Annotated in this window: 407 protein-coding genes, 17 tRNA genes, 3 rRNA genes and 4 pseudogenes (2 of these 431 cut by a window edge); 169 read left to right on the forward strand and 262 right to left on the reverse strand. The window is 66.7% G+C overall.

Annotation, left to right across the window (positions count from 1 at the left end; all coding sequences use genetic code 11):
• A protein-coding gene (locus tag CUJ89_RS10615; RefSeq protein ID WP_114177291.1) for a peptidylprolyl isomerase crosses the window boundary here: on the forward strand, positions 1-197 show its 3' portion. Its footprint begins 586 nt before the window's first position; 197 of the gene's 783 nt are visible here — the last part of the coding sequence; its start codon lies beyond the left edge, outside the window; the stop codon is at positions 195-197.
• A 175-nt stretch (positions 198-372) separates the two neighbouring features.
• Here CUJ89_RS10615 and CUJ89_RS10620 read toward each other — a convergent pair whose 3' ends face one another.
• Together CUJ89_RS10620 and purL are read right to left on the reverse strand one after the other, a co-directional pair.
• A complete protein-coding gene (locus CUJ89_RS10620; protein ID WP_114178573.1) occupies positions 373-918 on the reverse strand; it encodes a GNAT family N-acetyltransferase in 546 nt (181 codons plus the stop codon).
• 5 nt (positions 919-923) lie between these two features.
• Positions 924-4,988: a phosphoribosylformylglycinamidine synthase gene (gene purL, locus CUJ89_RS10625; protein ID WP_114177292.1), complete on the reverse strand. Its 4,065-nt coding sequence runs from the start codon at positions 4,986-4,988 to the stop codon at positions 924-926.
• 328 nt (positions 4,989-5,316) lie between these two features.
• Here purL and CUJ89_RS10630 point away from each other — a divergent pair, with 328 nt between their 5' ends.
• From CUJ89_RS10630 to pgi, 3 genes are all read left to right on the forward strand, one after another.
• Positions 5,317-6,618 carry an FAD-dependent oxidoreductase gene (locus CUJ89_RS10630; RefSeq protein ID WP_114177293.1) on the forward strand — a complete coding sequence of 434 codons (1,302 nt, stop codon included), beginning with the start codon at positions 5,317-5,319 and terminating at the stop codon, positions 6,616-6,618.
• Positions 6,619-6,670: 52 nt separating this feature from the next.
• Positions 6,671-8,215 (forward strand): NAD(P)H-hydrate dehydratase, encoded by a 1,545-nt coding sequence (locus CUJ89_RS10635; protein ID WP_114177294.1) that lies wholly within the window; start codon positions 6,671-6,673, stop codon positions 8,213-8,215.
• Between the two features lie 111 nt (positions 8,216-8,326).
• A complete protein-coding gene (gene pgi / locus CUJ89_RS10640; protein ID WP_114177295.1) occupies positions 8,327-9,949 on the forward strand; it encodes a glucose-6-phosphate isomerase in 1,623 nt (540 codons plus the stop codon).
• Positions 9,950-10,009: 60 nt separating this feature from the next.
• Here the strand turns inward: pgi and CUJ89_RS10645 are convergent, their stop codons facing one another.
• A complete protein-coding gene (locus CUJ89_RS10645) occupies positions 10,010-10,723 on the reverse strand; it encodes an ABC transporter ATP-binding protein (RefSeq protein ID WP_114177296.1) in 714 nt (237 codons plus the stop codon).
• On the opposite strand from CUJ89_RS10645, the gene CUJ89_RS10650 reads away from it, so the two are divergent.
• On the forward strand, positions 10,722-11,396 hold the full coding sequence (locus CUJ89_RS10650) for an arylesterase (protein ID WP_114177297.1): 675 nt from the start codon (positions 10,722-10,724) through the stop codon (positions 11,394-11,396). The two genes, CUJ89_RS10645 and CUJ89_RS10650, sit on opposite strands and share 2 nt — an antisense overlap.
• 73 nt (positions 11,397-11,469) lie before the next feature.
• Here the strand turns inward: CUJ89_RS10650 and CUJ89_RS10655 are convergent, their stop codons facing one another.
• The 7 genes from CUJ89_RS10655 to tig all read right to left on the reverse strand — a co-directional run bounded on the left by CUJ89_RS10655 (position 11,470) and on the right by tig (position 20,216).
• Complete coding sequence (locus CUJ89_RS10655) at positions 11,470-13,404, reverse strand: SurA N-terminal domain-containing protein (protein ID WP_114177298.1); 1,935 nt, start codon at positions 13,402-13,404, stop codon at positions 11,470-11,472.
• 237 nt (positions 13,405-13,641) lie between these two features.
• A tRNA-Asp gene (locus CUJ89_RS10660) sits at positions 13,642-13,718 on the reverse strand.
• Between the two features lie 23 nt (positions 13,719-13,741).
• Positions 13,742-13,817, reverse strand: a tRNA-Val gene (locus CUJ89_RS10665).
• A gap of 201 nt (positions 13,818-14,018) precedes the next feature.
• Complete coding sequence (lon, locus tag CUJ89_RS10670) at positions 14,019-16,442, reverse strand: endopeptidase La (protein WP_114177299.1); 2,424 nt, start codon at positions 16,440-16,442, stop codon at positions 14,019-14,021.
• A 196-nt stretch (positions 16,443-16,638) separates the two neighbouring features.
• On the reverse strand, positions 16,639-17,910 hold the full coding sequence (gene clpX / locus CUJ89_RS10675; protein ID WP_048248493.1) for an ATP-dependent Clp protease ATP-binding subunit ClpX: 1,272 nt from the start codon (positions 17,908-17,910) through the stop codon (positions 16,639-16,641).
• Positions 17,911-18,075: 165 nt separating this feature from the next.
• The gene (gene clpP, locus CUJ89_RS10680) at positions 18,076-18,729 is read right to left on the reverse strand and encodes an ATP-dependent Clp endopeptidase proteolytic subunit ClpP (protein ID WP_010092137.1); all 654 of its coding nucleotides are present in this window, start codon (positions 18,727-18,729) and stop codon (positions 18,076-18,078) included.
• Between the two features lie 140 nt (positions 18,730-18,869).
• On the reverse strand, positions 18,870-20,216 hold the full coding sequence (gene tig, locus CUJ89_RS10685; RefSeq protein WP_114177300.1) for a trigger factor: 1,347 nt from the start codon (positions 20,214-20,216) through the stop codon (positions 18,870-18,872).
• A gap of 377 nt (positions 20,217-20,593) precedes the next feature.
• Here tig and CUJ89_RS10690 point away from each other — a divergent pair, with 377 nt between their 5' ends.
• Together CUJ89_RS10690 and CUJ89_RS10695 are read left to right on the forward strand one after the other, a co-directional pair.
• The gene (locus CUJ89_RS10690) at positions 20,594-21,739 is read left to right on the forward strand and encodes a glycerate kinase (protein WP_114177301.1); all 1,146 of its coding nucleotides are present in this window, start codon (positions 20,594-20,596) and stop codon (positions 21,737-21,739) included.
• Positions 21,740-21,801: 62 nt separating this feature from the next.
• The gene (locus CUJ89_RS10695) at positions 21,802-22,251 is read left to right on the forward strand and encodes a MarR family winged helix-turn-helix transcriptional regulator (protein ID WP_039367176.1); all 450 of its coding nucleotides are present in this window, start codon (positions 21,802-21,804) and stop codon (positions 22,249-22,251) included.
• 187 nt (positions 22,252-22,438) lie between these two features.
• On the opposite strand, the gene CUJ89_RS10700 is transcribed toward CUJ89_RS10695, so the two are convergent.
• Together CUJ89_RS10700 and CUJ89_RS10705 are read right to left on the reverse strand one after the other, a co-directional pair.
• On the reverse strand, positions 22,439-23,437 hold the full coding sequence (locus CUJ89_RS10700) for a 2-dehydropantoate 2-reductase (protein ID WP_114177302.1): 999 nt from the start codon (positions 23,435-23,437) through the stop codon (positions 22,439-22,441).
• A gap of 109 nt (positions 23,438-23,546) precedes the next feature.
• Positions 23,547-24,692 (reverse strand): helix-turn-helix transcriptional regulator, encoded by a 1,146-nt coding sequence (locus tag CUJ89_RS10705; protein ID WP_114177303.1) that lies wholly within the window; start codon positions 24,690-24,692, stop codon positions 23,547-23,549.
• 305 nt (positions 24,693-24,997) lie between these two features.
• Here CUJ89_RS10705 and CUJ89_RS10715 point away from each other — a divergent pair, with 305 nt between their 5' ends.
• The 5 genes from CUJ89_RS10715 (at position 24,998) to CUJ89_RS10735 (ending at position 29,187) form a co-directional block, all read left to right on the forward strand.
• Positions 24,998-26,041, forward strand: coding sequence for a porin (locus CUJ89_RS10715; protein ID WP_114177305.1), 1,044 nt, complete (start codon positions 24,998-25,000; stop codon positions 26,039-26,041).
• A gap of 23 nt (positions 26,042-26,064) precedes the next feature.
• Positions 26,065-27,273: an MFS transporter gene (locus CUJ89_RS10720; RefSeq protein ID WP_114177306.1), complete on the forward strand. Its 1,209-nt coding sequence runs from the start codon at positions 26,065-26,067 to the stop codon at positions 27,271-27,273.
• A 16-nt stretch (positions 27,274-27,289) separates the two neighbouring features.
• Positions 27,290-28,399: a class II histone deacetylase gene (locus CUJ89_RS10725; RefSeq protein WP_114177307.1), complete on the forward strand. Its 1,110-nt coding sequence runs from the start codon at positions 27,290-27,292 to the stop codon at positions 28,397-28,399.
• 111 nt (positions 28,400-28,510) lie between these two features.
• Complete coding sequence (locus tag CUJ89_RS10730) at positions 28,511-28,735, forward strand: hypothetical protein (protein ID WP_114177308.1); 225 nt, start codon at positions 28,511-28,513, stop codon at positions 28,733-28,735.
• 272 nt (positions 28,736-29,007) lie between these two features.
• A complete protein-coding gene (locus CUJ89_RS10735; protein ID WP_114177309.1) occupies positions 29,008-29,187 on the forward strand; it encodes a beta-lactoglobulin I in 180 nt (59 codons plus the stop codon).
• Positions 29,188-29,507: 320 nt separating this feature from the next.
• Here CUJ89_RS10735 and CUJ89_RS10740 read toward each other — a convergent pair whose 3' ends face one another.
• Positions 29,508-29,801, reverse strand: a complete 294-nt coding sequence (locus CUJ89_RS10740; protein ID WP_114177310.1) for a hypothetical protein — start codon at positions 29,799-29,801, stop codon at positions 29,508-29,510.
• Between the two features lie 200 nt (positions 29,802-30,001).
• A tRNA-Leu gene (locus tag CUJ89_RS10745) sits at positions 30,002-30,088 on the reverse strand.
• Between the two features lie 249 nt (positions 30,089-30,337).
• Here CUJ89_RS10745 and hpnD point away from each other — a divergent pair.
• Positions 30,338-31,171 carry a presqualene diphosphate synthase HpnD gene (hpnD, locus tag CUJ89_RS10750; RefSeq protein ID WP_114178574.1) on the forward strand — a complete coding sequence of 278 codons (834 nt, stop codon included), beginning with the start codon at positions 30,338-30,340 and terminating at the stop codon, positions 31,169-31,171.
• Between the two features lie 10 nt (positions 31,172-31,181).
• Here hpnD and CUJ89_RS10755 read toward each other — a convergent pair whose 3' ends face one another.
• From CUJ89_RS10755 to CUJ89_RS10765, 3 genes are all read right to left on the reverse strand, one after another.
• Positions 31,182-32,396, reverse strand: a complete 1,215-nt coding sequence (locus CUJ89_RS10755; RefSeq protein ID WP_114177311.1) for a DUF1501 domain-containing protein — start codon at positions 32,394-32,396, stop codon at positions 31,182-31,184.
• A gap of 40 nt (positions 32,397-32,436) precedes the next feature.
• Complete coding sequence (locus tag CUJ89_RS10760; RefSeq protein WP_114178575.1) at positions 32,437-33,939, reverse strand: DUF1800 domain-containing protein; 1,503 nt, start codon at positions 33,937-33,939, stop codon at positions 32,437-32,439.
• 120 nt (positions 33,940-34,059) lie between these two features.
• Entirely contained in the window at positions 34,060-34,338 is a 279-nt protein-coding gene (locus CUJ89_RS10765) for a hypothetical protein (protein ID WP_114177312.1), read from the reverse strand.
• A 257-nt stretch (positions 34,339-34,595) separates the two neighbouring features.
• On the opposite strand from CUJ89_RS10765, the gene ompR reads away from it, so the two are divergent.
• From ompR to CUJ89_RS10795, 4 genes are all read left to right on the forward strand, one after another.
• Positions 34,596-35,330, forward strand: coding sequence for a two-component system response regulator OmpR (gene ompR / locus CUJ89_RS10780; protein ID WP_006478565.1), 735 nt, complete (start codon positions 34,596-34,598; stop codon positions 35,328-35,330).
• Positions 35,331-35,370: 40 nt separating this feature from the next.
• On the forward strand, positions 35,371-36,732 hold the full coding sequence (locus CUJ89_RS10785) for an ATP-binding protein (protein ID WP_114177314.1): 1,362 nt from the start codon (positions 35,371-35,373) through the stop codon (positions 36,730-36,732).
• Between the two features lie 189 nt (positions 36,733-36,921).
• A complete protein-coding gene (locus tag CUJ89_RS10790; protein WP_114177315.1) occupies positions 36,922-37,470 on the forward strand; it encodes a peroxiredoxin in 549 nt (182 codons plus the stop codon).
• A gap of 76 nt (positions 37,471-37,546) precedes the next feature.
• The gene (locus CUJ89_RS10795) at positions 37,547-38,074 is read left to right on the forward strand and encodes a carboxymuconolactone decarboxylase family protein (protein WP_114177316.1); all 528 of its coding nucleotides are present in this window, start codon (positions 37,547-37,549) and stop codon (positions 38,072-38,074) included.
• A 127-nt stretch (positions 38,075-38,201) separates the two neighbouring features.
• Here the strand turns inward: CUJ89_RS10795 and ispF are convergent, their stop codons facing one another.
• Together ispF and ispD are read right to left on the reverse strand one after the other, a co-directional pair.
• A complete protein-coding gene (gene ispF / locus CUJ89_RS10800; RefSeq protein ID WP_114177317.1) occupies positions 38,202-38,687 on the reverse strand; it encodes a 2-C-methyl-D-erythritol 2,4-cyclodiphosphate synthase in 486 nt (161 codons plus the stop codon).
• Positions 38,688-38,715: 28 nt separating this feature from the next.
• On the reverse strand, positions 38,716-39,426 hold the full coding sequence (gene ispD, locus CUJ89_RS10805; RefSeq protein ID WP_114177318.1) for a 2-C-methyl-D-erythritol 4-phosphate cytidylyltransferase: 711 nt from the start codon (positions 39,424-39,426) through the stop codon (positions 38,716-38,718).
• Between the two features lie 107 nt (positions 39,427-39,533).
• On the opposite strand from ispD, the gene mfd reads away from it, so the two are divergent.
• From mfd to CUJ89_RS10825, 4 genes are all read left to right on the forward strand, one after another.
• Positions 39,534-43,004: a transcription-repair coupling factor gene (gene mfd, locus CUJ89_RS10810; RefSeq protein ID WP_114177319.1), complete on the forward strand. Its 3,471-nt coding sequence runs from the start codon at positions 39,534-39,536 to the stop codon at positions 43,002-43,004.
• A 94-nt stretch (positions 43,005-43,098) separates the two neighbouring features.
• Positions 43,099-44,319 (forward strand): acetylornithine deacetylase, encoded by a 1,221-nt coding sequence (gene argE / locus CUJ89_RS10815; RefSeq protein ID WP_114177320.1) that lies wholly within the window; start codon positions 43,099-43,101, stop codon positions 44,317-44,319.
• Positions 44,320-44,379: 60 nt separating this feature from the next.
• Positions 44,380-45,399, forward strand: coding sequence for a threonine/serine dehydratase (locus CUJ89_RS10820; protein WP_114177321.1), 1,020 nt, complete (start codon positions 44,380-44,382; stop codon positions 45,397-45,399).
• A 145-nt stretch (positions 45,400-45,544) separates the two neighbouring features.
• Positions 45,545-46,015, forward strand: a complete 471-nt coding sequence (locus CUJ89_RS10825) for a DUF3574 domain-containing protein (protein ID WP_236654884.1) — start codon at positions 45,545-45,547, stop codon at positions 46,013-46,015.
• Positions 46,016-46,098: 83 nt separating this feature from the next.
• Here CUJ89_RS10825 and CUJ89_RS10830 read toward each other — a convergent pair whose 3' ends face one another.
• Entirely contained in the window at positions 46,099-48,618 is a 2,520-nt protein-coding gene (locus tag CUJ89_RS10830; protein WP_114177323.1) for a penicillin-binding protein 1A, read from the reverse strand.
• 444 nt (positions 48,619-49,062) lie between these two features.
• On the opposite strand from CUJ89_RS10830, the gene CUJ89_RS10835 reads away from it, so the two are divergent.
• The 4 genes from CUJ89_RS10835 to CUJ89_RS10850 all read left to right on the forward strand — a co-directional run bounded on the left by CUJ89_RS10835 (position 49,063) and on the right by CUJ89_RS10850 (position 52,431).
• On the forward strand, positions 49,063-49,743 hold the full coding sequence (locus CUJ89_RS10835; protein ID WP_114177324.1) for a PspA/IM30 family protein: 681 nt from the start codon (positions 49,063-49,065) through the stop codon (positions 49,741-49,743).
• 80 nt (positions 49,744-49,823) lie between these two features.
• Entirely contained in the window at positions 49,824-50,984 is a 1,161-nt protein-coding gene (locus tag CUJ89_RS10840; RefSeq protein WP_114177325.1) for a tetratricopeptide repeat protein, read from the forward strand.
• A 235-nt stretch (positions 50,985-51,219) separates the two neighbouring features.
• Positions 51,220-51,651 (forward strand): large conductance mechanosensitive channel protein MscL, encoded by a 432-nt coding sequence (mscL, locus tag CUJ89_RS10845; protein WP_114177326.1) that lies wholly within the window; start codon positions 51,220-51,222, stop codon positions 51,649-51,651.
• Positions 51,652-51,984: 333 nt separating this feature from the next.
• Positions 51,985-52,431: a hypothetical protein gene (locus CUJ89_RS10850; RefSeq protein WP_179949053.1), complete on the forward strand. Its 447-nt coding sequence runs from the start codon at positions 51,985-51,987 to the stop codon at positions 52,429-52,431.
• A gap of 66 nt (positions 52,432-52,497) precedes the next feature.
• Here the strand turns inward: CUJ89_RS10850 and CUJ89_RS10855 are convergent, their stop codons facing one another.
• Positions 52,498-53,391, reverse strand: a complete 894-nt coding sequence (locus CUJ89_RS10855; RefSeq protein WP_114177327.1) for an NAD(P)-dependent oxidoreductase — start codon at positions 53,389-53,391, stop codon at positions 52,498-52,500.
• 135 nt (positions 53,392-53,526) lie between these two features.
• On the opposite strand from CUJ89_RS10855, the gene CUJ89_RS10860 reads away from it, so the two are divergent.
• Together CUJ89_RS10860 and CUJ89_RS10865 are read left to right on the forward strand one after the other, a co-directional pair.
• Entirely contained in the window at positions 53,527-53,736 is a 210-nt protein-coding gene (locus CUJ89_RS10860) for a dodecin (protein ID WP_114177328.1), read from the forward strand.
• A 223-nt stretch (positions 53,737-53,959) separates the two neighbouring features.
• Positions 53,960-54,889, forward strand: a complete 930-nt coding sequence (locus CUJ89_RS10865; RefSeq protein WP_114177329.1) for a LysR substrate-binding domain-containing protein — start codon at positions 53,960-53,962, stop codon at positions 54,887-54,889.
• A 91-nt stretch (positions 54,890-54,980) separates the two neighbouring features.
• Here the strand turns inward: CUJ89_RS10865 and CUJ89_RS10870 are convergent, their stop codons facing one another.
• Positions 54,981-56,399 carry an 8-oxoguanine deaminase gene (locus CUJ89_RS10870; protein WP_114177330.1) on the reverse strand — a complete coding sequence of 473 codons (1,419 nt, stop codon included), beginning with the start codon at positions 56,397-56,399 and terminating at the stop codon, positions 54,981-54,983.
• Between the two features lie 522 nt (positions 56,400-56,921).
• Between CUJ89_RS10870 and uraH the strand changes: the two genes are divergently transcribed.
• A complete protein-coding gene (uraH, locus tag CUJ89_RS10880) occupies positions 56,922-57,275 on the forward strand; it encodes a hydroxyisourate hydrolase (protein WP_114177331.1) in 354 nt (117 codons plus the stop codon).
• Between the two features lie 53 nt (positions 57,276-57,328).
• On the forward strand, positions 57,329-58,522 hold the full coding sequence (locus tag CUJ89_RS10885) for a urate hydroxylase PuuD (RefSeq protein ID WP_114177332.1): 1,194 nt from the start codon (positions 57,329-57,331) through the stop codon (positions 58,520-58,522).
• A 91-nt stretch (positions 58,523-58,613) separates the two neighbouring features.
• Here CUJ89_RS10885 and CUJ89_RS10890 read toward each other — a convergent pair whose 3' ends face one another.
• The 12 genes from CUJ89_RS10890 to CUJ89_RS10945 all read right to left on the reverse strand — a co-directional run bounded on the left by CUJ89_RS10890 (position 58,614) and on the right by CUJ89_RS10945 (position 69,376).
• Entirely contained in the window at positions 58,614-59,024 is a 411-nt protein-coding gene (locus CUJ89_RS10890) for an ACT domain-containing protein (protein ID WP_114177333.1), read from the reverse strand.
• A 167-nt stretch (positions 59,025-59,191) separates the two neighbouring features.
• Positions 59,192-59,704, reverse strand: coding sequence for an ureidoglycolate lyase (locus CUJ89_RS10895; RefSeq protein WP_114177334.1), 513 nt, complete (start codon positions 59,702-59,704; stop codon positions 59,192-59,194).
• On the reverse strand, positions 59,701-60,714 hold the full coding sequence (alc, locus tag CUJ89_RS10900) for an allantoicase (protein WP_114177335.1): 1,014 nt from the start codon (positions 60,712-60,714) through the stop codon (positions 59,701-59,703). Before alc ends, CUJ89_RS10895 begins: the two co-directional genes overlap by 4 nt.
• Positions 60,715-60,776: 62 nt before the next feature.
• On the reverse strand, positions 60,777-61,298 hold the full coding sequence (gene uraD / locus CUJ89_RS10905) for a 2-oxo-4-hydroxy-4-carboxy-5-ureidoimidazoline decarboxylase (RefSeq protein WP_114177336.1): 522 nt from the start codon (positions 61,296-61,298) through the stop codon (positions 60,777-60,779).
• Positions 61,295-62,248: an allantoinase PuuE gene (puuE, locus tag CUJ89_RS10910; RefSeq protein WP_114177337.1), complete on the reverse strand. Its 954-nt coding sequence runs from the start codon at positions 62,246-62,248 to the stop codon at positions 61,295-61,297. Before puuE ends, uraD begins: the two co-directional genes overlap by 4 nt.
• 147 nt (positions 62,249-62,395) lie before the next feature.
• Positions 62,396-63,187, reverse strand: coding sequence for an aspartate/glutamate racemase family protein (locus CUJ89_RS10915; protein ID WP_114177338.1), 792 nt, complete (start codon positions 63,185-63,187; stop codon positions 62,396-62,398).
• 10 nt (positions 63,188-63,197) lie between these two features.
• Positions 63,198-64,682 carry an NCS1 family nucleobase:cation symporter-1 gene (locus tag CUJ89_RS10920; RefSeq protein WP_114177339.1) on the reverse strand — a complete coding sequence of 495 codons (1,485 nt, stop codon included), beginning with the start codon at positions 64,680-64,682 and terminating at the stop codon, positions 63,198-63,200.
• Positions 64,683-64,831: 149 nt separating this feature from the next.
• A complete protein-coding gene (locus CUJ89_RS10925) occupies positions 64,832-65,536 on the reverse strand; it encodes a GntR family transcriptional regulator (RefSeq protein WP_114177340.1) in 705 nt (234 codons plus the stop codon).
• Between the two features lie 307 nt (positions 65,537-65,843).
• The gene (gene ldcA / locus CUJ89_RS10930) at positions 65,844-66,782 is read right to left on the reverse strand and encodes a muramoyltetrapeptide carboxypeptidase (protein WP_114177341.1); all 939 of its coding nucleotides are present in this window, start codon (positions 66,780-66,782) and stop codon (positions 65,844-65,846) included.
• Positions 66,783-66,890: 108 nt separating this feature from the next.
• On the reverse strand, positions 66,891-67,487 hold the full coding sequence (gene tadA / locus CUJ89_RS10935; protein WP_114177342.1) for a tRNA adenosine(34) deaminase TadA: 597 nt from the start codon (positions 67,485-67,487) through the stop codon (positions 66,891-66,893).
• Positions 67,484-67,885 carry a DnaJ family domain-containing protein gene (locus CUJ89_RS10940; RefSeq protein WP_114177343.1) on the reverse strand — a complete coding sequence of 134 codons (402 nt, stop codon included), beginning with the start codon at positions 67,883-67,885 and terminating at the stop codon, positions 67,484-67,486. Before CUJ89_RS10940 ends, tadA begins: the two co-directional genes overlap by 4 nt.
• A gap of 279 nt (positions 67,886-68,164) precedes the next feature.
• Positions 68,165-69,376: an MFS transporter gene (locus CUJ89_RS10945; protein ID WP_114177344.1), complete on the reverse strand. Its 1,212-nt coding sequence runs from the start codon at positions 69,374-69,376 to the stop codon at positions 68,165-68,167.
• A gap of 359 nt (positions 69,377-69,735) precedes the next feature.
• Between CUJ89_RS10945 and CUJ89_RS10950 the strand changes: the two genes are divergently transcribed.
• The 11 genes and pseudogenes from CUJ89_RS10950 to CUJ89_RS11000 all read left to right on the forward strand — a co-directional run bounded on the left by CUJ89_RS10950 (position 69,736) and on the right by CUJ89_RS11000 (position 78,217).
• Complete coding sequence (locus tag CUJ89_RS10950; protein WP_114177345.1) at positions 69,736-70,506, forward strand: GntR family transcriptional regulator; 771 nt, start codon at positions 69,736-69,738, stop codon at positions 70,504-70,506.
• Positions 70,503-72,242 (forward strand): fumarate reductase/succinate dehydrogenase flavoprotein subunit, encoded by a 1,740-nt coding sequence (locus tag CUJ89_RS10955; RefSeq protein ID WP_114177346.1) that lies wholly within the window; start codon positions 70,503-70,505, stop codon positions 72,240-72,242. The genes CUJ89_RS10950 and CUJ89_RS10955 overlap by 4 nt, the downstream gene beginning before the upstream one ends.
• Before the next feature lie 11 nt (positions 72,243-72,253).
• Positions 72,254-72,499, forward strand: coding sequence for a ferredoxin family protein (locus tag CUJ89_RS10960; protein ID WP_114177347.1), 246 nt, complete (start codon positions 72,254-72,256; stop codon positions 72,497-72,499).
• A gap of 49 nt (positions 72,500-72,548) precedes the next feature.
• A complete protein-coding gene (locus CUJ89_RS10965) occupies positions 72,549-73,973 on the forward strand; it encodes an ABC transporter substrate-binding protein (protein WP_114177348.1) in 1,425 nt (474 codons plus the stop codon).
• A gap of 46 nt (positions 73,974-74,019) precedes the next feature.
• Positions 74,020-74,895 carry an ABC transporter permease gene (locus CUJ89_RS10970; RefSeq protein ID WP_114177349.1) on the forward strand — a complete coding sequence of 292 codons (876 nt, stop codon included), beginning with the start codon at positions 74,020-74,022 and terminating at the stop codon, positions 74,893-74,895.
• A complete protein-coding gene (locus tag CUJ89_RS10975) occupies positions 74,892-75,680 on the forward strand; it encodes an ABC transporter ATP-binding protein (protein ID WP_114178576.1) in 789 nt (262 codons plus the stop codon). The genes CUJ89_RS10970 and CUJ89_RS10975 overlap by 4 nt, the downstream gene beginning before the upstream one ends.
• A 39-nt stretch (positions 75,681-75,719) precedes the next feature.
• On the forward strand, positions 75,720-76,715 hold the full coding sequence (locus CUJ89_RS10980; protein WP_114177350.1) for a HEAT repeat domain-containing protein: 996 nt from the start codon (positions 75,720-75,722) through the stop codon (positions 76,713-76,715).
• Entirely contained in the window at positions 76,712-76,990 is a 279-nt protein-coding gene (locus CUJ89_RS10985) for a gamma-butyrobetaine hydroxylase-like domain-containing protein (RefSeq protein ID WP_114177351.1), read from the forward strand. Before CUJ89_RS10980 ends, CUJ89_RS10985 begins: the two co-directional genes overlap by 4 nt.
• A 106-nt stretch (positions 76,991-77,096) precedes the next feature.
• Positions 77,097-77,189 (forward strand): annotated as a pseudogene (locus CUJ89_RS38930) (NAD(P)-binding domain-containing protein); the annotation flags it as partial.
• 100 nt (positions 77,190-77,289) lie between these two features.
• Positions 77,290-77,676: an NUDIX hydrolase gene (locus tag CUJ89_RS10995; protein WP_236654885.1), complete on the forward strand. Its 387-nt coding sequence runs from the start codon at positions 77,290-77,292 to the stop codon at positions 77,674-77,676.
• Between the two features lie 91 nt (positions 77,677-77,767).
• Complete coding sequence (locus CUJ89_RS11000; protein ID WP_114177353.1) at positions 77,768-78,217, forward strand: acetyltransferase; 450 nt, start codon at positions 77,768-77,770, stop codon at positions 78,215-78,217.
• 82 nt (positions 78,218-78,299) lie between these two features.
• Here the strand turns inward: CUJ89_RS11000 and CUJ89_RS11005 are convergent, their stop codons facing one another.
• Positions 78,300-78,923, reverse strand: a complete 624-nt coding sequence (locus tag CUJ89_RS11005) for a 2'-5' RNA ligase family protein (protein WP_114177354.1) — start codon at positions 78,921-78,923, stop codon at positions 78,300-78,302.
• Positions 78,924-79,040: 117 nt separating this feature from the next.
• On the opposite strand from CUJ89_RS11005, the gene CUJ89_RS11010 reads away from it, so the two are divergent.
• Entirely contained in the window at positions 79,041-79,658 is a 618-nt protein-coding gene (locus tag CUJ89_RS11010) for a PolC-type DNA polymerase III (RefSeq protein ID WP_114177355.1), read from the forward strand.
• Between the two features lie 274 nt (positions 79,659-79,932).
• On the opposite strand, the gene guaA is transcribed toward CUJ89_RS11010, so the two are convergent.
• The 3 genes from guaA to guaB form a co-directional block, all read right to left on the reverse strand.
• Positions 79,933-81,552: a glutamine-hydrolyzing GMP synthase gene (gene guaA, locus CUJ89_RS11015; RefSeq protein WP_114177356.1), complete on the reverse strand. Its 1,620-nt coding sequence runs from the start codon at positions 81,550-81,552 to the stop codon at positions 79,933-79,935.
• A gap of 107 nt (positions 81,553-81,659) precedes the next feature.
• Entirely contained in the window at positions 81,660-82,271 is a 612-nt protein-coding gene (locus CUJ89_RS11020; protein ID WP_114177357.1) for a hypothetical protein, read from the reverse strand.
• Positions 82,272-82,277: 6 nt separating this feature from the next.
• Positions 82,278-83,738: an IMP dehydrogenase gene (guaB, locus tag CUJ89_RS11025; RefSeq protein WP_114177358.1), complete on the reverse strand. Its 1,461-nt coding sequence runs from the start codon at positions 83,736-83,738 to the stop codon at positions 82,278-82,280.
• On the opposite strand from guaB, the gene CUJ89_RS37975 reads away from it, so the two are divergent.
• Positions 83,737-83,961, forward strand: a complete 225-nt coding sequence (locus CUJ89_RS37975; RefSeq protein WP_161556536.1) for a hypothetical protein — start codon at positions 83,737-83,739, stop codon at positions 83,959-83,961. The two genes, guaB and CUJ89_RS37975, sit on opposite strands and share 2 nt — an antisense overlap.
• A gap of 66 nt (positions 83,962-84,027) precedes the next feature.
• On the opposite strand, the gene CUJ89_RS11030 is transcribed toward CUJ89_RS37975, so the two are convergent.
• Both CUJ89_RS11030 and CUJ89_RS11035 read right to left on the reverse strand, forming a co-directional pair.
• Positions 84,028-84,834 (reverse strand): DUF2182 domain-containing protein, encoded by an 807-nt coding sequence (locus CUJ89_RS11030; protein ID WP_114177359.1) that lies wholly within the window; start codon positions 84,832-84,834, stop codon positions 84,028-84,030.
• A 30-nt stretch (positions 84,835-84,864) separates the two neighbouring features.
• Positions 84,865-85,629, reverse strand: a complete 765-nt coding sequence (locus CUJ89_RS11035; RefSeq protein ID WP_114177360.1) for a DUF899 domain-containing protein — start codon at positions 85,627-85,629, stop codon at positions 84,865-84,867.
• A gap of 114 nt (positions 85,630-85,743) precedes the next feature.
• Here CUJ89_RS11035 and CUJ89_RS11040 point away from each other — a divergent pair, with 114 nt between their 5' ends.
• The 3 genes from CUJ89_RS11040 to CUJ89_RS11050 all read left to right on the forward strand — a co-directional run bounded on the left by CUJ89_RS11040 (position 85,744) and on the right by CUJ89_RS11050 (position 88,796).
• Complete coding sequence (locus CUJ89_RS11040; RefSeq protein ID WP_114177361.1) at positions 85,744-86,964, forward strand: helix-turn-helix domain-containing protein; 1,221 nt, start codon at positions 85,744-85,746, stop codon at positions 86,962-86,964.
• Positions 86,965-86,995: 31 nt separating this feature from the next.
• Positions 86,996-87,676, forward strand: coding sequence for a glutaminyl-peptide cyclotransferase (locus CUJ89_RS11045; RefSeq protein ID WP_114178577.1), 681 nt, complete (start codon positions 86,996-86,998; stop codon positions 87,674-87,676).
• 136 nt (positions 87,677-87,812) lie between these two features.
• The gene (locus CUJ89_RS11050) at positions 87,813-88,796 is read left to right on the forward strand and encodes a DMT family transporter (protein WP_114177362.1); all 984 of its coding nucleotides are present in this window, start codon (positions 87,813-87,815) and stop codon (positions 88,794-88,796) included.
• A gap of 52 nt (positions 88,797-88,848) precedes the next feature.
• Here the strand turns inward: CUJ89_RS11050 and CUJ89_RS11055 are convergent, their stop codons facing one another.
• Both CUJ89_RS11055 and CUJ89_RS11060 read right to left on the reverse strand, forming a co-directional pair.
• On the reverse strand, positions 88,849-89,172 hold the full coding sequence (locus tag CUJ89_RS11055) for an RnfH family protein (protein WP_114177363.1): 324 nt from the start codon (positions 89,170-89,172) through the stop codon (positions 88,849-88,851).
• Positions 89,173-89,176: 4 nt separating this feature from the next.
• The gene (locus CUJ89_RS11060) at positions 89,177-89,614 is read right to left on the reverse strand and encodes a type II toxin-antitoxin system RatA family toxin (protein ID WP_114177364.1); all 438 of its coding nucleotides are present in this window, start codon (positions 89,612-89,614) and stop codon (positions 89,177-89,179) included.
• Between the two features lie 98 nt (positions 89,615-89,712).
• On the opposite strand from CUJ89_RS11060, the gene smpB reads away from it, so the two are divergent.
• Positions 89,713-90,159 carry an SsrA-binding protein SmpB gene (smpB, locus tag CUJ89_RS11065; RefSeq protein ID WP_114177365.1) on the forward strand — a complete coding sequence of 149 codons (447 nt, stop codon included), beginning with the start codon at positions 89,713-89,715 and terminating at the stop codon, positions 90,157-90,159.
• 123 nt (positions 90,160-90,282) lie between these two features.
• Here smpB and CUJ89_RS11070 read toward each other — a convergent pair whose 3' ends face one another.
• The 3 genes from CUJ89_RS11070 to ppsA form a co-directional block, all read right to left on the reverse strand.
• A complete protein-coding gene (locus CUJ89_RS11070) occupies positions 90,283-91,218 on the reverse strand; it encodes an SPFH domain-containing protein (protein ID WP_114177366.1) in 936 nt (311 codons plus the stop codon).
• Between the two features lie 33 nt (positions 91,219-91,251).
• Entirely contained in the window at positions 91,252-91,686 is a 435-nt protein-coding gene (locus tag CUJ89_RS11075; protein ID WP_114177367.1) for an NfeD family protein, read from the reverse strand.
• 206 nt (positions 91,687-91,892) lie between these two features.
• On the reverse strand, positions 91,893-94,292 hold the full coding sequence (gene ppsA / locus CUJ89_RS11080; protein WP_114177368.1) for a phosphoenolpyruvate synthase: 2,400 nt from the start codon (positions 94,290-94,292) through the stop codon (positions 91,893-91,895).
• A gap of 376 nt (positions 94,293-94,668) precedes the next feature.
• Here ppsA and CUJ89_RS11090 point away from each other — a divergent pair, with 376 nt between their 5' ends.
• Complete coding sequence (locus tag CUJ89_RS11090; RefSeq protein ID WP_047900996.1) at positions 94,669-95,484, forward strand: pyruvate, water dikinase regulatory protein; 816 nt, start codon at positions 94,669-94,671, stop codon at positions 95,482-95,484.
• A 100-nt stretch (positions 95,485-95,584) separates the two neighbouring features.
• On the opposite strand, the gene CUJ89_RS11095 is transcribed toward CUJ89_RS11090, so the two are convergent.
• From CUJ89_RS11095 to rpsB, 16 genes are all read right to left on the reverse strand, one after another.
• Complete coding sequence (locus CUJ89_RS11095; RefSeq protein WP_114177369.1) at positions 95,585-96,367, reverse strand: TrmH family RNA methyltransferase; 783 nt, start codon at positions 96,365-96,367, stop codon at positions 95,585-95,587.
• A gap of 274 nt (positions 96,368-96,641) precedes the next feature.
• A complete protein-coding gene (gene rnhB, locus CUJ89_RS11100) occupies positions 96,642-97,295 on the reverse strand; it encodes a ribonuclease HII (RefSeq protein WP_114177370.1) in 654 nt (217 codons plus the stop codon).
• Positions 97,292-98,461 (reverse strand): lipid-A-disaccharide synthase, encoded by a 1,170-nt coding sequence (gene lpxB / locus CUJ89_RS11105; RefSeq protein WP_114177371.1) that lies wholly within the window; start codon positions 98,459-98,461, stop codon positions 97,292-97,294. Before lpxB ends, rnhB begins: the two co-directional genes overlap by 4 nt.
• 3 nt (positions 98,462-98,464) lie before the next feature.
• On the reverse strand, positions 98,465-99,253 hold the full coding sequence (gene lpxA / locus CUJ89_RS11110; RefSeq protein ID WP_114177372.1) for an acyl-ACP--UDP-N-acetylglucosamine O-acyltransferase: 789 nt from the start codon (positions 99,251-99,253) through the stop codon (positions 98,465-98,467).
• A gap of 58 nt (positions 99,254-99,311) precedes the next feature.
• A complete protein-coding gene (gene fabZ, locus CUJ89_RS11115) occupies positions 99,312-99,779 on the reverse strand; it encodes a 3-hydroxyacyl-ACP dehydratase FabZ (RefSeq protein WP_114177373.1) in 468 nt (155 codons plus the stop codon).
• 129 nt (positions 99,780-99,908) lie between these two features.
• On the reverse strand, positions 99,909-101,006 hold the full coding sequence (gene lpxD / locus CUJ89_RS11120) for a UDP-3-O-(3-hydroxymyristoyl)glucosamine N-acyltransferase (RefSeq protein ID WP_114177374.1): 1,098 nt from the start codon (positions 101,004-101,006) through the stop codon (positions 99,909-99,911).
• A gap of 16 nt (positions 101,007-101,022) precedes the next feature.
• Positions 101,023-101,520: an OmpH family outer membrane protein gene (locus tag CUJ89_RS11125; RefSeq protein ID WP_048248617.1), complete on the reverse strand. Its 498-nt coding sequence runs from the start codon at positions 101,518-101,520 to the stop codon at positions 101,023-101,025.
• Between the two features lie 64 nt (positions 101,521-101,584).
• On the reverse strand, positions 101,585-103,894 hold the full coding sequence (gene bamA / locus CUJ89_RS11130; RefSeq protein ID WP_114177375.1) for an outer membrane protein assembly factor BamA: 2,310 nt from the start codon (positions 103,892-103,894) through the stop codon (positions 101,585-101,587).
• Positions 103,895-103,955: 61 nt separating this feature from the next.
• Entirely contained in the window at positions 103,956-105,326 is a 1,371-nt protein-coding gene (gene rseP, locus CUJ89_RS11135; protein ID WP_114177376.1) for an RIP metalloprotease RseP, read from the reverse strand.
• Positions 105,327-105,337: 11 nt separating this feature from the next.
• Entirely contained in the window at positions 105,338-106,534 is a 1,197-nt protein-coding gene (locus CUJ89_RS11140; protein ID WP_114177377.1) for a 1-deoxy-D-xylulose-5-phosphate reductoisomerase, read from the reverse strand.
• Positions 106,535-106,549: 15 nt separating this feature from the next.
• Positions 106,550-107,371, reverse strand: coding sequence for a phosphatidate cytidylyltransferase (locus CUJ89_RS11145; protein ID WP_114177378.1), 822 nt, complete (start codon positions 107,369-107,371; stop codon positions 106,550-106,552).
• Positions 107,365-108,147 carry a polyprenyl diphosphate synthase gene (gene uppS, locus CUJ89_RS11150; protein WP_114177379.1) on the reverse strand — a complete coding sequence of 261 codons (783 nt, stop codon included), beginning with the start codon at positions 108,145-108,147 and terminating at the stop codon, positions 107,365-107,367. Before uppS ends, CUJ89_RS11145 begins: the two co-directional genes overlap by 7 nt.
• Before the next feature lie 47 nt (positions 108,148-108,194).
• Positions 108,195-108,755, reverse strand: a complete 561-nt coding sequence (frr, locus tag CUJ89_RS11155) for a ribosome recycling factor (protein ID WP_114177380.1) — start codon at positions 108,753-108,755, stop codon at positions 108,195-108,197.
• A gap of 90 nt (positions 108,756-108,845) precedes the next feature.
• Complete coding sequence (pyrH, locus tag CUJ89_RS11160; RefSeq protein WP_006402648.1) at positions 108,846-109,559, reverse strand: UMP kinase; 714 nt, start codon at positions 109,557-109,559, stop codon at positions 108,846-108,848.
• A gap of 156 nt (positions 109,560-109,715) precedes the next feature.
• On the reverse strand, positions 109,716-110,597 hold the full coding sequence (gene tsf / locus CUJ89_RS11165; protein ID WP_114177381.1) for a translation elongation factor Ts: 882 nt from the start codon (positions 110,595-110,597) through the stop codon (positions 109,716-109,718).
• A 162-nt stretch (positions 110,598-110,759) separates the two neighbouring features.
• Positions 110,760-111,500, reverse strand: a complete 741-nt coding sequence (gene rpsB / locus CUJ89_RS11170; RefSeq protein ID WP_114177382.1) for a 30S ribosomal protein S2 — start codon at positions 111,498-111,500, stop codon at positions 110,760-110,762.
• 385 nt (positions 111,501-111,885) lie between these two features.
• Here rpsB and map point away from each other — a divergent pair, with 385 nt between their 5' ends.
• Genes map through CUJ89_RS11190 form a run of 3 tightly spaced genes read left to right on the forward strand, consistent with a single transcriptional unit; the run spans position 111,886 to position 117,338 of the window.
• Positions 111,886-112,701 carry a type I methionyl aminopeptidase gene (gene map, locus CUJ89_RS11180; RefSeq protein WP_114177383.1) on the forward strand — a complete coding sequence of 272 codons (816 nt, stop codon included), beginning with the start codon at positions 111,886-111,888 and terminating at the stop codon, positions 112,699-112,701.
• Positions 112,702-112,741: 40 nt separating this feature from the next.
• On the forward strand, positions 112,742-115,318 hold the full coding sequence (locus tag CUJ89_RS11185) for a [protein-PII] uridylyltransferase (protein WP_114177384.1): 2,577 nt from the start codon (positions 112,742-112,744) through the stop codon (positions 115,316-115,318).
• A 16-nt stretch (positions 115,319-115,334) separates the two neighbouring features.
• Positions 115,335-117,338 carry a pseudouridine synthase gene (locus CUJ89_RS11190; RefSeq protein ID WP_114177385.1) on the forward strand — a complete coding sequence of 668 codons (2,004 nt, stop codon included), beginning with the start codon at positions 115,335-115,337 and terminating at the stop codon, positions 117,336-117,338.
• Positions 117,339-117,460: 122 nt separating this feature from the next.
• Here the strand turns inward: CUJ89_RS11190 and def are convergent, their stop codons facing one another.
• The 5 genes from def to CUJ89_RS11215 form a co-directional block, all read right to left on the reverse strand.
• A complete protein-coding gene (def, locus tag CUJ89_RS11195; protein WP_114177386.1) occupies positions 117,461-117,994 on the reverse strand; it encodes a peptide deformylase in 534 nt (177 codons plus the stop codon).
• Positions 117,991-120,066: an NAD-dependent DNA ligase LigA gene (ligA, locus tag CUJ89_RS11200; protein ID WP_114177387.1), complete on the reverse strand. Its 2,076-nt coding sequence runs from the start codon at positions 120,064-120,066 to the stop codon at positions 117,991-117,993. Before ligA ends, def begins: the two co-directional genes overlap by 4 nt.
• Before the next feature lie 166 nt (positions 120,067-120,232).
• Positions 120,233-121,510 carry a cell division protein ZipA C-terminal FtsZ-binding domain-containing protein gene (locus tag CUJ89_RS11205; RefSeq protein WP_114177388.1) on the reverse strand — a complete coding sequence of 426 codons (1,278 nt, stop codon included), beginning with the start codon at positions 121,508-121,510 and terminating at the stop codon, positions 120,233-120,235.
• 85 nt (positions 121,511-121,595) lie between these two features.
• Positions 121,596-125,108: a chromosome segregation protein SMC gene (gene smc / locus CUJ89_RS11210; RefSeq protein WP_114177389.1), complete on the reverse strand. Its 3,513-nt coding sequence runs from the start codon at positions 125,106-125,108 to the stop codon at positions 121,596-121,598.
• A gap of 139 nt (positions 125,109-125,247) precedes the next feature.
• The gene (locus CUJ89_RS11215; protein ID WP_114177390.1) at positions 125,248-126,189 is read right to left on the reverse strand and encodes a DMT family transporter; all 942 of its coding nucleotides are present in this window, start codon (positions 126,187-126,189) and stop codon (positions 125,248-125,250) included.
• Between the two features lie 158 nt (positions 126,190-126,347).
• Here CUJ89_RS11215 and dapC point away from each other — a divergent pair, with 158 nt between their 5' ends.
• The 6 genes from dapC (at position 126,348) to cls (ending at position 132,522) form a co-directional block, all read left to right on the forward strand.
• A complete protein-coding gene (gene dapC / locus CUJ89_RS11220) occupies positions 126,348-127,580 on the forward strand; it encodes a succinyldiaminopimelate transaminase (RefSeq protein ID WP_114177391.1) in 1,233 nt (410 codons plus the stop codon).
• A gap of 44 nt (positions 127,581-127,624) precedes the next feature.
• On the forward strand, positions 127,625-128,452 hold the full coding sequence (gene dapD, locus CUJ89_RS11225; protein WP_006759623.1) for a 2,3,4,5-tetrahydropyridine-2,6-dicarboxylate N-succinyltransferase: 828 nt from the start codon (positions 127,625-127,627) through the stop codon (positions 128,450-128,452).
• Positions 128,452-128,820 (forward strand): ArsC family reductase, encoded by a 369-nt coding sequence (locus tag CUJ89_RS11230; protein WP_114177392.1) that lies wholly within the window; start codon positions 128,452-128,454, stop codon positions 128,818-128,820. The genes dapD and CUJ89_RS11230 overlap by 1 nt, the downstream gene beginning before the upstream one ends.
• 90 nt (positions 128,821-128,910) lie before the next feature.
• A complete protein-coding gene (dapE, locus tag CUJ89_RS11235; protein WP_114177393.1) occupies positions 128,911-130,050 on the forward strand; it encodes a succinyl-diaminopimelate desuccinylase in 1,140 nt (379 codons plus the stop codon).
• Between the two features lie 11 nt (positions 130,051-130,061).
• Positions 130,062-130,970 carry a 50S ribosomal protein L3 N(5)-glutamine methyltransferase gene (prmB, locus tag CUJ89_RS11240; RefSeq protein WP_114177394.1) on the forward strand — a complete coding sequence of 303 codons (909 nt, stop codon included), beginning with the start codon at positions 130,062-130,064 and terminating at the stop codon, positions 130,968-130,970.
• A 112-nt stretch (positions 130,971-131,082) separates the two neighbouring features.
• Positions 131,083-132,522: a cardiolipin synthase gene (cls, locus tag CUJ89_RS11245; RefSeq protein ID WP_114177395.1), complete on the forward strand. Its 1,440-nt coding sequence runs from the start codon at positions 131,083-131,085 to the stop codon at positions 132,520-132,522.
• Positions 132,523-132,582: 60 nt separating this feature from the next.
• Here cls and CUJ89_RS11250 read toward each other — a convergent pair whose 3' ends face one another.
• Positions 132,583-133,062: a glutathione peroxidase gene (locus CUJ89_RS11250; protein ID WP_114177396.1), complete on the reverse strand. Its 480-nt coding sequence runs from the start codon at positions 133,060-133,062 to the stop codon at positions 132,583-132,585.
• Positions 133,063-133,198: 136 nt separating this feature from the next.
• Between CUJ89_RS11250 and CUJ89_RS11255 the strand changes: the two genes are divergently transcribed.
• Positions 133,199-135,130: an ATP-binding cassette domain-containing protein gene (locus CUJ89_RS11255; RefSeq protein ID WP_114177397.1), complete on the forward strand. Its 1,932-nt coding sequence runs from the start codon at positions 133,199-133,201 to the stop codon at positions 135,128-135,130.
• Between the two features lie 126 nt (positions 135,131-135,256).
• Here the strand turns inward: CUJ89_RS11255 and CUJ89_RS11260 are convergent, their stop codons facing one another.
• The 3 genes from CUJ89_RS11260 to alr all read right to left on the reverse strand — a co-directional run bounded on the left by CUJ89_RS11260 (position 135,257) and on the right by alr (position 138,128).
• Complete coding sequence (locus CUJ89_RS11260; protein ID WP_114177398.1) at positions 135,257-135,523, reverse strand: DUF2866 domain-containing protein; 267 nt, start codon at positions 135,521-135,523, stop codon at positions 135,257-135,259.
• Positions 135,524-135,669: 146 nt separating this feature from the next.
• Complete coding sequence (gene radA / locus CUJ89_RS11265) at positions 135,670-137,046, reverse strand: DNA repair protein RadA (RefSeq protein ID WP_114177399.1); 1,377 nt, start codon at positions 137,044-137,046, stop codon at positions 135,670-135,672.
• Between the two features lie 11 nt (positions 137,047-137,057).
• Positions 137,058-138,128 (reverse strand): alanine racemase, encoded by a 1,071-nt coding sequence (gene alr / locus CUJ89_RS11270; RefSeq protein ID WP_114177400.1) that lies wholly within the window; start codon positions 138,126-138,128, stop codon positions 137,058-137,060.
• A 218-nt stretch (positions 138,129-138,346) separates the two neighbouring features.
• On the opposite strand from alr, the gene lplT reads away from it, so the two are divergent.
• Positions 138,347-139,654 (forward strand): lysophospholipid transporter LplT, encoded by a 1,308-nt coding sequence (gene lplT / locus CUJ89_RS11275; RefSeq protein WP_114177401.1) that lies wholly within the window; start codon positions 138,347-138,349, stop codon positions 139,652-139,654.
• 58 nt (positions 139,655-139,712) lie between these two features.
• On the forward strand, positions 139,713-140,522 hold the full coding sequence (gene thiD / locus CUJ89_RS11280) for a bifunctional hydroxymethylpyrimidine kinase/phosphomethylpyrimidine kinase (RefSeq protein ID WP_114177402.1): 810 nt from the start codon (positions 139,713-139,715) through the stop codon (positions 140,520-140,522).
• Between the two features lie 18 nt (positions 140,523-140,540).
• Here thiD and CUJ89_RS11285 read toward each other — a convergent pair whose 3' ends face one another.
• The 4 genes from CUJ89_RS11285 to tsaB are packed head-to-tail and all read right to left on the reverse strand — an operon-like array spanning position 140,541 to position 143,734.
• Positions 140,541-141,506 (reverse strand): DUF1853 family protein, encoded by a 966-nt coding sequence (locus tag CUJ89_RS11285; protein WP_114177403.1) that lies wholly within the window; start codon positions 141,504-141,506, stop codon positions 140,541-140,543.
• Complete coding sequence (locus CUJ89_RS11290; protein ID WP_114177404.1) at positions 141,503-142,483, reverse strand: uracil-DNA glycosylase; 981 nt, start codon at positions 142,481-142,483, stop codon at positions 141,503-141,505. The genes CUJ89_RS11285 and CUJ89_RS11290 overlap by 4 nt, the downstream gene beginning before the upstream one ends.
• Entirely contained in the window at positions 142,470-142,970 is a 501-nt protein-coding gene (rimI, locus tag CUJ89_RS11295; RefSeq protein WP_114177405.1) for a ribosomal protein S18-alanine N-acetyltransferase, read from the reverse strand. The genes CUJ89_RS11290 and rimI overlap by 14 nt, the downstream gene beginning before the upstream one ends.
• The gene (tsaB, locus tag CUJ89_RS11300; protein WP_114178579.1) at positions 142,967-143,734 is read right to left on the reverse strand and encodes a tRNA (adenosine(37)-N6)-threonylcarbamoyltransferase complex dimerization subunit type 1 TsaB; all 768 of its coding nucleotides are present in this window, start codon (positions 143,732-143,734) and stop codon (positions 142,967-142,969) included. Before tsaB ends, rimI begins: the two co-directional genes overlap by 4 nt.
• Before the next feature lie 147 nt (positions 143,735-143,881).
• Here tsaB and CUJ89_RS11305 point away from each other — a divergent pair, with 147 nt between their 5' ends.
• The 3 genes from CUJ89_RS11305 (at position 143,882) to aceA (ending at position 147,751) form a co-directional block, all read left to right on the forward strand.
• Positions 143,882-144,151, forward strand: coding sequence for an acyl-CoA-binding protein (locus CUJ89_RS11305; protein ID WP_011352486.1), 270 nt, complete (start codon positions 143,882-143,884; stop codon positions 144,149-144,151).
• Between the two features lie 362 nt (positions 144,152-144,513).
• Positions 144,514-146,064 (forward strand): DEAD/DEAH box helicase, encoded by a 1,551-nt coding sequence (locus CUJ89_RS11310; protein WP_114177406.1) that lies wholly within the window; start codon positions 144,514-144,516, stop codon positions 146,062-146,064.
• Between the two features lie 379 nt (positions 146,065-146,443).
• Positions 146,444-147,751: an isocitrate lyase gene (gene aceA, locus CUJ89_RS11315; protein WP_114177407.1), complete on the forward strand. Its 1,308-nt coding sequence runs from the start codon at positions 146,444-146,446 to the stop codon at positions 147,749-147,751.
• Positions 147,752-147,931: 180 nt separating this feature from the next.
• Here the strand turns inward: aceA and CUJ89_RS11320 are convergent, their stop codons facing one another.
• Entirely contained in the window at positions 147,932-148,366 is a 435-nt protein-coding gene (locus CUJ89_RS11320; protein ID WP_114178580.1) for a universal stress protein, read from the reverse strand.
• A 159-nt stretch (positions 148,367-148,525) separates the two neighbouring features.
• Complete coding sequence (locus tag CUJ89_RS11325; RefSeq protein ID WP_006481938.1) at positions 148,526-149,431, reverse strand: LysR family transcriptional regulator; 906 nt, start codon at positions 149,429-149,431, stop codon at positions 148,526-148,528.
• 154 nt (positions 149,432-149,585) lie between these two features.
• Between CUJ89_RS11325 and CUJ89_RS11330 the strand changes: the two genes are divergently transcribed.
• Entirely contained in the window at positions 149,586-150,347 is a 762-nt protein-coding gene (locus CUJ89_RS11330) for a haloacid dehalogenase type II (protein ID WP_114177408.1), read from the forward strand.
• A 67-nt stretch (positions 150,348-150,414) separates the two neighbouring features.
• Positions 150,415-152,007 (forward strand): malate synthase A, encoded by a 1,593-nt coding sequence (gene aceB / locus CUJ89_RS11335; RefSeq protein WP_114178581.1) that lies wholly within the window; start codon positions 150,415-150,417, stop codon positions 152,005-152,007.
• A 126-nt stretch (positions 152,008-152,133) separates the two neighbouring features.
• Here the strand turns inward: aceB and CUJ89_RS11340 are convergent, their stop codons facing one another.
• Positions 152,134-152,547: a gamma-glutamylcyclotransferase gene (locus CUJ89_RS11340; RefSeq protein ID WP_114177409.1), complete on the reverse strand. Its 414-nt coding sequence runs from the start codon at positions 152,545-152,547 to the stop codon at positions 152,134-152,136.
• A 259-nt stretch (positions 152,548-152,806) separates the two neighbouring features.
• On the opposite strand from CUJ89_RS11340, the gene CUJ89_RS11345 reads away from it, so the two are divergent.
• Positions 152,807-153,685 carry an AraC family transcriptional regulator gene (locus CUJ89_RS11345; RefSeq protein ID WP_114177410.1) on the forward strand — a complete coding sequence of 293 codons (879 nt, stop codon included), beginning with the start codon at positions 152,807-152,809 and terminating at the stop codon, positions 153,683-153,685.
• Between the two features lie 28 nt (positions 153,686-153,713).
• On the opposite strand, the gene CUJ89_RS11350 is transcribed toward CUJ89_RS11345, so the two are convergent.
• From CUJ89_RS11350 to gltX, 9 genes are all read right to left on the reverse strand, one after another.
• Complete coding sequence (locus CUJ89_RS11350) at positions 153,714-154,178, reverse strand: GNAT family N-acetyltransferase (RefSeq protein WP_114177411.1); 465 nt, start codon at positions 154,176-154,178, stop codon at positions 153,714-153,716.
• Between the two features lie 354 nt (positions 154,179-154,532).
• Positions 154,533-154,609 (reverse strand) — tRNA-Asp (locus CUJ89_RS11355).
• 79 nt (positions 154,610-154,688) lie between these two features.
• Positions 154,689-154,764, reverse strand: a tRNA-Glu gene (locus CUJ89_RS11360).
• Positions 154,765-154,830: 66 nt separating this feature from the next.
• Positions 154,831-154,907: transfer RNA gene (locus CUJ89_RS11365), tRNA-Asp, on the reverse strand.
• 79 nt (positions 154,908-154,986) lie between these two features.
• Positions 154,987-155,062: transfer RNA gene (locus tag CUJ89_RS11370), tRNA-Glu, on the reverse strand.
• A 63-nt stretch (positions 155,063-155,125) separates the two neighbouring features.
• A tRNA-Asp gene (locus tag CUJ89_RS11375) sits at positions 155,126-155,202 on the reverse strand.
• A gap of 79 nt (positions 155,203-155,281) precedes the next feature.
• Positions 155,282-155,357: transfer RNA gene (locus CUJ89_RS11380), tRNA-Glu, on the reverse strand.
• 137 nt (positions 155,358-155,494) lie between these two features.
• Positions 155,495-155,570 (reverse strand) — tRNA-Ala (locus CUJ89_RS11385).
• 127 nt (positions 155,571-155,697) lie between these two features.
• Entirely contained in the window at positions 155,698-157,107 is a 1,410-nt protein-coding gene (gene gltX, locus CUJ89_RS11390) for a glutamate--tRNA ligase (RefSeq protein ID WP_114177412.1), read from the reverse strand.
• 280 nt (positions 157,108-157,387) lie between these two features.
• On the opposite strand from gltX, the gene CUJ89_RS11395 reads away from it, so the two are divergent.
• Entirely contained in the window at positions 157,388-158,314 is a 927-nt protein-coding gene (locus CUJ89_RS11395; RefSeq protein ID WP_114177413.1) for a patatin-like phospholipase family protein, read from the forward strand.
• A 147-nt stretch (positions 158,315-158,461) separates the two neighbouring features.
• Here the strand turns inward: CUJ89_RS11395 and CUJ89_RS11400 are convergent, their stop codons facing one another.
• The 18 genes from CUJ89_RS11400 to cysS all read right to left on the reverse strand — a co-directional run bounded on the left by CUJ89_RS11400 (position 158,462) and on the right by cysS (position 178,861).
• A complete protein-coding gene (locus tag CUJ89_RS11400; protein WP_114177414.1) occupies positions 158,462-159,136 on the reverse strand; it encodes a C40 family peptidase in 675 nt (224 codons plus the stop codon).
• Between the two features lie 128 nt (positions 159,137-159,264).
• Positions 159,265-160,887 (reverse strand): ABC transporter ATP-binding protein, encoded by a 1,623-nt coding sequence (locus tag CUJ89_RS11405; protein ID WP_114177415.1) that lies wholly within the window; start codon positions 160,885-160,887, stop codon positions 159,265-159,267.
• Positions 160,884-161,981, reverse strand: a complete 1,098-nt coding sequence (locus CUJ89_RS11410) for an ABC transporter permease (RefSeq protein WP_114177416.1) — start codon at positions 161,979-161,981, stop codon at positions 160,884-160,886. Before CUJ89_RS11410 ends, CUJ89_RS11405 begins: the two co-directional genes overlap by 4 nt.
• A 48-nt stretch (positions 161,982-162,029) precedes the next feature.
• A complete protein-coding gene (locus CUJ89_RS11415) occupies positions 162,030-163,073 on the reverse strand; it encodes a microcin C ABC transporter permease YejB (protein ID WP_114177417.1) in 1,044 nt (347 codons plus the stop codon).
• Between the two features lie 52 nt (positions 163,074-163,125).
• A complete protein-coding gene (locus tag CUJ89_RS11420) occupies positions 163,126-165,009 on the reverse strand; it encodes an extracellular solute-binding protein (RefSeq protein ID WP_114177418.1) in 1,884 nt (627 codons plus the stop codon).
• A gap of 135 nt (positions 165,010-165,144) precedes the next feature.
• Positions 165,145-165,501 carry a hypothetical protein gene (locus CUJ89_RS11425; RefSeq protein WP_114177419.1) on the reverse strand — a complete coding sequence of 119 codons (357 nt, stop codon included), beginning with the start codon at positions 165,499-165,501 and terminating at the stop codon, positions 165,145-165,147.
• 345 nt (positions 165,502-165,846) lie between these two features.
• The gene (gene cyoD / locus CUJ89_RS11430; RefSeq protein ID WP_114177420.1) at positions 165,847-166,179 is read right to left on the reverse strand and encodes a cytochrome o ubiquinol oxidase subunit IV; all 333 of its coding nucleotides are present in this window, start codon (positions 166,177-166,179) and stop codon (positions 165,847-165,849) included.
• A complete protein-coding gene (cyoC, locus tag CUJ89_RS11435; RefSeq protein ID WP_114177421.1) occupies positions 166,180-166,788 on the reverse strand; it encodes a cytochrome o ubiquinol oxidase subunit III in 609 nt (202 codons plus the stop codon).
• Positions 166,788-168,794: a cytochrome o ubiquinol oxidase subunit I gene (gene cyoB / locus CUJ89_RS11440; RefSeq protein ID WP_114177422.1), complete on the reverse strand. Its 2,007-nt coding sequence runs from the start codon at positions 168,792-168,794 to the stop codon at positions 166,788-166,790. The genes cyoC and cyoB overlap by 1 nt, the downstream gene beginning before the upstream one ends.
• Positions 168,795-168,797: 3 nt before the next feature.
• Positions 168,798-169,685: a ubiquinol oxidase subunit II gene (cyoA, locus tag CUJ89_RS11445; protein WP_114177423.1), complete on the reverse strand. Its 888-nt coding sequence runs from the start codon at positions 169,683-169,685 to the stop codon at positions 168,798-168,800.
• A 270-nt stretch (positions 169,686-169,955) separates the two neighbouring features.
• The gene (locus CUJ89_RS11450; protein WP_114177424.1) at positions 169,956-171,485 is read right to left on the reverse strand and encodes a complex I subunit 4 family protein; all 1,530 of its coding nucleotides are present in this window, start codon (positions 171,483-171,485) and stop codon (positions 169,956-169,958) included.
• Positions 171,486-171,880: 395 nt separating this feature from the next.
• Positions 171,881-172,096, reverse strand: a complete 216-nt coding sequence (locus CUJ89_RS37700) for a hypothetical protein (protein ID WP_152036614.1) — start codon at positions 172,094-172,096, stop codon at positions 171,881-171,883.
• Positions 172,097-172,251: 155 nt separating this feature from the next.
• Positions 172,252-172,345, reverse strand: a tRNA-Ser gene (locus CUJ89_RS11455).
• A 110-nt stretch (positions 172,346-172,455) separates the two neighbouring features.
• Positions 172,456-173,709, reverse strand: coding sequence for an aspartate kinase (locus CUJ89_RS11460; protein ID WP_114177425.1), 1,254 nt, complete (start codon positions 173,707-173,709; stop codon positions 172,456-172,458).
• Positions 173,710-174,052: 343 nt separating this feature from the next.
• On the reverse strand, positions 174,053-175,471 hold the full coding sequence (gene tilS, locus CUJ89_RS11465; protein ID WP_114177426.1) for a tRNA lysidine(34) synthetase TilS: 1,419 nt from the start codon (positions 175,469-175,471) through the stop codon (positions 174,053-174,055).
• 46 nt (positions 175,472-175,517) lie between these two features.
• A complete protein-coding gene (locus tag CUJ89_RS11470) occupies positions 175,518-176,489 on the reverse strand; it encodes an acetyl-CoA carboxylase carboxyltransferase subunit alpha (protein WP_114177427.1) in 972 nt (323 codons plus the stop codon).
• 103 nt (positions 176,490-176,592) lie between these two features.
• On the reverse strand, positions 176,593-177,420 hold the full coding sequence (locus CUJ89_RS11475; protein WP_114177428.1) for a DNA-3-methyladenine glycosylase family protein: 828 nt from the start codon (positions 177,418-177,420) through the stop codon (positions 176,593-176,595).
• A 43-nt stretch (positions 177,421-177,463) separates the two neighbouring features.
• Positions 177,464-178,861, reverse strand: coding sequence for a cysteine--tRNA ligase (cysS, locus tag CUJ89_RS11480; RefSeq protein ID WP_114177429.1), 1,398 nt, complete (start codon positions 178,859-178,861; stop codon positions 177,464-177,466).
• Between the two features lie 234 nt (positions 178,862-179,095).
• On the opposite strand from cysS, the gene CUJ89_RS11490 reads away from it, so the two are divergent.
• From CUJ89_RS11490 to CUJ89_RS11505, 4 genes are all read left to right on the forward strand, one after another.
• Positions 179,096-179,821: a tetratricopeptide repeat protein gene (locus CUJ89_RS11490; RefSeq protein ID WP_201752233.1), complete on the forward strand. Its 726-nt coding sequence runs from the start codon at positions 179,096-179,098 to the stop codon at positions 179,819-179,821.
• A gap of 39 nt (positions 179,822-179,860) precedes the next feature.
• Positions 179,861-180,436: a peptidylprolyl isomerase gene (locus CUJ89_RS11495; protein ID WP_031399425.1), complete on the forward strand. Its 576-nt coding sequence runs from the start codon at positions 179,861-179,863 to the stop codon at positions 180,434-180,436.
• A gap of 88 nt (positions 180,437-180,524) precedes the next feature.
• Positions 180,525-181,016, forward strand: a complete 492-nt coding sequence (locus CUJ89_RS11500; protein WP_114177431.1) for a peptidylprolyl isomerase — start codon at positions 180,525-180,527, stop codon at positions 181,014-181,016.
• Positions 181,017-181,039: 23 nt separating this feature from the next.
• On the forward strand, positions 181,040-181,840 hold the full coding sequence (locus CUJ89_RS11505) for a UDP-2,3-diacylglucosamine diphosphatase (RefSeq protein ID WP_114177432.1): 801 nt from the start codon (positions 181,040-181,042) through the stop codon (positions 181,838-181,840).
• A gap of 48 nt (positions 181,841-181,888) precedes the next feature.
• On the opposite strand, the gene cysE is transcribed toward CUJ89_RS11505, so the two are convergent.
• Together cysE and CUJ89_RS11515 are read right to left on the reverse strand one after the other, a co-directional pair.
• Positions 181,889-182,662 (reverse strand): serine O-acetyltransferase, encoded by a 774-nt coding sequence (cysE, locus tag CUJ89_RS11510; RefSeq protein ID WP_114178583.1) that lies wholly within the window; start codon positions 182,660-182,662, stop codon positions 181,889-181,891.
• Positions 182,663-182,861: 199 nt separating this feature from the next.
• Positions 182,862-183,698 carry an RNA methyltransferase gene (locus CUJ89_RS11515; protein ID WP_236654886.1) on the reverse strand — a complete coding sequence of 279 codons (837 nt, stop codon included), beginning with the start codon at positions 183,696-183,698 and terminating at the stop codon, positions 182,862-182,864.
• A gap of 235 nt (positions 183,699-183,933) precedes the next feature.
• Between CUJ89_RS11515 and CUJ89_RS11520 the strand changes: the two genes are divergently transcribed.
• From CUJ89_RS11520 to CUJ89_RS11535, 4 genes are all read left to right on the forward strand, one after another.
• Positions 183,934-184,737 carry an inositol monophosphatase family protein gene (locus tag CUJ89_RS11520; protein WP_114177433.1) on the forward strand — a complete coding sequence of 268 codons (804 nt, stop codon included), beginning with the start codon at positions 183,934-183,936 and terminating at the stop codon, positions 184,735-184,737.
• 490 nt (positions 184,738-185,227) lie between these two features.
• On the forward strand, positions 185,228-186,850 hold the full coding sequence (locus CUJ89_RS11525) for an NAD(P)/FAD-dependent oxidoreductase (RefSeq protein WP_114177434.1): 1,623 nt from the start codon (positions 185,228-185,230) through the stop codon (positions 186,848-186,850).
• 203 nt (positions 186,851-187,053) lie between these two features.
• A complete protein-coding gene (gene mutS / locus CUJ89_RS11530) occupies positions 187,054-189,711 on the forward strand; it encodes a DNA mismatch repair protein MutS (protein WP_114177435.1) in 2,658 nt (885 codons plus the stop codon).
• Positions 189,692-190,963: a hypothetical protein gene (locus CUJ89_RS11535; protein ID WP_201752234.1), complete on the forward strand. Its 1,272-nt coding sequence runs from the start codon at positions 189,692-189,694 to the stop codon at positions 190,961-190,963. The genes mutS and CUJ89_RS11535 overlap by 20 nt, the downstream gene beginning before the upstream one ends.
• Here CUJ89_RS11535 and CUJ89_RS11540 read toward each other — a convergent pair.
• Positions 190,943-191,485, reverse strand: coding sequence for an FKBP-type peptidyl-prolyl cis-trans isomerase (locus CUJ89_RS11540; protein ID WP_114177436.1), 543 nt, complete (start codon positions 191,483-191,485; stop codon positions 190,943-190,945). The genes CUJ89_RS11535 and CUJ89_RS11540 overlap by 21 nt on opposite strands.
• Positions 191,486-191,517: 32 nt before the next feature.
• On the opposite strand from CUJ89_RS11540, the gene CUJ89_RS11545 reads away from it, so the two are divergent.
• Together CUJ89_RS11545 and CUJ89_RS38940 are read left to right on the forward strand one after the other, a co-directional pair.
• Complete coding sequence (locus tag CUJ89_RS11545; protein ID WP_114177437.1) at positions 191,518-192,738, forward strand: cupin domain-containing protein; 1,221 nt, start codon at positions 191,518-191,520, stop codon at positions 192,736-192,738.
• 56 nt (positions 192,739-192,794) lie between these two features.
• Entirely contained in the window at positions 192,795-193,040 is a 246-nt protein-coding gene (locus CUJ89_RS38940; RefSeq protein ID WP_075122947.1) for a hypothetical protein, read from the forward strand.
• Positions 193,041-193,347: 307 nt separating this feature from the next.
• On the opposite strand, the gene CUJ89_RS11560 is transcribed toward CUJ89_RS38940, so the two are convergent.
• The 10 genes from CUJ89_RS11560 to CUJ89_RS11605 form a co-directional block, all read right to left on the reverse strand.
• Entirely contained in the window at positions 193,348-194,124 is a 777-nt protein-coding gene (locus tag CUJ89_RS11560) for an MBL fold metallo-hydrolase (protein WP_114177439.1), read from the reverse strand.
• A gap of 4 nt (positions 194,125-194,128) precedes the next feature.
• Positions 194,129-195,271 carry an outer membrane protein assembly factor BamC gene (gene bamC / locus CUJ89_RS11565; RefSeq protein WP_114177440.1) on the reverse strand — a complete coding sequence of 381 codons (1,143 nt, stop codon included), beginning with the start codon at positions 195,269-195,271 and terminating at the stop codon, positions 194,129-194,131.
• A 110-nt stretch (positions 195,272-195,381) separates the two neighbouring features.
• A complete protein-coding gene (dapA, locus tag CUJ89_RS11570) occupies positions 195,382-196,287 on the reverse strand; it encodes a 4-hydroxy-tetrahydrodipicolinate synthase (protein ID WP_114177441.1) in 906 nt (301 codons plus the stop codon).
• A 46-nt stretch (positions 196,288-196,333) separates the two neighbouring features.
• A complete protein-coding gene (locus tag CUJ89_RS11575; protein WP_114177442.1) occupies positions 196,334-196,936 on the reverse strand; it encodes a class I SAM-dependent methyltransferase in 603 nt (200 codons plus the stop codon).
• A 9-nt stretch (positions 196,937-196,945) separates the two neighbouring features.
• Positions 196,946-198,148 (reverse strand): tryptophan--tRNA ligase, encoded by a 1,203-nt coding sequence (locus CUJ89_RS11580; protein ID WP_114177443.1) that lies wholly within the window; start codon positions 198,146-198,148, stop codon positions 196,946-196,948.
• An 8-nt stretch (positions 198,149-198,156) separates the two neighbouring features.
• Complete coding sequence (locus CUJ89_RS11585) at positions 198,157-198,819, reverse strand: site-2 protease family protein (protein ID WP_114177444.1); 663 nt, start codon at positions 198,817-198,819, stop codon at positions 198,157-198,159.
• Positions 198,820-198,870: 51 nt separating this feature from the next.
• On the reverse strand, positions 198,871-199,503 hold the full coding sequence (locus CUJ89_RS11590; protein ID WP_114177445.1) for an L-threonylcarbamoyladenylate synthase: 633 nt from the start codon (positions 199,501-199,503) through the stop codon (positions 198,871-198,873).
• A 72-nt stretch (positions 199,504-199,575) separates the two neighbouring features.
• Positions 199,576-200,406 carry a 3',5'-nucleoside bisphosphate phosphatase gene (locus tag CUJ89_RS11595; RefSeq protein ID WP_201752235.1) on the reverse strand — a complete coding sequence of 277 codons (831 nt, stop codon included), beginning with the start codon at positions 200,404-200,406 and terminating at the stop codon, positions 199,576-199,578.
• An 82-nt stretch (positions 200,407-200,488) separates the two neighbouring features.
• Positions 200,489-201,379, reverse strand: a complete 891-nt coding sequence (locus CUJ89_RS11600; protein ID WP_114177447.1) for an alpha/beta fold hydrolase — start codon at positions 201,377-201,379, stop codon at positions 200,489-200,491.
• A gap of 198 nt (positions 201,380-201,577) precedes the next feature.
• Positions 201,578-202,435 carry a ferritin-like domain-containing protein gene (locus CUJ89_RS11605; protein ID WP_114178586.1) on the reverse strand — a complete coding sequence of 286 codons (858 nt, stop codon included), beginning with the start codon at positions 202,433-202,435 and terminating at the stop codon, positions 201,578-201,580.
• Between the two features lie 140 nt (positions 202,436-202,575).
• Between CUJ89_RS11605 and CUJ89_RS11610 the strand changes: the two genes are divergently transcribed.
• The 3 genes from CUJ89_RS11610 (at position 202,576) to CUJ89_RS11620 (ending at position 204,563) form a co-directional block, all read left to right on the forward strand.
• Positions 202,576-203,100, forward strand: coding sequence for a gamma carbonic anhydrase family protein (locus CUJ89_RS11610; RefSeq protein ID WP_034183575.1), 525 nt, complete (start codon positions 202,576-202,578; stop codon positions 203,098-203,100).
• 25 nt (positions 203,101-203,125) lie between these two features.
• Entirely contained in the window at positions 203,126-204,076 is a 951-nt protein-coding gene (locus CUJ89_RS11615) for an Hsp33 family molecular chaperone HslO (protein WP_114177448.1), read from the forward strand.
• Positions 204,077-204,212: 136 nt separating this feature from the next.
• Positions 204,213-204,563 carry a hypothetical protein gene (locus CUJ89_RS11620; protein WP_114178587.1) on the forward strand — a complete coding sequence of 117 codons (351 nt, stop codon included), beginning with the start codon at positions 204,213-204,215 and terminating at the stop codon, positions 204,561-204,563.
• An 89-nt stretch (positions 204,564-204,652) separates the two neighbouring features.
• Here CUJ89_RS11620 and ftsB read toward each other — a convergent pair whose 3' ends face one another.
• The 9 genes from ftsB to CUJ89_RS11665 all read right to left on the reverse strand — a co-directional run bounded on the left by ftsB (position 204,653) and on the right by CUJ89_RS11665 (position 215,622).
• Positions 204,653-205,078, reverse strand: coding sequence for a cell division protein FtsB (gene ftsB / locus CUJ89_RS11625; RefSeq protein ID WP_114177449.1), 426 nt, complete (start codon positions 205,076-205,078; stop codon positions 204,653-204,655).
• Between the two features lie 81 nt (positions 205,079-205,159).
• Positions 205,160-206,443, reverse strand: a complete 1,284-nt coding sequence (gene eno / locus CUJ89_RS11630) for a phosphopyruvate hydratase (RefSeq protein ID WP_011352544.1) — start codon at positions 206,441-206,443, stop codon at positions 205,160-205,162.
• 106 nt (positions 206,444-206,549) lie between these two features.
• Positions 206,550-207,404, reverse strand: a complete 855-nt coding sequence (kdsA, locus tag CUJ89_RS11635; RefSeq protein ID WP_114177450.1) for a 3-deoxy-8-phosphooctulonate synthase — start codon at positions 207,402-207,404, stop codon at positions 206,550-206,552.
• On the reverse strand, positions 207,401-209,062 hold the full coding sequence (locus CUJ89_RS11640; protein ID WP_114177451.1) for a CTP synthase: 1,662 nt from the start codon (positions 209,060-209,062) through the stop codon (positions 207,401-207,403). The genes kdsA and CUJ89_RS11640 overlap by 4 nt, the downstream gene beginning before the upstream one ends.
• A 179-nt stretch (positions 209,063-209,241) precedes the next feature.
• Complete coding sequence (locus tag CUJ89_RS11645; RefSeq protein WP_114177452.1) at positions 209,242-210,087, reverse strand: alpha/beta fold hydrolase; 846 nt, start codon at positions 210,085-210,087, stop codon at positions 209,242-209,244.
• A 136-nt stretch (positions 210,088-210,223) separates the two neighbouring features.
• The gene (locus CUJ89_RS11650; RefSeq protein ID WP_114177453.1) at positions 210,224-212,707 is read right to left on the reverse strand and encodes a DNA internalization-related competence protein ComEC/Rec2; all 2,484 of its coding nucleotides are present in this window, start codon (positions 212,705-212,707) and stop codon (positions 210,224-210,226) included.
• A 57-nt stretch (positions 212,708-212,764) separates the two neighbouring features.
• Positions 212,765-213,553, reverse strand: coding sequence for a TatD family hydrolase (locus CUJ89_RS11655; protein ID WP_114177454.1), 789 nt, complete (start codon positions 213,551-213,553; stop codon positions 212,765-212,767).
• 64 nt (positions 213,554-213,617) lie between these two features.
• The gene (gene lolD, locus CUJ89_RS11660) at positions 213,618-214,376 is read right to left on the reverse strand and encodes a lipoprotein-releasing ABC transporter ATP-binding protein LolD (protein WP_415859026.1); all 759 of its coding nucleotides are present in this window, start codon (positions 214,374-214,376) and stop codon (positions 213,618-213,620) included.
• A complete protein-coding gene (locus CUJ89_RS11665) occupies positions 214,369-215,622 on the reverse strand; it encodes a lipoprotein-releasing ABC transporter permease subunit (protein ID WP_114177456.1) in 1,254 nt (417 codons plus the stop codon). Before CUJ89_RS11665 ends, lolD begins: the two co-directional genes overlap by 8 nt.
• Positions 215,623-215,772: 150 nt before the next feature.
• On the opposite strand from CUJ89_RS11665, the gene CUJ89_RS11670 reads away from it, so the two are divergent.
• The 5 genes from CUJ89_RS11670 to CUJ89_RS11690 all read left to right on the forward strand — a co-directional run bounded on the left by CUJ89_RS11670 (position 215,773) and on the right by CUJ89_RS11690 (position 222,499).
• Positions 215,773-216,849, forward strand: coding sequence for a regulator (locus CUJ89_RS11670; protein ID WP_201752236.1), 1,077 nt, complete (start codon positions 215,773-215,775; stop codon positions 216,847-216,849).
• Between the two features lie 15 nt (positions 216,850-216,864).
• Entirely contained in the window at positions 216,865-218,562 is a 1,698-nt protein-coding gene (recJ, locus tag CUJ89_RS11675) for a single-stranded-DNA-specific exonuclease RecJ (protein ID WP_114177457.1), read from the forward strand.
• Between the two features lie 162 nt (positions 218,563-218,724).
• Positions 218,725-219,829, forward strand: a protein-coding gene (gene prfB / locus CUJ89_RS11680; protein ID WP_114177458.1) for a peptide chain release factor 2 whose coding sequence is annotated in 2 segments (ribosomal slippage) — positions 218,725-218,805 and positions 218,807-219,829 — 1,104 coding nt in all. Because the reading frame shifts where the segments join, the coding sequence is not laid out codon by codon here.
• A gap of 72 nt (positions 219,830-219,901) precedes the next feature.
• Positions 219,902-221,428, forward strand: coding sequence for a lysine--tRNA ligase (gene lysS / locus CUJ89_RS11685; protein ID WP_114177459.1), 1,527 nt, complete (start codon positions 219,902-219,904; stop codon positions 221,426-221,428).
• A gap of 348 nt (positions 221,429-221,776) precedes the next feature.
• Entirely contained in the window at positions 221,777-222,499 is a 723-nt protein-coding gene (locus CUJ89_RS11690) for a glycine zipper 2TM domain-containing protein (protein WP_114177460.1), read from the forward strand.
• A gap of 122 nt (positions 222,500-222,621) precedes the next feature.
• Here CUJ89_RS11690 and iscX read toward each other — a convergent pair whose 3' ends face one another.
• The 12 genes from iscX to CUJ89_RS11750 all read right to left on the reverse strand — a co-directional run bounded on the left by iscX (position 222,622) and on the right by CUJ89_RS11750 (position 231,824).
• Positions 222,622-222,831: a Fe-S cluster assembly protein IscX gene (gene iscX, locus CUJ89_RS11695; RefSeq protein ID WP_114177461.1), complete on the reverse strand. Its 210-nt coding sequence runs from the start codon at positions 222,829-222,831 to the stop codon at positions 222,622-222,624.
• Between the two features lie 19 nt (positions 222,832-222,850).
• Complete coding sequence (gene fdx / locus CUJ89_RS11700) at positions 222,851-223,192, reverse strand: ISC system 2Fe-2S type ferredoxin (RefSeq protein WP_011657374.1); 342 nt, start codon at positions 223,190-223,192, stop codon at positions 222,851-222,853.
• Between the two features lie 88 nt (positions 223,193-223,280).
• Complete coding sequence (gene hscA / locus CUJ89_RS11705) at positions 223,281-225,149, reverse strand: Fe-S protein assembly chaperone HscA (protein WP_114177462.1); 1,869 nt, start codon at positions 225,147-225,149, stop codon at positions 223,281-223,283.
• Positions 225,150-225,203: 54 nt separating this feature from the next.
• On the reverse strand, positions 225,204-225,731 hold the full coding sequence (gene hscB / locus CUJ89_RS11710) for a Fe-S protein assembly co-chaperone HscB (protein WP_114178590.1): 528 nt from the start codon (positions 225,729-225,731) through the stop codon (positions 225,204-225,206).
• Between the two features lie 94 nt (positions 225,732-225,825).
• Positions 225,826-226,149: an iron-sulfur cluster assembly protein IscA gene (gene iscA / locus CUJ89_RS11715; RefSeq protein WP_114178589.1), complete on the reverse strand. Its 324-nt coding sequence runs from the start codon at positions 226,147-226,149 to the stop codon at positions 225,826-225,828.
• Positions 226,150-226,294: 145 nt separating this feature from the next.
• Positions 226,295-226,702 (reverse strand): Fe-S cluster assembly scaffold IscU, encoded by a 408-nt coding sequence (gene iscU, locus CUJ89_RS11720; RefSeq protein WP_114177463.1) that lies wholly within the window; start codon positions 226,700-226,702, stop codon positions 226,295-226,297.
• 68 nt (positions 226,703-226,770) lie between these two features.
• The gene (locus CUJ89_RS11725; protein ID WP_114177464.1) at positions 226,771-227,994 is read right to left on the reverse strand and encodes an IscS subfamily cysteine desulfurase; all 1,224 of its coding nucleotides are present in this window, start codon (positions 227,992-227,994) and stop codon (positions 226,771-226,773) included.
• A 65-nt stretch (positions 227,995-228,059) separates the two neighbouring features.
• Entirely contained in the window at positions 228,060-228,599 is a 540-nt protein-coding gene (iscR, locus tag CUJ89_RS11730; protein ID WP_006401955.1) for a Fe-S cluster assembly transcriptional regulator IscR, read from the reverse strand.
• Between the two features lie 114 nt (positions 228,600-228,713).
• On the reverse strand, positions 228,714-229,196 hold the full coding sequence (locus CUJ89_RS11735; RefSeq protein ID WP_114177465.1) for a low molecular weight protein-tyrosine-phosphatase: 483 nt from the start codon (positions 229,194-229,196) through the stop codon (positions 228,714-228,716).
• A gap of 101 nt (positions 229,197-229,297) precedes the next feature.
• On the reverse strand, positions 229,298-229,525 hold the full coding sequence (locus tag CUJ89_RS11740) for a hypothetical protein (protein WP_114177466.1): 228 nt from the start codon (positions 229,523-229,525) through the stop codon (positions 229,298-229,300).
• Positions 229,526-229,654: 129 nt separating this feature from the next.
• Entirely contained in the window at positions 229,655-231,067 is a 1,413-nt protein-coding gene (locus CUJ89_RS11745) for a lactate utilization protein B (protein WP_114177467.1), read from the reverse strand.
• Between the two features lie 34 nt (positions 231,068-231,101).
• Positions 231,102-231,824 (reverse strand): (Fe-S)-binding protein, encoded by a 723-nt coding sequence (locus CUJ89_RS11750; RefSeq protein ID WP_114177468.1) that lies wholly within the window; start codon positions 231,822-231,824, stop codon positions 231,102-231,104.
• Between the two features lie 183 nt (positions 231,825-232,007).
• On the opposite strand from CUJ89_RS11750, the gene CUJ89_RS11760 reads away from it, so the two are divergent.
• Positions 232,008-232,817, forward strand: a complete 810-nt coding sequence (locus CUJ89_RS11760) for an IclR family transcriptional regulator (protein WP_114177470.1) — start codon at positions 232,008-232,010, stop codon at positions 232,815-232,817.
• 104 nt (positions 232,818-232,921) lie between these two features.
• Here CUJ89_RS11760 and pbpG read toward each other — a convergent pair whose 3' ends face one another.
• Complete coding sequence (gene pbpG / locus CUJ89_RS11765; protein WP_114177471.1) at positions 232,922-234,085, reverse strand: D-alanyl-D-alanine endopeptidase; 1,164 nt, start codon at positions 234,083-234,085, stop codon at positions 232,922-232,924.
• Positions 234,086-234,740: 655 nt separating this feature from the next.
• Between pbpG and CUJ89_RS11770 the strand changes: the two genes are divergently transcribed.
• Positions 234,741-235,307 (forward strand): phasin family protein, encoded by a 567-nt coding sequence (locus CUJ89_RS11770; RefSeq protein WP_114177472.1) that lies wholly within the window; start codon positions 234,741-234,743, stop codon positions 235,305-235,307.
• A gap of 199 nt (positions 235,308-235,506) precedes the next feature.
• Here the strand turns inward: CUJ89_RS11770 and lpdA are convergent, their stop codons facing one another.
• From lpdA to CUJ89_RS38945, 4 genes and pseudogenes are all read right to left on the reverse strand, one after another.
• Positions 235,507-237,270, reverse strand: coding sequence for a dihydrolipoyl dehydrogenase (gene lpdA, locus CUJ89_RS11775; protein WP_114177473.1), 1,764 nt, complete (start codon positions 237,268-237,270; stop codon positions 235,507-235,509).
• 279 nt (positions 237,271-237,549) lie between these two features.
• Positions 237,550-239,175, reverse strand: coding sequence for a dihydrolipoyllysine-residue acetyltransferase (gene aceF / locus CUJ89_RS11785; RefSeq protein WP_114177474.1), 1,626 nt, complete (start codon positions 239,173-239,175; stop codon positions 237,550-237,552).
• A gap of 68 nt (positions 239,176-239,243) precedes the next feature.
• Positions 239,244-241,940: a pyruvate dehydrogenase (acetyl-transferring), homodimeric type gene (gene aceE, locus CUJ89_RS11790; protein ID WP_114177475.1), complete on the reverse strand. Its 2,697-nt coding sequence runs from the start codon at positions 241,938-241,940 to the stop codon at positions 239,244-239,246.
• Between the two features lie 136 nt (positions 241,941-242,076).
• Positions 242,077-242,294 (reverse strand): annotated as a pseudogene (locus tag CUJ89_RS38945) (hypothetical protein); the annotation flags it as partial.
• Here CUJ89_RS38945 and fixL point away from each other — a divergent pair.
• The 4 genes from fixL to CUJ89_RS11815 all read left to right on the forward strand — a co-directional run bounded on the left by fixL (position 242,214) and on the right by CUJ89_RS11815 (position 248,823).
• Positions 242,214-244,730, forward strand: coding sequence for an oxygen sensor histidine kinase FixL (fixL, locus tag CUJ89_RS11800; RefSeq protein ID WP_114177476.1), 2,517 nt, complete (start codon positions 242,214-242,216; stop codon positions 244,728-244,730). The pseudogene CUJ89_RS38945 and the gene fixL sit on opposite strands and share 81 nt — an antisense overlap.
• Positions 244,727-245,365, forward strand: a complete 639-nt coding sequence (fixJ, locus tag CUJ89_RS11805; protein ID WP_006493245.1) for an oxygen response regulator transcription factor FixJ — start codon at positions 244,727-244,729, stop codon at positions 245,363-245,365. Before fixL ends, fixJ begins: the two co-directional genes overlap by 4 nt.
• A gap of 261 nt (positions 245,366-245,626) precedes the next feature.
• A complete protein-coding gene (gene folD, locus CUJ89_RS11810) occupies positions 245,627-246,484 on the forward strand; it encodes a bifunctional methylenetetrahydrofolate dehydrogenase/methenyltetrahydrofolate cyclohydrolase FolD (RefSeq protein ID WP_114177477.1) in 858 nt (285 codons plus the stop codon).
• Positions 246,485-246,735: 251 nt separating this feature from the next.
• Positions 246,736-248,823: a M3 family metallopeptidase gene (locus CUJ89_RS11815; RefSeq protein ID WP_114177478.1), complete on the forward strand. Its 2,088-nt coding sequence runs from the start codon at positions 246,736-246,738 to the stop codon at positions 248,821-248,823.
• Between the two features lie 57 nt (positions 248,824-248,880).
• Here CUJ89_RS11815 and dinB read toward each other — a convergent pair whose 3' ends face one another.
• Positions 248,881-250,044: a DNA polymerase IV gene (gene dinB / locus CUJ89_RS11820; protein ID WP_114178591.1), complete on the reverse strand. Its 1,164-nt coding sequence runs from the start codon at positions 250,042-250,044 to the stop codon at positions 248,881-248,883.
• A gap of 180 nt (positions 250,045-250,224) precedes the next feature.
• Positions 250,225-251,373, reverse strand: a complete 1,149-nt coding sequence (locus tag CUJ89_RS11825; protein ID WP_236654887.1) for a branched-chain amino acid ABC transporter substrate-binding protein — start codon at positions 251,371-251,373, stop codon at positions 250,225-250,227.
• A 322-nt stretch (positions 251,374-251,695) separates the two neighbouring features.
• Between CUJ89_RS11825 and CUJ89_RS11830 the strand changes: the two genes are divergently transcribed.
• The 3 genes from CUJ89_RS11830 (at position 251,696) to CUJ89_RS11840 (ending at position 253,997) form a co-directional block, all read left to right on the forward strand.
• The gene (locus CUJ89_RS11830; RefSeq protein WP_114177480.1) at positions 251,696-252,643 is read left to right on the forward strand and encodes a LysR family transcriptional regulator; all 948 of its coding nucleotides are present in this window, start codon (positions 251,696-251,698) and stop codon (positions 252,641-252,643) included.
• Positions 252,644-252,658: 15 nt separating this feature from the next.
• The gene (locus CUJ89_RS11835) at positions 252,659-253,189 is read left to right on the forward strand and encodes an ureidoglycolate lyase (RefSeq protein WP_114177481.1); all 531 of its coding nucleotides are present in this window, start codon (positions 252,659-252,661) and stop codon (positions 253,187-253,189) included.
• A 115-nt stretch (positions 253,190-253,304) separates the two neighbouring features.
• Complete coding sequence (locus CUJ89_RS11840) at positions 253,305-253,997, forward strand: aspartate/glutamate racemase family protein (RefSeq protein WP_114177482.1); 693 nt, start codon at positions 253,305-253,307, stop codon at positions 253,995-253,997.
• A gap of 93 nt (positions 253,998-254,090) precedes the next feature.
• Here CUJ89_RS11840 and CUJ89_RS11845 read toward each other — a convergent pair.
• A tRNA-Met gene (locus tag CUJ89_RS11845) sits at positions 254,091-254,167 on the reverse strand.
• Between the two features lie 183 nt (positions 254,168-254,350).
• On the opposite strand from CUJ89_RS11845, the gene xth reads away from it, so the two are divergent.
• Positions 254,351-255,127: an exodeoxyribonuclease III gene (gene xth / locus CUJ89_RS11850; RefSeq protein WP_114177483.1), complete on the forward strand. Its 777-nt coding sequence runs from the start codon at positions 254,351-254,353 to the stop codon at positions 255,125-255,127.
• 19 nt (positions 255,128-255,146) lie between these two features.
• On the opposite strand, the gene CUJ89_RS11855 is transcribed toward xth, so the two are convergent.
• From CUJ89_RS11855 to glnA, 4 genes are all read right to left on the reverse strand, one after another.
• The gene (locus CUJ89_RS11855; protein ID WP_114177484.1) at positions 255,147-257,255 is read right to left on the reverse strand and encodes a prolyl oligopeptidase family serine peptidase; all 2,109 of its coding nucleotides are present in this window, start codon (positions 257,253-257,255) and stop codon (positions 255,147-255,149) included.
• Positions 257,256-257,344: 89 nt separating this feature from the next.
• Positions 257,345-258,859: a nitrogen regulation protein NR(I) gene (gene ntrC / locus CUJ89_RS11860; RefSeq protein ID WP_114177485.1), complete on the reverse strand. Its 1,515-nt coding sequence runs from the start codon at positions 258,857-258,859 to the stop codon at positions 257,345-257,347.
• Positions 258,860-258,905: 46 nt separating this feature from the next.
• Positions 258,906-260,048: a nitrogen regulation protein NR(II) gene (gene glnL, locus CUJ89_RS11865; protein WP_201752237.1), complete on the reverse strand. Its 1,143-nt coding sequence runs from the start codon at positions 260,046-260,048 to the stop codon at positions 258,906-258,908.
• A gap of 162 nt (positions 260,049-260,210) precedes the next feature.
• Entirely contained in the window at positions 260,211-261,626 is a 1,416-nt protein-coding gene (gene glnA / locus CUJ89_RS11870) for a type I glutamate--ammonia ligase (RefSeq protein WP_114177486.1), read from the reverse strand.
• A 394-nt stretch (positions 261,627-262,020) separates the two neighbouring features.
• Between glnA and CUJ89_RS11875 the strand changes: the two genes are divergently transcribed.
• Positions 262,021-262,485, forward strand: coding sequence for a rhodanese-like domain-containing protein (locus CUJ89_RS11875; RefSeq protein ID WP_114177487.1), 465 nt, complete (start codon positions 262,021-262,023; stop codon positions 262,483-262,485).
• A gap of 103 nt (positions 262,486-262,588) precedes the next feature.
• Here the strand turns inward: CUJ89_RS11875 and CUJ89_RS11880 are convergent, their stop codons facing one another.
• From CUJ89_RS11880 to hrpA, 5 genes are all read right to left on the reverse strand, one after another.
• Positions 262,589-263,404, reverse strand: coding sequence for a competence/damage-inducible protein A (locus CUJ89_RS11880; RefSeq protein ID WP_114177488.1), 816 nt, complete (start codon positions 263,402-263,404; stop codon positions 262,589-262,591).
• The gene (locus CUJ89_RS11885) at positions 263,401-264,228 is read right to left on the reverse strand and encodes an EI24 domain-containing protein (protein ID WP_114177489.1); all 828 of its coding nucleotides are present in this window, start codon (positions 264,226-264,228) and stop codon (positions 263,401-263,403) included. Before CUJ89_RS11885 ends, CUJ89_RS11880 begins: the two co-directional genes overlap by 4 nt.
• Positions 264,229-264,339: 111 nt before the next feature.
• On the reverse strand, positions 264,340-265,314 hold the full coding sequence (locus CUJ89_RS11890; protein ID WP_114177490.1) for a sterol desaturase family protein: 975 nt from the start codon (positions 265,312-265,314) through the stop codon (positions 264,340-264,342).
• A 16-nt stretch (positions 265,315-265,330) separates the two neighbouring features.
• Positions 265,331-266,320: a beta-propeller fold lactonase family protein gene (locus CUJ89_RS11895; protein WP_114177491.1), complete on the reverse strand. Its 990-nt coding sequence runs from the start codon at positions 266,318-266,320 to the stop codon at positions 265,331-265,333.
• A 180-nt stretch (positions 266,321-266,500) separates the two neighbouring features.
• On the reverse strand, positions 266,501-270,700 hold the full coding sequence (gene hrpA, locus CUJ89_RS11900; protein WP_114177492.1) for an ATP-dependent RNA helicase HrpA: 4,200 nt from the start codon (positions 270,698-270,700) through the stop codon (positions 266,501-266,503).
• Positions 270,701-270,723: 23 nt separating this feature from the next.
• On the opposite strand from hrpA, the gene argA reads away from it, so the two are divergent.
• Together argA and CUJ89_RS11910 are read left to right on the forward strand one after the other, a co-directional pair.
• Positions 270,724-272,103 carry an amino-acid N-acetyltransferase gene (gene argA, locus CUJ89_RS11905; RefSeq protein WP_114177493.1) on the forward strand — a complete coding sequence of 460 codons (1,380 nt, stop codon included), beginning with the start codon at positions 270,724-270,726 and terminating at the stop codon, positions 272,101-272,103.
• 50 nt (positions 272,104-272,153) lie between these two features.
• Positions 272,154-272,432: an oxidative damage protection protein gene (locus tag CUJ89_RS11910; protein ID WP_114177494.1), complete on the forward strand. Its 279-nt coding sequence runs from the start codon at positions 272,154-272,156 to the stop codon at positions 272,430-272,432.
• A gap of 150 nt (positions 272,433-272,582) precedes the next feature.
• Here CUJ89_RS11910 and CUJ89_RS11915 read toward each other — a convergent pair whose 3' ends face one another.
• From CUJ89_RS11915 to CUJ89_RS11925, 3 genes are all read right to left on the reverse strand, one after another.
• Positions 272,583-273,995 carry an MFS transporter gene (locus tag CUJ89_RS11915; RefSeq protein WP_114178593.1) on the reverse strand — a complete coding sequence of 471 codons (1,413 nt, stop codon included), beginning with the start codon at positions 273,993-273,995 and terminating at the stop codon, positions 272,583-272,585.
• Between the two features lie 88 nt (positions 273,996-274,083).
• Positions 274,084-275,280 carry a CaiB/BaiF CoA transferase family protein gene (locus tag CUJ89_RS11920; RefSeq protein WP_114177495.1) on the reverse strand — a complete coding sequence of 399 codons (1,197 nt, stop codon included), beginning with the start codon at positions 275,278-275,280 and terminating at the stop codon, positions 274,084-274,086.
• Positions 275,277-277,028: an acyl-CoA dehydrogenase family protein gene (locus CUJ89_RS11925; protein ID WP_114177496.1), complete on the reverse strand. Its 1,752-nt coding sequence runs from the start codon at positions 277,026-277,028 to the stop codon at positions 275,277-275,279. Before CUJ89_RS11925 ends, CUJ89_RS11920 begins: the two co-directional genes overlap by 4 nt.
• A gap of 173 nt (positions 277,029-277,201) precedes the next feature.
• Here CUJ89_RS11925 and CUJ89_RS11930 point away from each other — a divergent pair, with 173 nt between their 5' ends.
• Both CUJ89_RS11930 and CUJ89_RS11935 read left to right on the forward strand, forming a co-directional pair.
• Positions 277,202-278,104 (forward strand): LysR family transcriptional regulator, encoded by a 903-nt coding sequence (locus CUJ89_RS11930; protein WP_114177497.1) that lies wholly within the window; start codon positions 277,202-277,204, stop codon positions 278,102-278,104.
• A 131-nt stretch (positions 278,105-278,235) separates the two neighbouring features.
• Positions 278,236-278,310 (forward strand) — tRNA-Val (locus tag CUJ89_RS11935).
• 101 nt (positions 278,311-278,411) lie between these two features.
• Here CUJ89_RS11935 and CUJ89_RS11940 read toward each other — a convergent pair.
• The 10 genes from CUJ89_RS11940 to hutH form a co-directional block, all read right to left on the reverse strand.
• Positions 278,412-279,818, reverse strand: coding sequence for an aspartate aminotransferase family protein (locus CUJ89_RS11940; protein WP_114177498.1), 1,407 nt, complete (start codon positions 279,816-279,818; stop codon positions 278,412-278,414).
• 28 nt (positions 279,819-279,846) lie between these two features.
• On the reverse strand, positions 279,847-281,184 hold the full coding sequence (locus tag CUJ89_RS11945) for a glutamine synthetase family protein (protein ID WP_114177499.1): 1,338 nt from the start codon (positions 281,182-281,184) through the stop codon (positions 279,847-279,849).
• Positions 281,185-281,196: 12 nt separating this feature from the next.
• A complete protein-coding gene (locus tag CUJ89_RS11950) occupies positions 281,197-282,003 on the reverse strand; it encodes a gamma-glutamyl-gamma-aminobutyrate hydrolase family protein (RefSeq protein WP_114177500.1) in 807 nt (268 codons plus the stop codon).
• A gap of 722 nt (positions 282,004-282,725) precedes the next feature.
• Positions 282,726-283,523: an N-formylglutamate deformylase gene (hutG, locus tag CUJ89_RS11960; protein ID WP_114177502.1), complete on the reverse strand. Its 798-nt coding sequence runs from the start codon at positions 283,521-283,523 to the stop codon at positions 282,726-282,728.
• A gap of 59 nt (positions 283,524-283,582) precedes the next feature.
• Entirely contained in the window at positions 283,583-284,959 is a 1,377-nt protein-coding gene (locus CUJ89_RS11965) for a formimidoylglutamate deiminase (RefSeq protein WP_114177503.1), read from the reverse strand.
• Between the two features lie 4 nt (positions 284,960-284,963).
• Positions 284,964-286,187, reverse strand: a complete 1,224-nt coding sequence (gene hutI / locus CUJ89_RS11970) for an imidazolonepropionase (RefSeq protein ID WP_114177504.1) — start codon at positions 286,185-286,187, stop codon at positions 284,964-284,966.
• 4 nt (positions 286,188-286,191) lie between these two features.
• Positions 286,192-286,815 (reverse strand): HutD family protein, encoded by a 624-nt coding sequence (locus tag CUJ89_RS11975; protein ID WP_114177505.1) that lies wholly within the window; start codon positions 286,813-286,815, stop codon positions 286,192-286,194.
• 2 nt (positions 286,816-286,817) lie between these two features.
• Positions 286,818-288,506 carry a urocanate hydratase gene (gene hutU / locus CUJ89_RS11980; RefSeq protein WP_114177506.1) on the reverse strand — a complete coding sequence of 563 codons (1,689 nt, stop codon included), beginning with the start codon at positions 288,504-288,506 and terminating at the stop codon, positions 286,818-286,820.
• Between the two features lie 39 nt (positions 288,507-288,545).
• Positions 288,546-289,241 (reverse strand): histidine utilization repressor, encoded by a 696-nt coding sequence (gene hutC, locus CUJ89_RS11985; protein ID WP_114177507.1) that lies wholly within the window; start codon positions 289,239-289,241, stop codon positions 288,546-288,548.
• Positions 289,242-289,245: 4 nt separating this feature from the next.
• Complete coding sequence (gene hutH, locus CUJ89_RS11990) at positions 289,246-290,769, reverse strand: histidine ammonia-lyase (protein ID WP_114177508.1); 1,524 nt, start codon at positions 290,767-290,769, stop codon at positions 289,246-289,248.
• 214 nt (positions 290,770-290,983) lie between these two features.
• On the opposite strand from hutH, the gene CUJ89_RS11995 reads away from it, so the two are divergent.
• Positions 290,984-291,904 (forward strand): glutamate/aspartate ABC transporter substrate-binding protein, encoded by a 921-nt coding sequence (locus CUJ89_RS11995; protein ID WP_114177509.1) that lies wholly within the window; start codon positions 290,984-290,986, stop codon positions 291,902-291,904.
• Here CUJ89_RS11995 and CUJ89_RS12000 read toward each other — a convergent pair.
• A complete protein-coding gene (locus CUJ89_RS12000; RefSeq protein WP_114177510.1) occupies positions 291,861-292,679 on the reverse strand; it encodes a 4'-phosphopantetheinyl transferase family protein in 819 nt (272 codons plus the stop codon). The two genes, CUJ89_RS11995 and CUJ89_RS12000, sit on opposite strands and share 44 nt — an antisense overlap.
• 131 nt (positions 292,680-292,810) lie before the next feature.
• Entirely contained in the window at positions 292,811-293,851 is a 1,041-nt protein-coding gene (locus CUJ89_RS12005) for an alpha/beta fold hydrolase (RefSeq protein WP_114177511.1), read from the reverse strand.
• A 275-nt stretch (positions 293,852-294,126) separates the two neighbouring features.
• Here CUJ89_RS12005 and CUJ89_RS12010 point away from each other — a divergent pair, with 275 nt between their 5' ends.
• From CUJ89_RS12010 to CUJ89_RS38845, 3 genes are all read left to right on the forward strand, one after another.
• Positions 294,127-295,068: a LysR substrate-binding domain-containing protein gene (locus CUJ89_RS12010; RefSeq protein ID WP_114177512.1), complete on the forward strand. Its 942-nt coding sequence runs from the start codon at positions 294,127-294,129 to the stop codon at positions 295,066-295,068.
• A 184-nt stretch (positions 295,069-295,252) separates the two neighbouring features.
• Entirely contained in the window at positions 295,253-296,479 is a 1,227-nt protein-coding gene (locus CUJ89_RS12015) for an MFS transporter (RefSeq protein WP_236654888.1), read from the forward strand.
• Positions 296,470-296,592, forward strand: a complete 123-nt coding sequence (locus tag CUJ89_RS38845; protein ID WP_265341755.1) for a hypothetical protein — start codon at positions 296,470-296,472, stop codon at positions 296,590-296,592. Before CUJ89_RS12015 ends, CUJ89_RS38845 begins: the two co-directional genes overlap by 10 nt.
• 30 nt (positions 296,593-296,622) lie before the next feature.
• Here CUJ89_RS38845 and CUJ89_RS12020 read toward each other — a convergent pair whose 3' ends face one another.
• Positions 296,623-298,101, reverse strand: a complete 1,479-nt coding sequence (locus CUJ89_RS12020; protein WP_114178595.1) for a cryptochrome/photolyase family protein — start codon at positions 298,099-298,101, stop codon at positions 296,623-296,625.
• A 325-nt stretch (positions 298,102-298,426) separates the two neighbouring features.
• On the opposite strand from CUJ89_RS12020, the gene CUJ89_RS12025 reads away from it, so the two are divergent.
• Together CUJ89_RS12025 and CUJ89_RS12030 are read left to right on the forward strand one after the other, a co-directional pair.
• Entirely contained in the window at positions 298,427-298,906 is a 480-nt protein-coding gene (locus CUJ89_RS12025; protein ID WP_114177513.1) for an SRPBCC domain-containing protein, read from the forward strand.
• 13 nt (positions 298,907-298,919) lie between these two features.
• Positions 298,920-299,372: a nuclear transport factor 2 family protein gene (locus CUJ89_RS12030; RefSeq protein ID WP_114178596.1), complete on the forward strand. Its 453-nt coding sequence runs from the start codon at positions 298,920-298,922 to the stop codon at positions 299,370-299,372.
• A gap of 63 nt (positions 299,373-299,435) precedes the next feature.
• Here CUJ89_RS12030 and CUJ89_RS12035 read toward each other — a convergent pair whose 3' ends face one another.
• Genes CUJ89_RS12035 through CUJ89_RS12050 form a run of 4 tightly spaced genes read right to left on the reverse strand, consistent with a single transcriptional unit; the run spans position 299,436 to position 303,566 of the window.
• Positions 299,436-300,416: an acetyltransferase gene (locus tag CUJ89_RS12035; protein ID WP_114177514.1), complete on the reverse strand. Its 981-nt coding sequence runs from the start codon at positions 300,414-300,416 to the stop codon at positions 299,436-299,438.
• Positions 300,417-300,433: 17 nt separating this feature from the next.
• Entirely contained in the window at positions 300,434-301,225 is a 792-nt protein-coding gene (locus CUJ89_RS12040) for an SDR family oxidoreductase (RefSeq protein ID WP_114177515.1), read from the reverse strand.
• Positions 301,226-301,266: 41 nt separating this feature from the next.
• Positions 301,267-302,460 (reverse strand): sulfotransferase family protein, encoded by a 1,194-nt coding sequence (locus CUJ89_RS12045; RefSeq protein ID WP_114177516.1) that lies wholly within the window; start codon positions 302,458-302,460, stop codon positions 301,267-301,269.
• Positions 302,457-303,566: a DUF1214 domain-containing protein gene (locus tag CUJ89_RS12050; protein ID WP_114177517.1), complete on the reverse strand. Its 1,110-nt coding sequence runs from the start codon at positions 303,564-303,566 to the stop codon at positions 302,457-302,459. The genes CUJ89_RS12045 and CUJ89_RS12050 overlap by 4 nt, the downstream gene beginning before the upstream one ends.
• 214 nt (positions 303,567-303,780) lie before the next feature.
• Here CUJ89_RS12050 and cysD point away from each other — a divergent pair, with 214 nt between their 5' ends.
• The 5 genes from cysD (at position 303,781) to CUJ89_RS12080 (ending at position 310,549) form a co-directional block, all read left to right on the forward strand.
• Positions 303,781-304,677, forward strand: a complete 897-nt coding sequence (cysD, locus tag CUJ89_RS12055) for a sulfate adenylyltransferase subunit CysD (protein ID WP_114177518.1) — start codon at positions 303,781-303,783, stop codon at positions 304,675-304,677.
• Entirely contained in the window at positions 304,677-306,593 is a 1,917-nt protein-coding gene (gene cysN / locus CUJ89_RS12060) for a sulfate adenylyltransferase subunit CysN (RefSeq protein WP_114177519.1), read from the forward strand. Before cysD ends, cysN begins: the two co-directional genes overlap by 1 nt.
• A 119-nt stretch (positions 306,594-306,712) precedes the next feature.
• On the forward strand, positions 306,713-307,900 hold the full coding sequence (locus CUJ89_RS12065; RefSeq protein WP_114177520.1) for a helix-turn-helix transcriptional regulator: 1,188 nt from the start codon (positions 306,713-306,715) through the stop codon (positions 307,898-307,900).
• 245 nt (positions 307,901-308,145) lie between these two features.
• Positions 308,146-309,513, forward strand: coding sequence for an MFS transporter (locus CUJ89_RS12075; RefSeq protein ID WP_114177522.1), 1,368 nt, complete (start codon positions 308,146-308,148; stop codon positions 309,511-309,513).
• On the forward strand, positions 309,500-310,549 hold the full coding sequence (locus tag CUJ89_RS12080) for a lactonase family protein (RefSeq protein WP_114177523.1): 1,050 nt from the start codon (positions 309,500-309,502) through the stop codon (positions 310,547-310,549). The genes CUJ89_RS12075 and CUJ89_RS12080 overlap by 14 nt, the downstream gene beginning before the upstream one ends.
• A 60-nt stretch (positions 310,550-310,609) precedes the next feature.
• On the opposite strand, the gene CUJ89_RS12085 is transcribed toward CUJ89_RS12080, so the two are convergent.
• Entirely contained in the window at positions 310,610-311,647 is a 1,038-nt protein-coding gene (locus tag CUJ89_RS12085) for an AraC family transcriptional regulator (protein WP_114177524.1), read from the reverse strand.
• Positions 311,648-311,873: 226 nt separating this feature from the next.
• Between CUJ89_RS12085 and CUJ89_RS12090 the strand changes: the two genes are divergently transcribed.
• Positions 311,874-312,983, forward strand: coding sequence for a fatty acid desaturase (locus tag CUJ89_RS12090; protein WP_114177525.1), 1,110 nt, complete (start codon positions 311,874-311,876; stop codon positions 312,981-312,983).
• 43 nt (positions 312,984-313,026) lie between these two features.
• Here CUJ89_RS12090 and CUJ89_RS12095 read toward each other — a convergent pair whose 3' ends face one another.
• The 8 genes from CUJ89_RS12095 to CUJ89_RS12130 form a co-directional block, all read right to left on the reverse strand.
• A complete protein-coding gene (locus CUJ89_RS12095) occupies positions 313,027-313,647 on the reverse strand; it encodes an HAD family hydrolase (RefSeq protein ID WP_114177526.1) in 621 nt (206 codons plus the stop codon).
• Between the two features lie 133 nt (positions 313,648-313,780).
• The gene (locus CUJ89_RS12100) at positions 313,781-314,647 is read right to left on the reverse strand and encodes a hypothetical protein (RefSeq protein ID WP_114177527.1); all 867 of its coding nucleotides are present in this window, start codon (positions 314,645-314,647) and stop codon (positions 313,781-313,783) included.
• A gap of 54 nt (positions 314,648-314,701) precedes the next feature.
• The gene (locus CUJ89_RS12105) at positions 314,702-315,358 is read right to left on the reverse strand and encodes a TerD family protein (RefSeq protein WP_114177528.1); all 657 of its coding nucleotides are present in this window, start codon (positions 315,356-315,358) and stop codon (positions 314,702-314,704) included.
• Between the two features lie 100 nt (positions 315,359-315,458).
• Positions 315,459-316,475: a DUF475 domain-containing protein gene (locus CUJ89_RS12110; protein WP_114177529.1), complete on the reverse strand. Its 1,017-nt coding sequence runs from the start codon at positions 316,473-316,475 to the stop codon at positions 315,459-315,461.
• Between the two features lie 45 nt (positions 316,476-316,520).
• Complete coding sequence (locus tag CUJ89_RS12115) at positions 316,521-317,267, reverse strand: VWA domain-containing protein (protein ID WP_114177530.1); 747 nt, start codon at positions 317,265-317,267, stop codon at positions 316,521-316,523.
• Between the two features lie 20 nt (positions 317,268-317,287).
• Entirely contained in the window at positions 317,288-318,376 is a 1,089-nt protein-coding gene (locus tag CUJ89_RS12120) for a toxic anion resistance protein (RefSeq protein ID WP_114177531.1), read from the reverse strand.
• 354 nt (positions 318,377-318,730) lie between these two features.
• Positions 318,731-319,147 (reverse strand): hypothetical protein, encoded by a 417-nt coding sequence (locus CUJ89_RS12125; protein WP_114177532.1) that lies wholly within the window; start codon positions 319,145-319,147, stop codon positions 318,731-318,733.
• Positions 319,148-319,192: 45 nt separating this feature from the next.
• A complete protein-coding gene (locus CUJ89_RS12130) occupies positions 319,193-319,822 on the reverse strand; it encodes a LysE family translocator (protein WP_114177533.1) in 630 nt (209 codons plus the stop codon).
• A gap of 375 nt (positions 319,823-320,197) precedes the next feature.
• On the opposite strand from CUJ89_RS12130, the gene CUJ89_RS12135 reads away from it, so the two are divergent.
• Positions 320,198-320,287, forward strand: a tRNA-Ser gene (locus CUJ89_RS12135).
• A gap of 91 nt (positions 320,288-320,378) precedes the next feature.
• Here the strand turns inward: CUJ89_RS12135 and CUJ89_RS12140 are convergent.
• The 3 genes from CUJ89_RS12140 to acs form a co-directional block, all read right to left on the reverse strand.
• On the reverse strand, positions 320,379-322,394 hold the full coding sequence (locus CUJ89_RS12140; protein WP_114177534.1) for a sodium:solute symporter family protein: 2,016 nt from the start codon (positions 322,392-322,394) through the stop codon (positions 320,379-320,381).
• A gap of 3 nt (positions 322,395-322,397) precedes the next feature.
• A complete protein-coding gene (locus tag CUJ89_RS12145) occupies positions 322,398-322,742 on the reverse strand; it encodes a DUF4212 domain-containing protein (RefSeq protein WP_114177535.1) in 345 nt (114 codons plus the stop codon).
• A gap of 83 nt (positions 322,743-322,825) precedes the next feature.
• On the reverse strand, positions 322,826-324,808 hold the full coding sequence (acs, locus tag CUJ89_RS12150) for an acetate--CoA ligase (protein WP_114177536.1): 1,983 nt from the start codon (positions 324,806-324,808) through the stop codon (positions 322,826-322,828).
• 298 nt (positions 324,809-325,106) lie between these two features.
• Here acs and CUJ89_RS12160 point away from each other — a divergent pair, with 298 nt between their 5' ends.
• The 9 genes from CUJ89_RS12160 (at position 325,107) to CUJ89_RS12200 (ending at position 332,393) form a co-directional block, all read left to right on the forward strand.
• Entirely contained in the window at positions 325,107-326,015 is a 909-nt protein-coding gene (locus CUJ89_RS12160) for a DMT family transporter (RefSeq protein WP_114177537.1), read from the forward strand.
• 113 nt (positions 326,016-326,128) lie between these two features.
• Complete coding sequence (locus tag CUJ89_RS12165; RefSeq protein WP_114177538.1) at positions 326,129-326,740, forward strand: TIGR00645 family protein; 612 nt, start codon at positions 326,129-326,131, stop codon at positions 326,738-326,740.
• 35 nt (positions 326,741-326,775) lie between these two features.
• Entirely contained in the window at positions 326,776-328,299 is a 1,524-nt protein-coding gene (locus CUJ89_RS12170) for a fumarate hydratase (protein ID WP_114177539.1), read from the forward strand.
• A gap of 189 nt (positions 328,300-328,488) precedes the next feature.
• Complete coding sequence (gene bfr, locus CUJ89_RS12175; protein WP_006762677.1) at positions 328,489-328,965, forward strand: bacterioferritin; 477 nt, start codon at positions 328,489-328,491, stop codon at positions 328,963-328,965.
• 28 nt (positions 328,966-328,993) lie between these two features.
• Positions 328,994-329,857: a glutamate racemase gene (murI, locus tag CUJ89_RS12180; protein WP_114177540.1), complete on the forward strand. Its 864-nt coding sequence runs from the start codon at positions 328,994-328,996 to the stop codon at positions 329,855-329,857.
• A 150-nt stretch (positions 329,858-330,007) separates the two neighbouring features.
• Positions 330,008-330,244 carry a bacterioferritin-associated ferredoxin gene (locus CUJ89_RS12185; RefSeq protein WP_039370093.1) on the forward strand — a complete coding sequence of 79 codons (237 nt, stop codon included), beginning with the start codon at positions 330,008-330,010 and terminating at the stop codon, positions 330,242-330,244.
• A 218-nt stretch (positions 330,245-330,462) separates the two neighbouring features.
• Positions 330,463-331,188, forward strand: a complete 726-nt coding sequence (locus CUJ89_RS12190) for an energy transducer TonB (protein ID WP_114177541.1) — start codon at positions 330,463-330,465, stop codon at positions 331,186-331,188.
• 34 nt (positions 331,189-331,222) lie between these two features.
• Complete coding sequence (locus CUJ89_RS12195; RefSeq protein ID WP_114177542.1) at positions 331,223-331,951, forward strand: MotA/TolQ/ExbB proton channel family protein; 729 nt, start codon at positions 331,223-331,225, stop codon at positions 331,949-331,951.
• A gap of 13 nt (positions 331,952-331,964) precedes the next feature.
• On the forward strand, positions 331,965-332,393 hold the full coding sequence (locus CUJ89_RS12200) for an ExbD/TolR family protein (RefSeq protein WP_114177543.1): 429 nt from the start codon (positions 331,965-331,967) through the stop codon (positions 332,391-332,393).
• A gap of 62 nt (positions 332,394-332,455) precedes the next feature.
• Here CUJ89_RS12200 and CUJ89_RS38250 read toward each other — a convergent pair whose 3' ends face one another.
• Together CUJ89_RS38250 and CUJ89_RS12205 are read right to left on the reverse strand one after the other, a co-directional pair.
• Positions 332,456-332,857, reverse strand: coding sequence for a hypothetical protein (locus CUJ89_RS38250; RefSeq protein WP_201752318.1), 402 nt, complete (start codon positions 332,855-332,857; stop codon positions 332,456-332,458).
• A complete protein-coding gene (locus tag CUJ89_RS12205; RefSeq protein ID WP_114177544.1) occupies positions 332,806-333,780 on the reverse strand; it encodes a LysR family transcriptional regulator in 975 nt (324 codons plus the stop codon). Before CUJ89_RS12205 ends, CUJ89_RS38250 begins: the two co-directional genes overlap by 52 nt.
• A 122-nt stretch (positions 333,781-333,902) precedes the next feature.
• On the opposite strand from CUJ89_RS12205, the gene CUJ89_RS12210 reads away from it, so the two are divergent.
• From CUJ89_RS12210 to hemP, 3 genes are all read left to right on the forward strand, one after another.
• A complete protein-coding gene (locus CUJ89_RS12210; protein WP_114177545.1) occupies positions 333,903-334,775 on the forward strand; it encodes a pirin family protein in 873 nt (290 codons plus the stop codon).
• A gap of 100 nt (positions 334,776-334,875) precedes the next feature.
• Complete coding sequence (locus tag CUJ89_RS12215) at positions 334,876-335,358, forward strand: SRPBCC family protein (RefSeq protein ID WP_114177546.1); 483 nt, start codon at positions 334,876-334,878, stop codon at positions 335,356-335,358.
• 137 nt (positions 335,359-335,495) lie between these two features.
• The gene (hemP, locus tag CUJ89_RS12220; protein WP_114177547.1) at positions 335,496-335,741 is read left to right on the forward strand and encodes a hemin uptake protein HemP; all 246 of its coding nucleotides are present in this window, start codon (positions 335,496-335,498) and stop codon (positions 335,739-335,741) included.
• 269 nt (positions 335,742-336,010) lie between these two features.
• On the opposite strand, the gene CUJ89_RS12230 is transcribed toward hemP, so the two are convergent.
• The 5 genes from CUJ89_RS12230 to uvrB all read right to left on the reverse strand — a co-directional run bounded on the left by CUJ89_RS12230 (position 336,011) and on the right by uvrB (position 341,562).
• Complete coding sequence (locus tag CUJ89_RS12230; protein WP_114177549.1) at positions 336,011-337,408, reverse strand: 4Fe-4S binding protein; 1,398 nt, start codon at positions 337,406-337,408, stop codon at positions 336,011-336,013.
• On the reverse strand, positions 337,405-338,247 hold the full coding sequence (locus tag CUJ89_RS12235) for an FTR1 family iron permease (protein WP_114177550.1): 843 nt from the start codon (positions 338,245-338,247) through the stop codon (positions 337,405-337,407). Before CUJ89_RS12235 ends, CUJ89_RS12230 begins: the two co-directional genes overlap by 4 nt.
• A 58-nt stretch (positions 338,248-338,305) precedes the next feature.
• Entirely contained in the window at positions 338,306-338,638 is a 333-nt protein-coding gene (locus CUJ89_RS12240) for a cupredoxin domain-containing protein (protein WP_047898577.1), read from the reverse strand.
• 55 nt (positions 338,639-338,693) lie between these two features.
• On the reverse strand, positions 338,694-339,245 hold the full coding sequence (locus CUJ89_RS12245; RefSeq protein WP_114177551.1) for an iron transporter: 552 nt from the start codon (positions 339,243-339,245) through the stop codon (positions 338,694-338,696).
• Positions 339,246-339,471: 226 nt separating this feature from the next.
• Positions 339,472-341,562: an excinuclease ABC subunit UvrB gene (gene uvrB, locus CUJ89_RS12250; RefSeq protein WP_114177552.1), complete on the reverse strand. Its 2,091-nt coding sequence runs from the start codon at positions 341,560-341,562 to the stop codon at positions 339,472-339,474.
• A gap of 250 nt (positions 341,563-341,812) precedes the next feature.
• Between uvrB and CUJ89_RS12260 the strand changes: the two genes are divergently transcribed.
• Complete coding sequence (locus CUJ89_RS12260; protein WP_114177553.1) at positions 341,813-343,012, forward strand: amino acid aminotransferase; 1,200 nt, start codon at positions 341,813-341,815, stop codon at positions 343,010-343,012.
• Positions 343,013-343,140: 128 nt separating this feature from the next.
• Here the strand turns inward: CUJ89_RS12260 and CUJ89_RS12265 are convergent, their stop codons facing one another.
• Positions 343,141-343,929, reverse strand: a complete 789-nt coding sequence (locus CUJ89_RS12265; RefSeq protein WP_114177554.1) for a 3-hydroxybutyrate dehydrogenase — start codon at positions 343,927-343,929, stop codon at positions 343,141-343,143.
• A gap of 164 nt (positions 343,930-344,093) precedes the next feature.
• Between CUJ89_RS12265 and CUJ89_RS12270 the strand changes: the two genes are divergently transcribed.
• Both CUJ89_RS12270 and CUJ89_RS12275 read left to right on the forward strand, forming a co-directional pair.
• On the forward strand, positions 344,094-345,065 hold the full coding sequence (locus CUJ89_RS12270) for a potassium channel beta subunit family protein (protein ID WP_114177555.1): 972 nt from the start codon (positions 344,094-344,096) through the stop codon (positions 345,063-345,065).
• Positions 345,066-345,176: 111 nt separating this feature from the next.
• Positions 345,177-346,022 carry a 23S rRNA (adenine(2030)-N(6))-methyltransferase RlmJ gene (locus tag CUJ89_RS12275; RefSeq protein ID WP_114177556.1) on the forward strand — a complete coding sequence of 282 codons (846 nt, stop codon included), beginning with the start codon at positions 345,177-345,179 and terminating at the stop codon, positions 346,020-346,022.
• Between the two features lie 15 nt (positions 346,023-346,037).
• On the opposite strand, the gene CUJ89_RS12280 is transcribed toward CUJ89_RS12275, so the two are convergent.
• From CUJ89_RS12280 to CUJ89_RS12325, 8 genes are all read right to left on the reverse strand, one after another.
• A complete protein-coding gene (locus CUJ89_RS12280; protein WP_114177557.1) occupies positions 346,038-346,406 on the reverse strand; it encodes a hypothetical protein in 369 nt (122 codons plus the stop codon).
• A gap of 114 nt (positions 346,407-346,520) precedes the next feature.
• Positions 346,521-346,667: a DUF3563 family protein gene (locus CUJ89_RS12285; RefSeq protein ID WP_072445473.1), complete on the reverse strand. Its 147-nt coding sequence runs from the start codon at positions 346,665-346,667 to the stop codon at positions 346,521-346,523.
• Positions 346,668-346,883: 216 nt separating this feature from the next.
• Positions 346,884-347,288: a Cu(I)-responsive transcriptional regulator gene (gene cueR, locus CUJ89_RS12290; RefSeq protein ID WP_114177558.1), complete on the reverse strand. Its 405-nt coding sequence runs from the start codon at positions 347,286-347,288 to the stop codon at positions 346,884-346,886.
• 253 nt (positions 347,289-347,541) lie between these two features.
• Positions 347,542-347,654 (reverse strand): 5S ribosomal RNA (rrf, locus tag CUJ89_RS12295).
• Between the two features lie 183 nt (positions 347,655-347,837).
• Positions 347,838-350,719: ribosomal RNA gene (locus CUJ89_RS12305) — 23S ribosomal RNA — on the reverse strand.
• A gap of 304 nt (positions 350,720-351,023) precedes the next feature.
• Positions 351,024-351,099 (reverse strand) — tRNA-Ala (locus CUJ89_RS12315).
• Positions 351,100-351,189: 90 nt separating this feature from the next.
• Positions 351,190-351,266: transfer RNA gene (locus tag CUJ89_RS12320), tRNA-Ile, on the reverse strand.
• 62 nt (positions 351,267-351,328) lie between these two features.
• Positions 351,329-352,861 (reverse strand): 16S ribosomal RNA (locus CUJ89_RS12325).
• The 16S, 23S and 5S rRNA genes sit together here with 2 tRNA genes alongside, the layout of an rRNA operon.
• 568 nt (positions 352,862-353,429) lie before the next feature.
• Here CUJ89_RS12325 and CUJ89_RS12335 point away from each other — a divergent pair.
• The 4 genes from CUJ89_RS12335 to CUJ89_RS12350 all read left to right on the forward strand — a co-directional run bounded on the left by CUJ89_RS12335 (position 353,430) and on the right by CUJ89_RS12350 (position 357,239).
• Positions 353,430-354,647, forward strand: a complete 1,218-nt coding sequence (locus CUJ89_RS12335) for a DUF2863 family protein (protein ID WP_114177559.1) — start codon at positions 353,430-353,432, stop codon at positions 354,645-354,647.
• Between the two features lie 212 nt (positions 354,648-354,859).
• The gene (locus CUJ89_RS12340) at positions 354,860-355,696 is read left to right on the forward strand and encodes a response regulator transcription factor (protein WP_114177560.1); all 837 of its coding nucleotides are present in this window, start codon (positions 354,860-354,862) and stop codon (positions 355,694-355,696) included.
• A 75-nt stretch (positions 355,697-355,771) separates the two neighbouring features.
• Positions 355,772-356,446, forward strand: a complete 675-nt coding sequence (locus tag CUJ89_RS12345; protein ID WP_114177561.1) for an energy-coupling factor ABC transporter permease — start codon at positions 355,772-355,774, stop codon at positions 356,444-356,446.
• Positions 356,447-356,585: 139 nt separating this feature from the next.
• Positions 356,586-357,239 carry a BspC domain-containing protein gene (locus CUJ89_RS12350; protein WP_114177562.1) on the forward strand — a complete coding sequence of 218 codons (654 nt, stop codon included), beginning with the start codon at positions 356,586-356,588 and terminating at the stop codon, positions 357,237-357,239.
• Positions 357,240-357,321: 82 nt separating this feature from the next.
• On the opposite strand, the gene CUJ89_RS12355 is transcribed toward CUJ89_RS12350, so the two are convergent.
• Together CUJ89_RS12355 and yaaA are read right to left on the reverse strand one after the other, a co-directional pair.
• Complete coding sequence (locus CUJ89_RS12355) at positions 357,322-358,476, reverse strand: M14-type cytosolic carboxypeptidase (protein WP_114177563.1); 1,155 nt, start codon at positions 358,474-358,476, stop codon at positions 357,322-357,324.
• A 280-nt stretch (positions 358,477-358,756) separates the two neighbouring features.
• Entirely contained in the window at positions 358,757-359,539 is a 783-nt protein-coding gene (yaaA, locus tag CUJ89_RS12360) for a peroxide stress protein YaaA (protein WP_114177564.1), read from the reverse strand.
• Between the two features lie 57 nt (positions 359,540-359,596).
• Between yaaA and CUJ89_RS12365 the strand changes: the two genes are divergently transcribed.
• Both CUJ89_RS12365 and CUJ89_RS12370 read left to right on the forward strand, forming a co-directional pair.
• Positions 359,597-360,094, forward strand: coding sequence for a putative toxin-antitoxin system toxin component, PIN family (locus CUJ89_RS12365; RefSeq protein WP_114177565.1), 498 nt, complete (start codon positions 359,597-359,599; stop codon positions 360,092-360,094).
• 33 nt (positions 360,095-360,127) lie between these two features.
• The gene (locus CUJ89_RS12370; RefSeq protein WP_114177566.1) at positions 360,128-361,300 is read left to right on the forward strand and encodes a pyridoxal phosphate-dependent aminotransferase; all 1,173 of its coding nucleotides are present in this window, start codon (positions 360,128-360,130) and stop codon (positions 361,298-361,300) included.
• 42 nt (positions 361,301-361,342) lie between these two features.
• Here CUJ89_RS12370 and CUJ89_RS12375 read toward each other — a convergent pair whose 3' ends face one another.
• Positions 361,343-361,999, reverse strand: a complete 657-nt coding sequence (locus tag CUJ89_RS12375; RefSeq protein WP_114177567.1) for a glutathione S-transferase — start codon at positions 361,997-361,999, stop codon at positions 361,343-361,345.
• 202 nt (positions 362,000-362,201) lie between these two features.
• On the opposite strand from CUJ89_RS12375, the gene CUJ89_RS12380 reads away from it, so the two are divergent.
• The 3 genes and pseudogenes from CUJ89_RS12380 (at position 362,202) to CUJ89_RS38260 (ending at position 364,207) form a co-directional block, all read left to right on the forward strand.
• Positions 362,202-362,993 carry an oxepin-CoA hydrolase, alternative type gene (locus CUJ89_RS12380; RefSeq protein WP_114177568.1) on the forward strand — a complete coding sequence of 264 codons (792 nt, stop codon included), beginning with the start codon at positions 362,202-362,204 and terminating at the stop codon, positions 362,991-362,993.
• An 80-nt stretch (positions 362,994-363,073) separates the two neighbouring features.
• A pseudogene (locus CUJ89_RS38515) lies at positions 363,074-363,313 on the forward strand (histidine phosphatase family protein); the annotation flags it as partial.
• A 201-nt stretch (positions 363,314-363,514) separates the two neighbouring features.
• Complete coding sequence (locus CUJ89_RS38260) at positions 363,515-364,207, forward strand: glutathione binding-like protein (RefSeq protein ID WP_201752306.1); 693 nt, start codon at positions 363,515-363,517, stop codon at positions 364,205-364,207.
• A 47-nt stretch (positions 364,208-364,254) separates the two neighbouring features.
• On the opposite strand, the gene CUJ89_RS12390 is transcribed toward CUJ89_RS38260, so the two are convergent.
• The 28 genes from CUJ89_RS12390 to CUJ89_RS12530 all read right to left on the reverse strand — a co-directional run bounded on the left by CUJ89_RS12390 (position 364,255) and on the right by CUJ89_RS12530 (position 391,111).
• Positions 364,255-364,731, reverse strand: a complete 477-nt coding sequence (locus CUJ89_RS12390) for a MaoC family dehydratase (protein WP_114177570.1) — start codon at positions 364,729-364,731, stop codon at positions 364,255-364,257.
• Positions 364,728-365,189 carry a MaoC family dehydratase gene (locus CUJ89_RS12395; RefSeq protein ID WP_114177571.1) on the reverse strand — a complete coding sequence of 154 codons (462 nt, stop codon included), beginning with the start codon at positions 365,187-365,189 and terminating at the stop codon, positions 364,728-364,730. Before CUJ89_RS12395 ends, CUJ89_RS12390 begins: the two co-directional genes overlap by 4 nt.
• A 37-nt stretch (positions 365,190-365,226) precedes the next feature.
• Positions 365,227-366,360, reverse strand: a complete 1,134-nt coding sequence (locus CUJ89_RS12400) for an acyl-CoA dehydrogenase family protein (protein WP_114177572.1) — start codon at positions 366,358-366,360, stop codon at positions 365,227-365,229.
• Between the two features lie 170 nt (positions 366,361-366,530).
• Positions 366,531-367,727: an acyl-CoA dehydrogenase family protein gene (locus CUJ89_RS12405; protein ID WP_114177573.1), complete on the reverse strand. Its 1,197-nt coding sequence runs from the start codon at positions 367,725-367,727 to the stop codon at positions 366,531-366,533.
• A 54-nt stretch (positions 367,728-367,781) separates the two neighbouring features.
• A complete protein-coding gene (locus tag CUJ89_RS12410; protein ID WP_043188814.1) occupies positions 367,782-368,204 on the reverse strand; it encodes a DUF1178 family protein in 423 nt (140 codons plus the stop codon).
• A gap of 136 nt (positions 368,205-368,340) precedes the next feature.
• Entirely contained in the window at positions 368,341-368,931 is a 591-nt protein-coding gene (locus CUJ89_RS12415; protein WP_114177574.1) for an NUDIX domain-containing protein, read from the reverse strand.
• A gap of 39 nt (positions 368,932-368,970) precedes the next feature.
• Positions 368,971-369,267, reverse strand: a complete 297-nt coding sequence (locus tag CUJ89_RS12420; RefSeq protein ID WP_047898602.1) for a DUF2818 family protein — start codon at positions 369,265-369,267, stop codon at positions 368,971-368,973.
• Positions 369,267-370,721 (reverse strand): NADH-quinone oxidoreductase subunit NuoN, encoded by a 1,455-nt coding sequence (gene nuoN, locus CUJ89_RS12425; protein ID WP_201752308.1) that lies wholly within the window; start codon positions 370,719-370,721, stop codon positions 369,267-369,269. The genes CUJ89_RS12420 and nuoN overlap by 1 nt, the downstream gene beginning before the upstream one ends.
• A 36-nt stretch (positions 370,722-370,757) precedes the next feature.
• On the reverse strand, positions 370,758-372,248 hold the full coding sequence (locus CUJ89_RS12430) for an NADH-quinone oxidoreductase subunit M (protein WP_114177575.1): 1,491 nt from the start codon (positions 372,246-372,248) through the stop codon (positions 370,758-370,760).
• Positions 372,249-372,263: 15 nt separating this feature from the next.
• Entirely contained in the window at positions 372,264-374,318 is a 2,055-nt protein-coding gene (gene nuoL, locus CUJ89_RS12435; protein ID WP_114177576.1) for an NADH-quinone oxidoreductase subunit L, read from the reverse strand.
• A gap of 17 nt (positions 374,319-374,335) precedes the next feature.
• Positions 374,336-374,641, reverse strand: a complete 306-nt coding sequence (nuoK, locus tag CUJ89_RS12440) for an NADH-quinone oxidoreductase subunit NuoK (protein WP_114177577.1) — start codon at positions 374,639-374,641, stop codon at positions 374,336-374,338.
• A gap of 18 nt (positions 374,642-374,659) precedes the next feature.
• Positions 374,660-375,310: an NADH-quinone oxidoreductase subunit J gene (locus tag CUJ89_RS12445; protein WP_114177578.1), complete on the reverse strand. Its 651-nt coding sequence runs from the start codon at positions 375,308-375,310 to the stop codon at positions 374,660-374,662.
• 112 nt (positions 375,311-375,422) lie between these two features.
• The gene (nuoI, locus tag CUJ89_RS12450; protein WP_114177579.1) at positions 375,423-375,911 is read right to left on the reverse strand and encodes an NADH-quinone oxidoreductase subunit NuoI; all 489 of its coding nucleotides are present in this window, start codon (positions 375,909-375,911) and stop codon (positions 375,423-375,425) included.
• Between the two features lie 12 nt (positions 375,912-375,923).
• Positions 375,924-376,991, reverse strand: coding sequence for an NADH-quinone oxidoreductase subunit NuoH (gene nuoH / locus CUJ89_RS12455; protein WP_114177580.1), 1,068 nt, complete (start codon positions 376,989-376,991; stop codon positions 375,924-375,926).
• The gene (nuoG, locus tag CUJ89_RS12460; protein ID WP_114177581.1) at positions 376,992-379,322 is read right to left on the reverse strand and encodes an NADH-quinone oxidoreductase subunit NuoG; all 2,331 of its coding nucleotides are present in this window, start codon (positions 379,320-379,322) and stop codon (positions 376,992-376,994) included. It abuts the gene before it with no gap.
• Positions 379,323-379,407: 85 nt separating this feature from the next.
• A complete protein-coding gene (gene nuoF, locus CUJ89_RS12465; RefSeq protein WP_114177582.1) occupies positions 379,408-380,730 on the reverse strand; it encodes an NADH-quinone oxidoreductase subunit NuoF in 1,323 nt (440 codons plus the stop codon).
• Entirely contained in the window at positions 380,727-381,212 is a 486-nt protein-coding gene (nuoE, locus tag CUJ89_RS12470; protein ID WP_006756903.1) for an NADH-quinone oxidoreductase subunit NuoE, read from the reverse strand. The genes nuoF and nuoE overlap by 4 nt, the downstream gene beginning before the upstream one ends.
• Positions 381,213-381,382: 170 nt before the next feature.
• The gene (locus CUJ89_RS12475; RefSeq protein ID WP_114177583.1) at positions 381,383-382,636 is read right to left on the reverse strand and encodes an NADH-quinone oxidoreductase subunit D; all 1,254 of its coding nucleotides are present in this window, start codon (positions 382,634-382,636) and stop codon (positions 381,383-381,385) included.
• 9 nt (positions 382,637-382,645) lie between these two features.
• The gene (locus CUJ89_RS12480) at positions 382,646-383,248 is read right to left on the reverse strand and encodes an NADH-quinone oxidoreductase subunit C (RefSeq protein ID WP_006478264.1); all 603 of its coding nucleotides are present in this window, start codon (positions 383,246-383,248) and stop codon (positions 382,646-382,648) included.
• Positions 383,249-383,269: 21 nt separating this feature from the next.
• A complete protein-coding gene (locus CUJ89_RS12485) occupies positions 383,270-383,749 on the reverse strand; it encodes a NuoB/complex I 20 kDa subunit family protein (protein ID WP_006398799.1) in 480 nt (159 codons plus the stop codon).
• Positions 383,750-383,811: 62 nt separating this feature from the next.
• Entirely contained in the window at positions 383,812-384,171 is a 360-nt protein-coding gene (locus tag CUJ89_RS12490; protein WP_006398798.1) for an NADH-quinone oxidoreductase subunit A, read from the reverse strand.
• A gap of 154 nt (positions 384,172-384,325) precedes the next feature.
• Positions 384,326-384,410 (reverse strand) — tRNA-Leu (locus CUJ89_RS12495).
• A 111-nt stretch (positions 384,411-384,521) separates the two neighbouring features.
• Positions 384,522-384,899, reverse strand: coding sequence for a preprotein translocase subunit SecG (gene secG / locus CUJ89_RS12500; protein ID WP_114177584.1), 378 nt, complete (start codon positions 384,897-384,899; stop codon positions 384,522-384,524).
• A 72-nt stretch (positions 384,900-384,971) separates the two neighbouring features.
• Positions 384,972-385,727 (reverse strand): triose-phosphate isomerase, encoded by a 756-nt coding sequence (gene tpiA, locus CUJ89_RS12505; RefSeq protein WP_114177585.1) that lies wholly within the window; start codon positions 385,725-385,727, stop codon positions 384,972-384,974.
• Between the two features lie 141 nt (positions 385,728-385,868).
• Positions 385,869-386,888 (reverse strand): NAD(P)H-quinone oxidoreductase, encoded by a 1,020-nt coding sequence (locus CUJ89_RS12510; RefSeq protein WP_114177586.1) that lies wholly within the window; start codon positions 386,886-386,888, stop codon positions 385,869-385,871.
• Positions 386,889-387,036: 148 nt separating this feature from the next.
• The gene (gene pnp, locus CUJ89_RS12515) at positions 387,037-389,184 is read right to left on the reverse strand and encodes a polyribonucleotide nucleotidyltransferase (protein ID WP_114177587.1); all 2,148 of its coding nucleotides are present in this window, start codon (positions 389,182-389,184) and stop codon (positions 387,037-387,039) included.
• 291 nt (positions 389,185-389,475) lie between these two features.
• Entirely contained in the window at positions 389,476-389,745 is a 270-nt protein-coding gene (rpsO, locus tag CUJ89_RS12525; protein WP_006398792.1) for a 30S ribosomal protein S15, read from the reverse strand.
• Positions 389,746-389,851: 106 nt separating this feature from the next.
• The gene (locus CUJ89_RS12530) at positions 389,852-391,111 is read right to left on the reverse strand and encodes a branched-chain amino acid ABC transporter substrate-binding protein (protein WP_114177588.1); all 1,260 of its coding nucleotides are present in this window, start codon (positions 391,109-391,111) and stop codon (positions 389,852-389,854) included.
• A 169-nt stretch (positions 391,112-391,280) separates the two neighbouring features.
• Between CUJ89_RS12530 and CUJ89_RS12535 the strand changes: the two genes are divergently transcribed.
• The 3 genes from CUJ89_RS12535 (at position 391,281) to CUJ89_RS12545 (ending at position 394,409) form a co-directional block, all read left to right on the forward strand.
• Positions 391,281-391,793: a hypothetical protein gene (locus CUJ89_RS12535; RefSeq protein ID WP_114177589.1), complete on the forward strand. Its 513-nt coding sequence runs from the start codon at positions 391,281-391,283 to the stop codon at positions 391,791-391,793.
• Between the two features lie 382 nt (positions 391,794-392,175).
• A complete protein-coding gene (locus CUJ89_RS39070) occupies positions 392,176-392,817 on the forward strand; it encodes a carbonic anhydrase (protein WP_114177590.1) in 642 nt (213 codons plus the stop codon).
• Positions 392,818-392,858: 41 nt separating this feature from the next.
• Positions 392,859-394,409, forward strand: a complete 1,551-nt coding sequence (locus CUJ89_RS12545) for a SulP family inorganic anion transporter (protein ID WP_114177591.1) — start codon at positions 392,859-392,861, stop codon at positions 394,407-394,409.
• 72 nt (positions 394,410-394,481) lie between these two features.
• Here CUJ89_RS12545 and CUJ89_RS12550 read toward each other — a convergent pair whose 3' ends face one another.
• From CUJ89_RS12550 to CUJ89_RS12580, 6 genes are all read right to left on the reverse strand, one after another.
• Complete coding sequence (locus CUJ89_RS12550; RefSeq protein ID WP_114177592.1) at positions 394,482-396,026, reverse strand: 2-isopropylmalate synthase; 1,545 nt, start codon at positions 396,024-396,026, stop codon at positions 394,482-394,484.
• A 313-nt stretch (positions 396,027-396,339) separates the two neighbouring features.
• Positions 396,340-397,212, reverse strand: a complete 873-nt coding sequence (gene pssA / locus CUJ89_RS12560) for a CDP-diacylglycerol--serine O-phosphatidyltransferase (RefSeq protein WP_114177593.1) — start codon at positions 397,210-397,212, stop codon at positions 396,340-396,342.
• A 15-nt stretch (positions 397,213-397,227) separates the two neighbouring features.
• The gene (locus tag CUJ89_RS12565; protein ID WP_114177594.1) at positions 397,228-397,872 is read right to left on the reverse strand and encodes a phosphatidylserine decarboxylase; all 645 of its coding nucleotides are present in this window, start codon (positions 397,870-397,872) and stop codon (positions 397,228-397,230) included.
• A gap of 127 nt (positions 397,873-397,999) precedes the next feature.
• Positions 398,000-399,016 carry a ketol-acid reductoisomerase gene (gene ilvC, locus CUJ89_RS12570; protein WP_047898620.1) on the reverse strand — a complete coding sequence of 339 codons (1,017 nt, stop codon included), beginning with the start codon at positions 399,014-399,016 and terminating at the stop codon, positions 398,000-398,002.
• 104 nt (positions 399,017-399,120) lie between these two features.
• Positions 399,121-399,612, reverse strand: coding sequence for an acetolactate synthase small subunit (gene ilvN, locus CUJ89_RS12575; protein WP_006750445.1), 492 nt, complete (start codon positions 399,610-399,612; stop codon positions 399,121-399,123).
• A gap of 111 nt (positions 399,613-399,723) precedes the next feature.
• Entirely contained in the window at positions 399,724-401,487 is a 1,764-nt protein-coding gene (locus CUJ89_RS12580) for an acetolactate synthase 3 catalytic subunit (protein ID WP_114177595.1), read from the reverse strand.
• A 352-nt stretch (positions 401,488-401,839) separates the two neighbouring features.
• Here CUJ89_RS12580 and CUJ89_RS12585 point away from each other — a divergent pair, with 352 nt between their 5' ends.
• The 11 genes from CUJ89_RS12585 to CUJ89_RS12635 all read left to right on the forward strand — a co-directional run bounded on the left by CUJ89_RS12585 (position 401,840) and on the right by CUJ89_RS12635 (position 411,324).
• Positions 401,840-402,403 carry an RNA polymerase sigma factor gene (locus tag CUJ89_RS12585; RefSeq protein WP_114177596.1) on the forward strand — a complete coding sequence of 188 codons (564 nt, stop codon included), beginning with the start codon at positions 401,840-401,842 and terminating at the stop codon, positions 402,401-402,403.
• Positions 402,400-402,825, forward strand: a complete 426-nt coding sequence (locus tag CUJ89_RS12590) for a DUF3619 family protein (RefSeq protein WP_114177597.1) — start codon at positions 402,400-402,402, stop codon at positions 402,823-402,825. The genes CUJ89_RS12585 and CUJ89_RS12590 overlap by 4 nt, the downstream gene beginning before the upstream one ends.
• Before the next feature lie 26 nt (positions 402,826-402,851).
• Entirely contained in the window at positions 402,852-403,607 is a 756-nt protein-coding gene (locus CUJ89_RS12595; protein ID WP_114177598.1) for a DUF3106 domain-containing protein, read from the forward strand.
• A gap of 6 nt (positions 403,608-403,613) precedes the next feature.
• On the forward strand, positions 403,614-404,120 hold the full coding sequence (locus CUJ89_RS12600) for an RDD family protein (protein ID WP_114177599.1): 507 nt from the start codon (positions 403,614-403,616) through the stop codon (positions 404,118-404,120).
• A gap of 224 nt (positions 404,121-404,344) precedes the next feature.
• The gene (locus tag CUJ89_RS12605; protein ID WP_114177600.1) at positions 404,345-405,283 is read left to right on the forward strand and encodes a UDP-2,3-diacylglucosamine diphosphatase; all 939 of its coding nucleotides are present in this window, start codon (positions 404,345-404,347) and stop codon (positions 405,281-405,283) included.
• Between the two features lie 30 nt (positions 405,284-405,313).
• Positions 405,314-406,348: a glycosyltransferase family 4 protein gene (locus tag CUJ89_RS12610; RefSeq protein ID WP_114177601.1), complete on the forward strand. Its 1,035-nt coding sequence runs from the start codon at positions 405,314-405,316 to the stop codon at positions 406,346-406,348.
• Complete coding sequence (locus tag CUJ89_RS12615) at positions 406,345-406,875, forward strand: diacylglycerol kinase (protein WP_114177602.1); 531 nt, start codon at positions 406,345-406,347, stop codon at positions 406,873-406,875. Before CUJ89_RS12610 ends, CUJ89_RS12615 begins: the two co-directional genes overlap by 4 nt.
• Positions 406,876-407,081: 206 nt before the next feature.
• Positions 407,082-407,840, forward strand: coding sequence for a TetR/AcrR family transcriptional regulator (locus CUJ89_RS12620; RefSeq protein ID WP_114177603.1), 759 nt, complete (start codon positions 407,082-407,084; stop codon positions 407,838-407,840).
• Positions 407,837-408,418 (forward strand): TIGR00730 family Rossman fold protein, encoded by a 582-nt coding sequence (locus tag CUJ89_RS12625; protein WP_114177604.1) that lies wholly within the window; start codon positions 407,837-407,839, stop codon positions 408,416-408,418. The genes CUJ89_RS12620 and CUJ89_RS12625 overlap by 4 nt, the downstream gene beginning before the upstream one ends.
• A 22-nt stretch (positions 408,419-408,440) precedes the next feature.
• Complete coding sequence (locus tag CUJ89_RS12630; protein WP_114177605.1) at positions 408,441-409,202, forward strand: SDR family oxidoreductase; 762 nt, start codon at positions 408,441-408,443, stop codon at positions 409,200-409,202.
• A 229-nt stretch (positions 409,203-409,431) separates the two neighbouring features.
• A complete protein-coding gene (locus CUJ89_RS12635; protein WP_114177606.1) occupies positions 409,432-411,324 on the forward strand; it encodes an ArnT family glycosyltransferase in 1,893 nt (630 codons plus the stop codon).
• 72 nt (positions 411,325-411,396) lie between these two features.
• On the opposite strand, the gene CUJ89_RS12640 is transcribed toward CUJ89_RS12635, so the two are convergent.
• The 16 genes from CUJ89_RS12640 to CUJ89_RS12715 form a co-directional block, all read right to left on the reverse strand.
• Entirely contained in the window at positions 411,397-412,014 is a 618-nt protein-coding gene (locus CUJ89_RS12640; RefSeq protein WP_114177607.1) for a DUF924 family protein, read from the reverse strand.
• Entirely contained in the window at positions 412,011-412,742 is a 732-nt protein-coding gene (locus tag CUJ89_RS12645) for an alanyl-tRNA editing protein (protein WP_114177608.1), read from the reverse strand. Before CUJ89_RS12645 ends, CUJ89_RS12640 begins: the two co-directional genes overlap by 4 nt.
• 104 nt (positions 412,743-412,846) lie before the next feature.
• Positions 412,847-413,257 carry a group II truncated hemoglobin gene (locus CUJ89_RS12650; protein ID WP_114177609.1) on the reverse strand — a complete coding sequence of 137 codons (411 nt, stop codon included), beginning with the start codon at positions 413,255-413,257 and terminating at the stop codon, positions 412,847-412,849.
• Between the two features lie 43 nt (positions 413,258-413,300).
• Positions 413,301-415,805: an ABC transporter permease gene (locus CUJ89_RS12655; protein WP_236654947.1), complete on the reverse strand. Its 2,505-nt coding sequence runs from the start codon at positions 415,803-415,805 to the stop codon at positions 413,301-413,303.
• Between the two features lie 107 nt (positions 415,806-415,912).
• Positions 415,913-416,530 (reverse strand): DUF4126 domain-containing protein, encoded by a 618-nt coding sequence (locus tag CUJ89_RS12660; RefSeq protein ID WP_114177610.1) that lies wholly within the window; start codon positions 416,528-416,530, stop codon positions 415,913-415,915.
• Between the two features lie 211 nt (positions 416,531-416,741).
• Positions 416,742-417,062, reverse strand: a complete 321-nt coding sequence (sugE, locus tag CUJ89_RS12665) for a quaternary ammonium compound efflux SMR transporter SugE (RefSeq protein WP_114177611.1) — start codon at positions 417,060-417,062, stop codon at positions 416,742-416,744.
• A 140-nt stretch (positions 417,063-417,202) separates the two neighbouring features.
• The gene (locus CUJ89_RS12670; protein ID WP_114177612.1) at positions 417,203-417,484 is read right to left on the reverse strand and encodes a DUF333 domain-containing protein; all 282 of its coding nucleotides are present in this window, start codon (positions 417,482-417,484) and stop codon (positions 417,203-417,205) included.
• Positions 417,485-417,638: 154 nt separating this feature from the next.
• A complete protein-coding gene (kdpE, locus tag CUJ89_RS12675; protein ID WP_114177613.1) occupies positions 417,639-418,337 on the reverse strand; it encodes a two-component system response regulator KdpE in 699 nt (232 codons plus the stop codon).
• Positions 418,330-421,173, reverse strand: coding sequence for a DUF4118 domain-containing protein (locus CUJ89_RS12680; RefSeq protein ID WP_114177614.1), 2,844 nt, complete (start codon positions 421,171-421,173; stop codon positions 418,330-418,332). Before CUJ89_RS12680 ends, kdpE begins: the two co-directional genes overlap by 8 nt.
• Before the next feature lie 164 nt (positions 421,174-421,337).
• Positions 421,338-421,919: a potassium-transporting ATPase subunit KdpC gene (kdpC, locus tag CUJ89_RS12685; RefSeq protein WP_114177615.1), complete on the reverse strand. Its 582-nt coding sequence runs from the start codon at positions 421,917-421,919 to the stop codon at positions 421,338-421,340.
• Positions 421,920-421,937: 18 nt separating this feature from the next.
• The gene (kdpB, locus tag CUJ89_RS12690; protein ID WP_114177616.1) at positions 421,938-424,049 is read right to left on the reverse strand and encodes a potassium-transporting ATPase subunit KdpB; all 2,112 of its coding nucleotides are present in this window, start codon (positions 424,047-424,049) and stop codon (positions 421,938-421,940) included.
• Between the two features lie 54 nt (positions 424,050-424,103).
• Positions 424,104-425,936, reverse strand: a complete 1,833-nt coding sequence (gene kdpA, locus CUJ89_RS12695) for a potassium-transporting ATPase subunit KdpA (protein WP_114177617.1) — start codon at positions 425,934-425,936, stop codon at positions 424,104-424,106.
• On the reverse strand, positions 425,933-426,025 hold the full coding sequence (kdpF, locus tag CUJ89_RS12700; protein ID WP_114177618.1) for a K(+)-transporting ATPase subunit F: 93 nt from the start codon (positions 426,023-426,025) through the stop codon (positions 425,933-425,935). The genes kdpA and kdpF overlap by 4 nt, the downstream gene beginning before the upstream one ends.
• A gap of 311 nt (positions 426,026-426,336) precedes the next feature.
• A complete protein-coding gene (locus CUJ89_RS12705; protein WP_114177619.1) occupies positions 426,337-427,311 on the reverse strand; it encodes a quinone oxidoreductase family protein in 975 nt (324 codons plus the stop codon).
• 175 nt (positions 427,312-427,486) lie between these two features.
• Positions 427,487-427,879, reverse strand: coding sequence for a methylglyoxal synthase (locus CUJ89_RS12710; RefSeq protein ID WP_114177620.1), 393 nt, complete (start codon positions 427,877-427,879; stop codon positions 427,487-427,489).
• 49 nt (positions 427,880-427,928) lie between these two features.
• Complete coding sequence (locus CUJ89_RS12715) at positions 427,929-428,708, reverse strand: SDR family oxidoreductase (RefSeq protein ID WP_114177621.1); 780 nt, start codon at positions 428,706-428,708, stop codon at positions 427,929-427,931.
• Between the two features lie 213 nt (positions 428,709-428,921).
• Here CUJ89_RS12715 and upp point away from each other — a divergent pair, with 213 nt between their 5' ends.
• From upp to CUJ89_RS12770, 11 genes are all read left to right on the forward strand, one after another.
• Positions 428,922-429,572, forward strand: a complete 651-nt coding sequence (gene upp / locus CUJ89_RS12720; RefSeq protein ID WP_114177622.1) for a uracil phosphoribosyltransferase — start codon at positions 428,922-428,924, stop codon at positions 429,570-429,572.
• A 221-nt stretch (positions 429,573-429,793) separates the two neighbouring features.
• Positions 429,794-430,522, forward strand: a complete 729-nt coding sequence (locus CUJ89_RS12725) for a YebC/PmpR family DNA-binding transcriptional regulator (protein ID WP_114177623.1) — start codon at positions 429,794-429,796, stop codon at positions 430,520-430,522.
• A 104-nt stretch (positions 430,523-430,626) separates the two neighbouring features.
• Entirely contained in the window at positions 430,627-431,907 is a 1,281-nt protein-coding gene (gene purD, locus CUJ89_RS12730) for a phosphoribosylamine--glycine ligase (protein ID WP_114177624.1), read from the forward strand.
• A 118-nt stretch (positions 431,908-432,025) separates the two neighbouring features.
• Entirely contained in the window at positions 432,026-432,949 is a 924-nt protein-coding gene (gene hemF / locus CUJ89_RS12735) for an oxygen-dependent coproporphyrinogen oxidase (protein ID WP_114177625.1), read from the forward strand.
• Positions 432,950-432,963: 14 nt separating this feature from the next.
• On the forward strand, positions 432,964-433,689 hold the full coding sequence (locus CUJ89_RS12740) for a nicotinate-nucleotide adenylyltransferase (protein ID WP_236654948.1): 726 nt from the start codon (positions 432,964-432,966) through the stop codon (positions 433,687-433,689).
• A 4-nt stretch (positions 433,690-433,693) separates the two neighbouring features.
• Entirely contained in the window at positions 433,694-434,140 is a 447-nt protein-coding gene (gene rsfS, locus CUJ89_RS12745) for a ribosome silencing factor (protein WP_114177627.1), read from the forward strand.
• 19 nt (positions 434,141-434,159) lie between these two features.
• Positions 434,160-434,630, forward strand: coding sequence for a 23S rRNA (pseudouridine(1915)-N(3))-methyltransferase RlmH (rlmH, locus tag CUJ89_RS12750; protein ID WP_114177628.1), 471 nt, complete (start codon positions 434,160-434,162; stop codon positions 434,628-434,630).
• 51 nt (positions 434,631-434,681) lie between these two features.
• Entirely contained in the window at positions 434,682-435,314 is a 633-nt protein-coding gene (locus CUJ89_RS12755; protein WP_114177629.1) for a Maf family protein, read from the forward strand.
• A gap of 8 nt (positions 435,315-435,322) precedes the next feature.
• Complete coding sequence (gene rng, locus CUJ89_RS12760; protein ID WP_114177630.1) at positions 435,323-436,792, forward strand: ribonuclease G; 1,470 nt, start codon at positions 435,323-435,325, stop codon at positions 436,790-436,792.
• 131 nt (positions 436,793-436,923) lie between these two features.
• Positions 436,924-437,259: a YggL family protein gene (locus CUJ89_RS12765; protein WP_114177631.1), complete on the forward strand. Its 336-nt coding sequence runs from the start codon at positions 436,924-436,926 to the stop codon at positions 437,257-437,259.
• A 485-nt stretch (positions 437,260-437,744) separates the two neighbouring features.
• On the forward strand, positions 437,745-438,974 hold the full coding sequence (locus tag CUJ89_RS12770; protein WP_114177632.1) for a collagen-like triple helix repeat-containing protein: 1,230 nt from the start codon (positions 437,745-437,747) through the stop codon (positions 438,972-438,974).
• 85 nt (positions 438,975-439,059) lie between these two features.
• On the opposite strand, the pseudogene CUJ89_RS39075 reads toward CUJ89_RS12770, so the two are convergent.
• A pseudogene (locus tag CUJ89_RS39075) lies at positions 439,060-439,143 on the reverse strand (DUF2345 domain-containing protein); the annotation flags it as partial.
• A gap of 224 nt (positions 439,144-439,367) precedes the next feature.
• On the opposite strand from CUJ89_RS39075, the gene CUJ89_RS12780 reads away from it, so the two are divergent.
• The 3 genes from CUJ89_RS12780 to CUJ89_RS12790 are packed head-to-tail and all read left to right on the forward strand — an operon-like array spanning position 439,368 to position 442,200.
• The gene (locus CUJ89_RS12780) at positions 439,368-440,333 is read left to right on the forward strand and encodes a PRC-barrel domain-containing protein (RefSeq protein WP_114177634.1); all 966 of its coding nucleotides are present in this window, start codon (positions 439,368-439,370) and stop codon (positions 440,331-440,333) included.
• Positions 440,330-441,592, forward strand: a complete 1,263-nt coding sequence (locus CUJ89_RS12785; RefSeq protein ID WP_114177635.1) for an MFS transporter — start codon at positions 440,330-440,332, stop codon at positions 441,590-441,592. The genes CUJ89_RS12780 and CUJ89_RS12785 overlap by 4 nt, the downstream gene beginning before the upstream one ends.
• Positions 441,593-441,633: 41 nt before the next feature.
• On the forward strand, positions 441,634-442,200 hold the full coding sequence (locus CUJ89_RS12790) for an FUSC family protein (RefSeq protein WP_114177636.1): 567 nt from the start codon (positions 441,634-441,636) through the stop codon (positions 442,198-442,200).
• 48 nt (positions 442,201-442,248) lie between these two features.
• Here CUJ89_RS12790 and CUJ89_RS12795 read toward each other — a convergent pair whose 3' ends face one another.
• Both CUJ89_RS12795 and msbA read right to left on the reverse strand, forming a co-directional pair.
• A complete protein-coding gene (locus CUJ89_RS12795) occupies positions 442,249-442,641 on the reverse strand; it encodes an RcnB family protein (protein ID WP_114177637.1) in 393 nt (130 codons plus the stop codon).
• A 95-nt stretch (positions 442,642-442,736) separates the two neighbouring features.
• The gene (gene msbA / locus CUJ89_RS12800; protein WP_236654949.1) at positions 442,737-444,488 is read right to left on the reverse strand and encodes a lipid A export permease/ATP-binding protein MsbA; all 1,752 of its coding nucleotides are present in this window, start codon (positions 444,486-444,488) and stop codon (positions 442,737-442,739) included.
• Between the two features lie 225 nt (positions 444,489-444,713).
• On the opposite strand from msbA, the gene CUJ89_RS12805 reads away from it, so the two are divergent.
• The 3 genes from CUJ89_RS12805 to CUJ89_RS12815 all read left to right on the forward strand — a co-directional run bounded on the left by CUJ89_RS12805 (position 444,714) and on the right by CUJ89_RS12815 (position 447,853).
• Positions 444,714-445,466, forward strand: a complete 753-nt coding sequence (locus CUJ89_RS12805) for a glycosyltransferase family 2 protein (RefSeq protein ID WP_114177639.1) — start codon at positions 444,714-444,716, stop codon at positions 445,464-445,466.
• A 131-nt stretch (positions 445,467-445,597) separates the two neighbouring features.
• Positions 445,598-446,440: a glycosyltransferase family 2 protein gene (locus CUJ89_RS12810; RefSeq protein ID WP_114177640.1), complete on the forward strand. Its 843-nt coding sequence runs from the start codon at positions 445,598-445,600 to the stop codon at positions 446,438-446,440.
• Positions 446,441-446,572: 132 nt separating this feature from the next.
• Positions 446,573-447,853: an O-antigen ligase family protein gene (locus CUJ89_RS12815; RefSeq protein WP_114177641.1), complete on the forward strand. Its 1,281-nt coding sequence runs from the start codon at positions 446,573-446,575 to the stop codon at positions 447,851-447,853.
• Positions 447,854-447,990: 137 nt separating this feature from the next.
• Here the strand turns inward: CUJ89_RS12815 and CUJ89_RS12820 are convergent, their stop codons facing one another.
• The 3 genes from CUJ89_RS12820 to dnaE form a co-directional block, all read right to left on the reverse strand.
• Entirely contained in the window at positions 447,991-449,169 is a 1,179-nt protein-coding gene (locus CUJ89_RS12820) for a glycosyltransferase family 9 protein (protein ID WP_114177642.1), read from the reverse strand.
• 166 nt (positions 449,170-449,335) lie between these two features.
• Complete coding sequence (locus CUJ89_RS12825) at positions 449,336-450,424, reverse strand: glycosyltransferase family 9 protein (RefSeq protein WP_114177643.1); 1,089 nt, start codon at positions 450,422-450,424, stop codon at positions 449,336-449,338.
• 304 nt (positions 450,425-450,728) lie between these two features.
• Positions 450,729-454,262, reverse strand: a complete 3,534-nt coding sequence (gene dnaE, locus CUJ89_RS12830; RefSeq protein ID WP_114177644.1) for a DNA polymerase III subunit alpha — start codon at positions 454,260-454,262, stop codon at positions 450,729-450,731.
• A 269-nt stretch (positions 454,263-454,531) separates the two neighbouring features.
• Between dnaE and CUJ89_RS12835 the strand changes: the two genes are divergently transcribed.
• Entirely contained in the window at positions 454,532-455,386 is an 855-nt protein-coding gene (locus CUJ89_RS12835; protein WP_114177645.1) for a sulfurtransferase, read from the forward strand.
• 19 nt (positions 455,387-455,405) lie between these two features.
• On the forward strand, positions 455,406-455,717 hold the 5' end (the start) of the coding sequence (gluQRS, locus tag CUJ89_RS12840) for a tRNA glutamyl-Q(34) synthetase GluQRS (protein WP_114177646.1). Its footprint extends 582 nt past the window's final position; 312 of the gene's 894 nt are visible here — the first part of the coding sequence; the start codon lies at positions 455,406-455,408; its stop codon lies off the right edge, out of view.

The raw sequence follows: 455,717 nt of genomic DNA on the forward strand, positions 1-455,717 counted from the left end.
AGAAGCTGCAGAAAGGCCAGATGACCGACGCGCCGGTGAAGACGCAGTTCGGCTGGCACGTCATCCGCGTCGACGACATCCGCGACATCGCCCCGCCGCCGTTCGATCAGGTGAAGGCGCAGATCGCGCAACAGCTCGTGCAGCAGAAGCTGCAGGCATTCGAGGAAGGTCTGCGCCAGCAAGCGAAGATCCAGTAACGCCGGGCGAGCGTCGCCCGCGCATCGAAAAGCCGCTCTTCGGAGCGGTTTTTTCTTTTGGGGTGCGGGAATGCGCACATCATGATGCTCCGGCAGTCAGCCGATGCGCGATAAAAAAAGCCGCTCCGAAGAGCGGCCTTTCCGGGGTCGGACGCAAGCCAAGCGGCCGTGATCGCTATGCGGGATAGAACACGTCGTGATAGCGAACGTCGCCCGACGGCCGCAGCGCTGACTCGTCGAACGACCGCGCGAGGAAATACTCGGGCGGCACGTGCGGAAACACGATGTCGCCGGACGGCTCAAACCCGAAACGCGCGTAATACGCGGGATCGCCGAGCACGACGCAGCCGCGCGCGCCGAGCCGGCGCAACGCGTCGAGCCCCGTGCGCACGAGCCCCGCGCCGATGCTCTGCCGCTGGCATTCGGGCCGCACCGCGAGCGGCGCAAGCCCGTACCATTGCTGGCCGCCGGCCGGCTCGCCGCCGATCGCGACCGGCGAGAACGCGACGTGCCCGACGATGCGGCCATCGCGCTCCGCGACGAGCGATACGCTCAACGCGCCGTCCACGCGCAGCGCGTCGACGATCCGTCGCTCGAACTGCCCACCCTCCGGCTCGCCCGCAAATGCCGCGACGATCACGCGGCCGATCGCGTCGACCTCGCTCGCGCGCTCGTCGCGCAGCGTGACGACCTCGGCCGGCGCGTTCGGGTCGAACATCATCCGGATCAGCCGATCCAGCGGCGCGCGTTGCGGAACACGCGCATCCACGGGCTGGCTTCACCCCAGCTTTCCGGATGCCAGCTCATCGTGACCGTGCGGTGCACGCGCTCCATGTGCGGCATCAGCACCGAGAAGCGGCCGTCGGCCGTCGTGACCGACGTGATGCCGGCCGGCGAGCCGTTCGGGTTGAACGGATAGCGCTCGGTCGCTTCGCCACGGTGGTCGACGAAACGCATCGCAACCGCGACGCGATCGATGTCGCCCTGTTGCGAGAAGTCCGCATAGCCTTCGCCGTGCGCGACCGCAACCGGAATCCGCGAGCCTTCCATCCCCGCGAAGAAGATCGACGGCGACTTCTCCACTTCGACGAACGAGAAGCGCGCCTCGAACTGCTCGGACTTGTTGCGCGTGAACTTCGGCCACGCTTCCGCACCCGGGATCATCGACGCGAGGCTCGACAGCATCTGGCAGCCGTTGCAGATGCCGAGCGCGAACGTGTCGGGACGCGCGAAGAACGCCGAGAACATGTCGGCGAGGTTCGCGTTGAACCGGACCGTCTTCGCCCAGCCTTCGCCCGCACCCAGCACGTCGCCGTACGAGAAGCCGCCGCAGGCGACCGCGCCCGCGAAATCGGCGAGCGTGGCACGGCCCGCGAGCAGGTCGCTCATGTGCACGTCGTGCGCATCGAAGCCCGCGCGGTCGAACGCGTAGGCCGTTTCCAGATGCGAATTCACGCCCTGCTCGCGCAGGATCGCGACGCGCGGCCGCGCGCCCGTCGCGATGAACGGCGCGGCGATGTCGTCGGCCGGATCGAAGCTCAGCACCGGCGAAATGCCCGGATCGGCCACGTCGAGCAGCGCGTCGTATTCGGCATCCGCGCACGCGGGGTTGTCGCGCAGGCGCGCGATACGCCAGCTCACTTCACCCCACGCGCGATGGAGTTCGGTACGCGGCGCGCCGAAGATCTTCTTCGCGTCGCGGTACACCTCGATCACGTCGCGATCGTTGACCGAGCCGATCACGTGCGAGCACGTCGACAGGCCGAACTCGCGCAGCGCGCCGAGCACCGCGTCGCGGTCGGCCGCGCGCACCTGCACGACGGCGCCGAGTTCCTCGGAGAACAGCGCGCGCAGCGTGCGATCATCGCGACGGCCGCTCGTCTGCTTCGCCCAGTCCTTCGCGTCGCCGTAGTCGGATTCGTGATTCGGGTCGAGCGTCAGCATGTCGACGTTCAGCGACACGCCTGCGTGGCCCGCGAACGCCATTTCGCACACCGTCGCCCACAGGCCGCCGTCCGAGCGGTCGTGGTACGCCAGCAGCTTGTCCTGCGCGTTGAGCGACTGGATCGCGTTGAAGAAGCGCTTCAGGTCTTCCGGATCGTCGACGTCCGGCGTCGCGTCGCCGACCTGCTGCGTGACCTGCGCGAAGATGCTGCCGCCCATCCGGTGCTTGCCGCGGCCCAGATCGATCGCGATCAGCACGCTGTCGCCGGCATCCGCGACGCGACGCAGTTGCGGCGTCAGGTGCCGGCGCACGTCCTCGACCGGCGCGAACGCGGAGATGATCAGCGACACCGGCGAGACCACTTCCTTCGCGACGCCCTGCTCGTCCCACTTCGTCTTCATCGACAGCGAGTCCTTGCCGACCGGGATGCCGATCCCGAGCGCCGGGCACAGCTCCATGCCGATCGCCTTGACCGTGTCGAACAGCGCGGCGTCCTCGCCGGCCGTGCCGCATGCGGCCATCCAGTTCGCCGACAGCTTCAGCTTGTCGAGCGACGCGATCGGCGCGCTCGCGATGTTCGTGACCGCCTCGCCGACCGCCATGCGGCCCGATGCCGGCGCGTCGATCACTGCGAGCGGCGTGCGCTCGGCCATCGTCATCGCCTCGCCCTTGAAGCCCGCGTAGTCGAGCGCGGTGACCGCGCAGTCGGCCACCGGCACCTGCCACGGGCCGACCATCTGGTCGCGCACCGACGTGCCGCCGACCGTACGGTCGCCGATCGTGATCAGGAACGACTTGCTCCCGACCGTCGGGTGCTTCAGCACATCGACCGCGACTTCCGACAGCGCGATGCCCGTCACGTCGACTGGCGTGCGCTCGGTCGCGACGCGCGCGACGTCGCGGTGCATGCGCGGCGGCTTGCCGAGCAGCACTTCCATCGGCATGTCGACCGGGTATTCGTCGGCGCCCGTCGCTTCGTCGTCGACCAGTTGCAACTGGCGCTCGTCGGTCGCGACACCGACCACCGCGAACGGGCAGCGCTCACGCACGCAGATCGCCTCGAAGCGCGGCAGGTCGGCCGGTGCGATCGCGAGCACGTAGCGCTCCTGCGCCTCGTTCGACCAGATTTCGCGCGGCGACAGGCCCGACTCCTCGAGTGCGACCTTGCGCAGTTCGAAGCGCGCGCCCTTGCCCGCGCCGTCGACGATCTCGGGGAACGCGTTCGACAGGCCGCCCGCGCCGACGTCGTGGATGCTCAGGATCGGGTTTTCCGCGCCGAGCTGCCAGCAGCCGTTGATCACTTCCTGTGCGCGACGCTCGATTTCGGGGTTGCCGCGCTGTACCGAGTCGAAGTCGAGCTCGGCCGTGTTCGCGCCGGTCGCCATCGAGCTCGCCGCGCCGCCGCCCATCCCGATCCGCATGCCGGGGCCGCCGATCTGGATCAGCAGGGAGCCGGCCGGCACGTCGTGCTTGTGCGTGTGCTGGTCGGCAATGTTGCCGATGCCGCCCGCGATCATGATCGGCTTGTGATAGCCGCGCACCTGGCCGCCGACGTTCTGCTCGTACACGCGGAAGTAGCCGCCGAGGTTCGGGCGGCCGAATTCGTTATTGAACGCGGCGCCGCCGAGCGGGCCGTCAATCATGATCTGCAGCGGCGACGCGATGCGGTCCGGGCGGCCGTACGGGCCGTGCGCGTCATCCGGGTTGCGCGCGCCGATCGGCTGTGCCGCGTCGCGCGCGTTTTCCCACGACTGGCGTGCGTCGGGCAGGTCGAGGTTCGACACGGTGAAACCCGTGAGGCCGGCCTTCGGACGCGCGCCGCGGCCCGTCGCACCTTCGTCGCGGATCTCGCCGCCCGCGCCGGTCGCCGCGCCCGGGAACGGCGAGATCGCCGTCGGGTGATTGTGCGTCTCGACCTTCATCAGCGTGTGCGTGAGCTCGGTGTGCCGGCCATAACGCTCGCCCGGCTCGCCGGCCGCGCCCGCGTTACGCGGGAACCAGCGCTCGGCTTCGGCGCCGACCATGATCGACGAGTTGTCGGAATACGCGACGATCGTGCCCTGCGGGTTCAGCTTCTCGGTATTGCGGATCATCGCGAACAGCGACATGTCCTGCGCTTCGCCGTCGATCGTCCACTGCGCGTTGAAGATCTTGTGGCGGCAGTGCTCGCTGTTCGCCTGCGCGAACATCATCAGCTCGACGTCGGTCGGGTTGCGTTCGAGCTTGCGGAACGCGTCGACCAGGTAGTCGATCTCGTCGTCGGCGAGCGCAAGGCCCAGTTCGACGTTCGCACGCTCGAGCGCGCCGCGGCCGACGCCCAGCACGTCGACGCTCGCGAGCGGCCTGGCCGGCAGTTCGTCGAACAGGTGCTGCGCGTCGTCGCGCGCCGCGATCACGCTTTCGGTCATCCGGTCATGCAGCGCGGCCGCGACGGCCGCGCGCGCGTCGTCGGACAGCGCCTTCTTGCCGCCGAGCAGCCCCGACTTCAGCGTGACCGTGAATTCGACGCCGCGCTCGATGCGGCGCACGTGCGTAAGGCCGCAGTGCTGCGCGATGTCGGTCGCCTTGCTCGCCCACGGCGAGACCGTGCCGAAGCGCGGCAGCACGACGAAGGTCTCGGCCGCCCCCTTCTCGGCGGCCGGCTCGAACGGCGCGCCGTAGTGCATCAGCGCGTCGATGCGCGCGCTGTCGTCGGCCGACAGCGGCTCGGCCGCATTGACGAAGTGCAGGAACTGGCCGCGCACCGCGACGATGTTGGTGTCGATTTGCCTGAGCGTGTCGAGCAGACGGGTTTGACGGAAATCGGAGAGGGCCGAAGCGCCGGGAAAACACGAGAAGTGAGCCATGGGCTGGACTGACGTCGATGAGTCGCGCGAGGTGGCGACGTGGGGCGAAAGGAAGGCCGCAATTATACCCGGAAGTCGGTCGCCCAAGACCGGCCGATCGGCAGCCCGCATGCACCGCGACGGTGCCCCGGTGTGCGCCGCGCACGACCGCCCGCCGGGCCGGCCCGCACGGGCGCGGCAGCCCGCGGCCACGGCGCGGTCGCACAGCGTGTCCTCGCCCGACGTCGGTTCCCGCGATTTTGGCGCTATCATTCCGGGTTCACCGGGCCAGGGCCCTCAGCGAATTCTCACCGGGCGGCGTGCGCGCCGCCCGTCATCGAAGCAATCCATGGATGTCATCGTCATCGGCGGCGGAATCAGCGGCGTCGCCACCGCCTACCAGTTGCGTGCGGCCGGCCACCGCGTGTGCGTGGTCGAACGCCACGCCACCGTCGCGCAGGGCGCGACCTACGGCGACGGCGGCGCGCTGCTGCCGAGCCCGCTCGACGTCTGGTTCGGCCCGACCTTCATGCGCCAGCGCCAGCCGAGCGACAGCGGCATCGTCTACAAGCCGGGCTTCAACGGCGGCGTACGCCGCTTCGTCAAGCAGCTCGGCACGCTGCGCGAGCCCGACGCGTTCGCCGCTCAGTACGCGCGGCTGCGCCCGCTGATCGATGCATCGCGCGACGTGCTCGCCGACATCGAAGCGCGCCTCGAACTCGAATTCGAGCAGAAGCCCGGCATCCTGCACGTCGTGCGCGATCCGCGCGACTGGGAAACGATGCAGCCCGCGCTCGACCTGCTGCGCACGCTCGACCAGCCGTACCGCACGCTGACCGCCGACGAATGCACGGCGCTCGAACCGTCGGTGCCGGCCGATCCCGGCTTCGCCGGCGGCGTGCTGCTCGAGACCGAGCGCACCGGGAACTGCCCGCTATTCGCGAAACTGGTCAAGCAGACGCTCGACGAACACGGCGTGCAGTTCCGCTTCGGCGCTGACGTCGCCGCGATCCGCATCGACACCGGCCGCGTCGCGGTCGAGCTCGTCCCGCCCGGCAACCGGCACGCGTCGAAGGCACGCGAGGTCGACGTGATTTCCGCCGACGCGATCGTGGTCGCTGCCGGCGCCGGCAGCCTGCCGCTGCTCGAACGGCTCGGCTGGCACCTGCCGCTGCACCCGGTGCGGGTCCATACGCTCACCGCGCCAGTCGCCTACGAAGAACATGCGCCGCACCTGAGCGTCGTCGACTCGATCAAGCGGATCTCGATCACGCGCACCCACCAGCGGCTGCGCATCGGCGGCGGCGCCGTGCTGCAGAGCCTGCCCGACACCGCGAAGCCGCTCGCCGAGCCGCTGTCCGAGGCTGCGCTCGCGCTGCTCGGCCAGGCCGTCCACGACTGGGTGCCCGGCGCCGCCAGGATTTCGGCCGCGCTGTCGTGGCAAGGCACGCAACTGCTGTCGCCGGACGGCCTGCCCGTCGTGGGTCCGACCCCGCATCCGCGCGTGTTCGTCAATTTCGGGCACGGCCCGGCCGGCTGGGGGCTCGCGTGCGGGTCTGCTAAAGTGGTGAGCGACTACCTGGGCGGTGACGTGCAGCACTGGCCCGCCGACACGCTCGCCGCGCTGCGCGCCGGGCGCTTCTCGACCTGACCGCCGCGGGCCCGTCCCGGGCGGCATCCTTGCCAGCCGCCACGACCCCGCGATGACCGTGACCCGCCCGCTTCCCGACTCCGATCCGATCGCGCTGCTGCGCGTCGCCGACCTGCGCGCGGCCGAGGCCGACGCAACCGCGGCGCTGCCGCCGCACACGCTGATGGGCCGCGCAGGCGCCGCCGCCGCGCGCTGGCTGTCCGAGCGCGTCACCGGCGACGACCGCCCCGTGTGGTTCGCGGTCGGCCCCGGCAACAACGGCGGCGACGCACTGGTTGCCGCCGCCCACCTCCAGCAGCTCGGCGTCGCGACGCAGGCGTGGATGCCGGTACCGGTCAGGCCGGACGACGCGCAATGGGCGCTCGGCCTCGCGCGCACGGCCGGCGTGCCGCTGTCGGCCACGCCGCCCGCGTCGCTGGACGGCTATGCGTGGGCCGTCGACGGACTGTTCGGCATCGGTCTCGGCCGCGCGCTCGACGGCGCGTTCGCCGAGCAGGCCGAGCGCATCGCCGCACATGCACGCAGCGGCGGCCGCGTGCTCGCGCTCGACGTGCCGAGCGGGCTCGACAGCGATACGGGCCAGATCGTCGGCGCGGGCGTCGCCGTCGCGGCCACCCACACGCTCACCTTCATCGGCGCGAAGCCGGGCCTCTACACGGGCGACGGTCGCGATCTCGCCGGCGAGATCGACGTCGCGTCGCTCGACGTCGCGCCGCCCGCCGCACCAGCCATCGTGCTGAACGCGCCCGCGCGGTTCGCCGCGGCCCTGCCCGCGCGCGCGTTCGCGTCGCACAAGGGCACGTTCGGCAGCCTCGCGGTGCTCGGCGGCGACACGGGCATGTGCGGCGCGCCGATCCTGGCCGCGCGCGCCGCGCTGTTCGCGGGCGCCGGCAAGGTGCACGTCGGCTTCCTCGGCGCCGGCGCGCCGCCGTACGACCCGCCGTTCCCCGAACTGATGCTGCATCCGGCCGACGGCCTCGATCTCGACGCGATGACCGCAATCGCGGCCGGCTGCGGGCTCGGCACGCGCGAGGCCGCAGCGACGCTCGTGCGCGACGCGCTCGCGCACGACGCCGCGACGCTGCTCGATGCCGACGCGCTGAACCTCGTCGCGACGCACGCGGACCTCGCAGCCGCCGTCGCCACGCGCGGCGCGCGCGGCAAAGCGTGCGTGCTGACCCCGCATCCGCTCGAGGCCGCGCGGCTGCTCGGCAGCGACACGGCGACCGTGCAGCGCGACCGCGTCGCGGCCGCGCAGGCGCTTGCCGCGCGCTACGCCGGCATCGTCGTGCTGAAAGGCTCGGGCACGGTGATTGCAGCGCCCGACGGCCGCGTGACGATCAATCCGACCGGCAACGCGGCGCTCGCCACGGGCGGCACCGGCGACGTGCTGGGCGGCCTGATCGGCGCCCTGCTCGCGCAGCGCGTCGCGCCATACGAAGCGGCGCTCGCGGGCGTCTACCTGCACGGCCTCGCGGCCGACATGCTGACCGCGGACGGCACGGGGCCGGCCGGGCTCACCGCGGGCGAACTCGCGCCGATGGTGCGCACGCTGGTCAATCGCCTTTTTTATCCGTCGCCGCGCGCCAACACGTAACGCCGCTATACTGGCTGCCCCGCCGCACGGCGGGCCTTCTCGTCCGCCGGCCTTCCGATCCCGATGAGCCGGCGCGGCATTCCTCCCGATTCACGCCTCACTCGAACCGCCATGACGCTGAATTCGCTCCCCGCCTGGACTGCCCTTCAATCCCACTTCGAACAGATCCGCCACGCCCGGCTGCGCGACTGGTTCGCGCCGGAAAACGACCGCGCGCCGACCCGCGCCGAACGCTTCACGCTCCCGGGCGGCGGTCTCGCGGCCGATTTCTCGAAGAACCGCATCAATGACGAAACGCTGCGCCTGCTCGCGCAGCTCGCGCGCGACGCAGGCGTCGAAGCTCGCCGCGATGCGATGTTCGCGGGCGAGATCGTCAACCCGACCGAAGGCCGCGCCGCGTTGCACACCGCGTTGCGCGCGACCGACCCGCAAGCGCCGTTTCACGCGCAGGTGAGCGCCGAGCGCGCAAAGATGGCGACCTTTGCGCGCGCCGTGCGCAGCGGCACGTGGACGGGCTACACGGGCAAACGCATCCGCCACGTGATCAACATCGGCATCGGCGGCTCCGATCTCGGGCCGAAGATGGTCGTGCATGCGCTGCACCACGTCGCGATGCCTGAAATCTCGACCCACTTCGTGTCGAACGTCGACGGCGCCGATCTCGCGCGCGTGCTCGAACAGGTCGATCCCGAGGAAACGCTCGCGATCATCGTGTCGAAGACCTTCACGACGCTCGAGACGATGACGAACGCCCGCTCGCTGCGCGACTGGTTCGTCGCGCGCGGCTGCCCCGAGGACGCGCTCGCGAAGCACTTCGTCGGCGTGTCGGCGAACCCGGCCGAAGTCGTGAAGTTCGGCATCGCCGCGGACAACGTGTTCGAAATGTGGGACTGGGTCGGCGGCCGCTATTCGCTGTGGTCGGCGGTCGGGCTGTCGATCATGATCGCGATCGGCCCCGAGCAGTTCGACGAACTGCTGGCCGGCGCGAACGACATGGACCGCCATTTCCGCGAAGCGCCGCTCGAGCGCAACCTGCCGGTGCTGCTCGGCCTGATCGGCATCTGGTACCGGAATTTCTTCGGCTCGCAGAGCTATCTCGTCGCGCCGTATTCGGAAGCGCTGCACTACCTGCCGGCGTATCTGCAGCAGCTCGAGATGGAGAGCAACGGCAAATCCGCGCGCCTGGACGGCACCTTCGTCGATTACCCGACCTCGGCCGTCACGTGGGGCGAGCCGGGCACCAACGGCCAGCATGCGTTCTTCCAGATGCTGCACCAGGGGCCGACGATCGTGCCGATCGACTTCATCGCGGTGCTGACGCCCGAGCATCCGCTCGCGAGCCATCATCCGAAGCTGCTTGCGAACTGCTTCGCGCAGAGCGAGGCACTGATGCTAGGCCGCACGCTCGAAGAAGCGCGCAAGGTCGCCGGGCCCGGCAAGGAAGCGCTCGCGCCGCACCTGACGTTCCCCGGCAACCGCCCGACGACGACGCTGCTCGTCGATGCGCTGACGCCGCGCACGCTCGGCGCGCTGATCGCGCTTTACGAGCACAAGGTGCTCGTGCAGGCGACGGTGTGGGACATCAACCCGTTCGACCAGTGGGGCGTCGAGCTCGGCAAGATTCTCGGCAAGGTTGTCGAAGCCGACCTGTCGGCCGAGTCGCACGATCCCGCGAAGCACGACTCGTCGACCACGGCGCTGATCGAGCGTGCCCGCGCGGCGTTGAAGCGCTGACGCAACGGCGTCATGCCGGTGCCGGCCGCGCAGCGCAACCTGCGCGGCCGGCAGAAGAATTCAGGCGCCGCGCTGCGCCGCGTGCGGCGCGACAATGCGCCCGGTGTCGAGCGTCACGGTCGTCGCGCAGCGGCGCGCGAGTTCGGCATCGTGCGTGACGAGCACGAGCGTTGCGCCGTGCGTGCGGTTCAGTTCGAACATCAGGTCGATGACCGCGTGCCCCGTCGCTGCATCAAGGCTGCCGGTCGGCTCGTCGGCAAACAGGATCGCCGGGCGCGTGACGAATGCGCGCGCGAGCGCGACGCGCTGCTGCTCGCCGCCCGACAACAGCTTCGGATAATGCGCGGTGCGTTCGCCGAGACCGACCTGCACGAGCAGCGCCCGTGCGCGGTCGGCCGCGTCGCGCGCGCTGATGCCGCCCTGCAGTTCGAGCGGCAGCATCACGTTCTCGAGCGCCGTCAGGTGCGGCATCAGCTGGAACGACTGGAACACGAACCCGACTGCGCCGTTGCGCAGCGCGGCGCGCTCGTCCTCGTCGAGTTGGTCGAGCGCGCGGCCGAGCAGGCGAACCGTGCCGCTCGTCGCGCTGTCCAACCCCGCAAGCAGGCCGAGCAGCGTCGATTTGCCCGACCCCGACGCGCCGACGATCGCAAGGCTGCTGCCCGGCCGCACGGCGAACGTGATGCCGTCGAGGATCGTCAGCTCGCCCGTTGCGTCGGCGACCCGCTTGCACACGTCATGGACTTCGATGATCGGATCGGTAATCTTGAACATGGACACGACATTTCGCTGGAAAAGACGCGCGGCGGTCGCCGCGCTGCTGGGCACCCTGCTGGCCGTCACCGTGCCTGCACGCGCCGTGACGGCGCCAGCCCCGACATCGGGCCAGCCCGTGATCGTCGTGCTCGGCGACAGCCTGTCGGCCGAATACGGGCTACCGCGCGACACGGGCTGGGTGGCATTGCTGCGGCAACGGCTCACGACCGAGCGAATCGATTATAGCGTCGCGAACGCCAGCGTCAGCGGCGACACCACGAGCGGCGGCCGTGCGCGACTGCCCGCGGTGCTGCAGCGGCTCAAGCCGTCGATCGTCGTCGTCGAGCTCGGTTCGAACGATGCGCTGCGCGGCGTGCCGCTCGCGACGACCGAGCAGAACCTGCGCGACATCATCGCCGGCGCGCGGCGCGCACAGGCGAAGGTCGTGCTGGTCGGCATGTACGTGCCGCCCAACTACGGGCCCGACTACACGCAGAAGTTCCACGCCGTCTATACGCGGCTGTCGAAGGATCTCGGCGTGCCGCTCGTGCCGTTCCTGCTGGCCGGCATCGAGAACAAGCCCGAGATGTTCCAGTCCGACCAGATGCATCCCGCGCAGCAGGCGCAGGGCATTCTGCTCGACAACGTCTGGCCGGCGCTGAAGCCGCTGCTCGGCAAGCCGCGCGGCTGACCACACCGCCCTGCCGGACAACAAAAAGCCCCGCTCGAAGCGGGGCTTTTTGTTGTCGCGTGTGAAACGATGCTCAGTTGTCGCCGTCCTGCGACTGGCTGGTCGTCGTACCGTACAGCTTCACCTTCGAGCGATCGCGCAGCGCGGTGAGATACGCTTCGCCTTCGCTCTGCGCGTCGACCTGCGCCATCTGCTGCTGCGCGGCCGCCAGTTGCTGCGGATCGACCGCCGAACCCGGGATCACCGCGTTCACGCGGTAAACCGCATAACCGTCCGCGCCGAGATCGACACCGACGTAGGCCGGCAGCGTCTTCGCATCGACCTTGTAGACGGCGCTCAGCGCCGCCGGCGTCAGGCCCTGCGACTGCGTGCGCGACACCTTCTGCGCGGCCGCAAACCCGTCGGTCGACTTCGACTTCTGCAACTCGGCAAGCTTCGCCACACCGTCCTTCTTCGCGAGTTCCGCTGCCTGCTCGGCAACGACCTTCTGGCGCACGGCATCCTTGATCGCGTCAAGCGCGGGCACGGCAGCCGGCTTGTAGTCGGTCACGCGCGCCGAGATCAGCGTGTTGTTGCCAACGTCGATCGCCTGCGTGTTGTTCTGGTTCTTCACCGAATCATTCGCGAACACGGCGGCCAGGAACTTCGGATTGTTCAGCGGGCTCGTCGGCGGCAGTTGCGCATTCGGCGTCGGCGCGACGGTGGCCGTCTGGATCGTCAGCTTGTACTTGTCCGCGGCAGGCTGCAGCGTCTTTGCCTTTTCATAGACGGTCGACGTGAAGCCTTCCGCGTTGTCCGAGAACGCCTTCGATGCGTACTGCTGCTTCAGGTCGGCCGCGATCCGGTCCTTCACTTCCGCGAACGGCTTGAGGGCCGCCGGCTTCACTTCGGTCGCCTTCAGGATGTGAAAGCCGAGATCCGATTGCACGACACCGCTCACGTCGCCCTGCTTGAGCGCGAACGCGGCATCGTCGAACGCCTTGCCGCCCGCCGTCGAGCCGCGCGTGATGAAACCGAGGTCGCCACCCTTCGCGGCCGACGGCGCGTCCTGCGAGTTCTTCTGCGCGATCTGCGCGAACTGGTCCGGATGCGCCTTCACGTCGGCGAGCAGTTGCTCGGCCTTCGTCTTCGCGGCCGCCTTGTCGGCCGCGCTTGCGCTGCCCGCCGCGGCGATGAAGATGTGGCTCACGCGAACCTGCGCTTCGGTGCTGAAGTGTGTCGGGTTGTCGTCGTAGAACTTCTTGATGTCCGCATCGGTCGGCTGCGCGCTCGCGGCTGCCGCGGCCGGCGAATAGACGAGGTACTGGATCGTCGCGGTTTCAGGCGTCGCGAAGCTCTGCTTGTGCGCGTCATAGTACGCGGCAAGCTGCGCGTCGGTCGGCTGGACCTTCGATGCGTAGTCGCTCGTCTTCAGCACGAGCGACTGCACTTCGCGCTGCTGCGCGGCCAGTTCGGACAGGTGCTGCGCGAGGCTCTTCGGCGTGAATGCGCTCGACACGATGCTGGCCGGAATCTGCTGCAACGCGAGGCTGTAGCGCACACGCTCCTGGTACTGCTCGGGCGTCATCCCCTGGAACGACAGCAGTTGCGCATAGCGCTCGACGTCGATCGAACCGTCGGGCTTCTTCAGCGACGCGATCATCGGGTCGCTCATCAGCGCGTCGCGCACGGCATTGTCGGACGCGGTCAGGTGCAGACGCTGCGTCTCGTCGGCCAGCACGCGTTGCTGGATCAGGCCGTCGAGCACCTGCTTGCGATGCTCGGGCGTATCGAACATCTTCATGTCGAACTGCCCGCCGAGCGCCTGGCGCGCCTGGTCGATCTGCTGGCGGAACGCGCCGTCGAATTCGACCCGCGTGATCTTGTGCCCGTTGACCGCCGCGGCGTTCGCACTATCGTCAAAGAAGCCGCGGAAGCCTTGGATCCCGACGAAACCCAGCCCCGGCAACACGATCAAGAGCAGGAGCGCCATCATCAGGCGCTGGTGATTACGGAAGAAATCGAGCATGCGTGACGGGAAAATTGGACAAAACGACCGATATTACAACATACGGGGTGGGACGGGAGAAAAGCAGACGTGCGACGGGCAGGCGCAACCGGGAAACGCCTACATCCCGCACGCATCCCTTCGCGTCCCGGAAGCCGCGCAGGCGGCTTCCTCCGCTCCGCAGTCACGCGCCCGCCAGCGGGCGCAACCGGGAGACGCAAATGAAAAAGCCCGCACAAGGCGGGCTTCTTCATTTTCTGGCGGAGCGGACGGGACTCGAACCCGCGACCCCCGGCGTGACAGGCCGGTATTCTAACCAACTGAACTACCGCTCCTTGGTCTGGCTGAATCGGGAAACTGGTGGGTGCTGAGAGGCTCGAACTCCCGACCTACGCCTTGTAAGGGCGCCGCTCTACCAACTGAGCTAAGCACCCGTTTCCGATTCGTTCTGGCTGCGATCTGCGTTTCCGCATCAACAACCAGCGAGCCCGCAAGTTTAATTCATCCCCGATCATTTTGCCAAGCCCGGATGCGATTTTTTTCTGCCGCGCCTGCTCGCGATTCCGGCACGCATAAAAAAACCCGCGGACATGCCGCGGGTTTCGTGAACAACCGTCAGGACGGCGTTCCGGTACTCAGTGCTTGACGACTTCCGTCGAGCCGGCATCCTTCGCCGCCTCGCCGACCGGCGCCGCTGCCTTCGCTTCTTCTTCCGGCGGCAGCGGAGTCGGCGAACGCTCGAGCGCGAGCTCCAGCACCTTGTCGATCCAGCGGACCGGCACGATCTCGATCGCGTTCTTCACGTTGTCCGGAATGTCCGCGAGATCCTTCACGTTCTCTTCCGGAATCAGCACGAGCTTGATGCCGCCGCGATGCGCCGCAAGCAGCTTCTCCTTCAGCCCGCCGATCGGCAGGACTTCGCCACGCAACGTGATTTCGCCCGTCATCGCCACGTCGGCGCGCACGGGAATGCCCGTCAGCACCGACACCAGCGCGGTCGTCATCGCGCCGCCTGCGGACGGACCGTCCTTCGGCGTCGCACCTTCCGGCACGTGGATGTGGATGTCCTGCTTCTCGAACGCTTCGTCCTTGATGCCCAGACGACGCGAACGCGAACGCACGACCGAACGTGCCGCCTCGACCGACTCCTTCATCACGTCGCCGAGCGAACCGGTGCGGATCACGTTGCCCTTGCCCGGCATCACCGCGGCTTCGATCGTCAGCAGATCGCCGCCGACTTCCGTCCACGCGAGGCCCGTCACCTGACCAACCTGGTTTTCCTTCGCCGCGAGACCGAAGTCGTACTTGCGCACGCCGAGGAACGTATCGAGGTTGTCGCCATCGACCTTGATCGCGCCCGTTGCCTTCTTCAGCAGCAGCATCTTCACGACCTTGCGGCAGATCTTCGAGATTTCGCGCTCGAGCGACCGCACGCCAGCTTCCCGCGTGTAATAGCGGATGATGTCGCGGATCGCCTGCTCGGTGACGTCGACCTCGCCTTCCTTCAGGCCGTTGTTCTTCTTCTGCTTCGGCAGCAGGTAACGCTGGGCAATGCTGACCTTCTCGTCTTCCGTGTAGCCCGACAGACGGATCACTTCCATCCGGTCGAGCAGCGGCGGCGGGATGTTCAGCGAGTTCGACGTCGCGACGAACATCACGTCCGACAGGTCGAAGTCGACCTCGATGTAGTGATCGGCGAACGTGTGGTTCTGTTCCGGATCGAGCACTTCGAGCAGCGCCGACGACGGATCGCCGCGGAAATCCATGCCCATCTTGTCGACTTCATCGAGCAGGAAGAGCGGATTGCGCACGCCGACCTTCGCGAGGCTTTGCAGGATCTTGCCCGGCATCGAGCCGATATACGTGCGGCGGTGGCCGCGGATCTCGGCTTCGTCACGCACGCCGCCGAGCGCCATCCGGACGAACTTGCGGTTCGTCGCACGGGCGATCGACTGGCCGAGCGAGGTCTTGCCGACACCCGGAGGCCCGACGAGGCACAGGATCGGCGCCTTGACCTTGTCGACGCGCTGCTGGACCGCGAGGTACTCGAGGATGCGTTCCTTGACCTTCTCGAGGCCGAAGTGATCCTCGTCGAGCACCTGCTCGGCGTTCGACAGGTCGTTGTTGACCTTGCTCTTCTTGCGCCACGGCAGGCCGATCAGCGTGTCGATGTAGTTGCGCACGACGGTGGCTTCCGCCGACATCGGCGACATCAGCTTCAGCTTCTTCAGCTCGGCGTCGGCCTTCTTCTTGGCTTCCTTCGGCATGCGCGCGGCGTTGATGCGCTTCTCGAGTTCCTCGAGATCGGCGCCTTCCTCGCCCTCGCCCAGTTCCTTCTGGATCGCCTTGACCTGTTCGTTCAGGTAGTACTCGCGCTGGCTCTTTTCCATCTGGCGCTTCACGCGCCCGCGGATGCGCTTTTCGACCTGCAGGATGTCGATCTCGGCTTCGAGCTGCGCGAGCAGGTGCTCGAGGCGCTCGATGACCGGGAACATCTCGAGGATGTGCTGCTTCTGGTCGAGCTTCAGCGGCAGACGCTCGGCAATCATGTCCGCGAGACGGCCGGCCTCGTCGATGCCCGACAGCGACGTGAGGATCTCCGGCGGGATCTTCTTGTTCAGCTTCACGTACTGGTCGAACTGCGACACGATCGCGCGGCGCAGCGCTTCTGTTTCAGCGCTGTCGGCATGATCGGGCTCGAGCGGCATCACGTCGCAGGAGAACTGCGTCTCCTGTTCTTCGATCGACAACGCCTTCGCGCGCTGCAGGCCCTCGACGAGCACCTTCACGGTGCCGTCCGGCAGCTTCAGCATCTGCAGGATGTTGGCGATACAACCGACCTCGTACATGTCCTTTTCGGTCGGCTCGTCCTTGGCCGCGGTTTTCTGGGCGACGAGCATGATGTGCTTGCCGCCTTCCATCGCTGCTTCGAGGGCCTTGATCGATTTCGGCCGGCCCACGAAGAGCGGAATCACCATGTGCGGGAAAACGACGACATCCCGCAGCGGCAGCAGCGGGAGCGTGATTTGTTCCGGCGGGAGAAGTTGGGTGCCTGACATTTCATTTCCCCATGAGTGGAATCAATTGTTCGGTAATTGAGGCCGCCACAACGAATTGCAAGCCTTCAAGTGCGGGAAATATTCGGTAAGAAAGTAACCACCGCGTGTCGAGTCAGAGTTACCCACAAGATAAACGAAAAAAAGCCGCCCACAGACTCATGAACGGCCTTTTTCGCTGGACATCGTCTCAAGCCGGTCAGTTCGAACCCGCCACCTTCGGCGTGTCCTCATAGATCAGCAAAGGCTTGCCGTCACCCTCGATGACGTTCTCGTCGATGATGACCTTGCTGACCCCTTTCATCGTCGGCAGCTCGTACATCACATCGAGCAACGCCTGTTCGATGATCGAACGCAAACCGCGCGCGCCGGTCTTGCGGCGGATCGCCTTGCGGGCGACTGCCTGCAGTGCGCCCGGCCGGATCTCCAGCTCGACGCGCTCCATCGCGAACAGCTTGTGATACTGCTTGACGAGCGCGTTCTTCGGCTCGACCAGGATCTTCATCAGCGCGGCTTCATCGAGCTTGCCGAGCGTCGCGACCACCGGCAGGCGGCCGATCAATTCGGGGATCAGACCGAATTTGATCAGGTCTTCCGGTTCCGTTTCGCGCAGCACTTCGCCCGCGTCGCGCTCCTGCTTGCTCTTGACCGTCGCGCCGAAGCCGATGCCGGTTTTCTCGGTGCGATCGGTGATCACCTTTTCGAGGCCGTCGAACGCGCCGCCGCAGATGAACAGGATGTTGGTCGTGTCGACCTGGATGAAATCCTGGTTCGGGTGCTTGCGGCCGCCCTGCGGCGGCACCGACGCCATCGTGCCCTCCACCAGCTTCAGCAGCGCCTGCTGGACGCCCTCGCCCGACACGTCGCGCGTGATGGACGGGTTGTCCGACTTGCGGCTGATCTTGTCGATTTCGTCGATGTAGACGATCCCGCGCTGGGCCTTGTCGACCTCGTAGTTGCAGTTCTGCAACAGCTTCTGAATGATGTTCTCGACATCCTCGCCGACGTAGCCGGCTTCGGTCAGCGTCGTCGCATCGGCGATCACGAACGGCACGTTGAGCAACCGCGCGAGCGTCTGCGCGAGCAGCGTCTTGCCGGAGCCCGTCGGGCCGATCAGCAGGATGTTGCTCTTCGACAGCTCGACGTCGTCCTTCTTGTCGAGATGCTTCAGGCGCTTGTAGTGGTTGTACACGGCCACCGCGAGGATCTTCTTCGCGCGTTCCTGGCCGATCACGTACTGATCGAGGATGTCGCGAATTTCCTGCGGGCTCGGCAGATCCGACCGCGACAGGCTGGCCTCGACGCCGGCGGCAGCCGCCTCGTCGCGAATGATCTCGTTGCAGAGGTCGATGCATTCATCGCAGATGAATACCGACGGGCCCGCGATGAGTTTTTTCACCTCATGCTGGCTCTTCCCGCAAAACGAGCAATACAACAGCTTCTCGCTGTTCGAACCTTTTTTGTCCGCCATGAATGTAGAGCCTCCGGACACGTAAATGACATGATACGCCGAATGCTCCGAACGCCGCGCCTAGGGCGCGACCGGAGCCGGCTGGATGCGCTTGCCGCAGATGCTCAGGGCGTTCGGGACGTCGCAGGGGCCGCCGCACGAATCGGGGCGGCACCCCACTTAAGCTCAGGGGCGCTTCAGCAGCACCTGATCGATCAGCCCGTACGCCTTCGCATCCTCGCTCGACATGAAGTTATCACGGTCGGTGTCGCGCGCGATACGCTCGACGTCCTGGCCCGTGTGCTGCGCGAGCAACTGGTTCAGCCGCTCCTTCAGGTAGAGGATTTCGCGCGCCTGGATCTCGATGTCGGACGCCTGGCCGCGTGCACCGCCGAGCGGTTGATGAATCATCACGCGCGAGTTCGGCAGCGCGAAGCGCTTGCCCTTGGCGCCCGACGCGAGCAGGAACGCACCCATGCTGGCCGCGAGCCCCATGCACAGCGTCGACACGTCCGGCTTGATGAACTGCATCGTGTCGTAGATCGCCATGCCGGCCGACACCGACCCGCCCGGGCTGTTGATGTAGAGGCTGATGTCCTTGTCCGGATTCTCGCTCTCGAGGAACAGCAATTGCGCGACCACGAGGTTGGCGGTCTGGTCATTCACTTCGCCGACCATGAACACCAGGCGCTCCTTCAGGAGACGCGAATAGATATCGTACGAACGCTCGCCGCGGCCGCTCGTTTCGACGACGATCGGCACCAGCCCCAGCGCTTGCGCCTCGAAACCCTGCGGCGCGTTCGAAGCAAGCATATCCAGCAATTCAGCGCGAGTGATCATTCAATGAACCTTGTTCGAATGGAAAATTGAACGGAGGGAAGCCGCCCGCTCAATCGCCATATTAATGGCAACCGTGCGCTTGACGTAAAAACGGCGCGCGGGCCGTCGCTCCGACAGCCGGCACGCCGCTAGAGCGACACTTACGCTTGCGCCGATGCGCTCGCGAGTGCCTCGAAGCTCACTTCCTTGTCCGTCACCTTCGCCTTGCCCAGCACGAAATCGACGACGTTGCTTTCAACGACGAACGCTTCCATCTCGGCGAGGCGCTGCTGGTTGGAATAATACCAGCGGACCACTTCCTTCGGGTCTTCGTAGCTCTTCGCGAACTCGTCGACTTCCGCACGGATCTGTTCCGGCTTCGCTTCGAGGCTGTTCGACTTCACGAGTTCGGCCAGCACGAGGCCCAGCTTCACGCGACGCTCGGCCTGCTCGGCGAACATCTCGGCCGGGATCGGTGCGTCCTTCGCGTTCGGCACGCCGCGCTGCGCCAGATCCTGGCGAGCCATTTCGACGAGACGTTGCTGATCCTGCTCGATCAGCGACTTCGGCACGTCGAGTTCGGAAATCTTCAGCAGCGCGTCCATCACCTGGTTCTTGACGATGGACTGCGTGCGGCGCTTCGCCTCGCGCTCGAGGTTGTCCTTGATCTCGCCGCGCATCTTCGCGAGGTCGCCGTCTTCGATGCCGAGCGACTTCGCGAATTCGCCGTCGATTTCCGGCAGGTGCGGCCACTCGATCTTCTTCATCGTGACCGTGAATTGCGCGGTCTTGCCCGCCACGTCGGCACCGTGATAGTCGTCCGGGAACTTCAGGTCGAACGTGCGCGATTCGCCATCCTTCAGGCCCAGCGCTGCCGTTTCGAATTCCGGCAGCATGCGGCCTTCGCCGAGCACGAACGGGAAATCTTCGGCCGTGCCGCCCTGGAACGCGACGTCGTCGATCTTGCCGACGAAATCGACCGTCACGCGGTCGCCGTTCTTGGCTGCGGTATCCGCGCCGCCGTCGCCATGCTCGCCGGCTTCGCCGCGTGCGTGGAAGTGCACGCGCTGCTTGCGCAGGATGTCCAGCGTGCGGTCGATTTCGGCGTCGCCGATCGACGTCGTCGAGCGCTCGACTTCAGCCGTCGCCAGATCGCCGATCTTCACTTCCGGGTAGACCTCGAACGTCGCGTCGAACGCGTATGCGTCTTCGGCCTGCTCCTGCTTCGGCTCGAAGCTCGGCTGGCCGGCGACGCGCAGGTTTTCCGCGCGGCTGATCGTGAAGAATTCCTGGCCGATCTTGTCGCTCAGCACTTCCGCTTCGACCTGACCCGCGTACTGTTGCGCGACCATCTTCAGCGGCACCTTGCCCGGGCGGAAACCCGGCATGCGCACGTTCTTCGCGAGTTTCTGGATACGGGCGTCGATTTCCTTCTGCACGGTGTCTTTCGGCAGGGAAATCGTCACGCGGCGTTCAAGCTTGCCGAGGTTCTCAACAACGTTAGCCATGGCTTCAATCGTCCTAAAATTATTCGAGCGAATCGGGTTTTCCTTGCCGTACCTGCCTGCGGCGTTGCATACGCCGCGCGCCGGAGCGCCACGCCATCCCTGCACGCGCCGGATGGCTAGCGCAAGCGGCTCGGAGCACGGCTTTGGCCGGAAGAATCGACTATTCTAGCAAACAATTTTCCTCGCACCGCCAGATCGGCGCGACGCGCGTGCGTCCCCGCCGCGTCGGCAGCCCTGTGCACGGCAATGCAAGCGGATCGCCGCTATGCCGAACGCCGTATCCACCGCGGGCCCGCCATCCTGTAAGCTCCGATTGAGGGTGCGCCGCCGTCGCGACCCCATTATTCTTCACACCAATCACGCCTTCCGGAGACACCATGCCGCAACACCCGTCCGCGCCTGTCGTCGTCATCGCGCCCGATTCGTTCAAAGGCTCGCTTTCCGCCGAGCAGGTCGCGGACGCGATCGCCACCGGCATCCGCCGCGCCCGGCCCGACGCGGTCGTGCGCTGCTGCCCGATGGCCGACGGCGGCGAAGGCACGCTCGACGCGATGCTGGCAGGCGGCGGCACGCGGCGCTCGCTGCGGGTGGCCGGCGCGTCGCTCGCGGCACGCGACGCGGCGGTCGGCGTGATCGACGCGCGCACCGCGATCGTCGAGACGGCCGAGATCGTCGGCATTACCGACCCGGTCGGCATGAGCGTGCCGGTCGACGCGCGCAGCACGCGCGGGATGGGCGAGGCGATCCGCACGCTGCTCGACGACGGCGTGCGCCGCTTCTTCGTCGCGCTCGGCGGCAGCAGCACCAACGACGCGGGCGCCGGGCTGCTCGCGGGCCTCGGCCTGCAGTGCTTCGACGCAGGCGGCCAACCGGTCGAGCCCGTGCCGTCGCGGCTCGCCGACATCGCGCGAATCGATGCGTCAGGGCTCGACCCGCGCCTGAAAGAAACGGAATTCGTCGGCATGTCCGACGTCGACAACCCGCTGACGGGCGCGCACGGCGCGACTGCCGTGTTCGGCCCGCAAAAGGGCGTGACGCCCGGGCAGGTTGCGACCCTCGACGCTGCGCTCGGTCACTTCGCCGATCTGCTCGAAGCCGCGCTCGACCGGCGTAGCCGCGACCTGCCGGGCGCCGGCGCCGCGGGCGGTCTCGGTTTCGCGCTGCACATGCTCGGCGCGCAGTTCGAAGCCGGCGCCGAAGTGGTCGCGCGGCAAGTCGGGCTCGACGCGGCACTCGCCGGCGCCGACTGGCTGATCACCGGCGAAGGCCGCTCCGACGTGCAGACGCTGCACGGCAAGGCGCCGTTCATCGCGTGCCGTCACGCGCAGGCCGCGGGCGTGCCCGCGTCGCTGCTGTCGGGCGCGGTCGATCCGGCCGCGCTGCCGCGCCTGTCCGAGCATTTTTCCGGCTGCTTCTCGCCGGCTCCCGGGCCGATCACGCTCGACGTCGCGATCCGCGACGCGGCGAACCTGCTCGCGAACGAAGCGGAGCAATTGACGCGCCTGAAGTACGGCGCACACTGACCGTTGACCCGAGCGCGCGATACAGGAACAATCGGGCCCGCCCTTTTTCTTCAGGATTCGACATGAAAGGCCGTCAAGCCGGGCTCGATCAGTTTCTGACCTATCGCCTTCACGCGCTCACCAAGCGATCCGACCGCGGGATCGGCGAGGTGTACCGGCACAAGCTCGACATCTCGCTGCCCGAGGCACGCGTGATCGCCGCCGTGGGCGCCTTCGGTCCGTTCTCGATCATGGATCTCGCGCGCCACACCAATCTCGACAAGAGCCAGGCGAGCCGCGCGGCCGAGGCGCTGCTGCGCCAGGGGCTGCTCGAGCGCAGCGCGAGCGAGGAGGATGGCCGGATCGTGCTGATCGCACTGACCGCCGACGGCCGCGCGCTGCATCGCAAGATCATGCCGATCGTGCGCAAGTGGAACGACGGGTTGCTCGCGTGCCTGTCCGACAGCGAACGCCAGACGTTCGAACGGCTGCTCGACAAGGTCGTCGCGCACGCGACCGAGCGGGACGACTGAGCCGCGTCACGGGCTCGGCGCCGGTACGCAGCCAACCTTGCCGGCCGCATTGATCCGACGAATCCGACGGGCCGCCCGGGTCGCGTAACCAGCGACCCGGGCGGCCCGGTTTGCATCATGCGGCAGCATCGAAAGGATCGCGCTTCGCCGCCAGCCCGCGGCCGCGCACGCAGCGGCCGCGCACCCGCTACAGCCCGCTGTTCGCCGCGCGCTGGCGCAACAGCCCAAGCACCGCGTCGCAATACGGGGTCGGCACGCCGAGCTTGCGCCCGAGCTCCGGAAACACGCCGAGGATCGGCCCGATCTCGAGCGAACGCCCCGCTTCGAAATCCTGCAGCATCGACGTCTTGAACGCGCCGAGCTTGCGCGTGACCGCGATCCGCTCGGGCCCGCTCATCCCCGTCGACAGGCCGAGCTTCGCACCGATCGCGGCAGCCTCCTCCATCATCCGCAGCGCGAGATCCTGCGTGAACGGATCGTCGAGCAACTGCTCGGCCGTCGACCCCGTCAGCGCGCTCAACGGATTCATGTTCATGTTGCCCCACAGCTTCGTCCAGATCTCGGTCCGGATCGCGGGCGTCGACTCGACATCGAAACCGCCCGCTGCGAGCGCCGCGGCAATCCGCGCGGTGGCCGTGTCGAGCCGCCGATCGGGCGCACCGACGATCAGCCGGTTGCCGCGCCCGCGGCGCACGACGCCCGGCGCGTCGGTGCTCGACGACAGGTGCACGACGCAGCCGATCGCCTGTCCGGGCGGCAACGCCGCCGACACCGTACCAGCCGGATCGACCGCGTCGAGCGGCACGCCGTCGATCGGCCCTTCAAGCCCGTGCGAGAACCACCACGGCAGCCCGTTCATCGCCGCGACGATCACGGTGCCCGGCCCGACCAGCGGCGCAATGCGCGCGGCCAGCGCCGGCAGCGCCTGCGCCTTCAGCGCGATCACCACGTAGTCCTGCACGCCGAGCGCGGCCGCATCGTCGCTCGCACGCACCGGAACCGACGATGCAACGCCCGCCTCGTCGATCACGCGCACGCCGTGCGCGTCCAGCGCATCAAGCGTCGCGCCGCGCGCGTACGCGCTCACGGTCATGCCGGCCCGCGACAACGCGGCCGCGAGCAACCCGCCGATCGCGCCGACACCGACCACCGCCGCGCGCACCGACCCTGAATTCGTGTCGTTCATGATGGAATTCCGTCTCCTGGGAGCTGACGAGCATAACGCTCAATGGTTGCGGGAACAACCATTCGTGCGGCAGCGTGCGACACGCCGCATTCGTGCGAATCAGCGCGATTCAGCGCGGCTCACCGCCGGCTTCTACCGGCTCGTCGGCGGCCGCGCCGCCCGTCGCGCCGAGCACGCCCGCGATCTGGCTCTTGTCGTGCATGCCGAGCTTGCGGTACGCGCAGCGCAGGTAGTGGCGCACGGTCGTCGGCGAAATTGCCATCTGTTGCGCGACTTCCTTGTGCGAACGCCCGGCGCCGTAATAACGGATCGCCGCGAGCTCGCGCGGGCTCAACCGGTCGAGCAGCGAACGCGGCCGCGCCTCGATCTGGAACAGCCCCGCGACGGGCACGCACTGGATGCGCAGCGCGGCGCCGACGAACGGCTGGCCCGACTGACGCCGCAGGTGCGCGACGAGCGGCTCCGGCACGCGCGCGCCGGCCCATGCCGGCCATTCAGCGCGCAGCACGTCGTCGAAACCGTGATCGGCATGGTGGAGCACGCCGAAGTTGTCGCACAGCGCGCGCGCCGCCGGCGCAACCGTATCGCCGCGCTCGCGCGTGAGCTGCGCGGCGCGATTGATCGTGAGCGTGGCCGCCAGATGCGGAATCACTTCCTCGAAACGGCGTGCATCGTCGTCGCTGAACGGGCGATTCAGGCCCTGGCGGTAGATCGACGTAAATGTCGTCAGCCCGAAGCGGCGATCGAGCGTACACACGCACATCAGTTGCGCCAGACCGTACTTCACGCACCAGTCGCGAAACCGCGCATCGAATCCCGGCTCGACGACCGACAGCCGCTCCGCGCGACCATGTGCGCCGAGCAGCGTGCGATGCGCGAGCGGATCGCAACCGCGCACGCGTTTCCAATCGCTGAAAAACGCATGCGGCAGGCGGTACAGGAAGCTGTTGTGCATCACCGGACCAGCCGGTACATGCGTCGCGACGCCCGTCCACGCGGCATCGAACGGAATGAGCGCTTGCAGCAGCGAAAAGAAGCGGCATTCGAATTCGCCGATGCTCGACTGCGCGGCGACCGCGTACAGATCGAGCAGCATCAGGCCGAGCTCGCGCCGCGATGCGTCGCCGCGGGTCACGCCGTCGAAATCCGCCCGGCGGGGCTGAAGCGACGGCCATGCGGATTCGTCGAGCACGATCGCGGCCGGCACGTCGCGCAGCGCGTCGAGATCCTGCCCGATATCCGTCGTGATCCTCACCTTCCGCTCCCCTGCCCGATCGGGCCGCTGATGTGTGCAACGACACCGGCCGATTATAGCGATCGGCTTTTTTGACGGGCCACGGTGCCGGAACAGGCGCCAACCCCATCCATTTGAACGGTGCGCGGCACGTTGCTGCTCCGCAGCACGCCGCGCCGCGGCATCGCACCGCGGTCATGCCGCGCACCGCGGGTTTTCCGCACCGTTCATCTGTACGACTGTTCGGTGGTTTTCCCGCTGCGGACACTGCGTCGCGACAACACCAACGACAAACCGATGCAGGACGGTATGGAGAACCTCACGTCATGAAACCCCGCTTCATCCGCACGGCCGCGGCCGCCGCGACGCTCGCCGCGTGCAGCGTCGCCGCGCACGCGCAGTCGACCCTCACGCTGTACGGCGCGCTCGACGCCGGCGTGCAATACCTGACGCATGCCGACGGGCGCCACTCGGCCGTGCAGTTGCAGAACTACGGCATCCTGCCTTCGCAGATCGGGCTGAAGGGCAACGAGGATCTCGGCGGCGGCTGGCGTGCGCTGTTCAAGCTCGAGCAGGGCCTCAACATCAACGACGGCACCGCGACCGTGCCCGGCTACGCGTTCTTCCGCGGTGCGTACGTGGGCATCGCGGGGCCCGTCGGCACCGTCACGCTCGGGCGGCAGTTCAGTGTGCTGTTCGACAAGACGCTGTTCTACGACCCGCTCTGGTATGCGTCGTACAGCGGCCAGGGCGTGATCGTGCCGATGAACGCGAACTTCATCGACCACGCGGTCAAGTACCAGTCGCCGACCTTCGCCGGCTTCGACGTCGAGGCGCTCGCCGCAACGGCCGGCGTCGCCGGCAATACGCGCGCCGGACGCGTGCTCGAGCTCGGCGGCCAGTACGCGAGCAACGGCCTGTCGGTCAGCGCGGTGCTGCATCAGGCGCACGGCGATGCGTCGGGAGCCGACGACACGTCGGCGCGACGTCGCGAACTCGGCACGCTCGCCGCGCGTTATGCGTTCGCCGCCCTGCCGCTTACCGTCTATGCGGGCGTCGAGCGCCTGACGGGCGACCTCGATGCGGCACGCACGATCGTCTGGGGCGGCGCTCGATATCTGACGCCGAACGGGATCGGCCTGAACGCGGGCGTCTACCACACCGACTCGCGCACGCCGGCGATCGGCCACCCGACGCTGTTCATCGCGAGCACCACGTACGCGCTGTCGAAACGCACCGTCGCGTACGTGAACCTCGGCTACGCGCGCAACAGCGGCCAGGGCTCCCAGACCGTCTACGAATACGACCCGACGCCACTCGCCGGCGCGTCGCAGTTCGGCGCGATGGTCGGCATGTACCACCTGTTCTGATTCCCCCCAAACGAGATCCCGCCATGAAAACCCTGTCCCCGGATGTCGCACGCTCGCTCGACGGCCGCGCGTCGACCTTCGCGCGCTCGACGCTCGTCGCGCTCGTCGTGTTCGCAGCCATCACGCCGCTGCTGCTGCTCGTCGCGCCGACCGTCGCCGCCCAGCTCGCGACGCAGCTCGGGCTGTCCGCGTCGCAGATCGGCACTTACTTCTTCGTCGAACTCGGTGCGTTCAGTCTCGCGACCGTGCCGTCGTACCTGTGGCTCGGCCGGATCGACGCGCGCCGGGTCGCCGCGTTCGCCATCGCGCTGTTCGGCGCGGGCAACCTGCTGACCGCGCTGTGGATGCCGGGCTTCGCCGCGCTGCTCGCGCTGCGCGCCGTCACCGCGCTCGGCGGCGGCTCGCTGATGGTGCTCTGCATGACGAGCGCGGCGACGAGCATGAACAGCGACCGCGTGTACGGCCTGTGGGTCGTCGGCCAGCTGATCGCGGGCGCGATCGGCCTGTTCGTGCTGCCGCATGTGTTCGCCGCGTTCGGGCTGCGCGCGCTGTATGTCGCGCTCGCTGCGCTCGCCCTGCTCGCGGCGCCGCTGTCGCGCGGCTTTCCGTCGTCGCTCGGCGCGCGGACCGCGCCCGCACAAACCGCGCGCGGCGACGCGACGCATACGCCGCGGAGTTTCATCGCGCTCGCGGTCGGCGCGGTGCTGACGTTCTATCTCGCGATCGGCAGCGTCTGGACCTTCGCGAGCCGCGCCGCAGCGGAGGCCGGGCTCGATCCGCAGTCGACTGGCAACGTGCTCGCGATCGCGAGCGTAATGGGGATCGCCGGCGCGGCGCTCGCATCGTGCGCAGGCGGCCGGGTTGCGCGGCGCGCGATGCTGGCGGCCGGCTACGCGCTGCTCGCGGCCTCGCTCGTCGCGCTCGCCGCGATGCGGCACACCGGCGGCTACAGCGCGGCGATCTTCGCGTTCAAGTTCGCATGGACGTTCGTGCTGCCGTTCATCCTCGCGACCGTCGCACAGATCGACACGTCGGGCCGCCTCGTCGCGACGCTCAACTTCGTGATCGGCGCCGGCCTCGCGGCCGGCCCGCTCCTCGCCGGGCTGATGCTCGACGCCGGCGGCACGATGCGCGCGCTGTTCGCGGCCGCGACGGCCGTCGCGATCGTGTCGTTCGCCGCGCTGCGCCATATCGATCTCCGCCCGCGCCCTTCCATTTCCTCCCAACCGTGACAGGTCACGCACATCCATGAATCGCACTGCCTTCTTCACCGACGAACGCACTTTCTGGCACACCGGCGGCACGCACGCGCTGTTCTTCCCGGTCGGCGGCTGGGTCCAGCCGCCGTCGAGCGCGGGCTACGCGGAATCGCCCGATTCGAAGCGCCGCTTCCTGTCGCTCGTGCAGGCCTCGGGCCTCGCCGCACAGCTGGACCTGCGCGGCGCCGCGCCGGCCTCGACCGCCGACCTGCTGCGCATTCATCCAGCGCACTATCTCGACGCGTTCCGCGCACTCAGCGACGCGAACGGCGGCGACCTCGGCGATCTCGCGCCGTTCGGCAAGGGCAGCTACGAGATCGCCGCGCTGTCGGCCGGCCTCGCGATCGCTGCCGTCGACACGGTCGTCGCCGAGCGCGCGGCCAATGCGTTCTCGCTGTCGCGGCCGCCCGGCCATCACTGCCTGCGCGACCGCTCGATGGGCTTCTGCCTGCTGGCGAACATCCCGATCGCGATCGAGGCCGCCCGCGCGAAACACGGCATCGAGCGCGTCGCAGTGATCGACTGGGACGTGCATCACGGCAACGGCACGCAGTCGATCTACTACGACGATCCGGACACGTTGACGATCTCGCTGCACCAGGACCGCTGCTTCCCGCCCGGCTACAGTGGCGCGGACGATCGCGGCGAGGGCGCGGGCGTCGGCGCGAACCTGAACGTGCCGCTGCTCGCGGGTAGCGGCGACGACGCGTATCGCTACGCGTTCGAGCGGATCGTGCTGCCGGCGCTGGAGCGTTTCCGGCCCGAACTGATCGTCATTGCGAGCGGGCTCGACGCGAGCGCGGTCGATCCGCTCGCGCGCATGCAGTTGCATACCGACAGCTACCGGTTCATGACGCGCGCGGTGAAGGAAACTGCGCAGCGCCATTGCGGCGGGCGGCTCGTTATCGTTCATGAAGGCGGCTATTCGGAAGCGTACGTGCCGTTCTGCGGGCTCGCGATCGTCGAGGAGCTGGCCGGCATCCGCACCGACGTCGCCGACCCGATGCTCGACCTCGCGATCGCGCAACAACCGGGCGAGCGGTTCGCCGCGTTCCAGCGCGCACTGCTTGATGAACTGGCGGCGTCGCTCGGGTTGTAACGCGCGCTGACAAACGATACGGGGCCGGCACGCGCCGGCCCTTGCGCGATCCGTGCGGATGGGGTCTCCTGTGCTTTTACCCCTGTTCCGGCCCGAGGCCGCACTCTTCCGATGAAATCGTCCCCGCGCGATAACAATGCCAAAACGCGCCGCCAGCCTTCGAAACTGGTCCTGAACATCGCCGCCGTGACGGTCGGCCTCATCACGTTCGCGATCGGCGCGGCGTGGGTGATCTATAGCTGGGTCGTCGATCGCGAAGCGCAGTACTTCGCGATCCCGCTGGTGTTCTCGGTACCGGTGATCGTGGCGGTCGCGATCCGGAGCTTCTGGGAATAGCGTGCTGCGCGGGTGCCTGGCATCGCCATCGCCCACTGCGTCAAGTCTGAATGCCCGCGCCAATTCAAGTAAATCAATGACTTACTTTATTTTTCTGATCGACTGGCGATGCGATCGGGTGAGTGCGGCGCAGCATAAAGGCATCAAGAAACTGCGCGTCAGGACGCTTCGTGAACGCCGCCCGAAAATTGGCTGACGGTGAATCCAGGGGATTGCCTGCGTCAAGAGATCCGGGATAACGTCGTTAAGATGACCAGAGACCGGAGATTCACATGCTCTACGCCATCTTGACGCCTGACGAGGAAGCGCCCCTCGGCTATTTCGATTCACCCGATGCACCGACCCCGGAGGAACTGGCCGATCATCTTGCCCGTGCGATGGGTTTTGACGATCGCGATGCGTGGAGTCACGCGTACGGAATCGAGCAACTTGGCATTGCGCCGGTACATTGACGGCTCTGCTTGGAACCTGGCGTCCCGTCAGAAACGCGATAATCTGCAATGCATTCGTGCTCAATCGACTCAAGCCTCTCCTGCCTGTGAACACAACATGACGCTCGGCGTTCTTGCGAATCGGTTTAAGACGCCGCGCCGTTACCGTGAATGCAGCCGGAACGATTCACTGTACCGAGTCGCAAGAAATCTTGCCGCGTACTTTTTTGCGATTGCCATTCGGGACTAACGAGCGCTTAAAACAACAAAGCGCCGCGGTCAGTCGACACGCGACGCTTGTCTGTTGAACGACGAAACAACACCTAACGCGTATTCACGCATCACTCACAGGCCGGCTTGCGCACATGGATTGGCCCAATCCCCTGAGATCCACCGGTGAAGCTAAGCGCCGAAACCGCCAGCATCGTACCGACCGACTTCAGCACGGCCTCCGTCGACAAAGGCTTGTCGCTCAAAAACACCAGCCTCGAATAGGCGGAACACTCCGTCGACGACGCGGCTACCTGCACTGGTCTTGCACTCCATGCGACGTTGTCGGCCGGCGTGGCCGAAAATGCCGGTATTGCCAGCGTCAGTGCCAGAACGGCGATCGGCATACTTATCGTCTTATTCATCGACAGCCCTCTGCAAGACATCCCGCCTGCGTAAAAGATACCGACGATATTACATACGATTGAATCGACACGCTTGCAAGAACGGCCCGCGCCTGACATGTATGTCCGCGAAAAAGCGGGCATCAACAAAAAAGCGCTGCGGTCAGCCGACCGGCAGCGCTTTTCGGGAACGGCACCCCGATGGGTGTTCGTCCGATTTCTGGTGCGTGAGGCCGGACTCGAACCGGCACACCCTTGCGGGCGTCAGGACCTAAACCTGGTGCGTCTACCAATTTCGCCACTCACGCGCATGCTCTGTCGCCTGATCGCACGGAACAGGAACGCAGCCTGCGTTCACCGCGCGCCCGGGACCGCCCGCCGGCCGGCCTGAAAACCGGCACGCCCGATTAGGCGAGCGCGAGATTCTACCCGATCCGTGCGGCCTTGTCTCGCCCTGCCGGCACCCGCCGTGCAGCGGTGCTAGAATGCCGCGCTCGACGTTTCGGCACCGCGTCGCCGCGCATCCCCCCGAACCCGCCCCCGACACGATTCCGCCCGTGAACTTCGACGACTACTGTCAGCAAAAGGCCGCCCCCGCGGGCTCCAGCGTCTACTACGCGCTGCGTCAGGCACCATTCGCCACTCAGCCGCGCCTGACGGCGCTGTTCGCGCTGCGCCGCGAACTCGAGGAAACCGTCAAGGAAACCAGCGACCCGACCGTTGGACACACGAAGCTCGCGTGGTGGCACAAGGAACTCGCGGCGCTGGCCGCCGGGCAGCCGTCGCACCCGGTCACGAAGGCGCTCGCGCAGCATCATCCGGCGATCGCCGCCGAGGCCGACGCGTTGCGCACGCTCGTCAACGGTTACGGGATGGATCTCGAACAGGCGCGCTACCTCGATTTCGCGAACCTGCAGCGCTACATCGCGCAGGTCGGCAGCACCTTCGCGTCGCTGGTCGCGCGCGCAAGCGCCGCGAACCCGGCCGACCCGCAGCCGTGGGCCGTGGACGCCGGCCGCGCACTGACGCTCGCGCAATTCGTGCAGGAACTCGGCAACGACGCGCGCCATGGCCGCATCTACCTGCCGATCGACGAACTGCAGCGCTACAACGTGACGGCGGCCGATCTGCTGAACCGCCGTTACAGCCCGGCCTTCACCGAATTGCTGCAATTTCAGACGGCGCGCGCGCGCGAAGCGCTCGCGGCCGCCGAAGCGGCGATCCCCGCATCCGAACGCCGCGCGCAGCGCACGCTGCGCGCGCAGATCGCGCTGGCAGGCTCGCTGCTCGACGAAATCGAGCGCGACGGCTACCAGGTGCTGCACCAGCGCATCGCACTGACGCCGATCCGCAAGCTGTGGATCGCGTGGCGCGCCGCGCGCCGGCGCTGACACCAACGCATCACGCCTTCAACAACGGCAGCGTGTCGAAGCGCTGCTGCAGCACGCGCGCCGCATCGAGCCCCCACCACGGCCCGAGCACGGTCGCGTAGAGCTGGCGGAAATCGACCGTGACCGGCAGGTTGCCGTTGCCGTCGAGCCGCCCGAGCGCCGGCGGCGCGCCGTACAGCCCGCCGGCCACGCGCCCGCCCATCACGAAATGCGGCGCGGCCGTGCCGTGATCGGTGCCGTTGCTCTGGTTCTCGCGCACACGCCGCCCGAATTCCGCATACGTCATCACGAGCGCCTGGTTCCAGCGCCCGAGTTCGATCAACGCGCCGCGCATCGCGCTCATCCCTTCCGCGAACTGCTTGAGCAGCGCGGCCTGCTGCCCCGGCTGGTTCTGGTGCGTGTCGAAACCGTTGAGTGTCAGGCGCAGCACCGCGACGCCATCCTGCGCGCCGGGCCCGGACGCTTCGCACGCGGCCAGCACCTGCATCGCGGTCTTGACCGACGTGCCGAACGCGCCGGCCGGAAATGCCGTCCTGAATTCACGCATCCCGCCGCGCGGGCGCAGCCGGTCGGCCGCCTTCACGATGTCGTTCTCGACGTCGATGATATGCGCGAGCGCCGGGTTCTGCTCGCGCAGCGACGACGGTTCGGCGAGCCGGGCCGCACGGATGAACTGCGCGGGATTGACGAGTGCGATCGCGCGCGCGCCGTTCGCGAGCGACCCCATCTCGGCGCTGCCGAGCACGACGCCGTCCGCCGCGAAACCAGGCGGCACGGGTGCCTGCGCGAACGCGCGCGTGAGCCAGCCTTCGTGCAGGTACTGGTCCGAGCGCGACGCGGTATCCCAGATCTCGATCGAGCGGAAATGCGACAGGTTCGGCTGCGGATAGCCGACGCCCTGCACGACCGCGACCTGCCCGTCGCGCCACAACGGCATCAGCGGCGCGAGCGACGGGTGCAGCCCCGTGTGCGCGTCGAGCTGCAGCACCTGCTCGCGCTTGATGCCGATGCTGTGCCGGAACTGGTAGTACAGCGGGTCCGCGTACGGCACCACCGTGTTGAGGCCGTCGTTGCCGCCCTTCAGCTCGACGAGGATCAGCACGTTCGCATACCCGGCCGCCGGTTGCCGTCCCGTCGATGCCGCCGCCATCGCGGGCGACTGCCACAGCGACACGCCGGCCGCGGCCGCGGCGCCCGTCAGCGTCAGAAAATCACGTCGGTTCATCGCGCATCCTTTGGTTCGCCGCTCGGCACATCCGTTTGAATCATTTCAGTTGATAGGCCGGATCCATCAGCAGCGCCTCGAGATACGCGCTGCCGGTCGAATCCGTGTCGATCGCCGCGACCGGCGACACCGGCAGCACCGCGTGCTGCAGCTGAAGCTCGGTCGACAATCCCGCGATCGCCTGCGGCCGCGCACGATATTGCGCAAGCCAGCGCTCGAGGTCGAAACGCAGGCCGCCGCGCGCGGGCTTGGCGGGCGTACCGCGCATGCCGGCGGCGGACGCCGTGTCGACCACCGGCATCGCGTGCGCACGGACATTCGGCGGCGGCGCCGTCACATGCGCCGGCGGGCGCATGCCGGCCGTCTCGGTCGCGCGGAACAACTGCTCGACGAACTGCTTGCGCGCGAGCAGCGTGGTGCTGTTGATCCACAGCGCGCCGCCCGGCCAGCCCTTCACGTTCGGCGGGTAGAACAGGTTCTGCCCGAGCGTGCGTACGGTGTTCGCGAGCATCTGCGGATCGCCGTACGCGACGTCGAACAGCCGCACCGACCCGACGACGAACTCGGCCGGCGACTTGACGAGCACACCGCGGTTGCGTGGATCCCAGAACGCGTCGGTCGACCACAGCGCGGCGAGCGCCGCGCGAATGTCGTAGCCGCTCGCGCGAAACCGCTCGGCCAGGGCATCGAGCGCGCCCGCGTCGGGCGTATCGGACACGAACTCGCGCCACAGCTTGCCGACGATGAAGCGTGCGGTGCCGGGCCGCTTCAGCAGGATGTCGACAAAACCGTCGCCGTCGAACGGCCCCGTTTCGCCGAGAATCGTCTTGTCGCCCGCATCGTGCCATTCCGGCCGCACCTCGAAGCGCAGCGTGTCGGGATCGATCGTCCAGCCCGTCATCGCGCGCGCGGCTTCGGTTACGTCGTACTGTGTGTAATGCCCTTCGCCGAGCGTGAACAGCTCCATCACCTCACGCGCGAAATTCTCGTTCGGGCGCCCCTTGCGATTGCTCGCGCCGTCGAGATACTGCAGCATCGCCGGATCCTTCGCGACCGCGTGCAGCAGCGTGCCGAAGTTGCCGAGCGCCTCGCGGCGAAACAGCGCATTCTGCGCGGCCATCGTCTGCGGGTAAGGTACCTTGTCCTGCCCCGACGTGAAGTGCCCGTGCCAGAACAGCGTCATGCGCTCGGTCAGCGGCGACGGCGTCACGACCATCTCGTTGACCCAGGCCGCGCGCAACGCATCGTAGCGGCGATTGCGCTCACGCTGCTCGTCACGCCGCATGTCGGGTGTCAGCGCCTGGCGCTGCGCGCGCGTCGGCGGCAACTCGGCGATCCAGTCGGGCCAGGTCGTGACGGGTTCGCGGCGAACGTTGCCGAGCGTGTCGGCAACGGCCTGCGCGCGCGTCATGCCGACGACGCGCGCGACATCGGCGGGCGCAGGAGAAAAACCGGTGCGGCTCAGGAAAAACAGCGCGTCGTCCGCGTCGAGCGGCGACTGCATGGCGGGCGACGGCGCCGGTGCGGCAGCGTTCGCTTTCATCGTCATGGACTCCCGGAACGCACCGGCGGTGCGGATGCCGGTACAACGGCAATCGGCAGGCGAAAGTTGACCGAAAAATTGCTACGAATCTTTTCCGCGCAGTGCGAAAGACGGCGCGTGTCAGCGCTTGTACAGCTCGCGAACGGCGTCTTCGATGTGCTGGCGCAAAAGGTGGCGCTCCTCGGGCGTCATGTGCCCGTCGCGGCGGTGCTGCTCGAGATCGGGGGGCACGGCGGAACGGACCGGCATCTCGGTGGCGCGATCGGACTGCGGCGCCTTGCCGCGCGGCAGCTTGCGCGACGATGCGCCCTGCTCGGGGCGCTGCGCATACGCGAAGTTCGACGCATACGGACCGGCAAGCGCGATCGTCAGCATCAGCGCAATCCGGGTAGATCGCATGACCGTCCTCGCTTCTCTGGTCGATTTGTTCCCTTCGTCACGCGGCAACCGGTTACCTCTGGTACTTGAAAAACCCTGCGGAATTCGGGTGTACAAAGATGAAAGATGGAGTGCAGCGAGTATCCACCGAATTTCGGTTTCGAGTAAAGGAATCTCTATAGCCTGCCTTTACTCGGCGCGACACTCGGGGTAAATTTTGTAACCGACTGTAACGCACTAAAATGCGCGACCGTGCGTGATTTCCCATTCGCGATAAGATGCCGATCATGGAAACGAAAAACCCCTCCAAGATTCTCGTCGTCGACGACGACCCGCGCCTGCGCGATCTGCTGCGCCGCTATCTCGGCGAGCAAGGTTTCAACGTCTATGTCGCGGAAAACGCGACCGCGATGAACAAGCTCTGGGTACGCGAGCGTTTCGACCTGCTCGTGCTCGACCTGATGCTGCCGGGCGAAGACGGCCTGTCGATCTGCCGTCGCCTGCGCGGCAGCAACGACCGCACGCCGATCATCATGCTCACCGCGAAGGGCGAGGACGTCGATCGCATCGTCGGCCTCGAGATGGGCGCCGACGATTACCTGCCGAAGCCGTTCAACCCGCGCGAGCTCGTCGCGCGCATTCATGCGGTGCTGCGCCGCCAGGCGCCGGCCGAACTGCCGGGCGCGCCGTCGGAAACCACCGAGGTGTTCGAGTTCGGCGAATTCTCGCTGAACCTCGCAACGCGCACGCTGACGAAGTCCGGCCAGGAAATTCCGCTGACGACCGGCGAATTCTCGGTGCTGAAGGTGTTCGCGCGTCATCCGCGCCAGCCGCTGTCGCGTGAAAAGTTGATGGAACTCGCGCGCGGCCGTGAATACGAAGTGTTCGACCGCAGCCTCGACGTGCAGATCTCGCGCCTGCGCAAGCTGATCGAACCGGATCCGGGCAGCCCGCGCTTCATCCAGACCGTCTGGGGCCTCGGCTACGTGTTCATCCCGGACGGCGCCGCCTGATCTTTTTCCTTTCCGGTTTCGCCCGCCCACGGCCCGTCCCATGCGTATCGACCGGCGCCTCCTTCAGCTCGCGTTCGGCGGGCTGTTCTGGCGCACCTTCCTGCTGATCGCGCTGCTGATCTCGGTCAGTCTCGCCGCGTGGTTCCAGAGCTTTCGCGTGATCGAGCGCGAGCCGCGTGCGCAGCGCGTCGCGCTGCAGCTCGTCGCGATCGTGAAGCTCACGCGCACCGCCCTGCTCTACTCCGATCCCGATCTGCGGCGCGCGCTGCTGCAGGATCTCGAGAGCAATGAGGGCGTGCGCGTCTACCCGCGCGAGAAAACCGACAAGTTCAAGCTGCAGCCCGACGAATCGCTGAACCGCCTGATCGAGCACGACATCCGCAGCCGCCTCGGCGACGATACCGTGATCGCGCAGTCGGTCAACGACATTCCCGGCGTGTGGATCAGCTTCAAGATCGACGACGACGATTACTGGGTCGCGCTCGACCGCGACCAGCTCGACAACGTCACGGGCCTGCAATGGGCCGGCTGGGGGCTGTTCGCGCTCGCGCTGTCACTATTCGGCTCCGCGTTCATCACGAGCCTGGTCAACCGGCCGTTCTCGCGGCTGGCGCTCGCCGCTCGCCAGGTCGGTTCGGGCCAGGCGCCCGATCCGCTGCCCGAGCGCGGGATGGGCGTCGCGGCCGATACCAACCGCAGCTTCAACCAGATGGTGCGCGACCTCGAACAGCTCGAGGCCGACCGCGCGCTGATGCTCGCGGGCATCTCGCACGACCTGCGTACGCCGCTCGCGCGGCTGCGCCTCGAAACCGAGATGAGCCCGTCCGACCAGGCGACCAAGGACGCGATGGTCGACGACATCGAGCAGATGGACCGCATCATCGCGGCCTTCATCGACTACGCGCGCCCGTCGCAACGCAAACCCGAGCCCGTCGACCTGTCGTCGATCGTGCAGGAAGTCGCCGCGCGCGCGTCGGGCGAGGACGGCGTCGAGATCCGCACGCGGCTCGCGCCGAGCGCGATCATCGAAGCCGACGAGACCGACATGCGCCGCGTGATCGGCAACCTCGTCGAGAACGCGCGCAAGTACGGCCAGAGCAAGCAGGACGGCATCTCGCGCATCACGCTCGAGACGCGCGTGTCGCACGCGCGCGTCGAGCTGTCGGTGAGCGACGAAGGCCCCGGCATCCCCGAGGATCAACTGCCGCTCGTGATGCGGCCGTTCTACCGCGTCGACACCGCGCGCACCAAGGCGGACGGCACGGGTCTCGGGATGGCGATCGTGCTGCGCCTCGTCGGCCGCTATCGCGGCGCGCTGCGCCTGCGCAACCGCAACCCCGAAGCGGGCCTCGAAGTCACGGTCGAATTCCCCGGCACCGGCAAGGCGCGTGCGACTGCGTGACGCGCTCGCGCGCGCTTCCTGCGCTTCACACTATCGATCCGGTTGAAAAAAACTATGAAGATCGTTAGCTAAAATCTATTGAAGTACGTTGCTAATAGTGTTATAGTTTTCCCCATGCTGTCACATCATCGTTGCAGCACCGAGGTAGCTTGACTCAGTCCTCTTCCCAACTCATACAGGAGTATCCGCATGAAAACCGTGGGCGATAAACTCGAAGCTTTCACCGTCGTAGCCGCGAAGCCGGGCTTCAACAATCACGAGGAAAACGGCCAGTCGGCGTTCGAGACCGTCACCGAAGCGTCGTTCCCGGGCAAGTGGAAGATCATCTACTTCTATCCGAAGGATTTCACGTTCGTGTGCCCGACGGAAATCGTCGAGTTCGCGAAGCTCACGAAGCAGTTCGAAGAGCGCGACGCCATCCTGCTCGGCGGCAGCTCGGACAACGAATTCGTCAAGCTCGCATGGCGCCGTGAGCACAAGGACCTCGACAAGCTGAACCACTACGCGTTCGGCGACGTCAAGGGCGAGCTGATCGACCAGCTCGGCGTGCGCGACAAGGAAGCCGGCGTGGCCCTGCGTGCAACGTTCATCATCGATCCGGACAACACGATCCAGCACGTTTCGGTGAACAACCTGAACGTCGGCCGCAGCCCGGCAGAAGTCCTGCGCATTCTGGACGGCCTGCAAACGGACGAACTGTGCCCGTGCAACCGTGCAGTCGGCGGCGCAACGCTGTAAGCGCATCGATGCACGAAGCCCGCGGCGCATGTCCTGCCTGCGGGCTTTTTTAACGGCCAACCCATAGGAGATATCAATGGAATTCATCGACTCGATTAAGGCACGTATTCCCGACTATGCGAAGGACATTCGCCTGAACCTCGACGGCACGATCGCGCGCTCGTCGCTCGAAGGCACCGACGCGGTCGGTGTCGCGCTGGCGGCGGCGATCGCGGCGAAGAGCACGGTGCTCGTGAAGACGATCCGCGAAGCCGGCGTGCTGTCGCCCGAAGAGACGAACGCCGTGCTGACGGCGGCCGCGCTGATGGGGATGAACAACACCTGGTATCCGTATGTCGAGATGGCCGACGACGCCGACCTGAAGACGCAGCGCGCCGAGCTGCGGATGGGCGCGTATGCGACGCACGGTGGCGTCGACAAGCGCAAGTTCGAGATGTACGCGCTCGCCGCGTCGATCGTCGGCAAGTGCCACTTCTGCGTGAAGTCGCACTATGCGCTGCTGAAGAACGAGCAAGGGATGACCGTCACGCAGCTGCGCGACGTCGGCCGCATCGCGTCGGTGATCAACGCCGCCGCGCAGGTGATCGCCGCCGAAGGCGAATAAGCGGTTGCGCCGCACGGCCGGCAGCCATGCCGGGCCGGCGGCCGCCCGAAACGAAAATGCCACTCGGGTGCGTGGCATTTTTCATTTCCGCAGCGCGGAGCAAACCCGGCTCCGCAATGGCCGGGCGTCAGCCGCCCTGCCTGACCAGCAGCGCGGCGGCCTGCGCCTCGATCCCCTCGCCGCGGCCGAGATAACCGAGCTTCTCGTTGGTCTTCGCCTTCACGTTCACGCGGTCGAGCGGCAGCTCGAGATCGGCCGCGATGTTCGCGCGCATCCCGTCGATATGCGGCGCGAGCTTCGGCGCCTGCGCGATCACGGTGCTGTCGATGTTCTGGATCGTGAAGCCGGCCGCCTTGACGCGTACGACGCACTCGCGCAGCAGCACGCGGCTGTCCGCGCCCTTGAACGCCGCGTCCGTATCGGAGAAATGGCGACCGATATCGCCGAGCGCCGCCGCACCGAACAGCGCGTCGGTGATCGCGTGCAGCAGCACGTCCGCGTCCGAGTGGCCGAGCAGGCCGCGCTCGTACGGAATCGTCACGCCGCCGATGATGAGGGGGCGCCCCGGGACGAGCTGGTGCACGTCGTAGCCTTGTCCGATTCTGAAATCCATGCGTGTTCCGATTGAGATGGGGTGAAAGTCAGGAAGCGCCCGCAGGGCGTGCGAGAATCGCTTCCGCGAGCGCGAAATCTTCCGGGTACGTGACCTTGAAGTTGCGCAGGCTGCCCTGCACGACGCGCGGCGTGTGGCCCGCCCATTCGATCGCGCTCGCTTCGTCGGTCAGGTCGTGCCCTTCGCGCTGCGCGCGCAGGATCGCCTCGCGCAGCATGCCGATGCGGAACATCTGCGGCGTCTGCGCCTGCCACAGCGCGTCGCGCGACTCGGTGCGCGCGATCGCGTCGCCGCCGGCCGGCACGCGCTTGAGCGTATCGGCAACCGGCAGCGCGACGATGCCGCCGACCGGGTCGTCCTTCAGCGTCGCGACGAGCGTGCGGATCAGCTCCGGCGTGATGCCCGGGCGCGCGGCGTCGTGCACGAGCACCCAGTCGTGGTCGGTCGCGCCGAATTCGGTCAGCTCGAGCAGCCCGTTCAGCACCGACGCCTGCCGCGAGCCGCCGCCGCAGCGGCGCACCGCGAAGCGCAGGCCCGCGAAGCGGCGTGCGTCGAAATGGGAATCGTCGGGCGCGAGGACGACGAGCGTCTGCGCAAATTCGCTGCATGCGTCGAACGCGGCGAGCGTGTAGTGCAGCAGCGCGCGCCCGGCGAGCGTACGGTATTGCTTCGGCACGGCCGAGCCGGAACGGCTGCCGGTGCCGGCACAGGGAATCAGGGCAAAAAGTCGGGGAGTCACGAAGGGAAACGCCGGAAAGATGAAATCGAGAAGCAGATTTTATAATAGGTCTTTCGTCTCGACCGGCGCACCACGATGCGCCCGTGCACGCCACCCCTGTCGTCCCTATGCCAGATAACGCTTCTACCTCGTCCGCCTCGCCCGTTGCCCGCGTCAAGCCCGGCCAGCGTTTCGCCTTCGACGGCGTGCACGGTTCCGCCGACGCGCTCGCCATCGCCCGTTATCTCGCCGACAACCGCCAGGAGGTGCCGCTCCTCGCGGTGATCTGCGCGAACGCGGTCGACGCACAGCGGCTCTCGCAGGAAATCCGCTACTTCTCGCCCGATGCGCGCGTGCGCCTGCTGCCGGACTGGGAAACGCTGCCGTACGACACGTTCTCGCCGCACCAGGACCTCGTGTCCGAGCGTCTCGCGACACTGCACGATCTCGGCGAGGGCCGCTGCGACATCCTGCTCGTGCCCGCGACCACCGCGCTGTACCGGATGCCGCCCGCGTCGTTCATGGCCGCCTATACGTTCGCGTTCGCGCAGGGCGAGCGGCTCGACGAAGCGAAACTGAAGGCGCAGCTCACGCTGGCCGGCTACGAGCACGTGAGCCAGGTCGTGCGGCCCGGCGAATACTGCGTGCGCGGCTCGCTGATCGACCTGTACCCGATGGGCTCGCCGCTGCCGTACCGGATCGACCTGTTCGACGACCAGGTCGACTCGATCCGCGCGTTCGACCCCGACACGCAGCGCAGCCTGTACCCGGTGCGCGACGTGCGGCTGCTGCCCGGGCGCGAGTTTCCGTTCGACGAAGCCGCGCGCACGGCCTTCCGCAGCCGCTGGCGCGAGACGTTCGAAGGCGACCCGAGCCGCGCGCCGATCTACAAGGACATCGGCAACGGCGTGCCGTCGGCCGGCATCGAGTATTACCTGCCGCTCTTCTTCGACGAAACGGCCACGCTGTTCCACTACCTGCCGCAGGACGCGCACCTCGTGTTCGCCGGCGATCTCGACGCATCGATCCGCCGCTTCACGGCCGATACGAAGCAGCGCCACGCGTTCCTGTCTCACGATCGCGAGCGGCCGATCCTCGAGCCGCAGCGCCTGTTTCTGTCCGACGAGGATTTCTTCGCGTTCTCGAAGCCGTTCGCGCGCGTCGTGCTGCCCGCGCAACCGGCCGGCGGCTGGGCGACGGCGCTGCCCGAGCTCACCGTCGACCGCCATTCGGACGATCCGCTCGCTTCGCTGCGCGCGTTCATCGAATCGTCGGCCAGGCGCGTGCTGCTGACCGTCGAATCGGCCGGCCGCCGCGAGACGATTCTGCAATTGCTCGCCGAACATCACCTGCGCCCCGCGTCGAACGACCACTTCGCGGGCTGGCTCGCGAGCGACGAACACTTCGCGCTCGGCGTCGCGCCGCTCGCGAACGGCTTCGCGGTGCCGAGCGAAGGCTACGCGATCGTCACCGAAACCGAGCTGTACGGCGCGCTCGGCCGCCGCGCGGGCCGCCGCCGGCAGGAGCAGGCCAGCAACGTCGACGCGATGGTGCGCGACCTGTCGGAGTTGAAGGTCGGCGACCCGGTCGTCCATGCGCAGCACGGCATCGGCCGCTACATGGGCCTCGTGTCGATGGATCTTGGCGAAGGCGAGACCGAATTCCTGCATCTCGAATACTCGGGCGACAGCAAGCTCTATGTGCCGGTCGCGCAATTGCACGTGATCTCGCGCTACAGCGGCGCCGATCCCGACAGCGCACCGCTGCACGCGCTCGGTTCCGGCCAGTGGGAGCGCGCAAAGCGCAAGGCCGCGCAGCAGATCCGCGACACGGCCGCCGAGCTGCTGAACCTGTACGCGCGCCGTGCGGCCCGCGAAGGCCACGCGTTCGCGCTCGACCCGCGCGACTACGTGAAATTCGCGGAAAGCTTCGGCTTCGAGGAAACCCCCGACCAGGCCGCGGCGATCGCGGCCGTGATCGGCGACATGACGAGCGGCAAGCCGATGGACCGCCTCGTGTGCGGCGACGTCGGCTTCGGCAAGACCGAGGTCGCGCTGCGCGCCGCATTCATCGCCGTGCTGGGCGGCAAGCAGGTCGCGCTGCTGTCGCCAACGACGCTGCTCGCCGAGCAGCACACGCAGACCTTCGCCGACCGCTTCGCGGACTGGCCGGTGCGGATCGTCGAGCTGTCGCGCTTCAAGACCACGAAGGAAATCAACGCGGCGATCGCGCAGATCAACGAAGGCACGGTCGACATCGTGATCGGCACGCACAAGCTGCTGTCGTCGGACGTGCAGTTCAAGCGCCTCGGCCTCGTGATCATCGACGAGGAACACCGCTTCGGCGTGCGCCAGAAGGAAGCGCTGAAGGCGCTGCGCGCGGAAGTCGACGTGCTGACGCTCACCGCGACGCCGATCCCGCGCACGCTCGGCATGGCGCTCGAAGGGCTGCGCGATTTCTCGGTGATCGCGACCGCGCCGCAGAAGCGGCTCGCGATCAAGACCTTCGTGCGCCGCGAGGAAGAAAGCGTGATTCGCGAGGCGATGCTGCGCGAGCTGAAACGCGGTGGCCAGGTATATTTCCTGCACAACGAGGTCGAGACGATCGAGAACCGCAAGGCGATGCTCGAGGCGCTCGTGCCCGAAGCGCGCATCGTGATCGCGCACGGCCAGATGCACGAACGCGAACTCGAACGCGTGATGCGCGATTTCGTCGCGCAGCGCGCGAACGTGCTGCTGTGCACGACCATCATCGAGACCGGCATCGACGTGCCGAGCGCGAACACGATCATCATGCATCGCTCGGACAAGTTCGGCCTCGCGCAGCTCCACCAGCTGCGCGGCCGCGTCGGCCGCTCGCATCACCAGGCCTATGCGTACCTGCTGGTCCACGATCCGCAGGCGCTGACCAAGCAGGCGCAGCGCCGGCTCGAGGCGATCCAGCAGATGGAGGAACTCGGCTCGGGCTTCTATCTCGCGATGCACGACCTCGAGATCCGCGGCACGGGCGAAGTACTCGGCGACAAGCAGTCGGGCGAGATCCACGAGATCGGCTTCCAGCTCTATACGGACATGCTGAACGACGCGGTGAAGGCGCTGAAGAACGGCAAGGAGCCCGACCTCACCGCACCGCTCGCCGCGACGACGGAAATCAACCTGCATGCGCCCGCGATCCTGCCGGCCGACTACTGCGCGGACGTGCAGGAGCGGCTGTCGCTGTACAAGCGGCTCGCGAACTGCGAGCATGGTGACGCGATCGACGGCATCCAGGAGGAGCTGATCGACCGCTTCGGCAAGCTGCCGCCGCAGGCGCACGCGCTCGTCGAGACGCACCGGCTGCGCATCGCCGCGAAGCCGCTCGGGATCGTGAAGATCGACGCGAGCGAGGCCGCGATCGGGCTGCAGTTCGAGCCGAATCCGCCGATCGATCCGATGCGGATCATCGAGATGGTGCAGAAGCACCGGCATATCAAGCTCGCGGGCCAGGACAAGCTGCGCATCGAAACGCGCTCGCCCGATCTCGCGATCCGCGTGTCGACGATCAAGGAAACGCTGCGCGCGCTCGGCCCGAAGCAAGGAGCGGCGGCCGCGGCGCGCTGACGGCCGCGGCGATGCTGCACCGCACCGCGCCCGGCGAAGGCGGGCCGACGCGTTTTTGAGTATGATTTTCCCATTCATCAGACGGAGTTTTGCCATGTCCACTCTCGACGCGACGGCGCCGTCCGCCGCCGCCCCAGGCGACGCATCGCTCGTCAGCCTGCCCTGGATCAAGCAACTGGTGTCGATGGACACGACGAGCCGCGTGCCGAATCTCGGCCTGATCGAAACGGTGCGCGACGCGCTCGCCGCGAAGGGCATCGCATCGACGATCACGCACGATCCGCGCGAAGGCTGGGCGAACCTGTTCGCGACCGTGCCCGCGCACGACGGCTCGACGAACGGCGGCATCGTGCTGTCGGGGCACACCGACGTCGTACCGGTCGACGGCCAGCAATGGGACAGCAACCCGTTCGCGCCGGAAATCCGCGATGGCCGCCTGTACGGCCGCGGCACCTGCGACATGAAAGGCTTCATCGGCACGGCGCTCGCACTGTTGCCCGAGATGCAGGCGACGAAGCTCGCGAAGCCGATCCATTTCGCACTGTCCTACGACGAGGAAATCGGCTGCGCGGGCGCGCCGCTGATGATCGCCGATCTCGTCAAGCGCGGCGTGCAACCGTCCGGCTGCATCGTCGGCGAGCCGACCAGCATGCGGCCGATCATCGCGCACAAGGGCATCAACGCGTACCGCTGCTGCGTGCGCGGCCATGCGGCGCATTCGTCGCTGACGCCGAAGGGGCTGAACGCGATCGAGTATGCGGCGCGCCTCATCTGCCACATCCGCGACCTCGCAGACCGCTTCCGCGCCGAAGGCCCGTTCGATGCGCTGTACGACGTGCCGTTCACGACCGCGCAAACCAGCACGATCCAGGGCGGCAACGCGATCAACACGGTGCCGGCCGAATGCCGGTTCGACTTCGAATTCCGCAACCTGCCGACGCTCGATCCCGAGCAGATCTTCACGCGCATCGAAGCGTATGCGCAGGAAACGCTGCTGCCGCAGATGCGCCGCGAGCATCCGAATGCCGCGATCGAGTTCTCGAAGATCGCCGCGGCGCCGGGGCTCGACGCGACCGAACAGGCCGCGATCACGCAGCTCGTGCGCGCGCTGACGGCCGACCAGGACAAGCGCAAGGTCGCGTACGGCACCGAGGCCGGCCTGTTCGAACGCGCGGGCATCCCGAGCGTCGTATGCGGGCCCGGCAACATCGAGCAGGCGCACAAGCCGAACGAATATGTCGAGCTCGCGCAGCTCGCCGGCTGCGAGCAGTTCCTGCGCAAGTTCATCCGCAGCATGTCGGTCGACGCGCACTGACTGCCTCCCGCCACGCCGGCCCGCGTGTGCGGGCCGGCCCACTCCGCCACCCGCCACGTCATGTCGACTGAACAATACGGCAACGCCCATACGACGATCGACGGCGAGCCGATTCCGACGCTCGACGAAATCGCCGCGCAGCATTTCGCGTTGTCGCCCTGGGTCGCGCGCACGCCCGTGTTCGAACGCGCCGACCTGCCGTCCCTCGAGGGCACGCACGTCAACTTCAAGTTCGAGCTGCTGCAGGCGAGCGGCAGCTTCAAGGCGCGCGGCGCATTCACGAACCTGCTCGCACTCGACGAGGCACGCAAGAACGTCGGCGTCACCTGCGTGTCGGCCGGCAATCACGCGGCGGCCGTCGCGTATGCGGCGATGCGGCTCGGCAGCAGCGCGAAGGTCGTGATGTTCCATACCGCAAGCCCGACGCGCATCGCGCAGTGCAAGCAGTACCGCGCGGAAGTCGTGCTCGCGGGCAGCGCGTCGCAGGCGTTCGATCTCGTGCGACGGATCGAGGCCGAGGAAGGCCGCTTCTTCATCCATCCGTTCAACGGCTATCACACGATACTCGGCACCGCCACGCTCGGCTACGAATGGGCGACGCAGACACCCGACCTCGACGCGGTGATCGTGCCGATCGGCGGTGGCGGGCTCGCGGCCGGCATGGCGACCGCGCTGCGGCTCGCGAATCCGCGCGTGCACGTGTACGGCGTCGAACCGGAAGGCGCCGACGCGATGAGCCGCAGCTTCGCGGCGAATCACACGATCAAGATGAGCGCGATGCAGACGATCGCCGATTCGCTGATGGCGCCGCATACCGAGGAATACAGCTACCAGCTGTGCCGGCGCCACATCGACCGCATCGTCACCGTGTCCGACGACGCGCTGCGCACCGCGATGCTGTTCCTGTTCTCTCACCTGAAACTGTCGGTCGAACCGGCGTGTGCGGCCGCGCTCGCCGCGCTGCTCGGCCCGCTGCGCGAAACGCTGCAGGGCAAGCGCGTCGGCGTGCTGCTGTCGGGCACGAATACCGACCCCGCCACGCTCGGCATGCATCTCGCGCACGCGAAATTGCAGCCCTGACCCCGCCCCGGGCGTCAACGGATCAACCTAGGGTTATCCCCAGATTATGTTGACAGCCCTGTTGATAACCCGCCGGACAAGCACGCAAGTGGTTGAGCGCGCAGCGTTTTGCGCGCGCGAAGGCCGATCGACGCGAAATGGGCAGATGCGGCCGCTGCTCGCACCGGCTGCGACGTGGCGCCGCCGCGCGCTGCCACTGGTCTGCGTCGCGGCGATCACGCTGCTCGCCGGTTGCGCCGCACCGCCCTCGCCCGTCGTCGGCGCGCAACCGGCCTGCACGCAGCCGGGCGCGAGCCGCATGCTGCAGGCCGACCTGCTGTTCGGGCGCGACATCGCCGGGCGCGGCCCCGTCACCGATGCGGAACGCGCGGCATTCTTCGCCGACACGGTCACGCCGCGTTTCCCCGCTGGCCTCACCTACTGGGACACGCACGGCCAGTGGCGCGATCGCGCGACCGGCGGGATCACGCGCGAAAACAGCTTCGTGATCCGTATCATCGCCGACGATACGCCCGACACGCGCGCGCGGCTCGCGGCGGTCCGACACGCGTACGCGGAGCGGTTCCATCAAGAGTCGGTCGGCATCACGCTCGTGCCGGCCTGCGCATCGTTCTGACTCCGTATCTCCCGCTGTCGTCGACGCGCAAAAAAACGGGCGCCTGAAGGCGCCCGTCGCATGCCGGGACAGCGGCGTACCGCTTACTTGTTCTCGAACATGTCCATGATCTGCTGCTTCTCCTGCGCCGTAACCGGCGGCGGCGCGAGCCCTGCCGCGCCGGCCGAGCCGAGCGCGTCGTTCGCACTGATCGCATTCTCGGCCGGGTTGATGTCGACGTTCGCGACGAAGCCGTTGCCCGGCGTGCGATCGGCGTAGTACAGCTCGCCGTCGATCGACGTCAGGCCGTCCGACATCGGCATCTGCTGCTCCGGCACGCCGTTCAGCGCGGTACGCATGTAATTCACCCAGATCGGCAACGCGAGCTGCGCGCCGAATTCGCGGCTGCCGAGGCTCTTCGGCTGGTCGAAGCCCATCCACGCGACCGCGACGAGCGACTGCTGATAGCCGGCGAACCAGCCGTCCTTCGCGTCGTTCGTCGTACCCGTCTTGCCCTGGAGGTCGCTGCGGCCCAGCGCGTTGGTGCCTGCGCCCGTGCCGGCCGTCGCGACCGAATGCAGCAGGCTGTTCATCACGTACGCGTTGCGGCCTTCGATCGTGCGCGGCGCCGTGCTGCCCGCGATCACGGGCTGCGACTTCTGCAGCGGCTGGCCGCGCGCGTCGTCGACTTCGGCGATCAGGTACGGATCGACCTTGTAGCCGCCGTTCGCGAACACCGCGTAGCCGGTCGCGAGCTGCAACGGCGTCACGAGGCCCGCGCCGAGCGCCATCGGCAGGTAAGGCGGCGTCTTCGCGGGATCGAAGCCGAAACGCTGCGTCACGTACTGCTGCGCATACTGCGTGCCGATCGATGCGAGGATCCGGATCGACACGAGGTTCTTCGAACGCTGCAGGCCGGTGCGCATCGTCATCGGGCCATCCGGCTGGTCGTCGTCCTTCGGCTCCCACGCGGTGCCGCCCGGCACGCTCGGCGGGAAGTACAGCGGCGCATCGTTGATCATCGTCGCCGGCCCGAGACCCTTGTCGAGCGAGGCCGAGTAGATGAACGGCTTGAACGACGAGCCCGGCTGCCGCCATGCCTGCGTCACGTGATTGAACTTGCTTTTGTTGAAGTCGAAGCCGCCGACGAGCGAGCGGATCGCACCGTCCTGCGGCGCGATCGCGACAAGCGCGCCTTCGACCTGCGGCAACTGCACGACCTGCCAGCCCGCCTTGCCGTCCTTCAGCACGCGCACGATCGAGCCCGGCTTGATGCGCAGCGCGTTGTTCGCGCGGGGCCCAAGCGCGCCCGACACGAAGCGCAGCCCGGCCGGGCCGATCGTCGTCGTCGCGCCGCCGACGAACTGAATCTCGACCGCGTTCGGCGCGGCCGACAGCACGACCGCCGACTGCAGGTCGCCGTTGTCCGGGTGATCGGCGAGCGCGTCGTCGATCGCCTCGTCGCGGTCGTCGCCGGCCGCGGGCAGGTTGATCGACGCTTCCGGCCCGCGATAGCCGTGGCGGCGCTCGTAGTCGAGAATGCCGCGACGCACGGCCTGGTACGCGGCTTCCTGGTCGGCCGAATTGATCGTCGTGGTGACGGTCAGCCCGCGCGTGTAGGTTTCGTCCTTGTACTGCTGGTACATCATCTGCCGCACCATCTCGGCGACGTATTCGCCATGCACCGCGTACTGGTTGCCCGGCGTACGCACGTGGATCTCTTCCTTCACGGCCTCGTCGTACTGCGGCTGCGTGATGTAGCCGACCTCGAGCATGCGCTTCAGGATGTATTCCTGGCGCACCTTCGCGCGCTTCGGATTGACGACCGGGTTATACGCGGACGGCGCCTTCGGCAGCCCTGCAAGCATCGCCGCTTCCGCGAGCGTGATGTCCTTCAGGTCCTTGCCGAAGTACACGCGCGCGGCGGCCGCGAAGCCGTACGCGCGCTGGCCGAGATAGATCTGGTTCATGTACAGCTCGAGGATCTGGTCCTTCGTCAGGGCCTTCTCGATCTTGTACGCGAGCAGCATCTCGTAGATCTTGCGCGTGTAGGTTTTTTCGCTCGACAGGAAGAAGTTGCGCGCGACCTGCATCGTGATCGTGCTTGCGCCCTGGCGCGCGCCGCCGTGCATCAGGTCGGCGACGCCCGCCCGCAGGATGCCGACGAAGTCGACGCCGCCGTGCTCGTAGAAGCGGTAGTCCTCGATCGCGAGCACGGCCTTCTTCATCACGTCGGGAATGTCCTGGAAGCGCACGAGGCTGCGGCGCTCCTCGCCGAACTCGCCGATCAGCACATGATCTGCCGTGAACACGCGCAGCGGCACCTTCGGCTGGTAGTTGGTCAGCGCATCGAGCGACGGCAGTTGCGGCGCCATCACGACCAGCGCGTAGCCGACGATCAGCGCACCGACGATCGCCAGCGTCGCGAACAGGCCGGCGAACCACAGCACGACGCGCGAGCCGAACGTGCGACGGCCCCCTCCGCCGCCGCCGCTGCGCTGTGCGCGGTGGTCGTCGTCGCGATCGTCGTCATCGGGGTAATAGGCTCCGGACGGTGAACGGCGCAGCGTGTAGTGGGGTTCGTTCCGGTCGGAAGAAGAAGGCGGTCGTTTGATAATTGGCATGTCGGAATGGCGGGCGTACGTGGCGCCCTCGGACGCATGCGGAAATGCAGGCGAATGAATCAGAGTGGGTGCATCGTGATGCGACTGTCACGTCGACAGACCCCGCCGCGCGGCGATCCGTTCCCGCGACGTGACAGCGCATTTTAATGAAATCGACCGGGTGCCTTCGCGTTTTTTTGTAAAAATTCCCGCATCGTCGTGATTTGCGGAACGTATTGTCGGCATCCTCGGCCTATCATGGACGCGCAACAACGGCACGCGCAGCCGAATTTCTTTCAATCGCGAAAGGTTCGACATCCTGATGCGCAAGCCGCTTGAACTCCTGCGTTTAAGCCGTATTTAAGTGAACCGGTGGTGTAATATCCGCCGGCTCATGCGGGTCGGAACCGGCTCGCAGCGGGCACTGCCGCGGTTACGCGGCGCCTTTCAACCACGGAGGATTCCATGTCGCTTTTCGACTCTGTTTCGCGCACGATCAAAGGCCTGCTGAACGATGCGGCCGATTCGGTACAGGATCCGTCGCGCGACGCACGGCAGATCGTGCGGGAGCTCGACGACAGCATCGGCCGTGCCGAGAATTCGCTGATCGAGATCGAGGCACAGGTCGCGACCCAGCGCAGCAAGCGCGATGCGGCCGACGACAAGGTGAAGAAGTACGAGGACGGCGCGAAGCGCGCGCTGCAGTCCGGCGACGAAGCACTCGCACGCGAGGCACTGGCCGCGCAGTCGAACGCAGAAGCCGAGCGCGACGCGCTCGCGGCCGAGCTGACGACGCTCGAGCCGTCGGTCGACAAGCTGAAGGGGCAGATCGCCGACATGCGCCAGCGCCGCAACGACCTGAATGCGCGCTCCAACATCCTGCAGGCCAAGCAGGAAATCGCGCAGGCGAAGGACGTCGCGGCAAGCGCATTGGGCGGCATCGGCGGCAAGAACCTGTCCGAAGACTTCCAGAAGCTCGAGGACAAGGTCGCGCTGCAGAACGCGCGCTCGGACGCACGCATCAATTCGGCCGACACGTCGAGCGGCAAGGCGCTCGAGGACAAGCTCGCCGCGCTGAACAAGGGCCCGTCGGTCGAGGATCGCCTCGCCGCGCTGAAGAAGCAACTCGACACGCCCGCGCAGTAACGGCAACCGCGCCGCGGCCCGGCCCGGGCGCGCGGCGCGCACCGATCGTCAGGAGACGGGCGCCTGCGCCCGGTTCGACCATGAAGAAATCTCTCGCCGCACTCGGCCTCTCGCTGATGTTGCTGTCGTCCGCCGCGTTTGCGGTACCGTCGCTGCAGCAGGTCGAGCAATCGATCGCCCAGCGCGACTGGCAACGCGCCGACACGCAGCTGTCGCAAGTCATCGACGCCCATCCGAACAACGCGCACGCGCGCTACCTGTATGCGCAGGTGCTGGACCGCGAAGGCCGCGCATCCGACGCGCTCGCGCAACTGCAGCGCGCGAAGTCGCTCGATCCGCAACTGCGCTTCGCCGACGCGTCGCGCTTCGCGCAGACAGAGTCGCGCATCCGCGCGGATGCCGCGCGCGTGAGCGGCAACGCGCCGTCGGCCACGCAGGCCGGCACGCTGCAGTCGTCGCTCGCGCCCGCCGTCGCGCCGGCCGAAAAACACGGCCCGTCGACCAGCATGTGGATCGGCCTCGGGCTGATCGTCGCGGTGATCGCGCTGGTGCTGCGCTGGACGCTGCGGCGTGCGCGTACGGCCGACAACAGCCGCGCCGACGACGAACGCCGCACGCAACTCAAGCGTGCGACCGACGTGCTGAACGACATCCGTCCGCTGAAACTCGACGCGAAGCTGTCGACGGCGCCCGGCGCCGCGGCGCTCACGGGCGAACTCGAAGCGATCGAAGCCGACGCGCGCACGCTCGTCGAAGCGCTGTCGAACGGCAAGAACCCGGTGCCGCCGTATCGCGTCGATGAACTCGAACAGCGCCATGCAAGCGTGAAGGCGCGCGTCGAAGGCCGCCCCGACCCGGCCGCGCAACCCGCGGCGCCGGCAAACGGCAGCGGCTCCGTCTACGCGCAGGAAGCCGATCGCATGACCGGCGCGCAGGGCCAGCCGTATCCGCAGCAGCCCTACCCGCAACAGCAGCCGCCCGTCGTGATCCAGCAAGGCGGCGGCGGTTTCGGCGGCGGGATGGGCGGGTTACTGACCGGCGTGCTGCTCGGCGAGGCGATGTCGGGCGGCCGCGAGCGCGTCGTCGAACGCGACGTGATCGTCGACGGCGAGCGCCGCCGGCAGGATGCAGACCCAGGCTTCGACCTCGGCCGCGGCGACAATTCGAACTGGAGCGACGGCGGCAGCGGCAACGTCGATCTCGGCAGCAACGACGACGGCTGGACGGACGACAACACCTGACCCTCCGCAGGGTGCCGACGCGCCTGTCGGCGCCCTGCAACGCACGCCCCACGCTCCCCTGCATGACCGGCCGCGCCGACGCGCGGATTTGTCAATCATTTCAAGATGGGCTACCGGCAATGGGGAGCGTTCGCTATCATGCGGCCATCGGCGTGCCACCGACCCTCATTCGACGTAACGCAATCCTGCGCGTCGCGGCACGCCTCCCTTCGCCCCAAACAGGAGAAAGCCGCTCATGAGCATCATCAAGGAATTCAAGGAGTTCGCCGTCAAGGGCAACGTGATGGATCTCGCCGTCGGCGTGATCATCGGCGGCGCGTTCTCGAAGATCGTCGACTCGATCGTGAAAGACCTCATCATGCCGGTCATCGGCGTGGCGACGGGCGGTCTGGATTTCTCGAACAAGTTCGTTCTGCTCGGCACCATCCCCCCGACGTTCAAGGGTAATCCCGATTCGTTCAAGGACCTGCAGGCCGCGGGTGTCGCCGCGTTCGGCTACGGCTCGTTCATCACGGTCGCGATCAATTTCGTCATCCTCGCGTTCATCATTTTCCTGATGGTGAAATTCATCAACAAGCTGCGCAAGCCGGAAGATGCCGCGCCGGCCGCGACGCCGGAAGACACCGTGCTGCTGCGCGAGATCCGCGATTCGCTCAAGCAGCGCTGAGCGCCGAACGCCCCGCCTGCCAGGCCCGCCCCGTGCGGGCCTTTTTATTGCGCGCGCGGTGCACCGCCGCACACGGCCTATCTCATTTTTTTGTGACGCGCGAATGCACGCGCGGGGAAAGCAGGTCTATGATGGAGACTAAACGACAGTACGGGCGCCAAGACGCTGGCTGTGTCGATCATGGCGAGCAGGTCGACGGGAGACATTGATCGTCGTACTGCACGAATGCAGCATTTTCGTGTGCTATAAAGGATCGACATGCGGCGTACATAGCCGGGAGTGGGTCGCATGAAAGTGCCGCATTTCTTGCAATTGTTTTTGAGGCGAGTGTTTATGTCCTTCCCGAAAAAACGTCGGCGTGTACAACAGGATGGCCAGGAGTCATTCCTCGCGGTGTTGCGCCACTCGAAACCGTTTGCCCAGCTCGACACCAAGATTGCCCGTGCCCGTGCGCAGGACGAACCCGTCCTCTATGCGCATGTGCTGCCCGGCCTCGACGTGCTCCTGTGCAGCGTGCGCGGCGCACAGCCGCCCTATCCGGCCATCGCCGAACTGCGCAAGCGCTGCATCGAATCGATCGCCAACGCGCTCGAGCAGCCGCTGGACGGCCTCGAAAACGGCGGATACTGGTACGAAGCAAACGGCTTCGGCTTCCTGGTATTCGCGAGCCGTGCACGCGCGCGCATCCTGCCCGAGTTTGGTGCAGGCACGAAAGCGAGCCTGCGCGGCGGGCTCGGTCGCCAGAATGCCGGCGATACGACACCACGCTCCCTCGGCTGAACCGGCAGCGATTCGATGGGCCGCCTCAGGGCGGCCCATCTGTCATTTAAGCGCCCCGCTTGCTCGTCATACCACCTGCTGACGCCCGTTGCCGGGCCGCACGATGTCGATGAACGCGGCGAAATCGGCGCCGGCGAGCCCCTGCGCGGCGCCGAGCCGCAGCACCTGCTGCACGGTGGCCGACACGGGCATCACCGCGCCCGTATCGCGCGCGGCATCGGCGATCGCATCGACATCCTTCTGGAACGTGCTGAGCGCGCCGATCAGCGCGTGACCGCCCGACGTCATGCGCGGCACGAATGTCTGCAGCAGCACCGAATCGGCCCAGCCGCCGGCCAGCGCCTCGGCCAGGCGCGCGGCGTCGATGCCGCTCGCCTGCGCAAGACCGACGGCCTCGGCGATCGCGGTCACCGTCGCGGTGACGATCGCCTGGTTGCACAGCTTCGCCGTCTGGCCCGCGCCCGCGTCGCCCATGTGCGTGATGCGCGACGCGTACGTGCCGATCAGCGGCCGCACCGCGTCGAGATCGGCCGCGCGGCCGCCAGCCATCACCGCGAGCGTGCCAGCCTGCGCGCCCGGCACGCCGCCCGACACGGGCGCATCGACCCAGCCGACGCCGAGCGCGGCCGCGCGCGCCGCGTAGTCGCGCGTCGCGGCAGGCGGAATGCTCGAATGATCGACGATGCGTTGCAGGCGGCGCGCAGCGGCGTCGCCGGAGCACAGCCCATGCTCGCCGAACACGACGTCGCCGACCGCGCGGCCGTCGAGCACGCACACGAATACCGTGTCGACGCGTTCCGCCAGCTCGCGCGGCGTGCCGACCACCTGCGCGCCGTCCTTCACGAGCGCTTCGGCCTTGTCACGCGAGCGATTCCACACGCTGACCCGATGCCCGGCCGCCAGCAAATGCCGAATCATCGGCGCACCCATCAATCCCGGTCCGCAAAATCCGACTTCCACGATGTTCCTCGTCTCCGATATGGGTTGCACTTGCCGCCCATCATACCTATCACTCAAGAAGCCGGGCACGCGCGGCGCCGCTTCGGGACCGTCGCTTGCACCGGCAAACCATACGGACATCCCAGGGAGCGCATCATGAGCGACCACGTGTACAAGATGATCGAGCTGACCGGTTCGTCGCAGCAATCGAGCGACGACGCCATCCGCAACGCGATCTCGAAAGCCGGCAAGTCCCTGCACAACCTGCACTGGTTCCAGGTGACCGAAACGCGCGGCCACATCGAAGGCGACCAGGTCGTTCACTGGCAGGTCACCCTGAAGGTCGGCATGCGCATCGACGACTGACGCGCACGCTGCACCACGCTCGGCGCCCCGGATACGCACAACGCGCATCCGTGCGGCGCCGCGCGCCCCGCATTCCGCATTTCGCCCCGTTCAGGCCCGTTGTCGCGGCCCGGCCGGCGGGTGCCTGCGGGTATCCATCTCTTGACGCTGGCCCGGCTTCATATTAAAAACGATATACCCCACCTACCCCTCGATCAGCCCGGACATATAAAACGGAGATATCATGAGTCAGCAACGCGAGGCGATCGACACGTACCTCTTGCGCGTCTTGCACACCTTGTTGATGGAGCGCAGCGTCACGCGCGCGGCCGTCAAACTGAACCAGTCGCAACCGGCGATCAGCGCCGCGCTGCGGCGCCTGCGCGACATCACCGGCGATCCGCTGCTCGTGCGCGGCAAGTCCGGCATGGTGCCGACCGAATACGGGCTGCGCCTGCTCGAGCCCGTGCAGAACGCACTGCGTGAAATCGAGCGCATCAAGTTCCAGCAGCACAACTTCGACCCGGCCACGTCGATCCGCTGCTACCGGATCGGCTGCCCCGACTACCTGAATGTGCTGTTCGTGCCGACCGTCGTCGAGCGCTTCCGCCAGGCCGCGCCGAACGCGACGCTCGAGTTCCACTCGCTCGGCCCTGCGTTCGACTACGAGCTCGCGCTGGAGGACGGCAAGCTCGACATCGTCGTCGGCAACTGGCCCGAACCGCCCGAGCAGTTGCACCTGTCGAACCTGTTCGTCGACGAGATCGTCTGCCTGATGAGCAACGCGCACCCGTTCGCGAAGCGCGGCGGGCTCACGCTCGACCAGTACCTGAACGCGCCGCATCTCGCGCCGACGCCGTACTCGGTCGGCCAGCGCGGCGCGATCGACGTGCATCTCGCGCGCGAACGGCTCAAGCGCCACGTGGTCGTCACGCTGCCGTACTTCAACCTTGCACCTTACGTGCTCGTGAAGTCCGACCTGATCTTCACGACGACGCGCCTGTTCGCCGATCACTACGCGAAGTTCCTGCCGCTGTCGGTCGTGCCGGCACCGCTCGACTTCCCGCCGATGCAGTACTACCAGCTGTGGCACGAACGCTGCCACTACTCCGACGAAGTGCGCTGGCTGCGCAGCCTCGTCGCCGAAGCCACCCGCACGCTGATCGAGGCGTAACCGCACACGCCGCCCGCGCCGCCCGCACCGTCACGGCGTGGCGATGGCGGCACGCCCGGCAAGGCGGCCGCCGCACGGTGTCAGCCTGCCGTCAGCGCGATGCGTCGACGAGTGCCTGCGCGAGCGCGTTATGGCGCGCGATGACGGGCGGCAGATCGAGCGTCGCCAGTCGCCCTTCCCGCACCACCACCTTCCCGTTCACCACCGTGTACGCCGTCTGAGACGGCGCGCAGAACACGAGCGCCGCAACCGGATCGTGCAGCGCGCCCGCGAACAGCGGCTGGCGCAGGTCGAACGCGGCGAAGTCCGCGGCCATGCCGGGCTTCAGCGCGCCGATATCGTCGCGGTTCAGCACCTTCGCGCCGCCGAGCGTCGCGATCTCGAGCGCTTCGCGCGCAGTCATCGCATCGGGCCCGAAGCCGACCCGCTGCAGCAGCAGCGCCTGCCGTACTTCCGCGACCATCTGCGCGCCGTCGTTCGACGCGGAGCCATCGACGCCAAGGCCGACCGGCACGCCCGCGAGACGCATCTTCTTCACCGGCGCGATGCCCGACGCGAGCCGCATGTTCGAGCACGGACAGTGCGCGACGCCCGTGCCGGTGCGCGCAAACAGGCCGATGCCCGCATCGTCGAGCTGCACGCAGTGCGCATGCCACACGTCGTGGCCGACCCAGCCGAGATCTTCCGCATATTCGGCGGGCGTCATCCCGAACTTCTCGCGGCTGTACGCGATGTCGTTGACGTTCTCCGCGAGGTGCGTGTGCAGCGACACGCCGTACTCGCGCGCGAGCACGGCCGCGTCGCGCATCAGCTCTCGACTCACCGAGAACGGCGAGCACGGCGCCACCACCACGCGCAGCATCGCGTAGCGACCTTCGTCGTGATAGGTCTCGATCAGGCGCTGCGCGTCGCGCAGGATGTTGGGCTCGCGCTCGACGACCGAATCGGGCGGCAGCCCGCCGTCGCGCTGGCCGACGCTCATCGCGCCGCGGCTCGCGTGAAAACGCATGCCGATCCGCTGCGCGGCGCCGATGCTGTCGTCGAGCCGGCTGCCGTTCGGGTAGATGTACAGGTGGTCGCTCGACGTCGTGCAGCCCGACTGCAGTAGCTCGGCCATCGCGGTGAGTGTCGACACCTCGATCATCTCGGGCGTCAGGTGCGCCCAGATCCGGTACAGGTTCGTGAGCCAGCCGAACAGCTCGGCATTTTGCGCCGCCGGCACCGCACGCGTGAGGCTCTGGTACATGTGGTGATGCGTGTTCACGAGCCCCGGGATCACGAGGTGGCCGCGCAGGTCGAGCACTTCATCGGCCGTGTCGGGCAGTTCGGCGGTCGGACCGACCGCGACGATCCGGTTGTCTTCGATGTAGAGCCCCGCGTCGCGCAGTTCGCGGCGCGTGTCGTCCATGGTCACGAGCACGTCGGCGTGCTTGACCAGCAGGGTTTTCGGGCGGGAGGAGGAATCGTGCGGCGCGCGTGCGCTCGCGCCGGCGTTGCGTTCGGTAGTCATGCGTTCTCCGCGTCGGTCTGCCCCCGGCCTGGGTGCCGGGGTTTGTCACAAAACCGTTCGAACGCTGATGCGCGGCACGCCCCGGTGCCTGCGTCCGTTCGAACGCGCTGGCCCGGTTACCCGGCGTGCTCGCCGTCTTCGGGGTACGCGCGGGCCACAGGCCGACGCGCACGGCGGGAGGATCGCCCAAGCGCGCGCGGCGCACAATGCGCGATCCGAAATACCGCGCTTCACGGTTCCGGTATGGTACGCCGCGCGAAGCCCCGCCGGGCACCCGCTCCGGCCGCCCGAAACGCAGGCTGGAAGCCGTATCCGGCGTGCCGTCGACAGCCGCTCATGCGCGGCGCATTATCTTTGATATCGCACCCGTATTTGCGCGGGGAACCTTTTTACAATGCCTGCACGGCGCTCGCTTCATTTCGCCGACGGGTATGTAGCCACGTGACGTGGAGCCTCGATCCGCCGCACAGTCAATGGATCGAGTCGCCGCCGAACCTCGCATTCACACAAGGACAATTGCGAATGGGAAAGCTCACTACCCACGTACTCGATACGGCGCACGGTCGTCCCGGCGCTGCACTCAAGGTGGACCTCTACGCGCTGGACGGCGAATCGCGCCGCGCGATCAAGACCGTGCTGACCAATAGCGACGGCCGCTGCGACGAACCCCTGCTCGAAGGCGCTGCGCTCGCCGCCGGCGAATACGAACTCGTGTTCCATGCCGGCGACTACTTCGCGTCGATCGGCGTGAAGGTGCCCGAACCCCGTTTCGTCGACCGCGTCGTGCTGCGCTTCGGCATCGCCGACGCCGGCTCGCACTACCACGTGCCGCTGCTCGTATCGCCGTGGTCGTACAGTACCTATCGCGGCAGCTGACATACGTATCAGCGCCCACATCAAGACAAACGATCTGAGTCTGGAGGAGTTTCATGGAAGGCTTCATCACCGACTGGCTGAACCTCGCGCTGCGATGGCTGCACGTCATCGTCGCCATTGCGTGGATCGGCGAGTCGTTCTATTTCGTCGCGCTCGACAACAGCCTGAAACCGCCGACCGACCCGAACCAGCGCAAGCGCGGTGTGTTCGGCGAACTGTGGCACGTCCACGGCGGCGGTTTCTACAACATGCAGAAGTACACGGTCGCCCCGCCCGAAATGCCGGATGACCTGCACTGGTCGAAGTGGCCGTCGTACACGACCTGGCTGTCGGGTTTCTCGCTGTTCTTCGTGCTGTACCTGCTCGCGCCGAACACCTACCTGATCGACAAGAGCGTGCTCGACATGGGCCCGGTGGTCGCCGTTGCATCCGCACTCGGCTTCCTGATGGCCGGCTGGATCGTCTACGACTCGCTGTGCCGCGTCCTCGGCACCAACGATCGCGTGCTCGGCATTTGCGTCGGCATCTACGTCGTCGTCGCAGCGTACCTCGCATGCCACATCTTCGCGGGCCGTGCCGCCTACCTGATCGTCGGTGCGATGCTCGCGACGATCATGTCGGCGAACGTGTTCTTCGTGATCATCCCCGGCCAGCGCAAGATGGTCGACAAGATGCTCAAGGGCGAAGAACCGAACCCGATCTACGGCAAGCGCGGCAAGCAGCGCTCGGTGCACAACACGTACTTCACGCTGCCCGTCGTGTTCGCGATGCTGTCGAACCACTATGCGATGACGTACACGAACAAGTTCAACTGGGTCGTGCTCGTGCTGATCATGCTGGCCGGCGCGCTGATCCGCCAGTTCTTCGTGATGCGCCACCGCGGCAAGCAGCTGTGGTACCTGCCGATCGGCGGCGTCGCGCTGCTGTCGGGCGCGCTGGTGTGGACGATGCCGAAGCCGATCGCGCCGGAAGCCCAGGCCGCGAATGCGCCGAAGGTCGTGATCAACGACATCATGCCGATCCTGCAGCAGCGCTGCGTCGAGTGTCACTCGGCCAAGCCGACGCTGATGGGCAGCGCACCCGCGGGCGTGATGTTCGATACGCCGGACGAAGTGTCGAAAAACGCGCAGCGCATCTATGAACAGGCCGTGCGCCTGAAGGCGATGCCGATCGGCAACGTCACGCACATGACCGACGACGAGCGGACGAAGCTCGCCGCCTGGTTCGAGGGTGGCGCGGTCAAGTAAGCCGCCGTGCGCCGGTTGCCGGCGCAATCCTCTCCATTCGCGGGCCCGGTGACGGGCCCGTTTTTTTTGCTTGTTCCAGCTGCCCCGCCTGCTAGCCGCGCATCGCGTCGCGCTGTAGTGCGACGAGCGCATCGAGCGCGCGCGGGCCGTCGTCGAACGGCACGAAGATGTGGTCGTGGTACGCGGCCGCCATCACGTTGCAGCTGATGCCGGCCGCGCCGAGCGCCCGCGCGAACGCCGCCGTGAGGCCGACAGCCGCAAGGTCGGAATGCACGGTCAGCGTGATCCACGCGGCGCGGAACAGCACGGGCCAGCCGCGACGCGCAGCCGCCTCCTCGCCGACGACGACCGTCAGCCCTTCCGATTCGCGGAACGTCGCGATCGTTTCGGATAACGATACGTCGGCGCCAGGCGGCAGCGATACGAACGCGAACGCGCCCGGATGCAGTTCGGGTTGCATCGTGCGCAGCAGGATCGCGAGGTCGTTTTCAGGTTGGCTCATCGGAGGAACACGTCCGGAACCGGACGTCGTGCGGTGGTGATGCGGGCACGATAGCACGCGCGATGATGGCGTTGCGCGCCGACCTGAATCGCGCGCAACGCCGGCACATAAAAAAACCCGCGCAGGGTGCGCGGGTTTCGACTGGCAGTCGCGAAAACGCCGGCGACTCAGGCCGTCAGCGCGAGCAGCGCCTCGTCGGTCAGCCACAACGACTCGACGAGATCCTGCTCGTTGAGGTTCAGGCCGTCGCCGCCACGATCGACGACGATGAAGTCGCTGACGCCGCCGAGCGCGATCAGCGGGTGATGCCACACGCCCTTCGCATAGTTGATGCCCTGCCATCCGCTCGTCACGAATGCGCGGATCTTCGCCGGATCGAGATCGCCGGCCGGTGCCACGACGACGAGATACGGCTGGTCGTTCAGCGGCACGAATGCCTGGCTGCCGAGCGGATGCCGCTCGAGCATCTTCACTTCGAACGGCAGCGTGCGCGGCTGGCCGCGGAACAGGTTGACGAGCGTGCGGCCGTCTTCATCCGTCACGTCGACTTTCGCGAGATCGTGAAAGCGGATCGTCGTGCCGAGGTTGATCGGGATCTGCTTCGCCCCGTCCGTTTCGATCACGTCGCCGAACGGCGCGAAGGCTTCCTTGGTCAGTGGTTCGATTGCAAGCGTCTTCATTTGTCGAGCGTCCCCCACAGACGCAGGCGCGACACGCCGCCGTCCGGAATGATGTTCAGTCGCACGTGCGTGACGGGGCCGAGCGGCGCGATGCCGTGTTCGAAGTAGTGCTGCTTGTCCATCTGCAGCTTCTGTTCGCCGAGCAGTTCCGGCCAGAACATCGACTGCGTGATCAGCGAACTGTCGGTGCCGCCCGACACGAAGGCGGCCTGGATCGAGCAGCGGTCCGGGTAGTTGCCCTTGAAGAACGCCGTATCGACTTCGATCTTGCGGATCACGCCCGGCTGCGCGAGCGCGATGATCGCCCAGTCGTTGCCCGGTTCGCGGCGGCGGCGGGTTTCCCAGCCGTCGCCCATGTTCACGCCGCGGCCCGGCAACAGCAGGTTCGACGCGACGCCGAAGTGCTGGTTGTTTGCGGCCACGACATAACCGCCGTTTTCCATCGCCGCGAGATCGAACTGCTCGGTCGCGCTCGCGCCGGCCCAGTCGAGCTGCGGCTGGCCGTACACGCGCAGGCGCGCGATGCCGCCGTCCGGGTAGATATTCACGCGCAGGTGCGTAAACGCCCGTGCGTCGCTCGCTTCGACGTAGTGATGGCTGTTGCCCTGCAACGTCGTCGACGGCACGATCTCGACCCACTCGGTCGCATGTGTCGGCGCGCCGTCGGCCACGAATGCGGCCTCGATCGAAGCGGCCGGCGGGAAATTGCCGGTGAAGTGGCTCGTGTCGATGTCGAAGCCCTTGATCACGCCCGGGCGCGCGAGCTTGACGATGCACCAATCGTAGCCCGTCGTGCGCTTGCGGCGCGTCTCCCAGCCGTCCATCCACTTGCCGTGGTCGTCGTACTTGCCGGGGATGAACACGGCCGGCTCGGGGTTCAGCATCCGCTCCTTCGGCGCGAAGAAATCGTCGCTGGTTTCGAGCGCCTGCGCACCGAGACGCGGGTCGGCAAGATTCACGTAGCGCCGCGTGAAATCGGGTGCGTCGGGATCGAGAAGCGGAACAGCCATGATGTTTCCTTGTTTCAGTGATGCGATCGGGCCGCCGCGACGCAGCAGGCCGTATTGCGGTGTCAGGCGTCGATCAGGTCGTCGAGGCGGAAGCGCGCGATCCGGTAGATCTGGTCGAGGCTCGCGCGCAGTTCCTCCGTGCGCGAATGATTCACGCGCGCCTCGAAGTTCGCGATGATGCCGTGCCGGTCATGGCCGCGCACCGCGAGGATGAACGGGAAGCCGAACTTCTCGCGATACGTGCGGTTCAGCAGCAGTAGCTTGTCGAACTCTTCCTGCGTGCACTGGCCGAGGCCCGCGCCGCTCTGCTCGCGCGTCGACTCGGCGGTCAGCTCGCCGCGCACGGCGGCCTTGCCGGCCAGCTCCGGGTGAGCGTTGATCAGTGCGAGCTGGCGCACTTCGCCTGACGCTTCCACCACGCCCGACATCGTCTTGTGCAGCGCATCGATGCTCGCGAACGGCCGCTCGCCCGCGGCGACCTCGGCCACCCACGGCGAATGTTCGAAGATCCCCGACAGCGCCGCGACAAATGCGCCAGACGCCATCGTATTCAGTTGATCCAATGTGTAGCGCATCGCCTTCATGCTTTCCCTTCGTTTTGATGATCGGGCTGATACGGATGATGTTCACGCCAGTGACGCGCGATATCGACACGGCGCGTCACCCATACGCGATCGTGTTTCTCGATGTGGTCGAGGAAACGCTGCAGCCCGCGGAACCGGCCCGGCCGGCCAAGCAGGCGGCAGTGCATGCCGATCGACAGCATCTTCGGCGCCTCGTCGCCCTCTTCGTACAGCACGTCGAATGCGTCGCGCAGGTAGTCGAAGAAGTGATCGCCGGTGTTGAAGCCCTGCGGCGTCGCGAAGCGCATGTCGTTCGTGTCGAGCGTGTACGGCAGGATCAGTTGCGGCGACGTGCCGCCGCCCGACACTTCGACATCCATCCAGAACGGCAGGTCGTCGCCGTAGTTGTCGGAGTCGTACAGGAAGCCGCCGTATTCCGCGACCAGACGGTGCGTATTGGGGCTGTCGCGGCCGGTATACCAGCCGAGCGGGCGCACGCCCGTCACGCGCTCGATCGCTTCCATCCCGAGGCGCATGTGCTCGGCCTCGAGCTCCGGCGTCATGCTCTGGTAGTGGATCCAGCGCCAGCCGTGGCACGCGATCTCATGGCCGAGCTCGACGAATGCGCGCGCGAGCTCCGGGTGTCGCTCGATCGCCATGCCGACGCCGAATACCGTCAGCGGCATCCCGCGCTTCTCGAATTCGCGCAGGATGCGCCACACGCCGGCCCGCGAACCGTATTCGTAGATCGACTCCATGCTCATGTGGCGGTCCGGATACGCGGCCGCGCCGACGATTTCGGACAGGAACTGCTCGGAGCCCGGATCGCCGTGCAGCACGCAGTTCTCGCCGCCCTCCTCGTAGTTCAGCACGAATTGCACGGCGACGCGGGCGCGCCCCGGCCAGTTCGCCTGCACGGGATGGCGGCCGTAGCCGATCAGGTCGCGAGGATAGTTGGGATCGAGTGACATGGTTCGAATGCAACGAAAGCTTGCTGAAATAATGGGTTCGCATCGACCGCGCGGAGGCCGGAGGCCGGCCGCGCAAGCCAATGCGATGACGGCCCAGTGTAGCGAAAACGTCCATACGCGCCCATACAGCGGCGCAGATAGTGCGTGTCAGACGGTGTGTATGTGCGGTTGCGGCAAATTCGGGACCGATTCCGCCGGATCCCCGTCCGGCGGGCTGAAGCGGGCGAACGCGCCGTCGTAGCGCTTCGGCAGCGGCCGCGCATAGTCGCCGCGCTTCGCGGTCGCGAGGCGCAGCGAAACGAGCGCCTCGGCCCACTTGACGGCCGCCGTGACGCCCTCGACCACCGGCGCGCCTATCTGCTGCTCGATCTCGTGCGCGAACTCGGCCATCCCCGCGCAACCGAGCACGATCGCGTCGGCGCCGTCCTCGTCGAGCGCGCGCCGGCATTCGTCGACGATGATCCGGCGCGCGGCCGACCCCGGCCGGTCGAGTTCGAGCACCGCGACGTCGGTCGCGCGCACGTTGCGGCAGAACCGCTTCATCCCGTAACGCTCCGCGAGGTGCCACGCCATCCCGCAGGTGCGCGCCAACGTCGTGACGACCGAGAAGCCCGGCGCGAGCACGCTCGCCGCATGCATCGCCGCCTCGGCGATGCCGATCACCGGCCCGCGCGCGAGCTCGCGCGCCGCGTAGAGGCCCGGATCGCCGAAGCACGCAATCACGTACGCATCGAAGCCGTCGCGTTCGCCCTGCACGATCTCGGCAAGCAGCCCGGGCGTCGCGAGCGCCTCGTCGTAATACCCTTCGATCGACGGCGGCCCCATCGGCGGGCTCACGGCGACGATCTCCGTGCCGGCGGCCGCGACGTCGCTCGCGCAGCGGCCCATCGCGTCGGTCATCCGCTGCGTCGTATTCGGATTGATCAATCGGATCTTCATCGCACGCTCCTCAGGCCTTCGTGTTCACGAGCAGCCGGTAGAACACGAAGCCGAGCCCCGCGCCGATGAACCACGAGAAGTTCGCGACGCCCTGCCAGCCCGGCACCATCACGCACACGACCGCGATCACGGCGGCAGGCAGCAGCGCGGCGAGCGCGCGGCGGTTCACGCCGCCCGTGTACCAGTACGTGCCGCTTTCCGACATCGTGTACAGGTCGTCGCGCACGAGCCGGCCGCGCTTGACGAGGTAGAAGTCGGCGATCAGCACGCCGTACAGCGGGCCGATGAACGCGCCGAGCACGTCGAGCGTGTAGTGGATCACGGCCGGGTTGTTGAACAGGTTCCACGGCGTGATGAAGATCGACGCGACGGCCGCGAGCATCCCGCCCGCCCGCCAGCTGATCAGGCGCGGCGCGACGTTCGAGAAGTCGAACGCGGGCGACACGAAGTTCGCGACGATGTTGATGCCGATCGTCGCGATCGTGAACGTCAGCGCGCCGAGGATCACCGCGGTCGGATGATCGATGCGGCCGACCGTCTCGACGGGATCGGTGATGAGTTCGCCGAACACGGGCAACGTCGCAGCCGTCGTGATCACCGTGACGAGCGAGAACGCGAGGAAGTTGACGGGCAGTCCCCAGAAATTGCCGCGCTTCACTTCGCCGAACGAGCGGCAGTAGCGCGAGAAATCGCCGAAGTTCAGCATCGGCCCTGAGAAGTACGACACGACGAGCGACACGGCCGTGATCATCACCGGGATCACTTCCGCGCCGTGATACTTGACGCCGCCGAGGTTGATGCCGATGTTGCGCCAGCCCGCGCGCCACACCATGTAGCCGGCCAGGATGAACATCACGACATAGACGGCCGGGCCCGCGAAATCGATGAACTTCTTGATCGTCTCCATCCCGTTCCAGAACACGAACGCCTGCAGCACCCACAGCAGCATGAAACCGGCCCAGCCGACCGCCGACAGCCCGAGGAAGCCGTAGTGATGGACGTCCGCGTAAGGCAGCCATTGCGGGACGAACTTCAGCACGACGATCACAAGCGCGCTCGACGCGAGATAGGTCTGGATGCCGTACCACGCGATCGCGATCAGCCCGCGGATCACGGCCGGCACGTTCGCTCCTAGCACGCCGAACGTCGCGCGGCACGCGACCGGGTACGGCACGCCGATCTGCTGGCTCGGCCGCGCGATCAGGTTGCACAGCAGGTTCACGAAGCCGATCCCGACGATCAGCGCGATCAGCACCTGCCAGCTCGTCAGCCCGAGCGCGAACAGGCTGCCGGCGAACACGTAGCCGCCGACGCTGTGCACGTCCGACATCCAGAATGCGAAGATATTGTACGAGCCCCACGTCTGATTTTTAAGGGGTGCCAAATCTTCGTTGTACAGACGTTCGCTGTAACCATCCGGCAGCGCCGGGTCGCCGCCCTCGCCGCCTTCTTCCGCCGGATACGCGCTGTCGTGCGCCACACTGAACTGAGCCATGACTTCTCCTTGATGCGACCGGATGGCCGCTCCACCGTCATCGATATCGCTCCGGATCGTCGCCCGGAGTCGGACCAGCGGCCCGCGGCGACAACCGCAAGCCTGCATTGCTCTCGTTCTGTGGCGCGCGGCCGGGTTCGCGTCGCCGCTCAGGCGCCGCCGAACACTTCGCGCAAATCGACCTGCCCTTGCGCGGGCCGGTCCAGCATCTTCAGTTCGACATGCTGCAGGTGGTGCGCCATCAGCGTCACCGCCCGCTTCGGTTCGCCCGCCTCCAGCGCGGCGAGGATCTCGTCGTGGTCGTCGCACGAGCACGGGCTGCGCCCGTGCGATTCGTACAGCGCCGACATCAGCGTCGAGCGTGCGACGAGCCCCTCGAGGCACTCGCTGAGCGTCGCATTGCCCATCAGCGTAGCGAGCGCCGTATGGAATTCGCCCGACAGCCGGATCCATGCCGCGAAGTCGTGCCGCTCGAACGCCTTGCGTTCCTTGTCGATCAGCGCGGCGACCCCCTTCAGCCGCTTGGCGCCGGGCCCGGTCGCGAGCCGCTCGACGACGGCAAGCTCGATGATCCGGCGCATCTCGAACACCTCGTGCACGTCCTGCAGCGTCGGGCTCGCGACGAACGCGCCGCGGTTCGGCTCGAGCTCCACCAGCTTGTCGGTCGCGAGCTGCGCGAGCGCCTGGCGGATCGTCCCGCGCTTCACGCCGAACACGTCGCAAAGCTGCGCCTCCGTCAGCTTCGCGCCGGGCGCGAGCCGATGCTCGAGGATCGCCGTGCGGATTCGCTCGGCAATCGCTTCGGGACTGGCTGCGCCGGACGGGTGGGGATCGGGCTCGTTCATGATCTGCATCGCGTAATGGTCCTCATCGTAGAACGGACATAAAGATTGTCAACAATTCTTTTCCGGAATTTCGCACAATCGGCGTGCATCGACGCGACCCCGCTCGGTGCAGGATGCGCAAAATCCATGCACATCAAGCCTGACAGGCATGACAGAGGTACTTCTCGCCGTATACCCTCCCGGCCATTTTGTTGACAAAACTAGTGCACGACCCGGTGACGATCCTGTTGGCGTCAGCCGGAATTTCAGACCGTTAGTTGCACACTTACATAAAGAAAAAAGGCGGAAACCCGCCTTTCGATCGACTGTGCCGGCATCAGCCGAGATGCGGATAGTCCGACAGCGTGAGCCGGAAACCGTGCGCATTCGCGACCAACTGCGCCTGTGCGCCGAACGGCAGCGTCAGCAGGTCGGGCACGTGGCCGAACTGGAGTCCCGTGACAACCGGGATCCCGACCACCGCGCGCACCTGGTCGATCATCGCCTGCATGTCGTAGCCATTGTCGTACTCGAACGGCCGTGCGCCGGTGAACTGACCGAGCACGAGCGCCTGCTGGCGCGCGAGCAACCCCGACAGGTGCAGTTGATAGATCATCCGCTCGATCCGGAACGGCTGCTCGTTGACGTCCTCGATGAACAGGATGCCGCCCTCGATGTCGGGCATGTACGGCGTGCCGATGAGCGACGTGAGGATCGCGAGGTTGCCGCCCCACAGCGTGCCCGTCACGTTCACGGTCTGCACCTGCGGCGCTTCGGCGATGATCGTCGTGCTCGGCTGCGTCAGCGTCTGCCAGAAATGCTGCATCGTGAAGTCGCTCGGCGTTTCCGCGCCGAAGTCGGCGGACAGCATCGGGCCGCCGAACGTCTTGATGCGCGCCTTCGCATACAGCGCGAGCTGGATCGCCGTGAAGTCGCTGTGACCGATGAGCGCGACCGGCTGGTCGCGCAGCCTGCGTTCGAGCCCGCGATAGTCGAGCCCGTGCAGGATGCGCGCGGCGCCATAGCCGCCGCGCACCGCGAGTGCGATGTCCGGCAACGGCCGCTCGGGATCGGCGAGACGGTTCAGGTCGCCTGCCCGCTCGCCGTCGGTGCCGCCGAAGCGCTGGAAGCGCCGCTGCGTCGCGTCGATGTTCTCGATGCGTTGCTGCGCGGTGCTGAGGCGCTCGAGCGCGCGATTGATCGCGTCGGGATCGTGCGGATAACCGGACGGCGCCAGCAGGCGGATGGTGTAGGACGCGGCGGGCTGGAAGGACATGGCGAAAGGTGTCGGGTCGTCAAACCTGCTTAGAGGGTCCGAACCGTCTCCGGTTCACGGAACAGAGCGCGCCCGGCCCGCTCGGGGCGACGGGCGTGGCCGGTGCACCTATGACGCGCCGGATTCGGCGTCGCGGGCCAGCCGTGCGGCGCGCAGCGCGCGACGGCGCTCGGCGAAGAACGACTTCAGCGCGGCGCCGCACTCGTCGGCAAGCACGCCGCCGGTCACGTCTGTCTGGTGGTTGAGTTGCGGATTGGCGAACGCGTCGATCACGCTGCCGCATGCGCCGGTCTTCGGATCGGCGGCGCCGTAGACGACCCGCGTGATGCGCGCATGCATGATCGCGCCCGCGCACATCAGGCACGGCTCGAGCGTCACGTACAGCTCGCAGCCGGGCATCCGGTAATTCTGCAGATGCTGTGCGGCCATGCGCAGCGCGGCCATTTCCGCATGGGCCGACGGGTCATGCCCGCCGATCGGATGGTTGAAGCCGCGTGCGATCACTTCGTCGCCGCGCACGAGCACCGCGCCGACCGGCACTTCGCCGGCCGCGCGCGCCTCTTCGGCGGCGGCCTGTGCGAGACGCATGAAATGCAGGTCGCGCGCCGATACGGGCGCGGCTTCGGGAGCAGGAGAATCGGTGGCGGCTTTGGCTGCCGGGGCGGCCGCCGATCGGGCTGCGTCGTGCAGCGCGTCGGACGTCACATCGGCCCCGCTTCGGCGGGCGCATCGTCGAGCCCGCGCTCGCACAGGCGTTCCGCGATGCGCCGGCAGTAGTCGCGCGGCATCACCATCGGGCCGCCGCGCAACGATTCGAGCGCCATGTCGAGCGCCAGGATCTTCGCCTGCAGCCGGCAGCGCGCGGCACGGTCGCTGACCGCCTGCACTTCGTCATGCAGGTTGCGCAGCGCGCGCAATTGCTCGACAGCCGGCGGCACGAAGCCCGCGTTCTTCAGGATACGGTTGGCCACCCGCACCTCCTCGGGCACGAGCAGGTCGTCGTCCAGCACTTGTGGCGCGCCGGTACCCGGCAAATCGTCGAACTCTCCCCGCGCTGCGGCGGCGGCAATACGCTGTTCGACCAGGGCGTCAAGCAATCTCATCAGTCAATCGGAACAATGCGGCAGCCGAATTCTAGCAGGGTGACGCGGGTATGACAGGTACTTCGAATATATGCTCAACATTGTGTTTTTTAGGGGCCGAATCGCGACGCATGCGCGCCGATCGGTGTCACTTGCCGCTCTGCTGCGCCGCAGCGGGCTAAGCGCCGTCCGGACACCGGCAAATGCAAGCGGTGTCGGGCCCTGTTTTTTATTTGCGACGATGCGGGCCGAACCTCGCCAATCCGGCGAAACGGCGGTCGCCCCGCTTTCGTTGCCGGGTCAAGCGGCCACCGTTTCCGGCCGCGCTTTCGCAAACGGGCGGAACATCATCGCGATCAGGAACGCGCCGAGGCCGATCGCGAACGAACCGATGTACAGCCAGCCATAGCTGCCGAACGTATCGACGATCAGGCCGCCGGCGACGGGCCCCGCGGCCATCCCGAGGCTGCCGGCCATCGCGCAGCCGCCGATCACGGTGCCCATCATCCGCAGCGGGAAATTCTCGCGCGCGAGCACCGAATACAGCGGCATCACGCCCGCATAGATGAAGCCGAACAGCGTCGCGACCGCGTAGAACCCGTCGAGCGTGCGCACGAAGTAGTAACCGAGCGCGCCGAGCGCCTGTGCGAGCAGCCCGGCCACCAGCATGCGCTTCGCGCCGACGCGGTCGCCGAGGAGCCCGAACGCGATCCGGCCGCCCATGCCCGCGAGCCCTTCGACGCTGTAGATCGACACCGCGACGATCAGCGGGATCCCGCATGTCACCGCGTAGCTGACCGTATGGAAGATCGGGCCCGAGTGGGTCGCGCAGCAGAAGAAATTGGTCAGCAGCAGCACCATGAACTGCGGCGAACGCAACGCGTCCGCGACCGACATCGCCGCGGGCGCGCCGGCCGGCAGAGGTGCCGCGTGCGTGCCGTCGAGCGCGGGCGCCCGGCGCACCAGCAGCGACGCCGGAATCATCACGACGGCCGCCAGCGCGGCGATGAGCAGCATCGACGTGCGCCAGTCGTATGCCGACACGAGCCACGCGGCCAGCGGCGACATCGTCATCGGCGCCATCCCCATGCCGGCCGACACGAGCGACACCGCCAGGCTGCGGTGCGTGTCGAACCAGCCCGTCACGCACGCCATCATCGGCACGAATACCGCGGCCGTCGCGCTGCCGACCGCGAGGCCGAAGGTCAGCTGGAACGCGAGCAGCGACGGCGCGCGGCTCGCCAGCGCCAGGCTCGCCGACAGCAGGACGGCGCCCGTCACGACGACCGCGCGCGTGCCGATGCGGTCCGACAGGCTGCCCCACCCCATGCTCGCGAAGGCCATTGCAACGAAGCCGAGCGTCATTGCGCCGGAAATTCCGGTCATCGACCAGCCCGTGTCGCGCGCAATGGACCGCAGGAACACGGGCAGCGAAAACATCGCGCCGACCGCGATGCAGCCCATCAGGCCGCCCGCGACGACGATCACCCAGCGGTATCGAGAATCCGGCATTGGGCGTCTCCTTGCTCGTTTCGGTAATCCTCGGGAACCGGGCGCCTGTTGCCGCGCGCGGCGGCATGTGCAGTTGGCCGCATCGACGCTATCGCGAGCCCGGTCGACATGGATACGACGGGCGACGCATCGGGAAATCGACAGGCGCGGCGCACACGCCGGCCGATTTTTTATTGTCGGCCAATCCGCGCGGCCGACAAGGGGCAGATCGGGCCAACACCGGACGCGGGACCGCCCGTTCGGTCCGCAGCTTGCCGCCCGGCTTTTCCGGAATCGGAAAGTCGAAATCAGAAATCGTTGGTTGGGGCCAGCGATCGCGCTGACTACACTCGAGCGATCTTGTCATAACAAGTTGACCGATGACCCCACCCAACGTCGTGCCGCTGTCGGCGGCCCCGCTCTACGTGCAGATCAAGGACACGCTGCGCGCGCGCATTCTCGACGGCACCCATGCGCCGCACAGCCGGATGCCTTCCGAGCACGAACTCTGCGCAATGTTCGACGTCAGCCGCATCACGGTGCGCCAGGCGCTCGGCGACCTGCAGAAGGAAGGCCTGCTGTTCAAGCTGCACGGCAAGGGCACGTTCGTGTCGAAGCCGAAGGCGTTCCAGAACGTGACGTCGCTGCAGGGCTTTGCCGAGGCGATGTCGTCGATGGGCTATGAGATCGTCAACCAGCTGCGCAGCTTCCGCACCGTCAAGGCCGATCGTCATCTCGCGACCAAGCTGAACGTGCCGGAAGGCGCGCCGCTCGTCGAGATTCACCGCGTGCGGCTGCTGAACCGCGAGCCGGTGTCGCTCGAACAGACCTGGGTGCCCGAAGCGCTCGGCAAGCGCCTCGCGGGCGCCGATCTCGCGACCCGCGACATCTTCCTGGTCCTGGAAAACGACTGCGGCATCCCGCTCGGTCATGCCGACGTGTCGATCGACGCGATCCTCGCCGACGACGAGATCGTCGACGCGCTGCACGTCGAGGAAAGCAGCCCCGTGCTGCGCATCGAGCGCCTCACGCACGACGCGTCGGGCGCGCCGATCGACTACGAATACCTCTACTTCCGCGGCGACGCCTTCCAGTACCGGTTGCGCATCGACCGGCAGAAGGCGCGCAAACCTGCAAGGAACCCTCGATGAATACCCATGTGCACGAATACGACGTCGTCGTGGTCGGCGGCGGCACGGCCGGCCCGATGGCAGCGATCAAGGCGAAGGAGCGCGACCCGTCCTTGCGCGTGCTGCTGCTCGAGAAGGCCAACGTAAAGCGCAGCGGCGCGATCTCGATGGGCATGGATGGCCTGAACAACGCGGTGATCCCCGGACATGCGACGCCCGAGCAGTACACGCGCGAGATCACGGTCGCCAACGACGGCATCGTCGACCAGGAAGCCGTCCATGCGTATGCGCAGCACAGCTTCGCGACGATCGAGCAGCTCGACCGCTGGGGCGTGAAGTTCGAGAAGGACGGCACCGGCGACTACGCCGTGAAGAAGGTTCATCACATGGGTTCGTACGTGCTGCCGATGCCGGAAGGACACGACATCAAGAAAGTGCTGTACCGGCAGCTGAAGCGCGCGCGCATCGCGATCACGAACCGGATCGTCGCGACGCGCGTGCTGACCGACGCGCAGGGCCGCGCGAGCGGCGTGCTCGGCTTCGACTGCCGCACCGCGGATTTCCACGTGATCCGCGCGAAAGCCGTGATTCTCTGCTGCGGCGCGGCCGGCCGCCTCGGGCTGCCGGCGTCGGGCTACCTGATGGGCACGTACGAGAACCCGACCAACGCGGGCGACGGCTATGCGATGGCCTATCACGCGGGCGCCGCACTCGCGAATCTCGAATGCTTCCAGATCAATCCGCTGATCAAGGACTACAACGGCCCCGCGTGCGCCTACGTGACGGGTCCGCTCGGCGGCTTCACCGCGAACGGCAAGGGCGAACGCTTCATCGAATGCGATTACTGGAGCGGTCAGATGATGTGGGAGTTCTACCAGGAATTGCAAAGCGGCAACGGCCCCGTGTTCCTGAAACTCGACCATCTCGCGGAAGAAACGATCCGGACCATCGAGCAGATCCTGCATACGAACGAGCGGCCGAGCCGCGGCCGCTTCCACGCGGGGCGCGGGACCGACTACCGAAACCGGATGGTCGAGATGCACATCTCCGAGATCGGCTTCTGCAGCGGCCACAGCGCATCCGGCGTGTATGTGAACGCGCGCGCGGAAACGACCGTGCCGGGGCTCTACGCGGCTGGCGACATGGCGGCCGTCCCGCACAACTACATGCTCGGCGCGTTCACGTACGGCTGGTTCGCCGGACAGAACGCGGCCGACTACGTAGCCGGCCGCGACCATGCGCCGGTGGACGACGAACAGGTCGACGCCGAGCGCGCTCGCGTGCTTGCCCCGCTTTTGCGCGAGCGCGGCCTGGCGCCGGCGCAGGTCGAGTACAAGCTGCGCCGCATGGTGAACGACTACCTGCAACCGCCGAAGGTGACGCGCAAGATGGAGATCGGGCTGCAACGCTTTGACGGCATTACTGAGGATATCGAAGAGATGAAGGCGAACCATCCGCACGAACTGATGCGCGCGGCCGAAGTGCGCGCGATCCGGGACTGCGCGGAAATGGCCGCGCGCGCGTCGCTGTTCCGCACCGAGAGCCGCTGGGGGCTGTACCACCATCGCGTCGACTTTCCGCACCGCAACGACGCCGAATGGTTCTGCCATACATGGCTGCGCAAGGACGCCGACGGCGCGATGCGCAGCGAGAAGCGGCCGGTCGAGCCGTACATCGTGCCGCTTGCCGACGACGAGCGCGGCGCCTACGCGCATCTGCGCATCCGCGAACCGGCCGCGCTCGCGGCCGCCCTCTGAGGAGCCGTACCGTGTCCCATACCCCGCACGACATCTTCCTGCGCAGCAGCGCGCCCGTCACGATCGACGAGGCACTGTGCATCGCCGACAAGGGCTGCACCGTCTGCGTCGACGTGTGCCCGCTCGACCTGCTCGCGATCGACGTGACCAAGGGCAAGGCCTATATGCAGTTCGACGAATGCTGGTACTGCATGCCATGCGAGCGCGATTGCCCGACCGGCGCCGTCAAGGTCGACATCCCTTACCTGCTGCGCTGACACGGCGCGCCACCCGCGCGCCGCTTCCACACTACCGGACTCACGACACATGAAAAGAATGCTACGGATGTTCCGCCTGCTCGCCGCATCGATCGCGGTCGCGGCCACCGGTTTCGCGCATGCGGAGACGATCCGCATCGCGATCGGAACGCAGGATACGACGATCAATTGCGCGACCGGCGGCCTGCTGATCCGCGAACTGCATCTGCTCGACAAGTACCTGCCGCACACCGGCAAGTATCAGGACGTGAAGTACGACGTGCAGTGGAAGGATTTCACGTCCGGCGCGCCGCTGACCAACGAGATGGTCGCCGGCAAGCTCGACTTCGGCGCGATGGCCGATTTCCCCGGCGCGCTGAACGGCGCGGCGTTCCGCAAGGCCGGCCGCCGCAGCGTGTTCATCACCGTGCTGGACGGCAGCATCGACGGCAGCGGCAACGGGATCGTCGTGCCGTCGAATTCGACGGTGCGCGGGCTGGCCGACCTGAAGGGCAAGACGATCTCGGTGCCGTTCGCATCGACCGCGCACGGCATGCTGCTGCGCGCAATCAAGGCCCAGGGCTGGAACCCCGACACCGACGTGAACATCGTCACGCAGGCGCCCGAAGTGGCCGGCAGCGCGCTGAAGGCGAACAAGATCGACGCGCATGCGGACTTCGTGCCGTTCGCCGACCTGTTCCCGTACCGCGGCATCGCGCGCAAGATCTACGACGGCGCGCAGACCCACGCGCCGACCTTCCACGGTGCGCTCGTCGACGCGGATTACGCGCGGCGCTATCCGGAAATCGTGGTGGCCTATCTGCGCGCCGCGATCGAAGCGAACCGCTTGCTCGCGCAGAACCCGGAAAAGTACAGCCTGCTGATCGAGAAGGTCACCGGCATCGAGGCGCCGGTCGACTACCTGTATCACGGGCCGCTCGGCATCCAGACCCGCGACCTGACGTGGAAGCCCGAATACCGGCAAGCGGTCGCGACGGCCATCGATACGCTGAAGCTGCTGAAGAAGACCGACACCGCGCCCGACCCCGCGACGTTCGTCGACGATCGCTATATCCGTGCGGCGTTCAAGGCGTCCGGGCTCGACTACGACGCGGCGCTGAAACACTACGGCAAGCAGTCGCTCGTCGCGAACGATGCGTCGACCGGCAAGCCGATCCGCGACTTCAACGACGTCGCGCAGGTCTGGCTCGCCGGCGACGAAGCCGTGCGCCACTATGCCAGCCCCGCAGCCGCCTTTGCGGCGCTCGGCAAGCTCGGCCCGTCCGCGAAGGTGCGCGCGGTGTTCGTGCACGACCATGCCAGCGGCCTGAAGCTGTTCGCCGACCAGGCGTGGTACGTAAAGGACGCGCACGGCGTGCTCACCGCGTTCCTGCTGAAGTCGGGCGCCGACGCGTACGCGCAGCAGGTATCGGGCGCGGTGGTTGACTATGCGGTCGCGAAGACCGTCACCGCGCAGGCGCTCGCCGCGCGCTGAGCGTCGCGCGCCCGCCTCTTTCCATTCGTCGACACCGGACTTCCGCATGGCCGCCACCCTCGACCTCGTCAAACGCCGCCTCACCGACGCACCGCGCAGCGGTGACGCCCGCTCGCCGCATTTCGCCGCGCGCCGCCGCCCGACACCGATGCGCCGCCGCGCATGGCGTTTCGCATCGCTCGCCGCCTGCATCGCGCTGTGGCAAGCGGCCGTCCACTGGCGGCTGTCGCTCGGCATCGTCACGTTCGCGAACGTGCCCGCGCCGGCCGACGTCGGCCCCGCGCTGGCATCGTTCCTGCAATCGCCGAAGCTGCCGATGCACCTGTTCGCGAGCATCACGCGCGTGCTGGCCGGCTTCGTCGCGGCGGCAGTCGCCGGCATCGGCCTCGGACTCGCGATCGGCCGCTATCGCGCGCTCGAGGACACGCTGCTGCCGCCACTCGAGATGCTGCGGCCGATTCCGGCCGTCGCGTGGATTCCGCTCGCGATCCTGATGTTTCCGTCGTCGGAGCTGAGCATGATGTTCATCACGTTCGTCGGCGCGCTGTTCCCGATCCTGCTCAATACCGTGCATGGCGCCGAAGCCGTCGACCCGCGGCTCGTCGCGACCGCGCGCAGCCTCGGCACGCGCGGCCTCGCGCTCTATGCGGAAGTGATCCTGCCCGGCGCCGCGCCGTCGATCTTCACGGGCCTGTCGATCGGGATGGGCACCGCGTGGTTCTGCCTCGTCACGGCCGAGATGATCGCGGGTCAGTACGGTATCGGCTATTTCACGTGGGAATCCTATACGTTGCAGAACTACCCGGACATCGTGGTCGGCATGGCGCTGATCGGCCTGCTCGGGATGGGCAGCAGCCTGCTCGTCAAGCGCATCGGCGCGGCGCTCACGCCGTGGTACGCACCGCGCGGAGGCCGGCCATGAGCGCCGCGGACAGGACATCGACCGCACCCGGCCGCGTCGGCGTGCGCGCACTGACGATCGAACTCGGCCCGCCGCATGCGCGCTTCGCGGCGCTCGATGCGCTCGACGTCGACATCGCGCCCGGCGAATTCGTCTGCGTGCTCGGGCCGTCCGGCTGCGGAAAATCGACGCTGCTCGGCGCGCTCGCCGGCCACGTCGCCGCCACGCACGGCGAGATCGTCGTCGACGGCGAACCGGTCGACCGCCCGCATCCCGATCGCGGGCTCGTGTTCCAGCAGCACACGCTGTTTCCGTGGAAGCGCGTGATCGACAATGTCGCGTTCGGCCTGAAGATGAAAGGCGTGCCCGCGCACGAACGCCGCCGCGAAGCGGCCGAACTGCTCGAACTCGTCGGGCTCGGCGGCTTCGGCGCGCACTACCCCGCGCAGCTTTCCGGCGGCATGCAGCAGCGCGTCGAGATCGCCCGCGTGCTGATCAACCGGCCGCGCGTGCTGCTGATGGACGAGCCGTTCGGCGCGCTCGACGCGCAGACGCGCCGGATGATGCAGACGCTGCTGCTCGACATCTGGTCGCGCATCGGCACGACCGTGCTGTTCGTCACGCACGACATCGAGGAAGCGCTGTTTCTCGGCGACCGCATCCTGATGCTGTCGCCGCGGCCCGCGCGCATCGTCGCCGACATCCGCGTGCCGCTCGCGCGGCCCCGCACCGACGACAGCACGACCGAGCCCTCGTTCGTCGACATCAAGCGCCGCTGTCTCGCGCTGTTGCGCAACGCCGCGTGAGCGTGCGTGCCTGCCCATTCACCGCACCGACTTTTTTCCATGACCGCTTCTTCCTCCGCTTTCCCGCTGCCCGGCGTGCCGGCCGCCGATCATGCCGCGCCCGTCGCGCGCCTCGCCGCAGCCGATGCAACGGTGCGCCGCATCGCGCTGCTCGAACTCGCCGATCTCGAGGCGCCCGAACTCGTGCCGTCGTTCGTCGCGGCGCTGCGCGACGACCCGTCGGCCGACGTGCGCAGCGAGGCCGCGCGCGTGCTCGACGCATGGGAGCAGCCCGATGTCGTCGACGCGCTGTGCCACGCGCTGCTCGATCCGGACGACGGCGTGCGCACGACTGCCGCGCAGAGCCTGTCCGAACTGAAGAACGCGGCATCGGGCGCCGTGCTGTGCCGCTGGGCCGACCGGCCCGAGCCGTTCGTGCGCGGTGCCGTACTGCGCGGCTTGCGCGAATTGCGCGACCCCGACGCATTCGCGCCCGCGCTGCGCGCGCTCGACGCGAGCGCCGCTGCCATACGCGCCGAGGCAGTCGTCGTGCTCGGCTGGCTCAAGGACGGCCGCGCGCTGCCGCCGCTCGCCCGCGTCGCGACCACGGACGCCGATGCCGACGTGCGGCGCGCCGCGGTCGGCGCGATCGGGTTTGCAGCGGCCGGCGATACCACCGTCGTCACCGCGTTGCTCGCGGCGCTGCGTGACGTCGAATGGCAAGTGCGCGAAGAAGCGGCTGCCACGCTCGGCAAGCTGCGCGCCGCCGTTGCGCGTGACCCGCTCGTCGCCGCGCTCGACGACGATTACTGGCAAGTGCGCGTGCGCGCCGTCCGCGCGCTCGGGCAATTGCGCGATGCGGCCGCGGCATCGGCCGTCGTCGCGCTGCTCTCGCATGCGATCAGCAATCTGCGCAAGGAAGCCGCGCTCGCGCTCGGCGAATTGCGCGACCGGGCGACGCTGCCCGCGCTGCACGACGCGCTCGACGATCGCGACCCCGAAGTACGCAAGGCCGTGCGGATCGCCATCGGACAGATCGACGAGGCGCCGCGATGATCGCGCCGACAGAAATCGCACTCGATCACCCGGCACGCGCACTGACGCTGCACTGGCCCGACGGCGCCACGCAACGCATCGGCTATGCGCGGTTGCGCAGCGATTGCCCGTGCGCGGAATGCCGAAAGGTCCGGTTCGACGGCGGCCACATCGACGCGCGGCCGGGCCTGACGCTCGACGGCGTGGAAGCGCTCGGCTACGGTGTACGCTTCCTGTTCGGCGACGGCCATGCACGCGGTATTTATCCGTGGCCGTACCTGGCGGGCCTCGCGTAGCGGCGATAACGCGGCTTCCGCGGTCGCCCGGGCCAGATGGCAGGCGGGCGAAAACGCTGCGATACTGACGCCCACGATCGTCGCCACCTACAGTGGGAGCAGCGCCATGCAAACCGCAGTCGGATTCATCGGCCTCGGCGTGATGGGCACGCCGATGGCGCTCACTCTCGCACGGGCCGGCACGCCGCTCTTCGTGTGGAGCATCGGCGCCGCGTCGCCGCTGCTCCACATCTGCCACCCGCTCTACGGCGAAACCGAGCAGGCCGGACATGGCGCGGCCGACATGGTCGCCGTGATCCGTGCGATCGAACGACGTTCCGGGAACGCCCGGTGATCCGCGTGGCGGCAAGATCGAGCCGGGCGAGCCGCTCGCGGATGCGGTCGTACGCGAGATCGCGGAAGAGACGACGGTCGACGTGGAAGCGCTCGACATCTTCACCGCGCTGGACGCGTTCGATTACGATGCACACGGCGCCGTGCGCCAGCATTTCATCATGGTCGCGGTGCTGTGCAGATGGCTGCGCGGCACGCCGGCCGCCGGCGACGATGCACTCGACGCACGCTGGTTCGGCATCGACGAACTCGCCCGCGACGATTTGCCGATGAGCGCGGGCGTGCGCGACGTCGCGCGACGGGCAATCGAGCGGGCGGCGGAGCTGGGCAACGCGCGTCCGCCATCCGCCTAACACTTCCGCGTCGCTTGCGCATCACCGCGATGCGTTCGTTCCGTCACGGAGCCGGCTATCTGTCGAGCGCCGGATCACAACATATCAAACCATGATCAGAATTCGACAATCCACCGAGACCGACGGCACACGCGTGCTGGATATCTGGCGCAACGCCGTCGATGCCACGCATCACTTCCTGAGCGACGACGATCGTCGTTCAATCGAATCCGAAGTCGTCGCGTTTCTGCCGGGCGCACCGCTCGATCTGGCCGTCGACGAAACCGATCGTCCGATCGGCTTCATGCTGCTCGACGGCAGCCACATGGAAGCGCTATTCGTCGATCCCGCACACCATGGCGCGGGGGTCGGCCGGCGGCTGATCGAAGAAGCGCTCAAGCGCCATCCCGACCTGTCGACCGACGTCAACGAACAGAACGAAGCGGCGGCCGGATTTTATGAGCGGCTCGGATTCGAGCGCTGCGGGCGATCGGAGCGGGATGGACAAGGACGCCCTTATCCGCTGATTCACCTTCGTTATCGCGGTGACGATCGGGACTGAACCGGCGGCCCGGCGAGCAAGGGACACTGCACCGGCCCGGTCCGGATACGCTGAAAACGACACCGCACTTGCGGCGTCACGATCATCCCGACGGGCCGCCGGTCGTCAGCGGCCAGCGCCCCAACACGTCGTAGTGCGACCTGTTGAGCCAGCTGTCGATCAGGACGAATTCGCATACGGTCCAGGTAATCGGCTCGATTCTGTACTCATCGGGCCTCCGTGCGCCATACAGCAGCGTCACGTGCGGGGTGAAACTCGAGGGAAAAACGCGCACGCCTACCCGTTTCAGCGCGTCTCGCAACTGCCGTCGAAAATCGATCAAGTCTTCCAGATCGGCCTGTCCCATCAGCACCAGCGGCTGATGACCGGGCCGCCCGTTGAAGCTGACGATCTTGTCGAACCTCACGGAGAAAGACCGCACAGCCACGCGGTCCGCCACCGCACGTGCCCGCGCAAGGGTGGCACCCGGCACATAAGCGAAATCGCCTAGAGAACCCAGCGTGACATGCAGACGCTCGGTGCTCAACGGACTGTCCTGCTCCAGTTGCATGCTTTTGGCTATGCCGGCAATGCGCACAGCCGTGGCCGGATCCGGCATCACGGCGAAAAAGAAGCGGTGCACGGGAACCGGCGGCGGCGTATCGAATCCGGGTAGCGTCAGTTGAGTCACGGCAGCATGTCCGACAGGCCTGGAGCGAGATTTCATTATCGTCAATCGGAAGCCGGCCCGCGCGCCGCTCGATGAATCTGCCGTTCGCGAGCACGAAGATGCTACCCTCTCGGCCAAACTCGACATCCTCTGATGAAGCATCCGAATTCAACCATGCAAACCGTCGCGGTACTGGACTTCGAAACAACCGGGCTATCGCCGAATCTGGGCGACCGTGCGACCGAAATTGCCGTCATCCTGCTGCGCGACGGGCAAGTCGTCGACCGTTTCCAGAGTTTGATGAATGCAGGCAGACGCATCCCGTCCGATGTCGTCGCGCTCACCGGCATCACGAACGATATGATCGCATCGGCTCCCCCGGCGTCAAAAGTCATGAAAGAAGCGGCGGCGTTCGTCGGCAAGCATGCCGTCGTGGCCCACAACGCCGGTTTCGATAAACGGTTCTGGCAGTCAGAGCTCGGGCTTCTTGACATGTCAGCCGAGCACGCCTTTGCTTGCACCATGCTCGTGGCGAGACGTGTCTACCCGGACGCTCGGAGTCACCGCCTGTCGAGCCTGGCCGAGATGCTGCAGTTGCCGAAATCGGGCCGTGCTCACCGGGCGATGGTCGACGCCGAGATGGCCAGTCATCTGTGGTGCCGGTTGCAGCACGATATTGCCCGGACTTACGGACTGGATCGTATCGATCACGCTCTCATGACGCGTGTCCAGACGACGAGCAAGGCGAACGTGCCTATGTACTTGCGTTCGCTCGTACGAACGCACACATGAGATCGAGTTGTTGAAATCGACGACGGGAAGGGATCCGCGTTGGCCAAACGAATTGCCGCGCCCCGAATGCCGATCCGGAGAACGGAGACACGACGTTTCTTGACTCACGCAATGCGTCAATGCAAAACGGCTTGGCAACTGCCAAGCCGTTTCTTGTCCAACTCTGCGACTGGACAGCAAACGAACTGACCCAGCAATCCGCTTACGAACTATCGCGACATCAACACATGCGCAGCGACGAGAGCGGAATCAAGCGCTGATTCTGCAGGAATGATCACTCCCACTCGATCGTCGCCGGCGGCTTCCCCGAGATGTCGTACACCACCCGATTGATCCCGCGCACCTCGTTGATGATCCGGTTCGACGCGCGGCCGAGCAGCGCGTACGGCAGGTGCGCCCAGTGCGCGGTCATGAAGTCGGTCGTCTGCACCGCGCGCAACGACGTCACGTAGTCGTACGTACGGCCATCGCCCATCACGCCGACCGACTTGACCGGCAGGAACACCGCGAACGCCTGGCTCGTCAGGTCGTACCAGCTCTTGCCGACGTCGGCCTCGCCGCACAGGCCGGCAGCCGCATCCTGCGCGGTCGCGGTCGTGTTGCGCAGTTCCTCGATGAAGATCGCGTCCGCGCGACGCAGCAGGTCTGCATATTCGCGCTTCACTTCGCCGAGGATCCGCACGCCGAGGCCCGGGCCCGGGAACGGATGGCGGTACACCATCTCCGGCGGCAGGCCGAGCGCCACGCCCAGCTCGCGCACTTCGTCCTTGAACAGGTCGCGCAGCGGCTCGAGCAGCTTCAGGCCGAGCGTTTCCGGCAGGCCGCCGACGTTGTGGTGGCTCTTGATCGTCGTCGCCTTCTTCGTCTTCGTGCCGCCCGATTCAACCACGTCCGGATAGATCGTGCCCTGCGCGAGCCACTTCGCCTTCGACAGCTTCTTCGCTTCGGCCTGGAACACCTCGACGAACTCGCGGCCGATGATCTTGCGCTTCGCTTCCGGATCGGTCACGCCTGCCAGGTGGCCGAGGAACTGGTCGGCCGCGTCGACGTGCACGACCTTCGCATGCAGGCGGCCCTCGAACATGTCGAGCACCATCTGGCCTTCGTTCAGGCGCAGCAGGCCGTGGTCGACGAACACGCAGGTCAGTTGATCGCCGATCGCGCGATGGATCAGCGCGGCTGCGACGCTCGAATCGACACCGCCCGACAGGCCGAGAATCACTTCCTCGTCGCCCACCTGCTCGCGGATCTTCGCGACGGCTTCCTCGATGTGGTCGCGCATGACCCAGTCGGGCTGCGCGCTGGCGATCTGCAGCACGAAGCGTTCGATGATCTGGCGGCCCTTCACCGTGTGCGTGACTTCCGGGTGGAACTGCACCGCGTAGTAGCCGCGCGCTTCGTCGGCCATGCCGGCAATCGGGCAGCTCGGCGTCGACGCCATCAGCTGGAAGCCCGGCGGCAGCTCGGCGACCTTGTCGCCGTGGCTCATCCAGACCTTCAGCATCCCGTGGCCTTCGGCCGTCGTGAAATCCTCGATGCCGTCGAGCAGGCGCGTATGGCCGTGCGCGCGCATTTCCGCATAGCCGAATTCGCGATGGTCGCTCCACTCGACCTTGCCGCCAAGCTGCACGGCCATCGTCTGCATGCCGTAGCAGATGCCGAGCACCGGCACGCCGAGATCCCATACGGCCTGCGGCGCGCGCAGCTGATGGTCTTCGTACGTGCTCGCGTGGCTGCCCGACAGGATCACCGCCTTCGGCGCGAACTCGCGGACGAAGTCGTCGGATACATCGTTCGGGTGGATTTCGCAGTAGACGTGCGCTTCACGCACACGCCGCGCAATCAGTTGGGTGACTTGCGAACCGAAGTCGAGAATCAGGATTTTGTCGTGCATGGCTGCGGACGGGATGAAGAGAATAAGAAAAGCAGCGCATCATGCGCTGCATCAAGAGCATGGACGGCGGCGTCGGGCGGCAGGCGGCACGCGCGACGCATGGCCGGTCAATCCTGCATCGGCGGGCGCTCGTCGAGTGCGACGGTGCCTGACGATTTGTCGGATGCGGCCGGCGTGGCCGATGACGATGACGACGGCGCGGCAGGCGCCGCCGGACGGCTGACGACGGGTTCCACGCGCTGCGACGATGGCGCCGACGCCATCGCCGGCTCGGCCGGACGCTGCGCCGGCGCGCGCGCCTCGAGCGCCTGCGCTTTGTCGCGCCGGCGCACGGCCGATGCGAGCCGCACGCCGCCGAGACCGAGCACAATCAGCGCGACACCGGCCACGGCCGACAGCACCCTGCCGGCGGCCGCGAGCGCGGGACCGCTGCCGGTGCCGATCGACCACACGATCGTCAGCACGCCGGTCAGCCAGTACACGTGGCCGACCGGCCGCGCGACGGGCGCCGTGAGATCACCGTTGAACGCTGCATGAAACGCGAGCCACGCAAGCCCGAGCAACGCGATGCCGAACGCCTGGCCGAGCATCGCCGGCTGGATGTTCGCAAGCTGCAATGCGTTGAAAAGCGCCTGCCAGGGTGTCAGCACAAACAGCACGCCGAACGCCAGCAGCAGCACGGCATCGATGATCAGCACGGCTCGCAGCAGCGGTTTCATTGGCGATCAGTCCACGTGGTAGTTCGGCGCTTCCTTCGTGATCTGCACGTCGTGCACGTGCGACTCGCGCATGCCCGCCGCGGTGATCTGGACGAATTCGGCCTTGTCGTGCAGCTCGTCGATCGACCGGCAGCCGCAGTAGCCCATGCTGGCGCGCACGCCGCCGACCAGCTGGAACAGGATCGCGTTGACCGAGCCCTTGTAGGCGACGCGGCCTTCGATGCCTTCCGGCACGAGCTTGTCGATGTTCGCCGAGTTGTCCTGGAAGTAGCGGTCTGCCGCGCCGTCCTTCATCGCACCGACCGAACCCATGCCGCGGTACGACTTGTACTGGCGGCCCTGGTACAGGAACACGTCGCCCGGCGCCTCTTCGGTGCCCGCGAACATGCTGCCCATCATCACCGCATTTGCGCCGGCCGCGAGGGCCTTCGACACGTCGCCCGAGAAGCGCACGCCGCCATCGGCGATGCACGGCACGCCCGTGCCCTTCAGTGCTTCCGAGACGTTCGCGATCGCGCTGATCTGCGGCACGCCGACGCCCGCGACGATCCGCGTCGTGCAGATCGAGCCCGGGCCGATACCGACCTTGACCGCGTCCGCGCCGTATTCGACGAGCGCCTTCGCGGCGGCGGCCGTTGCGATGTTGCCGCCGATCACTTCGACGTGCGGGTAGTTCTGCTTGACCCAGCGGACGCGCTCGAGCACGCCCTTGCTGTGACCGTGCGCGGTATCGACGACGATCACGTCGACGCCGGCCTGCACGAGCAGTTCGACGCGCTCTTCGTTGTCCGCGCCGACGCCGACCGCCGCGCCAGCGCGCAGCTTGCCGTGTTCGTCCTTGCACGCGTCCGGGTGCTCGGTCTGCTTCGTGATGTCCTTGACGGTCATCAGGCCGCGCAGTTCGAATGCGTCGTTGACGACCAGCACGCGCTCGAGGCGGTGGCTGTGCATCAGCGCCTTCGCTTCGGCGAGCGGCGTGCCTTCCTTGACCGTGACGAGACGCTCGCGCGGCGTCATGATCGACTTGACCGGTTCATCGAGGCGCGTTTCGAAACGCAGGTCGCGGTTCGTGACGATACCGACGAGCTGCGGGCCTTCGACGACCGGGAAGCCCGAGATGCCATGCTGGCGCGACAGCGCGATCACGTCGCGCACCTTCATTTGCGGCGGCACCGTGATCGGATCGCGGACGACGCCCGATTCGAAACGCTTGACCTTTGCGACCTCGCGGGCCTGTTCGGCCGGCGTGAGGTTCTTGTGGACGATACCGACACCACCCTGCTGCGCCATCGCGATCGCAAGGCGACCTTCGGTGACCGTGTCCATGGCGGCGGACACGAGCGGCATGTTCAGGGAGATGTTGCGGGTCAGCTTGGTCTTGAGGCTGGTGTCGCGCGGCAGAACGTCGGAAAAGGCGGGAACGAGGAGCACGTCATCGAAAGTGAGTGCTTTTTGGATCAGACGCATGGCAAATCCTATGGGCGCAAAAGCGAATTATACGCGAAGCGCCGCGAATTTTCACAACACGAACAACGGCTTAGCCGTTTTCAAGCGCTCGGGGGCCGAATCGTTCGGATCGCCGTTCGGTTCATTTTCGATCGCCTTTCGTTTCACCGCTGCATCGAGCCATTCGCGCAACGGACTGCGCCACGGGCAGTGCGCCGGTCGCGGCCGGGCCACGCGGCGGTGAAGGCTGCGACCGCACGCGGCCCGGCAACGCACCGAATCGGCCCGCGCGCGGCGCGCTTCCCCGGACTTATAGCAGCCCGACCGCGCGCACGATCATCGCGATGCCGCCCCCGATCGCGACGCAGCCGACGATCCGCGCAACGCGCTCGCCAGCCGGCACCAGACGCTCGGCGGCGATCGCGACCGTCACGGCCGCCATCACACGCAGATCCATCACACCGACCGCCAGCGCGACCGCCATCAGGTTCCCGCAACAGGCGCCGCAACGCATGGCGGCTCGCACGCCGTGCCGCCATGCCGCGCCGGCATCCGCCCGCGACCGGCGCGCGTCCGCCGCCGCGTGCCGGCAGCAAGCCAGCCGCCGCGCCTTCCACGCCGAGAACTGCAGCACGCCTGCGGCGAACACGACCGCGCCGGCCACGAAAGGCATTGCGCGGGCGAGCGCCGGCAGTCGTACCGCGGCAGCCGTCAGCGCGCCGCCGACCGGAAACGCAAGCGCCCCGAGCGCCATCCATACCGCGAAATACCCGGCGCCCGCGACAACGACGAGACAGGTCGGGCGCGCCGCGGCCAGCGGACCGACGCTCTGCCGGTATCGCCAGAGCGTCGGCGCCAGCACGGGCAGCATCATCGTCACCGTCATCGCGCCCCACATGCCCGCGAACGCCGCGAACGCGCGGCTGGCACCCCATCCGCACGGCCGCAACCATGCCGCCGAGGTCATCCAGCCGCCGGCCATCGGTTCGTCGCCCATCGCGGCCATCGACGCGTGCTGCGCCAGTGTCGCCAGCGCGGCAACGGCGAACACGGCCACGAGCGCCACCCCGAATGCCCGCGGATCGGGACCCGTATCGCCGGCTGCCGGCCGTGTCATCGCGCGCTCCCGTCCGTCGCCGGCACGCGCTCAGCCGTGCGCGTACTCGTCATGGCGGCGCCACCAGACGCCCGCCTCGTTGCGCCCGAGCGGCGCGCGATCGAGCCACTGGTACATCCCCCACAGCCCGTCGAGCCCGCGCGCATAGGTCGAGTACGTGTGATAGACGACGCCGTCGTCGCGCACGAACGCGCTCATCCCCGGCCGGTCGAGCGAATACGTGGCCGCATCCGTGCCGCACGTCGCCGCGAACTGCACGACCGGCGCCGGCGGCGGATTCATGTCCATCGCGTGGCCGGCCCGCGCATAGTTGTATTCGATGTCGCCCGTACGCTGCTGCGTTTCGGTGAACGACACGTTGAAGTCGAAGTTGAAATCGCTGCCGACCGACGAGGCCCACGGGAAGGTCCACCCCATCCGCTGCCGGTAGGCGAGCAGCTTCGCGAGCGGCGCGCGCGACACGGCCGCGAGCGTCACGTCGTGGTTCGCCAGGTGCACGGCAAAGCCGTCGAAACCGTCGGCGAGCGCCGAGCACGACGGGCAGCCGGCCTTGTAGTCGGGACCGAACATGAAGTGATAGACGAGCAACTGCGAACGGCCGCGAAACAGCTCGTCGAGCGTCGCCTGCCCGTCTTCGGTGTCGAACCGGTAGGTCTTGTCGATGCGCACCCACGGCAGTGCCTGGCGCCGCCGCGCGAGTTCGTCGCTTTGCCGCGTCAGCGCCTTTTCCGCATCGAGCAGCGCCCTGCGCTCGGCCAGCCATTCGTCGCGCGTTCCGGTGAGATGGGTCGTCATTGCGGGTTCCTCCTTCCGATGAGTATCAGGTCACGGCGTACGGGGCCGTGTGCGTGGTGCTAGATTAGTGCCGGGCATCGGACCGGAGGGAGTGACAAGTGTGTCGGGATTCGGATGGATTCGCTGATCACGGCAGCCGCGCGCGCGCTCGCGGCCGGTGACGCGCTCGGCGCGCTGAACCGTGTCGCGCTGCGCGACGACGCCCCGGCGCTCGCGCTGCGCGGGATCGCGATGGCGCAGCTCGGCGATTTCGAACGCGCGCGCATGCTCGTGCGCGGCGCCGCACGCGCATTCGGCCCAAGGGAAGCCGTGGCGCGTGCGCGCTGCGTCGTCGCCGAGGCCGAGATCGCGCTCGCGTCGCGCGACCTCCGTTGGCCGACGCGTGCGCTCGATGCCGCCTGCGCGACGCTCGACGCGCACGGCGACCGCGCGAACGCCGCGCATGCGCGCTATCTCGGCGTGCGCCGGCTGCTGCTGATCGGTCACATCGACGATGCCGAACGGATGCTCGCGAGCCTCGATCCCGCGCCGCTGCCGGCCGCGTCGCGCGCCGCCCATGAGCTGATCGCGGCCGGCATCGCGATGCGCCGCATCCGCACGCACGCGGCCCGCGCGGCGCTCGCCCGGGCGCGCGTGGCGGCCCGCGATGCCGGCATCGCCGCGCTGACGGCCGAGGTCGACACCGCAGCGCGCGTGCTCGACGCACCGGCCGCGCGACTCATCGCGCGCGGCACGTCGCGGCTCGTCCAGCTCGACGAAGTCGAGACGCTGCTCGCGTCGAATGCGCTCGTCGTCGATGCGTGCCGCCACACGGTGCGCGACGCCCGCACGACCGTGTCGCTCGCGCGGCGCCCCGTGCTGTTCGTGCTCGCCCGCACGCTCGGCGAGGCATGGCCGGCCGACGTGTCGAGAAACGGGCTGGTCGCCGCCGCGTTCCGCGCGAAACATGCGGACGAATCGCATCGCGCGCGCCTGCGCGTCGAGATCGGCCGGCTGCGCGCGGTGCTGCGACCGCTCGCGAACGTCATCGCGACGCCGCGCGGCTTCGCGCTCGAACCGCTCGGCGTGCGCGAGACCGTCGTCCTCGCGCGCCCGGTCGACGATCGCCACGCGGCCGTGCTCGCGCTCCTCGCCGACGGTGAAGCGTGGTCGAGCTCCGCGCTGGCGCTCGCACTCGGCGCGAGCCAGCGCACCGTGCAGCGCGCGCTCGACGCGCTCGCCGAAGCGAACAAGGTGCAGGCGCTCGGCCGCGGCCGGGCGCGCCGCTGGATGACGCCGCCGCTGCCCGGATTCGCGACGACCTTGTTACTCCCGGCTCCGCTGCCGGGAGATTAGGATGGCCTCACCGAACGACGAGGTGACGAACATGAAACGTTCCAGTGCAGACATCATTCACGAATACGGCCCGTTTCCGGGCGTCGACGGCGTGCACGGCGTCACGTTCGACGGGCGGCACGTGTGGTACGCGTCCGGCGACAAGCTGAATGCGCTCGATCCGGAGCGCGGCACGACCGTCCGCTCGCTCGACGTCGCCGCGCATGCGGGCACCGCGTTCGACGGCCGCCACCTGTTCCAGATCGTCGAGGACCGCATCGAGAAGATCGATCCGGAATCGGGCCGCGTGCTCGCGACGATCCCGGCCCCCGGCGGCGGCGCCGATTCGGGGCTCGCATGGGCCGAAGGCACGCTGTGGGTCGGCCAGTACCGTGAACGCAAGATTCATCAGGTGGATCCGCAATCGGGCGCCGTGCTGCGCACGATCGAATCGAACCGCTTCGTCACCGGCGTGACGTGGGTCGACGGCGAGCTGTGGCACGGCACCTGGGAAGCCGACCAGAGCGAGCTGCGGCGCATCGATCCGCGCACGGGTCAGGTGCTGGAGCAGGTCGACATGCCGCCCGGCGTCGGTGTATCGGGGCTCGAATCCGACGGCCGCGACCGGTTCTACTGCGGCGGCGGCAACAACGGCAAGCTGCGCACCGTGCAGCGCCCGGCGCGGGCGTCGGGCGACAGCGCCGAGGCAGCGCCCGATCCGGCGGACGGCTGATCCGCCGCCTGTCGCGGCCGTTCCGGTGCGCAGCACGCCGAAGCCCGGCCATCCCCCGAGTGCAGGAATGAACAAGACGCCGCCGGGACGGCGTCGCTAAGATGCGCGCTCGTCAGTCATTTGTTCGGAGCGGTCGATGCAGCGCGGTGTGGTCTATGGTGTCCTGGCAGGCGCCCTGTGGGGCATGGTGTTTCTGGTTCCGCGGCTGCTGACCGACTTCTCGCCGCTGCTGCTGAGCGCCGGCCGCTACGCGATGTACGGCCTCGTGTCGCTCGTGGCTGCGCTGCCGGCCGCCCGCTCGCTGCTCGCGCGGCTGACCCGCGAAGATCTCGTGGCGCTCGTGAAGCTCGCCGTCGTCGGCAACGTCGCGTACTACATGCTGCTGTCCGGCGCCGTGCACCTGATCGGCATCGCGCCCAGCTCGCTGATCGTCGGCGTGCTGCCCGTCACCGTCACGCTCGCCGGCCTCGGCGACCACGGCGCCGTACCGCTGCGCCGGCTCGCCGCCCCGCTCGCGCTGGTGATCGCGGGTATCGTCTGCATCAACGTCGATCTGTTCACGTCCGAGGCCGCGCACGCGACGACGCTCGGCCAGAAGCTCGCGGGCATCGCTTGCGCGGCCGGCGCGCTCGCGAGCTGGACCTGGTACGCGGTCGCGAACGCGCGCTACCTGCAACGCCATCATCATTTCGGCGGCAACGAGTGGTCGGTGCTGTGGGGCGTCGTGACGGGCCTGATCGGCGGGCTCTGCTGGATCGCGATCCTCGCGCTGCCGGCCGGCACGGTGCAGGCGGCCGTACCGGCGTCGCGCTGGCAGCTGTTCTGGCTGCTGAACCTCGTGCTTGCGATCGGCGCGTCGTGGCTCGGCAACGGGCTGTGGAATGCCGCGTCGAAGCGATTGCCGCTCACGCTGTCGGGCCAGTTGATCGTGTTCGAAACCGTGTTCGCGATGCTTTACGCGTTCGTTTACGACCAGCGGATGCCGCACGTGCTCGAGATCGCCGCGCTCGTGCTGCTGCTCGCTGGTGTATACGGGTCGGTGCGACGGCACAGCGACACGCCCGCCGGCGGCGATACGCCGGGCAGCGCATCCGCAAACGCGAAAGCCGCGACCCACTGAGCGCCGCGGCATTTGATCAGACGAATTGGAGCGAAAGGAGCGATACCGCGCGTCAGCGCGCGTCCTTGTGCATCCACTTGCGGCCCTCGACGGAGCCCTCGCGACGGGACTTGTCGACGCGCCGCTGGCGCGCAAGCTTCGGATCGACGATCAACGGACGGTAGATCTCGACACGATCGTGGTCGGCGAGCGGTGCGTCGAGCGGCGCGAGCTTGCCGTACACGCCCGTCTTCGCGTGCGCGAGATCGATCTCCGGGTGCAGCGCGAGCACGCCGCTCGCGTCGATCGCCGAGCGAACGGTCGCCCCTTCGGGCAGCGACAGCGGGATCAGCGTCTGGCGATCCGGCAACGCATAGCAGACTTCGATCGACAGCATCGCGTCACCCCTTTCCGTAGCGCTGGTCCGCGCGCTTCACGAATGAATCGACGAACGTGTTCGCAATGTGGCTGAACACGGGCCCGATGATCTTCTCGAGCAGGATGCTCGAAAACTCGTAGTGCAGCGCGAATTCGATCTTGCACGCATCGGCGCGCAGCGCCGTGAAGCGCCACGTGCCCGTGAACTTCTTGAACGGGCCGTCCGTGAACTCCATGTCGATCCGCGTCGGGCGCTGCTGCGTGTTGCGCGTCGCGAAATGCTGCTTGATGCCCTTGAAGTTGATATCGATGCGCGCTTCCATCCCGCTCTCGTCCTGACGGCGGATCTCGACACCGCCGCACCAGGGCAGGAAATTGGGGTAGTCGGCCACGTCGGTGACGAGGTCGAACATCTGTTCCGCCGAATGACGGATCAATACGGTTTTCTGGACATCTGCCATAAATCGCGCGGCATCGCTCAAGGTAGGAACGCAAACCGGGCGATTCCCTGCCCGCTTTGCTAAAATCGTGATTTTAAACGAGTTGGCCCGATCCTTTCATGAGCATCATCGACAACAGGAAAGCGCACTTCGATTATCACATCGAAGAACGCTACGAGGCGGGGCTCGTGCTGGAGGGCTGGGAAGTCAAGGCGCTGCGCGCCGGGCGCGGCCAGATCAGGGAAGGTTACGTCGTCATCAAGAACGCCGAAATCTTCCTGATCGGCACGCATATCAGTCCGCTGCCCGAGGCCTCCACGCACATCACCCCCGACCCGGTTCGCACGCGCAAGCTGCTGCTGCACCGTGACGAGATCAAGAAACTGATCGGCAAGGTCGAGCAACGCGGCTACACGCTCGTGCCGCTGAACTTCCACTACAAGGGGGGCCGCGTGAAGTGCGACATCGCGCTCGCGAAGGGCAAGAAGCTGCACGACAAGCGCGAAACCGAGAAGAAGCGCGACTGGGAACGCGAAAAGGCGCGCATCATGCGCGCCGGCACCTGACCTGACGCGCGCGACGCGCATCGCAAACGACACGGCCCGCTCGAAGCGGGCCGTGTTGCTTTGGGCTAGGTGAATCGCGCATGATGGCCGCCCGGAGGCGGCCGGCGGCGCACGGGAGCCGGCTCAGCCCTTCCCGCCCGCGGCCGACGACGCGCTTTTGACGATCGTCAGCGCCGACGAGATCGCGGTGCCGAGATCCGACAGGTTCGACGGCACGATCAGCGTGTTGCCCTGCTTCGCGAGATTCGAGAACGCACCGACATACTGCTCGGCGATCTTCAGGCTCACCGCATCCATCCCGCCCTGCGACTGGATCGCGTTCGCGATCTTCTGGATCGCCTGCGCGTTCGCCTCGGCCACGGCAAGAATCGCAGCGGCCTCGCCCTGCGCCTGGTTGATCGCGGCCTGCCGCTCGCCTTCGGATTTCTGGATCGCCGCCTCGCGCGCGCCCGACGCAAGGTTGATCTGCTCCTGCTTGCGGCCTTCGGACGCGGCGATCAGCGCGCGCTTCTCGCGCTCCGCGGTGATCTGCGCCTGCATCGCGTGCAGGATTTCCTTCGGCGGCGTCAGGTCCTTGATCTCGTAGCGCAGCACTTTCACGCCCCAGTTCGAGGCGGCTTCGTCGAGCGCCGACACGATGCTGTGGTTGATGAAGTCGCGCTCCTCGAAGGTCTTGTCGAGTTCGAGCTTGCCGATCACCGAACGCAGCATCGTCTGCGAAAGCTGCGTGATCGCGAGCACGAAGTTGCTCGACCCGTACGATGCCTTCATCGGGTCCATCACCTGGAAATACAGCACGCCGTCGACCTGCAACTGCGTATTGTCGCGCGTGATGCAGACCTGGCTCGGCACGTCGAGCGGAATTTCCTTCAGTATGTGCCGGTAGGCGATGCGATCGACGAATGGCAGCACGATATTGAGACCGGGCGATAGCGTCGCGTGATAGCGCCCGAAGCGCTCGAGCACCCACGCATGCTGCTGCGGCACGATCTTCACCGTCTTCGACACGATCACGATCGCGATGACGAGCAGGACAACCCAGATGATCAGCGAATCCATGAAGCGTTCCCTCCTTGTTTTATCAGCGGACGATCAGCCCGCGGGTTTCGCCACGACCACGAGACGGTTGCCGCGTACGGCGCTCACCTGATAGACGTGCACATCGTCGCGCTCGCCGTTCGCGAGTTCGACGTCCCAGTCGGCGCCGCGATACTGCACGCGCGCGCGGCCGTCACGCCACGCGTCGACCGTGACGGTCGCGCCGATATCGAGATTGACGTCGGGATTCGTCGACGTGTCGCGCTTCTGCTTGCGGCCGAGCCCCGAACGGCGCAGCACGATCATTGCGACGATCGCGACCGCGGCCGCCGCGCCGAACTGCACGTGCGGCGCGAAACCGGCCAGCTGCAACAACCCGCCCGCGAGAAATCCGAGCGCGATCATCAGCAGATAGAACGTGCCCGTCAGCAACTCGGCCACGACCAGCACGCCCACCGCGACCCACCAGAACAGATGCCCCGACATCATTGTGGCCTCCAGAAAAACGCCCCCCACGCTCGCTGTGTTCGCTGCCCCCCCGAGGGGGCGGTCGGCACGCTTGGGGCGGCCCGGCGAGCACCGACAAACAAAAACACCCCGGTGCCTACCGGGGTGTTTATAGCACGAACCTTGCATTTTGCCTTCAACGAAAGCGCGGTGGACCCGCCCTTTCGCCGAAGGTGCGTTACCGACCGTTACTTCCGGTTGGCCAGCGCCTGCCACGTTTCGATGATCGTGTCGGGGTTCAGCGAGATCGACTCGATGCCTTCGTCGGTCAGCCATTGCGCGAAGTCCGGGTGATCGGACGGGCCCTGGCCGCAGATGCCGACGTACTTGCCCATCCTGCGGCAGGTATCGATCGCACGCTTCAGCAGGAACTTGACGGCCGGGTCGCGCTCGTCGAAGTCGACTGCCAGCAGTTCCATGCCCGAGTCGCGGTCGAGGCCGAGCGTGAGCTGCGTGAGGTCGTTCGAGCCGATCGAGAAACCGTCGAAGTGCTGCAGGAACTCTTCGGCGAGGATCGCATTGGTCGGGACTTCGCACATCATCACGAGGCGCAGGCCGTTTTCGCCACGCTTCAGACCGAACTTCTCGAGCAGGCCAACGACACGCTCCGCCTGCTTCACGGTACGCACGAATGGCACCATGATCTCGACGTTGGTCAGGCCCATCTCGTCGCGCACGCGCTTCAGTGCACGGCACTCCATCTCGAACGCCTGCGCGAAATCTTCGGCGATGTAGCGCGACGCGCCGCGGAAGCCCAGCATCGGGTTTTCCTCGTCCGGCTCGTAACGCGAACCGCCGATCAGCTTCTTGTACTCGTTCGACTTGAAGTCGGACAGACGCACGATCACGGGCTTCGGATAGAACGCCGCAGCGATCGTCGCGACACCTTCCGTCAGCTTGTCGACATAGAACTGACGCGGCGACGCGTGGCCGCGCGCGACGCTCTCGACAGCCTTCTTCAGGTCCTGGTCGATGTTCGGGTACTCGAGAATCGCCTTCGGGTGAACACCGATGTTGTTGTTGATGATGAACTCGAGACGCGCGAGACCCACGCCGCCGTTCGGCAGTTGCGAGAAGTCGAACGCGAGTTGCGGGTTGCCGACGTTCATCATGATCTTGACCGGGATTTCCGGCAGTTCGCCGCGCTGCACTTCCGTGACTTCCGTCTCGAGCAGGCCGTCGTAGATCTTGCCTTCGTCGCCTTCCGCACACGACACGGTGACGAGCGCGCCGTCCTTCAGGATGTCGGTAGCGTCGCCGCAGCCGACGACCGCCGGCACGCCGAGCTCACGCGCGATGATCGCCGCGTGGCAGGTCCGGCCGCCACGGTTCGTGACGATCGCGGCCGCACGCTTCATCACCGGCTCCCAGTTCGGGTCGGTCATGTCGGCCACCAGCACGTCGCCCGGCTGCACGCGTTCCATTTCCGACGGATCCTGGATCACGCGCACGGGGCCCGCGCCGATCTTCTGGCCGATCGCACGGCCCGTCGCGAGCACCTGCGACTGGCCCTTCAGCTTGAAGCGCTGCTCGGCCTTGCCGGCAGCCTGGCTCTTCACGGTTTCCGGGCGTGCCTGCAGGATGAAGATCTTGCCGTCGCGGCCGTCCCTGCCCCACTCGATGTCCATCGGACGCTGGTAGTGCTTCTCGATGATGACCGCGTACTTCGCCAGCTCGATCACGTCCTCGTCGGTGATCGAGTAGCGGTTGCGCTGCTCGTGCGGCACGTCGACCGTCTTCACGCGGCCCGGCTCGCCCGGCTGCGTGAATTCCATCTTGATCAGCTTCGAGCCGATCGAGCGGCGGATGATCGGGTACTTGTCCTGTGCAAGCGTCGTCTTGAACACATAGAACTCGTCCGGGTTCACCGCGCCTTGCACGACGGTTTCGCCCAGGCCATAGCTCGACGTGATGAACACGGCGTCCTTGAAGCCCGATTCGGTGTCGATCGTGAACATCACGCCGGCGGCGCCGACGTCCGAGCGGACCATGCGCTGCACGCCGGCCGACAGTGCGACCTCGGCGTGCGTGAAGCCCTTGTGCACGCGGTACGAGATCGCGCGGTCGTTATACAGCGACGCGAACACGTGCTTCATGCGGTCGAGCACGTCCTCGATACCGACGACGTTCAGGTACGACTCCTGCTGGCCGGCGAACGATGCGTCGGGCAGGTCTTCCGCGGTCGCGGACGAGCGCACGGCGAACGACAGCTCGCCCGGCGAGCCGTTCTTCAGGACTTCGAACTGCGCGCGGATTTCCTGCTCGAGGCGCGCCTGCATCGGCGCGTCGACGATCCACTTGCGGATTTCGGCACCTGCTTCGGCGAGCGCCTTCACGTCGTCGATGTCGAGCGACTCGAGACGCTTGGCGATGCGGTCGGTGAGGTCGTTGTGCGTGAGGAAATCGCGGAACGCGAGCGCGGTCGTGGCGAAACCGGTGGGAACGCGAACGCCTGCTTCGGAAAGCTGGCTGATCATCTCGCCGAGCGACGCATTCTTGCCGCCCACGATCTCCACATCGGTCATCCGCAACTGCTCGAACGGAATTACATACGCCTGGTCCTTTGCGACGTTTGCTGCGTTAGTCATACAAGCCCCTAAGTGTGAAAAAAATACTCGATCGCGCAAGTGGGCTTGGACGCGGGCGCTTGCAAAAAGGCGCGGCGCGTCTTGCGCAACCTGTTAGATAAACACTCGCAGCGGCGGAAGTCTTCCGACCCGATTTGCAAAAATCCCGGCAGAAAGGCGATATTTTCAGACAAATCGCCGAACTTGCCGGGAATTTTGGAATCGAGCGGCCAAGCCAGCGGCGCCGTTCGCGCCCTGCCCCCGCAATTGCTTATCCAACAGGTTGCCGCTATTCTACCGTGCCGGCTGCCGGATGTGGCGCGACCTTGTCACTGCGGCTGGAGGCGAACCTCCAGCCGCCCCGCGCAACCGCCCTTCACGTTCGACGCCCAGATTCATGCTGCCTACCGTTTTCATCGTCTCCGACGGCACCGGGATCACTGCCGAAACCTTCGCGCACTCGATCCTCTCCCAGTTCGACCAGAAATTCCGCCTCGTGCGCGTGCCGTTCGTCGACTCGCTCGACAAGGCCTATGCGACCGTCGAGAAGATCAACGAGGCCGCCGTGCACGACGGCCGCCGCGCGATCGTGTTCACGACGCTCGTCGACAGCGAGTCGAACGACATCGTCAAGCGCTCGAACGCGCTCGTGCTCGACATGTTCCAGCGCTTCGTCGAGCCGCTCGAGCAGGAACTGGAGCTCAAGTCGAGCCACGCGATGGGCCGCGGCCACCAGAACGCGGACACCGAGGAATACAAGACGCGGATCGAGGCGATCAACTTCTCGCTCGCGCACGACGACGGCCAGTCGAACCGCAACCTGTCGGAGGCCGACGTGATCCTCGTCGGGGTGTCGCGCAGCGGCAAGACGCCGACGAGCCTGTACCTCGCGATGCAGTACGGCGTGAAGGCCGCGAACTATCCGCTGATTCCGGAAGACTTCGAACGCGGCAAGCTGCCGTCGGCGCTCTCCGCGCACCGCGAGAAGCTGTTCGGGCTGTCGATCGACCCGCAGCGCCTGTCGGAGATCCGCAACGAGCGCCGGCCGGGCAGCAAGTACGCGGCGCCCGAGAACTGTCGCTACGAGATCAACGAGGCCGAAGCGATGATGCGCCGCGAAGGAATCAAATGGCTGTCGTCGACGCACAAGTCGATCGAGGAAATCGCGACGACGATCCTGCAGGAAATCCGCCTCGACCGGCAGTCGTACTGAGCGTCTGCGCGCTGGCGGCCGCCTGGCCGCCGCCGGAAACAAAAAGGCCGCGTCGATGAACGCGGCCTTTTTTCGTCATGCGCGGAATGCGCGCGAGGCGTCATGCGCGCCGCTGCTGTCGCACCTGCTCGAACAGGCAGACCGCTGCTGCTGCTGCAACATTCAGCGACTCCATCCCGCCCGGCTGCGGAATCGTCACGCGATGCGTGGCCGCATCGCGCCAGTACGCCGACACGCCGGCACCCTCATTGCCGAACACCCATGCGACCGGCCCCGACAGGTCGCAATCGTAGATCGCCTGCGCACCGTGCGAGTCGGTCAGCGCGACCGGCACATCGAGCCGCCCGGCGAGCGCGTCGGCCTCGACGTCCTCGTGGATCGACAGCAGGAAATGCGCACCCATGCCCGAGCGCAGCACCTTCGACGACCACGCGTAGGCCGTACCCGGCGCACAGAACACGTGGCGCACGCCGGCGGCCGCCGCGCTGCGCAGGATCGAGCCGACGTTGCCGGCGTCCTGCACGCCGTCGAGCACGACCGACGTGTGCGTCACGCGCGCCGGCAGCGGCTGCGCCGGCCGGTCGACGAGCAGCAGGAAGCCGACGCCGTTGACGACGTTCGACAACTGCCCGAACAGCGCGTCGGGCAGCGTGACGATACGCTGCGCATCGATGCGCGCGACGATCGCCTGGGCCTCGGCGTGGCCGAGCGCGCCCTCGGTCGCCACGCACAGCTCGGGTGTAGCGCCCGTATCGAGGTAGGCGCTAGCCAGGTGGAACCCCTCGAGCAGCGCTTGGCCGTTCTTGCGCTGCTGATGCGTCGAACCCGCGAGCGCCTTCAGGCGCTTGTACAGCGGGTTGTCGCGGGAAGTAATGCTTTTCATTGAAGGGCCTGTTCCCGCTAATAACGGGCTTGCGAACGTGCCTTGCCGGCTGTAGTGCAAGAAGCAAGGAGCGCCGTTTGGCCGAGCCAAACAAGCGACGCGCGACGCCGCAATGCGGCCGGCAAGGCACGTTCCCGTAACTAGAAAATCCCTTTCCAGGGGCTGGCCGCCAGAAGGGCCGATCGCTGCGTCATGCTCCTTGCGAATACGTTGAGTATTCGCTTCGTCGCAATCCTTGCGCTCGGCCCTTCTGGCGGCCAGCGCAAGCCCGTTATTAGCGGGAACAGGCCCTCAGATCAAGTGCCGCGCGAACCGGTGCGAACGAGCGCCGATGCACTTCGCACGGGCCGTGCTCGCGCAGCGCGGCAAGGTGTTTCGCGGTGCCGTAGCCCGCATGCACGTTGAAGCCGTACACCGGGAAGCGTTCGTGCAGGTCGACGAGCATGCGGTCGCGCGTGACCTTCGCGAGGATCGACGCGGCCGAGATGCTCGGCACGAGCGCGTCGCCGCTGACGATCGCCTCGGCACGCACCGTCAGCGTCGGGCAGCGGTTGCCGTCGATCTGCGCGAGCGTCGGCAGGACCGACAAGCCTTCGACGGCCCGCTTCATCGCGAGCATCGTCGCGTGCAGGATGTTCAGCGTATCGATTTCGTCGACGCTTGCCGACGCGACGCAATATGCGCTCGAACGCGCGACGATCAGGTCGTACAGCGCGTCGCGCTTCTTCGCGGACAGCACCTTCGAATCGTCGAGCCCGTCGATCGGCTGCGCCGGATCGAGAATCACCGCGGCGGCCACCACCGGCCCCGCGAGCGGGCCGCGGCCGGCTTCGTCGACGCCGCAGACAATCTCGTCGGGCCGGCTGAAGTCGAAGCCGCCCTGCACGCCGCTCGACGCGCGGCGGCGCGATGCGCGTACTGCCGTCATGCGCGCCCCTTGCGTTGTTCGAGCACGCGCACGACCGCTTCGGCCGCCTTCGCGGCCGTGTTCTGCCGCAGCGAAAGATGCATTTCGGTAAACACTTCGGTCAGCGTGCGGCGGTTCGCGTCGTCGCGCAGCTGCGTGAGCGTCGCATCGGCGAGCGCCTCGGGCGTCGCGAAATGCTGCAGCAGTTCGGGCACGACGAAGCGCCCCGCCAGGATGTTCGGCAAGCCGACATACGGCAGGTAGCCCTGCCGGCGCATGATCTGCCCGGTCAGCCAGGGCACCTTGTACGAGATCACCATCGGCTTCTTCAGCAGCGCGGCTTCCAGCGTAACGGTGCCGCTCTTCACGAGAATCGCGTCGGCGGCCGTCATCGCGACTTGCGAACGGCCGTCGGTGATCGTCAGCGCGAGCTGCGGATGCGCGTCGACGAGCGGCTGCAGCAGCTCGCGCAGCGCGGGCGTCGCCGCCGGCATCACGAACCGCACACCGGGCTCGCGCTGCTGCATCAGCGCCATCGCCGCGAAGAACGTCGGGCCGATCAGCGCGATCTCAGAGCGCCGGCTGCCCGGCAGCACCGCAATCACGGGGCCGTCCACGGCCAGGCCCAGCGCGATGCGCGCGCCGTGCGTGTCGGGCTCGAGCGGGATCTCGTCGGCAAGCGGATGGCCGACGTAGGTCGATGCGACGCCTGCCTTGTCGAGAAGCGCCGGCTCGAACGGGAACAGGCACAGCATGTGATCGACGGACTTGGCGATCTTCTTGATCCGGCCGCCGCGCCATGCCCAGATCGACGGGCACACGAAGTGGATCGACGGGATGCCCGCGTCGCGTACGACCTGTTCGACGTTGAAGTTGAAATCGGGCGCGTCGATGCCGATGAACGCGGCCGGCCGCTCCGCGAGCAGCTGGCGCTTCAGCTCGCCGCGAATCCGCAGGATCTCGGGAATCTGGCCCAGCGCCTCGACATAGCCGCGCACGGTCAGCTTGTCCATCTGCCAGTGCGAGTCGAAGCCCTGCGCAATCATTCGCTGCCCGCCGATCCCGTAGTACTGGGCCGATTCGGGCAGCCGCTCGCGCAGCCCGCCGAGCAGCGATGCCGCAAGCAGGTCGCCTGACGGCTCGCCGGCCACCATCGCGAGCCGGAGCTGATTGGTCGGAAGCGGCATCGCTTAGCGGATGATGCCGCGCTGGGACGCGTCGATGAACTCGACGAGCGCCTTCACGGGCGCATCGCCCTCGCCGCCCGCCTCCGCCAGCTCGCGCAGCTGCACCTTCGCTTCCTCGAACGACAGGCCGTTCTTGTACAGCAGGCGATACGCGCTGCGCAGCGCCGAGATCGCGTCGGCCGAGAAGCCGCGCCGGCGCAGCCCTTCGACGTTGATCCCGTGCGGCTCGGCCTTGTTGCCTGCCGCGATCACGAACGGCGGGATATCCTGCACGAGCGCCGACGCACCGCCCAGCATCGAGTGCGCGCCGATGCGCACGAACTGGTGAACGCCCGACATCCCGCCGACGATCGCCCAGTCGCCGATCTCGACGTGGCCGGCCATCTGCGCGTTGCTCGACAGGATCACATGGTTGCCGACGCTGCAGTCATGGCCGATGTGCACGTAGGCCATGATCCAGTTGTCGTCGCCGAGCGTCGTCACGCCGACGTCCTGCACGGTGCCCGTGTGGATCGTCGTGAATTCGCGGATCGTATTGCGGTTGCCGATCACGAGCTTCGTCGGCTCGTCCTTGTACTTCATGTCCTGCGGACGGCCACCGACCGACGCGTAATGGCCAATGCGGTTGTCCTCGCCGAGCGTCGTATGGCCTTCGATCACGCTGTGCGAGCCGATCGTCGTGCGCGCGCCGATCGTGACGTGCGGGCCGACGATCGCGTACGGGCCGATCTCGACCGATTCGTCGATCTGCGCGCCCGGTTCGACAATCGCGGTGGGATGAATCCTGGTCATGCGCCGTTGCCTCTCGATGTGATGTGTCGCGTTGCGTTGCCCTTGCGTGCCGCGTCGCTCAGGGCGCCGCGTCGGTCGTCTTGACCGTGCACATCAGTTCGGCTTCCGCCGCCACCTTGCCGTCCACTTCCGCCACCGCCTTGAACTTCCAGATGCCGCGGATGTAGCGCTGGAACGTCACGTTCAGAATCAGTTGGTCGCCCGGTTCGACCACGCGCTTGAAGCGCGCGCCGTCGATCCCGACGAAGTAGTACAGCGTGTTCTCCGGATCCTTCGGCTGCTCTTCCGCGAAGGTCAGCAGCGCCGCGGCCTGCGCGAGCGCCTCGAGGATCAGCACGCCCGGCATCACCGGCCGCTTCGGGAAGTGCCCCTGGAAAAACGGCTCGTTGATCGACACGTTCTTCAGCGCTTTGATCCCTTTGTGCGGTTCAAGTTCGAGCACGCGATCGACGAGCAGAATCGGATAGCGATGCGGCAGCAGCGTGAGGATCTTGTGGATGTCGAGATTGATTTTTTCAGTGCTCATGATGGTTCGTCTCACGCAGAGGCTGCGCGGTGGTGATGCAAAGGCTGAAGCAGGCCGCCCCGCGGCCCAGTCTGGCAAACCGGGCCGGTTGCGCTGGCCGTGCCCGGTTCGTGGTCTCGCATGGTGCGCTCAGGCGTCCGTGCCGCCCTGGGCGGCGAGCGCGACTTCGAGCGCCTTGATGCGGTCGCGCAGCTTGTCGAGGTTGCGCACGAGTGCGGCGCTCTTGTTCCATTCGCCGTGGTCGACGGCCGGGAACGCGCTGGTATAGATGCCGGCCTTGGGCAACGACTTCGATACGCCCGACTTCGCGGTGATGATGACATAGTCGCCGAGCGTCACGTGGCCGGCGATCCCGGCCGCGCCGCCGATCATGCAGTGGCGGCCGATCGTCGTGCTGCCCGCGATGCCCGCGCTGCCAGCGATCACCGTATAGGCGCCGATCCGGCAGTTGTGGCCGATCTGGACCTGGTTGTCGATCTTCACGCATTCCTCGATGACGGTATCCGCCATCGCGCCGCGATCGATCGTCGTGTTCGCGCCGATCTCGACGTCCGGGCCGATCGATACGCCGCCGACCTGCGGGATCTTGACCCAGCTGCCGGTGCGTGCGTTGCCGTCGCCGACGAAGTCCGGCGCGAAGCCGAAGCCGTCGGAGCCGATCACGGCACCCGAATGGATGATCGCGCGCGGGCCGACCTTGCAGCCGTGGTACACCGATGCGTTCGGATAAAGGTGCGAGCCCGCACCGATCGTCGTACCGCGGCCGACGAATACGCTCGCGTCGAGCTGCACGCCGTCTTCGATCACCGCGCCGGCCTCGACCGTCACGTGCGGGCCGATCACCGCGCTCGCGGCGACCTTCGCGGCCGGATCGATCGTCGCGCTCGGGTGCACGCCGACGGCGCGCGGCGGCGCGGCCAGATCGATGAACATCTGCGCGACGCGCGCGAAGTACGCGTACGGATTCGGCGTCACGATGAAATTGCGGCGGCCGGCGTCCCGGGGGCCGCTAGCGGCCGCGCCCAGCTTTTCCAGATCCTGCGGTGCGATCAGTACCGCGCCGGCGCGGGTCGACTCGACCTGCGACAGGTACTTCGGATTCGCGAGGAACGCGAGCTGCTGAGGGCCTGCCTGGTCGAGCGGTGCGAGCCCGCCCACCTTGCATTGTGCGTCACCGGCGATCTCGCCGCCGAACCGTTTTACGAGTTCCTCAAGCGTCAATGCCATTCGTCGTCTGCTCCGTTCAGTTCGTCGAGCCGGACGCGAGCGCCTTGAGCACCTTGTCGGTGATGTCGATGCGCGGGCTGACGTACACGGCTTCCTGCACGATCAGGTCGTAATTCTGCTGCTCGGCGATCTGCTTGATGACCTTGTTCGCCCGCTCGAGCACCGCGGCCAGTTCCTCGTTGCGACGCTGGTTCAGGTCTTCGCGGAACTCGCGCTGCTTGCGCTGGAAGTCGGTATCGAGCTGGGCGAGATCGCGCTGCTTCTGCGCGCGGTCGGCCGCCGACAGCGACGTGCCGTTTTTGTCCAGCGAATCGGACATCGACTTCAGGCGCGCCGCCAGGTCCTGCAGATCCTTGTCACGCTTCGCGAACTCGGCTTCGAGCTTCGTCTGCGCCGCCTTCGCGGGCGCCGACTCGCGCAGGATCCGATCCGAATTGACCGCCGCGATGCGGGCGACGTCCTGTGCGTGTACCGTCGCCGCGCCCAAGGCCAGCGCAACGGTCAGCGCGCACATCACTCGTTTCGAAAACTTACCGGTTAGCAAAATTACCCTCTCGTTGCTGTTGTCATGCGTTCGGTCAGAACGCCGTCCCGATCTGGAACTGGAATTTCTGGTACTGGTCGCCTTCGTGCTTCTGCAGCGGGAAGCCGAGGCTCAGCTTCAGCGGCCCGATCGGCGAGATCCACGCGAGACCCACACCGTAGCCGTAACGCAGGCCGTTGGCGCCCGTACTCGTGCCGCCCGGCGCGTTGCCCCACACGTTACCGCCGTCGAGGAACGTGAACACGCGCAGCGTGCGGTCGTAGCCCGTGCCCGGCAGCGGGAACGTCAGTTCGATGTTGCCGACGACCATCTTCGAGCCGCCGATCGGGTCGTTCGTCTTCGTGTCGCGCGGGCCCAGCGAACTCGGCTCGTAGCCACGCACGGAGCCGATACCGCCCGCGTAGTAGTTCTTGAAGATCGGGTACGGGTTGCCGATACCGTTACCGTAGCCGCCCTGCAGGTTCATGCCCAGGATGAAGCCGCGCGAGAACGAATAGTAGTACTGGGCCTGCAAATCGGCCTTGTAGTACTGGATCTTGCCGACCGGTACGCCGTACTCCATGTTCGCCTGCGTGAAGTAGCCGCGGCTCGGAATCAGCGCGCTGTCACGCGCGTCGCGCGACCACGCGATGGTCAGCGGCACCGTGTTCGACACGCGGCCGAACTGGTTCACGTAATCCTGGTAGCTCTGCGGCGTGTTCGAATCGACGTCGAGGCGGTTCTGCTCGAAGCCCGCGCCGAAGTAGACGGTGTCGACTTCCGAGAACGGGATGCCGAACTTCAGGTTGCCGCCCGCGCTGATGATCCGGAAGCTCGAGCTCGTCGAATAGTAGAGCGGCTGGTACGTGCGGTAGTAGACGTCCGTGATCCGCTTGATGCCGTCGACCGTGAAGTACGGGTCGACCTGCGTGACGGTCAGCGTACGGTAGCTCTTCGCGGTGTTGACGTTCACCGACAGGCTCGTGCCCGAACCGAACACGTTGTCCTGCGACACGCCGGCCGACAGCACGACCTTGTCCGTCGACGAGAAGCCGGCGCCCAGCGTGATCGCGCCGGTCGGCTTTTCGTCGACCTTCACGTTCACGTCGACCTGGTCGTTCGTGCCTTCGACGGGCACCGTCGTCACGTCGACGTTGGTGAAGTAGCCGAGGCGGTTCACGCGGTCCTTCGACAGCGCGAGGCGGTTCGAATCGAACCACGAGCTTTCGAGCTGGCGCATTTCGCGGCGCACCACTTCGTCACGCGTACGCGTGTTGCCGACGACGTTGATGCGGCGCACGTACACGCGGCGGCTCGGATCGACGACGAGGTTCAGGTTCACCTTGTGGTTCGCCTGGTCGATGTCCGGCTGCGCGTTGACAGTCGCGAACGCGTAGCCGTATTCGCCGAGCTTGTCGACGATCGACTTGGTGGTCTGCTGCAGCTTTTCGGCCGAGAAACGGTCGCCCGGCTTGATCTTGATCAGCTTGTTGAGTTCGGCCTGGCGGTCGAGCAGGTTGCCCGACAGCTTGATGCCCGACACCGTGTACGGCTCGCCTTCGTGCAGCGTGACCGTCAGGTACATGTCCTTCTTGTCCGGCGAGATCGACACCTGGGTCGACTCGATGTTGAACTCGAGGTAGCCGCGGTTCAGGTAGTACGAGCGCACGGCCTCGAGGTCGCCCGTCAGCTTTTCCTTCGAGTACAGGTCGTTCTTCGTGTACCAGGAGAACCAATTCGGCGTCGACAGCTGCATCTCGTCGCGCAGCGTACCGGTGCTGAATGCCTTGTTGCCGATGAAGTTGATCTGGCGGATCTTCGCGCTCGGGCCTTCGGCCACCGCGAACAGGATCGACACGCGGTTCGCGTCGACCGGCGTGATCGTCGTCTTGACCTCGGCCGCGTAGAAGCCTCGCGTCAGGTACTGGCGCTTCAGCTCCTGCTCCGCCTTGTCGACGAGCGCCTTGTCGTAGTAGCGGCCGTCGGCGAGACCGACTGCACGCAGCGCCTTCGTCAGGTTGTCCTTGTCGAATTCCTTCGTGCCGGTGAAGTCGATCGACGCAATGGCCGGACGCTCCTGCACCTGCACGATCACGACATTGCCCTGCGTGGCGATGCGCACGTCGTTGAAAAAGCCCGTCGCGTACAGCGCGCGAATTGCTTCGGATGCCTTGTCGTCCGTGAAGGTGTCGCCCTGCTTGATTGGCAGATAGGCGAACACCGAACCCGCTTCGACGCGCTGCAGCCCCTCGATCTTGATGTCTTGCACCACGAACGGTGCCGCTGCATGCGCCGCGAGGCCGTGAGCGGCGAGCGCGGCCGCCGCAACTGTCTTAGGTACAAAGCGATGAGGTTTGAACAACATGCATCCCCAATATTTAGCTGCATCAAATCGGGCGGCTGCCTTGCGGCCGCCGCCTGACGCTTCAGAAATGGATTAACCGAGCCAGATCGTTGAACAGCGCGATCGCCGACAACGCGACGATGCAGATCAACCCGGCTCTTTGCAGAATCAGCTGCCAGCGCTCCGAGACGGCTTTCCCGGTCGCGGCTTCAACCGCATAATATAACAGATGCCCCCCGTCCAAAACGGGAATCGGCAACAAGTTCAGGACGCCAAGGCTAATGCTGACAAGGGCGAGGAACGACAGGAACGCCGACGGACCGAGCCGCGCGCTCTTGCCCGCGTAGTCGGCGATCGTCACGGGGCCGGACAGGTTCTTCAGCGACGCGTTGCCCGTGATCATCCGCCCGAACATCCGCAGCGAATACACGGAGATGTCCCACGTGCGGTGCCCGCCGAGCTGCAGGCTCTCGATCGGCCCGTAGCGCACGTCGACGGACGGCGTGTGCATCGACAGCGCCGCGCCGATGCGGCCGACCTGCTGCCCCGATTCGTCGTCGCGCTGCATCTGCGGCACGATCGATACCGTCTGCGCGGCGCCGTCGCGCTCGATCTGCAGGCCGAGCGCCTTGCCCGCATGGTGCTTCACGGAATCGATGAAGCGCGACGCGCCGCCGATCGGCTTGCCGTCGAGCGCGACCAGCTTGTCGCCGGCCTTCAGGCCCGCCTGTTCCGCCGCGCTGCCGGGCTGTACCGACGCGACCGACAGCGTGCCGCCGCCAGTCTCGAAGCCCAGATGGGCCATGAAATCGTCGTCGAGCTGACTTTCGGGAACATTGCGGAGATCGACGCGGAAATCGAACGTCGTGTTGCCGTCGCGCGCGCCGAGCACGATCTCGCGGTGATCGAACGCGGCCGACAGCAGCTTCCAGCGCAGGTCCGACCACGACCGCACCGGCTCCGACTCGCCGCCCTGCGCGTTGCGGATCGACACGATCGTCTCGCTGCCGTCGAAGCCCGCGCGGGCCGCCACCGTGCCGGCGGCCGGTGGTGCGACGACCGCGGCCGGCTCGGTCACGCCGGACGCGAATACAACGGAAAACAGCACGATTGCCAACAGGAAGTTCGCAATTGGCCCGGCCGCGACGATCGCGATGCGCTTGTAGACCGACTGCCGGTTGAACGCCTGCCCGAGTTCCTCCGGCTTGATGCCGGGGCCCGGATCGCGCTCGTCGAGCATCTTCACGTAGCCGCCGAGCGGCAGCGCGGACAGCGTCCACTCGGTGCCCGTCCTGCGGCTGACCCAGCGTGCGACGGGCTGGCCGAAGCCGATCGAGAAACGCAGCACCTTCACGCCGCACCAGCGCGCGACACGATAATGTCCGTACTCATGCACGACGACCAGCACCCCGATCGCCACCGCAAACGCGATCAGTTCGACCAGCACGTTCATGAGAACCTCATTCAGACAGTACGCTCCACGCGGGGCGCAGGCGCTTTCGCAATAATCGCGGCGGCGAGGCGGCGTGCCTCGGCATCCGCCGCCAGGACATCGTCGAGCCCGTCGGGGGCACGGTTCGGCAGCGCGTTGAGCACCGCGTCGACCGTCGCCGCGATCGCCATGAAGCCGATCCGGCGCTCGAGAAATGCTTCGACCGCAACTTCGTTCGCCGCGTTCAATGCGGCACTCGCGATGCCGCCTTCCTCGAGCGCCTTCAGCGCGAGCGCAAGGCACGGGAAGCGCGCGTAATCGGGCTGCTCGAACGACAGCTGGGCGATCTGCGCGAGGTCGAGCTGGTCGACGCCCGCATCGACGCGGTCAGGGAACGCGAGCGCGTGCGCGATCGGCGTGCGCATGTCGGGGTTGCCGAGCTGTGCGAGCACCGAGCCGTCGCGGTACGACACGAGCGAGTGGATCACGCTCTGCGGATGGATCAGCACGTCGATCCGGTCGCCCGGCAGCCCGAAGATCCAGTGCGCCTCGATCACCTCGAGGCCCTTGTTCATCATCGTCGCGGAATCGACCGAGATCTTGCGGCCCATCACCCAGTTCGGGTGCTTGCACGCCTCGTCCGGCGTCACGTCGACGAGCGTGGCCGGCTCGCGCGTGCGGAACGGGCCGCCCGATGCGGTCAGGATGATCTTCGAGATCCCGCCGTGCTCGGCCGCATCGCGCGGCATGCACTGGAAGATCGCGTTGTGTTCGCTGTCGACCGGCAGCAGGATCGCGCCATGGTCGCGCACCGCGTCCATGAAGATCGCGCCCGACATCACCAGCGCTTCCTTGTTCGCGAGCAGGATTCGCTTGCCCGCGCGCGCGGCCGCGAGGCTCGGCGCAAGACCTGCCGCGCCGACGATGGCCGCGACCACCGTGTCGCAGCCGTCGCTCTTCGACACGTCGACGAGCGCCTGCGGCCCGTGCAGCACGATCGTCTTGCTGCCCGCCGCGCGCAGTTTCGCGTCGACGTGCGCGGCCGTCGCGGCATCGCCGACCACCGCCACTTCGGGCGCGAAGCGCAGGCACTGCTCGACGAGCTTGTCGCCGTTGCGGTGCGCGCTCAGCGCGTAGACCGAGAATCGTTCGGGGTGGCGCGCGACCACGTCGAGCGTGCTGTCTCCGATCGAGCCCGTGGAACCGAGCAATGTCAGACGTTTTTGCATAACAGAGATAATGGTTTAACCAAGCAGCAGCATCGCGAGCGGCAGCACCGGCAGCAGCGCGTCAACACGGTCAAGAACGCCGCCATGGCCAGGCAGCAGTCCGCTCGAATCCTTTACGCCCGCCTGCCGCTTCAGCAGCGACTCGAACAGGTCGCCGATCACGCTGTACGCGACCAGCAGCGTCAGCGCGGCCCACGCACCGGGCATTCCGTAGCGCACGGCGAATGCAGAAAACAGGGTCGGCTCGAACACATGCGCAGCCATCGCGACACCGGCGACGACCATCACCGCGAGCCAGCCGCCGATCGCACCTTCCCAGCTCTTTCCGGGACTGATCGTGATGGCCAGTTTACGCTTTCCGAAGGCCTTGCCCGCGAAGTATGCACCGATATCGGCCAGCCAGACGACCAGAAGCAGCGACAGCACGAACGGCACGCCCTGCGCACGCGCCGCGACGAGCGCATGCCAGCAGGCCGCAAACACGACGAGGCCGGCCGCCAGCAGGAACGGCCGCCACACGCCGCCCGCGAGTTCGGGCTTGCGCCGCAGCGTGAACGGGCCGACCAGCAGCCAGAACACGCCGGCCGCCATGAAAAGGGGACGGGACGAAGCCGCATCCATGCCGAGCGGCGTGGTTGCCGCCAGCGCGAGCGCCGCGACGACCGCATAGACGACCGGGCCGGCGCCGCCCAGCTTCAGCAGGCGCGCCCACTCCCACGCGGCAAACACGAGCACGGCGCCGATCAGCGCGCCGAACGCGGTGAGCGGCGCGAACAGCGTCACCGGCAGCAGCACGGCCAGCATCACGACCGCCGTGATCACACGGGTTTTCAGCATGAAAGGGAATCGGCGTTCTGCGATTGCGGTTCGAGCTGCGCACTCGTGCGCCCGAAACGGCGCTCGCGCTCGGTATACGACGCCATCGCGTCGGCCAGCGCCGCGCCGTCGAAATCCGGCCAGTATTTTTCGGTGAAATAGAATTCGGCGTACGCGAGCTGCCACAGCAGGAAGTTGCTGACGCGCTGCTCGCCGCCTGTACGGATGAAAAGATCGGGCTCCGGCGCATAGGCCATCGCCAGGTGCGGCGCGAATGCGTCCTCGGTCACTTCGACCTCGCGACCCTCGCGCACGGACTGCTCGATGAGTTTCTTCGTCGCCTGCAGGATGTCCCACCGGCCGCCGTAGTTGGCAGCAATGGTGAGCGTCAGGCGGGTGTTGCGCGCCGTCTTGGTTTCGGCGCGGCGAATCAGTTCGCGGATACGCGGCTCGAAGCGGTCGAGATCGCCGACGACACGCAGGCGGATCCCGTTCGCATGCAGCTTGCCGACCTCGCGCTCGAGCGCGGTGATGAATAGCCGCATCAGGAACGACACTTCGTCGGTCGGCCGGCGCCAGTTTTCCGAACTGAACGCGAACAGCGTCAGGTATTCGACGCCGGCGCGCGCGCAGCCTTCGACCACCGCCCGCACGGCATCGACGCCGCGGGTATGCCCCGCGACGCGCGGCAAGCGGCGTTCGGTGGCCCAACGGCCGTTGCCGTCCATGATGATCGCGATGTGACGCGGCACGACGCCGACGTCAGGCACGCGAACGGTAGAGCTGGTATAGGTCATGGCCGTTGAGACAGTTGCGGGAAGAAAGCGGCGCGCGAGGACGGTCGTCAGACCGTCATGATCTCGGCTTCCTTGCTCTGCACGAGCTTGTCGATTTCGGTGACATGCTTGTCGGTCAGCTTCTGCACCTCGTCGCTCGCACGGCGCTCGTCGTCTTCCGAGATTTCCTTGTCCTTCACGAGCTTCTTGAGCGCTTCGTTCGCGTCGCGGCGCAGGTTGCGGATCGCGACCTTGGCCGTTTCGCCTTCGCTCTTGACGACCTTGGTCAGCTCGCGGCGGCGCTCTTCCGTCAGCGCGGGCATCGGCACGCGGATCAGGTCGCCGGACGTCGCGGGGTTCAGGCCCAGATCGGCTTCGCGAATGGCCTTCTCGACCTTCGCGACCATCGGCTTTTCCCACGGCTGCACGCCGATCGTGCGCGCGTCGACGAGCGTCAGGTTCGCGACCTGCGAGATCGGCACCATCGACCCGTAGTAGTCGACCTGCACGTGATCGAGCAGACCGGTGTGTGCACGGCCCGTGCGGATCTTTGCCAGATCGTTCTTGAACGCTTCGATCGAGCGCTGCATCTTCTGCTCGACGCCCTTCTTGGTATCAGCGACACTCATTTCAACCTCCGAACCTTCAAACCTTCAAAGAACGCGGGCCCTGCCCGGCGCATCTTGCGCGCCGCGGCCGATGCCCGCATCCGCGGGAGTTTACACGTGGACGAGCGTACCTTCGTCCTCGCCCAGCACGATGCGCTTGAGCGCGCCCGGCTTGTTGATCGAAAACACGCGAATCGGCAGCTTCTGGTCGCGGCACAGCGCGAAGGCCGTCGCGTCCATCACCTGCAGGTTGCGGCTGATCGCCTCGTCGAAGCTGATCGTCGTGTAGCGCGTGGCCGACGGATCCTTCTTCGGATCGGCAGAATATACGCCATCGACCTTGGTCGCCTTCAACACGACCTCGGCGCCCACTTCCGAACCGCGCAGCGCAGCGGCTGTGTCCGTCGTGAAGAACGGGTTGCCCGTGCCGGCCGCGAAGATCACGACCCGGCCTTCCTCGAGCTGACGGATCGCGCGCGGCCGGATGTACGGCTCGACGACCTGATCCATCCGCAGCGCGGACTGCACGCGCGCCTCGATGCCGGCGTGGCGCATCGCGTCCTGCAGCGCCAGCGCGTTCATCATCGTCGCGAGCATCCCCATGTAGTCGGCGGTCGCGCGATCCATGCCGGCCGCGCCCCCCGCGACACCGCGGAAAATATTACCGCCACCGATCACGACCGCGAGCTGCGTACCGAGACGCACGACTTCGGCGATATCGGCCACCATCCGTTCGATCGTCGCGCGATTGATGCCAAAGGCATCGTCGCCCATCAGCGCTTCGCCGGAGAGTTTGAGGAGGACGCGTTTATAGGCATTGGACATAGGGGCTTCCGAGCGACGAGAGGATGACAACCACGAACTGTAGGGGCGAAATACTGATTCGGGCAAGCGCCGACGGTCGAACCGGGGTTCCCGGCCGGCCGGCGGCGGCGCCGACCGCGGCGGAACGGACGCCCGCCGCGGATACTGCCTGACTGCTTACTGCTGCTTTGCTGCTGCGACTTGCGCGGCCACTTCGGCGGCGAAGTCGTCCTGGCGCTTCTCGATGCCTTCGCCGACGACGAACAGCGCGAATTTCTGCACTGCGGCATCCGCTGCCTTCAGCATCTGCTCGATCGTCTGCTTGTCGTTCTTCACGAACGTCTGGTTCAGCAGCGACACTTCCTTCAGGTACTTCTGGACGCTACCGTCGACCATCTTCGCGACGATCTCGGCCGGCTTGCCCGATTCCGCAGCCTTCTGCTCGGCCACGCGGCGCTCCGTCTCGATCAGCTCGGCCGGCACGTCGGCCGACGACAGCGCGACCGGCTTCATTGCCGCGACGTGCATCGCGACGTCCTTGCCGACCTGCTCTTCCGCGCCCGTGTACTCGACGATCACGCCGATGCGCGCGCCGTGCAGGTACGTTGCGATCTTGTTCGCGGTTTCGAAGCGGACGAAACGGCGGATCGACACGTTCTCGCCGATCTTGCCGATCAGTGCCAGACGCACTTCGTCGACCGTCTTGCCTTCGAGCGGCAGCGCCGACAGCGCAGCCACGTCGGCCGGGTTCTGCGTGGCGACGAGCTCGGCAACCGTCTTCGAGAACGCGAGGAAGTCGTCGTTCTTCGCGACGAAGTCGGTTTCGCAGTTCAGTTCGACCAGCGCGCCTGCGTTGCCGCCGACGAACGATGCGACGACGCCTTCGGCCGTCACGCGCGATGCCGCCTTGCTCGCCTTGTTGCCGAGCTTGACGCGCAGCAGTTCTTCAGCCTTGGCCAGATCGCCGTCGGCTTCCGTCAGCGCCTTCTTGCACTCCATCATCGGTGCGTCGGTCTTTGCGCGCAGTTCTGCCACCATGCTTGCGGTAATTGCCGCCATCATTCGCTCCTTGAGTCTGTATTCACAACGCCGCCCGCTTGGACGCGAACGGCCGAGATTCGTTTCCGGACCCGCGCCGATTCGGCGCGATCAGGTCCGGCGCACAAGCTTAAAAAAAGGGGGCCTGTTGAGAGCCCCCTTTTTGCGCCGGCTCGGGGCCAGTTACGCGTTTTCCTCGACGTACTCGTCGTCGCCGCGTGCCGCCTGGACCACTTCGTTGACCGCGTTCGCACGGCCTTCCAAGATCGCGTCGGCCACGCCTTCAGCGTACAGCGCGACTGCCTTGCTCGAGTCGTCGTTGCCCGGGATCACGTAGTCCACGCCTTCCGGCGAGTGGTTCGTATCGACCACGGCGATGACCGGCACGCCCAGCTTGTTCGCTTCGGTGACGGCGATCTTGTGGTAGCCGACGTCGATGACGAAGATTGCGTCCGGAATGCCGCCCATGTCCTTCACGCCGCCGATCGACTTCTGCAGCTTGACGATCTCACGTTCGAACAGCAGCGCTTCCTTCTTGCTCATCTTCTCGGTTTCGCCCGATTCGACAGCCGCTTCCATGTCCTTCAGGCGCTTGATCGAAACCTTCAGCGTCTTGAAGTTGGTCATCATGCCGCCGAGCCAGCGTGCGTTGACGAACGGCATGCCCGCGCGCTGCGCTTCCTGGGCGATCGTGTCGCGCGACTGGCGCTTCGTGCCGACGAACAGGATCGTGCCACGGTTCGCTGCCAGCTGACGCACGTACTTCTGTGCGTCCGTGAACATCGGCAGCGTCTTTTCGAGGTTGATGATGTGAATCTTGTTGCGGTGACCGAAAATGAACGGTGCCATCTTCGGGTTCCAGAAGCGCGTCTGGTGACCGAAGTGGACACCTGCTTCCAGCATTTGGCGCATTGTGACTGCCATGTAATTCTCCACGAGGGTTGGGTCTTAAGCCGGCCGCCGTACCGCCGCGCGAACCTGCCCCGAGGGAGGATTCCGCGCGGCCGGCACCCTGGTTGCGCCGGCTTGCGATTCAGCACGTGCGAAATGCCCGTGCCGTAAGCCTTTCACCGCGATGCCGCCCCAAGACGGGGCACTACGGCATTTGGATATCGACTTAGCCAAAGAGTATAGCACGCCGATTTGTCCGCTCTCAAGTCGCTCGCCACTTTCGCTTGCCGTGCGGCAGCCGGCCGGACAATCCGCGAAAACCCGCATCCGCGCGGCCGACAGAGGCTGCGGCAGGGGCTGCGATGCCCGCCATAAGGTGCGATAATCCGTCAATTCACCGCATTCCAGGCATACCTCGATGGCTATTACGCTCAAAAACGAACACGATATCGCCGAGATGCGCGTCGCCTGCCGTCTCGCGAGCGAAGTGCTCGACTTCATCACGCCGCACGTCGTCGCAGGCGTCACGACCGCCGAACTCGATCGCCTCTGCCATGAGTTCATGCTCAACGAACAGGGCACGATCCCCGCGCCGCTGAACTACCAGCCGCCCGGCTACCCGCCGTACCCGAAGGCCACCTGCATCTCGGTCAACGACGTGATCTGCCACGGCATTCCCGGCGAGAAGGTGGTCAAGAACGGCGACGCGCTGAACATCGACATCACCGTGATCAAGAACGGCTACTTCGGCGACACGAGCCGGATGTTCATCGTCGGCGAGGGCTCGATCCTCGCGAAGCGCCTCGTGCAGACCACCTACGAATGCATGTGGCTCGGCATCGACCAGGTCAAGCCCGGCGCGCACCTCGGCGACATCGGCTACGCGATCCAGAAGCATGCGGAAGCGCAGGGCTACAGCGTCGTGCGCGAATACTGCGGCCACGGCATCGGCACGGTGTTCCACGAGGATCCGCAGGTCGTGCACTACGGCCGTCCCGGCACGGGCATCGAACTGAAGGCCGGGATGATCTTCACGATCGAGCCGATGATCAACGCCGGCAAGCGCGACATCCGCACGATGCCCGACCAGTGGACGGTCAAGACGCGCGACCGCAGCCTGTCCGCGCAGTGGGAGCACACGGTGCTCGTCACCGAAACCGGCTACGAGGTGCTGACCGTGTCGGCCGGCACGCCGGCGCGCCCCGTGTTCGCGCAACCGGCCGCTGCGGTCTGAGCGCCGTCGCGCCGCCCCGCCCGCACCTGAACCGCCGCCCATGAGCGCTCACGCCGCCCCCTCGCCCGAAGCGCTGTCGCAGCGCGCCGAATTCAAGGCCGCCAAGACCGACATGCTCGAGCGCTTTCGCCGCGCGACGAACGTGGCGTCGCTGATGCACGCGCTGTCGAAACTCACCGACGGCGCACTGAAGCGCGTGTGGGACGACTGCGGGCTACCGGCGACGCTCGCGCTCGTCGCCGTCGGCGGCTACGGGCGCGGCGAACTCGCGCCCTATTCCGACGTCGACATCCTCGTGCTGCTGCCCGATGCGCACGACCCGGCGCTCGACCCGCTCATCGAGCGCTTCATCGGGATGGCATGGGATCTCGGCCTCGAGATCGGCAGCAGCGTGCGCACGGTCGCGCAGTGCATCGAGGAGGCGTCGCAGGACGTCACGGTGCAGACCTCGCTGCTGGAAGCGCGCCGCATCGTCGGCAGCACCGCGCTGTTCGAGCGCTTCACCGTGCGTTACCACGAGGCGCTCGACGCGCGCGCGTTCTTCACCGCGAAGGTGCTCGAGATGCGCCAGCGCCACGCGAAGTTCCAGGACACGCCGTACAGCCTCGAACCGAACGTGAAGGAAAGCCCCGGCGGGCTGCGCGACCTGCAGACGATCCTGTGGATCGCGCGCGCGGCGGGCTTCGGCAGCAGCTGGCGCGAGCTCGACACGCGCGGTCTCATCACCGAACGCGAAGCGCGCGAGCTGCGCCGCAACGAAGGCTTCCTGAAGACGCTGCGCGCACGGCTGCACGTGATCGCCGGCCGCCGCCAGGACATGCTCGTCTTCGACCTGCAGACGCAGGCCGCCGAGAGCTTCGGCTACCAGCCGACGCAGGCCAAGCGCGCGAGCGAGCAACTGATGCGCCGCTATTACTGGGCGGCGAAAGCCGTCACGCAGCTCGCGACGATCCTGATCCAGAACATCGAGGCGCAGCTCTTCCCCGCGACGAGCGGTATTACGCGCGTGCTGTCGCCCGACCGCTTCGTCGAGAAACAGGGGATGCTCGAGATCGTCGACGACGGCGTGTTCGAACGCCATCCCGACGCGATCCTCGAAGCGTTCCTGCTGTACGAAACGACCCGCGGCGTGAAAGGCCTGTCCGCACGCACGCTGCGCGCGCTGTACAACTCGCGCGAAATCATGAACAACGCGTGGCGCCGCGATCCGCAGAACCGCGGCACGTTCATGCGGATCCTGCAGCAGCCCGAAGGGATCACGCACGCGTTCCGGCTGATGAACCAGACGAGCGTGCTCGGCCGCTACCTGCTGAACTTCCGCCGCATCGTCGGCCAGATGCAGCACGACCTGTACCACGTGTACACGGTCGACCAGCACATCCTGATGGTGTTGCGCAACATCCGCCGCTTCGCGGTGGCCGAGCATGCGCACGAATACCCGTTCTGCAGCCAGTTGATCGGCAACTTCGAGCGCCCGTGGGTGCTGTATGTCGCGGCACTGTTCCACGACATCGCGAAGGGCCGTGGCGGCGACCACTCGACGCTGGGGATGGCCGACGCGCGGCGCTTCTGCCGCGAACACGGGGTCACCGGCGACGACGCGGCGCTGATCGTTTGGCTCGTCCAGCATCACCTGACGATGAGCCAGGTCGCACAGAAGCAGGACACGAGCGACCCTGAAGTCATCAAGCGCTTCGCCGAACTCGTCGGCAACGAACGGCGCCTCACCGCACTGTACCTGCTGACGGTCGCCGATATCCGCGGCACGAGCCCGAAGGTGTGGAACACGTGGAAGGGCAAGCTGCTCGAGGATCTCTACCGCATCACGCTCGCGGTGCTCGGCGGCGCCAACCCCGACGCGCATTCGGAGCTGAAGTCGCGGCAGGAACAGGCGCTCGCGCTGCTGCGCCTCGAGACCGTGCCCGACGATGCGCACCGCACGCTATGGGACCAGCTCGACGTCGGCTTCTTCCTGCGCCACGATGCGGCCGACATCGCGTGGCAGACACGCGTGCTTTACCGGCACGTGAACGCCGAAACTGCGATCGTCCGCGCGCGGCCGTCGCCGATCGGCGACGCGCTGCAGGTGCTCGTGTACGTGAAGGACCGCGCCGACCTGTTCGCGGGCATCTGCGCGTATTTCGACCGCAACGGGCTGTCGGTGCTCGACGCGCGCGTCAGCACGACGCGGCACGGCTATGCGCTCGACAACTTCATCGTCACGCAAACCGAACGCGACGTGCGATACCGCGACATCGCGAATCTCGTCGAACAGCAGCTCGCAACGCGGCTCGCCGAAACCGCACCGCTGCCGGAGCCGTCCAAGGGCCGCCTGTCGAGGCTGTCCCGGACGTTTCCGATCACGCCGCGCGTCGACCTGCGGGCCGACGAGCGCGGCCAGTACTACATCCTGTCCGTGTCTGCCAACGACCGGCCGGGCCTTCTCTATTCGATCGCGCGCGTGCTCGCCGAGCATCAGATCGGCGTCCATGCGGCGCGGATCAATACGCTCGGTGAACGCGTCGAGGACATCTTCCTGCTCGCGGGCGCCGGCTTGTCCGACAACCGCCTGCAGATCCAGCTCGAAACCGAATTGCTGCGTGCGATCGCAGTCTGAATGAATCCCAGCGTTTATGCGCACCAAATTGACCGTCAAGAATCCGCGGCCGGCGTCGCCGACCCGCGCACCTGTCCGCTCCGGCAGCCACGTCGCCCGCAAGGCGGTGCGACCCGCTGCGCCGCCCGCGGCAGACAAGCCGGCTCGCCCGAAGAAGGCGTCCCCGGCCGCCGCCGGCGAACGCACGTTCAAGCCGCGCGGTGCTGACGGCAAGCCCGCGACGCGTGGCGAGCGCGGCGAGCCCCGCCCGTATCGCGGCGCCGATGCCAGGCCGGCAGGCGACCGTCGCAGCGGCGACAAGCCGTTCAGCCGTGGCACGCCCGACGCGCGCCCGCCCCGTCGCGGCGACGACGATGCACGACCACGTCGTGCAGGTGCCGAAGGCGGCGTGCGCGCGCCCTATCGCGACAACGCAGCCGGCGAAGGCGCGAAGCGCAGTTACGGCGAACGTCGCACGTCGTCGGATCGACCGCCCCGCCGCAGCGACGACGATGCGCGGCCGCGCCGCGCAGGTGCTGAAGGCGGCACGCGCGCGCCTTATCGCGACAACGCAGCCGGCGAAGGCGCGAAGCGCAGTTACGGCGAGCGCCGCACGTCGTCGGATCGACCGCCCCGCCGCAGCGACGACGATGCGCGGCCGCGCCGCGCAGGTGCTGAAGGCGGCACGCGCGCGCCTTATCGCGACAACGCAGCCGGCGAAGGCGCGAAGCGCAGTTACGGCGAGCGCCGCACGTCGTCGGATCGACCGCCCCGCCGCAGCGATGACGATGCGCGGCCGCGCCGCGCAGGTGCCGAAGGCGGCGCGCGCGCACCCTATCGCGACAACGCAGCCGGCGAAGGCGCGAAGCGCAGTTACGGCGAACGTCGCACGTCGTCGGACCGCCCGCCCCGCCGCAGCGACGACGATGCGCGGCCGCGCCGCGCAGGTGCCGAAGGCGGCGCGCGCACGCCCTATCGCGACAACGCAGCCGGCGAAGGCGCGAAGCGCAGCTTCGGCGAGCGCAGCACGTCGTCGGATCGCCCGCCCCGCCGCAGCGATGACGATGCGCGGCCCCGTCGCGCAGGTGCCGAAGGCAGCGCGCGCGCCCCTTATCGAGACAAGGCAGCCGGCGAAGGCGCGAAGCGCAGCTTCGGCGACCGCCCGGCTCGCCCCGCACGCGACGGCGAGCGTGGCGACACCAAGCGCGGCTCGTCCGGCACGGGCCTGAAGACCGCGCAACCCGTCAAACGCCAAGCGGCCGACATCGATTACGGTGACGAAACGGGTCTGATGCGCCTGTCGAAACGGATGTCCGAGCTCGGCCTGTGCTCGCGCCGCGAAGCCGACGAATGGATCGAAAAGGGCTGGGTGCTCGTCGACGGCGAACGCATCAACACGCTCGGCACCAAGGTGCGCGCCGACCAGAACATCGAGATCGACGAGCGCGCGAGCGCCGAGCAGGCCGCGCAGGTGACGATCCTGCTGCACAAGCCGGTCGGCTATGTGTCGGGTCAGGCAGAAGACGGCTACGAGCCCGCGGCCGTGCTGATCACGCGCGGGAACCACTGGAGCGGCGACCGCTCGCCGCTGCGCTTCTCGCCGCAGCACCTGCACGCGCTCGCGCCGGCCGGCCGGCTCGACATCGATTCCACCGGCATGCTCGTGCTGACGCAGAATGGCCGGATCGCGAAGCAACTGATCGGCGAGCAGTCGGACATCGACAAGGAGTACCTGGTGCGGGTGCGCTTCGGCGAACGGCTCATCGACATCGACCAGCACTTCCCCGCGGAATCGCTCGCGAAGCTGCGCCACGGCCTCGAGCTCGACGGCGTCGCGCTGAAGCCCGCGATGGTGAGCTGGCAGAACGGCGAGCAGCTGCGCTTCGTGCTGCGCGAAGGCAAGAAGCGCCAGATCCGCCGCATGTGCGAACTGGTCGGCCTCGAAGTGGTCGGCCTCAAGCGCGTGCGGATGGGCCGTGTGATGCTGGGCGCGCTGCCGCAGGGGCAATGGCGCTATCTGTCGGCCGACGAGACGTTCTGACCGCGGGCACACCACGTGCGCCACACAATGAAAAAGCCCGCGCAAGCGGGTTTTTTTGTTTCCGGCAGACCGCGCATGGCGAAACGGCCCGCCTGCGACACGCAGGCCGCCTCGCCAGCCGGTCAGTCGTCGTCGGCCGGATCGAGCCCCGGGAACAGCACCTCGGTGAAGCCGAAGCGCGTGAAGTCGGTGATCCGCATCGGATACAGCTTGCCGATCAGGTGATCGTATTCGTGCTGGACGACGCGAGCGTGAAAACCGTCGGCGACGCGATCGATCCTCTCGCCGAATTGATCGAAGCCGCTGTAGCGCACCTTCGCGTAGCGGCTGACGACGCCGCGCATGCCCGGCACCGACAGGCAGCCTTCCCAGCCCTCTTCCATGTCCGGCGGCATGTACTCGATCTTCGGGTTGATCAGCACGGTCTCGGGCACCGGCGGCGCATCCGGGTAGCGGTTGTTGTTGCCGAAGCCGAAGATGATGAGCTGCAGCCCGATGCCGATCTGCGGTGCGGCCAGCCCGGCGCCGTTCGCATGGTGCATCGTCTCGAACATGTCCGCGACGACCTCGTGCAGTTCCGGCGTGTCGAACCGCTCGACCGGTTTGGCGACTTCGAGCAGGCGCGGGTCGCCCATCTTCAGGATCTCGCGAATCATGGCGTATTGCCCTCCAGGAGTTGGTGCAGACCATCTTCGTCCAGCACGGGGATGCCGAGTTCCTCGGCCTTCGCGAGCTTGCTGCCGGCTTCGGCGCCCGCGACCACGTAATCCGTCTTCTTCGATACCGAACCCGCCACTTTCGCGCCCGCCGCTTCGAGCATCTCCTTCGCGGCATCGCGCGTGAGGGTCGGCAGCGTGCCCGTCAGCACCACCGTCTTGCCGGCCAGCACGCCCTGCGGCGCCTTCGGCGCGGGCGGCCCTTCCGGCCAGGTGACCTTGCCCGGCGCGCGCAGCTGCTCGATCACGGTCCGGTTGTGCTCTTCCGCGAAGAACTGGTGGAGCGACTCGGCGACGATCGGCCCGACGTCGTTGACTTCGAGCAGTTCGTCGATCGATGCGTCCATGATCGGCGTCAGCGAGCCGAAATGCTTCGCGAGATCCTTCGCGGTCGATTCGCCGACGTGGCGGATGCCGAGCCCGTAGACGAAGCGCGCGAGCGTCGTGTGCTTCGCCTTCTCGAGCGAATCGAGCAAATTCTGTGCGGACTTCTCGGCGAACCGGTCGAGCTCGGCGAGCGTCGCGAAGCCGAGATTGAACAGGTCGGCCGGCGTGCGCACGAGATTCAGCTCGACGAGCTGGTCGATGATCTTCTCGCCGAGCCCGTCGATGTCGAGCGCGCGGCGCTGTGCGAAGTGCCACAGCGCCTGCTTGCGCTGCGCCGGGCAGAACAGGCCGCCCGTGCAGCGCGCGATCGCCTCGTCCGGCAGGCGCTCGATCTTCGAGCCGCACACCGGGCATTCGGTCGGCATCACGAATTCGGCCGCATCGTCCGGGCGCCGGTCGAGCAGCGCACCGACGACCTCCGGAATCACGTCGCCCGCGCGTCGCACGATCACGGTATCGCCGATCCGGATGTCCTTGCGGCGCACCTCGTCCTCGTTGTGCAGCGTCGCATTGGTCACGGTCGCGCCGCCGACGAACACGGGCTCGAGGCGCGCGACCGGCGTGATCGCGCCCGTGCGGCCGACCTGCACGTCGATCGCGACGAGCTTCGTCAGCGCTTCCTGCGCGGGGAACTTGTGCGCGAGCGCGAAGCGCGGCGCGCGCGACACGAAGCCGAGTCGCTCCTGTTCGTCGCGCCGGTTGACCTTGTAGACGACGCCGTCGATGTCGTACGGCAGCGACTCGCGCTTCTCGCCGATCTTGCGGAAGAAGTCGAGCAAGCCGTCGGCGCCGTGCACCACCGCACGCTCGCGGTTCACGGGCAGGCCGAGCGCCTCGTACCAGTCGAGCAGCGCGCTGTGCGTGTCGGGCATCGGCATTCCGTCGAGCACGCCGATCCCGTACGCGAAGAACGACAGCGGACGCTGCGCGGTGATCTTCGAGTCGAGCTGGCGCAGGCTGCCGGCCGCCGCGTTGCGCGGGTTCGCGAATTCGCGCTGCTCGGCCGCGCGCTGGCGTTCGTTCAGGCGTGCGAAATCGCGCTTGAACATCAGCACTTCGCCGCGCACGTCGAGCACGGCCGGCACGTTCGCGCCCTTAAGCTTCAGCGGAATCGAGCGGATCGTGCGCACGTTCCCGGTCACATCCTCGCCCGTCGTCCCGTCGCCGCGCGTCGACGCCTGCACGAACACGCCTTGCTCGTAGCGCAGCGAGATCGCGAGGCCGTCGAACTTCAGTTCGCACGCGTATTCGACGGGTTCAGTCACCGAGCCGGCAAGATCGGTGGTTTTGTCGAGCGCGTCGGCGACGCGCTTGTCGAACGCCGCGATGTCCTCGTCGGCGAAGCCGTTGTTCAGCGACAGCATCGGCGCGTCGTGGACAACCGGCGTGAAGCCGCCGGCCGCTTCGCCGCCGACGCGCTGCGTCGGCGAATCGGGCGTCACGAGTTCAGGATGGTCGGTTTCGAGCTGCTGAAGTTCGCGGAACAGCCGGTCGTACTCGGCGTCGGGCAGATCCGGCTGGTCGAGCACGTAGTAGGCGTAGTTCGCCCGCTCGAGTTGGTCGCGCAGCCACGCGGCGCGCGCGTCGGGCTGGCTGGCTGGCGGTTCGGCTTGGGTTCGGGCCATGCTGGCGGCAGATTCGTTCTGAGAAAATCGGATGCCCGATTATCTCAGTTTGACGCCGCGACGGGGCGTGCAATGCGCACCGGATCAGCGTGCTGCAGCGCACACGGCAAGGTGTGCGCCGCAACGACGAACGACAGCGCCGAAGCCCGCCGCCCGCGCATTTGCGTTACTGGCTGAAGAGGCGGCGCGTGACCGGCGAACCGGCCGGGATGCCGGCTTCCTCGAGCTTCGCGTACAGCTTCATCAGTTGCTGTTCGATCGCCAGCAGCGTCGACTCCGGCAGCGGCCGGCGCGAATCGTCGACGACCCGCGCGCCGATCCGTTCGGACAGCGACTTCGCGTAATCGCACATCAACCGGAACGGCAGGATGTCCTCTTCGGCCACCGGCACGTCGAGCACCAGCGTGATCATGTTGCCGCCTTTGTACGTGAGGTCGTCGCGCAGGAAGTTCGTGTCGCCGAACTGCAGCATGAACACGGGATTCTGCTTCGCGTCGAGCTTCACGAAACGCGTGCCGTCGCGCGACAGCAGCAGCCCGTCCTGCGACGCGACAGCCTGCACGTAGTTCGCCGACCACGGTGCGCCGTCCGACATCACGTTGATCGACAGTTGCGCGTCGCACTGCGCGGCAAAGGCGTCGAGCTCGCGCGCCATCGCCACCGTTTCCATCATGTCCGGGAATTCCGGCGCGCCGTCGATCGCGTCGGCGAACTGCTGGACGCCCGTCACGAATTCGGAGAACTCGAGCTCGTTCAGCGCGCCGCTGCGATTCGCGAGCTGCGCGCCCGCGCGCAGCTCGTCATAGCGCACGCCGTTCTGCAACAACTCCCACTGGCCGCCTTCCGGCTTGCCTTCGATATGCACGGGCTTGCTGCCCGCGCGGCGCAGCCGCTGCGCGGCCGGCAGGATCTTGTCGCCCGGCAGCGACCCGGCGAGGCGGATCGGCACGATGCAGTCGATCCGGCGGTCGACGATCGCGGGCGGCGCCGACGAGATCGTCGCGGCCGGCAGCACGGGCTCGGACGGTTCAGCGGGCGCTTCGTGCACGGCGGCACGCACGGCGTCTTCACCGGCAGCCGGCTCGGCCGCCTCGGACGACGTGTCGATGCCGGTCGCCTCGGCCTGCAGATCGGCAGGCATATCGGCAGGCGCCACGCCGCCTAAGGTGGCCCCGCCGAACGTCGGCTCGACGCGTGCGACTTCGGCCGGCGTCGCGGCAGCCGCGACCGGTGCCGCGGGCTCGCGTCGCACCGGCTGACGCACCGGTTCGATGAACGGCAGCTCTTCGTCCCGCTCGGGGCGGTTCATCGCCTCGGCCGCTTCCTCCGGCATCGGGCGCGGCATCCTGCGCCGCACCTTCGCGCCCTGCCATGCGTTGTAGATCACGACGCCGCCCACCACGACGGCGCCCGCGCCGATCAAACCGAGTGTCAACTCGTCCATGCACGCTCCATCAGCAATTCTTTTTCGTCGGAACCGCGAACGGGCGCCCATGCGCCGCGCGAACGCGGTCCGGTTTCGTCAAACGTCAATTCTGGGCAAAACCCGCAGCGGTTTCCATGTCCACCGCAACGATCCGCGACACGCCCTGCTCCTGCATCGTCACGCCGATCAGCTGCTGCGCCATCTCCATCGCGATCTTGTTGTGCGAGATGAACAGGAACTGCGTCTTGTTGGACATCGCGCGCACGAGATTCGCGAAACGTTCGGTGTTCGCGTCATCGAGCGGCGCGTCGACCTCGTCGAGCAAACAGAACGGCGCCGGGTTCAACTGGAACATCGCGAACACCAGCGCGGTCGCGGTCAGCGCCTTCTCACCGCCCGACAGCAGGTGGATCGTCGCGTTCTTCTTGCCGGGCGGCTGCGCCATCACCTGCACGCCGGCATCGAGGATCTCGTCGCCCGTCATGATCAGCTTCGCCTGGCCACCGCCGAACAGGCGCGGGAACAGGTCGCTGAAGTGACGGTTGACTTCGTCGAAGGTCCCTTGCAGCAGCGTGCGGGTTTCCTGGTCGATCTTGTGGATCGCGTCCTCGAGCGTCGTGATCGCGTCGATCAGGTCGGCCGACTGCGCATCGAGGAACACCTTGCGCTCGCTCGCGGCCTTCAGCTCGTCGAGCGCGGCCATGTTCACCGGGCCGAGCGCGTTGATCGCGTTGTTGAGCCGCGTGACCTCGCCCTGCAGGTACGACGGCTTCAGGTCCGGCGTCAGCTTCTCGCTCAGCGCGGCCTCGTCGACCTCGGCCGTCGCGAGCTGCTCGGCGAACTGCTCGACGGACAGGCGCGCGGCCTGCTCCTTCAGCTGCAATTCGGTGATGCGGTCGCGCAGCGGCTGCAGCGAGCGCTCGGCGACGAGACGCTGCTCGTCCGACGCGCGCAGCTTCGCGGTCAGGTCGTCGAGTTCGATTCGCGCGGCCTGCAGCGCTTCTTCCTTCACCGCGCGAATCTCGAGCGCATCCTGCAGGCCCGTGTGCGCGGTCTGCTCGTTGATCGTCTCGAGTTCGGCGCGCGCGTCTTCCAGCGACGCGGCGACGCGCTCGCTCTGTTCGTGCGCGACCTGGATGCTGCGCTTGAGCTCGTCGATCCGGGTCACTGCGTTGCGTGCGGCGAAGCGCGCGTCGTTCGCGCCGCGCTCCAGGTCACGCGCTTCCTGACGCGCCTGCGTCAGCGATTCGTCCAGCGATTCGAACGCGAGCTGGTTGTCCTCGAAGCGCGCCTGCAGTTCCGCGAGTTCGCCGTCGAAGCGCTCGAAATTCGCTTCCGACTCCGCGCGCAGCGCGCGCTGCTCTTCGATCTGCGCGCCGATTTCCTCGAGCTCCTCGCGGATCTGCGTGCTGCGCTGCGTATAGCGTTCGTGCGCCTGCGCGAGCTTCAGCACGTCCATCTGCAACGCGTGCACGCGTTGCGTCGCACGCTCGGCCTGCGCGCGCACGTCGCCGAGCGCCTGCGTGGCCTGCGTGTGCGCGGCTTCCGCGCGCACGGCAGCCGTGCGCGCCTCGTCGGCGAGCAGCGCCTGCGCACGCACCTGGCGCGTCAGGTTGTCGATTTCCTGCTGGCGGGCCAGCATCCCGGCCTGCTCCGAATCGGCCGCGTAAAGCTGCACGCCGACACGCGTGACGATATGGCCGGCCTTGACGACGAACGCGCCGCCTGCCGGCAGTTGCGTGCGCGTCGCGAGCGCCTGCGCGACATCGTCGGCGACATACACGTTGCCGAGCCAGTCGTTCAGCACCGCGCGGATGCCCGCATCGTCGATGCGCAAGAGCGACAGCACCGGACGCAGCCCGGCCACCGCCGCAGGCGGTTCGCCGGCCGCGGGCGGCGCATAGAACGCGAGCTTCGCGGGCGGCGCATCGGTCGCGAACGCCTTCACCCAGTCGAGATTCGACACTTCGAGCGCGGCGAGGCGCTCGCGCAGCACGGCCTCGAGCGCCGCTTCCCAGCCAGCTTCGACGTGCAGCTTCTTCCACAGGCGCGGCAGCGCGCCGAGCTCGTGCTTGTCGAGCCACGGCTGCACCTTGCCTTCCGTCTGCACGTTTTCCTGCAGCTGCTTCAGCGCGGCAAGGCGCGCCTCGAGCTGGTGGATCTGCGCGCCTTCGGCCTGCACGCGCTCCTGCGCGGCGCGGCGTTCGCCATCGAGACGCGGCACCGTTTCCTGTGCGTCGGCGAGGCGCGCCTGCGCTTCGCCGAGGATTTCTTCCTGCTCGGCGAGCTGCATGCGCAGTTCCTCGAGCTGCGCCTCGTCCGGCGCGTCGAGCCCGCCCGCTTCGCCCTTCAGGCGCTCATGGCGCTGCTGAAGCTGCTGGAGCTGCTGGTCGGCATTGCGCTGGTGCGCAGCTTCGAGCTTCAGCGACTGTTCGGTCTGCGCGATCCGCGCGCGCTCGTCGTTGAGCTGCGCCTGCGCATCGCGCCACTTCGCTTCGAGCGCCGGCAGCGCGTCGTGCTTCGCGGCTGCGTTGTCTTCGGCAAGCGCGGCCTTCTCGTCGGCCATCGCGCGCGCCTCTTCGGCGTCCTCGAGCTCGTCCTGCGACTTCTCGGCCTGCGCGCGCCATTGCGCGCGCTGCGCATTCAGCGCGGCGATCTGTGCCTGCACGCGATTGCGCGATTCGACGATGAACTTGATCTCGGCTTCTAGGCGGCTCACCTCGGCATTCGCCTCGTAGAGCGAACCCTGCGCGCCCTGCATCGCGTCGCTCGCCGAGTAATGTGCGACCCGCAGCGTCTCGAGCTGCGACTCGACCTCGCGCAGCTTTGCCGTCTGCGCTTCGAGGTCGATCTGCGCCTGTTCGATCGCGCGCTGCTGCTTCTGCTGCTCGCCGGCCGCCTCGTTCTTGCGCAGCAGCCACAACAGGCGCTGCTTCTCCTCGCCGTCGGCGACGAGATCCTTGTATTTGGTCGCGACGACCGCCTGCGCCTCGAGCTTCTCGAGGTTCGCACCGAGTTCGCGGACGATGTCCTCGACGCGCGTCAGGTTCTCGCGCGTGTCGTGCAGGCGGTTCTCGGTCTCGCGGCGGCGTTCCTTGTACTTCGACACGCCCGCAGCTTCCTCGAGGAACACGCGCAGCTCTTCCGGCTTCGCCTCGATGATCCGCGCGATCATGCCCTGCCCGATGATCGCGTACGCACGCGGCCCAAGGCCCGTGCCGAGGAAGATGTCCTGGATGTCGCGGCGGCGCGCCGGCAGGTTGTTGATGTAGTAGCTCGACGTGCCGTCGCGCGTGAGCACGCGCTTCACGGCGATCTCGCCGTACTGGCCCCACTGCCCGGCCGCGCGGCCGTCGGAGTTGTCGAAGATCAGCTCGACGCTTGCCCGGCTGCCGGGCTTGCGGGCGGTCGAGCCGTTGAAGATCACGTCCTGCATCGACTCGCCGCGCAACTCGGATGCGCGCGACTCGCCGAGCACCCAGCGCACGGCGTCGATGATGTTGGACTTGCCGCACCCGTTCGGGCCCACCACGCCGACAAGCTGGCCCGGAACCTGGAAATGCGTGGGATCGACAAAGGATTTGAAGCCAGCGAGTTTGATCGAGCTCAGACGCACGGCGGTATCGGATGTGAAGAAGGTGTGAAACGGACGGTGCCGCGATGCGCGGGGCCGGACGGCCCATGCGCGCGACGCGCCCCGGAATTCAAAAGCGGGGCCGCGCGCATACAGCGTTGGGCCCCGCAAACGGCTTCCATCATACCATCGCGCGTGCGCCGTCCCGACCGTCGCCGGGTTTGCCCGGTGCCGGCGCGGAACGATGGACCCGGCTCGACAGCAGCGTCGCCAGCACGATGCACACGCCGCCCGCCCACTCGCGCGCGGTCGGCAACTCGTTCGCAAACACCCACGCCGACAGCGCGGTGATCACGATCTCGAACAGCATGATGATCGACGCGCGGTTCGCCGGCACGCGCGCAAGGCCGTATTGCACGAGCAGGTTGTTCGCCGCCATCGTCACGCCGATCGCGGCGACGATCAGCGCAGCGATGCCGAGCTGGCCGCCCACCGGCGCGGCAGGCAGCCCTTCGAACAGCGACGCGATCGCGCCGAACACCGCCGCGCCGCCGAACAGCGTCGCGGTGCGCATCTCCGCACGCATCTCGGGCAGTTCGCGGCTGGCCTTGATCACGAGCACGTTGCTCATCGCGAAGCTCAGCCCGGCCGCGAGACCGGCCCATTCGGCCGGGTTGGCCGGCAGCGGCAAGCCGAGCTGCGGCGACCACAGCATCAGCATCGCGCCGCCGATCGACAGCGCCGCGAGCCCCGCGCCGGCCCAGGTCAGCCGCTCGCGCAGCAGGAAGTGTGCGTAGATCGCCGTCCACGCCGGGGTCAGGTAGAACAGCAGCATCACGCGCAGCACCTCGCCGTGGATCGTGCCCCATACGAAGCCGAGGTTCGTCACGCCGGCCGTCACCGCGATGCCCGGCAGCACCCAGTGCCAGCGCAGCGTCGCGATGGTGCGGTGCCGCGCGACGATCACGAACAGGAACGCGACGAGGCTCGTCAAGGCGCTCGCCAGCGTGCCCGTCAGGCCGAGCGACGCGAGGATCCGCAGCGGATACCAGATCAGGCCCCATACCGATGCGCCGATCAGGATCGCCAGCGTTGGCAGGCTGCCGCGTACTGCGTTATTCATTTGCTCAGATACCCTTTATTCAACCGGCCCGGCGGCCCGCCGGGCGGCCGTGACCGCATTCCGTCACGCTATAATCATCCGTTGCGACCCGCGCGCCGTCGGCGCCCGTTCGCAGCCGCGCGGCACGCCCGCCGCTTCTTTCGTTCCAACCGGCCGCGATGGCCGCTTCGCCCGTGAACCCTCGACTCGACTCGCTCCAGCCCTATCCCTTCGAAAAGCTGCGCGCCCTGTTCAAGGACGTGACGCCCTCCGGCGACCTCAAACCGATCAGCTTCGGCATCGGCGAGCCCAAGCACCCGACCCCGGCGCTGATCCGCGACGCCGTGGTGGCCGCGCTCGACGGCCTCGCGTCGTATCCGGCCACCGCCGGCTCGGACGCGCTGCGCACGTCGATCGCGCACTGGCTCGAGCGCCGCTACGGGCTGCCGGCGATCGATCCGGCCACGCAGGTGCTGCCGGTGTCGGGGTCGCGCGAGGCGCTGTTCTCGCTCGCGCAAACCGTGATCGATGCGCGTCCGTCCGGGCAGGGCGAGAAGGCGATCGTACTCTGTCCGAATCCTTTCTATCAAATTTACGAAGGCGCGGCGCTCCTGGCCGGTGCCGAACCCTATTTCGCGAACAGCGACCCGGCCCGCAACTTCGCGTGCGACTACGCAGCCGTGCCCGACGAAGTCTGGGCGCGCACGCAACTGCTGTACGTGTGCTCGCCGGGCAATCCGACGGGCGCCGTGCTGACGCTCGACGACTGGCGCGAGCTGTTCGCGCTGTCCGACCGCCACGGTTTCGTGATCGCGTCCGACGAATGCTATTCGGAAATCTATTTCGACGAAGCGGCGCCGCCGCTCGGCGGTCTCGAGGCCGCACACCGCCTCGGCCGCGGCTTCGAGCGGCTCGTGATGCTGTCGAGCCTGTCGAAGCGCTCGAACGTGCCGGGCATGCGCTCGGGTTTCGTCGCCGGCGACGCGGCGCTGCTGAAGAAATTCCTGCTGTACCGCACGTACCACGGCGCCGCGCTGTCGCCGGTCTGGCAGCACGCGAGCATCGCCGCGTGGAACGACGAGGCCCACGTGCGCGAGAACCGGGCGCTGTACCTGCAGAAGTTCAACACGGTCACGCCGCTGCTCGCCGACGTGATCGACGTGAAACTGCCCGACGCCGCGTTCTACCTGTGGGCCAACGTCGGGCGCACCGGGCTGTCGGACACCGAGTTCGCCCGCCGCCTGTACGCCGACTATAATGTGACGGTTCTGCCCGGTTCGTACCTGGCGCGCGACGCGCACGGGTCGAATCCGGGCCGCGATTTCATCCGGATCGCGCTCGTCGCGGGCACCCCCGAATGCGTCGAGGGCGCGCAACGCATCGTCGATTTCTGCCGCGGCCTCGCCCGGTAATCGTTCATCCCGATCAATTCCATCCATCTCCAGCGAAAACGAACATGTCGCAACAACTTCAGCAAATCATCGATACCGCCTGGGAAAACCGCGCCGAGCTGTCGCCGAAGGCCGCACCGGCCGACGTACGCGAAGCCGTCGCCCACGCGATCGAGCAGCTCGACCGTGGCGCACTGCGCGTCGCCGAGAAAATCGACGGCAACTGGACCGTGCACCAGTGGCTGAAGAAGGCCGTGCTGCTGTCGTTCCGCCTGGAGGACAACGCACCGATGCCGGCCGGCGGCTACTCGCAGTTCTACGACAAGGTGCCGTCGAAGTTCGCGAACTACACGGCCGAAGACTTCGCCGCGGGCGGCTTCCGCGTCGTCCCGCCGGCCATCGCGCGCCGCGGCTCGTTCATCGCGAAGAACGTCGTGCTGATGCCGTCGTACACCAACATCGGTGCATACGTCGACGAAGGCACGATGGTCGACACGTGGGCAACCGTCGGTTCGTGCGCGCAGATCGGCAAGAACGTGCACCTGTCGGGCGGCGTCGGCATCGGCGGCGTGCTCGAGCCGCTGCAGGCGAACCCCGTCATCATTGAAGACAACTGCTTCATCGGCGCGCGCTCGGAAGTCGTCGAAGGCGTGATCGTCGAGGAAAACTCGGTGATCTCGATGGGCGTGTACCTCGGTCAGAGCACGAAAATCTACGACCGTGAGACGGGCGAAGTCAGCTACGGCCGCATCCCGGCCGGCTCGGTCGTCGTCGCCGGCAACCTGCCGTCGAAGGACGGTTCGCACAGCCTGTACTGCGCGGTGATCGTCAAGAAGGTCGACGCGAAGACCCGCGCGAAGGTCGGCCTGAACGAGCTGCTGCGAGGCGACTGATGGCGAAACCGCACACCGTGGTCGTCTACGGCATTCCGAACTGCGACACCGTGAAGAAGGCCCGCGTGTGGCTCGACGATCACGGCGTCGAATTCGAGTTTCACGATTTCAAGAAGCTCGGCGTCAGCGTGCCGCTGCTTGAAGACTGGCTGAAGGACGTGTCGCTCGACGCGCTCGTGAACAAGCGCGGCACCACGTGGCGCGGCCTGGGCGATGCGATGAAGGCAGCCGCCGAAACGAAGGCCGGCGCGGTCGCGCTGATGATCCACAAGCCCTCGGTCATCAAGCGCCCCGTGCTTGTCGTCAACGGCCGGGTGAAATCGCTCGGCTTCGCGGCCGATCAATACGCGGCGCTGTTCGCCGCATAGGGCCGCCCGCGCTGCGCCCGTCGGCGCAGCCCGACGTCTTGTCGCTGCCGGCCACCGTGCCGGCATTTTTTATCGAAAGTGGTCCGAACCATGTCCGCCACCCTAGCCCTTACCGAACAGCTGATCGCACGCGCGTCCGTGACGCCCGACGACCAGCATTGCCAGCAGATCATGACCGAGCGCCTCACCGCGCTCGGCTTCGAATGCGAGACCATCGCGTCGCACGGCGTGACCAACCTGTGGGCCGTCAAGCGCGGCGCCGACGGCCGCGACGGCAAACTGCTAGCGTTCGCGGGCCACACCGACGTCGTGCCGACCGGCCCGCTCGAGCAGTGGACCTCGCCGCCGTTCATTCCCGCCCATCGCGACGGCAAGCTGTACGGCCGCGGCGCGGCCGACATGAAGACGTCGCTCGCGGCGTTCGTCGTCGCGGCCGAGGAATTCGTCGCGGCCCATCCCGGCCACCGCGGCGCAATCGCGTTCCTGATCACGAGCGACGAGGAAGGCCCGGCCACCGACGGCACCGTGAAGGTCGTCGAACTGCTGCAGGCGCGCGGCGAACGCGTCGACTACTGCATCGTCGGCGAGCCGACGTCGACCGCCGAGCTCGGCGACGTCGTCAAGAACGGCCGCCGCGGGTCGATGTCGGGCGAACTGGTCGTCAAGGGCGTGCAGGGCCACATCGCGTATCCGCACCTCGCGAAGAACCCGATCCACCTGCTCGCGCCGGCGCTCGCCGAACTCGCCGCCGAGCAGTGGGACGAAGGCAACGAATACTTCCCGCCGACCACCTGGCAGGTGTCGAACTTGCACGCAGGCACCGGCGCGACCAACGTGATCCCCGGCCACGCCGACCTGCTGTTCAACTTCCGTTTCTCGACCGCAAGCACGGTCGAGGGCCTGCAGGCCCGCGTGCACGCGATCCTCGACAAGCATGGCCTCGAATACACGCTGAAGTGGACGGTAAGCGGCCTGCCGTTCCTCACGCCGCGCGGCGAGCTGTCGAGCGCGCTGGAGAATGCGATCCGCAGCGAGACCGGCATCACGACCGAGCTGTCGACGACGGGCGGCACGTCGGACGGCCGCTTCATCGCGCGCATCTGTCCGCAGGTCATCGAGTTCGGCCCGCCGAACGGCAGCATCCACAAGATCGACGAGCACATCGAGGTGCGCTTCGTCGACCCGCTGAAGAACGTGTACCGCCGCGTGCTCGAACAACTGATTGCCTGATGGAGCTTTGCATGACGACACCTTTTGCAACTGTTCGCGATCTGCTGCGCTACGCGGTCACGCGCTTCTCGAAGGCGAAGCTCGCGTTCGGCCACGGCTCCGACAATGCGTACGACGAAGCGGCCTACCTCGTGCTGCGCACGCTCGACCTGCCGCTGGACACGCTCGAGCCGTTCCTCGACGCGCGGCTGCTGCCCGACGAAATCGCGGCCGTGCTCGCGGTGATCGAACGGCGCGCGACCGATCGCGTGCCGGCCGCGTACCTCACGCATGAAGCGTGGATGCATGGCCACCGCTTCTACGTCGACGAACGCGTGATCGTGCCGCGTTCGTTCATCGGCGAACTGCTCGACGACGGGCTGCAGCCGTATGTCGCCGATCCAGAGCAGGTCGGCGCGGTGCTCGAACTGTGCACGGGCTCCGGTTGCCTCGCGATCCTTGCGGCGAGCGCGTTCCCGAACGCCGAGATCGACGCGGTCGACCTGTCCGACAAGGCACTCGAAGTCGCGGAGATCAACGTGCGCGACTACGGCCTCGAAGACCGCATCGCGCTGCACCGCGGCGACCTCTACGCGCCGCTGCCCGCGTTCCGCACCGACCCCGGCGCACGCTACGACGTGATCCTGACGAACCCGCCGTACGTGAACGCGTCGTCGATGGCCGCGCTGCCGCCCGAATACCGGCACGAGCCGGAGATGGCGCTCGCAGGCGGCGACGACGGGATGGACATCGTGCGACGCATCGTCGCCGAAGCGCACCGCTGGCTGCACGACGACGGCGTGCTCGTCGTCGAGATCGGCAACGAGCGCGAGCACGTCGAAGCCGCGTTCGGCGGCCTCGAACTCACGTGGCTGCCCACCAGCGCGGGCGACGACACCGTGTTCCTGATCCAGGCATCGGACCTGCCGCGCAAGGCCTGAGCCGCCGGGCTCCCCAACCGTGCGGTACGGCGCACCGCTGCGCCGCACGGTTGGGTAAGATGCGCGTAAGCGGCCGCCGCGCCGCACGACATCAGGAGTCCGTCACGCGCCTATGACCCTCGACTGGCTACATCTCGGCACCCTGATCCTGACCATCCATGTGCTCGGGATCATCGCGGCGTGCCATGCGATCATGAACACGCGCACGTCGCAAGGCGCAATCGCGTGGGCCGTCTCGCTCGCCGCGATGCCGTACCTGACGCTCATTCCGTACCTGTTCCTCGGCCGCAGCAAGTTCTCCGGCTACGTCGACGCACGGCGCCACGAGCTGGAAATGTTGCGCATGCACACACCGCGCTCGCCTTGGCTCAGCACCGACGCGACCGACGGGCCGGCCGCCGACGCGCTCGGCCAGGCCGCCGTGCTGGCGCTCACGCGGCTCGGCGGCATGCCGTTCCTCGGCGGCAATTCGGTGCGCACGCTCGTGAACGGCGATGCGACGTTCTCGGCGATCCTGTCGGCGATCGACGCCGCGCGCGACTATGTGGTCGTCCAGTTCTTCATCGTGCGCGACGATGCGCTCGGCCAGATGCTGCGCGATTCGCTGCTCGCGCGCGCGGCAGCCGGCGTGCGCTGCTGCCTGCTGTACGACAGCATCGGCAGCTTCGACCTGCCGCACAGCTACGTCGACACGCTGCGCAGGGGTGGTGTCGAAGTCCATCCGTTCGCGACCAATCGGAAGTTCGTCAACCGCTTCCAGCTGAACTTCCGCAACCATCGCAAGATCGTCGTCGTCGACGGCAATCGTGCGTTCGTCGGCGGCCACAACGTCGGCGTCGAATATCTCGGCGCGAATCCGCGCCTGTCGCCGTGGCGCGATACGCACATCGAGATACGCGGCCCCGTGGTCGCGAGCCTCCAGTACGTGTTCGCCGAAGACTGGCACTGGGCCACGCAGAAGCTGCCGCCGCTCGCGCTGCCGCCGCCGGCGCGGCCCGGCGACGACATGCATTGCCTCGCGGTGCCGATGGGGCCGGCCGACAAGCAGGAAACCGGCTCGCTGTTCTTCGTCGAGGCGATCAATGCCGCGCGCGAGCGGGTCTGGATCACCACGCCGTATCTCGTCCCCGACGAAGCCGTGATCTCCGCGCTGAAGCTCGCCGTGATGCGCGGCGTCGACGTGCGCATCCTGATCCCGAGCCGGCGCGATCACTACGTGGTGTTCGAGGCGTCGAAGCTGTACGCGCGCGACCTGGTCGATGCAGGCGTCAAGGTGTTTCGCTACCGGCCCGGCTTCCTCCACCAGAAGGTCGTGCTGATCGACCGCATCGCGGCGGCGATCGGCAGCGCGAATCTCGACAACCGCTCGTTCCGCCTCAATTTCGAGATCATGGTGCTGACCGTCGACCGCGCATTCGCCGACGAGGTCGAGACGATGCTCGATGCCGACTTCGCGCAGGCGTACGAGGTCGATGCGAACGAATACCGCCAGTCGCCCGCATGGCGGCGAATCGCGATGCACGTCGCGCGGCTGTTCGCGCCGATCCTGTAACCGCCGGGACGGCGGCGGCCGTGCAATCCGCACCGACGCCGCGAACGCCGCCTCCTGCCATCACAGCAGTTTGTCGATATCCGCGGCGATTTCGTCGGGCTTGGTCGACGGCGCGTAGCGCTTGACGATGCGCCCGTCGCGGTCGATCAGGAATTTCGTGAAATTCCACTTGATCGCCTTGAGGCCGAGAATGCCGGGCGCCTCGTCGGTCAGGTAGCGGTACAGCGGATGCGCATGGTCGCCCTTCACGTCGATCTTCGCGAACATCGGGAACGTGACGCCGTAATTGCGCTCGCAGAACGCGCCGATCTGCATGGCGTCGCCGGGCTCCTGCTTGCCGAACTGGTTGCACGGGAAGCCGAGCACGAAGAAGCCGCGCGCCGCGTACTGGTCGTACAGCTTCTGCAGGCCCGCATACTGCGGCGTGAAACCGCACTCGCTCGCGGTGTTGACGATCAGCAGCACCTTGCCGCGATATGCATCGAGCGATGCCGGCGCACCGGCGAGCGTCTCTGCGTTGAACGAATACAGGGTAGACATCGGGCACTCCTTTTACGAAACCGGATCGACGTGGAGTCTAGGCGAAATTGCAGCGTTGCGGCATCCGCCGAGCGGCCGATGCCCGGCGCGACCGGCTCGCAGTCTAGAATAGCGGTTTTGGCCAGTCATTTCCGCCGTGATCCGTTTCAATCAGTTCAGCCTTGCGCGCGGCACCAAGCCGCTGTTCGAGTCGACCTCGTTCGTGCTCAATCCCGGCGAGAAAGCCGGCCTGATCGGCGCGAACGGCGCCGGCAAGTCGACGTTGTTCTCGGTTTTGCGCGGCGAGTTGCACTCCGACGCCGGCGATTTCTCGATGCCGCCGTCGTGGCGGATCGCCCATGTGTCGCAGGAAACGCCCGCCGTCGACCGCTCGGCGCTCGACTACACGCTCGACGGCGACGCCGCGCTGCGCGAGATCGAGGCGCGCATCGCCGCCGCTTCCGCCGCGCATGACGGCGCCGCCGAAGCCCATGCGCACGCGGCTTTCGCCGACGCCGACGGCTACACTGCGCCCGCCCGCGCCGAAGCGTTGCTGCTCGGCCTCGGCTTCACGCTCGCACAGACGCGCGAATCCGTCGCCAGCTTCTCCGGGGGGTGGCGCATGCGCCTGAACCTCGCGCAGGCGCTGATGTGCCGCTCCGACCTGCTGCTGCTCGACGAACCGACGAACCACCTCGACCTCGACGCGATCGTCTGGCTCGAAGACTGGCTGCACCGCTACCCCGGCACGCTCGTCGTGATTTCGCACGACCGCGAATTCCTCGATTCGATCTGCAACGTCACGCTGCATCTGGAAAACCGCCAGGTGAAGCGCTACGGCGGCAACTACTCGCAATTCGAAGTGCTGCGCGCGCAGCAACTGGCTCTGCAGCAAAACGCATACGAAAAGCAGCAGAAGACGATCGAGCACCTGCAGAGCTTCGTCGACCGCTTCAAGGCCAAGGCCACCAAGGCCAAACAGGCGCAAAGCCGGATGAAGGCGCTCGAGAAGATGGAGCTGATCGCGCCCGCGCACATCGCGTCGCCGTTCACGTTCGAATTCCGCACGCCCGACGCCGCGCCTAACCCGATGATGGTGATGGAAGAGGTCCGCTGTGGCTACCATGCCGACGACGGCGCGGAGATCCCGATCGTCGAACGCGTGGCGCTGTCGATCCAGAATGGGCAGCGCATCGGCCTGCTGGGCGCGAACGGCCAGGGCAAGTCGACGCTGATCAAGACGCTGGCCGGCACGCTCGCGCCGCTGTCGGGCCAGGTCCGCGACGGCAAGGGACTGACGATCGGCTATTTCGCGCAGCACCAGCTAGAAACGCTGCGCGAAGACGATTCGCCGCTCGCGCATCTGGCGCGGCTCGCGCCCGACACGCGCGAGCAGGAGTTGCGCGACTTCCTCGGCGGCTTCAATTTCTCGGGCGACATGGCGACGAGTGCCGTCGGCCCGTTCTCGGGTGGTGAAAAAGCGCGCCTCGCGCTCGCGCTGATCATCTGGCAGAAGCCGAACCTGCTGCTGCTCGACGAACCGACGAACCACCTCGACCTCGAAACGCGCCACGCGCTGACGATGGCGCTCGCGCAATTCGAAGGCACGCTGATCCTCGTATCGCACGATCGCCATCTGCTGCGCGCGACGACCGACCAGTTCATGCTCGTCGCGAAGCACCGGCTGCAGCCGTTCGACGGCGACCTTGACGACTACCGCGACTGGCTGCTGCAGCATGCGGCCGAGCAGCGCGCGGCCGCGAAGGCCGACAGCGCGGCTTCGCCGGGCGCGGGGGCCGCGGCCAACCGCAAGGACCAGAAGCGTCAGGCCGCCGAGGAGCGGCAGCGCCTGTCGGTGTTGAAAAAGCCGCTGCAGACGCGCATCACGAAGCTCGAAAAGGAAATGGAGACGCTACACGCGGAGAAGGCGCGCCTCGACGCGTTCGTCGCCGATCCGGCGAGCTACGAGGCCGCACGCAAGACGGAACTGACCGATGCGATCCGCAAGCTCGGAGACGTCAACACGCGTCTCGAAACGGTCGAAGCCGACTGGCTCGCCGTACACGAAGAACTCGAGCAGATCGGCTGAACGCGGCCGCGATGCGGCGCTTCGACAAACATCGGGCCTTCGCCGGGCCCAGATGCGACAAGGCCGGGCACGCCAGCCCGGCCTGTTTGTTGCCGTGGTTCGTCGGCCGCTCGCCGCCCCGCCGGCTCAGCGCCGCGGCAACGTGTCGCGCGGCATCTGCTCGTCGTCACCCATCAGGTACCGGCGCCCTTCGGTCGGCCGTCGGATCGCCGCGGCGACCTCCGCTTCCGTCACGTCCTCGGACACGACCTTGCGCGCCAGGCGCCCTTCGTCGTCGATCCATTCGACGATCCGGCATCCGCCGCCCCACGGCTGGCGAATCGGCTCCGACACGCGGCAGCCACGCAGGTTGTAAAAGCGTCCGCTCGGCGCTCCCCCATACGATTTCAACATAGGCTCCCTTCGCATTGCGCGGTTCGACAATCCGGCAAAGGATAGGGAAAAGCGATGTCCGGCGGGTTACAGGAGCCTACATATTCTTTACAGCGAATTACGCGACAAATCGCCGACAGGCACAGCCCGTGCGCCTGTCAGGCCGGTCACTCGAGATCGCGCACGCGGTCGATCGCCTGCTCGATCCGCTCGACGGCCATCACGTTCAGCCCTTCGATCGCCTGTTTCGGCATATTCGCCTTCGGAATCAGCGCGGACGTAAACCCGAGCTTCGCCGCCTCGCGCAGCCGTTCCTGCCCGCGCGGGGACGGCCGGATTTCGCCCGCCAGCCCCACTTCGCCGAACACGATCAGCCCCTTCGGCAGCGCCTTGTTGCGCATCGACGAATGGATCGAGAGCAGCACCGCAAGGTCGGCGGCCGGCTCGGTGATCTTCACGCCGCCGACTGCATTGAGGAATACATCCTGATCGAAGCACGCGATGCCCGCGTGCCGGTGCAGCACCGCGAGCAGCATCGCGAGCCGGTTCTGCTCGAGGCCGACCGCGAGCCGGCGCGGGTTCGGCACGTGCGCCGTATCGACGAGCGCCTGGATTTCGACGAGCAGCGGGCGCGTGCCTTCCTGCGTGACGAGCACGCACGAGCCGGGCACGACCTGCTCGTGCTGCGACAGGAACAGCGCGGACGGATTCGAGACGCCGCGCAGCCCGCGCTCGGTCATCGCAAACACGCCGAGTTCGTTGACCGCGCCGAAGCGGTTCTTGAACGCGCGCACGAGCCGGAACGACGAATGCGTATCGCCCTCGAAATACAGCACCGTGTCGACGATGTGCTCGAGCACGCGCGGGCCGGCCAGGTTGCCCTCTTTCGTCACGTGCCCGACCATGATGATCGCGGTACCCGACTGTTTCGCGATGCGCGTGAGCTGCGCCGCGCATTCGCGCACCTGCGCGACCGAGCCCGGCGCCGACGTGAGCGCCTCCGAATAGACGGTCTGGATCGAGTCGATGACGGCCACGTCCGGCCGTTCCGCGTCGATCGCGGCCTGGATCTTTTCGAGCTGGATCTCGGCGAGCAGTTGCAGCTCGGCCGCCGGCGTGCCGCCGTCGAGCAGCGCAAGCCGTTGCGCGCGCAACGCGATCTGCGCGGCCGATTCCTCGCCACTGATATAGAGCGCGCGCCGCTCGCTCGCGATGTCCGCAAGCGACTGCAGCAGCAGCGTCGACTTGCCGATGCCCGGGTCACCGCCGATCAGCACGACGCCGCCGGCGACCAGCCCGCCGCCGAGTACGCGGTCGAATTCGCCGATACCCGTCGAGAAGCGCGGCACGTCGGCCGCCTCGATGTCGACGAGTCGCTGTACGGGTGCCCGCTTCGCGAGCGACTGGAAACGGTGGGCCGACGGCGACTCGGCGACCGATTCGACGAGCGTGTTCCAGGCTTGGCACGACGGACATTGCCCCTGCCACTTCGGGGTCTGCCCGCCGCACTCGCTGCAAACATAGACGGTTTTCTGTTTGGCCACGCGCGACGCCCTTATTCCGCGCGCACGGGCACGCGGCCGGCGACCGCGCACATCAGCTCGTAACCGATCGTGCCGCAATGGCGGGCGACGTCGTCGATCGGCAGTACATTGCCCCACAGCTCGACGCGCGCGCCGACGCCGGCCTGCGGGCACGGAGTCAGGTCGACGGTAATCATGTCCATCGACACGCGGCCGACGATCCGCGTGCGGATGCCGTCGACGATCACCGGCGTGCCTTCGGGCGCGACACGCGGATAGCCGTCCGCGTAGCCGCACGCGACGACGCCGACCCGCATCTGGGCCTGCGCAGAGAACGTCGAGCCATAGCCGATTGCCTGGCCCTTCGCGATCGATTGCACCGCGATCAGCTCGGACGCGAGCGTCATCGCGGGCTTCAGCCCCGTGTCGGCGATATCGGACGACAGCCCGGACGGCGATGCGCCGTACAGCACGATCCCCGGCCGCACCCAGTCGAAGTGCGTATCCGGGTGCCACAGCACGGCGGCCGAGTTCGCGAGACTGCGCGCGCCGGCGATGTTTTCCGCGCCGCGCTCGAACGTCGCGAGCTGCTCGGCGACGCCGCGCTCGTTGTCCGCGTCCGAAAAATGGGTCATCAACGTGATCTGGCCGATGCCGGGGCACGCGCGGGCGCGCTCCCATGCGGCGCGGTATTTTTCCGGCACGTAGCCGAGCCGGTTCATCCCGCTGTTCATCTTGAGCTGCACGTTGACGGGCTTCGACAGCCGTGCCGTTTCCAGCATCCGCATCTGCTCGTCGTTATGGACGGTCGTCGTCAGGCTGTAGCGGTCGATCACGTCGATGTCGGTCGAGCGGAAGAACCCTTCGAGCAGCAGGATCGGGCCGGCCCAGCCGAGCTCGCGCAGCTTCACGGCCTCGTCGAGATCGAGCAGGCCGAAGCCGTCGGTGCCGCGCAGGCCGGGAAACGCGCGTGCGAGACCGTGGCCGTACGCGTTGGCCTTGACGACCGCCCAGACCTTGGACGGGCCGGCAAATCGGCGGACGACGGAGAGATTGTTCGCGAGAGCGGCGGTGTGGATGGTGGCGGAGATCGGGCGCGGCATGGGAAATTTACGTAAAGACGCTTGCGAATCATCAGCTTACCGCGCCTTTTGAGCACCGAAGCCGACAATTTGCGGAACGATCGGGGAATCTTGCTAGTCCGAATTGGCGTATTTTCATGTTATAAAGCCGTGCGCACAACCCATTTCGAACGGAATAAGCCGATCGCATACCAGGCGGCCTACGCGGCCCTGCCGCAGCGACGAAAGCATCGCATCAGATGAAAAAAGGTTTTTACACCATCATGGCCGCGCAGTTTTTCTCGTCGCTGGCCGACAATGCGCTTCTCATCGCCGCCATCGCCCTGCTGAAAGACCTCCACGCCCCCAACTGGATGACACCGCTGCTGAAGCTGTTCTTCGTGTTGTCCTATGTGGTGTTGGCGGCGTATGTCGGTGCTTTCGCGGATTCGCGCCCGAAGGGCCGCGTGATGTTCATCACCAACTCGATCAAGGTGGTCGGCTGCATGATCATGCTGTTCGGCGCTCACCCGCTGATCGCGTACGGGATCGTCGGATTCGGCGCGGCGGCCTACTCGCCCGCGAAATACGGCATCCTCACCGAGCTGCTGCCGGCCGACCGGCTGGTCGCCGCGAACGGCTGGATCGAAGGCACGACCGTCAGCTCGATCATCCTCGGCACCGTGCTCGGCGGCGCGCTGATCAGCCCGCACATCGCGTCGCACGTGATCGCGCACACGCCCGCCTGGATCAGCACACCCGCCGAAGCGGCGATGGCGATCATCATGGCGATCTATGTGATCGCCGCACTGTTCAACCTGCGCATTCCCGATACGGGCGCCCGCTACCCGAAGCAGGAGCGCGGCCCGGTCAAGCTTCTTACCGATTTCGCCGACTGCTTCACGGTGCTGTGGCACGACAAGCTCGGCCAGATCTCGCTGGCGGTCACGACGCTGTTCTGGGGCGCGGGCGCGACGCTGCAGTTCATCGTGCTGAAATGGGCCGAGGTATCGCTCGGCATGTCGCTGTCCGAAGGCGCACTGTTGCAGGCAGTCGTAGCAGTCGGCGTCGCGGCCGGCGCGATCGCCGCCGCGGCCCGGATCCCGCTGAAGAAGTCGCTGACCGTGCTGCCCGTCGGCATCATCATGGGCATCGCGGTGATGCTGATGGCGTTCTACACGCGCGACCTGTTCCCGTCGCACTGGGCCCTGCACGTCGGCCACCTGCGCGTGCCCGTGTACCTGATCGTCGCTTACCTGTTCCTGATCTGCGTCGGCGCGCTGTCGGGCTACTTCGTCGTTCCGATGAACGCGCTGCTGCAGCATCGCGGCCACGTGCTGCTGTCGGCCGGCCACTCGATCGCGGTGCAGAACTTCAACGAGAACCTCTCCGTGCTCGTGATGCTGTGCCTGTATGCGGTGCTCGTGTGGCTCGACGTGCCGGTCGGCGTCGTGATCGTGCTGTTCGGCACATTCGTCTGCCTGACGATGTGGCTCGTGATGCGCCGCCACCAGGCGAACCAGCGCCAGTTCGATTCGGTCGCGCTGATCGGCGAATCGCGGCACTGACGCTACACTTTCCGTTTCCGCCCGCCGGCGCCGGTCTTCGAACCGGCGCGTTGCCCTCATGACGCATCCGATACCCAACATCCTGACGATCGCCGGCTCCGATTCGGGCGGCGGTGCAGGCATCCAGGCCGACCTGAAGACGTTTTCCGCGCTCGGCACGTATGGCGCCAGCGTGATCACCGCGCTGACCGCACAGAACACGCGCGGCGTGACGGGCGTACACGCGCCGGACGCCGCGTTCGTGACCGCACAGCTCGACGCGGTGTTCGACGACATTCGCATCGATGCGGTCAAGATCGGGATGCTTGCGAACGCAGCGATCGTGCACGCGGTTGCCGACGCACTGCGGCGTTACACGCCGCGCTTCGTCGTGCTCGACACGGTGATGATCTCCAAGAGTTCGCACGCGCTGCTCGCGCCCGACGCGGTCGACGCGTTGCGCGATGTGCTGCTGCCGCTTGCGACCGTCGTCACGCCGAACCTGCCCGAAGCGGCCGCGCTGCTCGGCGAAGCGCCCGCGACCACTGAAGACGACATGGTCCGGCAAGGCCAGGCATTGCTGAAGACCGGCGCGCGCGCCGTGCTGATGAAAGGCGGCCACTTGCCCGATGCGTCCGCGAGCCCCGACTGGCTCGTCGATGCGGCGCGCACCGTGCGGCTCGACGGCCCGCGCGTGCCGGTCAGCAACACGCACGGCACGGGCTGCACGCTGTCATCCGCGATCGCCGCGCTGCTCCCGCAGCAGCCCGACCTCGAAAGCGCCGTGCGCGAAGCGAAGGCCTACCTGACCGGCGCGATCGCCGCGAGCGGCCACCTCGACGTCGGCCACGGCGTCGGCCCCGTCCATCACTTCCATCGCTGGTGGTAAGCGCCGGCTGACGCTGCGTCAGCTGTCCTGCGCCGCGAACGCCTGCGCGCGCGCCGGCCAGTCGTCGGGCACGATGAAGCCGCGCGCCGTCTCGCGCCACGTGCCATCGCCGCCCTTTTCATGGATGCCGATCAGCGCAGGCGCCTGGCGCACCGTCAACACGGGTGGCAGCTCGGGTGCGGCCGCCAGCGGTTCGGGTTCGAAGTCGGCGTCGGCGGCAACATGCCGCGGCGCGAGCCACGCAAGCCGGGGCAACACGCTCCATGCGACACCGGCACGCTGCGACGCCGCCCACGCCGGCCACTGCGCATGTGTCAGCCAGAAACCGCGCGGGTGATCCGGCGCGATTTCCGCGGACACCGGCGGCAACGGCGCGCCGTGCGGATAGAACAACCAGCCCTTGATGAACATCTGCGCGTCGGACGGTGCACCGTAGCCGAGCCGCGCAAACCCGTCGCGATCGCCGAGCCGCAGTTGGTGGTCGAGCAGCCGGCTGCGCTTGCGGTCTAGCCGGTCGACGAGGTTGGGTCCGACGAAATCGGCAAGCGACGCGCCGTCGCGCACCGGCGCGCACAGATAGCACTTCACCGCGAGTTCCCAGTGCAGGCGCTGCCCGCCCGGCGCATCAACGAGAAAATCGACTTCGCCGAGCGTCAGGCCGTTGCTGCGCAGCGGGAGATTGGCTGCGACGAGCCGCAGCGACGGTCCGTGCGTGAGGAAATACTCGAGCAGGCATTCCGCGTAGCGGCCGAGCCGCACGGGCCGCAACCCGTCGAGCGCGCGGCGCAGCGGCTCGGGCGCCGCATCGAGCGCGGCGAGCCACGCTTCGACGGCCGACCGGCCGGCCGCATCCGGCCACGGATGCGCAAGCGGCGCGCCGGGCGCCGCGGTAAGCAGGCTCGGGCTGGCGAGAAGCCAGCCCAGATCGCGAACCGCGGCGTCGCGCAGCGTATCGACGAATGCGAACGCCGCGCCGGTCGTCATTGCCCGGCCGGCCCGTTCGCGTCGGCACCCTCTGCGCGCCGGAACGTGTCGCGCGCGAGGCACAGGTCGGCCCACGCCTTCGATTTGTCCTGCAGGCTGCGCAACAGGTACGCCGGGTGGTAGGTAACGATCACCGGCACGCCTTCGTAGGCATGCACGCGACCGCGCAACGACGCGATGCTCGCGTCCGTCTTCAGCAACGTCTGCGCGGCGAAGCGTCCGAGCGCGACGATCAGCTTCGGCTTCACGAGCGCGACCTGGCGCTGCAGATAAGGCTCGCAGCTTGCGACCTCGTCCGGTTCCGGATTGCGGTTGCCGGGCGGCCGGCACTTGATCACGTTCGCGATATAGACGTTGTCGCCGCGCTGGAGCGACAGCGACTGCAGCATGTTGTCGAGCAGCTTGCCGGCCTGGCCGACGAACGGCTCGCCCTGCTTGTCCTCGTTCTCGCCCGGCGCTTCGCCGATCAGCATCCAGTCCGCTTCGCGGTCGCCGACGCCGAATACGGTGTTGGTCCGCTTCTCGCACAGCCGGCAGCGTGTGCAGTCGGCCACGCGCGCGGCCAGTGCATCCCAGTCGAGCACGGCAACCGGCGTTTCTGCGGGACGCGATGCGGCAGCCGGCACGGGATCGCCCGGCGGCGCCGCGTCGAACCACGCGAAATCGTCTGCTCCGGCCGGCGGCGCGTCGTCCATCGGCGGCATCGCGTCGGCCGAGGCGGCCGGCGCGGGTGCGCGGTCGCCATCGACGACACGGCGCGACGGCTCGCCCGGCTCGCGTGCCGGCGGTGCATCGTCTTGCGCCAGCGTACGCGCCGCGCGCGCCGGCCGATCGGCGGCGACGGAAACGCCGTCCGCCGCACCGGCTTGCGCCGCGGCGGGCGCTTCGGCTGCCGCGCCTTCGTCCGCGCGCTGCCCGCGCCGCACCCAGATCTGCGCGAGGCCTATTTCCTCGAGCGCCGCTTCAGCCCACGCCATGCGCGTCCCCCTCATTCTTGTTCAGCGTCAGACGCATCACGATCGCGTCCTCCCGGCTGCGATGCTTCGCCGGATAGTAGTTCTTGCGCCGGCCGATCGTCACGAAGCCGAAGCGCTCGTACAGATGGACCGCACGCGGATTGGACGGCCGCACCTCGAGCAGCACGCCGTCGAGCCGCTCCGCGCGCGAAATGCGCACGGCCTCGCGCAGCAGCGCGAGGCCAGCGCCCGCATGCTGCGCGGCCGGCGCGACGCACAGGTTCAGCAGGTGCATCTCGTCGATCACGGGCATCAACACGCAATAGCCGATGAGCGAACCCGTCACGTGCCGCATGCACACGCCCAGATAGCCGTTGCGCAACGAATCCTCGAAGTTGCCGCGGCTCCACGGGAATTCGTACGCGACCTGCTCGATCGCGACGACTTCGTCGAGATCGGCATCCGTCATCGGCGCCAGATAGCGGTCGCTCAGCAGTACACCCGTCATCCCTTCACTCCGCCCGTCTGCGCGGCCCGTGCCGCGACGCGCTCGGCGGTCGTCTGCGCGACCTTGTCGCGCACGTATTCAGGCGCGGCCTGATCGGCCGGCACCGCACGCCCGGCGCGGAACGCGCGCAGCGCGGCATGCGCGACCGCGAGTGCGTGCGGCAGCGCGTCGCCGTCGATCACGGCCGCGCGCGACGCGGCCGGCAACTGCGCGCCGAACGCGGCAGCCGCATTGCCCGCGAGCGTGAATGGCACATCGGGCACGCCGACGGCGCCCGGCGCATCGAGCGAAGCCGGATGCAGCGTGCGCCAGTCGCCGGTACTGTCGTCCCATGCGAAGTCCGCCCAGTAGGCTTCGTCCATCCGCGCATCCAGCGCGGCAAGCACGCGGGTCGTGCCGGGCGCGCGCAGCCGCGCGTGCTCCGCGCACGCGAGCAGCGTGCCGATCGGCACGACCGGCAGCCCGCGTCCGAACGCGAGGCCCTGGGTAATGCCCGTCGCGGTGCGCAGGCCCGTGAACGAACCGGGGCCCGCGCCGAACGCGATCGCGTCGCAATCGGCGAGCGTCAGCCCCGATTCGGCGAAGAGCTCCTGGATCGCCGGCAGCACGCGCGTGCTCGACACGGCGCCCGTCAGCTCGTGGCGGGCCCAGGTTTGCGGGGTGGAAACGGCGTCATCGGCATGAGCCGAGCGCAGCAGCGCGACCGAGCAGTATTCGGTCGACGTATCGATGGCGAGGAGCACTGTTTGCGTCATGGCCGATATTGTAATGCGGCGCCCCGCTCCCACGGGCGATCGGGCCCGATCCGTGCGTGCGCGCGGCGCCGGCGGCGGTTTGGAAGGATCGCTCGACCCCGCGCGGCGGTCCGCTTGTTAAGATCGCCCGACCTGAAACCCTTACGGAGACACCCGATGAGCGAACTCACCGCCCAATTCGACCAGGCCCAGATCGACGTCAAGCAGCTGACGGAACGGCCGGGCAACCTGACCCTGCTGCGCCTGTACGCGCTCTTCAAGCAGGCGACCGACGGCGATGCCCACGGCGACAAGCCGGGCTTCACCGACATCGTCGGCAAATATAAGTACGACGCATGGGACGCGCTGAAGGGCACGTCGCAGGATGCGGCGAAGCAGCAGTACATCGAACTCGTCGAATCGCTGAAAAACGGCACGGCATCCTGACCGAATCGCCCTCGCCGCAATAGGCAATCAAATCAGTGGCGCAGCGCAGCAAATTTCTTTATAATGCGGCCTGCGTCACCTCCCGCGCTCGGCTCGCAAGCCGTTCCGGCCTGACGCCTCGTAGCGTTAAGCTCCAATCCGGTTTAGAACCTGTCCCCTCCTGCTTCGACCCTTGCGGTCGTCACTTATCAGGCTGGCGGCCCCGCTCCTGTAGCGCGCCGCACCCAAAACAGCTTCTAATGCCTCATCCGCCGTCTGTTCGGTGGATTGCTCCCGTTTCCCGATTTGCTCGATGAATCCGACGACTTGGGTATGCGCGATTGGCGCCGACGTTTCACCCACTGTGTGTATCAAGGATTGTTATGACTTCGAGCATTAACTCCAGCCCGCTCAACGCGATCGCCGACCAGGCGCTCGGTCACGATGCTGCCGCCGCACCGGCCGCGCTCGAACCGGCGTCGGACGAGCCGAGCTTCGCGTCGCTCGGGCTGTCGCCGGAGATCGTCTCCGCGCTGGAGGCCGCCGGCTATGTGAAGCCGACGCCGGTCCAGCAGCGTGCGATTCCGGCTGGCATCGCCGGCCGCGACCTGCTGGTGTCGAGCCCGACCGGTTCGGGCAAGACGGCCGCCTTCATGCTGCCCGCGATCGAACGTTTCGCGCAGCTCCAGAAGACGCTGGCGCAGCAGCCGCGCGCCCCGCGTGAAGCGAACGCCGGCGACCGCCGCGTCCGCCGCCCGCAGCCGGTCTCACGCCCGAGCCTGCTCGTGCTGACGCCGACCCGCGAACTCGCGATGCAGGTCACGACGGCCGCATCGACCTACGGCAAGCACCTCAAGCGCCTGCGCACCGTCAGCATCCTCGGCGGTGTCGCCTACGGCCAGCAGCTGATGCTGCTCGCGAAGAACCCGGAAATCCTGGTCGCGACGCCGGGCCGTCTGCTCGACCACCTCGAGCGCGGCCGCATCGACCTGTCCGAACTGAAGATGCTCGTGCTCGACGAAGCCGACCGCATGCTCGACATGGGCTTCATCGACGACATCGAAACCATCGTCGCGGCCACGCCCGCGTCGCGCCAGACGATGCTGTTCTCGGCCACGCTCGACGGCAAGATCGGTTCGCTGACGGGCCGCCTGCTGAAGGATCCGGAACGCATCGAGATCCAGCAGCGCCTCGAATCGCGCACGAACATCGCACAGACCGTGCATTACGTCGACGACCGCGATCACAAGGACCGCCTGCTCGATCACCTGCTGCGCGACGACGCGCTTGACCAGGCGATCATCTTCACGGCGACCAAGATCGATGCCGACCAGCTCGCCGGCCGCCTCGCCGACGCGGGCTTCGAATCGGCCGCGCTGCACGGCGACCTGCCGCAAGGCGCACGCAACCGCACGATCCGCGCACTGCGCGAGCGCAAGGTGCGCGTGCTCGTCGCGACCGACGTCGCGGCGCGCGGGATCGACATCCCGGGCATCACGCACGTGTTCAACTACGATCTGCCGAAGTTCGCGGAAGACTACGTGCACCGCATCGGCCGTACCGGCCGCGCGGGCCGTTCGGGCACCGCGGTGAGCCTCGTGCACCACGCCGAACAAGGCGCGCTCAAGCGCATCGAGCGCTTCGTGCGTTCGCCGCTGCCGGTCAACGTGATCGAAGGCTTCGAGCCGCGCAAGACACCCCAGCGCAGCGGCGGCACCGGTGGTCGCGGCCGTCCGGGCGGCGGCAACGGCGGTCGGCGTTTCGGCGGCAAGCCGGGCGGCGGCAATAGCAGCAACGGCCGCAGCTACGGCGGCGGCAATGGCGGCGGCAATGGCGGCGGCTGGAGCGGCAAGCCGGGCGGCAGCCGTGACGGCGGCCCGCGTCGCGACGGCCAGCGCAGCGGCGCCCCGCGTCGCAGCAATTCCGCGTCGTAAGCACGCACGGGCGGCCCTGGCCGCCCCGCCAATTCGGCCGACCGGCGCATCTGCGCCGGTTTTTTTTCGCCCCGCCTCACATTTCACGATGCGGAAAATTTTTTTGTGTCGTAAAAAATCGTGTTGCGTGGCACAACCCAGACGATTGCGGGATGGAAAAATGCATTTCTTATCCCGAAATAACAAACTCAAATCATTGATTTAAAACAACTAAAAAATTACGCACTTCCTGAGAAAGTCCCTGTTTCGCTCCCGCCGATTTGCCTAGACTCTTATACAAGACTTCACGAACCGGAACGCACCGCTTCCGGCTTCGAAAACAGCATCGCCATCGTCAGATTCAACCCATTCGGCAACACACCGCATCAAGGAGCTCATCATGTCGCGTCAGCAACAGGCACAGGAACTGCAAAGGCAATGGGAAACCGATCCGCGCTGGAAGGGCATCAAGCGCAGCTACTCGGCTGACGACGTGGTCCGCCTGCGCGGCTCGATCCCGATCGAGCACACGCTGGCCAAGCGCGGCGCGGAAAAGCTGTGGAGCCTCATCAACGACGAGCCGTTCGTCAACGCACTCGGCGCGCTGACCGGCAACCAGGCGATGCAGCAGGTGAAGGCCGGCCTGAAGGCCATCTACCTGTCCGGCTGGCAAGTGGCCGGCGACGCGAACGTCGCGGGCGAAATGTACCCGGACCAGTCGCTGTACCCCGCGAACTCGGTGCCGCTGGTCGTGAAGCGCATCAACAACACGCTGACGCGCGCCGACCAGATCCAGTGGTCGGAAGGCAAGAACCCGGGCGACGAAGGCTATGTCGATTTCTTCGCGCCGATCGTCGCTGACGCGGAAGCCGGCTTCGGCGGCGTGCTGAACGCATTCGAACTGATGAAGGCGATGATCGAGGCAGGCGCATCGGGCGTCCACTTCGAAGACCAGCTCGCTTCGGTGAAGAAGTGCGGCCACATGGGCGGCAAGGTGCTCGTGCCGACGCGCGAAGCCGTCGCGAAGCTGTCGGCAGCGCGTCTCGCAGCCGACGTGATGGGCACGCCGACCGTGCTGGTTGCGCGTACCGACGCGGAAGCAGCCGACCTGATCACGTCAGACGTCGACGACAACGACAAGCCGTTCCTGACGGGCGAGCGCACGGTGGAAGGCTTCTTCCGCACGAAGCCGGGCATCGGGCAGGCAATCTCGCGCGGCCTCGCCTACGCGCCGCACGCCGACCTGGTCTGGTGCGAAACGGGCAAGCCGGATCTCGAGTATGCGAAGAAGTTCGCGGAAGCAATCCACAAGCAGTTCCCGGGCAAGATGCTGTCGTACAACTGCTCGCCGTCGTTCAACTGGAAGAAGAACCTCGACGACGCGACGATCGCGAAGTTCCAGAGAGAACTCGGCGCGATGGGCTACAAGTTCCAGTTCATCACGCTGGCCGGCTTCCATGCGCTGAACTACTCGATGTTCAACCTCGCGCACGGTTATGCCCGCACGCAGATGAGCGCGTTCGTCGAACTGCAGCAGGCCGAATTCGCGGCAGCCGACAAGGGCTTCACGGCCGTCAAGCACCAGCGCGAAGTCGGCACGGGTTACTTCGACGCGGTGACGCAGACGGTCGAGCGCGAAGCATCGACGACCGCGCTGCACGGCTCGACCGAAGACGAACAGTTCTTCGACGGCAAGAAGGTCGCGTAATACGCGCAAGCGTCGCTGTATCGGCAACAGAACAAGCATCAGGGAGGAGACGGCAGGCGCGCGATGCTGATCGCGCGACCGGCCGCGCGGTCTGCGGGCCGCCAGCAACGACGCGCGCCGGCTCTGTCCGGCGCGCCCTTTTTCTACGGCGCGGCCCGCGCTGCCATGGCCGGCGCCGCGCTATCGATAGACGATCACCGGAATTTTCGTATGGGTCAGCACGCGCTGCGTCTCGCTGCCGATCAGCAGGCTGCCGAGCCCACGGCGTCCGTGGGACGCCATGAAGATCACGTCGCAACCGCCGCGTTCGGCCGCCTCGATGATGCCGAGATACGGCGACGGATGCACGCTCGTCCACGTGTCGCAGACGACGCCGGCCGCCTTCGCGGCCGATTCGACCTCGTCGAGGTGGGCACGCGCCTCGCGTTCGCTGCGTGCCCGGAAATCGGCGGGCGGCTCGATGATCACTTCGGAAAACGGCGAGTACGGATACTGCGGCAGGCACGCGTAGGCCGTCACGCGCGCGCTGACCGCGCGAGCGAGGTCGATCGCGCCGTCGATCGCCTTTTGCGACAGTTCGGAACCGTCGGTTGGAACGAGGATGTGCCGGAACATCGCGCCCTCCTTCGTCAATCGCACTCCGCGCGTCGCGATCCCATCCGAGCCGGCCGCAACGCGTCGGGCATGCCTCCTACGATTGTAGTGTGCGAAACCGCGCAACCGGCACCGGAAGCGGGTTCGCCCTCATATCGGAAACGCGCGGGCACGTACGGCCTACTCGCCCCAATAACCGGGCCGTTCGTACGTGTGCTTCAGGTAATCGAGAAACAGGCGCACGCGCAGCGGCAGATGCCGGCGCTGCGGAAACACCGCGTGGATGCCGATCGGTGGCGCGGCGAACGCGTCGAGCACGCTGACGAGCCGGCCGGCCGCGATGTCCTCGCCGACCTCCCACCACGAGCGCCATGCCAGGCCGTGGCCGGCGAGGCACCACTCGTGCAGCACCGCGCCGTCCGAGCATTCCATCGTGCCGTTCACGCGGATCGACACGACCTTGTCGTCCTCCTGGAACGCCCAGCCGCGTTGCTGGTTCGCGTTCGCCGCGAGCGCGAGGCAGTTGTGCCGCGCCAGCTCCGCGAGCGTGACCGGCGTGCCGCGCCGCGCGAGATACGCGGGAGACGCGACGCACACGCGGCGATTCTCGCCGAGCTTCAGCGACACGAGCGACGAGTCGGGCAACTCGCCGAGCCGCACCGCGCAATCGAACCCCTCGTTGACGAGGTCGACCATCCGGTCGGACAGGTCGAGCGTGACCGACACGTCGGGATGCCCGACGCTGAATTCGGGCACGAGCGGTGCGACGTGCCGCCGGCCGAAGCCGGCCGGCGCGGAAATGCGCAGGTGGCCGCTCGCCTTGACGCCGCCGGCGGACACGCTCGCCTCCGCGTTCTGCATGTCGTTGATGATCCGCTGGCAATCCTCGAGGAACGCCGAGCCCTCGAACGTCAGCGTGAGCTTGCGCGTCGTGCGCACCAGCAGTTTGACGCCGAGCCGCTCCTCGAGCGCGTCGAGGCGGCGGCCGATGATCGCCGGCGCGACGCCTTCCGCGTGCGCGGCCGCCGACAGGCTGCCCTTCGCCGCGACCGCGGCGAACGTTTCGATCTGTTTGAACCGGTCCATGACTCGCAAGGGCGGCACCGCCGCCCTTCAAATAACTTAAGCCGCTCAAGATTAGGTATATGAAAGTAAAAGATCAAGTGATGATTAGCGTCTTTTTTAGTACCTACGATCACGAATAGAATCGACCCGACCTCTGAAACTGGAGCGCAAGGCTATGTCGGCCACAACGACACTCTCCTCTCCCGACGCAATCCTCTTCGATGCATTCGGCACGTTGTTTGACGTGCATGCGGTCGTGGCCGCGGCGGAGCAGATGTTTCCCGGTCACGGGGAACGGTTGTCGCAGCTGTGGCGACGCAAGCAAATCGAATATTCGCAGCTGCGCACGCTCGCCGATCCGGCCGGCGCCCGCTATCGCCCGTTCCGGGACATCACGCTCGACGCGCTGCGGTTCGCCGCGCGCGCGCTCGGCCTCGCGCTGAACAGCGCGGCCGAGAAGCGGCTGATGGACGAATACGCGTGCCTGTCCACCTATCCCGACACGGTGCCCGCGCTGCGCAAGCTGCGTGCGCTCGAACCGCGCCCGCCGCTCGCGATCCTGTCGAACGGCAACCCGCAAATGCTCGACATCGCGATCAAGAGCGCCGGCATGTCCGGGCTGTTCGATCGCGTGCTGTCGGCCGACACCGTGCGCGCCTACAAGCCGAGTCCGGCCGTCTACGCGCTCGGCACCGCCGCGTTCGGGGCGAACCCGCGCGGCATCGTGTTCGTGTCGTCGAACGCCTGGGACGTCGCCGGTGCCGCCTGGTTCGGCTACACGACGTTCTGGCTCAACCGCACGGGCGCACCCGCCGAGGAACTCGGCGCGCCGCCCGACGGCACGGGCACCGGCATGGCCGACCTGCTCGCATTCCTCGCCACCCCGGCTCCGTCCGGCAGACACGCAAACCGCACGCGCCCCGGCCCGGGTGCATGAGGTTCGCAGCGCTGCCGCCTTCCCCCTTCACCGAAACCGCAACTGACCGACCAAGGAGATGAGACTCATGAGCACCCCGATCACGCTGCCGCAAGGCATGGCGATCACCGGCGAAATCAAGCCGGGTTACGAAGCGATCCTGACGCCTGAAGCACTCGCGCTCGTCGCGGCGCTGCACCGCACGTTCGAACCGCGCCGCCAGGCGCTGCTGCAGGCGCGCGTCGAGCGCACGAAACGCCTCGACGCGGGCGAGCACCCCGACTTCCTGGCCGACACGACGGCGATCCGCGAAGGCGACTGGAAGGTCGCGCCGCTGCCGGCCGACCTGCAATGCCGCCGTGTCGAGATCACCGGCCCCGTCGAGCGCAAGATGATCATCAACGCGCTGAACTCGGGCGCCGATTCGTACATGACGGACTTCGAGGATTCGAACGCGCCGAGCTGGACGAACCAGATCGACGGCCAGATCAACCTGAAGGATGCGGTGCGCCGCACGATCTCGCTCGAGCAGAACGGCAAGTCGTACCAGCTGAACGACAAGGTCGCGACGCTGATCGTGCGTCCGCGCGGCTGGCACCTCGACGAGAAGCACGTGACGGTCGACGGCCAGCGCGTGTCCGGCGGCATCTTCGATTTCGCGCTGTTCCTGTTCCATAACGCGAAGGAACTGATCGCGCGCGGCTCGGGCCCGTACTTCTACCTGCCGAAGATGGAAAGCCATCTCGAGGCGCGCCTGTGGAACGACATCTTCGTCGCAGCGCAGGAAGGCGTCGGCGTGCCGCGCGGCACGATCCGCGCGACGGTGCTGATCGAGACGATCCTCGCCGCGTTCGAGATGGACGAGATCCTGTATGAACTGCGCGAGCACAGCTCGGGCCTGAACGCCGGCCGCTGGGACTACATCTTCTCGGCGATCAAGAAGTTCAAGAACGACCGCGATTTCTGCCTCGCCGACCGTTCGAAGATCACGATGACGGTGCCGTTCATGCGTGCGTATGCGCTGCTGCTGCTGAAGACCTGCCACAAGCGCAACGCGCCGGCGATCGGCGGGATGGCCGCGCTGATCCCGATCAAGAACGATCCGGAAGCGAACGAGAAGGCGATGGGCGGCGTGCGTTCGGACAAGGCCCGTGACGCGACCGACGGCTACGACGGCGGCTGGGTTGCGCACCCGGGCCTCGTGCCGATCGCGATGGAAGAATTCGTCAAGGTGCTCGGCGACAAGCCGAACCAGATCGCGAAGCAGCGCGACGACGTGCAGGTCGAAGGCAAGAACCTGCTCGACTTCCAGCCTGAAGCACCGATCACCGAGGCCGGCCTGCGCAACAACATCAACGTCGGCATCCACTACCTCGGCGCGTGGCTCGACGGCAACGGCTGCGTGCCGATCCACAACCTGATGGAAGACGCGGCCACGGCCGAGATTTCCCGTTCGCAGGTGTGGCAGTGGATCCGCTCGCCGAAGGGCGTGCTCGACGACGGCCGCAAGGTCACGGCGGAACTCGTGCGCGAATACGCAAAGGTCGAACTCGACAACGTGAAGCGTTCGGTCGGCGGCAACACGCAGCCATATGAGCGCGCCGCGGCGATCTTCGAGCAGATGTCGACGTCGGAAGGCTTCACCGAGTTCCTGACGCTGCCGCTGTACGAGGAAATCTGACGAAGCTGCCCGCTGCGACCGGCGGTCGGTCACGCGCCGTCGCCGGTCGCAAGCGATGACCGCATAAAGAAAGCGCCCCTCGGGGCGCTTTTTATTTTGCGGCGAGACCGGCTGCCGCGCGGTCGGTCAGGCGGCTTCCCGCTCGCGCCGGTGCTGGACCCAGTCGCCCGACGCAATGCGTGGACGCCCGGCTACCGCGTGCGCGGCGACCGGATAATACAGGCATGCATACTGCCGGCCGCCGAGCTCGACGGTCACCTCTTCCGGCTTGAACAGCGTGTCGACGCCCGGATAGATACGCTCGATCTCGTCGAGCACGGGGACAAGCTGCTCGTCGACCTCGTAGACGTCGCCCCAGACAAGCGACTTGCCGGCCGGCCCGGCGATCATCCCCGGATACGTGCCGAAATCGTACAGCTCGCCCGGCAGCGCGACCGCGCCAAGCAGCGTCGGCGCGGCAATCCCGTGCCGTCTGGCCGCATGGCCGATGTCGTTGGCCTCTCCGGCTCTCAATGTGCCGTAGATAAATACGTAGCGCATCGTGGTTCTCCTCTTCGATTCGAATGTTGCCGTGTTCGCGCGCGATTCGTGCGAAATCGCTCACGCATCGATAGACCACGATATCGGCCCGATGGTTCTGGCCCGCGGGCGCGCGCGGCCCCGGGCAGTCGCCCCGAATTCGCCGGGCTCCATACAAAGTTCATTTGAACGCGGCATGATCACCCCAAAAAACCGCCGCATGCGCTTGCGCGGCGCCTTCTAAAATAACGGCATCGCCGCCGCGCTGCCCGAACCGTTCATGAATCCGCCCGTCCAAGCCGACGTATCGAACCCGTACGACGTCATCGACATCCCGCCCGAATTCGCGCCGACCGCCGCCCATCCGATGCGCGTGCGCGCACGGCAGGTCGACGCCGGCCGCCGCATCCCGCTGCACACGCATGCGTGGGCGCAACTCGCCTACGCGTCGCGCGGCGTGCTGCGCGTCGCGACGACCGGCACGACATGGATGGTGCCGCCATCCCGCGCGATCTGGGTGCCGCCGCACGTGACGCACGAGGTCGTGATCGTCGAAGAGGCGTATTTGCGCACGCTGTATATCGACGAGTCGATCGTGCCGGGCGGGCTCGACGCGTGCCGCGTCGTCGAAGTGACGAGGCTGCTGCGCGAACTGATCGTCGCGCTCGACGCACGCGACCTGAGCACCGTGCGCGAGCGCCTGCTGTGCGGGCTCGTGCTCGACGAACTGAGTCACGCCGAACCGTTGCCGCTCGCGGTGCCGATGCCCGACGAGAAGCGGCTGCGCATGCTGTGCGAATCGGTACTCGCGCACCCGGCGCATGCGGAGTCGCTCGAACACTGGGCGAGCGAAGTCGGCGCTAGCACGCGCACGATTTCGCGACTCTTCAAGCAGGAACTGGGCGTGAGCTTTTCGCAGTGGCGCCAACAGGCGCTGCTTGCGCGGGCGATCCCGCTGCTAAACCAGGGGCGCCCGCTGTCGCATATCGCGCGCGAACTCGGCTACCAGAGCCAGAGCGCCTTCTCGGCCATGTTCCGCCGTGCCTTCGGCGAAAGCCCGCGCGCGTTCATGCTGCGCGGCTACGAGCACCGCGGCGCGGAAGGCAGCATCGCGGACGACGAAATGCCGGACGACGACGCGATCAGCGCTGTCCGCTGACCGCCTCGTTCCGGAGGATCGCCAACCTTCAGATCATCCGCACCATGTGGCGGATCGATCCAAGCTGCGCGAGCCGCGGCCCGGCGACCTGGTAGCCCATGCGCAAGTAGAGACGCGCGGCGGGATTGTCGACGAACACGCGCAACTGCAGTTCGTGCAGCCCGCGCGCACGCGCCCAGCGGTGCGACATGTCGAGCATGTAGGTGCCGGCGCCCTGCCCGCGATGGCCGGCCGCGATCTGTACGTCGCGGATATGCAGCGAGTCGCCTTCCTCGGTCACGCGCAGCACGCCGATGCGCTCGCCATCTGCCTCGAGGATGAAGTTTTCGGATTCGCGCCAGCTCGCATAGAACAGGTCGCTGCGCCACACGAGCCCATGGCGCTTGTAGTAGCCGCCCATGTTGCCGTGCGTCAGCGCTTCGGCAAACGGGAAATCGCCGGGCTCCGCAGGCCGGAGCTGATACAGGAGTCGCAGGTCGGTCGGATCGAGCATCGCGCAGGGGTCAAGAACGCATCCCGCCACGATAGCGCAGTCGCGTGCGGATGCAATCGCGAATTTCTCGTAGCGGTTCGGCGTCTGATGCCGGGATGTCACGCGCCCGCCGGCGGGCGCAACCGGAAACGCAAATGAAAAAGCCCGCACAAGGCGGGCTTCTTCATTTTCTGGCGGAGCGGACGGGACTCGCCTACATCCTGCAGGCCGCGGATGCGCGTGCACGCGCATCCCTTCGAGTCCCGCCGGAAGCCGCGCAGGCGGCTTCCTCCGCTCCGCAGTCACGCGCCCGCCGGCGGGCGCAACCGGAAACGCAAATGAAAAAGCCCGCACAAGGCGGGCTTCTTCATTTTCTGGCGGAGCGGACGGGACTCGAACCCGCGACCCCCGGCGTGACAGGCCGGTATTCTAACCAACTGAACTACCGCTCCAGCTTTCTGCACCATCGCCTGCAGGACATCGTCACGTTCCTGCACGCGCTGCGACACTTCTACGAAACGTCGCTGAATCTGGCGTCCCCTAGGGGATTCGAACCCCTGTACTCACCGTGAAAGGGTGATGTCCTAGGCCTCTAGACGAAGGGGACAACGTACTGCCTACATCCTTAATACAAAAGCCCGTTCAAAAAACGTTTTTTGAACGGGCTTCGTTCTGGCGGAGCGGACGGGACTCGAACCCGCGACCCCCGGCGTGACAGGCCGGTATTCTAACCAACTGAACTACCGCTCCAGCTTTCTGCACCATCGCCTGCAGGACATCGTCACGTTCCTGCACGCGCTGCGACACTTCTACGAAACGCCGCTGAATCTGGCGTCCCCTAGGGGATTCGAACCCCTGTACTCACCGTGAAAGGGTGATGTCCTAGGCCTCTAGACGAAGGGGACAACGTACTGCTTACATCCTTAATACAAAAGCCCGCTCAAAAACGTCTTGAACGGGCTTCGTTCTGGCGGAGCGGACGGGACTCGAACCCGCGACCCCCGGCGTGACAGGCCGGTATTCTAACCAACTGAACTACCGCTCCAGCTTTATGCTCCATCACCTGCAGGACATCGTCACGTTCCTGCACGCGCTGCGACACTTCTACGAAACGCCGCTGAATTTGGCGTCCCCTAGGGGATTCGAACCCCTGTACTCACCGTGAAAGGGTGATGTCCTAGGCCTCTAGACGAAGGGGACATAATCTTTTCAGATCTATCTGACTTTCGCTATTCACTTCTGGTCAACAGCGAAGGCCGGAATTCTAACTGCTTTAGATCATTCTGTGAAGCATTTATTACCACCGCTGCTTCGCAAATCAACCTAATTTGTTCTGATGGTGGAGGTAAGCGGGATCGAACCGCTGACCTCTTGCATGCCATGCAAGCGCTCTCCCAGCTGAGCTATACCCCCTTGCAGAACAGAAATGAGATTATATGGACCGATTTTGAACTTGTAAATACCCTTTTTGCGATTCGAGCGAAATTTTTGCGAAGCCGCCGCGATGTCACGCGCAGACAGCTTCGCTTATGCCCGGACCTCAGGCCAGCGCAGCCTCGATGCGCGATACCACGACGTCGCGACCGAACAGCACGAGCACCGCGTCGATCGACGGCGTGTGCGTCGTACCCGCCACCAGCAGGCGCACCGGCATCGCGAGTTGCGGCATCTTCAGCTTGTGCGTGCCGAGCGTCGCCTTCAGCGCAGCGGACACCGCCTCCTTCGTCCAGTCGGCCGCCTTCAGCGCGACGACGAGATCGGCCAGCGCCGGCCGCACTGCATCGGTCACATGCTGCGCGAGCGCATCGGCTTCCGGTGCCGGCACACGATAGAACATCGCGGCACCTTCCGCGATCTCCTTGACCGTCGTCGCGCGATCCTTCATCAGGCCGACCACGGCATCGAGCGCGGGGCCAGTCGCGATCGCCGCGTCTTCAATGCCGAGCGCGTCGAGGAACGGCTTCGCCAGCGCGGCGAGGCGCGCGTTGTCGGCTTCCTTGATGTAATGCGCATTCAGCCAGCTCAGCTTGCTGTGGTCGTACTGCGCGGGCGACTTGCCGAGATGATCGAGATCGAACCATTCGACAAACTGCTCGCGCGAGAAGATCTCGGCGTCGCCGTGCGACCAGCCGAGGCGCGCGAGATAGTTGACGACGGCTTCAGGCAGGAAACCCGCGTCGCGGTACGCCATCACGCTCATCGCGCCATGCCGCTTGCTCATCTTCTCGCCCTGCTCGTTCAGCACGGTCGGCAGGTGCGCGTAGACGGGCGCCTCGCCGCCGAGCGCGTGCAGGATGTTGATCTGGCGCGGCGTGTTGTTCACGTGGTCGTCGCCGCGGATCACGTGCGTGATGCCCATGTCCATGTCGTCCACCACCACGCAGAAGTTGTAGATCGGCGTGCCGTCCGGGCGCGCGATCACGAGATCGTCGAGCTCCTCGTTCGAGATCTCGACACGCCCCTTCACGGCGTCGTCCCACACGACCGTACCCGTCAGCGGATTGCGGAAGCGCAGCACGGGCTTCACGCCTGCCGGCGGCTCGGGCAGCACCTTGCCGGGCTCCGGGCGCCAAGTGCCGTCGTAGCGCGGCTTCAGCCCCGCCTCGCGCTGGCGTTCGCGCAGCGCGTCGAGTTCCTCTGCCGACATGTAGCACGGGTACGCGAGACCCTTCTCCAGCATCTGCGCGAGCACCTCGCGATAGCGGTCCATCCGCTGCATCTGGTAGATCGGGCCTTCATCGAAATCCAGGCCGAGCCATTGCATCCCCTCGAGGATCGCATCGACCGCTTCCTGCGACGAGCGCTCGACGTCGGTATCCTCGATGCGCAGCACGAAAGTGCCGTTCATCTTGCGGGCGAATGCCCACGGATAAAGCGCGGAGCGGATGTTGCCGAGGTGGATGAAGCCGGTGGGACTCGGTGCGAAGCGGGTACGGACAGGACGGGTCATAAACGGTAACTCGAACGCCTGGGGCGCATGAATGATTCGACGCGGGATCGACGGCGGCAGCCCGGACAGCAACGGGGCCGGCGACGCCCGGAACGGGAAAGAAGCCGGAATTATACTCGCGACGGACATCGCGCCAAGCGCACCGCTTGCTTTATGATGTGCGCGCCGCGGCCGCCAGCCGGCGCGGCGCCGGTCGCACGGAACCCGCCGCGCGGCTGCTCGGAACCTATCGCCGCCGCGGGCCGTGTAACCCGCCGCCAAGCTGCCGGAGAACCATTCGATGTCGTCCCCTCGCCTGTCGCGCCGCCACTTCACGATCGCGTGCGCGTCCGCCAGCCTCGCCGCCTGTACGTCGTTCGGCGGCAAGTCCCGCCCCGACAACGCATCCAACCCCACGCAGCCGCACGAGAAGCCCGTGAAGATCGGCATCGCGCTCGGCGGCGGCGCCGCGCGCGGCTTCTCGCACATCGGCGTGCTGAAGGCGCTCGAAGCGCGCGGCATCCCGGTCGAAATCGTCGCGGGCACGAGCGCAGGCTCGGTGGTCGGCGCACTCTATGCGTCGGGCATGAGCGCGTTGCAGATCAACAAGATCGCGCTCGACATGGACCAGGCGTCGATCAGCGACTGGGCGCTGCCGTTCCGCTCGCGCGGCCTGCTGCAGGGCGTCGCGCTGCAGAACTTCCTGAACAAGACGCTCAACAACCGGCCGATCGAGAAGATGGCGAAACCGCTCGGCATCGTCGCGACGGATCTGCAGAGCGGTCAGCCGATCCTGTTCCAGCAAGGCAACACGGGGCTCGCGGTACGCGCGTCGTGCAGCGTGCCGTCGGTGTTCGAACCGGTGAAGATCGGCAACCGCGAATACGTCGACGGCGGCCTCGTGAGCCCGGTGCCCGCGTCGTACGCGCGCAAGATGGGCGCGAGCTTCGTGATCGCGGTCGATATCTCGGCCCGGCCGGATGGCGCAGCGACCAACAACCCGATCGAGATGCTGCTGCAGACCTTCACGATCATGGGCCAGACGATCAAGACCTACGAACTCGACAAATACGCGGACGTCGTGATCCGCCCGAACCTCGCGGCCATGGGCGGCAGCGACTTCAACCAGCGCAACGCGGCGATCCTCGCGGGAGAGGAAGCGGTCGCGCGCATCATGCCGGAACTGCAGCGCAAGCTCGCGGCAGCGCGCGGCGTGGCTGCCGCGTAAGCCTGCCATTCGCGGGACGGCGTGCGCCGCCGCGCCGCGACCGGTGGAACGACTTCCATCCGCCACCTGCACCCGCCCCAAAACAAAAAACCCTGCCGCCTTTCGGTGACAGGGTTTCTTCGATCCGGCCGGACTGACCGGCGAACGTCAGTTGCTGCCGTTCGTCGAATCGTCGCCGATCGTCGCGCGCACGCGCTGACGCAGATCTTCGGCCTTCATCGGGAACTCCGACTCGATCCGGCGCGCGCCGGTGAAACGCTTTTCCCAGTAGCCGTTGTCGAGATCGTCGACGCGGACGGTGCTGCCCGTCGACGGCGAGTGCACGAACTTGTTGTCGCCGATATAGATGCCGACGTGCGAGAACGTGCGGCGCATCGTGTTGAAGAACACGAGGTCGCCCGGCTTGAGGTTGCTCATGCTCACCTTCTCGCCGACGCGGCTCATTTCTTCCGCACGGCGCGGCAGCGACATGCCGAGCGTGTCCTGGAACACGTAGCGGACGAAGCCGCTGCAGTCGAGGCCCGAATCCGGCGAGTTGCCGCCCCAGCGATAGCGCACGCCGATCATGTTCAGTGCGCCGACGACGACGTCGCCCGCCTTGCCGGCCATGCCGGCGAGGAACGACTTCGCGCCGCCGCTCGACGGCTGGGCGCTGGTCTGCTGGAGGGGGGAAGCCGACCCGATTTGAGTCGAATTCGTGACATTCTGGTTAAAACTGCTGACTTCGTCGGCGAACGCGCCGGGAGCTGCTGCGAACAGGGCGCCGATGAACAGCCCGGCGATGGTGCGCGCGCATGCCTGGGTCAGGGATCGATGCTGCATTGGTCGATGGATTTTGCTTAAAAATCAGCTGATTGGCGGAAAATTTCGGTCGATACTAGCCAGCGCGTAATCGTTTGTCAAAACAAATTAATAAATACAATCGAGATGGTCAGACCATTGGAGGCTTATCACGCTTTCCAGACCGCTTTCAACAGTTTTTGTGTGTAAGGATGTGACGGTCTGGTGAAGATATCGGCCACGTCTCCCGACTCGACGACGGCGCCGTCTTGCATCACCGCGACGCGGTGCGCCATCGCCCCGATCACCTCCAGGTCGTGGCTGATGAATACATAGCCGAGGTTGTATTTCTGTTGCAAATTCGCGAGCAGTTTCAGCACCTGCTGCTGGATCGACACGTCGAGCGCGGATGTCGGCTCGTCGAGGATCAGGATGCGCGGCTCCAGCACCAGCGCGCGCGCGATCGCGATCCGCTGACGCTGCCCGCCCGAGAATTCGTGTGGATAACGGTGCAGCACCGTCCGGTCGAGGCCCACTTCGCGCAGCACCGCGAGCGACTTCGCGCGGCGCGCATCGGGCGTCAATTCCGGGTGATGCAGTTCGAGCCCCTCGCCGACGATCCGCTCGATCGTGTGACGCGGCGAAAGCGAGCTGAATGGATCCTGAAAGACGACCTGCATGTTCGAGCGCAGCGCGGTCTGTTCGCGGCCGCGATAGGTCGACAGCGCGCGCCCCTGGAATTCGATCTCGCCGCCCGCCGTCTTCTGCAGCCCGAGCAGCGCCATCGCGAGCGTCGACTTCCCGGACCCCGATTCGCCGACGATGCCGAGCGTCTCGCCCTGCCGCACCGAAACCGACACGTCCGCGACCGCCGTCACGGGCACCGTGCCGAACCAGCCCGCGAAGCCCGGCCGCTTGCGCGCGAACTGCACGCTCACATGGCGCGCGTCGAGCACGACGGGCGCGATCGGCATCACGGGCGCGACCGTGCGTTGCGGCCGGCTGTTCAGCAGCCGCTGCGTATACGGATGCTCGGGTTCCGCGAAGATCCGCTCGACGGGCCCGCTCTCGACGAGCCGGCCGTGCTCCATCACCGCAACGCGCTCGGCGAAGTGCCGGACGAGATTCAGGTCGTGCGTGATCAGCAGGATCGCCATCCCGCGCTTTGCCGCTTCGTCGCGCTGCAGTTCCAGCAACAGGTCGACGATCTGCGCGCGGATCGTCACGTCGAGCGCGGTGGTCGGCTCGTCGGCAAGCAAGAGGCGCGGCCTGCAGGCGAGCGCCATCGCGATCATCGCGCGCTGCCGCTGGCCGCCCGACAACTGGTGCGGGTAGCTGTCGACGCGCCTGTCGGGCTCCGCGATGCCCGTGCGTGCGAGCAATGCGATCGCGCGCTTGCGTGCCTCGACGGCCGATACGCCGTCGTGCAGCACGATCGTCTCGCCGATCTGCACGCCGATCGTATACAGCGGGTTGAGCGCCGTCATCGGCTCCTGGAAGATCATCGCGATGTCCGAGCCGCGCAGCCCGCGCATCTCGCGCTCGCTCTTGGCCGAAAGGTCCTGCCCCGCGAAGCGGATCGCGCCGCTCATGTCGGCATCGTGCAGCAGTCGCAGGATCGACAGCGCGGTCACGCTCTTGCCCGAACCCGACTCGCCGACGAGCGCGACGCGCTCGCCGCGGCCGATCGCGAGCGTCACGTCGTCCACCGCGACCGTGTCGCCGAAGCGCACATGCAGACCTTCGAGCGACAGCAGCGGCTCGCGCTGGGTCGATACGACCGGTTCGCTCATCGCTGGCCTCCCGCTGCGCGCACCGAATCGGCAATCCGCGTATCGAGCGCGTTGCGCAGCGCGTCGCCCATGAAGGTCAGCAGCAGCAGCGTCGCGACCAGCACGCCGAACGTCGACAGCGAGATCCACCATGCGTCGAGGTTGCCCTTGCCCTGGGCGAGCAGCTCGCCGAGGCTCGGCGTCGGCGGCGGTACGCCGAGCCCGAGGAAATCGAGGCTCGTGAGCGCGAGGATCGAGCCGCTCATCCGGAACGGCAGGAACGTGATCACCGGCGTGAGACTGTTCGGCAGCACGTGGCGCCAGATGATCTGCCAGCTCGTGAGCCCCATCGCGCGTGCCGCGCGCACGTAGTCCTGCGTGCGGTTGCGCAGGAATTCCGCGCGCACGTAGTCGGCGAGCCCGATCCAGCCGAACAGCGACAACAGCACGATCAGCAGCAGGAAGCTCGGCTCGAAAATCGACGCGAAGATGATCAGCAGGTACAGCTCGGGTAGCGAACTCCAGATCTCGATCAGCCGCTGCCCGACGATGTCGATGCGCCCGCCGAAAAAGCCCTGCACGGCGCCCGCGGCGATCCCGAGCAGCGTGCCGATCACGGTCAGGATCAGCCCGAACTCGACCGACACGCGGAACCCGTACACGAGCCGCGCGAGCAGGTCACGCCCCTGCGCGTCGGTGCCGAGCCAGTTCTGGCGCGACGGCGGCGCCGGGTTCGGCAGGTTCGAGAAGTAGTTCAGCGTGTCGTAGTAGTAGCGGTTCGGCGGGTAGACGACGAAGTTGCCGGGCGCCTCGAGCCGCTTGCGCACATACGGATCGAGATAGTCAGCCGGCGTCGGGAAATCGCCGCCGAAGGTCGTCTCCGGATACGCCTGGAACAGCGGGAAATAGTACTGGCCGTCGTAGCGCACGACGAGCGGCTTGTCGTTCGACCACAGCGGCGCCGCGAGGCTCGCGGCGAATGCGACGAAGAAGATCACGAAGCTCCAGTAGCCGAGCCGCTGCTGCCTGAAGCGCTGCCACACGCGGCGCGCGGGCGACGGCGACACGCGCGCGCGCGCCGCGTCGATGCGGGACGACACGACGGCCCGGTTCATCGCGTACCTCGCCCGGCGACGCCGGGCATGCAGACGGACTGTTTCATGTCAGCGCTCCAGATTGTCGAATTGAATGCGCGGATCGACCCACACATAGCAGAGGTCGGAAATCAGCTTGGTCGCCAGCCCGATCAGCGTGAACAGGTACAGCGTACCGAGCACGACCGGATAGTCGCGCCGCACGACCGACTCGTACGACAGCAGCCCGAGGCCGTCGAGCGAGAACAGCGTCTCGATCAGCAGGCTCCCCGTGAAGAACGCACCGATGAACGCAGCCGGGAAGCCGACGATCAGCGGCAGCATCGCATTGCGGAACACATGCTTCCACAGCACGCTGCGCTCGGAGAGCCCCTTCGCACGCGCGGTCAGCACGTATTGCCGGCGGATCTGGTCGAGGAATGCATTCTTCGTCAGCATCGTGACGACCGCGAAGCTGCCGACGACCGACGCCGTGATCGGCAGCGCGATGTGCCACAGGTAGTCGAGTACCTTGCCCACCAGCGACAGCTGGGCGAAGTTGTCCGACGTGAGGCCGCGCAGCGGAAAGAGCTGCCAGAACGAGCCGCCGCCGAACAGCACGAGCAGCAGCACGCCGAGCACGAAGCCCGGAATCGCATAGCCGACGAGCACGACGAGGCTCGTCGCGACGTCGAACGGCGAGCCGTTGCGCACGGCCTTCGCGATGCCGAGCGGCACCGATATGAGGTACGTGAGGAAGAATGTCCACAGCCCGATGCTGATCGACACCGGCAGCTTCTGCACGATCAGCGACCACACGCTCTGATGGCGGAAATAGCTGTCGCCGAGCTCGAAGCGCGAGAAGCGCTTCAGCATCAGCCAGTAGCGTTCGAGCGGCGGTTTGTCGAAACCGTACAGCGCCTTGAGCTGCGCGAGTTGCTGCGCGTCGACGCCGGTGTGCGCACGCATCCCGAACGGCACCGCGCCCTGCTCCGTCGCGCCCTTGCGCAATTCCTGCACGGCCTGTTCGACCGGGCCGCCCGGCACGAACTGGATCACCGCGAACGTGAGGGTCAGCACGCCGACGAGCGTCGGGATCATCAGCAGCAGGCGTTTGAGGATGTAGCTCCACATAGGGCGTCGACTCGTGATCGGTAGGCTGGGTTGGACGGAAGGCCGGCGCGGGTCAGTGATCGGGCTTCGCCCACCAGGTCGACACGACCCAGCCCTCGGCCGAATAGTACAGCGGCAGCGTCTGCGGATAGGCAAGCGTGCGCTTGTACGCGATCCGGTGCGTCGTGCTGTACCACTGCGGGACCGCGTAGTAGCCGTGCATCAGCACGCGGTCAAGCGCGTGCGTCGCATCGAGCAGCTCGTCGCGCGTCTGCGCGGTGCCGAGCGCGTGCAGCAGTGCGTCGACGGCCGGCGACTTCAGCCCGATGATGTTGTCGGAGCCCGGCTCGTCGGCGAACTTGCTGCCGTAACGCGAGAACTGCTCGGCACCCGGCACCTGCACGCCTGGCAGGCGGATCGTCGTCATGTCGTAGTCGAACGCATCGAGGCGCTTTTGCAGCAGCGCGTAATCGGCCGTGCGAAAGCGTGCGTCGATGCCGAGCTTCGCCAGGTTGCGCTGGTAGGCGGCCACGACACCTTGCATCGAAGCACCCGCATCGTCGAGGATCTCGAACGTGAACGGCTCGCCCTTCGCATTGCGCAGCGCGCCGTCGCGATAGGTCCAGCCGGCCTGAGCGAGCAGCGCGCGCGCCTGCAGCAGGTTCGCGCGCAGCGAGCCCGGCGGGTTCGTGTCCGGCTGCGTGACCATCGGGCCGAACACGGCCGGATCTAGCTGCGCGCGCAGCGGCTCCAGCAGCTTCAGCTCGCTCGCGCCCGGCGTGCCGGTCGCCTGCAGGTCGGTGTCGGCGAAATAGCTGTCCAGACGCGTGTAGCCGCTATAAAACAGCTGGTGGTTCAGCCATTCGAAGTCGAACGCGAGGTCGAGCGCCTGGCGCACGCGCACGTCGCGAAACAGCGGCCGGCGCAGGTTCATGAAGAAACCCTGCATGCCCGCGCCGTTGTGCTGGCGGAACTCGCGCTTGACGAGTTCGCCGCTGTCGAAACGCTTGCCGACGTCACGTCGCACCCAGTTGCGCGCGATGTACTCGACGAGCACGTCGTACTCGCCGGCCTTGAACGCCTCGAGCTTCGTGACGCCGTCGCCGTACAACTTGTAGACGATCCGCTCGAAGTTGTTGGTGCCGGCCCGCACCGGCAGGTCGGCGCCCCAGTATGCGGGGTTGCGCCGGTAGGTGATCGTGCGGCCGTTGTCGAAGTGGTCGATCAGGTAGGGGCCGCTGCCGATCGGCTGCTCGAACGCGAGCTGGTCGAACGGGACGCGCGAGCCGTCCGCGCGCAACCCCCACTTGCGCGAGAACACGGGCACGCCGCCGGCGATCAGCGGCAGCTCGCGATTCGCGCTGCGGAACTCGAAGCGCACGGTGGCCGGATCGACGACCACGGCCTTCGCGATTTCCGCGAAATAGGCGCCGAACTGCGGCGCGGCCAGCTTGCTCTTCAGCGTGTCGAACGAAAACTTGACGTCGTCGGCCGTGACGGGATCGCCGTTCGAGAAGCGCGCGCGAGGATTCAGGTGGAACCTGACCGAACGGCGGTCGGGCGCGATGTCGATGTCGTCGGCAAGCAGCCCGTACGCGGACGCCGGTTCGTCCGAGCTGCCCGTCGCGAGGCTCTCGAACAGCATGTCGATGCCCGGCGCGGGGTTGCCGCGCATCGTGAACGGATTGAACTTGTCGAACGAGGTCAGCCGGCTCGGGTTCGCGAGCACGAGCGTGCCGCCCTTCGGCGCATCGGGGTTGACGTAATCGAAATGCTTGAAGCCCGGCGGATATTTCGGCTCGCCGTACTGCGCAATGGCGTAGGCCGCGTGCGCGGCCGTCGCGGCAAGCGCCGCCTGCATCGCAAACACCGCGGCAACGCGGCCGGCGGCCCGTACGGCACGCATCGCGCCGAAGCGGACACGCGCGGTGGCGGCCCGGGGCGAACCCTTCGTCATAGAGGCCCTGTCGATCGAATGAGGGGTGTAACGTAGGACGATTCTACCCATTCAATCCTTCGAGCCAAAAGAAAACCGCCACGAGGGCGGTTTCTTCACGAGCGGCCCGCGCGCGCATCACGCGCGCGGCGCCGATCAGCGCCAGCCGTTGTGGCGGCCGTTATCCCAGTGGCCGCGATCATGATCGCCGCGATCGTGATCGCCGCCCCAGCCGCGACCATGGCGGCGATACCATTCGTCGCGGCCCCAGTAGCGACGACCGTCCCAGTAGCGGTCGCCATGCCAGCCGATCACGACCACCGGAGCCGGCGCATACATGGGCGCCGGCTGGTAGATCACCGGCGGCGGCGGCGCATACACGGGCGCGGGCGCGACGTAGACCGGTGCCGGCACGCCGACGTTGATCCCGACATTGACTCCCGCCATTGCTGCGCCCGACACGAGCAAGGCCGTCATACCGGTCAAGAGCGAGGCAACACGCAAGGTCTTCATGGATTCCTCTTCTGGTTGTGTCATGTGTGATTCGACTATAACGGCAAGCACCGTCTCCGCATATTTCAAGTTTGTAAGAACTGATGCGCGGCATCGCAACGGCAAGCGCGCGTTAACGTCTTGTAACAATCGACGGCCCGACGGCGGCGTCCGAGACCCTTTGCGCCCTTCCCGGGCTCGCATTCGCTTCGGCGATGCGCGCCACGCGCCGAATCATACTGCCTTCGCCTGCTGGCAGGCACCGCCAGCGCCGATGCACGCCCTCCCCGGCGGACGAAAAAAAAGCGGCACTCGCGTGCCGCTTCGTGCCGCTTTCCCGGATGGCGCATCGCGCCGCGACGCCGCTCAGCGCGACATCATGTTCATGCTGACGTTGTGCATCACCCACAGCGTGCCGACGATCAGGATCGCCGCGGTCAGCACCGTATAGCTGAATGCCATCACGTTCCAGCGCTGGCCCGACGACCCGTTCATGTGCAGGAAGTACACCAGGTGCACGACGATCTGCACGAACGCGAGCACGGCCAGCGCGATCAGCGACGCATGCGGCGACAGCACGCCGCCCATCACGAGGCCGAACGACGCGGCCGTGAGCAGCACCGACAGGATGAAACCGGCGACGTAGCCGCCGACACTGCCGTGCCCTTCTTCGAGTTGAGACGAATGCGTATGGGCCATTTAGATCACGCTCGCGAGATAGACAAAGGAAAACACGCAGATCCACACGATGTCGAGGAAGTGCCAGAAGAGGCTCAGGCACGTCAGGCGCCGCAGGTCGCGATCGGTCAGGTCGCCGCCGCGGAACACGATCTGCCCGGCGAGCACGAGCATCCACAGCAGGCCGGCCGTCACGTGCAGCCCGTGCGTGCCGACCAGCGTGAAGAAGGCCGACAGGAACGCGCTGCGCTGCGGGCCGGCACCTTCCGCGATCAGGTGCGAGAACTCGCGCAGTTCCATCGCGAGAAACGCCGCGCCGAGCACGAACGTCACCGCGAGCCATGCGAGCAGCGCGCCGCGCCGCTGCTTGTAGGCAGCCAGCATCGCGAAACCGTACGTGATGCTCGACAGCAGCAGCGCAGCGGTTTCCACCGCGACGCCCGGAATGTCGAACAGGTCTTTCGCGGTCGGCCCGCCCGCATACTGGTGGCCAAGCACCGCGAACGTCGCGAACAGCGCCGCAAAGATCACGCAGTCGGTCATCAGGTACAGCCAGAAACCGAACACCGAATGCGACGGCGGATGGTCGTCGTGCTCGAGCAGGGTTGCGCTCAAGGTTTTCTGCAACATCAGTTGGCCTCCAGTTCCACGTCGTCGACACGCGCGGCCACGCGCGTCGTCGGCTGCTTGTCTTCGATCTTCCGCACCGCCGACGCGGGGATGTAATAGCCGTCGTTATCGCGCGAGCTGTAGATCACGAGCGTCGCGACGATCCCGACCAGCCCGGCGATCGCGAGCCACCAGATGTGCCACACCAGCGCGAAGCCGAGCACCAGGCTGAAAATCGCGACCACGAGGCCCGCGCAGGTATTCGACGGCATGTGAATGTCGCGGATCGCCGCCGGGTTCGGCCGGCCTTCGCCGCGCGCCTTCATTTCCGCGTACGCGTCGAGCGTGCGCACCTGCGGGATCACCGCGAAGTTGTAGTCGGCCGGCGGCGACGTGGTCGCCCACTCCAGCGTACGGCCGCCCCACGGGTCGCCCGTCGTGTCGCGGTATTCGGGCAGGTTGCGGTTGCGGATGCTGACCACGAGTTGCAGCAGCTGGCACGCGATGCCGATCGCGATCAGCACGGCGCCGAACGCGGCAACCAGCAGCCACGGATGCCACGCCGGGTTGTCGTAGTGGTTCAGCCGGCGCGTCATGCCCATGAAGCCGAGCACGTAGAGCGGCACGAACGCGACGTAGAAGCCGACCTGCCAGAACCAGAACGCGGCCTTGCCGAGCTTCTCGTTCAGCTTGAAGCCGAATGCCTTCGGGAACCAGTAGTTGAAGCCTGCGAGATAGCCGAACAGCACGCCGCCGATGATCACGTTGTGGAAGTGCGCGATCAGGAACAGGCTGTTGTGCAGCACGAAGTCCGCACCGGGAATCGCCATCATCACGCCGGTCATGCCGCCGAGCGTGAACGTGACCATGAAGCCGATCGTCCACAGCACGGGCGTCGTGAATTCGATCCGGCCGCGATACATCGTAAACAGCCAGTTGAATACCTTCACGCCGGTCGGGATCGCGATGATCATGGTCATGATGCCGAAGAACGCGTTCACGTTCGCACCCGAGCCCATCGTGAAGAAGTGATGCAGCCACACGAGGAACGACAGCACCATGATCGCGCAGGTCGCGTACACCATCGTCTTGTAGCCGAACAGCGGCTTCTTCGCGAACGTCGCGATGACTTCCGAGAAGATGCCGAACGCCGGCAGGATCAGGATGTACACCTCCGGATGGCCCCACGCCCAGATCAGGTTCAGGTACAGCATCGCGTTGCCGCCGGCTTCGTTCGTGAAGAAGTGCATGCCGAGGTAACGGTCGAGGCCGAGCAGCGCGAGCGTCGCGGTCAGGATCGGGAACGACGCCATGATCAGCACGTTCGTGCAGAGCGCGGTCCACGTGAACACGGGCATCTTCATCAGCGTCATGCCCGGCGCGCGCATCTTGATGATCGTCACGAAGAAGTTCACGCCGGTCAGCAGCGTGCCGATGCCCGAGATCTGCAACGCCCACAGGTAGTAGTCGACCCCTACCCCCGGGCTGAACTGCAGCTCCGACAGCGGCGGGTACGCGAGCCAGCCCGTCTGCGCGAATTCGCCGATCACGAGCGAGACGTTGATCAGGATCGCGCTGACGGCCGTCATCCAGAAGCTCAGCGAGTTGATGAACGGGAATGCGACGTCGCGCGCGCCGATCTGCAGCGGCACGACCAGGTTCATCAGGCCGACCATGAACACCATCGCCATGAAGAAGATCATGATCACGCCGTGTGCCGTGAAGATCTGGTCATAGTGATGCGGCGGCAGGTAGCCGGGCGCGTTGTACGCGAGCGCGAGCTGCATGCGCATCATGATCGCGTCCGCGAAGCCGCGCAGCAGCATGATCAGCGCGACGATGATGTACATCACGCCGAGTTTCTTGTGGTCGACCGTCGTCAACCATTCCGTCCACAGCCATTTCCACCGGCCAGTGATCGTCAGCGCGGCGAGAATGCCCAGCACGGCCAGCCCCATGAAGGCGCCGGCCACCATGATGATGGGCTGATCGAACGGGATCGCCGCGAGTGTGAGTTTGCCGAACATGCGTTACCCCTTCGTGCCGCAGGCGGCGTCCTTCAGGTCGAGGACGTGGCCATCGTTGTATTTCGCGATGATGTTGTGGAAGAGCCGCGGATCGACCGACGAGAAGTAGCGCACAGGCGCCTTCTCACTCGGCTGCGCAACGGTGCCATACACGGTCGCGTCGAGCCGGTCCGGCGATGCCTTCACCTTCTGCACCCATGCGTCGAACTGTTCGCGCGGCTCGGCGAGCGTGCGGAACTTCATGTCGGAGAAGCCGCGGCCGCTGAAGTTGGCGGACGTGCCCGCGTAGTTGCCGGGCTCGTCGGCGATCAGGTGCAGCCGCGTCTGCATGCCGGCCATCGCGTAGACCTGGCCGCCGAGCTGCGGGATGAAGAACGAGTTCATCACCGAATCCGACGTGATGTGGAAGTTCACCGGCGTGCCCACGGGAATCGCGAGCTGGTTCACCGACGCGATGCCGAGTTCCGGATAGATGAACAGCCACTTCCAGTCGAGCGCGACGACTTCGACGTCGATCGGCTTCACCGACGACTCGAGCGGCTTGTACGGATCGAGCTCGTGCGTGGTCTTCCACGTGAGCACGCCGAGGAACAGGATGATCAGCGTCGGTACCGTCCAGATCACGACTTCGATCGCGGTCGAGTGCGACCAGTTCGGCGCGTAGGTTGCGTTGCGGTTCGATGCGCGGTAACGCCATGCGAACCATAGCGTGAGCAGGATCACCGGCACGACGACGATCAGCATCGCCCATGTGGACGTCGCGATCAGCGCCTTTTCGGCAGCACCCACGCTTCCTTTCGGATTTAGTACATCTAAATTACAACCTGACAGGCTTAAAGCCGCGCCGATTGACATCAGCACCGCCCCGCCTCTTGAAGCTCTTCTTTTCATCACACAGCCCGAGGGTCATTGAATCCGTTTGCGTATGCCCGATGCGCATTCGATCCACGAAAGTGGCCGAATCATACGTCGCGCGAGTGCGATGAAAAACCGGCGGAGACGACAAATCACCATTGCAAAATCTGCTGTGAGACACATTGTCGCGGGGCAATTTCACGCAGCCGGAAACCGGCCCTGCGCCGCCAGCGCCGGACCGTGATCGATGTGTGCGCAACGGCCGCATCGCCGTGCGATGCGGCACGCTCGCGCGACGTGCCGCGATCAGTCGTGCGTCGATGCCATGTACGACGGCTGCGCCTGCACGGGGCCGTCCCCGGCCGGCACCTTCGAACGGCTGGCTTCGTCGATCAGCTTTGCGACGGTCGGATCGATCGCATCGGTGAACGGTTTCGGATCGATGCCGACCGCCAGCACGACCAGCGCGAGCGATGCGAACATCACGATCTCGCGACGGTTCAGGTCGGCGAGCTTCGCGATGCGCGGGCTCGAGACCTTGCCCCACACCACGCGCTTGAGCATCCACAGCGTGTACGACGCGCTGAAGATCAGCGTCAGCGCCGCGATTGCGCCGATCCAGAAGTTGAAACGGATCGCGCCCATGATGACCATGAACTCGCCGACGAACCCCGACGTGCCCGGCAAGCCGACGTTGGCCATCGCGAACAGCACCGTGAAGGTCGCGAAACGCGGCATCACGCCCGCCACGCCGCCATACGCCGCGATCTCGCGCTGCTTCGTGCGATCGACGAGCACGTTCACGCACAGCAGCATCGCGCCCGCGACGAAACCGTACGACACGAGTTGCACGATCGCGCCTTCGACGCCGATCCGGTTGAACAGGAACAGCCCGAGCGTGACGATCCCCATGTGCGCGACCGTCGAATACGCGAGCAGCTTGCCGAGATCGGTCTGCGCGAGCGCGATCAGGCTCGCATAGACGATCGCGAACAACGACAGCGCGATCACGGCCGGCGCGAAGAAGTGGCTTGCGTCGGGCGTGACCGGCAGCGCGAAGCGCAGGAACCCGTAGCCGCCGAGCTTGAGCATCGCGAGCATCAGCGCGGCTCCGGTCGGGCCGTCCGTATAGACGTCGCTCAGCCACGTGTGGACGGGCCACATCGGCACCTTGACCGCGAACGCGGCGAAGAAACCGAGGAACACCAGCAACTGCGGCGCGAAGCCGAGCTGCAGCGTGCGCCACACGGCCATGTCGAACGTATGCGACTGCGCGTACAGGTACAGCATCGCCATCAGCAGCAACAGCGAGCCGGCAAACGAGATGAAGAAGAACTTCACGGCCGCGTACACGCGGCGCTCCCGCCCCCACGTGCCGATCAGCAGGTAAAGCGGGATCAGCGTCGCCTCGAAGAAAATGAAGAACAGCAGCCCGTCCTGTGAGACAAACACGCCGACCATCAGCCCTGACAGGATCAGGAACGACGCGTAGTACTGTGCGACGCGCACCGTGACCGACTCCCACGACGCGACCACCACCACGAGCGTCGTGAATGCTGTCAGCACGACGAGCCACAGCGACGCGCCGTCGATGCCGACCCGCCATCCGGAATTGAACGCCGCCAGCCAGTTGCGGCTTTCGACGAACTGCATCGCGGCCGAGTGCGAGTCGAAACCGGCAACCAGCGGGACGACTGCGGCAAGCCCCGCCAGCGCGCCGGCGAGCGCAATCAGTCGCGTCCGGCGTGGATGATGGTCGGAGCCGGCGCGCAGCAGGCACGCGCCGAACAGGATCGGAACCCAGATAGCCAGGCTCAGGAAGGGGAAGTCATGCATGTCAACAAGGCCTTGAGGAGGTCGCGCACTGCATCGGGGACAGGCGAAACGAAAGGAACGAAATCAAATCGACAGGTAGATTTCGTGAATTGCCAATGTTGGCAAAATGTAAAGCGGCATCACGGGAAAACTTGATGCCGCTCAAACGCAATCGGGTTAACCAGCATAAGGCGATTGGCTAATTTCTGCAGCGCAGCAGAGCATCGATTTTCGGCGTCAGCTTAGGTTACTGATTTTTATGAGTAATTTTTTGTATTCGAAGGCGACGCATGTCGCGCGAATCGATGCAGTGCCGCAATTTTGGCGTCAACACGCCATTCGGAGGGTCGGAATATGGTGGTTGAAGCCGCGCAAAGCGGCGATTTGGCGCCCTTTTTAGCCTTACATCAATACTTTCATTTTTGTTTCAATTGATCTTGCTCGATGCAGGTCGGGCGAATGGCCAGCCCACTGTCCGGCATCGTGGCAGGTACCGCATCTTTCATGCCCCCCTCGCGCCGGGCCGCCAACACGGACGGCTCGGACGGCTCCATACGCGCATCGTCATCACGCGATGCCGGCTTGGCTGTGTTGTGCGGGGAAAAATGAAGCGGCTGTCGATAGCCTGGCACTGATCGATCCACGCGGCGTTTGCCACGTTGATTCGCTGTCCCGATCAAGTCCGTCTGCCGATGCGGTCCGGCAGCATCGAATGTTTCGCGCGCGACGACCGGAAAAAGAAAAAGCCCCGCAAGTCCGAGAACTTGCGGGGCTTTGTCACCGCTTTTGGCGGAGACGGAGGGATTCGAACCCTCGATCCAGGTTTTGGCCCAGATGCTCCCTTAGCAGGGGAGTGCCTTCGACCTCTCGGCCACGTCTCCCAAACCTTCGCTCGCACCAGGGAGGCAGTGCGACGAGAACAAGATCATATAGGGTTTGGAGCCGTTGGTCAATTTCCGCGATGCATTTTCTTCAATGCATCACAAAAAATTCACGATGCCTGGTCGAGTTCGAATGCCTTATGCAGCGCACGGACAGCCAGCTCCATGTATTTCTCGTCGATCAGCACCGAAATCTTGATTTCGGACGTCGAGATCATCTGGATGTTGATGCCCTCTTCCGACAGCGTGCGGAACATCTTGCTCGCAACGCCCACGTGCGAACGCATGCCGACGCCGACGACCGACACCTTCGACACCTTCGGGTCGCCCTGCACCTGCTCGGCATTCACATGGCCCTTCACCTGGTTGGTGAGGATGTCCATGGCCTTCTGGTAATCGCCGCGGCCGACCGTGAATGTGAAGTCCGTTTTGCCTTGGACGCTCTGGTTCTGGATGATCATGTCGACGTCGACGTTCGCGTCGGCGACCGGGCCGAGAATCTGATACGCGATGCCCGGCTTGTCGGGCACGCCCATCACAGCAATGCGTGCTTCGTCGCGCTGGAACGCGATGCCGGAAATGACTGCCTTTTCCATGGTCTCGTCTTCTTCAAAAGTAATCAGGGTGCCCGAGCGCATTTCTTCGTCGAGCGCAATCAGCGGATCAGTCAGGCTCGACAGCACGCGCGTCTTCACCCGGAATTTGCCGGCGAATTCGACCGAGCGGATCTGCAGGACCTTCGAGCCGAGGCTGGCCATTTCCAGCATCTCCTCGAACGTCACGCGATCGAGGCGCCGCGCCTCTTCGACGACACGTGGATCGGTCGTGTAGACGCCGTCGACGTCCGTGTAGATCAGGCACTCTTCGGCACCCAGCGCAGCCGCGACCGCCACCGCCGACGTGTCCGAGCCGCCACGGCCCAGCGTCGTGATGTGACCGTCCGGATCGACGCCCTGGAAGCCCGTGACGATCACGACCTTGCCTGCGTTCAGATCGGCCTTCACGCGCTCGTCGTCGATCGAGTGGATGCGCGCTTTCGTGAACGCGCTGTCGGTCTTGATCGGCACTTGCCAGCCTGCATAGCTCACGGCCTCGACGCCGATTTCCTGCAGCGCGATCGACAGCAGGCCGACGCTGACCTGCTCGCCGGTCGACGCGATCATGTCGAGCTCCCGCGGGCTCGGCTGGCTCGAGATCTCTTTCGCAAGACCGAGCAGACGGTTGGTTTCGCCGGACATCGCCGAAGGCACGACCACCATCTGGTGCCCGGCCTGATGCCATTTTGCGACGCGTTTCGCGACGTTCTTGATGCGCTCGACCGAGCCCATCGAAGTGCCGCCGTATTTGTGTACGATGAGTGCCATTGTCGTTCTGAACTTGAGGAGAAACCGCACGGGCGCGCTGGGCAGGCCGCGTAGCCGTTCGGTCACGCGGCTTGTGGCTGTGGACGGACGACGAGAGGGACGGCTGGGACGCAACGCGCAAGCGTGACGGATTTTGCCCGGAAGGCCGATCAGGCCGCGCAAACCGGGTACGTCACGCGGAAAACCTGCACAAATCGCTCAAAAATCGAGCCGAGCAAACGACCGAGCGTACCCGATAGAAGCCCGCTTGACAAGCCGCCCGCCGTGTCTGCGGCCGTTCCGGCGCTGTTTACCAAATGGTGAAAATGGGCGCGCCATCGCGTCGCCGGAAGCCTGCCCGCCGTTACGCGATCAACAGGTCGGGACGCCATTCGATCCGGCGCCACGCGCCGTCGCCGTCCGACACGCCGTCGGACCCGACGTCGCGGTTCACGCCAAGCCGCGGCACGTAGATCAGCCGGTCGCCCGCGAACAGCAGCGGCACGTCGCGCTGCCATGCCGGCACGCCGCGCTCCTGGAACAGGTTCTTCAGCGTGCGACCCGGCCCGCCCGGCGATGTGCGCATCCGCTCGCCGCCCGCGCGGGCGCGCGCCGCAAGCCGCACGCCGCGCAGCAGCGCCTCCGGCACCGCGCCGGCGCTTCCCGCATCGGCCGGCGCGAACACGAACGTGCCGCGCCATTCCGGCAGGTGCCAGACTTCCTGCCCGTCCCATGCGAGCACCGATTCCGCGTGCGGCGTCCCCATACCGTCGTCGGCCGGTTCGGCACTGTCGCCGGCTTCCCAGTAGACGACATCGCGATAGAGCCGCAGGCATTGCCCCGCGTGATCGACGCGCAGCGCATGCGCATCGTGCGCGGCGCGCAGCTGCCGCATCATGTTGGCGAGCCGGGCGGCCGACGCGCCCGGCAAACCGAGCCGGCGCATCCAGAAGCGCAGCAGGTTCGCGCCGCGCGTGTCGTCGAACGCGACCAGCGACTCGCGCGACAGCGCATGCCCGTCATCGCGCGCGGCGATGGAGAAATCCAGTTCGGCCAGATCGTCGAGCAGCCGCTGCGCGGCGGCCGCATGCTGGGCCGCACGACCGAGCGCGTCGCGAAAGCCCGGGAAATGCACGGCCAGTGCCGGCAACACGTCGATGCGCAGCGCATTGCGCGCATAGCGCGTGTCGCCGTTCGATTCGTCGTCGATCCACGCGAGCGCGTGCTGCGTCGCATAGCGCTCAAGTTGCGCGCGCAACAATCTCAGCAACGGACGCACACGCTCGACGCTCACGCCGTCGGGACGGTAGCGCGGCGCCATCGCGGCAAGCCCCGCGATCCCCGCGCCGCGCAACAACTGCAGCAGCACGGTCTCGGCCTGGTCGTCCGCATGCTGCGCGAGCCACAGCGCGGCCGCGCCGTGGCGTTCGCACATCGCGTCGAGCGCCGTGTAGCGACGCTCGCGCGCACTCGCCTCGATGCCGAGGCCGCTGTCGCGCGGCACGTCGACCCGCATCGATTCGAATTCGACGCCAAGCCGGGCCGCGCTCGCTGCGGCATGCGCGACCCACGCGTCGGCGTTCGCACTCAGGCCGTGATGCACGTGCAGCGCGACGCAGCGCGACGCGCCCGCGACACGCACGGCCGCGTCGAGCAGCACCGTCGAGTCGAGGCCGCCGCTGTAGGCGATCGCGATGCGCGCATCGGACGGCATGCCGGAAAGCGCAACGCCGACCGCGTCGAGTACGACGCGGTCGGCGGAGAATTCGGTCGGTGGGATCACGAGGCGGACGCGCGCGCAGCGGCGCGCGAATTGAACACGCGGCCGGTCATGCGCCCGGCGTGGTTTCCTTGAACTTGCCGTAGGCCATCAGGCGCTCGAAGCGGCGCTCGCGCACCGCATCGATGCTCATGCCCTGGAACTGGCGCAGCGAATCGGCGAGCGCGCGGCGCAGCAGCGCAGCCATGCCCTTCGGATCGCGATGCGCGCCGCCGAGCGGCTCGTTGATGATCTTGTCGATCAGGCCGAGCGCCTTCAGGCGGTGCGCGGTCAGGCCCAGCGCTTCCGCTGCTTCGGGCGCCTTCGCGGCGCTCTTCCACAGGATCGACGCGCAACCTTCCGGCGAGATCACCGAGTAGGTCGAGAACTGCAGCATCATCACGGTGTCGGCCACCGCGATCGCGAGCGCACCGCCCGAACCGCCCTCGCCGATCACCGTCGTGATGATCGGCGTCTTCAGCTCGGCCATCACATACAGGTTGCGGCCGATCGCCTCCGACTGGCCGCGCTCTTCCGCGCCGATGCCCGGGTATGCGCCCGGCGTGTCGACGAACGTGAAGATCGGCAGGCCGAACTTCTCGGCGAGACGCATCAGGCGTTCGGCCTTGCGATAGCCTTCCGGACGCGGCATCCCGAAGTTGCGCATCGCGCGCTCCTTCGTGTCGCGGCCCTTCTGGTGTCCGATCACCATGCACGGATGGCCGCCGAAGCGCGCGAGACCGCCGACGATCGACAGATCGTCCGCGAATGCGCGGTCGCCATGCAACTCGTGAAAATCGGTAAACAATTCCGCAACATAATCGAGCGTGTACGGACGCTGCGGATGCCGCGCAATCTGCGAAACCTGCCACGGAGACAGGTTCGCGTAGAGGTCTTTCGTCAGTTGCTGGCTTTTCTTCGACAGCCGCTCGATTTCTTCCGAAATATCGACAGCCGAGTCGTCCTGCACGAATCGCAGCTCTTCGATCTTGGCCTCGAGTTCGGCGATCGGCTGTTCGAAATCCAGAAACGTGGTCTTCATGTGTTCGAATCCTTGGGTCTTGCGGCAGCGCGTATTCTACCCGCGCGGGCGACGCTCAAAACCGGTTCTCAACTATTGATGTTTAAAACCCGATAGCCGCCACTCAAGCGTCGGCGTCAGGTGCATCGAGGCTGCGCCACATGTACCAGGTCGCGACCGTGCGCCACGGTTCCCAGTTGGCCGCGACCTCGCGCGCTTCGCTGCGCGTGACAGGTTCCCCGCTGAAGTAATTGACGCTGATCGCGCGGATCAGGCCCGGGTCGTCGAGCGGCAGCACGTCCGGCCGCGACAGGTTGAAGATCAGGAACATCTCGGCCGTCCAGCGGCTGATGCCGCGGATCTGCGTGAGTTCCGCGATCACGTCCTCGTCGTCCATCGACGTCCATTTGTCGACGTGCAGCGCGCCCGACACGAAATGCTGCGCGAGATCGAGGATGTATTCCGTCTTGCGCTTCGACAATCCGCACGCGATCAGCTTGTCCGCGCCGAGCCGGATCACCGGCTGCGGCGCGAGTTTCGGACAGGCATCCTCGATGCGCGCCCACAGCGACTGCGCGGACGGAACCGAAATCTGCTGGCCGACGACCGAGCGCGCGAGCGTGACGAACGGGTCGCCGCGCTTCACGAGATGCGCGGGACCGAACTTCGGAATCAGTTTCTTCAGGATCCGGTCGCGCTTGACGAGGTCGGCGCACGCCTTGTCCCAGTATGCAGGACGCACGACAACCTCCTCGCCGTCCGCTTCGGACACACGCGTCTTGCGGGCCGCGTCGGCGGCCGGCAGCCCGGCCGCCGGCTGCGCATGACCGTTGAGCGCGCCGTTCGGCACGGCGCGCGTCGCATCCGCCTTCGCCGCCGGCACGCGCTTGGCTGCCGGACGCGCGGCGACCGGGGTCGCGCGCCTGACCGGCGCTTTTCTGGCCGTTGCCATCTTGCCTCCTACCTGACGGATCGGTCAGTGGAACGCGCCGCGATCATACGCGACGCCATTCGGTCGATCCGCCCGGTTTGTCTTCAAGTGCGATACCGGCCTCGAGCAATTCCGCCCGGATCCGGTCCGCTTCGGCATAGTCCTTCGCTTGCTTCGCCGCGACGCGCGCGGCGATCTTCGCTTCGATCTCGTCGGCAGCGAGCCCGCCCGCCTGCGCGGCGCCGGACGCCTGCTGCAGGAACGCGCGCGGTTCGCGGCCCAGCAGGCCGAGCAGGCCTGCCAGCTGTTTCAGTTGCCGCGCGAGCGACACGTCGCGCGTGCGATTCACCTCGCCCGCCAGCTCGAACAGCGTCGCCACCGCAACAGGCGTGTTGAAATCGTCGTTCATCGCAGCCGCGAAACGCTGCGCGTGCGGCTCGTTCCAGTCGAGCGCGAGCGTGTCGGCCTCGACATCCTTCAGTGCGGTGTAGAGGCGCGTGAGCGACGCGCGCGCATCGTCGAGATGCACGTCGCTGTAGTTGAGCGGCGACCGGTAGTGCGTGCGCACGATGAAGAAGCGCATGACCTCGGCGTCGTATCGCTCGAGCACTTCGCGGATCGTGAAGAAGTTGCCGAGCGATTTCGACATCTTCTCGTTGTCGACCTGCACGAAGCCGTTGTGCAACCAGTAGTTGACGAACGTCTGGCCGGTCGCGCCTTCGCTCTGCGCGATCTCGTTCTCGTGGTGCGGGAATTGCAGATCCTGCCCGCCGCCGTGGATGTCGAAATGATCGCCGAGCAGCGTGCAGCCCATCGCCGAGCACTCGATGTGCCAGCCCGGGCGGCCCATCCCGTACTTCGACGCCCACGACGCGCCTTCCGGATCTTCCGGCTTCGCGCGTTTCCACAACACGAAATCGAGCGGATCTTCCTTCGCGTCGTTCGCGGCGACGCGCTCGCCCGCGCGGAGATCGTCGAGCGACTTGCCCGACAGCTTCCCGTAGTTCGCGAACTTGCGCACCGAGTAATTGACGTCGCCGTCGGCCGCCTGGTACGCGTAGCCGTTCGTCTCGAGCGTCTCGATCATGCCGAGCATCTGCGGAATGAATTGCGTCGCGCGCGGCTCGATGTCGGGCCGCTGGATGCCGAGCGCGCTTTCATCCTCGTGCATCGCACCGATGAACCGGTCGGTCAGCGACTTGATCGTCTCGCCGTTCTCGACCGCGCGGCGGATGATCTTGTCGTCGATGTCGGTGATGTTGCGCACATACGTGACCCGGTAGCCGATCGCACGCAACCAGCGCTGGACGAGGTCGAACACGACCAGCATGCGCGCGTGGCCCACGTGACAATAGTCGTAGACGGTGATCCCGCATACGTACATCCGCACTTCGCCGGACTGGCGCGGCACGAAAACTTGCTTGTCACGCGCGAGCGTGTTGTAGATGCGCAGTGATTCCATAGAGATGAACCGTGAGCCGAAGGAAACCGCCCTGGCGAAGCTCGCCCAGCATGCGAAACGGACGGACCATCTGCTGCGGCGCCAGGCCGAGCGTCCTCGATATCACATGGGGCGGTCAGGCTGCAAGCACAGCGGTGACGGCCACGAGAGGCAAAGAAAGACTGTCTGCGGCTCGCCGGAACGCGCAGACGTTTTGTTAGAATGGCTCGGAGTATAACATTCCGAATTACGCCTATGAAACCTCATCGCGGCCGCGCGCAGAGCGCTGCGACCCTCGTTGCGACCACCGTCATGGGCGTCGCGCTGACGCTTTTCGCGGCCCCCGCGGCGCATGCGCAGAAGGCCCCGGCCACCGCCGACGGCACCCCCGAAATCGACGCGTCCATCGCCGGCAAACAGTGGAAGCAGGCGCTCGCGCAGCTCGACGCGCGCATCGCGTCGAACCCGCACGACGTGCAGGCGCAGTTCAAGCGCGGCACCGTGCTGGCCCGCCTGAACCGCGACGACGACGCGATCCAGCAGTTCGTCGCGATCACGCAGGCGTACCCCGAACTGCCCGAGCCATACAACAACCTCGCGGCGCTCTACGCGAAGCACGGCCGCTACGACGAAGCGCGCACCGCGCTCGTCACGGCGACGCAATCCAACCCGAGCTACTCGCTCGCGTACGAGAACCTCGGCGACCTGTACCTGCGCCTCGCGGCCGAGTCGTACAAGCGCGCGCAATCGCTCGGCCGCACGAGCGGCGCAACCGCGCAGCGCCTCGCCGACCTGCAGAAGATCGTGTCGCCGCCGAAGGCCGCGCCCAACGCCCGTGCGGTCGCGCCGGCCTCGCGCGACTACACCAGCCGCGCAGCCGCGAACGTGAGCACCACCACGCTGCCGATGTCGCCGACGTTCCAGTTCAGCGGTCCGTCGGGCGCACTGGCGGCGCCGTACGTCGCGCCGCCGTCGCAATAAGCGGCGCGGCCCCCTTTCCCTCCCAACCTGAGGATCGCAATGAAACGTCTGTTGCTGGCGCTTGGCGGCGCCGCCCTTCTCGCGACCGCGCCCGCGTTCGCGCAATCGGCTACCGCGCACCCCGTCGTGCAGCTGAAGACCTCGCAGGGCGACATCCGCGTCGAGCTCTACCCGGAGAAGGCGCCGAAGTCCGTCGCCAACTTCCTCGATTACGTGAAGGCCGGCCAGTACAACGGCACGATCTTCCATCGCGTGATCAAGGGCTTCATGATCCAGGGCGGCGGCTACAAGACCAACTTCGAGGAAAAGCCGACCCGCGCGCCGATCCCGCTGGAGAGCCGCAATGGTCTGAAGAACCTGACGGGCACGATCGCAATGGCGCGCACGAGCGATCCGAATTCGGCCACCGCGCAGTTCTTCATCAACACGGTCGACAACAGCGGCCTCGACTACCCGAACCCGGACGGCAACGGCTATGCGGTGTTCGGCAAGGTCGTGTCGGGTCTCGACGTCGTGAAGAAGATCGAAGGCGTGGCGACGACCTCGCGCGGCCCGATGCAGGACGTGCCCGCACAGCCGATCGTGATCGAATCGGCCAGCATCGTCTCGAAGTAAGAACCTGCCGGCACGTCCGGCGCCTCACGCGGCCGCGTCGCACGACCGGCCGCGTGCCATTTAAACCGCCTCACCGAAGGAATACATCATGGTTGAACTGCACACGAACCACGGCGTCATCAAGCTCGAACTCGACGCCGAGAAGGCACCGAAGTCGGTCGAGAACTTCCTGAACTACGTGAAGAAGGGCCACTACGACAACACGGTGTTCCATCGCGTGATCAACGGCTTCATGATCCAGGGCGGCGGCTTCGAGCCGGGCCTGAAGCAGAAGCCGACCGACGCGCCGATCGACAACGAGGCGAACAACGGCCTGAAGAACGACAACTACACGGTCGCGATGGCGCGCACCAACGATCCGCACTCGGCGACGGCCCAGTTCTTCATCAACGTGAACGACAACGACTTCCTGAACCACTCGTCGCCGACGCCGCAAGGCTGGGGCTACGCCGTGTTCGGCAAGGTCGTCGAAGGCCAGGACGTGGTCGACAAGATCAAGGGCGTCAAGACGGGCAACGCTGGCTTCCATCAGGACGTACCGGCCGACGACGTCGTGATCGAGAAGGCCGTCGTGGTCTGACGCACGGTTACGGAGGCACTTCGATGTTGCAGGAGAGTCCGCCGCGAAGCGTCTCCGCGGGCGTGCCGGGCGAGCGCGAGTACGCGCAAGCCGCACGCCCGTTCCTGTTTCTCTCCGATCTGCATCTGAGCGAAGCGATTCCGAAGACGGTCGCCGCGTTCGAGCATTTCGTGAGATACACCGCCGACAGCGCCGACTCGGTGTTCATCCTCGGCGACCTGTTCGAATACTGGATCGGCGACGACATACTCGACGACGATCCGTTCGCGGCACGCATGGCCGCGCTGATGCACACGTTCTCGGAACGCGGGATCGCGCTCTACGTGATGCACGGCAACCGCGATTTCCTGCTCGGCCGGCGCTTCATGAAGGCAGCCGGCGCGATGCTGCTGCCCGACCCTTCGCTGATCATGGCGTTCGGCCAGCGCATCGTGCTCGCGCACGGCGACGCGCAATGCACGGCCGACCGCGGCTATCAGGTGTTCCGCCGCTTCGCACGCAACCGCGTCGCGCAATGGCTGTTTCTCGCCTGGCCGTTCCGCTGGCGCCGCGCGCTCGCGCAGCGCATGCGCTCGAACAGCGAAGCGGGCCGGATGCGCCCCGTTTCGGCGATCTACGATGTCACACGTGAAGGCGTGGCCGCGCTGTTCCGGAAAAGCCGCGCAGGCGTGATCATTCACGGCCACACGCACCGCCCCGCATGCCACGCCGAACCGGGCGGCATACGCTGGGTGCTGCCCGACTGGGATCTCGACCAAGGCACGCCGCGCGGCGGCTACCTGCGCGTCGATGCGGAAGGCATCCACGCAATGCCGCTCGACTGACGCCGCCGCTGCCGATGCGCCGGCCGGCAGCCGTCGGCGCACATCGCGTTACGTCTGGCGTTCGACCGCCTTTCCTTCCAGCACCGCCGACAGCCGGCGCAGGTCGAGGCGCGCCGCATCGGCGCCCTGCAGCGTTTCCAGATGCGTGCCGAGCCGCTCAAGTGCCGCGACGATCTCGTCGACGCGGCGGCTTTCCTTCGCCGCGTGATCGATCAGGCCGTGAATCGCGAGCGACATCGGATCGTCGGCGTTCGGCGTGATCCCGTATGCGCAGAATGCCGCGCGCTCGGGCTGCGGCTTCGGCTGTGCCGGCATCACGATGCGCGCCGGATTGCCGACCGCCGTACCGCCCGCCGGCACCGGCTTCACGACGACGGCGTTCGAGCCGATCTTCGCGCCCGCGCCTACCGTGAAACCGCCGAGCACCTTCGCGCCCGCGCCGACGATCACGCCGGCCTCGAGCGTCGGGTGGCGCTTCGCGCCGCGCGTGAGTGACGTGCCGCCCAGCGTCACGCCCTGATAGATCGTGCAATCGTCGCCGATGATCGCCGTCTCGCCGATCACGACACCCATGCCGTGATCGATGAACACGCGCCGGCCGATCGTCGCGCCGGGGTGGATTTCGATACCCGTCAGGAACCGCCCTGCCTGCGACGCGAAACGCGCGAGCCAGTAGCGCTTCGCACGCCAGCATGCGTGTGCGAAACGGTGCAGCACGAGCGCATGGAGCCCCGGATAACAGGTCAGCACTTCCCAGGCACTGCGAGCGGCGGGATCCCGCTCGCGAATCGTTGCAACGTCTTCGCGCAGTCTCGTGAACATGATCTGATCGGGGAAAAGGCCGGCGCGCACCGCCGACAATGACCGGCCGTTATCGCGCCGGGTAATTTGCTTATGACGTCCGGCGATTGTAGGGCCAGTCGCGCACGGCCGCACGAGGTCGCGCGTTCACCCCGCCGCCGGTGCGGGTATTCAGCCGGGACGCCGCGCCTGAACGCCCCGCTACCGGTGCGCCGGCCGCTTACGCGTCGCCGTCGGGCTTGCCCGATTTCAGCAGGATGTGCTTCGCGACGCCGCGCAGGATGTTGACCTCCTCGCGCTCGAGGCCCGTGCGCGCGAACAGGCGCCGCAGCCGCGGCATCAGTTTCTTCGGATTGCGCGGGTCGAGGAAATCGAGCGCGATCAGCGCGTTCTCGAGGTGCACGTACATCCGCTCGATCTCGTCGCTCTGCGCGAGCGTGCCGACCTCGGCCGACGGTTGCGGCGACGGCTCGCTCGCCTGCTCGAGAAACGCGACGCGCAACTCGTACGCGAGCACCTGCACGGCCTGTGCGAGGTTCAGCGAGCTGTAGGCCGGGTTCGCCGGGATATGCGCGAGCGCGCTGCACTGCTCGACATGCTCGTTCGCGAGGCCCGTGCGCTCGTTGCCGAACACGAGCGCGATATCGCCCGTGCCGACCTGCGCGCACGCCTGCGTGGCGGCAGCACGTGGCGCAAGGCGCGGCGGCCCGTATTCGCGCGTACGCGCGGTCAGCGCGATCGACCAGTGGACGCCGGACAGCGCGTCGCCCAGCGTCGGCACGACATGCGCGGACGCGAGGACGTCGTCCGCGCCGCTGGCCATCGCGATCGCCTCGGGGTCGCTCTGCACGTGCGGCACGCGCGGCGCGACCAGCACGAGACGCGAGAATCCCATCGTCTTCAGCGCGCGGGCGGCCGCCCCGACGTTGCCGGGATGGCTCGGCTCGACGAGCACGAAGCGGGTGGACGTAAAGCCGCCGGACGGTGCGGCGGTGTTCTGCGGGGTTTCCACTACGATACGACTCGGTTCATCAGAATGGCCGTATGGTATCGCCATCGCCCCTGCAAACCCACTCGTCCCGATGGCCAGTGGGGGTTTCCCCGCATTCTGGCCGCCTGAAACCGCCGAAAATCGGGTAAAATCATGCCTTTACGTGTCGCGCTTCGCGCGGCGCGGGTCGTACCCCGCTCTTTGTCAATTCGCGTCTCACCTCGCCCGGCACGCTTGCGCCGTTCCGGACGGTTGTTCCACTTCGTGGCGGCCCGTGCCGCCGGCTACAGGATCCAGGCTCATGCATCCCATGCTCAACATTGCTGTCAAGGCTGCGCGCCGCGCCGGGCAGATCATCAATCGCGCGTCCCTCGATCTCGACCTGATCGAGATCCGCAAGAAGCAGCAGAACGACTTCGTCACCGAAGTGGACAAGGCCGCCGAAGACGCGATCATCGAGACGCTGAAGACCGCCTACCCCGACCACGCGATCCTCGCGGAAGAATCGGGCGAATCGGAGAACGAATCCGAATTCAAGTGGATCATCGATCCGCTCGACGGCACGACCAACTTCATCCACGGCTTCCCGTACTACTGCGTGTCGATCGCGCTCGAGCACAAGGGCATCGTCACGCAGGCCGTCGTCTACGATCCGAACAAGAACGACCTGTTCACGGCCACGCGTGGCCGCGGTGCGTACCTGAACGACCGCCGTATCCGCGTCGGCCGCCGCGACCGCCTGTCCGACGCCCTGGTCGGCACGGGCTTCCCGTTCCGCGAAAAGGACGGCCTCGACGCGTACGCGCGCCTCTTCACCGAAATGACGCAGGCCTGCACGGGCCTGCGCCGCCCGGGCGCGGCGGCACTCGATCTCGCAAACGTCGCGGCCGGCCGCCTCGACGCGTTCTTCGAACAGGGCATCAACGTGTGGGACATGGCCGCGGGCAGCCTGCTGATCACCGAGGCCGGCGGCCTCGTCGGCAACTACACGGGCGATGCCGATTTTCTGCATCGCCATGAGATCGTCGCCGCGAACCCGAAGATCTATGCGCAGATGATCCCGATCCTGAACCGCTACAGCCGCATGCATCCGGCGGCGGAATAAGCCCCGGCCGCGCCCGCCCTTGCGGTGCGCTTCGACGGCCCGTGTTCGCTTCGTGCGGCGCGGGCCGTCGGCAACGCAATGCTGCGTGCGTAGCACGTCGCCACCGCCCTTTTCCGGCTGGCGGCCGTATTTTTGCGCGGCATTTATATCGATGTGCTATGTTGGCCAGCTTGAACGACAAGGGCGGCTACGCCCGCATGACGTGGCTTTCGCACGAACCACTCGCCAGCACCGTCATGATGGAGCGACTTTCGCTTCCCGATTATTCGGGGACGGAAAATCTTCCCCGCACAAGGGTCGCTTCATGCTCCCATCCTGAAGTTGCCCGAGTTGCCCGGCCTGGTCAGCATGCAGCCCGTCGTACAGCTTTTCCAGCGATGAAAGGTTTGCATCCGGGATACCCGCGTGGCGAACAACGCCGCCACCAGCATGCCGGCCTGCGCCCGTCTCAACACCGCCACGACTCCGTGGCAACCGCATCCGAATACTCATGTTACGGCTAAGCGAAGTTAAACTCCCCCTCGACCATAGCGAAAGCGCGCTCGAAGCTGCGATTCGCGCGCGCCTCGCGGACCTCGGCGTGGCGGCAGACGGGCTCCTCCGTTACACCGTGTTCCGCCGTGCGCACGATGCACGCAAGCGCTCCGATATCAAGCTGACGTATATCGTCGATGTCGAGGTCAAGGACGAAGCGGCCGCGCTCACGCAACTTGCCGGCAAGCCGCATTGCGGCCTGACGCCTGACATGGCGTACCGCTTTGTCGCGAAGGCCCCCGAGCACACCGCTTTCCTGCGTCCGGTTGTCATCGGCATGGGGCCGTGCGGCCTGTTTGCCGGACTTATCCTCGCGCAGATGGGATTCCGCCCCATCATCCTCGAACGTGGCAAAGCCGTGCGCGAGCGCACCAAGGACACCTTTGGCCTGTGGCGCAAGGGTGTACTCAACCCCGAATCCAACGTGCAGTTTGGCGAAGGCGGGGCCGGGACATTTTCCGACGGCAAACTGTACAGCCAGATCAAGGATCCCAACCACTATGGCCGCAAGGTGCTGGACGAATTCGTCAAGGCGGGCGCACCGGAAGACATCCTGTATCTGAGCCGGCCGCACATCGGCACGTTCCGCCTCGTCAGCATGGTGGAAAAAATGCGCGCTTCGATCCACGAACTGGGTGGTGAAGTGCGCTTCGAAACCCGGGTTGACGACATCGAAATCGATCAGGGCAAGGTGCGCTCGCTCAAGCTCTCGAACGGGGAAACGCTCCGGTGCGACCACGTGGTGCTGGCCGTGGGCCACAGCGCGCGCGACACCTTCCAGATGCTGCACGATCGCGGCGTTTATATCGAAGCCAAGCCGTTCTCGCTGGGTTTTCGCATCGAACATCCGCAGGGGCTGATCGATCGCAGCCGCTTCGGCAAGTTTGCAGGCCACAAGCAACTCGGTGCGGCCGACTATAAGGTGGTCCACCACTGCAGCAATGGACGGGCGGTCTACAGCTTCTGCATGTGCCCTGGAGGCACGGTAGTCGCGGCAACCTCCGAGCCGGGCCGCGTGGTCACCAATGGCATGAGCCAGTATTCCCGCGCCGAGCGCAACGCGAATGCGGGCATCGTCGTCGGCATCACGCCGGAAGACTATCCCGGCGGTCCACTGGCGGGCATCGCGTTCCAGCGCCAATGGGAAGAGCGCGCATTCGAACTCGGCGGCGGCGATTACCGCGCGCCGGGCCAACTGGTCGGGGATTTTATTGCAGGCCGGCCGTCAACGTCGCTTGGCTCCGTGGAGCCGTCGTACAAGCCTGGCGTGCACCCGACCGATCTCAGCACCGCGCTCCCGGACTACGTGATCGAAGCAATCCGTGAAGCGCTACCCGAGATCGACAAGAAGATCGCTGGTTTCGCGATGCACGATGCCGTGCTCACCGGCGTGGAGACGCGCACTTCGTCACCGATCCGGGTTCGACGCAGAGACGATTACCAGAGCATGAACGTCGAAGGCCTGTATCCGGCCGGCGAAGGCGCGGGGTATGCGGGTGGTATCTATTCGGCAGCCATCGACGGCATCGAGGTCGCGCAAGCGCTGGCACTCAGCCTGACGTCGGCGCACGCGTCCTGATGTGCCGGATCGGCGCACGAAGGTCCGTGAGCCGAGTGAAGCTGACTTTCGAGTGTCCGCCGGAGGGCGAGGTCGAATAACCGCATATGGCCGACAGCCGCCTGTCGCGATCTCCGGCGACTGGCCGAAAGGCGAACTTCGTGCGTGCACGTCGGGGCCGCTGGTAAACTCGGCCAACCACCAAGCAACTTTACGCCTGACCTATGACCACGCTGTCGCCCGAGGCCTTTGCAGGCCACACCCCGATGATGCAGCAGTACCTCCGCATCAAGGCCGACCATCCCGACACGCTCGTCTTCTACCGGATGGGCGACTTCTACGAGCTGTTCTTCGAGGATGCGGAAAAAGCCTCACGCCTGCTCGACCTGACCCTCACGCAGCGCGGCGCATCGGCCGGTACGCCGATCAAGATGGCCGGCGTGCCGCATCACGCGGTCGAGCAGTATCTGGCGAAGCTCGTGAAGATGGGCGAATCGGTCGCGATCTGCGAGCAGATCGGCGATCCGGCCACGTCGAAGGGCCCCGTCGAGCGCAAGGTCGTGCGCGTCGTCACGCCCGGCACGCTGACCGATGCCGCGCTGCTGTCCGACAAGAACGACGTCTACCTGCTCGCGATGTGCACAGGCCACAACAAGCGCGGCGTCGCGGTCAACATCGGCCTCGCCTGGCTGAACCTCGCCAGCGGTGCGCTGCGGCTCGCCGAAATCGAGCCCGAGCAGCTCGGCGCCGCGCTCGAGCGCATCAGGCCGGCCGAAATCCTGACGGCGGACGGCGCAACCGACGCCGTGCCGGCTGGCGCGGGTGCAAGCAAGCGCGTGCCGGCATGGCACTTCGACATCGCGTCGGGCACGCAACGCCTGTGCGATCAGCTCGATGTCGCCAGCCTCGACGGTTTCGGTGCGCATTCGCTGACGAGCGCGTGCGGCGCGGCCGGCGCGCTGCTGCTCTATGCCGCGGCCACGCAAGGCCAGCAGTTGCGGCACGTGCGCAGCCTGAAGGTCGAGAACGAAACCGAATACATCGGGCTCGATCCGGCCACGCGCCGCAACCTCGAACTGACCGAGACGCTGCGCGGCACCGAGTCGCCGACGCTGTATTCGCTGCTCGACACCTGTTGCACGACGATGGGCAGCCGCCTGCTGCGTCACTGGCTGCATCACCCGCCGCGCGCGTCGGTCGCCGCGCAGTCGCGCCAGCAGGCGATCGGCGCGCTGCTCGATGCACCGGCTAACGCAAGCCTCGATGCGCTGCGCAGCGCGCTGCGCCAGATCGCCGACGTCGAACGAATCACGGGGCGTCTCGCGCTGCTGTCCGCGCGCCCGCGCGACCTGTCGAGCCTGCGCGACACCTTCGCCGCGCTGCCGGCCCTGCGCGAGCGCATCAGCGCGATCGTCGAGAATGCGGATACGCTCGCACGCGTCGACGCGGCGCTCGCACCGCCCGCCGAATGCCTCGACCTGCTGACGAGCGCGATTGCGCCCGAACCGGCCGCCATGGTGCGCGACGGCGGCGTGATCGCACGCGGCTACGACGCCGAGCTCGACGAGCTGCGCGACATCTCGGAGAACTGCGGACAGTTCCTGATCGATCTCGAAGCGCGCGAGCGCACGCGCACCGGCATCGCGAACCTGCGCGTCGAATACAACAAGGTGCACGGCTTCTACATCGAGGTCACGCGCGGCCAGACCGACAAGGTGCCCGACGATTACCGCCGTCGTCAGACGCTGAAGAACGCCGAGCGCTACATCACGCCCGAACTGAAGACCTTCGAGGACAAAGCGCTGTCCGCGCAGGAACGCGCGCTGGCGCGCGAGCGCGCACTGTACGACGCGGTACTGCAGGCGCTGCTGCCGTTCATCCCCGAGTGTCAGCGCGTCGCGTCGGCACTCGCCGAACTCGACCTGCTCGCCGCATTCGCCGAACGCGCCCGCGCGCTCGACTGGGTCGCACCGACCTTCACCGACGAGATCGGCATCGACATCGAACAGGGCCGCCATCCGGTCGTCGAAGCCCAGGTCGAACAGTTCATCGCGAACGACTGCCGGTTCGGCACCGAGCGCAAGCTGCTGCTGATCACCGGTCCGAACATGGGCGGCAAGTCGACGTTCATGCGGCAGACCGCGCTGATCGCGCTGATGGCTTATGTCGGCAGCTACGTGCCGGCCCGGTCGGCGTGCTTCGGTCCGATCGACCGGATCTTCACGCGCATCGGCGCGGCGGACGACCTCGCGGGCGGCCGCTCGACGTTCATGGTCGAGATGACCGAGGCCGCGGCGATCCTCAACGACGCGACGCCGCAAAGCCTCGTGCTGATGGACGAGATCGGCCGCGGCACGTCGACGTTCGACGGCCTCGCGCTCGCGTGGGCCATCGCGCGCCACCTGCTTGCGCACAACACCTGCTACACGCTGTTCGCGACGCACTACTTCGAGCTGACGCAACTGCCGACCGAATTCCCGCAGGCGGCCAACGTCCACCTGTCGGCCGTCGAGCACGGCCACGGCATCGTGTTCCTGCACGCGGTCAACGAAGGCCCGGCGAATCAGAGCTACGGTCTGCAGGTCGCGCAGCTCGCGGGTGTCCCGGCGCCCGTGATCCGTGCCGCGCGCAAGCACCTCGCCTATCTCGAACAGCAGTCGGCGGCACAGCACACGCCGCAACTCGACCTGTTCAGCGCGCAGCCGGTCGTCGCCGACGATCTCGAATGCGCGGATGCACCGGCGCGGCCCGACACGCCGCATCCGGCGCTCGACAAGCTGCGCGACATCGATCCCGACGATCTCAAGCCGCGCGAGGCCCTCGACCTGCTGTACGAACTGCGCACGCTGGTCCGGTCACGCGATGCCGACGGGCACGCGTAAGCGCATCCCGCGCGGCCTGCCGGCCCGCGCCGCCGCCGCGCTCGTCGCGGCGGCGCTCGCGCTCGCACAGGCCGGCGCGCTGGCTGCACCGCCGAAGCGCACCGCCGCGCCCTACTCGTTCGCGGTCGTGTCAGGCGTCATCAACGTACCGGCGGACGAACCGGCCGCGCAGCGGCTGCTCGATTCGATCGCGCGCGAGCGCAACCTCGCTTTCGTCGTCTATGCGGGCGATCTCAAGGGCTCGAAGGAAGCATGCCGCGATGCGCTGTATTCGCAGCGCGGCGCGATCCTGGACGCGGCACGCGTGCCGCTCGTGTTCATTCCGGGCCGCGACGACTGGGTGACGTGCAACACCGCGGCCGGCGGCGGCTACGATCCGGTCGAGCGGCTCGACTTCCTGCGGCAGACGCTGCTCGCCGATTCGGCACTGCCCGACCCCGGCGCGCTGCAGATCACGCGTGAAAGCGAAGTCGCCCGGTTCCGGCCGTATCGCGAGAACGCACGCTGGATGCGCGACGACATCGTCTACGTCGCGCTCAACGCGCCGGCGCCGAACAACCATTTCCTGACGGCCGGCGGCCGCAACGGCGAATTCGAGGACCGCATCATCGCGAACGGTTTCTGGATCGACCACGCGGCCGAATATGCGAAACGGCGCGAGGCGCGCGCGATGGTCGTCATTTTCGAAGGCGATCCGCAGTTCGAACGCTATGAACGCTCGGAACGCTTCGCATGGCTGCGTTTCAACCGGCCGCGCGTACGCGACGGCTTCCGTGAACTGAAACGAACGCTGGTGAAGGCGGCGGCGACGTTTCGCGGCCCGATACTGGTGATGCACGCGAGCAGCGAGCCGCTTGCGAACGGCTTTCTGATCGATCGTCCGCTGCGTGCCGACGAAGGTGAACTGGTAGGAAACGTGACGCGCGTCGCGATCGGACCGCGCCATCCGGCGAATCAGTGGGTGAAGGTGAGCGTGTCGCCGGCACGGCAGACGATCTTCAACGTGAGCCTGCAGGACGTGCCGAAGAACCTGCCCGTGCCGCCCGCGCTGCCGCTCGTGCCGCACGACGATGTCCCGCTGCCGCAGATGCCGGAAATCCCCGCGTTGCCGGCGCTGCCCGATTCGTCGTCGGTCGCGCCGCCGCTGCAGGGCGACGGCGCCGCACCCGGCGGCGCGTCGTGGCCTGCGCCGCCCCCTGCGTCGGGGCCGGCGCCCGGCCTGCCTGCGAGCTCAGTGCAGGGTGCGCCCTGACGGCGCTTCGCCGTCCTCGTCTTCGTCCTCGTCGACGATTTCAAGCCCTTCCGCGCCATGCGCGTGCTCATGCTCGATTTCGTCTTCGGTTGCTTCGCGCACGTCCTTCACGGTGAGTGCGAAACGCAGCGCCATGCCTGCCAGCGGGTGATTGCCGTCGAGCACGACCTTGTCTTCGGCGACGTCGGTGACCGTATAGACCAGCGAATCGACTTCCTCGTCGCCGTCTTCCGGCGTGCCTTCGAACTGCATGCCCACTTCGAGCGGCTCGGGGAAACGATCGCGCGGCTCGACCTTCACGAGTTCGGGATCGTAGTCGCCGAACGCGTCCTGCGGCTCGAGCTGAATCTGCGCCTGGTAACCCGGCTCCTGGCCGTCGAGCTGTTCCTCGATCTTGGGGAACGTGCCATCATAGCCGCCGTGCAGATAGACCATCGGCTCGTCGCTTTCCTCGATCAGATTGCCCTGTGCATCCGACAGCTTGTAAGTGACCGACACGACGGTGTTTTTTGCGATTTTCATCCAATTCTCCCAAATACAAGTCTCATTATACGATGCGCAACCGGTCTCAAGCCGAACCGCGGGATGCCGCTGCCGCCCCGCTCGGCGCGCCGCCCTCCGATCTTCCCACACCGCTGCTCGGCGGTCTCACGCCGGCGCAATTCATGCGCGGCTACTGGCAGAAGAAGCCGCTCCTGATCCGCCAGGCGATTCCCGGCGTCGCGTCGCCGGTCACGCGCGACGCATTGTTCGAGCTGGCAGCGGACTATGACGCGGAATCGCGACTGATCACCCATTTTCGTAACAAGTGGCAACTGGCGCACGGTCCGTTCGAGCCCGGCTCGCTGCCTGCCGTCACGCGCAAGTCCTGGACCCTGCTCGTGCAGGGGCTCGACCTGCACGTCGATGCGGCACGCGCCTTGCTCGACCGCTTCCGCTTCATCCCCGACGCGCGCCTGGACGACCTGATGATCTCGTATGCGACGGACGGCGGCGGCGTCGGCCCGCATTTCGACTCGTATGACGTATTCCTGCTGCAGGTCGAAGGCCGGCGTCGCTGGCGCGTCGGTGCGCAGAAGGACCTGTCGCTGCAGCCGGACGTGCCGCTGAAGATCCTCGAAAACTTCGAGCCGAGCGACGAATGGGTGCTGGAGCCCGGCGACATGCTGTACCTGCCGCCGCACGTCGCGCACGACGGCGTCGCCGAAGGCGAATGCATGACCTGCTCGATCGGCTTCCGGGCCCCGTCCGCCGGCGAACTGGGCGCCCAGTTCCTGTACTATCTCGCGGAGCGCGGCGGCCTGCGCGACGGGCGCGGCGACGACCTCTACCGCGATCCGAAGCAGCCGGCCGTCGACACGCCCGCGCAACTGCCTCCGGCGATGGTCGAGCGCGTCGCCGAGATCGTCGACGCAATCCGCTGGCGCAAGCGCGACGTCGCCGAATTCCTCGGCTGCTACCTGAGCGAGCCCAAGCCGAACGTCGTATTCGACCCGCCCGCACGCCCGCTGTCCGAGGCCGCATTCGTCACGCAAGCGTCACGCCGCGGCGTGTGTCTCGACAGAAGGGCCGCATTGATGTATAACGCGCGCTCGTACTTCATTAATGGCGAAGAAGGACCACTCGAGCAGGCCAGTGAATGGCTGCCCGAACTGGCCAATCAACGCCAGATGGAGGCGAAACGGTTTGTAACACTATCCCGGGCTCCCTCAATGACAGCCTTGTTGCACGAGTGGTATCGTGCGGGCTGGATACGGGTCGGAGGCCGGAATTAGTGTGAGTCGCCCCGTACGCCCATACGGATTAAATTCTGTATGGGAAAGACAACGTATTGACCCCGCATTTGTCGACGGTCGATAGGAAAGTGCATATAATTTCCGCCCAAGCCGTAGGGAAGATTCACGCTCTAGAAGTGCATCTCCACCAGCGGCCCAGGTCGGTGTTGGAGCACATTACCGGTATTGTTTCGCGCTGTTGCTTACCTTTAACCATAAAAGGACGTGATCATGAAGAAATCCCTCCTCGTAGCTTCCCTGTTGGCTGCTGTTGCACTGGCTGCTTGCAACAAGAGCGCTGATCAAGCTGCTTCGTCGGCTGCAAGCGACGCGGCTGCTGCTGCTTCGACGGCTGCTTCGGCAGTTGCTGGTGCTGCGAGCGACGCTTCGGCTGCTGCTTCGTCGGCAGTTGGTGCTGCGAGCGACGCTGCTGCTGCAGTGGCGTCGGCTGCTTCGGCAGCGACGGCTGCTCCGGCTTCGGGCGCAAGCCAGTAAGCCTCAGCGTCAGCTGAAAAAAAAACCGGCCCGAGGGCCGGTTTTTTTACGTCTGCCGTTTCCGCGCACATCACCCGGCAGTCGCACGGGCCGTCGCAGCGGCCCTGCCCCCGCTCATCCGAGCATCAGCCAGTCGAACCCCGCGTCCTGCGTGGCCACGATCACGTCGTCCCCGCTAGTCCCCAGTACGCCGGCAAATCCCTGGCGGGCCAGTTCCGGCAGGTTGTTCTGCTGGCTCAAGTGTGCCGCGACCAGATGCTGGAGGCGGCTGCGTTCAAGCGACGCGAGGATGTCGGCCGCCGCGTCGTTGCTCAGGTGGCCGTGGTTGCCGCCGATCCGCGCCTTCAGCGACTGCGGATAGCGGCTCGCGGCCAGCATCGCGGTGTCGTGGTTGGATTCGAGCACCAGTGCGTCACAACCGCTCAGGACGGCCGTGATGTGCGGCGTGGACATCCCGACGTCCGTCAGCACGCCGAGCCGGCGGCAGCCGTCCATAAAGACGAACTGGAGCGGCTCCCGCGCATCGTGAGGGACCGTATAGGGCATCACGGCCAGATCGCGTATCGCGGCCGTCTCGTCGCCCCACAGCACGTGGAGATCGACATCGGCCTCGTCCGCGCCTACCGCGCGCGCGGTGCCCCAGCTCATGTAGAGCGGCAGCGACGCGCGGCGGGCGAGCGTCAGCGCACTGCCGACGTGGTCGCTGTGTTCATGGGTGATGAGGATCGCATCGAGATCACCGATGCCGAGATTCAGTCGGCCGAGCCGGCGCTCGACCTCCTTGGCAGAAAAGCCGCAGTCGAGCAGCACGCGGGTGGTCGTCGTGCCGCTCGAGGCCTCGACGACCAGCGCGTTGCCTTCGCTGCCGCTTCCGAGGCTGGCGAAACGCACGCGCTCAGTTCAGCTGCGCGTGGAGCAGCGAAATGATCCGCTGTGCGTCCGACGAGTTGTCGACCTGGCCGTTTGCGCCGACCACCGCGACCTGCGTGCCGCCGCCTTGCGCGCGCACGTTGACCAGGAATTCCCTGCCCGGCTTCGCGGCCTGCGGACCACCGTAGAACAGCTTGCCGAACAGGCCGTCACGCTTGAGCTCTTCCATCGAATTCGCATAGCGCACGGTGTACACGCCCTTCTCGCGGTCGCGATTGTCGACCGTGAAGTTGGTACGATCGAGCGCAAGACCCACGCGCAGCCACGCGCGGTCGAACGACTCCGCCAGCTGCAGCGTCGCTGCGCCGCTGCTCGTGTCGCTGACCTGCGTCGGTGCCGTCGCGGAATGCGCATCGGTCAGCAACTGCTTCGCCTGCGCGTCGGTCAGGCCGAACTTCTGCATCAGCTTCGACAGGAATACGGCTTCGAGCACCGGATTGCGCGGACGCTCTTCCCAGCGCGACGACGTGCCGCCCTGCGGGCCGACCATCATTTCTTCCATCGCGCTGTGCGTGATCGAGATGTCGGTGTTGCCGTCCGACGTGCGGTTCACGAGCGTACGGAAGCGGTCGCGCGTGCCGGACGAGTAGGCGAAATCGATGACCTTGCCGATCGTGCGGCGGAACCAGTCGTCGGGAATGTTCGCGCGGTTTTCGGCCCAGTCGGTTGCCATGATGCCCGTCGACGGCGCATCGGTCTTCAGCGAGAAGCCGTTCTCCTGCCAGAACTCCTTCAGGATCGGCCACAGCTGCTCGGGCGTCCGGCCATCGACGACGAGCCAGCGGCGATCGCCGTCGCGCTCGATGTGCATGCCGAGCGGATCCTGCGCGCTCGGGATGCCGTCGGTCGCATTACCGGCCTGCGTCGCGACCCGCGGCGGCAGCGTGCCGAGCCCGGCGTTGGTCGGCGGCGCGATGAACTGCTGGGTCGTCGGCACCGGCTTCAGGTCGCTCGGCACCGCGAGCGGCGGCGCCGAACCGGTGTTCTTGTAGTTGACCCGGTCGGGAGCCAGATAGTCGTTCAGCGTATCGCAGCCGGCGAGCGCGCCCAGCGCCAGCGCCATCACCGACATCTGGATGGCGCGAGAAGAAAAGGCGAAACGTTTCATGAAATCCTTCGTCTTGCTAGAACGCTCGTCAGGAGCGGCGCCGGACGGAGCCGGCCGGTGCGGGTTATCAGGGGTCGAGCCGGCGGCCGCAGGACGCGGCCGCCTCGGCATCAGGCGAGAACGCCGGCCTCGACGAGGGCCGAACGCACGGCATCGTGGCAGCGCTCGTCGAGCGCCGTGAGCGGCAGCCGGATACCGCCCTGCATCTTGCCCATCGCCTGCAGCGCCCACTTCACCGGGATCGGGTTCGCCTCGATGAACAGGTTCTTGTGCAGCGACAGCAGCTTCATGTGCAACTCGCGGGCCGTCTGCACGTCGCCGGCAAGCGCCGCGCGGCACAGCTCGCTCATCGCACGCGGTGCGACGTTCGCCGTCACCGAGATGTTGCCGTGGCCGCCGAGCAGCATCAGCGCGATCGCGGTCGGATCGTCGCCGCTGTAGATCGCGAAATGCTTCGGCGCGGCCTTGATCAGGTGCGCGGCGCGATCGATGTTGCCGGTCGCTTCCTTCACGCCGATGATGCCCGGCACTTGCGCGAGGCGCAGCGTCGTCTCGTGCGCCATGTCCGCCACCGTGCGGCCCGGCACGTTGTACAGGATCACCGGCAGGTCGACCGCTTCGGCGATCGCCCGGAAGTGACGGTACATGCCTTCCTGCGTCGGCTTGTTGTAGTACGGCACGACCTGCAGCGTCGCGTCCGCGCCAACAGCCTTCGCGTGCTTCGTCAGCTCGATCGCCTCGGCGGTCGAGTTGCCGCCCGCGCCCGCGATGATCGGGATGCGTTTTGCCGCATGCTCGACCGCCGTGCGGATCATCAGGATGTGCTCTTCGACGTTGAGCGTTGCCGACTCGCCGCTCGTACCGACCACGACGAGCGCATCGGTGCCTTCCGCGATGTGCCAGTCGATCAGTTTGCGAAACGCCGGCAGGTCGAGACTGCCGTCTTCGAGCATCGGGGTGACGATCGCGGGGATGCTGCCGCGGATTTGAATGCCGTCTTGGGTGCCGTTAGCCATGAAACGCGATTGATTGTGTACCGGTAAACGTTGAGATTGTAGCGGATTAGCCGGGCAGTTCGTAACGTGGAATTCCCGCCCCCGCCTTCGGGGTCGCGCCCTCGCGCACTGCGCAGAGACGCTGGACGAACGCCTCGCGCGGCGCGGCGACGAAACCATCCTCGTACGCGACCACCCGCAGGCGGCCGTGCACGGCGTCCAGCAACTCGCCCGGGGCGAGCAGGAACGCGGGGTTGGACGGTTTGCCGACCGTTTCGTTTCCTTGCGCGAAGGTTTCGTAGATGAGCACGCCGCCCGGCGCCACCGCATCAAGCAGATGGGGCCAGAGCGGACGATGCAGATAATGGGTGACGATCACGGCCGAAAAACGCGCACCGGCCGGCAGCGGCCACGGCGCGCCTTCGAGATCGGCGCCGCGGGCATCGACGCCCGGGATCGCGCGCAACGCGGCCAGCGCGGCCGGGTCGCGGTCGAGCGCGACGACCGGATGCCCTTGCGATGCGAACCAGCGCGCATGACGGCCGCCGCCCGCGGCGACGTCAAGCACCGCGCTGCCTGCCGGAACGAGCCGCGACCATTGCGCGACCCAGCGCGACGGCTCGGCCTGTGCGACGTGGCCGCCCGCGGCGGCGATGACGGATTCGCTCATGCAGTCGGGTCAGTTGTACGACAGGCCCATCGCGTCGCGCACGTCGCGCATCGTTTCCGTCGCGTACTTGCGCGCCTTGTCGCAACCGTCCGCCACGATCGCGCGCAGCAGCGACGGATCGTCCATGTACTTCTGCGCGCGCTCGAGCATCGGCTGCTGCTCGCGCAGGATGCCTTCGACAACCGGCTGCTTGCAGTCGAGGCAGCCAATGCCCGCCGAACGGCAGCCCTTCTGCACCCACTCGTGCGTCGCTTCGTCCGTATAGACCTGATGCAGCTGCCACACCGGGCACTTGTCGGGGTCGCCCGGATCGGTGCGGCGCACGCGCGCGGGATCGGTCGGCATCGTGCGGACCTTCTTCGTGATCGTCTCGGCGTCTTCACGCAGGCCGATCGTGTTGCCGTACGACTTCGACATCTTCTGCCCGTCGAGGCCCGGCATCCGGGACGCTTCGGTCAGGAGCGCCTGTGGCTCGACGAGGATGATCTTGCGCGCGCCTTCGAGATAGCCGAACAGGCGTTCGCGATCACTCATCGACAGGCTCTGCGATTCCTGCAGCATCGCGCGCGCCTGTTCGAGCGCCTCGTCCTCGCCTTCCTGCTGATACGCATTGCGCAGCTCGTGATAGAGCTTCGAGCGCTTGCCGCCAAGCTTCTTGGCCGCCTCGAGCGCCTTCTCCTCGAAACCGGGTTCACGGCCGTACAGGTAGTTGAAGCGGCGTGCGATCTCGCGCGTCATCTCGACGTGCGGCACCTGATCCTCGCCGACCGGCACGAGCGAGCCGCGATACAGCAGGATGTCGGCGGCCATCAGCACCGGGTAGCCAAGGAAGCCGTAGGTCGACAGGTCCTTGTCCTTCAGCTTCTCCATCTGCTCCTTGTAGGTCGGCACGCGTTCGAGCCAGCCGAGCGGCGTGCTCATGCCGAGCAGCAATGCGAGCTCGGCATGCTCGGGCACCTTGCTCTGGATGAACAGCGTCGCCTGCGCCGGATCGATGCCGGACGCGAGCCAGTCGATCAGCACATCCCACACGTTCTTCTCGATGACCTCGGGAGTCTCGTAGTGCGTTGTCAGCGCATGCCAGTCGACGACGCAGAAGAAGCACGGGTACTCGGACTGCAGCTTCACCCAGTTTTTCAGCACGCCGTGGTAATGACCGAGGTGCAGCGACCCGGTGGGTCGCATGCCGGAGAAAATACGTTCTGGGAACATGATTGTCGTTAGAAAAGCGAGGCGAATGGAGACAGGATGGCGCTCAGGACGGCGTAGCCGACATTGACGAGCGGGCGCAGCCAGAAGTTCGTCAGCACGCCCGTCGTGACCAGCACGAGGACGATGATGAAGCCGTACGGCTCGATGCGCGACAGCGCGATCGATTGCTTCGGCGGCAGCAGCGCCGCCAGGATGCGGCCGCCGTCGAGCGGCGGCAGCGGAAACAGGTTCAGCACGCCGAGCACGAGGTTCGCGCTGACGCCGGCAAACGCCATCCGCGTGAAGAACGGCTCGTCGATGCCGACGGCGGGCAGCACGAGGGTCAGCATGCCCCAGATCAGCGCCTGCACGAAGTTGCAGGCCGGGCCCGCGAGCGCGACCCACAGGCTGCCCCAGCGCGGATTGCGCAGGTTACCGAACGAAACCGGCACCGGCTTCGCATAGCCGAACAGGAACGCGCCGCCCGTCAGGAAATACATCGCGAGCGGGATCGCGATCGTGCCGATCGGATCGATGTGGCGCATCGGATTGAACGACACGCGCCCCATCACGTAGGCGGTATTGTCGCCGAGCAGGCGGGCGGCATAGCCGTGCGCGGCCTCGTGCAACGTGATCGCGAAGATCACGGGCAGCGCGTAGACGGCGATGGTCTGTATCAGGGAAGCATCCATATCGCGTTATTGTAACAAGCGCACTCGTGCAAAAAATGGAACGGCGCGCGCTTACGCGGCCGAGAGCCCGAACGGTTCGAGCGCGCCGCGCCCCGCGCGAACGAGCTCCGGCTCGTCGCCCGTCAGGTCGATCACCGTCGACGGCTCGCGCGGGCATGCGCCGCCGTCGATCACGAGGTCGACCTGCTTCTCGAGCCGCGCACGGATGTCGTCGGGATCGTTGAGCGGTTCGTCATCCGGCGGCAGGATCAGCGTCGTGCCGAGCAGCGGCTGGCCGAGCGATTCCAGCAACGCGAGCGTGATCGCGTGATCGGGCACGCGCAGCCCGATCGTCTTGCGCGACGGGTGCGACAGCCGGCGCGGCACTTCCTTCGTCGCCTGCAGGATGAATACGTACGGGCCCGGCGTCACCGACTTGATCTGCCGGTACTGGCGGTTGTCGACCATCGCGAAGTTGGCAAGCTCCGACAGGTCGCGCACGAGCAGCGACAGGTGCTGTTTCTCGTCGAGGCCGCGAATCCGGCGCACACGTTCCACCGCATCCTTGTCGTCGAGATGGCACGCGAGCGCATAGCTCGAATCGGTCGGCATCGCGACCACGCCGCCCTTGCTGATGATCTCCACGGCCTGCTTGATCAGGCGCGGCTGCGGATTATCCGGATGAATCCTGAAGAACTGGGACATGGAGGCACGTAAAGAGGGAGAAGTCGGATGCGCGCGTCGGCAACAATGCGGGCGGCGGACAGCCGCCCGGCGTCAGAGCCAGCGCTCCCAGACCGGTGTCAGGTCGGACGGCAACGGCGGCAGGCCGCCGAGCTCGACGCGGCCTTCGCCCGGCGCATGGAAATCCGAGCCGCGCGACACTTCGAAGCCGAAGCGGCGCGCAACGTCCGCGTATTCGCGGTACTGGTCGGGCGTGTGGCTGCCCGTGACGACCTCGATCGCGCGGCCGCCCAGATCGATGAACTCGCCGAAGAACGCGTCGAATTCGACGGGCGTATAGCGATAACGGCCCGGATGCGCGACCACGGCTTCGCCGCCCGCCGCGCGAATCCACGCGACCGCGTCGGACAGCGTCGCCCAGCGATGCGGGACGAACCCGGGCTTGCCGTCGCCGAGCAGGCGATCGAACACGTCGGACGTCGATTCGGCGTGGCCGTGCTCGACGAGAAAGCGCGCGAAGTGCGTGCGCGAGATCAGGTCGGGATTCGATACGTACTTCAGTGCGCCTTCGTACGCGTCGGGGATGCCGAGCGTCGCGAGCTGCGCGCCAATCGCCAGCGCGCGCGCCGCGCGGCCGTGGCGCGTGCGGTACAGGCCGTCGACGAGCGCCGGGTTCGCGGGATCGATGTTCAGGCCGACGATGTGCACGGTGCGCGACGCCCACGTGACCGAGATCTCGACGCCGCTCAGGTAGCGCATGCCGAGCGCTTCCGCCTCGCTGCGCGCCGCCGCCTGGCCGCCGATCTCGTCGTGGTCGGTCAGCGCCCACAGGGTCACGCCGCCGGCATGGGCGCGGCGCGCGACGTCGGCAGGCGACAGCAACCCGTCGGAAACATTCGAATGGCAGTGGAGATCAGCGTTCATTGTCGGCATGGCAGGTAAGGCTTCATTCTACTGCAATGCGGCAATTGCCCCGCCCGCCTGCCCCGCCGCTGCCGTCGCGCACCTACGCGCAGAACGCCTCGATCAGCGCCGCGATCTGCTCGGGCTGGTCGTGATGCACCATGTGGCCGGCGTCCTCGACGAGCTTCTCGCGCCAGTCGGGGAACGCGTTGAAACGCATCTTGAACTCCGGCAGCGGGATGTCGCCGGCAATGTGCGCGAGCGTCGGTGAATTGACGGCCTCGACGTGCAGCACCTTCGCACGCACCTGCGTCCAGGTGGCCATCACCTCGTCCAGCCGGTAAAGCAGCGGGCCCGGCATCTTGTGCGCAGGGTCGGCCAGCAGGTGGTAGAGGCCGTCGTCGCCGCGCTTCGACCAGTGCGCGGCGAGGAATGCGGCACGGCGCGGATCGAGCCGCGGATTGGTCTTGGTCAGGCGCGCCGCCACCTCGTCGAGGGACGCGTAAGGGCGCAGCGCGGGCGGCTCGCGCAGCTCGTCCAGCCAGCCGCGCAGCCGGCGCGGCGCCTGTTCGGCCCGCGCGGGCGCGAGCCCGAAACCTTCGAGATCGATCACGCGCCGCACGCGTTCCGGCCGTGCGCCGGCATACAGGCACACGACGTTCGCGCCCATGCTGTGCCCGACCAGGTTGACTTCGCCGGTCGGCGCATAGTGGTCGACGAGCGCATCGAGGTCGCCCAGGTATTCGTGGAACCAGTAGTGGCCGCCGCCCTGCCGCGCGACCGGCCAGTCGGACAGCCCGAAGCCGCGCGCATCGGGCGCAATCACCTGCCAGTCGCCCGCGAGCGCATCGACGACGAACTGGAATGACGCCGCGACGTCCATCCAGCCGTGCAGCATGAACAGCGTCGGCGCATCGGGCCGGCCCCAGCGCCGCACATGCAGCCGGACGCCGCGCACCATGACGAAATCGGAAACAGAACTCGAGGCACTCATTGCAGCCGCCAAAAAAAGAATGATCGTTCGATTATAGTGGCGACGCCTTCGTTCCGGCGGTCGGCAATCGAGGCCCCGCTCTAGCCGCGGGGTCGCTCGAAGGCCCGCCGGGCGGGCCGGGTGGCAGACCGGAGAGCGCCACTCGCCGGGCGCGCGAGCCGGCTGGCGGCAGGCAAAGCGCAGCCGAACGCGATCCGGCTAACGCGTCGCGTTTCCGTCCACCCCGTCCTGCGCAGCCAGTTCGTCGAGTTCGGCCTGCTCGAATCCGGCATCGCGACGCGCATCGAAATTGAACGGGCCACGCAGCCGCGGCGCATGGTATTGCTCGGCGAGCTGCCGATAGGCCGGCACGGGATCGCGGCCGGCTTCGTCGCACAGATGCCGGAACCAGCGGTTGCCGATCGCGACATGACCGATCTCGTCGCGCAGGATCACGTCGAGGATCGCGGCCGACGCATCGTCGCCCGCCTGCACGAGCCGCGCGCGGATCGGCGGCGATGCATCGAGCCCGCGGGCCTCGAGCGTGCGCGGCACGAGCGCCATGCGCGCAAGCGCGTCGTCCTTGGTCCGCTCGCACATCTCCCACAGCCCGTTGTGCGCGGGAAAATCGCCGTACGCATGCCCGAATGCCGCCAGCCGGTCGGACAGCAGCGTGAAGTGATAGGCCTCCTCGGCCGCAACCTTCAGCCAGTCGGCGTAGAACGCGTCCGGCAGGCCCGCGAAGCGCCAGACCGCGTCGAGCGCCAGATTGATCGCATTGAACTCGATATGGGCGAGCGCGTGCAGCAGCACGGCGCGCCCTTCGGGCGAACGCATGCTGCGTCGCTCGAGCTGGCGCGGCTCGACGAGCGGCGGGCGCGCCGGACGTCCTGGCAGATCGGGCGGTTCGCGCAGTGCGAGCGACGGTGCGATCGCGGCCTGCCCGGCCAGCAGCGCATCGTACAGCGAGCGCACCTGCGCGGCCTTGGCCGCCGGTTCGGATGCACGCAGCGCGTCGAGCGCTGTGCCGCGCACGCAGGCCGGCGCATTGCCGAAAGAAGAAGACGCCATACTCATGAACGGGGACACCCTGCATGCGCGCGGGAGCATACGCACGCGACGGTTTACAATATGCGATTGTTCCGCGGCGCAATGCGCCGGGCAAACCAGACGCGCCATTCTACCGGCGCCCATCATCGAAGAGACAAGGAGACTCCGTGACGATCTACAAGCTGGGCGATACGGCCCCGACGATCCACGAAAGCGTATTCGTCGCCGATACGGCGGCCATCATCGGCAAGGTCGTGCTCGAGGAAAACGCGAGCGTCTGGTTCGGCGCGACGATTCGCGGCGACAACGAGACGATTGCCGTCGGCGCCGGCAGCAACGTCCAGGAAGGCGCGGTACTGCACACGGACCCCGGCTTTCCGCTGACGATTGCCGAAAACGTGACGATCGGGCACCAGGCCATGCTGCACGGATGCACGATCGGCGAAGGTTCGCTGATCGGTATTCAGGCGGTGGTCTTGAATGGAGCGGTCATCGGCCGCAACTGTCTGGTTGGCGCCGGCGCGGTCGTGACCGAAGGCAAGACGTTCCCGGACAACTCGCTGATTCTCGGCGCACCGGCGAAAGTCGTGCGCGAGTTGTCGGCCGAAGACATCGCGCGACTGCGCGCGAACGCGAAGACGTACGTCGAGCGGCGTGCGCATTTCAAGGAGCAACTCGTGCGGATCGGGTGATTCGCACGGATTTCAAGGAAGAAGAGTGAGCGACCAGTTACAGAAATTCATGTTCAATGCAGCGCCCGTGCGCGGCGAGATCGTTTCGCTGCGCAATACGTGGCAGGAAGTGCTCGCCCGCCGCGACTACCCTGCCCCCGTGCGCACGGTGCTCGGCGAGATGATGGCCGCGTGCGCGCTGCTGTCCGCGAACCTGAAATTTCACGGCACCCTGATCATGCAGATCTTCGGCGACGGGCCGGTCCAGATGCTGGTTGTCCAGTGCGGTTCGGATCTGTCGATGCGGGCCACCGCGAAGTTCTCCGGCGACGCGGCGCAGACGATCGGCGACGACACGAGTTTCGCGTCGCTCGTCAACGCGAGCGGACACGGCCGTTGCGTGATCACGCTCGACCCGGCCGACAAGCTGCCGGGCCAGCAGCCGTACCAGGGCATCGTGCCGCTGAACGGCGTCGATGGCCCGCTCGAATCGGTGTCGCAGGTGCTCGAGCAATACATGCACCACTCGGAGCAGCTCGATACGCGGCTATGGCTCGCGGCCGACAGCGATCGCGCGGTCGGCATGCTGCTGCAGAAGCTGCCGGGCGACGGCGGCATCGTGCCGCGCAACGCCGAGACGGACATCGATACGTGGGAGCGCGTCTGCACGCTCGGCGGCACGCTGTCCGCGAAGGAACTGCTCGAGGTCGAACCGGAAGTCGTGTTCCGCCGGCTGTTCTGGCAGGAAAACGTGCAGCACTTCGAACCGGCCGGCACGCGCTTCCTGTGCTCGTGCTCGCGCGAGAAGGTCGGTGCGATGCTGCGCATGCTCGGCCGCGACGAAGTCGACAGCGTGATCGTCGAGCGCGGCCACGTCGAGATCCACTGCGAGTTCTGCAACCAGCGCTACGAATTCGATCCCGTCGACGTCGCGCAGTTGTTCGCGACACCCGGGGTCGAGACCGGCATCGCGCCCGCCACCGGCCAGCGTCACTGAACGGCGCGCCCGATGCCCGGCGTCCGGGCACGGGCACGGGCGCATAATGACGCACGAGCGTCGCACGCACGGCGCCGGAGGCTCGACCTTCGGCGCAAGCCCGCTTTCCGCCGTCGGCGCGCTGCAGGAGAAACACATGAATCGCCCGTTTCGCATCATCGTCGTGACGAGCGTTGCCGCCGGCACGCTCGCGCTTGCCGGCTGCGCAGTGCCGCCGCCGTCTGCCACGATCCTGAGCCGCCTGCCCGAACCGGGCGCATCGGGCGGCCAGCCGCCCGCGCTGTCGAGCGCCGAACGCAAGCGCTACGACGAGATCGACCGGCAGGTCCTGCGCGAACAGAACAGCGCGATGGCGGCCGAGGCGGCCGCACGCGCATGGGCCTATTACTCCCCGCCGCCCGTGACCGTCTATGGCGGGTATTACGGCGGATGGGGAAATCGCTGGGGCACGGGCATCGGCTACGGCTACCCGGGCTGGTGGTGGTGAACGTGCATCGCCCGGCCGATTGATGACTGGCAGGAAATAAAAAAGCGCGGCATTTCCCGCGCTTTTTTAATGGGTTCGAGCTGTCGTGCTCAGTGATGCGCCGCCTTGCCCTTGTCGCCGCCATGATGCCGCGACGGTCTCGCCATCGACTGCGGATTCGGCACGACACGCACCGGCGCCGCGGACACGGCACCGCGCGTCGACGTGTTCGAAGGCGTGTTGTTCAGGGGCCCCGCCGGCGCATTCGGCGACACGAACTGCACGAATACTTCGCCGTCCTTCACCATGCCCATCTCGTAGCGCGCGCGCTCCTCGATAGCCGCGGTGCCGCTCTGCAGATCCTGCACTTCGCCCGCGGTCCGCTCGTTGCGCAGCTTCTCGTCGGCATTCTTCTGGAGCTGGTCGTCGAGCTGCTGACGCAGTTCGTGCACCCGCAGCCAGCCGCCGTGTCCCCACCATAGGGGGTACTGAATGAGCGCCAGCAAGGCAATCAGGACGACAGTGACAAGCCGCATGTAAGAGACGCAGATATAAGAAGGCCGCTCCGTGCATCGCGCGCGGAGCGGCGTCGATATGACGAACCCGATAGTAGCGCGTTAGCGCAGGTTATAGAAAGCCGATTTACCCGGGTAGCTCGCGATGTCGCCGAGATCTTCCTCGATACGCAACAGCTGGTTGTACTTCGAGATGCGGTCGCTGCGCGACAGCGAACCCGTCTTGATCTGACCGGCGTTCAGGCCAACCGCGATGTCCGCGATCGTCGAATCTTCCGTTTCGCCCGAGCGATGCGAGATCACGGCCGTGTAACCCGCGCGCTTCGCCATTTCGATCGCCGCGAACGTTTCGGTCAGCGTACCAATCTGGTTGATCTTGATGAGGATCGAGTTCGCGATGCCCTTCTCGATGCCTTCCTTCAGGATGCGCGTGTTCGTGACGAACAGGTCGTCGCCGACGAGCTGCACCTTCTTGCCGAGGCGGTCGGTCAGCAGCTTCCAGCCTTCCCAGTCGCTTTCGTGCATGCCGTCCTCGATCGACACGATCGGGAATTTGTCGGCGAGCGTCGCGAGGTAGTCGGTGAATTCGGCCGACGACAGTTGCAGGCCTTCGCCCGCGAGCTGGTACTTGCCGTCGTGGTAGAACTCGGATGCCGCGCAGTCGAGCGCGAGCAGCACGTCTTCGCCCGCACGGTAGCCGGCCTTCTCGATCGCCTGCAGGATCGTCGACAGGCACTCGTCGTTGCTGCCGAAGTTCGGCGCGAAGCCGCCTTCGTCGCCGACTGCCGTGCTCATGCCGCGGTCGCTCAGGATTTTCTTCAGTGCGTGGAACACTTCCGCGCCGCAACGCAGGGCTTCACGAAACGTCGGCTGGCTGACCGGGACGATCATGAATTCCTGGATGTCGAGGCTGTTGTTCGCGTGCGCGCCGCCGTTGACGATGTTCATCATCGGCACCGGCAGTTGCATCGCGCCCGAACCGCCGAAGTAGCGGTACAGCGGCAGGCCTGCCTCTTCGGCTGCAGCCTTCGCGACGGCCATCGACACGGCCAGCATCGCGTTCGCGCCGAGGCGCGACTTGTTGTCGGTGCCGTCCAGCTCGAGCAGCGTCTTGTCGAGGAACGCCTGTTCCGACGCGTCGAGGCCCATGATGGCTTCGGAGATTTCGGTATTGATGTGCTCGACTGCCTTCAGCACGCCCTTGCCGTTGTAGCGGCCGGCTTCGCCGTCGCGCAGTTCGATCGCTTCACGCGAGCCCGTGGACGCGCCCGACGGCACCGCCGCGCGGCCCATCGTGCCCGATTCGAGCAGCACGTCGCATTCGACGGTGGGGTTGCCGCGCGAATCCAGAATCTCGCGGCCGATGATATCTACGATTGCACTCATGGGTTTCCTCTGAGAATGACGATGGATTCTTCAAACTGCGACGACGTGCGTGCCGGAACCGCTTTCGCTACTGACGCGCGAAGTCGCCGCAAGGTTCATTCGATCTTCAATTGAAATCGTTTTCCAGGAACGGATTGCGCTTCACCGCCTGGTCGAGCGTGACGAGCGTCTCCAGCAGCGCGCCCATCCGGTTCAGCGGCACCGCGTTCGGGCCGTCCGACTTCGCCTCGGCCGGATTCGGGTGCGTTTCCATGAAGAGGCCCGCGACGCCCGTCGCGACCGCCGCACGCGCGAGCACCGGCACGAATTCGCGCTGGCCGCCCGAGCTCGTGCCCTGCCCGCCCGGCAGCTGCACCGAGTGGGTCGCGTCGAACACGACGGGCGCATTCGTTTCGCGCATGATCGCGAGCGAACGCATGTCCGACACGAGATTGTTGTAGCCGAACGAGACACCGCGCTCGCACGCCATGAAGCGGTCTTCCGACAGTCCCGCTTCACGGGCCGCGTCGCGCGCCTTGTCGATCACGTTCTTCATGTCGTGCGGCGCGAGGAACTGGCCCTTCTTGATGTTGACGGGCTTGCCCGAGCGCGCGCACGCATGGATGAAATCGGTCTGTCGGCACAGGAACGCGGGCGTCTGCAGCACGTCGACGACCGACGCGACCTGCTCGATCTCGTCGATCGCATGCACGTCGGTCAGCACCGGCAGGCCGAGCTGGCGCTTCACCTCGGACAGGATCCGCAGGCCCTCGTCCATTCCGAGGCCACGAAACGACTTGCCCGAGCTGCGGTTCGCCTTGTCGTAGGACGACTTGTAGATGAACGGAACGTTCAGCTTCTCGCAGATCTCCTTCAGGCGGCCCGCCGTGTCGATCGTCATTTGCTCCGATTCGACGACGCAGGTACCCGCGATCAGGAAGAAAGGCTTGTCGAGACCGACCTCGAAATCGCACAGCTTCATGCTTTCACTCCGGCGCGCGCTTGCTTTCCGGCGAGCGCGGCTTCGACGAACGACTTGAAGAGGGGATGACCGTCACGCGGCGTGGACGTGAATTCCGGGTGGAACTGGACGCCGACGAACCACGGGTGCATCGAACGCGGCAGCTCCATCATTTCCGGCAGATCCTCGCTCGGGGTACGGGCGCTGATGATAAGGCCGCCGGCTTCGAGCTGGGGCACGAAGCGGTTATTGACTTCATAACGATGGCGATGGCGTTCGTTCACGTCCTTGCCATAGATTTCTTCCGCCAGCGTGCCGGGCTTGACCGGGCAGCGCTGCGAGCCGAGGCGCATCGTGCCGCCGAGATCGGATTCCTCGGTACGCTGCTCGACCTTGCCTTCGCGGTCGTACCATTCGGTGATCAGCGCGACCACGCGTTCCGGCGTGCCCGGATCGAATTCCGTGCTGTTCGCCTGCTTCATGCCGACGACGTCGCGCGCGAACTCGATCACCGCGAGCTGCATGCCGAGGCAGATGCCGAGGTACGGCACCTTCGCCTCGCGCGCATGGCGGATCGCCGCGATCTTGCCTTCCGTGCCGCGACGGCCGAAACCGCCCGGCACCAGCACGGCGTCGAGGTGCTTCAGGCTGTCGACACCGTTCGCCTCGATCTCTTCCGAGTCGATGTATTCGATGTTGACCTTGGTCGACGTGTGCAGCGATGCGTGGCGCAGCGCCTCGATCAGCGACTTGTACGACTCGGTCAGGTCGACGTACTTGCCGACCATGCCGATCGTCACTTCGTGCTTCGGGTTCTCCAGCTTCTCGACGAGCTCCGCCCACATGCCGAGGTCGGCATCGTGCGGCGACAGCTTCAGCTCGTCACAGATGATCTTGTCGAGACCCTGGTCGTGCAGCATCTGCGGAATCTTGTAGATGCTGTCGGCGTCCCACACCGAGATCACGGCGTCTTCCGGCACGTTCGAGAACATCGAGATCTTCTTCGATTCGTCGTCGGGGATGCGGCGGTCCGCACGGCACAGCAGCACGTGCGGCAGGATGCCGATTTCGCGCAGCTTCTGCACGCTGTGCTGGGTCGGCTTCGTCTTCAGTTCGCCGGCCGTCGCGATGTACGGCACGAGCGTCAGGTGCACGAAGCACGCGCTGTTGCGGCCGAGGCGCAGGCTCATCTGGCGCGCGGCCTCGAGGAACGGCAGCGATTCGATATCGCCGACCGTGCCGCCGACCTCGACGATCGCGACATCCGGCTCGCCGCAGGTGGCCGATGCCGCCCCGCGCTCGATGAACGCCTGGATTTCGTTCGTGATGTGCGGAATGACCTGCACGGTCTTGCCGAGATAGTCGCCGCGGCGCTCCTTGCGGATCACCGATTCATAAATCTGGCCGGTCGTGAAGTTGTTGGCCTTGCGCATCTTCGTGCTGATGAAGCGCTCGTAGTGGCCGAGGTCGAGATCCGTCTCCGCACCGTCTTCCGTCACGAACACTTCGCCGTGCTGGAACGGGCTCATCGTGCCGGGGTCGACGTTGATGTAGGGATCAAGCTTGAGGAGGGTGACTTTCAGACCGCGCGATTCGAGGATCGCGGCGAGAGAGGCGGCGGCAATACCCTTGCCGAGGGAAGAAACTACGCCGCCGGTGACGAAAACATATTTGGTCATCGCTGGATGCTCGCGGGAAAAACGGATTATACCGTAAAGCCCGCCCTTTTCTCAGCAAATGGCGCGGTGATCGCGCCCTTTCGCGCGGCCCAGCACCAGCCGTGCGCGCCGCGATGAACCGGCCGGCCAGTCGGCGCGACCGCACACGCCGCGGCACAGCCCGGCGGCCGGACCAGGCGTCAGGCGCGCTTCGCGAGCGGGGCGCCGCCCTGCGAAACATCGTCCTCCCCCGCCTTCAGCGAATTCAGCATCCGCTGCAATGCGCGGGCGGTCTCGAGCGGCCGCTCCATCGGGAACAGGTGACTGCCCTCGAGCCATTCGACGCGGCCGCGCGCCGCGCGTCGCGTCGCATCGAGCCCGACCTGCCGCACCTCGCGCGAACGCGTGCCGGCGAGGAAACCGAGCGGCACCGGCGCGCCGTGCGCGAGCCGCGGGCCGAGCGTGTGCGGCAGCGTACGGTAGATCAGGTATTCGACCTGCCGGTCGAACGCGAGCGCGCGCTCACCGTCGGCACCGGCCTGCGGAATGCCGTAGTCGATGTAGTCGGCCAGCATCCGTTCGTCCCAGCGCGCGAACGCGGGCTTCTCGCGGAAGTGCCGCCAGACTTCGTCGCGGCTCACCCAGCGCGTACGCCGGTTGCGCGTCGCAGCGGCCGGCGACAGCCGCTCGTCGAGCCCCGCCCACTGGCTCGCGCGCAACGCGCCGGCACGCCAGCCCGCGATGATCGGCGAATCGATCATCACGACGCCGCGCACCCATTGCGGCTTCTTCAGCGCGGCCATCAGCGACAGGTAGCCGCCGAGCGAATGGCCAACGAGCCAGACGGGACGCTCGTAGCGGCTGCCGATGTCGTCGAGCAACTGCTCGACGAGATGCGGCCAGTCGCGCGTCACCGGGTAGCAGCGGTCGTGGCCGATCCGTTCGATGTAGCGCAGCTCGTAGTCGTCGGCCAGTTCGGCGAAGATCGTCCGGTACGTCGACGCCGGAAAGCCGTTCGCATGCGAGAAATGGAGGATGTCCTTCAAACGCCGATGTCTCCTTTGTCGACGGGAATGAGTGCTTTAGCACTTACTTCCGCCCCATGCTTCGCGTTCTACCGGGCCCGCGCCTCGGCACTTTGTGCGGTCCCGGGCATTCTTGACAGGCCAGCCCTCGCCGCGGTCACCGGTCCATCCAGTACCGTCGCCGAACGTCGCGATGACGCTCGAATGCAAACCCGCCCTCGGCCGGCGCGACGTCGAACCGCACGGCGCCGTCGCGATCGGTGCGCGGCAGCGGAATCCCGCGCGCCTCGTAGCGCGCGAGGACAGTCCGGTGCGGATGTCCGAAACGATTGCGATAGCCTACAGGAAATACCGCGACGCGCGGCCCGACCGAATCGAGGAAAGGCTCGACCGACGACGTGCGGCTGCCGTGGTGCGGCACGACCAGGATCTGCGCGGCCAGCGCGTCGCGCGCAGTATCCACGAGCCGGCGCTCGGCGCGCGCATCGACGTCGCCCGTCAGCAGCGCGGACGTGCCGCCCGCGTCGATGCGCAGCACGCACGACTGTCCGTTCGACGAGCCCGTGCCCGGGCCGCCCTGCGGCCAGAGCATCGTGAAAACGACACCGTCCCAGGCCCAGCGCTGCCCGGCCGCGCACGGCAGCCGGTCGGCGACGCCGGCGGCCGCCGCGTCGCGCCACAGCCGGCTCGTCGGCGGAATGCCGGCCAGCAGCTGGCGCACGTCGGCTGCGGCGTAGACGGCCGGTGCGCCGCCCGCATGATCGGCGTCCGCGTGACTGAGCACGAGCGAATCGATCACCGCGATGCCGCGCGCCCGCAACGCCGGTGCGACGATCCGCGCACCGGCGTGGGTCGACTCCGCGCCCGGCCCCGCATCGAACAGCAAGGTCCGCCGCGCGGTCTCCACCAGCACCGACGCGCCCTGCCCGACGTCGAGCACGGTCAGCCGGAAACCGCCCGGCGGCGGCGCATCGGGTGCCGGCGCGACGAGCGGCAGCCATGTGAGCGGCGCCGCCCAGCGCAACGGCCAGCCTCGCGGCATCAGCGCCCATGCGACGCCCACGCACGCAAGCGCCAGCACCGGCCAGTCGGGCATGCGCAGCCAGAACACGCCAGCCGGCCAGTCGGCGAGGTGCCCGAGCAAGGTCATCATCGGTTCGAGCGCCGCGTGCGCGAGCCGGAACGCATACGCATCGAACGGGGCGGGCGACGCGATGCCGGCCAGCACGATCGGCGTCACGACCGAGCTGACCCACGGAATCGCGAACGCATTGCCGAACGGGCCCGACAGGGAAATCTGTGCGAACCATGCCGCGGTCAGCGGTGCGAGACCGATCGTCACCGCGTACTGCACGCGCGTGGCCTCCGCGATACGGCGTCCGGCGCGTGCGCCCCACGCGCGCAACCGGCTCGATATGCCTGCCGTGTCGCTGTCCTCCCCGCCTTCCGCGTCGACCTCCCGCACCGCGCGCCAGCCGGCGACGGTCAGCAGGATGACGGCGACCGCCCCGAACGACAGCCAGAACCCGGCCGACAGCACGGCCCACGGATCGGCGAGCAGCACGCCGCCGAGCGCCGCGCACAGCACCGCGGACGTCGGCACGCTGCGTCCGGCCAGGTACGCGATGCCGCCGGCCGCAATCATCCACCACGCGCGCTGCGCCGGCACGTTGAAGCCGGCGAGCGCCGCATAGCCGGCCGCGGCCGCCAGCGCGGCAAGCGACGCCGCGTACGGCGCCGGCAACACGAGCGGCGCGGCGCGCGCGCGCCAGCGCAGGCGGCGCCAGACCATCGACACGAGCCCGCCCGCGATCGCGCCGACGAGCCCGACGTGCAGGCCGGAAATCGCGACCAGGTGGCTCGTGCCCGTATTGCGCAGCACGCGCCAGTCGTCGTCGCCGATGCCCGACTGATCGCCGATCGCAAGCGCGGCGACGATGCCGCGATGCCCTGCGTCGACACCGAGCGTCTCGCCGATACGTGCCCGCAGCGCGTCGCGCAGCCGATCGATCGATGCACGCCATCCCGATGCGCGCGCGTCGAGCAATACCGCCCGCCGGGGCGCGCTGACATAACCGATCGCGCGAATGCCTGCGGCGAGCCACGCCGCCTCGCCGTCGCGCACGCCGGGATTGGCCTCGGCGTGCGGGCGCTTCAGGCGCACGACGAAACGCCAGCGCTGCGCGGCACGCAGGTCGGGAAGCGCATCGCGTGTCGCGGGTGGGCCATACGCGCGCCACGACAGCCGGATCAATGGCGGAAACCGGGCAAGCCCCGCATCGTTCGACTCGACCGCGAACAACAGCCGCGCGCCTGTCCCGTCGACGACGGGCAGCCCCCTGATCACGCCGGTGACGACGATGTCGCGCCCTTCCCACTCGACCGGCAAGCTGTCGCGCAGCCGCCATTCGGCCCGCGCCGCCGCATAGCCGAACCCCGCCACGCCGGCCGCGAGCGCGCACAGCATCCAACCGAGCGCGACGGTCGTGCGCATGCGCCGACGACGCATGCACCACGCTCCCAGCGCCGCGCTGCCCGCGAGCACGACCGCACCGGCCGTCCATCCGATCGCACCCGGCAACGCCGCCTGCCGCTGCAGCACGACGACGCCGAGCGCGAATGCGATCCACCACACGCGCATCCCGCCTCCTCGTCGACCCGGCGCCGCCATTGCGAATGCGGCGCCTTCCGGCAACGATTATGCGGACGAAAGTGCGAGTCGCGGCAGTGCGGCGAGCGCGTTAGCCGAAGTGGATAGAGAAACCGAGCTTGCGTCCAGGCCGCGAAGCTCGGCGAGCACGTCGCCGATGCGCGGCACCTGGTCGGGCGTGTTGCGGGATTTGTAGGCCCATTCGGGCGCGATGTCGGGCGCATCGGTCTCGACGACGATCGCATCGAGCGGCAACTGCGCCGCGAGCCGGCGGATCTGCAACGCGCGCGTAAAGGTCAAGTTGCCGCCGAAGCCGAGATGCAGCCCCTGTGCGCGATACGCCTCGGCCTGCTGGAAACTGCCGTTGAATGCATGCGCGATGCCGCGCCGCACGCCAAAGCGGCGCAGCCCGGCGAGCACGCGGTCCTGCGACTTGCGCACATGGCACAACACGGGCAAGTCGAATTCGCGCGCCAGCTTGAGTTGCCCCTGGTAGAAGAACTGCTGCCGGCCTTCGTCGAGCCCCGGCACAAAATAATCGAGGCCGATCTCGCCGATCGCGACGAAGCGCGGATCGTCGAGGCTCGCCTCGATTTCCATGCGCAGCCGGTCGAGGTCCTCGTCGCGCGCCTGCGGTGTATACATCGGATGGATGCCGAGCGCATAGACCGCACCCGGCGTGTGCTGCGCGAGTTCGCGCACCGTCGTGAAGTTGTCGCGCCCGATGCTCGGGATCACGATGCGCGACACGCCGGCCGCGCGCGCCGCCCGCGCGACCGCGTCGCGGTCGGCGTCGAACTCGGCGGCGTCGAGATGGCAGTGCGTATCGATCCACATGGCGGCATTCCTGCGCCCTTGCGCCGAGCCGGGACGAACCCGGCACCGCGCGAAGGGCGTGCGTTCACACCGGCAGCGCCGGCTCTTCGTACAGCACGCCGTCGCGCAGCCGCATGATGCGGTCGCAGCGCGCGGCGAGATCGGGATCGTGCGTGACGATCACGAAGCTCGTTTCGAGCGTCTCGGACAGTTCGAGCATCAGGTTGAACACCGTGTCGGCCGTCGCCCCGTCGAGGTTGCCGGTCGGTTCGTCGGCGAGCACGCACGCGGGCTTCGTGACCAGCGCGCGCGCGATCGCGACACGCTGCCGCTCGCCGCCCGACAGTTCGCCCGGCCGATGCTTCGCGCGCGGGCCGAGACCGACGCGCTCGAGCATCGTCTGGGCCTGCTCGCGCGCGTCCTCGGTCGTCATCCGGCGGATGCGCAGCGGCATCGCAACGTTGTCGAGCGCAGTGAACTCGGGCAGCAGGTGATGGAACTGGTAAACGAAGCCGAGCGCGCGGTTGCGCAATTCGTTGCGCTCGCGTTCGGCGAGTTGCGTAAACGGCTTGCCGAGCAGCGACACCTCGCCCGCGCTCGGCTCGTCGAGCCCGCCCAGCACGTGCAGCAGCGTGCTCTTGCCGGACCCCGACGCGCCGACCACCGCGAGCTTCTCGCCGCGCCGCACCGTCAGCTCGGTATTGTTGAGCACCTGCACGTTGAAGCCGCCCTGCACGAACGCCTTCGTGATCCCGCGCGCCTGAAGCACGTATTCCTGCATACCTGCCGAATCCTGTCTGTTGTGTTGTTGTGAATCCGCGAATGCGGTCGCGCGGTCATTCATAGCGGAGCGCCTCCGCCGGCTTCACCTTCGCGCCGCGCCAGCTCGGATAGAGCGTCGCGACAGCCGACAGCGCGAACGCGATCAGCCCGATCCGGATCACGTCGGCCGCGACGAGCTCGGACGGCAGCTCGCTGATGAAGTACACCGACGGCGGCAGGAACTGCACGCCGAACAGGTGCTCGATCATCGGGATCAGCCACGGGATGCTCCACGCGATCAGGCAGCCGAGCGCGACGCCCGACGCCGTGCCGACGAAGCCGATCGTCACGCCTTGCACGACGAAGATCTTCATGATCGACCCCGGCTGCGCGCCGAGCGTGCGCAGGATCGCGATGTCGGCCTGCTTGTTGGTCACCGTCATCACGAGCGATGACACGAGGTTGAACGCGGCCACCGCGATGATCAGCGTGAGGATGATGAACATCATCCGCTTCTCGATCTGCACGGCCGAGAACCACGTCTTGTTCTGCTGAGTCCAGTCGCGGATGTACAGGCTGCCCGACAGCGTATGCGACAGCTCGACCGCGACCTCCGGCGCCTGCTGCATGTCCTTCAGCCGCAGCCGCACGCCGGTCGGCGCGGACATCCGGAACAGCGCCTCGGCGTCGCGGATGTTGATCATCGCGAGCGTGCTGTCGTATTCGTAGTGACCCGACTCGAACACGCCGACGACCGTGAACTGCTTCAGGCGCGGCATCATGCCGGCCGGCGTGATCGAGCCTTCGGGCGCGACGAGCGTGACCTTGTCGCCGACCGTCACGCCGAGGTTGCCGGCGAGCGCGTCGCCGAGCACGATGCCGAACTGGCCCGGCACGAGCGCGCCGAGCTGCCCTGCCTTCATGTCCTTGCCGATGTCGGACACCTGCGGCTCGAGCGTCGGCTCGACGCCGCGCAGCATCACGCCGCTCACCGCGTCCTGGCGCGTGAGCAGCGCCTGCGCGTCGACGTACGGCGCGGCGCCGATCACCGACGAATTGCGGCGCGCTTCCTGCGCGGTCAGTTGCCAGTCGGGCATCGAGCCCGTCGGCGAGAACACCTCGACGTGCGCAAGTACCGACAGCATGCGGTCGCGCACTTCCTTCTGGAAGCCGTTCATCACCGACAGCACGACGATCAGCGCCGCGACGCCGAGCGCGATCCCGAGCATCGACACGAGGGCGATGAAGGAAATGAAGCCGTTGCCGGTCGTGCGTTTGCCGGCGCGCGTATAGCGCCAGCCGATCTGCCATTCGTACGGAAGTTTCAAGCGAATCCTTTCTGCTGGTTACGGCGGGGCGGCGCCCCGCGGCCGGACCGCCGCCCGGCGGCGGCCACCGGCCCGGGCACGGTCGAAAAACGGCCGCCGGACGCGAACGGGCCGTCAGCCGGCCCGATCACGCGCGCAGTTTGCCATACAATGCGCACCATCATGCACGACCGACGCCTCCATTTTCTCGTTCCGTTCGCGCTGCCGTCGGCGGCCGATGCGGCCTCGTCCCTGCACACGCTGGACAGCCCTGCGCTCGAAAAGTTGCTCGCCCGCGCAAGCCTCGTCGAGCGCGTGGCCGGCGAGGACTTCCAGCGCACGCTGCCGCACGAGCGCTGGCTGGCCCGCCAGTTCGGCGCGACCCAGGGCAACGCCGCGGACGAGGCGCCGCTCGCGCCCTACATGCTGCTGGCGGATGGCGGCGACCCCGGCGCGCACGCGTGGGCGTGCGTCGAACCCGTGCACGTCGAAATCGCGCACGATCACCTGGTGCTCGTCGATCCGGCGGCCCTCGCGCTCGACGACGGCGACGCGGCCGCGCTGCTCGCGGTCGCGCGGCCGCTGATCGAGGAGCTCGGCGTGCGGCTCGCAGCGCCGAAACCGGCGCGCTGGTACCTGTCGAGCGAGCAGCTCGCCCGGCTCGCCGGCGCCGCGCCGCTGCGCGCGAGCGGCCGCAACATCGAGATCTGGCTGCCGCACGAGGCACGCACGGGCGAGCGCTCGCGGATGTGGATGAAATTGCAGAACGAAGTGCAGATGGCATGGTTCCAGCACCCGGTCAACGAAGCCCGCGAGGCGCGTGGCCTGCCTGCCGTCAATTCGATCTGGTTCCATGCGCAGGGCACGCTGAAGCCGGTCGGCAAACCGTTCGCGCACGTGCTGTCCGCGTCGCCCGCGGCGCTCGGCCTCGCGCGCGCCGCGCAGGTCGACGCCGGTGCACCGCCGGCCGCGTTCGGTGCGCTGCCCGCCGCCGACGGCGCGACGCTCGTCGAACTGCCGGTGCTGACCACCCCGTTCATCGAGCAGGACTGGGCGCGCTGGCACGACGCGCTCGCCGCACTCGAACGCAACTGGTTCGCGCCGGCGCTCGCCGCGCTGCAGAACGGCGAGCTGGCGGGCGTCGATTTCACGCTGTGCGGTGACACGAGTTCCGTGACGCTGCACGCGACGCGCGGCGACCTGCGCAAGTTCTGGCGCCGCCGCGCGCTCGCCTCCCTGTTCGAATAACAAAGCGGACCCCGAATGACCCGGATCGTTACCCGCCCCGTCGCGCCCGCCGACGCCGAAGTGCTCGCGCGCCACGGCCTGCACCCCGTCCTCGCGCGCCTGTACGCGTCGCGTGGCGTGCAGTCCCCCACCGACATCGAAACCGCGCTTGCGCGCCTCGTCCCGCCCACCGAGCTGAAAGGCTGCGCCGACGCGGCGTCGCTGCTCGCCGACGCGATCGCCGACCAACGACGCCTGCTCGTCGTCGCCGACTACGACTGCGACGGCGCGACCGCGTGCGCGGTCGCGGTGCGCGGCCTGCGGATGTTCGGCGCGCAGACCGACTACCTGGTGCCGAACCGCTTCGAATACGGCTACGGCCTCACGCCCGAAATCGTCGAGCTCGCGGCCGCGCGCAAGCCCGACCTGCTGATCACCGTCGACAACGGGATCGCGAGCGTCGCGGGCGTCGAAGCCGCGAACGCGCGCGGCATCGACGTGCTCGTGACCGATCACCACCTGCCCGGCGACGCGCTGCCCGCCGCCCGTGCGATCGTCAACCCGAACCAGCCCGGCTGCGCGTTCCCGAGCAAGCATATCGCCGGCGTCGGCGTGATGTTCTACGTGCTGCTCGCGCTGCGCGCCGAGCTGCGCCGCCGCGGCGCCTTCGCCAGCAAGGAAGCCGAGCCGCGCCTCGACGGCCTGCTCGACCTCGTCGCGCTCGGCACCGTCGCCGACGTCGTGCGGCTCGACGGCAACAACCGCGTGCTCGTCGCGCAGGGGCTGCAGCGCATCCGCAACGGCCGCATGCAGCCGGGCATCGCCGCGCTGTTCCGCGCCGCCGCGCGCGAAGCGCGCACGGCATCGGGCTTCGACCTCGGTTTCGGCCTCGGCCCGCGGCTCAACGCCGCCGGGCGGCTCTCCGACATGTCGCTCGGCATCGAGTGCCTGATCACCGACGATATCGGCCGCGCGTGGGATCTCGCGCAGCAGCTCGACGTGATGAACCGCGAGCGCCGCGAGATCGAGGCCGGCATGCAGCAGCAGGCGCTCGCCGATCTCGCCGACGTCGATCCGGCCGACGCGTGCACGATCACGCTGTTCAACCCCGAGTGGCACCAGGGCGTGATCGGCATCGTCGCCGGGCGGCTCAAGGAAAAATTCCACCGCCCGTCGTTCACGTTCGCGCACGCCGACGAGGAAGGCAAGCGGGTCAAGGGTTCGGGCCGGTCGATCGCCGGCTTCCACCTGCGCGACGCGCTCGACCTCGTGTCGAAACGCGAACCGGACCTGATCGTCGCGTTCGGCGGCCACGCGATGGCGGCCGGCCTGACGCTCGACACCGAGAACGTGCCGCGCTTCGCGGCCGCGTTCGAGGCCGTCGCGCGCGAATGGCTGTCCGACGACGCGCTCGCTCGCGTGATCGAGACCGACGGCGAACTCGAGGATGCGTACTTCACGCCGCAGTTCGTCGGGCTGCTCGACGAGGCCGTCTGGGGGCAAGGCTTTCCGGCCCCGCTTTTCTCGGGCGAATTCGACGTCGTGTCGCAGTCGCTCGTGAAGGAAAAGCACCTGAAGCTGCAGCTCGCGCGCGGCCGCCAGCGCTTCAACGCGATCTGGTTCAACCACACGGAGCCGCTGCCGGCGAGCGCATTCGTCGCGTACCGCCTCGTCGCCGATACGTGGAACGGCGTCACGCGCGTGCAGTTGGTCGTCGAGCACGCAGCCGCGTAATCGCATACGCCGCGCACACGGCGCGCACGCAGCACGCCCGGCGCCGCCCGACCGCGTCCGACGGGGCCACGACACGCATGCGCGTGCCGCCCGCGTCACCGGAGCACCCGTCCGATCGGCTATAATTCCGCTTTTTTACGAAGCACTAAAAGCGAAACGATCATGGAAGCGGAACGTCTCAACGCGATCGAAAGCTCCCTGCTCGACCTGCGCCGGCGCGCGGGCGAGCTTCGGGGGTATCTTTGACTACGACGCCAAGTCTGCGCGTCTGATCGAAGTCAACAAGGAACTCGAAGACCCGAACGTCTGGAGCGATTCGAAGAACGCCCAGGCGCTCGGCCGCGAAAAGAAGCTGCTCGACGGCGTCGTGTCGACGCTGACGCTGCTCGATAGCGACCTGCGCGATGCGCTCGACCTGTTCGAGATGGCCAGCGAGGAAGGCGACGAAGACACCCTCGTCGCATCCGAGGAAGACGCCGCGAAACTCGAGGCGCGCGTCGCCGACATCGAGTTCCGCCGGATGTTCTCGAACCCGGCCGATCCGAACAACTGCTTCATCGACATCCAGGCCGGCGCCGGCGGCACCGAGGCCTGCGACTGGGCGTCGATGCTGCTGCGCCAGTACCTGCGCTACTGCGAACGCAAGGGCTTCAAGGCCGAAGTGCTCGAAGAGTCCGACGGCGACGTCGCCGGCATCAAGAACGCGACGATCAAGGTCTCGGGCGAATACGCGTACGGCTACCTGCGCACCGAAACGGGCATCCACCGCCTCGTGCGCAAGTCGCCGTTCGATTCGTCGGGCGGCCGCCATACGTCGTTCTCGTCGGTGTTCGTCTATCCGGAAATCGACGACTCGATCGAAGTCGAGGTCAACCCGGCCGACCTGCGCATCGACACGTACCGCGCATCGGGCGCGGGCGGCCAGCACATCAACAAGACCGACTCGGCCGTGCGGATCACGCACATGCCGACCGGCATCGTCGTGCAGTGCCAGAACGACCGCTCGCAGCACCGCAACCGCGCGGAAGCGATGGCGATGCTGAAGTCGCGCCTCTTCGAAGCCGAAATGCGCAAGCGCCAGGCCGAGCAGGACAAGCTCGAGTCCAGCAAGACCGACGTGGGCTGGGGCCACCAGATCCGCTCGTACGTGCTCGACCAGAGCCGCGTGAAGGATTTGCGCACGAACGTCGAAATGAGCAACACGCGTGCGGTGCTCGACGGCGATCTCGACGACTTCATCAGCGCGAGCCTCAAACAGGGCGTGTAAGCGCCGCGGCGCGGCCAAGCCGCGCCGCCCTTCCCGTTTGCGTTGCCGCACCCACTCCGAATTCCGACCATCATGACCGAACCGACTCAAACGCAGCCCGCCGTCGCAGCGGACGAAAACCAGATCATCGCCGAGCGCCGCGACAAGCTGCGCGCGTTGCGCGAGCAAGGCGTCGCCTACCCGAACGATTTCCGGCCGACGCATCACGCGGCCGATCTGCAGGTGAAATTCGCCGACTCGGACAAGGCCGCGCTCGAAGCGAACCCGGTCGAGGTGTCGGTCGCCGGCCGCATGATGCTCAAGCGCGTGATGGGCAAGGCGAGCTTCGCGACGGTGCAGGACGGTTCGGGCCAGATCCAGTTCTTCGTGACGCCGAACGACGTCGGCACGGAAACCTACGACGCATTCAAGAAGTGGGACCTCGGCGACATCGTCGCCGCGCGCGGCGTACTGTTCCGCACCAACAAGGGCGAGCTGTCGGTCCAGTGCAAGGAACTGCGCCTGCTGTCGAAGGCGCTGCGCCCGCTGCCGGACAAGTTCCACGGCCTCTCCGACCAGGAAATGCGCTATCGCCAGCGCTACGTCGACCTGATCGTCACGCCGGAAACGCGCGACACGTTCCGTGCGCGCACCAAGACGATCGCGTCGATCCGCAAGTTCATGGACAACGCCGACTTCATGGAAGTCGAGACGCCGATGCTGCACCCGATCCCGGGCGGCGCGACCGCGAAGCCGTTCGTCACGCATCACAATGCGCTCGACATGCAGATGTTCCTGCGCATCGCGCCGGAGCTGTACCTGAAGCGCCTGATCGTCGGCGGCTTCGAGCGCGTATTCGAGATCAACCGCAACTTCCGGAATGAAGGTGTGTCGCCGCGTCACAACCCGGAATTCACAATGATGGAGTTCTACGCCGCGTACACCGACTATCGCTGGCTGATGGACTTCACCGAGCAACTGATCCGCCAGGCGGCGATCGATGCGCTCGGCACCGCGACGATCCAGTACCAGGGCCGCGAGATCGATCTCGCCAAGCCGTTCCATCGCCTGACGATCACGCAGGCGATCCAGAAGTACGCGCCGCAGTACACCGATGGCCAGCTGTCGGACGACGCGTTCGTGCGCACCGAACTGAAGCGCTTCGGCGTCGACGTCGCGCAGCCGGCGTTCCTGAACGCGGGCATTGGCGCGCTGCAGCTCGCGCTGTTCGAGGAAACCGCCGAAGCGCAGCTCTGGGAACCGACGTTCATCATCGACTACCCGGTCGAGGTGTCGCCGCTCGCACGCGCATCGGATACGGTGCCGGGCATCACCGAGCGTTTCGAGCTGTTCATGACCGGCCGCGAGATCGCGAACGGCTTCTCGGAGCTGAACGATCCGGAAGACCAGGCCGCGCGCTTCAAGAAGCAGGTCGAGCAGAAGGACGCGGGCGACGAGGAAGCGATGTTCTTCGACGCCGACTACATCCGTGCGCTCGAATACGGGATGCCTCCGACCGGCGGCTGCGGGATCGGCATCGACCGTCTCGTGATGCTGCTGACCGACAGCCCGACGATCCGCGACGTGCTGCTGTTCCCCCATCTGCGCCGCGAAGACTGACGGCCGCGCTCGCGTGTGCGCCGCGCCCCGTGGCGCGCACGCATCAGCTTTGTAACGACGCGTAAATCCCGCCAGCCGGTGTCCGCCGGCTTTCGATCCTCCCCCGTTTTATTCCCTCGTCGCGACAGCCTGCCCCGGGTTTTCCCGGTAACGACCGCCGACGCCCCGCTGCAATTCGTTACACCTTGATACGGTGCGCCCCTCGCCGCTCGACGACACTCCTTTTGCGTCACCACGCATGACCACGGGACCAGAACAAGGCGCCGGAACGCCAAGTCTGCTCGATCCCGAAGCGTGGGATCCGGCCCGGCGCCGCAGTGCCGATCCGGATCGACATCGGAGAGAAAAATGGACAACCAGAATCAGACCACGCCGCAAAAGCAACGCCTCCACCCGCTCATCGCCACCGCCGCCGGCGCCGTCATCGTCGCCAGCCTCGCGGCGACGGCAGCGATCACGGGCGTCTTCCCGAAGGCCAGCAGCAGCAACGAACAGAACGGCCAGACCCAGGCTGCGCTGATCGCGTCGCAGCCGGCCGTCGATACGGCCGCAGCCGCAAGCGCCGCGCTGGCCGCGCAAGCCCGGCAGCAGGCAGCCGAACAGGCCGCGCAGCAGAAGGCCATCGCGCAGGCCGAACCGAAGCCCGCGCCGCGCCCGGCGACGCCGCACCGCCGTCACACGCAGGCGCCCCAGCCGCCGCAATATGCGCAGCAGCCGTCGGCGCCCGCCCAGGCTTACTGCCAGAGCTGCGGCACGGTCGTCGCGATCTCGCAGACGCGCACGCCGGGCCAGAGCTCGGGGATCGGCGCCGTGGGCGGCGCTGCGGCCGGCGGCCTGCTCGGCAACCAGTTCGGCAACGGTAACGGCCGCACCGCGATGACGATCGTCGGCGCGCTGGGCGGCGGTCTCGCCGGCAACCAGGTCGAGAAGCAGGTGCGTGCGGAAACCGACTATCAGGTGCAAGTGCAGATGGAAAGCGGCGCGACGCGCACGTTCACGTACCACAACCCGCCGCCGTTCGGCCAGGGCCAGCGCGTGCGGATCGAGAACGGCACGCTGGTCGGCGCGTGACCGTCCCCTGCCCGCGCGTCGTGCGCGGGCAAGAGACCTGAAAACGAAAACGGCGCGTGAGCGATTGCTCACGCGCCGTTTTCTCATTTGGGCCGGGTGCGCCATCGCGGCGCACGCCGAACTCAGTCCTCGTCGTCGAAGTCCGATTCGTCGATCCAGTGCGCCTGGATCGCTTCGAGGATCTTCTCGCCGGAGTGCTTCGGATCGTCGTCGAAGCCGTCGAGTTCGAGCACCCACTGGCGCAGCTCGACGAAATTGATCCGCTGCGGGTCGATGTCCGGGTACTTGCCCGCCAACGCAATGGCTACTTCACGCGAATCGGTCCATTTCATCGCCTGCCTCCGGTTCCTGTCAGTGGTTTTCCTTCGCGTGGTTGATCGAGTACTTCGGAATCTCGACCACCAGGTCCGAATCTTCCTGCACGATCGCCTGGCACGACAGGCGCGACGTCGGCTCGAGGCCCCACGCCTTGTCCAGCAGATCGTCCTCGTCCTCCTCGGACGGCTCCAGATCGTTGAAGCCCTCGCGGATCACCACGTGGCAGGTCGTGCATGCGCACGACTTCTCGCATGCATGCTCGATCTCGATCCCGTGGTCGAGCAGGTTGTCGCAGATACTCTTGCCAGGCGTCGCGTCGATCACTGCGCCGTCCGGGCACAGTTCGACGTGAGGCAGCACCACCAGTTGAGGCATGTCCGTTCCGTCAGTCAGGGTGCGGCGCCTGGCGCCGCACGGTTCATTATCGCGCGGGCCGTCGCCGGCCCACGCGCAGTTCGTGGGTTCAGATCTCGTCGATCCGGCGGCCCGACAGTGCGCGCTTGATGCTCTTGTCCATCCGGCGCGCCGCGAATTCGTCGGTGCCGTCGGCCAGCGCCTTGGTCGCCGCTTCGATCGCGTTCGTATCGTCGCCCTGCGCGACCGCGCGCAGCGCCACGACGAACGCATCGACTTGCGTGCGCTCGTCCGCATCGAGCAGTTCGCCATCGGCCGCGAGCGCGGCCTGCGTTGCCTCGATCATCCGCTCGGCCTCGACCTGTGCTTCGCGCAGCGCGCGCGCGCGCATGTCGATTTCGGCGGTCTTGAAGCTGTCCTCGAGCATCTTCGCGATGTCGTCGTCGGCAAGACCGTACGACGGCTTCACGACGACCGACGCTTCGACGCCCGACAGTTGTTCGCGTGCGAACACCGACAGCAGGCCATCCGCGTCGACCTGATAGGTCACGCGAATGCGCGCGGCGCCGGCCGTCATCGGCGGAATGCCGCGCAGCTCGAAGCGCGCGAGCGACCGGCAGTCGGCAACGAGCTCGCGCTCGCCCTGCACGACGTGGATCGCCATCGCGGTCTGGCCGTCCTTGAAAGTCGTGAATTCCTGCGCGCGCGCGACCGGAATCGTCGAGTTGCGCGGAATGATCTTCTCGACGAGGCCGCCCATCGTCTCGACACCGAGCGACAGCGGAATCACGTCGAGCAGCAGCCAATCGTCGCCGGTGCCGCGGTTGCCTGCGAGCAGGTCGGCCTGGATCGCCGCGCCGAGCGCAACGACCTGGTCCGGATCGAGGTTCACGAGCGGCGGCTGGCCAAAGTATTTCGCGACGGCGTCGCGAATCACCGGCATGCGCGTCGCGCCGCCGACGAGCACGACGCCCTTGATGTCGGCCGGCGTCACCTGCGCGTCGCGCAGTGCCTTGCGGGTTGGTGTGAGCGTGCGCTGCACGAGCGGCTCGACGAGCGATGCGAACGTGTCGTGCGAGATCGTCTGCACGAGGTGCGCGCCGCCGGACAGCGTCACGTCGAGCAACGCCTGCGGCGCGGATGACAGCGCTTCCTTCAGCACGCGCACACGGTCGAGCAACAGACGCACGTCCTCGGGCGCGAGCGTCTTGGCGCCGATGCCGGCCTGCGCGAGCACGTGGTCGAACAGCACATGGTCGAAGTCGTCACCGCCGAGCGCGGAATCGCCGCCCGCGGCCAGCACTTCGAACACGCCCTTCGTCAGCTTCAGGATCGACAGGTCGAACGTGCCGCCGCCGAGGTCATACACCGCGTAGAGGCCTTCGGCCGCGTTGTCGAGGCCGTAGGCAATCGCCGCAGCGGTCGGTTCGTTCAGCAGGCGCAGCACGTTGAGGCCCGCGAGGCGCGCGGCATCCTTGGTCGCCTGGCGCTGTGCTTCGTCGAAATACGCAGGCACCGTGATCACCGCGCCGACCAGATCGTCGCCGAGCGAATCTTCGGCGCGATAGCGCAGCGTCGCGAGAATCTCGGCCGACACTTCGACCGGGCTCTTCACGCCGTCGACGGTACGGATCTGCACCATGCCCGGCGCATCGACGAATTCGTACGGCGCGTTCGCCGCGCCTTCGACCTCGGTCTTGCCGCGCCCCATGAAGCGTTTGACCGAGACGATCGTGTTGCGCGGATCGGTGGCGGCCTGCTCTTTCGCTTCGTGGCCGATGCGGCGGCCGCCCTTCTCGAGATAACGGACCACCGACGGCAGCAGCACACGGCCCGCTTCGTCCGGCAGTACTTCGGGCACGCTGTTGCGCACGGCCGCGACGAGCGAGTTGGTCGTGCCGAGATCGATCCCGACGGCAAGTCGCCGCTGATGCGGCGCCGGCGCCATGCCCGGTTCGGAAATTTGCAGTAAAGCCATCTTGGTTGGTTCGGGCGCTCGGCCCGTTTGCTGCGCGCGCCGCAAGGCACGCGGTTAAGTTTCGAGGCGCTCGATCTGCGCGCCCACTTCCGACGCGACCCGTTCGATGAACATCAGTTGGCGCACGGCCTCGGCAGCCGCCTGATCGGCACCGCTGTCGAGCAGCGTGCCGAGGCGCTCGACACGCACGCGCTTCTCGTCGCGCAACTCGGCGAGCAGCGCGTCGAGCGCGTCGACGTTGCGGGCGGCCGCGGCATCCTCGATGCCCTCGCGCCACTCCATCTGCTGCATCAGGAACGCAGGCTCCATCGCGGTGTTGTTTTCCGCGCCGATGTCGACGCCGCGCAGCGACAGCAGATAGGACGCGCGCTTCAGCGGATCGCGCAGCGTGCGGTACGCCTCGTTCGTACGTGTGGCCCATTGCATCGCGATGCGCTTCTGTGCGTCGCCGGCCGCTGCGAAGCGGTCCGGATGCACCTGTGTCTGCACCGTTCGATAGGCGGCGTCGAGCGCCGTCTCGTCGAGCGCGAATTGCGCCGGCAGGTGAAACAGGTCGAAGTGGCTGTCTTTCAGCGAGACCATCGTCGCGTTCAATTCCGGTTCGTCGCGCGGCAAGCGCCGCACATTAAAAAGGCGGCCTGTGCCGCCTCTTGCCCGCGTCGCGCGGAGATCCGCGTCACACGCGGAACGATTCGCCGCAGCCGCACTCGTCCTTCACGTTCGGGTTGTTGAACTTGAACCCTTCGTTCAGGCCTTCGCGTGCGAAGTCGAGCTCGGTGCCATCGATGTACGCGAGGCTCTTCGGATCAACAATGACCCTCACGCCATGGCTCTCGAACACCTGATCCTCGGGAGCCAGCTCGTCGACATACTCGAGCTTGTACGCGAGCCCCGAGCACCCGGTCGTGCGAACGCCAAGCCGCAGGCCCACACCCTTGCCGCGACGGACGAGGTATTTCTGGACGTGCTGTGCTGCTTTTTCGGTCAGTGTAATTGCCATGATGTCCTTGCCGCGGCGCGCCACAGGGGCCCGCCGCGTTCCTTCTCAGCGCCCCCAAACCTGTCGCTTCGCGCCAGGCCCCCCGAGGGGGGTCAAGAAAACTAGGGGCGGCCCGGCGTTTTCTTGAAAAGCCGCTCGATGCCGCTCAGGCCGCTGCCTGATCGCCTTCCTTCGTGTCGTGGCGCTTCTTGTAGTCGGCCACGGCTGCCTTGATCGCGTCTTCCGCGAGGATCGAGCAGTGAATCTTCACCGGCGGCAGCGCGAGCTCTTCGGCGATCTGCGTGTTCTTGATCGAGAGCGCCTCGTCGAGCGTCTTGCCCTTCACCCATTCGGTCACGAGCGAGCTCGACGCGATCGCCGAACCGCAACCGTAGGTCTTGAACTTCGCGTCTTCGATCAAGCCGTCCGCGCCAACGCGAATCTGCAGCTTCATCACGTCGCCGCAGGCCGGCGCGCCGACCATGCCCGTGCCGACCGCGTCATCGTCCTTCGCGAACGAACCGACGTTACGCGGGTTTTCGTAGTGATCCAGAACCTTGTTGCTGTAAGACATGACTCAGACTCCTTGACTCGTTACGTCTGCGTGCGCGAATCCGCCCGCGGGTATATTCAATGCGGCGTTCAGTGTGCGGCCCATTCGATCGTCGACAGATCGATGCCTTCCTGGTGCATTTCCCAGAGCGGCGACAGTTCGCGCAGTTTCGCGATCTTGCTGTTCAGCAAATTGATCACGAAGTCGACTTCCTGCTCCGTCGTGAAGCGGCCGACCGTGAAGCGGATCGAGCTGTGTGCAAGCTCGTCGTTGCGGCCGAGCGCACGCAGCACGTACGACGGCTCCAGCGACGCCGACGTACACGCGGAGCCCGACGACACCGCGACGTCCTTGATCGCCATGATCAGCGACTCGCCTTCGACGAAGTTGAAACTGATGTTGAGGTTGTGCGGGACACGCTGCTCCATGTCGCCGTTCACGTATGTTTCCTCGATCTGCGACAGGCCGCGCAACAGCTTGTCGCGCAGCATGCGGACGCGCTCGTTCTCGGTCGCCATTTCTTCGCGTGCGATGCGGAACGCTTCGCCCATGCCGACGATCTGGTGCGTCGGCAGCGTGCCCGAACGCATCCCGCGCTCGTGGCCGCCGCCGTGCATCTGCGCCTCGATGCGCACGCGCGGCTTGCGGCGCACGTACAGCGCGCCGATGCCCTTCGGGCCGTAGGTCTTGTGCGCCGAGAACGACATCAGGTCGACCTTCAGCTTCGCGAGATCGATCCCGACCTTGCCGGTCGACTGTGCTGCGTCGACGTGGAACACGATGCCCTTCTCGCGACAGATTTCACCGATCGTCTCGATGTCCTGGACCACGCCGATCTCGTTGTTCACGTGCATCACCGACACGAGGATCGTGTCCGGGCGCAGCGCGGCCTTGAACACGTCGAGGTCGATCAGGCCGTCATCCTTCACGTCGAGGTAGGTGACTTCGAAACCGTCGCGCTCGAGCTCGCGGCACGTGTCGAGCACGGCCTTGTGCTCGGTCTTCACCGTGATGATGTGCTTGCCCTTGCCCTTGTAGAAGTTGGCGGCACCCTTGATCGCGAGGTTGTCCGATTCCGTTGCGCCGGACGTCCAGATGATCTCGCGCGGATCCGCGTTCACGAGCGCGGCCACCTGTTCGCGCGCTTCCTCGACCGCACGCTCCGCGTCCCAGCCATAGGCGTGGCTGCGCGACGCCGGGTTGCCGAACTGCTCGCGCAGGTACGGCACCATCTTGTCGACCACGCGCGGATCGACAGGCGTCGTCGCGCTGTAATCCATATAGATGGGCAGGTGGAGAGTCTCTTGGGTCATCTGTCGCTCCGGGTATTCTGTGCAGGGACTATGTGCGTTATGGGGTATGGCGGGCGCCTTCGCGCTCACGAACTCGCGATGTTGAACACCGAATTGGGGCCGAGCGGCATCGTGCGCACCGGCTCGGCCGGCGCGGCGACGGGCTCCGGCGCGCGCCGGTCGCGCAGCACCGCGGGCGCGCCCTCGCGTGCGCGCTGCTGATCGACGAGATCCTGCAGCGACACCGAATCGAGGTATTCGACCATCTTCTGGTTCAGGGTCGACCACAGCTCATGCGTCATGCAATGGCCGTCGGGCTGCTTCGAGCCGTCGCACGTGCCTTTGCCGCCGCATTGCGTGGCGTCGAGCGGTTCATCGACCGCGATGATGATGTCGGCAACGGTGACATCCTGCGCGCGACGCGCGAGGTTGTAGCCGCCGCCCGGGCCGCGCACGGATTCGACGATTTCATGCCTGCGCAGCTTGCCGAACAGCTGTTCGAGATACGAGAGCGAAATCCGCTGGCGCTGGCTGATGCCTGCAAGCGTCACCGGGCCCTGCTCCTGGCGCAGTGCCAAGTCAATCATCGCCGTGACGGCGAAACGGCCTTTGGTGGTGAGTCTCATGGTGTCTAGGGGACTGCAATCTTGACGATTTTGGTCAAGTATAAATATTTGACGAATTTAGTCAAGTATCCATGTCTTTGAAAGGGTATTCGCAGACCGCTGAATACCGCGCGATCAGCGTTCCGTGCGGGCCCGAAGCGTCTCCAGCAGGCCCGCGCACGCGCGTTCGACCTGATCGAGCACCTGTTCAAAGCCCTGCGTACCGCCGAAATAGGGGTCGGCCACTTCGGTTTCGGTCGAGTCCGGCGCGAATTCCATCAGCAGGCGCACCTTGTCGCGATGCTGCGGCGAGCAGCGGCGGCGCAGTTCCGCGAGATTGGCTTCGTCCATCGCGAGCAGCAGGTCGAAACGATCGAAATCCGCCGCACTCACCTGCCGCGCGCGCAGCGCCGACAGGTCGTAGCCGCGGGTGCGCGCAGCAGCCTGCGCACGCGTATCGGGCGGCTCGCCCACGTGCCAGTCGCCGGTGCCGGCCGAGTCGATCGCGATCCGGTCCGCCAGTGCAGCAGCGTCGACCTGGTGGCGCATCACGCCTTCCGCGGTGGGCGAACGGCAGATGTTGCCGAGACAGACGAAACAGATCGCAACGCGGGTCATCGCACTATCGGAAAGCCGCGGCGGACCGCGTTGGATAAGAACGCGCCATTATACAAAGGCGCCCGAAATCGCGCCGCCGCGCAAAGCGACGGCGCCGTGCATTACAGCGCCTTCGGCGCGGCGAGCACGACGTCGCCGGAGGCAGCCGGCAGCGGCGTCGCCGCGTCGCCGACCAGCCCGAACGACACCGCGCGCGCCAGCTCGGCAGACGCCTGATGAACCGCAAGCGGGCCACGCGACGGCGCATCGGCCATCGCATGCAGATAGGCTGCCGCAGCAAGCGGGACGACGATTGCCAGCGGCCAGTACATCGATATTGTCTTTTTCATGATGCGGACCTCCTTGACCTTGTACCCCGAAACCCAATTCCGGGGACTACAGGCCAAATTCTATAGACCGCATCTATCGAGATAAATACATAAATAGCGAACGCACTGTTGCCGCCCAGTGAACAGTCGTCAGCCGAGGTGGCTTTGCGACGCGGCGTACAGTTCGCGGAACGTGCGCCCGGTCGGCGTCGGCATGTCGCGCGTATCCATCCAGCCGCCCATCATCGGCAGGCGCCGCAGCGTGCCGCCGTTGCCGCCCAGCCGCTCGAGAACGCGCACCGCGAGCTTGGTCGTCAGCGCGTACAGCATCGGCCGCCGCGCGAAGAAGCCCCACGCGGCGAGCCCGGCGCGTTCGCGCCACGGCCGCAGGTGCCGCTCGACCTGCTTCTCGCGCAGCGTGCGCAACAGGTGCGACAACGGAATCCCGGCCGGGCACACGCTGTCGCATTCGCCGCACAGCGTCGCGGCCTGCGGCAGGTCGAGCGTGCGGTCGAGTCCGACGTAGCTCGGCGTCAGCACCGACCCCATCGGCCCCGGGTAGACCCAGCCGTACGCATGGCCGCCGACCTTCTGGTAAACCGGGCAATGGTTCATGCACGCGCCGCAGCGGATGCAGCGCAGCATCTCCTGGAACTCGCCGCCGATCAGGCCCGTGCGGCCGCCGTCGACGAGCACCACATAGTTGTGTTCGGGGCCGTCCTCGTCGCCCGGCCCGCGCGGCCCGGTCAGCAGCGAGAAATAGTTCGACGTCTTCTGCCCCGTCGCGGAGCGCGGCAACAGGCGCATCGCGGTCGCCAGATCCTCGAGCGTCGGCAACACCTTCTCGATGCCCGTCACCGCGACATGCACGCGCGGCATCACCGTGCACATCCCCTCGTTCCCTTCGTTCGTCACGATCGCGACCGAACCCGTCTCGGCGATCACGAAGTTGCCGCCCGTCACGCCCATGTCGGCCGACATGAAATGCGGGCGCAGCACCTCGCGCGCCTCGCGCGTCATGTCCGGAATCTCGGTGAGCCGCTCGCGATGGTGCGTGCGCGCGAACAGGTCGGCGATCTCGTCCTTGTCCTTGTGCACGACGGGCGCAATGATGTGGCTCGGCGGCTCGTTGTCGTTGATCTGCAGGATGTATTCGCCGAGGTCCGTCTCGATCGACTGCACGCCCATCTCCGCGAGGACCGCGTTCAGGCGCATTTCCTCGGTCACCATCGACTTCGTCTTGATGACCTTCTTCACGTCATGACGGCGCGCGATGTCGGCCACGAGCCGCGCGGCATCCGCGGTCGTTTCGGCGAACAGCACCGTCGTGCCGCGCCGCGTCGCCTCGCGCTCGAATGCTTCGAGCCACACGTCGAGGTTCTCCAGCGCGCGGTCGCGGCGCGCCTTGAGCGCGGCGCGCGTGGCCGGGAAGTCGATTGAGGTCATCGCGTCGGCGCGCGCGGACACGAACTTCGTCGACAGCTTCTTCAGGTTCTGCTGCAGGCGCTGGTCGGCCAGCTTCTGGCCGGCGCGCGCCTTGAAATGCATCGATTGGACTTGCATCGCGGTATCGGGGAAAAGTGAGCGGAACCGGGCGTCAGACGTCGCCCGCCAGCACCTGCGCGACGTGCAGCACGCGCGTGTCGCGGTCGCCGGTGCGGCGCAACCGCCCTTCGATGTTCAGCATGCAGCCGAGATCGCCGAGCACGACGGCGCCCGCGCCGGACGCGCGCACGTTCGCGCATTTCTCGTCCGCGATGGCCGCCGAAATGTCGCCGTACTTGACCGCGAACGTGCCGCCGAAGCCGCAGCAATGCTCGCAGTCCTTCATCTCGGTGACCGCGACACCGCGCTGCGCGAGCAGCGCGCGCGGCTGCGCCTTCACGCCGAGTTCGCGCAGGCCCGAGCACGAGTCGTGATAAGTGACGGGCCCCGTGAATTCGCCCGGCTCGAGCGAGACCCTGGCGACGTTCGCGAGGAAATCCGTCAGTTCATAGACTTTCGGCTGGAGCCGCGCGTAGCGCCCCATCAGTTCCGGGTCGTCGCGGAACAGGTCGCCGTAGTGCGCGCGAATCATGCCGCCGCACGAACCCGACGGCGCGACCACATAATCGAACTGCTCGAACTCGCGCAGTGTCTTCTCCGCGAGATCGCGCGCGAGCGCGCGGTCGCCCGAGTTGTAGGCCGGCTGGCCGCAGCAGGTCTGCGCGGGCGGCACGATCACCTCGTAGCCGGCGTCGCGAATCAGCTTGAGCGCCGAGAAACCGATTTCGGGGCGCATCAGATCGACCAGGCAGGTCACGAACAAACCGACTCGCATACGTGCTCCTTCGAGAAAACGGCTCTCATTATCCGCCGTTTGGCCAGCAAGACCAACGCCGGTTCGCGCGCAAGCTCGCACTGCGCGAAACGAGGACTTCCTCGAACGGCGTTCGCTTTTTTCACAATACGAGATACAATCGTTTCAACACCGCTTGACGCGTCAACCGATTTCTCCCCCGACATGAGCCAACCCACCCCGGATTCAAAAACGTCGATCCAGGTGATCGAACGCATGATGCGGTTGCTGGACGCGCTCGCCGCGCACAGTGACCCTGTCAGCCTGAAGGAGCTTTCGCAGCGCACGGAGCTGCATCCGTCGACCGCGCACCGCATCCTCAACGACATGGTGACCTGCCGTCTCGTCGACCGCTCCGATCCCGGCACGTACCGCCTCGGCATGCGGCTGCTCGAGCTCGGCAACCTCGTGAAGGCGCGCCTGTCGGTGCGCGACGCGGCGTTGATGCCGATGCGCGAGCTGCACCGTCTCACCGGGCAGACCGTGAACCTGTCGGTGCGCCAGGGCGACGAGATCGTCTATATCGAGCGCGCATATTCGGAGCGCTCGGGGATGCAGGTCGTTCGTGCGATCGGCGGCCGCGCGCCGCTGCACCTCACGTCGGTCGGCAAGCTGTTCCTCGCGGCCGACGAAACGTCGCGCGTGCGCGCCTATGCGACGCGCACGGGGCTGTCCGGCCATACGCAGAACAGCATCACCGACATCGCGAAGCTCGAGCGCGAACTGACGATCGTCCGCCAGCAATCGTGCGCACGCGACAACGAGGAGCTGGAACTCGGCGTGCGCTGTATCGCGGCCGGCATCTACGACGATTCGGGCAGGCTCGTCGCGGGCCTGTCGCTGTCGGCACCGGCCGATCGCCTGCAGGACGCGTGGCTCGGCCAGTTGAGCCGCACGGCCCTCACCATCTCGGAATCGCTCGGCTACCGGCCGGCGCCCACGAAGGATGCGAACGGGCTGCAGCGGCAGGCGTAAGCCGCGCCGCCGGCACCGGTTCTCCGGAACCAAAAAAATGCCCCGCGATTGCGGGGCATTTTTCTTGCAGCCATCGGCGCGACGGCGAACCGCCGCAGGCACCATCAGGTCCCGCCGTTCGGCGTGTTGGCGGCCGTCAGGCGCTCGCCGCCGCCGGCATCAAGCCAGTTGCGCAGGCGCGCCGCGTCGGCAAAGCGCGAATACTTGCCGAACGAATCGAGCAGCACCATCACCATCGGCCGACCGTGGATCGTCGCCTGCATCACGAGGCACTCGCCCGCCTCGTTGATGAAGCCCGTCTTCTGCAGGCCGATGTCCCACGAGCCGTTACCGCGGATCAGCGCGTTCGTGCTGTTGTAGACCAGATTGCGCTTGCCCGTGTACACCTCGTAGGTGCGATCGGTCGAGAACTGGCGGATCGTCGGATACTGGTACGCCGCATTGACCATCTTCACGAGGTCGCGCGCGCTCGACACATTCGAGCTCGACAGGCCCGTCGAATTCTCGAAGTGCGTATCGGTCATGCCGAGCGACTTCGCCTTCGCGTTCATCGCGGCGATGAACGCCGGACGGCCGCCCGGGTAGTAACGCGACAGCGCGGCGGCCGCGCGGTTTTCCGACGCCATCAGCGCGATGTGCAGCATGTCCTCGCGCGACAGCACCGAGCCGACCGACAGGCGCGAGCCCGTGCCCTTCTCGTAGTCGCGGTCTTCGTCGGTGACTTCGATCTGGTCGGCCATCGGCGACTTCGAGTCGAGCACGACCATCGCCGTCATCAGCTTCGAGATCGACGCAATCGGCACGACGGCGTGCGAATTCTTGTCGAACAGCGGATCGCCGGAATTCTGGTCGACCACGTACGCGACGCTCGAACGCAGCGCGAGCGCGTCCGGCGTGTCGTGCAGGCCGAACGCCTGGCCGACCGTCGGCCGACGCGGCTGGAACGCGACCTTGCGGACCGCGCCACGATGGCCATGCACGTTCGACACGAGCGTCATGCGCTTGCGCGACGCCTTCGCGCGCGGCGCATCGGCCGCGGCGACCTTGGCGGATTGGTCGGATGCTGCCCTGACCGACTTCTTCTTCGCGGACGAAGCAGGAGCGGCGGCCTTTTTCTTGGCGGCTTGTTGGGTCTTCGCAGTGGCGGCAAAGGCGTCAGCGGGCGCGACGGACGCGGTGGTCGCCAGCAAGGCGACTGCGACCGACACAGCCGTGCCGAGCGTCATGCTCTGCAACAATCTGCGCGGTGAAAACGATTCGGCTTTCATTGGGGTCTGGACAAAGCGGGCGGGAGGTTTCCGCAAGTGTAGTTAAAGCTGAAAAAAAGAGCAATATTAGGCACTTACCGATCGTCGTTAAACCGGAATGTAAGGGTCGACCAACATCTGCTCGATCGACCCTCCCGCCCCCATCGAAAAAATTCATGGGATGCGCTGCCCGACAGCACCCGCCTCCCGATTACCACACGGTTAATTGAGATAACGTCACTTTGGAGGCAATTTAAAGCGGGGAAACTACGTATCCGGCGCTCGGTGTGCCAGGGGCGCCGGTCTCGACCGTGGCGGCGGCACGTCGCCACGGCACGCGCATCGAAACAGCGCGTTTTTCGACAGAAACAGAAGGATAACGTTCCACAGGCCTGACAGGTTTACCTGTGCATGATGATAGTGCGCCGCGCATGCCCCGCGGCCGTGCGCACTATCTGGGAACGTGCGTGAAACCGATTCCGGACGGCCACGATAACTCGTTGTTTTATCGATAATTTGTCGTTATTGTGCAACGCACAAAAAAATACTTGACAACGGTTTTCTCTGCCCTAAAATACGCTTCATTGCTGCGTTGCACAAAGCACGCACATCCGAGATTCCCCAGCGTAGTGCCCTTTACCCTGCGATCGACGCGATCGCTTTTCAGGAGCTTGACATGTCCTTGCTGACCCCCGAGCAAATCGCCGCCGCACAGAAAGCCAACCTCGAAAGCCTGTTCGGTCTGACGACCAAGGCGTTCGAAGGCGTCGAAAAGCTGATCGAACTCAACCTGCAGGTCGTGAAGTCGACGCTGGCCGAGAGCCAGGAAAACGCACAGCGTCTGCTGTCGGTGAAGGATGCACAGGAACTGATCGCACTGCAGGCCAGCCTGTCGCAGCCGGTCGCGGAAAAGGTGCTGTCGTACGGCCGTCACCTGTATGAAATCGCTTCGTCGACGCAAGCCGAGTTCACGAAGGTTGCGGAAGCACAATTCGAAGAGCAGAACAAGAAGGTCCAGGCACTGGTCGACAACGTCGCGAAGAACGCCCCGGCCGGTTCGGAAACGGCTGTCGCCGCACTGAAGTCGGCTCTGAACGCTGCGAACACCACGTACGAAACGGTTCAGAAGGCAACGAAGCAAGCCGTCGAGATCGCCGAGACGAACTTCAACGCCGCTGCAGCCGTCGCAACGAAGGCTGCCACCGCCGCTGCCGCACGTCGTACGAGCAAGCCGGCCGTCTAAGCGTCCCCTGCTCCTGAAAAAGCCGCGCTGTGCGCGGCTTTTTCGTTTCCGGCGCCGAAACACGCGCGACCCGGCAGCCGCCCGCCGGTCTCGAGCGATCTTGAGCGCCGGCCGCGCGCAAGAGAAAACGCCGCCGCCCGGATTGCCCGGGCGGCGGCGTTTTTTCGTGGCCGGCGCATGGCCGGCCGTGCCGGTCGCGTTACTTCTTGCGTTGCGGCGGCAGGTCGGTGCAGACGCCTTCGTACAGCTCGGCGGCCATGCCGACCGATTCGCCGAGCGTCGGGTGCGGATGGATCGTCTTGCCGATGTCTTCCGCGTCCGCGCCCATCTCGACGGCGAGGCACACTTCGCTGATCAGGTCGCCTGCGTTCAGGCCGACGATCGCGCCACCGATCACGCGATGGGTTTCCTCGTCGAAGATCAGCTTCGTGAAGCCTTCGTCGCGGCCGTTCGCGATCGCGCGGCCCGAAGCGGCCCACGGGAACACGGCCTTGCCGTACTTGATGCCTTCGGCCTTGCACTGGTCTTCCGTCTTGCCGGCCCACGCCACTTCCGGATCGGTGTAGGCAACCGACGGAATCTGCAGTGCGTCGAAGTACGCCTTCTCGCCGTGCGCGGCTTCCGCTGCGACGTGGCCTTCATGCACGGCCTTGTGCGCGAGCATCGGCTGGCCGACGACATCGCCGATCGCGAAGATGTGCGGGACGTTCGTGCGCATCTGCTTGTCGACGTCGATGAAGCCGCGATCCGTGACGGCGACGCCTGCCTTGTCGGCGCCGATCTTCTTGCCGTTCGGGCTGCGGCCCACCGCGACGAGCACGAGGTCGTAGCGCTGCGCTTCCGCCGGCGCCTTCTCGCCCTCGAACTTCACGTAGATGCCGTCTTTCTTCGCTTCCGCGCCGACCGTCTTGGTCTTCAGCATCACGTTGCCGAAGCGCTTCGCGTTGTACTTTTCCCAGACCTTCACGAGGTCGCGGTCCGCCCCCATCATCAGGCCGTCCATCATTTCGACGACGTCGATCTCGGCGCCGAGCGTCGCGTACACCGTCGCCATTTCGAGGCCGATGATGCCGCCGCCGATCACGAGCATGCGCTTCGGCAGCTGGCGCAGTTCGAGTGCACCCGTCGAATCGACGACACGCGGATCTTCCGGCATGAACGGCAGGTTCACGGCCTGCGAGCCCGCGGCGATGATCGCCTGCTTGAACTTGACGACCTTTTTGCCGTTTTCGCCCTGCACTTCCATGTGATACGGATCGACGAATGCGCCGACGCCCGTGACGACTTCGACCTTGCGTGCCTTCGCCATGCCGGCGAGGCCCGTCGTCAGCTTCTTGACGACGCCGCCCTTGAAGTCGCGCAGCTTGTCGAGATCGACCTCCGGCTTGCCGAACGAGATGCCGTGCGACGCGAGCGCCGCGGCTTCGTCGATCACGAGCGCCGTGTGCAGCAGCGCCTTCGACGGGATGCAGCCGACGTTCAGGCACACGCCGCCGAGCGTCGAATAGCGTTCGACCAGCACCGTCTTCATGCCGAGATCGGCTGCGCGGAACGCGGCCGAGTAGCCGCCGGGGCCGGCACCGAGCACGAGCATGTCGCACTCGACGTCGACCGTGCCGGCGTAGCTGCCGGCTTGCGGCGCGGGCGCCGGAGCGGCGGCGGCCGGTGCCGGCGCAGCTGCTGCGGGCTTCGCCGCTTCGGGCGCCTTCGCGGGTGCGGCGGCGGCCGATGCTTCGACGATGGCGATGACCGTGCCTTGCGAGACTTTCTCGCCGGCCTTGACCTTGATTTCCTTGACCGTGCCGGCGACGTCGCTGGGCACTTCCATGGAGGCTTTGTCCGATTCGAGCGTGATGAGCGTTTGCTCTTTTTCGATCACGTCGCCCGGCTTCACATTGACTTCGATGACATCGACGCCGCTGAAATCGCCGATATCCGGAACCTTGACTTCGATGAGACTCATTACTGTCCCCTTCTTGATTAGCTGCAGACAGAGGGGGAGAAACCCGCGAAAGAACCCACTACTACGGCCTGGCAAGAAAACGCGAACCTGGGCAGAACCACCTTTGCCGTCCGCCCAAGGACGCGCCTTTCTTTTGGTTACTTTTCTTTGGAAGACAAAGAAAAGTGACCGCCGCCCCGCGCAGGGGCGACGCTAGCAGACCGTTAGCAATACAGGTTCAACGACAGGCGCGGATGACCGACACAAAACCCACGCCCCAGCGAGCCACTCCCACGCTCATCAAAGAATGATGCGACGGAAATCGCCAAGCAACGCGCCGAGATACGCATTGAACCGTGCGGCTTCCGCGCCATCGATCACGCGATGGTCATACGACAGCGACAGCGGCAGCATCAGGCGCGGCACGAACTGCTTGCCGTCCCACACCGGCTTCGTCTGGCCGCGCGACAACCCGAGGATCGCCACTTCCGGCGCGTTGATGATCGGCGTGAAGTTCGTCCCGCCGATCCCGCCGAGCGACGAGATCGAGAAGCACCCGCCCTGCATCTGGTCCGGCTTCAGCTTGCCGTCGCGCGCGGCCTTCGACAGGTCGGTCATTTCCTTCGCGATATCGACGAGACCCTTCTTGTCCGCATCGCGAATCACCGGCACGACGAGGCCGTTCGGCGTATCGGCGGCGAAACCGACGTGGAAGTACTGCTTGAACACGAGGTTGTCGCCGTCGAGGCTCGCGTTGAAGGTCGGGAATTTCTTCAGCGCGGCGACGACCGCCTTGATCACGAACGCGAGCATCGTGAACTTCACGCCCGCCTTCTCGTGCTCCTTGTTCAGCTGGACGCGCAGTGCCTCGAGATCGGTGATGTCCGCTTCGTCGTTGTTCGTGACGTGCGGGATCATCACCCAGTTGCGATGCAGGTTCGCGCCCGAGATCTTCTTGATGCGCGACAGCGGCTTCGCCTCGAACGGGCCGAACTTCGAGAAGTCGACCTTCGGCCAGGGCAGCAGGTTCAGCTCGCCGCCGCCTGCCGGCGCGGCTGCCGCGCCCGGCGCTGCGCGCTGGCCCGTCATTACGCCCTTCACGAAGCCCGTGACGTCGTCCTTCGTGATGCGGCCCTTCGGACCCGAACCCTGCACGCGTGCGACTTCGACGCCGAGTTCGCGCGCGAACTTGCGCACCGACGGCGACGCGTGGCTCGCACGGTATTCGCCCGACGGCGCAGCGGCCGGCGCGGCGGCAGCCGGTGCAGCCTTCGCGGGTGCGGCGGCGGGTGCCGGAGCCGGAGCCGGCGCCGCAGCAGCCGGAGCCGGTGCGCTCGCCTGCGGTGCGGCAGCCGGTGCGCCTGCGGCTTCGAGCAGCACGATCAGCGTGCCTTCCGACACCGAATCGCCCACCTTCACCTTGATGTCCTTCACCACGCCGGCGGCCGGGCTCGGCACGTCCATCGTCGCCTTGTCCGATTCGAGCGTGACGAGCGACTGCTCCTTCTCTACCGTGTCGCCGATCTTCACGCCGATCTCGATCACCGGGACGTCCTTGTAGTCGCCGATGTCGGGCACCTTCACTTCGAGCGTGCCGCCGGCTGCGGCCGGTGCAGCTGCGGCCGGTGCCGGCGCTGCCGCCGGAGCCGCCGCCGGCGCAGCCGCGCCGTTCACCTGCACCGCGGCGCCGCCTTCGAGCAGGATGATCAGCGAGCCTTCCGACACGGAATCGCCCACCTTCACCTTCACTTCCCTGACCGTGCCCGCCGCGGGGCTCGGGACGTCCATCGTCGCCTTGTCGGACTCGAGCGTGACGAGCGACTGCTCGGGCTCGACCGTATCGCCCGCCTTCACGAGCACCTCGATGACGGGCACGTCCTTGTAATCGCCGATATCCGGCACCTTCACTTCGATCGCTTGACTCATCTGTTTCTGTCTCCATGGCCGCGCGCGCCTCTCGCGGAAGCGGCGCGCGGCATCACACGGCGTGTGCGTTAAACCGTCATCGGGTTGGGCTTGGACGGATCGAGGTTGTACTTGGCAATCGCGTCCGCGACCACCTTGCGCTCGATCGTGCCTTCGTCGGCCAGCGCGTTGAGCGCCGCGACGGTGACCCAGTGACGGTCGACTTCGAAGAAGTGACGCAGCTTCTCGCGGGTATCCGAGCGGCCGAAGCCGTCCGTGCCCAGCACGACGAAGCGGCGATCGACCTGGCCGCGGATCTGGTCGACCAGCGCGCGGACGTAGTCGGTCGACGCGATGACCGGGCCCTGCGTGTCCTTCAGGCACTTCTGCACGTGCGACAGACGGCGCTCCTCGGTCGGATGGAGCAGGTTCCAGCGCTCGACCTGGTGGCCTTCGCGCGCGAGCTCGGTGAAGCTCGGCACGCTCCACAGGTCGGCTGCGACGCCCCAGTCGTTCTTCAGCAGGTCGGCGGCAGCGATCACCTCGTTGAAGATCGTGCCCGCGCCGAGCAGCTGGACGCGCGGCGCCTTCTTGTCGGCGTCGGCCTTCTTGAACGCGTACATGCCCTTGATGATGTCGGCCGCCACGTGCTCGCCCTGCGGAATCGCCGGGTGCTCGTAGTTCTCGTTCATCACCGTGATGTAGTAATACACGTCTTCCTGATCCTGCACCATGCGGCGCAGGCCGTCCTGGACGATCACCGCGAGCTCATAGCCGAAGGTCGGGTCGTAGCTCACGCAGTTCGGCACCGACGCCGCCCACAGGAGCGAGTGGCCGTCTTCGTGCTGCAGGCCTTCGCCGTTCAGCGTCGTGCGGCCCGCGGTACCGCCGAGCAGGAAGCCGCGCGAACGCATGTCGCCCGCGGCCCATGCCAGATCGCCGATCCGCTGGAAGCCGAACATCGAGTAGAAGATGTAAAACGGCACCATGATCTCGCCATGCGTCGAGTACGACGTTGCCGCCGCGATCCAGTCGCACATGCCGCCCGCTTCGTTGATGCCTTCCTGCAGGATCTGGCCGGTTTCCGATTCCTTGTAGAACATCAGCTGGTCGGAATCTTCCGGCACGTACTTCTGGCCTTCCTGGTTCCAGATGCCGATCTGGCGGAACAGGCCTTCCATGCCGAACGTACGCGATTCGTCCGGGACGATCGGCACGACGCGCTTGCCGAGCGCCTTGTCCTTCAGCAGGATGTTCAGGATCCGCACGAACGACATCGTCGTCGAGATCTCGCGGCCTTCGCCCGTGCCCTTCAGCAGCGGCTCGAACACGTCGAGCGCCGGCACCGGCAGCGACGTCGCCTTCTCGCGGCGGTGCGGCAGGTAGCCGCCGAGGTCCATGCGCTTCTGGCGCATGTATTCGAGTTCCTTCGAGCCTTCCTCGAACTTGAGGTACGGCACGTCGGCGATCTGCTCGTCGGTGATCGGCAGGCGGAACTGGTCACGGAACTTCTTCAGTTGCTCGACCGGCAGCTTCTTCTGCTGGTGCGTGATGTTCATCGCCTGGCCCGACTCGCCCATCCCGTAGCCCTTGATGGTCTTCGCGAGGATGACGGTCGGCGCGCCCTTCGTGTTCGTGGCTTCGTGGAATGCCGCGTAGATCTTGTGCGGATCGTGGCCGCCACGGTTCAGCGCCCAGATGTCGTCGTCCGACCAGTCGGCGACGAGCGCCTTCAGTTCAGGCGAGTTGAAGAAGTGCTCGCGAACGAACGCGCCCGACTCCGACTTGTACGTCTGGTATTCGCCGTCGACGGCTTCCATCATGCGGCGCATCAGCGCGCCCGTCTTGTCGCGTGCGAACAGCGCATCCCAGCGGCTGCCCCAGATGACCTTGATCACGTTCCAGCCGGCGCCGCGGAATTCCGATTCCAGTTCCTGGATGATCTTGCCGTTGCCGCGCACCGGGCCATCGAGACGCTGCAGGTTGCAGTTGATCACGAACACGAGGTTGTCGAGCTTCTCGCGGCTCGCCATCCCGATCGCGCCGAGCGATTCCGGTTCGTCCGTCTCGCCGTCGCCGAGGAACGCCCAGACCTTGCGGCCCGCGGTCTTCGCGATGCCGCGCGACTCCAGGTACTTCATGAAGCGTGCCTGGTAGATCGCCATGATCGGGCCGAGACCCATCGACACGGTCGGGAACTGCCAGAAATCCGGCATCAGCCACGGGTGCGGGTACGACGAAATGCCGTTGCCGTCGACTTCCTGGCGGAAGTTGTCGAGCTGCTCTTCCTTCAGGCGGCCGAGCAGGAACGCGCGCGAGTACACGCCCGGCGACGAGTGGCCCTGCACGAACACGAGATCGCCGCCGTGCTGGTCGGACGCCGCGTGCCAGAAGTGGTTGTAGCCGACGTCGTAGAGCGTCGCGGCCGACGCGAACGATGCAATGTGGCCGCCGACGTTCGTGTCCTTGCCTGCGCGCAGCACCATCGCCAGCGCGTTCCAGCGCGTGTACGAACGAATGCGGTGCTCGATGTCCTGGTCGCCCGGGATCTTCGCCTGGGCATTGACCGGAATCGTGTTGATATACGGGGTATTGGCGGAAAACGGCAGGTGTTCGCCGTTCATGCGGGCGAACTCGATCTGCTTTTCGATCAGGTAATGCGCGCGGCCGGTGCCCACGGAGGAGATCACGCCGTCGAGCGACTCCAGCCACTCAACGGTTTCTTGCGGGTCGTCGTCACGTTCGGCGGCGACAAATTTCATCACTTCGTTCGGTACAGCGGACATTCTCGTCTCCTGGGTCCTGGAATGTGAGGATCGCTCTCATGCAGACGACGCGACGCGGCGGGCTGCGGGCAAGCTCCAGCGGATTGTAATGAGCGTGCCCGGGCATGCGCAACAGAATTTTCGAATTGTGAGATCTTTTCTCGTAATGTGGAATATTGCTGCGCCGCACCCATATTCCGGGGCTCTCCGGCGCGTCCCGACGGAACAAATCCGTTTCCGCTCAACATATCCGGTATAGGTTTTCCATGTATTGCGCTGCGCTACAATCCTGCCATGTTGACCGATCGGCTTTTCGCACGCTCGGCGCGACCGTCGGGCCCGCCGGCAGAGTCGCAGCCGTCCCGTTGGCACCACGGACCGTGGTGGTCCAATTCCTATTTGCTGACGCCGCTGCTGTCGATCCTCGTGTTCCTCGTGGTGATGAGCCTCATCCTGTGGAGCCTCAATCGCCGCGAACAGCAGCAGCAGGAAGACACCCTCTTCCGTAACGTCGCGTGGGCGCAGCAGCAGATCCGCCTGTCGATGACGGGCGCGCAGGAGCAACTCCAGGCGCTGTCGCGCGATCTTGCGGCCGGCCGCCTCGACCAGAACGCGTTCCAGATGGCCGTCGCGGACGTGATGCAGACGCATCCGGAAATCCTCTACCTGAACTGGTACACGGCGCCCGGCGTGCAGCGCTGGCCGGCCGTGCATCCGCCGCTGCTCGGCCAGCGGCTCGCGAAGCCCGGCGACGCGCAGATGCAGGACGCCGTGCGCGGCGCCTACGACGAAGCGCGCAGCACGCGCCGCCAGGCCTATTCGCCGCTGATCTACGACGACTTCGGCAACGGCTTCATCACGCTGCAGACACCCGTGATGCGCGGCGACCGCGAATATCTCGGCTCGATCGCCGCGGTGTTCTCGGTCGAAGGCATCCTGAAGCACGACATCCCGCAGGAACTGTCGTCGAAGTACAAGATCTCGATCACCGACGCGAACAACCGCGAGCTGTCGTCCACCTCGACGCGCCCGCGCCTGCCGCGCGACTCGCACTACGACCTGCCGCTCGATCCGCCCGGCCAGGGGCTGACCGTGCGCGTGTACGCGTTCCCGCAGCTCACGAACCTGACCAACAACACGCTCGTGTGGCTCGTCGCGGGGCTGTCGTGCTTCGTGCTGTGGAGCCTCTGGAGCCTGTGGAAGCACACGCGCCAGCGCTTCGAGGCGCAACAGGCGCTATACGCGGAAGCGTTCTTCCGCCGCGCGATGGAAAATTCGGTGCTGATCGGCATGCGCGTGCTCGACATGCACGGCCGCATCACGCACGTGAACCCTGCGTTCTGCCGGATGACGGGCTGGGACGAGACCGACCTCGTCGGCAAGGTCGCGCCGTTCCCGTACTGGCCGCGCGACGCTTACCCGGAAATGCAGCGCCAGCTCGACATGACGCTGCGCGGCAAGGCGCCGAGCTCGGGCTTCGAACTGCGCGTGCGACGCAAGAACGGCACGCTGTTCCACGCGCGCCTGTACGTGTCGCCGCTGATCGACAGCTCCGGCCGCCAGACCGGCTGGATGTCGTCGATGACCGACATCACCGAGCCGAAGCGCGCGCGCGAGGAACTCGCGGCCGCGCACGAGCGCTTCACGACGGTGCTCGAAAGCCTCGACGCCGCGGTGTCGGTGCTGGCCGCCGACGAGGCCGAGCTGCTGTTCGCGAACCGCTACTACCGCCACCTGTTCGGCATCCGCCCGGACGGCCATCTCGAACTGTCGGGCGGCGGCTTCGACCGCGCGCAGGCATCGTCCGACTCGATCGACATGGTCGACGCGTTCGCGGGCCTGCCGGCCGCCGCGCTGACGAGCAGCACCGCCGATGCGCAGGAGGTGTATGTCGAAAGCATCCAGAAGTGGTTCGAGGTGCGCCGCCAGTACATCCAGTGGGTGGACGGCCACCTCGCGCAGATGCAGATCGCGACCGACATCACGACCCGCAAGAAGGCGCAGGAACTCGCGCACCAGCAGGAAGAAAAGCTGCAATTCACCAGCCGATTGATGACGATGGGTGAAATGGCGTCGTCGATTGCTCACGAATTGAATCAGCCGCTCGCCGCGATCAACAACTACTGCTCGGGCACGCTCGCGCTCGTCAAGAGCGGCCGCGGCACGCCCGAGACGCTGCAGCCCGCGCTGGAAAAGACCGCGCAGCAGGCGCTGCGCGCGGGGATGATCGTCAAGCGGATCCGCGAATTCGTGAAGCGCAGCGAGCCGAAGCGCCAGCCGGCGCGGGTCGCGGACATCGTCGCCGACGCGGTCGGGCTCGCCGAAATCGAGGCCAGGAAGCGCAGGATCCGGATCGTCACGGAAATCCTCGCAAGAATGCCTATTATTTATGTCGACCCCGTGCTGATCGAGCAGGTGCTGATGAACCTGATGAAGAACGCAGCCGAGGCGATGGCCGACGTGAAGCCGGTGTCGGCGGACGGCGTGATCCGCGTCGTCGCCGACATCGATGCGGGATTCGTCGACATCCGTGTGATCGACCAGGGCCCGGGCGTCGACGAAGCGACCGCCGAGCGCCTGTTCGAACCGTTTTACAGCACCAAGTCCGATGGGATGGGCATGGGGCTGAACATCTGCCGTTCGATCATCGAATCGCATCGCGGGCGTCTGTGGGTGGTCAACAACGTCGAGCCGGATGGCCGCATTTCCGGCGCGACGTTCCACTGCAGCCTGCCCATTGGGGAACCCGCTGATCTCGGCCGAGGGGGGCGCGAGGCATCGGCATCACATACCGTTACGGGAGAACTATGAATAGCCCTGTCACCACCACTCAGGAAACCGTCTTTGTCGTCGACGACGACGAGGCTGTACGGGACTCGCTGCGCTGGCTGCTGGAGGCGAACGGCTATCGCGTGCAATGCTTCTCGAGCGCGGAGCAATTCCTCGATGCATACCAGCCGGCGCAGCAGGCCGGCCAGATCGCGTGCCTGATCCTCGACGTCCGGATGTCGGGCATGAGCGGCCTCGAACTGCAGGAGCGCCTGATCGCCGACAATGCCGCGCTGCCGATCATCTTCGTCACGGGTCACGGCGACGTGCCGATGGCCGTATCGACGATGAAAAAGGGTGCGATGGACTTTATCGAGAAACCGTTCGACGAAGCCGAGCTGCGCAAGCTTGTCGAGCGGATGCTCGACAAGGCCCGAAGCGAAAGCAAGAGCGTCCAGGAACAGCGTGCCGCGAGCGAGCGCCTGTCGAAGCTGACCGCGCGCGAGCAGCAGGTGCTCGAACGGATCATCGCGGGCCGCCTGAACAAGCAGATCGCCGACGATCTTGGCATCAGCATCAAGACGGTCGAGGCGCACCGCGCGAACATCATGGAAAAGCTCAACGTCAACACGGTGGCCGACCTGCTGCGCCTCGCGCTGTCGAAGAAGCAGGCCTGAGCGTTCGCCGGCCGCGGCGGTGCTGGCCGCCCGGCCCGGGGCCTGTTCACGCCGATAACGGGCAGGCCCTTGCCGCCCCGCGCGATGCGGCCCACTCGCGCGGCGGCAGCCTTTCCTCCCGGCGCGCGAGCGCCGCGGCCATGACGCTTCCCGCTTGTTCGCTGTCGGACGGCAGCAGGCGAACGGTATAATCGCGTGCTTTGCTGCGGCACTTCGGGTGCCGCACGCCCGCATTCCAACTTCCCGGCAGGACCCAGTACCATGACAGCCCTCCTCATCGACGGCAACGCCCTTTCGAAGACCTTGCGCGCGCAGGCCGCCGAACGCGCCGCCGCCCTGACCGCACGCGGCCACCAGCCCGGTCTCGCGGTGATCCTCGTCGGCGAAAACCCGGCGAGCGAAGTCTACGTACGCAACAAGATCAAGGCGTGCGAGGACAACGGTTTCTTCTCGCTGAAGGATGCGTACCCGGCATCGCTGTCGGAAGCCGACCTGCTCGCGCGCATCGACGCACTGAACCGCGACCCGAAGATCCACGGCATCCTCGTCCAGCTGCCGCTGCCCGCGCACATCGACAGCCACAAGGTGATCGAGGCGATCGCGCCGGAGAAGGACGTCGACGGCTTTCACGTCGCGAACGCCGGCGCGCTGATGACCGGCAAGCCGCTGTTCCGCCCGTGCACGCCTTACGGCGTGATGAAGATGTTCGACGCGCACGGCATCGCGCTGCAGGGCGCGAATGCGGTCGTGATCGGCCGCTCGAACATCGTCGGCAAGCCGATGGCGATGATGCTGCTCGAAGCCGGCGCGACCGTGACGATCTGCCACAGCAAGACGCGCGACCTCGCCGCGCACACGCGCGAGGCCGACATCGTGGTCGCCGCGGTCGGCAAGCGCAACATCCTGACCGCCGACATGGTGAAGCCCGGCGCGACGGTGATCGACGTCGGCATGAACCGCGACGACGCGGGCAAGCTGTGCGGCGACGTCGACTTCGCAGGCGTGAAGGAAGTCGCCGGCCACATCACGCCGGTGCCGGGCGGCGTCGGCCCGATGACCATCACGATGCTGCTGATCAACACGATCGAAGCCGCCGAGCGCGCCGCCGCGGCCGCCTGACCCCTGCCCGCTCAGCCGGCACGCTTCCGCGCGCCGGCGCCTCATCGGCCACACCGCGCCGGCCGCCTCTCGGCGGCCGCGTCGCCAGACGGCCCGACGCCCCGCATCCGACCCTGCGTCAATCGCGCCATTAGAAACTAACGATTGGAAAGCGCACGATGCGCCCCAATAATGTCGGTATCGGGCGCGATCGCGCCCTGCCGCCGTTACCCTTTTCATCCCGGTTCATCCGGCAACAGACAGGGAGTCTTATGTCCGCCAGCGCCAACCCCAATCCGCTCCTCGACTTCTCCGGCCTGCCCCGCTTCGGCGAGATTCGCCCGGAACACGTGACGCCCGCGCTCGATACGCTGCTCGACGCAGCCAGCCGCGCGGTCGAGGCCGCGAGCGCGCCCGCGACGCCGTCGACCTGGGCTGCCGTCGTCGAGCCGGTCGAGCATGCGACGGAGCCGCTCGGTCGCGCATGGGGTATCGTCGGCCACCTGAACGCGGTCGCCGATACGCCCGAACTGCGTGCCGCGTACGGCGAAAACCTGCCCCGCGTGACCGAGTTCTGGTCGAGCGTCGGCCAGAACCTCGCGCTGTACGAGAAGTACAAGGCGATCGCCGCGAGCGCCGAATACGCGACGCTGTCCGCCGAGCGCAAGAAGATCCTTGACAACGCGCTACGCGATTTCCGCCTGTCGGGCGCCGAACTCCCCGAGGACCGGAAGCCGCGCTTCGCGGAACTGCAGGAACAGCAGGCCGCGCTGTCGAAGGCGTTCTCCGACCACGTGCTCGACGCGACCAACGCGTACGCGTACTTCGTGCAGGACGAAGCCGAACTGGCCGGCCTGCCCGGCGACGCGCTCGAGGCCGCCCGCGAAGCCGCGCAGCGGGACGACAACGCAGGCTGGAAATTCACGCTGCACTTCCCGTCGTATTTCCCGGTGCTGCAGTACGCGGACAACCGCGCGCTGCGCGAGACGCTCTACCGCGCCTATGCGACGCGCGCGTCGGAACTCGGGCCGCAGTACGGCGACGGCAAGGCCGAATGGGACAACACGGCGATCGTCGCCGACGAGCTGAAGCTGCGCCGCGAAGAGGCGCAGATGCTCGGCTACCGCAACTTCGCCGAAGTGTCGCTCGCGCCGAAGATGGCCGAATCGCCGCAGCAGGTGATCGCGTTCCTCGAGGATCTCGCGACGCGCGCGCGCCCGCATGCGGACAAGGACTGGGACGAACTGCGCACGTTCGCCGCGAAGGAACTCGGCCTCGCCGAACTCGCGCCGTGGGACGTCGCGTACGCGGCCGAAAAGCTGCGCGAGCAGCGCTACGCGTTCTCGGAAAACGAGGTCAAGCAGTACTTCCCGGAGCCGGCTGCGCTGAAGGGCCTGTTCACTGTCACCGAGACGCTGTTCGGCGTGCGGATCAAGCCGGACGACGCGCCGGTGTGGCACAAGGACGTGCGATTCTTCCGCGTCGAAAACCGCGACGGCTCGCTCGTCGCGCAGTTCTATCTCGACCTGTACGCACGCGAAGGCAAGCGCGGCGGCGCCTGGATGGACGACGCGCGTTCGCGCGCGAAGCGCGGCAGCGACGTGCAGACGCCCGTCGCCTATCTCACCTGCAACTTCTCGGCGCCGGTCGGCGGCAAGCCTGCGTGCTTCACGCACGACGAAGTCATCACGCTGTTCCATGAATTCGGCCACGGGCTGCACCATATGCTCACGCGCGTCGACGAGCTCGGCGTGTCGGGCATCAACGGTGTCGAATGGGACGCGGTCGAGCTGCCGTCGCAGTTCATGGAAAACTTCTGTTGGGAATGGGATGTGCTGTCGTCGATGTCGTCGCATGTCGACACGGGCGCCACGCTGCCGCGCGAATTGTTCGACAAGATGATCGCCGCGAAGAATTTCCAGAGCGGGCTCGGCACGCTGCGCCAGATCGTGTTCTCGATGTTCGACATGCTGCTGCACGTCGACTTCGACCCGGCGGGCGCAACCGGCGTGACCGCGTTCGCGCGCGAGATCAACGAGCGCTACCACGTGATCCCGCAGGCGGCGTTCTCGCGCTGGCCGAACACGTTCAGCCATATCTTCGCGGGCGGCTACGCGGCCGGCTACTACAGCTACAAGTGGGCCGAGGTGCTGTCGGCCGACGCGTACGCGGCTTTCGAGGAAGCGGCCGCCGCGAGCGGCAGCGTGCTCGACGCCGCGACCGGCACGCGCTATCGCCGCGAAATCCTCGAGGTCGGCGGCAGCCGCCCGGCGATGGATTCGTTCAAGGCGTTCCGCGGCCGCGAGCCGCGGATCGATGCGCTGCTGCGCCACAACGGGATGGCCGCGCCCACGCACTGAGCGCGCCGCCCGGCGCGTCCGGCAGGATCGACAGGCACCGCTTCGGCGGTGCTTTTTTCATGGCGCGGACGATTCGTCGTCGAACAGCGAAAACTGCCCGTGACGCTCGGCCGTGTCCTCGTCGATGCGCACGCCGACGCCGAGCAGCCGCACCGGCTGCGCGCGCCGTTGCAGCCCCTTCGCGAGCAGCGTGACGGCCGTGTCCGCATTCGTCGCGTCGGCCACGCACTCGACCGTCGTACGCTGGAAATCGGCGAAGCGGATCTTCACGTACAGCTTGCGAATCGAGCGCGCGGCGCCCGCGCGGTCGATCCGCACGTCGAGTTGCACGACGAGGCGGCGGATTTCGTCCGCGCATTGCTCGAGCGTCGTGAGGTCGGTCACGTAGGTCGTCTCGACGCTGACCGACTTGCGCTCCTGGTCGGCCTGCACGGGCCGCTCGTCGATCCCGCGCGACAGTTCGTACAGCCGCCGCCCGAACGCGCCGAACTCGCGGTGCAGGTCGATCAGCGGCCAGTCGCGCAATTGCGCGCAGGTCTGGATGCCGAGCCGGTCGAGCCGCGTGGCCGTCACCTTGCCGACGCCGTGCAGCTTGCGCACCGGCAGCGCCGCGACGAACGCGTCGATCTCGTGCGGCCGCACGACGAACAGGCCGTCCGGCTTGTTCCAGTCGGACGCGATCTTCGCGATGAACTTGTTCGGCGCGACGCCGGCCGACACGGTCACGCCGACCGTGTCGTGCACGCGCTGGCGGATCTCCCGCGCAATCAGCGTCGCGCTGCCCTGGCACCGCTCGGACCCGCTGACGTCGAGGTACGCCTCGTCGAGCGACAGCGGCTCGACGTCGGGCGTGTAGTCGCGATAGATCGCCATGATCTGCCGCGACGCCGCCCGGTACTTGTCCATCGCCGACGGCAGGATCAGCAGGTCCGGGCACTTGCGCATCGCCAGCGCCGACGACATCGCCGAATGCACGCCGTAGCGCCGCGCCTCGTAGTTGCAGGTCGCGATCACGCCGCGCTGGTCGGGCCGGCCGCCGACCGCAAGCGGCCGGTTGCGCAACGACGGGTCGTCGCGCATCTCGACCGACGCGTAGAAACAGTCGCAATCGCAGTGAATGATCTTGCGCGCGCGCGGCAGCGCGTCGCCCGGCGGCGGCGCGTGCGGATCGGCTGGCGGAATGATGGTCGGGTTCACGGTGCCGATACTGTACAAAAACACAGTGCCGGTTTCAAGATCGCCGTGCAAACACGCCGGCTCGCCGGGAACCCGACATTCGCCAGCATTGACCACTCGTACCGAACCCGCGTTCACCTCCGGGCATGCGGCATGCCCCGCGCCGGTCGATCGGCAGGCATCGCGCGTTGCGGTGCCGTTGCCCTCTCGATCGCGACGGTCCGCTTACATACGGACCACGTCCGCCACCGTCTTCTTGCGATCCTTGAACTGATAGATCGTAATCGCGGCATGCTTCAGGTCGCCGTGTGCGTCAAACGAGATCTTCCCTGTCACGCCGTCGTACTGCGTCGAAGGCATCGCCGCGAGCACCTTCGCCCGATCGGTCGACCCGGCACGCTGGATCGCGTCGTAAATGACATACACCGCATCGTAGGCGAATGGCGCGTACGCATCGATCTGCGTTTGATAGCGGGCGACATAGCGGTTGCTGAAATCCTGCCCTTTCGGCATCTTCGAGAGCGCGAGCCCTGCCTCCGAGCACACGAGATTGTCGATCGCATCGCCGGCCAGACCGACCATCTTGTCGGTGCATGCGCCGTCTCCGCCGAGCACGCGCGCACGGATGCCGAGATTCGCGGCCTGCTTCACCAGCGGGCCCGCGGTCGCGTCCGACCCACCGTACATGATCACGTCGGGCTGAAGGCCCTTGACCTTCGTCAGGATCGCACGGAAGTCGATCGCCTTGTCGTTCGTCGCCTCGCGCGTGACGATCCGGGCACCCGACGCTTTCGCCGCCTTCTCGAACTCGTTCGCAAGGCCTTGTCCGTAAGCGGTCGAATCGTCGATGACCGCGATGCGCGTCGCGTGAAGCGTGCCAATCGCGTACCGGGCGAGGGCCGGCCCCTGCATCGCGTCGGTTGCCACCAGGCGGAACGCCGTCTTGTACCCCTGCTGCGTGAAGACCGGATTCGTCGACCCCTGCGATATCTGCGTGACGTTCGCGTCGCGGTAGATGCGGGAGGCCGGGATCGATACGCCGGAGTTGATATCGCCGACGACCGCGACGACGCCGTCGTCGACCAGCTTCTGGGCAACCTGCGTGCCCGTGCGCGGGTCGGCCGCATCGTCCTGCGAATCGAGCTGGAAGCGTACCGGCTTGCCGCCGACGACCGGATGCCGGCTGTTGATTTCGTCGATCGCGAGGCGGGCGGCATTCTCGCTGTCCTTGCCCATGTTCGCCAGTTGCCCGGTGAGCGGCGCAGCATGGCCGACGAGTACCACGGTCTGATTGTCCGCACGGGCTTGCACACTTGCCGCGACGAGTAGAACGGCGGCGCCGACGAGCGGCAGGCGAGGAAAATTGGGCTTCACGGGCGACTCCGGTATCGAAGTGATCGAACGGCGCAGTCGCGATGATGTCCATTCATCCGACCGCATGCAGCCCAGTGTTCAATCGCCGAAATTCGGCGTCCAACAACAAATTGCGTTCGCCGCCCACAAATAAAATCTATCGTGCCGCACGGCCGCCATTGGAAAATCGTCGAACGCCGCAGCCGATCCTGGCCGACTCGTGCAAGTGCGGCCGCCCTCACCCGACAAGATTTTCCTTGATCGAGCCAACACTTTTTCTCGCTACAACGGCGAACGCATCGCGTTAAACTGCCGCTCAATCCCGCAGCGTTGGGCGTGCGACATGAACATGCGTTTTCTCGAGACCTTTGTCTGGCTGGCACGCTTGCGCAACTTTCGCCTGACTGCCGAACGCATGCATGCGACCCAGGCCGCCATATCGAGCCGTATTTCCGCCCTCGAGCAGGAAATGGGCGTGCGGCTGTTCGACCGGGGACCACGAGAGGTCACGCTGACCCAGGTGGGCACGAAGGCGCTCCCCTTTGCGGAACAGATCCTCAAGCTGAATCAGAACATGCTCGACAGCGTCGGCGACCGGTCGAAGATTTCCGGGCTGCTGAGGCTCGGCGCGGTGGAATCGATCATTCATACGTGGCTGCCCGAATTGCTCAGGCGCGTACGCGACGAATACCCGAATCTCACCATCGAACTGACCGGCGACACCTCGTCTCACCTGGTTGCCCAGCTTGCCAGCGGTCACATCGACGTGGCCCTGCAGACCACGCCGGCCACGGGTGCGGAAGCGTCGAGCATCATGCTCGGCAGTCTGCCCATGTGCTGGATCGCGAGTCCGTCGCTCAGCATCTCGGACGAGGCACTTTCAGAAGCGGAACTCGCTGCATTCCCGATCATCGGATTCGCACGCCACTCCCTGCCGCACACGTTCCTGGTCGATCTCTTCGAGTCGGTCGGCGAACCCACCGCCCAGATCAATTGCATGTCGTCGGTCGCGGCGATCATCCACATGGTGGTCGACGGCTTCGGCATCGCCGTATTACCGAGTGCGTTCGTCATGAAGGAACTGGCTGCCGGACAACTGCAAATGCTGAAGGTCACGCACCGCGTGCCCGCACTGCCGTTGATCGCCGCGTACCGTCGCAATCCGGACACCCTCCTGCCGGAATCGATCGCTCGACTGGCGCTCGCCGTCATGCTCGACTTTGCGCTTGCGAACGGCCCGCAATTTGCCCTTCTCCCCGAAGTCGACAACACGTCGCCCCCCAACCTTTGATCCGGAGCGACGCTCATGGGCACGACACAGCGCATTTCAATTCAGCCGCTCACTCCCGAGGCGTGCGCACCCTACGGCACGATGCTGGGCAAGCCGCCCAGGATCGACAGCAACGTACCCGTGTTCCTGAGCGAGGCGTCCGATTTCTGGCGCGAACATCTTTTCGACCCAGGCACATCGGACAAAGCGGAAATTCTCTGGGTGCGATACCGCAATGGCGACATGCGCATCAACTCGCTCGAAACACACCGTCTCACCGAGCAGGCCATCGTCCCGCTGACAGGTTCGGTCATTCATGTCATGGCCTGCTCGGCCCCGGATGGCACACCGGACATGGCAACGCTACGTGCATTCCGCATTGCTCCGGGAGCCGGCATGGTGATGCGGCCTCACACCTGGCATACGACGCGCGTAACGCAGCCCGAGGTCGCCTGCCTGATGCTGACCCGTCCGTCGACGACAGGCGATCTCGTCGTCCACCTGCGGACCGGAGCGCCGGCATGCGAAAGCGAAATCCGCGCGATCGCGCCGCACTGCATCGATTGACCGGCTTGCAGGTAGCCAGCACCGTACCGGCCCGCTTTGCGCGAAGCGTACCGCCGTGCGCGTGCAGCGGCCCCTATACTCGTCTGCCGCGACACACGAAACGCAAAGGTGACGAATGAAGACGATCGGATTGATCGGCGGGATGAGCTGGGAATCGTCGGCCGAGTACTACCGGCTGATCAACCGCCACTCGAAAGCGCTGCACGGCGGCCACCACAATGCAAAGAGCGTGCTGGTAACGGTCGATTTCGCGGAGATCGAAGCGCTGCAGCGCACGCACGACTGGCCCGCGCTCGGCGAACGGATGGCCGGCGCCGCGCGGCAGCTCGAAGCGGCCGGCGCCGATCTCGTCGTGCTGACGACCAATACGATGCATCGCGTGCACGACGCGATCGAAGCCGCGGTGACGCTGCCGTTCCTGCACATCGCCGATCCGACCGGCGCCGCACTGCGCGACGCGGGCGTCGAGCGCGTCGCGCTGCTCGGCACGCGCTACACGATGGAGTTGCCGTTCTACGCGGAGCGGCTGCGCGGGAAGTTCGGGATGGAGGTGCTCGTGCCGGACGAACGCGGGCGCGACGACGTGCACCGGATCATCTACGACGAGCTGTGCCACGGCATCGTCGACGCGGCGTCGCGCGCGACGTACGTGTCGATCATCGAAGGACTGGCGAAGCGCGGCGCGCAGGCCGTGATCCTCGGCTGCACGGAAATCACGCTGCTGATCGGCGCGGACGATTCGCCGCTGCCGGTGTTCGACACGACCGCGCTGCATGCGAAGGCGGCAGTCGACTGGGCGGCGCGCTGATCGCGCGCAGAAAACAAAAAACCCGGCATGGAGCCGGGTTCTTGTCGACGAGGCGCGCATCGGTCATATGCGCTGCACATCGTCTGGTGTGCTTGGTTGCGGGGGTAGGATTTGAACCTACGACCTTCGGGTTATGAGCCCGACGAGCTGCCAGACTGCTCCACCCCGCGTCAGAGAAATAAATTATAGGGTGATGAAGCACTTACGTCAACACTTTTGTCACAATTCCTTCTTCCCGCCCCGATGCGGCGACGCATGACACCTTCATCGCATCGCGCGGCGCGCGCGTTCGGCCCGCGTGCTCGCGGTAAGATGGCGGCCTTCGCATTCACCCCGCACGCACACTCCCGTTCATGAAAATCGCCACCTGGAACGTCAACTCGCTCAACGTCCGCAAGCAGCACGTGCTCGACTGGCTCGCGCAAAGCGGAACCGACGTGCTGTGCCTGCAGGAACTGAAGCTGCCTGACGAGAAATTCCCGCGCGCCGATCTCGAGGCGGTCGGCTACCGCAGCTGGTTCACGGGCCAGAAGACCTACAACGGTGTCGCGATCCTCGCACGCGACACGCTGTCCGTCGACGAAGCGGACGTCGTGCGCAATATCCCCGGCTTCGACGACCCCCAGCAGCGCGTGGTCGCCGCGACGGTCGACGGCGTGCGCATCGTGTCCGCGTATTTCCCGAACGGCCAGGCACCCGACTCCGACAAGTTCGTCTACAAGATGCAGTGGCTCGACGCGCTGCACGCGTGGCTGCGCACCGAGCTGCAGCGCTACCCGAAGCTCGCGCTGCTCGGCGACTACAACATCGCGCCGGAAGACCGCGACGTGCACGACCCCGCGAAATGGGAAGGCCAGAACCTCGTGTCGCCGCAGGAACGTGCGCACTTCGCGAAGCTGATCGAGCTCGGCTTCGTCGATGCGTTCCGCCGCTTCGAGCAGCCCGAGAAGACCTTCACGTGGTGGGACTACCGGATGATGGCGTTCCGCCGCAACGCGGGGCTGCGCATCGACCACATCCTGCTGTCGCCGGCACTCGCGGACACCTGCACGTCGTGCGAGGTCGAACGCACGCCGCGCACGTGGGAACAGCCGTCCGACCACACGCCCGTCGTCGCGGTCGTCGGTTGATTACGCAACCCGCGCGCGTTCAGCGCCGCGCGGGCGCCGGCCCGAGATGGGCCCACAGGAACCCGAATTCGGCCGCGTCGGATTCGGCGCGCTCCAGATCGTCGGCACTGCCGTGGCCGCCGTCGGTGTTCTCCCAATACCACACCCGTTCGTGACCGAGCGCCTGCATGCGCGCGGCCATCTTGCGCGCATGCGCGGGATGCACGCGGTCGTCGCGCGTCGACGTCGTCAACAGCAACGGCGGATACGCGACGCCTTCGCGCACGCGGTGATACGGAGAATACGCGGCCAGTGCCGCGCCCTCGCGCGGATCGTCCGGGTCGCCGTATTCGTCGAGCCACGCGGCGCCCGCATGCAGCTTCGGATAGCGCCGCATGTCGAGCAGCGGCACGCGGCAGAGCACCGCGCCGAACAGCTCCGGCCGCTGCGCCATGCACGCGGCGACCAGCAGCCCGCCGTTGCTGCCGCCCTCGATCCCGAGCTGCGCGGCCGTCGTCACGCCGGTCGCGACCAGATCCTCGGCCACCGCGATGAAATCGTCGAACGAACGCTGCCGGTGTTCGCGCTGCGCGTCGACGTGCCAGCGCGGCCCGAACTCGCCGCCGCCGCGGATGTGCGCGAACGCCATGACGCCGCCGCGTTCGAGCCACGCGATGCCGAACGCGTCGCTGTAGCCCGGCAGGTTCGGAATCGCAAAGCCGCCGTAACCCGACAGCAGGCATGGCCGCGCGACACGCGCGGCGCCGTCGCGCGCATCGAGTGCATCCCGCGGCCCGATCAGCGTGTACGGCACCACCGTGCCGTCGCGCGAGCGCGCGCTCGCGCGGCGCACGACGAGCCCGGCCGCGTCGAACTGCACCGGCGGCCGGTCGAGCAGCACGCGGCGCGACGGCGCATCGGCCGCGCGATCGGCAAGATCGGCCAGCCAGCATTCGGGCGGATCGAGATAGGTGTCGACGTCCACGTAAATCTCGTCGTTCAGCGTCGACTCGACAGGCTCGACATCGATCTGCGCGTCGCCCGGCCAGTCGAACGGCCGCGCGTCCCACGCCCACGTGCCGTCATCGGCCTGCCGCGGCTGCCACAGCATCGTGCGGTTGTGCACGTCGTCGAGCCAGCTTGCGATCAGCGTCGTGCGCGTGTTCACCCACGTGCAGGCGGACGTCGACGGTTGCGGCGCGAACAGCGTCGTGAGCTCGCGCGACCCGGCCAGGAACGCCTGCTCGCGGATCGCGAGCAGCGAGCCGCCCGCATGGCGCACGCCATCGCAATCCCAGTCGAGGCGCGGCTCCAGCACGAGCCAGCCTTCCCAGAATCCGACCTCGACATGCGTCGGCACGTCGTAGCGTGCCCACTCGCCCGCCTCCGTCAGCCGGTACGCATGCGCGTCGAAGAAGTCGACGCTGCGCCACGCGACGTGGCGGTTGTCGATCGGATCGAACCCCGCGCCCGCGCTGATGTCGTCGGGTTCGCCGCGAAATACGACGGGCGCATCGGCAAGCGCCGTGCCGCGCACCCAGCGCCGCGCTTCATACGGATAGCCGGCAGCGGTCGCATGCGCTTCGCCGCGATCCCAGCTCACGTAGACGGTGTCGCGGTCGATCCAGCCGACCGTATGATGCCCGGGCGCGTCGATCGTGAATCCGCAGTCGACGAAACGGCGCTCGACGAGATCGAATTCGCGCACGACGACCGCGTCGGCGCCGCCCGGCGATAGCGACAGCAGCGCGCGATCGCCGTCCGGATACAGGATCGCGTCCAGCTCGAACACCCATGACTCGCCCTCTTCGGCGCCGAGCGCGTCGACGTCGAGCAGCGTTTCCCACGCCGGCCGGCCGGCGCGCCAGTCGTCCCAACGCGTGCGGCGCCACAGCCCCTTCGGATGGAGATCGTCCTGCCACAGGTCGTAGGCCCATTCGCGCCAGCGGGTTGGAATCACCGGGCGTTCGCGCGGCAGATACGCTTTCGCGAGACGCGCGGTGAGCGCGCGATACGCGTCGTCGTCGCGCAGCACGGCGCGCGTGCGCGCATTCTGCTCGTCGACCCACGTGCGGGCGCGCTTGCTGTCGAGCGCTTCGAGGAAACGGAACGGATCGGCCCCGGCGGGCCAGCGGAAGGAATCGGACATTGCGGATTGGCGGAATGGCAAACTGCGGGCAAACCGCGATTATGTCCGATCGCGGCACGCGCGATGTCCGCGCATGCCGCGAATCGTGCTCAGGGCTCCAGATGCAGTTCCTGGATCTTGCGCGTGATCGTGTTGCGGCCGATGCCGAGCCGCTCCGCGGCCTCGACCTTGCGGCCGCGCGTGAAGTCGAGCGCCTCGCGGATCACGGCCGCCTCGAAGCGGCGCGCGAGCTCGTCCATCACGTCGGCCGAGTTCTCGCGCAACAGCCGCGCGACTTCGGTGCGCAGGCCATGCTCCCACACCGGATAGCCGGCCGGCGCGCCGTTCGGTGCGGCCGCGCCGGGCGCGGACGCAACCGGCATTGCACCGACGGCCGGCTGCCCGACCGGCGCGGCGCCGCCGCTGCCGTGCGCATCCATGCCGTCGCCCGTCGCGACGACCGGCGCACCGGCCGGCACGAGGTCGGGCGGCAGGTCCTTGATCTCGACCGTCTGCGCGGGCGCCATCACGGTCAGCCAGTTCGCGAGGTTCTCGAGCTGCCGCACGTTGCCGGGAAACGCCAGCGACGTCAGGTACACCAGCGTGTCGTCGGACACGCGCTTCGGCTCGACACCGAGATCGCGCGCGCTCTTCTGCAGGAAGTGGCGCGTGAGCAGCGCAATGTCCTCGCTGCGTTCGCGCAGCGCCGGCAGGCGCAGCCGGATCACGTTGAGCCGGTGGTAAAGGTCCTCGCGGAACAGCCCCTGCCGCACGCGCGCCTCGAGATTCTGGTGCGTCGCGGCGATCACGCGCACGTTCGCGCGCAGCGGGTTGTGCCCGCCGACCCGATAGAACTGCCCGTCCGACAGCACGCGCAACAGGCGCGTCTGCAGGTCGAACGGCATGTCGCCGATTTCGTCGAGGAACAGCGTGCCGTTCTCGGCTTGCTCGAAGCGACCCTGCCGCGTCGTCTGCGCGCCGGTGAACGCGCCGCGCTCGTGGCCGAACAGCTCGGATTCGAGCAGGTCCTTCGGAATCGCCGCCGTGTTCAGCGCGATGAACGGCCCGTTCGCGCGCGGGCTGTGACGGTGCAGCGCACGCGCGACGAGCTCCTTGCCGGTGCCCGACTCGCCCGTGATCAGCACGGTCGCGGCCGAGTGCGACAGGCGGCCGATCGCGCGGAACATGTCCTGCATCGCAGGCGCCTGGCCGAGCATCTCGGGCGCCTCGGCGACGCGCTCGTCCTGCGGTGCGCCGGCGCGCAGGCTTTCCTCGACCGCGCGGCGGATCAGCTCGACCGCCTTGTCGACGTCGAACGGCTTCGCGAGATATTCGAACGCGCCGCCCTGGAACGCCGCGACGGCGCTGTCGAGATCGGAGAACGCCGTCATGATGATGACGGGCAGGCCCGGCAGCCGCTCGTGCATCGCCTGCAGCAACTCGAGCCCCGAGCCGCCCGGCATCCGGATGTCGGACACGAGCACCTGCGGCGTCTCGTGGTCGAGCGCGGCCAGCGCGTCGCGCACGTTCGCGAAGCTCTTCGTCGCGAAGCTGTCCCGGGCAAGCGCCTTTTCGAGCACCCAACGGATCGATTGGTCGTCGTCTACTATCCAGATCGGCTTCATAGGTCGGTCAGATATGGGGAAATCCGGTGAATCGCACTGTCGCCGCTCAATGGTCGAGCGGCAGCAGTATCTGAAATTCGGTACGTCCGGGCCGGCTTTCGACCTCGATCATCCCGTCATGCTGCTGCACGAACGTCTGCGCGAGCGTGAGGCCGAGGCCGCTGCCGTCTTCGCGCCCGGACACGAGCGGGTAGAAGATCCGGTCGCGGATCTCTTCCGGAATGCCGGGCCCGTTGTCGATCACATGCAAGTCCAGTGCCAGCCTGTACAGGCGCTTCGCGATCGTCACCTTGCGCGCGATACGGGTGCGCAGCTCGATCTTCGCGTCGCCCTGCGCGATCCGATCGCGCAGCGCCTGCGCGGCGTTGCGCACGATGTTGAGCAGCGCCTGGATCAGCTGCTCCTTGTCGCCGCGCAAATCCGGCACGCTCACGTCGTAGTCGCGCTCGATCGTGAGCCCGCGCGGGAATTCCGCGAGCATCACCGCGCGCACGCGTTCGCATACTTCATGAATGTTCACGTCGCCGACGATATGCGGATGCCGATGCGGCTCCAGCAACCGGTCGACGAGCGTCTGCAGGCGATCGGACTCCTTGATGATCACCTGCGTGTATTCGCGCAACTCGCCGCGCTCGCGCTCGCCGAGCTCGAATTCGAGCAGCTGGGCTGCGCCGCGAATTCCGCCGAGCGGGTTCTTGATCTCGTGCGCGAGGTTGCGGATCAGCTGCTTGTTGACCGCGGTCAGGTCGTGAATGCGCTCCTCGCGATCGGTGCGCGACTGCCGCTCGTTCTCGAACAGCTCGACGAGCACGAAATCGGGCGCGGTCTCGAGGAAGCCGACGATCGCGTGCACGTGCAGCGGTTCGCGGCCGGGCCGGTCGAGCACGGTATCGAGATGCGTCGCGTGAAAGCGCTCCTCGCCGATCGCGGTGATCGTCGACGCGAGTTCGTTCGCGTTCGGAAAAATCTCGCCCCACGGCCGCTGCGCGAGCTGCCGGCGCGAGATGTCGAGCATCGCCTCCGCGGACGGGTTCGCGAACGCGATCCGCAGCGTCTTGCGGTCGAGCACGATCACGACCGACGGCAACGCTTCCAGCCCCGCAAGCAGGCCCGAGCGCGCGAGCCGCTCATCGTCCGTCAGCCGCTCGGGCTGCCCCGTCTTCGCCTTGATCAGATTCTTCAGAACCATCTTGCGTGCTTGTCGCGCCTCACCGGGCCAGAAAATGAAAATCGCCGGAACAAAAAAGGGACGGCTGGGTGCCGTCCCCTTTCAGACTCCGCCGGCCCCGCCGCAGGCCGCGCGACGGGAACGAACCGGCATGACGGCGCTGAATCGAAGCGCCATCACCGATTACAGCGAGTAGTACATCTCGAACTCGATCGGGTGCGTCGTCATGCGGAACTTCGCCAGCTCCTGCTCCTTCAGCGCGAGGTACGCATCCAGCATGCCGTCCGTGAACACGCCGCCGCGCGTCAGGAACTCGCGATCCTTGTCGAGCGCTTCGAGTGCCTGGTCGAGGCCCGCGCAGACGGTCGGGATCTTTGCATCCTCTTCCGGCGGCAGGTCGTACAGGTTCTTGTCCGCAGCTTCGCCCGGATGGATCTTGTTCTGGATCCCGTCGAGGCCGGCCATCATCAGCGCCGTGAAGCACAGGTACGGGTTCGCCATCGGATCCGGGAAGCGCGTTTCGATGCGGCGGCCCTTCGGGTTCGACACGTGCGGAATGCGGATCGATGCCGAACGGTTGCGCGCCGAGTAAGCGAGCTTGACCGGTGCTTCGAAGTGCGGAACCAGGCGCTTGTACGAGTTCGTCGTCGGGTTCGTGATCGCGTTCAGCGCACGGGCGTGCTTGATGATGCCGCCGATGTAGAACAGCGCCAGTTCCGACAGGCCGGCGTAGCCGTTGCCCGCGAACAGGTTCTGGCCGTCCTTCCAGATCGACTGGTGAACGTGCATGCCCGAACCGTTGTCGCCGACGACCGGCTTCGGCATGAACGTCGCCGTCTTGCCGTACGAATGCGCGACGTTATGGATGATGTACTTCGACCATTGCGTCCAGTCCGCGCGCTCGACCAGCGTCGAGAACTTCGTGCCGATTTCGTTCTGGCCCTGACCCGCCACTTCGTGGTGGTGCACTTCGACCGGGATGCCGAGCTGTTCGAGCAGCAGGCACATTTCCGAACGCATGTCCTGGAACGAGTCGACCGGCGCGACCGGGAAGTAACCGCCCTTCGTGCCCGGACGGTGGCCCGTGTTGCCGCCTTCGAATTCCTTGCCCGACGACCACGGCGCTTCTTCCGAATTGATCTTCACGAAGCAGCCCGACATGTCCGTGTTCCACTGGACCGAGTCGAAAATGAAGAATTCCGGTTCCGGACCGAAGAACGCCGTGTCGCCGATACCCGTGCTCTTCAGGTACGCTTCGCCGCGCTTCGCGAGCGAACGCGGATCGCGCTCGTAGCCCTTGCCGTCGGCCGGTTCGACCACGTCGCAGGTCAGCACGAGGGTCGACTCTTCATAGAACGGGTCGACGAAGGCTGCGTTCGGGTCCGGCATGAGCAGCATGTCCGACGCCTCGATGCCCTTCCAGCCCGCGATCGACGAGCCGTCGAATGCATGGCCGCTTTCGAACTTGTCTTCGTCAAACGCCGAAACCGGCACCGACACGTGCTGTTCCTTGCCGCGCGTATCCGTGAAGCGGAAATCGACAAACTTGATGTCCTCGTCCTTCACGAGTTGCATGACGTCGGCGACGGTTTTACTCATAACCTCTTCTCCTGATTGAACAATTTCGGCGGACTGGGAACCGCCTCGTTTATCGAGCTGATCGGGGTCTGGCTTTGGCGCAGCGCGCCCCGATTCGACCAAATCCTATAAAGCAGCTTCCGTGCCATCTATGCGCAAGATCGGCGCGGATCGCGCCAGCGCTCGCCGCGACGGGGCTGCGCTGCGCGATTCCGGGGCCCGGCGCCGCGCCGGTCAACGGCCGAAAGCACCGTGATGGTGCAATTTCCGCAACACGCCGCGCCCGCGGAATCACTTTGGTGCACGCGCACCATTCTGCACTCTTTTGGTGAGCGCGTGTGCCGTGCCGCATGCGGGCGTCCGTGCCGCGACGCCGCGCTAGAATGTTTGTTTGACCGATAGGAGACTCCCTGCCATGAGTACGCTCGACCAGCTTTACGCGAAGGCCGACGAACGCCGCGCACAAGGCGCGCTCAACTACGCCGGCGCGCTGCTGCCGGTCGAAGCATTCGAACTGCTGCAGCTCGACCCGTCGGCGCGCCTCGTCGACGTGCGCACCCGCGCCGAGCTCGACTGGATCGGCCGTCCGCTCGTCGGCGACGGCCAGTACCTGCACCTCGAATGGACGCGCTACCCGGGCGGCGTGCCGAACGCCGAATTCGTCAACGAACTGAAGGCGGCCCTCCCGCCCGATACGCCCGTGCTGTTCCTGTGCCGCAGCGCCGCGCGCTCGAAGCTCGCCGCGGTCGCGTCGTCGCAGGCCGGCTTCGCGAAGGCGTTCGACCTGCTCGAAGGCTTCGAGGGCGCCAAGGACGCCGAAGGCCACCGCAAGACGGTCGACGGCTGGTGCTTCCGGAAACTGCCCTGGATCGGCGCCTGACGGCGCGCCCCTCCTGCCGGTCGCGACTGCATCATCGTCGAGCCCGGCAATGACATGCCGATGACGGGCCGCGTTGCGCGGCTCGTGGCTTTTGCGCAGCCGCTCAGGCGCGCGGCGTGTCGGGCTCGACGACATCGCCGCCAAGCAGGTGCACGCCTTCGCGCAGCTTCACGAACGCGGCCGCGACCGCTTCCGGCTCGCCCTTCACGCCGAGGTCGATGTGACGGCGCGCGTAGACCCCGCCGCGCTCCGCATCGCCGACGCTCGGCAGGCTGAACACGCGCACGCCCGGGAAATCGCGTTCGATGCGCTCCATCAGCGGCGTGAGCGTCGATTCCGGCAGTTCGAACACGTACAGCGAGCGCTCCGCGTGCGGCGTCGCGTGATGCAGATGCGCGTATTTCGTATCGAGCACCCATTCGATCATCGGCCACGCCATCACCGGGAAGCCCGGCACGAAGTGGAGATCGCCGGCCGAGAAGCCGGGAATCCGGTTATAGCCGTTCGGGATGATCGTCGCGCCGACCGGAAACACGCCCATGTTGAAACGGTGCTGGTTCTCCGGCGAGTCGAAATCGACGGGCTTCGTCGGATCGGTGTGCGTTTCGCGAACCCGCTCCGCGATCAGCGCCTTCGCTTCCGGATGAAGTTCGAGCGGCACGCCGAGCGCGGCAGCCGCGCACTGGCGCGTGTGGTCGTCGGGCGTCGCGCCGATCCCGCCCGTCGAGAACACGATGTCGCCGGACGCGATCGCGCGCGCGAGCGTCGCCGTGATGCGCGCCGGATCGTCGCCGACGTATTCGGCCCAGTCGAGCGCGAGGCCGCGCGCGCCGAGCAGCTCGATGACCTTCGCCAGATGCTTGTCCTGCCGGCGGCCCGAAAGGATTTCGTCGCCGATGATGATGATGCCGATGCTCATGCCTGCCCCATGTCGATTGCGGTGGCGCGCGCGCTCGCGCGCAGGTCCTCCAGCGCGCGCAGGCAATAGTGCCCGAACCACAGCGCCGAGAAGACGAGAATGAAAGCGTAAACCCAGATCATGGCCGCCGCGACGAACGGAAACAGCACCATCATCCAGATCGACGACACCCACACGAAGGTCGGCACGGTGCCGAGCAGCCCGGTCGCGACGCCGATGCCGATCAGCGGCCAGCGGTGCTGCCGCACGAGCGTACGGCGCTCGTCGCGGCTCGCGTGCAGCGCGAGCGCGTCGTAGGTCATCACGCGGTACGTGAGCCAGCCCCAGATCACCGGCGGCAGCAGCGCGAAGAACGGCGGGATCAGCCACAGCGGGATCGTGACGACGAGCACGACGACGCCGACGAGCGCCGCCCACAGCGAATTGAACGCGCTGCCGAAGAAGGTGCCGCCCCGCTTCGGCTCGAGCGCCGCGAACTGCCGGTTCGACAGGTGCTTGATCACGACCGGCATCGAAATCGTCGCGATCAGCAGCAGCACGGTCAGCACGATCAGCGGGATCGCGAGCGACACGACCACGAACGGCGCGACGACCGCATGCAGCTGCGACATGCCGATCGCGTCGAATGCGCGATACAGCGCGGCCGTCAGCACGAAGCCGTCGAGCGCGCCGCGCGCGGCATCGATCAGCGTCTGCCACGAGAACCACAGCACGACGCCCCACAGGACGGCCGAGACCAGGAACGGCATCAGGGTGAGCCAGAGCATGCGCGGGTGCAATGCGCTCGCCAATGCGCGGACGAAGGAGCGCAGCAAGTCGTTCATGCGAGCCTGTATCGACGGATAAAAACGGGGAAAGGATAAACCACACGGCCCGCATGCGCCAAAGCGCATGCGGGCCGTGTGGGAGAACCGTTCAACGGGAGCGTGGCCGGGTCAGGCCGACGCCGCGCCGCGCTTCGCGGGGAACAGGCGCCGGAAGATCCGCACGAACGCGAGGCCGTGCTGCGACCAGAAGCCTTCGCCGTAGGACACGCCCTCGACCTGCTCGCGGATGCCGGTCGGCTCGACCGTGCGGTTCCACGACGCGGTGCCGAACATCATGTCCCACCACGGGAACAGCACGCCGAAGTTGCAGCCGTACTTCGTGCCTTCGTGACCGTAGCCGACCGCGTGGTGGCGCCGGTGGAAGATCGGGCTCACGAGCAGGCGCTCGCCGAGCCGGCCGAACGACAGCCGCGCATTCGTGTGCTGGATGCTCTGCATGAAGTTCGTGAACGCGGTCAGCACGACGAATTGCGACGGCGTCACGCCGATCACGAGCGCGATTGCCGCGAAGAAGCACGACTGGATCGCGTCGTCGAGCAGGTGGTTGCGGTCGTCGCACCACAGCGACATCTGCCGCTGGCTGTGATGCACCGCGTGCAGCTCCCACCAGATGCCGAACTTGTGCTGCCAGCGGTGATACCAGTAGCCGGCGAAGTCGAGCACGACGAGGTAGACCGCGAACGCGACGATCGGCTGCGAGGTCACGCCCGGCCACAGATAGTCGAGGTTGACGTTCGCTACGCCGTGCAGGCGCAGCCATGCCTGGAAGTTGTCGAACACCGGCTGCAGCGCGAAGAAGAAGAACAGCGTGTAGATGCCGAGCTTCGAGATCGCCGTGTAGATCACGTCGACCCGCACGGCACGGCGGTTCTTCCAGCGTTCGACCGGCAGCAGCGCCTCGAGCGGGCGCAGCAGCGCGAACATCAGCACCATCTGCAATGCGCCGATGATCACCCAGTACAGCGCGTCGTAGGTGTCCTCGTCATAGTCCATCAGGTTGAACTTGAAGAGGAGCGGCTGCACGACATCGACGTACAGCCAGGTCTGGATGTCCGACACGAACGCATCGATCAGGTGCAGCATCGCTCGCCTCCGCCCGTCACGCGCCGTTCGCCGCCTTCCACGGCGCGCGGTCGTAGAAGTAGATGCCGTGCGGCGAACGGCCGACGGAGATCGTCTGCACCAGCTTGCGCGACGCCAGGTCGATGATCCCGACCTTCTTCGCAAAGCGGAACGTCACCCACATCGTCTTCTTGTCGGCGGACAGTTCCATGTCGTCCGGCCCCGGCAGCAGGCCGGTGATATCGCCGACGTTGGTCAGCGTGTTTTCGTCGATGATGCTGATCGTGTTCGCGACCCGGTTCGTCACCGCGACGTGCGTGCCGTCGGCGAGCGAGCGGAAGTTGTGCGCGCCCTTGCCCGTATAGATTTGCTTGACGACCTTCTGGTTGCGCCAGTCGACCACCGCGACGTAATCCGCGCCGGTCATCCCGACCAGCAGGTACTTGTCGTCCGGCGTGAGCCACAGGCCGGCCGGCACCTTGCCGACCTTCATCTTCCACTTGACCGTCTGCGTCGGCAGGTCGATCGCCGCGAGCTCGCCGGACACCTGCAGCGACACGAGCACCGTCTTGCTGTCCTTCGTGAACGCGAGGTGGCTCGGCATGACGGCGAGCGGCACGCGCTTCGCGAGATGCAGGTTCTGGCCGTCGTAGCTGTAGAGGTCGACGCGGTCGAGCCGCAGGCCGGCCGCCGCGAACCACTTGCGATCGGGCGAGAAGCCGAGCTGGTAGGGATCGTCGATCCCTTCGACGGTGCGCTGCAGCTTGCCCGTCTTCGGATCGAGGAACATCAGGCTGTTCGAGACCGAATTCGCGACGATCAGCGACGAATTGTCGGGCGTCGCCATCAGGTGGTGCGGTTCCTTGCCGGTCGGCATCGTGCCGACGACCTGGCGGGTCTGCTGGTCGATCAGGGAAAGCGTCGCTTCGGCCGAATTGAGGACGATCACGTTATTCGCGTGTGCGGCGGGCGCCAGCACGGCGGCGGCCAGCACGAGCGTGCGGCCGAGGGAAAGGAAAGTGGGCATGAAGACTCACGTCGAGAAACAACCGTCATTGTAAAACGTTCAACCGGCCCCGCCGGTTGACGCAAGCCGGCGTTGCGCCACTTCGACGCACGCCGCGGCGGCCGGACAGGCCGGCTCGGCAAGCGCCACGCGGCCGGCCGGAGCCGGCAGCCGGTGCGGGCCCGGGAAACCGATGTTGCGCTAGCGCTGCATCGACTCCCAGACCTTGTGCAGCCGCTTGACAGAGACCGGCATCGGCGTGCGCAGTTCCTGGGCGAACAGCGAAATCCGCAGTTCCTCGAGCAGCCAGCGGAATTCGGCGAGCCGCGGGTCGACAACGCCGCCGCGCTGCGACACCGCACGCTGGTACTGCTGGACGAGCGGCAGCAGGTCGGCGGACTGCTTCGCGTCGCGCGCCGGATCGGCCTTCAGCTTGTCGATCCGCAGCGCGATGCCCTTCAGGTAGCGCGGGAAGTGCGCAAGCTGCATGTAAGGCGTGTCGATCACGAAACGCTTGCCGGCCAGCGCGGCGAGCTGCTGCTGCAGATCCGCGTGGGCCTGCGCGAACGGCTTCGCCTGCGCGAGCTTCTTCACGAGGCCCGCGTATTCGGCCAGGATCTGCCCGACGAGCCGCGCGATTTCCTGCGCAAGCAGGTTCAGGCGGCTGCGGCCCTCGTCGCGGCGCGCGTGGAAGCTCGCGTCGTCGTCGGGCAGCGGGTCCTGCAGGCACGCGCGGTCGAGCGCCGTGTCGATCAGCTGGTCGCGCAGCTCGTCCTGCGTGCCGAGCGACATGTACTGCATCGCCATCTCGCGCAGGCCCGGCAGGTTCTTCTCGAGAAACTTGATCGGCTCCTTCAGCTGCAGCGCGAACAGCCGCCGCAAGCCGGCCCGGTGGATGCGCGCGGCCTCCTCCGGCGAATCGAACACCTCGACGTCGCAATGCGTGGCGCGGTCGACCAGCGCCGGGTAGCCGTACAGCGTCTGGCCGCGCCGGCGGATCTCCAGCAGCTCGGGAAGCTTGCCGAAATTCCACGTCGTCAGGTTCTCGTACAGCGCCGTCGCGCCGGTTTCCGCCGGGGCGGCTGTCTGCGGCGCCGCGCCCTTGCCGGCCTTCCCGCCGCGGCCGGCGGCACCGGCCGTGGCGGCAGCCGCCGGCGCCTGGCCGGCGGCCTGACCGGCCTCGGCACCGCCGCCGGTCGCGATCGTCGACGCCGCCGCGATCTTCTGGAACTGCTGCTGCGCCTGCGCACCCAGCTCCTGGCGAAGCTGCGCGAGATTGCGCCCCATCGCGAGCTGGCGGCCGTGCTCGTCGATCACCTTGAAGTTCATGAACAGGTGCGCGGGCAGCGTCTCGAGCTTGAAGTCGGCCGTCTTCATCGCGACCTGCGTCTCGCCGCGCACGTCGGCGATCAGCGCCTCGACCAGCCCGCCCGCGCCGAAGCGCTCGCGGCCCATCCGCTCGACGAAGCCGGCCGCGTACTCGGGCAGCGGCACGCAGTGCCGGCGCAGCTTCTGCGGCAGCGACTTCAGCAACAGCTGCACCTTTTCCTTCAGCATCCCCGGCACCAGCCACTCGCAGCGGCGCGCGTCGACCTGGTTCAGCGCGTAGAGCGGCACCGCGAGCGTCACGCCGTCGCGCGGCGCGCCGGGCTCGAAGTGGTAGGTCAGCGCCATCTCGACGCCCGCCATCGTCGCGCGCTTCGGGAACAGCTCGGTCGTCACGCCGGCCGCCTCGTGGCGCATCAGGTCGTCGCGCGACAGGTACAGCAGGCGCAGCTTGTCCGCCGGCTGGCCGCTCTTCTTCACCTCGTCGCGGTACCAGCGCTCGAACGCGACGCCCGTATGGATGCCGTCGGGGAGCGCTTGGTCGTAAAACCCGTAAATCAGTTCGTCGTCGACCAGCACGTCCTGCCGGCGCGACTTGTGCTCGAGCTGCTCGATGTCGGCCAGCAGCTTGCGGTTGTGCGCGAAGAACGCGAGCTTCGTGTCGAATTCGCCTTCCACGAGCGCGCCGCGGATGAAGAGTTCGCGCGCCCGCGCCGGATCCTGTGCGCCGAACGCGACACGCCGGCGGTGGTAGATCGGCAGCCCGTACAGCGTCGCGCGCTCGAACGCGCTGACCTGCGCCGGGCGCTTTTCCCAGTGCGGCTCCGACAGCGATTTCTTCAGCAGGTGCGCGCCGATCTTCTCGACCCATTCGGGCTCGATCTTCGCGAGGCAGCGCGCATACAGCCGGCTCGTCTCGACAAGCTCGGCCGCCATCACCCAGCGGCCGGCCTTCTTCGCGAGCGCGGAGCCCGGCCACAGGTAGAACTTGATCCCGCGCGCGCCGAGGTAGTGCGGATCGTCCTCGGCCTTCATTCCGAGGTTGCCGAGCAGACCCGTCAACAGGGCCAGATGCACCTGTTCGTAGGTCGCCTCGGTTTCGTTGAGTCGCCAGCCGTGCTCGCGCACGACGGTCAGCAACTGCGAATGGACGTCGCGCCACTCGCGCAGCCGCAGGTGCGACAGGAAGTTCTGCCGGCACGCGTCGATCAGTTGGCGATTCGACTTCTTGTGCGCGACCGCCTCCTCGAACCACGCCCAGATCTTCAGCCACTGCAGGAATTCGGAACGCTCGTCGGCGAACCGGCGATGTGCCTGGTCGGCCTGCTCCTGCGCCTCGATCGGCCGGTCGCGCGGGTCCTGCACGGACAGCGCGCTCGCGATGATCAGCACCTCGCGCAGCGACTGCTGGTCGCGCGCGGCGAGAATCATCCGGCCGACGCGCGGGTCGAGCGGCAGCCGCGCGAGTTCGCGGCCGAGCGGCGTCAGCGCGTTGTCGTCGTCGACCGCGCCGAGTTCGTTGAGCAACTGGTAGCCGTCCGCGATCGCGCGGCCGGGCGGCGGCTCGAGGAACGGAAACGTTTCGATCGCCGTCAGGTGCAGCGACTTCATCCGCAGGATCACCGACGCGAGCGACGAGCGCAGGATTTCCGGATCGGTGAAGCGCACGCGCGCCTGGTAGTCGCTTTCCTCGTACAAACGGATGCAGATGCCGTCGGCCACGCGGCCGCAGCGGCCCGCGCGCTGGTTCGCCGCCGCCTGCGAGATCGACTCGACCTGCAGCTGCTCGACCTTGTTCCGGTACGAATAGCGCTTCACGCGCGCGAGACCGGTATCGACGACGTAGCGGATGCCCGGCACCGTCAGCGAAGTCTCGGCCACGTTGGTCGCGAGCACGATCCGGCGCGCGTTCGACGCCTTGAACACCTTGTCCTGGTCGGCCGCCGACAGCCGCGCGAACAGCGGCAGGATCTCGGTGTGCGGCGGATGGTGCTTGCGCAGCGCCTCGGCCGCCTCGCGGATCTCGCGCTCGCCGGGCAGGAACACCAGCACGTCGCCCGAGCCCTCACGGCACAGCTCGTCGACCGCGTCGACGATCGCGTCCATCAGGTCGCGCTCGGCTTCGCGCGCGGTCTTCACACGATCGCGGCCCGCCGTACCTTCGGCGTTTTTCACGGCCGGGCGATCCTCGGCCACCGGGCGGTAGCGCATCTCGACCGGATACAGCCGCCCGCTCACCTCGATCACGGGCGCCGGGCGCTCGTCGGTGCCGAAATGGCGCGCGAAGCGATCGGCGTCGATCGTCGCGGACGTGACGATCAGCTTCAGGTCCGGCCGCCTCGGCAGGATTTCCTTCAGGTAGCCGAGCAGGAAGTCGATGTTCAGGCTGCGCTCGTGCGCCTCGTCGATGATCAGCGTGTCGTACGCCTTCAGCAGCGGGTCGGTCTGCGTCTCGGCGAGCAGGATGCCGTCCGTCATCAGCTTCACGGACGCACCCGGCGCGAGATTGTCGGTAAAGCGCACCTTGTAGCCGACCACCTCGCCGAACGGCGTGCCGAGCTCCTCGGCGATCCGGCGGCCGGTCGACGACGCGGCCAGGCGGCGCGGCTGCGTGTGGCCGATCAGGCCCGTGCCGCCGGCGCCGAGGCCGCGGCCGAGATCGAGACAAATCTTCGGCAGCTGCGTGGTCTTGCCCGAGCCGGTTTCACCACAGACGATGACAACCTGGTGACCGGCGATCGCGCGCGCGATTTCGTCGCGCCTGCCCGACACGGGCAGGCTTTCGGGGTAGGTGATCGGCGGGACGGGATTCGGCGGAACCGCGGCGCGCGGCAGACGCTCGCGGCGCGGTGTGCGCGCCTCCGCTGCATGGGGCGCGTCCACCGTGGCCGGCTGGCGCGCATCGCCTCGCCGTTCGTCGCCGCGCGGCCCGCGCGGCGGCTGGCCGGCCGGCTTTTCCTGCTGCTGGCGCGGCGGCTGGCCCTGCTGCTGGCGCGCATCGGCCGCACCCTCCGGGTGCCGGGCCAACGGCGCTTTGGCCCGCGTCGGCGCGGGACTTTTAGGTACATTCGACATGGGGGCGCATTATAATCCCGCCCATGAATTCCCAAACCGACCTCCCCCCCGCCCAGACCGGTGCCGCGACGACGCCGGCCGCCGACGATTCGGCCGCCAGCCACGCGCAGTTCGTCGACTGGATGCGCTCCGTCGCGCCCTATATCCACAAGTTCCGCAACAGCACGTTCGTCGTGGGGTTCGGCGGCGAGGTGGTGCAGCAGGGGCTGCTGAACGCGCTTGTGTCCGACATCGCGCTGCTGCAGGCGATGGGCATCCAGATCGTGCTCGTGCACGGCTCGCGCCCGCAGGTCGAGGAGCAGTTGAGCCTGCACGGTGTCGAATCCGAATTTTCGCACGGCCTGCGCATCACCGATGCGCGCGCGCTCGAATCCGCGAAGGAGGCGGCCGGCGAAGTGCGCCTCGACATCGAGGCCGCGATCAGCCAGGGCCTGCCGAACTCGCCGATGGCGCACGCGCACATCAGCGTCGTGTCGGGCAACTTCGTGACCGCGCGGCCGGTGGGGATTCTCGACGGGGTCGATTTCGCGCATACGGGCATCGTGCGCAAGATCGACGCCGAGTCGATCCGCCATTCGCTCGCGAGCCGCAAGCTCGTGCTGCTGTCGCCGCTCGGCTTCTCGCCGACCGGCGAGGCGTTCAACCTGTCGATGGAAGACGTCGCGTCGGCCGCCGCGATCGCGTTGCGCGCCGACAAGATCGTGTTCCTGACCGACGGGCCCGGCATCGTCGACGACCAGGGCGACCTGATCCGCGAAATGTCGCTCGACTCGGCCGCCGACCTGCTCGATTCCGGCGACCTGCAGGGCGACGACGCGTTCTTCCTGAAGCACGCGATCCGCGCGTGCCGCGGCGGCGTGACCCGCGCGCACCTGATCCCGCAATCGCTCGACGGCAGCATGCTGCTCGAACTGTTCCTGCACGACGGTGTCGGCACGATGATCTCGTACGAGAATCTCGAAAGCCTGCGCGAGGCGACGCCGGACGACGTCGGCGGCATCCTGTCGCTGATCGAGCCGCTCGAGACCGACGGCACGCTGGTGCGGCGCGGCCGCCACCAGATCGAACGCGACATCGATCATTTCTCGGTGATCGAGCACGATGGCGTGCTGTTCGGCTGCGCGGCGCTCTATCCGTATCCGCTGGAGAAGATCGGCGAGATGGCGTGCCTGACCGTCGCGCCGGAAGCGCAGGGCTCGGGCGACGGCGAACGCCTGCTCAAGCGCGTCGAGCAGCGCGCGCGGGCGCGCGGCCTCACGCACATCTTCGTGCTGACGACGCGCACCGAGCACTGGTTCCTCAAGCGCGGCTTCGTCAAGGTCAGCGTCGACGACCTGCCGGAAGACCGCCGCAAACTCTATAACTGGCAGCGCAAGTCGCTCGTGCTGATGAAGCAGCTCTGAGCGCAGGCACGACTGCCCTCCCCCCAGTTCGATTACAGGAGAAGTACACGATGGCTCGAATGATTCAATGCGCGAAGCTCGGCAAGGAAGCCGAAGGCCTCGATTTCCCGCCGCTGCCGGGCGAACTCGGCAAGCGCATTTACGAGAGCGTCTCGAAAGAAGCGTGGCAGGGCTGGCTCAAGCAGCAGACGATGCTGATCAACGAAAACCGCCTGAACATGGCCGACCCGCGCGCGCGCCAGTACCTGTTGAAGCAGACCGAGAAGTACTTCTTCGGCGACGGCGCGGACCAGGCGTCCGGCTACGTGCCGCCGACGGAAGGCTCATGACGTGATGCGTGCGGCCGGCAACCTGCCGGCCCCGTGATCCAGAGAAAACGGCACCGTGTATCGCACGGTGCCGTTTTCTTTTGGGGAGGTGCGACCGGTGCGATCCGGCCGCACCTATGGCGGCGCCCGCGCTGGCGGCGGCCGCACCGCTCAACCGGCCGGTTTCAGCGCGCCATCGTCGCCCGGCGGCTCCGCCCCGCCGGCGGCGTTTTCAGCACTTCCGCCTTCGGCAGCCCATTCGGCCGCGTCGCTGCGCTCGGCCGTCGACAGTTCGTCCGCGCGATACCCGGTGCGATTCAGCAGCGCCACCATGCAGACGAGCGACACGAACGCATAAAGCCCCGACGCGATCGCGACGCCGACGATGCTGCCGGTCGCGTTGAGGATCGCCTGCGCGAGCACGGGCGTGCCGCCGCCGACCACGAGCGCGCTCAGTTGATACGCGAGCGACAGGCCCGTGTAGCGGATGTTCGCCGGAAACACGCGGGCGAGCACGCCGCCGACCGCGCCGTAGAACAAGGCCGACGGGATCGTCGAGATGCACATGCCCGCGACAGCCACCCAGTACGAACGCGTCGCGAGCGCATGGAACATCACGGGCATCAGCACGATTTCCGGGATCAGGATCCAGCACATCGCGCGGCGCATGTCGACCTTCGACACGAACCATGCGCCGACCGGCTGCATCAGGAACTGCACGACGAGCGAGATCGACAGGATACCGAGGAACGTGCCCTGCGCGTAGCCGAGCTCCTTCGTCGCCCACGACAGCGCGAACGTGCTGCGGAAGTACGTGACGTTGATCACCGGCAGCGTGCCGGCCGCGAGCAGCACGACCACCCAGTGGTCGCGCACGACCTCGCGCAGCGGCAGCTTCACCGTGCGCTTGCGCGCGAGCACACGCTGCATGTCGGCCGACTCCTCGAGCTTCAGCCGGATCACCATGCCGATGATCACGAGCACGGCCGACAGCAGGAACGGAATGCGCCAGCCCCACATCAGGAAGGACGGCGTCGGCAGCGCGCTCAGCGCGAAAAACGCGGCCGTCGCGAGCAGGTTGCCGGTGGGCGAGCCCTGCTGTGCGAACGCCGCGTACAGGATGCTGCGATGCTTCGGCGCGTTCTCGCTCGCGATCAGCACCGCGCCGCCCCACTCGCCGCCGACCGCGATGCCCTGCAGCACGCGCAGCACGACGAGGCCGACCGGTGCCCATACGCCGATCTGCGCGTAGCCGGGCAGCAGGCCGATGCCGGTCGTCGCGAGGCCCATCATCACCAGCGTGATCACGAGCGCGGTCTTGCGGCCGACGCGATCGCCGAGATGGCCGAACACGATCCCGCCGAGCGGCCGCGCGGCGAAGCCGGCCCAGAACGTGACGAACGCGAGCAGCGTCGCGACGCCGGGATCCATCGTGCTCGAAAAGAACACCTTGCCGAACACGAGCGCCGCGGCCGTGCCGTAGATGTAGAAGTCGTACCACTCGATCGTGGTGCCGACGAACGCCGCGAAAGCGGCGCGGCCGGGCCGCGGCTGCGCGGCGGGCGGGGATTGCGGACGGCTCATCGATGTCTCCATGTTGGTGATCGGTGGCGCGACTGTCGCGCGCCTTTCCCGGGTGGCCGGCATTGCACCGCCGGCCGGCGGCGTCGTGTCAGTCGGGTGCCGTGTTCAGCACGCCGGCATCGAGCAGTTGCTGCTGAAGCGCACGATCGATGCCGAGCCGATCGAGCACCGCGCGTGTGTCGCGGCCAAGCGCGGGCGGCGGCGTTCGGTAGGTGGCCGGCGTGCGCGACAGCTTCACCGGCGACGCGGTGCCGCGATACGCGCCGATCTCGACGAACAGGTTCCGGTGCAGCGCATGCGGATCGTGCGCGACGTCGGCCACCGTTCGCACCGGCCCGCACGGCACGCCGGCCGCCATCAGGTCGCGCGCGAGCGGCTCGCATGCGTGCGCGGCGAGCCGCGCTTCGAGTTCGGCCTTCAGCTCGGGCCGGTGCGCGCAGCGGCTGCGGTTGTCGACGAAGCGCGGGTCGCCCGCGAGCGCCGGCGCGCCAAGATGCGCGACGAGCCGCGCGAACTGCCGGTCGTTGCCGACCGCGAGGAAGATCGGCACGGTCGCCGTGCGGTAGCTGTCGTACGGCGCGATGTTCGGATGCGCGTTGCCGCTGCGCTCCGGCACGCGCCCCGAGCCGAAGAAGTTCGGCAGGTGCGGATGCAGCAGCGACACGCCGCAGTCGTACAGCGCGATGTCGATCGACTGCCCCCGCCCGCTCTTCTCGCGCTCCGCGAGCGCCAGCAGGATGCCGGCGAGCGCGTTGAGCCCCGTGACCATGTCGACGATCGGCAGGCCGATGCGCGTCGCGTCGCCGTCGCGCTCGCCGTTGACGCTCATCAGCCCGGCCATCGCCTGGATCACCGCGTCGTAGCCGGGCAGCCCGCCGAGCGGACCGTCCTCGCCGAAGCCCGTCACCGCGCAGTGGATCAGGCGCGGGAAACGCGGCTGCAGGTCGCGCGCATAGTCCATCCCCCAGCGCGCGAGCGTGCCGGGCTTGAAGTTCTCGACGAGCACGTCGGCCTCGTCGAGCAGACGCCACAGGATCGCGCGCCCTTCGTCGCGCGACAGGTCGAGCGCGAGCCCTTCCTTGTTGCGGTTGACGCCCATGAAGTACCAGGCCGTATCACCGAGGAACGGCGGCCCCCAGCCGCGCGTCTCGTCGCCGGCCGGCGGCTCGATCTTGACCACCGTCGCGCCGTGGTCGGCGAGCGCCTGCGTGCAGTACGGGCCGCCGAGCACGCGGCTCAGGTCGACGACCTTCAGGCCGTCGAGTGCACTACGCGTCGGGTTCATCGTTCGACCTCCGGCAGCAGGTCGAGCGCCATGTCGAGCGGGATCGGCGTGCCGCGCAGCAGCGCGTCGAACGCAGCCGGTTCGTCGTCGCGCGACGCCGGCGCGAGCGGATCGACCGGCAGCAACTTGTGGCGCACGATCAGGTGCGCGAGCGCGAGGCGCCGGAAATCCGGCGCGAGCCGCGCACCCTCGCAGGCCATCAGCACGGCCGCGCTCGCGTAGTACAGCGCGGATGCGGCCTGCCGCACGCGTGCGTCGTCGCCTTCCGCCGCGACCCGCGCTAGCGTGTCGCATGCGCGCGCGAAAATGCGCCGCAGCGCCGCGCGGCTCGCGTCGGGCAGCGGCGCCACGCCGAGCCGGTCGCCGAGGAACGCGCGCAGCGCGTCGAGCGCGTGCTCGCGCTGTGCGGCCCGCGCGACGTCGAGCGCGACGATGTTGCTCGTGCCTTCCCAGATCGAGCCCAGATGCGCATCGCGCACGACACGCGCGTCGCTCCATTCCTCGATGTAGCCGGTGCCGCCGCGCACTTCCATCGCATCGCCCGTCACGCGGCGCGCGTCGCGCGTCGCGCGGAACTTGATCAGCGGCGTCAGGATCCGCACGCAGCGCGCGGCCTGCTCGTCACCCGCATCGGCCTGCGGCAGCAGCAGCGCGATCTGCATGAACATCGCGCGCGCGGCCTCGGCCGGCAGCAGCATCTTCATCAGCTGGCGCTGCATCAGCGGCATCTCGATCAGCTTGCGGCCGAAAGCCTCGCGATGCGCGGCGACGTGCAGCGCTTCGTTCAGCGCGCGCCGCATCAGCCCCGCCGCGCGCACGCCGTTCGACAGCCGCGACATGTTGATCATGTCGGCCATCTGGTGAAAGCCGCGGCCGATCTCGCCGATCAGGTAGGCCTGCGCGCCTTCGAGCGCGATCTCGCCGCTCGCCATCGAACGGCTGCCGAGCTTGTCCTTCAGCCGCACGATCCGGTAGCGGTTGCGCGTGCCGTCCGGCAGCGTCTTCGGCAGCAGGAACAGTGCCAGGCCCTTGATGCCGTCCGGCGCACCGTCGGGCCGCGCGAGCACCATCGCGAGATCGGCGTCCGCGTTCGAGCAGAACCACTTGTCGCCGGTCAGGCGCCATATCGTCTCGCCGTGCGCGTCCGTCTCGCGCGCCGCGCGCGTCGCAATGCGGCCGACGTCGGAGCCGGCCGCCTGCTCGGTCATGAACATCGCGCCCTGGTACAGCGTGTCGAAGTCGCGCGACGCGAGCATCGGCAGGTAGCGCGCGACGAGCGCCGGATCGCCGAAGCGGCGCAGCGTGCGCGTCAGCGAATCGGTCATGCTGACCGGGCAGCACAGCCCGAATTCCGCCTGCACGAACAGGAACGTCAGCGCGTACTTGACGAGCGGCGGCACGGCTTCGGGCCCGTGGCTCAGCGACGCGAGCCCGAGCTCGGAATACGCGACGCGTTCGAGCGCGACATAGGCGGGATCCTTGTCGATCCGCTGCACGGCCTCGCCGCGCCGGTCGCGGTGCTCGAGCACGGGCGGGTGCTTGTCCGCGCGCGACGCCCATTCGTCGAGCTCGCCCGACACGCGTGCGCCGAGCGCGCGAAGCCGCGGCTCGAGTTCGGCATAGTGCGCATCGCCGAGATGCAGCTTCAGCAACGCGCCGAGGTCGGGATCGGCGGTGAAGAAATTGATGCCCCGGCTGTCGGGGATGTTGGATGCGCCGGTATCCGGCGTGCGGGCGGTGTCGTTCATGCGTGTGTCTCCTGGGTTGCCTGCACGTCGGCCGGACCTGGCGCCGCGGCGCCCGGCCAGCCCTGTGCAAAGCCTCCCGCAGAGCGTAGGCGCGCGATCGATAAGCGTCCAATACAGGATTTATCCGGTACGATAGATATCGCTTATCGATGCCGGCGCCGGGAGGAGACACCATGGAACTGAGGCAGTTGCGCTACTTCGTGGCGGTCGCCGAGGAGCTGCATTTCGGGCGCGCGGCGAAGCGCCTGTTCATCTCGCAGCCGGCGCTGAGTTTCGACATCCGCAAGTTCGAGGATGCGCTCGGCGTGCAGCTCTTCTCGCGCACCAACAAGACCGTCGCGCTGACCAACGCGGGCGAGGTGCTGCTCGGCGAAGCGCGCCGGCTGCTGCTGCAGGCAGCCGAAGCCGAGCGCCTGACGGTGCGCTCCGCATCGGGTCTCGCGGGCCGGCTACGGATCGGCTTCGTCCATTCGATGCTGTATCGCGGGCTGCCCGATGCCGTGCGGCGCTTCGAAGCCGACTACCCGGGCGTCGAGGTCGTGCTGAGCGAGATGAACACGCAGGCGCAGGTGCAGGCGATCCAGCGCGGCCAGATCGATCTTGGCTATGCGCACTGGGGCCACTTCCCGCCCGAGGTCGAATCGGTGCCCGTCTATACGGAACCGTTCGTGTGCTGCCTGCCGGCCGCGCATTCGCTCGCGCGGCACAAGCGGGTCGCGCTCGCCGCGCTCGCGGCGGAACCGTTCATCCTGTTTCCGCGCGAAGCGGCGCCGCACTATCACGACCTGATCATCGCGCAGTGCGTGAACGCGGGATTCAGCCCGCTGATCCGCCACGAGGCGCGGCTGTGGCAGACGATCCTGTCGATGATCGAGTTCGGAATGGGCGTCGCACTGGTGCCGCGCGTGCTGCAGCAGGTGAAAAGCGAGCGGCTCGCGTTCCGGCCGTTGAAGGATGCGTCGCTCGAATCGCGCACGCTCGCGCTGAAGCGCAGCGGCGCCGCCGAACCGGTTGCGCTGCGCTTCGCCGACTATGTACGCGCATCGATCGACGCGCTGCCCGCGCTCGCGGGCTGAGCGTGCGACCGGACCTGCCCGGGTGGCACGACAGGCTCGTGGAGGCGAGACGGGCCTTTGCGCGTGCCTGAAAAATTTTGCAGAAAGGGCTTTACGAACCCCAAAAGCTCTGACATAATTTCAGCTTCTTTGGGCGGTTAGCTCAGCGGTAGAGCACTGCCTTCACACGGCAGGGGTCACTGGTTCGATCCCAGTACCGCCCACCAAAGATTTCAAGGGCCTGCGTCTCACGACGCAGGCCCTTTTCGTTTTGGCTGGTCCCGCGGTGCGGACGCCATGCGACGCCGCATCCGCACGCAGCGCCTGCTTACCTCGCACGCCCCACCCGCTCCGCCGTCGCGTCGAACGCGCGCCGCGCCTTGTCGACGATCTCGTCGACCTCCGCCTCGCGAATCACGAGCGGCGGCGACAGCAGCATCCGGTCGCCGGTCGCGCGCATGATCAGGTTGCCGTTGAAGCAGAAGTCGCGGCAGATCGTGCCGATATCGACGTCCGCGCCGAACCGCTCGCGCCGGTCCCGATCGCGCGCAAGCTGAACGCCCGCGACCAGCCCTGTTCCCGCAATCTCCCCGACGATCGGATGGTCGCCCAGCGCGCCGCGCAGCCGGCGCTGAAAATACGGCCCGATGTCGGTCTTCACGCGTTCGACGATCCCTTCGTCGCGCAGCACTTTCAGGTTCGCGACCGCGACGGCCGCGGCGACCGGATGGCCCGAGTACGTGAGGCCGTGGTTGAATTCTCCGTTGTCGATGATCGGCCGCGCGACACGCTCGTGAATGCCGACGGCGCCCATCGGCACATAGCCCGACGTGAGGCCCTTCGCCATCGTGATCAGGTCCGGCTCGAAGCCGAAGTGCTGATGCGCGAACCATTCGCCGGTGCGGCCGAAGCCGCCGATCACTTCGTCGGCGACCAGCAGGATGTCGTACTTGCGGCAGATCCGCTGGATTTCCGGCCAGTACGTCGACGGCGGGAAGATCACGCCGCCCGCGCCCTGGAACGGCTCGCCGATGAACGCCGCGACGTTCTCCGCGCCGAGTTCGAGAATCTTCGCTTCGAGCTGCTGCGCGCGCGCGAGGCCGAACGCTTCCGGCGTTTCGCCCGGCTGCGCTTCGCCGAAGAAGTACGGCTGGTCGATGTGCACGATGTGCTCGACCTTCGACGGCATCTGCTCGTGCATGTAGCCCATCCCGCCGAGCGTGCCGCCCGCGATCGTCGAACCGTGATAGCCATTCCTGCGCGAGATCACGTATTTCTTCTGCGGCTTGCCCTGTACGCGCCAGTACTGGTGCACGAGACGCAGCACGGTGTCGTTGCCTTCCGAGCCGCTGTTGCAATAGAAGAAGTGATTGAAGCCGGCCGGCGTCACTTCCGCGAGCATCGCGGAAAGCTCGATTACCGGCGGGTGCGTCGTCTTGAAGAAGGTGTTGTAGAACGGCAGCTCCTGCAGCTGGCGATATGCGGCATCGGCGAGTTCCTTGCGGCCGTAGCCGACGTTCACGCACCAGAGGCCGGCCATCCCGTCGATGACCTTGTTGCCGTCCGAGTCCCACAGGTAGACGCCGTCGGCCTTCACGATCACGCGGCTGCCCGCGCGGTTGAGCGCGCCCATGTCCGAGAACGGGTGGATGTGGTGTGCGGCGTCGAGCGCGCGGTATTCGGCGGTCGAGTGTGCGGCCGGCCACGGCGGGAAGGCTTCGTTTCGATCGGTCATGTTTCCTCCGGATAACGGTGCCACACGCTCATACGTGCAGCAGCAGATGCCTGCGTTCCCACGAGCTGATCACGCGGAAAAACGCTTCGTATTCGGTTTCCTTCAGCGCCAGGTAGGCCTTCACGAACTTGTCGCCGAGGATGCCGGCGAGCGGCTCGCACGCGGCCATCAGCGAGATGCCCTCCTCGAGGTTGCGCGGCAGCTGGTACGGCAGGTCGTAGCCGTCCGATGCGATCGGCTCGGTCGGCGCGAGTTGCTGCGTCATCCCGAGATAGCCGGCGGCGAGCGTCGCAGCGAACGCAAGGTACGGGTTGCAGTCGACACCCGGAATGCGGTTCTCGATGCGGCGCGCCACGGGGCTCGACTGCGGGATGCGGAAGCCGACCGTGCGGTTGTCGTAGCCCCACTGCACGTTGATCGGCGCGGCCATGAAGCGCGACAGCCGGCGGTACGAATTGATGTACGGAGCGAAGATCGGCATCAGCGCCGGCGTGTACCTCTGCAGCCCCGCGAGGTAGCTGTGGAACTGCGGCGACACGGCGCCGTCTTCGTCGGCGAACAGGTTGCGCCCCGTGCGCGCATCCGCGAGGCTCTGGTGGATGTGCATCGCGGAACCCGGCTCGTTCTCCATCGGCTTGGCCATGAAGGTCGCGTACATGTTGTGCCGCAGCGCGGCCTCGCGCACCGTGCGCTTGAACAGGAACACCTGGTCGGCCAGCGGCAGCGCGTCGCCGTGCACGAAGTTGATCTCCATCTGCGCGGCGCCGACCTCGTGGATCAGCGTCTCGATATCGAGGCCCTGCATCTCGCAGTACTCGTAGATGTCCTCGAACAACGGATCGAATTCGTTGACGGCCTCGATCGAATACGACTGGCGGCCGGTCTCCGCACGCCCCGTGCGGCCGACCGGCGGGCGCAGCGGCAGGTCGGGATCGACGTTCATGTCGACGAGATAGAACTCGAGCTCGGGCGCGACCACGGGCTTCCAGCCCTTGGCCTGGTACAGGTCGAGCACGCGACGCAGCACGAAGCGCGGCGAGATCTCGACCGGCGAGCCGTCGAAGTGCACGCAATCGTGGATCACCTGCGCGGTCGGATCGACGGCCCACGGAATCAGGCAGATCGTCGACGCATCGGGCACGCACACCATGTCGGGATCGGTCACGCCGGTCAGCGTGCCGTCTTCCGGATAGTCGCCGGTGACGGTCTGCACCATCACGGCCTGCGGCAGGCGCATCGATTCTCCGGATTCGAATTTGTTGCGCGGAATGATCTTGCCGCGCGCGATGCCGGCCATGTCGGGAATGATCGCCTCGACCTCGGTGATGCGGTGCTGTCGCAGGAATTCGCTCAGTTCGGGTTGCATGATCGGCCTCTTTCAGTCGACGTCGGATGCGGCCGGCGACGACATCGCGCCGCCGGCCGCATGAATGCGATGCGTCATGCGCGCGCGGCACGCCGCACCGAATGCCGCGAAGATGTCGCGCGACAGCGGCTGCTCCGCGTAGCGCCATTCGGGATGCCACTGCACGCCGAGCGCGAACGCGCGCGCGCCGAGCACGCTGACGGCCTCGACCAGTCCGTCGGGCGCGCTGGCTTCGACGACAAGCCCCGCGCCGACACGCGCGATGCCCTGGTCGTGCAGCGAATTGACCGTTGCCTCGTGCGCGCCGCGCGCGACCCGCTGCAGCAGGCCGCCCGGCGCGAGCTGCACGACGTGCGCGGGGCCGTACTGCCGTTCGAGCGGATCGGCCGGCCGTTCGCGATGGTCGTCGAAGCCGGTCGTCGCATGCAGCCGCTGATGCAGCGTGCCGCCGTAGGCGACGTTCAGCTCCTGCATGCCGCGGCAGATCGCGAGCACGGGCACGCCCGCGTCGATCGCCGCGCGGATCAGCGGCAGCGCGGTCGCATCGCGCGCGGGATCGTGCAGCGTGTCGGGCTCGCTCGCGGCGCCGCCGTAATGGTGCGGCTCGACGTTCGAATAGCTGCCGGTAAACAGCAGCCCGTCGACCGCCGCGACGATCGCGTCGGCCGGCTGGCGCGCACCCAGCGCGGGCAGCACGAACGCAAGCGCGCCGGCGCCGTCGACGAGCGCGGCAAGGTACTTCTCGCCCGCCGTGTGGTTCGGATGCGCACCGCGCAGGATGCGGTCGGCGGTGACGGCTACGATCGGGCGCGCACGCATGGGCGTCTCTTCGGTAATCGCGCGCGGAACGCTCGCGCGCGGAACGATGAAGGTCCGCGGTTGCGCCGCACGCGCACATCGCGACGCGACGCATGCGCGATCCTGCCGCGCGGACGATGCGGCAACAGGTAGTGCGGCCCGGAACGGAAGCGGAAAAGGACGCTAGGGCAACAAGGATGCGCTGCCGTCGCACTGCACCGCGCTGAACACGTGCGCGGCAATGAGGTTGAAGCGGCGCAGGCCGCGATGGGAAATGGCGAAGAAACGAGGCTCGCGTAAAGGGGCGGCACGCGCGCCGCGATCAGCGTGCCGGATCGGCCCGGCCTGAGGCGGCGCGCCCGCCGACGGACTTCGCGTCCGGCGTATCGAAGGGCTGGCGGCTTTCACGATCGTACTCGACTGACTGATGGAGGCAGGACACGTGTCGCAATGCCGCTCGGCGACACGTCAGCAAGAGGTCTCGCAACGGATTCCGGCGCGGTGCGGCCATGATCGATGGCCTCGCCGCCGGTGCGCGCGTGACGACTTCCTGACATTCAGCTTATATCACCTAAAAATTGCGTCAAATTTTCAGGTGCCGATGACGACATCGATCAGACGAAAAAAACGGCATCGATCGCCAGGATCGATGCCGTGTTGTGCATTGCATCGGTACGCCCACTGCGCGCCGGCGGGCCTCGGCCCGCTGCTCCGCCGCGCCGCCGCAAGCGGGCGGCCCGCGCTCAGCGATGCGCGAGCGCGGTTTCGACGAGCGCCTGCAGCAGCGGCACGATCCGCGCCGCACGCGCTTCGTCGTACGCGTACGGGCGGGTTTCTTCCATGTAGGTGATCTGCGACAGCTCGAGCTGCACGGCCTCGACACCGGTGTCGGGCACGCCGTAGTGACGCGTGATGTAGCCGCCCTTGAAGCGCCCGTTCGCGACAGCCGTATAGCCGCCATGCGCGAGCGCGCGCGCGGCCAGCGCCTCCGCGAGACCCGGCGCGGCACTCGCGCCGCTCGACGTGCCGAAGTTGAAGTCCGGCAGGCGGCCGTCGAAGAAGCGCGGCACGTGCGAGCGGATCGAATGCGCTTCCCACACGAGCACGCGGCCGTGCTCGCGCTTCAGGCGCGCGATCTCGCGTTGCAGCGCATCGTGATACGGAAGCCAGTAGCGGTCGCGGCGACGCATGATCTCGTCGTTGCCGGGCAGCGCATTCGCCGGATAGAGCGGCGCCTTGTCGAACGTATCGACCGGCACGAGCCCTGTCGTGTCCTGCCCCGGATACAGGTTCTCGTTGTCGGGCGGACGGTTCAGGTCGACGACGTAACGCGCGTGCGACGGCACGAGGATCGATGCGCCGAGGCTCGCCGCGAACCCGTACAGCCGCTCGAGATGCCAGTCGCAATCGTCGACGAAGCGCGCGTCGGGCGTCATCGTCGCGGCGATGTCGTCGGGGATGTGCGTGCCTGCGTGCGGAATCGAGATCAGCAGCGGCAGCGTGCCCTGCTTCAGCGTGAATACAGCCGGTTGTTCAGTCATGTCGCATCACCGTAAGAGTCTGCCGGCGCACGCGTGCGGCGTGCGCCGGTTGCCGCGCGTCAGCGCAGCAGTTGCGCCAGCGCGGCGCGGTAGTCGGCATACGCGACGGCTTCGTCGCGATGGCGGCGGCCGCTCACGACGCGTTCACCGCCCGTGTAGACGTCGAGCACGGGCGTCTCGCCGTGCTCGGCGAACACGATGCCCGACAGCCACGCCGTGCTGCCGTGTTCGGCGATCGCCGGATGATCGGGATCGAGCACGAGCCAGTCGGCGCGGCAGCCTTCGCGCAGCGCACCGACGCGCCGCCCGCTGGCCTGTGCGCCGCCCGCGAGCGATGCGTCGAACAGGCGATCGGCGACATGCGTCTGCGTGTCGCTGGCCAGCACGTTGCGCGCGCGGTGCACGAGCCGTTGCCCGTATTCGAGCAGGCGCAGCTCGGCGCGCCAGTCGACCGACGCATGGCTGTCCGAGCCGACGCCGATCACGCCGCCCTGCGCGAGATAGTCGACGGCGGGGAACACGCCGTCGCCGAGATTCGCTTCGGTCGTCAGGCACAGGCCGGCGACTGCGCGACGCTTCGCGAGCGCTGCCGTTTCGGCCGCATCGACGTGCGTCGCGTGCACGAGGCACCAGCGCGCATCGACGTCGAAGCGATCGAGCAGCCATTGCACGGGGCGCGCCCCGTATGCACGTACGCAGTCGTCGACTTCGGCCGTCTGCTCGGCGATATGGATGTGCACGGGCGCGTCGTCGGGCAGGCCTTCGAGCAGCACGCGCAGCCCGTTCTCGGACACCGCGCGCAGCGAGTGCGGCGCGACGCCGTAGCGCAGCCCGCCGTGTTCGGGTGCCGCGCGGCGCATGGCGTCGAGCAGTTCGAGCAGGCCTTCGGGCGTGTTGATGAAGCGGCGCTGGTCGTCGCGCGGCGGCTTGTTGCCGAAGCCGGCGAACTGGTACGACACGGGCAGCATCGTGATGCCGATGCCGGCCGAGCGCGCGGCGTCGACCACGCGCGTGCCGAGTTCCGCGATGTGCGGATAGCGCGAGCCGTCCTGCGCGTGATGCACGTAGTGGAATTCGCACACCGACGTGTAGCCGCACTTGAGCATCTCGACATACAGCCAGCGCGCGATCGCCGCGAGCGCGTCGGGCGTGATCTTCAGTGCGAAGCGGTACATCAGGTCGCGCCAGCTCCAGAAGCTGTCGGCAGGATTCGCGCGGTATTCGGTCAGCCCTGCCATCGCGCGCTGGAACGCGTGCGAATGCAGGTTCGGCATGCCGGGCAGCACCGGCCCGGCCGCGCGCGCGACGCCGGCCGGTGCGTCGGTGTCGGGCGTCACGCCGGTCAGCGTGCCGGCCGCGTCCCAGCGCAGCAGCACGTTGCGGCGCCAGCCATCGGGCAGATAAGCGTGGTCCGCGAACAACGTTGTATCGGTCATAAGGCTATCCATTCATGCGACGAAACACGGTCGTGCCGCCGCGTACGACCTGCTCGCACAGCGGCCGGCCGATCCAGTAGGCGAGTTCCGACAGCGAGCCGACCGACCACGCGGCGAAGTCGGCCTGGCGACCGACCTCGAGCGCGCCGTGGCGATCCGCGCGGCCGAGCGCCGCGGCCGCATGGCGCGTGACGCCCTGCAGCACCTCGGGCACCGTCATGCGGAACAGCGTGCAGCCGAGGTTCAACGTCAGCAGCAGCGATTCGAGCGGCGACGTGCCGGGGTTGTGATCGGTCGCGAGCGCGATCGGCACGCCGTGCTTGCGCAGCAGCTCGATCGGCGGCAATTGCGTTTCGCGGATGAAGTAGTACGCGCCGGGCAGCAACACGGCGACCGTACCGGCCGCCTTCATGGCCTCGATGCCCGCTTCATCGAGAAATTCGAGGTGATCGGCGGACAGCGCGCGGTAGCGCGCGGCAAGCGCCGTGCCGCCCGCGTTCGACAGTTGCTCCGCATGCAGCTTCACGGGCAGCCCGCGCCGCGTCGCGGCCTCGAACACGCGCTCGGTCTGCGCGAGCGAAAAGCCGATGCGTTCGCAGAACACGTCGACCGCGTCGACGAGGCCCTCGTCGGCCAGCGCCGGCAGCATCCGCTCGCACACTTCGTCGATATACGCGTCGGCACGGCCCGCATATTCGGGCGGCAGCGCATGCGCGCCGAGGAAGGTCGTGTAGACCGTGACCGGGAAGCGCTCGCCGAGCTGGCGCGCCACGCGCAGCATCTTGCGCTCGCTCGCGAGGTCGAGCCCGTAGCCCGACTTGATCTCGATCGCGGTCACGCCTTCGGCGAGCAGCGGCTGCAGGCGCGCGGCGGCCTGCACGAACAGCGTCGTCTCGTCGGCCGCGCGCGTCGCACGCACCGTCGACACGATACCGCCGCCCTGCCGCGCGATTTCCTCGTAGCTGACGCCCGCGAGGCGCTGCGCGAATTCGTCGGCACGCGTGCCGCCGTACACGAGGTGCGTATGGCAGTCGACGAGGCCCGGCGTCACCCACGCGCCGTGCAGATCCTCGCGCTGCCAGTGCGCATAACCGTGCGGCAGCGCGGACAACGTGCCGAGCCAGACGATCGTGCCGGTTTCGTCGACGGCGATCGCCGCGTCGTCGATCGTCTCGTCGGGATGGCCGTGCGGACACAGCCTCAGGTGATGCCAGACAGTCGGTTTCATGCGTTCAGTCTCGTTCGCCGATGGCGAGCGATACGGCGAGCAGCGCGCCGCTACCGCTCACGACGACGTCAAACGCACGCTGCGGCCCGTCGAGCCGCAGCGTGTCCATTTCTTCCAGTGCGTAACGTGCACCGTCGATCGCGATCTCGACCGTGCCGGCCGCGCAGAACAGCAGCACGGTGTCAGCCCGCTCGATGCGGTGCGCGCCTGCGCGCCACACGTCGAGCGCCCCGTGCGCGGTCGAGCGGCGCGTCATCAGGTTGAAGTCGCGCGTCGCGCCGTCGTGCAGCGTCGCGTCGATCGCCGTTTCGCCCGCGAAATCCGCGCGGGCCAGCGGTGCGTCGAGCACGTGGCGCGCGCCGCCTTCCTCGGCGAGCGTCATGCCCGCGCCGGACAGCAGCACGAGCGTGCGATCGATCCCGTCGAAACGCGAGAACGGCCCGGCCGTGCCGACGTCTGCGACGCTCACGCGCCACGCGAATGCGTCGAGCGCGGCACCGGGCGGGAACGCGCCGATCTCGCGCGTCACGCCGCCGCCGTTCTTCCACGGCGACGCGACGAGATCCGCTGCGCGGATCAGCGCGGCGGCCAGCGTCGCGTTCACCGGCGCCTGGTCGAGCGCCGTCATGCTCAGCGGCCGAGCATCGGCAGCTTCAGGCCGGCTTCGCGGGCCGTCTGCTGCGCGAGTTCGTAGCCGGCATCCGCATGGCGCATCACGCCCGTCGCCGGGTCGTTCAGCAGCACGCGGCCGAGACGCTCGTGCGCTTCGGCGGTACCGTCGGCGACGATCACGACGCCCGAGTGTTGCGAGAAGCCCATGCCGACGCCGCCGCCATGGTGCAGCGACACCCACGATGCGCCGCCTGCCGTGTTCAGCAGTGCGTTCAGCAGCGGCCAGTCGCTGACGGCATCCGAACCGTCCTTCATCGATTCCGTCTCGCGGTTCGGGCTCGCGACCGAACCCGTGTCGAGGTGGTCGCGGCCGATCACGATCGGCGCCTTCAGTTCGCCGTTCTTGACCATCTCGTTGAATGCCTGACCGAGGCGGTAGCGATCCTTCACGCCAACCCAGCAGATCCGTGCCGGCAGGCCCTGGAACGCGATCCGCTCACGTGCCATGTCGAGCCAGTTGTGCAGGTGCGGATCGTCGGGGATCAGCTCCTTCACCTTCTGGTCGGTCTTGTAGATGTCTTCCGGATCGCCCGACAGCGCAACCCAGCGGAACGGGCCCTTGCCTTCGCAGAACAACGGACGGATGTACGCCGGCACGAAGCCCGGGAAATCGAACGCGTTCTCGACGCCCATTTCCAGCGCCATCTGGCGGATGTTGTTGCCGTAGTCGAGCGTCGCCGCGCCGCGTTCCTGCAGCGCCAGCATCGCGCGCACCTGGACGGCCATCGACTGCTTCGCGACCTTCACGATGCTTTGCGGATCGACCTTCTGCGCCTCGCGCCATTGCGCGACGGTCCAGCCTTGCGGCAGGTAGCCGTTGATCGGGTCGTGCGCGCTCGTCTGGTCGGTCACGCAGTCCGGCGTGACGCCGCGCTTGACGAATTCCGCGAACACGTCGGCCGCGTTGCCGAGCAGGCCGATCGACACCGGCTTGCCCGTGCGCTTCGCTTCCTCGATCATGCCGAGCGCTTCGTCGATGGTCGTCGCCTTCTTGTCGACATAGCGGGTCTTCAGGCGGAAATCGATGCGCGTCTCGTCGCATTCGACCGCGATCATCGAGAAGCCGGCCATCGTCGCGGCGAGCGGTTGCGCGCCGCCCATCCCGCCGAGGCCGCCCGTCAGGATCCAGCGGCCCGACGGATCGCCGTTGAAATGCTGGTTCGCGACCGAGAAGAAGGTTTCGTAGGTGCCCTGCACGATGCCCTGGCTGCCGATGTAGATCCAGCTGCCGGCCGTCATCTGGCCGTACATCATCAGGCCCTTGCGATCGAGTTCGTGGAAATGATCCCAGTTCGCCCAGTGCGGCACGAGGTTCGAGTTCGCGAGCAGCACGCGCGGCGCATCCTTGTGCGTGCGGAACACACCGACCGGCTTGCCCGATTGAATCAGCAGCGTCTCGTTCTCTTCGAGGTCCTTCAGCGACGCGAGGATCTGGTCATAGCATTCCCAGTTGCGCGCCGCGCGGCCGATGCCGCCGTACACGACGAGCGCATGCGGGTGCTCGGCGACTTCCGGATCCAGGTTGTTCTGGAGCATCCGGTAGGCCGCTTCGGCCAGCCAGGTCTTGCAGGTCTTCTCGCTGCCGCGCGGCGCGCGGATCGTGCGCGTCGGATCGAGACGGGGATCGATGTGTTTCGGATGGTTCATGACGACTGCTCCCGAAGGAAAATGACTATCAAATAGGAATCAGAAATGCCCGGTGAAGCGATAACGGCTGCCGGGATGCCACAGATTCGCCACCGAGGCGACGACGCCCTGCGACCAGGTGCGCCGATGTAAAACCAGACACGGCTCGACGTCGTCCATCCGCAGCTGCTCGCGCCGCTCCGGCGCCGGGGCCGCCGCTTCGATCCGGTACTCGACGCGCTGCAGCGGAGCCGCGCGCATCAGGTACAGGTTCGGCGTCGTGTTCGTGAAATCCTGCTCGGCGTAATCCGGCGCGACCGCCGGATTCACCCATCGTTCTTCGAGCTGCACGGGCTCGTCGTTCTCGAAGTGCAGCACCTGCGAATGAAACAGCTTCGCGCGCACGGCCACCTGCATCTCGTCGGCGAGCGCCTCGTCGGCGCGGATCGTCTCGAGACCGAGCACGCTGGCGTGATACGCATGCCCGCGCGCGCCGACCTCCTCCGAGATGCTGCGGATCGCCACCAGCGTCGACTCGTACTTCGGCCGCGCGACGTAGGTGCCGGCGCCCTTCATGCGCGTGAGCACCTGCTCGGCCGTCAACTCGCGCAGCGCGCGGTTGACGGTCATGCGCGCAACCTTGAACTCGCGCGCCAGCTCGTTCTCGGACGGCACCTGGTCGCCCTCCTCCCACTCGCCGGCGTGGATGCGGGCCAGGACGAAATCCTTGATCTCCTGGTAGACCGGCGCGCTCATGGGCTTACTGTTCCGATGCGAACGAGAACGGGCTGATCTTCGCGAACGCACGCTCGCCGACCAGCTTCGCGATCGCCGCGATGTCCGGCGCGAAGTAGTGGTCGAGCTCGTAATGCTCGACCTTGGCGCGGATCGTTTCCATCACGGGCGCCAGCTTCGGGCTCGTGTGGTACGGCGCGCGCAGGTCGACGCCCTGCGCGGCGGCCAGCAGTTCGATCGCGAGGATGTGCTTCGTGTTGTCCGCGATGTCGGCGAGCTTGCGCGCGGCGAACGTCGCCATCGACACGTGGTCTTCCTGGTTCGCCGAGGTCGGCAGCGAATCGACCGACGCCGGGTGCGCGAGCGTCTTGTTCTCCGACGCCAGCGCGGCGGCCGTCACGTGAGCGATCATGAAGCCCGAGTTCACGCCGCCGTCCCTCACGAGGAACGGGGGCAGGCCCGACAGCGTCGCGTCGATCAGCAGCGCGATACGGCGCTCGGCCAGCGCGCCGATTTCCGCTGCGGCGAGCGCGAGGTTGTCGGCCGCGAACGCGACGGGTTCCGCGTGGAAGTTGCCGCCCGACAGCACTTCGCCGGTGTCCGGGAAGATCAGCGGGTTGTCCGACACGGCGTTCGCCTCGATCAGCAGCACGTTGGCCGCGTGGCGCATCTGGTCCAGACACGCGCCCATCACCTGCGGCTGGCAGCGCAGGCTGTACGGATCCTGCACCTTGTCGCAGTCGCGGTGCGACTGGTTGATCGGCGAGCCTTCGAGCAGGTCGCGGTAGGCCGCGGCCGCGTCGATCTGGCCTTGATGGCCGCGCAGCTCATGAATGCGCGCGTCGAACGGCTTCACCGAGCCGGCTGCCGCGTCGACCGACAGCGCACCCGCGACCAGCCCGGTGCGGTACAGGTCTTCGATCGAGAACATGTTGTCGAGCGCCAGCGCCGTCGATGCCTGCGTGCCGTTCAGCAGCGCGAGGCCTTCCTTCGCCTGCAACGTCAGCGGCGCGAGGCCCGCGACGCGCAGACCGTCGATCGCGCTCGCGCGCTCGCCGCGAATGAACACTTCGCCGACGCCGAGCAGCACCGCCGACATGTGCGCGAGCGGCGCGAGGTCGCCCGATGCGCCGACCGAGCCCTTCACCGGGATCAGCGGCAGCACGTCCGCGTTGAACAGCTTGATCAGCGCGTCCATCACTTCGCGACGGATGCCCGAGTGGCCGCGGCCGAGGCTCGACAGCTTCAGTGCCATCAGCAGGCGCACCGACGAGCGCTCCATCGGCTGGCCGACGCCAACCGCGTGCGACAGCACGAGGTTCTTCTGCAGCAGTTCGAGCTGGTCGTGCGGGATGTGCGTGCTGGCCAGGCGGCCGAAGCCCGTGTTGATGCCGTAGGCCGGCTCGCCCTTCGCGGCGATGTCGGCGACAGCCTTCGCGCCGGCGTCGATCTTCGCGAAGCTGGCCGGGTCGAGCGTCAGTTGCACGGATTCGCGTGCGATCTGGCGCAGTTGCGGGAGGGTCAGGTGGCCGGGGGTCAACGTAATCATGTGAGCAATCCTGTCTAGACAAGTTCGGAATGGATTGCAGTGTAGCCACCCAAACTTGTCTAGACAACCAGTTTTTCATCGATTTCGACTTGGGAGTTTCCCTGATGTCCGGCTCGGGCCGCCGGACCGGCCCGCGGGATCCGGGTCTTAACATATGTTGCAATTATTTTGTTACTGTCAACATACGGATCACCACTCGCCAAGGAGACCCGCCATGAACTTCCCGTCACGATTCGCCGCCCGGTTCGGCCGCCGCCTGCTCGTCGCCGCGTGCGCGCTCGCATGCGGCGCCTCGCTCGCCGCGGAGCCGCTTTCCGGCACGCTCGAGAAGATCCGGCAGAGCAACCTGATCTCGATCGGCCACCGCGAAACGTCGGTGCCGTTCTCCTACGTCGACGCGAGCGGCAAGGTGATCGGCTTCTCGCAGGACCTGTGCGACCGCGTGATCGCCGCCGTAAAGGCACGCACCGGCAAGCCCGACCTGCAGGTGCGCTTCATCCCGGTCACGTCGCAGAACCGCATCCCGCTCGTGCAGAACGGCACCGTCGATCTCGAATGCGGCGTGACCACGAACCTCGCTGCGCGCCACGCGCAGGTGGCGTTCTCGACCACCTTCTTCGTCGCGACGACGCGCCTGCTCACGCGCACGACGTCGGGCATCCGCGACTTTCCCGACCTCGCCGGCAAGACGGTCGTGACGAACCAGGGCACGACGTCCGAACGCCTGCTCCGCAAGATGAACGAGGAAAAGAAGATGAACATGCAGATCATCAGCGCGAAGGACTACGGCGAAGGACGCCTCACGCTCGAATCGGGCCGCGCGGCCGCGTACATGATGGACGACGTGCTGCTCGCGGGCGTGCGCCAGCTCGCCGCGAAGCCGGCCGACTGGCGGCTCGTCGGCACGCCGCAATCGTCGGAAGCCTACGGATTCATGCTGCGCAAGGACGATCCGCAGTTCAAGGCGCTCGTCGACGGCGTGCTCGTCCAGCTGATGAAGAGCGGCGAGATCAATGCGCTGTACGACAAGTGGTTCATGAAGCCGGTGCCGCCGAAGGGCTTGTCGTTCGACTTCCCGATGAGCGACGTGATCAAGGCGCGCTATGCGGCGCCGAACGACGCGCCGCTCGAATGAGCGCCGCGCGTGGACGCCGGCTCACGCGCGTCCACGCAACACACGCCGCGTAGCCGGGCGCCGCGTCGAGCCAGGCCGCGTCGAACGCTGCGACGCCGGCGGCGGGCGCGGCCGGCTCGACGATCGTCGTCGCGGGGGTCGCCGCATCGCGCGGCGGCACGACCGCGAATGCGCGCAGCCCGCCGACGATGCCCGTGCCGAGCGCCTTGAGCAGCGCCTCCTTGGCCGACCACACGCGCATGAACGCGTCCGCGCGCGCATCGGCGGACAGGCCGTCGAGATACGCGGCCTCGGCGGGTGCGCAGACTTCGCGCGTCAGCGCGCGCCAGTCGGCCGCGCGGTTGCAGCACTCGATATCGACGCCGACGCGGCCCGCGGGCACCCACGCGAGCAGCGCATGATCGCCCGCGTGCGACACGTTGAAGTCGAGCCCGGTGCCATGCGCGGGGTCCAGCGACGGCCGCCCCGATTCGTCGACGACGATCGCGACCGCGTGCGGCGCAACACCGAGGGCCGCGCCGAGCAGGTCGCGCAGCGCGGCGCGCGTCGCGGCACTGCGCACCGCATCCTCGTGCCGCATGAAGCGCGCGGCCCGCGCGCGCTCGCCATCGCTCAGCGCCGCATACGCGGGCGACGCAAGCGGCACGCGCCAGTCGAAATCGACGCGCGCGATCCGCACGCCGGCGCGAGACGCGGCGGGCGGCACGTCGAGCGCCTGCACGCGCCACGCGCGGGGCGTGTCGAACGGGGAAGCGGAATCGGACGGAATGGACATCGGCACGCGGCAGCCTGTGCTGTGGAATGAAACGTCCGATGTTAATCGATCGCGCCGGCCGGCGGCCGACGACCGGCGCGGCAGGGTAAGGAAGCGAATCGGCACGGCGCGATGCGTTCGCACGCGCCAGGTCACCCGTTCGCGGCCACGCCCGGCACGCCGGACCCTGCCGTCCGCCTGCGCGACGCCGGATGAAGCGCGTGCACGGCGCCCGGCGCATCGGCCGGCAGCACGCCGTGCTGCAGCCAGTACAGCGCGACGGGCCACAGCGCGTCGGTGAAACGGCTGTGGAAAAACGCGAAATGGCCGATCGCGTCGACGCCGATGTCGCCCGGCGCGATCCGCAGGTGCGTGACGTCGCTGCCCGCGTAGTAGCCGACCAGCCGCTCGATCGCGTCGACCGTGCCGAATGCGTCGTCGTCGAGGCCGATCGCGAGCATCGGCGCCGACAGCCCCGCGAAACGCGCCGGCAGCGCCGCGCGGCTCACGGCGCTTTCGTCGAGCAGGCCGCCCGTATAAATGTCTTCGAAACGCGGTCGCGAGCGCGCCCACGACAGCGCGATGCCGCGCGGCGTGTCCTCCATCCAGCCGAGCCGCTTCGCGGGCACATAGCCGAACACGGCCGCGAGCGCGGGCATCGCGACATGCCACTTCCACCACATGCGGCGCCGCTCGGCCGGCAGGTAATCGCGCCAGTACGCATACTGCGCACCGACGGTCACCGCATGCCGCACATGCACGTTCGATCCCGCGAGCCCGAGCACGCAGCCGCCGATGCTGTGCGCGACGACGTCGAGCGGCTGGCCCGGAAACGCGGCGCGCGCATAGTGCAGCGCGGCCTCGCAATCGAGCCTGCCCCAGTCGAGCCAGTTCGCGCGCAGCTTCGCGAGCCGCGCCGGGCGCGATCCGCCGATGCCGCGATAGTCGTAGACGAGCACGTCGCGCCCCTGCGCGAACAGCCAGGCCGCGAAACGGAAGTAATAGTCGCAGCGCACCGACGTCGCGCAATTGATGACCGTCACGGGCCGCACGGCACCGCCGCCGCGATGGCGCCACACATGGCCGCGTAGCACATAGCCGTCGGCCGCGCGCAGCGTCACGGGCTCGGGCGGCAGCGCGCCCGCCGCGCGATCACGCTGCGCCGCCCCGCCTTCTTCGTTCGAAATCGTCATCCTGTCTCCTGTCGGCCAGAGTTAACGCTTCAGCGCTTACTCTGGCCCCATGCTTCGCGGTCGGTCAGCGTTAGCGCTTTAGCGCTTTAGCGCTTACTGCGATCCCATGCTTCGCGGTCGGCCAGAGTTAGCGCTTTAACGCCTGCCCTGGCCCCCTGCTTCGCGATCCGGGCCGGCGCGAACCGCCACCCGCACCCATCGGCCAGCCTCCATTGAACTTGACGCGCCCCGTGTTCTCAACCAATCTTGCTGCTCCGTTCGCATGAGTCATACGCATGTCAACGCCGCTCGTCCGTCTCCCGTCGCTCGACCTCGTCCGCGGTTTCGTCGCCGTCGGTCGCCGCATGAGCATCACGCTCGCCGCGCAGGACCTGTGCGTCACCCAATCGGCGGTCAGCCGCCAGGTGCATGCGCTCGAAGCCCATCTCGGCGTCGCGTTGCTGCAGCGCGGCTACCGGAAGATCGCGTTCACGCCGGAAGGCGAGCGGCTGTTCCGCGTCGCGGATGCGGCCCTGCACAGCCTGCAGGACACGGTCGCGTCGCTCGCCGCCGCGCGCGAGCGCCAGCCCGTCACGATCACCGCGAGCATCGGCGTTACCGCGCTGTGGCTGCTGCCGCGGCTCGGGCGGCTGCAGGCGCGCCTGCCCGGGATCGACCTGCGCGTCGCCGCGAACGACAAGGTACTCGATTTGCGCGCCGAAGGCATCGACCTCGGCATCCGCTATTGCCCACGCGATCGCGCCCCGACCGGCGCGCTGCGCCTGTTCGACGAGATCGTCGTGCCGGTCGCGCATCCGGCGCTCGCCGCGCGGCCGGTCACGAGCGCGGCCGCGATCGCCGACCACGTGCTGCTCGAATTCGACGGGCCGCCGCAACCGCAATTGCAGTGGCACGCGCACCTGCACGCGGCCGGGCTCGGCGACGCGCGCCCGAAAGGCGTGCTGCGCTTCAACCAGTACGACCAGGTGATCCAGGCCGCGATCGCGGGCCAGGGCGTTGCGCTCGGACGGCTCGCGCTGGTCGCGCCGATGCTCGCGGACGGGCGGCTCGCAGTGCTCGGGCCGCATACTCAGGCGCTGTCGGATGCGTACGGCTACTGGCTGTTCCAGCACGATCCGGCGCCGCGCCGCGAAGTCGCCGACGTGCGCGACTGGATGCTCGCCGAAGCGGCCGAATGCGACGCGGCGATGCGCGCGCACGACACGGCGTCGGCGTAAGCCGGCGCCGGCTTTCCGGATCAACCGGGCCATGGCCGATCGCTGCCGCCCCCCGTTCGCGCGTCATCGCATTCCCCACACGCATGCCAACCTGACCGAATGATCGCTTGAGCGATGACCGGCCCGATCGTCTAATCGGATCGAGCGCAGTCGTTTCGCCGCGCACCTTCATCCGGAGACACGCATGACCCCGATCGAGCAGGAAGTCCGACGCCGCTGGCTGCCCGTGCTGGCGGGCGGCCTGATCATGGGTGCCGCGCTCGGCATCCGCCACGTGCAGGGCCTGTTCCTCGCGCCCGTGTCGCTCGACCACGGCTGGTCGCGCGAAGCGTTCGGGTTCGCACTGGCGCTGCAGAACCTGATCTGGGGCGTCGCGCAGCCGTTCACGGGGATGGTCGCCGACCGCTTCGGCTCGGTGCGCGTGATCGTCGCCGGGATGCTGCTGTATGCGGCCGGGCTCGTCACGATGGCGCATGCGGCATCGACCGGCCTGTTCACGGTCGGCGCCGGGCTCGTGATCGGCATCGCGCTGTCGGGCTCGGCGTTCGCGTCGATCTACGGTGCGCTGAGCCGCCTGTTTCCGCCCGACCGGCGCGGCTGGGCGCTCGGCGTCGCGGGCGCGATCGGCGGGCTCGGCCAGTTCTGCATGGTGCCCGTCGCGCAGGAACTGATCGGCGGTGTCGGCTGGCGGCATGCGTTCATCGCGCTGGCGCTCGTCGCGGCGCTGCTCGCGCCGCTCGCCGTGCTGCTGCGCGAGCGGCCCGTGCTGGCTGCCGCCGCCGGCCCCGACCAGTCGATCGGCGAAGCGGTACGCGAGGCGTTCGCACATCGCGGCTTCTGGCTGCTGAATGCGGGCTTCTTCGCGTGCGGATTCCAGCTCGCGTTCATCGCGACGCACCTGCCCGCGTACCTGCTCGACCACGGGCTGCCGGCGCGCCACGCAAGCGTCGCGCTCGCGCTGATCGCGCTGACCAACGTGGCCGGCACCTATGCGTGCGGCCAGCTCGGCGGGTTGCTGCGGCGCAAGTACGTGCTGTCGGTGCTGTACCTCGTGCGCGCGCTCGCAATGGCCGCGTTCGTCGCCGCGCCGCTGTCGCCCGCGAGCGTCTATGTGTTCGCGGCCGTGATGGGGTTCACGTGGCTCGGCACGGTGCCGCTGACGAACGGCGTGATCTCGCAGGTGTTCGGCGTGCGCTACATCGCGACGCTGTTCGGCTTCGTGTTCTTCGGGCACCAGCTCGGCAGCTTCTTCGGCGTCTGGCTCGGCGCGCTCGTGTATGACGCAACGCATTCGTACCTGCCGCTGTGGATCGGCTCGATCGCGCTCGGCGTGCTCGCGGCGCTCCTGCACCTGCCGATCGACGACGCGCGCATCGCGCGGCCCGCGTCGGGCAGCGCGGCATGGGCATGACCCGCGCGGCGCTGGCCGCTGGCGCACTCGCGTTCGTCGCGTGGTGCGGCGCGGCCTACTTCGATTCGGGCGTCGCATACGCATTGCTCGAACACGTCGCGTTCTGCAACTGACCCGGCGAACCGCGCCGCGCGGGCGAACGGTCAGCGACGCTTCGGCAATGCGGCCAGCGCATCGAGCGCGCGGCCCCGCGCGGCCGCATGATCGACGAGCGGCACCGGATAGTCGACGCCGAGCCGCACGCCGGCCGCGTCGAGTTGCAGCGGCGACGCTTCCCACGGCGCATGGATCGACGCAGTGTCGAGGCCCGCGAGTTCGGGCACCCAGCGCCGCACATACGCGCCGTCCGGGTCGAACTTCCGGCCCTGTGCGACCGGATTGAAGATGCGGAAATATGGCGCGGCGTCGGCGCCGCAACCGGCCACCCATTGCCAGCTCGCCGCGTTGTTCGCGGGATCGGCGTCGACCAGCGTATCCCAGAACCACGTTTCGCCCGCGCGCCAGTCGACCAGCAGATGCTTGACGAGGAACGACGCGACGACCATCCGTACGCGGTTGTGCATCCAGCCGGTCGTCCACAGCTCGCGCAAGCCCGCATCGACGAGCGGATAGCCGGTCAGCCCGCGCTGCCATGCGCGCAGTGCGGCGGGATCATCGCGCCATGGCATCGCGTCGAACTGCGCGCGGAAGTTGTCGGTCGCGAGCGCCGAAAAGTGGTACAGCAGCGCGTAGCTGAATTCGCGCCAGCCGAGCTCGCTCAGGAACTTGTCGGCACCCGCAGCGCACGCCGCGCCGCCCGCGTGAGCGGCGCCCTGCACCGCGTGCCACACCTGTCGCGGCGACACGTTGCCGAAGCGCAGAAACGGCGACAGCCGGCTCGTCGCGGGCCGGTCGGGACGGTCGCGCGCATCCGCATAGCCGGCGAGCGATGCCGTCAGGAACGCGTCGAGCCGTTCGTGCGCGCCGGCTTCGTCGGGCGCCGGCCACGCGTCGCGCAGGCCGCCGGCCCAGTCCGGCACGGGCGGGCGCAGCGCAAGCGCGTCGAGCGCCAGCGCGCGGTCACGCACGGCTGCCGGCCACGGATGAAACACGATCCGTTCGGGTTCCGGCAGCGGCGCGACAACGGCGCGATCGCGGCGCGCCGCGCGCCAGTACGCGGTGAACACCTGGTACGGCGCGCCGCTGCCCGTCAGCACCTCCCACGGCTCGTTCAGCAGGCTGCCGTTGCTGCTCTCGACCGTGACGCCGCGCGCCCTGAGCGACGCCTTCAGCGCGGCGTCTGCATCGCGCTGCGGCTGCGCATAGCGGCGGTTCCAGTACACGGCTTCCGCGCCCGTGTCGTGCACGATGCGCTCGATCTCGCGCGGCGCATCGCCGCGCAACAGCAGCAGGCGCCCGCCATGACGCGCGAGCGCGGCGTCGAGCCCGGCCAGCGACCCGTGCAGCCACCAGCGCGCCGCGCCGCCCAGCGGACGCCCCGCGCCGTCGCCCGTATCGTCGACGAACACGCACACGAGCGGCCGGCCGGACGCAACCGCGCGCGTCAGCGCAGGCTGGTCGGTCACGCGCAGATCGTCGCGGAACCAGACGATCGCGGGAGCAACGGACGACTTGGCGGGCACGGGCACCTCGATGCTCAAAGCGGAACGGGACACGTATTGTCGCGGCTGCGCCGCGCGGTGTCGACGCTCGACGCGCCGTGGCCGATGACGTTCACGGCAATCGCACCGCGTCGCACGACCGGTGAAACGCCTTAGTCCATTCCGACGATTCTCCGCCGCGTGCGCCGGCCTACGCTCGATGTCGGGTACACCGCGATGCGCGGCACGTGCCGTGCCGATACCGGCACCCCCAACCATACGCGCCGGCCAATGCTGGCGCGGACCCTTCCGACCGCTGCGGCGCCCGGCACCCGGGCGCGCTCGCAGCCTCACCCGATACGCCGCCATGACCAAACCCTCGAATCTCGTCACCTCGATCACCGTCGACATCGACGCGCCGGCCTCCGTCGTCTGGGAAGTGCTGACCGACTTCCCGCGCTACGGCGAATGGAACACGTTTTGCGTCGGCTTCGAAACGACCGGCAAGCTCGGCGATTTCGTGCACATGCAGGTTCGCATTCCGGGCACGGAGACCGTGATTCCCGTCAGCGAGATTCTCGTCGCCTGCGAGCCCGAGCGCCTGCTGTCGTGGGAGCAGCGCCCGACCGACGACAACAAGGACGCCGCGCGCCGCGACCAGTACATCGACGCCGACGGCGCCGAGCGCTGCCGCTATGTCACGACCGACCAGTTCCTCGGCGTCAACGCGGACACGATCATGCAGCACCACGGTGCGTGGGTGAAACAGGGCTTCGACCAGTGCGCGCGCGACGTGAAGCAGCGCGCCGAAGCGCTGCATGCGGCGCGCCGGCGCAACAGCGCGTGACCGGGAGCGGCCGATGCCCGATCTGCAAACGCTCTCCGACCATCACGACATCCGCGAACTGATCGTCGCGTATTCGAGTGCGATCGATACGCGCGACTTCGACGCGCTCGATGCGGTGTTCACGCCCGATGCGGCGATCGACTATCGCGCGATGGGCGGCATCGCCGGCCGCTATCCGGACGTGAAGGCCTGGCTGCGCACCGTGCTGCCGCAGTTTCCGCAGTACCAGCACATGGTCGGCAACCTGTCGGTCCGGCTCGACGGCGATACCGCGCGCGGCCGCACGATCTGCTTCAATCCGATGGAAATCGCGCTGCCGGACGGCGGCACGCAGGTGATGTTTCTCGGGCTGTGGTACGTCGACCGGCTCGTGCGCACCGCGCAGGGCTGGCGCATCGCCGAGCGCGTCGAGGAGCGCTGTTACGGCCACAACGTGCCGGCCGTACTCGCGGGCGCGACCGGCTGATCCGGCCGCGACGCGCGCGCCGTGCCATGGCGGCACGGCGCGCGCGTCGCCAATATCGTTTCGTCAATCGAGCCGGAACGCCGCCTCGAAACGCGCGACGAACGCGTCGAACTCGGCTTCCGGCAGATGGTTGATGCCGCCCGCGCGCTTGCGCCCGCCGCCGGTCGGAAAGCCGCGGCAGAACTCGTCGGCGCCGAGCGGCCGGCCGTCGGGCACGCGCACGCTGACGACGAGCCCGCCGTCCGCGCGCGGCGACAGCACCGCGAGCGCCGCATGCGGCGCGTTGCGCATCCGCTCGTTTGCGAGCATGCCCGTCGCGCGCCGCGCCCACGGATGATCGGGCATCCGTACCAGCGTCGCGCCCGGCACCTCGCGCAGCGGCGCGAGCGCGCATGCGCGCGCCATGTCATCGCGGTAGCCGTCGCGCAGCGCGGCGAACACGGCGGTCTCGCGCACGAAATCGAGCGGATCGACGCATGGCAACATCGCGTCGGCGAGCGCCGCCGGATCGAAGTGCAGATCGCCGACGCAATCGCCGTACGCGTTGTAGTTCAGGTAGAGCCCGAGTTCAGCGAGCGTGCCACGCTCGGCCTCGTCGATCCCGTGCTTGCGCGCGAGCGCGCCGCCGAGCGCCGGCAGTTCATCGCCGAATGCCGCGACGATCGCCCAGCGCACGTGCCGGCCGCCGAGATAGCGGTCCACGAGCACGCTCGTGCAGACGTCGGCCGCCGTGTCGATATGCGTATCGAAGCGCGGATCGTCGGGCAGCTCGCCGGCGAAGTGATGGTCGAAATAGCGGACCGTCGCGCCGCTGCGCAGCAGCCGCGCGCACGCGTCGCGGTTCTGGTCGTGCGACACGTCGAGCACGGTGACGATGTCGCCTGCCCGCGCGTCGATCCGCTCGAGCAGCTTGATGTCGCGCTTCACGCCGGTCACGAGCGTGCCGCGCCCGCCCTCCGCGAGCCGCAGTTGCTGGAGCGCGCACAGGCCGTCCGCGTCGCCGTTGAACGCGAAGAAATGCCGCGTGTGTGGGTTGTCCTGCATGATCCGTTACTCCATCGTCAAGGCATGAAATCGCCGCCGTTCGCGTCGAGCGTCGCGCCCGTCACCGCGTTCGCATAGTCCGACGCGAGGAACAGCGCCGCGCGCGCGCAATCGTCGTCGGTCGGCAGCTTCGCGAGCGCGATGTTCGACGCGATCGGCGCGATGATCTGCTCCTCCGTCATCCCGTATTCGTCCGCCGCCTGGCGGAAATACGTCTGCGTCGGCACGCCCCACATCCAGCCCATGTGGATGCTGTTCGCGCGAATACCGTGCACGCCGAGTTCGCGCGCCAGGTATTTTGCCGCAACGGCGAGCGCCCCCTTCGATACAGCGTAGCCGGCTTCCCCTGCAAAAGGCTTGCGGGTCGCCTGCGTGTTGATCATCACGATCGCGCCACGCTGCTGCCGCTTCATGTGCGGCACGACTTCCTGCGTGAGCGCCATCGTGCCGAACACGTTGGTGTCGAACACCGTGCGCCAGCCGTCGAGGTCGGCTTCGTCCACCGGCTCCGGAAACGTGCCGTGCACGAACGCGCTGTTCACGAGCGCGTCGATCCGGCCGAAGCGCTCGACGGCCTGCGTCGCGAGCTGCCGGCATTGCGTGCGATCGGTGATGTCGGTCTTCATCTTCAGCACGTCGCAATCGACGCCAAGTTCGCGGATCCGTGCTTCGGCGTCGTCGAGCTTTTCCATCGTGCGCGCCGCGACGACCACGCCGCGTGCGCCCTCGCGCGCGGCCTCGACGGCGAGCTTCACGCCGAGCCCCGGCCCGATCCCGGAAATCACGATGATCTTGTCCTTCAGCAACATGGGTTGTCTCCTGGTTGTCGTTCGTCTCGCGGGCGCCGCCGTCAACCGGCCGCCCGCAGATGCCGCGCGCGATACGCGGCGAAGTCGCGCGCGAGCTGCGCATCGGTGAAGCCGAAGCGTGCGATCGAATAGTCGTGCGCGGCGCGCTTGTCGCGGCCGTTGCGCGCCATCCAGTCCGTCATCGCCGCGCGCTGCCGCGCATCGAGCGGCATGCCGGCGAAACCGTACACGGCCTCCACGACGCCGAGCGGATTCGAGACGGTGTCCTCGAAACGCACGTCGAGGAACCGGTCGGCCGGCAGCGCGTCGCGCGCCGTCATCGCCGCGCCGATCGCGCGCGCCATTCCCGCGCTCCACTGCGCGCCGACGGCGAGCGGATCCGGATCGTCCGCATACATCTGCCACAACGTGTGCGCCATGCTCGCCATCGACGGAATCGTCTGCGCCGGATCGCGGTGCGTGAGCACGACCTGCGCGCGCGGAAACACGCAGCACAACACGTCGAGCGCATGCAGGTGCTGCGGCGTCTTCAGCAGCCAGCGCTCGGCCGGCGCGACGCCGCGCCGCGCCTTCTGCCACTGCAGGAACTGCAGCATGCGCTTCAGGTACGTGTAGACCGGCGTGAGATCCTGCTTCGCGAGCCACGCCGTATAGCCCGGCACGTTCGCGTAAGAATCCATCGCGCACACGAACGCGTGCTCCATCAGCATGAACTCCTCGTCGGCGAGCATCGCGTCTAGCGGATGGATCGTCAGGATCTGCGGAATGCAGTCGATCATCATCGCGACCTCGGCCTGCGCGCGCGCGATGCGCACGGTCGGCGCGTCGAGCGTCTCGCCGGCGAGCGGCGCCGGGTAGCGCGTTTCCCACCACGCGGCCGAATGAAAGCGCGGGTCGACGGCCAGCAGCCGCTGCAGCAGCGTCGTGCCCGTGCGCGGCAGGCCGACGATCACGAGCGGATCGTCGATCGCGATGTCCGCGATCTCCGGATGACGCCGGAAGTAATCCTCGACGACGAGCCGGTTCACGAGCTGGCCGACGAGCTTCTCGCGCATCATCGCCGCGCCGCGCGCGGACAGCTTCGCTTCGTCGATCAGCGACGCGCACATCACGTCGAGCGCCTCGCGATACGGCCCGTCGCCGAACGCGTTGAGCCCGCCCGTGCGTGACACGGCCTCGGCAATCAGCCCGTCGGCGTCAAGCAGCGTGCGGATCGAGTCGAGCGGTGCGTTCATACGGCCTCCTTCAGCGTGGCGAGCTTCACGACGCGCGTGCGCGGATGCACGGGTTGCGCGGCACCGACCCAGCGCCAGCAGATCGTGCCGGTGCGATGCCCGGCCGTATCGAGCCAGTTCGCATCGCCCGGCTGCGATGCGGCGACGACCACCGTCACGCCGCCGCCGGCATTCGGCCGCGCGCTGTGCTTGTTCACGCAGATGTCGAAATGGCGGTAGTCGAGCGACTCCATCCAGTAGTTGTTGAGCTGCACGTTCCAGAAATCGCAGTTGGGCACCGTATCGACGTCGATCACGAGCGCTTCGTCGTCGGCCAGCGACCAGCACGAGTGGTAGTAGTAGATGTTCGGGTCGCCGCCGACCGACTGGCACAGCGCCTGGTCGGCGGGCGGCAGCGCGTTCACGTGCGACCGGTAGCTCGCGGCCCAGTCGGCGAACAACTTCGACGTCTGCTCGACGAACTGCGCGGCGCGCGTGAGGCCGCCCTGCAGCACGAGCGGGTCGAGCGGCGCCGGTCGGTCCTGCGCGCCGATGCGCTCGATCTTCAGTTGCGCGGGCGTCTCCGCGCGCCGGTCGAGGAAGGTCTGGCGCACCAGCAGCGCATTCGTGCCGGGCTCCATGCGCACCCAGTTGCCGGCGCGCGGCGTTTCGCCCAGCACGATCTCGAAGCTGCCGTCCGGCGCGATCTCGAGCTGCTTCGCGTCGATAAAGCCCGTCTGCAGCATCTTGCCGTCGGTCTCGTAGCCGCCCTTCTGCGTGCCGAAGCTCAGGTACGCGACCGTGCCGCGCCGCCCCGTTACGCGGTATTCGCAGCGGCCGTCGAGGCGCGCGTACTGGTACAGGTTGTCGGGATTGTCGGCACCGATCTTCGCGGTCTCGTGCGACGGCGAGAAAAAGCCGGGCCATGCGCCGTCGGCAAACTCGACGTGCATTTCGAGCGCGATGCGCATCAGCCGGCTCAGGTAGCGGAACCCTTCCGCGCGCGTGAGCGGATCGTCCGGCGCCTCGGCGCGCAGGATCTGTTGTCCGCTGCGTTTCAGGGTGTCGCAGAAATCGGCCCAGGTCTGGCCCGAAAGCAATTGCGTGGCACGTGTGTCGTCCGTCATGTGTCGTCTCCGCCGATGGTCGAGCGCTCACCTTAAGCGCCGGCGCCGTGCGCCACTTCGTCCGGGTGGACTAAGGAAAGATCCGCTGCGCCGCCGCGCCGCGGTTTAGTCCACCCGGACGAAGAGCGACATGCGCTGTGCTCGATACCGTTGGCGTCATGCACGAAACGCCGCACATGTCGCGCGGCGCCGGCATGAAACAAGGAGACGAACGATGTTGACCCACTTGGAGCGACTGGAGGCCGAAAGCATCCACATCATGCGCGAGGTGGTCGCGGAGAGCGAGAACCCGGTGATGCTGTATTCGATCGGCAAGGACAGCTCGGTCATGCTGCATCTCGCGATGAAGGCGTTCTACCCGGCGAAGCCGCCCTTTCCGCTGCTGCACGTCGATACGACCTGGAAGTTCCGCGAGATGATCGCGTTTCGCGACGAGACGGCCGCGCGCCTCGGCCTCGACCTGCGCGTGCACATCAACCCCGACGGCGTCGCGAACCACATCAACCCGTTCACGCACGGCTCGGCCGTGCACACCGACGTGTGGAAGACCCAGGGCCTCAAGCAGGCGCTCGATCACTACGGCTTCGACGCCGCGTTCGGCGGCGCACGACGCGACGAAGAGAAGTCGCGCGCGAAGGAGCGCATCGTGTCGCTGCGCTCGGAGCAGCACCGCTGGGACCCGAAGCGCCAGCGCCCCGAACTCTGGTCGCTGTACAACGCGCGCAAGCGCAAGGGCGAAAGCCTGCGGGTGTTCCCGATCTCGAACTGGACCGAGCTGGACATCTGGCAGTACATCCAGCTTCACGCCATCCCGATCGTGCCGCTCTACTTCGCGAAGGTGCGGCCCGTCGTCGAGCGCGACGGCGCGCTGATCATGGTCGACGACGAACGCCTGCCGCTACGTGAAAGCGAAGTGCCGCAGATGCGCAAGGTGCGCTTTCGCACGCTCGGCTGCTACCCGCTGACGGGTGCGATCGACAGCGACGCGACGTCGCTCGACGACATCCTGCAGGAGATGCGCGAGACGCGCACGTCCGAGCGCCAGGGGCGGCTGATCGACAGCGATTCGGCCGGTTCGATGGAAAAGAAGAAACAGGAGGGCTATTTCTGATGGCACACGTTCTCACCGCGCGCGACACGCTCGCGCGCCCCGCCCCTGCCGCGTCCGCCGCCGACGACGCGCAAACCAAGGACCTGCTGCGCTTCATCACGTGCGGCAGCGTCGACGACGGCAAGAGCACGCTGATCGGCCGCCTGCTCTACGAATCGAACCTGCTGTTCGACGACCAGCTCGCGCAGCTCGAGGCCGATTCGAAGAAGGTCGGCACGCAAGGCGGCGAACTCGATTTCGCGCTGCTCGTCGACGGCCTGTCGGCCGAACGCGAGCAAGGGATCACGATCGACGTCGCGTACCGCTTCTTCGCAACCGCGCGGCGCAAGTTCATCGTCGCCGACACGCCCGGCCACGAGCAGTACACGCGCAACATGATCACCGGCGCGTCGACCGCCGATCTGGCAGTCATCCTGATCGACGCGCGCAAGGGCGTGCTCACGCAGACGCGCCGCCATAGCCATCTCGTCGCGCTGATCGGCATCAAGCGCGTCGTGCTGGCGATCAACAAGATGGATCTCGTCGACTACGACCCGGCCGTGTTCGACCGCATCGATGCCGACTATCGCGCATTCGCGGCCGAACTCGGGCTGCCGGAGATCGTCAGCATCCCGATGTCGGCGCTGCGCGGCGACAACGTGATCGTGCCGAGCACGCGGATGCCGTGGTATGCGGGCCCGACGCTGATGCAGCATCTCGACAACCTGCCGCTCGCCGCACGCGTGACGCGCGACGAGCCGTTCCGGCTGCCCGTGCAGTGGGTCAACCGCCCGCACCTGAACTTCCGCGGCTATGCGGGCAGCATCGCGTCGGGCGAGATCCGCGTCGGCGAGCGCGTGCGCGTGCTGCCGTCCGGCCAGGAGAGCCGCGTCGCGTCGGTGATCACGCAGCGCGGCGAAAGCGACATCGCGCGCGCCGGCGACGCGGTGACGCTCACGCTCGCCGACGAGATCGACATCAGCCGCGGCGACCTGATCGCGCGCGCGGACGCGCCGCCCGAAGTGGCCGACCAGTTCGAGGCGACGCTCGTGTGGATGCACGACGAGCCGCTGCTGCCCGGCCGCCCGTATCTCGTGAAACTCGGCACGCAGACGGTCGGCGCGACCTGCGCGACGCCGAAGTACAAGATCGACGTGAACACGCGCGAGCATCTCGCCGCGCGCACGCTCGCGCTCAACGAGATCGGCGTGTGCAACCTGAGCTTCGACCGGCCCGTCGCGTTCGATCCGTACGACCGGAACCGCCATACGGGCGGCTTCATCGTGATCGACCGCTTCACCAACGACACGATCGGCGCCGGGATGCTGCACTTCGCGCTGCGCCGCGCGCACAACGTGCACTGGCAGGCCGTCGACGTCGATCGCGACGCGCGCGCCGTGCAGAAGGCGCAGACGCCGCGCATCGTGTGGCTGACGGGGCTGTCGGGCGCCGGCAAGTCGACCATCGCGAACCTCGTCGAGAAGCGGCTGCACGCGCTCGGCAGGCACACGTACCTGCTGGATGGCGACAACGTGCGGCACGGGCTCAATCGCGATCTCGGCTTCACCGAGGCCGATCGTGTGGAGAACATCCGGCGCGTCGCCGAAGTCGCGCGGCTGATGCTCGACGCGGGGCTCATCACGCTCGTGTCGTTCATCTCGCCGTTCCGCGCGGAGCGCGACATGGCGCGCGCGATGGTCGGCGCCGACGAGTTCGTCGAAGTGTTCGTCGACACGCCGCTCGCGATTGCCGAGGAACGCGATCCGAAGGGCCTGTACAAGAAAGCGCGGCGCGGCGAGCTGAAGCACTTCACGGGCATCGACTCGCCGTACGAGCCGCCCGCGCAGCCCGAGCTGCGCGTCGATACGGTGGCCGAGTCGCCTGAAGAAGCGGCGGACCGCATCGTCGCGTACCTGCTGCGCGAGCGCACGGCGTAAGCGCCGCATGCGGGTTTCCCGCAAGCCCGCGTCGTCTACTCCGTTCGGATGACGCGGGCCGCCGGCTGGCCGGTATGCTGGGTCGGGAACCCTTCATCCCGACCCAGGAGAACACGAGCATGCAGATCGCGCTGGCGCCCGGCGACACGGCCACGCACGACGGTTTCGACGACGCCGCGTGGACGGCGCGCGAACTCAGCGCGTGGCTCGGGCTCGTCTATCAGGGCCCGTCGGAAGCGACCCCGTGGGCCGGCTTTCTCGAAGCGGTCCGCGTGCGGCTCGACGCGAGCTTCACGACGCTCGTGCTGCGCAATCCGGGCGGCTCGCGGCACGGGCTCATCATCAACGCATCGACGCACGGCCCGCTGCTGCCCGGCGAGCCGTCGTACAGCGAGCAGTTCTATGCGCTGTGCCCGTTTCTCGACCACCCGCCCGGCCAGGTCTTCACGGCCGACCGGCTGTTCGGCGAAACTGCGTGGCGCGCGCACGATTTCTACCGGCAGTACCTGCAGCCGCTCGACCTGCGCTACATCCTCGGCGCGAACCTGCGCGGCGAACGCGGCGTCGAGTGCGCGTTCTTCGTGAGCCGTGCGCACGGCGGCCGCGATTTCGACGCGGCCGAACGCGCGCAGGTCGCGACGCTGCTGCCGCACCTGCAGCGGGCAGTCGAGCTGCACGCGGCGTTCGACGTGCTCGATGCCGAACGCGCGCTGTACGCGGGCACCGTCGACCGGCTCGATGTCGGCACCGCGATCGTCGACGAGGACGGCCGCGTGATCAAGCGCAACCGCATCGCCGAGCGGCTGATCGAGCAGCAGGACGGGCTGTGCGTGCGCCAGGAGCGGCTCCACGCGTCGTGCCCGCTCGACGAGCGCCGGCTGCAGAAGGCGCTGCAGGCCGCGCTCGAGCATTTCCGTGCGGGCGCGCTCGTGCGCATCGAAGCCACCACGCTGTCGCGCCCCGGCGGCGCGATGCCGTTGAGCGTGCTGCTGCGACCGCTCGCGCCCTACCGCGGCGCCGAGGATCGCCAGCATCGGCCGGCCGTCGCGGTGTTCGTCCGCGATCCGACGGCGTCGCCGCAGACGTCGCGCGACATGCTGCACCGGCTGTTCCGGCTCACGCCGATGGAGACCGAAATCGCGCTGCTGCTCGTCGACGGGCTGACGCTCGACGAGGCGGCCACCGCGACCGGCATCACGAAGAACACCGCGCGCGCGCACCTGCGCGGCATCTTCGCGAAAACGGGCGCGACGCGGCAGGCCGTGCTCGTGAAGACGCTGCTCAACAGCGTCGTGTCGATGGCGTAGCAGGCGCCGATCGGCCGCGCGGCGATCGGCGTTATCTCAGCCGATGTCATACGTCATCAGACATGAATGAATACCGATCCGGCGTCGTGACATTCCCCAATATTTGCGCAATTCCCGGGTAAACCCGCGACGTCTTCGTGGGTGCTCAGGCGTACCATGTTATACGACGACATACTACATTGACCGCCACCCAGACGCCGACGCGGGCTGCCGCCCCGTCCGCCGCCGCTTGACCGGAGACACCCTTGAACCCGCCCTCGCCCGCCCTGCCCGGACGCGACCCGCTCGCGTCCGCCGTCTCGAAAGTGAAGTGGCATGTATTGCCGCTCGTGCTGATCATGTTCATCGCGAACTACATCGACCGCGTGAACGTCGGTTTCGTCGATCGCCACCTCGAAGCGTCGATCGGCATCGGCGCGGCCGCATACGGGCTCGGCGCCGGGCTGTTCTTCGTTGGCTATGCGCTGTTCGAAGTGCCGTCGAACCTGCTGATGCAGCGCTACGGCGCACGCGTGTGGCTCGCGCGAATCATGGCGACCTGGGGCATCGTCGCGGCCGCGATGGCGTTCGTGTGGAACGACACGTCGTTCTACGCGCTGCGCTTCCTGCTCGGCGTGGCCGAGGCCGGCTTCTTCCCCGGCGTCGTGCTGTACCTGTCGCAATGGCTGCCGCCGCAGGAGCGCGGCAAGGCGATGGCGATCTTCCTCGGCGGCTCCGCGTTCGCATCGGTGCTGTCCGGGCCCGTCACCGGCGCGCTGCTGTCGATCCGCGGCTTCGGCCTCGAAGGCTGGCAATGGATGTTCCTGATCGAAGGGTTGTTCTCGGTCGCGCTGTGCGGTGCGAGCTGGCTGCTGCTGAAATCGCATATCCGCGACGCGACGTGGCTCACGGCCGACGAACGCGCGGCGCTCGAAACGGCGCTCGACGCGGAACGCGCGACGCGCGACGTGCGCTCGAACGTGCCCGTGCGCGCCACGGCGCTGCTGCGCGATCCGCAGATCATGCTGTTCTGCTTCCTGTATTTCTCGATCCAGTTGACGATCTACGCGGCCACGTTCTGGCTGCCGACGATCATCCGCAAGATGGGCGGCCTCACCGATTTCCAGGTCGGCCTGTACAACACGATTCCGTGGATGATCGCGATCGGCGCGATGTACTGCTTCGCGGTGCTGTCGTCGAAGTGGAAGCATCCGCAACGCTGGCTCGCGTTCGCGCTCGTGCTCGCCGCATGCGGGCTGTTCGCGTCGACGTCGCACGATCCCGTGTGGTCGTTCGCGTCGATCTGCTTCGCCGCGCTGGGCTTCAAGGCCGCGTCGTCGCTGTTCTGGCCGATCCCGCAGGGCTACCTCGACACGCGCGTGGCCGCGGCCGTGATCGCGCTGATCAACTCGGTCGGCAACCTCGGCGGCTTCGTTGCGCCGACGGCATTCGGCTATCTGAAGCAACATACTGGTTCGATCACAGGCGGGCTGTATGCGCTCGCGATCGCTTCCCTCGTCGCCGCGGTCGCCGCGCTGTTCGCACGCACGCACCGGCGCAGCGATCCGCCGCGCGGCCTGCCGGCCGACGAGTCCTTCACGAACGCTTCGATGCTCCGCCATGCCGAACACTGACCGCCTGACCGTCGTCGTCTCGAATGCCGCCGACGGCGACCTCGCCACGTTCTCCCTCGCGGCCGACGGCACGCTCGCGCCGCTCGCCCGCTACCCGGCCGCCGACGTCGCGATGCCGATCGCCGTGCAGGCCGACCGCGCGCGGCTCTACGTCGCGACGCGCGGCGAACAGCCGACCATCGTCGCGTTCCGCTGTATGCCGGCCACCGGCGCGCTCGCGCGCATCGGTGCGACCGCGATCGACGCGAGCCACGCGTACCTGTCGCTCGACCGCAGCGGCCGCTGGCTGCTCGGCGCGTCGTATGGCGGGAATTCGCTGAGTCTTTACGACGCCGCGCGCGTGCGCGACGGCGACGGCGCGCCGCTGCAGGTCGCCGGCGGCATCGCGAACGCGCATGCCGTCGTCGTGTCGCCGGACAATCGTTTCGCGTACGTCAGTTCGCTCGGCTCGGACCGCGTGTTCAGCTTCGCGCTCGTCGAGGACGCGGCCGGCCTGCGCATGCTCGAACACGGCGAAACGCGCGTGCCGGCCGGCTTCGGCCCGCGCCACCTGCAATTCGCGCGCGACGGCCGCACGCTCGTCGTCGTCAGCGAATTCCAGGCCACGCTCGCGACCTTCGCGCGCGATCCCGACAGCGGCCGGCTCGGCGACGCGCATGTCAGCGCGCGCCACCCGGCCGTCGCCGGACTCGCGCAAGGCCATGCGCGGCCGCCCGCGCCCGCCGAACCTTCCGTCTGGGCCGCCGATCTCCATCTGACGCCCGACGAACGCTTCGCGTATGTCAGCGAACGCACGTCGAGCCAGCTGCTCTGCTATCACCGCCTTGCCGACGGCACGTTCGAGCCCGCGCACGCGACCGCCACCGAGACGCAGCCGCGCGGGTTCGCGATCGACCCGTCTGGGCGCTGGCTCGTCGCGTGCGGCGAACAGTCTGAACACGTATCGGTGTATGCGATCGCACCGGACGACGGCGCGCTGTCGCTGCACGCACGCGTGCCGGGCGGGCGCGGCGCGAACTGGATCGCGATCGTCTGACGAAGCGACACCGGCCCGGGATCCGGCAAGCCGGCCCCGACGGCCGGTTCATGCCTGCGTTCAGCGCCGCTCGCTCGGCGCGACGCCCGTCCAGCGCTTGAACGCGCGCGTGAAATTGGCGCGGTCCGTATAACCGACGCGCGCCGCGATCTCGTCGACCGGCAGGCGTGTGCCCTCGAGCAACCGCAGCGCGTCGCGCAGCCGGATCTCGTCGAGCAGCGCCGAATAGGCCGCGCCGTACTCGGCGAGCTTGCGCTTGAGCGTGCGCGCCGACACATGCAACTCGCGCGCGACGTCGTCGACCGACGGATAACCGCCATCGCCGCAGATCAGCAGGTTGCGCACGCGCTCGACGATGCTTTCCGCGTAGCCGAGCCGCGCGAGTTCGGCCTCGCATTGCTGGACGATCATCTGCGCGGTATGCGCGTTCGCGGTGCCGATCGGCTCGTCGAGCAGCGCGGCGTCGCAGCGGATCCGATTCGCGCTCGCGTCGAAATGGCAGCGCGGCAGCCGCGCGCGATAACGCTCGAACCACGACGGCTCGGGCCATTCGAAGTGGAGTTCGGCGCGCGACTGCAGCGTGCGCCCCGGTGCCGGATACAGCAGCGAATTGAACAGGATCGCGGTCTCGACCAGGAAGTTTTCCACCGCGAACTGGCGCAGCCGGCCGAGCGGAAACGCTTCGAGCACGTCGATGTCGACGATCCCGTCGAGCTGCGCAAGCCGCACCGAGAAAAACGGCACGCGCGTCGGCAGGTAGCGGATGCCGAGCGCGATCGCCTCGCCGAGCGTCGCGCAACTCATCAGCCCGAAGCCGATCAGGCCCGCTTTCGTCAGGCTGCTGCGCAGGCCGATCTCGATCGCAATCGACGGGTCGTCCGTCGCGTCGAGCAGGTTGAACACGATCGCCGCCTGTTGCAGCGGCGTGATGCGCGCATCGGGCTGCGCAAGCCGGGCACGCTCGACGCCCGAGCCGGCCAGAATGCGGCCGCCATCGATGCCGCGCTCCTCGGCCAGCATCAGCATGAACAGCGCATATGCGGACGACACCGTCGCCTTGTTCAGCTGGCGCGCGGCATCCGGGGCGGACAGGGCCATGCGGCGGACTCCGGAGCGGTTTCGGCGGATTGTAGCGTCGCTGGCCCGCCATGACACCACGGCGGCACTCTAGCCGCGCAGCACGGCGTCGGATGCCCGCTCGCCGGACATCCTGGCCCGAAATGACACCAGCATTGGCACCCGCGGCCCTCGCGTGCGATCCGGCGCGCGCCTATGCTTGTCCCATCGGCATTGCGCCCCACTCTTTCCGCAGGGATTCCGTTCGATGAGCCAACCCGCACGAGCCGTCTTTCGCAACGACGCGGACAAGGTCGCGTATGTCCGCCGCGAGGTCAACGCCGCGAGCGATGCGATCCGCGCGCGCTTTCCGCTGCTCGACCGCCAGAACCTCGTCGGCGCGACCGTGATGGCCGCATCGGTGAGCGCGATGCTCGCGATCGCGTGGCTGTATGCGCGCGGCGCGATCGCGTGGTACGTCGCGCTGCCGCTCGCCGCGTTCGTCACGTCGCTGATCCACGAGCTCGAGCACGACCTGATCCACCTGATGTACTTCAAGAAGACGCCGTGGGCCTATCACCTGATGATGGCGCTGTGCTGGCTCACGCGGCCCGGCACGATCAATCCGTGGACGCGGCGGCGCATGCACCTGCATCACCACAAGGTGTCGGGCGGCGAATCGGATCTCGAGGAATTCGGCATCACCAACGGCGAGCGCTGGGGCGTGAAGCGCCTGCTGATGATCGCGGACGGCATGCTCGCCGTCGTGCTGCGGCCCACCGCGATGCGCCGCAAGGTGAAGCAGTATGTCGCCGCACAGCCGGTGCAGGACGCGGCCGAACGCGTGCAGTTGCGTGTCGAGCAGGTGTCGTCGTACATGCCGGTCGGTCACCTGTACTACGCGCTGTGGCACACGTTCATCGTCTATCACGTCGGCCTGTTCGCGCTGCATGCATTCGGCCATGCGGCGACGGTGCCGGCCATCGTCGAGCGTGCAATGGGGGTCGTCGATTTTCTCGCTGTGGTGTGGCTCGGGCCGAACTTCGTGCGCAGCTTCTGCATCAACTTCGTCAGCTCGAACATGCACTACTTCGGCGACATCGATTCGCGCAACGTGATCCAGCAGACGCAGGTGCTCAACCCGTGGTGGATGCTGCCGTTCCAGCTGTTCTGCTTCAATTTCGGCAGCACGCACGCGATCCATCACTTCGTGGTGCGCGACCCGTTCTACATCCGGCAGTTGACTGCGCGAACCGCGCATGCGGCGCTGCGCGAAGTGGGTGTGCGCTTCAACGACGTCGGCACGTTCGCGCGCGCGAATCGCTGGAGTGCTTATCGACCGTCGCGCGGCGCGCGCCACGCACCGGCCGACGCGTAACGCCGGCGCCCGGAGGCCCGCCGCGCCGCTCGATCACGGCACATCAATCGCCAATCGGCGGCATCGGCCCCTGCCCACGAATCCACGACCAGTTCGCGAGTTCGGCCATTTCCTTGTCGCCGCGGCTGTCGCCGTACGCGAACAGCTGCTTTGGCGGCCGGTTGCCCCACCACCCGCGCAGCCGCACGACCTTCTGCGGCCCCCAGCAGTTCTCGCCGTCGAGCCGCCCGGCGAACGCGCCGCGTTCGAACGCAAGCTGCGTCGCGAGCACGGTGTCGAAGCCGGCCGTCTTCGCCCACTTCTCCAGATACAACGACGGCGACGCGCTGACCAGCACGACTTCGTGCCCGCGCGCCTGATGCTCGCGAATGCGCTCGAGCATTTCCGGACGCACAAGGCGCGGCAGATAGGCGTCGACGAACGTGCGCGCCTGCGCGTCGAGCGCGTCCTCGCGGATCGGCCCGAACGCGAACGACGCGAACTTCGCCTTCGCGTCGCCGCGCGACAGCAGCCCGGCCTTCATCGCGACGATCCATGGCAGCGCACGCAGCCCGGCCCATGCGAAGCGCGGCGTGCCGACCGCGTAGCGGACGAAATGGCGGAAGCTGTCGGTAGTCGTGATGGTGCCGTCGAAATCGAACGCGGCGACGATGCGGTCAGTCATGGAGAATCGGCGGGAAAGCGATGAGATGCCCGGGAAGATAGCAGACTCGCGCCGGCGCGCGCGAAATGGCGTGACGCAGCGCGACCCGCGCAGCGAACGCGCGCGCCGAAGCGCGCGGGTTCGTACCGCTCGCTCAGCGCTGCGGCCGAGCCGCCAGCGCCGCCGGCAGCACGACGTTCATCAGATGGTCGGCGCGCGACAGCAGATCGGTCACGCGCTCGTCGAGCCCGCGCAGTTGCGCGGGTTGCATCCGGATCTGCTGGACGGCCTGCCCGACGATGTTGCGGCGGTCGAACAGCGTGCGCTCGACGCCCGCGTCGTCCGGCACGCGCACGACGTCCGACACCGCGCTCAGCGCCGCGAGCACGACCACGAGGTTTTCTTCCGCATGGCGGACCTTCGCGGCGAGCTCCTCGGTGCGGCGCGGGAAGAAGCCGAGCGACTGCTTGAGCGCCCCAAGCGCCGCGCGGTAATCGACATGGCCCGACGCCGCGCCGAACCAGCGTTCGAACATGCCTGCCTTGCGCGTCGCCTGCGCGAGCATCCCGGCCATCATGTCGGCCGCGCCGAGTTCGTTGAATTCGCGCGTCGTCGCCGCGACGGCTTCGACGAGGTTGCCCGCCGCCTCCAGCGCGCCGTCGCCGATCGTCGCGACCGTCGCGAGCTTGAGCGGCACCAGTTGCCGGATGTGCCGCTCGATGCGCGGCGCGTAGTCGGGATAGAGATTCGGGAAGCTGGCCTGCGCGGCGCGGAAGCACGATTCGAGCTGCGGGTGATTCGATTCGCCGAACAGCGCGCGGCCGACCGCATCGGCAGGCGCCGCGCGCACGGCCTTGTCGGGCGCCGGCCCCAAGTCGAGCGCCTGCGGCGCCGGCCGGTCGGGCGCACGCGCGGCCGGCGCACCGGCCGCGGGCGGTGCATCGAACGCAAGACGCCCGGGCGTGCGCTCGGGCGTCGTATCGAACTCGAGCCGCTTCGGCTCGTCGGACGGATTCGTCATCGCTGCATCCTGCCCGGCGCGGCGGCTTCCCGCACGCCGCCGGGCTGCCGCCAGTCAGACCGCGCCGCCGTACGCGCGCACGAAGTCGCCCAGGCCGCGGTTGTAGCCGGCGCCGACCGCCTTGAACATGAAATGGCCGTCGCGGCGATAGAAGCTGCCGACCTGCACCGACGTCTCCATCGAGAAGTCTTCCTCCAGCGCGTACTTCGCGATCACCGCGCCCGACACCTCGTCGGCGATCTGGATGTAGCTGTTGCGAACCTGCCCGAAGTTCTGACGGCGCGCTTCGGCCTGGTCGATCGTCACGACCACCGAGATTTCCTCGACGTCGGCCGCGAGCTTCGTCATGTCGATGAAGATCACTTCGTCGTCGCCGTCGCCGCTGCCCGTGCGGTTGTCGCCGCTATGCACGACGCCCATGCACTTCGACGCCGGCATCCCGCGCTTCGGGAAATCGTCGCCCGGCTGGATGAAGGTTTCCTTGCGCTCCATCGTGCGGATTTCGCTGTTGTAGAACACGAAGTGCTGATCCGAGATCAGCTTCGGATTGCCCTGCGCGTCGTACTTGCACAGGAACACCGACACGTCGAGATCGAAATCCGTGCCCGTGTCCGTTGCGTTCGCGTCCCAACCGAGACCGATGCGGAATTTCTGCGTGCCGGGCGCTTCCTTCGACAGGTTGACGCGACCGCCTTTCGACAAATTGATCATCTGAACCTCTTCTGCTGGAACCGCCGTTGCGCCGGCGGCAATGCCGGGCCGCCCTGCGCGGCCCCTCGTTGATGGTTTCCGTGCCGCGCGTGACTCGCGGTTACTCGCTCGCCACCGCGGTCCGGTCTTCCTTGCGTTGCACGACGATCGACGACCACACGGCTGCGGCGATCATCGCTGCGCCGATCAGGCCCGTGACAACCTCGGGCACGTCGAATTTCACGCCGAGGAACATGATCGTTGCAAGCGCACCGATCGCCCAGAACGCGCCGTGTTCGAGATAGCGGTACTGCGCGAGCGTGCCCTTCTTCAGCAGCACGAGCGTCATCTCCCGGATATAGGCCGCGCCGACGCCAAGGCCGAGCGCGATCAGGAAGATGTTGTTAGACAGTGCGAACGCGCCGATCACGCCGTCGAAGCTGAACGACGAATCGAGCACTTCGAGATACATGAAACCCGCGACGCCTTCGCGCACCACGCGCGTGCCCGTCTCCCCGCCGCCGACCAGGTCGCCCACGCCGTGCGCGATCACGAAGCCGATCACGCCGAACGCGCCCGCGAGCAGGAAGCTGACCTGCTCGGCCGCCGGCACGTAGAACGACGCGACGATCACGATCGCGAGCGTCAGCGCCACTTCCAGCGCCGTGATGCGGCCGAGATGGCGCATCGGGCCTTCGAGGAAGCCGATCCAGTGCTCGTCCTTCTCGGTGTCGAGCATGAACTTGAAGAACACCATCAGCAGGAACGCGCCGCCGAACGCGGACACCTCGTGATGCGCGGACGTCAGCACCGCCGCGTATTTCTCGGGCGACTCGACCGCGAGCGTCAGCGCGTCCCACAGGCCGATGTGGCCGATCACCGCGACGATCAGCAGCGGGAACACCAGCCGCATGCCGAACACCGCGACCGGCAGGCCGAACACCATGAAGCGGTTGCGCCACTTCTCCGACCAGTTCTTGAGCACCGATGCATTGACGACCGCGTTGTCGAGCGACAGCGAAATTTCGAGCACACACAGGACAGCGACGATCAGCATGTCCTTCACGCCGCCGAGGAGATAGGCCGCGACCAGCGCGAGCACCGTGAGCGACAGCGGGATCTTGAAGTCTTTCAACATGATGGGGGTAATCGAGTTCGGGATAAAAAGGCTTGCAGGCCGCGCCTACTTCGCGCGCACCCAGTCGCAGAATTCCTGCGTGATCAGCTGTTCGTAGATCTGTTCGTCGCTGACGTCGAGCGATTCGAGATGCAGGAAGCCGACGTTCGGCATCTCGTCCGCGATTTCCGCGAGGAAGCCGAATTCGCTCGGATCGCCGACACCGACGAGCGACCAGTACAGCGGGAAGTGCTGCGACTCGGCCAGCAGCTGGCGCACGCGCTTGCGGTCGTTCTTCGGGTTCTGGCCGTCGGTCACGAACAGCACCCAAGCGGGCAGATGGCCGTTCACCGGCGCGGATGCGGCCGGCGCGGGCGCTTCGTCCGCGCCGCCGAACAGCCGGCTCAGGAAGCCGCGCTTCTCTTCGCGCTTCGGGTCCGGCTCCGGCGCGCGGAAGAAGAAATCGACGATGTCGTTCATCACCGGCGCGTACTGCGTGCCGCCCCACTTGTCGATCCGCGCGTTGAGCACATGATCGGAAATGTACGAGCCGTAGTTGTCCGGCGTCGCGGTCGGCAGGCGGTCGTAGCCTTCGGTGAAGGTCCACGTGTCGACTTCGCCGTTGTCGTCGAACTTCAGTGCGATGCCGAGGATCCGGTCGTGCGTCTCCTGGATCACGCCCGACTGGTAAAGCGGCTTCGCGGAGCCCGAGATGTCGAGCGCCGCGCCGACGCGCACGACGGGCGGCTTCAGGATCTGGCGTTTTTCGAGGACGATCGCGACCTTCGCCGCGCGTTTCTCAAGCGTAATCATGCGGTGTTCTCTCAGTTCTCTTAGTTGTGCTTCGGAGCGAATCGGGTGATCAGGTCCTGTTCGAGCTGGCGCAGGCGCGGCGCGTCCTGCTCGCGCTGGCGCTTGCCGTCGGCGATGATCTGCGTGACGTCGTCGAACGCGCCGAACAGCTGCTGCTGCGCGTATTCGAATGTGTCGGTCGAGATCACCGGACGCTGGCCGAGCTTCGCGACTTCCTGCGCGTTCTGGCGATTCAGGTCGGCCTGCGCGCGGATCGCTTCGTCGGCCGCGTCGTACGTCGCGTTCGCGAGCGCCGCCGCGCGCTTCGTGCTGAGCTGCTCGAGGTAGAGCGCGAACGCGTTGGTCCACGCGGGGATCAGCACCGTCTTGATCGTCATGAACTTCGACGTCAGCGTGCGCTTCTGGTCCTGCTCCATCCGGATCTGCGGGGCCAGCTGCTTCGACATCAGCATCGCGCGATCGAGGTCGTCGAGCTTGCTTTCGAGCGCATCGACCTTGCGCTTCACGTCGAGCAGGCGTTGCGCGCCGAATGCGTCGTCGGCCTGTTGCTGGCCGGCCGCGAGATGCGCGCGCAGCGTCGCGAGCGCCGTTTCGCCGTGCGCCTTCGACTGCGCAAGTTCCTGGTGCAACGCGTAGTTGTCGTTGTACATCCGCTCGAGCTCGTCGATGCCGGCCTTCTGGCGCTGCGCATGGTTCTCGAGTTCGACGACGAGCGTGTCCATCCGCTTGCTCACCGACTCGTATTGCGACAGCAGCTTCTCCCTGGTCGAGCGGAACAGCCGCGTGACCTGCGTGAGCAGCCCGCCCTTGTCGGCGCCGCGCGGGTCGAGCCCCTTCGCGGTCGCGATCAGTTCGTTGAGCTTGTCGCCGAACTGGTCGGCATCCGACGCGCGGACGCTCGCGAGAATCTGCTGGGAGAAGGCGGCGATCCGCGTACCCTGCGTCGCGCCGAGCTGGTCGATCTCGTCGACGGTGATCAGGCGCGCGTGCTCCGTCGGCTGCGCTGCCGGCACGACGGCGACGGCAGGCACTGCGACGGGTGACAAAGACGGGGTGGAAGGACGATCGCTGACCGCATCGGATTTCTTGTCGTCGAATAGCGGCTTCATGTGGCTACCACGTTTCCTTTTCTGCTTTTTGCTACGTGTTGTCGTGCGCGCGAGGCGCGCATCCGCGGTTGCCGTCGTGCTCTCTCACGGGCGGCAGACGGACAATAAATGGCGACGGTGCGGTGCGTCAAGGGAATGAATTCTTTCAATTTCCATTCATTTTGTAATGAAGTGCGCGGACGCACCGCTCGACCGCCGCCACTCCTGCCGCCATGCGCGTTAGCCACGCAAGATTCGGGCACATTCAAGCTTACATGTCTGATCAATACGAAAGAAAAATGAAATCCCCGGTTTTTTGCGGATTTCAGACAGCGCGTGTGCGCGGACGAAGCACTCGCGAGCGTCGATCGCGCGTTACCGACCCTGCACGTGATTCATGCCGAGCCGAGGCAGGATGAACGGCACGGATAGGTCACGAATCGTGAAATCCCATCGTCCGTCGATATCCACGAACGTCGCGCTGAAATGCCGGTCGTCGGCCCACGTGATGACGTCCAGATGGCACGACGCATACATCGCGCCGACCGTGCGTTGCGCGCGCACCTTCAGCGGATCCTTCGACACAAGCGTGAACGTGACGGCTTCCTCGAACGGGCAGTCATAGTCGGTGACGAGCAGATACGCTGCCGGCGTCTCGAACTGGCGAAGCAGCACGTAGCCGGAAACGGCGAGACCGGAACGCACGCCGCCCACGAGCACATGCGTGCGTGACGGCCACGATTCATACGGACCGTCGTGCGTCTCGAGCGTAAAGCGATCGACCGGCTTCATCGCCGCGCCGGCTTCAGCGTGCCGATATCCCGTTGCATCGCCGCTTCAGTTCGCGGCCTTGCGATACAGCGCGACATACCCCGCAAGCATCAGCAGCAGCGACCCGCTGACCCGGTTCAGCCACTTCTCCCCGGCCGCTTTCCATACCCGCACCGAATGCACGCCGAGCAGCGCGTAGCCGGTCATCCCGATGACGTCGATCGCGACGATCGTCGCCGCGAGGATCGCGTATTGCGGCGCGATCGCATGCGACCGGTCGACGAACTGCGGCAGCAGCGCGGACATGAACAGGTAGTACTTCGGGTTGCTCATCGCGACGAAAAAGCTCTTCAGGAAGGCGGTCCTGCGATCGGGCGTCGGGGGCTCGAGTTCCTGGGCAACCGTGGATCGACCGCTCGACATCAGCATCCGGATGCCCACGTACGCGAGCCACGCCGCACCGAGCAGCTTCAGCGTCACGAACGCCGTTTCCGACGCGTCGAGGAGCACGCCGAGGCCGAACCCGACCAGCGCGACGAGCACGATGTCGGCCGTGACGGCGCCGAGCATGCCGACCATCGCGTGACGCAATCCGTACCGCGAACCGTTGCTCATCGCGAGCAACACCGTCGGGCCGGGCGTCGCGACGCCGACGGACAGGATCAGGGCAAATGCGAGCAAGGCGGAGAGCGACATGGCGTGGCGTTCCTTCTGAAGAGGGCCGTGCGAACGGATGGCATCGTCGTCACCGGCCACTCGGGCCGCAACCGTCGCGCCCGATTTGTTGCGACGAATACGAACGGCCAATGATCGCACGGTCATCCCGATGCTCGTTGGGCGGCTGTGCGACGTCGATCTTGCATGGCGAACCGTGGAAAGGCGTGCCGCAGATCGCGGGCGCCGAAGACGACGTTCCGTGCAACCGTGCGTAACGTCGCAAACAAATCGTGCGGGTCGTCGACAATCGGCGGGTATCTGACGCAGGTGTGGTTGTCGATGACGACGGATTTCTGAAGGGCGTGGAAGGGAGTGGCGGGCCGCGGCCAGAGTTTGCTATACTCTCGGACTTCCGGAGAGATGGATGAGTGGTTTAAGTCGCACGCCTGGAAAGCGTGTATAGGTGTAAGCCTATCGGGGGTTCGAATCCCCCTCTCTCCGCCAGAATGCATGAAGCCCCTTGATTTCTCGATGAATCAAGGGGCTTTTCTTTTGGACCCGCCGGCCCGCCCCACATCCGTCCGCCCCCCCGCCCTCACGGATGCCGAATGTAATCCACCAACGCCCGCGTATACTCATCCGGCGGCCGATCGCACAGACTCACCACAATCGCCACCACAAACCCCGCCGGCACACCAAACACACCCGAACTGATCGGCTCGATCCCGAACCACGTGCGTCCCGCGAAGCCCGTCAATTGCGTGAAGTACGGATAGGTCGACACGATGTAGTACACGCACACCGCGAGCCCCGTCACCATCCCGGCAATCGCGCCGCGCGTCGTCGTACGCTTCCAGAACACCCCGAGCACAAGTACCGGAAAGAAGCTCGATGCCGCGAGCGAGAACGCCGCGCCGACGAGAAACAGGATCTTCCCCGTACTGAGCGACGCGACATACGACGCGAACAGCGCGACACCGAGCAGCAGCACCTTCGAGATCGTCACGCGCCGCTGGCTCGATGCCTCGGGTGCGACCATGCAGTAATAGACGTCGTGCGACAGCGCATTCGCGATCGTCAGTAGCAACCCGTCCGCGGTCGACAGCGCCGCGGCAAGCGCACCGGCCGCGATCAGTCCCGACACGACATACGGCAGCCCCGCGATCTCCGGCGCGGCCAGCACGACCATGTCCGGCTGCATCTGGATTTCCGACCAGTGCACGATGCCGTCGCGAATCACCTCGACCACGCTGATCAGGTCGGGCTCGAAGTGATGCCACTGCGTGACCCACGCCGGCAATTCGGCGAACGGCCGCCCGACGAGGTTCGCGAGGATCTCGTACTTGATCAGCACCGCGAGCACCGGCACGCTCAGGTAGAACAGCGCGATGAAGAACAGCGTCCAGCCGACCGAGCGTCGTGCCGACGCGACCGACGTCGTCGTGTTGTAGCGCGTCAGGATGTGCGGCAGGCTCGCGGTGCCGATCGACAGGCACAGCAGCAGCGCAAGGAAATTCCGCTCGCGCGGCTTGCGTTCGTCGTCGCTCGCGGCGGGAAACGGCTCGTGCATCGGCACGGGCGGCTCGGCTCGGGCAAGCAGATCGTCGCGCGCCTGCGTCCACGCGACGCGCGCCGCCGCCGGATCGCGCGGGAAGTCGGCCAGTTCGCGCTCGCGCTGGCTGATCTCGCGCAGCGGCCCGTTGTGGCGCCGCAGGTCGGCAAGCTGGTCGACGAGATGCCTGCGTGCGTCCGCATAGGACGCCGGCAGCCGGTCGAGCTGCGTCTGGATGTCCGCGGCCTGTCGGCGGTACGCGTCGCGCACCTGCTGCTCCCCGGTCGCATCGCGCACCTGCGCCTCGCGCGCCGCGACACGCTCCATCAGCTTGCCGTAATTGAACTGCGGCACGGGGCCGAGCCCGTTCTTCATCGCAATCAGCGACACCGGAATCAGGATCGCGCTGATCAGGATGATGTACTGCGCGACCTGCGTCCACGTGACTGCGCGCATCCCGCCGAGAAACGAGCACACGAGAATGCCCGCGAGCCCGCAGAAGATCCCGATCGCAAAATCGACGCCGATGAAGCGCGTCGCGATCAAACCGATCCCCTGGATCTGCGCGACCAGATACACGAACGAACACAGGATCGCCGCACCGGCCGCCAGCGCACGTACGGCGGTGCTCGAAAAGCGTGTGCCGAGAAAATCGGGAATCGTGTAGCGCGCGAGCTTGCGCACGTAAGGCGCGAGCAGGAAGGCGACGAGGCAGAACCCGCCCGTCCAGCCCATCACGTATGCAAGCGCGTCGTAGCCGGTTGAGTAAAGCGATCCGGCAAGGCCGATGAACGACGCGGCCGACAGCCAGTCGGCCGCCGTCGCCATCCCGTTGAACGCGGACGGCACGCGCCGCCCGGCCACGTAGTACTCGACGAGATCGGACGTGCGCGACAGCAGCCCGATCACCGCATACACGGCGATCGGCACGAACAGGAACACGTAGCCGATCCAGACGCCGGAGCCGGTCGCGCGCTCGATCCGCCACATCAGCAGCACGAACCCGAGAAAACCCAGCGTGTAGAGCGCGTACGCGCGAATCAGTCGATGCGTCAGCATGAATCAGCGCCCGCCATGTGCGTTGCCGGTACGCGCCGCATGGTCGTCGTACGCGCGGCGCAGCGTACGGTCCGCGCGTTGCATCAGCCCGATATAGACGACGATCAGCACGAGATACACGAGAATCGCGCCCTGCGCGCCGACATAGAACGGCAGGCTGAAACCGGCGAAGCGGACCCCCGCGAGCGCGGGCGCGAAGAACGGCACGACGAACGATACCGCGAAGCCGATCGCCATCAGCACCGCGATCAGCGCGACATTGAAGCGCCAGTAGCGCGCGTGGGCACGCGCGAGCGGCTCGGGAACGGGCGGCGGCGCGGCACGCGCGGGACGGGTCGGAACGGTCATGCCGTTGTTTAGCAAAAAGCCCCTGCGCGGGCAATCGGGATTGCCGCGCAGGGGCTCATGCGCGTGACGCGCAACCGGTGCGATCAGCGCACTTCGATGAGCTGGTCGAGGATGGCCGGGTTCTCGAGCGTGGACGTGTCCTGCGTGATCGCCTCACCCTTGGCGAGCGAGCGCAGCAGTCGCCGCATGATCTTGCCCGAGCGCGTCTTCGGCAGGTTGTCGCCGAAGCGGATCTCCTTCGGCTTCGCGATCGGCCCGATCTGCTTGCCGACCCAGTCGCGCAACGTCTTCGCGAGCGCCGCGGCTTCCTCGCCTTCCGGACGCGCGCGCTTCAGCACCACGAACGCGACCACGGCCTCGCCCGTCGTATCGTCCGGACGGCCGACCACCGCCGCCTCGGCAACGAGCTCGTGCGAGACCAGCGCCGACTCGATCTCCATCGTGCCGAGCCGGTGGCCCGACACGTTCAGCACGTCGTCGATCCGGCCCATGATCGTGAAGTAGCCGGTGTCCTTGTCGCGCACCGTGCCGTCGCCGGCAAGATACAGCCGGCCGCCGAGTTCCTCGGGGTAGTAGCTCTTCCTGAAACGCTCCGGGTCGCCCCAGATCGTGCGAATCATCGCGGGCCACGGGCGCTTGACGACGAGGATGCCGCCCTGCCCGTTCGGCACGTCCTGGCCCGTCTCGTCGACCACCGCGGCCATGATGCCCGGCAGCGGCAGCGTGCACGAACCGGGCACGGTGGGCGTCGCGCCCGGCAGCGGCGTGATCATGTGGCCGCCCGTCTCGGTCTGCCACCACGTGTCGACGATCGGGCAGCGCTCCTGGCCGACGTGCTTGTGATACCACATCCACGCTTCCGGATTGATCGGCTCGCCGACCGTGCCGATGATGCGCAGGCTCGACAGGTCATGGCTCTTCGGATGCACCTTGTCGTCGGCCTCGGCCGCCTTGATCAGCGAACGGATCGCGGTCGGCGCGGTATAGAACACGGTGACCTTGTGATCGCCGATCATCTTCCAGAAGCGGCCGGCGTCAGGGTAGGTCGGCACGCCTTCGAACACGACCTGCGTGCCGCCGCAGGCGAGCGGGCCGTACGTGATGTACGTGTGGCCGGTGACCCAGCCGATGTCGGCCGTGCACCAGAACACGTCGTCGGGTTTCCAGTCGAAGGTCCACTTCATCGTCTGCGCGGCCCACAGCAGGTAGCCGCCCGTGCTGTGCTGCACGCCCTTCGGCTTGCCGGTCGAGCCCGACGTATACAGGATGAACAGCGGATGCTCGGCGCCGACCCATTCCGGCTCGCAGCGGTCGGACTCGCCGTCCGCCAGCTCGTGCATCCACAGGTCGCGGCCTGCATGCCAGTCGATCTTGCCGCCGGTGCGGCGATAGACGATCACGCTCTTCACCGCTTCGCAGCCGCCCATCGCGATCGCCTCGTCGGCGATGCTCTTGAGCGGCAGCGTCTTGCCGCCGCGCGCCTGCTCGTCGGCGGTGATGAGCGCCACCGCGCCGACGTCGACGAGCCGCTCGTTCAGCGATTTCGCGGAGAAGCCGCCGAACACGACCGAGTGCGTCGCGCCGATGCGCGCGCAGGCCTGCATCGCGACGATGCCTTCGATCGACATCGGCATGTAGATGACGACGCGATCGCCCTTGGCGATCCCGCGTTTCTTCAGCGCATTCGCGAAGCGCGACACGCGCGCGAGGAGATCCGCATAGGTGACGCGCGTGACGGTGCCGTCGTCGGCCTCGAAGATCACCGCGACGCGCTCGCCGTTGCCGGCTTCGACGTGGCGGTCGAGGCAGTTGTACGACGCGTTCAGCTCGCCGTCGTCGAACCACGTGTAGAACGGCGCGTTGGACTCGTCGAGCACGTTCGTGAACGGCTTGTGCCACGCGAGGCCCTCGCGCGCGAGACGCGCCCAGAAGCCCTCGTAATCGCGTTCGGCCTCGGCGGCGAGCGCGCGATAGGCCGGCATGCCGGAAATGGTTGCCGCCTTCTCGAGCGCCGCGGGCGGCGCAAACTGGCGGGTTTCGTGAAGAACCGATTCAATCGCAGACATCGACTACCCCTTGGTGAACATGAATCCTCTGGCGGCGCGATCGTGCGCGCCGCGCGTCTTGCCGGCGCATGCGCGCCGCTGTCTCCCACCCGCCCGCGCACGGCCGCAAAGGCTGCGCGCGATGCTGCACCGCACCACATCACGCGACGGTGAACGTGCGGCCCGGCAGTTTCCACGATAAGCGCTCCAACTTACCCGTCACTTACGCGGCATGACCGTTTCGCACGCCGGGCGGCGCTTTACGCTGTTACAACCGCGACCCTACAATCCTAACTGAACTCGCCTCCCGGATTCCAGCTTGAATCGCTACGCCCTCTTCCTCATCCTGTCGATGCTGTTCGTCGGCAGCAACGTCGGTATCGGTAAATCCATCGTTGCATTCGTCCCCATCGCCATCCTCGCCACGCTGCGTTTCGTGATCGCGATCGCCGTGCTGTGGCCGCTGTTCAGCCCCGTGAAGATGCGCGCGGTCAAGCGCGGCGAGTGGCTGAACCTGTTCCTGCAGGCGTTCTTCGGCACCTTCATGTTCACGCTGCTGATGCTCAACGGCGTGCAGCGCACGAGCGCGGTGGCGGCCGGCGTCATCACGAGCACGATCCCCGCGATCGTCGCACTGTTCGCGTGGCTGATCCTGCGCGAAAAACCGAACGGCCGTGCGCTCGTATCGATCGCGCTCGCGATCGCCGGCATCGTGACGATCAACCTCGCCAACGGCAGCGCTGCCGGGCACGGCGCCCACGGCGAAGCGTCCGGCTCGCTGACCGGCAACCTGCTGATCCTCGGCGCGGTGTGCTGCGAATCGATCTACGTGATCCTGTCGCGCCGGCTCACGCAAACCCTCGCGCCGATCGACATCTGCGCGTATACGCACCTGTTCGGCCTGTTCCTGATGCTGCCGCTCGGCGCGACGGCGCTGTGGCACTTCGATTACGCGAGCGTGCCGGCCGGCACCTGGGCGCTCGTCGTCTGGTACGGGCTGTCGGCCAGCATCTTCTCGTTCTGGCTGTGGATGAAAGGCATCCGGCATGTGCCGGGCAGCCTCGCCGGCGTGTTCAGCGCGGTGCTGCCGATCGCCGCAGCCGCCTATGGAATCGCATTCCTCGGCGAGCGCCCGACGCTCGCGCATGGCATCGCGCTCGCGTGCGTCGTCGCCGGCATCGTGCTCGCGAGCCTGCGCATGAAACGCGTGCCGGCCGCCGCATCCTGATCCGTCCCCGGCAGCGCCGGCGCGTCGCTGCAGTCGCGCCGGCCGACGCGTTACAATAGCGCGCCTTTTCAAGATTACCCCCGATACCTGCGCACCGCGCCCGACCCTCCATCATGTCCGCCCCGCATTCGCCTGGCCGCCTCCCCTCCCGTCGCCCGCTTCGCCCGCTTCCCGCGCTGATCTTCATGAGCCGCTGGCTCCAGGTTCCGCTTTACCTGGGCCTGATCGTCGCGCAGGCCGTCTACGTGTTCCTGTTCCTGAAGGAAGTCTGGCACCTGCTGTCGCATGCCACCAGCCTCGACGAAGTCAGCGTGATGCTCGCGGTGCTCGGCCTGATCGACGTGGTGATGATCTCGAACTTGCTGATCATGGTGATCGTCGGCGGTTACGAAACGTTCGTGTCGCGCCTCGGCATCGAGGGCCACCCCGACGAGCCCGAGTGGCTCGACCACGTGAATGCGGGCGTGCTGAAGGTCAAGCTGTCGATGGCGCTGATCAGCATTTCGTCGATCCACCTGCTGAAGACGTTCATCAACCCCGACCAGCACACGATGCACGCGATCATGTGGCAGGTGATCATTCACGTGTCGTTCCTCGTGTCGGCGCTCGTGATGGCGTGGGTCGACCGCCTGACGACGCACACGCATCCCGCCCATTTCCACGAGGCGCATGCGCCCGCCGCGGCCGTGTCCCGCAAGCCGGCCGAAGCAGCCGTCAACGCATAAAACGCATTCCCCACAGTCCTCACAGAGTCTCAGCCATGACCGTCATCAAACAGGAAGACCTGATCCAGAGCATCGCGGATTCGCTGCAGTACATCAGCTACTACCACCCGCTCGACTACATCCAGGCCCTCGGCCGCGCGTACGAGCTGGAAGAAAGCCCGGCCGCGAAGGACGCGATCGCGCAGATCCTCACGAACAGCCGCATGTGCGCGGAAGGCAAGCGTCCGATCTGCCAGGACACGGGCATCGTCACGATCTTCGTGAAGGTCGGCATGGACGTGCGCTGGGACGGCGCGACGATGGGCCTCACCGACATGATCAACGAAGGCGTGCGCCGCGGTTACACGCATCCGGACAACGTGCTGCGCGCGTCGATCGTCAATCCGCCGGAAGGCGCCCGCAAGAACACGAAGGACAACACGCCGGCCGTGATTCACTACGAGATCGTGCCGGGCGACAAGGTCGACGTGCAGGTTGCAGCGAAGGGCGGCGGCTCGGAGAACAAGTCGAAGTTCGTGATGCTGAACCCGTCCGACTCGATCGTCGACTGGGTGATGAAGACGGTCCCGACGATGGGCGCGGGCTGGTGCCCGCCCGGCATGCTCGGGATCGGCATCGGCGGCACCGCCGAGAAGGCGATGCTGATGGCGAAGGAATCGCTGATGGATCCGATCGACATCCAGGAAATCATCGCGCGCGGCCCGCAGGACTGGGTCGAGGAACTGCGTGTCGAACTGCATGAGAAAGTCAACGCGCTCGGCATCGGCGCGCAGGGTCTCGGTGGCCTGGCGACCGTGCTCGACGTGAAGATCATGGCTGCACCGACGCACGCGGCATCGAAGCCGGTCGCGCTGATCCCGAACTGCGCGGCAACGCGCCACGCGCACTTCGTGCTGGACGGCTCGGGCCCGGCGAAGCTCGAGGCGCCGTCGCTCGACGCCTGGCCGAAGGTCCAGTGGGAACCGAACACGGAAACCAGCAAGCGCGTCGACCTGAACACACTGACGCCGGAAGAAGTCGCCAACTGGAAGCCGGGCCAGACGCTGCTGCTGTCGGGCAAGATGCTCACCGGCCGCGACGCCGCGCACAAGCGCATCGCCGACATGCTCGCGAAGGGCGAGAAGCTGCCGGTCGACTTCACGAACCGCGTGATCTACTACGTCGGCCCGGTCGATCCGGTGCGCGACGAGGTGGTCGGCCCGGCAGGCCCGACCACGGCCACGCGCATGGACAAGTTCACCGAGACGATGCTCGCGCAGACGGGCCTGATCTCGATGGTCGGCAAGGCCGAGCGCGGCCCGGTCGCGATCGATGCGATCAAGAAGCACAAGGCCGCATACCTGATGGCGGTCGGCGGCGCGGCTTACCTCGTGTCGAAGGCGATCCGCGGCGCGAAGGTGCTCGCATTCGAAGACCTCGGCATGGAAGCGATCTACGAGTTCGACGTGCAGGACATGCCGGTAACGGTTGCTGTCGATTCGTCGGGCACGTCGGTGCATCAGACCGGTCCGAAGGAATGGCAGGCGAAGATCGGCAAGATCCCGGTCGCAGCCGCTTAAGCGCGAACGAAAGGCCGGACGGGAGTCCGGCCTTTCCACTTCTCATTCTCATTATGGTGCGCAGCCGGTTATTCACGGCTGATTCTCATTACACGCAAAAGGCAGGCCCGACAAGGCTCCGAGGCTTGGCTTTTCTCGTTCGAGCGATTATCGTTCGGTTTCTGAAGCCCCACTGAACAAGGAACAGCCATGCAAGGCGACAAGAAAGTCATCGAATATCTGAACGCCCAACTGAAGAATGAGCTCACGGCGATCAACCAGTACTTCCTGCATGCCCGCATGTACAAGCACTGGGGCCTCGACAAGCTCGGCAAGCACGAATACGACGAGTCGATCGGCGAAATGAAGCACGCCGACTGGCTGATCGAGCGCGTGTTCATGCTCGACGGCCTGCCGAACCTGCAGGATCTGCACAAGCTGCTCGTCGGCGAGGAAACCGAAGAAATCCTGAAGTGCGACCTGAAGCTCGAACAGATCTCGCAGACCACGTGCAAGGAAGCGATCGCCTACTGCGAATCGGTTCGCGACTATGTGTCGCGCGAGATCTTCGAAAAGATCCTCGACGACACCGAAGAGCACATCGACTGGCTGGAAACGCAGATCGACCTGATCGGCAAGGTCGGCCTGCAGAACTACCAGCAAACGATGATGGGTTCGGCCGAGTAATCACCCCACCCGCCGCCGCGCCGTCCGCATGACGATGACGAACCAGCCAGCCGCTGCCGCGATGCACCCCGCCGCTCCTGTCGGAATCTTCGATTCGGGGCTCGGCGGCCTGTCGGTGCTGCGCGCCGTGCGCGCGCACCTGCCCGGCGAGTCGTTCGTCTACACCGCCGATACGCGCTACATCCCGTACGGCGAACGCGACGACGCATTCATCACCGAGCGCACGCTCGCGATCGGCGAGTGGTTTGTCCGGCAGGGCGCGAAGGCGCTCGTCGTCGCCTGCAATACGGCGACCGCCCAATCGATCGCGGCGGTACGCGAACATCTCGCGATCCCGCTCGTCGGCGTCGAGCCGGGCATCAAGCCGGCCGTCCAGCAATCCGCGAGCGGCGTCGCCGGCGTGCTCGCCACCCAGGCGACGCTGCGCAGCACCCGGTTCCAGACGCTGCTCGAACGTCATGGCGCCGGTTGCCGCTTCATCTGCCAGCCGGGCCACGGGCTCGTACAGGCGATCGAGAGCGGCGACACGGGCTCGCCCGCGCTGCGCGCGCTGCTCGACAGCTATCTGCAGCCGATGCTGGACGACGGCGCCGATACGGTCGTCCTCGGCTGCACGCACTACCCGTTCCTCACCGCAACGATTCGTGACATTGTCGGCGACCGCATGGCGATCATCGACACGAGCGACGCGATCGCGCGCCAGCTCGTGCGCGTGCTCGACCAGCACGGCCTGTGCGCGCCCGCCGGCACACCTGTCGCGCCGCCCCGCTTCTGCTCGACCGGCGACGGCCGGCAATTGCAGGCACTCGCGTCGACGCTGCTCGGCCTCGATGCGCCGGTCGAATCCGTCACCATTTCCTCGCCGAACGCGCGCGCCTGCGCGACCGCCTGACGCGGGCCGGCACGTCCTCTCCCGCCACCGTTCCGCCGCCTCCGCCGTTTCAAGGGTCCGATGACCTTAAAAAAAGCCCGGCCCAGGCTTGTCAACGTCCGCAAAATTAATGATAATAATTCGCATTAACGTTAGCTATCGCAACTCATCATGATCGTCTGCGTGTGCAAGTCTGTTTCCGATCGCAAGATTCGCGCGTCCCTCGCAGAGGGCGTGAACTCTTTCGATGAACTCCAGTTCGAGCTCGGTGTGGCCACGTGCTGCGGCAAGTGCGAGGAGTCCGTACGCGACCTCATGGCCGAGCAAGGCGTCTGCGCGAGCCGGTGCGGTGTCGAGCATCACGCTCACCCGATCCCGGTCACGTTCTACGAACGCAAGGCCGCCTGACCCGCGCCGAGTGTGCGCATGCGGCCCCGGCCGCATTTTTTGTCTTGACCGTCAGCAAGCCACCGTCTGCGCGAGCCAGCGGCTTACCTGCCAAGGAGCCTGTCATGGAATTGCTGATCGGATTTGTGACCACCGTTTGCATCTCGCTGCTGATCTTCCGCAAGTGATGCCGATTCACCCGCCGCGCCCCGGGTGCGACATCATTCTTTCAAGCTAACATGCAGGCTTCGCATTCCGCTCCTGCCGGCGTCTTGCCGGCTGCACCACGTATGAATCCCCGAGTGATCGTCGTCGCGGTCGGTGTGCTTGCCGCACACGCGATCATGCTGACGGCCGCCTGGCTGCATCGCAACGCGCCGCCGCCGAAATCGGTCGAGGTCCAGTCGATCACCGCGCAGCTCATCCCGCCTGCGCCGATCGCCCAGCAGGTCGCGGCCGAATCGATCCCGCAGCCCGCGCCGCCGAAACCCGTGCCGCACGTGAAGCCGAAGGTCGAGCCGAAGCCGGTACAGAAGGCAGCAAAGCCGACACCGGTCGCGCCGTCGCCCGATCCGTCGCCGACGCCCGCGCCGGCAGCCGATCCCACACCGGCACCCGCTGCGCCCGCCGCCGCCGCACCTGCGGCCACGCCCGGCCCGGCTCGTGAAACGATGCAGGTCAGCGCACCGAAAAACGTGCCGACGCTGCAATGCAATTTCGTGAAGCCCGATTACCCGTCGATGTCGCGCCGCCGCGGCGAAACGGGCACCGCCTACGTCCACTTCGTCGTCGGCACGAGCGGCAAGGTCGAAAGCATCGACCTGCAGAAGAGCAGCGGTTATCCGCGCCTCGACGAAGCCGCACTCGACGCGATGCGCGCCACCTCCTGCCGTCCGTACATCGAGAACGGCCAGGCGATCCGCGCCGCCCGCACACAGCCCTATAACTTCGGGCTCACCGACTAACCTGCCTCATCCGGAAGATTCAAAGGAAAGAAAAATGCAAAGCTACGGTATCGCGCACGTCTGGGCGCAAGGTGATTTCGTCACGCGCGCCATTGCGATCACGCTGCTCGTGATGTCGGTCCTGTCGTGGATCGTGATCGTCGTCAAGGGCTGGAACGTGATTCGCCTGAACCGCCTCACGAAGAACGCCGAACAGGCGTTCTGGCATTCGGACGATTTCGACGACGGCATCAAGAAGCTCGGGCTCGCCGCATCGACGCCGAACGACAACCCGTTCCTCGCACTCGCGCTGTCGGGCAAGGAAGCCGCCGACCATCACCACCAGACGCAACCGCACCTGCACGACCGCATGGACGTGTCGGACTGGGTCACGCGCTGCCTGAAGGACACGATGGACGAAGGCATCTCGCGCATGCAGAGCGGTCTCGCGATCCTCGCGTCGATCGGCAGCACGGCGCCGTTCGTCGGCCTGTTCGGCACGGTCTGGGGGATCTACCACGCGCTGCTCGTGATCGGCGCAACCGGCCAGACGTCGATCGACCAGGTCGCGGGCCCGGTCGGCGAATCGCTGATCATGACGGCCTTCGGCCTGTTCGTCGCGATCCCGGCCGTGCTCGGCTACAACGCACTGACCCGCGCGAACAAGGGTGTCGTCAGCAAGCTGCGTCGCTTCGCGCACGGCCTGCACGCGTACTTCGTGACGGGCGCGAGCCTCGCATCGTCGTCGACGCGCGACGGCCTGCGTCTCGCGCGCGCCAGCTGAGGCGGGGTGAACCATGGCAATGAACACCGGTTTCAGCGACGATGACGACGATGCCGTGATGAGCGAGATCAACATGACGCCGCTCGTCGACGTCATGCTCGTACTCCTGATCATTTTTCTCGTGACCATCCCGGCGATGCAGCATGCGGTGAAGATCGACCTGCCGCACGCCAGCAGCCAGCCCGTCGACGAAAAGCCGCAGACGGTCGACGTCGCGATCCAGGGCGACGGCACGATCCTGTGGGACGACCACACGGTCACGCGCGAACAATTGCAGGCACGCATCGCGGAAGCGGCGCAACGCAAGCCGCAGCCGGAGTTGCACCTGCGTGCCGACCGCAAGGTTGCATACGAGCACGTCGCCGAAGTGATGTCGGATGCGCAGGCAGGCGGCCTGACGAAGCTCGGCTTCGTGACCGCGCCGGCCGCGAAAGCGAAGTAACGCGCACACGTCTCGCCCCTCGCCGGGGGCGTCCCTAACCGGGCGTACCTTGCCGGCCACCCCTAACCGGGCGTACCTCGCCGGCCACCCCCAAAGTAAAAGGCCTTCATCGCCAGATGAAGGCCTTTTTTCATGCGCACGCGGGCGCCTTCGGGCGGCGGGCTCTTCGGCGGTATCGGTTGCGCCTCGAGCAACGCAAATGCGGCTACCGTGGTCTGCACGGACTGCGCTTTCTGCCCTATCTGGCTCGCAATATATGCGGCCACCTGATTTCGCTCAGAACTTCCTTCACGAAATGGGATTTCAATATAGGCCCGCACGCGCGCGCATTCAAGGCCCCGGCGATTGAAACTTGCGATTGCAGGCGACGCTTCAATGACAAAACAAATTTGCTTCGTCGAGCACGCCGTGTTCAGGTCGCCGAAACATCGGCCGCCGCTTCCTTCTTTGCGCGCTCCGGACAACCCGGCTCCTTGTAGGCGCCGTGATCGAGCTTCTCGACCAGATAGTCGACGAACGCCCGCACCGCGGGCGGCATCCCCTGCCGCGACACGAACACCGCATACAGCTGCGGCACCGGCAGCGTCCAGCCCGGCATCACGGGCGACAGTTGCCCTGCACGCAGCGCATTGCCGTACATCATCTCCGGCAGCGCCGCAATGCCGAGGCCGTCGAGCACGGCCTCGCGGATCGTCATCAGGTCGGCCGTCACGAGTCGCGGGTCATGCTCGTGCACATGACGCGTCCCGTCCGGCGCAATCAGGTTGAACACGTGCCGCCCGTCGACGCTCGGCGTATCGAGCGTCTCGAAGCCGGTCAGGTCGTCCGGCACCAGCGGCGGCGCATTCTGGCTCAGCAGGCTCGGCGCGCCGACCAGCATCTGCTCGGTGCGCCACAGCGGCCGCACGACGATGTTGGCGTTCTGCGGCGGTTCCGAGCGCACGCGCAACGCGACGTCGATCGAATCCTCGAACAGGTCGATCACGCGATTCGTCACGCGGACGTGCACCTTCACCTCGGGATAACGGCGCAGGAATTCGGGCAGGATGCGCGACAGCATCGTCTGCGACAGCGTGACGGGCACGCTGACACGCACCGAGCCGCGCGGCGACGCACGCAACTGCTGCACCGCGTTCATCGCGGCCTGCGCTTCGGCAAGCATCGCCTGGCAATGCTGGTAGAACAGCTCCCCCGCCTCGGTCAGCGCGAGCTTGCGCGTCGAGCGCTGCAGCAGACGCACGCCGAGCGCCGCCTCGAGTTCGGTCAGGCGCCGTGACAGGCGCGATTTCGAGATACCCAGCACGCGCTCCGCGGCCGAGAAACCGCCATGTTCGACGACCTGCGAAAAGTACATGAGGTCGTTCAGGTTATGTGCATCGAGATTCATGTCATCGTTCCAATTTCAGAACAATCCATTGCGAGCGGTCGCAAATCGAACGGTAAAACGCCCAATATAATAGCGCTATGTTTCAAAAATAACGCTATTCCGATGATTTCGAGGGCCTCCCCATGACGACCGCTCGCTCGCTTGACCGTACGTACCCCGCGCTTCGCACCACCGAAGGCGGCGGCTTCGTGGTTCACCGTCCGTTCCCGACCCGGCTGCTGATGGATTTCGATCCGTTCCTGCTGCTCGACGAAATGGGCCCCGTCGACTACGCCCCCGGCGAAGCCAAGGGCGCGCCCGACCATCCGCATCGCGGCTTCGAGACCGTGACCTACGCGCTCGACGGGCGCTTCCGCCATCGCGACTCGTCCGGCCATGCCGGCACGCTCGGCCCCGGCGACGTGCAGTGGATGACGGCCGGCGCCGGCGTCGTGCACAGCGAGATGCCTGATCCGGCGTTCGCGCAGGCAGGCGGCCGCTCCCACGGCTTCCAGCTGTGGGTCAACCTGCCGCGTCGCGACAAGCTGATCGCGCCGCGCTACCAGGAGATCCCGGCCGACCGCATCCCGACCGCGACGTCGCCGGATGGTCGCGCGCGCGTGCGCGTCATCGCCGGCGAAGCGTTCGGCGTCCGGGCCGCGATCGAGACGCGCACGCCGATCCTCTACCAGCATTTCACGCTGGAACCCGGCGCGACGGTCACGCAGCCCGTGCCGGCCGGTTATCGCGTGTTTGCCTATCCGATCGACGGAACGGGCCTCTACGGGCCCGACAGGCAGGCTGTCGACGCACGGCACATGATCGTCTACGGCGACGACGGCGACACGGTCACGTTCGCCGCCGGCGACACGCCGCTCGACCTGCTGCTGATCGGCGGCGTGCCGCTCAACGAGCCGATCGTCCGCTACGGCCCGTTCGTGATGAATACCGAGGAAGAGATCCGGCAGGCCGTCGTCGACTACCAGACCGGCCGCATGGGCCGCATCGAAGCGTGACGCCCGATCGGGGGCCGCAGGTGCCGCGAAACAGATGGTTTTGCGTCACAATGACTTCTTGAACCATGTGGCCGCCCGCCATCAGAAGGAACCCGTTCCCTTGAACTTCGAACATCTGATCCAGATCAACTCCGACGATCCGGCCGTGCCGACCCTCACCCGCGACCAGCTCTGGGAAGGTCTCGTGCTGCGCGCCGAGCAGCCGCAACTGTTCGTGCTCGGCCTCGACAGCTGCGTCGTCCACGAACGGACGGACACGACGCTCGAACGTGAACTGCACTACGGACATGCGACCGTGCGCGATCACGTCACGTTCACGCCGAACCAGCAGGTCCGCTACGACATCCGCGCGGCCGATGGCGAGATCGGCGGCTCGCTGACGATGACGATCGAGGAGCGCGACGACCACGCGCTGTTCCTGCGCTTCGAGTACCGCACGACCCTGCCCGTCACGGACGACAGCGAAGACGCGCGGCAGACGCACGGGATCGTCAAGGAAGCGTACCGCACGTCGGATATCGACACGGTCCGCCTGATCCGCGAATATGTCCAGGGCCGCAAGGATCCCGATCCGCTGCACTGAACCCGGCGGCGGCCTGCGGGCCGCCCCTTTGACGCAACCTATCAGGTCTTGCGTTTCGATCGATAAAGAGTTTTGTAAATGGGAATAATTATCATTTAGAATTCATTCCATCGCATCGACAGTCACCGATCAAACGAATGACCGACACCATCCGCCCGACCACGCTGACCTTGCGCCACACGACCGGCACGGCAAGCAGCAGCCGTCAGAAGACGGCAGCGGTCACCACGCCGGCGAAGCCCGCCGGCAACCGCGATGCAGGCACGCGGGTCCTCAGCAGCGATGCGCTGCTGCAAGGCCACAGCCACATCAGCATCGCGCATAACGGAGAGACCTATCAGTTGCGCGCCACACGGCTCGGCAAACTGATCCTGACGAAGTAACGACAGAGTATTGTGGGGACCACCTCCCTGAGAGGTGTTGGGCATTAGCCAGCGGAACGGCTTGCACGCGAGATCTAGACCCCTTCGTGCAAACACACTCAAGCAGCCGTTGCAGCAAGCCAAGCCACTTTTTTGGTTCTCGCACAAGGAAAAAAAAAAGCGACACGTCCTTCGACGTGTCGCTTTTTTGTTTGGGTGGCCAATGCGTGAAACACGCCACCCGCGTTACTGCGTCAATGCATGACAGCCGAAGCGGCACACGAGCCGCTTCAGAAACCCCAGAACATCAACCACCATGCGCTGTCGACGACGGCAAGCCCGACGGCGAACCACGCGAATGCCGCGAGCCGGCGCGGCCACGCCGCATAGCGCCCTGTCACTTTCCACGCGAGCCACGCACTCCATGCGTTGGCGCCGACCAGGATCGCGATGCGCACATCGGTCGCCCAGCCGAGCGGCACATGCTCGGCGCGCAGCAACGACAGCGTCGTTGCCGACAGCCCGAGGAACACGCCTGCGCCCGCTATCGGGATCAGCGCCTGTGCGAGGTGATGCAGCCGCACGCGATCGAAACGGCCGAGCATCAGCGTGGCAGCGGCCAGCAGCACCAGCAGCGCCGTGCCGTACACGAGCCCGGTGCCGACGATGTAGCTGACGATCAGCCCGCCGTCGAGCCAGGAGAATACGTCGTTGCGATCCGGATAGTGCGTGAGCAGGATCCACGGCGCATTGGTTTCGAGCGGCCACGTGATGTCACGGTCGATCAGCCAGCCCGCGAGCCATTGCTTGATCTGCACGAACCACGGGCTGACGGTCCAGTGGAACGCGCCGATCGCGACGCCGAGCAGGCCGTACAGGATCAGCGCGGTGTCCCACGGGTTCGCCTGCTGCGCGCCGAGGTTCACGACTTCGTCGGACGGCGAGCGCAACGACAGCGAGATCGCGTCGCGGTGCCCGCTGCAGCGGCCGCACATATGGCACGCCGCTCCACCCTTCATGCTGCGCAACGGCACGAGCGGCGCACAGTTGATCGGAATCACGCGATGGCCGTGCTCGCCATTCTTGTACGAACGGCGCCACGCATCCTCGTCGACCTTGTAGCGCATCGGCGCGAGCCGCGCGAGCAGCCCGAACACGCCATTGACCGGGCACAGGTACTTGCACCACACGCGTTTCTCGCGGCCGTACAGCACACCGATCACGATCGCGCCGACGGTCGAGCCGCCCAGCACGAACAGCACCGCGAGCGGGTACTGGTACACGCTCACCATCTGCCCGTAGATCGTCGTGATCCCGAACGCGACGAACGGCCAGCCGCCCCACCGTATCCAGCGCGGAATCGGGCCGCCGCGGCCGAACTTGCTCGCGTATTCGGTGAGCGCGCCCTCCGGGCACAGCACGCCGCACCAGACGCGACCGAGCATCACCATCGACAGCAGCACGAACGGCCACCAGATGCCCCAGAACGCGAATTGCGCGATGAGCGTGAGGTTGCTCCACAGATGCGCGGAATCGTCCGGCAGCGGCAATACCGCCGGCACGATGATCAGAAACGCGTAGACGGCGACGACGACCCACTGGATGCCGCGGATCAGCCCGCCGTGGCGCTGCATCCACTGGCCGGCCTGCGCGAGCCAGCCCGGCTTGGTTGCGGCGACAACGCTCATGCCGCGCGGCCTGCGGCGACGGCCGGACGACGGCTCGCGCGCTTCATCAGCAGCCAGACGACTGCCCAGTACACCGCATAGGCGACCAGGTTGGTCAGTGCCGGGTGCGCGCGATAACCGGTCAGCGTCGCGACGAGCGAGCCGAACGTGCCCGAATCATCGAGGACCGCGGACGTGTCCCACACCTGCGAAATGCCGAGCGGCAGGATTTCCTTGTCGATCAGCTTGTCGACGCCGGTCTGGAACAGACCCGCGCCGAGGAACAGCAGCATCACTTCGGTGACGCGGAAGAAATGCCGCCACGAGAAGTGCTTGCCGCCGAGCTGCAGCAAATAGAACGTGAAAAACGCGAGGCCGAGGCCGATCAAGACCGCGAGCATCTGGCTGCCGCCGACGTGGCCCGACTGGCCGAACCCGAGGCCGTACAGGAAGATCACCGTCTCGCTGCCTTCCCGCGCGATCGCGAGCGCGACCAGCACGGCGACGCCCCACCAGTTCGAATCGCGCGTGCTCTGCTGCAGCGATTGCTCCATGTCGCGCTTCAGCGTGCGGCCGTGCCGGCGCATCCACAGCACCATCTGCACGATCAGCACACATGCGATCAGCACCATGGCAGTCTGGAAGTAGTCCTGCGCGTCACCGGACAGCACTTCGGTGAAACCGACCAGCGCGGCGCCGAGGCCGACAGCCATCAGCAAGCCGACACCGACGCCGGCCCAGAGAAAAGGCAGGCCGCGGCGCGCGTCGTCGTCGCCGTTTTTCAGCCATGCATAGAGAATGCCGACGACGAGCAGCGCTTCGACGCTCTCCCGCCAGACGATGAACAAGATCTGACCCATCGATACCTCCCGACGCGCGGCGCAAGGGATAGGTGCACCTGCGCGCAGATAAAACGCGTTACTTCGCGACGATCACGCCCTGCGCCTGCTGGTGGAAATCGTCGAAAAACTTGTATTCGCCCGGCGACAGCGGGGCGACGACCACGAACGAATCGGCGCCCGGCGCAAGCACCTTCTCCTTGCGCAGTTGCACGCTCTCGAATTCGGCAGCGCCCTTGCCGGTGTTCTTGATCTCGATCTTGAAACGCTGGCCGGCCGGCACTTCGATGCGGGCGGGATTCAGCTTGCCGTCCGCCATCTCGAGCTTGAACGTCGGCAGATCGGCAGCGTACGCTGCACCGGCAAGCCACAACGCAGCGGCTGCGGCAACGATTTTCTGGGGAATTTTCATTCTGGATTCTCTACGCCGACGGCGCGCCGAAGCGCGCCGTTCGTGATGCCATCGATCAGTAACCGCCCTTCTTGCCGATACCGGCGAACGGGAAGTCGTACTCGAGGGTAATGGGCTTGAACCACGCGCCCACGCCCGTTTCCTTGTCGATGTGACGGCCGAATGCCATGTGACCCGACTGCATCGGCGGCTTGACGACCATCGTCAGGTGGTATTTGCCCGGGCCGTTCAGCTTCACGTTGTCGCCGTAGTGCGGACCGTCGCTCGCGACCATGCCCATCAGGTCGCCTTCAGCCTTCCACTTCGTGTCGCCCTGCTTCGTCAGCTTGTACGTGACCTGCAGGTACGGCATCCAGTCGCCTTCCGCGAAACCCGTCGGGTTGTTCTTGACCGCATGGATGTCGGCCTCAAGGTGGACGTCGGAATCCGACGCCTTGCGCATCATCCCTTCCGGATCCATCGTGATCGGCTGCAGGTACACCGCGCCGATTTCCATGCCGCCCTGGATCTGCTGCTTGCCGATCGGATATTCGGCAGCCGAGGCCGACATCGCGGCAAGCGCCGCCGCTACCGCAACCGTCGTGCGGATGAACGAAGAACCCAACATGGACACTCCTTGTTATTTGTCTGACTATCTGACGACGTGCGGGCCGCCGCCGGGGCGGCTCGCTGGAAACACTAACGCGACCAAGAACGTTAATGCGAACAATTCTCAGTAATTATGGAGTTTAGCACCGAACCCGTTCCGGAACAAACGGGAAGCCGTGTAAACCCCTGATCCGACAAGGCTTACAGGCCCGTTACCGAAAGGTTTCTGTGACGCTTGGAAAGACTTACCGGCCGCCGTTGACGTGATCGCCGACGTTCGCGCCGAACACGCGCTCGCGCAGCAGCGCAAGCTGGTCGCGCGTCGCGGCGGCCTTCTCGAACTCGAGGTTCTTCGCGTAATCGGACATCTGCTTCTCGAGACGCTTGATTTCCTTCGCGAGCTGCTTTTCCGACATGTCCTCGAATTTCGCGCGCTGTTGCGCCTCCTTCAACTCCGCGCGCGCCTCGTCGGCGTTGTAGACGCCGTCGATGATGTCCTTGATGCGCTTCACGACGCCGCGCGGCGTAATGCCCATCTTCTCGTTGTGCGCGATCTGCTTCGCGCGGCGCCGCTCGGTCTCGCCGATCGCGCGCTTCATCGACTCGGTCATGTTGTCGGCATAGAGAATCGCCTTGCCGTTCACGTTTCGCGCGGCACGGCCGATCGTCTGGATCAGCGAGCGTTCGGCGCGCAGGAAGCCTTCCTTGTCCGCATCGAGGATCGCGACGAGCGACACTTCGGGAATGTCGAGGCCCTCGCGCAGCAGGTTGATCCCGACCAGCACGTCGAACGTGCCGAGCCGCAGGTCGCGGATGATCTCGACGCGCTCGACCGTGTCGATGTCGCTGTGCAGGTAGCGCACCTTGACGCCGTGGTCGGCCAGGAACTCGGTGAGCTGCTCGGCCATGCGCTTCGTCAGCACGGTGATCAGCACGCGCTCGCCGGCCTTCACGCGCGCGTTGATCTCGGTCAGCACGTCGTCGACCTGCGAGCTCGCCGGCCGCACTTCGATTTCCGGATCGACGAGCCCGGTCGGCCGCACGACCTGTTCGGCAATCTGCCCCGTCACGCGCTTCTCGTAGTCCGCCGGCGTGGCCGACACGAACACCACCTGGCGCATCTTGCGTTCGAACTCGGGGAACTTGAGCGGCCGGTTGTCGAGCGCCGACGGCAGCCGGAACCCGTAGTTGACGAGGTTCTCCTTGCGGGCGCGGTCGCCGTTGTACATGCCGTTCAGCTGGCCGATCAGCACGTGCGATTCATCGAGCAGCATCAGCGCGTCGGGCGGCAGGTAATCAACGAGCGTCGGCGGCGGCTCGCCGGGCGCGGCGCCCGAGAAATGCCGCGAGTAGTTCTCGATGCCCTTGCAGAAGCCGAGCTCCTGCAGCATCTCGAGATCGAAACGGGTGCGCTGCTCGAGCCGCTGCGCCTCGACGAGCCGGTTGTCGCGGTGGAAGAACTCGAGCCGCTCGCGCAGCTCGTCCTTGATCGTTTCGACCGCGCGCATCACGGTGTCGCGCGGCGTCACGTAGTGCGACGACGGATACACGGTGAAACGCGGGATCTTCTGCCGCACGCGGCCCGTCAGCGGGTCGAACAGGTGCAGCGCCTCGACCTCGTCGTCGAACAACTCGACGCGCACGGCCATTTCCGCGTGTTCGGCCGGGAAGATGTCGATCGTGTCGCCGCGCACGCGGAACGTGCCGCGCTGGAAATCCTGGTCGTTGCGCGTGTATTGCATCGCGATCAGCCGCGCGATCACGTCGCGCTGGCCGAGCTTGTCGCCGGTGCGCAGCGTCAGGATCATCTGGTGGTATTCGGACGGGTTGCCGATACCGTAGATCGCCGACACCGTCGCGACGATCACCACGTCGCGACGCTCCATCAGGCTTTTCGTCGCCGACAGCCGCATCTGCTCGATGTGCTCGTTGATCGACGAGTCCTTCTCGATGAACAGGTCGCGCTGCGGCACGTATGCCTCAGGCTGGTAGTAGTCGTAGTACGAGACGAAGTACTCGACCGCGTTGCGCGGGAAGAACTCGCGGAACTCCGAGTAGAGCTGCGCGGCGAGCGTCTTGTTCGGCGCGAACACGATCGCCGGACGGCCGAGCCGCGCGATCGTGTTCGCCATCGTGAAGGTCTTGCCCGAACCCGTCACGCCGAGCAGCGTCTGGAATGCAAGGCCGTCGCCGATGCCTTCGACGAGCGTCTCGATCGCGGTCGGCTGGTCGCCGGCGGGTGGATACGGCTGGTACAACTGGAACGGCGACCCTTCGAAGGTCACGAATTTCGATTCGTCGAGCGCGTCGCCGACTTCGGCATGGTGTGCGGACATGGAATGCGGCCGGTGCGAGGGCAAAGAAAGCATTCTAGCGCTTCGCGGCCGGGTGAACTGCTGTCGGCTCCTGACGCGCGACGACCGCCGGAAATCGCGATTCGCCGCCGAATCGCCGCCCCCGCCAGCGTGAATTCGCTACAATGTCAGGCTGCTGCGCTTTCCGGCGTCGTGCCTGCCCGCACGCGGTTCGCCACGCCCGGCCCGCCCGTTGAAAGCCTGACCCTCTTTCCACTACTGCCGAATCATCATGTCGCTCTTCTCCGCTGTCCAGCTTGCTCCCCGCGACCCGATCCTGGGCCTGAACGAAGCCTTCAACGCCGATGCGCGTCCGACCAAGGTCAACCTCGGCGTCGGCGTGTACACGAACGAAGAAGGCAAGATTCCGTTGCTGCGCGCGGTTCGCGAAGCGGAGAAGGTGCGTGTCGAAGCCGGCCTGCCGCGCGGCTACCTGCCGATCGACGGGATCGCCGCCTACGATGCGGCCGTGCAGAAGCTGCTGCTCGGCAACGATTCGCCGCTGATCGCTGCGGGCCGCGTGGTCACGGCGCAGGCACTGGGCGGCACGGGCGCGCTGAAGATCGGCGCCGATTTCCTGCGCACCGTGAACCCGAACGCGAAGGTCGCGATCAGCGATCCGAGCTGGGAAAACCACCGCGCGCTGTTCGAAGCGGCCGGCTTCGAAGTCGTCGCGTACCCCTATTACGACGCCGCGACCAACGGCGTGAACTTCGAAGGCATGCTGTCGGCGCTGAACGGCTACGCGGCGGGCACGGTTGTCGTGCTGCACGCGTGCTGCCACAACCCGACCGGCGTGGACCTGACCGACGCGCAATGGCAGCAGATCGTCGACGTCGTGAAGGCGCGCAACCTCGTACCGTTCCTCGACATGGCCTACCAGGGCTTCGGCGAAAACATCGAGGCCGATGCCGCCGCCGTGCGCCTGTTTGCCGCGGCCGACCTGAACGCATTCGTGTCGTCGTCGTTCTCGAAGTCGTTCTCGCTGTACGGCGAGCGCGTCGGCGCGCTGTCGATCATCACGTCGAGCAAGGAAGAAGCGACGCGCGTGCTGTCGCAACTGAAGCGCGTGATCCGCACGAACTACTCGAACCCGCCGACCCACGGCGGCGCCGTGGTCGCAGCGGTGCTCGCCTCGCCGGAACTGCACGCTGCGTGGGTACAGGAACTCGGTGAAATGCGCGATCGCATCCGCGCGATGCGCAACGGCCTCGTCGAGCGGCTGAAGGCAAGCGGCACCGACCGCGACTTCAGCTTCATCAACGCGCAGCGCGGGATGTTCTCGTATTCCGGCCTGACCGCAGCGCAAGTCGATCGCCTGCGCGACGAGTTCGGCATCTATGCGGTCGGCACGGGCCGGATCTGCGTCGCAGCGCTGAACACGCGCAACCTCGACGTGGTCGCCAATGCAGTCGCAGCCGTCCTGAAGTAACTCGGCACCAGCGGGCGGCAGCCGTCACCGGCCCCGCCCTGCCGAAATGAAAAACGCGCTCCCCGGAGCGCGTTTTTTGTGCCGTTCGCCGGCGGGTAGCTACACCGCCTACACCGCCCGCGCCCGCATTACTGCATGAACCAGCCGTGGCTGACGACGACCGACTGGCCCGTGAGCGCGGCGCTCGGGAATGCCGACAGGAACAGCACCGTCTGCGCGACGTCCTGCACCGTCGTGAACACGCCGTCGACCGTGTTGCCGAGCATCACCTTCTTGATCACTTCCTCTTCGCTGATCCCGAGCTCCTTCGCCTGCTCCGGAATCTGCTTGTCCACCAGCGGCGTGCGCACGAAGCCCGGACACACAACGTGCGAACGCACGTTGTGCTTCGCGCCTTCCTTCGCCAGCACGCGCGCCAGACCGAGCAGCCCGTGCTTGGCCGTCACGTACGCCGACTTCAGCGGCGACGCTTCGTGCGAGTGCACCGAACCCATGTAGATCACGACGCCGCCGCGATCGTCCTTGTACATGTGCTTCAACGCAGCCTTCGTGGTCAGGAACGCGCCGTCGACGTGGATCGCCTGCATCTTCTTCCAGTCGGAGAACGAGTAGTTCTCGATCGGGTTGACGATCTGGATGCCCGCGTTCGATACCAGGATGTCGATCGAGCCGAACGTCTCGGCCACCTTGTCGATGCCGCTGTTGACCGCTTCCTCGCTCGTCACGTCCATCGCGACGCCGATCGCCTTGCCGCCCGCCTTGTTGATCTCGTCGGCGACCGCGTTCGCGCCGTCCTGGTTCAGGTCGGCGATCGCGATGGCCGCGCCAGCCTTGGCGAGCTCGAGTGCGATTTCCTTGCCGATGCCGCTCGCGGCGCCCGTGACGACTGCGGTCTTGCCGCTCAGATCTGCTGCCATGTCCGTCTCCTCCCGTTGTCGGATTGATCAAGCACGCGCCCGCCGCATCCGCTTTCGTCGCGCGATCGTACCGGCGGGCCAGCCGTCATTGTGCACGATCAGCCGCGCCGTTCGCGCGCAAAACGTCTAAGCTTAAGGTCGGTTCTGTCACGCAGGAGATTCGCATGCACTATCGACGGCTAGGCCGTTCCGGCCTGCAGATCAGCGCGCTCTCGCTCGGTTCGTGGGTCACGTACGGCAATCAGGTCGACCAGCGGACCGCTCGCGAATGCCTCGCTGCGGCACGCGACGCGGGCGTCAATTTCTTCGACAACGCCGAGGTCTACGCCGGCGGCAAATCCGAGGAGATCATGGGCCAGGCGCTCAAGTCGCTCGACTGGCCGCGCATCAGCTATATCGTGTCCACGAAGTTCTTCTGGGGGCTCGCGGAAGCACCGAACCAGTATCACACGCTGAACCGGAAATACCTGCTGAACGCAATCGACGGGTCGCTGCGCCGGCTGCAGCTCGACTATGTGGACCTCGTCTATTGTCATCGTCCCGATCCGCATACGCCGATCGAGGAAACCGTCTGGGCGATGAGCGACATGATCGCGCGCGGCAAGGCGTTGTACTGGGGCACGTCGGAATGGAGCGCCGACGAGATCCGCGCCGCATGCGAGATCGCCGAACGGCATCACCTGCACCGGCCGGTCGTCGAGCAACCTCAGTACAACCTGTTCCACCGTACTCGGGTCGAGCAGGAATATGCGCGGCTCTACGACGACTACGGCCTCGGCCTCACGACCTGGAGCCCGCTGGCATCGGGCCTTCTCACCGGCAAATACCGCAACGGCGTGCCGGCCGGCAGCCGCGCGCAATTGCAGGGCTACGACTGGATGCGCGACCGGCTGACCGATCAGGCCAGCAACGAAATCGTCGAACGGCTCGGCGGGATCGCGGCCGACCTCGGCTGCAGCACGGGCCAGCTCGCGATCGCGTGGGTGCTCGCGAATCCGCACGTGAGTTCGGTCATCACGGGCGCATCGCGGATCGAGCAGATCGGCGACAACATGCGCGCGCTCGACGTTGCCGCGAAGCTGACGCCGGATATGAAGCAACGCATCGAGGAGGTGGTCGGCGGCGCATACGAGTAAGGCGGCTCACGGCCACTCGCGTACAATACGCGGCCGCATCGGCGCCCGGCCTGACGGCCGCGCACGATCGACCGCTTTCACCGATTCACCTTCCGTTTCAGGCAGCCCGCCATGCTCAGTTATCGTCACGGTTTTCACGCAGGCAACCACGCGGACGTGCTCAAGCACGCCGTCGTCGTCCAACTGCTGCGCTACCTGAACAAGAAAGACAAGTCGTACTGGTACATCGACACGCACGCAGGCGCGGGCGTGTACTCGCTGCGCGACGGCTACGCGGCGAAGACGGCGGAATTCGACACCGGCATCGGCCGGCTGTGGAACGATAAGAACCTTCCGGAAGCGCTGGGCGACTATGTGGACGAAGTACGCGCGCTGAACGACGACGGCGAGCTGCGCTTCTACCCTGGTTCCCCGTATATCGCATGGCGATCGATGCGCGAACAGGACCGCATGCGCCTGTTCGAAATGCACACGACGGAAATCGACGTGCTGCGCCACAATTTCCGCGACGCGGGGCGACGCGCGATGATCTTCGCCGGCGACGGCTTCGAGGGCGTCAAGGCGCTGCTGCCGCCGGCGCCGCGACGCGCGCTCGTGCTGATCGACCCGTCCTACGAGGACAAGAAGGATTACGTGCGCACGGTGAGCTGCGTGACGGAATGTCTGAAGCGTTTCGCGACGGGCTGCTATGCGGTCTGGTATCCGCAGGTCACGCGGACGGAATCGCAGCGATTTCCCGAGCAATTGAAGCGCCTGCAACCGAACAACTGGCTGCACCTGACGCTGACGGTGTCAAATCCGCCTGCTGACGGATTGGGCCTCTACGGCAGCGGGATGTTCATCCTGAATCCGCCGTATACGCTCGCACAGAGCATGAAAGAGGCATTGCCCTATCTGGTCGAGACGCTGGGACAGGATAGCGGCGCTCGCTGTCAGATCGAGCACCGCGGAAACTGATCGGGCGACCGCCCGTTACGGCTGCGGTCTCGGCATGAGCCTCGGCTGGTTGGCTGGCGGTGCGCCCCCGCCGGGAACATTGATATACGGCGCGACGAACAGCGGAACCGACGTGTTCGGCGCTTGCCCGGCCGGAGCCCGCATGCCCGCCGGCTCGACAATAGGCTCGGAAGACAAAGGCGCTGTCTGCAACACCAACCCGCCCTTGCCGTCCTGGATACCGCGTTGCGTATCGAGAATCAGCGGTTTGGACGACGTCGCGGCACCGGCCGCGACGCCATGGACAAGCACTGCCGCGCCCAGAGCGAGACGCGCGCGGGCACTGAGACGCACATCGAGACGCAAGCGCATGATCGTGTCCTTCAGGATGAAAAGCAGGTCCATACCATAGCGCCGCGTCGACGATTTCGCCAGATCCGGCGCACAAAAAAACAAAGCCCCGTCAATACGGGGCTTGCTTATCGTTCGGTGCCACACGGCACCTGACGGTGACTCCGATTACAGCGAGTAGCCGTTGGTTTCGAGCGAACGGATACGGTGCTCGAGCTGGACGATGTCCGACGACGTGGCGAGGTAAGCCTCACGGCGCTCACGTTCTGCGGATTCAAACCAGTTGCTCAGCTTTTCGACGATGTAGGCGATCATGACGTTCTCCAAGGAAGAGGGACCCCTGGTGAATCGAGATTCAGGGATTTCCCGTATAGGGTTATCCCGAATTATAGCGATGCCGCACCAAGATGCTAGTGAAATACTTGCATGGAAGCCATTCCCATTCGGAATAGTCACGCGCCAACCGATCTCAACCCATTGATTTTTATAGAAATTGAATCGGGAGCCCATTTCGGGACTCGAGTGCACGCACTAATCTGGTTCACTGACGGGGTCGGCCAGGCGCGCCAAAATCGGGCACTCGGGCCGCCCGTCACCATGGCAGTGCGCGGCCAGGTCGGCCAGCGTATCGCGCATGTCGCTCAGTTCCGCGATGCGCTTGTCGAGTTCGGCCACGTGCTCGAGGGCGATCGACTTCACTTCGGCGCTGGCGCGGGAGCGGTCTTGCCAGAGCATCAGTAGCTTGCGGATGTCCTCGACGAGAAAACCAAGCCGTCGTGCCTGACGGATGAAGCGCAGGATATGAATTTCATCCGCGCCGTAGATCCGGTAGCCGGCGTCGGTACGCTTGCTCGGCGCAAGAAGCCCGACCTGTTCGTAGTACCGGATCATTTTTGCGCTGACTCCGGATTCGCGCGACGCGTCGCCGATATTCATTCCCCGCCCTCTCCATCAAGCCTCGGTTTCGAACATGTACGTCGACGAACGCAATCGCCGACGACATTTCGATCGTATCAAATCACGCGGTTTCGTTCCGCGATGGGGGCTGGCAGCAAGATGGAGGATGGCTGATCTGGCGTGTGCCGAGCGGATGCGATGAATGGAGCGCGTGTAGCCCCGCCCGGCTATCATTTTGGCCGCTGAAATGCAAAAACCCCCGCCTTTCGGGCGGGGGTTTCTGGCTTAGGGAGCCTGACGATTACCTACTTTCACACGGGAACCCGCACTATCATCGGCGTAGAGTCGTTTCACGGTCCTGTTCGGGATGGGAAGGGGTGGGGCCGACTCGCTATGGTCATCAGGCAAAGAGGGGTGTCGCGTTGCTTCGCAGCGCGACCAATCTCGGAAGAAGCAGTAATTTTGGGTTGTGAGGTTGCATCTCACACGTACGCGGTACTTCAACCGTCGTACATCGAGTGCCTCGCACTCGACGCTCGATATCCGTAAGCGCTGAAGCGCTAACGGCTATCGAGACAGACTTGTTATAGGATCAAGCCTTACGGGCAATTAGTATCAGTTAGCTGAACGCATTACTGCGCTTACACACCTGACCTATCAACGTCCTGGTCTCGAACGACCCTTCAAGGGGATCTAGTCCCCAGGGATATCTCATCTCAAGGCGAGTTTCCCGCTTAGATGCTTTCAGCGGTTATCTCTTCCGAACATAGCTACCCGGCGATGCCACTGGCGTGACAACCGGTACACCAGAGGTTCGTCCACTCCGGTCCTCTCGTACTAGGAGCAGCCCCCTTCAAATATCCAACGCCCACGGCAGATAGGGACCAAACTGTCTCACGACGTTTTAAACCCAGCTCACGTACCTCTTTAAATGGCGAACAGCCATACCCTTGGGACCGGCTACAGCCCCAGGATGAGATGAGCCGACATCGAGGTGCCAAACACCGCCGTCGATATGAACTCTTGGGCGGTATCAGCCTGTTATCCCCAGAGTACCTTTTATCCGTTGAGCGATGGCCCTTCCATACAGAACCACCGGATCACTATGACCTGCTTTCGCACCTGCTCGACTTGTCGGTCTCGCAGTTAAGCACGCTTATGCCATTGCACTATCAGCACGATTTCCGACCGTACCTAGCGTACCTTCGTACTCCTCCGTTACGCTTTGGGAGGAGACCGCCCCAGTCAAACTGCCTACCATGCACTGTCCCCGACCCGGATCACGGGCCAAGGTTAGAACCTCAAACAAACCAGGGTGGTATTTCAAGGACGGCTCCACCGAAACTAGCGTTCCGGTTTCATAGCCTCCCACCTATCCTACACAGATCGGTTCAAAGTCCAATGCAAAGCTACAGTAAAGGTTCATGGGGTCTTTCCGTCTAGCCGCGGGTAGATTGCATCATCACAAACACTTCAACTTCGCTGAGTCTCGGGAGGAGACAGTGTGGCCATCGTTACGCCATTCGTGCAGGTCGGAACTTACCCGACAAGGAATTTCGCTACCTTAGGACCGTTATAGTTACGGCCGCCGTTTACCGGGACTTCAATCAAGAGCTTGCACCCCATCATTTAATCTTCCGGCACCGGGCAGGCGTCACACCCTATACGTCCACTTTCGTGTTTGCAGAGTGCTGTGTTTTTATTAAACAGTCGCAGCCACCAGTTTATTGCAACCCCTTCACCCTCTGCCCGCAGGGGCATCAAGCTACAAGGGCGTACCTTATCCCGAAGTTACGGTACCAATTTGCCGAGTTCCTTCTCCCGAGTTCTCTCAAGCGCCTTAGAATACTCATCTCGCCCACCTGTGTCGGTTTGCGGTACGGTCATCGTTAGACTGAAGCTTAGAGGCTTTTCTTGGAACCACTTCCAATTGCTTCGCTCCCGAAGGAGCTCGCGCCACACCCTTGAATCCCGCGCCCGGATTTGCCTAAGCGCCTTCTCCAATGCAGCGACCGGGACTTCCAACACCCGGACAACCTTCCGCGATCCGTCCCCCCATCGCATCTAACAATGGTGCAGGAATATTGACCTGCTTCCCATCAGCTACGCATTTCTGCCTCGCCTTAGGGGCCGACTCACCCTACGCCGATGAACGTTGCGTAGGAAACCTTGGGCTTACGGCGAGGGGGCCTTTCACCCCCTTTATCGCTACTCATGTCAGCATTCGCACTTCCGATACCTCCAGCACGCTTTTCAACGCACCTTCGCAGGCTTACGGAACGCTCTCCTACCATGCGAGCATAGCTCGCATCCGCAGCTTCGGTATATAGCTTAGCCCCGTTACATCTTCCGCGCAGGACGACTCGATCAGTGAGCTATTACGCTTTCTTTAAAGGGTGGCTGCTTCTAAGCCAACCTCCTGACTGTTTTAGCCTTCCCACTTCGTTTCCCACTTAGCTATATTTGGGGACCTTAGCTGGCGGTCTGGGTTGTTTCCCTCTTGACACCGGACGTTAGCACCCGATGTCTGTCTCCCGTGATTGCACTCTTCGGTATTCGGAGTTTGCTATGGCGGGGTAATCCGCAATGGACCCCCCAACCATGACAGTGCTCTACCCCCGAAGGTGAGACACGAGGCACTACCTAAATAGTTTTCGGAGAGAACCAGCTATTTCCAAGTTTGTTTAGCCTTTCACCCCTATCCACAGCTCATCCCCTAACTTTTCAACGTTAGTGGGTTCGGACCTCCAGTACGTGTTACCGCACCTTCATCCTGGCCATGGATAGATCACTTGGTTTCGGGTCTACGCCCAGCAACTGAACGCCCTATTCGGACTCGCTTTCGCTACGCCTGCCCTATACGGTTAAGCTTGCTACTGAACGTAAGTCGCTGACCCATTATACAAAAGGTACGCCGTCACCCCTTGCGAGGCTCCGACTGTTTGTATGCATGCGGTTTCAGGATCTATTTCACTCCCCTCCCGGGGTTCTTTTCACCTTTCCCTCACGGTACTGGTTCACTATCGGTCGATCACGAGTATTTAGCCTTGGAGGATGGTCCCCCCATCTTCAGACAGGATTTCACGTGTCCCGCCCTACTTGTCGTACACTTAGTTCTTTCATACTGTTTTCGCCTACGGGGCTATCACCCGCTATGGCCGCACTTTCCAGAGCGTTCGGCTAACAATACAAATAAAGAGTACAAGGCTCATCCCATTTCGCTCGCCACTACTTTGGGAATCTCGGTTGATTTCTTTTCCTGCGGTTACTTAGATGTTTCAGTTCACCGCGTTCGCTTCACATGGCCTATGTATTCAGCCATGGATACTCCAAAAGGAGTGGGTTTCCCCATTCGGACATCTACGGATCAAAGCTCGTTTGCCAGCTCCCCGTAGCTTTTCGCAGGCTACCGCGTCCTTCATCGCCTGTGATCGCCAAGGCATCCACCACATGCACTTGTTCGCTTGACCCTATAACGAGTCTGTCTCATCTTTCGACGCTACAGTCGCTACAGGTTGAGTTCTCGCATTTGTGCCGTATTCCAATTGAGCCGAACATGAAGTTCGAATCATCTTGAGATACATCGATACAATCACAACCCGGATAACTTTCACGTCCATCTCAAGACGCTTCCGCTATCCAAATTACTTACTTCTTCCAGATTGTTAAAGAACGACAGCCGATATGGTTTTCACTCATATCACTCTGACTGGCTCAATCGCCAATGCAAAATTCTCGGTTCAGTGTCTGAACCAAGCACTTAGCGTTGGTGATTGGTGGAGGCAGACGGGATCGAACCGACGACCCCCTGCTTGCAAAGCAGGTGCTCTCCCAGCTGAGCTATGCCCCCATGTACAGAGACTTCCTCAGGTGTATAGCCTGTTGGCATGGGGTACTCGTAAGCGCTAAAGCGCTAACGATCACCGGCACGTCAGACAATTGGTGGGTCTGGTTGGATTCGAACCAACGACCCCCGCCTTATCAAGACGGTGCTCTAACCAACTGAGCTACAGACCCCTGAGTCTGTCCTAATTTACAGCCGATAAGCGTGAGCGCTCAACTTTGCGAGATAGCTCTAGAAAGGAGGTGATCCAGCCGCACCTTCCGATACGGCTACCTTGTTACGACTTCACCCCAGTCATGAATCCTACCGTGGTGACCGTCCTCCTTGCGGTTAGACTAGCCACTTCTGGTAAAACCCACTCCCATGGTGTGACGGGCGGTGTGTACAAGACCCGGGAACGTATTCACCGCGGCATGCTGATCCGCGATTACTAGCGATTCCAGCTTCACGCACTCGAGTTGCAGAGTGCGATCCGGACTACGATCGGTTTTCTGGGATTAGCTCCCCCTCGCGGGTTGGCAACCCTCTGTTCCGACCATTGTATGACGTGTGAAGCCCTACCCATAAGGGCCATGAGGACTTGACGTCATCCCCACCTTCCTCCGGTTTGTCACCGGCAGTCTCCTTAGAGTGCTCTTGCGTAGCAACTAAGGACAAGGGTTGCGCTCGTTGCGGGACTTAACCCAACATCTCACGACACGAGCTGACGACAGCCATGCAGCACCTGTGTATCGGTTCTCTTTCGAGCACTCCCACCTCTCAGCAGGATTCCGACCATGTCAAGGGTAGGTAAGGTTTTTCGCGTTGCATCGAATTAATCCACATCATCCACCGCTTGTGCGGGTCCCCGTCAATTCCTTTGAGTTTTAATCTTGCGACCGTACTCCCCAGGCGGTCAACTTCACGCGTTAGCTACGTTACTAAGGAAATGAATCCCCAACAACTAGTTGACATCGTTTAGGGCGTGGACTACCAGGGTATCTAATCCTGTTTGCTCCCCACGCTTTCGTGCATGAGCGTCAGTATTGGCCCAGGGGGCTGCCTTCGCCATCGGTATTCCTCCACATCTCTACGCATTTCACTGCTACACGTGGAATTCTACCCCCCTCTGCCATACTCTAGCTTGCCAGTCACCAATGCAGTTCCCAGGTTGAGCCCGGGGATTTCACATCGGTCTTAACAAACCGCCTGCGCACGCTTTACGCCCAGTAATTCCGATTAACGCTCGCACCCTACGTATTACCGCGGCTGCTGGCACGTAGTTAGCCGGTGCTTATTCTTCCGGTACCGTCATCCCCCCGCCGTATTAGGGCAGAGGTTTTCTTTCCGGACAAAAGTGCTTTACAACCCGAAGGCCTTCTTCACACACGCGGCATTGCTGGATCAGGCTTTCGCCCATTGTCCAAAATTCCCCACTGCTGCCTCCCGTAGGAGTCTGGGCCGTGTCTCAGTCCCAGTGTGGCTGGTCGTCCTCTCAGACCAGCTACTGATCGTCGCCTTGGTAGGCCTTTACCCCACCAACTAGCTAATCAGCCATCGGCCAACCCTATAGCGCGAGGCCCGAAGGTCCCCCGCTTTCATCCGTAGATCGTATGCGGTATTAATCCGGCTTTCGCCGGGCTATCCCCCACTACAGGACATGTTCCGATGTATTACTCACCCGTTCGCCACTCGCCACCAGGTGCAAGCACCCGTGCTGCCGTTCGACTTGCATGTGTAAGGCATGCCGCCAGCGTTCAATCTGAGCCAGGATCAAACTCTTCAGTTTAAACCTGTTACTGTTTTCGGTTCAGTTAAGAACCGGTCGCTCACTCAAAGCTGACAGGAACATGAATTGCTTCATGAACCTGACTTACTTTAGTGTGAGACTCTTGATACTTTCGCTTTCTGATCCGAGGATCAGCTCGCTTCCATCAAGCGCCCACACTTATCGGCTGTTAATTTTTAAAGAGCATGTCTGCGAGAACCGTTTCGTTTCTCAGCAGCGCTGCGTTTTCAGCAGCAGAGAAGCGAGATTATGAACCGTGTTTCGCAGATCGTCAACAACTTTTTAACCACTTCGTTGCGACTGCGGGGTCCATCTTCCTGCGCCAGCCGCGTGCCTCAACCGCTGCACACCACCGACTTCGCTTTCCCTCTTCCGCGCCGCGTTTCCGTTAGCGCGAAAGAGGCGTGATTCTATGCAGCACGTGACATTCGCGCAAGGGGTTTGAAGCAACTTTTTTACAAAAGCCGCAATTCAGCCGTCTGGCCATGCTTGGACACGAGACCGCTTATGGTGCAAAGAACGGACTAGAATGTGAGGTTCTTCGCCTCTTTCTATATACGTGTTTAATATGCGCCAGCGAATCGCCAAACGCCTCCCCCCCGATGCCGACAAACTGGTCGGCCTGTCGCTTGCGCTCTTCGCCTCGGGCAGCCGCATCGAGGATCGCTTCTGGGAAGCGAAGCTCGATGCGCTGCTCGCCAAGATTGTCCGCAACGGCAACCAGACCACACTCGACGCAGCGCTCGACCATCTTCAGCAGAATCATCCCGATGCGTACGGCGCGCTCGCCGACATGGCCGAGACGCACAGCGAGTCGATGGTGATCGAGCACGACGGCCAACCGTACGATGCGCTGCTGGTCGCCGTCCCGGTTCTCGCCTGGACGCGCTACATGATTCCGTCGGGCCCGCTCAAGGGCGACGTTGCCGACGCGCTGCGAGCGCACCTGCAGGCCCATGTCCTCGCGAACGGCACACTCGTCGGGCTTGCGCCGTTCCTCTACAGCATCGACCAGTTGCCGCGGCACCACGTCGAAACCTACCGGCTTGCCCAGCAACTCGCACATGCGGCGATTAGTCAGCACACGCCCAAGCTGAGCTTCGGCGACCTGCCCGAGACCTCGCCGATCCTGGCCGACCCGCGCTTCCTGCTCGCCGTCGTCGCCGCGCCCGTAGGCACGCCGCTGTTCCGCTGGCAGGAAGAAGAAAGCGGCAGCCGGATCGAGCGCGGCCAGTGCCTCGAGCAATGGACGGCCCAGGGCGGCCCGAACCTGTCGATCGCACTGCCCGGATGCGAGTTCGAATGCCTGCTTCCGGACGCGTACTATTCGGCCTGCCGGGATGCGGACGAACGCATTCGCCCGCACACGGTGCGAACCGCCATTCGTTATCTTTTCGACACACTTGGTGCGGCACCGCAGGAGCTGCGCGCGGTAGTCGCGGGCTTCGGCGAACGCCGTATCGACGAATATCGCGTCGGCTTCACGCGGCGTGCCAGCAACGACGTGATCTACGGTGTCGTGTGGCCGCTCTACGGCCGTGAAAACGGCGACGTGTCGACCGACAACGCGACGCTCGAAGGCGAAGCGCCGATCGAAGGGCCGCTCGAGGAAATCGTCAGCCTGCTGAAGGAATGCGGCGTAACCGACGTCCGCCGGCATGCGGGCCGCTTCGAACCCGAATACTGCGATGACTGCGGCGTGCCGCTCTACGCAGATCCGCTCGGCGAAATCGTCCATGCGGAAATGCCGGAAGACGCATCGCCCGCCCAGCCGCACTTCCACTGACCCGCACCGCAGGCCCGAACGGGCCTGCCCGTCCGAAGCCGCTCCCGGTTCCCTCCGGAGCGGCTTTTTTCTTGTCCGATATTCCGTCGCTCAAAATTTCAGACTTTTCCTAAGCCTTTCAGCCAAGCAGACATCGTGTAAGGTTTTTGTCATTATCGGGGCCGACGCATACCCGACAGCAGATCAATGACTCACCCTTACGGAGGTTGAATATGCGGTTCCTGGTGCTCAATTCAGACGCCGAACGGCGTGACGGACTGAAGGCCCTATTGCGGCAGATCGACCGTCACGCCAGCATCAACGATGCGCCCGACGGATTCCAGGCGCGCCGGCTGCTGCGCACCCAGCGTTTCGACCTCGTCGCGATCGACTGGCTGGACGTTGGCCGGCTCAGTGAGCTTCAGGCGCTTTGCAGCGCGTGCTCGCCGACACCCGCCGCCGTTCTGATCGACGAAGCCTCGCCGGAAGCCATCCAGCGCTTCTTCAACTATGGGGTCGCGGGCGTAATCCCGCATTCCACGCGGCCGCACCTGATCGTGCGTGCGCTCGAGATGGTGCTGCTGGGCGGACACTACATCCCGCCGATTGCCCTCAGCCTGCTGCCCTCCACGGCCGCGGCGCGCCACGATGCCCATTTCCAGACGCTCGCCGGATCGCTTCCACGCCGCCCGCCGAGCGGCCTCTTGTCGCCGCGGCAAGCGCAGATCATGCGCTTCGTCCACATGGGCAGCACGAACAAGATGATCGCCCGCACCCTCGGCATCAGCGAAGGCACCGTGAAGATCCACCTCGCCAGCATCTTCCAGCAGCTTGGCGCCGCGAACCGCGCCGCCGCGGTCGCGATCTACAACGGCTGGCTGTCGCCCCACCTCGAGGTGCTGCTGGCCAACCGCAGCCGCGCGCGCAAGCCGGCCATCGGCGAACGCGGCACGGTTCCACTGCGTACGCAACGGAACGACCATCCGTACCCGCTGCCGGCCGCGAATGCCGACGCGCAGGACCTGCCACTCGCCGCCGAACCGCCGGCGCGGTTCCGGCGCGAACGCTAGGCAAACAGTCTCGATATTGCGACGGTCGACATGTGCGGATTCCCACCTTTGATGCTCAACGAGTAATATGAACGCATGGGTTTTCTTTTCACACCGCTTCCGCTCTGGATTGGCATCGGTGGCTGGATCGCCGCCGTGGCGCTGCTCGCGCTCGCGATCTGGAATCGCCCCTTCGTGCGCCTGCAGGACGCCACGCTCCAGCACGTGTGGCTCGCGCTCGTCACTGCGATTGCGGTCCTCTGGGCCTCGAATGCGTGGCTCGACGATGGCATCGTCATGCATCTGCTTGGCGCAACGCTGCTCGTCACGCTGTTCGACTGGACACTCGCATTGATCGCGATGGGCGCCGTCACGGCGGTTGCCGCGATCATCTTCGACGCGCCGTGGCAGGGCATTGGCCTGACCTATCTGATCTACGGCGCGCTGCCTGTCGCCGTGTCGGCGTTGCTGCAGCGCGCCGCGCTCGCATGGCTGCCGCACAACCTCGCGTCGTTCATCACCGGCCAGGGATTCCTGTCGCCGGCCATCGCGATCATCGCGGTCGCCGCCGCCGCGGCCGGTGTCCAGCTCGCCCTCGCGGATGGCGTGCCCGTCGTGATTCCGGCCGGCTATCTGCTGAACACTGCGCTGCTCGCGCTTGGCGAAGCATGGTTCACCGGCATGGCGACGGCACTCATCGCCGTCTATCGCCCTGCGTGGGTCACGACCTTCGACGTCCGGCGCTATCGCCTCGGCGGCCCGCGCGCCTGAATTTCCTTCGGATCCGGGCACCGTCAACGCGTGCCGGCGGCACCTTCCGCGGCGCGGGAGAGTACGCCATCTACTGCCGCACAACTTTTTTACGCTAAGATTGAACTCCTGTTCTTCATCGGGCATCTATACGTGCCCGATGTCTCATTCGCTCCTCACCAATAACCAGATGGACAGCTCACCTGCCTCGCTCCGGATTTTCCGGGCGCTCGGCAAGCTGGCAGCCTGTATCGCGGGCCTGTCGCTTGCGCTTCCGACTCCGGCATTCGCCGACCTGCTCGACCAGCGCTCCGAACTGATCAACAAATTCGTCAACGAAATGCATGCCGATCCGCTCGCCGCCGATTGTGCGGCGCACGGCAGCTTCATCGCCAGCACGTCGTCGGCCTTCGACCGCGTCGACTTTGCGCCGAACGCATTCGACAGCGGCAACGCGACGATCACGCCATGGAACGACTCGTTCGACCAGGGCAAGCAACGCGTGAAGGTCGACAACATCGTCACTGTCGACGGACTCGGCATCCACAGCGACGGCGGCGACCCGACGCCGCTGAAATTCCGTTGCGGCTATGTCGGCCAGCAAATGCTCGCGTTCAGCTGGAACGACCCCGTTCCGCCGCTGAAGCCGCGTGTCGAACGCTCCACGTCGTCGACGAAGAAGTTCAAGGGCAAGTCGCACCGAGGCAAGGTCAAGGCGAAGGCATCGGGCCGCCCCGGCAAGAAGGCCGTCGCAACGACGAAATCGGGCGGCCAGAAGAAAGCCGTGAAGAAGAAAACCGCGAAGAAATCCTGATACGGCGGAGCAGCAACAACAGAAGCAAAAAAGCCGGCGCATCCTGAGATGCCCCGGCTTTTTTCATACGACGACGATACGCTTACGCGAACGTGTCGACGTGCACCAGGATCGCGGCCAGCATCGCCGCGCCGAGCGCCGCACTGCGTTCGCCATTCCAGCCGACCCGCTCGTCGGGCAGGTTCGCGTTGTCCTTGAACGGCATCTCGAGCGTCAGCGACAGGCAGCCGAACTGGTGGCCGATGTACTTCGACGCAAGCTTGAGCGCGTCCTCCTTGTACTTGCTCGCCGCATAGCCATGCTCGGTCTGGAAGTCGGGGCTCGCGACCTTGAACGCGTCGATGAACGCGGTCTGCTCCTTGCCCTGCTGCTCGGTAAAGCTCGGCAGCATCTCCGAACCGGCGACGAACACGTACGGCAGATCCTCGTCGCCGTGAATGTCGAAAAACATGTCGCAGCCGATCGCGTGGATCGCGTCACGCACGGCCAGCACCTCGGGGCTGCGCTCGGCATCGGGCGCCATCCACTCGCGGTTCAGGTTCGCGCCTGCCGCATTGGTGCGCAGGTTGCCGTGCACGCTACCGTCCGGGTTCATGTTCGGGACGATGTGGAACGTCACGCGATCGTAGAGCTTGCGCGCGACCGGATCGCCGGCCCAGTCGCCCCATCCGGCCAGCCGCTTGACGAGGCCTTCGACGAACCACTCGGCCATCGTCTCGCCGGGATGCTGGCGTGCGATGATCCAAACCTTCTTCTTCGGCGCGCCGCCGGTTTCCGGCGTGCCGAGCGTCAGCAGCGACATCGGACGGCCTTCGACCGTGCGGCCGAGTTCGACGACGCTCGTCTGCGGCAACTGCTGGACCGCGCCGAGAAATGCCGCGTGACGCTCTTCCGAGTACGGTTCGAAATACGCGTAGTAGATGCTGTCGAACTCCGGCGTATGGTCGATGGTCATCGTCTTGCCGTCGAACGTCGTCGGCACGCGGAACCAGTCGACCCGGTCGTAGCTCGCCACCGCGCTGTAGTTGCGCCAGCCCGACGGATAGGCGCATTCGGCCGCGTTCTCGAACGTCATCACGCACCGCTCGCCGCGCGCACCGGTCAGGCGGAAATAAAACCATTGCGCGAATTCCGAGCGGCTGTCGCCGCGCACACGCAGCCGAATCGCGTCGGGGCTGTCGCACGACACGACGTCGATTGCGCCTGCGTCGAAATTGCTGGTGATCGAAAGGGTCATCTGTCTCTCCTGTGTCGACCAGAGTTAGTGCTTTAGCACTTACTCTGGTCCCATGCAAAGCTGTCGACCAGAGTTAGTGCTTTAGCACTTACTCTGGTCCCATGCAAAGCTGTCGACCAGACTCAGTGCTTTAGCGCTTACTCCGGTCCCATGCAAAGCTGTCGACCAGACTCAGTGCTTTAGCACTTACTCCGGTCCCATGCAAAGCTGTCGACCGGAACAGGCAGTGTGCCGCCCGGCCTCATGCATGTGCCGGCCATCTCGTGCACGGCCGGCATGGTCACTCGCCGACTCGCCGGCGATATACGTAAGTCGAATCGTTCGACGCAGCCGCGTCGAACGCATAGCCTTCCGTCGCGAAATCCTTCAGCGCCTTCGGCTCGGTAATGCGGTTCTCGACGATGAAACGCGCCATCAGGCCGCGCGCGCGCTTCGCATGGAAGCTGATGATCTTGTAGCGGCCGCCCTTCCAGTCCTCGAACACCGGCGTGATGACGGGCGCCGCCAGCAGTTTCGGCTTGACCGACTTGAAGTATTCGGTCGACGCGCAGTTGACCAGCACGCGCGCCGCGCCGCTGCGCGTCTCGAGCTGCTCGTTCAGCGCCCGCGTGATGCGGTCACCCCAGAACGCGTACAGATCCTTGCCGCGCGCGTTCGCGAAGCGCGTGCCCATCTCGAGCCGGTACGGCTGCAGCAGGTCGAGCGGACGCAGCAGCCCGTACAGGCCCGACAGCACGCGCACGTGCTGCTGCGCATAGTCGAGATCGACGGACGACAGCGATTTTGCGTCGAATCCTTCATAAACGTCGCCGTTGAAAGCGAGCACGGCCTGCTTCGCATTGGCCGGCGTAAAGATGGGCGACCAGTCCGCGTAGCGCTGGAAGTTCAGGCGCGCGAGCGGATCGGAGATATCCATCAGCGTCGCGATGTCCTGCGGCGAAAGCTTGCGCAGGCCGTCGATCAGCTCCGACGCGTCGTCGACGAATGCAGGCTTCGTGTAAGACTGGACATGCGCGGGCGTATCATAGTCGAGGGATTTGGCGGGAGAGAGAACGATTATCATAGAGGCTCGCTGGCACGCCGTGCCTTGCGGTCAGACGAAAACCACCGATTGTAACGAATGACCTGCTCTCTCGCCCCGCACGCCGCACATCGCGTCGTGCTCGACTCGAACGTCTGGATCGACATCCTCGTATTCGACGACCCCGCTACGCGCCCGATCCGTGCCGCGCTCGAGCGCGGCACGCTTGCCGCCGTGATCGACGGCCGCTGCCTGACCGAACTCGAGTACGTGCTCGATTATCCGCAGTTCCAGGCGCGCGCGATCGACAAGGCCGCCGCGCTCGCGACCGTCGCCCGCCTCGCGAGCCTCGTCGAGCCGCCGCCCGTCGACGCCGACGCGCCGCCGCTGCCGAAGTGCAAGGACCGCGACGACCAGAAGTTTCTCGAACTCGCCCGCGCCGCGCAGGCCGAGTGGCTCGTCTCGAAAGACCGCGCACTGCTGAAGCTCGCGAAGCGCACCGCACGCGACTTCGGCTTCCGGATCGCACAGCCCGCGCCGTTTGCCGAGGCCTGCGCACTCGACGCCGCACCGACCGCCACTGCCACGCCAACCTGACGCACGCCGCACCACCCGATTTCGACCGTATCGATGAACGCTCCTTCAGACATGCCAACGACTCCCGTTTTCCCCTCGCGCCTGCCGAACGTCGGCACGACGATCTTCACGGTCATGAGCGCACTTGCCGCCGAAAAAGGCGCCGTGAACCTCGGCCAGGGCTTCCCGGATTTCGATTGCGATCCGCGCATCGTCGACGCGGTCGCGGCAGCGATGCGCGACGGGCACAACCAGTATCCGCCGATGGCCGGTGTCGCGCCGCTGCGCGACGCGATCGCCGACAAGATCGCCCAGGTCTACGGCCGGCGCTACGATCCGGCCACCGAAATCACCGTGACGGCCGGCGCGACGCAGGCGCTGCTGACGGCGATCCTGTGCGCGGTGCATCCGGGCGATGAAGTGATCGTCGTCGAACCGACCTACGACAGCTACCTGCCGTCGATCGAACTCGCAGGCGGCAAGGCTGTGTTCGTCACGCTGGAGGCGCCCGACTACGCGATCCCGTTCGACCGGCTCGCGGCCGCGATCACGCCGAAAACGCGCATGATCCTGATCAACACGCCGCATAACCCGACGGGTACCGTGTGGCGCGAGGCGGACATGCGCAAGCTCGAGGATATCGTGCGCGGAACCAACGTGCTGATCCTGTCCGACGAGGTCTACGAGCACATGGTCTACGACGGCGCGCGCCACGAGAGCGTCGCGCGCTATCCGGGACTCGCCTCGCGCAGCTTCATCGTGTCGAGCTTCGGCAAGACCTATCACGTGACGGGCTGGAAGGTCGGCTACGTCGCGGCGCCTGCCGCGCTGACCGCGGAATTCCGCAAGGTCCACCAGTTCAACGTATTCACGGTGAACACGCCGATGCAGATCGGGCTCGCCGACTATCTGCGCGACCCGGCGCCGTACCTGGCGCTCGCGGGCTTCTATCAGAAGAAGCGCGACTTCTTCCGTGCCGGCCTCGAGCGCACTCGCTTCAAGCTGCTGTCGTGCCCGGGCACGTACTTCCAGTGCGTCGATTACTCGGCGATCAGCGACCTGCCCGAAGCGGAATTCTCGAAGTGGCTCACGTCGGAGATCGGCGTGGCCGCCATTCCGGTATCGGCGTTCTATCACAAGCCGCACGAATCGGGGGTCGTACGCTTCTGCTTCGCGAAGCAGGAAAGCACGCTCGCGTCCGCGCTCGAACGGCTCGCCCGCCTGTAAGTCCCGTACGGGCGGCCACGCGCCGCCCAGGCGGAACCGCACTTACGAACGCGCGCCGTTCGTCGCTTCGATATAAGCCTTGCGATCGGCTGCCACGCGCTGCGCGGCAGCACGCTCACCGACCTTCTTCCCGTGCGCCTTCCAGTCGATGCCTGCATCGAGCAGGAAATCGCGTCCGAACACGGCCTTCGTCGCCATCCCGATGACCGGCAGATGGATCGATGCGGCGATGTCGGCGAGGCTGAACGACTCGCCGAGCACATACGGCGAAAACTGCGTCATCTGCTTGAACGCATCGATCGCGCGCGGCAGGCGCTTCTCGACGTGCGCCTTCATCCCGTCGCTGACCTTGCCGCCGAAAAACGCTTCCGTATAGACCTCGCGCGCCATCCATTCGAGATACAGCTCGAGCGTCTCGACCAGTTCGCGCACCTTCGCGGCTGCGAACGGCCCTGCCGGGAAAATGGCTTTCTCGGGATAGCGCGCCGCCAGGTATTCGACGATCACCTGCGACTCGAACAGCGCGCCCTCTTCGGTCTTCAGGAACGGAATCTTGCCGAGCGGCGAATCGGCAAGCTGGGCCGGATCGCTGATCGGCAAACCGCACACGGACTCCTCGAACGGGATGTCGTGCTCGAGCAGAACGAACTTCACCTTGTTGTAGTAGTTGGACAACGGGATACCGCACAGCTGTAGCATCGGAGTCTCCTTCCTTGCTGAAGCGCAGCCGCAACGATGCCGGCCGCATCGGGATTCGTCGCGCTGAAAAGCACGTTCGTGCTAGTCTAAAGCAAGTTTCGTGTCCGTCACGACAACATTACATCCGCTGCGGCGTCAGCCGCGCCTGTCCGCACAATACGTGCAGCGCCGCAGCCCCGCCATCCGATGGAGACACGCTCGCATGAGTGCTGAACTGCTGGCCTCGCGTCCGCCCGAGAGCGATTCGACGCTCGTCCTCACGCTATCCAATCCCGGCGCACGCAACGCGCTGCATCCCGACATGTACGCGGCCGGTGTCGAAGCGCTCGCCACTGCCGAGCGCGATCCCGGGATTCGCGCAGTCGTGCTGACGGGCGCCGATCGCTTCTTCTGCGCAGGCGGCAACCTGAACCGGCTGCTCGACAACCGTTCGAAGGATCCGTCCTACCAGGCCGACAGCATCGATCAGCTCGGCGCATGGGTGACGGCAATCCACGCATCGACGAAGCCGGTGATCGCGGCGGTCGAAGGCGCCGCGGCCGGCGCGGGCTTCTCGCTCGCGCTCGCGTGCGACCTGATCGTCGCCGCGCACGATGCGAAATTCGTGATGTCGTACGCGCGCGTCGGCCTTACGCCCGACGGCGGCGGCTCGTGGTTTCTCGCCCGCGCGCTGCCGCGTGCGATCGCGGCCGAGATCCTGTTCGAAGGCAAGCCGGTCGCCGCCGAACGCCTGCATGCGCTCGGCGTCGTCAATCGGCTCGCCGTGCCCGGCGCGGCACTGACCGACGCGCTGGCATGGGCCGACGCACTCGCCGGCATCTCGCCGAATGCGCTCACGCGCATCAAGTCGCTGCTCGACGACGCGACGATGCAGCCGCTCGAACCGCATCTCGGCACCGAGCGCGATCATTTCGTCGCATCGCTGCATCATGCGGACGGGCTCGAAGGCATCACCGCATTTCTCGAGAAACGCCAGCCGCGCTACAAGCGCTGATCCGCCATGTCCTGTTTCGAATTGCCTCGCCGCCGCCGCATCTACCTGATGCGGCACGGCGCGAGATTCGCGGCGGCCACCTGTCCGACACTCCTCCGCCCGAACAGCATCGCGACGCGTTCCTGCGCGTGCTCGACGGCATCGAGCCGGAATCGACGCGCTTTCTCGGCGGCAAGACGATCGGGGAACTGATCGATCGCGTGCTGCCGCCGCTCGACGCGCTCCGCGCCGAGCGCTCGTGGGATACGGCGCTGCTCGTGCTGCACGGCGGCGTCAACTGCGCGCTGCTGTCGCATGCGACGGTGCCCGGCCAGCGCCGGTTCATCGGTCATCTGTCGCAGGCGACCGGCTGCATCAACGCGCTCGATGTCGGCGACGATCTCCCGCCCGCCCGCGCATACGCATACGCATCGGCGGACACGTTTCCGTCGTCAGCAGCCCGCGTCGATCCATGCTCTAATGGCCGCCTGTCGCGGCGCGCTGCCGGCGCCGTTTTCGCGCATGCAACACAGGAGTTGACGATGATCGACGTCTATAGCTGGGCGACCCCGAACGGCCACAAGGTGCACGTCATGCTCGAGGAAACAGGCCTCGCCTATCGTGTGCATCCGGTCGATATCGGTGCGGGCGACCAGTTCGAGCCGGAATTCCTGAAGATCAGCCCGAACAACAAGATCCCCGCGATCGTCGATCCGGATGGCCCCGGCGGCAAGCCGATCTCGCTGTTCGAATCGGGCGCGATCCTGATCTATCTCGCGGAGAAGACCGGCAAGTTCCTGCCGACCGATCCGGCCGCGCGCTATGCGACGCTCGAGTGGCTGATGTTCCAGATGGGCGGTGTCGGCCCGATGCTCGGTCAGGCGCACCACTTCCGCCTGTACGCGCCGGAAAAGATCGAGTACGCGGTCAACCGCTACACGAACGAAGCGAAGCGCCTGTACAACGTGATGGAAAAGCGCCTCGGCGAATCCGAATATCTCGCGGGCGACGCGTACACGATCGCGGACATTGCGACGTTCCCGTGGACGCGCTCGTGGCAAAACCAGGGCATCGTGCTCGACGAGTTGCCGAACGTGAAGCGCTGGCACGAGGCGATTTCCGCACGACCGGCCGTGCAGCGCGGTGTCGAAGTGCTCGCATCGATGCGCAAGGCGCTGCAGGACGACAAGGCGCGCGAGGTGCTGTTCGGCGCGACGCAATACGCGAAGCACTGACACGCACGTGACGGGCGGAGCGGCATCCGTGCATGCCGCCCCGCGCTTCAGAAGTAATGCAGTGTGATGAATTCCGCCGCGCAGACAAGCAGCGGCGCGTCGGGACGCTCGACCTGCATCGACACCGACCAGGTCACCTGCACGCCGCCCTGCGCGGCCTCGGCGGTTTCCTTCACGGCAAACAGCGCGCGCACGCGCGCACCGACCGGCACCGGCTTCAGGAACCGCACGCGGTTCAGTCCGTAGTTCACGCCCATCTTCTGCTCGAAGCGCATCGCGTCGGTCATCAACGCAGGAATCAGCGACAGCGTCAGGAACCCGTGCGCGATCGGGCCGCCGAACGGCGACTCGCGCCGCGCGCGTTCGGGATCGACGTGAATCCATTGATGATCGCCGGTCGCGTCGGCGAAACCATCGACGCGATGCTGGTCGATCGCGATCCAGCCGCTCGCGAGCGGCTCCGCGCCGACCCGTGCCTGCAGCGCCTGCGCCGACGCGATCAGCGGCAATGTCACGTCGGTCATGCGTTCGTGCCTCCCGGATGGCGCAGCCCGAAGATCACCTTGGTATGCACGGTGATCACCGTCTCGCCGCTGCCGTTGACGCCGATCCATTCGGTCGACACGATGCCGCGATCGGGCTTGCTCTCCGACACGCGCTTGTCGTGGATCTTCTGGTGCATCGTGATCGTGTCGCCGGCGCGCACGGGCTTGAGCCAGCGAATCGAATCGATGCCGGGCGAACCCATGCTGGTCGAGTCCGGTCCCAGCTTCTTGATGAGCAGGCTCATGAACACCGAACACGTATGCCAGCCGCTCGCGACGAGCCCGCCGAACGGCGATGCTTTCCCGGCTTCCTCGTCGAGGTGGAACGGCTGCGGGTCATAGCGTTTCGCGAACGCCTTGATGTCGTCGGGCTCGAACGTGTAGCGGCCCACTTCGGTGGTGCTGCCGACCACCAGATCTTCGTAACTGATTCCCACTCTGTGTCTCCTTGTACGGCGCGCTCGCGCGTCGCCGTCATGCCACGTCGGCCTGTGCGAAATCGGGTAGTGCCGCGATGCGGGCAAGATGATGATCGGTATCGCCGAGCGTCGTTTCGATGATCGACAGCCGCTTGAACAGGTGCGCGGCGGCAACCTCGTTGGTCACGCCCATGCCGCCGTGCAGCTGGACGGCCTGCTGCCCGACGAAGCGCGCGGCCGCGCCGACACGCGCTTTCGCGGCCGACACGGCCTTACGTCGCGCATCGGCATCGCTGCTCGCGTAGCGCACCGCTGCCAGGTAGGTCAGCGAACGCGCCTGCTCGGCATGGATCAGCATGTCGACCATCCGGTGCTGCAGCGCCTGGAAACGCGCAATCGGCACGCCAAACTGCTCGCGCGTCTTCGTGTATTCGACCGTGGCGCGATTCAGTTCGTCGAGCGCGCCGACCGCTTCCGCGCACAGCAGGAACGTCGCGTAATCGGCAATCTGCTCGAGCGCCGCCGCGTCGCGCGCGCCGCCCGTCAGCCGTCGGGCAGGCGTTTCATTGAATTCGATCGTCGCGGCGCGCTGGCCGTCGATCGTCCGATAGTCGACCATCTTCGCGTTCGCTGCATCTTGCTCAACGACAAAGAGGCCGATGCCGCCGCCGTCGACGCGCGCAGGCACGATCCACGCATGCGCCTGTGCGCCGTGCTGCACGACCGACTTGGTGCCGGTCAGCCGGTACGTGCCGCCCTGCTCGCGCGCATGCGTGTCGAGCTCGAACAGGTCATAACGTGCATGCGGTTCGTGGAACGCGACCGCCACGCGCTTCTGTCCCTGCGCGACCGCTTCCAGCAGCGCGGCATCCTCGCCTGCGCCGGAGCCGGCGATGCGCAATGCCTCGACGCCGACCGCCGTTGCCCAGTACGGCTCGATCACGAGCGCGCGGCCGAGCTCCTGCATCACAACCAGCATGTCGACCGGGCCGCCGCCGAAGCCGCCCTGTGCGTCCGGCACGGGCAGCGCGGTCAACCCCAGTTCGGCGAACGCGCTCCATTGCGTGTCCGACACGCCCGTGTCGCTGCGCACGATTGCCTGGCGCGCGTCGAAACCGTATTGCTCGCCGAGATAACGGCGCAGCGCGTCGGCGAACTGCTGCTGCTCATCGGTAAAACTGAAATCCATCGTTGTCTCCTGTCGATCAGAGTTAGTGCTTTAGCACTTACTCTGATCCCATGCTGTGCGGTCGATCAGAGTTAGCGCTTTAGCATCTACTCTGATCCCATGCTTCGCGGTCGGAGCGAGTGAGTGCTTCAGCACTTACTCCTCTGCCCATGCATCACGCTCGAACCGGCTCACAGACCCAGAATCATCTGTGCGATGATGTTCTTCTGGATTTCATTCGAACCGCCGTAGATCGACGTCTTCCGATAATTGAAGTAGTACGCGGCGAGCGGCGCCGCATCGTCGTCGCCCGCGATGCTGTGCTCGCGCTCGCCGTCGAGGAACGGTACGTCGAACGGTGCGGCGAGCGGACCGATCGCGTCGAACATCAGCTCGGTGAGCGCCTGCTGCACTTCGGTGCCCTTGATCTTCAGCATCGACGCCTCGGGGCCCGGCCCCTTGCCGCTCGTCTCGCGGCTGACGACGCGCAGCACCGTCACCTCGAGCGCCATCAACTCGACTTCGAGCGCCGCGACCTTCGCGGCGAACACGGGATCGGCCAGCAACGGCTTGCCGTTCTTGCGCTGGTTCGACGCCACGCGCTTCAGGAATGCGAGCTCGCGCTTTGACGCGCCGACGCGCGCGATGCCGGTGCGCTCATGGCCAAGCAGGTATTTCGCGTAGGTCCAGCCGCGGTTCTCGTCGCCGACGAGATTCTCGACCGGCACCTTCACGTCCTCGAAGAACACCTCGTTGACCTCGTGGTCCTCGTCGAGCATGACGATCGGGCGCACCGTGATGCCGGGCGTCTTCATGTCGATCAGCAGGAACGAGATGCCCTCCTGCTTCTTCGCGGCCGGATCGGTGCGCACGAGGCAGAACATCATGTCGGCGTACTGGCCGAGCGTCGTCCAGGTTTTCTGGCCATTGACGACGTAGTGGTCGCCATGGCGCTCGGCGCGCGTGCGCAACGACGCGAGGTCGGATCCGGAACCCGGCTCCGAGTAGCCCTGGCACCACCAGTCCGAGCCGTCGAGAATACGTGGCAAATAGTGGCGCTTCTGCGCTTCGCTGCCGTATTTCATCAGCACCGGCGCGACCATCGACACGCCGAACGGCAGCACGGTCGGTGCACCGATCCGCGCGCACTCCTCATCCCAGATGTGCCGCTGCGTCGCGTTCCAGCCCGGGCCGCCGTATTCGGCCGGCCACGCTGGCGCGGACCAGCCGCGCTGGCCGAGAATCCGGTGCCAGCTCGCGAAATCCTCGCGGTCGAGTCGTTTGTGATCGAGTACTTTGGCGCGCAGTGCATGAGGCAGGTTGGCCTCGAGCCAGGCGCGGACGTCGACGCGGAACGCGTCGTCAGCGGGGGAATAATCCAGATCCATGCGCAGTGTCTCCTCGCCGCGGCCGTCCGGCCCGGCAAGGAACCGCTGCGTACGTCATTGCAGCGGTTCTTTCAGCGCGGCGGGAATCGGCAGCGGCATCACGTCGATGCCTTCTTCGGCCAAGGATTGCGCATCTTCCGGCGTCGTGACGCCACGAATGCTGCGTGCCGGCGCCTCGTTGTAATGGATGCGCCGCGCTTCCTCGGCGAAGCGCTCGCCCACGTTCTCGGTCTTCTCCAGCACCTCGCGCAGCGCGCGCATCACCTGCGCCTGCAGCGCACGCGGATCGGCCGGCTGTGCCTGCGTCGCGCCCGACAAGTTCAGGCGCGGCGCCGACGGCAGACGGTTGACCTCGGTCGTCCCGCACACCGGACATTCGACCAGCTTGCGGGACAACTGCGCTTCGAACTCATCGGCGGAAGCGAACCAGCCTTCGAACCGATGACCGTGCGGGCACTGTAAATCGAGGACCTTCATGCTGAATCAGGGCGTGTGACGAGTGTAGCGCAAAAAGCGGTTTTGTGAACGATCGTGCTAAATACCGATCGCGCGACGCGGAAGCGCCGCGTCACCGAATTGTAACGCGGCGCCCCACCCGCCGCTGACGCCGCGCTCAGGGCGTCAGAACCGGCCCGAGCGGCCACGTGCCGGATAGCACCTTGTCGAGCCACATCGTGCCGATGATCGTCTTCACGTCGGAGATCTGGCCCGTGCGCACCCATTCCTGCAGGTCGGACTGCGTCGCGGTAAAGGTTTCGAGGAATTCGCCTTCGTCGAGCTTGCGTTCGCCGGCCGTCAGCCCGCGCGCAAGATACAGGTCGATGAATTCGGTCGAATAGGAGATGATCGGGTGAATCCGGGCCAGGAACACATATTCGCGTGCCGTGTAACCCGTTTCCTCGCGCAGTTCGCGCACCGCACACGCGAGCGCGCCTTCGTTCGGGTCAAGCTTGCCGGCCGGGAATTCGGCCATCACCTTGCCGATCGGGTAGCGAAACTGGCTTTCCATCAGCACGCGGCCGTCGTCGAACAGCGGGATCACCATCACCGCGCCCGGATGCTGGACGTATTCGCGCGTGGCCCGCTTGCCGTCCGGCAGACGGACGGTGTCGCGCTTGAGCTTGAGGAACGCACCGTCGAAGATCGCCTCGCTCTCGAGGCAGGTTTCGGTCAGTGCGGCGTCGTGATTGGGTAGTTCGGCCATCGGCGGCTCCTGAATGAGCACGACGGACGGCCGGAGCCGTCAGCGTCGTTTGACGAGATACTGGAACGTGAAGCCGGGAAACGCGAACACGATGAAGAGGCTGAACGTGATCGCGTAAAACTGCCAGCCCTGTTCGAAGCGGTTGCCGGCGCGCGACTCGAGCCAGAAGCCGAGCGCGCCGACGATGAAGTACAGCACGATCAACTCGCCGATCCGCACCCACGCACTCTTCTTCGCCGCGCCGAACGGCACGACGGCGAAGAGGCGTTGGTTCAGGAACGGCAGGTTGGCGCATACGAGCGCCAACAGCACGATAAACCAGCCGGCTGCCGACATTACAGCGGCAGCGTGTGACGGATCGCCTGCAGGCAGGCAGTCAGCAGCGGGCTCGGGATCAGGCCGAGCACGACGACCGCGAGGCCGTTCAGCACGAGGATCGTGCGCTTGCAGAAATCGCCCGTGATCGGCGTCGCATCCTGCGGTGCATCGAAGTACATCAGCTTCACGATGCGCAGGTAGTAGAACGCGCCGAACAGCGACGTGATCACGGCCAGCACGGCCAGCCACGTGAGACCGGCATTGACGGTCGCCTCGAGCACGGCGAGCTTCGCGTAGAAGCCGACGGTCGGCGGGATGCCTGCCAGCGAGAACATCATGACCATCATCACGAACGCGAACACCGGGCTGCGCTTGTTGAGGCCCTTGAAGTCGTCGATCGTTTCCGCTTCGAAATCGCGGCGCGCGAGCAGCATCACCACACCGAACGAGCCGAGCGTCGTGATCAGGTAGACGATCGCGTAGAACATCGCCGAGCTGTATGCGTTCGCCGGTGCCGCCGCGTCACCCTTCACGATGCCCGCGAGCAGGCCGAGCAGCACGAAGCCCATGTTCGAGATCGCCGAGTACGCGAGCATCCGCTTGATGTTGCGCTGGACGATACCCGTGATGTTGCCGACGATCAGCGACAGCGCGGCGAGGATCACGAGCGCGGTCTGCCAGTTCTGCGCGAGCGGCAGCAGGCCCATCACCAGGAAGCGCAGGCCCCACCCGAACGCGGCAACCTTCGGGCCGCCGCCGACGAACAGCGTCATCGCGGTCGGTGCACCCTGGTAGACGTCCGGCACCCACATGTGGAACGGCACGGCGCCGAGCTTGAATGCGATACCGGCGACGATGAAGACCACGCCGAACATCAGCACGGCTGCGTCGGTGTTGCCGCCGACCGCCTTGTACACCTCGCCCAGCTCGAGCGAGCCGGTCGCGCCGTAGAGCATCGAGATGCCGTACAGCACGAAGCCCGACGCAAGCGCGCCCAGCACGTAGTACTTCATCGCGGCTTCGCTCGACTGCGCGGCGTCGCGGCGCAGCGCGATGATCGCGTACAGCGACAGCGACATCAGTTCGAGACCGAGGTACAGCGTCAGGAAGTTGTTGCCCGACACCATGACCAGCTGGCCGAGCAGCGAGAACATGCCGAGCAGGAACACGTCGCCGCGGAACATGTCGCGATCTTCGAGGTACTTGCGCGAATAGACGAGCGAGACCGCGAACCCGATCGACACGACGGCCTTCATCATGCTCGCGAACGAGTCGACGACGACCATCTTCGAGAAGAAGTAGTACTGCTGCGGGTCGAGCGCCTGCACCGCGAACCACACGCCGGCGACGACCGACGATACGACCGCGATCAGATAAGTCAGGCGGCGGCCGGAAGCACCGGTAAAGGTGTCGTTCAGCCATGCGACGACGATGGCGGCCATCACCAGCGCATCAGGCAACAGGACATTCATAGGAGCGTTCATGATCTTGAGTTCCTCCACTCGCGATTACTGGGCCAGCGGCAGCTTGGACTGCGCGACGTGGGAGAGGAGGTTTTCCACGGAAACGTGCATCACGTCGGTGAAAGGCTTCGGATACAGACCCATCAGCATCGTGAACGCGGCTAGCACGGCCAGCATCACGAATTCGCGACGGCCGATGTCCTTCAGCTTGGCGACGTGATCGTTCGCGACCGCGCCGAAGTACACGCGCTTGTACATCCACAGCGTGTATGCAGCACCGAGGATCAGCGTGAATGCCGCGCCGAATGCGATCCAGAAGTTGTACTGGACGGCCGCGAGAATCACCATGAACTCGCCGACGAAACCCGAGGTACCCGGCAGGCCGCAGTTGGCCATCGAGAACAACATCGCGAATGCCGCGAACTTCGGCATCACGTTGACGACGCCGCCGTAGTCGGCGATCTGGCGCGAGTGCACGCGGTCGTACAGCACGCCGATGCAGAGGAACATCGCGCCCGACACGAAGCCGTGCGAGATCATCTGGATGATCGCGCCTTCGACGCCGAGCTGGTTGAAGATGAAGAAGCCGAGCGTGACGAAGCCCATGTGCGCGATCGACGAATACGCGACCAGCTTCTTCATGTCGGCCTGCACCATCGCGACGAGGCCGATGTAGATCACCGCGATCAGCGACAGCGTGATCACGACAGGCGCCAGGAAGTGGCTCGCGTCAGGCGTGATCGGCAGCGAGAAGCGCAGGAAACCGTACGCGCCGAGCTTCAGCATGATCGCGGCCAGCACGACCGAGCCGCCCGTCGGCGCTTCCACGTGCGCGTCCGGCAGCCACGTGTGCACCGGCCACATCGGCACCTTCACCGCAAACGCGAGGAAGAATGCGATGAACAGCAGGATCTGTGGCGTCATCGCGATCTTCGCGTTCTGCCACGTCGCGAGGTCGAACGAGTGCGTTTCCGTGTACAGGTAGATCAGCGCGACCAGCATCAGCAGCGAGCCGGCCAGCGTGTACAGGAAGAACTTGAACGCCGCATACACGCGGTTCGGGCCGCCCCACACGCCGATGATGATGTACATCGGGATCAGGGTCGCCTCGAAGAATACGTAGAACAGCAGGCCGTCGGCCGCCGAGAACACGCCGATCATGATCCCGGACAGGATCAGGAACGCCGCGAAGTACTGCGCGACGTTCTCGGTGATCACTTCCCATGCGCTGATCACGACGATCACCGTGATCAGTGCGGTCAGCACGACGAACCACATCGAGATGCCGTCGACGCCGAGGTGATACGAGATGTCGAAGCGTTCGATCCAGGTCGACTTCTCGACGAACTGCAGCGCAGCCGTGCTCGAGTCGAAGTCCGTGATCAGCGGGATCGTGACCGCAAGGCCGAGCAGCGAGCCGATCAGCGCAACCCAGCGGGCCGTCCCCGGATTTTTGTCGTTACCCACCGCGAGCACGAGGAGGCCGAAAACGATCGGCAGCCAGATCGCGGTACTGAGAATCGGAAAAGCGTGCATTAGTTGTCCCCCGCCTTATTTGCCGCCGAGCGTTACAAACAGGGTCAGGAGCCCCAGCATGCCGATGATCATGGCGAACGCGTAGTGATAGATGTAACCGGATTGGAGGAAGCGGATCACGCTGGCGAACCAGCCGATGAACCTGGCGCTGCCGTTGACGAGGCCGTCGATCACCACGACGTCACCCTCCTTCCACAGGCCGCGGCCGATCGCCACCGAACCGCGGGCGAACACCACTTCGTTGATCTTGTCCATGTAGTACTTGTTGTCCAGCAGCGTGTAGATCGGACCGAACGCGCGGCGGATCACGGCAGGCAGCTCAGGACGCTTCAGGTACAGGAACCATGCGACGACGACACCGGCGAGCGCGAGCCAGACCGGCAGGCCCGACACCGAGTGCAGGCCCATGCCCACCCAGCCGTGGAACTCCTCGGCCATCTCGGCCAGCGCCGGATGGTTTTCGCCGATGAAGATCACCTTGTCGAATGCAACGCCGTGCTGGAAGAAGTCGCCGAACAGCATCGGGCTGACCGCGATCGCACCGATGATCACCGACGGGATCGCCAGCAGCACCAGCGGCACCCACACGACCCACGGGGTCTCGTGCGGCTCATGCGCGTGGTCGTCATGACCGTGGCCATGGCCGTGGTCGTCGTGACCGTGCGCGGCCGCCATGCCCATCGGCGATTCCGGATGCTTCGGCTTGCGGAAGCGCTCTTCGCCGTGGAACACCAGGAAGTACATGCGGAACGAGTACAGCGCCGTGACGAACACGCTCGCAACGACCGCGAAGTATGCGAAGCCCGAACCCGGCAGGTGCGACAGCTTCACCGCGTCGATGATCGAGTCCTTCGAGTAGAAGCCCGAGAAGAACGGCGTGCCGATCAGCGCGAGCGAACCGACCAGCGACGTGATCCACGTGATCGGCATGTACTTGCGCAGGCCGCCCATGTTGCGGATGTCCTGGTCGTGGTGCATGCCCATGATGACCGAGCCGGCGCCGAGGAACAGCAGCGCCTTGAAGAACGCGTGCGTCATCAGGTGGAACAGCGCGACCGGGTATGCGGACACGCCGAGCGCGACCGTCATGTAGCCGAGCTGCGACAGCGTCGAGTAAGCGACGACGCGCTTGATGTCGTTCTGGATGATGCCGAGGAAGCCCATGAACAGCGCCGTGATCGCGCCGATCACCGTGACGAACGACAGCGCGGTGTCCGACAGCTCGAACAGCGGCGACATGCGCGACACCATGAAGATGCCGGCCGTCACCATCGTCGCCGCGTGAATCAGCGCCGAGATCGGGGTCGGGCCTTCCATCGAGTCCGGCAGCCACACGTGCAACGGGAACTGTGCCGATTTACCCATCGCGCCGATGAACAGGCAGATACAGGCGACGGTCAGCAGGCCCCAGTCGGTGCCCGGGAAGTGCAGGCTCGCGAGCTCAGCGCGCTTCGCGAACACTTCGCCGTAGTTCATCGAGCCGGCGAATGCGAGCAGCAGGCCGATGCCGAGCAGGAAGCCGAAGTCGCCCACGCGGTTCACGAGGAACGCCTTCATGTTCGCGTAGATCGCGCTCTCGCGCGTGAAGTAGAAGCCGATCAGCAGGTACGACACCAGACCCACTGCTTCCCAGCCGAAGAACAGCTGCAGGAAGTTGTTGCTCATCACGAGCATCAGCATCGAGAACGTGAACAGCGAGATGTACGAGAAGAAGCGCTGGTAGCCGTCTTCTTCCGCCATGTAGCCGATCGTGTAGATGTGCACCATCAGCGAGACGAAGGTCACGACGACCATCATCATCGCGGTCAGCGAATCGACGAGGAAGCCGATTTCGAGCTTCAGCGAGCCGACGTTCATCCATTCGTAGACGGTCGCGTTGAAGCTCGCGCCGCCTATCACGTCGAAGAAGACTTTCGCCGACAGGAGGAACGCGATCATTACGCCGAGGATCGTGATCCGGTGTGCGCCCTTGCGCCCGACTGCGTTCCCGAACAGCCCCGCAATCAGCGAGCCGGCCAGCGGAGCGAGCGGAATCGCCAGCAGCAGGTTTTCATTGAGTGTCGTTGACATAACAGCGTTGCCTGAGATTAACCTTTGAGCTGATCGAGATCCTCGACATTGATCGTGTCGAGCTTGCGGAACAGGGTCACCAGAATCGCGAGACCGATCGCGGCTTCCGCTGCGGCGACCGTCAGCACGAAGAACACGAAGATCTGGCCGTGCACATCGCCGAGGTAGTGCGAGAACGCGACGAAGTTGGTATTCACCGCCAGCAGCATCAGTTCGATCGCCATCAGGATGATGATGATGTTGCGGCGGTTCAGGAAAATCCCGACGATGCTGATCGCGAACAGGATCGCGCCGAGCACGAGGTAATGAGCAAGAGTCAACATGGTTTTTCTTTCCTCCGCTTAGCCGTTGGTGCTCGTGCCGGCTTCGCTCTGCGCCGTTTCCGGCTGCGGCTTTTCCGCTTCCATCTTCACGAGGCGCACGCGGTCGTCGCGGCGCACCTTGACCTGATCCGACACGCGCTGGCGCTTGCTGTCCTTGCCCTTGCGCTCGGTCAGCCCGATTGCTGCAATGATCGCGACCAGCAGCACGAGACCGGCGATTTCAAACGCGAAGATGTAGTCGGTGTAGATCACCTTGCCGATCAGTCGCGTGTTCGACCAGTTGGCCATCTCGCCCGTCGCCATCGCGTGCACCGTGTGCGTGTCGCCGTAGCCGCGCCACAGGATCAGCGCGGTCTCGATCACGATGATCGCGCCGACCACGGTCGCCATCGGCACGAAGCGCTTGAAGTCGCGACGCAGGTAGTCGATGTTGATGTCCAGCATCATCACGACGAACAGGAACAACACCATCACGGCGCCCACGTAGACCAGCACCAGCAGGATCGCGAGGAACTCCGCTTCCAGCAGCATCCAGATCGCGGCAGCGTTGAAGAACGCCAGCACAAGGAAGAGCGCAGACGCCACCGGGTTGCGCGAAGTGATCACCTTCAGCCCTGATACCACCAGGAGCAGCGCGAAGATGTAGAACAGTACGGTCGTGAATTCCATGATTACCGGTTCATCGTTAGGCCATAGTCAGGCGCGGCTTGCGGGACGCTCTCGCGTGCCGCACCCGTCGCGGCGGCTCGGCCCGTGCTTCGGGCCGGCACTGCAAACACAATCAACGATACGGCGCGTCGGCAGCCTTCGCTGCGGCGATGTCCTTCTCGTAGCGATCGCCCACCGCGAGCAGCATTTCCTTCGTGAAATACAGGTCGCCGCGCTTTTCGCCGTGGTACTCGAGAATCTGCGTCTCGACGATCGAATCGACCGGGCAGCTCTCTTCGCAGAAACCGCAGAAGATGCACTTCGTCAGGTCGATGTCGTAGCGCGTCGTGCGGCGCGTGTTGTCCGCGCGCGTTTCCGATTCGATCGTGATCGCCAGTGCAGGGCACACGGCCTCGCAGAGCTTGCACGCGATGCAGCGCTCTTCGCCATTTTCATAGCGGCGCAGCGCATGCAGCCCGCGAAAACGCGGCGAAATCGGGGTCTTCTCTTCCGGGAACTGCACGGTGAACTTGCGCTTGAACGTGTAACGCCCCGTTATCGCAAGCCCCTTCAGCAGCTCGGTCAGGAAGAAAGTCTTAAAGAAGTGTTGGATTGCCGTCATGATTTCGTCCGATTACTTCACCCAGATGTTGAGCGGCGACATCATCCAGAAGCCGACCACGACCACCCAGATCACCGTGACGGGCAGGAACACCTTCCAGCCCAGACGCATGATCTGGTCGTAACGGTAGCGCGGGAACGTCGCGCGAACCCAGATGAACACCGACAGCAGTGCGAAGACCTTCAGCACCAGCCAGAAGATGCCCGGAATGAACGACAGGAATTCAAACGGTGCATCCCAGCCGCCGAGGAACAGCGTCGCGGCCAGCGCCGAGATCACGATCATGTTGATGTACTCGGCGAGGAAGAACAGCGCGAACGCCATGCCCGAGTAATCGATCATGTGACCGGCAACGATTTCCGACTCCCCTTCCACCACGTCGAACGGGTGACGGTTCGTTTCGGCGATGCCCGAGATGAAGTAGACGACGAACGCCGGCAGGAGCGGCAGCCAGTTCCACGACAGGAAGTTCACGCCGTGGCCCGCGAAGAAGCCATGCTGCTGCGAATTGACGATTTCCGACATGTTCAGGCTGCCGGCCGTCATCAGCACGAGCACCAGCGCGAAGCCCATCGAGATTTCGTACGACACCATCTGCGCCGCGGCGCGCATTGCGCCGAGGAACGCATACTTCGAGTTCGACGCCCAGCCCGCGAGGATCACCGCGTACACGCCGATCGACGAGATCGCCATCGCGTACAGCAGGCCCGCGTTGATGTTCGCGAGCACGGCCTGGGCCTGGAACGGGATCACGGCCCACACGGCGAACGCCGGCACGACGGTCATGACCGGCGCGATCAGGTATAGCCAGCGGCTGGCGGCGCTCGGCTGAATGACTTCCTTCAGCAGCAGCTTCAGCACGTCGGCGATCGGCTGCAGCAGGCCGCCGGGGCCGACGCGGTTCGGACCGAGACGCACGTGCATCCAGCCGATCAGCTTGCGTTCCCACAGAATCAGGTACGCGACGCACAGCAGGATCACGACGGAGACGACGAGGATGCGCACGACTGCCCACACCGTCGGCCACGCAAAGCCGAGAAGTTCGGCTCCGCCAGAGTTGATCGTATCGAACAAGCTCATTTACGCCTTCTCCACCACCAGTTCACCGGAGAGACCGCCGAGCGCTGCGCCGGCAGGCGTCGCCGCCGACACGCGAACGACCGTCTCCGCAAGATTCACGTCACGCACGGCCGGCAACTGCACCGCACGCTCGCCCTGGCGCACGCGCACCGCGTCGCCTTCCTTCAAGCCCAGCTTGTCGAACAGCGCGGCAGGCAGGCCCGCGGCGTTCGCGACCTTCGCGGCGGCCGTCAGGTGCAGCGCATCTGCGCGGCGCACGAGTGCGTCGGCGTGATAGATCGGCACGTCGGCCAGGCGCTCGAAACCGCCGTTGGCCGCCGGCGCCGTGACACGTGCCGGTGCGACCGACGTCTGGTTCGACAGGCGGTTCGCGACGCCCGCGTCGCCGAGCGCCGCGAGACGGACTTCTTCAGCCGTTTCGTATTCGAAGTTCGGCAGGCCGAGCAGGCTGCCGAGCACGCGCAGCACCTTCCATGCCGGACGCGTGTCGCCGAGCGGGCGCACGACGCCGTTGAAGCCTTGCACCGTGCCTTCCGCGTTGACGAACGTGCCGGACGTTTCCGTGAACGGCGCGATCGGCAGCAGCACGTCCGCATAGTCGAGGCCGTGCTTGAACGGCGACATCACGACGACCATCTCCGCCTGGTTCAGCGCGGCAAGCGCCTGCGCCGGATCAGCCGTGTCGAATTCCGGTTCGACGTTCAGCAGCACGTAACCCTTGCGCGGCTGGGCGAACGCTTCGCGTGCATTCAGGCCGCCTTCGCCCGGCAGCGCGCCGACGACGTGCGCGCCGACCGTGTTCGCCGCTTCCGTCAGGAAGCCGAACGTGGCACCGGTGTTGTCGGCGATCCATTGGGCGACGGCGTGCACCTTCGCGAATTCCGGATGGCGGACGGCCACGTTGCCGAGCAGCACCGCACGGCGTTCGCCGTTCGCGAGCGACTGGGCGACAGCCTGTGCTGCCGGTGATGCCGTAATGCCCGCCAGCGTGTCGGGCAGCGCGACGCCGCGCAGTTGCGCGACGGCCGCGGCGATGCCGGCCAGCTCGTCGAGCCATGCCGACGGCGCGGCGACGATGCGCTGCGCGGTCGGGATCAGTGCGTCGTCACCGGTCGCGTGCAGGAAGTGCAGCTTCGCGCCGTTCTTCGCGGCCTGGCGCAGGCGGGCGGCAAACAGCGGGTGATCGCGGCGCAGGAACGAACCGACGACGAACGCGGCGTCCACGTTCGACAGGTCGGCAATCGGCATGCCAAGCCACGGTGCGCCCTGGACCGGCGCCGAGAAATCCTGCTGACGCAGACGGAAATCGACGTTCGGCGTCTTCAGTTCGTTGGCGAGCTGCTTCACGAGGAACAGCTCTTCAGCGGTGCTGTGCGCGCTCGCGAGCATCGCCAGCGCGTTCGCGCCGTGATCCGCGGCGATGCCCTTCAGGCCCTTCGCGACATATTCGAGCGCGGTCTGCCAGTCGGTCTCGATCCACTGGCCGCCCTGCTTCAGCATCGGCTTCGTCAGGCGCTCTTCGCTGTTGAGGCCTTCATACGAGAAGCGGTCCTTGTCCGAGATCCAGCATTCGTTGATCGCTTCGTTCTCGAACGGCAGCACGCGCATCACGCGGTTGTTCTTCACCTGCACGACGAGGTTCGCGCCGACGGAATCGTGCGGGCTCACCGACTTGCGGCGCGACAGTTCCCACGTCCGGGCGCTGTAACGGAACGGCTTGCTGGTCAGCGCGCCGACCGGGCACAGGTCGATCATGTTGCCCGACATCTCGGAGTCGACCGTCTTGCCGACGAACGTCGTGATTTCCGAGTGCTCGCCGCGGCCCAGCATGCCGAACTCCATCACGCCGGCGATTTCCTGGCCGAAACGGACGCAGCGCGTGCAGTGGATGCAGCGCGACATTTCTTCCATCGAGATCAGCGGGCCCACGTTCTTGTGGAACACCACGCGCTTTTCTTCCGAGTAGCGCGACGACGACTTGCCGTAGCCGACCGCCAGATCCTGCAGCTGGCATTCGCCGCCCTGATCGCAGATCGGGCAATCGAGCGGGTGATTGATGAGGAGGAATTCCATCACCGACTGCTGCGCCTTCACGGCCTTGTCGGACTGCGTGTGGACGATCATGCCGGCCGACACGGGGGTCGCGCAGGCAGGCACGGCCTTCGGCATCTTCTCGACTTCGACGAGACACATCCGGCAGTTGGCCGCAACCGACAGTTTCTTGTGATAGCAGAAGTGAGGAATGTACGTATCCGCCTTGTGCGCAGCCTGGATCACCATGCTGCCTTCGGGCACCTCGACCTTCTTGCCGTCTATTTCAAGTTCAACCATGATGGTGAATGGTCCTTAACCTATTTCCGCCCGTTCGCGCCTTCGCCCGACCGTGCGCTCAAATTCCGCAACCGGGTGTTTCGCTTCAGGCAGCCGCAGCCGATGCCACATGCGGCGCGTGGCCGCCGACCATGCAGTGCTTGTGCTCGACGTGGTACGCGAATTCGTCCCAGTAGTGCTTGAGCATCCCGCGTACCGGCATCGCCGCCGCATCGCCGAGCGCGCAGATCGTGCGGCCCATGATGTTCTCGGCAACCGAGTTCAGCAGGTCCAGATCTTCCTGGCGGCCTTCGCCGTGCTCGATACGGTTCACGACGCGATACAGCCAGCCGGTGCCTTCACGGCACGGCGTGCACTGGCCGCACGATTCTTCGTAGTAGAAGTACGACAGGCGCAGCAGCGAGCGCACCATGCAGCGCGTCTCGTCCATCACGATCACCGCGCCGGAACCGAGCATCGAGCCAGCCTTCGCGATCGCATCGTAGTCGAGATCGGTCTGCATCATGATGTCGCCCGGCACCACCGGTGCCGACGAACCGCCCGGAATCACGGCCTTGATCTTCTTGCCGCCGCGCATCCCGCCGGCGAGCTCCAGCAGCGTCGCGAACGGCGTGCCGAGCGGCACTTCGTAGTTGCCCGGACGCTCGACGTCGCCCGACACCGAGAAGATCTTCGTGCCGCCGTTGTTCGGCTTGCCGATCTCGAGGTAGTTCTGCGGCCCGATGGACAGCAGGAACGGCACCGCGGCGAACGTCTCCGTGTTGTTGATCGTGGTCGGCTTGCCGTACACGCCGAAGCTCGCCGGGAACGGCGGCTTGAAGCGCGGCTGGCCCTTCTTGCCTTCGAGCGACTCGAGCAGCGCCGTTTCCTCACCGCAGATGTACGCGCCGTAACCGTGGTGCGCGTGCAGCTGGAACGAGAATTCCGAGCCCATGATGTGGTCGCCGAGGAACCCGGCGGCGCGCGCTTCATCGAGCGCGGCCTCGAAGCGTCGATACACTTCGAAGATTTCGCCGTGGATGTAGTTGTAGCCGACGGTGATGCCCATCGCGTAGGCGCCGATGGCCATGCCTTCGATCAGCGCGTGCGGGTTCCAGCGCAGGATGTCGCGATCCTTGAACGTGCCCGGCTCGCCCTCGTCCGAGTTGCAGACGAGGTACTTCTGCCCCGGGAACTGACGCGGCATGAAGCTCCACTTCAGGCCGGTCGGAAAACCCGCACCGCCACGGCCGCGCAGGCCCGACGCCTTCACGTCGGCGATCACCTGCTCGGGCGGAATCTTTTCTTCGAGAATGCGGCGCAACTGCTTGTAGCCGCCGCGCGCAACGTAGTCTTCGAGATGCCAGTTCTCGCCGTTCAGACCAGCGAGGATCAGCGGTTTGATGTGACGGTCGTGGAGGGACGTCATTTCGAGAGCTCCTCAAGCAGCTGGTCGATCTTCTCGCGGCTCATGAAGCTGCACATTCTGTGATTGTTCACCAGCAGCACCGGCGCATCGCCGCACGAGCCCATGCATTCGCCTTCCTTCAGCGTGAACTTGCCGTCGGGCGTGGTCTCGCCGAAGCCGATGCCCAGCTTCTGTTTCAGGTAGTCGGCAGTCGCTTCCGCGCCGCCGTGCGGACCAAGCTGGCACGGCAGGTTCGTGCAAAGCGTGATCTTGTGCTTGCCGACCGGGTTGAGCTCGTACATCGTGTAGAACGTCGCGACTTCCTGCACGGCAACAGCCGGCATGCCGAGATAGTCCGCAACGAACTGCATCAGTTCGGGCGACAGCCAGCCGTGCTCTTCCTGAGCAACGGCCAACGCCGACATCACGGCGGACTGTTTCTGATCGGCGGGATACTTCGTCAACGCTCGATCGATTTCCTTCAGGCCTTCAGCTGAGATCATTTTCAGACACGACTCTTTCAATTCCTACCGAACGAACAACCTGCCGCACTGGGGTGCATGGACGGCAGACCTGGCGCTCACTCTGTTGACAGCTTGCGAAACCGCGCCGGTTCAGCGCGCATCGCGTGTGACTTGCTGCTCGCCGCCCGCTCGCGCAGGCGGCGCAACCATTAGCGGTCGATTTCGCCGAACACGATGTCCTGCGTACCGATGATCGTGACGGCGTCGGCGATCATGTGACCGCGTGCCATTTCGTCGAGCGACGCCAGGTGCGCGAAACCCGGTGCGCGAATCTTGAGGCGATACGGCTTGTTGGCGCCGTCCGACACGAGGTAGATGCCGAATTCACCCTTCGGATGCTCGACCGCCGCGTACGCTTCGCCTTCCGGCACATGGAAACCTTCGGTGAAGAGCTTGAAGTGGTGAATCAAGTCTTCCATGTTGGTCTTCATGCCGACGCGCGACGGCGGTGCAACCTTGTGATTGTCCGTCATCACCGGGCCCGGATTCTTGCGGAGCCACTCAATACACTGTTTCGCGATGCGGACCGACTGGCGCATTTCTTCGACGCGCACCAGATAGCGGTCGTAGCAATCGCCGTTCACGCCGACCGGTACGTCGAAATCCATGCGATCGTACACTTCATACGGCTGCTTCTTGCGCAGGTCCCACGCGATGCCCGAGCCGCGCAGCATCGGGCCCGTCATGCCCATCTGCAGCGCGCGTTCGGGGCTGACCACGCCGATCCCGACCAGACGCTGCTTCCAGATCCGGTTGTCGGTCAGCAGCGTTTCGTATTCGTCGACGCACTTCGGGAAGCGCGTGAAGAAATCGTCGATGAAGTCGAGCACCGAGCCGCTGCGCGATTCGTTCATCCTCGCGAGCGCCTTCTCGTTGCGAATCTTCGACGCCTTGTATTGCGGCATCACGTCAGGCAGATCGCGGTAGACGCCGCCCGGACGGTAGTACGCCGCGTGCATCCGGGCGCCGGACACCGCTTCGTACACGTCCATCAGGTCTTCGCGTTCACGGAATGCGTACAGGAACACGGCCATCGCGCCGACGTCGAGTGCGTGTGCGCCGATCCACATCAGGTGGTTCAGCACGCGCGTGACCTCGTCGAACAGCACGCGGATGTACTGCGCGCGCTCCGGTACTTCGATACCGAGCAGCTTTTCGATCGCGAGCACGTAGCCGTGCTCGTTGACCATCATCGACACGTAGTCGAGACGGTCCATGTACGGCACGGACTGGATGAAGGTCTTGGATTCCGCGAGCTTTTCGGTCGCGCGGTGCAGCAGGCCGATGTGCGGATCGGCACGCTGGATGACTTCGCCGTCGAGCTCGAGCACGAGGCGCAGCACGCCGTGCGCTGCCGGGTGCTGCGGGCCGAAGTTGAGCGTGTAGTTCTTGATTTCTGCCATGACGCCCCCTTAATGTTTCAGACCGCCATAGCGATCCTCGCGGATCACGCGCGGCGTGATTTCGCGCGGCTCGATCGTCACCGGCTGGTACACGACCCGCTTCTCTTCCGGGTCGTAACGCATTTCGACGTAGCCTGACACCGGGAAGTCCTTGCGGAACGGGTGACCGATGAAGCCATAGTCGGTGAGGATGCGGCGCAGGTCGGGGTGGCCTTCGAACACGATGCCGTACAGGTCGAACGCTTCGCGCTCGTACCAGTTCGCGGAGGTCCAGATGTCGACCAGCGATGCCACGATCGGCAGGTCGTCGTCCGGCGCGAATGCACGCAGGCGCAGGCGCCAGTTGTTCGTGACCGACAGCAGGTGCGACACGGCCGCGAAGCGCGGGCCGTCGTAAGCGCCATCGCCGAAGGTCTGGTAGTCGACGCCGCAGAGGTCGATCAGTTGCTCGAAACGGAGCTTCGGATCGTCGCGCAGCGTCTTTGCGACTTCGAGGTAATCGCTCGCCTTCACGACGAGCGTCAGTTCACCGATCGCTTCGGTGAGGCTCACCACGCGCGCGCCGAGCGCGGCTTCGAGGTTTGCCTTGAGGGTCTCGATTTTGCTTGCCATATTGAGGGGACGCTCGGGGCTTTATTGACGGGCGATGGTATTGGTGCGGCGGATCTTCGCCTGAAGCTGGATCACGCCGTAGACCAGCGCCTCGGCCGTGGGCGGACAGCCCGGCACGTAGACGTCGACCGGCACGATCCGGTCGCAGCCGCGGACCACCGAGTACGAGTAATGGTAGTAGCCGCCGCCATTCGCGCACGACCCCATCGAGATCACCCAGCGCGGCTCGGCCATCTGGTCGTACACGCGGCGCAGTGCGGGCGCCATCTTGTTGCAGAGCGTGCCGGCGACGATCATCACGTCCGATTGACGCGGGCTCGGGCGGAACACGACGCCGAACCGGTCCAGATCGTAACGGGCCGCGCCCGCGTGCATCATCTCGACGGCGCAACACGCGAGCCCGAACGTCATCGGCCACAACGAGCCGGTACGCGTCCAGTTGATCAGCTTGTCAGCCGTCGTGGTGACAAACCCTTCCTTCAAGACCCCTTCGATACTCATTTGCTTTCCACTCCAGACGAGCGACCGAGCGTGGCCGCCCATGCAAACCGGCGATTAACCCATCACTCCCAATCGAGACCGCCCTTCTTCCAGATATAGGCAAAGCCCAGCAGGAATTCGAGCAGGAAAATCATCATTGCGATGAAACCCGGCCAGCCGATGTCCCGGAGCGCGACGCCCCACGGAAACAGGAATGCGGTTTCGAGATCGAAGATGATGAACAGGATGGCGACGAGGTAATACCGGACGTCGAATTTCATCCGGGCGTCTTCAAAGGCTTCGAAGCCGCACTCGTACGGTGCGTTCTTCTCGACGTCCGGCTTGTTGGGACCAAGGAGCTTGCCGATGCTGACCAGCGCTATACCTAAACCAGTGCCCACGAGGAGGAACAACAAGACGGGGTAATAGGCTGCGAGGTTCAAGGCAATCCTCTATCGGTTGGTTCTGAGCGTCCGGAGAATACCACTATCCGGCGGAAGGGATCATTTCGGAGTGCATGCGATCGCAAGACAACCGCAAGCACCCCCTAGAAATGAAAAATGCCAGCCACTAGAAGCGGCTGGCATTGAGTAACTTTGGTGCCGACGGCGAGACTCGAACTCGCACAGCTTTCGCCACTACCCCCTCAAGATAGCGTGTCTACCAATTTCACCACGTCGGCACTGCATGCAACTCGGGTTGTGCTGCTTACTGCCCGCGAATCGCTTCAAGAATTAAATTCTAACCCGACTTCCAGAATTGTTCAACGCACAAACGCAAAAAATTTGACCTTTTATTTCGGGACGTCCTGACCCGGCGCGCTTGCAGCCGAACCCGCCGCAGCGGACGCCGCGACAGCCGGTGCCGATGCTGCAGGCGCCGATGCCGGTGCGGTCGCTGCCGCACCGAGCACGCCTGCCGACGGCGTCGACTTGTACGAGCCGAGATACGTCAGCGCGAGCGTCGCGACAAAGAAGATCGTCGCGAGAACGCCCGTCGTGCGCGACAGGAAGTTCGCCGAGCCCGTCGCACCGAACAGGCTGCCGGAGGCGCCGCTGCCGAACGCAGCGCCCATGTCGGCACCCTTGCCGTGCTGCAGCAGCACGAGACCAATCACACCGAGTGCAGACAGTACCTGCACCACAATAATCAGCGTCTTGAATAACAGCATCACACCCACCCGATTGGATCGGGCGGCCGGATCGACCGGCCGCCGTCATGGTTCAATTCGATCGCGGACCGCTCAACGCGCGGCCCGGCAGATCGCCAGGAAATCTTCCGCCTTCAGCGACGCGCCGCCGATCAGGCCGCCGTCGATGTCCGGCTGCCCGAACAGCTCTTCCGCGTTGTCCGGCTTCACGCTGCCGCCGTACAGCACGGACACGTCCGCCGCGCCCTTTGCCGCGAGACGCGCACGCAGGAACGCGTGCACGTCCTGTGCCTGCGCCGATGTCGCGCTCTTGCCCGTGCCGATCGCCCAGACCGGCTCGTACGCGACGACGATGCGCGCAGCCTCGTCGGCCGTCAGCACGGCCAGCACTGCGTCGAGCTGCGCACCGACGACCTGCTCGGTCGCACCCGACTCGCGCTCGTCGAGCGTCTCGCCGACGCACACGACGGGCGTGAGGCCAGCCGCGAGCGCGCGCTGCGTCTTCGCCGCGACCGTCTCGTTGCGCTCGCCGTGATACGCGCGACGCTCCGAGTGGCCGACGATCGCATAGCGTGCACCGAACTCCGCGACCATCGCGGCCGCCACTTCGCCGGTGAACGCGCCCTGCTCGTGCGCGGACACGTCCTGCGCGCCCCAGGCGACACGGCCGCCGTCGAGCTGCACCTGAACCTGCGCGAGATACGGGAACGGCACGCACACGCCGACCGACGTTTCGGCCGCCACCGCGCCCGCGCCCTGCACCACTTCGTTCAGCAACGCCTGGTTGCCGGCCAGCCGGCCGTGCATCTTCCAGTTGCCGATCACCCGCTTCGTTCTCTGTTTCGACATCGTGTCTGTCTCGTCACCGCTGTGTCATTAACGCGCCGGAAACCGGCCGTCAGGTTTGATCTGGCGAAGCAAACCGGCGATTTTACTGCGCACGGCTTGAACCGGTCAAACCGCGCATGTCAAGCCCGGCTGCGCGGGCCGTCAGGCGTTCGTACCCCAATCGAGCACGATCTTGCCGGTGTGCTCGCTGCTTTCCATCAGCGCATGCGCCTGCGCGGCTTCCGCGGCCGGCAGCACACGATAGATCACCGGCTTGATGCGGCCATCGGCGATCAGCGGCCACACGCGCGCCTTCAGTTGCGCGGCGATGCGCGCCTTGAACTCGACCGGACGCGGCCGCAGCGTCGAACCCGTCACCGTCAGCCGACGGCGCAGGATCTCGCCCAGGTTGACGTCGGCCTTCGCGCCGCCCAGCAGCGCGATCAGCACGAGACGGCCGCCGTCCGCGAGCGCGGACAGCTCGCGCGGCACGTACGAGCCCGCCACCATGTCGAGGATCACGTCGACGCCGCGATCGTGCGTCAGCGACTTCACGACCTCGACGAAGTCTTCGGTCTTGTAGTTGATCGCACGCTCGGCGCCGAGCGCCTCGCACGCACGGCACTTGTCGGCGGTGCCGGCCGTCGCGAACACGCGAAAGCCGAGCGCATGCGCAATCTGGATCGCCGTCACGCCGATGCCGCTCGAGCCGCCCTGCACCAGCAGCGTCTCCTGCTCGCCGCCCTCGCCCGCACCGAGCTGCGCACGGTCGAATACGTTGCTCCACACGGTGAAAAACGTTTCGGGCAGCGATGCGGCCTCGATATCGGTGAGCCCGTCGGGCACCGGCAGGCATTGCGGCAGCGGCGCGACCGCATACTCGGCATAACCTCCGCCCGCGAGCAGCGCGCACACGCGATCGCCGAGCTTCAGGCCGAACGGGTTCAGCGCGGCGTCGAACAGGTCGCCGCCGACGATCTCGCCCGCGACCTCGAGGCCCGGCAGATCCGACGCGCCCGGCGGTGGCGCATAGGCACCCTTGCGCTGGAACACGTCGGGCCGGTTCACGCCGGAAGCCGTCACCTTGATCAGCACCTCGCCGCGCTGCGGTTCGGGGCGCGGACGCTCCGCAAGCTTCAGCACGTCGGGGGCGCCGAATTCGGTGATTTCGATGGCTTTCATGGTGATGGTCGCTCCAGGATCGGAATCGGATGACGCACCCGTGCGCGCGGCATGGGCGCCTCGCCGGCGCTGCTGCGCCGCACAACGATGCTACAGAAAAAACGGCCGGCGCGCTTTCGCACTGCCGGCCGCTGGTCCGCCTGCCCGCTTATTGCTGCGGCGGCGTGTCCGATTGCGACGCTGCCGCTGCTTCATTCAGCAGCGCCTTTGCCGACAGGCGCACGCGACCCTTCTCGTCCGTCTGGATCACCTTGACCTTGACCTGCTGACCTTCCTTCAGGTAGTCGTTGATGTCCTTCACACGCTCGTTGACGATTTCCGAGATGTGCAGCAGGCCGTCCTTGCCCGGCAGCAGGTTCACGATCGCGCCGAAATCGAGCAGCTTGAGCACCGTGCCTTCGTACACCTGGCCGACTTCGATTTCAGCCGTGATTTGCTCGATGCGCTTCTTCGCTTCGGCCATGCCTTCGCTGTTCGTGCTCGCGATCGTCACGACGCCGTCGTCGGAGATGTCGATGGTCGTGCCGGTTTCTTCCGTCAGCGCGCGGATCACCGAACCGCCCTTGCCGATCACGTCGCGGATCTTTTCCGGGTTGATCTTGACCGTGATCATGCGCGGTGCGAATTCGGACAGTTGCGTGTTCGCACCCGCGACCGCCGACGTCATCTTGCCGAGGATGTGCATGCGGCCTTCCTTCGCCTGCGCGAGCGCGACCTGCATGATTTCCTTCGTGATGCCCTGGATCTTGATGTCCATCTGCAGCGCGGTCACGCCTTGCTCGGTGCCGGCCACCTTGAAGTCCATGTCGCCGAGGTGATCTTCGTCGCCGAGGATGTCGGTCAGCACCGCGAACTTGTTGCCTTCGAGGATCAGGCCCATCGCGATGCCCGCGACGTGCGCCTTCATCGGCACGCCGGCGTCCATCAGCGCGAGGCAGCCGCCGCACACCGATGCCATCGACGACGAACCGTTCGACTCGGTGATTTCCGACACGACGCGGATCGAGTAGCCGAATTCGTCGGCGCTCGGCAGGCACTTGACCAGCGCGCGCTTCGCGAGACGGCCGTGGCCGATTTCGCGACGCTTCGGCGAGCCGACGCGGCCCGTTTCGCCGGTCGCGAACGGGGGCATGTTGTAGTGGAGCATGAAGCGCTCGCGGTACTCGCCTTCGAGCGCGTCGATGATCTGCTCGTCACCCTTCGTGCCGAGCGTCGCGACGACCATCGCCTGCGTCTCGCCGCGCGTGAACAGCGCCGAGCCGTGGGTGCGCGGCAGTACGCCGGTGCGGATCTCGATCGGGCGCACGGTGCGCGTGTCGCGGCCGTCGATACGCGGCTCGCCGTTCAGGATCTGCGAACGGACGATCTTTGCCTCGATGTCGAACAGGACGTTGCCGACGGTGGCCTTGTCGGCCGCGACCGTACCGGCTGCCTGCGCGTCTTCCTCGAGCTTCGCCGAAGTCGCCGAGTAGACTTCCTTCAGCTTTGTCGAGCGAGCTTGCTTGTCGCGGAGCTGGTAAGCGGCGAGCACGTCGTTCTGCGCCAGTTCGGTCACGCGCGCGATCAGCGCCTCGTTCTTCGGCGCCGGCTGCCAGTCCCACTCGGTCTTGCCGCCTTCGCGCACCAGTTCGTGGATCGCGTCGATCGCAATCTGCATCTGCTCGTGGCCGAACACCACGGCGCCCAGCATCACCTCTTCCGTCAGCTGGTCGGCTTCCGATTCGACCATCAGCACCGCACGCTCCGTACCCGCGACGACGAGGTCGAGGCTCGACGCCTTGATCTGGTCACGCGTCGGGTTCAGCACGTAGGCGTTGTCGATGTACGCGACGCGCGCGGCACCGACCGGGCCGTTGAACGGCAGGCCCGACACGGCGAGCGCAGCCGATGCGCCGATCAGCGCGGGGATGTCCGCCGGGATTTCCGGGTTCACGGACAGCACGTGGATCACGACCTGCACTTCGTTGTAGAAGCCTTCCGGGAACAGCGGGCGCAGCGGACGGTCGATCAGGCGCGACGTCAGCGTCTCGTGCTCCGACGGACGACCTTCGCGACGGAAGAAGCCGCCCGGGATCTTGCCGGCCGAGTAGGTCTTCTCGAGGTAGTCGACGGTCAGCGGGAAGAAATCCTGGCCCGGCTTCGCCGTCTTCGCGCCGACGACCGTTGCCAGCACGACGGTATCTTCGATGTCGACGATCACGGCGCCGCTTGCCTGGCGCGCGACTTCACCGGTTTCGAGGCGCACCTTGTGCTGGCCCCACTGGAATTCCTTCACGACCTTGTTGAACATGGACATGGTTGCTCCTTTGAATTCATGCATTTCATTCGCCGCGCCGGCCATCCCGCGCGGCGGCGTCCCGACCGAATCACCCGGAGCAAGGTGTGTTTTTTATGCCATTCCAGCGCAGCGCTCATGCAGCGACGCGCTGGAATGACACAAATCCCGACCCCGGTATCAGCCGTTGCGGCAGCCCTGCACAAACGTGCCGGACAGCCTGCGATGCGTGTGACGCTACGCACCGCGCAAAAACAAAATGCCTGTATCAGCGGACTGACACAGGCATCTTGCTGGCGGCAATCGCCTCGATTACTTACGCAGACCCAGCTTCTCGATCAGTGCGCGGTAACGGTCGGCATCCTTGCCCTTGAGGTAGTCGAGCAGCTTGCGGCGGCGGCTCACCATGCGCAGCAGGCCGCGGCGGCTGTGGTGATCCTTCGCGTGGGTCTTGAAGTGACCCGTCAGTTCGACGATACGTGCGGTCAGCAGTGCGACCTGGACTTCGGGCGACCCCGTGTCGTTGGTACCGCGTGCGAACTGAGCAACGACTTCCGACTTCTTGATATCTGCAACAGACATGTGATTTCCTTTGTAACTGAACAGGCGGACACGGAAGAATGGCCGTGCCGTGACTTACAACCGGCGCGCATTGTAGCACAACTCCGCACCGTTCCTACCGCCTCTGTCACGGGCGTGTCATCGAGCATGTCGACGGCATCTCCGTGCGCTGCGCCGGCACCGCGAGCACCGTCCGGAAGCCGTAGCCCGAACCCTCGTTGTCGAAACGCACGCCCGGCGTGCCGACCTTGTCCATCTCCATCACGTAAAGGGGCTGGAACAGCTGATGATCCTGCGCGCGCATCCGCGCCGCGTGGAAGCCGTCGTCGAACGACAAACCCTCGAGCGCACGTGCGACCGCAACGGGGTCGGCCGAACCCGCGCGGTTCATCGCGGCGGCCAGCATCTCGATCATCAGGCTCATCCGTCGCACCGGATAGTCATCCTGCACGGCCGGGAAACGGGTCCGGAACGCGCGGTAGAACGCGTCGGATTTCGCGCCGCCCGCGTTCGGGTGCCAGTCCGCCACGGCCACGACCCGCCCGACACCGGCGGCGCCGAGTGCCGCCGGCGCGCCAAGACTGTTGCCGTAGAACGTATAGAACTTCGCATTCAGCCCCTGCTCACGCGCCGCCTTCACGAGCAGCGTGAGGTCGTTGCCCCAGTTGCCGGTCACGACGGCGTCCGCGCCGCTCGCGCGGATCTTCGCGATGTACGGCGAGAAATCCTTGATCCGGCCGATCGGATGGAATTCGTCGCCGGCGATCGTCACGTCCGGGCGCCGCGCGGCCAGCGCCTGCCGCGCGAACGTGCTGACGTCGTGGCCGAAGCTGTAGTCCTGGTTCAGCAGATAGACCTTGCGCAGCGCGCGGTCGCGCGCCATCACGTCCGCGAGCGCGGCCATCCGCATCCCCGCGTGCGCGTCGAAGCGGAAATGCCAGAAACTGCAGCGCGCGCCGGTCAGCGCCGGATCGTCGGCCGAATAGTTGAGGAACAGCATCCGGTTGTCCGGATCGCGCGCGTTCAGCTTGTCGAGCGCCGCGACGAGCGCGGCCGCGACGGCCGAGCTGTTGCCCTGCGCGACGAAACCGATATGCCGGTCCGCGGCCGCGCGCAACTGCACGAGCGCCTCCTCCGGGCTGCCCTTGCTGTCGAGCACGACGAGTTCGAGCGGATGCGCGCCGTCGCGCAGCTTCACGCCGCCCGCCGCGTTAACCTGCTCGACGCCGAAACGCAGGTTGCGCTCGACCGCCGCGCCCGCGTTCGCGAACGGGCCCGACATCCCTTCGATCAGCGCGATCCGCACCGGCTCGCCCCCGGCAAACGCGGACGACACCAGCATCCACCCCGCGCTCAACGCGAGCGCGCACCGCTTCCACCCCTGCATCGGCTACCTGCCCTTCAATCTGCCCGAGAAGCGCGGATCATAGGCCGGCGCCCCCGCCGGCCGCAAGCGCGGCAGCGCCGGCGATCCGCACCGATTTTTTCCGCACGATACGCCGTCGCGCGCCGTCCGTGATACAACGGGAATTGTTTCCGTGTTCTGGAGAACCCCCATGCGCATTCGCATTCACGCGCACCTGCCGGTGCTGTTCGCCTGCGCCGCAGCGCTGCTGGCCGGTTGCGCGCAACCGTGGCAGCAATACCAGGCCGGCCAGGACGAGTCGGCGATCGTCGCGCGCATGGGCCCGCCGCGCGAAATCTACGACCTGCCCGGCGGCGGCAAGCGCCTGATGTGGCCGACCCAGCCGATGGGCGAAGTCACTGTCGCCGCCGACGTCGACGCGGCCCACAAGATCGTCAACGTGCGCCAGGTGCTGCAGCCGAGCGAGTTCTATCGCGCGGAGATCGGCAAGTGGACGAAGACCGATGTGCTCGTCAATTTCGGACGCCCCGTCGAGACGTCCTACTTCCCGCTGATGAAGCGCGAGGTGTGGACGTACCGCTACCTCGAGGACAACGTCTGGTACATGATGTACAGCTTCTATTTCGATCCGCAGGGCATCCTGCGCATCACGCAGAAAACGCCGGACCCGCTTCACGACCCCGACCGCCGCAACCTGTTCTGACCGACTGCGCATTGACGCGCAATTTTCACAATGGCCATTCACGAATTATTGCGTGAATGGCCATTTCCTTTTTTCCGTCATTTTATTAATTCAAGAAATACGACGGAAATCTTTTCCGATCGATGACATTCCGATGGCAATACGCTGAAATCCCCGTCATGCGGGCCTTTGCGTGGAAACAGGCATGCCCAATGCATGTCATGCGTTGGGTTGGTGCATACGATGCACTACGTCAAGTCAATTTGAAACAATTTGTTTCAACGCACCCAGAGTGCTAGGGCATACCCCTAATATCAGTCGAAATTCAACCTTTCAATTTAGAAAGAATCATATTGCACCACTTCGCCCGATATTTATTTGCCTTTATCAAAAAGGAGTCCTCATGAATCGCCCCAAGAGCATGCTGGTCGCCAACATCGCGTGGGCCCGCGAGACGCGCGAACACACGCCCGGCTTTTTCGACGCGCTCGCGCGCGGCCAGAACCCGCGCGTGCTGTGGATCGGCTGCGCCGACAGCCGCGTACCGGCCGAAACCATCACACACTGCGCGCCCGGCGAGCTGTTCGTCCATCGCAACATCGCGAACCTGTTCCATCCCGACGACGACAATTCCGCCAGCGTGCTCGAGTACGCGGTGCGCGTGCTTCAGGTCGACCACGTGATCGTGTGCGGGCACTACGGGTGCGGCGGTGTGCGCGCGTCGCTGCTGCCGCCGCCGTCCGACCTGCCGCACGTCGCGCGCCGCATCGCGCCGCTCTGCGCGCTCGCGCGGCGCCATCGCGACACGCTCGACGGACTCGACGACACGGCCGCCGCCGACCGCCTCGCCGAACTGAACGTGCTCGAACAAGTGCGGCTGCTGCGCGCGTCGCCGATCGTGCGGGGCCGGGAACGGCCGCCGCTCGTGCACGGCTGGATCTTTTCGCTCGCCGACGGCCGCCTGCAGGAACTCGATTCCGGCTACGCGACGCCGCCTGCCGACGTCGAACCCGTGCAGGCCGCGACGGCCGCCGCGCTCGGCTGACTCGTACCTCGCCCCCCTACGCCAATGAAATCGCCCCAATCATGAAACTGAACGAGCGCTTGTCCACCCTGCCGCGCGACATCGTCGCCGGCATCGTCGTTTTCCTCGTCGCGCTGCCGCTCTGCCTCGGCATCGCCAATGCGTCCGGTGTAGAGCCGTTCGCCGGGCTCGTGTCCGGCATCGTCGGCGGCATCGTCGTCGCGCTGCTGAGCGGCTCGTCGCTGTCCGTCAGCGGGCCGGCCGCCGGCCTCGTCGTGATCGTCGTCGAAGGGATCGCGCAACTCGGCAGCTTCTCCGCGTTCCTGCTCGCGGTGCTGCTGTCCGGCGTGCTGCAGTTCGGGTTCGGCATGCTGCGCGCCGGCCGCTTCGCCGCCTACGTGCCGTCGCCCGTCATCAAGGGCATGCTCGCCGCGATCGGCCTGTTACTGATCGTGAAGCAGATTCCGTTCGCCTTCGGCATCGGCGGCTCGGCTGCGCAATCGTTTGCTTCGTGGCCGGGCCTGCCGATCGCATGGGCCGCCACGGCCATCGCGCTCGCTTCGCTCGCGCTGCTGTTCGCATGGGACACCCCCACGCTGCGCCGCTTCGCGCTGGTACGCTCGGTGCCCGCGCCGCTCGCGGTCGTCGTGCTGGGCATCGGTGCCACGCTCGTGCTGGGCGTCGTCGCGCCGTCGGTCGCACCGGGCGCCGCCCATCGCGTGACCCTGCCCGAGCTCGGATCGCTCGCGGCCTTCGCGGCATCGCTCAAGCATGCGGAGCTCGGCCCGAACTTCGCGCAGCTCGTCAATCCGGACGTGTGGCGCGTCGCGATCACGCTCGCGGTCGTCGCGAGCCTCGAGACGCTGCTGAGCCTCGAAGCGGTCGAACAGATCGACCCGAAACGCCGGCCGACCCAGCCCGACCGCGAGTTGAAGGCACAGGGCGTCGGCAATCTCGTCGCAGGCGCGTTCGGCGGCCTGCCGATCACGTCGGTGATCGTACGCAGCTCGGTGAACGTCAACGCCGGCGCACAAAGCCGGATGGCGGCAATCATCCACGGGATGCTGCTGCTCGCGAGCGTGTTCGCGCTCACCGGCCTAATCAACCTGATCCCGCTCGCGAGCCTTGCCGCGATCCTGATCCACACCGGCCTCAAGCTCGCGAAACCGGCGCTGTTCCGCTCGGTGATGAAGCAGGGGCCGGCCGCGTTCACGCCGTTCGTCGCGACGATCGCCGGCGTGCTCGCGGTCGACCTGCTGTTCGGCATTGCGCTCGGCCTTGCATGCAGCGTGCTGGCGGTCGCCGTCGCGAACCTGAAGAGTCCCGTCACGCTCGCGCAGCACGACGACCACTTCCTGCTGTCGTTCCGCAAGGACGTGTCGTTTCTCGGCAAGGTGCAGGTCAAGCACCACCTGCGGCACATTCCGGACCGGGCGGCGGTGATCATCGACGCGACGCGCGCCGACTACATCGATCACGACGTGCTCGAACTGCTCGACGCGTTCGTCACCGATGCGCCGCGGCGCGGGATCGCGGTCGAGTTCCGCCGACGCAGCCCGGCGCCCCGTCCGGCCACGCGCCGCTGGCTGTTCCGCGCGCCGGCCGCCGAATGAGCGACAGATGAAAAAACGCCCCGGCGGCGCAGGGCCGCACGGGGCGTTCCGGTGATGCGCAGCGCGCGGCGCTTACGAGCGCTGCGGGTTAAGCTTGTCGTCCTTCGAATGCAGCTTGTTCAGCGCGGCAATGTACGCCTTCGCAGACGCGGCGACGATGTCCGGATCGGTGCCGACGCCATTGACGATCCGCCCGCTCCTCGACAGCCGGACGGTCACTTCGCCCTGCGCCTGCGTACCGGTCGTGATTGCGTTCACCGAGTACAGCAGCAGCTCGGAACCGCTGCCGACTTCGCTCTCGATCGCGTTGAACGTCGCATCGACCGGACCGTTACCGCGCGCCTCGCCGGTCACTTCCTTGCCTTCGACCCCGAACACGACCTTCGCCTCCGGCTGCTCGCCCGTTTCCGAGTGCTGCGACAGCGACACGAACTTGAAGTGTTCCTGCTCGTGCGCGAACGCCGATTCCTCGGAGACGATCGCGATGATGTCTTCATCGAAGATCTCGGCCTTGCGGTCGGCCAGATCCTTGAAGCGCATGAACGCGGCGTTCAGTTCGGTTTCGCTGTCGAGCGACACGCCGAGCTCCTGGAGGCGCTGCTTGAACGCGTTGCGGCCCGACAGCTTGCCGAGCACGATCTTGTTCGCGGTCCAGCCCACGTCTTCCGCGCGCATGATCTCGTAGGTATCGCGCGCCTTCAGCACGCCGTCCTGGTGAATGCCCGACGCGTGCGCGAATGCGTTCGCGCCGACCACGGCCTTGTTCGGCTGCACGACGAAACCGGTGATCTGCGACACGAGCTTCGAGGTCGGCACGATCTGCGTGGTGTCGATACCGACGTCGAGGCCGAAGTAGTCCTTGCGCGTCTTCACGGCCATCACGATTTCTTCGAGCGACGTGTTGCCCGCGCGCTCGCCGAGACCGTTGATCGTGCACTCGATCTGGCGTGCGCCGCCGATCTTCACGCCGGCGAGCGAGTTCGCGACGGCCATCCCGAGGTCGTTGTGACAGTGCACGGAAAAGATCGCCTTGTCCGAGTTCGGGATGCGCTCACGCAGCGTCTTCACGAGCTGGCCGTACAGTTCCGGCACGCCGTAGCCGACCGTATCGGCGATGTTGATCGTCGTCGCACCTTCGGCGATCACGGCTTCCAGCACGCGGCAGAGAAAATCCAGATCGGAGCGGCTGCCGTCTTCCGGCGAGAATTCGACGTTGTCAGTGAACTTGCGTGCGAAGCGCACCGCGAGGCGCGCCTGCTCGAACACCTGGTCGGGCGTCATCCGCAGCTTCTTCTCCATGTGCAGCGGCGATGTCGCGATGAACGTGTGGATCCGGAAGCTCTCGGCCGGCTTCAGCGCGTCGGCCGCGCGCTGGATGTCCTTGTCGTTGGCCCGGGCCAGCGAGCAGATCGTGCTGTCCTTCACGAGACCGGCGATCGTGTGGATCGCGTCGAAGTCGCCGTTCGAGCTGGCCGCGAAGCCGGCCTCGATCACATCGACCTTCATCCGCTCGAGATGCTTCGCGATGCGGATTTTCTCTTCCTTCGTCATCGACGCACCGGGCGATTGTTCGCCGTCACGCAACGTCGTATCGAAAATGATCAGCTTGTCTGTCATGGGGGGCTCCAGGGCTCTTTATACGGAAATCAAACGTAATGAGATCGCGCCACCGCTGGCGACGCTCAACAACAGACGAAGCTTGACGGAGGGCGAGAACGGTCAGCGCGGCAGGCGCGCCAACGCTAGCGCGCGTAGCGGCGCACCGGCTAGAAGGAGGGAGAGGCGGGAAAATGCAGTCATGCCAAAGACTATAGCGGCATTCCGTTGGGCGCGCAATCGGACGGCACCCCGGAATTCCGGCGGTTCGGTTCGAAAAAGGGGCAAATGAAAACGGCGGCCCCGAGGCCGCCGTTTCCGGGCAAATCGCGCGTCAGTGATCGCGCTGCGACGAGCGCGCCGGATTCGCGCGCCCGCGGATGGCCATGTAGGCCCAGAACACGTAGCCGGACAACCCGTACAGTACGAACAGGCAGAACAGCATCAGCGGCGGATCGGACGATACGAGCACGAACGCGACGACGACGAGCAGGATCGCCGCGAACGGCACGCGGTGCCGCACGTCGAGCGCCTTGCCGCTGTAGAACGGCGCGTTCGACACCATCGTCACGCCCGCGTAGATGGTCAGCACGAACGCGACCCACGGCAGCCAGCCGAGCTTCATCGGCACGCGGTTGTCGGTTGCGAGCCAGACGAAACCCGCGATCAGCGCGGCGGCGGCCGGGCTCGGCAACCCCTGGAAGAAGCGCTTGTCGACCACGCCGATGTTCGTATTGAAACGCGCGAGGCGCAGCGCGGCGCCCGAGCAGTAGACGAACGCGGCAAGCCAGCCCCAGCGGCCGAGATCCTTCAGCACCCACTCGTACATCACGAGCGCGGGCGCGACGCCGAACGACACCATGTCGGACAGGCTGTCGAACTGCTCGCCGAACGCGCTCTGCGTATGCGTCATGCGCGCGACGCGCCCGTCCATCCCGTCGAGCACCATCGCGACGAAAATCGCGATCGCGGCGATCTCGAAACGCACGTTCATCGCCTGCACGACCGCGAAGAAGCCGCAGAACAGCGCGGCGGTCGTGAACGCGTTCGGCAGCAGGTAGATGCCGCGCGTCTTCAGGAACCGCTGGCGCGCGGCGCGGCGGCTCTCGAGCGGGGCCGGATCGGGCGTGATCGGCTTGTTGCGTCGGAACGGCCGCGGCGGCTGGCTGGTGCCGTTGCGCGACCGGCGCGGTTTGAATGCGGCCATCGTGCGCCCCGCCGCTTACTGTTCGAGCTCGGCGAGGATCGTCGACGACGCGTAGACCTTCTCGCCGATCGACACCTTCGCGCGGCTGCCGAGCGGCAGGTACACGTCGACGCGCGAACCGAAGCGGATGAAACCGTAGCGCTGGCCGCGCGACAGCGGCTCGCCGGCGCGCACGTAGCAGAGAATCCGGCGTGCGACGAGGCCCGCGATCTGCACGGCGGTGACGGTCTTGCCGCTCGCCGTCTGGATCACGACCGCATTGCGCTCGTTCTCGGTCGACGCCTTGTCGATCGCCGCGTTCAGGAACGCGCCCGGGAAGTACTCGACCTTGGTGATCGCACCATCGACCGGCGAACGCTGCGAATGGACGTTGAAGACATTCATGAACACGCTGATCTTCAGCGCTTCGCGGTTCGCGTACGGATCTTGTGCGGTCTCGACCGCGACGATGCGGCCGTCCGCCGGGCACAGCACCGCGTTCGGCTGCGCCGGGATCGGGCGCTGCGGATCGCGGAAGAACTGGACGACGAAGGCGAGCAGCAGCCAGAACGGCCACGCGAAGCCGAAGCCCCCGATGGCGTGGATCAACAGCGCGATGACGGCTGCAATCGCGATGAACGGCCAGCCTTCGCGCGCGATGATCGGATGAGGATAGTTCATGGATTCGTTCTGTGTTCGGTGAATTGCAAAGCCCGTAGCATAACAAAAGCCGCCCGGGGCACTGCTGCCTTCGGACGGCTTTTTGATACCGACCCTCCGCTCGAAGGGCCGGAACAGCACGCGGTGCTTAGTTCTTCGTCTGGTCGACGAGCTTGTTCTTCGCGATCCACGGCATCATCGCACGCAGCTTCGCGCCGACCTGCTCGATCTGGTGCTCGGCCGTCAGGCGGCGGCGCGACTGCAGCGTCGGGGCGCCTGCCTTGTTCTCGAGAATGAAGCTCTTTGCGTACTCGCCCGTCTGGATGTCGGTCAGGCACTGCTTCATCGCCTTCTTCGTCTCTTCCGTGACGACGCGCGGGCCCGTCACGTACTCGCCGTATTCAGCGTTGTTCGAGATCGAGTAGTTCATGTTCGCGATGCCGCCTTCGTAGATCAGGTCGACGATCAGCTTCAGTTCGTGCAGGCACTCGAAGTACGCCATTTCCGGCGCATAGCCTGCTTCGACCAGCGTCTCGAAGCCTGCCTTGATCAGCTCGACGGTACCGCCGCACAGCACGGCCTGCTCGCCGAACAGGTCGGTTTCGGTCTCTTCGCGGAAGTTCGTCTCGATGATGCCGGCACGGCCGCCACCGTTCGCTGCCGCGTACGACAGCGCGATGTCGCGTGCCGCGCCCGACTTGTTCTGCGCAACCGCGATCAGGTGCGGCACGCCGCCACCTTGCGAGTACGTGCCGCGCACGGTGTGGCCCGGGGCCTTCGGCGCGATCATGATCACGTCGAGGTCGGCGCGCGGGATCACCTGGCCGTAGTGGACGTTGAAGCCGTGCGCGAATGCCAGCGCCGCGCCCTGCTTGATGTTCGCGTGCACTTCCTTCGCGTACACGTCCGCGATCTGCTCGTCCGGCAGCAGCATCATCACGACGTCCGCGCCCTTCACCGCTTCCGCGACTTCCTTGACCGACAGGCCGGCGTTTTCGGCCTTGCTCCACGACGCGCCGCCCTTGCGCAGGCCGACCGTCACGTTCACGCCGCTTTCCTTCAGGTTCAGCGCGTGTGCATGGCCTTGCGAGCCGTAGCCGATGATCGTGACTTGCTTGCCCTTGATGAGGGAGAGGTCAGCGTCTTTGTCGTAGAAAACGTTCATGATGGTTCCTTCGCTAATTCAAAAATTCAACAATTCGTTCGGATGGAGTACTACGGGCCGGGACATGACGGCGCACCCGGCGTGCCTCTTTGGCAATTTCGGCATCAAACCTTCAGGATGCGCTCGCCGCGTCCGATGCCGGAGCTGCCGGTACGCACGGTCTCGAGGATCGCGCTCGCGTCCAGCCCCTGGATGAATGCGTCGAGCTTGTCGCTCGCGCCCGTCAATTCGATCGTGTAGGTCTTTTCGGTCACGTCGATGATGCGGCCGCGGAAAATATCCGACATCCGCTTCATTTCTTCGCGCTCCTTGCCCACTGCACGGACCTTGATCAGCATCAGCTCGCGTTCGATGTGTGCACCGTCGGTCAGGTCCACCACTTTCACCACCTCGATCAGGCGGTTCAGATGCTTCGTGATCTGTTCGATCACGTCGTCGGAGCCAATGGAAACGATGGTGAGCCGCGACAGCGATTGGTCTTCGGTCGGTGCCACCGTCAAGGTTTCGATGTTGTAGCCGCGTGCGGAAAACAGACCGACCACGCGCGACAGCGCGCCTGGTTCGTTCTCCAGCAGGACGGAAATGATGTGTCTCATGTTCGCTTCTTCCAGAATGTACCGTGTCGATTCACTCGCGTCGCGCGCCGCCGTGTGCCGCACCGCCCTTCGTGAAGGCGGCCGCATCCGGCCTGAGCGCGCGTCGCGCCGTTACAGATCTTCCGATCCGAGCAGCATCTCGGTGATGCCCTTGCCGGCCTGTACCATCGGCCAGACGTTTTCGGTCGGATCGGTCTGGAAGTCGAGAAACACGGTGCGATCCTTCAAGCGCAGCGCTTCCTTCAGCGCCGGCTCCACATCCGCGGTCTTTTCGATGCGCATGCCGACGTGGCCGTACGCTTCGGCGAGCTTCACGAAATCGGGCAGCGCATCCATGTACGAATGCGAATAGCGCTTGCTGTATTCGATCTGCTGCCACTGGCGGACCATGCCGAGGTAGCGGTTGTTCAGCGAAATGATCTTGATCGGCGTGTCGTACTGCAGGCAGGTCGACAGTTCCTGGATGCACATCTGGATCGAGCCTTCGCCCGTGATGCACAGCACGTCGTCGTCCGGGTGCGCCATCTTGACGCCCATCGCCGCCGGCAGGCCGAAGCCCATCGTGCCGAGGCCGCCGGAGTTGATCCAGCGACGCGGCTTGTTGAAACGGTAGAACTGCGCAGCCCACATCTGGTGCTGGCCGACGTCCGAGCACACGAACGCATTGCCGTCCGTCAGCTCCCACGCCTTCTCGACCACGTACTGCGGCTTGATGATCTCGCTTTCGCGGTCGAACTTCAGGCAGTCCTTCGAGCGCCAGTCCTCGATGTCCTTCCACCATTGCGCGAGCGCCTCGGTGTCGGGGCCGTGCTCGGCCGTCTGCAGTTGCTCGATCAGTTCCTTCAGCACTTCCTTCACGTCGCCGACGATCGGGATGTCGACCTTCACGCGCTTCGAGATCGACGACGGGTCGATGTCGATGTGGATGATCTTGCGCGGACGCGACGCGAAGTGCGCCGGATCGCCGATCACGCGGTCATCGAAGCGGGCACCGATCGCGATCAGCACGTCGCAGTGCTGCATCGCCATGTTCGCTTCGTAGGTGCCGTGCATGCCGAGCATGCCGAGGAATTTCTTGTCCGACGCGCGATAGCCGCCGAGGCCCATCAGCGTGTTCGTGACCGGGTAGCCGAGCAGGTCGGCGAACTGGTTCAGTTCGCGCGACGCGTCGGCGAGGATGATGCCGCCACCCGTGTAGATGTAGGGACGCTTCGCCGTCAGCAGCAGCGACACGGCCTTGCGGATCTGGCCCGAATGGCCCTTCGTGACGGGGTTGTACGAACGCAGCGACACGCTCTTGACGGGCTCGTACTGGCACGGCGTCTTCGAGATGTCTTTCGGGATGTCGATCAGCACCGGGCCCGGACGGCCCGTGCGGGCGATATAGAACGCCTTCTTGACGGTTTCCGCGAGGTCGCGCACGTCCTTCACGAGGAAGTTGTGCTTCACGCATGGACGCGTGATGCCGACGGTGTCGCACTCCTGGAATGCATCCTGGCCGATCGCGGCAGTCGGCACCTGGCCGCTGATCACGACCATCGGGATCGAATCCATGTACGCCGTCGCGATGCCGGTCACCGCGTTGGTGACGCCGGGGCCCGACGTCACGAGGCAGACGCCGACATTGCCGGTGGAACGCGCATACGCATCGGCTGCGTGCACGGCCGCCTGTTCGTGGCGCACCAGCACGTGCTGAATCTTGTCCTGCTTGTAAAGCTCGTCGTAGATGTAGAGAACCGAGCCGCCGGGGTAGCCCCAGATGAATTCGACGTTTTCGTCGGCCAGTGCCTTCATGAGCACGGTACCGCCGATGGAGTCGCTATCGGGAGGGGAAAGGGGTTCCGACGTGGAGAATTCCGCGCTGGGCATGTTCATTTCGACCTTTCGAATTTTCGGCAAAAAATTGATCGGGTGCTCTCTGCCGGGCTTGTGGCTCGGGTTCAAGCGGCGCGTCCAGTTTGAAGGGCGGGCTTCTTGGGCCAGCCTCAAATGAGACCATCACTTCATGTTGCGAATCGCTGACGATAGCGGGTCGCGAATGGGTCGTCAAGCAAAATATCCCGCAGCGCATCATGCGCGCCGTCCGGCACCCCGCCGCCGCGGCTCGCGCGCAACGTGCGGCGCCCAACCCGGTGCCAAGCGGCGCGAAAATTTGATAGCATCCGCGGGTTTTACGAAATTTTTCGACCTTTCACACGCCGCAGTCCGCAGCGCATACCTTTACGGAATGGCATCAGACAAGGAACTCGCCGACTTTCTGGCGGGCGTCGAAAGGCGCGCGTTCAAGCAGGCTGCGTACGCCGTGCGTGACGACGATGCGTCGCTCGACATCGTGCAGGACGCGATGATCAAGCTTGCGGAGAAGTACGGCGACCGGCCGGCGGCCGAGCTGCCGCTGCTTTTTCAGCGGATCCTGCAGAACACGATCCACGACTGGTTCCGCCGGCAGAAGGTCCGCAACACCTGGGTTACGCTCTTCTCGTCGCTGAACAACACCGACGACGACGACTTCGACCCCCTCGAAACGCTCGAATCCGCGAACGACAACGCGGGCGTCGAGAGCAGCGAGCACCGCCTCGAAAGAGAGCAGGTTCTGGCCCTGATCGACGAAGAAATCCAGAAACTTCCGACGCGTCAACGGGAAGCGTTCCTGATGCGTTATTGGGAAGATATGGATGTCGCCGAGACTGCCGCCGCAATGGGGTGCTCCGAAGGCAGCGTGAAGACGCACTGCTCACGAGCCACCCACACCCTGGCGCAAGCGCTCAAGGCCAAAGGAATCACGCTATGAGCTCCGCTCCCGCAAACCGAGAACACGAATTCGCGCTGAAGGTGCGCCGCGCGCTGGACGAGCGCGCGGCCGCATTGCCTGCCGCGACCACCGACCGGCTGGCCGTCGCCCGCCGGGCTGCGCTCGCGCGCAAGAAGCCCGAAGCCGCGACCGCGCCGGTGTTCGTGCCGGCCTTCGCCGGCGCGGCCGGCGCCTACGGCACGGCGCCCACGAGCCGCCCGCAGGCTTCGTTCGCGCGCCGCCTGCTGCGCGCGTGGCCGCTCGCGTTGCTGCTCGCGGGGCTCGTCGGCATCGCCTACTGGGAAGACATGCAGCGCACCGCCGAACTCGCCGACATCGACGCGGCGATGCTCAGCGACGATCTGCCGCTCAACGCGTATCTCGATCACGGGTTCAACGCGTATCTTTCGCGCGCTCACTAACAGACAATAACGAGGGGATCGCACGGGTGAGTCAGAAGCGCGGCCTGGCCGTATTTTTCGGATGCGTGATCGCGATCGCCGTTTCCTACGTCGCCACGTATTCTCGATTCCACCCGGCCCCTGCGACGACCGCCGCCGCGGCCAGCAGCCCGGCCGCACCCGCGTCGGCCGCGACCGGGCCGACCACCGAACTTCCCCCGCTGCCGCTGCCCGCCGCCACCGGCCCGCTGTCGTGGGCGCGCCTCACGCCGGCGCAGCACGCGGCACTTGCGCCGTTCGCCGACCAGTGGGACGGCTTCAGTGATGCCCGCAAGCGAAAATGGCTGAAAATCGCGTCGCGTTTCGCGAAGTTGACGCCCGATGATCAAAAGCGCCTGCAGGAACGGATGACCGAATGGGCGCGGATGACGCCCGAGCAGCGCCGCGTCGCGCGCGAGAACTACCAGAGCGCGAAGGAGCTTTCCGCACAGGCGCGCGAGCGCGCGTGGAAGGCCTACCAGCAACTCCCCGAGGAGCAGAAGGAACGTCTCGCGGCCGCCGAGCGCCGCCGCCGGCCAAGCGTCGTCAGCGCACCGCCGACCGTCGCCGACCGTGACGTCCGCCGCCTCGTCAATTCGCACGAACACCCGGCAAGCGGCGCTGCCACCGCACCGGCACCCGTATCGGCCGGCGCCGCCGCGACGCCGGTGCCCGCGTCGTCGACAGCCGGCACCGCATCCGCACCAGCCGCCGTGGCGCCGGTGTCGCCCGCCGACGCGCCTTCGCTGTTCAAGGGCTCCTGAGCGGCCGTGGCGAACGCCCGCGCACCCGAGACCCCGGCCGCCGCGCCGTCCGTGCGGCGGCGCCTCGCCGCGCTGCTCTACGAAAGCGTGCTGCTGTTCGGCGTCGTGTTCTTCGCCGGGCTCGCGTTCAGCCTCGCGACGCAGCAGCGCAACGGCCTCGTCCATCACAACCTGCTCTCCGCATGGGTCGCGCTCGTGGTCGGCGCGTACTTCGTCTGGTTCTGGACGCACGGCGGCCAGACGCTGCCGATGAAGACCTGGCGGCTGCGGCTCGAATCGTCGAGCGGCAGGCCGCTGAGCGCCGGCCACGCGCTCGTCCGCTATGCGCTCGGCTGGCTGTGGTTCCTGCCGCCGCTCGCGCTGCATCCGCTCCTCGGCCTGTCGGTGCCCGTCACGCTCGCGCTCGCCGCCGCGTGGATCGTCGCGTGGGCCGGCGCCGCCCGGCTGCATGCCGGCCGCCAGTTCCCGCACGACCGGATCGCACGCACGCGCGTCGTCGCCATGCCGCGCTGACGCGCCGCATTCGCCATACGAAAACGGCTCGCCCAGGCTTCCCCCGTCCGGCCTGACGCCTTGCCGGACAATCGCCGACCGTTTGGTGCGACAGATTACACAACCCCCTTTCATTCACTGCTAAACACCCTGCGGCGGTCGTAATAAGAACGTCTCGTGACTGTCACGGCACAGTCACGCCCGCATGGCGGAATGCCGGTAATGTCAACCGGCGCGAGTCATGCATGGGCCAGAAAACGTCTGCGACCTCCCTGTTCCGTCACCCGCTCGGCGCCCGCGCCGCCACCGCCTTCCTGTCCGGCTCGGCCGCAATCGATGGCGTGGTGTCGCAAGAACCGCCAGCCGCGCACGCCACGCAGCACGACGACCCCGACCCGTCCGCCCATCGCTACCGCACCATCTGGCTGTCCGACATCCACCTCGGCTCGAGCGGCTGCCAGGCGCCGTACCTGCTCGACTTCCTGCGCCACAACGATTCGGAATACCTGTACCTCGTCGGCGACATCATCGACGGCTGGCAGCTGAAGAAAGGCTGGTACTGGCCGCAGGCGCACAACGACGTCGTGCAGAAGATCCTGCGCAAGGCGCGCAAGGGCACCCAGGTCGTCTACATCCCCGGCAACCACGACGAAGGCGCGCGGCAGTTCTGCGATCTCGCGTTCGGCGACATCCAGGTGCGCGGCGAGGCGTTCCACACGACGCTCGCAGGCAAACGTTTGTGGATCGTGCACGGCGACCTGTTCGACGGCGTGATCCAGCACGCGAAGTGGCTCGCGTACCTCGGCGACACGCTCTACACGCTGATCCTCGTGCTGAACCGCTGGTTCAACCGGATCCGCAGCCGGCTCGGCTTCCAGTACTGGTCGCTGTCGCAGTACCTGAAGCACCAGGTAAAGAACGCGGTCAACTTCATCTCGCAGTTCGAGACCGTGATGACCGACGAGGCGCGCCGCCGCGGCTGCGACGGCGTCGTGTGCGGCCACATCCACAAGGCGGAGATCCGCGACATCGACGGCGTGCTGTACTGCAACGACGGCGACTGGGTCGAAAGCCTGTCCGCGCTCGTCGAAACGATGGAAGGCGAACTGAAGATCGTCTACTGGACGGTGATGCGCACCGCGCCGTCGGAGACCACGTCGCGCAAGGCCAAGGCCACTGCCTGACACAACCCTACTTACAGGACACATGCCGCGATGAAGATCATGATCGTCACCGACGCGTGGGAACCGCAGGTCAACGGCGTCGTGCGCACGCTGAAGAGCACGTCGCGTGAACTCACGGCGCTCGGCCACCGCGTCGAACTGCTGACGCCGCTGGAATTCCGCACGGTGCCCTGCCCGACCTACCCCGAGATCCGCCTGTCGATCCTGCCGTACCGCAAGCTGCGCGCGCGGATCGACGCGTTCGCGCCCGATGCGCTGCACATCGCGACCGAAGGCCCGCTCGGCCTCGCCGCGCGACGCTATGCGCGCACGCACAAGCTGCCGTATACGACCGCGTACCACACGCGCTTTCCGGAATACGTGCAGGCGCGCTTCGGCATCCCGCTGGCCGCGACCTACCGCTTCCTGCACTGGTTCCACGGCCCGTCGCTCTCGGTAATGGCGCCGACGCCGGTCGTCAAGCAGGATCTCGAGAAATTCGGCTTCACGAACGTCGTGCTGTGGACCCGCGGCGTCGACCTCGACGTGTTCCGGCCGATTGAATCGAAGGTGCTCAATACCGCGCGGCCGATCTTCCTGTACGTGGGCCGCGTCGCGATCGAGAAGAACGTCGAGGCGTTCCTGCGCCTCGACCTGCCCGGCTCGAAGTGGGTCGCGGGCGAGGGTCCTGCGCTCGCGGAGCTGAAGTCGCGCTATCCGGAGGTGAACTATCTCGGCGTGCTGTCACAGGCCGAGCTCGCGAAGGTGTATGCTGCGGCCGACGTGTTCGTGTTCCCGAGTCGCACCGACACGTTCGGCCTCGTGCTGCTCGAGGCGCTCGCCTGCGGCACGCCGGTTGCCGCATATCCCGTCACGGGCCCGATCGACGTGCTCGGCGACAGCGATGCCGGCGCGATGCACGAGGACCTGCAGGAAGCCTGCCTCGAGGCGCTGAAGATCGAACGCACGACGGCGCGCGCGTGGGCGGAACGCTTCTCGTGGCGCGCGGCATCCGAGCAGTTCGCGTCGCATCTGAAGCCGCTGCCGAAGACCGCGTACTCGCCAGCCGAAGGTGCCGCCGTTTGAAACGAGACCTGAACGACAAGACCCCGCCCACCGCCGCGACGCAGCAACGACACCGCCCGTTCGACGAAGAAGAGCCGCACGCCGAAGCGGACCCGCACGAGCCGCTCGGCCCCGACGATCGACTGACGCCGCTGCCGCCGAACCCGTACAAGCGCCACCGCGGCATTACGCGCGCGTGGTACGCGCTCAAGCATTCGCTGAACGGCTTTCGTGTCGCGATCCGCGAGGAGAGCGCGTTTCGCCAGGAGCTCACGCTCGCCGCGCTGATGCTCCCGATCGGCGCCTTCGCGCCGGTACCGGCCGCATCGCACGCGCTGCTGATCGGCTCGGTGCTGCTCGTGCTGATCGTCGAGTTGCTGAACTCGAGCGTCGAGGCCGCGATCGACCGCATCTCGCTCGAACGCCACGAGCTCTCCAAGCGCGCGAAGGACCTCGGCAGCGCGGCCGTGACGGTCGCGCTGTTCGCGTGCGTGACGACGTGGGGCTTCGTGCTCGGCCCGGTCGTCGCACACTGGCTCGGCTTCTAGACGGCCGCCCGGCGGGCGCCTTCCGCACCGTCTGCGTGCGGCGCTGCACCATACACCGCGCGGGGCCGCGATCACGAAATGCGCCCGATGTGGCGAAACCCCGGTTTATAATCGTCCGCTAGACATAGAACAGCAACCCGCGCCGGACGAATCTCGCAGCATCGATTGCAGCGCCCGCCAGTCCGGCACACACAGGGCCGGACGACATGGAAGCGAAACCTCCCCGCCGCACCCGCGAACGGATTCTCGAGTTGTCGTTGAAACTCTTCAACGAGATCGGCGAGCCGAACGTCACGACCACGACGATCGCCGAGGAAATGGAAATCAGTCCAGGCAACCTGTACTACCATTTCCGCAACAAGGACGACATCATCAACAGCATCTTCGCGCAGTTCGAGCAGCAGATCGAACGGCGGCTGCGCTTCCCCGAAGATCATCGTCCGACGATCGACGAAACCTGGTCGTACCTGCAGTACATGGCCGATTTCATGTGGACCTACCGGTTCCTGTATCGCGACCTCAACGACCTGCTCGCCCGCAACCGCACGCTCGAGACGCACTTCAAGCAGATCATCAGCCACAAGGTGCGCTTCGCGCACGATATGTGCGAGCTGCTCGTGTCCGACGCCGAGATGGTCGCGACCCCCGCCGAGATCGAGGTCATCGCGACCAACATGGCCGTCATCTCGACGTACTGGCTGTCGTATCAGTACGTGATGCATCCGCGCAAATACAACGACCAGGACGCGATCCGCGAGGAACTGCACCAGGTCAGCATGCACGTGATCTCCGTGATGGCACCGTACCTGCGCGGCCGTTCGCGCCAGCTGTTCGACGATCTGGTCTCCGGCAAGCTGCCCAAGCGACAGTTCACCGACTACCTGCCGCCGCGCGACGGTTCGCCGCGCCCTGCCGGCGGGCCGGTCACCGTTGGGCAGCCCCCGGTCAAGGACGCCAAGCAATGAAGGCAGTCTGCGTTTACTGCGGCTCGTCGTCCGGCGTGCGGCCCGTCTATGCCGACGCCGCGCGCGCATTCGGCCGTGCGCTCGTCGATGCAGGCCTCACGCTCGTCTACGGCGGCGGCCGCGTCGGCCTGATGGGCGTGATCGCCGACGAAGTGATGGCGGCCGGCGGGCATGCGGTCGGCGTGATCCCCGAACTGCTCGTCGACAAGGAAGTCGGCCATACGGGGCTGTCGGAACTGCACGTCGTGCCCGACATGCACCACCGCAAGAAAATGATGGCCGACCTCGCCGACGCATTCGTCGCGATGCCCGGCGGCGCCGGCACGCTCGAGGAGCTCTTCGAGGTCTACACGTGGGCGCAGCTCGGCTATCACCGCAAACCCGTCGCGCTCTACAACATCGATTCGTTCTACGATCCGCTGATCGCACTGCTGCGCCATACGGTCGACGAGGGTTTCATGCAGCCGGCCTATTTCGACGCGCTGTGCGTCGATTCGGAACCCGTCGAACTGATCGAGCGGCTGCGCCGCTACCAGCCACCCGCCCGCGACAAGTGGGCGCCCGACTCGGCGAAGTAACCTTCCCCGGGACCCGCACGCGATGACCTCACCGTCCGGCCGCAAGGCCGTCCTCATCACCGGCGCGAGCCGCGGCATCGGCCGCGCGACCGCCGTGCTCGCAGCCGAGCGCGGCTGGGACGTCGGCATCAACTATGCGCGCGACGCGGCGGCGGCCGAACGCGCCGCGCAGGCCGTCCGCGACGCGGGCGGCCGTGCGTGCGTCGTTGCGGGCGACGTCGCGAACGAGGCCGATGTCGTCGCGATGTTCGACACCGTCGCTGCCGCATTCGGACGCCTCGACGCGCTCGTCAACAACGCGGGCATCGTCGCGCCATCGATGCCGCTCGCCGACATGCCGGCCGATCGGCTGCGGCGGATGTTCGACACCAACGTGCTCGGCGCGTACCTGTGTGCGCGCGAAGCCGCGCGCCGGCTGTCCACCGACCGCGGCGGCCGCGGCGGCGCGATCGTCAATGTGTCGTCGATCGCGTCCCGGCTCGGCTCGCCGAACGAATACGTCGACTACGCGGGCTCGAAAGGCGCGGTCGACTCGCTGACGATCGGTCTTGCGAAGGAACTCGGCCCGCACGGCGTGCGCGTCAACGCGGTGCGCCCCGGCCTGATCGAGACCGAAATCCACGCGAGCGGCGGCCAGCCGGGCCGGGCGGCCCGCCTCGGCGCACAGACGCCACTCGGCCGCGCGGGCGAAGCGCAGGAGATCGCCGAAGCGATCGTCTGGCTGCTTGGCGACGCGGCGTCTTACACGACGGGCGCCCTGCTCGACGTCGGCGGCGGCCGGTAACCCGCACTTGCGGCGCATCAAAAGCGCCGCCTGAATCAATTCGTCGTCACGACACCACAAATCTCCACAATTCCGTGACACTATCAGTAAACGTCCGTAACAATTCCATGATCTACTAGCGGACGTTCAGACAGTCGTCATCCACGCCTGTCCGTCGCCGCTTTGATATGGCACTTATCGGTCCGGCCCATGTCGCCGAACCGGCTCGCCCAGACCCGAGATCTTTTCCATGCCTGGAACCGCAGCGCCCAGCCGGCGACGCACGTCTGTGCCCGCTCCGGCCCCGCACACCCGCTCGACCGCCGACGCCGGCCTCACCGCGACGCCCGACGCCGCCGGTACGCCTGCCGTGGCCGCAACGGCCGCGACCGGCACCACCCGCGACCGCTCGCTCCTGCTCGGCTGGCGGGCCTGGCTGTTCGTCGCCGCACTGGTCTGCGCGTATACGCTGCCGGGCGTGCTCGGCCACGATCCGTGGAAACAGGACGAAACCTACACGTTCGGCATCATCCAGCACATGCTCGAGACCGGCGACTTCGTCGTGCCCACCAATGCCGGCCTGCCGTTCATGGAAAAGCCGCCGCTTTACGCGTGGGTCGCGACCAGCCTCGCGTGGCTGCTGCAGCGTGTGATGCCGCTGCACGACGCAGCACGGCTCGCGAGCGCGCTGTTCGCCGCGCTCGCGTTCGGCTTCATCGCGCGCGCGGCGCGCGTAGCCAACCGCACAGACAGCTGGTTCGACCTGCGCGTGATCGGCCCCGTCGTGCTGAGCGCGGGCACGCTCGTCGTGATCAAGCACATGCACGACATGATGACGGACGTCGCGCTGTTCGCCGGCACGGCGATGGGCTTCTGCGGGCTGCTCGAACTCGTGATGCAGCACGTCGCGCGCGCGCAGCAAATGCGGCACGGGCTGCCGGTCCAGCCGTCGGGCCGCTGGGCCGCGCCGATCTTCGGCGCGGGCGTCGGCATCGCGCTGATGACGAAGGGGCTGTTCGTGCCGCTCGTGTTCGCGGCCACCCTCACGGGCACGCTCGTGCTCTACCCGGCCTGCCGCACCCGCTCGTTCGCACGCGCGCTCGGCGTCGCCGCGCTCGTGTTCGCGCCGTTCGCGCTCATCTGGCCGACCGCGCTGTTCCTGCGCTCCGAGACGCTGTTCATGACGTGGTTCTGGGACAACAACGTCGGCCGCTTCTTCGGTTTCTCCGTCCCCGAGCTGGGCGCGGAAAACGACAAGCCTTTCTTTATCCTGCGCGCCTTCCTGCTCGTCGGCTTCCCGGTCGCACCGCTCGCGATCGTTGCGCTCGCGCGCGGTGCATGGCGCGACTGGCGCACGCCGCGCATCGCGCTGCCCGTGCTGTTCGCCGGCATCGGGCTCGTGGTGCTGCAAGTGTCCGCGACGTCGCGTCAGCTCTACATCCTGCCGTTCTTCGCACCGCTCGCGCTGGTCGCCGCGCAGGCGATCGAACGCCTTCCGCGCCGGCTGCATCTCGCATGGGATTACCTGAGCCGCATCCTGTTCGGCACGGCCGCCGCGCTCGCATGGGCGATCTGGGCGGTAATGGCCAATCCGGGCGTGTCGCGTGCGGATCTCGCGCCGCTCGGCCGCTGGCTGCCGCTCGACTGGACGATGCCGATCGAGCCCGCGCTCGTGATCGGCGCGCTCGTGCTGACGGTCGGCTGGCTGTCGCTGCTGCCGAAGCTGCGCACGACGGGCCTCTGGCGCGGCGCGCTGTCGTGGGGCGCAGGCGCGCTCGTCGCATGGGGGCTCATCTATACGCTGCTGCTGCCGTGGCTCGACATCGCGAAGAGCTATCGCTCGGTGTTCGACGACCTGAACGCGCATCTCGCGCTCGAATGGAACGACGGCGACTGCATGGCGAGCCTGCACGGGCTCGGCGAATCGGAAGCGCCGATGCTGTACTACTTCTCCGGCATCCAGCACACGCCGATCAACGACGCGAAGACAACGCGCTGCACGTGGATGATCGTCCAGGGCGTGCGGGCCGTCGATCCGGCGCCCGGCAGCGAATGGAAACTGTTCTGGACAGGCGCGCGCCCGGGCGACAACGAGGAACTGCTGCGCGTCTACGTGCGTACGCCCGAACAGCACCTGCAGTAACGCAGGATGGCGCGGCGCCCGCGCGAATCCGCGGGCTCGCCCCCTCCCCTCGTCACGCAACGGCCCGGATCTTCAGAACGACGACCCGGGCTCGCGAAGAAACGCCGTCTCGTCATCGGTCGACGCACGCCCGAGAATCGCGTTCCGGTGCGGAAAACGACCGAAGCGCTCGACGACGGCCGCATGCCGCAGCGCGAAGCGGTGATAGCTCTCGCACCCTGCCTCGTCGCGAATGCCCGCGCACAGGCGCACGGCTTCGCGCTGGCTCTCGACCGACTCGTCGTGCTCGAACGGCAGATACGCGAACGCACGGTGATGCCCGCTCGGCAACTGCGCATCCCAGCCGGCCGCGACGACGCGGCGCGCGAGCGCAAGCGCCTTCGGATCGGCGGCAAACGCGCGCGGCGTGCCGCGATGCATATTGCGCGAGAACTGGTCGAGCACGACGATCAACGCAAGCGCCCCCGACGGCGAGCCTGCCCAGTGATCGCATGCACCGTCGCACGCGGCGTCGAGCAACGCGCCGTAGCGCGTGCGCAGCAGGTCGTCGAACGCCGCGCCGCCGTTGAACCAGACCTTACGTTCCTGCCCGAACCCGGCCGAGCCCGGCTCGCCGAACCAGAAATCCAGAATCTCCCGCGCGTGCGGATCCAGCACCGCCGCGCCCGCGTTTCCGGTGTCGATCGTCATGCAAACTCCAGTACGAGGCGCCGTGTGCGCGCGCTCTTCTTTTCCAGTTTCGCGACCCGCAGCCCGCCGATTTCCGACGTGTTGCGCACGTGCGTGCCACCGCACGGCTGCAGGTCGACATGCTCGATGCGCAGCAGTCGCACGCGGCCGAGGCCCATCGGCGGCTTCACGCTCATCGTCCGCACGAGTTCGGGCCGCCCGGCCATCTCGTCGTCGGTGATCCATTCGGTCGTGACCGGGTGCGCACCGACGACCAGGCCGGCGAGACGCCGCTCGACGTCGTCGCGGTCGATCGCTTCGGACGTCGCGAAATCGAGCCGCACGTAGTCGGCCGTCACGCTGCAGCCGTCGACCGCGTACGGCAGCACCGCGCACATCAGGTGCGCGGCCGTATGCAGGCGCATGTGGCGGTAGCGGCGCAGCCAGTCGATCTCCGCGACCACGCGCGTGCCGGGCGCGAGCGCGGCGACGCGCGCCTCCTGCCCCGGTACCGGCACGTGCACGGCGTCGTCGGGCGTCGCGCCGTCGAACTTCGCCTTGCGCGTATCGGCGATCGCGATCGTGCTGCCGTCGGGCAGCGTCAGCGTGCCGGTGTCGCCGGCCTGGCCGCCGCCGAGCGGATAGAACACGGTGCGGTCGAGCCGGATGCCGTCGTCGCCGACGGCCTGAACGACCGCATCGCATTGCGTGAGGTACGCGTCTTCGCGAAACAGCGCTTGTGTCGTCATCGGGCGAGCCTCGTATCGATGGGAGAAACAATCAGTGTCGCGCCGCGCGGCGCGCTCGCCCAGACGCAGATCGTCCCGCGCACGGGCAGCGGCGTACCGGTCGATCAACCGGGCCGGTTGCGCATCCAGTCGGCCGTGTCGTAGAACGAATGCATGAGCCGCTCGCGCAGCGGCTCGGGCAAGCCGACCTCCTCCATCGCCCAGGCCATGCAGCGCAGCCACTGGTCGCGCTCGACCGACGCGATCGGGAACGGCAGGTGCCGCGCGCGCAGCCGCGGGTGGCCGAACCGGCTGATGTAGTGGTCGGGGCCGCCGAGCCAGCCGCACAGGAACCAGAACAGCTTGTCGCGCGAACCGTCGAGCGACGCCGGGTGCAGCGCGCGAATCTGCGCGAACTCGGGCTCGAGGTCCATCAGGTCGTAGAAGCGGTCCACCATTTCGCGCACACGGGCTTCGCCGCCCACGAGCTCGAACGCCGTCGGCTGCGACGGTGCATCGTCATTCACATCGGTCATACGGATAGTCGGAAAACGGGATCTTCGGGGCCGCCGGCGACGCTCATGCGTCGCGCAGCGACTGCAGCGCGGGGCGCCGCAACACATTATGCAGGCTCAGCCAGCCGGCCGCACCGGCGCATGCGATGCCGGCCGCGATGCCAGCCGGCACGAGCCACGGATCGACGGCGAGCCGGAAGTCGAACACGCGCGACGCAAGCACCCAGCCGACCGCGATCGCGCCCGCCGACGCCAGCGCACCGGCCAGCGCGCCGACCACGACGAATTCGGCGCGCTGCACCGCATTGACCTGCGCACGCGACGCGCCGAGCGCGCGCAGCAGCGCGGCCTCGCGCACCCGCTCGTCGCGCGAGCCGGCGAGCGCCGTATATAGCACGAGCACACCGGCCGCAAGCGTGAACGCGAACAGGAACTGCACCGCGCCGACCACCTGCAGCATCATCCGCTGCAACTGCGCGAGGATCGGCGCGACGTCGATCGCGGTCAGGTTCGGGTAGCGCGCGATCAGCGGATCGAGCAGTGCGGCGTCCGATGCCGGCAAATGGAAGCTCGTGAGGTAGATGGCCGGGAAATCCTTCAGCACGGGCGGCGGCATCAGCACGAAGAAGTTGACGCGGAACGTGCCCCAGTCGAGCTTGCGCACGCTCGTGATCGGCGCGTCGACCGTCAGCCCCGTCACGTCGAAGCGCAGCTTGTCGCCCGGCTTCACGTTCAGCGTCTTCGCGAGGCCGGCCTCGATCGAGATCTGCGGCGTGGCCTCGGTGCCGAACCAGTCGCCTTCGACGATCCGGTTGTCGGACGGCAGCTCGGTCGTATACGACAGGTTGAACTCGCGGTCGACGAGCCGGCGCGCCTCGTCGGACGGGTACGCGTCCGGATTCACCGGCTTGCCGTTGATCGCGACGAGGCGGCCGCGCACCATCGGCGCAGGCACCGCATCGCGCACGCCGTGCGCGGCCAGCCAGGCCGCGACGTCGTCGCGCTGGTCGGGCTGGATGTCGATCAGGAACTGGTTCGGCGCATCGGGCGGCGTCGACTGCTGCCAGCCCGCGACGAGGTCGTTGCGCGTGATCGCGATCAGCAGCAGGCACATCAGGCCGAGCGCGAGCGCGGTGATCTGCAGCGCGCTGGCCGTGCCGCGCCGGTGCAGCGACGCGAGCGCGTAGCGCCAGCCGACGCCCGCGGCCACGCGCGCGTTGCGCACCGCGCGCGCGGCGGCGAACAGCACGAGCCGCGCGATCAGCGCGAAACCGACCAGCGCGCCGGCGAAGCCGCCCGCGACGATCAGGCCGAGCTTCAGGTCGCCGGCGGCCACGATCAGCAGCCCCGCGAACAGCACGACGCCGATCGCATACGCGGCCCATGCGGTGTGCGACGCATCGCCCCACTCGCGCCGCAGCACGCGCACCGGCGGCACACGCGTGAGCGGCACGAGCGGCGGCAGCGCGAAGCCGAGCAGCAGCACGAGTGCGGCGCCCACGCCAATCAGCGCCGGCCACAGCGTGGGCGGCGGCAGCACGACCTCGATCAGGCCGCCGAGCGCGGCCAGCAACGCCCAGTGACCGCCGTAGCCGAGCACTGCGCCCGCGGCGCCCGACACGATCCCGATGCCGACGAATTCGAGCGCGAACAGCGCGCCGAGCGTGCGGCGGCTCACGCCGAGGCAGCGCATCGTCGCGCAGCCGTCGAGATGGCGCCGCATGTAGCGCTGCGCGGCCATCGCGATCGCGACCGCCGCGAGCAGCGCGGTCAGCAGTGCGACGAGCGTCAGGAAATGGCGCGCGCGATCGAGCGTCTGCCGTACCTGCGGCTGGCCTTCCTGCAACGACTCGAGACCGACGCCGCGCAGCTTCCCGCCGTCGACGCGCGCGTGCGCATACGCTTCGAAGCGCTCGACGGCCTGGGCGTCGCCGGCTACCAGCAGCCGGTACGTGACGCGGCTGCCGTAGCCCGTGAGCCCCGTCGCGGCGAGCTCGTCCGCGCGCATCATCAGCCGCGGCGAAAAATTGACGAACGAAAAGCCGCGATCGAGTTCGCGGGAGATCGACGCGGCGACCGTAAACGTGCGCAGCCCGACGCGCACCGCATCGCCCGCCTTCAGGTGCAGCGCGTCGAGCAGCGCGGGATCGGCCCACACGGTGCCGGGCGCTGGAATCTCGGCCGCCTTGTGCGCAGCGCCGGCGCCTGCAGGCAAGATCTCGACCGCGCCGCGCAGCGGATACCCGGGCGACACGGCCTTCACGGCCGCAAGGCGCGAGGGTGCCGCGTCGGTCGCCTGCCCGCCCGCGGCAGACGCGATCATGCTCGGGAAGATCGCGGTCGTCGCGGTACGCAGGCCGAGCGCGCGGGCCTGCCGGTCGAACGACGGATCGACGGGACGGTCGGCGCGCACGACGAAATCGGCGCCGAGCATCTGGCGCGCGTCGCGCTCGAGCCCCTGGCGCAGCCGGTCGGCGAGAAAGCCGACGCTCGTCAGCGCCGCGACCGCGAGCACCAGCGCGAGCACGAGCAGCGTCAACTCGCCCGCGCGCCAGTCGCGCGCGGTCATCCGTGCAGCCTGGCGAATCAGGTCGCGCAGGCCGAAGCGGCCGGCATGCGCGGACACGTCACGGCCGGGTTGCCCGGCCGGCGGCTGCGCCGCATGTTGCCGCCCATTCAATCGCGCTTACCCCCGATCGAGTTGAGCCGCGACACCATGTGGTTCGCCATCCCGCGAAAGCCGCCCGACACGCCGCGCCACAGACGCGGCAGCGCCCAGGCCGAAGCCGCGATGAAGGCGGCGAGCAGCACGAGAAACGCGAGCGGGACGAAGAACGCGAGCGCGAGCCCGCCGACCACGAGGCCGTCCTCGGTCGACGACGCGACCCAGTTCGAAAGCGGTTCGGGGGACAGGTTGATCAGCGCGCGCGTGCCGGCCTTCGCGACGTGCGCGGCGCCGGCCAGCGAGCCGCCGGCGAGCCCCGCGACCGCCAGCACGGTCGGATCGGCATGGCCGAGCGCGCCGGCCGCGAGCACGGCGCCGGCCGGGATGCGGATAAAGGTGTGCACGGCATCCCACAGCGAGTCGAACGCGGGAATCTTGTCGGCAAGGAATTCGGTGACGGTGAGCACGGCCGCGGCGCCGATGACCCACGGCGACATCAGGACGGCAAGCGTGTCGGGCAGATGGAGCCAGCCGACCCGCGCCAGCATGCCGGCGATCAGCACCGTCAGGTACAGGCGCAGGCCGCTCGCCCACGCGAGCCCCGCGCCGAGCGAAATGGCTTCGATCATGGCCCTCTCCTTGCACTTTCCGTGCGCTTTGCCGATTGATCGGATCGGGTCGGCCAGACCGGCCGCGCGGCGCGTGGCGACCGGCACCGCGTGCCGCGAACGGCGCAACGGAATTCAGGCCCGAATGCGTTCCATTATAGACAGCCTATCCGGGCGGTCGGCGCAATTCCGCGGTGCGGCACCCGGGCGCACGCGCGCCCGGGTGCCGACGTCAGGCGGCCGACGACAGCTTGAGGCCGATCAGCCCCGCGACGATCAGCGCTGCGCTCGCGACGCGCGCGACGCTCAGCGCCTCGCCCATCATCACGATGCCGAACACGAACGCGCCGACCGCGCCGATGCCCGTCCATACCGCGTATGCGGTGCCGAGCGGCAACTGGCGCATCGCGACCGCGAGCAGCCCGAAGCTGGCCAGCGCCGTCACGATCGTAAACACCGACGGACCGAGCTTCGTGAAGCCGTCCGACGATTTCATGCCGGCCGCCCAGGCCACCTCCAGCAAACCGGCGATCAACAACAATACCCACGCCATCTCGACGTACTCCGTATCGGATGGGGCCGTCCCCGTTGAGGCGAATGACCCGGGGTCGTCCCCGGGCGGCGCCGAGTATAACAAGATGCTTACGGACTCGCCGGATGCGGCGCGCGGCCAGTTGCCGATCCGGGGCCCGATCAGTTCGACACGCGCTTCGCTGCGGCGCCGCCGACGCAGCGGTCGTCGCGGTACAGCGCCCACTCCTCGCACACGCGGCCATCCTTGAACATGCACATCCCGACCTGCCCGCTCGGCAGGCTGCGGATCACGTGGCGACCGCCGAGCTTCTCGCAGTTGACCGACGCGGGATTGGCCAGCGCCGCCTGCGCGGGCGGCTGTTGCCCCGGCGGCAGAGGTTGGGCGAACGCGCCGGGCGCAGCAAGCGCCAGCGCACAGATGACGGTCAGACGGACGGACATTGCACGCTCCTCGTGTTGTTCTCGGAACGGTCAGCATAACGGGGAATGCGCGGCCGGTGTGCAAGGCCGGCATCGGCCGCGCGACTGTCGCGTCGGCGCAACCCTGCCGGCACGCGGCGTCACGCCCGCGTGCGCCGCCGCCGGGCGTTGCCTGTCACGCGGCGCCGACGAGCCGATAGCCGACCCCCGTCTCGGTAACGATGTACTCGGGCTGCGCCGGGTCGCGCTCGAGCTTCTGGCGCAGGTGCGCCATGTAGATGCGCAGGTAGTGATGGCTTTCGATGTGTGACGGCCCCCACACGTCGCGCAGCAACTGGCGGTGCGTGAGCACGCGCCCCGCGTGCCGCACGAGCGTCGCGAGCAGCCGGTATTCAAGCGGCGTCAGGTGCACGATCTCGTTATCGCGCCACACCTGGCGCAGTGCGAGATCGACGGTCACGGGGCCGAAGCTTACCTTCGGCGACTCGTTCGCGCCGCCCTGGTTGCGCCGGCGCAGTTGCGCACGGATCCGCGCGCGCAGTTCGGACACGCCGAACGGCTTGGTCAGGTAATCGTCGGCGCCCGCGTCGAGCGCCGCAACCTTCTCTTCTTCCTGCGTGCGCGCGGACAGCACGATCACCGGCACCTCGGACCAGCCGCGCAGCTCGCGGATCACGTCGAGGCCGTCGGTATCGGGCAAACCGAGGTCGACGATCACGAGATCGGGCTTGCGCGTCGCCGCGTCGATCAGCCCCTGCTTGCCCGTCTCGGCCTCGAATACCGCGATGTCCTCCTCTTCGAGCGCGGCGCGCACGAAACGGCGGATCTGCTTTTCGTCCTCGATCAGGACGACGGTCAGGCTGGGTTCACTCATGGTCTGGCAATGACTCGGATGGGGACGATGCGCCCGGCGCGTCGGATTCGTCGTCGGGCACGGCAGGCGCGGCAGGCGGCGTCTCGACCGGCAGCGTGAACCAGAAGCGCGCGCCCGTCACGTGGCCGTCGGGCGCGGTGCGGTTGAGCGCGCCGATTTTACCGCCGTGCGCCTCGACGATCGCGCGGCAGATCGCGAGGCCGAGCCCGATGCCCGGCGTCGCCGATTCCTTCTCGCCGCGCGTGAACTTGTCGAAGATCCGCGTTTCCATGCCGGCCGGCAGGCCCGGGCCGTGATCGTCGACGTGCACGCGCACGAACGGCAGCCCGTCGTCGGTCACGCGCTCCGCGCCGATGTCGATCGGCGTGTCGGGCGGCGTGTACTTCGCCGCGTTCTCGAACAGGTTGGTGAACAGGCGCTCCATCAGCACCGCGTCCATCTGCAGCAGCGGCAGGTCCGCCGGCAGCGCGACACGCGCGGGATGGCGCGCGAGCACGCGCTTGCACGCGGCGAGCGCGGCGCCGACGGTCTCCTCGAGCAGCGACCACTGGCGCTTGAGCTGCAGGCTGCCGGCCTGCAGCCGCGCCATGTCGAGCAGGTTCGTCACGATGCCCGTCATCCGCAGCGCCTCGTCGTGGATCGCGTCGACGAGTTCGCCCTCGCGCTGCGCGAATCGCTCGGCCGCCACGGCGTCGCCGCCCTGCGCGGCCGAGCGCCCGTTCGCGAGCATCGACGAGAAGCCGACGATCGTCGTGAGCGGCGTGCGCAGGTCGTGCGAGATCGCCGACAGCAGCGAGTTGCGCAGCCGCTCGGACTCCATGTTGACGAGCGCGTCGCGCGCGATCTCGACGTAGTGCACGCGCTCGAGCGCGAGCGCGATCTGCGCGGCGAATGCGTCGAGCATCCGCTGCTGCTCGGGCACCTCGAGTTCGCGCGGCTCGCGCGACGCGACCGCGAGCACGCCGCGCGTGCGCATCGGCGCCTTCAGCGGCAGGTACAGCGCGGCCGTCGCCGGCAACGTGTCGGTGCCGCGGCCGGCCGGCTTCTGCTGGTCGTACACCCACTGGCCGACGTCGCTGTCGAGATCGGCGCCCGTCAGTGTGACGGCCGCGTCGGGTTCCTCGATCTTCTGCCGCACCTTGTCCGCGCTGTCGGGCAGCAGGAACGCGACGCGCGCGCGGAACACCTCGCCTACGTGGCGGCTGCCGATCTCGACGATCTGCTCGGTCGTCAGCGCCGCGCCCAGCTCGCGCGCCATCGCGTAGATCGCGCCGGTGCGGCGCTCGCGGCGCTGCGCGACGCTCGCCTGGCGCGTCAGCGTCGACGTCAGGTGGCTGATCACGAGCGACGTCAGCAGCATCCCGAAGAAGGTCAGCAGGTACTGCGTATCGCTGACCGAGAACGACATGCGGGGCGGCACGAAGAAGTAATCGAACGCGGCCACCGACAGGAACGACTGCAGCACGCCCGGGCCGCGCCCGAGCCGCACGGCCGAGAACACGACGCCGAGCAGGTACAGCATCACGAGGTTCGTGAGGTCGAGCCGCTCGGACACGAGGCTCGCGACGACCGTGATCGCCGCGCAGATCGCGGCCGCGTACAGGTAGTGCCGTGGCGGCGAACGGTGCGTGCCGAACTGCGCGAACGCATCGCGCCAGTCGCGTGCACGCGGGTCGAGCGGCGCGGCCCGCGCCTCGTCGCTCGCGGACGCGCGGATCAGCATCAGGTCGACGTCGCCCGCGCGTTCGGCGAGCTGCTCGCCGAACGGCCGCGCGAAGCGGCGCACGAGCCCGACCTTCGGCGAGCCGCCCGCGACGATCTTCGACACGTTGCGCACCTTCGCATAGCCGATCAGCGCGGCGACCGCATCGCCACCGGCGAGCGTGGCCGTCTCCGCGCCGAGCTCGGCCGCGAGCTTCAACGCGTCGAGCGTGCGCTGCCGCTGCGCGTCGGGCAGCCGCTGCAGGCGCGGCGTCTCCACATATACGGCAATCCAGTCGGCCTTCAGGCTCGCGGCGAGCCGCGCAGCCGCGCGCACGAGCGTCGGCGCTTCCGCGCCCGGGCCAACGCACACGAGCAAGCGCTCGCGCGCCTGCCAGATGCGCTGGATCGAACGGTCGGCGCGGTATTCGCGCATCTGCGCGTCGACGCGATCGGCCGTGCGCCGCAGCGCCAGTTCGCGCAGCGCGATCAGGTTGCCCTTGCGGAAGAAGTTGCGCACCGCGCGCTCGGCCTGCTGCGCGAGATAGACCTTGCCGTCGCGCATCCGCTCGAGCAGTTCCTCGGCCGGCAGGTCGACGAGCGTGACCTCGTCGGCCGCGTCGAACACGCGGTCGGGCACGGTCTCCCACACGCGGATGCCGGTGATCGCGCCGACCACGTCGTTCAGGCTTTCGAGGTGCTGGACATTGACGGTCGTATACACGTCGATGCCCGCGTCGAGCAGTTCGTAGACGTCCTGCCAGCGCTTCAGGTGCCGTGCGCCCTGCACGTTCGAATGCGCGAGCTCGTCGACGAGGATCAGTTGCGGCTGGCGCGCGAGCGCGGCATCGAGATCGAATTCGGCGAGCGTGCGGCCGCGATAGTCGATGCGCGCGAGCGGCAGCACGTCGAGGCCGTCGAGCAGCGCGGCGGTTTCGCTGCGGCCGTGGGTCTCGACGATGCCGACGACGACGTCGACGCCTTCCTGCAGGCGCTGGCGCGCGGCCTGCAGCATCGCGTAGGTCTTGCCGACGCCGGCGGATGCGCCGAAGAAGATCTTGAGCTGGCCGCGCCGCTGCTTTTCTTCGTCTCGCTGCAGCTTGTCGAGGAGTTGGTCGGGATCGGGACGGTTCATGCGTCAGGAAGGCGGAGCGCCCGGATGCGCGCGAGTACGAGCATTGTGGTTCCAAATCGCCGCAAAAGGCAAAGACGGCGCACGCGCCGTCGGGAAAAGGCGCTGCGGGCGCGGATCGGGCCGCGCCGCACGCCGGCTGTCGCCCCGGGAGCCCGGACGCATGCTCAGTGCGCGGCCTGCGCCGCGTCGAGCGCGAGGTTCAGCTTCAGCACGTTCACGCGCGGCTCGCCGAGCACCCCGAACTGGCGGCCCGTCGTATTCGCGGCGACGAGCTGCGCGACCGCGTCCGGCGTCAGGTTGCGCACCTTCGCAACGCGCTCGACCTGATACGCGGCGGCGGCCGGCGTGATCTCCGGATCGAGGCCGCTCGCCGATGCGGTCACCAGATCGACCGGCACGGGCTTCGAGATGTCGGTGCCCGCGTCGCGCAGTGCGGCGACGCGCCCCTTCACCTGGTCGGCGAGCGACGGGTTCAGCGGGCCGAGGTTCGAGCCGCCGGAGCCGGTCGCGTTGTACGGCATCGGCGACGTGGCCGACAGCCGGCCCCAGAAGTACTTCGGCGCATCGAACTGCTGGCCGATCAGCGCGGAGCCGACCGCCTTGCCGTCCTTCTCGATCAGGCTGCCGTTCGCCTGCGACGGGAATACGGCCTGGCCGAACACGGTCATCACGGCCGGGTAAGCGAGCCCCGTCACGGCGGTCAGTACGACAAAGAGCACGACGAGCGGACGAATCAACGTTTTCATGATGGTTCCTTCAAGACCTCAGGCCCAGCCGAGCGCGGCGAGCGTCATGTCGATCAGCTTGATGAACGGGAACGGCAGCAGCACGCCGCCGAGGCCGTACACCAGCAGGTTGCGGCGCAGCAGCGACGCGGCGCCGAGCGGCCGGTACGCGACACCCTTCAGCGCGAGCGGGATCAGCGCGACGATGATCAGTGCGTTGAAGATCACCGCCGACAGGATCGCCGACGCCGGCGACGTCAGGTGCATGATGTCGAGCACCTTCAGTTGCGGATAGGTGGTCACGAACGCGGCCGGAATGATCGCGAAGTACTTCGCGATGTCGTTCGCAATCGAGAACGTCGTCAGCGAGCCGCGCGTCATCAGCATCTGCTTGCCGATCTCGACGATCTCGATCAGCTTGGTCGGGTTCGAGTCGAGATCGACCATGTTGCCCGCTTCCTTCGCCGCCTGCGTGCCCGTGTTCATTGCAACCGCCACGTCGGCCTGCGCGAGCGCCGGCGCATCGTTGGTGCCGTCGCCCGTCATCGCGACGAGCCGGCCCGCCGCCTGGTGCTCGCGGATCGTCGCGAGCTTGGTTTCCGGCGTCGCTTCCGCGAGGAAGTCGTCGACCCCCGCTTCCGCCGCGATCGCCGCGGCCGTCAGCCGGTTGTCGCCCGTCACCATCACGGTCTTGATGCCCATCTTGCGCAGTTCCGCGAAGCGCTCCTTGATGCCGCCCTTCACGATGTCCTTCAGCTCGATCACGCCGAGCACGCGCGCCGCGCCTTCATGCAGGTCGGCTACCACGAGCGGCGTGCTGCCGCGGCGCGCGACCTCGTCGACCGCGCGGCGCACTTCTTCCGGGAAGCGGCTGCCGTGCGCCTCGACGTAGCGGCGGATCGCGTCGGCCGCGCCCTTGCGGATCTCGCGGCCGGGCGCCCCGGAGGAAGTCCCCTCGGGGGAAAGATCGACGCCGCTCATCCGCGTCTGCGCGGAGAAGCCGAGGAACGTCGCATGCAGTTGCGCCATGTCGCGCTGGCGAATGTTGAAGCGCTCCTTCGCGAGCACGACGATGCTGCGGCCCTCCGGCGTTTCGTCGGCGAGCGACGACAGTTGCGCGGCATCGGCCAGCGCTTCCTCGGTCACGCCCGGCGCGGGCACGAACGTCGACGCCTGACGGTTGCCGAGCGTGATCGTGCCGGTCTTGTCGAGCAGCAGCACGTCGACGTCGCCGGCCGCTTCCACCGCGCGGCCCGACGTGGCGATCACGTTCGCCTGCATCATCCGGCTCATCCCGGCCACGCCGATCGCGGACAAGAGCCCGCCGATCGTCGTCGGGATCAGGCACACGAGCAGCGCGACCAGCACGGTGATCGTCACCACGTGGCCGGCCTTCATCGCGTCGACCGCGAACGTCGAGAACGGCAGCAGCGTCGCGGTCGCGAGCAGCATCACGATCGTCAGCGCGACGAGCAGGATCGTCAGCGCGATCTCGTTCGGCGTCTTCTTGCGCTTCGCGCCTTCGACCATCGCGATCATCCGGTCGAGGAACGCCTCGCCCGGGTTCGCGGTGACCTTCACGACGATCCAGTCGGACAGCACGCGCGTGCCGCCCGTCACCGACGAGAAGTCGCCGCCCGATTCGCGGATCACCGGCGCGGATTCACCGGTGATCGCCGATTCGTCGACGGACGCGACGCCGTCGACGACTTCGCCGTCGGCCGGGATCACGTCGCCGGTCTCGACGAGCACGACGTCGCCCTTGCGCAGGTCGGATGCGGTCATGATGCGGATCGGCGATTTCGGATGCGGCTCGTTGAGCTTCTTCGCCATCACGTCCTTCTTCGCGCTGCGCAGCGATGCGGCCTGCGCCTTCGAGCGCCCTTCGGCGAGCGCTTCCGCGAAGTTGGCGAACAGCACGGTGAACCACAGCCAAAGCGCGATCGCGAGGATGAAGCCCGCGGGCGCCTCGGCCTGGCCGACGAGCGCCGCGATCCACAGGATCGTGGTCAGGATGCTGCCGACGTACACGCAGAACATCACCGGGTTGCGGAACTGCGTGCGCGGCGTGAGTTTCTTGAACGAGTCCACGATCGCCGGACGTAGCAGCGTCGGATCGAACATGGACCGTGTTGCGGAATGTTGAGTCATTGCGATCTCTTCAATCTTTTCAGTCTTTTCAATGCGTGACCATGCGGGCGCGCATCACGCGCCCAGCCACATCATCAGGTGCTCGACGCCAGGGCCGAGCGCAAGCGCCGGCACGTAGGTCAGCGCGCCGACCAGCAGCACGGTGCCGAGCAGCAGCACGACGAACAGCGGGCCGTGGGTCGGCAGCGTGCCGCTCGTCACGGCGATGCGCTTCTTCGCGGCGAGCGAGCCGGCGATCGCCAGCACCGGCACGATCGTGCCGAAGCGGCCGAACCACATCGCGATCGCGGTCATCCAGTTGTAGAACGGTGTGCCGACCGTCAGCCCCGCGAACGCGCTGCCGTTGTTGTTCGCGGCCGAACTGAACGCGTACAGGATTTCCGAGAAGCCGTGCGGCCCCGGGTTCGCGATGCCGGCCTTGCCCGCGTCGGCCAGCACCGCGATCGACGTGCCGACCAGCACGAGCAGCGGCGTGAGCAGCACGACGATCGACACCATCTTCATCTCGTACGCCTCGATCTTCTTGCCGACGTATTCCGGCGTGCGGCCGATCATCAGGCCGGCGACGAACACCGCGAGCAGCGCGAACACGAGCATCCCGTAGAGGCCCGAACCGACCCCGCCGTAGACCACTTCGCCGAGCTGCATCAGCAGCATCGGCACGAGACCGCCGAGCGGCGTCAGCGAATCGTGCATCGTGTCGACCGCGCCGCACGACGCGGCCGTCGTCGCGACCGTGAAGATGCCGGTCTGCGCGATCCCGAAGCGCGTTTCCTTGCCTTCCATGTTGCCGCCCGGCTGCAGCGCGCTCGCCGACTGGTCGACGTGTCCCCCAAGGGGACTTCCTTCGGGGCGCAGCGCCGCGAGTGTCGGGTTGCCGGCCTGCTCGGCGCTCACCTCGACGCCGATCGCGATCACGAACGCAACCGTCATCGCCGCGAGCACGGCGATGCCCTGCCGGCGATCGCCGATCACGCGGCCGAACACGAGACACAGCGCAGCCGGGATGATCAGGATCGAGAAGATCTGCAGGAAGTTCGCGAACGGCGTCGGGTTCTCGTACGGGTGCGAGGAGTTCGCGTTGAAGAAGCCGCCGCCGTTGGTGCCGAGCATCTTGATCGCTTCCTGCGACGCGACCGGGCCCATCGCGAGCGTCTGCTTCGTGAGCGGCGTCGGCACCGTGACCGGGTTGCCCTTGTCGTCCTTGACCGGGTTGCCCTGCGCATCGAGCTTCGGCGCCGCGTAGGTGCTCGCCTGCAGCACCGGCACGTCCTGGTACGCCTTCATGTTCTGGATCACGCCCTGGCTCATCAGCAGCGCGGCGACGATCGCGGCCATCGGCAGCAGCACGTACAGCGTGACGCGCGTGACATCGACCCAGAAGTTGCCGATGGTCTGCGCGGTGTGGCGCGCGAAGCCGCGGATCAGCGCGATCACGACGACGATGCCGGTCGCGGCCGACAGGAAGTTCTGCACGGTCAGGCCGAGCATCTGCGCCAGGTAGCTGATGGTCTGCTCGGGCGTGTAGTCCTGCCAGTTCGTGTTGGTGACGAAGCTGACGGCCGTGTTGAACGCGCCGTCGACCGTCATCGCGCCGAACTGCTGCGGGTTGCCCGGCAGGAAGCCCTGCAGGCGCAGCAGGCCGTAGAGGAACAGCGCACCGAGCGCGTTGAACGCGATCGTCGCGATCGCGTACTGCTTCCAGTTCATCTCGCTGCCGGCGTCGACGCCGGCGATGCGGTACAGCACGCGTTCGAGCGGCCCGAACACGCGCACGACACGCGAGCTGCCGTCCATCACGCCCGTCAGGTAGCGCGCGACCGGCACGGCCGCCGCCAGCAGCACGACGACGAACAGCACCGTCTGAAACAGGTTGTTCGCGTTCATTCGATGTCCTCCGCGCGCAGCAGCGCAAAGACGAGATACGCGAACAGCAGGGCCGCCGATGCGCCCGCCAGCCAAAGCATCCAGGTCATGCCCGCCCCCCGCGACCGTATTGCACGAGCTTGTCGCAACCGGCAATCAAACCGAGGATCAGCGCGGTGAAGAGCACCAGAGCGCCGATAAATACCCCATCCATTTTTGTGTTCTCCGTCAGCGAAATCAGACGACTAGAACCTTATGGGAACGCACGTAAAGGACGGGTCAAAGGTATCGGGGCGGATATAAAAAACGTGTAAACGCGCGAATCGAGGAGGACTGCGGGGAGATGGGCGGCGGGACGGGCGGCGCCGCGGCGCCGCCCGCAAGGGCGCGTGCCGGCGTGGCGCCGGCACGAAGGGAGGGGTCAGGGAACGAGGATCGTCGAGCCGGTGGTCTTGCGCGCTTCGAGATCTTCATGCGCGCGGCCGACTTCCGCGAGCGGATAGCGCTGGTTGATGCTCGTCTTCACCTTGCCCGACAGGATCACGTCGAACAGTTCGGCGGCCGCTGCTTCGAGATCGGCTCGCTTCGCGATGTACGAGAACAGCGTCGGCCGCGTGAAGAACAGCGAGCCGCGCGACGAGAATTCCTTCGAGTCGATCGGCGGCAGCGGGCCCGACGCGTTGCCGAAGCTGACGAAAAACCCAAGCGGCGCGAGGCAGTCGAGCGAACCGATATACGTGTCCTTGCCGATCGAATCGTAGACGACCGGCACGCCCGCGCCGTTCGTGATCTCCTTCACGCGCTGCGTGAAGTTCTCGCGCGTATAGACGATCGCGTGATCGCAACCGTGCGCCTTCGCGAGCGCGGCCTTCTCGTCGGAGCCGACCGTCCCGATCACGGTCGCGCCGAGCGCCTTCGCCCACTGGCACACGAGCAGGCCGACGCCGCCGGCCGCCGCGTGGATCAGGATCGTGTCGCCGGCCTTTACCGGATACGTGCGGCGCAGCAGGTAGTGCGCGGTCAGGCCCTGCAGCATCACCGACGCCGCGTCGTCGTAGCTGATGCCGTCGGGCAGCTTCACGAGGCGCTCGGCCGCCAGCACGCGCTCCTGCGCATACGCGCCCGGCGGCGGCGTGACATACGCGACGCGATCGCCGACCTTCAGCGCGGTCACGCCGTCGCCGACGGCCGTCACCTCGCCCGCTGCCTCCATCCCGAGGCCGGCGGGCAGCGGCTGCGGATAAAGGCCCGTGCGGAAGTACACGTCGATGTAGTTGAGCCCGACCGCATGCTGCCGGATGCGGACCTCGCCCGCCTTCGGTGCGCCGACCTCGACATCGACCCACTTCATTACGTCCGGGCCGCCCGGCTGGTCGTATCGGATTGCTTTCGGCATCGTTTCGCTCCTCGTCTCTCGATCGGTCAGGGAAAATTCGGGTCGCCGATACGCGGGCCGGCCGATGGATGCGGGAACCGGCGGCGCACGCGCGTCGCGACGCACGATTCTCGCGCGTGGCGGCCAACCGTGCATGGCCCTGCCGCCAGCAGGGGCAATCGGGTCAGGCCAACACCTAACAAACGTCCTGCATGTTCCGCGCCAGATCGTCGAGCAGCATCCGGGCGGTCGCCACGTTGGTCGCGACCGGCACGTCGTGCACGTCGCAGGCGCGCACGAGCGCGGTGATGTCGGGGTCGTGCGGCTGCGCGGTCATCGGGTCGCGCAGGAACACGACGATGTCGACGCGGCCTTCGGCCAGCTCGGCGCCGATCTGCAGGTCGCCGCCGAGCGGCCCGGACAGCTTGCGCTCGACCTCCAGCCCGTGCGCGGCCGCGATACGGCCGCCCGTCGTGCCCGTCCCGACCAGCCGGCATTGCGCGAGCGTCGCGCGGTATTGGCCCGCGAGCGCGACGATCTCGTCCTTCTTCGCGTCGTGCGCAATCAGTGCGATACGGGGTTTGCTCATCTCCGGTTCCTTCGTTCTGCAGGGGTTGTCGTAAATGGGGCGGCGCGCGTCAGAACGTGCCCGGATACGCGCCGCCGTCGAGCAGCCAGTTCTGCCCGGTGATATAGCCGGCATGCACGCTGCACAGGAACGCGCAGGCCGCGCCGAATTCGTCGCGCGTGCCGAGGCGGCCGGCCGGGATGTCCTTCGCGCGCCGCGCGCGCATCTCGTCGACCGTCACGCCCTGCGCCTTCGCCGACGCGGCGAGCGTCGTCGCGATCCGGTCGGTGTCGAACAGCCCCGGCAGCAGGTTGTTGATCGTCACGCCCTGCCCCGCCACCTTGCGCGACAGCCCCGCGACGAAGCCGGTCAGCCCCGAGCGCGCGCCGTTCGACAGCGCGAGCACGTCGATCGGCGCCTTCACGGCCGAGCTCGTGATGTTGACGATCCGGCCGAAGCCGCGCGCGATCATCCCGTCGACGGTCGCGCGGATCAGCTCGATCGGCGTCAGCATGTTCGACTCGAGCGCGCGGATCCAGTCGTCGTGCGAGAAGTCGCGGAAGTCGCCCGGCGGCGGGCCGCCCGCATTCGTCACGAGAATGTCCGGCTGCGGGCATGCGGCGAGCGCGGCCGCCCGCCCGTCGGGCGTCGTGATGTCGCACGCGACCGCCGTGACCGATACGCCCGACGCCGCGCGGATCGCGTCGGCGGTGGCGTCGAGCGTGTCGCGCGTGCGCGCGACGATCACGAGATTCACGCCCTCGGCGGCCAGCGCTTCCGCGCAGCCGCGCCCGAGCCCCTTGCTCGCCGCGCATACGAGCGCGGTCTTTCCTGCGATGCCGAGATCCATCGTCGATTCCTCTGTGGCGACGCGCGCCGGCGCGGGCCCCGCAGCGCCCGCAGGCGGGCGAACGGGCGCGCGCGGCGCGCGGTTTGTCGTGAGACGTCGATAATATCCGGATCGCGCGGCGCGCCTTGGTAAAATTGCGGCCATAAGCGCGCGGCCGGCTTGGCGCCCGCTGCCGCTCCCCGATCCTCTTTTGCCGCCAAGGCACTCCCCGTCATGAAACAGGACAGCCGTTTCCCGAATCTCTTCATCCTCGATCACCCGCTGATCCAGCACAAGCTGACCCACATGCGCGACAAGGACACGTCGACGCGCACGTTCCGCGAGCTGCTGCGCGAGATCACGCTGCTGATGGGCTATGAGATCACCCGCAACCTGCCGATCACGACCAAGCGGGTCGAAACCCCGCTCGTCGAAGTCGACTCGCCCGTGATCGCGGGCAAGAAGCTCGCGATCGTGCCCGTACTGCGCGCGGGCATCGGGATGTCGGACGGCCTGCTCGACCTGGTCCCGTCCGCGCGCGTCGGCCACATCGGCGTGTACCGCGCCGAAGACCACCGCCCGGTCGAATACCTCGTCCGCCTGCCGGACCTCGAAGACCGCATCTTCATCCTGTGCGACCCGATGGTCGCGACCGGCTACTCGGCCGTGCACGCGGTCGACGTGCTCAAGCGCCGCAACGTGCCGACCGCGAACATCATGTTCGTCGCGCTGGTCGCCGCGCCCGAGGGCGTGCAGGTGTTCCAGGACGCGCACCCGGACGTGAAGCTGTACGTCGCGTCGCTCGATTCGCACCTGAACGAGCACGCATACATCGTGCCGGGCCTCGGCGACGCGGGCGACCGCCTGTTCGGCACCAAGAACTGACACCCGCCGGCGGCCGCGCCGCGCGCCTTCCGGCGTGCCGCCGCGGTCGTTCTGGCCGTTCGGCCATGCGCGGCGGCCCCGAACCGACGGTCGCCGCGTGATAAAATCCCGATCCACTCGACACGCGCGGCCCCGCGGCTTCATGCCCGCCGAAACGGCCGCCGATTCAACGACACATTGGCACAATCGCCCGCGCAGCGCGCCCGGGCACGGAGAAAGGTATGGCTGGTCATTCGAAATGGGCCAACATCAAGCATAAGAAGGCAGCGGCCGACGCGAAGCGCGGCAAGGTCTGGACCCGCCTGATCAAGGAAATCCAGGTCGCGGCGCGCCTCGGCGGCGGCGACGTCGCGTCGAACCCGCGCCTGCGTCTCGCGGTCGACAAGGCGGCCGACGCGAACATGCCGAAGGACAACGTCAAGCGCGCGATCGACCGTGGCGTCGGCGGCGCGGACGGCGCGAACTACGAGGAAATCCGTTACGAAGGCTACGGCATCAGCGGCGCGGCGATCATCGTCGACACGCTGACCGACAACCGCACCCGCACGGTCGCGGAGGTCCGCCACGCGTTCTCGAAGTTCGGCGGCAACATGGGCACCGACGGCTCGGTCGCCTTCATGTTCGATCACATCGGCCAGTTCCTGTTCGCGCCCGGCACGTCGGAAGACGCGCTGATGGAAGCCGCGCTCGAAGCCGGCGCGAACGACGTGAACACGAACGACGACGGCTCGATCGAAGTGCTGTGCGACTGGCAGGCATTCTCGGCCGTGAAGGACGCGCTCGAAGCCGCCGGCTTCAAGGCCGAGCTCGCCGAAGTGACGATGAAGCCGCAGAACGAAGTCGAATTCACCGGCGACGACGCGGCGAAGATGCAGAAGCTTCTGGACGCGCTCGAGAACCTCGACGACGTGCAGGACGTGTATACGAACGCCGTCATCGTCGACGAATGAAATGCCGGCCGCCGTGCACCTGTCGCGGCGGCGGCCCGACCGATTCCGCGGCCGGCGCGCCTGAGCGTGCCGGCCGCCCTGTTTTCTAGTCTGCGGGGAATCCCATGAAACTACTCGTCGTCGGTTCCGGCGGCCGCGAACATGCGCTGGCGTGGAAGCTCGCGCAGTCGCCGCGCGTCCAGATGGTCTACGTCGCGCCCGGCAATGGCGGCACGGCGCAGGACGAGCGCCTGAAGAACGTCGACATCACGTCGCTCGACGAACTCGCCGATTTCGCCGAAAGCGAAGGCGTCGCGTTCACGCTCGTCGGGCCGGAAGCGCCGCTCGCGGCCGGCATCGTCAACCTGTTCCGCGCGCGCGGCCTGAAGGTGTTCGGCCCGACCCGCGAAGCCGCGCAGCTCGAAAGCTCGAAGGATTTCGCGAAGGCGTTCATGAAGCGCCACGGCATCCCGACGGCCGACTACGACACCTTCTCCGACGCCGCCGCCGCACACGCGTACATCGACGCGAAGGGCGCGCCGATCGTCGTGAAGGCCGACGGCCTTGCGGCCGGCAAGGGCGTCGTCGTCGCGATGACGCTCGACGAAGCGCATGCGGCCGTCGACATGATGCTGTCGGGCAACAAGCTCGGCGATGCCGGCGCGCGCGTCGTGATCGAGGAATTCCTCGACGGCGAGGAAGCGAGCTTCATCGTGATGGTCGACGGCAAGCACGCGCTCGCGCTGGCTTCCAGCCAGGACCACAAGCGCCTGCTCGACGAGGACCGCGGCCCGAACACCGGCGGCATGGGCGCGTATTCGCCCGCGCCGATCGTCACGCCGCAGATGCACGCACGCGTGATGCGCGAGATCATCATGCCGACCGTGCGCGGGATGGAGAAGGACGGCATCCGCTTCACCGGCTTCCTGTACGCGGGCCTGATGATCGACAAGGAAGGCAATCCGCGCACGCTCGAGTTCAACTGCCGGATGGGCGACCCGGAAACGCAGCCGATCATGGCCCGTCTGAAGAGCGATTTCTCGAAGGTCGTCGAGCAGGCGATCGCGGGCACGCTCGACACGGTCGAGCTCGACTGGGACCGCCGCACCGCGCTCGGCGTCGTGCTGGCCGCGCACGGCTACCCGGACGCACCGCGCAAGGGCGACCGCATCAACGGGATCCCGGCCGAGACCGCACAGGCGGTCACGTTCCATGCGGGCACGACGCTCGGCGACGGCGGCAAGCTCGTGACGTCCGGCGGCCGCGTGCTGTGCGTGGTCGGCCTCGCCGATTCGGTGCGCGAAGCGCAGCAGCATGCGTACGACACGATCAACCAGATCAATTTCGAAGGCATGCAGTACCGCCGCGACATCGGCTTCCGCGCGCTCAACCGCAAGAGCGCGTGACGTCGCAACCGCCGCCCCGCCCTCGCGTGGCGGCGGCCTCTCTGCCGGGGTTCGATAGAATGCCCGGCAGATGCCTTTTTTACGGCCCCCGCTTCGGGCGGGGGCACCCAGTCCAGACATGACCGATTCGACCTACGACGTGGCGCGCGTGCGCACGTACCTCCAGGGCCTGCAGGCACGCATCGCCGACGCGCTCGGCGCGCTCGACGGCACGCCGCTCGCGACCGACGCATGGCAGCGCGGGCCGGCCGAACGCCTGCGCGGCGGCGGCTGCACGCGGATTCTCGAAGGCGGCCGCGTGTTCGAACGCGCGGGAATCGGCTTTTCCGACGTCGCGGGCGACGCGCTGCCGCCGTCGGCGAGCGCGGCGCGCCCGCAGCTCGCGGGCCGCGGCTTCGAGGCGCTCGGCGTGTCGCTCGTGCTGCACCCGCACAATCCGTACTGCCCGACCGTGCACATGAACGTGCGCATGCTGATCGCGACGAAACCGGGCGAGGAGCCCGTGTTCTGGTTCGGCGGCGGCATGGACCTGACCCCGGTTTACGGTTTCGAGGACGACGCGCGGCATTTCCACCAGACCTGCAAGGATGCGCTCGACCCGTTCGGCGTCGAGCTCTACCCGCGCTTCAAGAAATGGTGCGACGAGTATTTCTTCCTGAAGCACCGCAACGAGATGCGCGGCATCGGCGGGATCTTCTTCGACGATTTCTCGGAGCCCGGTTTCGAACGCTCGTTTGACATGATGCAAAGCGTCGGCGATGCGTTCCTGCGGGCCTACCTGCCGATCGTCGAGCGCCGCGTCGACCTGCCGTACGGCGAGCGCGAACGTGACTTCCAGGCGTACCGCCGCGGCCGCTACGTCGAATTCAACCTCGTGTTCGACCGCGGCACGCTGTTCGGCCTGCAAAGCGGCGGCCGGACCGAGTCGATCCTGATGTCGATGCCGCCGGTCGCGAACTGGCGCTACAACTGGCAGCCCGAACCGGGCACGCCTGAAGCGCGCCTGTACAGCGACTTCATCGTGCCGCGCGACTGGGTCTGAGCCCGCGCGCCCCGCTGCCCCGAGAAAAGGACGCGTTTCTGGACACCACCGCCCGCTCCGCCCCGCTGCCGCGTCGTATCGGCCTGCTGGGCGGCACTTTCGACCCGATCCACGACGGCCATCTCGCGCTCGCGCGCCGGTTCGCCGAGCTGCTCGGCCTGACCGAGCTCGTGCTGCTGCCTGCCGGGCAGCCGTACCAGAAGCGCGACGTGTCGGCCGCCGAGCATCGGCTCGCGATGACGCGCGCGGCCGCCGGCTCGCTGTCCGTGCCGGGCGTGACCGTGACCGTCGCCACCGACGAGATCGAGCACGCCGGCCCGACCTACACGGTCGAGACGCTGGCGCGCTGGCGCGAGCGGATCGGCCCGGATGCGTCGTTGTCGCTGCTGATCGGCGCCGACCAGCTCGTGCGCCTCGACACGTGGCGCGACTGGCGCAAGCTGTTCGACTACGCGCACATCTGCGCGTCGACGCGCCCGGGCTTCGAGCTCGGCGCGGCGTCGCCGGACGTCGCGCGGGAAATCGCCGCGCGGCAGGCCGGCGCCGACGTACTGAAGGCCACGCCGGCCGGCCGGCTGCTGATCGACACGACCCTCGCGTTCGACATCGCCGCGACCGACATCCGCGCGCACCTGCGCGAATGCATCGCGCGCCATGCGCACATGCCCGACGCGTCGGCCGAACATGTGCCGGCCGCCGTATGGGCCTATATTCTTCAACATCGTCTCTACCACTCCTGAATCCATGGATATCCGCAAACTGCAGCGTGTCATCGTCGACGCCCTCGAAGACGTCAAGGCGCAAGACATCAAGGTGTTCAACACCAGCCACCTGACCGAACTGTTCGACCGCGTAGTCGTCGCGTCGGGCACCTCCAACCGCCAGACCAAGGCCCTCGCGTCGAACGTGCGCGACAAGGTCAAGGAAGCCGGCGGCGACATCGTCAGCTCCGAAGGCGAAGAAACCGGCGAATGGGTGCTCGTCGACTGCGGCGACGCGGTCGTGCACATCCTGCAGCCGGCGCTGCGCCAGTACTACAACCTCGAGGAAATCTGGGGCGACAAGCCCGTGCGGATGAAGCTCGGCGGCGGCAAGGGCTCGAACGGCTTTGCCACGGCCAGCGAAGACGAAGACGACGAGGAAGCGGCGCCCGCACGCCCGGCGCGCAAGACGGCCGCCCGCCGCCGTTAAGCCGTTACGAATCGTCCCGATGAAGCTTTTCATCCTCGCGGTCGGCCACAAGATGCCGGGCTGGATCGCATCCGGCTTCGACGAATACACGAAGCGGATGCCACCCGAGCTGCGCATCGAGTTGCGCGAGATCAAGCCCGAACTGCGTTCGGGTAGCCGCAGCGCCGAAAGCGTGATGGCCGCCGAGCGGCAGAAGATCGAGGCCGCGCTGCCGAAGGGCGCGCGCATCGTCGCGCTCGACGAGCGCGGCCGCGACTGGACCACGATGCAGCTCGCGCAGGCGCTGCCCGGCTGGCAGCAGGACGGCCGCGACGTCGCGTTCGTGATCGGCGGCGCCGACGGGCTCGATCCGGAACTGAAAGCGCGCGCCGACGTGCTGCTGCGCATCTCCAGCATGACGCTGCCGCACGGGATGGTGCGCGTGCTGCTCGCCGAACAGCTTTACCGGGCGTGGAGCATCACGCAGAATCATCCCTATCATCGCGCATGACGCGTCGTCCTCGACACGCGCGCCGCGCGCGCTCACCGAGATAACGACACCATGCCGTCCAGCACGTCCCCCGCGCTTTTCCCTACCCTATACCTTGCTTCGCAAAGCCCGCGCCGCCAGGAGCTGCTGCAGCAGATCGGCGTACGCTTCGAGCTGCTGCTGCCGCGCCCCGACGAGGATGCCGAGGCGCTCGAGGCCGAACTGCCCGGCGAAGCCGCCGATGCGTACGTGCGGCGCGTGACCGTCGCGAAGGCCGAAGCCGCGCGGGCGCGCCTTGTCGCGAGCGGCAGGCCGGCCGCGCCCGTGCTGGTCGCCGATACGACCGTGACGATCGACGGCGCGATCCTCGGCAAGCCGGCCGACGCCGACGACGCGCTCGCAATGCTGACGCGCCTCGCGGGCCGCGAGCACGACGTGCTGACCGCCGTCGCGGTGATCGGCGCCGAAGGCGAACTGCTGCCGCCCGCGCTGTCGCGCTCGTCGGTGCGCTTCGCGGCCGCGTCGCGCGACGCGTACGCGCGCTACGTCGAGACGGGCGAGCCGTTCGGCAAAGCCGGCGCTTATGCGATCCAGGGGCGCGCGGCCGAATTCATCGAGCGAATCGACGGTTCCCATTCGGGTATCATGGGTCTGCCCCTTTTTGAGACTGCCGCGCTGCTACGCACCGCGCGCATCTCCTTCTGAATCCCACCATGAACGAAGAAATCCTGATCAACCTCACGCCGCAGGAAACGCGGGTCGCACTCGTCCAGCAAGGCTCGGTGCAGGAACTTCACGTCGAGCGCACGCTGTCGCGCGGGCGGGTCGGCAACATCTATCTCGGCAAGGTCGTGCGCGTGCTGCCCGGCATGCAGTCGGCATTCATCGACATCGGCCTCGAGCGCGCGGCGTTCCTGCACGTCGCCGACATCTGGCAGCCGCGCGTCGCGGGCGAGCCGCAGTCGAACACGCCGCACCAGCCGATCGAGAAGACCGTGTTCGAAGGCCAGACGCTGATGGTCCAGGTAATCAAGGACCCGATCGGCACGAAGGGCGCGCGACTGTCGACGCAGGTCAGCATCGCGGGCCGCACGCTCGTCTACCTGCCGCAGGAGCCGCATATCGGCATCTCGCAGAAGATCGAGAGCGAGGCCGAGCGCGAGGCCGTGCGCGCGCGGCTGACGGCCGTGATCCCGCCGGATGAGAAAGGCGGCTACATCGTGCGCACGATCGCCGAGGATGCAACCTCCGACGAGCTGGCCGGCGACGTCACGTACCTGCGCAAGACCTGGACGACGATCGTCGCGCAGGCGCAGCGGCTGCCGGCGACAAGCCTGCTGTACCAGGATCTCGATCTCGCGCAGCGCGTGCTGCGCGACTTCGCGAACGACGACACGACGCGCATCCAGGTCGATTCGCGCGAGACGTACCAGCGCCTCTTCGACTTCGCGTCCGAGTTCACGCCGGCCGTGAGCCCGAAGCTGCACCACTACACGGGCGAGCGGCCGCTGTTCGACCTGTACAACATCGAGACGGAGATCCAGCGCGCGCTGTCGCGCCGCGTCGACCTGAAATCGGGCGGCTACCTGATGATCGACCAGACCGAGGCGATGACGACGATCGACGTGAACACGGGCGGTTATGTCGGCGCGCGCAACTTCGACGACACGATCTTCAAGACCAACCTCGAGGCCGCGCACACGATCGCGCGCCAGCTGCGGCTGCGCAACCTCGGCGGGATCATCATCATCGACTTCATCGACATGGAGAACGCCGAGCATCGCGACGCGGTGCTCTCCGAGCTGAAGAAGGCGCTGTCGCGCGACCGCACGCGCGTGACGGTCAATACCTTCTCGCAGCTCGGGCTGGTCGAGATGACGCGCAAGCGCACGCGCGAATCGCTCGCGCACGTGCTGTGCGAACCGTGCCCGACCTGCCAGGGCAAGGGCCAGGTGAAGACGCCGCGCACCGTGTGCTACGACATCCTGCGCGAGATCCTGCGCGAATCGCGGCAGTTCAACCCGCGCGAATTCCGCGTGATCGGCGCGCAGCAGGTGATCGACCTGTTCCTCGACGAGGAGTCGCAGCATCTCGCGATGCTGATCGACTTCATCGGCAAGCCGGTGTCGCTGCAGGTCGAGTCGAACCTGAGCCAGGAGCAGTACGATATCGTGCTGATGTAGGCGTTCTGTCCGTTCGCTGCCGGCCTCGCCGCGCAGCGCTTCGATGCGGCACCCGGGCCGGCCGCGCATGTCGCGCTGCCACCCGCCGCCGCCCCTCCCTTTACCCTTTTCGCAATCGTTCGTCACACACCATGAGCCAACGCCACAACCGCCGCCAGCGCAAGAAACTCCATATCGCCGAGTTCCAGGAACTCTCGTTCAACGCAACCGCGCATTACCGCAACGAGCTGACCGACCTCGAACGCGGCCAACTGATCGACGCGTTCATCGACTTCGTCGAAGCGAACGGGCTCCTGACCGTCGCGTCCGCGGACGAAGGCATCGGCGCCTACCTGATCTCCGGCGCGCCGCGCGGCACGACGACCGACGCGGATCGCGAAACCGTGCGCGCGTGGCTGGCCGCACGGCCGGAGCTGACCGACGTCCAGGTCAGCGAATTCAGCGACGCGTGGTATCCGGACGCCTGATTTTCCGTTTTCTCGACGTACCCTGGCGACCTCCGCGCCGGCCCGCCCTGACGGGCAGGTCCGGACGTCGCCTCCCGCCTCTCTCCCGCCTCTCTCCCGCCACACGCCCGCCGTCGCCCGCCCCCTGCGCGGCCAACACCGATCCACACCCTTCGTGCCGTGTCGACAGGGATTTCCCCGATTCCGGCCATGAATCGGACGCTTACTTCAATTTAACGATGGTTAAAGGAAGTATTGCGTCGGTCGGCCTACTCTGATCGCAAAGAATCCGACGATTTCCGGCGCGATCGGCAAGCAATACGAAAGAATGCAACCCGCGCGACCGGCAGGCGTTCCGGATTCCAAACCAGGTGACAACGCGACATGGCGACAGGTCAATCAGGGAGACAACAACCGAGGTGCCCGCCGCTTCACCTTCGCGGCGGCGACACAGCGACGCACGTGAAGACCGCCTGACCCATTTCTTCAATCGAGACGAGGACGACATGAACACGCCAGCCATCCATCAAGCAGGACTCCGAATGATTATGATCGCGGCGGCCGTCGCGGCGCTGGTATCGCTGTCCGCGTGCGGCGGCTCCGGCTCGCTGAGCCAGGGCACGAGCGGCTCCGGATCGGGTTCGGGCGACACGACGGCCACGACGGGCGGCACGGGCAACGGCGCCGGCAGCGGTTCCGGCAGCGGCTCGACCGTCGGCAGCACGGGCAGCGGCTCGGGCACCGGCACGTCGGGCAGCGGCACGTCCGCCAATGCGCTCGGCCAGACCGTCGACGCGTCGAGCAACATCGTGACGGCCGCGGGCGGCGCGGTATCGGGCGTCGGCACGACGATCGCGGGCCAGTCGCTGCCCGGCACCAGCGCGTCGACCACGCAAGGGCTCGGCACCGTCGTGCAGGATGCCGGCGCGGCCGTCACGACGCTCGGTACCGGCCTGGGCTCGGGTCTCGGCCAGCTCGGCGCATCGTCGAACCCGGTCGGCACGACGGTCGCGAGCACGGGCGGCGTGGTCACGAACCTCGGCAACGCGGTTGCCGCGACGGGCGGCGTCGTATCGAGCCTCGGCGCGAGCGGGTCGGCGCTGGCGCCGCTCGCGCCTGTCACGTCGCCGGTCGGCGGCGCGATCACGATGCTCGGCAACACCCTCGCCGGTGGCGGCGCGACGCTCGGCACGCAACTGTCGACGGGGCCCGTCGCTCAGGTCACGGGCGCCGCGAGCTCGGCGATCACGCCGATCACGTCGACGGTCGGCTCGGTCACGCAGACCGTCGCATCGAGCACGCCGCTCGGCGCGCCGCTCACGAATCTCGTGACGACGGTCGGCAACGGCATCGCGGGCGCCGGCACGACGATCGCGAAGACCGGCGGCAATCCGTTGACGACCGGCGTCGGCAACGTCGTGACGGCCACCGGCAACACGGTGGCAACCGCCGGCACGACGCTGTTCGGCGGCGGCGCGGCGGCGACGAACCCGCTCGCGCCGGTGACCGGGCTCGTCTCGACCGCCACCGGCGCGCTCGGCGGCGCGACAGGCGGCGGCAACCCGGCAGGCGCGCTCACGTCGGCGGTCGGCACCGTGACGGGCGCCGTGTCGGGCGCAGCCGGCGGCTCGCCGGTTGCGGGGCTGACGGGCGGCACCGGCGGCGGCGCCATCGCGAAAACCGGCGGCGGACTGCTCGCCCCGGTGACGACGACGCTCGGCGCACTGGTCAAGTAAGCGAACGGCACGCGCGGCGCCCGCCTCGTCGTCGACGGGCGGGCGCCAAGCCAAGCGCCGAGCCGGCGTCGAAACCGCCCGGCAAGGCAGGGCCACCCCACGAATGGCCCGCCGCCTTCACCGTGAACGTGCCGGGGCAGCCGAGTTCGATGTTGCCGCCGTCAAGCTTGCACCGCCGCTCCGCCCGCACGCCCGTTCTCCTCGCGGTCTGCGAACGTCGCCCGGCCCGCCCCCTTTCATCTTTCCCGCGCACTCGCCTGCGATCCGCCATCGAAATCGGTCCTGAAAGCAAGACACGTTAAACTCTCACCTCGCGTGGTGCGCCGCCCGCACCCGCCATCCATCGCCAGCCGCGTGCCCTCGGGCCGCCCCCGACCCATGGAGTGAGTGTCAATGAGCGGCGGACTTCCGTTTCCCGCATTCCGCATGTCGTTTCCGTCGTCGACGGTCTTCCTGATTCTCGCCGCTGCCGCGCTGCTGTCCGGCTGCGGGCTGCTGCCGACCCAGAATCCGCCCGCGCCGATCAGCGAGGCGCTCGTCGAGCCCGTCGAGGAAACCGCCGGCGAGCCGCTGACGATGCCGCCCGTGCCGGCGCCGACGCAACCGGAGGAACCGGAAGCGCCGAAGAAGCCGCACCGCGAGGTGACGCGGCCGAAGCCCGTGCAGCGCCCCGAATCGCCCCCGCCGCCGCCCCCGCCTCCCGCGCCGCTCGTCGCGACGCGCGCGCTCGACCGCACCCAGATCCATGCGCTGCTCGACAGCGAAGTCGCGCGCCGCAACGGCAAGGTGATCGGCCGCGCGGTCGACATGGTGGCCGACGCGAGCGGCAAGCCGCGCGAGATGATCGTCAACCTGCAGGGCTTCATGGGCGTCGGCGACCGCAAGGTCATCTTCCCCTGGAACGTGTTCCGCTTCACGCCGGGCGGCAAACAGGAGCCGATCGTGCTCGACGTGCCGTCGGGCGACCTGCCCCCGGCCGCGCGGCCGAAGGCCGTGCCGCTGTCGGGCTCGGCCGCGGCCTCGCCCGCGACGCGACTGCCGATGCTCGACAGCGATGTCGAACGCCCGAACGGCACGAAGATCGGCCGCGTCGTCGACGTGCTGATCGACCGCGCCGCGCAGCCGCAGGCCGTCGTGCTCGACCTCGGCGGCCTCGTCAATACCGACCGCCGTTCGATCGCCGCGAGTTGGGGCGCGCTGCGCTTCGTCACGCGCGACAAGGCGCTGCATCCGCAGCTCGACCTGAACGACGCACAGATCAAGGCGTCGCCGCCCTACGCGGCCGACAAGCCGATCGTCGCGGTCTCGCCGCCGGCCCCCGCCGCCGCGCCGGCTTCGTCTGCGAGTGCTACCCGATGACGATCAAGCATTCCGTCAGCGTGCGCAGTCTGCGGTCCCTCGACTGGCTCAACTTTTTCGTTGCAAACGTTCAAACCGGGTTCGGCCCGTTCATCGCGTCCTACCTCGCGTCGCACAAGTGGACGCAGGGCGAGATCGGCATGGTGCTGTCGATCGGCACGATCAGCGCAATGGTCAGCCAGGTGCCGGGCGGCGCGGCCGTCGATGCGCTGAAGAACAAGAAAGGCGCGGCCGCGTGGGCAATCGCGGCCATCATCCTGTCCGCGGTGCTGCTCGCGTCGAGCCCGACGATCGTGCCGGTGATTGCCGCCGAGGTGTTCCACGGTTTCGCGAGCTGCATGCTCGTGCCGGCGATGGCCGCGATCTCGTTCTCGCTCGTCGGCCGCGCCGACCTCGGCGACCGGCTCGGCCGCAACGCGCGCTGGGCGTCGATCGGCAGCGCGATCGCGGCGGGCCTGATGGGGCTCACCGGCGAGTACTTCTCCGCACGCGCGGTGTTCTGGCTGACCGCCGTGCTGGCGCTGCCCGCGCTGTTCGCGCTCGCGATGATCCAGCCGACGCACCAGGTGATCCCGCAGTCGTCGAAGCCCGACGACGACCACGACGAAGCCGGCGAACGCGAAACGCTGCTCGAACTGCTGCGCGACCGCCGGATGCTGATCTTCGCGGCGTGCGTGGTGCTGTTCCACCTGTCGAACGCGGCGATGCTGAACCTCGCCGCCGGTGAAGTCACGGCCGGGATGGGCGAGAACGTACAGCTCGTGATCGCCGCCTGCATCATCGTGCCGCAAGCGATCGTCGCGATGCTGTCGCCGTGGGTCGGCCGCTCTGCGCAACGCTGGGGGCGCCGGCCGATCCTGCTGCTCGGCTTCTCCGCGCTGCCCGTGCGCGCGCTGCTGTTCGCCGGCGTCAGCAGCCCGTACCTGCTCGTGCCCGTGCAGATGCTCGACGGCATCAGCGCGGCCGTATTCGGCGTGATGCTGCCGCTGATCGCGGCCGACGTCGCGGGCGGCAAGGGTCGCTACAACCTGTGTATCGGGCTCTTCGGGCTCGCGGCCGGGATCGGCGCGACGCTCAGCACGGCCGCGGCCGGCTACGTCGCCGATCACTTCGGCAACGCGGTCAGCTTCTTCGGGCTCGCGGGCGCGGGCGCGCTCGCGGTCCTGCTGGTCTGGCTCGTGATGCCCGAAACGCGCGTCGATAACGGCGATGCGGCGGCCGACGAACCGGCCGCCGCATCGCCCGAACAGGCGCACTGAGGCCGGCGCGCCACCGTTACCCGCTTCCTGGCCAACTCATGATGGATACGATCAGGACACTCAACGAAGCCCGCCAGCAGATCCAGCAGTCGATCTTCGATCTGTTCAAGGGGCTGTCATTCGGCGAACGGCTCGCGCAAGGCGGGCTGATGGCGCTCCAGGCCGTCTGCAGCGCATGCCTCGCCTATGCGATCGGCCGCGCGATGCACACCGAGCAGGCCGTGTGGGCGGCGATCACCGCGATCGCCGTCACGCAGCACAACTACTCGGACACGATGTCGCTGTCGCGCGACCAGTTCATCGGCGCGATGGTCGGCGGCGTGCTCGGCTTCGCCGGCGCGGCGCTCGGCGGTGACCGCCTCGTCGCGTACGCGATCACGGTCGCGGTCGTGATCGTCTGCTGCTGGTGCCTGAACGTCGGCAGCGCGGCGCGGCTCGGCGGCGTGACCGCGACGATCGTGCTGTTGTTTCCGGGCAACGGCCCGCTATGGGACATTCCGCTGATGCGGCTCGGCGAGGTGGCGCTCGGCACCGTGTGTGCGCTGGGCGTGTGCTGGGTGATGTCGAGAATCGAGCGACGCTGGTTCCGCCACGCGGCGGCAAAGTGACGCGGCTGCCAGGTACACGCCCGGCAGCCGGATGAACGGCGAAAAACGTTACGGGTTGATCTGCAGCACGATGCCCGAGCCGATCTGCACGAGCAGGTGATCGCCGCCGACGCCGACCCAGTGATAGCCGCGCGGCGGCTGGCTCAGATGATAGCCGCGCCAGTCGTCGATCACGTATTGGCGATCGCGGAACTCGTTGGGTAGCCGGTCGCCCTTGTGCCAGTCGCGGCGCGGCTGGTCGGCCCAGCGCTGCGGCATGTCGTCCTCCCGATGCATCCCCTGGCCGGGCGGCATGTGTTGCGGGCCGTGGCCGCGCTGCATGCCGGGGCCGCCATGGTTGTCGCGATTGTCGTAGTTGCCGTGATCCTGCGCCATCGCCGCCGTCGCGACGCAACCGGCCGCGATCAGTGCGGCCAGCATCATGCCTTGCATCTTCTTCATTGTCCTTCCCTCCTTGTTGTCACGTCGAACAAGAAACGACCGGGCCTGCCCAATAAAGCCTAGCACACGGCATCGCGTGGCCGCATGACCGCGCGTTACGCCGCCTGCTGCTGGTACTGGATCCGGTGCAGGTGCGCGTAGAGGCCGCCGTGGCGCAGCAGTTCGACGTGGCTGCCCTCTTCGACGATCTTGCCGCCCTCGAGCACGAGGATGCGGTCTGCGCGCTCGATCGTCGACAGCCGGTGCGCGATCACGAGCGTCGTGCGGCCTTCCATCAGCCGTTCGAGCGCGGCCTGCACGTGGCGCTCCGATTCCGAATCGAGCGCCGACGTCGCCTCGTCGAGGATCAGGATCGGCGCGTCCTTGTAGATCGCGCGCGCGATCGCGAGCCGCTGGCGCTGGCCGCCGGACAGCCGCATCCCGTTGCCGCCGACGAGCGTGTCGAGCCCGTCGGGCATCGCGGCGACCGCATCGGCGAGGTTCGCGGCTTCGAGCGCGGCCTGCACGCGCGCGCGGTCGGGCGTCTGCCCGTATGCGACGTTCGCGGCGATCGTGTCGTTGAACAGCACGACGTCCTGGCTGACCATCGCCATCTGGCCGCGCAGCGCGTGGAGGTCGTAGTCGGAAACCGGCACGCCGTCGACCAGGATCGCACCGTCCGTCGGGTCGAAGAAGCGCGGCAACAGGTTCACGAGCGTCGTCTTGCCGCTGCCGGACGGGCCCGCGAGCGCGATCATCTCGCCCGGCGCGACCTTGAACGAGATGCGGTCGAGCGTCGGCCGCTCGGCCGCGCCATAGTCGAACGACACGCCGCGGAACTCGATCTCGCCGCGCGCATGCGGCAGCGGCCGGCCGCCGCCCTGCGGCTCGGCCGGCTCGTCGATCAGCCCGAAGATCAGCTCGGCGGCCGTCATCCCGCGCTGCAGCGGCTGGTTGACGTCGATCAGGTGCTTGAGCGGCGAGATCACCAGCAGCATCGACGTGACGAACGCGACGAAGCCGCCGACCGTCGTCTGGTCGTTGGTCGACTGCATGACCGCGATCGTGATCACCACCGCGAGCGCGATCGACGCGAGGAACTGCGTGAGCGGCTGCGCGAGACCGCCCGAGATCGTCATGCGCATCGCGTAGCCGCGCAGGCGCTTGCTCATCGCGGTGAAGCGGTCCGTCTCGTACGCTTCGCCGTTGTGCACCTTGACGACCTTGTAGCCGCCGACCGTCTCCTCGACGATGTACGACAGCTCGTTGGTCAGCGTCTGGTGCTCGCGGTTCAGGCGGCGCAGGCGGCGGTTGATCTTGCTGACGAGCCAGCCGATGCCGGGCAGGATCACCGCGACGATCAGCGTCAGCCGCCAGTTCAGGTAGAACAGGTAGCCGAGCAGGAACACCACCGTCAGCGAGTCGCGCACGAGCGTGACCATCACGCCCGTCAGCACCGACAGGATCTGGTTGACCTCGAACACGATCGCGTTGATCACCGTGCTCGCGGTTTCGCGCTGGAAGAACGACGCGCCGGTATGGATCATCCGCTGGAACATCTCGAGCCGCAGTTGCAGCAGGATGCGGTTCGATACGTAGTTGAGCAGGTAATTCGACGCGTACTGCGATACGCCGCGCACGAGCGCGAGGCCGATCACCGCGATCGGCACGTACCATTTCGCGCGATCGCTGCCGTGCACGCCGAAGCCGTGGTCGAGGAGCGGCTTGAGCAGTGCCGGAATGCCTGCTTCGGTGGCCGCGACGACGCCCATCGTCATCACGGCGAGCACCACGATGCCGATGAGCGGCCGGATGTACGGCCACAGGCGCTTGACGACCGTGACCGGCGAGGTGCCGGTGCCGTCCATCGGTTTGCGAAGAGTGTTCTGGGTTTCCAAGGCAATCCTTCTTGAGCCGCGATGCGGCGCCCGGCGCGTGGCCGCCCGGGATTTCGCCCCTGTCGGGCGGGTGCCGAAAAGGGCTCAACATTATAGCCGCACCGCCCCCGCCGGCACGGTCATGGCCGATGCGGCCGGCGGCCGGGCCGCGGGTATACTGCCGCTCATCGTTTTCTCCGCCTTTCCGACGATTTCATGGCTGAACCCTCCCTCGGCGTCGCCCTCATCGCCCTCAACGCGTCCGCGCGGCTCGCCCAGTGCCTCGATGCGCTGTCGTTCGCCGACGATGTCGTCGTCATCGACGGCGGCAGCACCGACGATACCGTCGCGATCGCGCAGGCGCACGGCGCGCGCGTGATCGTCGAGCGCGACTGGCCGGGCTTCGGCCCGCAGAAGAACCGCGCGCTCGACGCACTCGGCACCGACTGGATCCTGTCCCTCGATACGGACGAGGTCGTCAGCCCGGCGCTCGCGCAGTCGATCCGCGATGCGATCCGCGCGCCGGCCGCGCAGGTCTATGCGCTCGACCGGCTGTCGAGCTTCTGCGGCCAGTGGATCCATCACAGCGGCTGGTATCCGGACTGGGTGCCGCGCCTGTTCCGGCGCGGCGCCGCGCGTTTCTCGGACGATCTCGTGCACGAGCGCCTCGTGTTCGATACCGCCGCGCAGCGCCTGTCCGGCAAGCTGATGCACTACTCGTACGAGGACTTCGAAACCGTCGTGCGCAAGCTCGACGCGTATTCGACGGCCGGCGCGCGCCAGCGCCGCGCAGCCGGCCAGCGCGGCGGCTTCGGCAAGGCGCTCGCGCGCGGCGCATGGGCGTTCGTGCGCACCTACGTGCTGCGGCGCGGGTTCCTCGACGGTCGAGCGGGCTTCATGATCGCCGTATTCAACGCGGAAACCGTGTATTACCGCTTCCTGAAGCTCGGCCACGCAGCGGCGCGCTGAACGCCCGCCCCGCGGGCCGCCGGCACGCGGCCGGCCCGGCGTTACAATGCCGGGCTGCCTGCGCCGCGCGTGCCCGCCCGAGAGGCTGCGCCGCACGCCGCCCGCCACGACGACCACCGAATCCGACCGCCATGTTCTCCATCATCATTCCGACCTGGAACAACCTGCCGTACCTCAAGCTCGTCGTCGACAGCCTGCGGCGCCACTCCGCGCACGACCACCAGATCATCGTGCACGTGAACGACGGCTCGGACGGCACGCTCGACTGGGTGCGCAGCGAAGGTATCGAGCACACCGCATCGCCGACCAACATCGGCATCTGCCATGCGGTGAACCTGGCCGCCGCGCGCGCGACGCGCGACTACGTCGTCTACATGAACGACGACATGTTCTGCTGCCCCGGCTGGGACGCGGCGCTCGTGCGCCGCATCGAACAGATGCCGACCGACCTCTTCATGCTGTCGGGCACGATGGTCGAGCCGGTCGACACGCGCAACCCGTGCGTCGTCGTCAGCAATTTCGGCCGCGACGTCGAGCATTTCGACGCGGCGGGCCTCGTCGAGGCCACCCCGCGGCTCGCGCGCGCGGACTGGCTCGGCTCGACCTGGCCGCCGACGCTCGTGCACCGCGACTGGTGGAACCGGATCGGCGGCTACAGCAGCGAACTGTCGCCCGGCATGAGCAGCGACAACGACTTCTCGATGAAATTCTGGGACGCCGGCTGCCGGATCTTCATCGGCGTCGGCGACAGCCTCGTCTACCACTTCCAGCAGAAGAGCACGGGCAAGATCGTCAAGAACGACGGGCGCCGCCAGTTTCTGAACAAATGGGGTATGACCCAGGCGACGTTCGACCGCTACTACCTGCATCGCGGCGAGCCGGTCGGCACGCGCATCGCGCTCGAGACGCCGGCGGTCGAAGGGCGCCTGAAGCGCGCGCTGCTGCGCTCGCGAATCAAGCGCGCGTTCAGCTGATCGAGCCCCGAAAACGGCACGGAAACACCCCCTGCTTCGCGTATACTGCGCCGTTCGTCCCTGATCTCTCCCGGGACGCGCGGCGCGCAGCACGATGTGCGCAAGCCGCATTCGTCCATTCGACAGGTTCCGATGCTTTCGTTTTCCGCTCCCGCCACGCGGCGCCTGACCGCCGCCCGCGCATTCGCCGTCGCCGCGCTCTGCATGGTGCCCGTCTCGACCGCGCTGACCAACGTGTTCTGCGGGCTGTTCGCCGCCGCGCTCGTGATCTCCCCCGAATTCTGGCGTGACCTGCGCTCGTTCGTCACCGACCCGGCTTCGCTCGCGGCGCTGCTGATCCTTGCCGCGCTGGCCGCCAGCGTCACGTATACGGTCGCGCCCCACAACAAGGCGTGGAACTGGGTCGCCAAGTACGACAAGCTGCTGCTGCTGCCGTTTGCCGTGCTCGCGTTCCGTCATTCGAACTGGGCGCCGATCGTGCGGCGCTGCTGGTTCGGCACGCTGTGCGTGATCCTGCTGCTGTCGACGACCAACTATCTCGGATTGACCGCGATCGGGCCCGCGCACGCGAGCGATCTGCCGCTGTCGCGCGCATGGGTGTTCAAGAACCACATCGCCGCCGGCATGTTCGGCGCGCTGCTGTTCTACCAGGCGGCCGATCTCGCGCTTGCGGCCCGCACGGCGCTGTCCCGCGCCGCGTATGCGGGCGTCTCCGTGTGGTCGCTCGTCAACGTGTTCGTGATGCTGCAGGGACGCACCGGGCAGGTCATCGCGCTGCTGCTGATCCTCGTCGTCGCCGCACGCTTCGTGTTGCTGCTGCGCCGGCAGTCGGCGCTGCGCGCGACGCTCGCCGCCGGCGTGCTCGTCCTGGCCGGCGTCGCGCTCGTCGTCGCCGCGTGCACGGTTCACAACGGCCGGCTCACGAAGGTCGTGACGGAAGTGCAGCAATACCGGCAGAGCGATGCGGCCACGTCGACCGGGCTGCGCCTCGAGTGGTACAAGAAGGGGCTCGAGCTGTATCGTCAGCGCCCCGTGATCGGCTACGGCGCGGGCGGCCTCGAATCCGAATTCGAGAAGCTCACGGCCGGCAAGACGGCGGCCGAAGGCCAGCTCACGTCGAACCCGCACAATGAATACATGCTGATGGCCGTGCAGCTCGGCTCGCTCGGCGTGCTGCTGTTCATCAACCTGATCGTGCAGATCGCGCGCGGCAGCCGCACGGTCGATCCGCGCTCGCGGCACTTGCTGCTCGCATGGCTCGCGATCTTCGCGATCGGCAGTCTCGCGAATTCGCTGCTGCTCGATTTCGCCGAAGGGCACCTGATTGTGCTGCTGGCCGGCATCCTGCTCGGTTGCGGCGAGCGCAGCGAGGCGCTGCCGCGCGAGACGTCGGCGATCCGGCGCAGCGCGTAACGCGCAACGGCGTACGCTCTGCTGCCGGCCGGCTTCGGCGGCGGCGGAAGCCCGCCGCCGTCATAGCGAGCGGGCTGCGTGGCTCGTGTCGAAACAAGCCGCCTGCGAACGAAGAAACAACGCGCGTCTCCCGCGCGTCAGTCGGATCCGGCGCGATGCAGTCGCGACGTGTCGACGACGGCCGCGGCCGGGCCCGGCGGATTCAGCCCGAGCATCTCGGCCGCCGCGGCTTTCACGCGCTGCGCGCCGAGATTGACGAGGCAGTCGCTGCGGCTGTCGACCTTGCGCTCGCAGCCCTCGTGCCGGCACGGCACGCAATCGCCCTCCCCCTGCAGCAGCCACACGTTCCCGTGCCGCCCCGAGCCGCGCAGCGGCCACGGATTCTCGGTCGCGGGCCAGTGCTGCGGCCACGGCCCCCAGCGCACGGGGTCGGACGGGCCGAACAGCGCGATCGTGTCGGTGCCCGTCGCGGCCGCGACGTGCGTCGCGCCGGTGTCCGGCCCGATGAAGAGCCGCGCGCGCCGCACGAGCTCCGCGCTCTCGCCGAACGTGAGGCGGCCGACCAGGTTCAGCACGTCGCCGCCCGCTTCGGCCGCGACCTGCTCCGCATACTCGCGCTCGCTGTCGGCCGGGCCGCCCGACAGCGCGACCGCGAAGCCGTGCTCGCGCAGCCAGCCGATCATCTCGACCCAGCCTTCGAGCCGCCATTGCTTGTAACGGAACATCGGATACGGATGCAGGACGACCAGTGGCTTGCCGTCGCGGATCGCCGGCGACTCGGCGAGCCAGGCGTCGAAGCGCGCGCGCCGCGCGGGATCGTCGCCGATGCCGGGTGCGACGACCTCGGACACCGGTTCGATGCCGATCACGGGTGCCAGCGCGAGCGTGCTGACGACCGTATGCGCGGATTCGTGGTGATTGATCGCGATCCCGTTCAGCATCATCCGCGTGAGCCACGTGACACGATCGGGATCGACGAGGCCGACCCGCTTGCGGCCCGCGAACCAGCTATAGAAACGCGGCCGGTCGGAACTCAGCGCCGCGCACGCGAGATCGTAGCGGCGCCACAGCGACAGCGCATCGCGCAGCCGCTCGCGAAATCCCGCGCGCTGCGCGACGACGATCACGCGCCGCACGTCCGGATTGTGCTCGAGCACGCCTTCGGTGCCGCGAAACACCAGCATGTCGATCTGCGCATCGGGCCAGCGGGCCTTCAGCGAACGCACGAGCGGCGTCGTCAGCAGCACGTCGCCGATACGGCGCGGTGCGGCAACGAGGATGGTTCTGGGCGGGCGGGCGGAAGAAAACAGGGCCACGGCAATCGGTCTGTGTAGCTGGCTGAACAAGGCTGGCAATGTACAGGATTTTGCAGCAGCCGGCGCGGCATGGCGAACCGGCCGCGCAGCGGCCCTGATGCGGCCCCGCCAGCGGGTCGCACGGCGGCAGGCGCCGGTGCTTGCGCCGTGCGCGGTGCTTCCGGCGCTACGAAGCGATCGTCATGATCGCGGGTGGCGCAGCGGCCGCTGGGCGCGCTTGTCCCGCGTCGGCCACCGGCGCGTCGCAATGGCCGGCCTGCGGCAGCAGATGACGCACGGCGCGCTCGACTGCGTCGACGCCGATCGCGTCGACGGTCGCGCCGGCCCGCAGGATCATGTGCGGCACGCCGAGCGGATGCCAGCGCAGGTATTTCTCGGGACGGTCCTCGAACAGCGCGGCGACCGGCACGCCGAGCGCCGACGCGAGATGCACGGGCGCGCTGTCGGCCGAGACGATCGCGTCGAGCAGGCTCGCGGCGGCCACCAGTTCGGCGACCGACGACGGCGCGACCTGGCGCGCGCTCACGTCGCGCCACGCGTCGTCCTCGGCCGCATTGCGGATGGCCGGTTCACGGAACACGATCACGTCGGCGAACGGTGCAAGCCGCTCGCCGAGGTCGCGCCAGCGGTCTGCCGGCCAGCGGCGCTCGGCCGCCTTGTTCGACACGAACAGCCCGACGCGCGGCTTCGTGCGCGCGCCGAGCAGGCGATGCCACGCATCCTGCAGCGTGCGATCGGGATGAACCGACAGTTCGAGGCGGTCGAGATCGGCGCGGCCGAGTTCGGGCACGAGCCGGAAACCCGACAGCGCCTCGTGGCACATCGGCCGCTGCGCGACATGCTCGGGCTTGCGATCGTCGAATTCGGTCTCGGCATCGTGCCAGCGGCAATCCTTCGCGCCGAGCTGGCGCGCGAACTGCATGCTGCTGCGATGCATGCCGCCGTTCGGCACGACCACGAGGTCGAACCGCAGGCGACGCAGGCGACGCACGAGTCGCAGCCGGTCGAAGAATGCGCGCATCCGCCCGGGACGGTCGTTGCGTTCGCATTCGCGGCTGTACACGTACGTGTGGATCGTGTGCACGTCCGGGTTTCCGGCCAGCGCAGCCGCGTTGTAGCGGTTCGCGACCACATGCAGTTCCGCGCCGGGCCAGCGTTCCTTCAGCGCACCGAGAAACGCCGTCGTGCACAGCATGTCGCCCAGAAAATCAATCCGGATCACGAGGATCCGCTGCGTCGGGTTCCCATTGGCCATGGTCATGTGGTGACTGTCAGTTTTTTATCGTCGCGACGGGCCGCTCCACGGCATCCTGTTCCGGGATGGCCCTGCCGCGTGCTGCCGCTCGCCGCATGGATCCACCCCCATTTATGCGCGCGATACCGGCGCCGCCCGTCGGATGAACCGCGGCCGGCGCCGCGTTCACGCGGCTAGCGCCGGATTGTATAGCGTCCGGATGGCCGGCCCAAGACCCGATTACCCCAAGACGTGAAAACGGCCCGCCGCACCGCACGATGGCGATGCTGCGGGCCGCGTATCGCGACAGCCGTCCGGTCGGGGGTCAGTACGCGATTTCGACGATGCTGCCGCCGAACGCCGCACGCAGCTCCGCGAGCAGCATGTCGCTCGGCTTCACGCGCCACGCGTCGCCAAGACGCATTTCGCCTTGCGCCCGCGCGTTGCTGTAGTGGATCTGGACCGCGAGCCCGTTCGGCAGCGGCGCCTGCGGGCGACGGCCGCCGTCGCGCCCGCCCCCGCGCGGCGCGGGCGCTTCGACTGCGTTCGCGGCCGCCGGATCGTCCTTCGACACGTGCGGCTCGAGCACGCGGCGCAGCGCGCCCGCGTCGGCGTTGCCGTTCATCGTCAGCCGCACGGCCTGGGCATAGCGGCTGCGCGCGCGTTCGAGATCCATCACCGTGTCGGTCGTGAAGCGGATGCCGCCCGTGAATGCATCGTTGCGCGCCTGCCCCTGCACGATCAGCAGTTCGTCTTCCTTGAACAGCGCCTTGTTCGCCTCGAACTGTTCGTTGAAGATCGTGATCTCGCACTGGCCCGACCCGTCGTCGAGCAGCGCGATCAGCATCTTGCCGCGCTGGGTCATCTGCGTGCGCAGCGACGCGATGATGCCCGCGACAAGCTTGTCGCGCCCTTCCTTCAGATCGCCGACCTTTTGCCGCACGAAGCGGCGCACCTCGTCGCGATACGCGTCGAAGAGATGGCCGGACAGGTAGAAGCCGAGAGCGCCCTTTTCTTCCTGCAGGCGGCGCTTGTCGTCCCACGCGGGCTCGTCGACGAGCGCATGCGCGTGCGGCGACTCGGCGCCCATGTCGAACAGGCCGGCCTGCATCGCATTCGCCTCGGCCTGGTCGGCCGCTTCCATCGCGAGCGGCACCGACGCGAGCAACTGCGCGCGGTTCGCGTTCAGCGAATCAAACGCACCCGCGCGGATCAGCGCCTCGACCGTGCGGCGGTTGACGACGCGACGGTCGATCCGTTCGCAGAAGTCGAACAGGTCGGTGAACGCCTTTTCCTCGCGGGCGCGCAGGATTTCCTCGATCGCGTTCTGGCCGCTGCCCTTCACTGCGCCGAGGCCGTAGCGGATCGTGCGCGAGCGCTTGCCGTCGGCTTCGGCGACGGGCTCGAACCGGTAATGCGACTGGTTGATGTCCGGCGGCAGCACGGCGAGGTTGTTCACGACGCAGTCGTCGAACAGGATCTTCACCTTGTCGGTGTCGTCCATCGCGAGCGTCATGTTGGCCGCCATGAATTCGGCCGGATGGTGCGCCTTCAGCCACGCGGTGTGATACGCGAGCAGTGCGTACGCAGCCGCGTGCGACTTGTTGAAGCCATAGCCCGCGAACTTCTCCATCAAGTCGAAGATCTCGTCGGCCTTCTCGGCCGTGAGGCCGTTCTTCGCGGCGCCTTCGCGGAACAGCTCGCGATGCTTGGCCATCTCCTCGGCCTTCTTCTTGCCCATCGCGCGACGCAGCAAATCCGCGCCGCCGAGCGAGTAGCCGCCGATGATCTGCGCCATCTGCATCACCTGCTCCTGATAGACCATGATGCCGTAGGTCTCTTTCAGGACGGGTTCGACGCGCGGATCCGGATAGTCGACCTTCTCGCGGCCGTGCTTGCGCGCGCAGAAGCTCGGGATCAGGTCCATCGGGCCCGGACGGTACAACGACACGAGCGCGATGATGTCTTCGAAGCGGTCGGGCTGCGCATCCTTCAGCATGCCCTGCATCCCGCGGCTTTCCAGCTGGAACACCGCGACCGTGTTGGCCTTCTTCAGGATCTGGAACGACGCGGCGTCGTCGAGCGGCACCTGTGCGAGCGACCAGTCAGCCTTCGACGGATCGAGGCGGCGAATGTAGCGCTCGGCCCAGTCGAGGATCGTCAGCGTCGTGAGGCCCAGAAAGTCGAACTTCACGAGGCCGACGGCTTCGACGTCGTCCTTGTCGTACTGGCTGACGACGCCGCCGTCGTCGCCCTGCGCGTACAGCGGGCAGAAATCGGTCAGCTTGCCGGGCGCGATCAGCACGCCGCCCGCGTGCATCCCGACGTTACGCGTGAGGCCTTCGACGCGCTGCGCGAGATCGAGCAGCTGGTGGACTTCGTCCTCGTGGTCGTAGCGCTCCTGCAACTGCGGCTCTTCCTTCATCGCGTCGGCGATCGTCACGTGCTTGCCCGGCTTGAACGGGATCAGCTTCGCAATGCCGTCGGTGAACATGTAGCCGAGGTCGAGCACGCGGCCGATGTCGCGCACGGCCGCCTTCGCGGCCATCGTGCCGAAGGTGGCGATCTGCGACACGGCGTCCGCGCCGTACTTCTCCTTCACGTACTGGATCACGCGGTCGCGCCCGTGCTGGCAGAAGTCGATGTCGAAGTCGGGCATCGACACGCGTTCCGGGTTCAGGAAGCGCTCGAACAGCAGGTTGTAGCGCAGCGGGTCGAGGTCGGTAATGCCGAGCGCGTACGCGACCAGCGAACCGGCGCCCGAACCGCGGCCCGGGCCGACCGGCACGCCGTTGTTCTTCGCCCAGTTGATGAAGTCCGCAACGATCAGGAAGTAGCCGGGAAAGCCCATCTTCGTGATGGTCCCGCACTCGAATTCGAGGCGCTTGTAGTACGTTTCGCGCTGCGCGTCGCGTTCGGCTTCGGCCGGAAACAGCTGCACGAGCCGGGTCTCGAGCCCTTCCTTCGACAGCTGGACCAGGTAGTCGTCGAGCGACATGCCGTCCGGCGTCGGGAACAGCGGCAGTTTCGGCTTGCCGAGCTCGAGCTTCAGGTTGCAGCGCTTCGCGATCTCGACCGTGTTCGCGACCGCGGACGGCAGGTCGGCGAACAGCGCGGCCATGTCGTCCTGCGTGCGGAAATACTGGTCGGTCGTGAAGCGCTTCTGGCGCCGCGGGTTCGCGAGGATGTCGCCTTCCGAGATGCACACGCGCGCCTCGTGCGCGGTGAAATCGTCGTCGGTCATGAACTGCGTCGGGTGCGTCGCGACGACCGGCAGCTTCAGCGACGCGGCGAGCGTCGCGGCCTGCTGGATGTACGCCTCGGCGCCCGGCTGGCCGTAACGCTGCAACTCGATGTAGAAGCCGCCCGGAAACACCTTCGCCCAGCGCTCGGCATGACGGCGCGCGGCTTCCTCGTTGCCGGCCGCGAGCGCGAGCCCGATGTCGCCCTGTTGCGCGCCCGACAGCGCAAGCAGACCCTGCGCGAGCTCGCCGTCGAGCCAGCTCGCGTCGAGTTCCGCGCGGCCGCGATACTGGTTCGTGAGCCACGCCTTCGACAGCAGCTCGCAGAGATTCAGGTAGCCGACCTTGTCCTTCACGAGCAGCAGCAGCCGCGACGGCTTGTCGCGATCGTCCGGATTGGCGATCCAGACGTCGCAGCCGGCGATCGGCTTGATGCCCTTGCCGCGGGCTTCCTGGTAGAAACGGACGAGGCCGAACGCGTTGCCGAGATCGGTGAGCGCGAGCGCGCCCTGGCCGTCTGCGGCCGCCGCCTTGACGATGTCGTCGAGGCGCACGATGCCGTCGGCAATCGAGAATTCGGAGTGAACGCGGAGATGGACGAAGCGGGGATCTGACATGGGCGCTATTGTAGCCGCCCCGCCGCGCAGGCTGCCCAAAAAATCCCCGCGCCGGCCGTTCGGCCGATGCACGCGACGACGCGTCGCGCCGCTCGTCAAATGGTCAGGGCCTGTTCCCGCTAATAACGGGAAAAAGGCCCTGAATGCCGGTGTGCGAGCGGTTTGCGGGATAATACGGTTTTTCGAATCATCGCCCCGGCTTCGCACCCTTTTTTGCGGGCCGCCGTGCGCCCGCCGCACGGCCGCGGCCGTTTTCCCGTCGGACCATCATGACCATCGTCAACCTCGCCGCCTACCACTTCGTGTCGCTCGACACGAACGAGCAATGGCGCCCGCTCGTCACCGCCCGCTGCAACGAACTCGGCCTGCGCGGCACGATCCTGCTCGCGCCGGAAGGCATCAACCTGTTCATCGCCGGCACGCGCGAAGCGGCCGACGCGTTCATCGACTATCTTCGCCACGATCCGCTGTTCGAGGGCAAGTTCGCGACGCTGCAGTTCAAGGAAAGCCTGTCCGACTCGCAGCCGTTCCGCCGCATGCTCGTGCGCCTGAAGCGCGAGATCATCACGATGAAGAAACCCGCGATCAAGCCCGAGCTCGGCCGCGCGCCGTCGGTCGACGCACGCACGCTGAAAGCATGGCTCGACCGCGGCCACGACGAAGCGGGCCGTCCGGTCGTGATGCTCGACACGCGCAACGCGTTCGAGATCGACGTCGGCACGTTCGACGACGCGCTCGACTACCGGATCGACAAGTTCAGCGAGTTCCCGGCAGTGATCGATGCCAACCGCGCCGATCTCGACGGCAAGACGGTCGTGTCGTTCTGCACGGGCGGCATCCGCTGCGAGAAGGCCGCGATCCACATGAAGGAAATCGGCATCGAGAACGTGTACCAGCTCGAAGGCGGGATCCTGAAGTACTTCGAGGAAGTCGGCGGCGCGCACTATCACGGCGACTGCTTCGTGTTCGACTACCGCACCGCGCTGAACCCGCAACTCGAGCCCACCGAGAACGTCACGTGCTACGCGTGCCGCGCGGTCGTCACGCCGGAAGCGCAACAATCGCCGAGCTACGTGTCCGGCAAGTCGTGCCCGGCCTGCGCGCAGGCAGCCAGCGCCGCGTAACCGCGCGCCCCGCGCCCCGATGAACGGCTATCGCGGCCGCTTCGCACCGTCGCCCACCGGCCCGCTGCACTTCGGCTCGCTGGTCGGCGCACTCGCGAGCTGGCTCGACGCGCGCGCGCACGGCGGCGCGTGGCTCGTGCGCATCGAGGATCTCGACGGCCCGCGCACGGTGCCCGGTGCGGCCGACGCCATCCTCGCGACGCTCGCGCATTTCGGCATGACGCCCGACGAGCCGCCGGTCTGGCAAAGCACGCGCGATGCCGCCTACACAACCGCGCTCGAGCGGCTCGTCGCGGCGGGGCGCGTCTATCCGTGCGGCTGCACGCGCAAG

The organism is Burkholderia pyrrocinia (assembly GCF_003330765.1).
GTDB classification, from domain to species: domain Bacteria; phylum Pseudomonadota; class Gammaproteobacteria; order Burkholderiales; family Burkholderiaceae; genus Burkholderia; species Burkholderia pyrrocinia_B.

Bases quoted from the DNA above. Each gene is read 5' to 3' on its own strand.
- ligA (WP_114177387.1), bottom strand. From the start codon at position 120,066: ATGGCCCGAACCCAAGCCGAACCGCCAGCCAGCCAGCCCGACGCGCGC.
- fabZ (WP_114177373.1), bottom strand. From the start codon at position 99,779: ATGAGCACTGAAAAAATCAATCTCGACATCCACAAGATCCTCACGCTG.
- sugE (WP_114177611.1), bottom strand. From the start codon at position 417,062: ATGGCGTGGGTATTGTTGTTGATCGCCGGTTTGCTGGAGGTGGCCTGG.
- CUJ89_RS12035 (WP_114177514.1), bottom strand. From the start codon at position 300,416: ATGCAGGACAACCCACACACGCGGCATTTCTTCGCGTTCAACGGCGAC.
- clpX (WP_048248493.1), bottom strand. From the start codon at position 17,910: ATGGCGGACAAAAAAGGTTCGAACAGCGAGAAGCTGTTGTATTGCTCG.
- CUJ89_RS10920 (WP_114177339.1), bottom strand. From the start codon at position 64,682: ATGGCTCAGTTCAGTGTGGCGCACGACAGCGCGTATCCGGCGGAAGAA.
- ilvC (WP_047898620.1), bottom strand. From the start codon at position 399,016: ATGAACGTTTTCTACGACAAAGACGCTGACCTCTCCCTCATCAAGGGC.
- purD (WP_114177624.1), top strand. From the start codon at position 430,627: ATGAAACTACTCGTCGTCGGTTCCGGCGGCCGCGAACATGCGCTGGCG.
- CUJ89_RS10830 (WP_114177323.1), bottom strand. From the start codon at position 48,618: ATGCCAATTATCAAACGACCGCCTTCTTCTTCCGACCGGAACGAACCC.
- CUJ89_RS12810 (WP_114177640.1), top strand. From the start codon at position 445,598: ATGTTCTCCATCATCATTCCGACCTGGAACAACCTGCCGTACCTCAAG.
- CUJ89_RS12485 (WP_006398799.1), bottom strand. From the start codon at position 383,749: ATGAGTATCGAAGGGGTCTTGAAGGAAGGGTTTGTCACCACGACGGCT.
- CUJ89_RS12780 (WP_114177634.1), top strand. From the start codon at position 439,368: ATGAGCGGCGGACTTCCGTTTCCCGCATTCCGCATGTCGTTTCCGTCG.
- CUJ89_RS11020 (WP_114177357.1), bottom strand. From the start codon at position 82,271: ATGAAACCGCTGCTGCGAGCCGTGCTGATCATCGATGCCGTGCTGCTG.
- CUJ89_RS11930 (WP_114177497.1), top strand. From the start codon at position 277,202: ATGGAACTGAGGCAGTTGCGCTACTTCGTGGCGGTCGCCGAGGAGCTG.
- CUJ89_RS12340 (WP_114177560.1), top strand. From the start codon at position 354,860: ATGCGGTTCCTGGTGCTCAATTCAGACGCCGAACGGCGTGACGGACTG.
- ntrC (WP_114177485.1), bottom strand. From the start codon at position 258,859: ATGAAGCCGATCTGGATAGTAGACGACGACCAATCGATCCGTTGGGTG.
- dnaE (WP_114177644.1), bottom strand. From the start codon at position 454,262: ATGTCAGATCCCCGCTTCGTCCATCTCCGCGTTCACTCCGAATTCTCG.
- lpxA (WP_114177372.1), bottom strand. From the start codon at position 99,253: ATGACCAGGATTCATCCCACCGCGATTGTCGAACCGGGCGCGCAGATC.
- CUJ89_RS38845 (WP_265341755.1), top strand. From the start codon at position 296,470: ATGGGCATGACCCGCGCGGCGCTGGCCGCTGGCGCACTCGCGTTCGTC.
- CUJ89_RS11590 (WP_114177445.1), bottom strand. From the start codon at position 199,503: ATGTCCCAGTTCTTCAGGATTCATCCGGATAATCCGCAGCCGCGCCTG.
- CUJ89_RS12110 (WP_114177529.1), bottom strand. From the start codon at position 316,475: ATGTTGAAAGACTTCAAGATCCCGCTGTCGCTCACGGTGCTCGCGCTG.
- CUJ89_RS12080 (WP_114177523.1), top strand. From the start codon at position 309,500: ATGCCGAACACTGACCGCCTGACCGTCGTCGTCTCGAATGCCGCCGAC.
- rnhB (WP_114177370.1), bottom strand. From the start codon at position 97,295: ATGACGGCAGTACGCGCATCGCGCCGCCGCGCGTCGAGCGGCGTGCAG.
- iscR (WP_006401955.1), bottom strand. From the start codon at position 228,599: ATGAGACTCACCACCAAAGGCCGTTTCGCCGTCACGGCGATGATTGAC.
- CUJ89_RS12105 (WP_114177528.1), bottom strand. From the start codon at position 315,358: ATGATCAATTTGTCGAAAGGCGGTCGCGTCAACCTGTCGAAGGAAGCG.
- CUJ89_RS12405 (WP_114177573.1), bottom strand. From the start codon at position 367,727: ATGGATCTGGATTATTCCCCCGCTGACGACGCGTTCCGCGTCGACGTC.
- CUJ89_RS11740 (WP_114177466.1), bottom strand. From the start codon at position 229,525: ATGAAAAAGACAATATCGATGTACTGGCCGCTGGCAATCGTCGTCCCG.
- CUJ89_RS11035 (WP_114177360.1), bottom strand. From the start codon at position 85,629: ATGACGACCCATCTCACCGGAACGCGCGACGAATGGCTGGCCGAGCGC.
- CUJ89_RS11690 (WP_114177460.1), top strand. From the start codon at position 221,777: ATGGACAACCAGAATCAGACCACGCCGCAAAAGCAACGCCTCCACCCG.
- uraH (WP_114177331.1), top strand. From the start codon at position 56,922: ATGGGAAAGCTCACTACCCACGTACTCGATACGGCGCACGGTCGTCCC.
- lon (WP_114177299.1), bottom strand. From the start codon at position 16,442: ATGTCAGGCACCCAACTTCTCCCGCCGGAACAAATCACGCTCCCGCTG.
- CUJ89_RS11410 (WP_114177416.1), bottom strand. From the start codon at position 161,981: ATGAACCGGGCCGTCGTGTCGTCCCGCATCGACGCGGCGCGCGCGCGC.
- msbA (WP_236654949.1), bottom strand. From the start codon at position 444,488: ATGGACGGCACCGGCACCTCGCCGGTCACGGTCGTCAAGCGCCTGTGG.
- CUJ89_RS11725 (WP_114177464.1), bottom strand. From the start codon at position 227,994: ATGACCCAAGAGACTCTCCACCTGCCCATCTATATGGATTACAGCGCG.
- CUJ89_RS11145 (WP_114177378.1), bottom strand. From the start codon at position 107,371: ATGCTGAAAACCCGTGTGATCACGGCGGTCGTGATGCTGGCCGTGCTG.
- bamA (WP_114177375.1), bottom strand. From the start codon at position 103,894: ATGTTGTTCAAACCTCATCGCTTTGTACCTAAGACAGTTGCGGCGGCC.
- CUJ89_RS12285 (WP_072445473.1), bottom strand. From the start codon at position 346,667: ATGATCGCCTACATCGTCGAAAAGCTGAGCAACTGGTTTGAATCCGCA.
- CUJ89_RS12100 (WP_114177527.1), bottom strand. From the start codon at position 314,647: ATGACGAATCCGTCCGACGAGCCGAAGCGGCTCGAGTTCGATACGACG.
- uvrB (WP_114177552.1), bottom strand. From the start codon at position 341,562: ATGTCCGCACACCATGCCGAAGTCGGCGACGCGCTCGACGAATCGAAA.
- CUJ89_RS11190 (WP_114177385.1), top strand. From the start codon at position 115,335: ATGCGCACCAAATTGACCGTCAAGAATCCGCGGCCGGCGTCGCCGACC.
- rpsB (WP_114177382.1), bottom strand. From the start codon at position 111,500: ATGGCAGTCACAATGCGCCAAATGCTGGAAGCAGGTGTCCACTTCGGT.
- CUJ89_RS12045 (WP_114177516.1), bottom strand. From the start codon at position 302,460: ATGAACGCACCGCTCGACTCGATCCGCACGCTGCTTGACGCCGACGGG.
- CUJ89_RS11000 (WP_114177353.1), top strand. From the start codon at position 77,768: ATGATCAGAATTCGACAATCCACCGAGACCGACGGCACACGCGTGCTG.
- CUJ89_RS12725 (WP_114177623.1), top strand. From the start codon at position 429,794: ATGGCTGGTCATTCGAAATGGGCCAACATCAAGCATAAGAAGGCAGCG.
- mutS (WP_114177435.1), top strand. From the start codon at position 187,054: ATGACCACGCTGTCGCCCGAGGCCTTTGCAGGCCACACCCCGATGATG.
- alc (WP_114177335.1), bottom strand. From the start codon at position 60,714: ATGGCTGTTCCGCTTCTCGATCCCGACGCACCCGATTTCACGCGGCGC.
- CUJ89_RS12040 (WP_114177515.1), bottom strand. From the start codon at position 301,225: ATGTTGCTGAAGGACAAGATCATCGTGATTTCCGGGATCGGGCCGGGG.
- CUJ89_RS10655 (WP_114177298.1), bottom strand. From the start codon at position 13,404: ATGCTCGATTTCTTCCGTAATCACCAGCGCCTGATGATGGCGCTCCTG.
- nuoN (WP_201752308.1), bottom strand. From the start codon at position 370,721: ATGAATGTCCTGTTGCCTGATGCGCTGGTGATGGCCGCCATCGTCGTC.
- CUJ89_RS11520 (WP_114177433.1), top strand. From the start codon at position 183,934: ATGCATCCCATGCTCAACATTGCTGTCAAGGCTGCGCGCCGCGCCGGG.
- CUJ89_RS11350 (WP_114177411.1), bottom strand. From the start codon at position 154,178: ATGCTCGATCCGACCGACCTGCGACTCCTGTATCAGCTCCGGCCTGCG.
- CUJ89_RS11090 (WP_047900996.1), top strand. From the start codon at position 94,669: ATGCTGCCTACCGTTTTCATCGTCTCCGACGGCACCGGGATCACTGCC.
- aceA (WP_114177407.1), top strand. From the start codon at position 146,444: ATGTCGCGTCAGCAACAGGCACAGGAACTGCAAAGGCAATGGGAAACC.
- CUJ89_RS12095 (WP_114177526.1), bottom strand. From the start codon at position 313,647: ATGACTGACCGCATCGTCGCCGCGTTCGATTTCGACGGCACCATCACG.
- nuoI (WP_114177579.1), bottom strand. From the start codon at position 375,911: ATGACGGCAATCCAACACTTCTTTAAGACTTTCTTCCTGACCGAGCTG.
- CUJ89_RS10840 (WP_114177325.1), top strand. From the start codon at position 49,824: ATGAAGAAATCTCTCGCCGCACTCGGCCTCTCGCTGATGTTGCTGTCG.
- CUJ89_RS11215 (WP_114177390.1), bottom strand. From the start codon at position 126,189: ATGAATAACGCAGTACGCGGCAGCCTGCCAACGCTGGCGATCCTGATC.
- CUJ89_RS10635 (WP_114177294.1), top strand. From the start codon at position 6,671: ATGACCGTGACCCGCCCGCTTCCCGACTCCGATCCGATCGCGCTGCTG.
- CUJ89_RS11830 (WP_114177480.1), top strand. From the start codon at position 251,696: ATGAACATGCGTTTTCTCGAGACCTTTGTCTGGCTGGCACGCTTGCGC.
- tsf (WP_114177381.1), bottom strand. From the start codon at position 110,597: ATGGCGGCAATTACCGCAAGCATGGTGGCAGAACTGCGCGCAAAGACC.
- hrpA (WP_114177492.1), bottom strand. From the start codon at position 270,700: ATGTCGAATGTACCTAAAAGTCCCGCGCCGACGCGGGCCAAAGCGCCG.
- CUJ89_RS11670 (WP_201752236.1), top strand. From the start codon at position 215,773: ATGCGCACCATCATGCACGACCGACGCCTCCATTTTCTCGTTCCGTTC.
- CUJ89_RS12605 (WP_114177600.1), top strand. From the start codon at position 404,345: ATGGGCCAGAAAACGTCTGCGACCTCCCTGTTCCGTCACCCGCTCGGC.
- CUJ89_RS12535 (WP_114177589.1), top strand. From the start codon at position 391,281: ATGCGCATTCGCATTCACGCGCACCTGCCGGTGCTGTTCGCCTGCGCC.
- ilvN (WP_006750445.1), bottom strand. From the start codon at position 399,612: ATGAGACACATCATTTCCGTCCTGCTGGAGAACGAACCAGGCGCGCTG.
- CUJ89_RS12015 (WP_236654888.1), top strand. From the start codon at position 295,253: ATGACCCCGATCGAGCAGGAAGTCCGACGCCGCTGGCTGCCCGTGCTG.
- CUJ89_RS11500 (WP_114177431.1), top strand. From the start codon at position 180,525: ATGGTTGAACTGCACACGAACCACGGCGTCATCAAGCTCGAACTCGAC.
- CUJ89_RS11425 (WP_114177419.1), bottom strand. From the start codon at position 165,501: ATGAAGACCTTGCGTGTTGCCTCGCTCTTGACCGGTATGACGGCCTTG.
- prmB (WP_114177394.1), top strand. From the start codon at position 130,062: ATGACGACACCTTTTGCAACTGTTCGCGATCTGCTGCGCTACGCGGTC.
- CUJ89_RS12415 (WP_114177574.1), bottom strand. From the start codon at position 368,931: ATGGCCGAACTACCCAATCACGACGCCGCACTGACCGAAACCTGCCTC.
- CUJ89_RS11910 (WP_114177494.1), top strand. From the start codon at position 272,154: ATGGCTCGAATGATTCAATGCGCGAAGCTCGGCAAGGAAGCCGAAGGC.
- dapC (WP_114177391.1), top strand. From the start codon at position 126,348: ATGGCCGCTTCGCCCGTGAACCCTCGACTCGACTCGCTCCAGCCCTAT.
- CUJ89_RS12125 (WP_114177532.1), bottom strand. From the start codon at position 319,147: ATGAAGCCGGTCGATCGCTTTACGCTCGAGACGCACGACGGTCCGTAT.
- hutH (WP_114177508.1), bottom strand. From the start codon at position 290,769: ATGATTACGTTGACCCCCGGCCACCTGACCCTCCCGCAACTGCGCCAG.
- CUJ89_RS11045 (WP_114178577.1), top strand. From the start codon at position 86,996: ATGAAACGTTCCAGTGCAGACATCATTCACGAATACGGCCCGTTTCCG.
- CUJ89_RS11600 (WP_114177447.1), bottom strand. From the start codon at position 201,379: ATGAGTGCCTCGAGTTCTGTTTCCGATTTCGTCATGGTGCGCGGCGTC.
- CUJ89_RS10925 (WP_114177340.1), bottom strand. From the start codon at position 65,536: ATGCAGATCATGAACGAGCCCGATCCCCACCCGTCCGGCGCAGCCAGT.
- CUJ89_RS11770 (WP_114177472.1), top strand. From the start codon at position 234,741: ATGTCCTTGCTGACCCCCGAGCAAATCGCCGCCGCACAGAAAGCCAAC.
- CUJ89_RS12475 (WP_114177583.1), bottom strand. From the start codon at position 382,636: ATGGCAGAAATCAAGAACTACACGCTCAACTTCGGCCCGCAGCACCCG.
- xth (WP_114177483.1), top strand. From the start codon at position 254,351: ATGAAAATCGCCACCTGGAACGTCAACTCGCTCAACGTCCGCAAGCAG.
- uraD (WP_114177336.1), bottom strand. From the start codon at position 61,298: ATGAAGGCGATGCGCTACACATTGGATCAACTGAATACGATGGCGTCT.
- CUJ89_RS37975 (WP_161556536.1), top strand. From the start codon at position 83,737: ATGGCAAATCCTATGGGCGCAAAAGCGAATTATACGCGAAGCGCCGCG.
- ldcA (WP_114177341.1), bottom strand. From the start codon at position 66,782: ATGTCCTTCCAGCCCGCCGCGTCCTACACCATCCGCCTGCTGGCGCCG.
- CUJ89_RS11965 (WP_114177503.1), bottom strand. From the start codon at position 284,959: ATGACCGATACAACGTTGTTCGCGGACCACGCTTATCTGCCCGATGGC.
- lolD (WP_415859026.1), bottom strand. From the start codon at position 214,376: ATGAATGACCGCGCGACCGCATTCGCGGATTCACAACAACACAACAGA.
- CUJ89_RS12195 (WP_114177542.1), top strand. From the start codon at position 331,223: ATGCAAAGCTACGGTATCGCGCACGTCTGGGCGCAAGGTGATTTCGTC.
- hutU (WP_114177506.1), bottom strand. From the start codon at position 288,506: ATGAACCATCCGAAACACATCGATCCCCGTCTCGATCCGACGCGCACG.
- CUJ89_RS10980 (WP_114177350.1), top strand. From the start codon at position 75,720: ATGACCGCTTCTTCCTCCGCTTTCCCGCTGCCCGGCGTGCCGGCCGCC.
- CUJ89_RS11050 (WP_114177362.1), top strand. From the start codon at position 87,813: ATGCAGCGCGGTGTGGTCTATGGTGTCCTGGCAGGCGCCCTGTGGGGC.
- mscL (WP_114177326.1), top strand. From the start codon at position 51,220: ATGAGCATCATCAAGGAATTCAAGGAGTTCGCCGTCAAGGGCAACGTG.
- acs (WP_114177536.1), bottom strand. From the start codon at position 324,808: ATGTCTGCGATTGAATCGGTTCTTCACGAAACCCGCCAGTTTGCGCCG.
- CUJ89_RS12265 (WP_114177554.1), bottom strand. From the start codon at position 343,929: ATGGCAGCAGATCTGAGCGGCAAGACCGCAGTCGTCACGGGCGCCGCG.
- CUJ89_RS12565 (WP_114177594.1), bottom strand. From the start codon at position 397,872: ATGAACTATCCTCATCCGATCATCGCGCGCGAAGGCTGGCCGTTCATC.
- CUJ89_RS11745 (WP_114177467.1), bottom strand. From the start codon at position 231,067: ATGCAAGTCCAATCGATGCATTTCAAGGCGCGCGCCGGCCAGAAGCTG.
- CUJ89_RS11250 (WP_114177396.1), bottom strand. From the start codon at position 133,062: ATGTCTACCCTGTATTCGTTCAACGCAGAGACGCTCGCCGGTGCGCCG.
- CUJ89_RS10820 (WP_114177321.1), top strand. From the start codon at position 44,380: ATGTCGACTGAACAATACGGCAACGCCCATACGACGATCGACGGCGAG.
- nuoE (WP_006756903.1), bottom strand. From the start codon at position 381,212: ATGATCTCAGCTGAAGGCCTGAAGGAAATCGATCGAGCGTTGACGAAG.
- cyoA (WP_114177423.1), bottom strand. From the start codon at position 169,685: ATGAAAAGAAGAGCTTCAAGAGGCGGGGCGGTGCTGATGTCAATCGGC.
- lpdA (WP_114177473.1), bottom strand. From the start codon at position 237,270: ATGAGTCTCATCGAAGTCAAGGTTCCGGATATCGGCGATTTCAGCGGC.
- aceF (WP_114177474.1), bottom strand. From the start codon at position 239,175: ATGAGTCAAGCGATCGAAGTGAAGGTGCCGGATATCGGCGATTACAAG.
- CUJ89_RS12200 (WP_114177543.1), top strand. From the start codon at position 331,965: ATGGCAATGAACACCGGTTTCAGCGACGATGACGACGATGCCGTGATG.
- cysN (WP_114177519.1), top strand. From the start codon at position 304,677: ATGGCACACGTTCTCACCGCGCGCGACACGCTCGCGCGCCCCGCCCCT.
- CUJ89_RS12545 (WP_114177591.1), top strand. From the start codon at position 392,859: ATGAAACTGAACGAGCGCTTGTCCACCCTGCCGCGCGACATCGTCGCC.
- uppS (WP_114177379.1), bottom strand. From the start codon at position 108,147: ATGACCTATACCAGCTCTACCGTTCGCGTGCCTGACGTCGGCGTCGTG.
- CUJ89_RS11070 (WP_114177366.1), bottom strand. From the start codon at position 91,218: ATGGATTCGCTGATCATCTGGGTTGTCCTGCTCGTCATCGCGATCGTG.
- pyrH (WP_006402648.1), bottom strand. From the start codon at position 109,559: ATGTCCAATGCCTATAAACGCGTCCTCCTCAAACTCTCCGGCGAAGCG.
- rng (WP_114177630.1), top strand. From the start codon at position 435,323: ATGAACGAAGAAATCCTGATCAACCTCACGCCGCAGGAAACGCGGGTC.
- pbpG (WP_114177471.1), bottom strand. From the start codon at position 234,085: ATGAAAGCCGAATCGTTTTCACCGCGCAGATTGTTGCAGAGCATGACG.
- lysS (WP_114177459.1), top strand. From the start codon at position 219,902: ATGACCGAACCGACTCAAACGCAGCCCGCCGTCGCAGCGGACGAAAAC.
- CUJ89_RS12580 (WP_114177595.1), bottom strand. From the start codon at position 401,487: ATGAACATGCCCAGCGCGGAATTCTCCACGTCGGAACCCCTTTCCCCT.
- kdpF (WP_114177618.1), bottom strand. From the start codon at position 426,025: ATGACCTGGATGCTTTGGCTGGCGGGCGCATCGGCGGCCCTGCTGTTC.
- CUJ89_RS12380 (WP_114177568.1), top strand. From the start codon at position 362,202: ATGAGTGCTGAACTGCTGGCCTCGCGTCCGCCCGAGAGCGATTCGACG.
- CUJ89_RS11450 (WP_114177424.1), bottom strand. From the start codon at position 171,485: ATGCATGACTTCCCCTTCCTGAGCCTGGCTATCTGGGTTCCGATCCTG.
- CUJ89_RS12050 (WP_114177517.1), bottom strand. From the start codon at position 303,566: ATGACGGACGACACACGTGCCACGCAATTGCTTTCGGGCCAGACCTGG.
- CUJ89_RS11095 (WP_114177369.1), bottom strand. From the start codon at position 96,367: ATGAAAAGCATTACTTCCCGCGACAACCCGCTGTACAAGCGCCTGAAG.
- CUJ89_RS11305 (WP_011352486.1), top strand. From the start codon at position 143,882: ATGAGCGAACTCACCGCCCAATTCGACCAGGCCCAGATCGACGTCAAG.
- CUJ89_RS11515 (WP_236654886.1), bottom strand. From the start codon at position 183,698: ATGGCGATACCATACGGCCATTCTGATGAACCGAGTCGTATCGTAGTG.
- clpP (WP_010092137.1), bottom strand. From the start codon at position 18,729: ATGATCACTCGCGCTGAATTGCTGGATATGCTTGCTTCGAACGCGCCG.
- CUJ89_RS12770 (WP_114177632.1), top strand. From the start codon at position 437,745: ATGAACACGCCAGCCATCCATCAAGCAGGACTCCGAATGATTATGATC.
- CUJ89_RS11125 (WP_048248617.1), bottom strand. From the start codon at position 101,520: ATGTGCGCGCTGACCGTTGCGCTGGCCTTGGGCGCGGCGACGGTACAC.
- eno (WP_011352544.1), bottom strand. From the start codon at position 206,443: ATGAGTGCAATCGTAGATATCATCGGCCGCGAGATTCTGGATTCGCGC.
- CUJ89_RS12365 (WP_114177565.1), top strand. From the start codon at position 359,597: ATGACCTGCTCTCTCGCCCCGCACGCCGCACATCGCGTCGTGCTCGAC.
- murI (WP_114177540.1), top strand. From the start codon at position 328,994: ATGACGATGACGAACCAGCCAGCCGCTGCCGCGATGCACCCCGCCGCT.
- CUJ89_RS11540 (WP_114177436.1), bottom strand. From the start codon at position 191,485: ATGAAAATCGCAAAAAACACCGTCGTGTCGGTCACTTACAAGCTGTCG.
- CUJ89_RS12140 (WP_114177534.1), bottom strand. From the start codon at position 322,394: ATGCTGACGCATCGACTGATTCGCGCGTACGCGCTCTACACGCTGGGT.
- nuoG (WP_114177581.1), bottom strand. From the start codon at position 379,322: ATGGTTGAACTTGAAATAGACGGCAAGAAGGTCGAGGTGCCCGAAGGC.
- CUJ89_RS11205 (WP_114177388.1), bottom strand. From the start codon at position 121,510: ATGGACGAGTTGACACTCGGTTTGATCGGCGCGGGCGCCGTCGTGGTG.
- recJ (WP_114177457.1), top strand. From the start codon at position 216,865: ATGACCCGGATCGTTACCCGCCCCGTCGCGCCCGCCGACGCCGAAGTG.
- CUJ89_RS11815 (WP_114177478.1), top strand. From the start codon at position 246,736: ATGTCCGCCAGCGCCAACCCCAATCCGCTCCTCGACTTCTCCGGCCTG.
- hscA (WP_114177462.1), bottom strand. From the start codon at position 225,149: ATGGCTTTACTGCAAATTTCCGAACCGGGCATGGCGCCGGCGCCGCAT.
- CUJ89_RS11885 (WP_114177489.1), bottom strand. From the start codon at position 264,228: ATGAACGACTTGCTGCGCTCCTTCGTCCGCGCATTGGCGAGCGCATTG.
- CUJ89_RS11415 (WP_114177417.1), bottom strand. From the start codon at position 163,073: ATGTGGAGCTACATCCTCAAACGCCTGCTGCTGATGATCCCGACGCTC.
- CUJ89_RS12765 (WP_114177631.1), top strand. From the start codon at position 436,924: ATGAGCCAACGCCACAACCGCCGCCAGCGCAAGAAACTCCATATCGCC.
- CUJ89_RS12710 (WP_114177620.1), bottom strand. From the start codon at position 427,879: ATGAGCAAACCCCGTATCGCACTGATTGCGCACGACGCGAAGAAGGAC.
- CUJ89_RS12680 (WP_114177614.1), bottom strand. From the start codon at position 421,173: ATGAACCGTCCCGATCCCGACCAACTCCTCGACAAGCTGCAGCGAGAC.
- purL (WP_114177292.1), bottom strand. From the start codon at position 4,988: ATGGCTCACTTCTCGTGTTTTCCCGGCGCTTCGGCCCTCTCCGATTTC.
- bfr (WP_006762677.1), top strand. From the start codon at position 328,489: ATGCAAGGCGACAAGAAAGTCATCGAATATCTGAACGCCCAACTGAAG.
- CUJ89_RS11880 (WP_114177488.1), bottom strand. From the start codon at position 263,404: ATGAGCATCGGCATCATCATCATCGGCGACGAAATCCTTTCGGGCCGC.
- CUJ89_RS11855 (WP_114177484.1), bottom strand. From the start codon at position 257,255: ATGTCCGATTCCTTCCGCTGGCCCGCCGGGGCCGATCCGTTCCGTTTC.
- hscB (WP_114178590.1), bottom strand. From the start codon at position 225,731: ATGGTCTCGCTGAAAGACAGCCACTTCGACCTGTTTCACCTGCCGGCG.
- tpiA (WP_114177585.1), bottom strand. From the start codon at position 385,727: ATGTCGAAACAGAGAACGAAGCGGGTGATCGGCAACTGGAAGATGCAC.
- thiD (WP_114177402.1), top strand. From the start codon at position 139,713: ATGACGCATCCGATACCCAACATCCTGACGATCGCCGGCTCCGATTCG.
- CUJ89_RS12120 (WP_114177531.1), bottom strand. From the start codon at position 318,376: ATGAAGCCGCTATTCGACGACAAGAAATCCGATGCGGTCAGCGATCGT.
- bamC (WP_114177440.1), bottom strand. From the start codon at position 195,271: ATGAAACGTTTCGCCTTTTCTTCTCGCGCCATCCAGATGTCGGTGATG.
- CUJ89_RS12610 (WP_114177601.1), top strand. From the start codon at position 405,314: ATGAAGATCATGATCGTCACCGACGCGTGGGAACCGCAGGTCAACGGC.
- CUJ89_RS11890 (WP_114177490.1), bottom strand. From the start codon at position 265,314: ATGCTGCACCTGATCGATGCGTTCGTGTCGGACATCCAGACCTGGCTG.
- fdx (WP_011657374.1), bottom strand. From the start codon at position 223,192: ATGCCTCAACTGGTGGTGCTGCCTCACGTCGAACTGTGCCCGGACGGC.
- yaaA (WP_114177564.1), bottom strand. From the start codon at position 359,539: ATGATAATCGTTCTCTCTCCCGCCAAATCCCTCGACTATGATACGCCC.
- kdsA (WP_114177450.1), bottom strand. From the start codon at position 207,404: ATGAAGCTGTGCGATTTCGAGGTCGGTCTCGACAAGCCTTTCTTCCTG.
- upp (WP_114177622.1), top strand. From the start codon at position 428,922: ATGAAACAGGACAGCCGTTTCCCGAATCTCTTCATCCTCGATCACCCG.
- CUJ89_RS12755 (WP_114177629.1), top strand. From the start codon at position 434,682: ATGCCGTCCAGCACGTCCCCCGCGCTTTTCCCTACCCTATACCTTGCT.
- glnL (WP_201752237.1), bottom strand. From the start codon at position 260,048: ATGGTTCTGAAGAATCTGATCAAGGCGAAGACGGGGCAGCCCGAGCGG.
- lplT (WP_114177401.1), top strand. From the start codon at position 138,347: ATGAAAAAAGGTTTTTACACCATCATGGCCGCGCAGTTTTTCTCGTCG.
- CUJ89_RS10760 (WP_114178575.1), bottom strand. From the start codon at position 33,939: ATGAAAGCGAACGCTGCCGCACCGGCGCCGTCGCCCGCCATGCAGTCG.
- tig (WP_114177300.1), bottom strand. From the start codon at position 20,216: ATGGCTAACGTTGTTGAGAACCTCGGCAAGCTTGAACGCCGCGTGACG.
- CUJ89_RS11975 (WP_114177505.1), bottom strand. From the start codon at position 286,815: ATGACGGCGCTCGACCAGGCGCCGGTGAACGCGACGCTGGCCGCCGCG.
- iscX (WP_114177461.1), bottom strand. From the start codon at position 222,831: ATGAAATGGACCGATTCGCGTGAAGTAGCCATTGCGTTGGCGGGCAAG.
- CUJ89_RS10860 (WP_114177328.1), top strand. From the start codon at position 53,527: ATGAGCGACCACGTGTACAAGATGATCGAGCTGACCGGTTCGTCGCAG.
- CUJ89_RS12705 (WP_114177619.1), bottom strand. From the start codon at position 427,311: ATGCCGAAAGCAATCCGATACGACCAGCCGGGCGGCCCGGACGTAATG.
- CUJ89_RS12030 (WP_114178596.1), top strand. From the start codon at position 298,920: ATGCCCGATCTGCAAACGCTCTCCGACCATCACGACATCCGCGAACTG.
- puuE (WP_114177337.1), bottom strand. From the start codon at position 62,248: ATGTCACTCGATCCCAACTATCCTCGCGACCTGATCGGCTACGGCCGC.
- CUJ89_RS12350 (WP_114177562.1), top strand. From the start codon at position 356,586: ATGTCTCATTCGCTCCTCACCAATAACCAGATGGACAGCTCACCTGCC.
- CUJ89_RS11490 (WP_201752233.1), top strand. From the start codon at position 179,096: ATGAAACCTCATCGCGGCCGCGCGCAGAGCGCTGCGACCCTCGTTGCG.
- CUJ89_RS11060 (WP_114177364.1), bottom strand. From the start codon at position 89,614: ATGGCAGATGTCCAGAAAACCGTATTGATCCGTCATTCGGCGGAACAG.
- CUJ89_RS10730 (WP_114177308.1), top strand. From the start codon at position 28,511: ATGAAATCGTCCCCGCGCGATAACAATGCCAAAACGCGCCGCCAGCCT.
- CUJ89_RS12640 (WP_114177607.1), bottom strand. From the start codon at position 412,014: ATGACGATCGACACCGGAAACGCGGGCGCGGCGGTGCTGGATCCGCAC.
- fixL (WP_114177476.1), top strand. From the start codon at position 242,214: ATGTTGACCGATCGGCTTTTCGCACGCTCGGCGCGACCGTCGGGCCCG.
- CUJ89_RS10975 (WP_114178576.1), top strand. From the start codon at position 74,892: ATGAGCGCCGCGGACAGGACATCGACCGCACCCGGCCGCGTCGGCGTG.
- CUJ89_RS12390 (WP_114177570.1), bottom strand. From the start codon at position 364,731: ATGACCGACGTGACATTGCCGCTGATCGCGTCGGCGCAGGCGCTGCAG.
- CUJ89_RS12480 (WP_006478264.1), bottom strand. From the start codon at position 383,248: ATGGCAAGCAAAATCGAGACCCTCAAGGCAAACCTCGAAGCCGCGCTC.
- CUJ89_RS10630 (WP_114177293.1), top strand. From the start codon at position 5,317: ATGGATGTCATCGTCATCGGCGGCGGAATCAGCGGCGTCGCCACCGCC.
- CUJ89_RS10695 (WP_039367176.1), top strand. From the start codon at position 21,802: ATGAAAGGCCGTCAAGCCGGGCTCGATCAGTTTCTGACCTATCGCCTT.
- CUJ89_RS12785 (WP_114177635.1), top strand. From the start codon at position 440,330: ATGACGATCAAGCATTCCGTCAGCGTGCGCAGTCTGCGGTCCCTCGAC.
- CUJ89_RS10955 (WP_114177346.1), top strand. From the start codon at position 70,503: ATGAATACCCATGTGCACGAATACGACGTCGTCGTGGTCGGCGGCGGC.
- CUJ89_RS12210 (WP_114177545.1), top strand. From the start codon at position 333,903: ATGACGACCGCTCGCTCGCTTGACCGTACGTACCCCGCGCTTCGCACC.
- smpB (WP_114177365.1), top strand. From the start codon at position 89,713: ATGAGCATCATCGACAACAGGAAAGCGCACTTCGATTATCACATCGAA.
- dapE (WP_114177393.1), top strand. From the start codon at position 128,911: ATGTCCGCCACCCTAGCCCTTACCGAACAGCTGATCGCACGCGCGTCC.
- CUJ89_RS10795 (WP_114177316.1), top strand. From the start codon at position 37,547: ATGGAATTCATCGACTCGATTAAGGCACGTATTCCCGACTATGCGAAG.
- CUJ89_RS10715 (WP_114177305.1), top strand. From the start codon at position 24,998: ATGAAACCCCGCTTCATCCGCACGGCCGCGGCCGCCGCGACGCTCGCC.
- CUJ89_RS12530 (WP_114177588.1), bottom strand. From the start codon at position 391,111: ATGCAGGGGTGGAAGCGGTGCGCGCTCGCGTTGAGCGCGGGGTGGATG.
- CUJ89_RS12190 (WP_114177541.1), top strand. From the start codon at position 330,463: ATGCAGGCTTCGCATTCCGCTCCTGCCGGCGTCTTGCCGGCTGCACCA.
- CUJ89_RS12655 (WP_236654947.1), bottom strand. From the start codon at position 415,805: ATGACCGCGCGCGACTGGCGCGCGGGCGAGTTGACGCTGCTCGTGCTC.
- gltX (WP_114177412.1), bottom strand. From the start codon at position 157,107: ATGACCCGTCCTGTCCGTACCCGCTTCGCACCGAGTCCCACCGGCTTC.
- CUJ89_RS10755 (WP_114177311.1), bottom strand. From the start codon at position 32,396: ATGAACCGACGTGATTTTCTGACGCTGACGGGCGCCGCGGCCGCGGCC.
- CUJ89_RS12835 (WP_114177645.1), top strand. From the start codon at position 454,532: ATGACCATCGTCAACCTCGCCGCCTACCACTTCGTGTCGCTCGACACG.
- cyoC (WP_114177421.1), bottom strand. From the start codon at position 166,788: ATGTTGCAGAAAACCTTGAGCGCAACCCTGCTCGAGCACGACGACCAT.
- CUJ89_RS10950 (WP_114177345.1), top strand. From the start codon at position 69,736: ATGACCCCACCCAACGTCGTGCCGCTGTCGGCGGCCCCGCTCTACGTG.
- CUJ89_RS10645 (WP_114177296.1), bottom strand. From the start codon at position 10,723: ATGTTCAAGATTACCGATCCGATCATCGAAGTCCATGACGTGTGCAAG.
- CUJ89_RS12370 (WP_114177566.1), top strand. From the start codon at position 360,128: ATGAACGCTCCTTCAGACATGCCAACGACTCCCGTTTTCCCCTCGCGC.
- CUJ89_RS12550 (WP_114177592.1), bottom strand. From the start codon at position 396,026: ATGACAGACAAGCTGATCATTTTCGATACGACGTTGCGTGACGGCGAA.
- CUJ89_RS11010 (WP_114177355.1), top strand. From the start codon at position 79,041: ATGCAAACCGTCGCGGTACTGGACTTCGAAACAACCGGGCTATCGCCG.
- CUJ89_RS12270 (WP_114177555.1), top strand. From the start codon at position 344,094: ATGCACTATCGACGGCTAGGCCGTTCCGGCCTGCAGATCAGCGCGCTC.
- fixJ (WP_006493245.1), top strand. From the start codon at position 244,727: ATGAATAGCCCTGTCACCACCACTCAGGAAACCGTCTTTGTCGTCGAC.
- CUJ89_RS10790 (WP_114177315.1), top strand. From the start codon at position 36,922: ATGAAAACCGTGGGCGATAAACTCGAAGCTTTCACCGTCGTAGCCGCG.
- CUJ89_RS12275 (WP_114177556.1), top strand. From the start codon at position 345,177: ATGCTCAGTTATCGTCACGGTTTTCACGCAGGCAACCACGCGGACGTG.
- CUJ89_RS12240 (WP_047898577.1), bottom strand. From the start codon at position 338,638: ATGAAAATTCCCCAGAAAATCGTTGCCGCAGCCGCTGCGTTGTGGCTT.
- CUJ89_RS12795 (WP_114177637.1), bottom strand. From the start codon at position 442,641: ATGAAGAAGATGCAAGGCATGATGCTGGCCGCACTGATCGCGGCCGGT.
- CUJ89_RS12000 (WP_114177510.1), bottom strand. From the start codon at position 292,679: ATGTCCATTCCGTCCGATTCCGCTTCCCCGTTCGACACGCCCCGCGCG.
- CUJ89_RS10765 (WP_114177312.1), bottom strand. From the start codon at position 34,338: ATGCGATCTACCCGGATTGCGCTGATGCTGACGATCGCGCTTGCCGGT.
- CUJ89_RS11505 (WP_114177432.1), top strand. From the start codon at position 181,040: ATGTTGCAGGAGAGTCCGCCGCGAAGCGTCTCCGCGGGCGTGCCGGGC.
- CUJ89_RS12400 (WP_114177572.1), bottom strand. From the start codon at position 366,360: ATGGATTTCAGTTTTACCGATGAGCAGCAGCAGTTCGCCGACGCGCTG.
- CUJ89_RS11405 (WP_114177415.1), bottom strand. From the start codon at position 160,887: ATGAGCGAACCGGTCGTATCGACCCAGCGCGAGCCGCTGCTGTCGCTC.
- CUJ89_RS11420 (WP_114177418.1), bottom strand. From the start codon at position 165,009: ATGACGAAGGGTTCGCCCCGGGCCGCCACCGCGCGTGTCCGCTTCGGC.
- hutI (WP_114177504.1), bottom strand. From the start codon at position 286,187: ATGAAACCGACTGTCTGGCATCACCTGAGGCTGTGTCCGCACGGCCAT.
- CUJ89_RS12010 (WP_114177512.1), top strand. From the start codon at position 294,127: ATGTCAACGCCGCTCGTCCGTCTCCCGTCGCTCGACCTCGTCCGCGGT.
- CUJ89_RS10700 (WP_114177302.1), bottom strand. From the start codon at position 23,437: ATGAACGACACGAATTCAGGGTCGGTGCGCGCGGCGGTGGTCGGTGTC.
- dapA (WP_114177441.1), bottom strand. From the start codon at position 196,287: ATGGCTAACGGCACCCAAGACGGCATTCAAATCCGCGGCAGCATCCCC.
- CUJ89_RS12510 (WP_114177586.1), bottom strand. From the start codon at position 386,888: ATGAAAGCCATCGAAATCACCGAATTCGGCGCCCCCGACGTGCTGAAG.
- kdpC (WP_114177615.1), bottom strand. From the start codon at position 421,919: ATGAAAACGTTGATTCGTCCGCTCGTCGTGCTCTTTGTCGTACTGACC.
- CUJ89_RS12170 (WP_114177539.1), top strand. From the start codon at position 326,776: ATGACCGTCATCAAACAGGAAGACCTGATCCAGAGCATCGCGGATTCG.
- hutC (WP_114177507.1), bottom strand. From the start codon at position 289,241: ATGAGCGCGCCGGTCTACCAGGAGATCAAGGATTTCGTCCTGGCCCGC.
- CUJ89_RS12085 (WP_114177524.1), bottom strand. From the start codon at position 311,647: ATGGCCCTGTCCGCCCCGGATGCCGCGCGCCAGCTGAACAAGGCGACG.
- CUJ89_RS11055 (WP_114177363.1), bottom strand. From the start codon at position 89,172: ATGCTGTCGATCGAAGTCTGCTATGCGTTGCCGGATCGCCAGACGCTG.
- cysD (WP_114177518.1), top strand. From the start codon at position 303,781: ATGTTGACCCACTTGGAGCGACTGGAGGCCGAAAGCATCCACATCATG.
- CUJ89_RS12660 (WP_114177610.1), bottom strand. From the start codon at position 416,530: ATGATCGAAGCCATTTCGCTCGGCGCGGGGCTCGCGTGGGCGAGCGGC.
- CUJ89_RS11535 (WP_201752234.1), top strand. From the start codon at position 189,692: ATGCCGACGGGCACGCGTAAGCGCATCCCGCGCGGCCTGCCGGCCCGC.
- CUJ89_RS10965 (WP_114177348.1), top strand. From the start codon at position 72,549: ATGAAAAGAATGCTACGGATGTTCCGCCTGCTCGCCGCATCGATCGCG.
- CUJ89_RS11735 (WP_114177465.1), bottom strand. From the start codon at position 229,196: ATGACCCGCGTTGCGATCTGTTTCGTCTGTCTCGGCAACATCTGCCGT.
- CUJ89_RS12825 (WP_114177643.1), bottom strand. From the start codon at position 450,424: ATGGCCAATGGGAACCCGACGCAGCGGATCCTCGTGATCCGGATTGAT.
- CUJ89_RS11005 (WP_114177354.1), bottom strand. From the start codon at position 78,923: ATGAAATCTCGCTCCAGGCCTGTCGGACATGCTGCCGTGACTCAACTG.
- CUJ89_RS10825 (WP_236654884.1), top strand. From the start codon at position 45,545: ATGCGGCCGCTGCTCGCACCGGCTGCGACGTGGCGCCGCCGCGCGCTG.
- pssA (WP_114177593.1), bottom strand. From the start codon at position 397,212: ATGGCCGCATTCAAACCGCGCCGGTCGCGCAACGGCACCAGCCAGCCG.
- CUJ89_RS11325 (WP_006481938.1), bottom strand. From the start codon at position 149,431: ATGGACCGGTTCAAACAGATCGAAACGTTCGCCGCGGTCGCGGCGAAG.
- CUJ89_RS12025 (WP_114177513.1), top strand. From the start codon at position 298,427: ATGACCAAACCCTCGAATCTCGTCACCTCGATCACCGTCGACATCGAC.
- kdpB (WP_114177616.1), bottom strand. From the start codon at position 424,049: ATGACTCAACATTCCGCAACACGGTCCATGTTCGATCCGACGCTGCTA.
- rseP (WP_114177376.1), bottom strand. From the start codon at position 105,326: ATGAACGTGCTGGTCGAACTGATCGCGTTTGCGGTGGCGATCGGGGTG.
- CUJ89_RS10785 (WP_114177314.1), top strand. From the start codon at position 35,371: ATGCGTATCGACCGGCGCCTCCTTCAGCTCGCGTTCGGCGGGCTGTTC.
- CUJ89_RS11230 (WP_114177392.1), top strand. From the start codon at position 128,452: ATGGCGAAACCGCACACCGTGGTCGTCTACGGCATTCCGAACTGCGAC.
- CUJ89_RS11580 (WP_114177443.1), bottom strand. From the start codon at position 198,148: ATGTTCCCAGAACGTATTTTCTCCGGCATGCGACCCACCGGGTCGCTG.
- CUJ89_RS10985 (WP_114177351.1), top strand. From the start codon at position 76,712: ATGATCGCGCCGACAGAAATCGCACTCGATCACCCGGCACGCGCACTG.
- CUJ89_RS10620 (WP_114178573.1), bottom strand. From the start codon at position 918: ATGATGTTCGACCCGAACGCGCCGGCCGAGGTCGTCACGCTGCGCGAC.
- hemF (WP_114177625.1), top strand. From the start codon at position 432,026: ATGACCGATTCGACCTACGACGTGGCGCGCGTGCGCACGTACCTCCAG.
- CUJ89_RS11495 (WP_031399425.1), top strand. From the start codon at position 179,861: ATGAAACGTCTGTTGCTGGCGCTTGGCGGCGCCGCCCTTCTCGCGACC.
- CUJ89_RS12130 (WP_114177533.1), bottom strand. From the start codon at position 319,822: ATGTCGCTCTCCGCCTTGCTCGCATTTGCCCTGATCCTGTCCGTCGGC.
- CUJ89_RS10895 (WP_114177334.1), bottom strand. From the start codon at position 59,704: ATGAAGACGCTTGCAATCGAACCACTGACCAAGGAAGCCTTCGCGCCG.
- nuoK (WP_114177577.1), bottom strand. From the start codon at position 374,641: ATGTTGACTCTTGCTCATTACCTCGTGCTCGGCGCGATCCTGTTCGCG.
- rlmH (WP_114177628.1), top strand. From the start codon at position 434,160: ATGAAGCTTTTCATCCTCGCGGTCGGCCACAAGATGCCGGGCTGGATC.
- CUJ89_RS11995 (WP_114177509.1), top strand. From the start codon at position 290,984: ATGAACTTCCCGTCACGATTCGCCGCCCGGTTCGGCCGCCGCCTGCTC.
- kdpE (WP_114177613.1), bottom strand. From the start codon at position 418,337: ATGAGTGAACCCAGCCTGACCGTCGTCCTGATCGAGGACGAAAAGCAG.
- map (WP_114177383.1), top strand. From the start codon at position 111,886: ATGGCTATTACGCTCAAAAACGAACACGATATCGCCGAGATGCGCGTC.
- CUJ89_RS11285 (WP_114177403.1), bottom strand. From the start codon at position 141,506: ATGACGACCGGCGCGGCGTTCGCATTCGTCGATACGCTGCGCGACGCC.
- CUJ89_RS11345 (WP_114177410.1), top strand. From the start codon at position 152,807: ATGAATCCGCCCGTCCAAGCCGACGTATCGAACCCGTACGACGTCATC.
- CUJ89_RS10970 (WP_114177349.1), top strand. From the start codon at position 74,020: ATGGCCGCCACCCTCGACCTCGTCAAACGCCGCCTCACCGACGCACCG.
- CUJ89_RS38260 (WP_201752306.1), top strand. From the start codon at position 363,515: ATGATCGACGTCTATAGCTGGGCGACCCCGAACGGCCACAAGGTGCAC.
- CUJ89_RS12420 (WP_047898602.1), bottom strand. From the start codon at position 369,267: ATGTCGGCAGCCGGCTGGTTTATCGTGCTGTTGGCGCTCGTATGCGCC.
- aceE (WP_114177475.1), bottom strand. From the start codon at position 241,940: ATGTCCGCTGTACCGAACGAAGTGATGAAATTTGTCGCCGCCGAACGT.
- CUJ89_RS11545 (WP_114177437.1), top strand. From the start codon at position 191,518: ATGCGCAACCGGTCTCAAGCCGAACCGCGGGATGCCGCTGCCGCCCCG.
- CUJ89_RS12620 (WP_114177603.1), top strand. From the start codon at position 407,082: ATGGAAGCGAAACCTCCCCGCCGCACCCGCGAACGGATTCTCGAGTTG.
- CUJ89_RS12590 (WP_114177597.1), top strand. From the start codon at position 402,400: ATGAGCTCCGCTCCCGCAAACCGAGAACACGAATTCGCGCTGAAGGTG.
- kdpA (WP_114177617.1), bottom strand. From the start codon at position 425,936: ATGAACGCGAACAACCTGTTTCAGACGGTGCTGTTCGTCGTCGTGCTG.
- cysE (WP_114178583.1), bottom strand. From the start codon at position 182,662: ATGTTCACGAGACTGCGCGAAGACGTTGCAACGATTCGCGAGCGGGAT.
- CUJ89_RS39070 (WP_114177590.1), top strand. From the start codon at position 392,176: ATGAATCGCCCCAAGAGCATGCTGGTCGCCAACATCGCGTGGGCCCGC.
- CUJ89_RS12670 (WP_114177612.1), bottom strand. From the start codon at position 417,484: ATGTCCGTCCGTCTGACCGTCATCTGTGCGCTGGCGCTTGCTGCGCCC.
- rimI (WP_114177405.1), bottom strand. From the start codon at position 142,970: ATGACGGGTGTACTGCTGAGCGACCGCTATCTGGCGCCGATGACGGAT.
- CUJ89_RS10725 (WP_114177307.1), top strand. From the start codon at position 27,290: ATGAATCGCACTGCCTTCTTCACCGACGAACGCACTTTCTGGCACACC.
- cyoD (WP_114177420.1), bottom strand. From the start codon at position 166,179: ATGGCCCATACGCATTCGTCTCAACTCGAAGAAGGGCACGGCAGTGTC.
- CUJ89_RS12645 (WP_114177608.1), bottom strand. From the start codon at position 412,742: ATGACGACACAAGCGCTGTTTCGCGAAGACGCGTACCTCACGCAATGC.
- CUJ89_RS10690 (WP_114177301.1), top strand. From the start codon at position 20,594: ATGCCGCAACACCCGTCCGCGCCTGTCGTCGTCATCGCGCCCGATTCG.
- CUJ89_RS12625 (WP_114177604.1), top strand. From the start codon at position 407,837: ATGAAGGCAGTCTGCGTTTACTGCGGCTCGTCGTCCGGCGTGCGGCCC.
- CUJ89_RS11875 (WP_114177487.1), top strand. From the start codon at position 262,021: ATGAGTACGCTCGACCAGCTTTACGCGAAGGCCGACGAACGCCGCGCA.
- CUJ89_RS11605 (WP_114178586.1), bottom strand. From the start codon at position 202,435: ATGAGTATGGCGTCTTCTTCTTTCGGCAATGCGCCGGCCTGCGTGCGC.
- CUJ89_RS12335 (WP_114177559.1), top strand. From the start codon at position 353,430: ATGCGCCAGCGAATCGCCAAACGCCTCCCCCCCGATGCCGACAAACTG.
- CUJ89_RS11040 (WP_114177361.1), top strand. From the start codon at position 85,744: ATGGATTCGCTGATCACGGCAGCCGCGCGCGCGCTCGCGGCCGGTGAC.
- CUJ89_RS12145 (WP_114177535.1), bottom strand. From the start codon at position 322,742: ATGACCGTTCCGACCCGTCCCGCGCGTGCCGCGCCGCCGCCCGTTCCC.
- CUJ89_RS11140 (WP_114177377.1), bottom strand. From the start codon at position 106,534: ATGCAAAAACGTCTGACATTGCTCGGTTCCACGGGCTCGATCGGAGAC.
- CUJ89_RS12805 (WP_114177639.1), top strand. From the start codon at position 444,714: ATGGCTGAACCCTCCCTCGGCGTCGCCCTCATCGCCCTCAACGCGTCC.
- CUJ89_RS11840 (WP_114177482.1), top strand. From the start codon at position 253,305: ATGAAGACGATCGGATTGATCGGCGGGATGAGCTGGGAATCGTCGGCC.
- CUJ89_RS12585 (WP_114177596.1), top strand. From the start codon at position 401,840: ATGGCATCAGACAAGGAACTCGCCGACTTTCTGGCGGGCGTCGAAAGG.
- ompR (WP_006478565.1), top strand. From the start codon at position 34,596: ATGCCGATCATGGAAACGAAAAACCCCTCCAAGATTCTCGTCGTCGAC.
- CUJ89_RS12345 (WP_114177561.1), top strand. From the start codon at position 355,772: ATGGGTTTTCTTTTCACACCGCTTCCGCTCTGGATTGGCATCGGTGGC.
- CUJ89_RS11640 (WP_114177451.1), bottom strand. From the start codon at position 209,062: ATGACCAAATATGTTTTCGTCACCGGCGGCGTAGTTTCTTCCCTCGGC.
- CUJ89_RS10940 (WP_114177343.1), bottom strand. From the start codon at position 67,885: ATGAGATTGCTTGACGCCCTGGTCGAACAGCGTATTGCCGCCGCCGCA.
- iscA (WP_114178589.1), bottom strand. From the start codon at position 226,149: ATGGCAATTACACTGACCGAAAAAGCAGCACAGCACGTCCAGAAATAC.
- hutG (WP_114177502.1), bottom strand. From the start codon at position 283,523: ATGACTGAACAACCGGCTGTATTCACGCTGAAGCAGGGCACGCTGCCG.
- iscU (WP_114177463.1), bottom strand. From the start codon at position 226,702: ATGTCTTACAGCAACAAGGTTCTGGATCACTACGAAAACCCGCGTAAC.
- CUJ89_RS11330 (WP_114177408.1), top strand. From the start codon at position 149,586: ATGTCGGCCACAACGACACTCTCCTCTCCCGACGCAATCCTCTTCGAT.
- CUJ89_RS10835 (WP_114177324.1), top strand. From the start codon at position 49,063: ATGTCGCTTTTCGACTCTGTTTCGCGCACGATCAAAGGCCTGCTGAAC.
- ftsB (WP_114177449.1), bottom strand. From the start codon at position 205,078: ATGCGGCTTGTCACTGTCGTCCTGATTGCCTTGCTGGCGCTCATTCAG.
- CUJ89_RS12235 (WP_114177550.1), bottom strand. From the start codon at position 338,247: ATGGGTCAGATCTTGTTCATCGTCTGGCGGGAGAGCGTCGAAGCGCTG.
- CUJ89_RS11470 (WP_114177427.1), bottom strand. From the start codon at position 176,489: ATGAAGACCACGTTTCTGGATTTCGAACAGCCGATCGCCGAACTCGAG.
- CUJ89_RS10650 (WP_114177297.1), top strand. From the start codon at position 10,722: ATGGACACGACATTTCGCTGGAAAAGACGCGCGGCGGTCGCCGCGCTG.
- lpxB (WP_114177371.1), bottom strand. From the start codon at position 98,461: ATGCCGCTTCCGACCAATCAGCTCCGGCTCGCGATGGTGGCCGGCGAG.
- CUJ89_RS12230 (WP_114177549.1), bottom strand. From the start codon at position 337,408: ATGAGCGTTGTCGCCGCAACCAAGCCGGGCTGGCTCGCGCAGGCCGGC.
- dapD (WP_006759623.1), top strand. From the start codon at position 127,625: ATGTCGCAACAACTTCAGCAAATCATCGATACCGCCTGGGAAAACCGC.
- nuoH (WP_114177580.1), bottom strand. From the start codon at position 376,991: ATGAGCTTGTTCGATACGATCAACTCTGGCGGAGCCGAACTTCTCGGC.
- CUJ89_RS11290 (WP_114177404.1), bottom strand. From the start codon at position 142,483: ATGGCGTGGGCTGAAGCGGCGCTCGAGGAAATAGGCCTCGCGCAGATC.
- ppsA (WP_114177368.1), bottom strand. From the start codon at position 94,292: ATGACTAACGCAGCAAACGTCGCAAAGGACCAGGCGTATGTAATTCCG.
- CUJ89_RS11460 (WP_114177425.1), bottom strand. From the start codon at position 173,709: ATGGCACTCATCGTACACAAATACGGCGGCACTTCGATGGGCTCGGTC.
- aceB (WP_114178581.1), top strand. From the start codon at position 150,415: ATGAGCACCCCGATCACGCTGCCGCAAGGCATGGCGATCACCGGCGAA.
- CUJ89_RS12650 (WP_114177609.1), bottom strand. From the start codon at position 413,257: ATGACCGATGTGAATGACGATGCACCGTCGCAGCCGACGGCGTTCGAG.
- CUJ89_RS12635 (WP_114177606.1), top strand. From the start codon at position 409,432: ATGCCTGGAACCGCAGCGCCCAGCCGGCGACGCACGTCTGTGCCCGCT.
- guaA (WP_114177356.1), bottom strand. From the start codon at position 81,552: ATGCACGACAAAATCCTGATTCTCGACTTCGGTTCGCAAGTCACCCAA.
- glnA (WP_114177486.1), bottom strand. From the start codon at position 261,626: ATGAGTAAAACCGTCGCCGACGTCATGCAACTCGTGAAGGACGAGGAC.
- CUJ89_RS11575 (WP_114177442.1), bottom strand. From the start codon at position 196,936: ATGAGCGAATCCGTCATCGCCGCCGCGGGCGGCCACGTCGCACAGGCC.
- secG (WP_114177584.1), bottom strand. From the start codon at position 384,899: ATGCTGTTATTCAAGACGCTGATTATTGTGGTGCAGGTACTGTCTGCA.
- CUJ89_RS12430 (WP_114177575.1), bottom strand. From the start codon at position 372,248: ATGCACGCTTTTCCGATTCTCAGTACCGCGATCTGGCTGCCGATCGTT.
- CUJ89_RS12005 (WP_114177511.1), bottom strand. From the start codon at position 293,851: ATGACGATTTCGAACGAAGAAGGCGGGGCGGCGCAGCGTGATCGCGCG.
- CUJ89_RS12410 (WP_043188814.1), bottom strand. From the start codon at position 368,204: ATGAAGGTCCTCGATTTACAGTGCCCGCACGGTCATCGGTTCGAAGGC.
- cysS (WP_114177429.1), bottom strand. From the start codon at position 178,861: ATGGAATCACTGCGCATCTACAACACGCTCGCGCGTGACAAGCAAGTT.
- CUJ89_RS11310 (WP_114177406.1), top strand. From the start codon at position 144,514: ATGACTTCGAGCATTAACTCCAGCCCGCTCAACGCGATCGCCGACCAG.
- CUJ89_RS10850 (WP_179949053.1), top strand. From the start codon at position 51,985: ATGTCCTTCCCGAAAAAACGTCGGCGTGTACAACAGGATGGCCAGGAG.
- hemP (WP_114177547.1), top strand. From the start codon at position 335,496: ATGACCGACACCATCCGCCCGACCACGCTGACCTTGCGCCACACGACC.
- CUJ89_RS12065 (WP_114177520.1), top strand. From the start codon at position 306,713: ATGCAGATCGCGCTGGCGCCCGGCGACACGGCCACGCACGACGGTTTC.
- rsfS (WP_114177627.1), top strand. From the start codon at position 433,694: ATGGATATCCGCAAACTGCAGCGTGTCATCGTCGACGCCCTCGAAGAC.
- CUJ89_RS12260 (WP_114177553.1), top strand. From the start codon at position 341,813: ATGTCGCTCTTCTCCGCTGTCCAGCTTGCTCCCCGCGACCCGATCCTG.
- mfd (WP_114177319.1), top strand. From the start codon at position 39,534: ATGCCAGATAACGCTTCTACCTCGTCCGCCTCGCCCGTTGCCCGCGTC.
- CUJ89_RS12165 (WP_114177538.1), top strand. From the start codon at position 326,129: ATGTCCGCCCCGCATTCGCCTGGCCGCCTCCCCTCCCGTCGCCCGCTT.
- CUJ89_RS12815 (WP_114177641.1), top strand. From the start codon at position 446,573: ATGCTTTCGTTTTCCGCTCCCGCCACGCGGCGCCTGACCGCCGCCCGC.
- argE (WP_114177320.1), top strand. From the start codon at position 43,099: ATGTCCACTCTCGACGCGACGGCGCCGTCCGCCGCCGCCCCAGGCGAC.
- CUJ89_RS11945 (WP_114177499.1), bottom strand. From the start codon at position 281,184: ATGCAACCCGAACTGAGCGAATTCCTGCGACAGCACCGCATCACCGAG.
- CUJ89_RS11585 (WP_114177444.1), bottom strand. From the start codon at position 198,819: ATGGATGCTTCCCTGATACAGACCATCGCCGTCTACGCGCTGCCCGTG.
- lpxD (WP_114177374.1), bottom strand. From the start codon at position 101,006: ATGGCATTGACGCTTGAGGAACTCGTAAAACGGTTCGGCGGCGAGATC.
- CUJ89_RS10720 (WP_114177306.1), top strand. From the start codon at position 26,065: ATGAAAACCCTGTCCCCGGATGTCGCACGCTCGCTCGACGGCCGCGCG.
- argA (WP_114177493.1), top strand. From the start codon at position 270,724: ATGAATTCCCAAACCGACCTCCCCCCCGCCCAGACCGGTGCCGCGACG.
- cueR (WP_114177558.1), bottom strand. From the start codon at position 347,288: ATGAATATCGGCGACGCGTCGCGCGAATCCGGAGTCAGCGCAAAAATG.
- CUJ89_RS10945 (WP_114177344.1), bottom strand. From the start codon at position 69,376: ATGCCGGATTCTCGATACCGCTGGGTGATCGTCGTCGCGGGCGGCCTG.
- CUJ89_RS11075 (WP_114177367.1), bottom strand. From the start codon at position 91,686: ATGATGTCGGGGCATCTGTTCTGGTGGGTCGCGGTGGGCGTGCTGGTC.
- CUJ89_RS11650 (WP_114177453.1), bottom strand. From the start codon at position 212,707: ATGCGCGTGTGGTGGATCGCATTCGCGCTCGGCGTCGTCGTGCTGCAG.
- CUJ89_RS11925 (WP_114177496.1), bottom strand. From the start codon at position 277,028: ATGAACGACACCGCCCGCACGCCGGATACCGGCGCATCCAACATCCCC.
- CUJ89_RS11895 (WP_114177491.1), bottom strand. From the start codon at position 266,320: ATGCCCACTTTCCTTTCCCTCGGCCGCACGCTCGTGCTGGCCGCCGCC.
- CUJ89_RS10890 (WP_114177333.1), bottom strand. From the start codon at position 59,024: ATGAGCCAACCTGAAAACGACCTCGCGATCCTGCTGCGCACGATGCAA.
- cls (WP_114177395.1), top strand. From the start codon at position 131,083: ATGACCCTCGACTGGCTACATCTCGGCACCCTGATCCTGACCATCCAT.
- CUJ89_RS10735 (WP_114177309.1), top strand. From the start codon at position 29,008: ATGCTCTACGCCATCTTGACGCCTGACGAGGAAGCGCCCCTCGGCTAT.
- CUJ89_RS11750 (WP_114177468.1), bottom strand. From the start codon at position 231,824: ATGCGAGTCGGTTTGTTCGTGACCTGCCTGGTCGATCTGATGCGCCCC.
- CUJ89_RS11185 (WP_114177384.1), top strand. From the start codon at position 112,742: ATGAGCGCTCACGCCGCCCCCTCGCCCGAAGCGCTGTCGCAGCGCGCC.
- CUJ89_RS11030 (WP_114177359.1), bottom strand. From the start codon at position 84,834: ATGACACGGCCGGCAGCCGGCGATACGGGTCCCGATCCGCGGGCATTC.
- CUJ89_RS11475 (WP_114177428.1), bottom strand. From the start codon at position 177,420: ATGGCAACGGCCAGAAAAGCGCCGGTCAGGCGCGCGACCCCGGTCGCC.
- CUJ89_RS12790 (WP_114177636.1), top strand. From the start codon at position 441,634: ATGGATACGATCAGGACACTCAACGAAGCCCGCCAGCAGATCCAGCAG.
- CUJ89_RS12280 (WP_114177557.1), bottom strand. From the start codon at position 346,406: ATGGACCTGCTTTTCATCCTGAAGGACACGATCATGCGCTTGCGTCTC.
- cyoB (WP_114177422.1), bottom strand. From the start codon at position 168,794: ATGTTCGGCAAACTCACACTCGCGGCGATCCCGTTCGATCAGCCCATC.
- nuoL (WP_114177576.1), bottom strand. From the start codon at position 374,318: ATGTCAACGACACTCAATGAAAACCTGCTGCTGGCGATTCCGCTCGCT.
- frr (WP_114177380.1), bottom strand. From the start codon at position 108,755: ATGAGTGTCGCTGATACCAAGAAGGGCGTCGAGCAGAAGATGCAGCGC.
- guaB (WP_114177358.1), bottom strand. From the start codon at position 83,738: ATGCGTCTGATCCAAAAAGCACTCACTTTCGATGACGTGCTCCTCGTT.
- CUJ89_RS11395 (WP_114177413.1), top strand. From the start codon at position 157,388: ATGTCGTCCCCTCGCCTGTCGCGCCGCCACTTCACGATCGCGTGCGCG.
- CUJ89_RS10865 (WP_114177329.1), top strand. From the start codon at position 53,960: ATGAGTCAGCAACGCGAGGCGATCGACACGTACCTCTTGCGCGTCTTG.
- CUJ89_RS12445 (WP_114177578.1), bottom strand. From the start codon at position 375,310: ATGGAATTCACGACCGTACTGTTCTACATCTTCGCGCTGCTCCTGGTG.
- pgi (WP_114177295.1), top strand. From the start codon at position 8,327: ATGACGCTGAATTCGCTCCCCGCCTGGACTGCCCTTCAATCCCACTTC.
- CUJ89_RS11950 (WP_114177500.1), bottom strand. From the start codon at position 282,003: ATGCGTGCGCGCCCGATCGTAGCCGTCACCGCCGACCGCATCCTGCGC.
- CUJ89_RS11260 (WP_114177398.1), bottom strand. From the start codon at position 135,523: ATGTTGAAATCGTATGGGGGAGCGCCGAGCGGACGCTTTTACAACCTG.
- CUJ89_RS10915 (WP_114177338.1), bottom strand. From the start codon at position 63,187: ATGAAGATCCGATTGATCAATCCGAATACGACGCAGCGGATGACCGAC.
- CUJ89_RS11595 (WP_201752235.1), bottom strand. From the start codon at position 200,406: ATGAACGCTGATCTCCACTGCCATTCGAATGTTTCCGACGGGTTGCTG.
- CUJ89_RS12205 (WP_114177544.1), bottom strand. From the start codon at position 333,780: ATGAATCTCGATGCACATAACCTGAACGACCTCATGTACTTTTCGCAG.
- ispF (WP_114177317.1), bottom strand. From the start codon at position 38,687: ATGGATTTCAGAATCGGACAAGGCTACGACGTGCACCAGCTCGTCCCG.
- CUJ89_RS11835 (WP_114177481.1), top strand. From the start codon at position 252,659: ATGGGCACGACACAGCGCATTTCAATTCAGCCGCTCACTCCCGAGGCG.
- CUJ89_RS12355 (WP_114177563.1), bottom strand. From the start codon at position 358,476: ATGACCCTTTCGATCACCAGCAATTTCGACGCAGGCGCAATCGACGTC.
- CUJ89_RS10870 (WP_114177330.1), bottom strand. From the start codon at position 56,399: ATGACTACCGAACGCAACGCCGGCGCGAGCGCACGCGCGCCGCACGAT.
- alr (WP_114177400.1), bottom strand. From the start codon at position 138,128: ATGCCGCGCCCGATCTCCGCCACCATCCACACCGCCGCTCTCGCGAAC.
- CUJ89_RS11760 (WP_114177470.1), top strand. From the start codon at position 232,008: ATGAGCCAACCCACCCCGGATTCAAAAACGTCGATCCAGGTGATCGAA.
- CUJ89_RS12115 (WP_114177530.1), bottom strand. From the start codon at position 317,267: ATGATTACGCTTGAGAAACGCGCGGCGAAGGTCGCGATCGTCCTCGAA.
- CUJ89_RS12375 (WP_114177567.1), bottom strand. From the start codon at position 361,999: ATGCTACAGCTGTGCGGTATCCCGTTGTCCAACTACTACAACAAGGTG.
- CUJ89_RS12090 (WP_114177525.1), top strand. From the start codon at position 311,874: ATGAGCCAACCCGCACGAGCCGTCTTTCGCAACGACGCGGACAAGGTC.
- nuoF (WP_114177582.1), bottom strand. From the start codon at position 380,730: ATGACGTCCCTCCACGACCGTCACATCAAACCGCTGATCCTCGCTGGT.
- CUJ89_RS11915 (WP_114178593.1), bottom strand. From the start codon at position 273,995: ATGAGCCGTCCGCAATCCCCGCCCGCCGCGCAGCCGCGGCCCGGCCGC.
- pnp (WP_114177587.1), bottom strand. From the start codon at position 389,184: ATGTCCATGTTCAACAAGGTCGTGAAGGAATTCCAGTGGGGCCAGCAC.
- folD (WP_114177477.1), top strand. From the start codon at position 245,627: ATGACAGCCCTCCTCATCGACGGCAACGCCCTTTCGAAGACCTTGCGC.
- CUJ89_RS11620 (WP_114178587.1), top strand. From the start codon at position 204,213: ATGAATCGCCCGTTTCGCATCATCGTCGTGACGAGCGTTGCCGCCGGC.
- rpsO (WP_006398792.1), bottom strand. From the start codon at position 389,745: ATGTCTGTTGCAGATATCAAGAAGTCGGAAGTCGTTGCTCAGTTCGCA.
- CUJ89_RS11340 (WP_114177409.1), bottom strand. From the start codon at position 152,547: ATGCGCTACGTATTTATCTACGGCACATTGAGAGCCGGAGAGGCCAAC.
- CUJ89_RS12185 (WP_039370093.1), top strand. From the start codon at position 330,008: ATGATCGTCTGCGTGTGCAAGTCTGTTTCCGATCGCAAGATTCGCGCG.
- CUJ89_RS12630 (WP_114177605.1), top strand. From the start codon at position 408,441: ATGACCTCACCGTCCGGCCGCAAGGCCGTCCTCATCACCGGCGCGAGC.
- CUJ89_RS10885 (WP_114177332.1), top strand. From the start codon at position 57,329: ATGGAAGGCTTCATCACCGACTGGCTGAACCTCGCGCTGCGATGGCTG.
- CUJ89_RS11320 (WP_114178580.1), bottom strand. From the start codon at position 148,366: ATGTTCCGGCACATCCTCGTTCCAACCGACGGTTCCGAACTGTCGCAA.
- CUJ89_RS11940 (WP_114177498.1), bottom strand. From the start codon at position 279,818: ATGACCGATCGAAACGAAGCCTTCCCGCCGTGGCCGGCCGCACACTCG.
- CUJ89_RS11920 (WP_114177495.1), bottom strand. From the start codon at position 275,280: ATGAACCCGACGCGTAGTGCACTCGACGGCCTGAAGGTCGTCGACCTG.
- CUJ89_RS12245 (WP_114177551.1), bottom strand. From the start codon at position 339,245: ATGTTGGGTTCTTCGTTCATCCGCACGACGGTTGCGGTAGCGGCGGCG.
- CUJ89_RS10740 (WP_114177310.1), bottom strand. From the start codon at position 29,801: ATGAATAAGACGATAAGTATGCCGATCGCCGTTCTGGCACTGACGCTG.
- CUJ89_RS11400 (WP_114177414.1), bottom strand. From the start codon at position 159,136: ATGCAGCATCGATCCCTGACCCAGGCATGCGCGCGCACCATCGCCGGG.
- CUJ89_RS11525 (WP_114177434.1), top strand. From the start codon at position 185,228: ATGTTACGGCTAAGCGAAGTTAAACTCCCCCTCGACCATAGCGAAAGC.
- CUJ89_RS12715 (WP_114177621.1), bottom strand. From the start codon at position 428,708: ATGGATCTCGGCATCGCAGGAAAGACCGCGCTCGTATGCGCGGCGAGC.
- CUJ89_RS11655 (WP_114177454.1), bottom strand. From the start codon at position 213,553: ATGTGGATCGATACGCACTGCCATCTCGACGCCGCCGAGTTCGACGCC.
- def (WP_114177386.1), bottom strand. From the start codon at position 117,994: ATGATTCGCGAGATCCTGAAGATGGGCGACCCGCGCCTGCTCGAAGTC.